Below are 461,373 nucleotides of genomic sequence, written 5' to 3' on the forward strand. Positions count from 1 at the left end.
CAGAATCTGGACTTATCACCTGACTCAACATTATTTGCTGATGTCGCAGATGAGGAGTGGGTACTGGGTGGAACTGATAATCAGGCATTGATCAATCGCGATGTAAAAGCTATCAGTGAACAGGTCAAGAATTTTTATCTGGCCGATTACAGCAATACCTGGCTAACCATCCACAATGCCTTACATGTTTCAAGCTTTGGCAATTTGCGTGATTTAAATACTGCACTCTCAACCTTCGTAGATCCGGTATATTCACCTCTTATCTCTATATTAGACGTTGCCAAAACCAACACCCAACTCACACCTCCGCTACTCGATGCCGCCGCGGATAAAATTAATACTGGAATTGCAGGCCAGGCAGTTAATTACCTTGCCGATAAAGTCGAGGGAACTATTGTTGATAAGCGCTTTAGTGATTTACATGCACTTATTCAGCAGTCATCACGCGGGCCAGCACCGATTACTTCCACTATGCAGCAACTGGAAGCATTAAAAATATTTGTGCAAGAGATAGCTCTCTCTCCTGACAGCGAGAAAAAGTCATTCGAAATTGCAAAAGCACGTTATGAAAGTGGTGCCGCCAATCCAGTGACTGCATTGCGTACGTTTGCTAAATCTACCCCCGAGCCAGTACAGCGTTGGTTAACCACTGTGTCAGATGAAACATGGCAGGTCATCATGCGCTCAGCACATCAATACGTTAATAAAGAATGGCGTGCCCGTGTGTACCAAACTTATTCACAAGGTTTGGCAGGACGCTATCCCCTTAATCGCAACGCCAGCGATGAACTGGCATTACTGGACTTTAGTGGATTTTTTAAGCCCCAAGGCACTGTGGATCAATTTGTAAAAGAGTTTGTCGATCCGTTTATTGATAGGCGCAGTAATTGGGCCAATAAAACAGTGGACGGCTACGCCATAGGTTTTTCATCTGTCACCCTTAATCAATTGCAGCGAGCAACCAATATTCGCGATGTGTTTTTTCGTCAGAATCCGGAAACACCCAGCATCAGTTTAGAGCTACGCCCCTTTACCATGAATAAAGATGATGCGCTGTTTACGCTCGACCTGGGTGATCAGCGGTTGACCTATAACCATGGCCCCAAATTTTGGAAGCCCGTTAGCTGGTCAGGGCAAAATGATTCCCGTCGTATTCGAGTTATTTTTGAAGATCTGAACGGCGCTCAATTTGATAAATCCTATACCGGCCCATGGGCATGGTTCCGTTTAATGGACGCATCCAACATTCAATCTACACCGCAATCCAATATTTATTTGATTACCTTTGCACAGGATATAGACACAAGCGCATCTACACGAAAAATTGTTTATGAAGGTCGTGCAACCAGCATTCACAACCCATTTAAAAATGATTTGCTGGAATCATTCCGTTGTCCGGAGTCAATTTAGATGATTAACGCTAATACCGTAGGCCTGTTCGGAAAATTGCCGGCGCATGGTGATTTTATTTATCGCAATCTACCAAGCAATTTTATTAATGCCTGGGATGCGTGGCTGCAAGGCTTTGTGGGAAGCTCACAAGAACAAATTGGCGAATCCTGGCTGGATGTTTATCTCACAAGTCCCATTTGGCGATTTGTATTATCGGACGGTGTTATTGATAACCACCAATGGGCGGGAATTATGTTACCCAGTGTTGATCGCGTAGGGCGCTATTTTCCTTTTTCTGTTGCTGCGCGCCTTACTAATAATGCAAATTCTTTTGACGTGATAAGGCAAAGCAGCTGGTTTGATGCAATAGAACAGATTGCATTAAAGGCCTTGGCGGGGCAGTTACAAATTGATGATCTTACTCTTGAACTGAATCAGCATAAGCTCGACGTAAAATCAGCTTATCAACCTGCTGCAACAGCGCCGGAGCAGCAAGCAATATTCATCCCTTTACAACAGGATGCTGCCCCAGTGGAGACTGTGTTTCCATTGTTGATGGATGCGGTATGCAAGCAGCAATTCGCCAGCTATTCGGTATGGTCCACGGCTTATGGCTCCCAATTGGTAGATCCCTGCCTGTTCTATACCCGAGGCTTACCTCAACTACGGGGTATTGCAGCAATGTTGGATGGGCAATGGGCAACACGAGGCTGGCATCAACCTTACCAATGCAAATCTCACTCAACGTCGATCTAAGTATTTAATTCACGGTGATCATGTTAATGACAGATACAACCTATAGACGCCCAATTAGCTGGGTGAGCGGTGTACGAACAGATGTAGGTTGCGTACGCACAGTTAATGAAGATGCAGTGCTCGCAAAACCGGACGTTGGCCTGTGGGCCGTTGCAGATGGTATGGGTGGCCATAAGGTAGGTGACATTGCCAGTAGTAAAATTGTAGATGCTCTTGCTGCCCTCAGTGCCTCCACAAGTTTGGGAGATTGTGTTGATGTCATTGAAGACTGTTTGCTTGAGGTCAACCAGTTAATGCTGGAATACGCACAAATCATGTTTGACGGTAGCACCATGGGTAGCACTGTCGTTGTTATGGTTATCAAAGGAAGAGTTGGCGCATGTTTATGGGTGGGAGATTCTCGCTTGTATCGCTTGCGCAACCAGCAATTAGTACAGCTCTCGCGCGACCACAGTCAACTGGAGGAAATGATTGAGCTTGGTTTGATTACACGAGAAGGCAGTGATAACCATCCCAACCGCAACGTCATTACACGCGCAGTAGGTGTTGAAACACCGCTGTATGTTGACGTATCCCTCTTTACCACACAAGTTGGCGACAGTTTTTTGTTATGCAGTGACGGTCTCTACAATGCTGTCAGCCATGATGACATTGTGGAATCAATGAAGCTCCGCGATGTACAACAAAGTACAGATGAATTGATTGAAAAAGCGCTTGAACAAGGCGCCAGGGATAATGTTTCTGTGATTGTAGTTAAAGGCAATCCAGGTAGAGTGTCTGCTGCAGATAGCACGCAGGGATAGGGTAAGACTGGGCAACAGGACAGCGGTAACACCATAATGAATGATTCAATCGACAATAAAACGCAGATAAAGCCGTCGCTTATTAAAAATGTGCATGAAGACGATAAGACCCGATTTGCGCCGGTAAAAAAAGACGCTGCAATCGATGACGAAAAAACGCGCATCCAACTTGCCAAGCAACATAGTGGTCACAGCGCTGATAAAACCCGTTTTATGCCGCAACAGCAGGCCGCTCGTAATGCTGCCTCCGTAACGGACTCCAGTCCGGACGAAAAAACTCGTATCAACATTACGCCTTATTCAGAACAAGCAACAAATAATCATTTTACATCGCAGGGTTCTATTGAAGAACACACTGTACTCAAAGGGCGTTTCGTATTAGAAGAACTTCTTGGTGCAGGAGGAATGGGGGTCGTTTATAAAGCCAAGGATTTACTCAAAATTGAGGCTCAAGACCGCGATCCTTATGTCGCAATCAAAGTACTTATCGATGAATTTAAGGCCCATCCTGAAGCGTTTATTGCACTGCAGCGCGAATCTCGCAAAACCCAACGCATAGCCCACCCAAATATCGTCACTGTGTACGATTTTGACCGCGATGGCGATACGGTCTTTATGACCATGGAATACCTGGATGGGAAGCCACTCGACAAACTAATTGCACAGTACCGTTCTGTCGGTTTGCCGCATTCCGAGGTGATTAAAATCATTGAAGGCATGTGTGCTGCACTGATCTATGCACATGCGCAACACATTATTCACTCTGATTTCAAACCGGGAAACATTTTTGTTAATAACAAGGGAATTGCCAAAGTAATTGATTTTGGCATTGCGCGTGCGGTCGCCAAAGTTGAACATCGTGAAGAAAGTATTGATGACCGTACGGTATTCGACGCAGGCAACCTCGGAGCATTAACTCCTGCCTATGCCAGTTTGGAAATGCTCGAAGGGAAAAACCCTGATGTGCGCGATGATATATACGCACTGGGTTGTATAGCCTATGAGCTATTTACCGGATCACACCCCTTTAACCGGGTACATGCTGACGAAGCAAAACGCCAAAAACTTAAACCAAAAAAAATACCCGGATTAAGTAAACGACAATGGCGGGCAATAGAACATGCCCTGGCATTTGATCGGGAAAGTAGAACCCAATCCGTGGAGCTTTTTTGGCAAGAATTTACTCGCTCTGCAAGCCGTGCAGGAATGTTCTTTTTATTGGCTGCTTTAATGCTGGGTGGAGCAGCAGGTGCCTATTATCAATTTAAACCCGCACCAACAGTAACGCTCTCCGAAGATCAGGTACGCAATGAAATCGAGCAGAAATTGCGCCTTGAAATGAAAAAGAAAGCCATTGCCGAACTCTATGCGCAAGCCAGCTTTACGCTGGAATGGGAAAACCAGGTGTGGCTTGAAATACAAGAATTACGTCAACTATTGGGTAGGGCTGATTCATGGTTACTCACACATGAGAGCAATTTCTATGCACTCTATTTACAAAAAATAGAGGCTGCCTTAACTAAGGATGAATTAGAAAATGCTCAACTATGGCATACCAATGCGATTCGATATGCCGGAGACGAAGCCTTGTTGAGTGAACTTGCAAAAAAAATCAGTGCAGCCCTAACTGAACGTGAACGTCAAGCGCTGGCACGTCAGCAGCAACAGGCATTGATCGCCTTGGAACAAGAGCGATTAACAAAAGAAAAACAACTAAAACTGCAAGAAGAAAAATCCCAGGCAAAACAACACTCTGATTTTGAAGCAGCACTCGCTAACGTCAATAAACCACTTCTCTGTAACAGCACCATTGATATGCGCGACTTTGAAATTGCCATTGCAAAATTGCGCTCACTTAATCCCCTTAGGTATAAGCAAGAAGAGCCGGGCATTGTGGCAGCAATGGCACAATGTATTAAGAAAATAGGCGCCACATTTCCGGATCGGGCAGAAGTGATTAAGAGACAAGCGCTGCGGTTATTTGGAGGCAACAGTTTGATCGCAAATATTGCAATTGCAGCAAAAGACCCTTGTAGTATTTCACTAGCAGGCTTGGGTGCTCGCGGTATGGGAAGCAGCTGTCGCGATAGATTAAATGGTGCAACCAAGGCACCCGTAATGGTGGTTATTCCTAGTAAAGGCAGTATTAATGCTTTTGCAATAGGCAAATACGAAGTGTCTGTTGATGAAATGAATGAATTTTGTCAACAGAGTGGTAAATGCAAAATAGATAACCACCTGGAAGCTGCAACGCCTATCACCAATATCAGTATGGCAAATGCATCGGCTTACCTTGAATGGTTATCCAATAAATCCGGACGAAACTATCGTCTACCCACCTTGGCAGAGTGGCAATACGCCGCCAAATCAACAAATGCACTTCCCGACCCAAACCGTAACTGTAAACTGAATTCACGCGGTATTAAAAAAGGCAGCACACTCAATAAAACGTCGTTGGGACAGCAAAATCCTTGGGGCGTTGTAAATCATTTGGGTAATGCACAGGAGTGGGTGTTACAACCAGGCGGAAGCTATTCCGTTGTTGGCGGCTCCTTTGACACAGAGATGGACGAATGCAATTTTAGTAAGCAGCTATCCCATGATGGTAGCGCAGATCCCTTCACCGGATTTCGTGTTTTACGTGAGATCCAACATTAATTTAATAAATCATTAAGGATGGAAAACGCTGGTGGAAAATGTCTACATTGATGCAATTAAAACTCTGGTTAATGCACATTACGAGCACAAAATTTCTCTGGAAGAATATCGCACTAAACGCCGACAGTTAATTGATCAGATGGATAAAGAATTCAATGGACTAACTCCTACACCTCAGGTTATGAGTTTAAGTATCAATACTTCAGGCTAAATATGTAGTGATACACCCGTATTTATTTTTAATTTTCAACAAGAGTTAAAGGTTGTCTTATGGAATTGGTAAAATTTTTTCAAGCTGGTGGGAGTTTTATGTATCCCATACTTTTTGTTATGGCAATAGCCTTGGCAATTGCCGCTGATCGACTGTTTTATCTATCAAAAATGTCAAGAGCTACCAATAAACTCTGGACATTGATTGTGCCTATGCTTAAAGCAAATGATTTTGTGCGTGCAGAGCGTGCGATTGGCGAATCCAAAAGCCCCCTGGCACTGGTGTTATCGTATGGCTTTGCACGAGCAAAACCTGCCGTAAAACGTGAGGTGGTTGAGTCCGCCATGGAGGAAGGTGTAATGGAAGTCGTGCCATTACTGGAAGAGCGAACACATTACCTGGCCACTCTGGCAAACGTGGCAACATTGCTCGGTTTGCTCGGTACTATTATTGGCCTGATCGATGCGTTTGCTGTTGTGGCAGAAGCGGACCCGGCAGAAAAAGCCGATTTACTTTCCGGCAGTATTTCTGTTGCGATGAACACCACAGCATTCGGTCTTATCGTTGCTATTCCTCTGTTGCTTATTCACTCTTACCTTGCAACACGCACCAGTAAGTTAATCGACACCATAGAAATGGCAGCGGTTAAATGCTCCAATTTAATGGTTGACGAATAGATAATGAAATTTATACGCAAAAAAAATATGCACGATGTGGTGGAACTCAATATCACAGCTTTTATGAACCTGATGGTAATGCTGGTTCCTTTTTTATTGGTCACAGCGGTCTTTTCCAGAATGACGGTGCTTGAACTAAATCTTCCAGTGTTAGACCAAGCCCAAAAAAATTCTACTGATAAAGTTGATCTCATGTTAGAGCTTGTTGTCAGGGAAACCAGTTTTGATATTCAGGACGCCAACTTGGGGTTAATACATAAAATTGAACGCACTGGTACTCAAGATAACTGGACGTTATTTTCAAAGGTAATGAGGGAAATAAAATCTCGCTTTCCCGAAGAACGGGATATGCTTTTGTTATTTGAATCAAAAATAACCTACAAAACTATGATAGAAGTAATGGATCACGTCCGCAGTATGGAAGTTGTTAATCTTGCAACCGTGGAATCTGTTGAGTTATTTCCTAATATTTCAATCAGTGGTGATGTAGATATTATCGCTACCGATATTGAAACGATTCCTGCACCACTGGATGAGCACGCACAATGAAAATGTCACGTCGCGCCCGTCGAATGGAAAGGAATCATAAGAAGTTTAAAGTCCCGCCACTAAATCTAGTGGCACTGATGGATATTTTTACTATTCTGGTTTTTTTCTTATTAGTCAGTTCGTCTAATACCCATCAATTACCCACAAATAAAGATCTTAAACTGCCAACATCCAAGTCTACGCAAGTACCAGAGGAAACTTTGGTTATTGCAATAACCCCAAAAGACATTTTATTAGGCGGCATCAGTATTGCAAAAGTTGAATCAGTGCTGCACAGCCAGGAAAATACTGTTCCCAAACTAATAGAAGAGTTGATGTATCACGCTAGCAGTAAATCACCGAAAACTGAGCAGCAGGGTCGAATCACCATAATGAGTGATGAAAATGTGCCTTATGAGGTTATTCAGAAGGTACTCGCCAGTTGCAAGCAATCAAACTACACAAAAATTGCCTTCGCCGCTGTGCAGAAAGCAATTCCAAAAATGTAATATCTCGTAAAAATCAACAACGGATTCAGGATGTCAGAGGTTATAAATTATAAAAAGCTTGCGCTTGAGTGGCAGCCAAAAGCGACGGCATCGGATCATTTCAAATGGATCATGTTGGCGGTTTTTACGGTTGTTATCACGCTTGCTATTATCATCGCTTTTATTAAGGTTCCTGAGCGGGGCCCGCGCCAGATAGCCAAGGTCCCAGATCGCATCGCCAATTTTATTGCTGAGCGACCTAAAAAAATAATTCCACCGGCCCCAACACCCGAGCCAAAACCAGTATTGACGCCCAGAAAAAAACCAACACCACAACCTACATTGGAGCAACCTGCGCAAGTTAGGGTAGAACGTAAACGTCCGTCAGAAATAGATAAACAACCACTGAGTGTCAACGAGCAACAAGCGCGCAATGTTGCACAGCAAAGTGGATTGCTGGCATTAGCAAACGAAATGCGAGAATTAACGGACACCAGTGAAGTGAATAACAATATCCGCGCTAAACTTCACGACCGCAAAATAACGACAGAAGCAGCAACTCATAAAATCGATTTAACCACTACAACTCCACAGAGCAATATTGATGCAGAAAAGATTACGTCTAAGGTAAACCTGACTGAATTACAGCAAAGAGATATCAACAATAAAACTACAGCAGCGACTGAACGTGCTGAAAGAGAAAAGACCGCGATTGCTAAAAGCAACAATACTGGCGGACGAGCACCGACAGATTTAACAAGCGTTTTTGATAAAAATAGACCGGGTCTCTATTCACTGTATGAACGTGAACGACGGAAAAACGCCAGCTTAAAAGGAAGGGTTGTCTTTGAATTGACGATTTTACCAAGCGGCAAAGTAGCATCTGTAAAAATAGTATCCAGCGATCTGAATAACCCGGCTCTGGAAGCCAGAATCATGGGCAGGATCAAATTATTTACCTTCGCACCCATATCCGGTGAATCCGTCACTGTTAGCTACCCGGTAGAGTTTTTACCCTAGACAAAGAGTCATGCACACCCATTGCTTAAGCTAAATACTGATTGCTTTATTAAAACAATCCGATTTCGGTTAGATATGTTAATAGCGGGGAAGGCGTTTTTGTGTAAGTGGGGCACACCGCTGCACTGGTTGCAGTCCACTCCCAGATGTTTTTAGGATTGTTGAACATTAAAAACCCCAGCAGTGGCCTAATCTTGATCAAATATAGGTCACTGCTGGGTTAGTATCACTAATTATTTAAAACCGACAACAGCCGTTTTGACAGTTTTTCAGGCTATTCTACGGTCACACTTTTCGCCAAATTCCTCGGCTGATCCACATCTGTACCCTTAATAATCGCCACATAATAACTCAACAACTGTAGCGGCAAGGTGTAGAGAATGGGTGCCAACCATGGATGGATATGCGGCACGTTGATGACGCGCATGGTGGCATCGGATTCAAATTTTGCATCTTCATCGGCGAAGACATACAAGATGCCGCCGCGCGCGCGCACTTCTTCGACATTGGATTTTAACTTTTCCAACAAGTCGTTATTGGGTGCAACAACGATGATCGGCATATGTGCGTCTATCAATGCCAATGGTCCGTGTTTTAATTCGCCGGCGGCATAGGCCTCAGCGTGGATGTAGGAAATTTCTTTTAATTTCAACGCGCCTTCCATTGCGATGGGGTATTGATCACCGCGACCTAAAAATAATGCGTGGTGTTTATCGGCAAATTCTTCTGCAAGCGCTTCTATTTTTGGTGCGAGTGTTAGTGACTCTTCCAATTTCGCCGGAAGGTTTTTTAACGCAGCAACCATTTCTTTTTGTTGTTCAGTTGAAAGGCCGTTGTATTTACCGATGGCCAGTACCAGCATCGCCAAGCCAACCAATTGCGTGGTAAAAGCTTTGGTGGATGCGACACCAATTTCCGCACCGGCGCGGGTCATAAACGCTAAATCAGATTCGCGTACTAATGATGAACCCGCGACGTTGCAAATACTCAAGCTACCTAAATAGCCGAGTTCTTTTGCCAAACGCAAAGCGGCAAGCGTGTCTGCAGTTTCACCGGATTGGCTGATGGTGACTACCATGCTATTAGGTTGTACGAAGGATTTTCTGTAACGGAATTCACTGGCGATTTCGACGTTGCAGGAAATGCCGGAAAAGGTTTCCAACCAATAGCGCGCAACCATTGCGGAGTGGTAGCTGGTGCCGCAGGCGACGATTTGGATGTGTTTTACTTTTTTGAATAATTCAGTGGCACCGTTGCCGAAGGTTTCGTCCATCACTGATTCATTACTCAAACGACCTTCCAGCGTATTCAGTACCGCATTAGGTTGTTCGTAAATTTCCTTGAGCATGAAATGACGGTATTGGCCTTTGTCGCCCGCATCGTAACTCGCGGTAGATTCGTGAATCTGGCGCTCAACGGCCTGGCCATCTTTATCAAAAATGCTAATTGTAGTGCGGGTGATTTCCGCTACATCACCTTCTTCCAAAAAGATAAAGCGGCGTGTTACCGGCAAAAGCGCGAGCTGATCAGACGCGATAAAATTTTCACCGATGCCCAAGCCAATCACTAAGGGGCTACCAGAACGCGCAACCACTAAACGCGATGCATCATTTTTATCCATCAACACAGTACCGTAAGCGCCATGCAATTGTTTTACGGTTTTTTGCACTGCTGCTAACAAACTGTCAGTAGTTTTTAATTCTTTTTGTACCAAATGCGCGATTACTTCAGTGTCGGTATCGGAAGTAAATACATAACCTTCTTCTTGCAAAAGACAGCGTAAATTTGCATGGTTTTCAATAATGCCGTTGTGTACTACTGCGATATGTTCTTTGGAAATATGCGGATGGGCGTTGCGCTCGCTCGGCTCGCCGTGGGTTGCCCAACGTGTATGCGCGATGCCCGTTCCACCGGGTGTTGGTTCCGCTTTGACGGCATCGGACAATTCTTTTACCTTGCCCAAGCGACGTACGCGTTGTAATTCACCGCTGCTATTCACCACAGCCACACCGGCTGAGTCGTATCCGCGATATTCAAGGCGACGCAATCCTTCCACCAGAATATCCACCACATCACGTTGCGCTACTGCGCCGACAATTCCACACATAATTAACTCCTTGAGCTTTAGTAGTAGTAACAATTTATTTCTTGTAAAAAATGTTTTTTGTAAATCCTGGTCTTAACGCTTTTATAAATAGCTATGCGGATGCGCAAATCACTTGCACACCCTGTTGTTCGATTTTTTGTTTATCTTTTGCATCAATGCCGTCATCAGTGACGAGGACTTTTATCGCCGACCAGGGCAATTCCAGGTTGTGGATTTTGCGCCCGATTTTGTCGGATTCGGCCATCACTATTACTTCGCGTGCGACTTCTGCCATTACACGGCTTAGGCTGTAGAGTTCGTTAAAGGTCGTCGTGCCGCGCTCCAGATCCAAACCATCGGCACCGATAAAAAATTGGTCGAAGTTGTAAGAGCGCAAAATCTGCTCGGCGAGTTGGCCTTGGAAGCCTTCGGATTTCGGGTCCCAGGTACCGCCGGTCATCAAAATAGTGGGTTCGTTTTCCAGCTCGCGCAGGGCATTGGCGATGCTGAGGGAGTTGGTCATCACCACCAAGCCTTGCTTGTGCGATAACTCGGGTAGTAGGGCGGAGGTGGTAGAACTGCCGCTGTCGAGGATGATGCGGTTGTGATCACGGATCAGCTGCGCGGCGGCTTTGGCGATGGATTGCTTACGAACCGAAACTTTTTCGATGGGATCGCTCATCAATTCTTGAGGAACCGGTACAGCGCCGCCATAGCGGCGCAGTAGCAAACCGTTGGACTCCAGCGCGGCTAAATCCTTGCGGATAGTGACTTCAGAGGTAGAAAACTGCTCAGCAAGCGCTTCAACACTGACTTCGCCGCTGCCATTAAGCAGATCGATAATCGCCCGACGGCGCTGCTGGGTGTTGCGTTTTGTCATGATAACTTGCCAATAAGTTTCGATTTGAAAGATATTTTAGCTACTCGAAACTTTTAAGCAAGCTTTGTTTATTATTTATCCCACCTGATCTGGACTACGAAGGCACAAAAAAGGCATCTGCCTTTTGGGTAGATGCCTCCATCGTTACATAGACGTAATTAAGGCTTGGGCACAAACTTCGACAACAAACGAATATAAGCCACCTGATAATCGTTGTGGTTTTCCGTCACTTCCCAAGAGTTAAGCGGCCAGCTGGTGTTGAAGTCCAGATAGGCTTTCATCGCCGGCTGGCCTTTGGGTGGCGTGGACGCTGCGGTGCCACAACCGGGGTTCGGGCTAGCTGAGGTGCAGTTGCCATCCCAGTTGTAGGACGGGTTGGGACCACCGACCAGGAAACCGGGGGCAGGGCCATAGGTTGAAGTACCGACGCGATCCCACAGTGCACTGCCATCACTAAACCAGGAGTGATAGAACTCATTGACCGAGCTGTGCACACCCAGACTGTACATATTGGATAGGTAAACCATAGCCTGTGGGTTAACCCCGTGAATATAGTGCAAGGAACCGAGCGCCGCGTTGCGAATTTCGGCCGCATCTACACCGCTGAACTCATAGTCGATCAAATGATGGAACGTCAGGCCTTTGCGCGAGACAGTGCGGTTGCTGCCCCAGGTATATTCACTTGCGCTCAAGTGAACGCGATAAGGGTCATCGCCGTTACGCACGGCTTTCCAGTTGTCATTGGCACTATTGAGTGCTGATTGATACTGGCTTTTGATAGTGGTAGCGATGTTGGTCGTCGCATCAGGCAAACTGGCGTAGTACAACCACGCGCTCAGCTCCGGCTCATTCCAAGGTGACACCCAACTGGTCGCATTGTTGGCATTGGCATCAACATGACTACGATAGGTCGCTGAACCTGTCGCGGCAAACAGGTAAATAGCCGCTATTGTTTTTTTGGTCGCGCGGCCTGCGTCATCCACTTCTTGCTGCCCAGCACCCAACCCAGCCGATGCGCATTCGTTATTACGGAAGATCACATCAGGATTGGCAACTGCCCAAATCCAGGCGTTTTCGGCACGGGTTTTCAGATCAGCGGCGTAGGTATTCAGCTCCGGATTATCCAGGCTAGTCAGGATTTTACTACCGAGTGCAAACGCGCCCGCGCTGGTGAGTGTCGCTGAGGTACTGGCTGGGCCGTAATAGCTGGGGCCGGTCGCTGCAGACGGTGGGCTGGCATGTGAAAGGCCAAGAATGGACAACACCGAGCCATCGGCATTCTGCATTTTCTTCAGCCAGTCAAAACCCCATTTGATCTCGTCAATAATATCGGGCACGCCATTGCCGGATTCAGGGATGTTGTAATCGTCCGTCCACACCGTCGGGTTTTCCGCATAGGCGTGGAGTAGGGCTACCAGATAATAGGCGTGCCAGTTGGTGTATTTGTTGTAATCGCCCGCATCATACCAACCGCCGGATAAATCTCTTTCGGTGGCGGCGTTATTTTTGTCGCTAAACAGGCGCGCGTTTTTATCTTGCCCCGCACCTATGTGGCTGGCGCTATCCGTCCAACCCGCTTCGGCAAACGGCGCTTGTTTGGCAAAACCGGCGCGCTGGTAAAAGAAGATGCGCATTGCGTGTTTCAGCACGGGTTTATAAATATCAGCCCCGATCTTAAAGCCGGGAGAGCGAACATTTTTTTCCACATCCACCACCGCGTACGTGCCCGGTGTGGTGACACTGGAGAAATCGAACCACCAGGCTTTATCGCCGGCGGCATCAAAGGTCGCACCGGATTTCCAGCTTACCGCGCTGCCGCTGAGTACGACGGCGTTGGTATCCAGATTGATCAGCTGATAAGTCGCACCGGGAGTAAAACTCAGTGCTGCGTCATAACCAGTTTGCGGGTCGCGGATAACCGCGACTTTTTTGGCATCCGGCAAATAGCCGAATTGGTCGACTACGATAAACCCGCTAATGGTTGGTGCACCGCTAGCGACAGAACTGGCTGCAGCCGATGTAACTGAACTGGCGATTGGAGTTGATGAGACAGCGAGGGAAGATGCTGCCACCGACGATGGTGCAAGACTACTGGCAAGTGCTATTGAAGATGTAGCTTTGGATGCTGGAGCTGATCCACCACCACTGCCTCCTCCACCGCCGCAAGCCGTTATTAATCCACTTAGGGTAACCATCAGAAATAGTTTGGATGTATTCATAAATCGCTCTTTGGTTATTATTGATTTACCGCGATATTATGCTCTTAACCGGTTACATTCATCATATTCCCAGCATGTTATTAAATCTTTACCTTTTTCAATTCAAACGCCTTTAACTGAACTTTCCTGACAACCGATATCTGCATTTACAAAAATAGTGGCACCTTGGTCATCAACCTGCGATTCATTCTGCTGTTCAAACTATATACTCATCATCCCACTGGCCTCACGAAAGGAACTGCTATGCCATCCCCTATCTTTGTCCAAATTACACCGAGCGAAATAGGCTCCGACCAAATACTGACCGCTCAACTACAAGTTAGCCTTCAATCTGCTGCGGGCATAGTATTCGGTTTGTTACTTAATGATTACGATGGTTTCCCTGATCCTAATGCTGTAAATGCATTCCCTAAATACAACAATCCAACACCACCCGAAGACCCAGATAGTGACCCCTACAAATGCGCATGGGATATTCAAAGCGTAAGTAATTTGAATACTGCAAGTCCATTACTATTCCAAGCAGTGTATTTCCCTCAAGTGGGTGAAACACCAGATCAAGTTAAGTGGTTTTTAAAGTATTCTGTGGCAGGTATCGAACATGAGGAGAGTGGATGGGCACCCTTGGGTACTTAACTGGTGGCGCCATTGCTATCTGACACTTCAGGCGATAAACAGTGGTTTATCGCCTGCTTTTGCAAAATACTATTTCTTCGTCGGCCGCTCCCACCCCTGAATATTGCGCTGCTTGCTGCGCGCAATCGCCAGCTCTGCCGCTTCAACATCTTTGGTGATAATTGACCCCGCACCCACAGTTGCACTTGCGCCAATTTTTACCGGTGCGACCAATGCCGAATTGGAACCGATAAACGCATTATCGCCGATTTCCGTTTTAAATTTATTCACGCCGTCGTAATTACAGGTGATAGTTCCAGCACCCACATTCACTTTACTGCCGACCTTGGCATCGCCAATATAACTCAGGTGATTCACTTTACTGCCCTTGGCGATTACGGCTTTTTTAGTCTCGACAAAGTTGCCAATTTTAACTTCATCGGCCAGATCAGTGCCCGGGCGCAAGCGGGCATAGGGGCCTATATCACAATTGGCTGCCATCACCGCTTCTTCAATATGGCTGAAGGCTTTGATGTGGGTTCCCGCACCAATTTTGCTATTGATAATCACACAGTTGGGCTCAATGACTACACCATCACCCAAGACAACATCGCCTTCAAAAACGCAATTCACATCGATAACGACATCGCGGCCAGCGGTAAGGGTTCCGCGAATATCGATACGGTGGGGATCGAGTAAAGTAACACCCTCATCCATTAATGTATTAGCTAACTGCCGTTGATAGAAGCATTCCAACGCGGCTTGTTGACGGCGGTTGTTAATACCTTCCACTTCTTCAACCGCGTTGGGTTGTTCAACATGGATGCTAATACCATCGGCTTTTGCCATGGCAATGATATCGGTGAGGTAATACTCACCTTGAGCGTTATTATTTTTTAACTGCGGTAACCATTTCTGTAGATGCGCCGCTTTGACCGCCATGATACCGGTGTTGATTTCACGGATTTTTTTCTGCTCGTCACTGGCATCTTTGTGTTCGACAATAGCAACAACTGTATTTTTTTCATCGCGCACAATACGGCCATAACCGGTTGGATCGGAAAGATCAACGGTGAGTAAACCCATTTGGTTTTCGTTGACGCCAGCAATTAATTTTTGCAGGGTTTCTGCTCGGGTTAGCGGCACATCACCATAAAGGATTAACACGGTGGCATCGTTGCGCAAGTGGGGCAGGGCTTGTTGTACTGCGTGGCCTGTTCCCAACTGTTCGGCCTGCAGGACGAACTTCACATCCGGCGCGGCCATTTTCTCCTCTACCTTTTCTGCACCGTGGCCGACGATAATCAGGATCTGCTCACCGCCCACCTGACGCGCGGTGTCCACCACATGCTGCACCAGTGCCTTACCGCCGATCGGGTGCAATACCTTGGGCAAATCCGAACGCATACGAGTGCCTTTACCAGCGGCGAGGACGAGGATATCGAGCATGAGAGAGTCCTTTTGAAAGTGAAAGAGTGGTGAATGAACACTAATAGTTGTGGTCAGCGAATACCTACCGCATTTTAACGCTTTGCTTTGTTATTGAAATGTTATTAGCCAACGCTAGCTAAAAATTTGCGCAATAAAAAAGGCGACTCGAAAGTCGCCTTTTTTATTATCAACAACCGCTTACTTGCCTGCTTTTCGCTTGATGGCTTGCAAGGTGCGCAATTGGGCAGCAGCTTCTGCCAATTGGGCCGCGGCGCGTTGGAAGTCAATCTCTTTGGATTGCTCCGACAGTTGATGTTGTGCCAATTGTTGTGCTTCCAGAGCAGCAGCTTCATCCATATCATCCGCGCGCAAAGCAGTGTCTGCCAGTACGGTTACATGATAGGGCTGAACCTCAAGGTAACCGCCCGAAACAAAAAACACCTCTTCGGCACCGCCTTGTTTAATAAGACGCACAGGACCTGGATTGATGCCGGTCAGCAAAGGGGCGTGGCCATAGGCGATACCTATGTCACCCAGTGTACCGGTGGCAATTACCATCTCCACAATACCGGAGAAAATTTCACGCTCAGCACTGACGATATCGCATTGAATAGTCATGGCCATACTAGTGTCTCTTCACTTGAATAAACTGTACTTAAACAGAACAGCAAACAAACCCCGCGCCAGGCGCGGGGTCAGGGATTACTTGAGTTTGCCGGCTTTTTCTACAGCTTCGTCAATAGAACCTACCATGTAGAAAGCTTGTTCTGGCAAGTGATCGTAATCACCCGCTAACAAACCTTTGAAACCACGGATGGTTTCTTTCAGCGGAACATACTTACCTGGCGAGCCGGTAAATACTTCTGCTACGTGGAAAGGTTGTGACAGGAAGCGCTCGATCTTACGCGCGCGGGATACGGTTTGTTTGTCTTCTTCTGACAATTCGTCCATACCCAGAATCGCGATAATATCTTTCAGCTCTTTGTAGCGTTGCAATACAGTTTGTACACCGCGAGCAACTGCATAGTGATCCTGACCAATGATCATTGGGTCCAACTGACGTGAGGTGGAATCCAATGGGTCAATCGCCGGGTAAATACCTTTTGCAGCAATATCACGGCTCAGTACTACAGTTGAGTCCAAGTGAGCAAAGGTGGTTGCTGGCGACGGGTCGGTCAAGTCATCCGCGGGTACGTATACTGCTTGTACAGAAGTGATCGAGCCGATTTTAGTAGAGGTAATACGCTCTTGCAGAACGCCCATCTCTTCCGCCAATGTTGGCTGGTAACCTACCGCAGAAGGCATACGGCCGAGCAGTGCAGATACTTCGGTACCGGCCAGGGTGTAACGGTAAATATTGTCGACGAACAACAGAACGTCTTTACCTTCATCGCGGAATTTTTCCGCCATGGTCAAGCCAGTCAAAGCTACGCGCAAACGGTTGCCTGGCGGCTCGTTCATCTGGCCGTATACCATGGCTACTTTGTCGACTACGTTAGAGTCTTTCATCTCGTGGTAGAAGTCGTTCCCTTCACGAGTACGCTCACCTACACCGGCAAACACCGACAAACCGCTGTGTTCTTTAGCGATGTTGTTGATGAGTTCCATCATGTTTACGGTTTTACCTACACCGGCACCACCGAACAGACCGACCTTACCGCCTTTGGCGAAAGGACACACCAGATCGATTACTTTAATACCGGTTTCCAGCAACTCTTCCGAAGCTGACAGCTCTTCGTACTTGGGCGCAGCGCGGTGAATCTGCATACGCTCTTGTTCGCCGATTGGGCCGCACTCATCGATAGGATTACCCAGAACATCCATAATACGACCGAGGGTTTCTTTGCCCACGGGTACTTTGATAGGTTCGTTGGTGTTGGTCACAACCAAGCCGCGACGCAAACCTTCGGAGGAACCAAGAGCAATAGTGCGAACTACGCCGTCACCTAATTGCTGTTGCACTTCGAGGGTCAGGTTGCCGTCGGTGATAACCAGTGCATCATAAACTTTAGGCACTGCATCGCGTGGGAATTCCACATCGATAACGGCGCCGATAATCTGAACGATACGTCCGCTACTCATTTCCGGTTCCTCTTTGTTCCAGAAATTCCAGATCCCTTTAATAACACTCAAGGGGCTGAAGGTTTAAATACAAAAATCGTTAGCCTGTCTGGACGGGGCAGCTTATTGGACCGCTGCCGCACCACCCACAATTTCAGACAGTTCCTGGGTAATCGCTGCTTGACGCGCTTTGTTGTAAATCAATTTCAAGCTATCAATCAATTCACCGGCATTATCGGTTGCGCTTTTCATCGCAATCATACGCGCGGCTTGTTCACAGGCGGCGTTCTCAACCACTGCTTGATACACTTGTGATTCAATAAAACGAGTCAACAAACCCTTTAACAGGAACTCGGCATCTGGCTCGTAGATATAATCCCAGTGATGTTTCAACTTGGTATTTTCTTCGGCAACCAAAGGCAACAATTGGCGAACCTTAGGCGACTGGGTCATGGTATTCACAAAATCGTTACTTACCATGTACAGCTTGTCGATCTTGCCTTGTTCAAAAGCATCGAGCATTACCTTCACACTACCGATCAAATCGGAAACCGTAGGGGCTTCGCCGATATCGCGGGTGGAAGCAACAACATTGCCGCCGAAACTTCTGAAAAATTGCGCCGCTTTGGCACCTACAAGACACAAATCAATAGCGATCTTCTGATCGTTCCAGACTTTCATATCCCGAATAGCGGCTTTAAACAGGTTAGTGTTTAAACCACCACAGAGACCGCGATCACTGGACACCAGAATGTAACCCACGCGTTTGACTTCGCGCTCTTTCATAAACAGGTGTTTGTATTCGGGGTTGGCGTTAGCCAAGTGTCCGACTACTTCACGAATGCGATTGGCGTAAGGCTTGCCTAACTGCATACGATCTTGCGCACGACGCATTTTACTGGCGGCGACCATTTCCATCGCGCTGGTAATTTTCTGCGTGCTTTTGACGCTCGAAATTTGCGTCCGAATTTCTTTAGTGCTTGCCATACTCTCGAACTCAGGTTAACGGCCTAAGACGCTGAGCCATAAAACCGATAATCATCGGTTTTATGGCCGCCAAATTACCAGGTGCGGCTTGCTTTCAGCTTGGTGATCAGCTCTTTGAATTTGCCTTCGAGCTCGCCATTCCAATCACCGGTGGCATCAATCTGCGCCATGGTGTCAGCGTATTCCGAGCTGGCAAACGACAAGAGTGCCGCTTCAAAATCAAGCACCTTGCTCACGTCGATATCTTTCAGATGACCTTCGTTAGCCGCATAAAGTACCAAAGCCATTTGGCCAACGCTCATCGGCGCAAATTGCTTTTGCTTCATCAATTCAGTCACACGTTGACCGTGTTCCAATTGTGATTTGGTCGCTTCGTCCAAATCAGAAGCAAATTGCGAGAAGGCAGCCAATTCGCGGTATTGTGCCAACGCGGTACGGATACCACCGGAGAGCTTTTTAACCACTTTAGTTTGTGCAGCACCACCCACGCGCGATACCGAAATACCGGCGTTCATCGCCGGACGAATGCCCGAGTTGAACATGGACGATTCAAGGAAGATCTGTCCGTCGGTAATAGAAATCACGTTGGTTGGAACGAATGCAGACACGTCACCCGCTTGAGTTTCAATGATCGGCAATGCGGTCAAGGAACCGGTTTTGCCTGTCACTTCACCCTTGGTGAATTTCTCAACATAAGCTTCGCTTACACGAGAAGCGCGCTCGAGCAGACGGGAGTGCAGATAGAACACGTCGCCAGGATAGGCTTCACGGCCTGGTGGACGACGCAACAACAGGGAGATTTGACGGTAAGCCCAAGCTTGCTTGGTCAAGTCATCATAAATGATCAGTGCGTCTTGACCGCGATCGCGGAAGTACTCACCCATGGTGCAGCCGGCAAATGCGGCCAGGAACTGCATGGATGCAGGGTCAGAAGCTGTCGCTGCAATCACAATGGTGTGATCCATCGCGCCGTTCTCTTCCAACTTGCGTACTACGCTGGCTACCGAAGAGGCTTTTTGGCCAATCGCCACATAAATACACTTAATGCCAGAACCTTTTTGGTTGATGATCGCATCAACCGCAATGGCAGTTTTACCAATCTGACGGTCACCGATGATCAGCTCACGCTGGCCACGGCCGATAGGTACCATGGCATCGATCGCTTTCAAACCGATTTGTACTGGTTGGTCAACTGACTTACGCCAAATTACGCCCGGTGCAATTTTTTCAACCGCATCAGTCATTTTGGTGTTCAGCGGACCTTTACCGTCGATGGGATTGCCCAGCGCGTCTACTACGCGACCCAGCAGTTCCGGACCAACAGGTACTTCCAGGATACGACCGGTACACTTACATTTCTGGCCTTCGGCCACACCACGGTAATCGCCGAGAATTACTGCACCAACAGAGTCGCGCTCCAGGTTCAGTGCCATCCCGTAAATTCCGCCTTCAAATTCGATCATCTCACCGTACATAACATCGGCGAGACCATGAATGCGAATAATACCGTCAGTTACGGAAACGACAGTACCTTCGTTTTGAGCTTCTGTTGAAAACTCAAGACCAGCAATACGCTGCTTGATGATTTCACTGATTTCAGAAGGATTCAGTTGCTGCATGCTCTGTTCCTCAACCCCAAAGATTAGGATTTCATTGCTTCGGCGAGTTTAGCCAAGCGCCCACGGACTGAACCGTCAATCACCATGTCACCGGTGTGGATAACAACACCACCCAGCAGGCTCTTATCTACCGAACCCTGAACACTGACTTTACGATCCAATTTGGCACTCAGTGCTTGAGCCAATTTGTTTATCAAGTCAACCGGCAACTCAAATGCTGCGGTCACCTCAACATCGATGGTTTTTTCTTGCTGGGCTTTCATTTTGGCAAACAGCTCTTTTACAAAGGGCAAGAGTGCCAAACGTTTATTGCTCGCAAGGGTGTGGATGAAATTCTGTTGATTCTCATCCAATTGATCACCACAAACTTGTACAAAAACGGAAGCTTTTTGCGCCGCAGAAAGACCAGAAACAGCCAAGGCTTTTTTAACCTGATCTTGCTCTGCAACGGCGGCTGAAACTTCCAGAGCTTCAAACCATGACTGCAATTTATTGGCAGCGATGGCGTATTCAAATGCTGCTTTGGCGTAAGGCCTAGCCAAGGTGGTTAGTTCAGCCATGTCTACCTCTCTTAGAGCTCTGCAGCGAGTTTATTAACCAACTCGTTGTGAGCATTTTGATCGATAGAAGATTCAAGAATTTTTTCCGCACCCGCCAGAGCAAGAACAACCACTTTGCTGCGCAATTCTTCTTTTGCACGTGCAGTTGCCTGTTCAATTTCTGCTTGGGCAGAGGCCTTGATACGCTCAGCTTCTACACGCGCCTTCTCTTTTGCTTCTTCAACAACTTCGATAGCGCGCTTGTTAGCTTGATCAATAATGGCAGCAGCTTCTTTCTTGGCAGAAGTCAGTTGCTCAACCACTTTCTTTTTGGCCAGTTCGAGATCTTTTTCGGCTTTATCTGCAGCCTGGAGCCCATCAGCGATACGCTTGGTGCGCTCTGCCATTGCCGCAACAATGGGTGGCCACACAAAACGTTGTGTCAGGTAAATGAAAATGGCAAACGCCACTATCTGACCGATGAAAGTTGCATTAAGGTTCACAGTTGAATGCCTTTGTTAAAGGGATTTAATGTTTATTTCGAGCAGTACTTAAACAACAGCAAACAAAATGTACATGCCGATACCAACACCAATCATTGGAACCGCATCCACCAGACCCATCACTACGAAGAACTGGGTACGCAACATTGGCAGTAATTCTGGTTGACGTGCAGCGCCTTCCAAAAACTTGCCACCCAAGAGTGCTACACCGATTGCAGCGCCGATTGCGCCCAAACCGATTACCAGTGCACCTGCCAAATAAATCAAAGCTGTTGCTTCAGTCACAGTGTTTTCTCCTACTTAAGTTGATAAAAATTAAAAACAAAACCAAAAAACAATTAAAAATGAAAACTAGTGTTGCTCATCCGTTTGGAACGCCATGCTCATATACACAATGGTAAGTACCATAAAGATAAAGGCTTGCAAGGCGATAATCAGGATGTGGAACAGTGCCCAGATGATCTGCAGTGACATACCGAATACACCCAGAACCAAATTCACACCGATCATGATTGCAATCAGGATAAAAATAACTTCGCCCGCATAGAGGTTACCGAACAGACGCAAGCCCAGTGAAATAGGTTTGGCGATCAAGTTGGATAATTCGAGTACCAGGTTTACCGGGATCAACAGGGTTTGAACAATAACGTTGCTGCTGCTGAAAGGGTGTAAGGTCAATTCTTTAGCAAAACCCAGAATGCCTTTCTCGCGGATACTGAAGAACAAAATCAGAAGGAAAACGGTAGCGGCCATACCCAGTGTGATATTGGGGTCAGTAGAAGGAACCACTTTAAAGAATACCGAGTGGGGATCTGCACCCAACACATGAACACCGAAGAGTTCAGCGGTTTTCGGCAACAAGTCGATGGCAATCAAATCCATGGCATTCATGAAGAATACCCACACCAGAATCGTTAATGCCAAAGGACCAACAACTGCGCTTTTGTAGGGAAACATGCCTTTTACGCTGTTATCTACAAATTCAACTACTGCTTCAATCCCGTTTTGAAAACCGGTCGGCACACCGCTGGTTACTTTTTTGGCAACACTGCGGAACAAGAGGAAAAAGACTGTACCCAATACCAGAGACCAGCCCATGGTATCGACGTTGATAGACCAGAACCCCATTTGTGCGGCTTCGTCACTGCTATGCGCGAAACCCCAGGTACCATCAGGCAATTTGCCATAGGTGAGGTTGGTAAGGTGGTGTTTAATGTACTCAGAGGACGTTATTGCTTCTGCGTGTTCGGCGGATGACATCGTTAAGTTCCAAATGACCAAAGTTGAAAGCGGTTTTGGCTGTGGCCACTCGTTAGCGGCGCACTAGCGGATACATCCAGGCAACGGCCTGGACTATCACATAGGCCAGTATCATTACGGCGGCATGGAATGCATTGGTGAGAAATGCAAACTGCTTGAACGCCAGTAAAAATAACAAGGCGGTAATAATAAATTTGCCCAAGGCGCCCACATAAAACGACGCAAGTATCTTTTGGGCAGGCGCGCCCAAGGGTGGGCGAAACGCCATCAGCACCAACCAGCCATTTGCTGCTGTGCTTATGATTCCACCGCATAGCAATGAAATTGCAATCTGATTATTTGCTGCAAGACCTGCAGCGCCGAGTACCAGTGTGAAACACCATTGTGCCAACACGGCTTGAAGAGCAAAGTCACGCCCCTTGAGATAACGAGACACAGTGGCTCTCCATTTTTGGCGGCGGCATTCTGTCACAAAGGATTGCGCATTACCATTAGGTAATAAGCTTATGCACCGAGTGCCCAAACGTCGCGCATTATAGAGACTAACCCCCCTAGCAGCAACCACCGGGCTAGCACTAAATCCAAATAGTGACTAGTAAATTCGCTGTAAATTTAACAATCAATCTGTTTATGAGGAAACAAATTGCCCTAATGAGGGGCAGGCAATCCGCAACGCCGCCCCGCAACCAGCCATTTGTTTTATTTGATATGCCCAAGAATGCCATCGAGTTCATCAAGGGAGTTGTAGCTGATGACCAACTTACCCTTGCCCTTGTTGCCATGCTGGATCTCAACACCGGCACCCAGGGTTTCCGACAGTTGGTCCTGCAGGCGGCGGATATCCGCCGACACCTGCACCTCGGGTTTTGCCTTGTCCTGATTTTTGTTTTCCTGATGCAAGCGCACCAACGCCTCGGTCTGGCGAACCGATAACCCCTTGGCAACAATCTGGCGGGCAATCGCACGCTGGGCATCGGCTTCCAGGGTGAGCAGTGCACGGGCGTGACCCATTTCCAGATCGCCGTGTTCGAGCAGGGTTTTAACCTCATCGCTCAGTGCAATCAGGCGCAGCAAATTGGTGATGGTGGTCCGCGATTTACCCACTGCTTGTGCAACTTCGGCGTGGGTTAATTCAAATTCATCCTGCAAGCGCTTGAGTGCGACGGCTTCTTCGATGGGATTGAGATTTTCGCGCTGGATATTTTCAATCAGCGCCATGGCGATGGCAGCTTCGTCCGGTACATCGCGAATAACGGCGGGGATTTTGTCCAACCCGGCAATTTGCGTAGCACGCCAGCGGCGCTCACCGGCAATAATTTCGTAACGGCCTTCGCCAATCGGGCGCACCACAATGGGCTGCATCACACCTTGGGCTTTGATCGACTCGGCCAACTCTTCCAGTGCTTCGGTATGCATATCGCGACGCGGTTGGTACTTACCGCGCTGAATTAATTCCACTGGTAAGTGGGCGAGTTTGCCGTCGCGGTAATCCAGTTTGCTATCCACCTCGGCAGGATCAAGCGGCATTTCCGGCGCGGGCGCAGTTACGCCCAAACCTGCACTCAAGAGTGCATCCAAGCCTTTTCCTAATCCTTTGCGTTTAGTCGACATCTGCATTCGCCTTGTAAAAAATTGGGTTAAATCGTTTCTGCCGCGACGGCGGTTTTACCGGAGCTTTCATTGCGACGCAAAATTTCACCGGCCAGCGCCAAGTAAGCAATTGCGCCTTTGGATTGACGATCAAACGCCAATACCGGCATACCAAAACTGGGCGCCTCTGCCAGTCGCACATTGCGTGGAATACAGGTGCGATAGAGGCGATCACCAAAGTGCTGTTGCAATTGCGCGGACACATCGTTGGTCAAACTGTTGCGCGGATCATACATGGTGCGCAGCAAACCTTCGATTTTTAAATTCGGGTTGAGCAGTTTTTGAATTTGGTTGATGGTGCCAACCAATGCCGACAAACCTTCCAACGCATAATATTCACACTGCATGGCGATGATTACGCCATCGCAGGCGGTCAGCGCGTTAAGGGTGAGCATGTTGAGCGATGGCGGGCAGTCGATCAGGATGTAATCAAATTGATCGCGCACTTGATGCAGTGCGTTTTGCAACCGGCGCTCTTTGTTATCCAGTGCCAACATTTCCACTTCAGCGGCGGTCAAATCGCCATTCGCGGGCAACACCTGATATTTGCCGCTTTCCGATAACACCAGGCAATCGGTAATCGACTCGCGCTCGGTCAGCACATCGTAAATGGATTTTTCCACGTCGTTTTTATTAACACCACTGCCCATAGTAGCGTTGCCCTGTGGATCGAGATCCACCAACAAGACACGCTTTTTGGTGGCGACCAGTGATGCAGCTAAATTCACGCAAGTGGTGGTTTTGCCCACTCCACCTTTTTGATTGGCAATGGCGTATATCTTGGTCAAGTGAAAATCCTATAACCACCCAGTGGTTGAAAATTTTATTGTTGCGGTTGCAGTACCAGCAAATGGCGTTCGCCATCGGTCTCGGCAACCAACAGTTTTACACTTTCGATTAATGCAATTTTATCGGCGATGGGCGCCAGTTCATCCTGTGGGAATAAACCTTTCATCGCTAAAAAAATACCGTCTTTGTCCAACAGGTGCGCGCAGCCATCAGTCATATCTTGCAAACTGGCAAAAGCCCGGCTGATAACGGCGTTAAATTTCTGCGTTGGTTGAAATTCTTCCACCCGGCGATTTTCCACAGTGACATTGGTTAAGCCTAACAGGGTTTTTACGTGGAATAAAAACCGCGTTTTTTTGCCATTGCTGTCAAGCAGGGTAAATTGCTGTTCCGGAAACATTATTGCCAGTGGAATACCCGGCAGTCCGCCACCGGTGCCAACATCAATTACCCGCGCAGCGGAAAATTTTTTGTTGGCAGTAAACCAGGGCACCACACTTAAACTGTCTAGCAGGTGGCGGGCAACCATCTGCCTGATTTCGCGCACTGCCGACAGATTATAGGCTTTGTTCCATTTTTCAAATTCGCGCACATAGGCTAACAGCTGTTCAATCTGCGTTTCATTGAGCACCACCGACATCTCTGTGGCACCGCGCAATAATTGGGCGCGCAATTCAGTGTGTAAATCAGTCACTCGTTACTCTTTTTTAAAAATGGGTAGGATGGGTTAAGCACAAGCGATCCCATCGGATTTTATATCCATGTTTGATTAAGACGCCTGTTGTTCAGGCGCATCGTCTTGCAAGCGTTTTAACACGCCGCGTTTTTTCAAATAAATCAGCACCAATGAAATTGCAGCTGGTGTGATACCGGAAATACGCGCCGCGCGCGCCAGGGTTTGCGGCCGCGCAGCGGTCAATTTTTGTTTGACCTCATTGGATAATCCATCCACCACTGAATAATCAAAGTCATCCGGGATAATGGTATTTTCATAGGCGCGCAGGCGATCTACATCTTCTTGCTGACGTTCGATATAGCCGGAATATTTTGCTTCGATCTCAACTTGTTCCGCCGCCGCTTCATTGGCGATGGCTTCTCCTTTGAGCGAAGCAACATCGGCGTAGCTCAATTCTGGACGGCGCAACAAATCCATCAAACTGTATTCGCGCGTGAGTTTGGTCTGGATTTTTTGTTCCACTTGTTCTGCTTCTGCAGAACCGGCTTGAATCCAGGTAGAACGCAAACGCTCTTGCTCAAGCGCGATTTGCTCACGCTTGTCGCAGAAAATTTTCCATTGTGCATCGCCGATCAAACCAAATTCGCGCGCTTGTTCGGTGAGGCGCAAATCAGCATTGTCTTCGCGCAACAACAAACGGTATTCGGCGCGACTGGTAAACATGCGGTAGGGTTCTTTGGTGCCAAGGGTAATCAAGTCGTCCACCAATACACCGGTGTAGGCTTGGTCGCGCGTTGGGCACCAGGCCGCTTTTTCTTGCGCGCGCAGCGCCGCGTTTATTCCCGCAAGCAAACCTTGTGCGCCGGCTTCTTCGTAACCGGTGGTGCCATTGATCTGGCCAGCAAAAAATAAACCGCCGATCACTTTGGTTTCCAGACTGTGCTGCAAATCCTGCGGATTGAAATAATCGTATTCAATCGCGTAACCGGGACGCAGGATGTGCGCGTTTTCAAAACCTTTCATCGAGCGCACGATTTCCAGCTGCACATCAAACGGCAAGCTGGTGGAAATTCCGTTGGGGTAAAGCTCGTGGGTAGTCAACCCTTCCGGCTCAATAAATACCTGATGTGAATCCTTATCCGCGAAGCGGTGAATTTTATCTTCGATCGATGGGCAGTAGCGCGGGCCGATGCCTTCAATCACGCCCGAGTACATGGGCGAGCGATCGAGATTGCGACGAATCACGTCGTGGGTTTTTTCATTAGTGTGGGTGATGTAGCAGCAAATTTGTTGCGGCTGCATGGCGCGATTGCCCATCACCGACATCACCGGACGCGGTTCATCGCCGTATTGTTTTTCCAGCACAGCCAAATTAACGGTGCGCGCATCAACGCGCGGCGGGGTGCCGGTTTTTAAGCGATCAACGCGCAGCGGCAGTTCACGCAGACGCTTTGATAACGCGATCGACGGCGGATCACCGGCGCGGCCACCGGAATAATTTTGCATGCCGATATGGATCAAACCACCCAGGAAAGTCCCGGCAGTGAGCACCACCTGGTTGGCCATAAATTTCAGGCCCATCTGGGTGACCACGCCGCGCACCTGATCATTTTCCACAATCAGGTCATCAGCGGCTTGTTGGAAAATCCATAAGTTTTCCTGGTTTTCCAGGGTTTCACGGATCGCCGCTTTGTAGAGGATTCGGTCGGCCTGGGCGCGGGTCGCACGCACAGCGGGGCCTTTGCGCGCGTTCAATACACGGAATTGGATGCCGCCTTTATCGGTTGCCAGTGCCATAGCACCGCCCATGGCATCAATTTCTTTTACCAGATGGCTTTTGCCAATCCCGCCAATGGCCGGGTTACAGGACATTTGGCCGAGGGTTTCGATGTTGTGCGAGAGCAATAAGGTTTTACAGCCCATGCGCGCTGCCGCCAGACAGGCTTCAGTACCGGCATGGCCACCACCGATCACAATCACATCAAAACGATCCGGGAAAATCATCGCTTACTACCTTGCAGCCGGGCTGCGTACTAATACCTTGAACAGGCGTGGAGACAAAAGGGGCGACATTATAGGGCTTGTCAGTGTTTTGCACAAAACTTGTACAGGGATTAATCAGTATAAATTTTCCTCACCAGAATCAGCCTCCAGCAAGCATCAACTTATTCAAAAAAACGGTTCGCGTTACAACAAAGGAGAATATTTTATGAAATGAATATATGTATTGTTATTTATGTATTTAAAAGATGTAGTTATATATGTAGCTGACTATTTATGTGGATAAGACAAAAAAGTAATTGTTTTTCAATAGGTTAAATCAAGGATAAGGCTCTGAAAAAGCATCGCGCAAACTGCGCTTAAGCTGCTCAGAAGCTGGTTGTAAAAGCCTGAGTTATACAGCGAGGCCGCGAAAAGTTACTTATCCCCAAAAGCCTGCCCAGCTTTTGTCATCAACACCCACAGGCTTGTACACACAGGATCAATTTAGCTGTTGAAACAGTATTAAAAACAAGCATTTAGACAATAAAACTCGATTCAACTGTGGATAACCTGTGTAACTGTGTGGAAAAACATGAAGATAAGCCTGAATAAAGGTGTCTTTTACTGGAAGGTTTGCTTTTTTAAGCAGAGATTTGTTGGTGCAGCTATTTAAGGAATCAGGATCAGGAGGCGCCTTGGGAATCCAGCTCTTCTGACTTATTAATGGAGTTATCCAACCATTGGGGGGGAGCGATCTGTGCATCCAGCCAATTCAGGAGTAGCGACCAATCCTGTCGGTCGCGTTCATGACTTTGCTGTGGGTAGTCGGCAATGCCACGTCCTTCACTGTAGGCGCGTACGTAATTCTGGGTATCTCTCAGGGTCGCAGGATAGGGAATATTCAGGCTTAGCAGGAATCGCTGCAATCGCTCCCAAGCCTGGGTTTGCTGTTTGACGCGATTGGCGACTACCGCAATAGGTCGACGGTGGCGGCGCATACTTTGGGTTAACAGGAGATCCCCGATAAAACGGGCACTAGCCCTTATGTCGATATCCGATGGCAAGACGGGGACTATGATCAGATCATGGTTCTGGATCAGGTCATCCAGTGCCATACCCGACAGGCCGGGAGCGGCGTCGGTAATTAACCAGCGGGTGGATTTGGGGGCCCGCCATTGAAAGCTGCGGGTGATACGGCTATTTAATTCTATTTTTACGCCAAAAATACCGGGCAGGTCGGCGTTGCGGGAGTTGATCCAGTGACTGGCTGAACCCTGTGGATCCGCATCGACCAGTGCTGTGGGATCGCCCCGTTTGGCCAGCCAACTGGCGAGATTGGTACTGACGGTGGTTTTCCCCGAACCGCCTTTGCCATTGATGACCAAAATACGGCAGGCAGACAACATCTGGATCGCCACCATGGGATCACTGTTATTTTTGATGCTATTCGGCGGATTGGGCATGGATGGTGTCTACAGTGCTTATTTAATAAGCAGTATAGACACCTGAATGGATTTAGGTAGAACCAGACGACCTAAAGGCTTATTTACCAATACAAAAACTGCTGAAAATGCGACCTAATAGATCATCCGGCGTAAATTCACCGGTGATTTCACCCAAGGCATTCTGGGCGTGGCGCAGGTCTTCGGCGAGTAATTCACCGGCGGCGTAGCCTTGTAATTGCGCTTGGCCGGAGGCGAGGAAGTGATTGGCGCGCTCGAGGGCGTCCAGATGGCGACGGCGTGCGGTAAAACCACTTTCGCCGCTATCGCTAAAACCCATAATAGTTTTCAGGTGGTGTTTCAGTGCATCGATACCGGCACCGGTAGCAGCGCTGATGCCTATATAAGTCGCTCCAGCGTCTGATTCAAACAGCCCCGCTGCTTCGCTGCTGAGGTCGATCTTGTTGCGAACCAGGGTAATTTTGCCTGGATCTTGCAGTTTTTCCACAAAGTCCGGCCATATGGTGTGGGGATCAGTATGTTGGCTTTGGCGGCTATCAACCAATAACAACACGCGATCTGCCTGTTGGATTTCTTGCCAGGCGCGTTGGATACCGATTTGCTCAACTTCATCCGGGCTTTCGCGCAAGCCCGCGGTGTCGATGATGTGCAATGGCATGCCGTCAATGTGGATATGCTCGCGCAGCACATCGCGGGTAGTGCCTTCAATACTGGTGACAATGGCGGATTCACGGCCGCTAAGGGCATTGAGCAGGCTGGATTTACCGGCATTGGGGCGACCGGCGATAACGACGCGCATACCGTCGCGAACCAGGGCACCCTGGCGTGCTTCTTTAAATACCTGCTGCAGTTTGCCGATGATGCCGTCCAGATCCCGCGCGACTTTGCCATCACTTAAAAAGTCGATCTCTTCTTCCGGGAAGTCGATAGAGGCTTCCACATAGATGCGTAGGTGAATCAATGCATCGACCAGTTCGTGGATTCTTTTGGAAAATGCACCTTGTAGTGAGTGCAGGGCATTGCGTGCGGCTTGTTCGGTAGTGGCATCGATTAAATCGGCGATGGCTTCAGCCTGCGTCAGGTCGAGTTTATCGTTTAAAAAGGCACGCTCGGAAAACTCACCGGGGCGGGCGAGGCGAATGCCGAGCTGGGTAATTTCACGCAGGAGCAAATCAAGGATCACCGGCCCGCCATGACCCTGGAGTTCAAGGACATCTTCACCGGTAAAAGAGTGGGGCCCAGGGAAAAACAAGGCTATGCCCTGGTCGAGCACATCTCCGCTGCGATTTTTGAAATCGCAATAATGGGCATGGCGCGGTTGGAGCTGGATATTCAGGAGTTGTTCGGCGACCAGACGGGCTTTGGGGCCGGAGACGCGGACTATGCCGACACCACCACGGCCAGTGGCGGTGGCTATGGCAGCGATGGTGTCGGTAATGATCATAGTGCTAACTTACTTGTGAGAAGGTTCTGCGTCGATTTGTTTGGTAATGATGTACTGCTGCAGAATCGACAAGCTGTTGTTGGTCACCCAGTAAAGTACCAAACCGGCGGGGAACCAGAGGAACATAAAGGTGAAGATCAAAGGCAGCATTTGCATAATGCGCGCTTGCATCGGGTCGGTCGGCTGCGGGTTCAGCTTCTGCATGAAGTACATGGTAATGCCGTAGATGATAGGCAATACAAAGTAAGGATCTTTGACCGACAGGTCGAGAATCCAGCCGAAGAATGGTGAGTGGCGCAGTTCAACCGATTCCATCAGCACGTAGTACAAGGCGAGGAATACCGGCATTTGAATCAGCAGCGGCAAACAACCACCGAATGGATTCACCTTTTCGGTCTTGTACATCTTCATCATTTCTTGCGAGAACTTCTGGCGGTCATCGCCATAACGCTCTTTCATTTCAGCCATTTTCGGCGCTAATTTGCGCATTTTCGCCATGGATTTATAGCTGGTAGCCGACAATTTGAAGAACAGGAGCTTCACACAGAGGGTCAAACCAATAATGGCCAAGCCCCAGTTACCCACCAGGTTGTGGATAAACTTCAGTACTAAAAATAGCGGTTTAGCTACCCACCACAACCAGCCATAGTCTACGGTCAGGTCCAGATAGGGGGAGATTTCTTCCAAACGCTTGGTATCTTTTGGACCCGCATAGAAACCGGCGCTGATTACACCCTGACTACCGGCCGCAACTTCATTTACCTTGCCGGTAAAACCCATCAAATACAGGTCATTGTTGCCCAACTTGCGCAGATGGTAGGTGTTTTGGCTATCGGCATCGGGAATCCAGGCGCTGATGAAGTAGTGTTGCACCATGGCAACCCAACCGCCTTTTTCAGTGGTTTTAAACTCTTTCTCGGCGATTTTGGCAAACGTGAGCTTTTTGTAATTCTCGTCAGTGGTAGTGATTGCCGCACCAAGGAAAGGATTCATTTCCAAGGCACTGACTTTGACGAAGTTTTGGCTGTCACGCTTGATTTGACCATAAAGTTGGGCTGACCAGGCTGCGGCACTTTGGTTGTCGATCAGGTAATCCACCTTGATCAAGTAATCGCCACGGGTAAACGTAAAGCGTTTGGTGATTTTCACATCGCCCTGTTGCAACACCAGATCAACCTGCAGTTGTTGCTGGCCATCAGCCAGTTGGTAGCTTTGTTGTTCGCTGCTAAACAACGGGCGACCCTGGGCGGTATCGGTACCGTTCAAGCCGATCAAACCGCTTTGTGCCAGATAAGTATGGTTGTCGCGATTATCGAGCAGCACAAAAGGTTGATCCGGCGTATCCAATTTCAGGAAGTGGCGTGGCAGTGCCAGTTGCACAATGTCGCCGCCCAATGGATTGATCACCAGATCAAAGCTGTCGGTTTTTACCGTGATGAGTTTTTCAGCGGCCAATTCAACTTTGGCGGCTTCACTCAACTCATTGGCGGCAACCGGAATCTCACTGGTTGCAGAAGGTACTGCACCAGTTGGTGTTGCTGCGCTGGAGGAGGTTTGTGATGCAACGGCTGCCGGTGCAGGACGTTGTTCCTGGAATTCATGCCAGCGAATAACCAACATCAACAAGGTAGCGAGAATTGCCGCTATTAATAGGTTTTTTTGCCAATCCATCTTAATGACTGCCATCAGTAGTGTGTGAATGGGTAGAAGAACAACAGGTTTTTTTAACCTCTGGCACCGGATCCAGACCGCCTGCATGCCAGGGGTGGCATTTTAGTAGGCGACGCAGGGTTAGATAAGTCCCTACAACAAATCCGTGCTTGATGATTGCCTCTTCCGAATAATGGGAGCAACTGGGGTAAAAACGGCATTGATTGCCAATCCAGGGGCTAAGTACATAGCGATAACCATGGAGCAGCTTGACCGCCATCCATACCAGGCCCTGATTTAGCTTAGTGACCAGCCGTTTTACCATCTGCATTTACCTGCGGTGGTTCCGCGTTTGCTGCCAGTGAGCTGTGCGTGTGCGATGTTAACCGATGATGGCGCATTTTTTTGAAAATTCGCTGCCATTGTTGATTCAGTTGTTGGGTAAATTCGCTGTTCGATAACTTATCCAGACCCGTGCGTGAGAGCAGGATCATATCCACACCGGCAAATGCCTGTTGCTGCAGACGAAAATTTTCACGTATCAACCGTTTCATGCGGTTGCGTTCTACCGCATGGCGAATATGTTTTTTCGCCATCACCAAACCCAAACGGGCATGTGGCAACTGGTTGAAACGGGCGAGGATCAGGAAGTTCTGGTGCGAAGCGCGCAGGGGAGCATCATCAAAAACGGGTTTAAAGTCAGCGGCGCAGAGTAAACGAAGGGATTTGCCAAAACGAAAGTCTTGGGCTTGATTCGAACTAGCAGGCTGTTGAAATTCTATTTCGGCTGGCATATGTGCGCTAAAAATAGTCTAGGAGTGACCGTCATCGACTACCTTTATCCCACATCTGCCAATAACGAATTTCAACAAACTGCTAGTGAACCAATAAGCGGCGTAATTAAACGCGAGTCAGCTCAGCACGGCCTTTTGAACGACGACGAGCTAAAACTGCACGACCACTTTTGGTCGCCATACGAGCACGAAAACCGTGGTTGCGAACACGCTTCAGATTGCTGGGTTGGAAAGTTCTTTTCATGATAAACCTGTTAAAAATCCTGAGTTAATTCACACGGTGTGCGAAAAGAGGCGTGATTCTAATGAAAGCCACTGGCTAAAGCAAACAATTTTGTGCAAATAATCTACAAAAGCGAATAAATCTTCTTGTGTACAAAATTTACCGCTTTGCCCCCAATTTACTCATGGGTTGTTAACAGGTTTATCCACAGAAAAAGTGGTTTTTGGTGATTTCCCGCTGTTTTTAGTTACTTCGGTCACTGTATGTAACTGGTTGAATTTTAATAGCTAAGTTTGAATCTATTGAATTTATTTTGGCTTTTACTGTGGATAACTTCAGGGTGCGAGAGTAGACTTGCTCCCCCTTGTATAAATTGTTCGCCAGTCGTTTCATTTATCACTCGGGTTTGTCATTGTTCGGCCGGTTTCCTCTGTGGAAACCTGTGGACGTCTTGTCGCCGTTTACCTCTCTTTTAATAACCAACAAACGCCGTCGCGTTTCGGGAGTTTTTGTTTTGCTGCAGTCGATTTGGAAACTATGTGCCGCCAGCTTGCAGGATGAATTGCCATCGCAGCAATTCAACACCTGGATTCGGCCACTGCAAATTGATGAATCTGCCGCTCCCTCCGAACTGCGTTTATTGGCGCCTAATCGTTTTATTTGCGATTGGGTAGCAGACAAATTTCTCAACCGGATTCGCGAGCTGGCCGGTCACTACCATCAGGATGCCAATCTGCAAGTAGCAGTGGGTGTTGCCCCGCGTCCTGCGGCCGGATTCCAGGCGCCACCGGTGGCACCTAATCGTTTTGAACGCCCGGCGCCAGCACCGGCTGTATTTGTCACCCAGAATTCATCGGTGACGGATAATCTGGCCTTTGTGCCGGCTAATGATGAGGCGCGCGCGGTTCCGGCTTACACATCCCCGCTCAATTCTGGCAACTTTGCTGCTAAAAGCAGTGAATATGATGTTAACGTGCCCGTTATTGTTGAAGATTTGCAAGTCGATAACACCAGCCGTGATACCAGTAACCGCGCCGCAGCAGATATAGAAGTAGAAGGCGGGCTCAAACACAGTAATTATTTAAATGCCGGTTCGACCTTTGCCACCTTCGTCGAAGGTAAGTCCAACCAGTTAGGTCTGGCCGCTGCGCGACAAGTGGCTGAAAACCCCGGCGGTGCCTATAACCCGCTGTTTATCTACGGTGGTGTTGGCTTGGGGAAAACTCACTTGATGCAAGCCGTGGGCAATGCGATGGTGGCCAAGAACCCCAACGCCAAAGTGGTTTACCTGCATTCCGAACGCTTTGTGGCTGATATGGTAAAAGCGCTACAACTGAATGCTATCAATGATTTCAAGCGCTACTATCGCTCGATGGATGCACTTTTAATTGACGACATCCAATTTTTTGCCGGCAAAGAGCGTTCACAAGAAGAATTCTTTCACACCTTTAATTCATTGCTCGAAGGTGGCCGTCAGATTATCCTCACCTGTGACCGTTTTCCTAAAGAAATCAATGGCCTTGAGGAGCGACTCAAGTCGCGCTTCGGCTGGGGATTAACCGTAGCGGTTGAGCCGCCGGAGTTGGAAACCCGGGTAGCGATTTTGATGAAAAAGGCAGAGCAGGTGAATATTGACCTGCCACACGAAGCAGCCTTTTTTATCGCCCAACGCATCCGCGCCAATGTGCGTGATTTGGAAGGAGCGCTCAAGCGGGTTATTGCCAGCGCCAATTTTACCGGTCGGGCAATTGATGTTGAGCTGGTGCGTGAAGCCCTGAAAGATTTGTTAGCCCTGCAGGATAAACAGGTCGGTATCGACAATATCCAGCGGGTGGTGTGTGAATATTACAAAATCAAAATGAACGACATGATTTCCAAGCGTCGCAGTCGTTCAGTGGCGCGCCCACGTCAGGTGGCTATGGCTTTGGCAAAAGAGTTGACCAATCACAGCCTGCCGGAAATAGGTGAAGCCTTTGGTGGCCGCGACCATACGACTGTCTTGCATGCCTGTCGCAAAATCAAGGAGCTGCAAGAGGAAACGGCGGATATCCGCGAGGATATGAAAAACCTGTTACGTTCCTTAACCACCTGATTTTATTGCGTTAATTGTTAGTTATTGTTCTTTGTTTTGTGCACTGAGATAAAACCCAAATAAGTCCCGGAAGATTACCAAAGAGACCATCACATGAAATTTGCCGTATCTCGCGAAGCCTTGCTGAAACCCTTACAACTGGTAGCTGGTGTGGTGGAGCGTCGTCAAACGCTGCCGGTATTGTCGAACGTACTGATTCAATTAAATGGCGATCAATTGTCGCTGACCGGTACGGATTTGGAAGTGGAAATTGTGGGTCGTATCACCCTGGAGCAAGCGGGCCAATCCGGTGAGATTACTGTACCGGCGCGCAAGCTGGTGGATATTTGCCGCTCCTTACCTGATGGCAGCAATATCGAATTTACCCTGGAAGAAAACCGTATTCTGGTGAAATCCGGCCGCAGCCGTTTTACCTTGTCGACCTTACCAGCCGGTGATTTCCCGAATGTGGAAGATGCACCCGGTAATCTGCGTTTCAGCTGTGCACAGCAAGAAGTAAAACGCCTGATTGAACGCACCGCATTTGCCATGGCTCAGCAAGATGTTCGCTATTACTTGAATGGTATGTTGTGGGAAGTCCGCCAGGATCAACTGCGTGTTGTTGCTACCGATGGCCACCGTATGGCTATGTGTACTCGCGCTGTAGCCGTTAACACCAGCGACGTTGTGCAGGCCATTCTGCCGCGCAAAGGTGTACTGGAATTATCCCGCTTGCTGGATGACTCTTCTGCCCAAGTTGAAGTTGTACTCAGTGCCAATCATATCCGTGTGACCTCTATGGACTATACCTTCACCTCCAAACTGGTGGACGGCAAGTTCCCTGAATACGAACGTGTATTACCGCGCGGTGGCAATAAAGTAGTGATAGGTTCGCGCCTGGAGTTGAAACAAGCCTTTGCTCGCACCGCGATTTTATCCAATGAGAAATACCGTGGCGTGCGCTTGTTATTGTCCGATGGCAGCTTAACCATAGTCGCCAACAACCCCGAGCAGGAAGAAGCGGAAGAACAGGTGACTGTGGATTACACCGGCGATTCTCTGGAAGTCGGTTTCAATGTGAGTTACTTGCAAGATGTCACCAATGTAATCAGTAACGAAAACGTGAAAATTACCCTGTCGGATGCTAACTCCAGTGCACTGCTGGAAGAGCCGGAAAACAGCGATTCTCTCTATGTTGTTATGCCAATGCGCCTCTAAGAGGCCATTGGTATAAGCCATTCCTGCCGGTCATATGACCCTCAAACGTCTTTTTATTCAAAACCTGCGCAATCTTGAAGGGGTAGATATTATTCCCTCGGCGCAGGTGAATCTTATCTTTGGTGAAAACGGCTCGGGTAAAACCAGTATTCTGGAAGCCATAAACCTGTTGGCCTTGGGGCGATCCTTTCGCAGCCACAAACACAAACCGCTGATCCGCCACCAACAACAAGCCTTTACGGTGTTTGGTCGTGTACATACTGATGATCATTCAGAGGTGCCTATTGGCATCACTCGCGCAATGGACGGTGAAGCCAGCTTTAAAGCGAATGGTGTGGTTGTCTCTTCAGCGGCTGATCTTGCGGCTTATCTTCCTGTTCAAGTCATCAATTCCGATACATTTTTATTACTGGAAGGTAGTCCCAAGGTACGGCGACAGTTTATCGATTGGTTAGTGTTCCACGTGGAACCTCAATTTTACCCGGCATGGAAGGCTATCCAACGTTGCCTCAAACACCGCAATAGCCTGTTGCGGCGTGATAGAATAGACCGCTTTGAATTGGCCAGTTGGGATCAGGAATTAACGATTCTTACTGAAAAAATTCACGAGTTACGTTCTGCCTGTATGGCGGAGTTTGAATCCAATCTTTCCGACTTGCTGCGGGAGTTTGTTAAGGTGGATGGCATCAAGCTCAGCTACTATCGCGGCTGGGACAAAGAGCGAGATTATAGCGATATACTCGCAGAAGGTTTTGAACGGGATCAACGTTTGGGTTATACCCAGATGGGAAGCCACAGGGCAGACTTAAAAATAACGGTGAACGGCCAGGACGCGGCAGAATTGCTGTCTCGCGGCCAACAAAAGTTACTGGTCTGTGCATTGAAGATCGCCCAAGGCTATGTGTTTAGCCGCATCACCGGGCGTAAGTCTATTTATCTCGTAGATGATTTACCGGCAGAGCTGGATGATAAACATCGCAAGCTGCTGGTGCATTGGTTGCACACCATGCAAACCCAGGTTTTTATTACCGGTGTGGAGCAAGAGACTCTCTTATCCAGCTGGCGCGATAGAACGGAGATAGTCCCTAAAATGTTCCACGTGGAACAAGGCAGGGTAACAGAGGTCAGCGAAATCCTGGCTTCTGGATTGAATGAATAAGTCATCAGCCTGTTGCTGATCGCTACTGAACAAAAAAGCGGAGAAATGCTATGTCAGAAGAGAATGTTTACGACTCGTCCAGTATTAAGGTCCTCAAGGGCCTGGATGCGGTGCGTAAGCGCCCAGGGATGTACATTGGCGACACCGATGACGGCTCAGGCCTGCATCACATGGTGTTTGAAGTCGTGGATAACTCTATCGATGAAGCGCTGGCAGGGCACTGTGATGAAGTGCGTGTCATTATTCATCCGGATGAAACTGTCTCTGTCTCTGACAATGGTCGTGGTATCCCTACCGAAATGCACGAAGAGGGCGTCTCCGCTGCCGAAGTTATCATGACGGTATTGCATGCCGGTGGTAAGTTCGATGACAACACCTATAAGGTTTCCGGCGGCTTGCACGGTGTAGGTGTGTCAGTGGTTAATGCCTTATCTGAGTGGTTAAAACTGACGATTCGTCGTGGCGGCAAGATTCATGAACAAATTTATCGCCATGGTGTACCTGATGCACCGCTTGCTGTGGTGGGCGACTCGACCACAACCGGTACTGAAATTCACTTCAAACCCTCGGCGGAAACCTTCACCAATATCGAATTTCACTTCGAATTATTGGCTAAACGCCTGCGCGAACTCTCATTCCTGAACTCTGGCGTGCGTATTGTATTGAAGGATGAACGTAGCGCCAAAGAAGAGGTTTACCAATACGAGGGTGGTTTGCGTGCGTTTGTGGATCACTTGAACAAGAACAAAACTACCATTAATAAGATGGTGCACTTTGTGTCGCTCAAGCGCGATGACGGTATAGGTGTGGAAGTGGCGCTGCAGTGGAACGATTCCTTCCAGGAAAACCTACTTTGCTATACCAACAATATTCCCCAGCGTGACGGTGGTACCCACTTGGCGGGCTTCCGTGCGGCGCTGACCCGTGGTTTGAATAACTACATCGAGAAAGAAGGCATCGCCAAAAACGCCAAAGTGGCTACTACCGGTGATGATGCCCGTGAAGGTCTGACGGCGATTATCTCGGTAAAAGTGCCTGATCCTAAATTCTCCAGCCAGACCAAAGATAAGCTGGTTTCCTCCGAGGTGAAAACCGCGGTAGAGCAGGAGATGAACGAACACTTTGGTGCCTACTTGCTGGAAAACCCGCAAGAAGCCAAATCGATTGTGGGTAAGATGATTGATGCCGCTCGTGCCCGTGAAGCTGCGCGTAAAGCCCGTGAAATGACTCGCCGTAAAGGCGCGCTGGATATTGCTGGCCTGCCTGGTAAGCTGGCGGATTGCCAGGAAAAAGACCCGGCATTGTCTGAACTCTACCTGGTAGAGGGTGACTCTGCGGGCGGTTCCGCTAAACAAGGTCGCGCGCGTAAAACCCAGGCGATTCTGCCGCTCAAGGGTAAGATCCTCAACGTAGAGAAAGCCCGTTTTGACAAGATGTTATCCAGTGCAGAAGTGGGTACGCTCATTACTGCATTGGGTTGCGGTATCGGTAAAGAAGATTACAACCCGGAAAAACTGCGCTATCACAGCATCATTATCATGACCGACGCCGACGTCGACGGTTCACACATTCGCACCCTGTTATTGACCTTCTTCTTCCGTCAGATGCGCGAATTGATTGAGCGTGGCCACATTTATATCGCCCAACCACCACTGTACAAAATCGCCAAAGGCAAGCAGGAACAATACTTGAAAGACGAAGCGGCGATGACAGAGTTTCTGACGCAGGCCGCTTTGGAAGATGCAAGCCTCCACGTTAACCCCAGTGCGCCACCCATTGCCGGTGAAGCCTTAGAGAAACTGGTTTACGAATACCGCAAAGTGATGGCGACGATTGAGCGTTTGTCGCGCCTGTATCCTGCTGATGTGCTGGAAAAAATGATCTACTTACCGGCAGTTCGCCCTGAGCATTTGGCGGATCAAGGCCATATGCAGCAATGGTGCGACCAGATGGCTGCCCATTTCAGTATCGACGCTCGCGCCGGTAGTCAGCGCTATATCATCACCGTGCGTGAAGACACCGAGCGTCACCTGTTTATGCCCCAAGTAGAAATCACTGCCCACGGTATTGCGACGCCTTATCCGTTTAACCACGACTTCTTCGCCTCGGGCGAATACGCGTCTATTGTCTCCTTGGGCGAGAAACTGGAAAACCTGATTGAAGACGGCGCCTATATCCAGCGTGGTGAGCGTAAACAACCATTGTTCAAGTTCGCTGAAGGCTTGGAATGGTTAATGAAAGAATCACGCAAAGGCTACAACATCCAGCGCTATAAAGGTCTGGGCGAGATGAACCCGGAGCAATTGTGGGAAACCACCATGAACCCGGAAACCCGTCGCATGCTGCGTGTAACGATTCAAGATGCTATCGCCGCCGACCAGATCTTCACCTGTTTAATGGGCGATAACGTGGAACCACGCCGGGAGTTTATCGAAACCAACGCCTTGGCTGTGGCTAACCTGGATATATAACCAGTGTCGAATCTCATTCGGCGTGAACTTTTGTCTCATATACGTGATCCCTCGTCTCACTATTCGTGAACTGAGGGATGCGTATAGAAAAGGAACAAATAATAAAAGTTGGAGGAGATGAAATGGGTAAGCTTTACGTTAATGCTGCACCATTTTCACTAAGTGATGATCAGATTCTGTATCTCTATTGTGTAGAGTACAAAGACCACGAAACCTTAAACTCTCTCCGAAATGAGTTGCGAGGCAAATACTTTGTCCGGCGAGCTGGGGATAAAGTTGAAATTGTTCCTTATATTTTCACTAATGAGGAAAACCAATTTGGGAATCCTATAGAAGTAAATTTATATGATAGATATGATTTGCTAGCAGCCTTAGCTGAGAACTGGATATTAAGGACATTCAAATCAAAAAAGGCCACTTGCTGGATATCTGGTGGTTACATTCATTACCTTTCTAAAAAATCAGGCTCAGACATTCTAGATAAATGTTTGAATGATAGATCAATCGTTCCCACATCTATTAGCTTACGATTTGGAGCCGAGTTTTCGATTCGAAAAATTCAGGTTAATGGAAAAATATCACCCTCAGTAATCGTAAATACTAGGAAAAGAATAATAATTAATGAGCCATTAATAAATTTTTTACAAATTGGCTTTGATCCGGTTGGTTTTTACATCTTAGAGAAAAATCATCCAGAAGAAAAAGGAAGACTCGTTGGTTGTGTTGAGAGAGTAGAAGGAGATATTCTTTTTTTAAAAGATAACGGAAATAATCCTGATACATTAAAAATCGATTTAGCCTACTTGGAACCAAGACAAGAAAACCTAGAAGCAATATTAAAATTGTATCTTGGTGATGAAAGTCTTGATGTATTAGAAAAGATAAAAAACATTTCTTCCGAAAAATTCAGTGGGCCCACTAAGCTTGAAACAATAAATCAACTTTTTGCATTTCTCGAAAAACAAGAAAGAAACATCTGTCAGAATATACAAATCGTATTTGATACTCCATTAAGTAATGAATATCAAGCTTCCATACAAAATGGGGAATTTACAAAACCTAATTTACTTTTTGATGTTTCTGGACGGAAAACAAGCACATGGAATCAAGGTGGATTAGATAAGTATGGACCCTTTAATTGGGAGGGATTCCCTTACAGAAATATAAATATTGCCGTCATATGCCAAAGTGACAAACAAGGAGAAGTTGAACGGTTTATAAAACAACTTCTAGATGGAATTCCAGGAAGTACATATGCAGAATCCGGATTTTTAAAAAGATATCATTTCGATAAACCTTATTTTCGAGTGTTTCCTACAGAAAATAATAGCCCTCATGCATACAAGGTTGCGTGCGGTAAAGCTCTAGACCACATTACCGAACATGGCCGAAAATGGCACCTTTCTCTTATACAGATAGAGGAAAAATTCCATGAATTACAAGGTACAGATAATCCATATTTAGTAGTTAAAGCTTTCTTACTGTCAAAAGATATTCCAGTTCAGCAATTTGAATTTGAGACAATCATTCAAAATGGATTATCGCTAACAGCAAGTGTTAACAATATGGGAGTAGCCTGTTATGCAAAAATGGGAGGCACCCCTTGGATTCTTCCTGCTAAAAGCACTCTTTCCCATGAGCTGATTATTGGAATTGGCTCGTACATGTCATCAGAAGGAAGACTAGGAGATAAGAGACGCTATATTGGAGTTACAACAGTATTCAGTGGAGATGGAAGATATTTATTAGAATCACGTACAGCAGTAGTTGATTTTGATTCTTATCAGAAAGAATTAGCCTCAAATCTGATGAGAATAGTAAATGACATTAGACGAACAGAAGCATGGAGCGATAATGATCCTGTAAGATTTATTTTTCACATATTTAAGCCGCTAAAAAATAGTGAAATTGAGGCAGTAAAGCAATTAGTCGCCGAACTAGGGATGCCACATGCGGAATTTGCATTTTTACATATAGCAGATAGTCACCCATTCTATATTTTTGATAAGTCTGAATTTGGTATTGGCAAACAAGTTAAAAAAGGTGTGTATGCGCCCTCGAGAGGCAGCTACATTAAACTTAATCCAATAGAAGCTCTAGTTTGCCTGACTGGTGCTAAAGAATTAAAACAAGTTAGTGATGGATTACCCACTCCGATTTTACTAAAACTTCACGAAAGCTCTTCATTTAGAGATTTAGATTATCTATCAAGGCAAGTCTTTGAATTCTCTTGTTTGTCATGGCGAGGACTTCAACCGTCTCCTGTACCAATCACAATTTTATATTCAGATTTAGTAGCAAAGAACATAAATCAGTTATCGACAATACCAAGCTGGTCAACAGAAAATATCCTAGGCCCAATCGGACGGACTAGGTGGTTTCTATGAGCAATGATTTGCTTAATCTACTAATGCAAAGACTTCATTCGACAATATCCGATGGAGCTAGCTTGGTATTATTATTCGCCGAGTGGTTCAACATCGATGTAGAAACTCCAACAGAAGAGGAACCTAGCAGCCTATGGCGATATCAGCTTGTTGCTGATGCAGCTATGAGAGGTGCATTAGGTAAATCGATAAACTATCAGTTTTCTGATGGGCTAACTTTTCTAAAACAAAAAGAGTATTTTGTTCCAAATAAAATACCAGGATTTGAAGCTGATCCCCTTGCAATATTAGCGGTAGCTATTGGCATCGAGAAAAGTGGACTCGATACAAATGATGTAGATTGGCTAAATACAATAATCACTTGTGCGATTGATAAAGAACAGGATAAATGGAGACTTGACCTGTTGAAAGCAGCAAGGGTTATTCTAAAAATAGATGTTCAATCACTGAACAACGTAATTATTAGATGTGCATTGTCTTCGAAAGGTCTTTGTCAGATCGAAAAAGATGATCATAAACTTGCCGAGGAGCAATGTTTAATCTTCGCAGATGCCTCTTCTGAAGATGCCTTATTTAGATATGCAGCTTTAAATACTCTAATTAAGGTGGAGGGACGAATTAGATTTGGGAAAACGCAGATAGAAGATATATCAGAATTATTAAAAAATGTTGAGCCAGCCTTAAAACGATGGCCTTTTGAAGAAAAAGCAAAAACCAAAAATAGCACTATACAAAAATGGGATATTCAGAATGAATATCACGTTCAATCATATCTCTGGGCTTTGTTAAGACCTATATTTTCCGATTTGCAAGATGAGGAGTATCTTAAAAGCGTTGGATACAAGCATCCTAGAGTTGACTTAGCAATTGAATCACTAAAATTAGTAATAGAAGTAAAATATCTTCGTGAGTCAAATCAATCTGCATTGGCTGATTTAGTAGAACAAATTGCAGCGGATGCTTCACTATATCTTTCATTAAATAACGAATCTTTTGACAAAATCATCGTATTCGTTTGGGACAACACTGGTTCAGTTCAACATCACAACAGTTTAATTCAAGGTATGAAACAAATTCGTGGAATTGTTGACGCTGTAGTTGTATCGAGACCTGGGAATTGGAAGTAATATTTTAAATATTTTGTAAAACAAAACGCGCCTGCAAAATTCTCAATAACTCAAAGCTGTTAATGTGTTGCACATTAAAGTCATTGCATATGTTGGGAATTTTTATTTTTTTACTATCAGGTGGATCGAGCCGTTCTTGGGTAACAACAATAGCACCAGACACGGCAGCTTTTGCGATTAACCAAGGATCTGCACCAGCTGAAAAATTAGCAACGTTCGCTTGGTTTTTATTGGGCAGCTCGTAAACATGTTGAATGATCTGAGCGTATTGCTGCTGTGTATTTGCATCAGTTACAGGGAGAAAATGATTTTGGCGCGATTTTACCCAAATGCTTAACTCGTCATTTTTTCCGGCAAGTTCATCATAAACCATTTGTATACTGGCTACTTGACCTTGTGCAAATTGAAGATCTAACCAATCCCAGTAACCTGGACAAAAATCCATATCGTAATAGAAATTTTTCGCAGTGATATAGGTATTTGCATCCATTAAATACATTAAATGCCTAACTCCGTAGCAAATCTTTGGATTTTGCTGGGCGCCATATCTAATAGCTTGCCCGCGTCTCTCAATAAAACCCGACCACTCAATGTTTCAGAGACTAGTGCCTTTGCAAATCTCTCACTTACTTGGACTTTGTGAGTGCGATAATAAGTGGGGCCACCATCGGTGCGTTCGCGATCTCTATGATCTCGCTGAACACTGTCTATATAATTTTGGTATTGTTGTTGGGTAATTTTCTGCAATGTTAATGCTCGGCGAGCTAACACCCACCTACTTACATGAAATATAGCTTCTAATACTGGCAAGTTAAGTTGCCAGTCCGGTAGCGCTTGCCAATAAGTTAAAAACTCACCTGCCGGCACAAGAAATTCAGCTGCTATTGCGTTGCAAAGCACCTCTTCTGCTCTATTGGTATTGGGCTTTGCATCGGACACGCCACTTTGGCCAATCCAGATATGTGCGAGCTCATGAATAAGTGTAAATAACCTAGCGCTAGGGGCATCTGCTTGGTTTATAAAAATAATGGGCGCTAATGGATCAAAGAGTGCAAAACCTCGAAACTCTTTTACATTGAGAGGCTTGGTATAGTGGCCAAGGTCGCCTTGGCGCATAACCAGAATACCTATATCTTCTATTTTTTTGATGAGATCACGATAATAATCCTCCCAACTTCCTCGTTCTGGATGCGTTGGGATGTGGAGTACATTACGCATATCTGCAACTATCGCACTGGCAGGTTGCTGACTGGTAAATCGTCCCAAGTAGGGATTCCGGTCTAAACGTTGTTCTTGGCGCAAATAGTCTTTGTACCATTCCTGCCTTTCAATAATGGTATGCACCATTTTGATGAGCTCCGCACTGGGGCGAGGATTGTGCTCATTATCAATGGTGCGCAGATCTGGAATAGGTAAATTTTCAACAGGCTGAATGTTTAAAAATAAATAGCCAAAAGGAATTAGTGTTTGCTTGGCGAAATCTTGAGCTTGTTTAAAAGTTACTCTGGCCTGCCCCAGTTCCCAAGCAATAAGCTTTTGTTCTTCTACTCTCAGCTTTTTAGCAAGCGCAGCCTCACTAAGCTGTGCTCTTTCACGAGCCCAACGGAGATTGGCGGGGTTAATCTGCGCATATGCAACAGCCATTGTTACTTTTCCATTAAACAGTTTATATGTACATAGACATACGAAGCTTCATCTAGTTTTCCAGTATAGCTGGGCAGCATATTCGAGCTCAAAGAACTTCATTTTAATGTTTCAAAAATAATTAAAATGAAAACAAAACTCCCCTAGTAGTAACTCACTGAATTAAAAGCCAATTTTCAAAAAAATCATGGTAAAAATATAATCAAAAGCCCTATTTTTGATACATCAAAGTATAGTATTTTGATTGTAACTTACTGATTTGTATATATTTTTTTGAAAAACGATTGTTGCCAAAATAACAGCTTTACCCTAATCTGGACAGAAATATGTCCGATTGGTACTTCAGATGACTCCCTTTGGCGAATACTTGGAACAACTTAGACGTAGCCGGTATCTGCAACAAAAGCAGTTGGCTGACATCATGGGAATTAACCCTTGCTATGTGAGTGCACTCGAAAAAGGCCGTAAAGGCCCACCCTCTAAACCAGTACTTGAACAACTTATTGAGAAACTGGATCTTTCTGCTGAGGAAGAGAGTCGTTTATGGAAAAGCGTAGAGCTCTCCGATTTAAATCTCCGCCTCCCGGTGAACATGTCTAAACAAGAATTTGAGTTCCTATACGAATTACGCCAAAGCCTTGGTAGGTTAAGTAATAACCAGTTGGTCATTATGCAAACGGCTTTAAAAATGGGGGAGTCGGCATTTGGAATGCAAGGAGAAAGAAGGAGGGGTAACGTCATGTAGAAATAACAACGGGACGCACCGGATGGATTGTCCCGCTATTAGATGTAAGTGAAGTTACTTACGGCGTGGAAACCATAGTATCTACACCCTCGAATAGCCCGTCAACCCATCCCCTGCACAATTACCTGATCACAAATCAAACATTACCGTTCTGGGTAAGGGGTATTCATGTCTTCAAAATCAACTTTGGTGCCATTTGGCACTGGGGTGGGGGTAGCTTTGCGCTTACTTTCTACCCCCATTTCACCGAGCAGTCGTGTTAGGGAACCAGTTAAGCCTACCACCGGAAGAGTGGTTGGGTACTTTCCATCAGTTAAAAACAACCGATCAATTGCTTGGGAGTCCCAACTTGAGCAGAAAGCTTGTTACGTATTTGAATTTTCCCCGGAAATAATTAAATACCGGGAACAACCTTTAAGTATCTACTACCGGCTGAATGGTGAGCTTTTGCGTTATACGCCCGATTTTGAGCTGACTCTACTTTCTGGGGAGTTGATATACGTCGAAGTGAAACCCGGAGCTAAGTTACAAACGCCGGAACTTCAGGAAAAACTGGGTGCGATTAGCCGGTATTGGAAAGAGAAAGGGCTACAGTTCCTGATTATTACCGACCAAGAGCTTGATCATCCAATTCTCCAAAGCAATTTAAAACTCTTGCGTAGTTATTTGCGAGTCAAATGTGATGCTGAGCTTGTTCAAATTTCTGCTCATTGGCTTAAACAACAAAATAATCCAATCATCGGAGACTTGGCGGCTTACCTTAATTCGCTCAACAAGGTCTATTCATTACTTGCCCATCAATTTGTACTAACCAACCTTTACGAAAAAATTCAACACGAAAGTCAACTTTATCTCCAGGAGAAAAATCGCTATGAAAATCAGTTATTTTCACGCGGGTTTGCAACTGACATTGAATGATGTGGCTTTTCGAATTGAGCGGATCTATGAATCTGGAGATTGCTTACTTGAACGAATGACCGATCACGCACTAGTACAGAGATCAAAATTTGAATTAATCAAACTTTTTGAAGAGGGGATGATTCGCTTCGAAGGAAATGAGGCCAATAGAGATAGAAATACAAACCGAAATTCAATTGATGTAGCTGGTCTTCCGGAATATCAACAAAAAATCGTAATTAGAAAAAGAGAATACATAATAGGAGCAGAGAAATTGCTTGGAAAAAAGCCCACAAAAATCAACATTGAAATAGCAATTAATAGAGTAGCTGAGCTATTGAATGACAAAAATATACCCAGTGTATCGAGTGTATTTCGATGGTGGAAATCCTGGGTCAACTCAGGCAATAACATTCTCTGTTTACTAAATAAAAGACCTGGCTTATTTAAAACAAGAAGATTCAAAAAATCATCACAGATAATAAATGAGGTAATTCAGGAGTACTATCTAACAAACCAAAGAACATCTGCTCAGGATGTATATGACCAGTTGTGCTTTCGATTTTCAGAAATTAACAAAGCAAGGTTGTTTCCTTTAAAAATTCCCAGCAGAGCAACTTTTTATCGAATGATAAAGGAAATTGACCCTTATGAATGTATGTCCGCACGACAAGGTAAAAGTATTGCCGACAGACATTTTCGCGCAGTAGGAGGGGGCGTTTCCACGAGCTATATCTTAGAAAGGGTAGAGGTTGACCATACACCACTGGATGTAATGGTTGTGAATGAAAAAACAGGTCTTCCTGACGGTCGCCCATGGCTAACCGTTCTTTTAGATAGATATTCAAGAATGCCTCTTGGTATCGAAATAGGGTTCGAACCACCTTCCGAGCTGGCAGTTATGAACGCGCTTAGAAATTCGATAAGACCCAAAACAGAAATCCTCAAAATATATCCAGATATTTTAAATGACTGGCCAGCCTACGGAATTCCAACAACATTGGTTTGTGATAATGGACGAGAATTCCATGCTACAAATCTTAAGAGAATGTGCGCTGAATTAAATATCGAAATACAGTTTTGTCCAAAGAAGCAGCCGAACTATAAAGGAGCTGTTGAGCGATTTTTAGGAACTCTTAATAGAGCCGTATGCCATCGACTGTCGGGTACAACATTCTCGAACATTCAGCAACGCAACGAATACGACTCTGCTTCTTCAGCAAAGACAACGTTAGCTGAATTAAAGTCACTGATTCATGAATGGATCGTAGATATCTATTGCCATGAAATAAATCGAACTACTGGGAAGATGCCTTACGATCTTTGGAAGGAGGGCCTAGAAAAAAGAGAACCCTTGTTACCTGAGAGCATTCAGCAGTTAAATTTAATTCTCGCTAAAGAAATGCAGCGAAAGTTAAACCACGAAGGAGTGATAATTTTTGGAATAGCCTACAACTCCGCCGAACTAGGTGTGTTGAGACGGAGGTCGGACGAAACCTTTAACGTTAAGGTAAGAGTTGATCCATCTAACCTGGAATCAGTTTGGGTATATGACGATATTAATGGAGACTACATAGTAGTTCCGTCGATTTATCCTGAATACACAACCGGCTTGTCTTTACTGGAGCATCGAGAGATCAGAAAAATTGATAGGAAAAATAATCAAAATGAGCAGGATGTATTGTCTCTATTAACCAAAAAAGCAAAGTTTACAGAAAAACTAAAAGATCTTAGTAAAAGTAAAAAGATACGACCAAGACAGAAAGCCGAGCGGCACACTTTACATAAACAAGATGCATCAGCTGATAATAAAAGAAGATCAGAACTTACTAAACAGCAGGCTTTAAGTTTTACTGATCTGAATATTAGTGAAATACCTCGCTTTGATACAACCAAACGAGGTGATTTCTAATGATATTGTCAAGTGAAAAAATGGAGCAGGTGGCTGACCTAAAAAAGATGATTATCAATCATCCGCAATTCGACAAGGCTTATGAGCAGCTACTAAATGCCTATTATATGAATGTCGAAACAGGAATTTCTGAACATATTATCTGTGTCGGTCAATCAGGAACCGGAAAATCTACGCTTAAGGAAAAACTAAGAGATAGCATCAATCCTCAAAAAAATAATCAAAAAGTCATAACACCAATTTTAATTGTAGACACACCGGCGATGCCAACGGTGAAAAACCTTGCAGAAGAGATGTTAATGAAACTGGGTGATTTCAGATACTACTCTGGATCAACCATACAGAAAACAACCAGAGTTCATCATTATTTAAACCAGTGTGAAGTAAAAATGATCATCTTTGATGAGCTCCAGCATTTTATTGATAGGGGAAAAGAGCGCAAGTCGCAAGAAGTGGCTGATTGGTTAAAGACAGTTATTGATCAATCCAGGTGCTCCATTGTGTTAATGGGTCTTGAGAGGTGTGAGTATCTGTTCAGAATCAACGAGCAACTAAGAAGACGCTTCAGCAAGCGAATAGATCTTCATCCTTTTTCGATAGATAGCCATGAACCATTCATGGAATTTATGGGCGTCTTGTATGCAATTCTTGAGAGATCAAAATTAACAGCGAGATTTGATCTGAATAACAAGGAGTTCATCTCAGCAATCTATTACGCAACGGATGGTGTGATAGCCAACATGATAAAACTTTTTATTGGTGTAATTGAGCTGCTTGATGCATCGAAAAACAAGATGATTGGAAAAGACATATTTGAAACTGCGTTCATGGAAAACATATGGATCGATGGTAAGAGAGAGCTGAATCCTTTCAACAATGCGTTTATTTGGCAACGATTAAATAAACCTGGAATGCCATTTCACCGTAACGATTTTATTAAGGAAGAAAAACAAGCATGAAAAAAAGCACGATAATGAAGCCGTTAATACATCCTCCTTGCCTCCCAGATGAATTTCCCACCGGTTACTTGATTAGGCTGGCTGATATTAATAAGTATCAGAATATTTTCTGGTTAATAGATGCTGATTCTTTTGAAAAGCGTATAAAAAACGTTATGTATTACCATGAAATGTTACAGCTATCTGATTGGGCAGGTTACGAGAATAATAAGTTTATTAATTTCTCCAATTTACATTCGAAGTACTTCGATATGCAACATATGCGCTTTTGCCCTCTGTGTATAAAGAATTCCCCTTATATAAGAATTGGTTGGCAATTGAGGCCATCTTATGTTTGTAGGACGCATAAAATTTGGTTAAGAGATAGCTGTTCAAAATGCAAAAGTCGGGTAACACTTGTATATCCAAGATTAACAGATTGCAGATGTGGCCACCCGCTTTCAGACCAAGAACTTCTTAAGGCTTCTGCTGACATGATTCAGCTTCAAGAGTTTATTGACGGTGATCATGCCATGAATAAAGAACTTGATATCGATTTAACAAAAAGATTGGATTTGATTATATTTTTTAACCGATGGCTTCGTATTAGAGGTCAGTTCAAGTCGTTAGAAAATAGCAAAGATGCTCGAGATACGCTAGGTGACGCGGCTGAAGCTATATTTGGAGGAAAACTCGGATTTTTTAATTTCTTGAATAGACTTCAAGCAGAAGATTTAAGGGGAGCTAGCTTAACCAGTTTTAGATATGAGTTGTATGAGCGCTTTCCAGGTAATGAGTTCTCCTGCTATAGATCCCTTATGGAAGAATACATCAACCAAAACTGGGAGCGACCATTAACCAGAAGAAATATCCATTTTAGTCGGAAGACATTGCATGAACATCCGTGGATTGCGTTTGCAGTAGCGTGCAGAGAATATGACATATCCAAAACCATGCTACGTAAGGCATTTTTAAACGGTTATGTAAGATTTAAAAAGGAAACAAAAAATAAGCGAACATTGACCTATCTGTATAGACAAGACATTAGCGATAGATATTTAAGGATTAAAGATATAATTACGTTAAAGGAGGCAAGACTGGTGCTTGGACTTAGTAAGGAAAATTTCACGGCACTGGTGAATAAAAAGTTATTTAAAACGGCAATTTCTCCCTCTGAAAGTGGATTTGGAAGCTGGTGTTTTTCGCTTGAAGAAATGTATAGTTTTAGGGATCAGCTTACCAGGGCGGTACACAGTACCCCCGGAGCAAGCTGGTCATTTTCTGAAGTTATGCAGTACTTTAGTGGAAGATTAGATGATTTCCTAATCAGACTAACAGATTCTGTTAAAGATCGTAGCCTCAGAGTTTCATCTATAGATTCTGATAAGAATGGATATTCCTCGCTGCATTTTTTGAAAGATGATTTTTTGGTCTGGCTGGAATTCAACAAGAAAAACGAAGAATTAATTAGCGTTCCTGTGCTTGCAAAAATACTGGGCGTTCAACAGCAATTTACTTATGAGCTAGTGAACCGGGAGATTATAAATTCAAGCAAATGTATTGATAGCAAGAACGCTTGCATAAGTCATTCGCAGCTTTCCGAATTCAATAATAAATATGTAATCTTGTCCAAGTTAAGTAAAGCTGTGGATATTAATTCACGAACATTAATTAGCTACCTTGCTTCAAGGAAAATAATACCTGTCTATGATGACACAGAAAAACCACTGAGGCAGAAAGTCTATTTGAAAGAGAAGCTAAGGAATATTTGTATTCTTTCTTCTTATCTAGATAGGGTGACTGATGGTAAGGAGAATCCTGATTGAGGATCTATTGAGTTCTGATGTGAAAAAAGCTATTGTTCGTTTGCCTCAGTTTTTAGAGCTGGGGGAATACTACAGGATGTCAAGCAATATAATGATGTCAATATGACATGTTATCTTGAATGACAGGGCGACCGGTAAGGGCAGCATACAGTTGTTCTCCACGACGCTACACATAGTATATGTGATTGTTAACACACGCGGCTCGCACCAGAATATCGGTGTCAGATGGTGCTTTGAATGCACTTGGTTATGCCGGTAGGGGCAAATTGAGATGGCCGCAATCTCTTGCCCCTACCGGTTTGGCTAATCAGGGATTTACAAATGAGTTCAGAGGATTGGTACCGAAAAAGAAACTACCTGCATTTTGATAGGCCCATTTCAGAAAAGTCTGCAGAAAAAATCGTCACGAATCCAAAAGCTGTATCTGTCCATTCTTTTTATCCATTGATAAGCTATTCGATTAGCGTTACAAAAATATATAAAGATGAGAGTGATCGGATAGGGAAAAAAGTTAAGGATCGGCCTATCTCGTATGCTGCTCATATTGATTCGCATATATATTCTTTCTACTGTCATTTATTAACTCCTCTCTATGAAGATCTATTGCATAAATACGGTCTTGAAGACAATATTTTGGCCTTTCGTAAATTAGGAAAAAATAATATTGATTTTGCTTTCGATGCATTCAAAGAGATTAAATCATTAGGAGAGAAGTACAGTGGGTGTACAGCGATAGGTTTAGATATAACAGGTTTTTTTGATAATCTTGACCACGAATTATTAAAGCATTCTTGGCAGCAGTTAATAAATAAAAATGTTCTACCTGATGATCATTTTGCGGTTTTTAGATCGCTTACTAAGTTTTCTAAAGTAGATCGTTCTTCATTATATAAGTTATTGGATATCTCCGAGCACAATCCAAAAAATGATCGTTTTAGAGTTTGTTCACCAGCTGAATTTAGAAATTTGGTGAGAGCAAATAAATTAATAGTGTTGTTTTGCACCCAAAACTGACCCACTAAACCCCCATATTTGCGTCGAAAATTGACCCACGTAAACCGACTATCCTGCTTGTTTTTTGAGCGGGAGATAGGAGTGATTAACGTGGCTATGTTAAGCAAGATCAGACGTTGGTATTTCCGCGACAAACTCTCGCTACGGGAGATTGCCCGACGTACCGGATTTTCCCGCAACACCGTTCGCCGCTACCTGCGCAATGAGATCAGCGAACCGGTTTATCCCAAACGACAAACACCCAGTAAGCTCGATGCTTTTGCCGATAAGTTACGGCAGTGGTTAGCCGATGCGGCGCGTACCTCCCGTAAACAACGCCGCTCGCTCAAACAGATGCATGCTGATTTACGTGCGCTGGGCTATGAAGGCTCCTATGATCGCGTTGCTGTCTTTGCGCGCGAGTGGCGTCGCCAGCAATTGGAATTGAACAAGGGTGCGAGCAAACACACCTACATTCCCTTGCAGTTCAAACCGGGTGAAGCATTCCAGTTTGATTGGAGTGAAGACTGGGCCGTGATTGCCGGTGAGCGCGTCAAGCTGCAAGTTGCCCATTTCAAATTGAGTTACAGCCGCGCCTTCTTTGTCCGCGCTTATTTGCTGCAAACCCATGAGATGTTGTTCGATGCGCACCATCATGCCTTTATGGCGTGGGGCGGCATTCCGCAACGCGGGATCTACGACAACATGAAGACCGCTGTCGATAAAGTGAAACGCGGCAAGCAGCGCGATGTGAATGCGCGTTTTGCCGCAATGGTCAGCCATTACTTATTTGATGCAGAGTTCTGCAATCCCGCTGCGGGTTGGGAGAAAGGACAGGTCGAGAAGAACGTGCAGGATGCACGAAGAAGGCTCTGGCAACAGGTGCCAGCACAACCCTCATTGATTGCGCTGAATGACTGGTTGCACGAGCGCTGCGTTCAACTCTGGAGTGAATCCACCCATCCCACTGAAGCATTAACCATTCAAGCGGCATTGGAGCATGAGCGTTCTTTCCTGATGTCTGTGGGGCAACCCTTCGATGGTTTTGTCGAGCAGCCCAAGCGCGTATCGCCCACCTGTTTAATCACCTTCGAGCGTACTCGCTACAGTGTGCCATCTTCGTTTGCTAATCGACCGGTGAGTTTGCATATCTACCACGATCACCTGGAGGTGATTGCTGAAGGCAATATCATTGCCGTGCATACCCGCGTGTTTAACCGTAAGCATGAGCAGGTAATGACCGTGTATGACTGGCGGCATTACCTCTCGGTGTTGCAACGCAAGCCTGGTGCAATTCGCAACGGCGCGCCCTTTGCCGAATTACCTCAAGCCTTTCAATCGCTGCAAACCATTTTGTTAAAGCGCGTTGGCGGTGATCGGGAGATGGTGGATATTCTTGCGCTGGTTTTACTACACGATGAGCAGGATGTTCTCACTGCCGTTGAGCTTGCCTTGGAAACCGGCTCACCCTCCAAGCAAATCGTCATCAACATTCTGAGTCGATTACTGGAAGGATCGCCTATCGCACCGATTGAAGTCCCACCCGCATTAACACTGCGCATTGAACCGCTCGCCAACGTCAATCGTTACGACAAACTGCGTGCACAAACCATCGGCACACAAGGAGGCCAGCATGCACACTAATCCCATGATCCCTGTGCTCAAATCATTAAAGCTTTACGGCATGGCACATGCGTTAAGCGATCTTGCCGAACAGGATTCACCGGCATTCCAGGCGAGCACCGGCATCCTTGATCATTTACTCAAAGCCGAACTGGCCGAGCGCGAAGTGCGCTCGGTAGCCTACCAACTGAAGACCGCCAAATTCCCTGCGTATCGTGATCTGAGTGGCTTTGATTTTATGAGTAGCATGGCCAATGAAGTGCTGATCCGGCAATTGTGTGCCGGTGACTTTATGGATAGCGCACAGAATGTCGTGTTTGTCGGTGGCCCCGGTACAGGCAAAACCCACCTTGCCAGTGCCATCGGCATTCAAGCGATTGAACACTTGCATCGTCGCGTTCGCTTCTTCTCAACGATTGAATTGGTAAATGCACTGGAGAAGGAAAAGCAGCAGGGCAAAGCCGGACAAATTGCATCACGTCTAATGCATACCGATTTAGTGATTCTGGATGAGATGGGCTATTTACCCTTCAGTCAAACCGGTGGTGCCTTGTTGTTTCACTTGATGAGCAAGTTGTATGAACGCACCAGCATGATCATCACCACCAACCTCAGCTTTGCGGAATGGTCGAATGTATTTGGTGATGCAAAGATGACTACAGCGTTATTGGATCGCGTCACCCATCACTGCCATATTGTTGAAACCGGCAATGACAGCTATCGATTCAAAGAGAGTTCAAACCCACCGAAAAGGGAGAAAAAGACGACAACTTATCCACAACCCAAACCCGTAAAATAAACCATCCAGGGTGGGTCAAAATTCAACGCAAAAGGTGGGTCAGTTTTAAACGCAAATCAACATTCTCACGTAAGTAATGTCACTAACCCACGAAACATTGGGCGCGTCAGGACTAAAGTTCCGGTTCAACAAGTTGGCGGCCACCTTGGCGGTTTTGCTTCCTTTGATGTAACGCCGTTTATAGCCAATCTGTGCTTTTATCCGGTATTTCCGCATAATTTTAGCTACACGATGCACACTGCATGTCTCACCCGATTCACGCAAATCCTTGTGTATCCACGGACTACCGTAAGTACCACCACTTGCTAAATAGTGCTCTTTAATTAACGCCAGTAACCGCTGATCTTCTTGCTCGCGTTTTGATGCTGGATTTTTTAGCCACGCGTAGTAGCCACTGGGATGAAGCTTTAAAACATGGCACATCAAGCGTACCGAATGTACCTTGATGTGGGCGCGAATAAAGGCGTACTTTATTCGTGCTCCCTTGCAAAGTACGCGGCGGCCTTTTTTAAAATGTCGCGCTCCTCGGTAACTCGCCTGAGCTCTGCTTTAAGGCGGGCAATTTCGGCTTGTTCATCTACTTGAGCGGCTATGCGGGGTTGGGGTTCGTTGTATTTCTTTAGCCAGGCATAGAGGCTATGGGTGGTGGTCCCGAGCCGTTCAGCCACTTCCGCAACAGAATACCCCCGCTCGATAATCTGCTTGATAGCTTCTTTCTTGAATTCTTCAGTAAATCGTTTGCCTGACATAGACACCTCATCTTGGAGTTAGATTATGAGGCTTTTGGGTGTCTAGTGAAATCTGGGAAGTCCATTGTGAGGGATTTTAGCTACCCAGCGCTCGGAGCCATGAAGGCTCGTATTATAGTGCACCAGAGGAAAGCAGAAGGAGAGGAACTTCCAGTCGAGCTTATAAAAGAAGCAAATGAACTCAACGTTGTCCTTTCGGAGAGAGAAAATTATTCATTTGAGCCTCAACCAGAGCCATTTACGTTATCTCAAATGAAACAATGGTATTCAAGGGATATAAAAATTAGCTCTAACGGTGTCCTAAACGTAAAAGAAAATATGTTGCGCACACAGACCTTTATGACTGCTTCAATGAAATCCCTGATAGGCAAACCCGCTTATATTGATAAGCTCATATCTTGCAAAGTCTTAACGCCAGAAGCTCGGAAACTTGCCGACCCAACTTACGATGAACTGTAATCCACGTTTCAAGAGCCCCGGTACCATTTAAACAAAAATACCACCATTTGGTGGTATTTTTGCGACAAGCCAGTAGAGATACTCTAGCCCGTAACGTAATCATAGCTAATATTCCCAGCACCCCACTCTAACCATTTACCGGTTAACCTGTTGAGTAAGCGCGGTGAGAACATTATACGCACTCAGCACCAAGCAAACCACGATGCTGAATTACTTGCCAGTCGTCGTTGTAAATGCACTTTTGATTAGCTTTACCGTAACACCTATATCAAAGGAAACCGCCACGAAGTTATCTGATTCCCATGATTCGGAGGTGGGAATTGTGTCAGCGGCACCAGTGAAAACAGAACCAGTAGAAAGGCCACTCTCTTTAGAAAGCTGGGTCACTTTCCCATAATGTTTTCCAACAGTGACGACCACGCCGCGCGGTAGATCTATGCTCACGCCTGCAAGGAAGTTATCCGAAACGTCATCTAAAACGAATCCCAGAGTAGGGTTAATATGTTGATACCAACTGGACCATTCGAACGGTTTCTCTAGATCACGCCGCCCCCAAATAAATGGCGTATAAAAAATACTATAGCGTGTATCAGTATCGCTGCTATTTTCTGGGGCGATGACTTGATCTGAGCCATTACTCACCAACTTGTACTTAGGGTCAACGAGGTCTGTGCGAAACGCGCCAAGTGTGAACATGCCTGAATACAGCCGAGCTACATTGAGATCGAATGTGCTTATCGCTGAAACTTCTTCGCCTTTAACGCGCGAGATTGCCACCACACCCTTCCCTGGAGCGAAGCTGTCAATCTCAAATTTTCGCATAGCGCAAGTTATCTCTTCACCTTGCGCATGTTGTTTGCCAAGCCCTGGAACCTCAACATCCTCACCAATTATCCTAATTTTCGTCAGGTCGCGAATATCCGACGTCCGTGCCACTTTGAGGCGCTGAAGCAGATCTTTGTCGCCGAGGACGTAAACCGTCAAACTGTCGTTCTCGTCAAAGCTGTAGGAAGGCTTAGCCAACACGTTGCCAAGCACATCGGTATAGATAGTAGCGTTGGCTACAGCTTCGCCTACATCGTTCGGCTTGCTGTATATTGGCTGCAATTGTGATGGGCATTCAAAAAAGGGCATCGGATTGCTTCCAGCCACAACTGTCTCAAGACTTACTCCACCTGCAGCAGCTACTTTTCCTCCTGCTATAGTTGTGTCCGCGCTAGGCTGCAGAGTGAAGGAGGTTAGTAATGCCTTCTGGTGGAAGGCTCCAACATTGGTCGCTTCTGTGATGTCTTTTGTAGATAAGGTATAGATCCTCGACGTGGCACTAGCATCTGCAGCCCCCTTTAGCTCACGAATAGGCTTTCCACCAGCTTCTGTGAAGATTCTTACATCTTTACAAACATTTGCGTCCGAGCAATTGATTTTCACTGCAGCTCCGTCAGCGAACGAATTCGTTTTTCCTGTGGGTAATAGGCACGTGTCAAGCTTGCTTGTATCCGGACACTCTAACTTCGCTGTGCTAGAGTCGGGGACGGTGACTGTCCAAGTCTGCGCGCCATGAGCAGCGGAGGTAACCGCAACTAAAACGGTCGTGCCAAGAAAGTTTTCGATGTTCATTTAGATCCTCCTAGATTGATTTATGGTATGTCACAACCCAGCATTCCAAATACGAGTCCTGCTGGACAGAATATTCGCAAATTCCGTCCGAGCGCTGCATTGCCTTCGCCGACAAGGAAACCGAGCACGAAACGTTGACTGTCGACGAGTACAGCCCCAGAGTCACCTGGTTCAGAAGGTATGTTGACGATGATTGTGCTCTTCAAGTTATCGCTTAAAAGATCCATTGATGTATTCGTTATGAACCCCTGAGTTAGACCGGAAACCGCGCCAAACATGAACACAGTGGTTTGCATGTCCCCAGGATATGTCAGTGGTCGCCAGCCGGCGATTGGCCCGAGCCCAGGAATTAGGCCACCGGTTGAATGAGGATTGAGAAGCTCGAGCTTCGCAGCGTCGATCTGCGACATGGTTCCGCGGATGAGTCTGGCGAAGAGCGGTGAGGAACCATTTGTTAAGCGGCTAGGTGTGGAGAAATCAATAGAGGTTACGACGGGTGATGGAACTTCTCTAACTCCACTCACGTGCATCGCGGTAATAGCGACTGTAACATTACTTAACGTGTCCCGGGCAAAGAGTCCAATTGTTCCAGCAAGGCGCGATGTCATAGGTCCAATATCATCACCAATTCCTGCATGAGGCTGAAGTTCGCCAAACTGAACGACATCAATCTTAATTGTTCGCCTGTCGATCCGTTTGAATTTGGGGAGTGCGCGGTGTCTTTTCTTACTCAATTGGTCTTGCGAAACTTTCTTCTTAACAAACACAGTTATACACGGCTCACGGGTCTGTGTCCCTTTGGAAGCGCGAAAGCCAAGCCCCACACCAACAACACCTTCGTAAGAAAGCAAGCTTGGGCGCACTTTTTCCAGTGCGCCCTCCAACCAAGCGAGGGAAGGATCGACAATGTGATGTGGACTGTCAGGATGCGAGCGAAGCGCTAACTCTGCGCGTGCGATATCTCCTTCTCGAACGGCTCGGTTTAATCGAGCCGCTGAAGCAGTGAGCCTTGCGACTCGAGGGCGCTTGATGCCTTCATTTTCTTTCGGTCTGTTAGTGGCCACGTCTACAAATCTCCTTGTAGGTTCCATCTTCTGTTCTGGTCGTAGATCAAATTAGCAATTTTAATTCTATTGCCGCACCAGAATGGAGTGGCGCAAAAAGCTGCGTAGCAATAATGATTGCAAATAACAGGTTTTTCAAAATTCGCATTTGACCACCTTCCATTTTATTTACAAAAAATTTACTGGACTAATTTACAGATATAGAAAGTTGATTTTTACCGAGCCCCATCATATGTCCCTCATAGATAGATTGGCTAAAAGAAATGCCTATTCAAATCAAAAGTTGCGTTATGCAATTCCTGTGCCGTCTTACTTAAGAATATGAAATATATAGAAAAGCCCCGTCCTCAAAACCATTCATTGGAAAATAAATCGACGATTAACAAAAGCAGTAATAGAGAACGACAAAAAGAAACTGGCCTCTTCCCAAACATTCTGGTCTCCGTGGGTCATGACGGCACGATGCAGCTAGCAGTGCAATAATTGAAAAAACAGGCTGGCTTTTATAGATAAATAGGATCGCTAATGCCCAGTGACATCCTTCACTGACCTTTAATTTGCTGAACATAGAGCCCATGCAACTAAGCGAAAGCTGGTTAGCCTTAAACAAAACCTTATTTTTATCTAAGGAGAATCAAAAAATATCAATCAGTCCATGGGGAATTAGCTATCCTGCATCCAGAGCAACAACACCTATTAGTGATGACACAGAAAAACCACTTAGGCAGAAAGTATATTTAAAAGAACAATTGAGAAATATTTGTATTCTTTCGCCGTATTTGGACAGGTTGAATGACTTTAAGCGTTAGCTGTTGATTTGCATTTGGAATTGGCCCACTGGGTCAAACTACGATGCAAATCAACAAGTAGCTGTCTTTAAGGCAGCTACTAATCAGTTTTACACTCTTAATCTAACTTATTGATTTTAATAAAAAATCACGAAAAGTGAGATTTTCTTGAATAAATATCAAGATAAATGAGATTTCGATGTGCCTGGAAAATCTCATAATTCATGGAACCCCTTGATTTTGTTGGGCTCGGAAAATCACACCAAATGAGATACGACAACCAGATCTAATAGAATGCTTTTATGTCCATCAAAAGCCACAACATCAATTGATGATGTTGTGGCTTTTTGTTTTTTAACGTGATCTATTGAGTTGATTGGAGAGTGGACGAGCATTTATATTTGCAAACTTGAGATAGTCATTAGCAAAGGAGAATGTTCATGCAGATAAAAAATTCAGTAGGCAAAAAAGGCATTAATAATCGCGAAGATGTGGAGTTGGTTCAAATTACCTTGAATAGGGCTATTCAATTTCCATTTAGATTATTGGCTGTTGATAAGTTGGTTGGCAAAAAAACGATAGGTGCTATTGAATCCTTCCAAAAACAAGTTTTGAAATTCTCTATTCCTGATGGGCTCATAGAGGTAAAAGGAAAAACTTGGCAAGCATTATCTAAATATCTTGTTGAGCCACCAAAAACAAAGATAGCAACTCATTCTACTTTTCCTGAATTTGTACAAATCAGAGAAGATAAGACAAACCAAATATCTGAATCAGTGTTTTCTGTTGTACCACGACAACATCAATTAAAAATTGCCTGGGGAGCGAAAGTTTCACCAGCGTTTAAACAAAAAGTAATTCTGATATCAAAGCAACTTGATATTTCACCAGATTATTTAATGGCGTGCATAGCTTTTGAAACAGGAGAGACATTTAGTCCCAGTATTAAAAATGCAGCAGGCAGTGGTGCTGTTGGTTTAATACAATTTATGCCTGAAACAGCTAAATATTTAAAAACTAATACTTCGGCACTAGAAAAAATGTCTGCTGTGGACCAACTGGATTATGTAAAAAAATACTTCAATACATACAGAGGGAAGCTGCACACGTTGGAAGATGTTTATATGGCAATACTTCTTCCAACGGCTATAGGAAAACCTGTAGATCATATTTTTTTCAGAAAAGGAACCAAGGCTTACGAACAAAATATCGGGTTGGATAAAAATAAAGATGGAAAAATTGTTTTAAAAGAAGTGGCCGAAACGGTCAGAAAGATGTTTGAAAAGGGAATAAAACCCGGATACATGGGATAAAACATGAAAAAGTTAATGATTGTGTGTGTTATTTGTTTACAGCTGATGGGGGTTGTTGCTTGTGCAGAGACTAAAAGCTGGAGCGGTACTTACATATATGAAGCGGATTATGGCAAAAACTATCCGGGTACACCGATGATCGTGAGTTATACCCTGATAATCGACCCTACGAGTTGTTTATTAGAGATCAGTGGTTATCAAGCTGCTCAAGAAATAACCTGTGAGGTGTTACAAACCAAATCAGGGATAGAGGTTCATTTTGTCGCGTTTAGTGCGACATCCATGCAGAATTTTAAGGACCTATATCGACAAGGTGACCTGTTATTCAGCTTGGAAGAAAAACAGACTGGTTTGCTTACCTACTGGAAAATAATGAACCCCGAAGCTGCCATCGCTGAAGATCAAATCTACTTTAAAAAATACGAATAACTGCAAGCAAGAATGGTTGTACGACTTAATTATAATATTTTATGTATATTAGATGGCCGAATTCACAAGGATTCGGCTTTTCTTATTTGAAAATGAAATAAAAAGGCCTTCATAATCTCAAATATGAATTTCAGGCTGGTCTACACTTACACAGAAGTCGTAATAACAGCGATCTAACCTTGAATTAACTGCTTAGTGAGACGGATTTAACGATGACCGAAGTAAAGACACCCAAAGTACTGTTAACGCAAATCGAAGATGCTCTGGAGGAACGCCAGCGCCATGACCGACGCCAGCAGCATAAAGGCGTACCGAAAGATGTGCCTCAGGATCGTCGCCAGGGCGACCGTCGTGCGCAAAAGCAGCATGGCTAATGCCTGATACCTTGCAGGAACAAGGGGGGCGATAAGCCCCTTTTTTATTGCAGCGAGGCCATGAGGAATGGCTGTCGGTTTATGCCTGATTTTTTCAGGCGCGAGCTGAGGGTAGTGGGTTTAATTCCCAATAATTGTGCTGCGCCATCTGCACCGTAAATTTTCCCGCCACAGCGAGCCAGTGCATCCACCATCGCCTGATATTGCACCTGGCGACAATCCTGCTCGGTAACCGTATCATTGGCTGTTTTTACCACTTGTGGGCGGAGTTGCAGGTGATGGGGGAGGTCATCCAGCACCAATTTATCACCTTGGCTTAAAATCACCTGACGCTCGATACGATTCTCCAGTTCGCGGATATTGCCTGGCCAGTGGTATTCCTGCAGGCGCTGGATTTGGGCGAGGGAGATTTTGAGCAGTGGTTTGTGAAAGCGCTGGCAACTGGCCTTGAGGAAATGTGTGACCAACAGGGGGATATCCTCCAGGCGCTCGCGCAGTGGTACCGAGCGGATGGGGAATACATTCAAGCGGAAGTAGAGATCCTCGCGAAAGGTGCCATTTTCCACCCCTTGTTTCAGGTCGCGATTGGTTGCGGTGATTACGCGTACATCAACCTTGCGGGTAATGGATTCACCCACACGCTCAAACTCGCCATCCTGTAATACCCGCAGTAATTTTCCCTGCAATGCCAGCGGTAGCTCGCTCACTTCATCGAGAAACAAGGTGCCGCCATCGGCGACTTCAAAGCGGCCCATACGCGCGCAGACGGCGCCGGAAAAGGCGCCGCGCACATGGCCAAAAAACTCGCTTTCAAATAATTCTGGCGGAATCGCGGCGCAATTTACTCGAATTAAAGGGCGTTGGTTGCGATCACTGACGCGATGGATAGCGCGGGCGATTAGTTCTTTACCAGTGCCCGACTCGCCGGTCACTAATACAGTGGCCACCGTTGGGGCAACCAATTGGATTTGGTAGTTGATTTGCTGCACGGCAGGGCTAGTGCCCACAATAGCCTGTGAGCTAAAGGTATCGCTGATTTCCTGTTGCAGATAAGCATTTTCAAGTTCCAGCTTGTGTTTGAGCTGCTCCACTTGTTCCAGTGCCAAACGCAGCGCTTCCATGGTGGCATGTAGTTTGGTTTGCGCAGTTTTGCGCTCCGAGACATCGCGAAAAATAACCACTGCACCCACGCGTTTGCCCTGATCAAAGATCGGTGTACTGGTGTATTCCACCGGTACCGGGTGACCGTCGCGCCGCCAAAATACTTCATCCTCCACGCGTCGCACACTGCCATCGCGAAACGCGGCGAAAATAGGGCAATCTTGTGCACAGTAGTCGGTGCCGTCGTTGTGGCTGTGGTGAATCGCAAGGTGGATGTTGTTGCCAATCAATTCTTCGGCTTTCCAGCCCAGGATTCGCTCTGCAGCGGGGTTGACGAAGGTGGCGCGGCCTTCGGCATCCACGCCGTAGATGCCTTCACCGGCGGCACTCAGGATCAATTGGTTCTGCTGTTCAAATTGTTGAAAGACCGGCGGTATAGCTGGTAATTGGGTCATGTCATTCACTGGAATTTGCTCCCTATGCGTGGCTTAACCAATCACAACGAAAAATCGTGCCAAGTCCAACGATACTTCGTTGTCCACGACATATCGTTGTGTATTTACTAGTGCACAAGAATATTAAGTCCTTATAAATCAATCAGTTGAAAATAATAATCTGGAGTGGCACAGCTATCGCAATAGGTAATTGGTCGTTAGTAACAGGCAAGCTATGACGTTTGTGGCGCTGATAGGGGCGCTTCAAAACCATGCAGCTTCGCCCGTAAATGCACCGTCTTATTGTTCAATCACCCTGAGGATAGCCCTATGAAAAAGCACGATGTTGTAGAAGCCATTGTGATCGCCAAGCAAAAAATGAATCTCACCTGGGAGGGAATTGCAGCCAGTATCGGCATGTCGCCAGTCTGGACGACATCTGTCTGCCTTGGCATGAACAGCGCGCCGGCAGATAAAGCAGAAGCCCTGTGCAAGCTGATGGATTTACCCGAGGCCGCCAAGCTTGCGCTTATGCAATGCCCGAGCAAAAGTTGGGAACATAGCATTCCGCAAGATCCCTTGATTTATCGCCTCTATGAAATGATTGGTGTGTACGGCCCAACCATTAAAGAAATTATTCACGAAAAATTTGGCGACGGCATTATGAGTGCGATCGATTTTTCTATGGATATTGGCAAAGAGGAAAATCCAAAAGGCGATCGCGTTATTATCCATCTCAACGGTAAATTCTTGCCTTACAAAGCTTGGTAGTGGATGTGATGTTTTACGCACCACAAGCACAGGAGGTGACTTGTGGTGACGGCTGTAAACAACATTCAGGAAAGTCTTGCCAGCAGTGAGGTAAGTACAAGACCTTACGCGATTGATCTCAGCAAGCCGCAAGTTGGATGTGATTAGGTCCGTTTTGTTATTCAAATAAAGTTGTTATAGCCAGGATAAAAATCATCCTGCCGGCAAGGGTAATGTTCCATCTACCAAAAAAGTGTCGAGGCTAAATCGAATGACTTCTGCTCTGTCCCGTTGTTTAAACGCAACTTCATTGGCACTGACTTCACACAGCCAGGCCGTCATTTCTTTTGGACGTTTTTGTGTAAAAGCTGAAGGTGTAAATAAGCCAATACAGGTGCCTTGTTGTGGGTCGCGCGCAGAAGGGTATTCAAAGACAGCTACATTTGCAGTACGCATTGCTGTGCCCAACTGTTGGGTTGCGGCATAGTTTTGTGGATGAGTGAGTGTGTTCAGAAATTGATTAAAGGGTGCAGAGTGCAATTGAATGGCGTGATTCGATTGGTAATCTGCACTAAATAGTGTGTGCTCGGTGCGGATGGTATTTTTGATTGGGCTGGCATCGATCGAGTACCAGAAGACAAATCGATAGTAAGCCGATTCGGCTAGCGTGGTGTGTGTATTGCTGCCACCGTAAAAAATGCCCGGTTCATGGATGCGGCCGAAACGGGAACCCCATTTCAGTGGTGGGTAGCGAAAAGGGGTTTTTAATAAGTAGTGAAAACCTTCAGTGGTAAATGGATGGGTCGGCTTGGTTATTTCAAGCATCTCTTCAAGCAGTGCTTGTTCTTCCAGGGTATCCACATAACCCAGGGTAGCAATTTGTTCCTGGCTCTCAACTAAACGGTAAACTGTGCCCGCAAGGGGTTTAATCTGCTGCGTTCCCTTGCAGTCCTCCCATATCATCAAACTTTACCCCGGATAGCATCCACAAATTGCATAACCTGTATCAACCCCTGGATGCTCTCCATTTGTTTGGCGGGAATGCCGCCAGTCACTTTATTGGGGTTGTGCATAAAGTGTTTGATCCAGTCTTTATCGCCCCCGGTCAACGCAAAAAGCGCGCGGGCGATACGGATCACGAGCAGCGCCAGTTCGCCCTGCTTGGATTTAGGGTCGAGTGCCGGGTTTTGTTTAAGGCGGCTCACAGCCGTGCGGTGGATTCCCAATACAGCGGCCAACTCAGCTTGTTTTAACCCGAGCTGGTCGGCGGCATTCAATACCGCTTTGGCGAGTACCGATGCTGGATCCGGGCTGGTTTGTGCAAGTGCTGACATGGTGAACCTCTATCGTTAAACGATGTGCAATCTGCACTTATGATAGTTTATATATGCAAAATGAACAAGTTTTAGGCGAAAAGTAAAGAATGAGTAAAGACCTTGTGATGATTTGCTTAGTAGCAGGAAATCACTGAGGATAGGCCACCGATTCGTCACATAAACCAAACAAAAGAAAGGATCAGCACGTGCAAGAATTCACTCACTGCCAAAACAACTTTATGGGGTTTCACAGCCAACTGCCCAAGCGGAAGGTTTTTCCTGCCGTTTTTATACTCATGGGTTTGCTATTGGTGTTGAGTGTGTTGATGGGCTGCCAAACGGCTGAAATCAAAAAACCGTTTGCTCATAATCCTGTGATCTGGGCAGATGTGCCTGACCCAGCTGTAATGCGCGTGGGCGACACTTATTATATGAGTAGTACCACCATGCATATGAATCCCGGTTTGCCGATTATGAAATCAAAGGATTTGGTAAATTGGGAAATGGTGCGTTATGCCTATCCAATTTTATCAAGCGATGAAAAATCCAGTCTGAATAATGGCAAAGAAGCCTATGGTGAAGGCTCCTGGGCGAGTAGCTTGCGTTATCACAATGGGCGTTATTACGTCAGTAGTTTTTCCAATACCACCAAAAAAACCTATATTTTTTCAACCGACAATATTGAAACCGGCGATTGGCAACGAGTCGAAATCGATGCGTTGTTTCATGATGCATCATTATTTTTTGATGATGGCCGTGTATTTATGATTTATGGCAATGACGATATTTTTATCGTCGAGCTAACCGCTGAGGCTACGGCAATTAAAAAAGACGGCGTTAATCGTGTATTAATCCCAAAAGCGTCACGTGTTGCAGGCGATAAATTCTGGGTTCCTTCCGAAGGTGCGCAGATGTTAAAAGTAAACGGAAAATATTACCTAAATTTAATTTCCTGGCCCGCGAATAAAATGCGCACCCAATTAATTTATCGCTCAGATACTTTGCTGGGAAGCTATGAAGGCAGAGTCGCATTAACGGACAAGGGCATCGCCCAGGGCGGATTAATTGATACACCCGATGGCAAATGGTATGCATTTTTATTTCGCGATCGTGGTGCAGTAGGGCGTATTCCTTATTTGGTTCCTGTGCATTGGAAAGACGGTTGGCCGATTTATGGTGTGAACGGCAAGGTGCCCGACGAGTTACCTATTCAAGTTACTCACCAGGGATTCAATAATATTATTGAATCGGATGAATTTGATTATGCTGCCAATCAGCCGCTCAAAATGGCTTGGCAATGGAATCACAATCCAGTTGCCGAAGGTTGGTCGCTTACCGATCGCAAAGGGTTTTTGCGTTTGACGAATTTGCGATTGGATAAAAGTTTTGTTGAAACACAAAATACCTTAACCCAACGCACCTTTGGCCCGGTGTCTACGGCGCATACATTGATTGATGCCAGCAACCTGAAGCAAGGCGATTACGCTGGCATTGGTGCTCTGCAATCAACCTATGGATTTGTAGGCGTTGAAAAAACTGAAGAAGGTTTATCTATTGTGATGGCGAGCGGTGAAAAAGATCAGTGGGATGTGATTGAACGAGTTCCGCTCACTGAATCAAAAATCCATTTAAAAACCTATATGGATTTCCGCGATTTGAAAGACACAGCAACCTTCGCCTACAGCCTCGACGGCATAGAGTGGAAACCCATCGGCAACACATTGCAGATGAAATATTCACTGGATCATTTCATGGGATATCGGTTCGCCCTGTTTAACTTCGCCACAGAACAAGCCGGCGGCAGTGTGGATTTTGATTTTATGCGTTTGGAGTAATTGCCGTTTTATAAGTGTGGATGGATGCTTTTTCAAACACATCAAAACCGCAAGTGTTCATCCCACTGGCAACGCTGTTTTATCAATGGGCGATTTCAGCACAAACGACGAATGCACCCCGCTCACCCCTTCGATGCGGGTGAGTTTTTGCAGCAGGAATTGTTGATAAGCATCCATATCCTTCACTATGACCTTTAACAGGTAATCCGCCGACTGCCCGGTGATCAAGTGGCATTCCAACACTTCTGGGTAGGCTTCTACTGTTTTTTCAAAGGAATCAAACCTGTCCGGTGTGTGTTTATCCATGCTGATTTGGATAAACGACACGAGCGTCAGTCCCAATTTGCGCGCATTGAGCAGTGCGACATAGCCGTCGATAAGCCCAGCTTCCTCCAAAGCACGCACCCGGCGCAGGCAAGGGGAGGGCGACAGGCTGATGCTGTCGGCCAATTCCTGGTTGGAGATGCGGCCATCGCGCTGTAAGGCTTCCAGTATCAAACGGTCATAGCGGTCGAGTTCCATAGCGGTAAATCTCATTTGATCGACATTAAATTTCAATAAATACAATTTTAAAGCAATAATATTGTTCTATGGCTGATATTAACACAAGCTTCGCAATCATCTGCCACGCTCGCCTGCTTATACTGAACCCATGTTGATAAAGGCCGCGTGCTACCCGCACCGGTTCAGGGGTTCCCGCCCGTGTGATCGCACTACAGGGAACCGGCAGCCGATAATCCTCAGTTGCCAGACCAGACCGGGCTTGAATCAATCAAAACCACAAGAAACTACTACAGCTAATGGGAACCTCTGGGTGATTACTTACCCGGTGGATCAGTCAGAGGTTCTCCATACATCTCTTTAGGCAGTTGTTAATTTTTAACCCAGGCACAACATTTCGGAGTCGATCATGCTTGCCAACCCATCCAGTAAATACCAGCGTTTTGTTGGCGTGTCTTTGCCCGACCGCCAGTGGCCGAATAAGCACATTGAAAAGCCGCCCATCTGGATGAGCACTGACCTGCGCGATGGCAACCAGGCGCTGATCGACCCTATGTCCGTTGCGACCAAATTGCGCATGTTCAAAGAATTGGTCGCAATTGGTTTTAAAGAAATCGAAATCGGTTTTCCGTCTGCCAGTGAAATTGATTACAACTTCACTCGCCAATTGATTGAAGAAAATTTAATTCCCGATGACGTCACTATCGAAGTATTGGTTCAAGCGCGTTATGACTTGATTGAAAAAACCGTGGAAAGTTTGCGCGGTGCCAAGCGTGCGATTTTGCATATGTACAATCCACTCGCGCCCGCGTTCCGCAAAATTGTGTACAGCACCGATGAAGCAGGCGTAAAAAATATCGCCATTCAAGGCACTCAGTGGTGCAAAGAATTAACGGCTAAAGCGCCGGAAGTAGATTGGACTTTCCAATACTCGCCGGAAGTTTTTTCATCCACTGAAATTGAGTTGGTAAAAGACGTGTGCGATGCCGTGGTGGAAATCTGGAATCCATCACCACAAAAGAAATTGATTTTGAATTTGCCCGCCACGGTGGAAATGAATACGCCGAATACTTATGCGGATCAAATCGAATGGATTCATCGCAATATTAACCGCCGCGATTCGATTATCATCAGTGTACATCCGCACAATGATCGCGGTACTGCTGTTGCAGCGGCAGAATTGGCGGTGATGGCGGGTGCAGATCGCGTAGAAGGTTGTTTGTTTGGCAATGGCGAGCGCACGGGTAATGTATGTTTGGTGACTCTGGCGATGAATTTATACTCGCAAGGTGTTAGCCCCGGTTTGGATTTTTCTGATATCGACCGCGTGCGCAAATTGCATGAAGAGTGCACGCAATTACCGGTGCATCCGCGTCATCCTTACGCAGGTGAATTGGTGTTCACCGCTTTCTCCGGTTCGCATCAGGATGCAATTAAAAAAGGCTTTGCAGTGCAGAAAAAAGATGCGCTCTGGGAAGTGCCTTATTTGCCCATCGATCCAGCCGATTTGAATCGCAGTTACGATGCGGTTGTACGTGTCAATGCGCAATCGGGCAAAGGTGGTGTGAGTTTCCTGTTGCAACAAGAAGCCGGTTTGCAATTACCACGTCGCTTGCAAATTGAATTCAGCGGTGCCGTGCAAAAAGTGAGTGATAGCACCGGTAAAGAAGTCAAAGCGACCGACATTGTAAAAATTTTTAACGATGAATATTTTGCCGTAAATGCACCAATTGCCTACCAGTCCAGCAAGTTTACTGAGCAGGATGATACCCATCAGGTAGATATTGTGATTCACGCGCAACATCAAGATAAAACTGTGCAAATCAGCGGCAGCGGCAATGGCCCCATCGATGCAGCCGCTCATGCGATCAGCCAGTTTATCGATGGCGAAGTGAGTGTGATCGACTACCACGAACATTCTGTGGGTGAAGGTTCGGATGTTGCCGCGGTGACTTACGTGGAAATCAAAGTGAAAAATGGCAAACCCGTTTACGGCGTGGGTCAGGACCGCAACATCATTACATCAGCGGTCAAGGCGCTGATTAATGGGGTGAACCGGAGCGGGGCGGTTAGCTAACCAATCGCTGTTATAAAACGCGAAAAGCGCAGCCGGTGAAAATCGGCTGCGCTTTTTTATTTTGGTAAATTTATTAAACAAACTTAATTAAAACTAGCCGCGCTCTAAAAACAGGCTTGACAGTGGCTGATTGATGTAATAGTTACTGCGACTGATTTTTTCTTTTTTAAGCAATCCAATGCCAACTAATTGCTCTAGATACTTGGCGGCAGTCAGTCGTGAGACCGACAGATCCTGCATCACAAATTCAATTTTTGTATAGGGGTGATTAAATAGATTATTCAGTAACTCCTGACTATAAATTTTTGGCAATTGACTGCGTATTTTTTGCTTGTAGTCCTGCATAAGTATTTTAATTTGCTTTATTAGTTCGATAGTCGCCTGAGCGGTTTGGATAACACCATCTAATATATAGATCAGCCAAGGTTCCCATTCATTTGTATCGCGTACAGCTTGTAACTGCTGGTAATACTCCGCTTTGGTTTGAATAAGGTAGCGACTAAGATACAAAATCGGCAAATCCAATAAACCCTGCGCGACCAGATACAACATATTAATGATGCGACCTGTTCGCCCATTACCATCATAAAAAGGATGAATGCTCTCAAACTGATGATGAATAATCGCCATTTTAATTAATGGGTCAGCAGTGCAAAGATCCGGATCGTTTATGTATGTCGCTAGGTTATCCATTAAGCGCTCTATGTCCTGCGGGTGTTGCGGTGGCGTATATACAACTTTGCCGGTTTGCGCATTCTTAAGTTCTGTGCCGGGCAATTTACGAAAACCGGCTTTGTTTTCTTCCAATATTTCCTGAAGGGTTAACAAATCACTGATCCGAATCAACCCTGATTTACGCACAAATTCAAAACCGGTTTTTAACGCAACTGCATAATTTTGCACTTCTTTAGCCGCAGGATTTATATGCGCATCGGTAAATAATTCTGCTTTGAACAATTCGTCTTGCGTTGTAATGATGTTTTCTATTTCCGAGCTATGTTTGGCTTCTTGCAGCGCAAGGGTATTAATCAGAATTGCTTCGTTGGGAATCGTCTCCGCTATTCCTTTTAGCTCCGCCAAATAACGATGAGCCAAGGCCGCCTTTTTCAAAGTGGTGCGGGTTTCAATCTGTTCAAGGTCGGCAATCGGCAACGGCGTTACGACATAGCTCATGGTCTAGCCCCATATGTATAGAAAACCATCAAATACTATACATATTACTTTGACGTGTATAGAAAAATGGAAAATCTATACATGTGTCAGCATTAATGCATACAAAAACGGCTTTTCCTTTTATTAACAAGCGCTAATCCTTCCGGCAACCCAACTAATCTCTACAACCATTTCTATTCAATCTTTATTCAAACAAATCAAACATCCTAATTCTTGACCTAACCTCCGTGAGCGCCTATATTTTAACCATCGAGCGGTATTTATAGAGGATTAAATATGCAGCGGTTGAAGAAAAATCTGGCGATTAGTGCGTTTGGCAAGATTCGTAACTCATTGAAAACAGGCGTTATTCGCCAAATGGAGACGTTTTTTGAGCTGATGTCAGAGGATGGCTTGGTAAACCTGGGTCAGATTCGCGACGAACTCTATCCCCAAAGTGAAAAAGGCAGTGCTAACGCATCCTTCAACCGGTTTATCAAACAAATCAACGAAGAATTGGCGGCGCAGGGCAGCAGGGCGCGCCTCGCCATAACGGCAGACAAGAAAGCAGGCGATAAGCGTGACTGCTGGTTTGAGGCAGAACCCGTACAGCCCCCCATTCCCCATACCCCTCAATTGGACGCAATTCCCGAGGATCAGCTGGAGCAAGCTCAACTGGGTTTGCCGATGCTGGATGTGGACATAGTGCTGATTACGTTTAACCAACATGAACTGGAGCAAACCTTAAGGTGTTTTTGCCCCAATGCCCCTGCGGTACAAATGGAGGGGCACAACCGTGTTTACTACCAACTGGGCAAACACGGCGGTCAGAACCTGGTGCTAATCCATTCCCGCCAAGCCACCTTAGGGGCAATGAAATCGGCAGAGATAGCGATTGAAGTCTTTCATCCCAATGCGGTTATCGCTCTGGGTATTGCGTTTGGAATCAACAGTGGAAAGCAACAGATTGGCGAAGTGCTCATTTCCGAGTCCATCACCACCTATGAACTGGCCCGAATAAATAAAGATGGCAGTATTACCTCGCGTGGGCCTCGCCCGCCCGCATCAAAAAATTTGCGCGACTGGTTTCACCAGTTAGATGCTTACCTCAATGCAAGCAACAGTGCTGAATACGCAAAACGTTATATTGGCAGTATGTTTAGTGGCGATAAACTGATTGATAACGAAAATTACCGCGACCAACTATTAAAGATTGATCCTGAAGCTATTGGTGGTGAAATGGAAGGTTCAGGAATTTTCCATGCGTGTGAAGAATCCGGAACGGATTGGATTGTCGTCAAAGCCATTTGTGATTTTGCTGATGGTAATAAAGGAAAAAATAAAGATGCCAATCAAAAAATTGCCGCAGAGAATGCCGCTCGCTTGGTAAAAGCCGCTTTGGAATTCGGCAATCTCTATCCAACTAAAAAACTCTCTTCGTCAAAAAAGCTAAGCACCAAACATTCGTTAAAAAACTTCCATGATTACACCGCTAATTGCACTAGCCTGAGTGAAATCGATGAGCGTGCTTTAGTAAAGGACGCGCGTGCGCTACCCACAACCTTAAAAAAAGAACAAGCAGCATTGCTTGAGCAAGAGCACACCAATGGTATTCCAGTGGTGGCCAGGTTATTGGATTGGGCAAAAGAACCCCAGGCGAAATCCGTATTTGCAATACTGGGTGAATATGGCATGGGTAAAACCATCAGTTGCCAATTGTTTGATAAACAGCTACGGTCACTGCTAACGCAAAATAAGCTATTACCCGTTCCTCTCTACTTTGATTTGCGCCATGTAACCAGCAAAACACTGGCAGACGGGTTTCATTTTCCAGACCTTATTAAGGATTGCATTCGCTTTGGTTGGCTAAAAAGTGATTCCAGCGAGGAGTTCACCACCAGCGATATTGAACGCTGGGCAAACCAGTCGGGTGTGGTGTTGATATTCGATGGATTGGATGAAGTACTGGTAAAACTATCCGAATCCGATGGTCGCATCTTTACCGATCAACTCTATAAATTCCAGGCGGAATTAAAAGCCAACAGCAAGCAACCGGTAAAAATGCTGCTCACTTGCCGCAGTCAATATTTCAAAACCCTGGATCGCCAAAAAGACCACTTTACCGGGCAGGAGCGCGGCGGTGTTAGTGCGGATGATATAGAAGCCATGGTAATGCTGCCTTTAACGGAGGAGCAAATTACCAACTATCTTCGCCATGCGTTACCGGGCATAGACCCAGCCACCATTATTGATATGGTGAAATCTGTGCATGATCTGCACGACTTAAGCAAACGGCCTTTTACCCTGAAGCTGGTAGGCGAATTTTTTCCCGCCTTGGAAGAAGATCGTAAAGCAGGAAAAGCCATTAGTGGTGTGAGCCTGTATCGCCGCGTGGTGGATCGTTGGCTTAATCGGGATGATGGCAAACACCACATTAAAAGTGACCACAAATTGCAATTAGCCTCACATTTAGCGGCTTTATTGTGGAAGCAAAAACAATCGGCATTATCCGCCAGTGAAATTGAAAACTGGTTTATGGGTTGGTTGATGGATAATCCAACCATCGCGTATCGTTATAAAACGGTAGAGCCTGAGCTATTGGAAGAAGACTTACGCACGGCCACTTTTTTATGCCGTGAAGATGATGAACAGGGTAGTCGCTTTCGGTTTTCCCATACATCGCTACAAGAATATTTTTTGGCTAACTATTTATTACAAGCCATTGGTTACAACAAACCGGAACACTGGGTTATGGCAAAACCCAGCCGTGAAACCCTGGTATTCCTCGCCCAACTTTTGGTGGAACCGGAAAATAAATCGCTCTTGTCAAAACTCAGCGAATGGCGAAAAGCCTATCGCCAAAGTACCTCAGAGAATTTACTTCATTACGCCTTGGTTGCTTATGAATTGGGATTTTCGCTGCCCGTGTTAAGTGGCATACAACTCGCGGGTGCCGATTTGGCGGAGCTAAGTATTACAGCCAAGTCAAATAACCTTCTCTCACTTGCAAGCGCGAATTTTTCCGGCGCGAATTTACGCCGGGCAAGATTCAGTTTTGTAAATTTAGACGGTGCAAATTTTAGTGAGGCGATTCTGGATAAGGTCGAGTTTGATCAATGTTCATTAAATAATTCGCAATGGGCACAAGCTGAAATGGCCGGAACGCGGTTTTTCCGTTGCTCTTTGGCGGCAGCCAATCTTGCAAAGGCAAAGGTACATCGCAGCCGGTTGCTGGACTGCAATTACTTACCTGAAGCCGTACAACAACATCCGCAGTGGTTAATTAACCAGCCAACTATTTCTACACCTGAAACTCACGACCGGTATTCAAGCGCGGGCCATAACGGAGCGGCAAATACTTGCGCACTAAGTGCAGATGGCCGCTATCTGGTATCGGGTTCATGGGATAATAGTTTACGCCTGTGGGAGTTAAGTAGCGGCGAGTGTGTCCGTGAGTTTATCGGCCATAGTAGTGGAGTAACTAGTTGTGTGCTGAGTGCCGATGGTCGCTATCTGGTATCGGGTTCTGGTGATAAGAGCTTACGTCTGTGGGAGTTAAGTAGTGGTGATTGTGTCCGCGAGTTTATTGGTCATGATTTTGGGGTAACAAGTTGCGCGCTAAGTGCCGATGGCCGCTATCTGGTATCAGGTTCTGCTGATGCGAGTTTGCGCCTGTGGGAGTTAAGTAGTGGTGATTGTGTCCGCGAGTTTATTGGTCATGATGAAGATGTAACGAGCTGCGCGCTAAGCGCAGATGGTCGCTATCTGGTATCAGGTTCTGATGATGCGAGTTTGCGCCTTTGGGAGTTAAGTAGCGGCGATTGTGTACGCGAGTTTATTGGTCATGATCATGGGGTAACAAGTTGCGCGCTGAGTGCAGATGGCCGCTATCTGGTATCAGGCTCTGATGATGCGACTTTACGCCTATGGGAGTTAAGTAGCGGTGAGTGTGTTCGTAAGTTTATTGGTCACGATCAAATTATAACGAGTTGCGCGCTAAGTGCAGATGGTCGCTATCTGGCATCGGGCTCATGGGATCAGAGTTTACGCCTGTGGGAGTTAAGTAGCGGCGATTGTGTCCGTGAGTTTATTGGTCATGAAGATTGGGTAATGAGTTGCGCGCTAAGTGCAGATGGCCGCTATCTGGTATCGGGTTCTGATGATAAGAGTTTACGCCTGTGGGAGTTAAGTCGCGGCGATTGTGTCCGCGAATTTATTGGTCATGATGGAAGTGTAGCGAGTTGCGCGCTAAGTGCAGATGGCCGCTATCTGGTATCGGTTTCAGGGCGTAAAAGTTTACGCCTGTGGGAGTTAAGTAGCGGCGAATGTGTCCGCGAGTTTATTGGTTATACCAGTCGGGTGACGGGTTGCGCGCTAAGTGCAGATGGTCGCTACCTGATATCGTGTTCATGGGATAATAGTCTGCGCCTGTGGGAGTTAAGTAGCGGTGAGTGTGTCCGCCAGTTTATTGGCCATGAAGATTGGGTAATGAGTTGCGCGCTAAGTGCAGATGGCCGCTATTTGGTATCGGGTTCTGATGATAATAGTTTGCGCCTGTGGGAGTTAAGTAGCGGCGATTGTGTCCGCGAGTTTATTGGTCATACCAGTCGGGTAACGAGTTGCGCGCTGAGTGCAGATGGTCGCTATCTGGTATCGGGTTCTGGTGATAAGAGTTTACGCCTTTGGAACTTGAGTAGCGGCGAGTGTATCCGCGAGTTTATTGGTCATGATAATTTGGTAACGAGTTGCGCGCTAAGTGCAGATGGTCGCTATCTGGTATCGGGTTCATGGGATAATAGTTTACGCCTGTGGGAGTTAAGTAGCGGTGAGTGTGTCCGCGAGCTTATTGGTCATGAGGATGCGGTAACAAGTTGCGCGCTAAGTGCAGATGGTCGCTATCTGGTATCGGGTTCAGGGGATAATAGTTTACGCCTGTGGGAGTTAAGTAGCGGCGATTGTGTCCGCGAGTTTATTGGTCATAAACAACGTGTAACGAGTTGTGGGCTGAGTGCAGATGGTCGCTATCTAGTGTCATCCTCTTTCGATAGCACTGTTCGCTATTGGTCTTTGGAAACAGGTGAAATATTAAAAGTAATATTCCATGCACCAGAATCCAACTACCTTACAACCGATGGCAAGCAACAAACAATCCTCGCCAAAAGCGAATACGCCTGGCGTTATTTCAACGGTTATTTCACCAACGAGAAAGGCGAACCCGATAGCTTCCCGGTGATTTAACCTTTACTAGGTTTGGGCAGTGATCAGAAAAAACAAAAACGTGAAGAGCTGGGCTTGGGCGAGGGTTGATAATCTCGGGTACAGATAAAATTGCTAATACTAATTTTATTTTGCCAATTGAATCCAAACCCGTGAAATCGGTATCCAATTCAATGAGATGGCTAAATTCTACCCCCAACGGAATTTGGTTTTCTCCAGCCCAATGCGACCAGTTGTATGCAGCACTGTTGGTGTAATTGGTTGTTTTGTTTCCGGCAGGTGCTGCTGACGGAAACATTTTTTATAGGTGAAAGTTATAGCAGGTTGTTGTTGATAAATATCCAAGTCCTGTCGCTTGTGTTAATTTGAGCGCCTGATGGCGGAAGGCTACCCATCTGCGTGTATACAAAAAAGCATGAGAACTGAATCTAAAAAGGAGCTGGGTGCATCCAAGCGTGTATCCGGCTTTATTGCTACGACTCGATTGGGAAATCGCCATGGACAGCTTGCAAGAAATTCTATTTAGCCTGCGCCAGAACAAGCTGCGTACAGCCCTCACTGCCTTCGGGGTGTTTTGGGGCATTTTAATGCTGATCCTGTTGCTCGGTGCGGGGCGTGGAATGCAGAACGCCTTTGCCGAAGGGTGGAGCAATGATGTTTCCGATTCTATTTGGATTTTCCCCAGCACTACCTCTGTACCTTATTTAGGTTTACCCATTGGTCGCCAAATTGCGTTGACTGATAGCGACATGGCGGCAGTTCGCCAGCAAATTCCCGGTGTAGGTTATCTCTCCAGCGAAAATCCGCTCGGCTCCTTTATCAACTCCGATATCTCTGTGACCTATGGGCCCAAGTCTGGCAGTTTCGGGGTGTTAGGCGTGGCAGATCAATATTTCAATATCAAGGAAAAAGTACGTTTTGATGATGGTCGCCGCTTGAACCGGTTGGATCAGGATGACAACCGCAAGGTGGTGGTTATTGGTACGCGTGTTAGTGAGCGGCTGTTTACTACGCACGCCGAAGCCATGGGCAAAGAAATTTTAATAAACGGTATTTCCTTCAAAGTGATTGGATTGTTTTACGACAAAGGCAATCAGGGACGTATGTCCGAGCGGTTGTATATGCCGGTTAGCGCATTTAAAAAATCCTTTGGTGGCGGTCAGGAGGTTGCATTAATTACTGTGCGACCAAAACCTGGTGTTGATGGCATCAAACTGGAAGAAGATATTCTAGCGCTCTTAAAGCAGCGTCACAAAATTGCACCAGATGATGTGCGCGCAATTGAAGTGAGTAACAAAGCGCGCGAAGCAGAAGATATTAATGCGATGTTCACCGGGTTGAATATGTTTATCTGGCTGGTGGGCATTGGCACCTTGCTCGCGGGTATTGTGGGTGTGAGTAATATCATGATTATCACCGTCAAAGAGCGCACCCGTGAAATTGGTATTCGCAAAGCACTCGGTGCAAACCCTGCTTCTATTGTGTGGAGTTTGCTATTTGAATCAGTCCTGGTTACCAGTGTGGCGGGGTACGGCGGATTAGTGCTGGGCGTGGGAATTCTGGAAGGCGTTGCAGCATTATTAACCTCGCTCAAGATTGAATTGCCATTTTTTCAGCAACCGGAAATCGATTTAAGTATTGCCATAAGCGCCTTGGTATTACTGATTCTTGCCGGTGTACTCGCCGGTTTAATGCCTGCATTGCGCGCTGCGCGTATCATGCCGGTTGAAGCCATGAAAGCGGAATAACCCGGGAGCGAATCATGTTTGACTGGGATAAGTGGCAAGAAATAATTAATAGCCTCAAAAAACAAAAACTGCGCACAGGCTTGACTGCTTTTGGTGTTTTCTGGGGCATTTTTATGCTGGTTATTTTGCTGGGGTTTGGCACTGGCTTCGGTATCAAAATAGAAAGTATTTTTGGCGATGCAAAAAACGTGGTGATTTTGTGGCCATCCAATACCACGCAGTTGGCCTTTGAAGGTTTGGGCAAGGGGCGTAGGGTGAAATTTACCGAGGCCGATGTAGAAGCCATTCGCCAAAAAATTGCCAGTGTAGAAATGGTAGATGGCAAAAATAACCTCGGTGTGTGGGGCGCGGCACAGTATGTTGTTTATGGCACAGAGAGTGGTTCTTTTTCGGTGAATGGCAGCCACCCTGGCTGGGAACCATTTGAATTTTTAAAAGTCACTGCAGGGCGCTACATCAATGTACTCGATGAAAAAGAAAAACGTAAAGTGGCGGTGATTGGTACGCGTGTACAGGAAGTGTTATTTAAAAATGGCACTCATCCAATAGGTGAGTCCATTAAAGTAAATGGTGTGCAGTTTGTAGTGGTGGGCATTTATAAATCCACCGAACCGGGTGATAGCGCGCAACAGGCTAACAGCAAAATTATATTGCCCAATCAAACATTGCGTTATGCCTTTAATCAGCTTGATGCATTTCAAATGCTGTTTTTCACACCGGCCAGCGGCTATAGCGCCTTTGATGCAGAACGCGACGTAAAACAATTGCTCTATCAACGCAACCGTGTCCATCCGGATGATTCCGGCGTGATGGGCAGTTTTAATATGGAGCAGGTGTATGAACAAAATCGCAGCCTGGTAGGCGGCATTATCGGATTCAGTTGGATGGTGGCGATTGGCACTATCATCGCAGGTGTTATAGGTGTGGGTAACATTATGTTGGTGGTGGTGAAGGAACGCACTCGCGAAATCGGTTTGCGTAAAGCCATGGGGGCGACGCCACTCAATATCAGCTTGATGATTATCCATGAGTCGCTGGTGATTACTGTGTTAGCGGGTTATGCCGGCTTAGTGGCTGGTGTGTTTTTGCTGGAAGCGATTCGTGCCGTGCTGGTAAGTGTAGGGCAGGGCGAGGGTATGTTTGCCTCGCCGTTTATCGATATCCATATCGCCATCATGGCGCTGGTGGTGTTGGTCGTTACCGGTGTAGTGGCGGCCTTGCTGCCAGCGCGCAACGCGGCCAGCGTCAATCCTATTACCGCACTGCAGGACGAATAATTTTTTTAGGTGTGGTGAATCCAAACCTGCCAGTTGTGCATCAAAGTTAACAACAAGTCACCAATAGTGACATTTATGAATGGCCGCTGGCTGACACTTGTCATAAAAGTGTTAAGCCCGGTTAAAAAAACCGGTAAGCACGCGAAAAGTTATTAAGCTGCCCGGAGCAGCAACCGCGCGAACCGCCAAGGAACCTAGCATGATAAAACTCAATAATATCCATAAGTACTATCACTCTGGCGAGCAGCCACTGCATGTATTGAAGGGCATCGACCTGCACATTCGCGAGGGCGAACTGGTTTCGATTATGGGATCGTCCGGTTCGGGCAAGTCCACCTTGCTGAATATCCTGGGTATTCTGGATACCCACGACAAAGGTGATTATTTTCTCGCCGGTCGCGAAATTAAAAACCTCAAAGAGAAAACTGCCGCGCAATTGCGCAATGAATTGCTCGGGTTTGTTTTTCAGTCCTTCAATTTGTTGCCCTTTAAAAATGCGACGGAAAATGTGGCTCTGCCGCTCTATTACCAGGGTGTGGGACGCAAAGAGCGTAACTATCGCGCCGCGCAGTATTTGGAAATGGTGGGATTGAGCAATCGCGCAACCCATATGCCCAATGAATTATCAGGCGGGCAAAAACAGCGGGTGGCAATTGCACGCGCGCTGGTAACCAAACCTAAAGTGATTCTCGCCGATGAACCCACCGGTGCACTCGACAGCCAGACAACACATGAAGTCATGGCGCTGATGAAAGAAGTACACGCCTTGGGCAACACTATTGTGATCGTTACCCACGAACAGGATATTGCCGACCAAACCCAGCGTCAGATTATTTTAAAAGATGGCCTGATTATTTCAGGAAAAGACCATCCTGCTACGTCGGTTGCCACTGCCGACAATCAGAATGAAGAAGACATTTTAGGGTAAATACCATGTTTGATGGTCTGCAAGAAATTCTCTATACCCTGCGTCAAAATAAATTGCGCACCGCGCTGACAGCCTTTGGTGTCTTTTGGGGTATTTTTATGCTGATTCTGTTGCTCGGTGCCGGGCGCGGAATGCAGAACGGTGTGTACAGCGATTTCGGTTCCGATGTATTGGATTTTGTTGTGGTGTATACCGGTTCAACCTCTGTTGCCTATAACGGCAGAGGCGTTGGTCGCTACATTGAATTAACCAAAGACGATATTACCGCTATCAAACAAAAAGTGCCCGGAGTGCGTTTTATCTCCGCTGAAAATCAGCGCGGTGGTATTTCCATTGTGCATGAAAAGAAGAATGGCGCTTTTGATGTACACGGCGTGCCTGACGATTATTTTAATATTAAAGAATCCATCCCTTTTAATCTCGGACGTAAAGTTAACCCGCTCGACGATCAGCAGATGCGCAAAATTGCGGTAATCGGCACCGTGGTGAGTGAACGGCTATTTGGCAAAGATGCTGATCCCATCGGCAAAGATATTCGCGTTAACGGCGTGATGATGAAAATTGTTGGTGTGTTTTACGATAAAGGCAATCGCGGGCGTGATTCCGAGCGAATCTATATTCCGCAAACCACATTTCAAAAAATGTTTGCCACCAGCGATAAGGTTGGATCCATTTGGTTGCGACCCAAAGAGGGTGTAGATGGTTTTGCCATGGAAGAAGCGGTCATTAAATTATTGCAGCAGCGCCATCAAGTTTCACCGGAAGATAAACGTGCAATACGTTCATTCAACATGGCTGAACCCGCCAAAATGGTGAACGGATTATTTATTGCGATCAATGGTTTTATTTGGTTTGTTGGCTTGGGCACCCTTATGGCGGGCATCGTGGGTGTGAGTAACATCATGATTATTACCGTCAAGGAGCGCACTCGTGAAATTGGAATCCGTAAAGCCCTGGGTGCAACACCGTTTGGAATTGTCAGTACGCTCTTAATGGAATCGATTTTAGTGACGACTATTGCAGGTTACGCGGGTTTAGCTTTAGGGGTAGGTCTGCTGGAATTGGTGGCCTTTGGCTTGCGCTCAGCCGGTGCCAATTTACCTTTTTTCCAAAACCCGGAAGTGAATTTTCAAGTGGCGATTACAGCCATTATTTTGTTGGTGTTGATTGGCGCTTTGGCGGGTTTGGTTCCTGCGTTAAAAGCGGCGCGCATCATGCCCATTGAAGCCATGCGCGCGGATTAAGGAGCAACATCATGCTAATCGATACTGAAAAATGGCAGGAAATTTTCCTCACCCTCAATCAACATAAAATGCGTACCGCGCTCACTGCTTTCGGTGTGTTCTGGGGTATTTTCATGCTGACGGTTTTACTGGGTGCAGGTAAAGCCTTGGAAAATGGCGTTGTGGAAGACTTTAAAGAAATTCCCAATTCGGCGTGGATCTGGTCACAAAGCCCAACTCAAATTGCTTACCAGGGTTTGCCTATTGGCCGCCAGATTCAATTAAAAGCAGCCGATGTTGAGGCGATTAAAAATAGCGTACCGAGTGTTGCCAAAATTTATGCCCAAAACAGTGTGGGTATTTGGGGCGGCTCACCGGCCTACACAGTGTACAAAAAAAATAACGGCAGCTTTTCTATTCAAGGTACCCATGCGGGTATGGCGAATATTCACCAGCAAAAAATTGTGGAAGGCCGTTACATTAATGAAATAGACGATGAAAAGCGACGCAAGGTGGCCATTATTGGCACTCGTGTAAAAGACGTATTGTTCAAGCAGGGCGAGAACCCTATCGGGGCGGATATCACTTTATCCGGCATTAGTTTTCAGGTCGTGGGTGTTTATAAATCCAGTTCGAGCAATCCCAACAGTTCGGAAGAAGAAAGAATTTATATCCCCAACGACACATTGCGCTATGCCTTTAATCAGGTTGATTGGGTAGGCAGTTTTGTGGTGATACCGCCGCCGGGTATACACGCGATGGTGGCAGAAGCGGATGTCAAAAAATTCCTCTTTGCTCGCAATAAAGTTGACCCTAACGATGTGGGTGTATTAGGGAGTTTCAATTTGCAAAGTGAATTTGACAAGATCTATGGCTTGTTCACGGGCATCAACATATTTAGCTGGATTGTTGCTATTGGCACCATCATGGCCGGCGCGATTGGCGTGGGTAATATTATGTTGATTGTGGTCAAGGAGCGCACTCGCGAGATTGGTTTGCGCAAAGCCTTGGGCGCAACCCCCAGCTCAATTATCGGCATGATCGTACAGGAGTCGGTGTTGATTACCGCCGTCGCCGGTTATTTTGGATTAGTCATTGGCGTGCTCTTGTTAGAGGGTATCAATGCCTTGATGGAAGCCAATGGTGGCAGTGCCGGTATGTTTCGCAATCCGGAAGTGGATTTTAATACAGCGATCAGCGCCGTCATTGTATTAATTATTTCCGGCCTGCTGGCATCGCTTATGCCCGCTGCAAAAGCCGCCGCCGTAAACCCTATTGTTGCACTGCAAGACGAATAATATTTGTAGCAAATAATTTTAACCATACCATTTCCCAGCAATCGTAAGAAGGACACCATGAAAAAGTTTATCTGGTACACAGTTTTAGGTTTAATCGCTGTTGTATTTATTGGCACAGCGGTATTCCTCTATAACAAATCCCAGGAAAAGCCTGTGGTTTATCAATCGGATGATGTATTTAAAACCACCATCGTAAAAAAGACAGTGGCAGTGGGCAAAGTGATTCCGCGTCGCGAAGTGGAAATTAAATCGCAAGTTTCCGGTGTTGTAGAGCAGCTCTATGTGATTGCCGGCCAGACAGTGAAAAAGGGCGATATTATTGCCAAGATTACCCTGGCACCCAGCATGGTGATGTTGAACCAGGCGGAATCGCAACTGGAAACTGCGCGGTTGAATTTACAAAACGCCACGGTTGAGTTTGATCGCCAGAAAAAACTCTTTGCCGATAAATTGATTTCTGCATCTGAGTACAACAAATTTTTACTCAACTACGATTTGCAGCGCGAAGCGGTGACCGCCGCCGAGAACAATTTGTTGCTGATGAAATCCGGTGCGACGAAAAAATCCGATAAGGTTTCCAATATGATTCCGGCCACAGTAACCGGTATGGTGCTTGATTTGCCGTATAAAGAAGGTGCCTTTATCGTGGAAACCAGTTCCTTTGGTGCGGGCACTACCATTGCAACACTGGCCGATATGAACGACATGATTTTTGAAGGCATGGTGGATGAGTCGGAAGTGGGTAAAATCCGCGAAGGTATGGAGCTGGTGTTGGATGTTGGTGCGCTGGAAGGCGAGCCTTTTACTGCGGTACTGGAATATATCTCTCCCAAGGGCGTGACCGACCAAGGCACCATTAAATTCCAGATCCGCGCAGCGGTCACCCTGAGTGAAAAATTGTTCCTGCGCTCCAACTACAGCGCCAATGCTGACATAGTATTGGAGAAACGCGAAAACGTAGTGGCGATTAATGAAGGCAATTTGATTGTGGAAGAGAAAGGTCAATTCGTGGAAGTAGAAACCGGCCCACAAAAATTTGAAAAGCGCGAAGTGAAAACCGGTATTTCAGATGGTATCAACATTGAAATTCTGGAAGGCTTGAAAGAAGGCGATAAAATAAAACATCGCTAAGTTATTAGTATCACCATATCTATCACCGGCGAGCCAGGCTTTTCCTGGCTCGCTTTTTTTATGTCACTTCCTGCGCATGGACGTGAACATACTTAATTCCCACGGCCTTATGGCCAATAACAAACCCGTGTGCTGGCGTTGATCCAGTGGTAGTTTTGCATCTTGCTGGTTGAGTAGCGCCGCTTCCTGGGTGAGTTGGTTCAGTTTGTTTTTCAGCAGCGCGATTGATGCGCTGGAATAACTGCCGCGCAAATAAAATCGGAAGGATTGCTCCTGATGAAAATCGCCCTCCATAAATTCAACAATTACATCCCTGTTCATAAAGCGCTCTAATGGTCCTCCGGGAATCCAGCGAAAGTTCTGGGCAATCAACAATTTGAATTTATTACCCGGTAACAACTGCAGCATTTTCAATTTATCCAGGCGCGCCAGCAGGCGAATGCATTCGTGTTCGCTAATCTGGTAGTGGGTAATGATGTCGGTAAAAGACCAACCATCGCGCGCGCAAACGGCTACCAGCAACAATTTTTTATTGGCAATAAGTTCTTCTTCCTGTTCCTGGGTTAGCTGTGCGAGCTGGGGTTGTTTTTCTGTGGTTAATAAAAATAAATCCGAGAGGCTTAATTCCAGTAAGGCACAAATTTGTTCCAGTCGCTCAAGGGTAAAGCTCTGACTGGAAAAGATGCGTTTGATATTAGCCTCACTCAGTTCCAGTGCCTGTGCCAAATCTTTGTAGGTGATATTGCGCGCTTTCAGTAGCTGTTTAAGCGTTTCACACAAGCTGGCAATCTGACTCATAGTATTACATTCCTATACCTTGGGTTTTGCACAAGTCTACTTCATTCAGAAAAATTTACACCTCACTGCCCTCATCGCATAGTGCGTCCATCGCTGGCTGATACAGCAATACCGCTGACAGTAACCAGTGATAACCCTAACCATGAAAGGACATTGATATGAAAAAGTTTACTCAATTAGCTGTTGTAAGTTTGACCCTGATGACCAGCCAAGCGGTATTAGCGGCAGATAGTATTGGCAATGCGGCGGCATCGGTGAATCACTCGGGTAAGGCGATCAAACATGCGGCTGTTGCCTCGGGTCAATTTGTGAGCGGTGCAGTGGCCGTGCCATTAATCGCCGTCGGTGAGTTGGGCAAAGCGTCTGGCAAGGCTGGTGAAGCATTGATGGATGTTGCCACCGATAAGCAACAACCGCTGGAGGTAAGTGATATTACCCTGACGGCAGAACCGGCACCGGCTGTGGTGATGAATAATGCAGCCACAGTGGATGCCAAACAGCGTTAAGCAAATGATGTGTTACAGCAAGGCTGAGGGATATACAGGGCAGGGATGCCGCAAAGCATAATCAAGTGATCAATATGGAATTCAAGCGGGAAATAACCATGAAAATAGTGCGAATGGTCTGTGTGTTGGTAATCAGTTTGGCGAGTCATACGCTCTGGGCAGGCAGTAATGCTGGTGGTGAAGCACAGTTTTCACCGGATGAAATAAGCCGTTTTGCAAAACAGGTAGAAAAATATGCGGCCTCACAGGGTGCGCGCGCGTTTATCATCGGCCGTGTCGGGCGCCCGCCGAAAGAATTACCAAAAGGGGTAGAGTTTACCCACACAGCCGTTGCGATTTATTCCACCATTAATTTGCCCGATGGCACCCTGGCCAAAGGGTATGCGATCCACAACCTTTATCAAACCGCCCACAAAAAAGACTTGAGTGAGCTGGTGACGGATTACCCGGTAGATTTTTTCTGGAATGCCCACCAGTTGCGCGCGGGTATTATTATCCCCGATGCCAATTTACAGCAGCGTTTGGTAGAGGCTTATGCAAAGGGTGTACAGCATGAGGTGCATGTGCCGCACTACTCGGTATTGGCCAATCCATACAATGCCGATTTCCAAAACTGTACCGAGCATACGCTTGATGTGATTAACGCTGCGATTTATCAAACGACTAATTACGAGCAATTAAAAGCCAATACCAAAGCACACTTTGCCGCGCAGCCTATGAAAATTAATAGCATGAAATTATTGGTGGGCAGTATGGTGATGGAGGATGTAAAAACATCGGACCAATCCTCTAAATTGGTGACCGCAACTATGGGTAGCATTGGTTATTATCTTGCAGCTAACCAGTTGTTAGCCCAAGCGATTATTGTAGAGCAGGACGGCCAGTTAACGCCCATGACCTATAACAACCAAGCGTTGCTTGCCAGCAACTAAGAAGATGATCGTGCAGGAGAAAATACCGGGCCGTATCACGACCTGACACTGCCCGGTATGTTGTTAAAGTTTGGTGGCAATTACATCCAGCGTCATAAAATAAATGCTAGTGGTAGATTCAAAACCGGAATCGGTGCCGAGTAAAATCCAGATGCTGCCATCCTCTGCGGTGACACCCGTAAATGAACCTCGCTCGCTCTGCAGGGTTTTTCGCATGTAATCGATATTGCTGTCGCCACATTCGCGGCTATTAGCAAAATCCCCCAACACTATGGCATCGCTGCCACCGACGGCCTGGTTGCCTTTATCAATATTCATCAACAAATCGCCAGCACCGTTGTTCACGGCAAGGGGTTCGGTTTTGCTGACTCCGGCTTTAATCCATACACTTTCTCCCGGCGCGCCACCTACACCCATACAATTTTTTTGCGCGTTGGTGCCAAAGCGAACTTTGAATTGAAAACCGTAACGAGTATTGGGTTGCAAGCCATCAAATTTTTTGGTGATGAACATAAACAAATCATCACTGTGGTTATTGCCACTGAGTTTATAGCCTTTGCGATTAGTACCCAGGCTGGCGGGAAGATCGCTACTGCCTGCACTCAACTCGTAAAATTCTTCCTGACCCGCCGGGTAATCGGCAAAACCGGATTTCCAACCCGCGCTGCCTTCATTGAAATCGATGGTTAAGGCGCGTGAGTTCGGGTCTACCGGGGGAAGTTTGATATCGCTACCGCAGGCGCTGAGTAACCAGCTGCTGGCTAATAATAGGGATGCGGAAATATAACCGGTGATTTGCATAAGGGCGCTCCATGATAGGTTATGTTCTATGACTCATTGTGCGCAGGGGGTAGTGTGGCGTCTGTGGCGGATATGTAGCGACTGGTAAAAAAGTGTAACCAGTGCGCGACGTTTTGATGGCAAGGTGCTTCCGCTGTTATGCTAACTACAATTCATTACAACACCTGCAGCGAGCCGGGGTTATAAATACACTATGCCCATTCCCTGCCATCTGTATAACTTTCCATGATCAGTTTCCTTCCGCTTTCGCGCGTTCATTTTCTTACCAGCTGCGTGCTGGGAGCCAGTGTGCTTATTGCCGGGCAGGCGAATGCCTGTCCATCGGCGGAGCGGGGCGATTGCGTCGAGGTGGGAAAATGGGAGCTGAGTATTGGCTTTGGCGCCGGTGTGCGTACTAATCCGCTGGCCGATACCTCGGACATCCCGCTGATTGTTGTGCCGCAGATTAACTACAACGGCGAGCACTTTTTTATCCAGAATCTGGACTTTGGGGTTATCGCCTGGCAAAGCGAAACCCAACAGCTAAACCTGCTCGTCACACCCAGTTACGATCAGGTATTTTTTCATCGCTGGAGTCCGGGCAATTTTTTTATCGAGGGCAACGCCCTGGCGATGGGCAACAAAGATGGCCAGGGTGGGAAACAGGATGTGGTATCCAGTGGTGACGATGACCGCGAGTTGGCTACGCCGGAATTTATGCCGCTGCAAACGCCCAGTGCCCGCGATCGCCATATGGCCGGTTTGGCCGGTATTGAATACAGTTGGAACAACCCCTTATTTGATGTACAGATCCAATACCTAACGGATTTCACCCAGGTGCACTCCGGCGAGGAGCTGCGTGTTGCACTCGCCAAACACTGGCGTCATGGTAAACACCACTGGCTGGCGTCGCTCGGTGCCAATTGGCAGAGCAGTGAGGTAGTGAATTATTACTATGGTGTCGGCGTGAATGAAGCCGATATCCGCGGCCCCTACAGAACTACTTCTGCACTCTCGCCACTGCTGCGTGTGGATTGGAATTACCAGCTGACCGAACGCTGGGATTTGCGTGTATTAACCAGCTATCGCATCTTGCCCGATGAGATTTCAGCGAGCCCATTAATTAACGATAATAAAGTGATCACGGTTTTCGTTGGAGGGGTATACCATTTCTGATGGTGTGGTGCTGAACCGATTTTCTGCAACCTCGTTTGCAGCCGGTTTATTTCTTGCAGCCCAGCTGCCGGGAAGCATGGCGCTCGCCAATGAGGCGGCCGCTACCCATGAAGCATCGCTACCGCTAATCCATTTTTCCATCAAACCGCGGCTGTGTGTTTTAAATGCTGGGGAAGAGGTGTGTCGCGATGAGTTGGAAGTAAAGTGGCAATCCACGGCGGTGCGCTCCCTGTGTTTGTATCAAACCGACAAGGCCGAGCCCTTGCGCTGTTGGCAGAGTGCCACCCGTGGTGAATACCAATTTGAATTAACGGCCAGCGTGAGCACCGATTTTGAATTGCGCGAAACAGACACGGGCACTGCCGTAAGCGATCAGCGCTTTCAGGTGGTCTACAATGACAAGAAATACCGTCGGGCGCGGCGCAACCCCTGGAGCTTTTTTTAATATGTCGCACAATAATTTAATTTTGTTGGTCGAGGATGACCGCCGTTTGGCACAATTGGTAAAAGATTTTTTAGAGAGCAATGACTTCCAGGTCGCACTGGAAGAAAACGGCAATCGTGTGTTGCGCCAGGCACAAAATATAAACCCGGCATTAATTGTTCTGGATTTGATGTTGCCCGGTAAAGACGGGCTGACGCTGTGTAAAGAATTACGCCCGCAATTCAAAGGCCCCATTCTCATGCTCACTGCACGCGATTCCGATGTGGACCAAGTGCTGGGCTTGGAGTACGGCGCCGATGACTATGTCATTAAACCTGCCGAACCGCGTGTACTCTTGGCGCGAATTCGTGCGCTGCTGCGTCGCTATTACCAAAATGATCCGCGTGAGCAAGAAGCGCTCAATTTTGGTGAGCTGTGCATTCAACCCACCGCGCGCAAAGTATCACTGGCGGGGCAGGAAATTATGCTCTCCAGTCACGAATATGATTTGTTGCTCGCACTCGCGGCGCAAGCGGGACAAATTCTCAGCCGCGAATTTTTGTTCAACCATATTTACAATCGCGAATACGACGGGCTTGATCGCACGATTGATGTGCGCATTTCCCAACTGCGTAAAAAATTAAACGATAACCCCGACAATCCCACGCGTATCAAAACCATTTGGGGTAAGGGATATTTGTTTATTGCCGATGCCTGGCAATGAATCGCGCCTTTTTATCACTCTACTTTTTTATTGTTACCTCGGTAGTATTTATTGGCTGGGGGCTCAATCAATTCTGGGAAAACCTCGCTCCCGAGCAAGAGCCAACGCCGGAAGTAGTCGCACTCCTGCAACTTATCGAAACAGACCTGTTAAGCCAGCAACCGCAGCCAGATAATGGATATCAACAGCGTGCACAGGATATTGCGGCGCGCCTTGCAATTGGCCTTGAGTTATTACCCCTGGACGATGTAGCCCAATCGGCGGCGCTGCAGGAATTACACGCGGGCGATATCCTTGCCAGCCGTAGCGATAACCACATCATCTGGTATAAGCGACTCGCTGGAAGTGATGAGGTTATGATGCTCACACTGCCGGCGGCCGATGACAGCGAATCACCTTTTCATCGCTTGTTATTGATTGTTTTTTACCTCGCCATCGCCGCCGCAATTTATCTGTGGGTATGGCCGCTCTCGCGCGACAGTAAAAAGCTGGAGCTACAAACCCGCACTCTGGGCAAGGACGGTGTGCCCGAAACACTGCGCATTTCTCCGGCCTCAACCCTCTATCCCCTCGCGCAGGCCTTCAATCACATGGCACAGCGACTGCGCGAATTAATTGCCTCGCACCGCGAAATGACTAACGCTGTATCCCATGAATTGCGCACACCATTAGCGCGGATGAAATTCGCTCTGGCTCTGATCGATGAAGAAAAACTTGATGACAAAAATCGTCGTCAATTGCGCAGCGTGGAACAGGATGTAGCAGAGATGGAAGCCTTAATCAGTGCGCTGTTAATGTATGCCGGTTTTGAACAAAAAACCCAAACCCTGCAACAGACCTCTGGCCATATGCGCGACCTGCTTGCGGATATCCAGCAGCGGTTTAATCGCCATAATGAGCGTCAGTTGCAATTGGAAATTATCGATAATACACAAGGCAAAGTGTTTAGCTGCGAGTGGAAGTTGATGGAAACCGTGCTGCAGAATCTCATCAACAACGCCGCGCGTTATGCCAGCCATACTATTCGGGTTGAGCTCGCGCAAACCGCCACCCAGTACCGCATCGCCGTAGAAGACGATGGTCCGGGAATTCCCGTGGAAAAACGCGAGAAAGTCTTTGAATCCTTCGTGCGGTTGTACGGCGAAAATGCCCAGGACAACCTCATCACCACTACCAGCACCGGTGGTTTTGGGCTGGGCCTCGCCATTGTCAAACGCATCCTGCAATGGCACGGCGGCACGGCAACATTTGTTGAACCGGAGCAACTGGGCGGTGCCCGTGTGGTCATTCTTTGGCCCAAAAGGGTAGTTTAGCTGCCAAAGAGTGTTTCTAATCGAAACACTTATCATTTCAAAAGTGGCGCTTTTTTCACTAATTGTTGAAATTTTGTTCAAATTTTCCCAGAATCTGGCGTCAGGCTAGTCAAATTTAAAACGATGGGTGTAGTATCGCCCTCCTGTGACCCAAGTCTCGGTTTACAACACAGTGAGAGCAGCAAAGCCTGTCGCGCCATATAGCGCACAGACTTGAGCAAATAAAAAGTGCCACAGAGCACATCGGAGCAAGGCTCCCGCCATTCGCCTGGCAACATAACTATAAAATCTGGCAGTGTAATTTCTATCTCGGTTAATACCAAAATCACCACTGATTTTGGTGGTGGCTCCTAAGCATTCTGAATTCCAGAGCTTGCAAAAAAGCCACGAGATACATGAAAACAGCATCAACTATATTCCAATCTTCAAAGGTATGTTCACCTTGGGTAGCGTCATCGCTAACACCCCTGTATTCCTTTGCGCTGTATTTCCCCTCGTCCTCCTTTTTGCAGCTCCCCGGAGCTGTTGTGCTGTGCCTGTTTAATTCGCGCACCGCAAACAGCCGCAAGTTAAAAATCGTTTAACAATAATTTTCATGCTGTAAAGAGGGGAAGACTATGCATAAGAAACGTTTGTTACCGCTGTGTATTGCTTTGGCTGCTAGCGGCCAATTGTATGCACAAACCAATGAATCATCTTCTAACGATCTTGTTGAAGAAGTTGAAGTTACTGGTGTGCGAGCTGCTGAATTAAATGCCCGTGAAGAAGAGCGTTCTAAAAATATTTTTAGTTCGGTTATTTCTCAGGATGATGCGGGTAATTTTGCTGATCAAAACGTTGCCGAATCCCTGCAGCGTTTACCAGGCATTACCCTGCAGAAATCGGAAGGTGAAGGTAAATTTGTTTCTGTGCGTGGCCTTGGTCCCGGCTTTGTAACCGTTCAGCAAAACGGTGCGGAACTGGCAAGTGCGGGCGCAGATGACCGTTCGTTTGCACTGGATGCAATTCCGGCAGATTTGTTGAGTTCAATTGAAGTTTTCAAATCGCTTACACCGGACATGGATCTGAATTCCATCGGAGGTGTAGTCAACGTAAAAACCGTTAGCGCGTTTGATCGCGCAAAAGACTCTTTGCGTTTGAATGTGCAGGATTATTATCAGGATTATCGAGAAGAGCATTCGCCAAAAATTTCTTTGCAAGGCACCAATTTATTAGCCGATGACACTATCGGTATTGGTTACTCAGCTTCTTGGGAAGAGCGCAAAACCGTTACTTACGAAATGCTCCACCATGAGACTACTGATCCACGTTATGTACAAGTTGATACGCTCAACTCAGTACCTGATGTAGAAGATCTCAGCAGCTATATGCTGATTCCGTTTGAATTCCAAAACCGTCAGGAAGTAGCTGATCGTGAACGTAAAGCCGTATCGCTGGATTTGGGCTATCGCCCTACCGAAAATTCAGAATATTACGTGAGAGGTTCGTATACCGAATACACCGATATGGACGTTGCTTGGCGTGAATACTATCGCTTTGGTCAAGCGGGCGCTGATGACATCGCTTATCTGGATCCTGCGACCAATACCTTCGGTGTAGTGGATGCCGATATCCAACAACAAATGTTTATCCAGGACGGCACATCAAAGACCACTTCCTATGCCTTGGGGGGGAAGAATAATTTTGATGTGAGTGGCGGCCAATATAAATTGGATTATGAATACTCCTGGTCGGACAGTACTTATGAAAAACCGGATGGCCAACGCGTGCAGTTTCGTGAGCGCGATGTGCCGCTGATTGCGCGTGCTGGTAAAGAAGCCATTGTGGCGCAAGCGATCAGCCCCAACGATTTGGCTGCACTTATGGGCACGACTGTCTCAGGTGCAGGTTTTACGCCGGATCAGATTTCCGGTTATAGCGCCCAAGGTGTAAGCCTTGCTGGTTTTGAATTTGATAACCTGTTTTTAGAAAACTCTTCCCGCGCCGATGAGCTGGAAGCTATTAAAGTTGACCTCAAGCGTGAATTTGATGACGGCTGGTTAAGTTACTGGAAAGTTGGTTTTAACATCAAAAATCGTGTAAGAGACCGTAATCAGGATCGCTGGAGTCTGGTGCCAAAAGATTTCAGTCCTGAGTGTGCTGGTGCACCTGATGTCACTCAATGTCGCTACGATATTCAAAGCAACCTGACCGATCATGACTATGCTATGCCCGGCCAGTCTGATTTCGTTTATCCCGCGATTACCAAAGCCGGCGCTGAAGAGCTAATTTCCAGCGTGCGTGCTATCGCTAATCTGGATACTCAACAAGGTTTGGAGAGTGTGTATCGCGATTACACGCTTACCGAAGACACGGCAGCAGCTTATGTGATGGGCGAGTTTCATTTGAGCGACAATCAATCGTTGATCACTGGTGTGCGCTGGGAACAAACCGAGTTTAGTTCGACGGGTTACTTCTCCATCAACAACGATAACTTTGATATTGGTGCGGGAAATACCGTTAGCTTCGACTACTCAATTCCGCTCGAAGCTGAAGTCAACAAGTACAATGATTTATATCCCAGCATCCATTATCGCTTTGAGCCGCGAGAAGATGTCCTGATTCGCTCGTCTATCTGGACCAGCTTTACTCGCCCATCATTCGATCAATCGCGCGCTTATGCCACCATTGCCAGCGACTTCCAGTTGTGTAATCCGGTCACCGGCGTATGTAGTGCAACGCCTGATAATCCGAACCTGACTGCTGAAGATTTGAAAAGCTACACCCTTGGCCCAGATAGCGCCATGCAAGTGGGTAACCCGAATTTACAACCAATGAATTCGGTCAACTACGATGCCTCTATCGGCTGGTATGCGGATTCCAACCAATTCTTGCAGGCAGCGGTGTTCTACAAAGACATCACCGATTTCATCGTGGAAGTTCAAGGCTCACAAATCGCGTTGAATGATTTACCAATGGCTTTACCGGTGGACGCGATTACTGGTTTCACCATCCCGCAAGACCAAGTTATGAATAACGTCAACTGGACTACCAATGGCGATAAGGCATCGGTCTACGGTATTGAGTTGACCTACGTGTACAACTTTGACTCGGGCTTCTTTTTCCAAAGTAATGCCACCTTTATGAATTCGACTGCTGAGGCAGGTGACACTATTCGCGTAGGTGATATTCAGTTGCCTGATCAAGCCGACGTGACTGGCAACGTGACTGTAGGTTGGGAAAGAGATGGTACATCGGTACGTTTGATTGGCAACTACGTCAGCGAAATCCTTAAGCGTATCGGCTCTTGCCCTGCAGGCTCGGAAGGTCGCTTGATTTCTACTCCAAGTAATCCTGGCACTACTTGTAAGGTGTGGGCTGACCAATATCTTGGCGACACTTTCAGCATGGACTTCAAGGCTACCTACCAAATTACGGATGAGCTGAAAGTGTATTTCGACGCAATGAATATTACCGATGAGTACATGACTACTTACTACACAGGTAACGAATATTCAGGCGGCAAAATGATGTATCACTCTGAGGTTTATGGTCGCTCGTTCCAAGTCGGTCTCAATTACAAGTTTATGTAACAGATGTGCCGCTTTAGCGGCACCGTGAGACACAGGATTTTCGGAGCGGAATTAACCGCAAAACGTTAAAAAGACAGGTAATAAATAATGAAAAAACTCAGCTTAATCAGCACAGCTTTTTTAGGCTCGGCTCTGGTAGCTTGTGGTGGTGGATCAGGTAGCCCATCCAAGACTGACCTGTGTAGTGAGGTTGGTGCAACCAACTGTAATCAAGTGGTAATTCCTTCCTCCACCTCATCTTCTTCGTCTAGCTTGGCGCCACCGGTAAACAACCTTCTGCCATTTACCGAAAAATTTGCAGTGGATAACGCCACAGCATTGTTTAGCGCTAGCTACAAAAGTCTGCTCAATCCGGGCGACGATCTCACACCATCGTTTTACTACTCAACTTCAGGCCTGGATGCAGGCCGTATGGTTGCTGCCAACGGCAAAATGACCATCGGTAACGCGCGTATGACTATAGGTCAGCGTTTGCAAACCACTGGTACCCACATCAATCCGGAAGCATTGCCAGCCGATTTCAAAGTAAACACAACTACCGATGGCACAGCGGCTAACTTCCCCACCACCACCACTTGGGGTGAGTTGGACTTAACCCATCCGTGGAAAATTTCTTTCTGTGTGAATGAATTTGAAGCCTTGAGTGGGTCGGCCAGTAACCAGCAGTTCATGGTTTATGTCGATAATAACCAATCGACGTCCAGCTTCTCTCTACATGGCACCAAGAGTTTGGTGAAGCAGCTCAACGTCACCAACTTTGTTGCAGGCAAGCGTGTAGAAATCAATTTCCCGGGTGACGTGTTTGTTGATGGCAAGAGCATTGACTCGGTATTGCAAAACCCAGGCACTACCTCATCGTTTATTCAGCTGCGTGTACCTAGCGCGGGTGTAGTAACCATGAGTGAGCTGTGGGTTGGTTATCAGTCAGATAAAACTTCAGAGCCAACAGCTGCCACCTGTGCTGCCAGTGCACGTGTTCCCGGTTGGAATATCGCGCCACCACCAGAGGTTCCTGCAGCACCAACGTTCGAACCCAACAATAACCAATTGAAAGTTAACTGGGCTGCTGCAGCGCGTGCTACCAGCTATACCGTTGCTTACAACACTGTCGATTCATTGGAAGGTGCAATCATCATTGGTGATGATGACAGCAATGGCGTCGGTGAAATTACCACCACCACCACCACTATTACCGGTTTGACTAACCTCACCAGCTATTACGTGTTTGTAAAAGCGCATAACGCGGGTGGCAGCAGTGCATACGGCCCCAGCGCTATAGGTATACCTGATGTGCCTAAAACTCCGCCGGCAGCGCCAACCGGTCTTAAAACCTATAGCGATGACCGTCGTGCGTTGGTTACCTGGGAAGCATCTGCTGGTGCAGAAAGCTACTCAGTGGCAGTAGGTACTTCGAATGACCCAGCAACTGCGACGGTTACCGATGGCATTATCGACACTAACTATCGCGTGAAAAATCTGGTCAACAACACACCTTATTATGTATTTGTAAGAGGGGCGAATGTGATTGGCAATGGTGATTACTCACCAGCTCAAGCAGTAACTCCAGCCGTGTTTGATGTTTACCAAGCGAATTTTGCAGTAACACTTGAGCAATTCTTTGATTCAACATCGGCCACAACTAGCTTAGCGTTTCCTACCACACCAGCAGTGCAGACTCTTAGCCTTGAAAATGATCAGGCTATGGCATTGACCTTGGCAGGTGAGAGCCGTATGGCGTTTACCGAAGCTGGCTTGCGTGTCGGAAACGCTCGGTTTGCTATTGGTCTGGAAGGAGTCAAGCAAGAAAACGGCACCTACACCTATACCGCAACTGCGAAAGATGCTGCGCCTGTAGGCGGTACATTAGATCTGACTAACAACTATCAGATTTGCTACACCGTAGTGGAGAAACATACAGATGGCTTATTTCGTGTGTATGTTGATAACACGTCGACTACGTCAGGTAATTCTATCCATGGTACCAAGAGCCGTTTGATCAACCAGGATATTGTCAATATTCCACTGAATACCGAGCAGTGCGTTGATTTCATTGATGATGCTCATGTTGGAACTGCTAACTCATTCATCCAAGTTGGTACAGATGGAAATGCTACTGCGGTTGGTGTAGTACTGAGCAGCTTTAAAATTGTTGATCTCAACACCACTCCAATCAAAACTGAAAGTAGCTCATCCAGTAGCGTTGCTAGTTCTGTAGCATCATCAAGCTCGGTTGTTGCTTCTTCCAGCAGCGAAGCTGCTTCATCTAGCAGCAGCTCGGAAGCCTCGTCTTCATCTAGCGTTGAAGTGTCCAGCTCTTCTTCAAGCAGCTCATCAGAAGCTTCAAGCTCAAGCAGTGAAGCAAGTTCGTCGTCCAGCAGTGCGCCAAGCGGCGGTACAGATGTAAATACTGTTTGGGCCAGTTTTGATCCCAATACCTACATCAGTATTTTGTCCAATTCTGTTGCCTCGACAACAAACAACGCGGTTATTCAAAGTTCAACAGCTCACAGCGTAAATGGGCTGAATTTCTTCCACAGCGCTACCGGTACTTTGCGCCATCGCGGTGGCTCCAATCTGGAGTGGAACTTTAACGGTACCGGTTTTGCCTCTGGTGATCCTGTTGCTGCCGTAGGTGCGGCAGCAGAAGAAATGCGAGCATACATCGGAGTGCCTGTGGATGCGGGTAGAGCAGTCACCATTACCGTTGTACATCGTAATTCCACTTCTGCTGGCACTGCGCTGGGTTCAATTGTGTTCGTGGGTAGTGATGAAAATGTTCTTGCTAAATATGATGCCAAAGTCGGTACGGCTACTACGACTACATTCAGTCTCCCGGCAGGGCATACCCAAACAGAAGTGAAGTTTCTTTTCTCTCGTGAGGGTGGCGGTGCAGGTGGTATGCACGTGACTTCAATCGATAAAACTTATAATTAACAATAATTTTTTTGAAATAAAAAACAAACCGGAATATTTTCCGGTTTGTTTTGTTTTGATGTTTAGCAAGATTAAATAATTAGTTTCACTATAAAAATAACGCAATAAACATAACCATAATTATTGAGCGAGGTTTTGTTTATGGTCAGAAATCGGATAACCGATTCATAGCATTCGGCAGTTGTAATTGGTCTTGATAAGTAGCATGAGCACTGTGATTTTTTCGCAGTGATTTTGCTATTCGACAATAAAAATTAAATCGATTTATCAGGAATCAATAATGAAAATATCAATTCTATCCATTACGGTACTCAGCGTACTGATGATTGGTTGTGGTGGTTCAAGCTCCGGTAAAAAAAATACCAGCTCGGCCTCTTCACTTTCCAGTTCATCCGTATCTGTTAGCAGTATTTCCAGTGCAGAAACCAGTTCTGCCCAGTCCAGTAGTTTGGCACCTGTGGCGACAGGTATTTTTCTTGACGCTGCCGTCGCCAATATCGGTTACCGCACCGCTACCCAAGAGGGTTTTACCAGCGTCAATGGTGAATTTAATTATCGCCTTGGCGAGTTAATTACCTTTTTTATCGGCGGACTGGAATTACCCAGTGTGATGGCCGCTGAAATTATCACGCCATTGGAAATTGCCAATGCGCAAAGCCTGGAAGACAACCAGGTCATTAATATTTTGCGTTTGTTGCAAAGCCTTGATAAAGACGGCGATGCGTCAAACGGAATCGAAATTACCGCCGAGGCAATTGCTGCCGGTACGGTGTTGGATTTCACGGTTGCCCCAGCGGTGTTTGCAGAGTTACCGGCAGTAAAAGCCTTGCTGCAAGCTGCCGGTAGTGCAAATCAGGAATTAATTCCTGCTGAGCAAGCTGTTGCTCACTTTCAAACGACGTTGGAGCTGATTAATGGCCCATCGTCCAGCAGCTCCAGCCAGTCATCAATTATTGTTGTTGAACCATCAAGCTCATCAGCGAGTAGTCAGGCTGTTGTTGCATCAAGCTCTTCCATCCTGAGTAGTTCGTCCGCTGCTAGTAGCGATATTGTTGTAGAAACAAGTTCATCTGCTGCGAGCAGTGAGGTCATTGCCGAAAGCAGTTCATCCTCAACCAGTAGTGAAATTATTGTTGAGACAAGTTCATCTGCCGTGAGTAGTGAGGTTGTTACAAGTAGTTCATCGGTTGCCAGCAGTGATGTGGCGGTATCCAGTTCATCTATTGCGAGTAGTGCAGCACCTGTCGATCCAAATGTGTGGGCTTGCCCAACAAGCGGGTTGTACTTCTGCGATGACTTCAGTGGCAATAATTACGATAAGTGGAATATTAGAGCTGACGCGACTAATACATCAGGCCCTAATGGAACCTTTGATGTTGCCGATGACAGCGGAAACTACGTGTTGCGCTATACAGCTGCCAGTACGGGCGGAATTCTCGCGCTGGTTAAGCCAGAGCAATTTACCGGAGTAACCTCGGCTGACTATTACGTTGAAGCAAAACTTCGTCCGCGCGCGAACGGTACAACCGGTAACAAGCAACTCTACATACTGACTCGCTATCAGGATGACAACAACTGGTACGCCGGTGCACTCAATGTGCAGAACGCCAACACCAGTACTCAGGTTGAAATTGCCAAGATGAAAGCGGGTGTGCTCACTCGACCAAAACAAGTCAAAAAGCCGATAGACCAAGGCACAAAAGATCTGTTGGATGGCAAGTGGTACACCCTGCGCTTTGAGGTATTGGACAGCACACTTACCGTGTATTTGGATGGCGAGAATCTAGGCTCCATTACCGATACTGACTTCACTACTGCTGGTCTGATCGGTCTGTGGACGGCGAATAAGTCATTTGAAATAGATGATATTAAAGTCGGTAATGCCAACGACAAGCCTGCTTCATTGTTGATTTCACCTGCCGCAACAACCTATGCCGCAGAAGTAGGTGATGCTGCACGCGTTATCAATGTCACTGCAAAAACTGACATGGGTGCTGATGATGAATTTACCGTTACCTCCAGTGATAACAGTGTAGTCAGTGTTAGCACCAGCGGCACTAGCGTTACATTGTCGCCAGTTGGTGTAGGTACTGCGACTATTACCTTTACCAGTGTTTCCAAACCAGATCTGGTACGCAACATTACCGCCAATATCGCTCCCCAGTTTGTGATGCCAACGGCCACTTATAATCTGAATGGATTGACTGTGCCGGCTGTAGGTGAGGTTGACGCTTATGAAGACGCCACACTCAAACTGACCTTTGATAGCGCGCCAATCTTGGGTACTGCAGGTTCAATCCGCATCTTTAAAACCAGCGATGATTCTGTAGTCGATACCATTGGTTTGGTCGATCAGAAAGACGATATTGGCTATGGCACTCTGCGCAGTATTAAAACTCGTCCGATACGTATAGATGGCAACACCGCAAGCATCTCATTGCACGCCAACAAGTTGGAGTACGGCACTAGCTATTATGTGGCGGTAATTGGTTCGGTCTTTACTGGCGCAACCTTGGCTGGGCAACCATTTGAGGGTATCGGCAAAGCTAGCGGTTGGACATTTACTACTCGTGCAGCAGGTCCTGACATCAGCAAAACCACGCTGACAGTTGACGACGATGGCAGTACCGCCGATTTCCGCTCGGTACAGGGCGCGTTGAACTTTGTGATGAAAAATATTGCATTGGATACGCCAGCGACCATCAATGTCCGCAATGGTGTCTATGAAGAACCACTCTATCTGCGCAACAAAAACAACCTGACTATTCAAGGTGAAAGTCGCGAAGGTACTGTTATCCAGTATCCCAACAATGAACTGCTTAACTCGGGTTCTGATGGCCGTGCGCTGATGGTTGTGGCAACTGCCGATATGCTGACGTTAGATACGCTGACCTTGAAAAACACCACGTTAATCGGTGCAGGTGCTCAGGCGGAAACCATTTACTTCAACAGCCCAACAGGTCGTCTGATTGCCAAAAACGCCAACTTTATCAGCGAGCAAGACACGCTCCTGTTGAAAGGCTGGACCTGGTTCTACAACACCTTGGTTGCCGGTAACGTTGATTTTATCTGGGGCTATAGCAAAGCATCCCTGTTTGAGAAGAGTGAAATTCGCTCAATCGGCCGATCAACAGGCAACAACAATGGTGGCTATGTATTGCAAGCCCGTGTTGAAGCCGCCGGGGATAAAGGCTTTGTGTTCCTGAACAGCAGCCTGACCAAAGGTGCAGGTCCAACCAATGAATTGCCGATTGATGGTACTCATTATTTGGCGCGCAGCGCTGGCCCAACCTCGCCAACCTTCGACAACATTGTGTTCGTTAACACCAAAATGGATAGCCATATCGCCGCTGGCGGCTGGGCAGGCTTAGGGGTGAATTCACAACCTGTCGCTAACCCCGCAACAGGTACGGCCACTACCGGCTGGCGCGAATACAACACTATGGATATGAACGGCAACACCGTGAGTTTGGCTGGTCGTCAGTTCAGCTATGAACTTTCATTGGCTGACATAAACGGCTATTGCAGCCGTGCACAAGTATTTGCTGGCTACAACAATGGTGCCGGTTGGAATCCATTGCCGGATGACACTAGTGATTGTATGAATGTGGATGGTGGTTCTGACGGCGGATCAAATTCATCGGCAAGTTCATCCGTTATTTCCAGCGTGGACAACTCATCAAGTTCTGACGCGTCAAGCGGTGTGAGTTCATCAGCTAGTAGTGTTGACGATGGTGGTGCCTCATCAAGTGAAGCGAGCAGTTCATCCAGTAGTGCAGCGGCGGTGACGACGACTTGGACACCTAACTACGCTGATCTGCAAACCGCAGTAGCTTCTGATCCGGCTACAGGCGCGAATGTGAATTTTACCGGCAATGTAGCGCCCTATAGCCTTGCGGGTTTCAACTTCTATTCTCCAAGCGATGGTCGTTTGCGTTTGCACAATAGCGGTACGGCTTATGCTATTAACTACAACGGTTCATCATTACCGAATGAGCCGTTGACCTTGGTAGAAGGCACTAGCGGACAAGTGGATCCCAAGCTGCTCAATGTCTCCGGTGGCGTTTCACGTTATGTCTCAGTGGCTTATGTTGCAACGCCCAATCCGGTGACACTGACTGTGGTCTATTCAAATAGCTCAAGTAGCTGTGTGAATGGGCAGATTGCCGTGCTTGATCAAACCGGTAAAACCCACAAGGTGGCGTCTGCTTGTGGTACTGAACAATCGGTAATGTCGGTAACGGTGACTGATCCTAATGTTACTGAACTGTTCATCCTGAATACTCGTAGCGGAGACGCTGGCGGCGGTATTCGTATCTGGAATATTGAAATTACCAAATAAAATTTATGTTAACCCGAAAAACGATCGGCTTTGTCCGATCGTTTTGTCTTTAGGCTGGGATGCAAAAAAAACCAAAGTAGTAATAGAGGTAAATAGTTATGAAGCACACCAATCTTGTTCTCAGCCTTACTGCTGCGATTGCACTTACTGCCTGTGGTGGTGGCGGTAGCAGCAGCGGAACGAATAACTCATCCACACCGCAACTCAGTTCCAGTGCGCCAGCGGTGTCATCTAGTCCTTCATCTGTGGCAAGCAGTACATCGGCAACAGTAGAGAGTAGCTCGTCATTGGTGGCTAGTACGGAAAGTTCTTCCAGTCTTGTTATTGGGGCTAGTAGCAGCTCCTTAGTGTCTAGCTCTGTAACTGGCACAGTATTAAGTAGCTCGTCATTGGTTGCTAGTTCTAGTTCTTCCAGTCTTGTTATTGAGCCTAGTAGTAGTTCCTTGTCGTCTAGCTCTGTCAGTAGCGCAGCAGTAAGTAGTAGCAGTGCCAGTAGTGTGGCATTTGATTTTACCAGTTGTGACAATTTCAATACCGCGCAAGGTTTTGCAGCCACTGGCAGTGGGGTTACTGGCGGTGCAGATACTGGTCTGGGCAACAATATTGTTACCGTGACTAATGGTGTACAACTCAATAATGTTTTACTGGCTACCAATACAACCTATAAAGATAAACCGCTGATAGTGTATATCGATGGCAAGATTACTTGGGAAAATTCCAACAATGCAGAAATTCGTTTACGTCGCAGTAATGTTTCTATTATTGGTTTGGAAAATAGCGGCGAATTTCATGGCGTGGGTATCCGTATCAGCCACGGTGCCAGCAATATTTTAATTCGCAATTTATTGATGCATGAAGTACCGCAAAGTAGAGGTGCTGGTGATCATATTAATTTGGATGGTCAAGACGGTGCCGTCAGCAATATCTGGATTGATCACAACGAGTTTTATAATGATCTAACCGTCGATAAAGATTTTTATGACGAGTTAGTCAGCGGCCGCAGCCGCGTGCACAACGTGACTATTTCCTACAATATTTTGCGCGATAGCCAAAAAACTTCGCTTTGGGGTTCCTCGGATACCGCTGTAGAAGAAGACGTTGGTCGCACTATTAGCTATCATCACAACTACTGGAAAAATGTCGTTTCACGTTTACCTTTGTTCCGTTTTGGTGAAGGGCATTTGTGGAATAACTATTACAGCAGCGTAACGGGTTCAGCGATCAACTCGCGTATGGGTGCCAAAATTCGCATCGATAACAACGTATTTGAAAACGTGAAAAATCCAATTCTGTCAGTCGATAGCGACATGGTTGGATATTGGAATGCAACCGGTAATAGTTTTACTGGCGTGACTTGGGGTAGTACGCCCGTTGCAAATTGCACTACACCACCTTGCTATGCCGGCACCAGCGACTCGGTAACTACCGATTTCACACCGCCTTACAGCTATAACGCAATGCCAACGGCAGATGTTAAAACTCACGTAATGACTTACGCGGGTCGCAACAAAATCAACAACTGTTTGAATTTGCCGGAAGCGAGCTCATCTTCATCCAGTAGTGAATCTTCGAGCTCAAGCAGTGCTGCGAGTGGTGCAGATGTAAATACTGCTTGGGCCAGTTTTGATCCCAATACTTATGTCAGTATTTTGTCTAATCCTGATGTTGCCACCACTAATAATGCAGTTATTCAGAGTTCGACTGCCCGTAGCGTGAATGGATTGAATTTCTTTCACAATGCGACCGGCAGCTTGCGTCATCGCGGTGGATCTAATCTGGAGTGGAACTTTAATGGTACCGGCTTTGCGTCGGGTGATCCTGTTGCAACAGTAGGTGCGGCGGCAGAAGAAATGCGAGCATACATCGGAGTGCCTGTGGATGCGGGTAGAGCAGTCACCATTACCGTTGTACATCGTAATTCCACTTCTGCTGGCACTGCGCTGGGTTCAATTGTATTCGTGGGTAGTGATGAAAATGTTCTTGCTAAATATGATGCCAAAGTCGGTACGGCTACTACGACTACATTCAGTCTCCCGGCAGGGCATACCCAAACAGAAGTGAAGTTTCTTTTCTCTCGTGAGGGTGGCGGTGCAGGTGGTATGCATGTAACTTCAATTGATAAAGCCTATAACTAAGCAGTTGATAATCGACTAAAAAACCGGAGTAAACTCCGGTTTTTTATAAAAAATTTCATTTTTTGAAAATATTAAAATTTAATTAACTGAGCGAAACACTTAAGAATAGTTAAAGGCGACATTAGGAACCAATATACTGCTTCTTTGGGCCACTCCGGGTTTATGAGTGGTAATTGTTGCGTCTGGAAAAATAAAAACCGTTTTTATCAAGGATCAACTATGCAAAAAATAATAGCGGCCACTGTTGCCATCAGTGCGTTGATGATGGGCTGTGGCGGTTCAGGTGGAAAGTTAACGCAACCAACCCAGTCGAGTTCGGTTACTGTGGTTAGCTCGGTTGCATCCAGTTCGATTGCGCCTGGTTCAATTGCATCAAGCTCAGTGTCAGTGAGTTCGGAGTCTCTCAGCTCCATACAGGTTTCAAGTAGTTCATCTTCCGTAAGCTCTGAGGACGTCAGCTCAATATCAAGCATTGAGTCTTCGTCATCCGAGGTAAGCAGTAATTCATCCAGCAGCAGTGCGCCTTTGTTAACGGGAGTTTTTCTGGATTCTGCTGTAGTGAATATTGGTTATCGCACACAGACCACAGTGGGTTTTACCAATGAGAATGGAGAGTTCTCTTATCGCGAAGGCGAGTTAATTACGTTTTTCATTGGCGCGTTGGATTTACCTAGCGTAATTGCTAAAGACATCATTACCCCTTTGGATATGGCTGAGGCCAGTGGATCGAAAACTAATGTTCTAATGAATATTTTGCGCTTGTTGCAAAGCCTTGATGTTGATGGCGATGCGACAAATGGCATTCAAATTACAGATGAGGCTTTGGGTGCAGCTGAATGGATGGATCTTACTCTTCCCATACAAACCTTTGCCCAATTACAAGATGTAGAGAATTTGTTATGGGCATCGGGTGGTGTTAATAGTCAATTTATTCCTGTAAAACAGGCTTACGATCATTTTCAAAAAACCTTAGCGTTTATTAATGGTACAGCATCCAGCAGCTCCAGTGAGACTTCAACCAGTTCCACTGCGAGCAGTACATCAGTGAGTGAAAGCTCAAGCTCATCTACATCAAGTCAGGCATTACCAGCGAATAACATTCTGCCATTTATCGAAAACTTTAACGTGGTGAGTGCAATTCAACTTTTTGCGCCCGCTTACAAAAGTTTGCTTGAACCGGGCGATGATCCCAATCCATCTTTTTATTATTCCACCGCTGGTTTGGATGCTGGTCGCATAGTGGCGAGTAATGGTCAGATGACTATTGGCAATGCGCGCATGACGTTGGGGCAGCGCTTGCAAACTACAGGTACACATATTAATCCTGAGGCCTTGCCTGTTGATTACAAAGTAAATACTACGACTGATGCATTGGCAGTTAGCTTCCCCGCCACGACAACTTGGGGCGAGTTGGATCTGAGTCATCCTTGGAAAATGTCTTTTTGTGTGAAAGAAGCGGAAGCGTTAAACGGATCAGCGAGTAATCAGCAATTTATGGTGTACATCGATAACAACCAATCGGTTTCCAGCTTTTCTATTCACGGCATCAAAAGTTTGGCGAAACAGCTCAACGTGACTAACTTTGCGGCGGGCAAACGTGTTGAAATTAATTTCCCAGGTGAAGTGTTGATTGGTGGTCAAGCGATTGATGCTGTATTGCAAAACCTTGGCACAACGACATCATTTATTCAGTTGCGCTTGCCAAGTGCAGCAGTGGTCACCATGAGCGAACTCTGGGTTGGTTATCAATCAGATACCACTACTGAACCAACAGCGACTAGTTGCACAGCGGGTACGCGTGAACCTAACTGGAATATCGCACCAGCTCCTAGCGTTCCAACGGTGCCTAGCGTTGAATCGAGCAGTAATCAAATTAACGTTAGTTGGGAAGCCGCAGCGCGTGCGACAAGTTACACACTGGCATACAACACAGTTGATTCACTGGAAGGCGCAACACTGGTTGAAAACCTGACAGATACCTCGTTCACAATTACCGGCTTAGCCAATGGCACTACCTATTACGTATTTGTTAGCGCACATAACGTCAGCGGTGAAAGCGGTTTTGGTCCGAGTGCCGTAGTTGTACCCGAAGCACCTGTCGTTGCGCCGGGCGTGCCAACAGGTTTGAAAATTTATGGTGATAACCAAAGCGCGTTAGTCACTTGGGCAGCCACTGACGGTGCGCAAAACTACAGCCTTGCGCTTAACACTGTGAATGACACTGCGACTGCGACAGTTGTTACGGGTATCACTGATACCTTTAATCGTCTGACGTATTTGGTTAACAACACCCCCTACTATGTATTTGTTAAAGCCGTTAACAGTGCAGGCGAGAGCGAGTACACAGCTGCTCAAGTAGTGATAGCAACGGCACCCGCGTACATTTACCAAGCCAATTTAAATCTCACCAAGGATTTATTCTTCGGTAGCAATGGCTCTGCGGTGCAAACACTCGGCGCGGCCTCTGAAATTCCTATGCATTTCATCGCGGGAGGTGGCTCTGGTATCACCTTGGAGGAAGGTGGAATCCGTTTGGCTTCCGGTGGTCGTTTTACAATTGGTCAGGTGGTTGCACCAAATATTGATGGGGTACTGACACAAACCAATACTGCGCCAACGGATATGAGTGTCAATGGTGTGTTGGATCTAAGCGGTTATTACAAAATAATTATCAATGTAGCAAGTGCACCGGATAACATGGGACTTTTCCAAGTATTTTTGGACAACAACACCACTGCGGGCGCCAATTCCATTCACCAAACTACCGCCAACTCGCGTCTGATCAACAGAACTGTTAGTACCATTACCGATGGCGAGGAAATTGTGTATGAGATGAATACAAATCATCGCGGTACCGCCACATCATTTATTCAACTGCGGGCAGATAGCGCAGTAGGAGCAGAAGGGATTTTGATTAGTGGTATTCGGATTGAAGCTATGGATCCACCATAGATTTTCCTTTTAGCAAATGTCCAGTAACTGAGGTTTAGTCAAAAACCGGAGGAAACTCCGGTTTTTATGAGTTAAAAAAGCATATTGAGTGATTAAGTAACAGCGAGATAGGTTTTTGGTAAAAAAATCTGTGCTATCAAATCAAAAACTTGATAAAAATCGTGAAACGATCAAAAATGACGCAAGGCGACATTATGCGCCAATATAAAAATGATAAAAACACAGGTTCGCCTGACATCTCTTCGGCATTGGTTTGGTTATCGAATTATTAAAATAACCTAGAGAAAGCAGCCAATGAAAACTCTATCCCTAATCACGTCAAGTTTTGCCGCTTGTGGCGGCAATATTCTTTTGTCTGGCATTAGACAATCTCTCAGGTTACTTCTCGTTCGTCATTTCTGGCGCTTTATTCCTACAGCGCATCTCGCCGCTATTATTTTTTATCCACCTAATCACCCCCTGTACTAACCGCGCACTTTTTGGTGCACAGAATTTTTATAGTCAGAAGTCGGCCAACCGGCTCAGCAAAAACGGCAATTGTATTTGGTCTTGATAAACAGCATGAACGCTGCGTTTTTACGCGGTGATTTCTGCTATTGCGACAATAAAAATTACACCGATTTATCAGGAATCAACAATGAAAATATCAATTCTATCCGCTATTGTAATTAGCGTACTGATGGTTGGTTGTGGTGGCTCAAGCTCCGGTAAAAAAAATACCAGCTCAGCCTCTTCACTCTCCAGTTCATCCGTATCTGTTAGCAGTATTTCCAGTGCAGAAACCAGTTCTGCCCAGGCCAGCAGTTTGGCGCCTGTGGCGACGGGCATTTTTCTTGACGCTGCCGTCGCCAATATCGGCTACCGCACCGCTACCCAAGAAGGTTTTACCAACGTCAATGGTGAATTTAATTATCGCCTTGGCGAGTTAATTACCTTTTATATCGGCGGACTGGAATTGCCCAGTGTGATGGCGGCTGAAATTATCACGCCATTGGACATTGCCAATGTACAAAGTTTGGAAGACAACCAAGTCATTAATATTTTGCGTTTGTTGCAAAGCCTTGATAAAGACGGCGATGCATCAAACGGAATCGAAATTACCGCCGAGGCAATTGCTGCCGGTACGGTGTTGGATTTCACGGTTGCCCCGGAGGTGTTTGCAGAATCACCCGCGGTAAAAGCCTTGTTGCAAGCTACCGGCAGTGCGAATCAGGAATTAATTCCTGCTGAGCAAGCGGTGGCTCACTTTCAAACGACGTTGGAGCTGATTAATGGCCCATCGTCCAGCAGTTCCAGTAATAGTTCCATCCAGTCATCAGTTATTGTTGTTGAGCCTGAGCCATCAAGTTCGTCGGCAAGCAGTACACCAGTGGTTGTTGAGCCATCAAGCTCATCAGTTAGCAGCACACCGGTTGTCGTAGTTCCATCAAGTTCATCAGTAAGCAGCGAGACAGTTGCTTCCAGTGCTTCTGTCAGTAGCACGCCTGATATTGAAGTACCTGGTGGTAGTTCATCCAGTATTTCATCTGAAGCGAATGGTCTTCGTCCTGCAAAAATGGAAGGTTTTGCGGCACATGCCGGTGTGACAGGTGGTGCAGGTGGCCCAGTGATCACCGTTACTACCGGTACTGAACTTAATGCAGCGCTGTGTGGCGTACGCAATGGCAACAGAACTGCGCCGGTTACTATTATGGTGAACGGCACTATCAATCACGGTAATACCACGGCGCAAGGTTGTGATACACAGGGTGATGTTATTGAAATCAAAAAGACCAGTAATGTTTCAATTATTGGTGTTGGTACCAATGCATTATTTGATGAAATTGGCATTCATGTGCGTGATGCCTCCAATATCATTATCCAGAATGTTCATATCCGTAATGTGAAGAAAAGTGGTTCACCTACCTCTAATGGCGGTGATGCCATTGGCATGGAAACCAATGTTGATCGCGTATGGATTGATCACAACTGGCTAGAGGCATCCGGTGGTGAAAAAGATGGGTATGACTCGCTGTTAGATATGAAATCTGGCGTAACTAACGTAACCGTTTCTTACAATCTGTTTAACGATTCCAGCCGTGCAGGTTTAGTCGGCTATAACGATAGCGACACCAATACCAATATTACATTCCATCACAACTGGTACAAAAATATTGAACAGCGTACGCCGTTAATTCGCAATGCGTTGGTTCATATTTATAACAACTATTGGTCTAACCCATCACAAACATACATGATTCATGCGATTAACTCTCGTGCCAATGCCCAAGCATTGGTAGAAAGTAATTATTTTTACAACGTAAATAATCCACTAATTGCATCCAAGGATTCGCCAACGCCCGGCTGCTGGCAAACCAATAATGACAACACGGTACTGCCGACTATTTATTACAGCCGCACCGTAGAAAACGGCCAGGCTTGGGCGATTCCGGCGGTAGTTGATGGCCAGTTGCAATCCACTTGTGAAGTAAGTGTGCCTTACACCGTCACCATGGATGCGGCTAATAATATTCCTGCTATTGTGATGGCGAATGCTGGCGTGGGTAAAATTGGTAATGGCGGAGATTCTGGCAGCAGTGTACCCAATAGTAGCTCTTCAAATGCAAATTCATCAGGTGCTAACTCTTCAAGTAGTAATACATCAGGCGGACAATCATCCAGTGTGGTTTCTTCTGAATCCAATAATGGAGAGGGTTCAAGTTCTATTGCGTCAAGTAGTGCACCGGCGATTGTAATTGTAAATACCAGCTTGCCGTTCTTTGAAGATTTTAACAACGTGGTAGATGCAACAGGTTTTTCCAGTACGGCCTACAAAGCATTGCAAACGAAAGAGTCGCCTTTTTATTATAGCAACAGCGGTACACCGAATTTTGCTAATGGTCAAATGATATTTGGTAGCGCCCGATTGTCATTAGGCAATACCACAGCGGCAACTCCGACTACAGCAGCTGATACAGTTACTACTGGTGAATTCGACTTAAGTAAACCTTACCGTATTTCTTTCTGTGTTAAAGCAGCGCAAGGCGCAGGTACATTTCAAGTATTGATTGATAACAACACTACAGGTGCGACTAACTCAATTCATATGGGTAGTAGCCGTATTTATAGTGTAGCGGCGAATAGCATCAGTACGGGTCAGCGAGTAGCCATTAATTCTACAATTGGTGGCGCGACTTCATTTATCGCATTGCGTGCAGAGAGTACGGCACAAGTCACTATTGATGACCTGTGGGTTGGCTACCAAGCTGATACCAGTACCGAACCTGCTGCTGAGACTTGTGCTGAACCTACCCCTGCTGCACCTAATGCGCCTGTAGTTACTGCTGGTGATCAACAACTTTCTGTAAGCTGGAGCGCTGTTAGCGGTGCTACCAGTTACGAGGTGATTTACAACACGGTAGATTCAATTGATGGCGCAACAGCATTTGAAAATAATCCTGTTACGGGTACCAATGCCGTTATTACGGGTTTAACAAATAACACTCCTTACTTTGTATTTGTGCGAGCCGTGAATGCTAACGGCAATAGTGAGTACAGTGTGAGTGCAAGTGGTACGCCAGTAGCCGCGAGCGAAGAGCCGGAAGAGCCTGCGATTGGTAATACTATTGTACTAAGTATGAATTTTGCTTCACTTGGTACTTCTGGCTTGGAGGAAAACAAAGAGGTAACACTAAGCACAGAAGTTGATGCACCGACAGTAATAAATACAGCTGGATATGCAGCAAAGCTTATTGGCAAGTTAAAAATAAGCACTACTCAAAGTGCTCCAAGTGGCGCAGATGGCTCTACTGGAGTAGTACAGTTTGGTAACAATACAGGTTCTGTTGGTAAAGTAATTATTAAACAGGTTGAATGCCCTTTTGCAATTCAAGTAAAACACGCACCAAGCAGTTCGAATGATGTAACGCGTAAGTTGCGTATCACAGTTGATGGTGCGGAAGTTTATTATGAGGGTAACGGTGGCTTCCAAGAAGCAAATGTAGCCTCGAATTGCACTGGAAATGTGGATGTTGAAGCTTATGGATGGGATGGTACACAAGGTAAAGGTGCACGTATTTTTGATTTAGCTATTATCAAATAGCGTTCTCTTCGCCCGGATAAATTCCGGGCGTTTCTATTCCCCCCAAAAAAGAAGCCAGGAATGGCTCATCTCACCGGCAATAGTTATTGGTCTGATAATCAATAAAAATGAAAATATTTGTCAGGAAAAACTATGAAAAAGACAATCATTTCTGCGGCTATGCTCAGCATGTTGATGACGGGCTGTGGTGGTTCAGGGGCTGGTAGTAAAAATTCCAGTTCTGTTTCATCGCTGTCATCCAGCGCAGCCGTTTCTGTGAGCAGTGTTTCCAGTGCTGAAACCAGCTCAACACAATCCAGTAGCCAGGCGCCGGTAGTAACAGGCGTATTTCTTGATGCGGCAGTTGCCAATATTGGTTACCGTACAGAAACCCAAGAGGGGTTCACCAATGATCAGGGTGAATTCAGTTATCGCGTTGGTGAATTAATTACCTTCTTTATCGGTGCATTGGAATTGCCGAGTGTTACAGCAAAAGACATTGTGACACCGCTGGATATGGCCAGTACCGAAACATTGGAAGATAACCAGGTAATCAATATTTTGCGACTCTTGCAAAGCCTTGATAAAGATGGCGATGCATCAAACGGTATTGAAATTACCGCCGCTGCAATTGCAGCAGGAGCAGTATTGGATTTCACCGTGCCACCAGAGGTATTTGCACAATTACCGGCGGTGAAGGAATTATTACAGGCATCAGGTAGTGCTAATAATGAATTAATTCCCATTGAGCAAGCTGTGGCGCACTTCCAAACAACATTGGAATTAATTAATGGCCCATCGTCCAGCAGTTCGAGCCAATCATCTACTGTTGTTGTTGAAACCAGTTCATCTGCTAATAGCAGCGAGCAAGTGGTTGCTTCAAGCTCTTCCGTTGCTAGCAGTGAAACTGTTGTAGAGGCCAGCTCATCAGTTAATAGCAGCGCAGAAGAGGTTTCCTCCAGTGCGTCTGTCCAGAGTAGTGAAACGGTTGTAGAAAGCAGTTCATCGGTTAATAGCAGTGAAACGGTGGCTGAATCCAGCTCATCTGTTGCGAGCAGTGAGACTGCTGTTTCATCAAGCTCGGTTAGCCCTGCGGCAGAAGTATTTTTCAGCGAAACTTTTGAAGGCGCGACAGAAAATAATTTTTATACAACCTACCGTGTGAATGGCAGTGGTCAATCGCTGTATAAGAAGTCTGGTGGAACGCCAGCCTTTAATGACGGGGCTGTTACTTTGGCTGGTGCTCGTTTTACTATTGGCGAAGCTGGTAAAGATTTGGATTTAAGCCGACCTTATCGCATTTCATTTGATGTTATTCAGGCTGTCGGTTCTGGAAAAATACAAATTTTTGTGGACAGCGCCAGCACCTCCGGGACACGAATTTTTAATGAGAACGCCAGTACCCTCTTGAGCGGCCAGCGGTTTGTGCTGAATGCAGAGACGGGAACCGCGGCATCATTTATTCAAATCCGTGCAGAAAGTTCGGCCACCTTAACCTTTGATAATTTAGTGATTGAGTACACCGGTGCGGCAGGTTCATCCAGCAGTGCTTCATCAACGGGTAATGCGGGTACTAGCAGCTCGGTGGGAAGTTCTGTGGTGGGCGGTGTTGGTTCAAGTAGCTCATCCATAGCTTCATCGATTAGCAGTTCATCATCAAGCGAGCCTTATGTTCCGGTCGATGTAAACCTGAGTGCAGACTGTATTAGTTTGGTCACTAACCCTAATGTGAACTGGCGTGATACCAATTTGCAAACCGATCAGGAAATTGTGGAGTGTTTGTATGAGTCGCTCGGTACGCCGGTAGGTTACGGTGAAAATGCCAAGGGCGGTTACGACCCGAACGGTAATAGCAAACTCACCATTATCACGAAAAATTCCAGTGTTACCGTTGAACAACAATTACTGGATGCCTTGACCGATAACGCTCACAACTGGGTGGTATTTGATAAAGCGGAATTTGCCAATGAGCATGAAATTGGTATGTACCGTATGTATTGCGCCAACCCGACTGTGTTGTCCATGTTGGATGCCAGTGAAGCAGAATGTGTTGATTACTGGCAGTGGTGTGCTCGCAAAGGGTTTACTGGTGAAGCGCAATGCCGCACGGAGTTTTTCAATAAGGCAATGAACAATAAAGATATTCCTATTCGTATCCCGGCGGTGGGCTCCAATAAAACCATTGATGGGCGCATGAGCAAGGCCTATTTTATGTTCAGCGGTTTTGCGATTGGTAAAGACAGCGATGGTGTACCGACACAAACGTCGACCAGTGTGATTTTCACGCATCTGGATTTCCGTGGCGCCGGTCATACCGAGGATCACTATGTCGATCCGGATATGATTCGTTCAACCGGTTTTTCCAGCGATATCTGGATTCACAAAAACACTTTTGATACCACGGGTGATTCAGCATTCGATGTGAAAATCGGTGCGCATAACATCACTATGTCGTTTAACCGTTTGCAAAATGTGAAGCGTGCTGTGTTGCATGGCTCCAGTGATAGCCGCACCATCAACGCCAACATTACTACCACTATGCACCACAATGCTTTTGTGACTACCGACGATAGCTACAAGTTGTTGGGTAACACCTTGCGTCGTGTACCGTTGCTACGTCGTGGTAAAACCCATATGTTTAATAATGTGTTTATTAACTATCGCAAAGAGATTTTGAGTTTGCGTGTGGGTGCCAGTGCATTCCTGGAAGACAATGCGTTTGTGGTAAATCGCATCCATCAAGAAAAATCATCTCTGGCTGCGTCGCTCGCAGAAATTAACAACAATTACTTCAAGGATATCAGTGGCGGTTCGTTCCGTAATGATCGCAACTTCTTGTGGTTTGGCAGTGATAGCTGTGTTGTTGATGACACCACCCAAACAGCGTTGACAGCAACTAATGGCACAGTGGCCGATTTGTCACAACACTATAATGCAGCATCGCTGAATATGATTAATGGTTGGCGTTTTGCGGCGGGTCAGGATTTGGTGGATTACGTGACGCTAACGGCAGGAAAATATGGCGATGTGCCATTTAATTCGCCGCTGTCACCGGATAGGGCTTACATGGAGGCCTTATCACCAACAGCTTGTCAGTAACTATTCAATAAGTGTTCAGGGCGGGGTGCACAACATGTGCTGCATTCCGGCCCATGACAGGCATGCCGTTATAAAAAAACCGTAGCGAATGCTGCGGTTTTTTTATTGATTGCGATAACAATAGTGATCTATCGCCGTGTGGATACAGAATATATTTAGGGTTATGCAAAAAAGCGCAATAAATAAGCGATTATCGGAGCAGTTATAAATATTTAATATTTGTAGCTTTTTGTATATATGTTATAAAGAGTTTGTCTATAGGGATTTGTGTGGTTTGCCTGAATCAACGGATCTTCCTGCGGTAACGCCGTCGATTGCAAATCATTTTAATAAGAATAGAAACATAGACACGGGCCTCGCCCGATTTTTAGCAGGTAACCTTTATGTCCACGCTCAGTATTCGTCAGCAGCTCATGCTCTGCGGAGTTTTGATCACAGCCCATGTTATTGTTTTTGCATTAGCACCCGCGTAAACCTTTTTACTCGGGCGTTTTGTGCAGCAAAACCACAGTCACCTCAATCGTGGGCGGCTGTGGTTTTTGTGTTTATGGGCGTTAGTATCGCGTAAGGAACTGTGAAAAATCAGCCATTTACTGGCATCTCTGCATCAAAGTGGGTATAACTGGGGCATGCTTATGTCCAAGCTCTTACCCAAGACTTTCCTGTTGGCTCCTTTGGCACCAGCCTCGAGTCAATACCTCTGTTGGCTGCGCAGTTGGTCTCCATTGCGGCAGCGCGATCCTTTTTTTACTGACCCTCCTGCAATAATTTAATCCGCACTCAGGCTTTATGCTTATCGCTGACCTTGTTACTGAGGGGGCGATCGGTACATCTACAAGCTCCCGGGATCTTTTTCATGGAATTGTTATTCATTATTTTGTTGCCCCTATTGGGCGCTTGCCTGCCACCGCTGTGCGAGCGATTTGGTCGTAACATCTGTGCTATGTCGGCGGCGGTAGGGCCGTTGCTGGCACTGGGTTTGTTAGTGTCCTATTTACCTGCGCTGTTTGAATGGCAGGTGTTTTTCTTTCACCAGAGTTGGTTGCCGCAGTTGGGTCTGGATTTAAGCCTGCGCCTTGACGGCTTGGGCATGATGTTCGCGCTGTTAATTGTGGGCATTGGCCTGTTGGTGATTTTGTACGCGCGTTACTATCTGGACGATAAGGATTCCCTCGGCCGCCTCTACGCGCTGCTGCAGCTATTTATGATGGCCATGCTTGGCATAGTCCTGGCCGATAATATCCTGTTGTTGATTGTCTTTTGGGAGCTGACCAGCCTCAGTTCTTTCCTGTTGATTGGCTATTGGTCGCACAAGAGTGAGGCGCGCAAAGGCGCGCGTATGGCCTTGGCGATTACCGGGGCAGGGGGTTTAACCCTTCTGGCCGGCGCGCTGATTCTGGGGCAGATTACCGGTAGCTATAGTTTGCAGGTGATTCTCAGTTCGGCGGAATTGATTCAGGCCCATCCGCTGTATCCGGTTGCATTGATTTTGATTTTGATCGGCGCCTTTACCAAATCGGCGCAGTTTCCCTTCCATTTCTGGCTGCCTCATGCCATGGCTGCACCTACGCCGGTATCGGCCTATTTGCATTCGGCGACCATGGTGAAGGCCGGAGTATTTTTGCTTGCGCGTTTGTATCCTGCCCTGTCAGGGTCGGATTTATGGTTTTATCTGGTGACCTTTACCGGCCTTGCCACCCTTGTGTTTGGTGCCTATAACGCGCTCTTTAAACACGACCTCAAGGGGCTGCTTGCCTATTCCACCATCAGCCATTTGGGGCTGATCACCTTGCTGCTGGGCTTTAGCAGCGAGCTAGCCACGGTGGCGGCGCTGTTCCATATAGTCAACCATGCGACCTTTAAAGCGTCGCTGTTTATGGCCGCCGGTATTATCGACCACGAAACGGGCACGCGCGATATGCGCCGCATTAATGGCATGTGGCAGTACATGCCCATCACCGCTACGGTGGCTATGGTATCCGCCTCGGCCATGGCCGGCGTGCCGCTGCTGAACGGTTTCCTGAGCAAGGAGATGTTTTTTACCGAGACCTTACAAGTGGAGTTGATGGGCGGATTTGATTGGATTATTCCGCTCATGGCGACCCTTGCCGGGATTTTTGCGGTGGCCTATTCCTATCGTTTTATCCACGATGTGTTCTTTAACGGCGAACCAGTCAACCTGCCCAAGTTCCCGCCCCATGAGCCGCCGCGCTATATGATTTTGCCCATGGCGTTGCTGGGCGTGCTCTGTTTGCTGGTGGGTATAGTGCCTAACCTGACTGTCGCGCCTTTTTTGGACGCGGCCAGTCGCGCGGTGTTGGGGGGCGGTATTCCCGAGTATCACATCGCCCTGTGGCATGGCGTCAATCTACCCTTGGCGATGAGCGCTATCGCGCTGGTGGGTGGCCTGCTGCTTTACTACCAGCGTACAGGCCTCTTTGCCTTCTATGAGCGCAAGTATCGGGTGGATGAAAAAGAGGTGTTTGAAAAACGCATCCAAAGTGTGGTGCGTCTTGCCCAGCGGGTGACTGATCGCGTGGAAAACGGTTCCTTGCAGCGCTCGGTCGCCTTGTTTATCGGCACTGCGCTGGTGTTGGCGGCAGTCGAGTTCTGGCCGCTGGGATCGCTGCTGGGCAGTGTCGCCCTGACACCGGTGGATTGGGTGAGCCTGCTGTTGGCGCTGGTGCTGGTGGTTGCGGCGCTGGTGACAGTGTTGATTCACCACAACCGGGTTGCCGCACTGCTGGTGATGGGCGTCGTGGGGCTGATTGTCTCCCTTGCCTTTGTGCGCTTTTCCGCGCCGGATCTGGCCCTGACCCAAATCTCGGTAGAAGTTGTGACCATTATCCTGCTGATGCTCGCGCTCTATTTCCTGCCACAATTGACGCCTAACGAGTCGGATAAAAGCCGGGTGCTGCGCGATATCGCGCTCGCCAGCGGTGCCGGTTTGGGCGTAGGTTTGCTGACCCTGGCGATACTCACGCGCCCCTACGACACCAGTCTGGCGGACTTCTTCCTGGCCAACAGTGTCAGTGGTGGCGGTGGTACCAATGTGGTCAATGTGATTCTGGTGGACTTCCGCGGTTTTGATACCCTCGGGGAAATCACGGTATTGGCGATTGCCGGTCTGGGGGTTTACCTGATGCTCGACGGTCTGCGCCTGCCATTGCCGGGTACTGACGGCGATGGTCGCCGTTGGGCGCGCGATCCCTATCCACCTATCCTCAGAGTGCTGTCGCGGATTTTGCTGCCGCTGGCGCTGATGGTCTCGGTGTACATCTTCCTGCGCGGCCACAACCAGCCCGGCGGCGGGTTTATCGCCGGGTTAATCACCAGTGTTGCACTGATTTTGCAGTATGTGTGCAGCGGTTCCGATTGGGTCGAGCGCCGCTTGCCTCTCGACTACAGCCGTCTGGGCGCATGGGGTGTGTTGGTTGCTGCGCTGACCGGTGCTGGCAGTTGGGCATTTGGTTACCCCTTCCTCACCACCAGTTTTACCCATGTGCACTGGCCCTTGGTGGGCGAGTTCGAGCTGGCCACGGCGATGATTTTTGATGCCGGTGTGTATATCACCGTGGTGGGCGCCACCTTGCTGATGCTGTCGCAATTGGGCCAGTTGGCGCAGACCACCTATGCCACAACCAAAGAGGAGGCGCACTGATGGAAGCATTAATCGCATTGGTGATTGGGGTGTTGGTAAGTTGCGGTGTCTACCTGCTGCTGCGCGCCCGTACCTTTCCGGTCATCCTCGGCCTGACCCTGCTGTCCTACGGGGTCAACCTGTTTATTTTTGTGATGGGTCGCCTGCGCAGTGGCGCTCCGGCAGTGATAGGGCAGGGCGATAGCTATGCCGATCCGCTGCCGCAAGCCCTGGTACTGACGGCGATTGTGATAGGTTTTGCCATGACGGCTTTTCTGCTGGTACTCGCCCTGCGCGGCCGCGCGGAGTTGGGTAATGACCACGTGGACGGCAGTGCCGCCATCGGTGAAAAGCCGGTAAAACCGGTGCGCCCACTGGCGGAGGACGAAGTGTGAACCATTTTCTGATCGCTCCCCTGCTACTGCCGTTGCTGACGGCAGTGCTATTGATTCTGTTGTCTGGCCGCTCGCTGTTATTGATCCGCAGCTTGAGCCTGTTATCTGCCGCGGCGCTGACCGGCCTGAGTGCTTATCTGATGTACCTCGCCAGCGACGGCGAGATCCGCCTCTATGCGCTGGGTAACTGGATGCCACCTTTTGGCATAGTGTTGGTCCTGGATCACCTCAGTGCATTGATGCTGATGGTCACCGCCGTGCTGGCCTTGTTCAGCCTGATTTACGCCACACGCGGCAACGATGCTCCCAGCGACAAGCTGCACGCCATGGTGCAATTCCTGCTGTTGGGGGTGAATGGCGCCTTCCTGACCGGCGACCTGTTCAACCTATTTGTGTTCTTTGAGGTATTGCTGATCGCCTCCTACTCGCTGCTGTTACACGGGCGCGGTGCGGAGCGGGCGAGGGCAGGGTTGCATTATGTGGTGATTAACTTGGCCGGGTCGGCGCTGTTTTTGATCGCAGTAGCGGCACTCTATGGCCTCACCGGCAGCCTTAATATGGCTGATCTCGCTGTCAAAATCGCCCAGCTCGATCCCGCTGATGCGCCCTTGGCGGCCACCGCCGGGGTTTTATTACTGGTGGTATTTGGCCTGAAAGCTGCCATAGCACCACTGTATTTCTGGCTGCCGCGCGCTTACGCCTCGGCGAGTGCACCGGTAGCGGCACTGTTTGCGATCATGACCAAAGTGGGTGTTTACACCATAGTGCGCTGCTACACCCTGATCTTTGGCGATAACGCTGGCCCGGTGGCCAACCTCGCGTTGCCCTGGCTCTGGCCCTTGGCGTTGATCACTTTGGTGTTGGGGTTGCTCGGTGCACTAGCCGCGCGCGAACTGCGCGTCCAGATTGCCTATTTGGTAATTGTCTCGGTGGGGACATTGCTGGCGGGTATCGCGCTCCATACCGAAGCGGCACTGGCGGCGAGTTTCTATTACCTGCTGCATTCCACCTTGATTTGCGGCGCACTTTTTCTGCTGGCCGATATTATCCAGCGCCAGCGCGGTGAACTGGCGGATCGCATCAGCAAGGGGCCGCGTTTGGCGCAGTCGGCCCTTTTGGGAACGCTGTTTTTTATCGCCGCCATCAGCGTGATTGGCCTGCCGCCCCTGAGTGGGTTTATCGGCAAACTGTTGCTCCTGAGTGCGGCGGGAACCCAGGGTTATGCGCCTTGGCTGTGGGTGATTTTGCTGGCAGGCAGCCTGGTGACACTCATGGCCCTGAGCCGTAGCGGTTCCACTTTTTTCTGGCGTACCGGCGACCCGGTTGCCGGTACCAAGCTGGCCGATAAAGGCGAGCTGCTGGCGGTGATCGGGCTGCTGGTGTGCATAGGGTCAGTCACACTGGGCGCATCCGCTGTGCTCGACTACACCCAGGCACTGGCACGTCAATTACTGTCGCCTGAGGCCTATATGCAGGCCATGCAACAATTCACTGTGAAAGAGGGGGCTTAACCATGCATTCGCGCGCAACCCCATCCACCGCGCCCAAGGCGCGCCGCTGGTTTCCGCACGCCACCCTAAGCATGTTTATGCTGGTGCTCTGGCTGCTATTGGTTAATGAAATCAGCCTTGGCCAAGTGTTGCTCGGCGCTATTCTCGCCTGGTTGATTCCCTGGCTGACCCAAGGGTTTTGGCCGGAATCCCTGCAACTGCGCAAGCCGCTGGTATTGGTTAAATTTATCCTGGTCGTGCTGTGGGATATCCTCATCGCCAACCTGATTCTGGTGGTGCGCATCCTTGGCCCCATCAACAAATTACAGCCTGCGTTTATGCAGGTACCGCTGGACATAGAGCACGAATTTACCATCACCCTGTTTGCCAGCACCATTTCACTCACGCCCGGTACAGTGTCAGCGGATTTGAGTCTGGATGGTCGCTACTTGCTAGTACACAGCCTGCACGTCACCGATATAGACGCCGCCATCGCTGAGATGAAACAGCGCTACGAAGCCCCATTGAAGGAGGTGTTTGAATGCTCACCACAGCCATAGCTATCGCCCTGTTCTTGCTGGGTATCGCCATCGCCCTCAACCTCTGGCGACTGATCATCGGCCCCTCGCTGCCCGACCGCATACTCGCGCTCGACACCATGTACATCAACGCCATCGCCTTGCTGGTGTTGTTCGGCATTTATCAGGGCAGCATCCTGTATTTTGAAGCGGCGCTGCTCATCGCGGTGATGGGTTTTGTCGGCACAGTCGCGCTCAGCAAATACCTGCTGCGCGGCGACATTATCGAATGATGAAATGTTAAATAAGGGGGATTTATGCCTGCGTGGCTTGAATATTTGATCAGCGCCTGCCTGTTAATCGGTGCCAGCTTTGCCTTGGTGGGTTCCATCGGCCTGATGCGCCTGCCGGACTTTTACTTGCGCCTGCACGGCCCCGCCAAAGCCACCACCCTGGGGGTGGGCGGCATCATTATCGGCTCGGTGATTTTCTTCTCCACCCAGGGCGATGGTTTGAGCCTGCACGAATTATTAATCGCACTGTTTTTATTTATCACCGCCCCGGTCAGTGCACACATAGTTGCCAAAGCGGCACTGCATTTGAAATTGGATGCGGTGGAAAGAACGCGTGGGAAACCCTGGAAGTAGGAGTAACATCATCGGCAATCTCTTGTCCGGGCGGCAAAAAAATGCCGCTTTCTCTAACCTCTCGCCGCTTTTTTGCTAGAACCGTCGTTGGGCCAAAGAGCCCCATTTACTGGCGCCAGCGCCAAATACCCATTTACAGGGTCAATTGCACAAAAAGTGTGAAAAGACTATTCAAAGACTGTGGAACCTCTCGTATTCACTGGCAGAAACCCGCTGTCTGGCTGATCGTTTGCTGGTTAGGCTACGCCAGTTCAACTGGCAATCAGGGCAGACAATTTACCGTTTGCCGAATTTAACCAGTAGGGAGGTCGCTATGAGTAGTATCAGTAGCCTTTCGGGGAGTTCGATGCTGGCGAGTTATGCCAGTACCAAAGTCACCCAGAAAGCACAAACCTCGTCGATGGTGGATGAGCTATTTAAAAAGCTCGATGCCGATCAACAAGGTTCCCTTGATAAAAGCGAGTTGCAGAAAGCCTTATCCGCGGCCAGCACTAACACCACATCCAGCGCCAGCGCAGATGAGATGTTCAGTGCAATGGATGCGGATGGCGATGGCAATATCACTAAAACGGAGCTGGGCGATACGCTGCAATCGCTCATGGATAAGATGGACAACCTGATGGCATCCATGCGTGTGCGTGGTGCCCAAGGGGAAGCGGTGGATGAAGGGTTCACCAAAGACCAGTTGACTGAAATGTCGCAAGACAGCAATGCAACTGATTCCAAACGTGCCAGCTTTATGGCGGAAATTGCGGCTAACTTTGACGCTGCCGATAGCGACGGCAATGGCAAGGTAAACCGCGAAGAAGCCATGACCTATGCGGAAGCCAACGACCTGGAAGGGCCAGCGGCGACGGCAGGTGGCACAGCTGGTCCGCAGGGTATGGGCGGCCCACCACCCGGTGGCATGCCGCCACCGGGTGGTGCAGGGGGAGCCAGTGAGACGGAGTCCACGGCGTCAGTTGACCCGGCGGATACCGATGGTGATGGTTCAGTCAGTGCCACAGAGGCGCTGGAATATCTGATGACGCAGCTCGCCGCCGAGGATGATGACACTGAAGCAGACAAGAGCAGCACGTCAGCTTCCAGCGAATCCACCTTGGGCGACGAGTTGTCGCGCCAGATCCTGCAATTGGTAAAAACCTACGGACTTACCTCCGCCAATGACACCAGCAGTCACACGCAACGGTTGTCGGCATCGGCGTAATTGCCAAAGTAGTTTTTTACTCATTAGCATCTCAGTGTGTCGCTCACCTCCAAGCGATTGCTTGGGGGTGAGTTTTTCAGAGCGTCGGTGTCCATCAATATGGGTTACCGGATAGTGCAAAAATCGTAGTGCCAGGTCGCGGAAGAGTTGGCGATGCATCACTTTTGGAAAAACCAAACAGCGATCGCTTGAAGCGATTGCCGCAAAAAAGTGAAACTCAAACAGGAGCGAGTAATGAACACCCATGAAAAACTTAACTACGTCGAATTCGCTGCGCGTGATTTAGCGGCAACAAAAACATTTTTTTCTGCGGTATTCGGCTGGGACTTTGTCGATTACGGCCCCGCATACACCGCATTTTCCAATCAGGGTTTGGATGGTGGTTTTTATCAAGCGGATCTGTGCAGCCAAACCGGTAATGGTGCCGCGCTCTTGGTGTTTTACAGCGCTGATATTCAATCCACGCTACAAAAAGTCATCGCCAATGGCGGCACAATCAATAAACCACTATTCGATTTCCCCGGCGGTTGCCGCTTTCATTTTACCGAGCCAAGCGGCAATGAATTTGCGGTGTGGTCGGAAGCAAAAAATTAATCGCTGTAACTAAATGGCACGGGTGTGCGAGTGGACGATGTACCTCCTTTTACATCGAGCCACTCGCTAACTTTGCGTTTCATGTCATGTTTGGCGGCCTTACGTTTCGCCTTTTCCGTTTTTTCATGCACACCACCTTTACTCATAATGGGGTGAAATGCATGGCCGTTGCGTCGTTCTTGTTTCATAATCTTATCCTTTTATACACAAGACTTGTTTGAGTGTATGAACCACCTCTATCAAGTCAGATTGGTTTCGCATAACCTCGTCGATGTCTTTGTATGCCGCAGGAATTTCATCAATTACTGCTTTATCTTTACGACATTCAACACCTGTGGTTTGTGCGATTAAATCTTCTTTGCTAAACACATGACGTGCGGCGGTGCGGCTCATCTTTCTACCGGCGCCGTGGGCGCAGGAGCAAAATGAATCGGCATCGCCTTTGCCGCGCACAATAAAAGATTTTGCACCCATGCTGCCGGGAATAATGCCCAGCTCACCTTCCCGTGCGCGAATAGCTCCTTTACGGGTGACCAATACGTCAGCGCCGAAATGATGCTCGCGGCTTACGTAATTATGGTGACAGTTAATCGCATGGCGGTCGGCCTGAAATTTTGGCAAAAATGGCGTTATTGCACGCAATACCAAACCCATAATTTCATTGCGATTTAAACGCGCGTATTCCTGTGCCCAATTGACCGCTGTTATGTAATCCACAAAGTGCTCACTGCCTTCAGTGAAATACGCCAAATCTTTATCGGGCAAATTGTGAATGTGTTTGCCCATATCTTTTTTGGCGAGGGCGATAAAATACTGCCCAATCGCATTACCTATTCCACGGCTGCCCGTGTGCAGCATGATCCACACGTCTTTGTTTTCATCCACACAGACTTCAATAAAATGATTGCCGCTACCGAGCGTGCCCATTTGTTTAGTCCACAGGGTGTTCGGTTGCTTTAACATTTTCATTACCGACGGGTGTTTTTCAAATAACCAGTCCACACCCGCTGCGATTTGCTTGCATGCGCTTTCACGAATGCTCACCGTTTTATGCGCATGCAAACCTACCGGTACTGCACGTTCAATCGCACTGCGCAGTGCGGCGAGGTTATCCGGCAGTTGCGATGATTTAACCGAAAGCCGTACGGCACTCATACCACAACCAATATCCACACCCACTGCTGCGGGGATAATGGCATTTAACGTGGGTATCACCGCGCCTACGGTTGCGCCAATACCTAAATGCACATCGGGCATGGCCGCTATGTGCGAATGAATAATGGGCAATTGCGCAATTTTTTTGAGTTGCGTCAGCGCCTCATTTTCAATATCGCGGGTGTAAATTTTTACGGGTTTAAAACCATTTCCCGCATTTTTGTTTAATTCAATTTTTACAGGCATAGAAATCCCTTAAGTGACTTTTTTGAAAAATCACTTTGCGTTACTAAAAAATGAAACCTTCGAGTTGGCTTTTTAAATCGCAGAAAAGAAAAAGCCCCGATTAGTTTCCTAATCAGGGCTTTGGTGTTGCGCCTGACCGGAAGGTTTTGTTATCACCTTCCAAGTCTGAATACTCAAAAGGTTATTAGCGGTTGGTATAGTTCGCGTAAGTCATCATTGAGTACTCCGTAAGTTGTGACAAACAAGTTGTCGGGTTGAAAAGCAAAGTGTTTTGAGCACCTTGGAAATTGGGCGCGATAATACGCCGTTTTTTTGAGCTGTCAATAAAACGCATGAAACTTTTTTAGAAACGCTGTGTGCTTTCCTAGCGATTTTTTAAGTGTGCTAACTAATAATTTTCGGTGCATTTAATTTATTTAACCCCATACCCACTCAACCCTCCAATCGCCTCCAACGCCAACTGCGCAGTATCGCGGCCTTTTAAATTTATCGCGACGGGAATTTTTTTACCGCTGCGGGTGAGGGCGATGATTTTGCACATTTCTTGATAACCCTTTGCGCTCTGTCCTCGTGAGCTGACATCGATGTAGAGTTTCTGGATGTCGGCGCGCGGGATTTGGTCGCGGCCGATGGGCATTCCCAGCCAGTAGCGTTCGCTGATGAGGCCGTTGTGATCCAGTTGCACATGCAAACTGGTGAAGAGCCATTTGAGGCAGATGAAAGTGATGAGTCCGCCGATTAATGTAAATGCCCAGACGATAACGGCCGGGGTGTCGGATTCAAAATGCATCAACACACCTGCGCCAGCAAAAAATAATCCGCACACCAAACCCACGAGGTTATTACCGGCTCCGTGCAGCATGGGGTAGTGCATACGTACGCCCCCGGGAATTTGTTGGATATTAGCAACGGCCTCGATGCTGGCTTCGCGTTCGTCGTGCAATTGTGGATGGGATGTACTCAGCGGCAATGCAGCACGGGATTTTTCACCAGTGGCAAAAACAGGGATTTCAAATTGGCGATGCAAATCCACGCCGGGTAAATCGGCGTTTAATTCCAGTCGCCAGAAGCGATAGTCATCGGAATAGGTTTCTGAAACCGGTAGGTTGGCGGGCACATTAAAACAAATACCCAGCGAAGTGCCGCCACCCGGAGCGGGTTTAGTTTGGGCGAGACCATTGTTCTGCCAGACAACCGATTCATGGCTGGTGCGGCTTTTACCGCTGCCGGTCACGTAGCGGCGCACACACTGCAGGTTGACGGGGAAACGCTGTTGCGGGTTGTAGTCGATGGGGACATTGAGAGTACCGCCGACTTGTCCGCTGATACTGCCGGGGTAGGGATCAAGTTGCAGGTGCAATTGCCCGAAGCGTCGCCAACTGAGGGTGGAATTAATCGCCCAGTAGAGAAGGTAAATCCCCGCCAGCGGAAATATTAACGCGATCAAAATCAGCTTATTGCCTCCGGCCCATTCATCGGGAACGGCCAGCGTGGCAGGCAGCGAAATCAGGTTCCAGATAAGTGCAAAAAACCAGATTACCCAGAGACTGACCTTGGAATTGCAGGTCACTTCAGGGCTTGCCCATTCCTGCTGTGCGAGCCAGGGTTTGCTGCTGCTTTCGGGGTGGTCGGTTGCGCCGACCTTGGCCTTGAGGGTGAAGATCATCAGGCCTATGCCCACGCCGCCAAATACCAGCACAAAGATCATCTTGAAACCGAGCATGTTCCAGCGCAGTTCGCGGTTGAGCACGGCATCGCCCGGGTCGTTGGGATTAACCCACGCAGGCACCGGCTCCTCCACGCGGTGCGCCAATTCCAATTGCCGCGCGAGGTCTGACTGGAAATCGCCGATGTTGTCGCTGCCGCCCATAATCGCTACCCGCTCGCTGGTGTAGTCCTGCATTTGGTAGCGATAGGTGTAGCGCGCGTAGGCTCTGTAGGTGTCGCTGTCATCGCCCCGGCTGGTGTGTAAACCTGCGTCCAACACACGCGCCTCGACTTGCGGCCAGCGTTTCATCTGCTGCCATTCATACAGGTTGGGGATCACCCCAAACACCAGAACGCCGATGCCAACGCCTGCAAAGGGCAGGGCAAAGAGCAACATAAACCAATTCTGTTTGCGTTTTTTTGTCATGGCGGTTCCCTGAGTTTTTATGGCTCTCAGTGTAGCGGTGATTGTTTGGTTTTGAGTGGATAGCCGATCTCTAAAATAAGCAATTGATGCATAGTTTTTCAAAAAAAATGTAATCGGTTTTTTACTGGTTTATGCTGTTTTTATCACAAAAGGAGTCAATAACAGCAACTGCTAACTTGACGCTTTGGGTGTCCGGGCGCAGTATTTCACCTCAGTTCTATTCGGCTGGTGTCAGGGGCAAAACATAATAATCCCACCGCACCAGCAGGCTCCAAATCCATAGCATCTATTGTCATGCGCCACGGGTTGTATCACGAGCCAGGTTCACAGACGAACCCCATACCCCACAAGTGCTGCGCTGTATCCAGCAGCCATAAGTCTGTGCCTATCCTTCGGGTTAGCACTTATCGGTTTTTCGGTCTCTACCTCGTCCGGCCTTTGGGTTGGGCATCGCTATGCCTCATGGGGCATTAGATCTAACAACCAATAACGTCTAATAAAAGTGGAATAGGTATCAACGATGAAAACAACATTCAGTGTTCGCACACTGGGCCGCTGTGCCCTGTTTGCGGCAGTAACCGGCTTTCTGGCAAGCGCCGTACAAGCGCAAACCCTGGGCGCCAACCTGGCAATTACCGGCCCTGGCGCCGGTGCAGATGGCTCCGGCTTTAACAACACCAAGCTGGTACGCGATGGCAACATTGGTACTGCGACCCAAGCGTCAGGCACCAGCAACCAGCGGGTGTCGGTGAAGTGGAGCAGCGCGGTAACCTTCAATACGGTGATTTTGCGTGAAGACGGCAGCCGTGTAACGGGTTGGAGTCTGGTCGATAATGACACCGGTACTGTGTTGGCGACCGGCACCGGTATTGGTGCCCAGCGGGTGGTGAACCTTGGCAGCCGCAGCAGCAAAAAAATTAACCTGATCGTTAACGCAACCAGCGCGCCCAGCATCAGCGAGTTTGAAGTCTATAACGCGAGCGGCACCGTGCCTTCCAGTTCATCCGCCTCCAGCGTTCCAGCGTCAAGCCTTGCATCCAGCAGCCGTTCCTCAGTGGCGCCCAGCAGTGTGCCTGCCACCAGCAGTTCACGCGCCAGTTCCAGTGCGGCACCCGTGCAATCCAGCAGCAGTGCTGCTTCCAGCGTGAATAACGCGGGGCTCAGTGCCGACTGTATTCGCCTCGCCACCAACCCATCCGTTAACTGGCGCGATACCAGTTTGCAGACGGATCAACAAATTGTTGAGTGCCTGTCAAAAACCCTCGGGAAACCGGTCGGCTATGGTGAAAAAGCACTCGGTGGTTTTGATCCCAATGGCAACAGTAAACTTACCATCATCACCAAAAATGCCAGCGTCTCGGTTGAGCAACAATTGTTGAATGCCTTAACCGATAACGCGCACAACTGGATTGTGTTTGATAAGGTGCAATTTGCGCAGCCGCATGAAATTGGTATGTATCGCATGTACTGCAGCAATAGCACCGTGCAATCCATTTTGGGCGCGAGCGAAGCGGAATGCCTGGATTACAGACAATGGTGTAATCGCAAAGGCTTTAGTGGTGAAGAAAATTGCCGCAATGAGTTCTTTAACAAAGCGATGAACAAAAGCAACATTCCAATTCGTATTCCGGCGATAGGTTCCAACAAAACCATCGACGGTCGTATGAGTGAGGCTTATTTTATATTCAGCGGTTTTGCGATTGGCAAAGATGCGGATGGCGTACCAACGCAAACGTCGAACAGTGTGATTCTCACGCACTTGAACTTCAAAGGCGCAGGTCATACGGAAGATCACTATGTCGACCCGGATATGATTCGCTCCACCGGCGCATCACACGATATCTGGATTCACAAAAATACCTTTGATACCACGGGCGACTCGGCCTTTGATGTGAAAATTGGTGCAAACAGCATCACCATGTCATTTAACCGTTTAATTAATGTGAAGCGCGCTGTATTGCACGGTTCAAGTGATAGCCGCACCATCAATGCCAATATCACCACCACCATGCACCACAACGCCTTTGTCACCACCGATGACAGCTATATGTTGTTAGGAAATACCTTGCGTCGCGTGCCTCTGTTGCGTCGTGGTAAAACCCACATGTTCAACAATGTGTTTGTGAACTATCGCAAAGAGGTATTGAGCCTGCGTGTTGGTGCACAAGCCTTCCTGGAAGATAACGTGTTTGTAGTTAATTCCAGCTTGCAAGAAAAGAGCAGCGTGACGGCATCACTGACTGAAATCAGCAACAATTATTTCAAAGATATCAGCGGCGGCTCACTGCGTAATGATCGCAACTTCCTCTGGTTTGGCAGCGGCACCTGTAACCTGGATAACACTACCAAAACAGCACTGACAGCGACTAATGGTTCAGTAGCGGATTTGGCAACCAATTATTCTGCAGCCTCACAAAACACCATCAACAACTGGAGTTTTGTAGCCGGTCAGGATTTGATTGATTACCTGAGTGCAACTACCGGCAAGTATGGCCAAATCCCATTTAACTCACCATTAGCCGGTGATCGTTATTATGTGCTGGGTTTAGGCAAGGTGCCTTGTCAGATTCGATAGGTTTCCGAGCATAGTGTTTTAAAAAAAGCCCCGGTGTATGAACTGCATCGGGGCTTTTTGTGTTTCTTTGTGCGGGGTTTAAGTAGTTTCCGATTCCACAACAATTCGCTTCCCGTCTTTTCTTGCGGGCGGCATCTTTGCAATCTCACTTTCAATCCAGTTTTTCACTTCTTCAGTAAGTTGCTTGCGATCTTTACCTTCGGTTTCAAAAGGCTCGCTGATAACGACACGAATGGTGCCGGGGTACTTAATAAAATCTTTAGTGGGCCAGCACTCACCCGCGTTATGTGCTACTGCAATAACAGGTACGCCCGCGCTGATGGCAATATCGGCACCGCTGCGTGCGTAGTTGCCAACCTGGCCGACCGGGGTGCGAGTGCCTTCGGGGAAGATCAATAAATTATTGCCCTGTTGCAAGCGGCGTATGCCAATACGTTTAATATCTTTTAGTGCTTGCATCGGGTTGCTGCGATCAATGGCGATAGGGCGCAAACTCGCCAAACCCCAACCAAAAAATGGAATGCGGAATAATTCTTTTTTAAGGATGGTACTGACCGGGCCAAAATAATATTGCAGGAACATGGTTTCCCAGGTGCTTTGGTGTTTGGCCATGACGACACAAGGAAACACATCGCGGCGGCGCTCGCCGTGGATTTCAAAACGAATGCCGCAGCAAACGCGCAACCAAAACATCACAAAACGGTTCCACAAAGTGACAATACGCCAGCGCCAGGCATAGGGAAATATGGGCCAAATAATCACACCGATAAAACCAATTAATACACTGCTAACGTTGTAACCAATCGTAAAAAGTAAACTGCGAAGTTTGAGCACGTTAATTCCTGTTATCCATGTAGTTAGTGGTTGGCTTCAAGAATAAAATCAACAGCGGCAGCAAGGTTAGCAAATACTTGTACCTGTTCAGCATAGACAGTGGGGCTGTCGGTTTGCAGTTGTACATCCGCCAATTGTGCGAGCGTTTTTTCACCTTTGCCGGTTTTGACCAGAATGGGTTTGCACCCTTTTAGCAACCCGGCTTGTAAATCGCGCAAGCTGTCGCCTACAAAATAGCTCGACTCTACCGAGGTGTTAAATTCGGCTTCAATGGCATCAAGCATGCCGGGTTTGGGTTTGCGGCATTTACAATTGTCGTCCGGATGGTGCGGACAATAAAAAATCCCCCCCAGCTCGCCACCTTGCTCTTCCACCAAACCGGTAATTTTTTCGTGCATGGCTTCCAGGTCATCCAGCTCGAATTTACCCTTGGCAAGACCGGCTTGGTTAGTGGCGACTACAACAGTAAAGCCCGCTTTATTTAGGCGCACTATGGCTTCAATGCTGCCTTCAATCGGCACGCATTCATCGGCAGATTTTACATAGTCTTCACGATCGTGATTAATCACGCCGTCGCGGTCAAGGATGACTAGTTTCATAACGTTTATTAATATAACCCTCTACAGTCGATAGGCAGGCACTTAGTTATAAATTTCAATTTCTCTCCAAGCTACCCAGGATTGGCTACTTATAGTGCGAACTTCCATATGTTTAATGTTTCCATTTTGCCAGAATTTATCTAACACAATTTCTTCTAAATCACATGTTGATTTGGATATCACTGCCATTTTATGCAGGCCGGTTTCGTTAGGTCCACCCCAGATTTGAACTTCAGTGTATTGGCAAATAGGTGTGTGTGATGGAATTAGTTTTACTTTGGATATATTAACTCCATATGGAAATCCAAAATAAATGCTTTGAGGGCTGTTTGTGCTAGCCGAATTTCCGCTATTCCAAAGGGTATTAATATCATCATCAAATGCGTTTCCAGCATTTCCTGAGATCGACTTCGCACTTATGGGGCGTAAACGTTTTACAGGGCAGTTATTAACACTAGTTATGCATAAACCATTATTTCTTACTTTTTCCTTTAAATTTAAATTTTCATTTAAGTCGTCAAGCCATTCCAATCCAATCCATTTTTCGCCTGGTACACTTAGTGATTGGTAAATAAAGTTAAATGCGCCGATAACTTTGGGTTCATTGTCAGCAATCAATATAAAATTATCATATATTGCATTTAAGTTTTTCTTCTCTTGTACTGTTATTTGCAGGCTTCTATTTCTGGATGCAGTGGCATCAGGGGCTAAAAAATAAGCACTTTCCGGGAATATGGCAATTTTTTGATGAGCAGAGGTTTTATCTACAAGCTTTTTTACGTATTCATGTATGGAAGTAGAGAGACTTGGCACAATGGGGTGGCACAAGCTGTATTGATTCCATTGTGGATTTGTTGCTGGGTAATTCCGCGACGGATAACAATTAAATCCAACCCAATCGGAGGACTCAAAGCCAGGCCATATATTATTGCTAAATGCTTCATAACTGTAGTTTGTGAAAACAGCTATGCTTGGGTTAATTTTACTTTTTACAAAATTAATTCGCTCAGTGAAGCCAGATATGATATTGGGTTTTAAATCTGGTTCGTCCATTAGCGTAACTGCAGCAATATACTGGGAATAGTTATTGAAAAAATTATGTGCATAAGAATCCCAGTTTTGGTTGTATTGTGCGTTTTGTTCAATACCATTAGGTCCGTGTATATAAAATAAATCTGATAGATCAATAATCAATTTTATTTCATTTGCTTTTCCCAATGCGATTAACTCATTAATTTTTTGTTGTGCGCGCCATATATTTGTCCAAGATATATTTGAGTGATCAGCGATTTCAGATGTTTTGTTGTATAACTGGTCTCTTTGACCAGAGGGGTTTGATTCAGTTACGTCTGTCGATCCTCCATCCATAAAGTAGCCAAAATGCTTTATATTTGGATTGTTTCTCACCAATGCAGCTTTATGAGAAAAGACATTAACTTCATACCACGAAATCCACGAAGGACTGGCATCGGTTCGTATTCTTATAAACCTTGTGTTTGACTCTATCGGATAAGAAAGCACTTGGCCGTTAGTAGTGTATTGTTGATAAGTTTTTAACACTTGCAGGGTTTGTTCTGTATTTCCTATTAATATAGTTTGAGTTGTATTGCCGGATGGGTATTGGGACACAATCAACTGGACTTTGCATACTGGCTGGACTGTACCCAAATCAATTTGGATCCATTGCTGTGCATACAGCCCTGAACTCCAGGATGTAGTTATATTCCCATCTATTAAAAAGCTGCTTGGTGATCCAGCAGCTGAGTTCGAAGTTTTCAACATATGGTTGGCGAGGTTTATCTCTACGTTGCATGAAAATGCTTTACTTGCAATGATAGCCAATAAGAAGAAAACTATTTTTTTAAAAAATATATTGTTCATATATTTATTATTATTCCTTTAATCATTAACTTTTATTAGGAACCAGATAAGAAATATCGGCCACTTCTAAAAACAATCCGCGCAGTTGTTGCAATAACGCCAAGCGGTTTTGTTGCAGCGCCGGGTCGTCACTCATCACCATTACGCTGTCAAAAAACGCATCCACCGGTTGTTGCAGATCCGCGAGTGCAGCCAGTGCTTGGGTGTATTCGCGTGCAGCAAACAAGGGGGCAACTACAGCCGCTTTTGCGCTTACTGCTTGCGCCAAAGTTTTCTCTGCGTCCTCTTGCAAGAGTGCTGCATTTACTTCCGTACTCAACGCCGCATTTTGTTTAGCGAGAATATTGGATACACGTTTGTTCGCCGCAGCGAGCGCCTGTGCTTGCGGCAATTTGCTGAATTCGTTCACCGCCAGGACGCGCTGGTTGATATCCAACGGTTGCGATAATTGTTTTGCAGTGACCGATTGGAAAACTTCTGCAGGGATATTGGCATCTTCAAAGAAAGCGCGGAAACGCTCCAGCATGTAAGCCAACACTTGCTCGACCAACTCATCACCAACAGTGAGATTTTTGTGTTGGTTTTTAGCGAAGGTCAGCAGCTCACGCAAATCGAGCGCGAGATTTTTTTCCACCAGAATGCGTAGCACTGCAATACTTGCACGACGCAAGGCAAACGGATCTTTGGAGCCGGTAGGCTGTTGGCCAATACCAAAAATACCGGTGATAGTATCGAGGCGATCAGCAAGCGCGATAATCGCGCCGGTAGTGGTTGCCGGCAATTGGTCGCCCGCAAAACGCGGCATGTATTGCTCGTTCATCGCCGCAGCTACTTCGGCATTTTCGCCGTCGTTAACCGCGTAGTAATAACCGGCGATACCTTGCATATCGTCAAACTCGCCCACCATATTGGTGACCAGATCCGACTTACATAATTGCGCTGCGCGTTCAGCCGATGCAGCGTCAGCATTTAATTTGCCAGCAATTAATTTTGCAAGGCCAGCAACGCGTTCGGTTTTATCGTAAATGGTGCCGAGCTGCGCCTGGAACACGATCGTTTTTAAACGATCGCGCAATGACGCGAGCGTGGTTTTCTTATCAGTTTCAAAGAAGAAGGCTGCATCGGAAAGACGGGGACGAATCACGCGCTCGTTACCATCGATAATTTGCGATGGGTCTTTGCTTTGGATATTCGCCACGGTGATGAAGTTGTTTTTCAACTTGCCGTTAGCATCTACCACGTGGAAATATTTTTGGTGTTCTTTCATGGAAGCAATTAATGCTTCCGCTGGAACAGCGAGGAAACGTTCTTCAAATTTTCCGGTGAGTGCGACTGGCCACTCAACCAAGGCGGTAACTTCATCGAGCAGGGCAGGGTCAATAACCGCAACGCCGCCGACTTTTTTCGCTTCGGCTTCAACTTGTTGTTTGATGGTCGCGCTGCGCTCAGCGAAATCGGCGACTACAAAACCGGTATTTTTTAATACGCTGGCGTAATCACTCGCTTTAGCGAGGTCGATGTTGTTGTTGTAATGGAAGCGGTGACCGCGTGTAGTGCGGCCAGCGGTCAAGCCCAATACCGATGCATTTATAACATCGCTACCAAATAACATTACTAGCCAATGTACTGGGCGAACAAACTCAGTACGTTTTGATCCCCAGCGCATACGTTTGGGAATGGGTATGCCTGCAACTGCTTCGTTAACTACATTTTCAAGTAGATCAACAGTTTTTTTACCTTGGATATTAATTCTTGCAACGAGCTTTTCAGCTTTACCATCGCTCTCTGCTTTTAATTCAGAAGGGGCAATCCCATTTTTTTCTGCGAAAGCGAGAGCAGCTTTGGTGGGTTGTCCATCTTTATCAAAAGCGATTGCTGCTGGTGGTCCCCATACAGTGAGAGATTGCGATGGAGTTTCACTTGTAAGACCTTCCACCAACACGGCTAAGCGACGCGGCGTTGCAAATGATTTAACAGCTTTGTATTCGAGATTAGCAGCAGCTAGTTCCGCCTCGATAACTCTAGTAAATTCGCTTGCAAAGAATTTAAGGTTTTTAGGTGGTAACTCTTCTGTACCCAGTTCAACTAAAAAATCAGCAGACATTATTTTTCCTCCGCAATGGCAGAAAGCATTTCTGCTCGTAAGGCTTCAGGCGCAAGTGGGAAGCCGAGGGCTTTGCGGCTATCGTAATAGGCTTGGGCAACAGCGCGAGATAGTGTGCGCACGCGCAAAATAAAACGTTGGCGCTCGGTAACGGAAATTGCGTGGCGCGCGTCGAGCAAGTTAAACGCGTGTGAGGCTTTCATCACCATTTCATAAGCGGGCAGCGGCAGATTTTTTTCCATCAGGCGCTGGCTTTCTTTTTCGTAGAAGTCGAAATTGCTGAACAAGAATGCGGTGTCGGCTTCTTCAAAGTTGTAAGTGGATTGCTCCACTTCGTTTTGATGGAACACATCGCCGTAGGTAACCTTGTCGCCATTGGGGTTGATCGTCCACACCAGATCAAAAATTGAATCCACACCTTGCAGGTACATGGCGATACGCTCGATACCGTAGGTGATCTCGCCAGTAACGGGGAAACATTCCAAACCGCCAACCTGTTGGAAGTAAGTGAACTGCGTGACTTCCATCCCATTCAACCAAACTTCCCAACCCAGACCCCAGGCGCCGAGGGTGGGCGATTCCCAGTTGTCTTCCACGAAACGGACATCGTGCACGTTGGTATCAATACCCATTTCGCGCAGTGAGCCCAAATACAAATCCTGAATGTTGGAGGGCGAGGGTTTCATCGCCACCTGGAATTGATAGTAATGCTGCAAGCGGTTGGGGTTTTCACCGTAGCGGCCGTCTTTCGGGCGGCGGCAGGGCTGCACGTAGGCGGTATTCCAGGTTTCCGGGCCTATGGCGCGCAGGAATGTGGCGGGGTGGAAGGTACCGGCGCCGACTTCGAGGTCGAGTGGCTGCAGGATTACGCAACCCTGGCGCGCCCAATAATCTTGCAGGGCGAGGATCAAACCCTGGAAGGTGCTTACGTCATAGCGTTTGTCAGACATGGCAGACTCAATAGTAATGATGATCGATGAAATGGAAAAAATGCGGCGATTATAGCGGTGAACGGCACTGAATGGCAGCAGATGTCTTGGATGCGCGTTAATGGCGCATATCACAGTGTTCGGGCGAAAAATAGCACCTTTTACGGGCGATATTGATATAGATCGTAAACGCCGCGTAAAACGAGTAAAGCCCTCGTAAACATGGAGTAAAGGGCGCGTAAAAGCACGGATTCGCGGGTTTTAATTGGGCAGGAGTGAGCCTATGTTGTAATCACAGGGGGAGAAATCCTGCGCTAGGTGCGGACCAGCCCCCGTATTGATTACCACCGAATGGGGTTTGTTATGAAAAATTTATCGGTATTTTCCTTGGCTGTTAATGACCATTTGGTTCAGCCAGAAGAATTTGAAGACATCAAAGCCAGCACCTCTGCGCTGGCTATATTGACCGACTTCCGCAGCCATAAACCACACATGGTGGATGGCCACCTGGAAGCCGCTGAAGCACTGGAAGTGATGCGCGCTGAAGATGTAAAAATCAAACTGGTAGTCGATGCCCACAAAGAGTTTGTGGGCGTGATCAGCCTGGATGACCTGTCGCATCACAACATGCTGTTGAAACAAATGGCGCTGCATTTGAAACACGATGAGCTGCTAGTGCGCGATTTAATGCACCCTCGCACCGAGATTCGCGCGATTGATTTTGACCAGTTCCAAAAGGCCAGTGTAGGCGATGTGGTATCTACCCTGAAAAAAGCCCATCAGGAATACCTGTTGGTGGTGGATAAAGAGGCGCACCACATTCGCGGCATAGTATCCGCACGCGATATCGCCAGCCGTTTGCATACACCGGTTGAGATCGAGAAAGAACTGACCTTTATGGATATTTTCAGTGCGGTAACTGCCCACTGAGCATAGCGTTAACTCGTTGTTGATTTTCATACCACTCCTTTTTGGGCGCTGTAGGCGCCCTTTTTTTTGACTACACATCCGCTTTTATGCCATTCACCGCTGGCAGGATAATGTGCCAGCGGGCTTTTTCCGGTAAGCTGCGCGCACTTAACGCTGCACTGGTATTGGCTCCATGAAAGACCATCTGGCTCCCCTCCTCGTTAAACTGTTCGCGCGCTTGCCGCTGTGCCTGTTGCGCGTGCTGGGTAATCTGCTTGGCCGCTTTATGTGGTTGCTCAATGGCCGCGCGGCCAAAATCACCCGCGAAAATATCCGCTTGTGTTTCCCTGAGTTGACCCCTGTCGACCAGACGGCATTAGCCAAACAAAGCCTTCAGGAAACGGCAAAAACTGCCATGGAGGCCGGTGCTATCTGGCGCAATTCATGGGCATGGCTGGACGGCAAAATTGTCACCAAAGAGGGTGATGATGTGTTGCGCAGCAAGCTGGCGCAGGGTAAGGGTGTATTGGTGCTGGCGCCGCATCACGGTAATTGGGAGGTGGTTGCGCCCTATTTGGCGAGTGTGGCCAACTTGACGGCCATGTACCAGCCACTTGAGAACCCCAAAATGGACGAACTGGTGTTGGCGGGGCGCAGCAAGCTGAATATCTCCATGGCGCCAACCAATCGCAAAGGCGTGATGATGCTTTTTAAGGCACTGCAGGGCGGTACGATTGTGGGCATCCTGCCCGACCAGGTACCGGCCAAAGAGGCGGGTGGTGAAGTGGCTCCTTTTATGGGGCAGCCTGCACTGACAATGACCTTGGTACATGGATTGGTTCAGCGCACCGGCTGCGCCGTGTGTTCCTGTTACGCCGAGCGAGTGGACGGCGGGTTTAAAATTGTGGTGATGGAGGCTGATCCGGCTATTTATAGCGAGGATCTGCAAACCTCGGTGGCCGGTTTGAATGCCAGTGTGGCCGCCTGTGTAAAACGTGCGCCGGCGCAGTACCAGTGGGAGTACAAACGCTTCCGTCGCCTGCCGCCTGAGTATCCAAAGTGCTACCAATTTAAACGATAAACCCCGATGCGAGGGTGTTTTAGCAAACACCAGCGGCTACAATTAGTGCACTTGTAATCTTAATAATGTTTTCTTTGAAACTTCCGGTTGTGGTGATGAATAAAAATACTCTGTTGATGGCAGGTCGCTCGGCGCGCACCCTGACCTTTGCCGCCATGGCGGTGGTATCCCTGAGCGCGTGTACCCAGCAAAAACTGGTGCAAACCCAAGCAGAATTAAATACCGCACGCGAGTGCATAGTTAAACAAGAAGCGCAGAGCCAGTTGGTGACACAACAACAGGCAACGCTCATCGAGCAATTACAAAAAGTGCAAACCCAGCTCAATGTGCAGCAGACTATTTTGCAAGAGCGCCCGCAAGTAGTTCACATGAGCACGCCCAAAATGGATTGCCCACCGCCGCCACCCGTGAAGAAAAGTGCTGCCAATGAACAGTTGTTGACCGATAAGCAAATTGTCGGCTTGCGCGAACAAGCGCTGATTGCGGGGCTAAATGTGGTGATGCAGGCACGAATCAGCACCAATGTGGGTTATTCGGTGATTGATGCGCGCAATATCCAGATGTTTGAGCGCAATAGCGAAGAGTGGGTGCGCTTTACCATTTATAACCCCGAGACCAAAGAGCCCCATGTATTGGAGCGCAAGCGTTTGCGTTTCCAGACAGTGCAAACTGCAACCAGCCCCAACCCGGATCGTCGCCCGGTGGTAGAAATCCGTTTTACCATCGGCAAGCTCAGCCAGCGCGGTGAGTTTGTACTGGCAGATCGCAGCGACTCTGAATTTCCCATCCTGATTGGTCGCAACCTGCTGCGCGATGTGATGCTGGTGGATGTGAGCGGCAACAACCTCGCCCCCCTGCAGCGCACCGATGAGTCTGCAAAAAACTAACGCCAATTAATTCCAGGCCGGTGCGCTGCACCGGCTGTGCAAGACCCGCCTGTTAAGGATGTTCCCAATGAAAAAACCCTCCCGTGCCCCGTTTTATACTGTGATTGGCCTGTTGATTCTGGTCGGTCTGGGGACTGCCTGGATGCGCCACAGCCAAATGGAGATTCCATTTATCCCCGGTGTGCAAAAACCGGTATGGCTGATTGAAGCGCGTATCGACTTTGATGCAACTGGTGAGCCGGTGACCGCTCGCCTGGGGCTGCCCGATAGCCCGCCCGGTTATCGCAGCTTTAGCGAGCAAGCGGCCGCGCCCGGCTACGGTTATTCCGTGGTCAGTGAAAATGGCGTGCGGCGCGGCGAGTGGTCCAAGCGCGAGGCGCAAGGCCCGCAAACCATCTATTACAAAACCCAGTTCATGGAAGCGGAAGATGCCCATTCCAACGAGGTGCTGGAAGAACCCTTGAGTCGGTTGATTGACTGGGACGGTTCATCGCAAGAGACGGCCGCACAACAGGTATTGGATACGGCCTGGGCAAAATCCAGCAGCCCGCGCAGTTTGGCGCGCGAGCTGATCAAGCTGCTCAACAGCGAAACCCTGGATCAAAATGCGGCGCTTTTGCTGGCGGCCCAGAGTGAAAAATCCGTGCTGCTGGAAAAACTGCTCAATCAAGCGGGCATTCCTGCCCGCCCGGCACTGGGGTTGTATCTGGAAGATGCGCGTCGTCACCAGAACCTGACTCGGTTGGTACAGGTGTACGACAACAGGCACTGGGTGCTGTTTAACCCCTACACCGGGGAGCAGGGTGTACCGGAGAACTTGTTGCTGTGGCATACCGGCGGCGAATCCATCCTGGATGTGGCGGGCGGCAACCGTTCGCGCGTGAGTTTCTCCATGATCCACCAAACCGTACCGGCACTGGATCTGATCAAAGCGCAAAACAAAGACAGTATTTTCAGCGTGCTTAGCATCCAACACCTGCCCATTGAAGAGCAGAGCATGTTTAAGCTCTTATTGCTCCTGCCTATAGGGGCGCTGGTTGTGGTGTTTATGCGCATTATTATCGGCCTCAAAACCTCGGGCACCTTTATGCCCATTTTGATTGCCATGGCCTTTTTGCAGACCTCGCTGGTGTTAGGTTTGGTGAGCTTTATTACTGTCGTGGCAATGGGGCTAGTGCTGCGTACCTACCTGTCGCGGCTCAACCTGTTGCTTATCTCGCGGATTGCGACCCTGGTTGTGCTGGTGATCTTTATCATCTCGGTGCTTAGTTTGGTCGGTTACCAAATGGGGCTGAATACCGGTATGACTATCACCTTCTTCCCTATGATCATCATCGCCTGGACTATTGAACGTATGTCCATCCTGTGGGAGGAAGAGGGTCCCAAGGAGGTCATGGTGCAAGGTGGCGGCAGCCTGTTAGTGGCGGTGCTGGCCTATGCCTTAATGCAGCTGTCGATGGTGGGTCACCTGACCTTCAACTTCCCCGAACTGAACCTGGTAGCACTGGCGCTGATCATGCTGATGGGTCAATACACTGGCTACAAACTCTCTGAATTGCGCCGTTTCCGCGCCATGGTGGATGAGAGCGGCAAGTTTGTTGAACCGGCGAAAACCCAGGAGAAGGCCAGCGAGCCAACCAAAGGAGCCGGTGCATGAGTCAGGCTCCCGCGAATGCAAACGCACCAGCGGCCAGCCCTGCGCCAGCCGCTCCCGCCGGTATCAAACGCTGGTGGAATTCTTGGGTCAGCCCCTGGCGCTTGAAGCGCATGGGCATACTCGGCATGAACTGTCGCAACCATGACTTTATCGCCGCCTATAACCCGCGCAGTTTGTTTCCTTTGGTGGATAACAAACTCAAGACCAAGCTGCTGGCGGAAGAATATGAAGTCGCCACACCCAAATTGTTTTTTGTGGTGCATGCACAGCACGAAATCGCCACCATCGAAGACAAGCTCATGGCGTTGGAAGCCTTTGCCGTCAAGCCTGCAAAGGGCTCAGGCGGTAAGGGGATTCTGGTAATTATTGGCCGCCGTGGCGATAACTTCATCAAGTCCTCAGGGGTGGAGATCACCATCGAAGATATCCGTCGCCACATGACCAACGCACTGGCAGGTCTCTACTCGCTGGGCGGTAAACCGGATGTCGTGATCGTTGAGGATCTCATCCAGTTCGATGACTACTTCAAGGACTACTCCTACGAAGGTGTACCGGATATCCGCATCATCATCTTCAAGGGCTACCCGGTGATGGCCATGCTGCGCCTTGCGACCCACAAGTCTGACGGCAAAGCCAACCTGCACCAGGGAGCAGTAGGGGTTGGATTGGATATAGCCACTGGCCGTGCACTCAAAGCCGTGCAGCATTCCAAACCGGTCACCCACCACCCGGATACCAAGCGCGCACTCAATGAAATCCAGATTGCCGACTGGCGCAACTGGCTTCTGTTGGCCTCCAAGTGCTACGAAATGACTGGTCTCGGCTATATCGGCACCGACCTGGTACTGGACAAGGTGCGTGGCGCCCAACTGCTGGAGCTCAATGCGCGCCCCGGCTTGGCCATCCAAGTCGCCAATGGTCGCGGCCTGCTACCGCGCTTGCGCCATGTTGAATCCCTCAAAGAACGCATGCACCGCACCGCCGAACAGCGGGTGGAATATGTGATGAAGACGTTTACGGCGGATGGGTTGTAATTCGTCGTTATCCATCGCCCGATAGCATTATCGGGCGATGGTGTTTCCATTCCTGCCCAAACCTTGTTCCACATCAAACCCTGCAAAAAATTGCTTGATTGAAATCAAAAACCGCTGGGCGCAAAGCGCGCAATCTACTCCTGAAGGCACTGCATCCCATGTAACAACGCAGTGCTATAACCAAGATGGAGAAGACATCATGTTAGTATCAGGCATAGTTGCAACCGGTTCGTTAGTCGCCTTGTTAGTCGTATTATTTGCGGCAGGTGTGGCATTGGCAGCGGTGGACAAACACTTTGATGCAAATCGCCAGCATTAATAGCACCTTAGTCGCCCACTGAGCCTGGGCATACATGGAGCTGCTTGCCGGTCTGCGCCTATAATGCGCAGACTCAATAAGGTAATTGCGCTCCATGTCCTATTCACCGGTTACGTATCGCCAGGATTTATCGGCGACCAGCACAGCCACTACAGCAGCTGTTACCGCTGCTGCTACGCATTCAAAGAGTAGTTTGCGCATCGCACTGCTTGGCTATCGCAGCCACCCGCATGTGGGCGGGCAAGGAATTTATCTGCATTACCTCAGCAAAGCGCTGGTGGATTTAGGCCACAGTGTGGATGTCATTTCCGGCCCGCCTTATCCCGAACTCGATTCGCGTGTGCACTTGATTCAATTACCAAGCCTCGATTTATACGCGCACCCCAATCCCACTCGCGCCCTGCGGCCTAAACATTTCCTGTCGCTCGCGGATTTTTACGAGTGGTGGAGTAAAGTGAGCGGCGCCTTTGGTGAGCCTTACTCATTCGGTCGACGGTTGAGCGCGCATTTTAAAAAACAGAAACCGCAGTACGATATTGTCCACGACAACCAAAGCCTTTGTTACGGCTTACTGGATTTGCAAAAACGCGGTGTGACTGTCATCGCCACTGTGCATCACCCGATTACCCAAGACCGCGATCTCGCTCTGGCTGCCGCCACCGAAAAAGGCCAGCGCTGGTTAATCAATCGCTGGTACAGTTTTTTGGCGATGCAAAAAAACGTGGTGCAACAACTCAAGCATGTCATCACTGTTTCACACCAATCGCAGCGCGATATCACCGCCGCATTTGATCGCCCGGCGCAGCATATTCAGGTGATTCCCAATGGTGTTGATGCCAATATTTTTAAACCTTTGGATATTATCGCGCGCAGTCCCTTTCGCCTGATTACCACCGCCTCGTCCGATCAGCCCTTAAAAGGCTTGAGTGTACTCTTGCGTGCGCTGGCACAATTGCGTAGTGAATTTTCCGAGCTGCATTTAATCGTGATCGGAAAACTAAAAGAAAATGGTGAAACACAAAAGGAATTGCAGGCGCTAAATTTGCAAGACGTAGTGCAATTTAAATCCGGTATCAGCAATCAGGAACTCGTCGAAGAATATGCACAGGCGAGCATCGCTGTAGTGCCTTCACTCTATGAAGGTTTTGGTTTGCCCGCTGCAGAAGCCATGGCCTGCGGTGTGCCACTTATTTGCAGCGACGGTGGTGCATTGCCAGAAGTCGTGGGTAATGCGGCGCACTTGGTGCGCGCCGGCAATGTGGATGATTTACAAAGTGCACTGCGCGAATTATTGATGGACGATAACGCGCGCGAACAACTAGGTGCCCAAGGTCGCGCGCATATCCTGCAACAATTAAGTTGGGATTGCGTCGGTAAAAAAATGGAAGCTTATTACCAGCAGGTGTTGCAACAACAAGCACAGGGTATATCAATAGAAGATCGTAAATTATCGCGTGGGCAAGTACAAAATGCTTACGATTAATTTTCGCGATTTTCCGCTCAATGACGGTGATCTGGTGTTGGATCTGGGCTGCGGCGAAGGCCGCCATGTGATCAACGCTTATTTGCACGGCGAGGTTACTGCAATCGGTGTCGATTTAAACCACCGCGATTTGCTCACCAGCCGCGAACGCTTTTTACCTTTCGCCCAAGCTTCGGGCACTAAACAAATTTATCTACAACAGGCCGATGCGACCCAATTGCCCTTTGCCGATCACAGCATCGATAAAATAATTTGCAGCGAAGTGCTGGAACATATTCCCGACTACCAAGGTGTGCTTGCCGAAATCGAACGTATCTTAAAACCCGGAGGTCTTCTTGTCATCACCGTGCCGCGTGCTTGGCCAGAAAAAATATGTTGGTGGTTAAGCCATGAATACCACCAAGTTGAAGGTGGCCATATCCGTATTTTTAACGGGCAACATTTGCGCCGTGAAATAGAAAAACAATCGTTTCAATTTTATAAACGCCACTGGGCCCATGCACTGCATTCACCTTTCTGGTGGTTGAAGTGCCTTTGGTGGAAAACCCAGGATACAAATCTGCTAATCAAAGGCTATCACCGGCTGTTAGTCTGGGATCTAATGGAAAAGCCCTGGCTAACGCAAACACTGGAAAAATGGCTGAATCCGATTATGGGAAAAAGTGTGGTGATGTATTTTCAAAAAATTAACTCCTCCCCTTTGCAAAAGGGGAGGCCGGGAGGTGATAACTCTTGAAAAATTTATTACTCACTAAAGGATTTTTCCCTGAGTCGCTCCTGCGTCCAACCATCAATTATATTTTGCAAACCCAATTACCCAACGGCTGCATCCCCTGGTTCACTGGCGGCAAAGCTGATCCCTGGGATCATATCGAAGCAGCTATGGGTTTAACCATTGGCGGTGAATTAGCAGCTGCGCGTCGCGCCTACCAATGGCTTGCACAAGAACAACTGGAAGACGGCAGTTGGTGGGCAAATTATCTTGGCGATGAGCCAGTTGATAAAAACCATCGTGAAACCAATTTTATCGCCTATATCGCCACGGGCGTTTGGCATTATTATTTGGTGACAGAAGACAGAGCGTTTCTGCGCGAGTTTTTCCCATCCGTAAAAAAAGCCATTGAATTCGTATTGCGCTATCAGGCGCCGACGGGTGAAATCTATTGGGCAGTCGCTGAAGATGGCAGCGCAAAAAAAGATGCGTTAGTAACGGCGTCAAGCTCAATTTATAAAAGCCTTGAATGCGCCATTTTAATCGCACAGACACTGGGCGAAGAGTCAGCTGATTGGTATAAAGCCTATCAACAATTAGGTAATACACTGCGTCATCACCCCGAATGTTTTGACCGCACCTGGGAACCCAAAACCCGCTTTTCTATGGATTGGTTCTATCCCATTCTGACGGGAATTGCTCAGGGCAGATCTGCACAGCAGCGCATCGACAGCAAATGGCAAACATTTGTTGAACCCAATATCGGCTGCCGCTGCGTCAGCGATGAACCCTGGGTAACCGTTGCGGAATCTTGCGAATTAACACTGGCGCTACTTGCTGCGGGCGAACACGCCAAAGCCGTCAATTTATTTAGCTGGTTATTTCAATTTATGGATGAAGATGGTGGCTACTGGACCGGCTACAACTTCCGCGATGATGTCATCTGGCCACGCGAAAAAACTACCTGGACCACCGGCGCAATATTATTAGCCGCCGACGCCCTCACTGAACACACAGGTGCCGCGCGGCTTTTTATTCAATCTTCACTGGTTACTCAATCCACATTGATGGTGGAATCTGCGGTGGATAAAAAAGACCAATCACTGCACGCCAAAACCGAACACTGACTTTTTAAGAAACTAGCGACTATGCGAATCCCACGAATTTTTACTGAACAAAATTTGCTGAGCGGCGAACAGATTGAACTGGAAGATGCTGCCTCCCATCACTTAAGCAAAGTGCTACGCATGCAAGCCGGACGCGAATTAATTCTATTTAATGGTGCCGGCGGTGAATTCGCTGCAACCATCCATGAAGTCAGCAAGAAACACGTCACCGTTAGTATTGCTGAGCACACAGCAGATAATCGTGAGTCGCCACTAGAACTGGAGTTAGCGATTGGTATATCACGAGGTGAGCGTTTTGAATGGGTACTGCAAAAAGCTACGGAACTCGGTGTTACTAAAATTACGCCGTTAATCACTGAGCGCACAGAAGTTAAAGTGAATGGTGAACGCCAGGAAAAAATGTACGAACGCTGGCAGCAAATCCTCATCAGCGCCTGCGAACAATGCCAGCGCAATTTGCTACCGCAACTATCCACTCCCATCCAAATTTCCGATTGGCTCCCCAATGTAAATTCCGACGTGCGTTTCGTGCTACATCACCGCGACAGCCAACGCCTCCCCGCCGATAAAACGCCTGCCAGCGTCACACTATTAATTGGCCCCGAAGGTGGATTAAGCGAACGCGAAATTGCCCATGCCCTGGAGCAGGAATTTAAAGCGCTCACCTTAGGGCCGAGAGTCCTGCGGACGGAGACCGCACCAGTGGCAGCGATTAGTTTGGTGCAGTATTTGTGGGGGGATTTTTGAGTTATTTTTTTGAGATATCCATTCAATAACCAATCTTGTATTAATCCAATAGCATGGATATAGTAAAAACTCGCCAGAAATTAGCGAGCTAAAGATAGTTGGATAAAATAGGGATCATTCATGGAAATAAAAATTATTGCCTCAGTTGGCGAGAATGCCAAAAACAGAGAGTCCGATGTTCGGGTTGTTCAGAAAGCGCTTAATAATATAATGCAATACAATATTTTAGCGCCCCTGCCTCCACTGGCCGAAGATGGAATTGCCGGCCGTAAAACAAAAGTCGCTATTCGACAATTTCAGCGTGTCGCCGTTGGTATGACTGCCCCTGATGGACGTATAGACCCGGGCGGGAAAACTATCGTAAAACTGAATGCTGTAATAAATACAGCAACCAAGCTGCCTAACATAAAAACACCTATAACCAATGCGTGGTCGCCGACATATGATTTAGATCTGTTGTTGACTGGCGTCTATCAACAATTCAATCGTATTCAGTATGGGGTTCTTGCCGGTGAACCTGTTCACAAAGCCCAAGCTTTGAATGTTGGCGAGCATGCAAATAAAGATCTTCGTGCCTTGTCTAAAAGTGAGTTTGTTCGGCAAGTATTTGAGGAGGCTAAAAAGGAGGAGCTCACATCAAAAATTCCAGCCGCAATTACCACAGCACAAGCCATTCTTGAGACCGGCTTTGGAAAAGCTGTCCCAACGGATCTCTATACAAAGCAATACAGTTACAATTTATTTGGTATAAAGGGTATTGGGCCTGCAGGCTTTGTATCGGTTTATACACATGAAGTGTTAGATAATAAGAGAGTTAAAATTATTGCCAAATTTAAGGCATACCATAATTTTTCAGAATCTATTAGCGGACGCACCCAGTTTTTAAAGGACAACGGCATATATAAATTTCTTTTTAAAACTACCGATGCAGAAGAATGGGCTGATGGTTTGCAAGAGGCGGGATACGCGACAGATCCCAATTACGCTAAATTACTTAAATCAATTATGAAATCTTGGAAATTAATATGATTGCTCGAATATTTGTTTTTTTAACATTCGTATTTTTTGCTTGTGGATGCAGTGCCGAAAAAAAATATTATCCTGCTGGAGATCCCAATCATATTGCATCCAGTAGCGATATAGATGCCGTATTCGAATCCTTTTCAGATGCGGTTTCCGAGAAGAATGTAGAGTTATTTATTAATTTGGCAAACCCCAAGGGAATCCATTTGGTTAGGAAATTTACGTCTGGAACTCTTGGGGGGCGAGGGCCGGAGTTAAGCGAGCGCATAGACCCAAAGAAAATTAATGCAAAACTCCAATTCCCTATAAAAGACCAAATTCCATATAGCATTCGTATTCAATTTCAGGAGCTACCAGTTAAATCATTCAAGGCTATATCTCGACAAGTTTTAGCTGCTGACGTTGAAACTTCGAATTTTGATAGATGGGCGCCCTATTTGAAAGAAAGTTTAAGGGGGACAACAGAGAGTGCTAACCGCGCACCTATCATATTGTCATCAGCTAACTCTAAATATCATGTATATGCTGAGGCACAAATTATCGATGATATATTAGTGGGGGGATTTGCGGTTTTTGCAATGACGGATGGAAAACTACAACTTGTTGCCCTTATCGAGCTGTTGTAAATCTATTGATGTAAAAAAGTTATGTGCGCCGCATGGGTTAATGCATGCGGCGTTTTTATTTTTAATCGTTGACCTTGATCCTAAAATGTTCCACACATAGGAAACTCCGGCAACTATAAATACTCTGTACGACCTATAATTATGAAAATACGATACACAAATATATCCACCATGCTATGGAGAATTAATATGCAGAAACTTCACTACTCATGGTTAAGCATTGCAGCACTTACCTTAGTGCTATTTAGCAACCTGACCTTCGCAATTGATAACCCCGACGCACCGGATTTACTGGCCGAATTTGAACTTCGCGAAAAACCATTTCTTGCAGCAATCCAAAAACCAACCAATACCACCACTGACTTTTCAATAGCCTACGCAAACTATCAAGATTTTTTAGATAAAGAACTCAATAGGGTTTACAAAACCCTCCGCAAGAATCTTCCGGTGGATACACAAAAACAACTCAAAACATCACAAGTCAGCTGGTTAAAATACCGTGACCTTGAGTTCGTGTTTATTGACAGCACTTGGAACAATATCGATTTTGGTTCTTCATCTGCTATTTCACGCGGAGAATACCGCGCGAGCCTGCTACGGAATAGGGTGGTTCAGTTGATGCATTATGCAAAGTCTTTTTAATTGAAATGCTTGCGTAACAACCGAAAAATTAAAATCGCCTGGTGAGCTTACCAATATAGTTGGCTGCAACTATGCAGCCTACGCCAATTAGGATTACCGGAAATCCGTCTACCAACCCTCCACGAAGCACGCCTTTAATAATAATCACCGTTCCGATTAAATAAAGCCACAAAACAAATTCATTCATTTTATTCATAATTAATTTTTTGCTGTTTTCGGCCGGAAGTGGAAGTTAGCGTTTAAGTAGGTTGGGCATGGCTGCTCAACCTACGTGCCACTTAAACAAGATATTTTTTATAAAATTTATCAATCTGTAAATATATATTTTTATTAAAATTTCTCTCCTTCGACATAGAAGGGTGGTTTGTTCATGCCAAAGCCTTTGATCACCCAATTTACTGACATTAATGTTATAGCTATTACAATGGCAAGAGGAAGTAAAATAATTATGAATGTTTTGTCTATAAATCCAAACTCATTAAATTCTTTATCCCAGTAGCTAGGAAAGAGAAAGGAGAGAACCTTATCAGTCAACTCATAATGGGTGCTCTCAGCGTTAGTTATTTTTTCGCCTCCCTTTACTGTTCCACACACCGATATTTTTCTATCTGATTTGACGCCATGATAAATATCTATTGCTAATCCATCTCCGAAACCGAGATATTCGAAGTTAATATAAATTTTATTATCAATAAGCTCTATGGAAATTTGATTAGTGCTGTTGTTAATTTTTAATATCGCAGCAGAGTAAATTATTCCTTCATCAATAAATTTTATTACCAACGGATCAGATTTTGCGATGTCGCCATTATGGATTGTTTCTTTTCCTTGATTCCAAATGCTAAATCTAGTTAATGTCAAGGTGTCTATATCTTTATTCATATATTGAATGCTTAATCCATTAATAGAAGATAATGAATTTTTTATTAAAGGAGAGTTTTTATAGATATATACAAGCTTTCTTTCTCTCTTTGTTTTTGTGTAAAAAATAAAAGTGAAAATAAGGCTTAATAAAGCAATAATCAGAAATAAGAAATTTAAAATGGGGCCGCCGTCTAGTAAATCAATAAATTTTTCCATTTTTTGTCCTTCAAATAAAAAGTAGCCGCAATGATTTTTTCAATATTTTACCTCTTCATGCTCTTACGCAACAAAGCTATATAAAGTCATACTGTAAGATGTGAGTTGAATTTTTGCATTTCGATTGTGCTTTTAATCTGCAGGGCGGCGTATTTGCCATTTCTTCTATAAAATAATCGTAACTTTCACATCACTTTCTCCTCTGAGGGTGAATTGTTTTTTCATTTTCACATTAGTAGAAAATATTGCGTGTTTCGCTTTGAAGGCGTTAATATTTTTATGATCATAAATCGGCTAGCTTAACTTAATTCTGCTTCTAGCAGCTTCATGCAACTATAGATATCTACAACGCACGCTCAAAAAATAGCTCCAGCAACAACCCTCATCTTATTGTTCATGTTTTTTGGTATAGTATTTTGCATATTCGAGGAAATCATTGGAAGCAACTGCCGTTGATTGTTATTCATCTGCATTTTCTGTCTCCATTCAATGGCTCAAGTTTCCAATATAGCTGATGATTTGTAAAATACATCACATTACGTGGAGTTTTTAAAAGGGATAGCTAATAGTGAGGTCGCCAAATTTTTGCGAGTGTTGTATATCTTCGGAAACCAGAACATTGCAGTGGGTTTCACTGGCGGCAGCAGATGATCTGCGAATCATAAAAGCTAATAAGCGTAACTCGTAGCAATGTTTCGTAAGCCCAGCCCTACGCTGCTCGCATCAAGTCACTGAGTGTTAATCGTCCCTTGTCAAAACTTCGAGTAATTCGATTTCAAACACCAAATTCGAATTGGGTTTTATCAGTGCGCCGATTTGGCGTTCGCCGTAGGCTAAATGCGCGGGGACGTGGAGTTTGCGTTTGCCGCCGACTTGCATGCCGATCAGGCCTTGATCCCAGCCTTTAATCACACGGCCGGTGCCGATGACGCATTGGAAGGGTTTGCCTTTGCGGTGGGAGGAGTCGAATTCGGTGCCGTCTTCGAGCCAACCGGTGTAGTGGGTGGTGATGAGGGCGCCTTTGACGACGGTTTTGCCGTCGCCAAGTTGCAGGTCTTCAATAAGCAGGTCGTTCATAGGGTGTGTGCAGGTGCCTGCAATGGGCACCTGTTGTCCGAGGTGAGTTAGTGGTCGTGGTGCAGGTAGTCGAGAAAGGCGCGTTCCATGGCTTCCACATTGGGGATCACCGCTTCTTCGCCCGCCCAGGAGACGTGCATCAGTTCAAAGGGTTTGTTGTCCATGTCTTCGCGCTCGGTGATTTCCTCTTCAGTGACCCGGGCCAGGCGTGGCAGGCCCTGGGTGAGGATGGCGATAAAGGGTAGGGATTCGTTGACGCCGGTGGTGTTGATCACCGCAAAACGCGAGCGCTGGGCGACGCCGGGTTTGTCTTCGCCGTTCATCACTTCAAAGGAGAGCAGGGGGATGGTCTGCTCGCGCCAGGTGCAATTGCCCAGGTACCAGGCGGGCGCATTTTCCACGGGGATGACCTGGGCGACAGGGACGATTTCGGCGATGGTGACGTTGGGGGCGAGCAGCATGCGGCCTTGCAGCGGGATCAGCAGGCTGGCGACTTCTTCAATTTTTTTCTCAATGCGTTGTGGCGCTCTCATGAAAATAATGTCCTGCAGTCGATGGTTCTTTCATTAATTATGGTTGGTGGTCTGACGCGTTTGTACCAAGGCCCTGGCCAGATACTCGGGCGAGCCTGTCAGGCTGACACAACCGGTAGCCAGCGCCGAAACGGGCATGGAGTCGCTGGTGCAGTCGCTGGGGCTTTGTGCCCACACTTTGCCGCCCACTTGCTTGATCAGGCGACAGCTGGCGGCGCCATCATCCCCCATACCGGTAAAAATAATCAGGTTGCAGCGCTCGCGATAAATACGCGCGGCGTTGGCAGCGACTTGATCGATGGAGGGCGCGTAGCTGCCTTTCCACTGTTGGCCGTAATTGAGCATCAAGGTGCCGTTATCCAGTAGCTCCACCGGGTCGCGCGCGGTGATGAGCGTCAGGCTGTTGGCGGCCAGTACCAGCCCCTGTGTTGCCACCATTGCCGGATAGTGCCCGGCATTGCTCATCATGCGGTTGAGCGTGACGGCTTGCTGGGCATCGATATGTTGTATGTACAAAAACGCTATGCCCAAATTGGCGGGCAGCTCTGCCAAAAAACGCTTTACCGCCGCCGGACCACCGGTTGAGGCGGCGAGCAGCCAGAGTTCGCTGGCGGGTGTGCTCTGCTGCAGGTTGATGTCGCTGCGCAGTCGCTGCAAGCGCATGCCGGTGCGACGCAGCCAGGCATTGTGTTCCTCGGAGCCGATGCGGAATTCGCTGCTGTCGCTCAGAATAATAGGGATGCGGCTCTGGGCGAATAAATCATCCAACAGTTGGTCGTCATGGCTCTCTTCGGCGATATCCACGAGCCAGGCATCCAGGGTTGTATCCTTGTCCGGTTGGGCGCTGCCGTCCAGCACCCAGCTTAATCCGACCTTGTGCCCCGCTTGTGCGACCAGCTGCGCCAAGGCTTTTTGTTTGGCGGTGTTATCCACCAGTAACCCCAAGCGCAGCATAGCCGGTGTGCCTTATTTCGCGCGAATATGCAGCAATTCCTGGATATTGCTCAGCAGCAGATCTTCCTGATACGGCTTACCCAGATACTTGTTCACGCCCAGGCTGAAGGCGCGCTCGCGGTGTTTTTCACCGGTGCGCGAGGTGATCATAATGATCGGCAGATCCTTCAGGCGCGAGCTGGTGCGGATATTTTTGGCGACTTCAAAGCCGTCCATACGCGGCATTTCGATGTCGAGCAACATCACATCCGGCATGTGGTCTTGCAATACTTGCAGGGCTTCTACGCCGTCTTTGGCGGTGATAACACGGAAACCTTCGCGTTCAAGGAAGCGGCTGGTTACTTTGCGTACCGTTACCGAGTCATCCACCACCATGACGGTTTTCTCGCTCATGTCTTCGTCTTTGAGCGGCAACAGGCCGAAGGGTTCGAGCTGAATCGCGTTTTGCAGGCCAAGGGCCAATTGCTCGCGGATCATGGCGTGCAGGTCCAGAATGACTACCACGCTACCGTCGCCCATCACCGTGGCGCCGGATACACCGCGCACGGCGCTGAATTGGGCGCCCAGTGTTTTCACCACGATCTCGCGTGAGCCAAGCAGGCGATCTACTTGCAGTGCAACGGTGTGTTCGGTACTGCGCACCAGCACCACGGGCAGGGGTAGCATTTGGCCGTCGAGTTTCGGTTGGGCACTGGAATCCAGCAAGCTGCCGAGGTAGCGCACCAAATACTGTTCACCGGCGTAGTCAAAGCGGGCGCTATCGTCCTGGTAATAGTGCTCCAGCTCGAAGGGGCTGACGCGCACAATACCTTCAATGGAGTTGAGCGGAATGGCGTAGAGGTCATCGCCAATCTGTACCATGAGTGCGCGGTTCACCGACACGGTAAACGGCAGACGGATGGTAAATTCAGTGCCAGTCCCCCAATTGGAGTCGATAAACATGGCGCCGCCGAGCTGTTTGATCTCGGAGTGCACCACGTCCATGCCCACGCCGCGACCGGAAATCTGGGTCACTTTGTCAGCGGTGCTGAAGCCAGCGTGCAGGATGAATTGAATCACGTCCTGATCGTTGAGCTGGGCATCAGCGGCCATTAATCCGCGTTCAATGGCTTTTTCGCGTACGCGCTTGAGGTTGATACCGCGCCCGTCGTCGATCAGGCGCAGGATAACATCGCCGCCTTCGCGGCCCAGGGTGAGCAGGATACGACCGTTCGGGTTCTTGCCCGCCGCGATACGTTCATCGGGCATTTCAATACCATGGTCGACGGCGTTGCGCAGCATATGCTCCAGCGGGGCGACCATGCGCTCCAATACGCTACGGTCCAGTTCACCTTCAACGTTATCCAGTTCGAAGTCGACCTCTTTACCCAATTCAGTCGCGGCTTGACGCACGATCCGGCGCAAACGCGGCACCAGACGGGAGAAGGGCACCATGCGCGAGCGCATCAGGCCTTCTTGCAAGTCGGTGTTGATGCGCGATTGTTGCAACAGCAGGGTTTCGGTATCGCGGGTTTTGTCCGCGAGGGTGAATTTCAAGTCCATCAAGTCCGATGCGGATTCGATCAGCGAGCGCGACAACTGCTGCAACTGCGAGTAGCGGTCCATCTCCAGCGGGTCGAATTCTTCGTGTTGCGCCATCTGCTCCTGGCGGAACAACACCTGGGCTTCAGTTTCGATATCGAGGCGACGCAACTGCTCCTGCAAGCGCTGGATAGTGGCGTCCATCTCTTCGATCGATCCGCTCAGGTCGCTGACTTGCTGCTCCATACGGCCACGGCTGATGGAGGTTTCACCGGCGAGGTTAACCAGCTCTTCGAGCAATTCGGCGGAGACTTTGACCACTTCTTGCGGGCCGGTGCGGCGCGCGGCCAAATGCTGTACCTGTGCGGGGCCGGTATTGCCCGAGCGCAGGCCGCCGCCGTATTCGCTGCCGGGAATTTGTGGCAGGTTGCCGGTGGCGGGTTTGGCTTTGGGCGCAAAGGTCAGCACATTGGGCTTTTCGCTCGGTGTGCCATGGGTTTCAAAGGCGTGAATTTGCTCGGCGCGGGTATTGTCAACCACTACCGTGGGTTTGCTGTAGGCGGGTAAGTCGTCGGTATCTGCCGAGTTGTTGCTGAACGCAGTAGTATCAACCAGATCGTCAGCCGGTGCATCGATGCTGTTATCCAGCAGCGGTATCGCCAGCTCAGGTGCAGATTGCGCGTCAGGTTGGCGTTGCTCCACCACAAGTTGCTGACCGTTGAGGCGCTTGCTGGCCAGCTCAACACCTGCGTGCAGGCGATCCTGGAAGTCGTGCAGGCGACCAAAGAAGGCCTGATCCAGCTCGGCGTCCTGATCCATCTCGATCAGCATGGTTTCAAAGTCGTGAGAGAGATCACCCAATTCCATCAGTCCAGCCAAGCGAGCACCACCTTTAAAGGTGTGCAGGGAACGTTTTAGCTGTTCGACGCAATCGCTATTGTTCCAGTCGTCTTGCCATTCATTGAGTGAGCCATCGATTTCCTCAAGGATTTCGCCCGCTTCCTCAATAAAGATTTCCACGATTTCTGGATCAAAATCCTCATCAATGGCATCAGCGCTATCCAGTGTGATCACAACAGACTCGGGCGCCAGATCAACCACCGCGTCTATCAGCGGCAGTTCATCAACCAAATCTGCTTCGTAGACCGGGCTATCAGCCTCGGTCTCGGTGAGTTCGACGATGGGATAATCAAGCAGTTCGTCGTCTGTGTCTTCGCTCTCGCTGGCCTCAGAGGCCAGTTCAGCGGCATAGGCATCATAGCTGACGGGTGCCGGATAAAAGTCCACCGCATCGCTGTCGATTAAATCCTCTTCCACTGCCTCCATTAAGGGGATTCCGTCATCCATAGCGACGACTTCATCGTTGCTCAGCGCGGTGAGGGTGACGACTTCGGTACTCAACAATTCATCCAGGGCGTCGTTAATCGCCTCGGGAATACCATTCAGGTTCTGGCCAGCGGCTATGGCATCCACCATATCCAACAGTGCCACATGGGCCTGATTCAATGCGTCACAAACTGGCGCCGAACAGCTGAGATTGTCGGCGATAATTGCTTCATAGACGCTATGAATCTTTTCGCTCAACTCCGCCATAGAAGGCAGGTAAGCATGGGCAGCAGCTTTGGTGAGCTTGCCCAGTTCGTCCATGACGGGAATCAGCTCAACCGTATCGGCGGGGTTGGCTTGCCATTGGGCGATAATCTTGTCGGCATCCAGCAGCAGATTCATTTCCTCGGCCATAAAAATAGCGAGTAATTCCGGGTCTACCGGGCGTTTGCCGCTTTCATCCAGCTCTTGCTGGCGCACCAGTGGGGCGACATGGATATCGCGCAGCTCGTTCACCCGCGCCACAAACTGCTGCAGGCGCGGAATATTTACCGCTTCGCCCGCCTCGATTTGCTGCAGGGCAATTTGGGTGTAGCTGACGGCATCGCGCAGCAATTGGAGGATATCGTCGTTGATATTGACGTGATAAGAGCGTAATTCCTTGGCGAATCGTTCCAGTGGCGTTGCCAATTCGGCTACCTGGGTGATTTCGGCCATGTGGGCGCTGCCCTTGAGGGTATGCAGCGCGCGCTGCATTTCTTCGCTCGGCGGCTCATAAATGGGGGCTTCTGCCTCCATACGCGCAATAAACTCTTCAACTACCTGCAGGTGAGTGATGGCTTCTGCGCCAAAAATATCCCAGAGTTGCGCATCCTGGTCGTCATCTGCATCCGCACTTTCAACGGCGGACTCGCTCATCAATAGCAGTGGCGGCAGCGCTTCCGGCACGGCGTCACTATCCAGTTGTGTGTGGTCCTGCTCTTGGGCATCAAATGGCAGCTCGTCAATTACCGCCTCGACCAGATCATCGTCGTGATCCAGCGCATCGGTTATGTCGAGGGTGTCAGGTGCGTCTCCATCCTCATCCACATATTCATCCGGATGCTCTTCCAGCTCATCATCATTTACTGGCAGGCTGGCAAGGGTTATCTCCTCGGGCTCATCATCGTCTGCCAGCGTTTCATCGGCATCCACAAGAGCGGCGGGTGCTGCAACGGGTGGAATGCTAAATGGCGTTTGGCTGTCCAGTTCGGCCTGCAATGCGGCGGGAATAATCCCTTGCGAGAGGGAATGTGCCTGTTGGCGATAGGTTTCGGCCAACTCGGACTGTGGATAGGCTTCATTGTCGCGGAAGGCGGCAATCATGCCCGGCAGCAGGGCGCATACATTCTCGATAATCCGGACATGCACCGCCTGCGGGCTGATGGTGTGGTCCAGTACGCGGTTGAGCATGTTCTCAATCGACCAGGCCAACTCGCCGATTTCATTGGCGCCAACCATCCGGCCACTGCCTTTAAGGGTGTGGAAGGCGCGGCGGAATTCAATCAGGGCATTATTGTCTTCAAAGTTCTGTGCCCAGCGCGGGAAGTATTCGTTGATGGTTTCGGTAACTTCTGTCGCTTCTTCGATGAAGATATCGATAATTTCATCGTCTATGTCTTCATTATCGCGCTCGATCACCGGTGCGTTAGCGGTTGCAATTAATGTGGGCTCGTCCGCATCCTGCTCGTGTTCCGCGAGGCCATCGGCGACGGAGATCGGCTCATCGGGTAATTCCGCGAGTGCGTCAGGCTCGCCGGGCAGACTGTAATCGATGGTTTCAAGGTTCGCTTGTGGTACATCCGCAGTAGCATTGGCATAGATGGCTTCGAGGTAGGTAGATTCATCCTCGCGGCTATTGCTCTCGTCTGCGTCCTGGTTGCTGGCCTGTTCATAGGCCGCCGTGAGTTCGGCTTCGGCCTCTTGTACATCGCTGTCTGCAGGTGCGGTTTGTGGTTCATCCGGCTCGGTTTTGCTGACCTTGGCCACGGCGTAACCCAAGCCGGCAACGCTTTCTTCTGCGACGGTGAGCAACAGGTCGATTTCCTCTTTGCGACCACCGCTGCTCAAGCGCTCCAAATAGTATTCAACACTGGTGATGGCATCGGCCAAGGTATCCAGGGTTGACCATTGGGGTGTTGCATCCTGTTCCAGCAATTGTTCTTCGATAAACCGGGCGCAGGCACCGAGGATACGCGCCGGACGCGGCAGCGGCATGATTTCCAGGCCGCCGCGAATTTCGCGCAGGGTGGTGGGCACGGTTTGCAGGTGCTGGCGGTTCCACTGGGAGGCGATGTATTCAATGATGGCGTCTTTGGCGTGTTCCAAACCGTTACGCGACTCGCGCAGCACCGATTCTTTGGCACGGCTCAGGGTGATGTCGGCCTCGTCGTTGCCACTGGTTTCTTGGCCTCCGTGTTCTGTCAGGCTGTCGAGCGCGTTCTCAATGGCGATGATTTGGCTGGCAACGGCCAGTAATTGCTCATCGGATAACTGGCTGTCGGAATCGACCACCAATTCCAGTGCGGCGCCCTGCTCAAGCAGGCGTTTGCGCAGATCGCCCAAGCCCAATACCGCCATGGTATCGGCGACTCGCTTCACAATGGGTAGGGCGTCGTTGAGTGTGTTGTGGGTATTGCCACCGGCGAGGCAAATATCCAGGCTGTTCTTGATCAGGCCCAGCTCTTCTTTGATCGCATCCACTACCGAGCGCATGGCATCGGCATCGGGTACTGAAAGCATATTCTGGGTTTCTTCGCCGGTCTCTTTACCTTCCAGCAGTGCCTCTTCCAGTTGGTAAGTATCAAAAATACGCTGCAGCTGTGAATTGGGCGGGAAGCCGGGGGCGTGTTTACCAGCGCGCGCCACGTAGTAGAGCAGGTTTTTGATCAGCTCATCATTGGTAAAACTGTTCAGCGCCTTGGTGCCGTGCACGGCGAGTACTTTGATTTCTTTATCCAGTTGGCGCAGCAGGTTTTTGACCGCCACACTCATTTCGATCGCGTCGATTTCAATCGCTTCTACCAATGCCAGGCAGATATCCCAGAGGGCAAAACGGGCGGTGCCATGGGTCAGCTTTTGCAGGCGGGAAAAGGCTTTTTGCAGATAGGCGAGGTTTTCTTCCGGGTTGACGCCGCGAATAAACCCCGAGGCGGCGTATTGGTACATCTGGCGCAGCTTGAGCACCATGGCCTGGAACTGCACATTGTCGTTAGTTACCGGCAAACGTGCGCCGCTGACTTTTTTGGCGGGCGTCAGGTTGGGCACAAACAGCTTGGTATCGGTCAACAGGCTTTCACCGCGCACGGCGCGCAGGTCGTTGAGCAGCGGTAATACCACCAGCGGGTTGTCTTTGCGGGTGGCTTTTACCTGATCCAAATAGAGCGGAAATTGCAAAATCGCGCGCATGAGTACTTCTTGCGCTTCGTTGCTATTGGCCACTGTGCCGGCGATCATCGCCTGGGTGAGCTGTTCCATTTCACTGGCGAGCATGGCGGCGCCATAGAACTCCACCATCTGCAGGCTACCGTGTACCTGATGGATATGGGTCAGACAGAAGCGAATACGCGCCGCGTCTTTGGGGTTTTCAACATAGCTTTCGAGCGATTGACGCGCTTCTTTGAGCGTTTCGCTGATCTCATGGATCAACCAATCCAGGGCGGCAAAATTACGATTATCTGCCATGCAGAGCTTTCCTCTCGTTATTCTCGCTCGGTGCGACTTTTAGCGTTCTGCCTTAGTGATTAAGGCGAACGTAGGCTTGCACTTGATCATCGTCAGTGCGCTGCATTTCGGGATGTTCCCAGTCCATTACTTCACCCAGGCCGACAATTAAGAGTCCGCCCGGTTTTAACCGCTCCACCAGTGCATTCAATACATCGCGGCGCAGCCAGCGGCGGAAGTACACCAACAGGTTTTGGCAGAAAATCACATCCACACTCACTTGGGGTAACTGGCGTGCGTGGATAATATTGCTTTGGGTAAAACAGACGCGATCGCGCAATTTGCTGACCACTTCATAGCTGCCGTCGGTGCAGGTTTGCAGGTAGCGTTTAGCCTCATCCGGTTTTACCTGTTCGGTGCGGCGTTTGCTATAGCGACCCTTACGACCGGCTGCCAATGCCGACGAGCTGATATCCATCGCGGTGATGCCGTAGTAGGGGCTGATGGCGGCTAACTCAAAACAGTCATTCACCACCATCGCCAGGGAGTAGGGCTCCTCACCGGTGGCACAGCCCAGGCTCCAGACATCAAAACTGCCTTGCAGCGATTGGTTGTTGATCTGTTGCTGCAAGTAGCTGCGCACATATTCAATGGATTCGCGGTGCCGGAAAAAGCTGGTTTCTTTAACGGCAATGCGGTCGATCAAGCGCGCCCATTCGAGCTTTGAATCTATGCTGTCTTCGGCCACAAATTGGTAGTAATTGTCGTAGTCCTCAAAACCCATGTCGCGCAAACGCGCGTAGATCTGTGATTCCAGCCAGGCTTTCTGCTGGAATACAAGCTGGATACCGGTGCGCTCCTCCAGCAGTTTGCCCCATTGGGCGAACTGATCCTGGTTGAGTGTCGGTAGTGTGCGTAAAGACCAGGCCATAGGTGCTTTCTGTGAGTTACTGGCTGCACCGCCAGCGGGGCTGGCGGTGACTGCTTATCAGGCTTTTGAGGCGTTGGCGAAGATGTCGTCGTTAGGCAACAACTCTTCATCCAAATCAATAACATCGGTATTGCTGTCAAACTCCATGGCCGGTGTTGTGGCCATGGCTTTGCGTGCCGCATTGGCGCGACCTTCGGACATATCCTCTTCCGGCAGTTTGAAACCCGCTACGGATTCACGCAGGTCGAGTACCATTTCCGCGAGGTTACCAATCGACTGCGCGGTAGCAGAAGTACCGGCAGACGTTTGGGTCGTAATCTCTTGAATAACATTCATCGTGTTGGAGATGTGACCCGCCGACGATGCCTGTTGGCGCGCGGCGTTGGAAATGTTCTGGATCAATTCCGCCAAGCTTGACGATACGTTTTCAATTTCTTCCAGTGCCACACCCGCATCCTGTGCGAGGCGCGCACCGCGCACCACTTCAGAGGTGGTTTGTTCCATCGAAATTACCGCTTCGTTGGTATCGTTCTGAATCGTTTTTACCAGCGCTTCGATCTGCTTGGTCGCAGCGGCGGAACGTTCCGCAAGGCGTTGAACTTCGTCCGCTACCACCGCAAAGCCGCGGCCTGCGTCACCGGCCATCGATGCCTGAATCGCGGCGTTAAGTGCGAGGATGTTGGTTTGGTCCGCAATGTCGTTAATCAAGCTTACGATATCACCGATCTCTTGTGACGATTCACCGAGGCGTTTAATACGTTTGGAGGTGTCCTGGATCTGTTCACGGATGGTATCCATCCCGTGGATGGTGTTCTGTACCACTTTCGCACCGTTACCGGCGATAGATACCGCACGTTCCGCTACCGCTGCTGATTCGGCGGCGTTGGCAGATACCTGGTCAATGGTCACCGCCATTTCATTTACCGCCGCCGATGCACCGGCAATTTCTTGCGCCTGGTGTTCAGATGCTTCGGCGAGATGCAATGCAGTTTGCTGGGTTTCTTGCGCAGCGGCCGATACGTTTACCGCGGTTTCGTTGATTCGCGCTACCAGAATACGCAGCTGGTCGATGGTGAAGTTAATAGAGTCCGCAATCGCACCGGTGAAATCCTCGGTTACGGTGGCAGTGGTGGTCAAGTCACCGTCCGCAAGGTCAGCCAGTTCGTCGAGCAGACGCAAAATTGCGGTCTGGTTACGTTCGTTGGTTTCGGTGGTTTCGTCCGCGCGTTTACGGGCGCCGCGATACTGGTTAAAGCCGAGGTAGAACAAGGAAATCAGGGTGATAGCGGCAAACACAATAACCCAGGTATTGTTTACAAAGGGGCGATTGTCCGCCTGCACTGTCAGCTTATCGGAGATACTGGCCAGACCTTGCAGCAGTTGTGGCGTATCCACCAAGAGTGCATCAGATGCCTGACGGGCGCGGGTGAGGTTGGTTGAGCCATCCACCATTTCCTGAATCGATTTGCTTACGCCATCAAACAGTTGGGTGATTTGGTCAAGGCTGGCGCGCGCTTGCGGGTCAGATACACGGCTGATGCGCAGTGCGGGGTCACCCTCTTTCATGGCGGTCAGTACGCGGGCATAGAAGTTGGCATCGCGATTGAACTGGTCGGCTGCATTGCCGGCATCGGCGTCACCGCGCAGCATTTTATCCACGTTACGACCGATACGCTCGGCGCGCCAGGACAGCAACTGGGCTTGAATGGCCTGATCGGCAGGGGCGCCGGATTCCAGCAGTATGTCCACAATGTTGTTGTGTTCGGTCTGCAGGGTGGGCAGGTTATCATTCAGGGTATTACCCACGTTGTTGAGCGATACAATCAACTCTTTGTTGGTGGCGATATCTTTGGCGTTGTTCTGCACACGGTTCCAGGTGCTGCCAAAGTTATCAAACTCGCTGCTGAGTGCTTTGCGAGTGCGCTCATCGCTGCTGCGCAACATATCCCAAGTGCTGCTCATGCTGCTCACCACGCCGCTCAACTCGCCAAAAGCTTTTTCATCGCCCGAGGTTGCGTCACGCGCCAGGGAGGTCAGACGATAGGCTTGCGCACGCAAGTCACTCGCCTGTTGCAAGTAGCGTTGGTCGTTGGTCTTGCCCTGGTTGATTAACACCAACAGCACGACCGCCGCCACGAATGAGCCTACCAGCAAGGCCGTGGCGACGACTGTCGCTGGCTTTGCCCGAAAAGCGGCAATTTTTGAATCAGTTTTCATCTAAGCACTCCTACACCAGCATTCGGTTTTATTTTTTCTGTCCACGTTGCTTTTTGCGTGGGTCAAAAAGCCTGATATTGCCTTGCGATTGTGAATCTACTACGACTTGGCCGCATTGGTAAAACGCGGATCCTCGGCCAACAATGCCGGTCTGAACAGCGACCAGCGCTCGCCTCCCTGAGGATAACTACCAGTGACAAACGGCAGGATGGCACTGGGGACAGCGCCGGCCTGCTCGGTATATTCATCCATGGGAAAATGTTGCATACCAAACACCTGATCGACGATGAGGCCGGAATAGAGTGTTTCGGTTTCGAGAATTAATACGCGACGGTGTTTGCGCGAACTGCCCAGGCGATCGCCAAAGAACATTGCCAGATCAAAGAGCGGCAGCAGGCGGCCGCGCACGTTGGCGACGCCCTTGACCCAGGGCTGAACGCCGGGCAGGTGGGTATGGTTGGGAACTTCGAGCATCTCCGATACTTCGCCGATAGGGGCAACAAAGTAGCTACCCATCAGGGAAAAACCGATACCGCTCCAGTGCGGACGAATATCCGCCTGTGCCGGCAAACCGCGCGCGGCGGCCCGGCTGCGCTGGGCTAATGTGAGCAGGGCCTGAAACGCGGCCTGTGGTTCTGACATATCTCTGTCCATAACTGTCGTGCATCAACACAGAGATTGCTGGCCTGGTTAAGCCTTTAGTCAGTGGATGATGCTTGTTGTTATTGTCTATTCATCATTCCTGGATGGTGACAACGCTATCCTTTGATCAAACTAATACTTCGGCCATGGCCGCCATCAGTACTTCCTGGGTAATCGGCTTGGATAAATAGGCCTTGGCACCCTGACGCATTCCCCAGACACGGTCAGTTTGCTGGTCTTTGGTGGTGACGATAATCACCGGAATATGCGCGGTTTCGGGGGTTTTGGACAATTGGCGTGTCGCCTGGAAGCCATTGAGGCCGGGCATGACCACATCCATTAGCACCACATCGGGCAGTTCTTTTTGCGCCATAGCAACGCCGGCTTCACCATTGTCGGCCGTCATTACCACATGGCCATTTTTTTCCAGCATGCTGGTGAGCTTGTAGGTTTCGGTGGGTGAGTCGTCGATAATCAATACTCTGGCCATAAATGCTCCAAAAACATATATAGGTAGACCGCAGTGCTGCGGTAGTCATCAATAATTACTGGATGATAGCCCCGGTCTGACCTTGCTGCGTATGGCGTTTGATCGCACAGGGATAACAACCAAAAAACGTGCTCCGACGCAGGCCGGAGCTTGCCCATCAGGATGCTTTCAAGTGCTTGACGTGCGCTTCAATGGCGCCCAGCAATTCGCTTTTACTGAAGGGTTTGGTGAGGTATTGGTCAGACCCGACAATACGCCCTTTGGCTTTGTCGAATAGGCCATCTTTACTGGATAACATAATGACCGGTGTGGTCTTGAATTCGCTATTATTTTTAATCAGGGCGCAGGTTTGGTAGCCATCGAGGCGCGGCATCATAATATCGACAAAAATGATGTCAGGGCGGGTGTCGGCAATTTTCGCCAGGGCATCAAAGCCATCGGTGGCGGTAATCACCATACAGCCTGCTTTTTTGAGCAGTGTTTCAGCCGTGCGACGGATGGTTTTACTGTCGTCGATAACCATCACTTTGAGGCTTTCGTAAGTTACTTCCATACTCTGACCTTGCCTTTTGTTATTACCGTAATTGCCAGATATACGCGTTGGATGATTGATATCTACGGACGCGCTAGATAGTCCCCTGCCAAGCAGGCGTCAAAATAACGCCACAAGTGGAGGCAAACTTTTAACATAGTTTTTAAGCTTTCGCCATAACTAGTTGAATATATGAGTAATCCATTCCGTTTTTATAATCATTTGAGAGGTAGAAACTGTCGGCAATAACCTTGCTTTAATTCCACCCAGACATTAACTTTAGCCTCCGCGTGGTTCCGCGCAGGGTTTTTGCGCCGGTGGCAACTCCCACTTTCCAGCATTTTTAGTTGAGCACTCTCTATGGCTATCTCTCTCGGTGTGGTGATGGATCCCATTGCGGATATTACCTTCTATAAAGACACCACCCTGGCATTGCTGCTGGCCGCGCAGGAGCGCGGCTGGGATTTGCACTATATGGAGCAAAAGGATCTTTATTTACTGCAGGGCGAAGCCCGCGCCAGTACCCGCAATTTGTTCGTTGCTGACAATGGCGACAGCTGGTACGAGTTGGGTTTGCAGGAAGATAAGAAATTGGGTGATCTCGATGTGATCCTGATGCGCAAAGACCCGCCGTTTGATAACGAATATATTTACAGCACCTATATCCTCGAAGCCGCGCAGCAGCAGGGTGCATTGGTGGTGAATGATCCGCGCAGCCTGCGCGACTGCAATGAAAAAATCTTCGCTACCCAGTTTCCCCAGTGTTGCCCGCCGGTGTTGGTCAGCCGCGATATGCTGCGCCTGCGCGACTTCCACAAGCAATACGGCGATGTGATTTTCAAACCGCTCGACGGTATGGGTGGCAGCCGTATTTTCCGCTGCCGCCAGGACGACCCTAACGTGGGAGTGATCCTTGAGACGCTGACGGAGTTTAGCCAGCAATTGATTATGGCGCAGCGCTACATCCCCGCCATCAGCGAAGGCGACAAGCGCATTTTGGTTGTGGATGGCGAAGCCGTGCCCTATTGCCTGGCGCGTATTCCTGCCCAGGGTGAAACCCGTGGCAATCTGGCCGCTGGTGGCAGGGGCGTGGCCCAGCCCTTGACCGAAAAAGACCTGTGGATCGTGTCGCAAGTGGCACCTACGCTCAAGGCCAAAGGCTTGATGTTTGTAGGGCTGGATGTGATTGGGGAGTACCTCACCGAGATCAACGTCACCAGCCCGACCTGCGCGCGCGAAATCGACAAGGCCTATAACACCGGAATTGGGTCACGGCTTATCGACGCCATAGAGCGTAAATTAGTGCCCCGTTAAGCGGCTCCCTTGTCAATAACACCAATAGACGGCCGCCGGTGAAAAAATCCAGAGTTAGCAGCATGAATCAGGCCCTTGCCGTTGAACCACAAGCCTTGGCTGCATCGCCGGTTGATAGCGGTGATCGGCTGAGCTTTACCTTTTTCCTGGCGATAGTGGTGCATGCGTTATTGATCCTGGGGATCAGTTTTAAATTGCCTGATCACAGCAATAAATCACAGACGATTGAAATTACCCTCGCAACCCACAAGGCCGCGCGCGCGCCGGATGACGCTGACTTTTTGGCCCAGCACAACCAGGAGGCCAGCGGTACGCTGGATGAGGCCAAGCAACTGACCACCGAGCGTCAGGCCGAGTTTGCCGATACCCAGGTGCGCGATGTGAATCCGGTACCGCAACAGGCATCCGCCACCCAGCAGCTCAAAGAGCAGCAACTGGTGACCACCCAATCCCGCAGTACCCACGTTGCCCAAGTGACATTGAACCCGGATGAGCGCACGGCGTCGCAGCAGCGTGAAGGCTTGGCGGAGGACCAGCTCATGGTGTCGGCCGAGATTGCCAGCCTTCAGGCCAAGCTGGACAAGCAGCGTCAGGAATACGCCAAACGCCCGCGGGTGCGTACCCTGACGTCGGTATCCACCAAAGAATCCTTTGATGCCAAATACCTGCATGACTGGAGTACCAAGGTGGAACAGGTGGGCAACCGCAATTACCCCAAGGAGGCGCTGAGCCGTAAAATTACCGGGCATTTGCGTCTGTCGGTGGTGATAAACCCCGATGGCACCATCTATGAAATTAAAGTATTACAGTCGTCCGGCCAGCGCATTCTGGACGATGCTGCACGTCAAATCGTGCGCTTATCTGCCCCCTTTGCCCAATTTCCTGCCGAGATTCGCAAGCAAGCTGATCGGCTGCAAATCATCCGCACCTGGAATTTTGAAATCACCGGCAGAGACGCGGCAATCACTACCTCGGCGAATTGACGGCGCGAATAAATTTACCCCCCGCGCTTGTTTTACCTTCCTTTGGCCTCATACTGTTTTCATGAACGATAAACCTGATTTTGCTACCGACATTGACGAGCTAACACCCGGCAGCCTGCGCGATCATTTCCTGATTGCCATGCCGGGGCTTAATGATTCCTCGTTTGCGCACACAGTGACCTACATTTGCGAGCACAGTGAACAGGGCGCTATGGGGGTGGTGATCAACATGGCGACGCCCATGCTGCTCAAAGAAATTTTTGAACAGATGGCGCTCAGTGATCAATCCGAATTGGGCGGACAAATTGTCATGAGCGGGGGCCCGGTACAACCGGAGCGCGGATTTGTGTTGCACAGTCCGGATACCAAATGGCAATCGACCCTGGAAATTTCCCCGGAGGTTAGTCTCACCGCCTCGCGCGATATTATTGCCGCCCTAGCCGAAGGACGCGGCCCCAAACATTCGCTGATTGCACTGGGTTATGCCGGTTGGGGTGAAGGGCAACTGGAGGCAGAAATTGCCGCTAATTCCTGGTTAACGGTACCGGCAGATAAAGATATTATTTTCAACACCCCGCTCGAACAGCGGTGGACTGCGGCGGCGCAGGCCTTGGGTATTGATGTCAATTTAATTGCCAGTACCGCCGGCCACGCCTGATCGATATTTCTCATTCATGACGATTAAATCCCTGCTTGCGTTTGATTACGGCACCAAAAATATTGGCGTTGCCTCCGGTCAAACCATTACCCGCTCTGCCAATGCCCAGGCGCAGTTAAAAGCCAAAGATGGCGTGCCCGACTGGAATCAAATTGAAAAATTATTGAAAGAATGGCAGCCCGATTTGGTATTGGTTGGCTTGCCGTTAAATATGGATGGCAGCGAGAGCGAATTAAGCACGCGCGCGCGCAAATTTGCCAATCGCCTGCATGGTCGTTTTGGTGTGAAAGTAGAATTGGTGGATGAACGCCTAAGCAGTTTTGAAGCCAAAGGTGAGGTGATGGAGCAGGGCGGTTCGCGTCATTACAAACTCAACCCTGTGGACTCGATTGCCGCGCGACTAATTTTGGAAAGTTGGTTTGAACGAAATTAAAGTTTTTAATCTCCCCTGCCCCCTCTTTATCAAAGAGGGGCGTCTGCTTGCTCCTCCCTTTTGCAAAGTGAGGCCGGGAGGGATTTAAAACATCTTGCCGCGATTATTTTGATCGTCGGATTGAATCGACAAGCTATCTGCTGCGTGGGACAGGTAATTGGAATCTGTTTCCGATGCGAGCTTGATCATCAAGCGCAAATCGTTGGGTGAGTCGGCGTGTAGCAGTGCGTCTTCGTAGGTGATTTCACCGGCGTCATAGAGTGCGTAGAGTGCCTGATCGAACGTCTGCATGCCCAACTCGGTGGAGCGTTTCATCAATTCCTTCAAGTCTGATACTTCACCCTTGCGAATTAAATCCTGCGCCAGTGGGGTGTTGATCATAATTTCCAAACAGGCGCGGCGACCATTGCCGTCCGGTGTGGGAATTAATTGCTGGGCGACAATCGCTTTCAGGTTGAGCGACAAATCCATCCACAATTGGCGATGGCGATCCGCCGGGAAAAAGTGAATGATGCGGTCGAGCGCCTGGTTAGCATTGTTGGCGTGTAGCGTACACAAACACAAGTGACCGGTTTCCGCAAAGGCGATGGCGTGATCCATGGTTTCGCGCGAGCGCACCTCACCAATCAAAATCACATCGGGTGCTTGACGCAAGGTATTTTTCAGGGCGACTTCAAAGGATTCCGTATCAATACCCACTTCGCGCTGGGTGATGATGCAGCCTTGGTGTTGGTGGATAAATTCAATCGGGTCTTCGATAGAAATAATGTGGCCTTTGGAGTTTTGGTTGCGATGGCCAATCATGGATGCAAGCGATGTGGATTTACCAGTACCGGTCGCGCCCACAAAAATAATCAGTCCGCGTTTGGTCATCGCCAGCTCTTTAACAATTTCTGGTAAGCCCAGTTCATCGATCTGCGGAATTTTGGTTTCAATGCGGCGCAACACCATGCCGGCGAGGTTGCGCTGATAAAATGCGCTGGCACGGAAGCGGCCAATACCACGTGCGCTAACCGCAAAGTTGAGTTCTTTTTTCTCCAAAAATTCAGTGCGTTGTTTTTCATTCATCACGCTCAGCACCAGCTCGCGCGCTTTTTCCGGTGCCAAGGGTGTAGCAGTCACGGGCACGACCTTGCCATGGACTTTGATCGAGGGTGGTACACCGGCGGTGATAAACAAATCCGACGCGCCTTTTTCTACCATCAAGGACAATAACCGATCAAAATCCATAACAATGCACCTTAAAAATTATTGAAAAATTGTGCTGCAAAAAATAAAACAGGATTAAACATTTTCGTAATTAGAAATTCTCAGGGCCTTCTATTAGAAGTTCTCCGGGAACTTGGCTTTCGATTTCGCCGCGTCGCGGCTGACGATACGTCGCGCAACCAAATCGGCCAAACACTGGTCCATGGTCTGCATACCGAGCGATGCGCCAGTTTGGATTGCTGAATACATTTGCGCGACCTTATCTTCGCGGATCAGGTTACGGATCGCCGAGGTGCCTCGCATAATTTCGTGGGCCGCGACACGGCCGCCGCCATTTTTCTTCATCAGGGTTTGTGAGATTACCGCTTGCAGCGATTCCGACAACATTGAGCGCACCATGGATTTTTCGTTCGCGGGGAATACGTCCACGATACGGTCGATGGTTTTGGCGGCGGAGGTGGTGTGCAGGGTGCCGAATACCAAGTGGCCGGTTTCGGCGGCAGTTAACGCGAGACGAATAGTTTCCAGGTCGCGCATCTCACCGACGAGAATAATGTCCGGGTCTTCACGCAACGCCGAGCGTAGTGCTTCGTTAAAACCGTGAGTATCGCGGTGGACTTCACGCTGGTTAATCAAACATTTTTTGGATTCGTGTACGAATTCAATCGGGTCTTCAATGGTGAGTACGTGTTCGTATTTGTTGTCGTTGATGTAGTCGATCATCGCTGCGAGCGTGGTCGATTTACCCGAACCGGTCGGCCCGGTTACCAGTACTAATCCGCGCGGTACGGCGCAAATATCGCGGAACACATTGCCCATACCCAATTCTTCCATGGTGAGCACTTTGGAAGGAATGGTACGGAATACGGCGCCGGCGCCGCGGTTCTGGTTAAAGGCGTTAACACGGAAGCGGGCGACGCCGGGCACTTCGAACGAGAAGTCGGTTTCCAGAAATTCTTCGTAGTCCTTGCGCTGCTTGTCATTCATAATGTCGTAGATCAAGCCATGTACCTGCTTGTGCTCCATGGGCGGCAGGTTAATACGGCGCACGTCGCCGTCGACACGAATCATCGGCGGCAAACCCGCCGAGAGGTGCAAGTCAGATGCGCCTTGTTTGGCACTAAACGCCAGCAGTTCGGTGATATCCATCAGAGCAACCTTTTGTTATTCGTCTGCACCGCAGACGTTTGTGGGCAATTTCAGCGATTTTTAAGAAAACGGAATATGCACAAGATAGACGACCAGCTCGCGAAAGTCACCGCACGAATTCATCAAGCCGCTACAGCCGTCGGACGAAATCCGCAAACTGTGCAGTTGATCGCTGTGAGCAAAACCCAACCGGCGCAAGCCTTGGCTGAAGCCTATGCCTGGGGGCAGCGCGCCTTCGGTGAAAACTACCTGCAGGAGGCGCTGGACAAACAAGTCCAGCTTGCTAGTTTGGCGGGTATCGAATGGCATTTTATCGGTCCGATTCAATCCAACAAAACCCGTCCCATCGCCGAACATTTTGACTGGGTACATTCGGTGGATCGGCTTAAAATTGCCCAGCGCTTGCACGATCAGCGGCCGGAATCCTTGCCGCCATTGAATATCTGTGTGCAAGTGAATATAGACGATGAAACGACCAAGTCGGGTGTTAGTCTCGACGAGCTGCCCACTTTGGTCGCTGCCATTGCGCCATTGAAGCGTCTGACCTTGCGCGGTTTGATGGCGATTCCCGCCGCGACCAACAATACTGACCAGCAGCGCGCTGCCTTTGCCAGGCTGCACCGTGCGCTGGTGCAGTTAAATCAGCAAGGGTATGGATTGGATTGCCTGTCCATGGGTATGTCGGGTGATCTGGAGGCGGCCATTGCCGAAGGCGCGACGTTTGTGCGTGTCGGTACGGATATTTTTGGCGCGCGGGCAACGCCCGTCGCTGGTTGATGACTTCTACTTTCTGTTAAGGATTTATTGTGGCTACATCCAAGATTGCATTTATCGGCGCCGGCAATATGGCCAAGGCGATTATCGGCGGCTTGCTCGCCGAGGGTTTCAACCGCAGCCAGATTCTCGCTGCAGGTCCGCGTCAGGAAACCCTGGACAGGGTGCAGCAGGAATTTGCGATTGAAACCACAACGGACAATAACGCCGCTGCTGCCTGGGCGGATGTAGTCGTGCTGGCGGTTAAACCGCAAATGCTCAAAGAGGTGACGCTGGCACTGCGCGATTCACTGGCGCACCAGCCGCTGATCATCTCCCTCGCTGCCGGGATTACCACGGAGAGTATCGGCGCTTGGTTAGGTGACGATTTGCCCATAGTGCGCTGCATGCCCAATACGCCTTCGCAACTGCGCGCGGGCGCCAGCGGCCTGTTTGCGACGGCGCGCGTGAGTGACGAGCATAAGTCCCTCACCAATGCGATGCTGGGTGCGGTGGGTATAGTGCAGTGGCTGGATGATGAGCGCTTGTTGAATCCGGTTACCGCCGTCTCTGGCTCTGGCCCGGCCTATTTCTTTTTGATCATGGAAGCGATGATCGATGCGGGCGTCGAGTTGGGCTTGAGTCGCGACTGTGCGACCGAGCTGACCTTGCAAACCGCGCTGGGTGCCGCCATGCTCGCCAAAGAAAGTGAGTATGATGTGGCCGAACTGCGCCGCCGTGTCACCTCGCCCAAAGGCACCACCGAGCAGGCGATACTGTCATTTGAGCAGGATAATATCCGCGCGGTTTTTGCCCGCGCCATGACGGCTTGCAGCAATCGGGCGGTGGAATTGTCGGAAGTATTAGGTAAGTAACGACGCCTGTTGTCAGGCCAGAATTTCTTTCATCACCGGAGCTTTGCATGTTTGCCAATATTTTGCATTTGATTGCCTACAGTTTGTTGTCACTGTTTTTGATCATTGTGGTGCTGCGTTTCCTGTTACAGATAGTGCGCGCGGACTTTTATAACCCCGTGTCGCAGGCGATTGTGAAAATCACCATGCCGCTCCTAAAACCCCTGCGCAAAGTGATCCCCGGGTTGCTGGGTATCGATATGGCATCCGTGGTGCTGATCCTGTTGGTGCAGTTGTTCGCCAGCGCTATCCTCTGCCTTATCACTGGCTTAACAGGGTTGATCGCCCTGCCGCATATCCTGTTGGCTTGGGGCTTTGCCGGTGCGCTCACCATTATTTCCAACATTTTCTTCTGGTGCATGATCATCAGCATTATTGGCAGCTTTATCGCGCCCATGAGCCATCACCCGCTCCTGACCCTCGCCAACCAAATCATCAACCCGCTCACTGCGCCCATTCGCAAAGTGATTCCGCCATTGGGCGGGGTGATCGACATATCGCCCATTATTATCCTCCTGGGGTTACAGGTCGTGGATATGTTGATCATCCGCTTCGCCATGTTCCTCAGTGTTAACCCGCAGGTTGTATTGGGTTATTGGTCCTGATAATCCCTCTGTTACAGACTGGCAGGAGCTACTGGGTGTTGCGCCCAGTTCCTGCCGGTAACCTGCTGAATTCCCCGCCATTCATCCACACAACCGACCACTGGCTGCTCAACTTCTAGCCAATGGTGTGTTTTTCGGTTTTAATGCTCGTCTACTTACAATAATTATGTAATCGCCCTTTGGTTATTTCCTTGGGTTATTACTAGCAGCAGACGAGATTATCGCTATGGACGTGAGATCCTTGCATCGCCAGATGACCCATTACAATCGATGGAAACGCCAGTTGGATGAGCGTTTGCAGCGCTTTGAGCAATGGGGCCAGGCCCATCGCTTGTTGGGGCAGAGTATGGATAAAACCCTCAATCGCGCCCGGCAGTTGCTGCGCGGTGAGAGTTTCACCATTGCCTGTGTGGGTGAGTTCTCGCGCGGTAAAACCGAACTGATCAATGCGCTGCTCTATACCGGTGGTGGGCGACGCCTGCTGCCATCGCAACCAGGGCGCACCACTATGTGCCCCACAGAAATTTTTTGGGATGCCCAGCAGCCCGCCAATTGCGTCCGCCTGTTGCCCATTGAAACCCGTCGCACCAATACCAGCCTGCAAAGTTTCAAACGTATCCCGCAAAATTGGGTGACCATCCAATTCGATGCCAGTGATTACGACCAAACGCGTGCGGCGATTAATCAGGTATCGGCCAGTAAACAGGTCAGTGTGGCCGATGCTATCAAGCTGGGTTTTGCCGAGGACGAGCTGGGCGAGCGCGATAGCGACGGCATGGTTACCGTTCCCGCCTGGCGTCATGCCCTGATCAGCCTTGATCACCCGCTACTGCGCCAAGGGTTGCGCATTGTGGATACCCCCGGCTTGAATGCACTGGGCAATGAGCCTGAACTCACCTTAAAAACCCTGCCCGATGCCCAGGCGATTCTGTTTTTGCTCTCTGCCGATGCCGGTGTGACCGCCAGCGACATGGATATCTGGCGCGAACATATCCAGAGCCTGCGCGACAATAACTGCACTGCCGTCATCGCCCTGCTCAACAAAATCGATAGCCTATGGGACGATTTGACCCCCGCCCATGAGGTGGAGGCGAACATTGATCGCCTGCGCCAACTCACCGCTCACCAACTGGATCTGGCACCGCAGCACGTAGTGGCGCTCTCAGCCAAGCAGGGGTTGTTGGGCAAAGTAGGGCGCAATCAGGCACAACTGGCGCGCAGTAACTTCCCGCAGCTGGAGTCCATGCTGGCGGAGGCGGTATTGCGCAACCAGCAGCAAATTATTGGGCACTCGCTGATTGGCGACAGCTATGCCATGGTGATCAATACCCGCTCCGGCCTGGTCAAACGCATTGCCGAGTGCGAGGTAGAATTAGAAAGCTTGCGCACCACCGCGCCGGAAGATGCCGCCGAAAAACTGCAAGCATTGCGCGATACCATTCGTCGCACCCATCACGAGTACCACAAACAGGCGCTCTCATTGCGCACCAGCCAGCGCCTGTTGGAGTCGCAGCAAGTGTCGCTGTTGAGCCCCATTAGCATGCCATTGCTCGACCAGCAAATTGCAGAAGCACACAGCAACCTTGCCCAAAGTTGGACAACCCTTGGCTTAGCGCGCGCCATCGCCAGTTTCTTTGATGCGGTAGACAGCAATGTAAACCATCTGGAGCGGGAAATTGAGCGCTGCAATCGCGTACTGACCTCGATTTACGAGCGCCCCGAACACAGCCTGCCAGGGGATGATTTGATGATGCGCCACCTGCTGAAGATCCAGAAACAGCGTCGCCAACTGCGCCAGTTGCAGGCCCGTGCCGATGAATTCCGCAGGGCGCTCACTACCGTGCTCACCCACAAAAGTGCACTCATCAGCCGGTTTATCAACACCCTGGTGCAGGAAGTGCGCGCGGTATATGTGGATCTGCACCAGCACATCAGTCAGTGGTTGCAAGAAGCCCTGGCGCCGCTGTTCCATCAAAACCAATACCAAAAACAATTGCTCGAACACCATATGCTGCGCCTGACCCAGATGCAGGCCCAGCGCAACACCCAGGCTGAACAATTGCAGACCTTGCAGACCAACCTCTATCAATTACAGTCCGCGCTGGCGAGTATTGAACCGCTCTACCGCGAGATTCTGGCGGAGCCGCTGGAGCCGGAATTGATGGATGATGCGCCGGTGGTGGCGCCCAAACCGGTGGCGCGCGTGTTGCCATTTGCCAAAAGCAAACAGGTGCTGCAAGGCAACTCATAAACTCTACCTTGCAGCAGGCAGGTGCTCTCTTTAGACTGTCGCATCATTTAATGTCGATTGGGCGCGCCGTCGCTGGCGCCCCACGTCTTCTTGCGGTAAAGAGATCACCATGCCAAACCAAATACCCGCTGATTCGGTGGGTCTTGTCACTCCCCAAACCCATCGCTTCACCGCGCCGCTCTTGCTGGCCTGTGGTCGCACGCTTGATGAGTATGAATTGGTCTATGAAACCTACGGCCAGTTGAACGCGGCAAAATCCAATGCCGTACTCATTTGCCATGCGCTCTCCGGTCATCACCACGCCGCCGGTTACCACAGCATGGACGATAAGCGTCCGGGTTGGTGGGATGCCTACATCGGCCCCGGTAAACCGATCGATACCAACAGATTTTTTGTGGTGGCGCTGAATAACCTCGGCGGTTGCCATGGCTCGACCGGCCCACGCTCCATCAACCCCGCTACCGGCAAGGCCTGGGGCGCGGACTTTCCGATGATCCGCGTGCGCGACTGGGTTGCCAGCCAGGCGCGGTTAGCGGATGTGTTGGGCATTGATGTATGGGCCGCGGTGATTGGCGGCAGCCTCGGCGGTATGCAAGTGATGCGCTGGGCGCTGGATTTCCCGCAGCGTATTCGCCACGCGGTGGTTATCGCCTCGGCGATGAAACTCTCCGCGCAAAACATTGCGTTTAACGAAGCGGCGCGCAAAGCGATTGTCAGCGACCCCAATTTTTTTGACGGCGATTACCTCGCGCACAACACCATTCCCAAAAATGGTTTGGCGGTAGCGCGCATGATCGGCCACATCACTTATCTGTCGGATTATGCGATGGGCGAAAAATTTGGCCGCGATTTGCGCAGCGGCAGTTTTGAGCTCGGCAGCGATGAGCCAGTGGAATTCCAAATCGAAAGTTACCTGCGCTACCAGGGTGACAGTTTTGCCAATACCTTTGATGCGAACTCTTACATTCGCATCACCAAAGCGCTGGATTATTTTGATCTTGCCCGCGAATACAACGATGACCCGGTGCTGGCCTTCAAACAAACCCAGGCAAAATTTTTAGTGATTTCCTTCAGTACCGACTGGCGATTTGCACCCGAGCGCTCCCATGAAATCGTCAACGCCTTGGTGGGCGCCAATCGCTCAGTGAGCTATGCGGAAATTGAATCCAAACATGGTCACGACGCCTTCTTATTGCCGGATGAACGCTACCAGCAAGTTTTCGGTCGCTACCTTGCCGGAGTGAAAATCTGATGCGTATAGATCTGAACGAAATCCAACATTGGATCACACAAGGCAGCCGTATTCTCGATTTGGGCTGCGGCGATGGCACGCTGTTAAAATTTTTGATCGATACCAAACAAGTGCAAGGCTATGGTTTGGAAATTGATGCCGAACAAATCAATGCCTGCATCGACAAAGGATTAAATGTGGTCGAGCAAAACCTGGACCGCGGTCTGGGCAATTTTGCCGATAAAAGTTTCGACACAGTGCTGATGACACAGGCGCTGCAAACCTTGCATTTCCCGCACCTGGTATTGGATGAAATGCTGCGCGTAGGCAAAGAATGTATTGTCACCTTCCCCAACTTTGGTCACTGGAAAGCGCGCTTTTATCTCGCCACGCGCGGCCGTATGCCAGTGTCGGATTTACTGCCTTACGAATGGTATGACACGCCCAACATTCACTTCTGTACCTTTAAGGATTTTGAAGTGCTGTGTCGCGAGCGCAACATTAAAGTGATCCATCGTCAGGTAGTGAACGAACAGTCCGGACAGACTCTGAAAGATTTTATGCCCAACCTGTTTGGTGAAACGGCCATTTACCATTTGAGTAAATAGCCACTGAGCAATGATGAGGAGCAATAGAATGAAAACCTTCTTATATGGTTTGTTATTAAGTGCGGTCGCCCTGACGGCGCAGGCGCAAATTGATCAGCCCAAAGAAATTGCCACGCAGCAGAAATTCGGTGCCTACACGGTTCACTACAATGTGTTTAACAGCACCGATATTCCGGCAAATATAGCGGAAGCCTACAAACTGGTGCGCGGTAAAGATCGCGCGCTGGTGAATATCAGTGTGACCAAAACTGACAAGGGTGTAACGAGCTTGGGGTTGCCAGCGAAGGTGAGCGGCGCCCGACGCAATTTAATGCAGCAAAAACAAACCTTGAAATTTATTGAAGTGAATGAAGGTGAGGCGACCTATTACCTGGCGCCATTTGTGTTTAACAATGAAGAGCTGTTGCATTTTGATATTGAGCTGCAAGTGGACGGTGTCGCGCGGCCATTGAGCATTACGTTTAATCGCACGCTCTACGCGGACAAATAAGCCAATAATGTTGTAGATCAAAAGGCGCCAATAGGCGCCTTTTGTTTCTGGCACCTAGTCATGGGAAAAAACACGATGAAAAAAATAGTATTGGCCAGCGGTAATGCCGGGAAATTGCGCGAGTTCCAACAGCTACTCAGTGGCTGTGGTTTTGAGGTGGTACCGCAGTCGGATTTTTTCAGTGAAAATGCAGAAGAAACCGGCTTGACCTTTGTTGAAAATGCCATCATCAAAGCGCGCTATGCCTGCGCAAAAACCGGCTTGCCTGCCATTGCGGATGACTCGGGTATTGAAGTGGATGCCTTAAACGGTCGCCCCGGTATTTATTCTGCGCGCTATGCCGGTGAAGCGGCGAAAGATGCTGATAATAATGCAAAGCTTCTACAGGAATTGCACGGCGTTCCCGCCGAAAAACGCACGGCGCGGTATCACGCCGTGCTGGCGTTTATGCGTCATGCAGAAGACCCCACCCCGATCTTATGCCACGGCACTTGGGAGGGTGTGATTCTTACCGAACCGCGCGGCGACGGTGGCTTTGGCTATGACCCTTTATTTTTTGTACCGACACACCATTGCGCGTCCGCCGAATTGGACAAGGCAGAAAAAAATCGTATCAGTCATCGCGGTAAAGCTATGCAGGAATTGTTACAAAAACTATCGACATTCATGGGTAAGCACTAATGTCGCTGCCGCCATTATCGCTGGAATTACCACCACTTGCGCTCTACGTTCATGTGCCCTGGTGTATTCGCAAATGCCCCTATTGCGATTTCAATTCCCATCAAGCCAGCAATGATATTCCTGAAGCAGACTATGTCAACGCGCTGCGTTTGGATTTGCAACAGGACCAAGTGCTTGCCCAAGGCCGCAAACTTACCAGCATTTTTTTTGGTGGTGGCACGCCGAGTATGTTGTCGGCGCAGGCGATTGGGCAGATATTAAAAGATGCTGAAGCTATTATTGGTTTTGAGCCGGATATTGAAATTACCCTGGAGGCAAACCCCGGTACTTTCGAGCAGGAAAAGTTCTCCGGTTTTCGCGCCGCCGGTGTGAATCGTTTATCCATCGGTATTCAAAGTTTTAATGATCGGCAATTAACATTGCTGGGCCGCGTACACGGTCGCGATGAAGCCTTGCGTGCAGTAGGTGTTGCGCGCTCCGCTGGGTTCAATAATATCAACCTGGATTTAATGCACGGCTTGCCCGAACAATCTGTGGCTGCCGCTACCGCTGATTTGCAACAGGCCATTGACCTTGCACCGGAACATCTCTCCTGGTACCAACTCACTATCGAGCAAAATACGGCGTTTTATTCCGCACCACCGGTATTGCCGGAAGAGGACATCCTGGCTGATATTCAGGACGCTGGTATCGAGCTATTAGCCGCAGCGGGTTATGAGCAATATGAAATCTCTGCCTATGCGCGCGACAAAAAACGCGCGCGCCATAATCTCAACTACTGGGAGTTTGGCGATTATCTCGGAATAGGGGCGGGCGCTCACGGAAAAATTACTTTGCCTGCCGAAGATAAAATTCTGCGCTTGTGGAAAACCCGCTTACCCAAACATTATTTGGACGCGGCCAACTCCCAAAAAATCTCCACCAACCTGGGCGGCCATCAAAATACATTTGGTGGTGGTAGCGATTTATTGTTGCCTGCTGGGTTACCACTGGAATTTATGATGAACGCCCTGCGCCTCACTGCGGGTGTACCGCAACGTTTTTTCACGGCGCGAACCGGATTGGATTGGCAAGCCGTTGCAACACCATGGCAGCAATTAACGCAGCAGGGACTGGTGGAAATAGTACAAGGCACTGTGCGGCCTACGGCCTTGGGTCGTCGGTTTCTCAATCGGGTATTGCAGGGATTTATGCCGCTAGAGCCGTAAACTAGTGACCCGCTCCCGAGGCAAAGCCCTGGAAGCGGATTGCACTCAGGGAGCGGTAATGAGGGTTTTATCTTTCAGGATTAACTCAATCCACACCAGGGTTTTTTGCTCCTGCATATCCTCATCCCAGGCTTTTACACAGCGAAATATTTTTCCGTTGTGTTCCACAATGGCGCCCAGAGAGTAACCTTGTTTTTTGAGGATGCACAGCTTGCCATCCATCGCTTGTTGCTGTGTTTCTGCACTGCTCAGCCCATGGTGGTCGTGCCCTTCATGGGCGATGGATAGGCTGCTCAATAAGAGTCCGCTAAGGAATAGACTCGTTTTTCGGATATTCATGTTGGCTCCGCACTTATGCTATTGATGTTGGGTTATGGATTTATTATCTGCCCCAGAGCTGTGTTCGGGAATATAAAGGAATCCGGCGCGCTTGAGTAATATTGCGTAAAAATTATTGTGCTCCCTGTGATTCACAGTCATTTTTCACCACCTGACGTTAATAAAAAGGAGCCAACATGACTACGACACGCCGCGACTTCATGACCACTACCGCTATTGCCGGAGCCGCCTTAATGGCCGGCGATGCACTTGCCAAACCTGCAACGGGAACCACTGCCATGCCCAAATTGTTGCACCACGTATTCTTCTGGTTGAAAAACCCGGATTCCAAAGCCGATCGCGATCAATTAATTGCCGGGATCAAAACCCTGGCCGCAATTGAAACTGTGCGCAGCTTCCATGTGGGTGTTCCAGCCTCCACCGAAAAGCGCGAGGTGGTGGACAATTCCTATCAAGTATCGGAGCTGCTGGGGTTTGATGATGTTGCCGGGCAGGATATTTACCAGGTTCACCCCATCCACCAAAAGTTTGTTGAAGAGAACCAGCACCTGTGGAGCAAGGTTGTAGTTTACGATGTGTTGGCCAGCGAGTAATTCATTAGCCCTGCCAAACCATCGCTAAATGATGGCCAATAAAAAACCCGCAGCAGCGGGTTTTTTATTGGGTATTGGAAGTGCTTACAGCTCTATGTCGTAATCGATAATGACCGGCATATGGCTGGAAAACTGCTGGGTTTTGTAAATCGCAGCGTATTCCACTTTACCGCCAAGGCTGTTGGACACCACTTGGAAATCGGTGCGCCAGCCATCGCCATCACCTTTTAAACCTTTCGGCCACCAGCTGTATTCATCGCTGTCTTTGTTGACCTTGCGGAAGGCATCAACGTAGCCGATTTGGTTAAACAACTGGCTCAACCATTGACGTTCATGGGGGAGGAAGCCGGAATTGTGCTGGTTTTCTGCACTGTTGCTCACATCCTTGGGGGTGTGGGCCATCTGCCAGTTACCGCAGAAGATATATTCACGACGTTTGCGCGTGATTTTGTCCAAATGGGCCTGGAAATCGTCAAAGAATTTGATTTTGACTTCCTGGGATTCCAATTCTGAACTGGCGCTGGGTGCGAGCAGTGAGCCGATGCTCAGTTGCTCAAAATCCACCTGCAGATAGCGACCTTCCATATCCACACCCGATGCAAAGCCTAACCCGTAAATCAGGGCTTTGGGTTGTAAGCGTGAATAAATCGCGACGCCATTGTAATGTTTGGTGCCAGAATCAAAGAAATAGGCGTTGTAACCCTTCAATTGAAATTCGGGTTTCTCCATCTCGCGCTCGAGTGCGCGTAGATCTTGCAAACAAATAAAATCGGCATCCTGACCCGCGAGCCAAGTGAATAGGCCGCGTTGCGCCGCCTGAAAAATGCCATCGACGCTAAGACTGATAACTCTCATGTTAGCCCCTTGATTACGGACTGTGTATCATACCCGAGCTTGATGTGATTGTGTTACCGCCACAAGCGGGTTTTTTGTGGTAGGTGTTACTGTTTTTCACATCCTTACATTTGGATAGGCAGGTTGATCCAAACGCGGGCCTCACTCATGGTGGGACCTCATTCTATTTATTTGTCATCTAAAACTTAGTTCATTGTCGGATACTTTGCATGGAAAAATACCAATTTGACTTCATTCAGCTGGCGGTCAAACATCAAGCCCTATGCTTTGGTGAATTTTTGCTCAAGTCCGGGCGCACCAGCCCCTACTTCTTCAATGCCGGACGTTTTCAAACCGGTCAGGCACTGGCTGAATTAGGGCGCTACTATGCGGCCGCCATCACGGCATCCGGCGTGGATTTCGATATAGTTTTCGGCCCTGCCTATAAAGGTATCCCCTTGGCGGCCACCACGGCTATCGCGCTGGCTGACCAGCACGCACGCGACTTGCCCTATTGCTACAACCGTAAAGAAGCCAAAGACCATGGCGAAGGCGGCACTTTGGTAGGAGCTCCATTAAAAGGAAAAGTTCTGATTGTGGACGATGTTATTACTGCTGGTACGGCAGTGAGGGAGGTTATGGCGATTATTAAGGCCGCTGGCGCCCAGCCTGCCGCCGTGTTGATCGGTTTGAACCGCCAGGAAAAGGGTCAGGGCGAGCTGTCGGCGATCCAAGAAGTAGAGCAGACGTTTGGTATACCGGTTATCAGTATTATCAATTTGAACCACATCATCGATTACCTGCAAGGTCAGGCTGGCCAGGAGGCGATGGTGGAAAAAATCAAAACCTACCGCGCAACCTACGGTGTGGATCTGGCGTGATTCACAAGTGCTGCGCAGTAAAGCTAACGAGGTGATGAGTCCAGATGCGTAAACTGTTGTTGGTGGTATTGGCAGTGGGAGTGATTGCTGCGCAGGGTGTTGCAGCGGCGACGCAGGCGAATAATAAGCCGGGCAAGGTCATCTATCGCTATAAAAACAGCGAGGGTGTCACGGTGATGGACAGCAAGATCCCCGCTGAATTCGTCAGCAAGGGGTATGAAGTTGTCAGCATCAGTGGCAAGGTGATTGAAGTGGTGCCACCGGCGCCCGAGGGCGATGTTGCAAAACGCTTGTTTGAAGAGAAACAACTGCAAGAGCAGCGCGAGCGCGAAGACCTGCTGTTGCGTCGCAGCTACAGTAATGTGGATGATATAGAAGCGGCCAAGCAGCGCAATCTGGAAAGCTTGCGCGGCAACATCAGCATTCTGGAGGCCAATCTCACCTCAGCCAAGCAGCGCTTGCAAGGTTATCAATCGCAAGCGGCAGCCATTGAGCGCACTGGCCGTGAGTTGCCGGAAGATTTACTCAAAAGCATTAATAACCTGACCCAGGAAGGCAAGGATATTCAAGTGCAAATTCAGCAGCGCGAGCAGGAATATACGGAGATGTCCAAAAAGTTTGATGAAGACCGCAAGCGATTTCTTGAAATCACACAGTGATACTTTCAGCGCAGCATAAAAAAACCGGCATCTGCCGGTTTTTTTATGGTTATTGTTTATGTTGGCAGGTCGCGATTGACTAAAAAGCCCTGTGCAATCAGTTGCCATTGTTCCTGCCAGTAATCTGTTGGGCGGCGCCGGAAGCCGGTGCGTACAAATTCAGCGATACGGCCATCGACCAACGCAATCAATAAATTGGCAGCAGCGGCGACAGGTAATTGCGGGTGCATGCCTTCGCGCAATTCGGCTTCGCGCAAAATTTGTTTGAGCTGGGTTTCGATGCGATCAAAAAATTGTTCGATGCGCGTGCGCAGCCGTTCGGTTTCGCCGGTCAAGGCATCGCCCGTGAGCAGGCGCGTTAGGCCGGGGTTGCGCTCGGCAAAGGTGAGTAACAGGGAGAGGATTTTTTCGCAGCGTTTGAGCGTGGATTTTTCATCCGCCAGAATCAGGGTGATGCGTGAAAAAATGGTTTCTTCAATAAACTCGATCAAACCCTCAAACATTTTGGATTTGCTGGGAAAATGGCGATAGAGCGCCGCTTCGGAAACACCGACTTCCTTGGCTAAGGCCGCCGTGGTGATGCGCTCGCCCGGGCTGGCTTCCAACATGCGCGCCAGGCATTCAAGAATTTGCTGGCGTCGCGGTGTTTTGCTTGGGGTTTTTGTCATAGTGTTTCCATGCGCTTGTCGCTGCGCCTTGTGTCAGCGCGCAGCGCAGGTCGGTTGCGAATTAAGACGCTGACTTGTTTTTATTGGTAATCAAGGTGCCTACACCGGCGTCGGTAAAAATTTCCAACAGTACGGCGTGGTTCACTCGACCATCCACAATGTGCGCACTGGTCACACCGCCTTTTACCGCATCCAGCGCACAGGCAATTTTAGGCAGCATGCCGCCGTAGATGGTGCCATCGGCGATAAGGCCGTCCACTTGCTCAGTGCTCAGGCCGGTCAAAACATTGCCTTGTTTGTCCTGCAGGCCGGACACGTTGGTGAGCAGCATTAATTTTTCGGCACGCAAAAACTCGGCGATTTTACCGGCCACCAGGTCGGCGTTGATATTGTAGGAGGAGCCGTCTTCACCTACGCCAATCGGTGCAATTACCGGGATAAAATCGCTGTTGATCAGCATATCAATCACCGAGGTGTTTACACTTTCCACTTCGCCTACATGGCCAATGTCCAGAATTTCCGGTGCGAGCATCTCGGGCGTTTTGTGGGTGACGGTGAGTTTTTTGGCGCGAATCAATTGGCCGTCTTTTCCGGTTAGTCCAATCGCTTGACCGCCATTGCGGTTGATCAGGCTGACGATTTGTTTATTGACCGTGCCACCCAATACCATTTCCACTACATCCATTGTGGCGCTGTCGGTCACGCGCATACCGTTGATAAATTCGGATTTAATATTGAGTTTTTCCAACAGGCTGCCGATTTGTGGGCCGCCGCCATGCACAACTACCGGGTTCATGCCGACCAGTTTCATCAACACTATGTCGCGCGCAAAACTGTTTTGCAGTTCTTCGCCTTCCATTGCATTGCCGCCAAATTTCACCACGACAGTTTTGCCGGTGAAGCGTTGGATGTAGGGCAGTGCTTCGGTTAATACATTGGCGATATTCATCGCAGATTCGCGGTTTAAAGACATAACTCAAATATCCTGTAAATTGTAAAAGTCATTCATGGAAAACAGTTATTTAAAAATCAATGCTGAGAGTGGCATCAACTTTGATTAATTCACGTTTAAAAATATGCTGGATTTTTTCCAGCGCCTCAGGCGATTCCGCTTCAAAGCGCAAGGTCAGCGCCGGTGAGGTATTGGAGGCGCGCACCAAGCCCCAGCCTTTGGTGTAATCCACGCGCAAGCCATCAATAGTGGTGATGGCGCCGTTGGCAAAATCGCCGGTCTCGGCCAATTTTTTAATCAAGGCAAATTTGTCCTGGTCGCGGATGGTAATTTTAATTTCCGGTGTTGCATGCAACTGCGGAAAGCCGGCGAAAATAGCATCGATGTTTTGATCGCGCAGGGTAATAATTTCCAGCAGGCGCGCCATGGCATAAATGCCGTCGTCGAATCCGTACCAGCGATCCTTGATAAAAATGTGGCCGGAATATTCGCCGCCGATAAGTGCTTGGGTTTCTTCCATTTTGGCTTTCATCGGTGAGTGGCCGGTCTTCCACATAATGGGGCGGCCACCATAACTGCTGATGACTTGATTGAGTTGGCGCGAACATTTTACGTCGAACAAGACATCGGCGCCGGGGTTGCGCGCGAGTATGTCTTTGGCAAATAACATCAGCAGGCGATCGGGCCAGATAATATCGCCTTTGGGCGTGACCACGACCAAGCGGTCGCCATCGCCGTCAAACGCGACGCCGATATCGGCCTTGGTTTCTTTAACTTTGGCGATCAGTGCCTGCAGGTTTTCTTCAATTGTGGGGTCGGGATTGTGGTTGGGAAATTCACCATCCAGATCGCAGAAAAGCGGTGTGACATCGCAGCCCAGTTCTTCAAACAATTGTGGTGCAACCAAACCGGGTACGGCGTTGCCTGCGTCCACCACTATGCTGATGTTGCCCGCGAGTGCCACGTCGGAAAAAATGCGTTCGATATAGTCGGGAATAATAGTGCGTGAGAGTTCTTCACCAACACCTTGGTGAAAGCGTTGCGCCATGATGCGCGAGCGCAGCTCAACCACGGCATCATCGGCGAGTGCGCGGTTGTTTATCACTACTTTAAAGCCGTTGTACTCTTTGGGATTGTGGCTGGCGGTGACCATTACGCCGCTGTTGGTGTCGTCGATGTGAAAGGTGGCGAAGTACATGACCGGTGTGGGGACTACGCCGATGTTAATGACGTTGCAACCCGTGCGCAAAATACCTTTGATCAGCGCCTGGGTGAGCGCCTCGCTGTGGGTGCGACCGTCGCGGGCGACCACAATACTGCGTTCGCCCTGGTCTATGGCTTCGCTGCCAACGGCCTGGCCGATAAGCTGTGCCAGCTGCGGGGTAATTTGGCTGTCCACCAGCCCGCGAATGTCGTAGGAGCGGAAAATCTCGGCGGGTACATCTTGTTCGTTGATGCTGCTGCGCTTGGCGCCGGTGGGCTTTTTGCCTGAGTGCTCGCGCAGCCCGAGTATGTCTTCATCTTCGTCGATGACTGCAATATCCAGAATGTCCTGGGTCTGGAACAGTGGGTTGATGAGTTTCTCTTCGTCGACGGCCTCTTTACTGGCTTTGACGGTTTCTTGTAGCGAGGGTTGGGTTTTATCCGCTGCCCTGAGGGCGGCGCCGCTCAGTACTTTGCTCAGGAACCAGCAGAGCGCCAAACTGGCGGCGGCGACCAGACTCACAACGACCAGCCAAAGGCTCGGCAATTCTTCGGCGATGTCTTTCATCTGTGCCGAAGGGGTGAATTGCAGTTGCAGGTGGCTGTGTTTGATTTTGGCGACGACTTTAGCGCCTTCTGCGCCTGTACCGGTTTTGCGAATGGTTTGTGGCGGGCTGCCGGTAAATTGCTGTTGCAGTAAGGTTTCACCAAAGCGCGCATCGGTAGTGGCGAATAACTCCAGCAGTGGCGTAGCGTCAGTGGTAATCAGCAGTGTGCCCAGGGGCGGTGACTGTTCATCCAGCGCGACTGGTTTGGCCCATTGCAGCATCCAGCGTTTATTGATTTCGATAAGTTCCGGCAGGGCCGGTTTGCGCTGTTCTGCGCGTTGGATCAAATCCAGCTCCAGATAGCGCACGGGAAACTCTGCCTCCCGGTTCAGTTGCGCTGTGCCGGTAGGAAAGAGGTAGATGTTCAAAATGGTGTCGTCCTGAGCGGCCAGTGCGTGCGCCAGTTGCTGGCGTGATTCGGCGGTATTGTCAGGATTATCAGGGCTTAACTGTGCCGCCCAGGCACTATTGGCACTGAGCGTCTCTATGGCAAGGCTGTGCTGTTGAAGGTACTTGTCGAGCACGGCCTTGCGTTCATCCACAAATGACTGGGTCGCGTGCTGCAGGTTTTCGCGGTTCTGCCCTATGACCATGGTTTGGTAGAGGAAGTAGGCCGCGAGCAGGTTAATGACCAGCGCGGCTGCCAGGAGCGTCAACAGCAGTTTTTGCTGGACGGCGGCTTTGCGTTTGGCATTGTCCAGTGCCCGCTGGGCGCTGCGCGACAGGGGGGCTGCACCATCGCCTTTGGTTTTTATTGAGTCCCGTGGTTTCACGTATCTACCTTTTACTGTGCTCGGCGCGGCGGTGATTAGTGTGCCGGTGCCGTGATTTTATGGGCGAGCAGGGCGATTAATTCCCGCGCCAGTTGGTGTTTACTGCGCTGGTTGAGTTCTTGTGTTGATGCGTGGTCAATAAGGGTGACGGCATTATCGTCACTATTAAAACCGATTTCGCTGTCGCTGATATTGTTGGCAATCACCAGATCCAGCTGTTTGCGAACCAGCTTGGCGCGGCCATATTCCAGCAGGTTTTCACTTTCGGCGGCAAAACCGACGGTAAAAGGCCTGTGCGGCAGCGCGGTGACACTGGCGACTATGTCCGGGTTTTTGATTAAGGTCAGGGTAATTGAGTCCTCGCTGCCTTTTTTAAGCTTCTGCTCAGCTACCTGCGCGGGGCGATAGTCGGCCACCGCTGCTGCGGCGATAAACAAGTCGCAGCCTTCCGCTGCGCTCAGGCTGGCGTCGTACATGTCCTGCGCGCTGATCACATCAATACGCGTCACCCGCGCCGGGGTTTTCAGTTGTGTCGGGCCGCTGATTAAAATGGTTGTCGCCCCGGCTTCGGCAGCGGCTTCGGCGAGGGCATAACCCATCTTGCCGGAACTGTGGTTGCTCAGGTAGCGCACTGGGTCTATGGCTTCGCGGGTGGGGCCGGCGGTAATCACCACTTTTTTACCCGCGAGACTGCCGCGTACGAACAAGCTGGCAGCGGCATCGACCAGTTGTAATGGCTCAAGCATGCGGCCCGGGCCTATATCGCCACAGGCCTGACCGCCGTCAGCGGGGCCAAAAATATGAATCTTGCGCGCAATCAGTTGGTCGAGATTGCTCTGGGTGGCCGGGTTGCGCCACATGCCCTGGTTCATCGCTGGCGCCAGGGCGATAGGCGCTGCGGTCGCCAGGCAAATACTGGTGAGCAAATCATTGCCCATGCCTTGGGTCAGGCGCGCCATAAAGTCTGCCGTGGCGGGAGCGATCAATACCAGGTCTGCCCAGCGCGCCAGTTGGATATGCCCCATGCCCGCTTCTGCTTCCGGGTCGAGCAATTGGGTGTGTACCGGGTGGCCGGACAGCGCCTGCAAGGTCAGCGGGGTGATGAACTCCTGCGCTGCCGGTGTCATGACTACTTGCACACTGGCACCTGCATCTTGCAGGCGGCGCACCAGATCGGCACTTTTATAGGCCGCGATACCGCCAGTCACGCCGAGCAGAATGTGTTTATTGGCAAGTGATGTCATAGATACCTGTCGATTGATACGCATCTCTCGGTAGATGCCTTGTTGGCGGCGTGGCCAGTCTGTTTAACATAGCCCGCGCCGGAGTAATTGGCCACTTACAGTGTCAGCCGCACGGGGCTTGACGAAAGCAGGCTAAGATACCATTCTTGCCAAGGTTTTCGTAACTGTCGCTGCGCCTGTCGGCCTGTGTAAGCGACAGCTATCTTACAAAGGAAGAGCCCCTTGCAGGGCTCATATTAAGGAAGGAGTTCCCTATGTCCATTGCTCATTGGCCCGCCACTGAACGCCCCCGCGAAAAATTACTCTCCCTTGGTCCGCGCGCTTTATCCGATGCCGAACTGCTAGCCATTTTCCTGCGCGTTGGCTGCGTGGGTAAATCGGCCGTTGATCTGGCGCGCGAATTGTTACAGCAATACGGTGGTCTGCGCCAACTGCTGGAAGCATCGCAATCCGAATTCTGCAAAGGGTTAGGGCTGGGCAATGCCAAATATGCGCAATTGCAGGCGGTGCTGGAAATGGGGCGCCGCCATTTGTCGGCATCCATGAAGGCGGGCGACTTATTGACCAGCCCGGATTTGGTGCGCAGCTACTTGAGCGCGCATTTGCGCCATCAGCCGCGCGAAGTCTTTGCGGTCTTGTTTCTGGATAACCAAAATCGCCTGATTACCTACGAAGAATTATTTTTTGGCACTATCGACGGTGCTTCCGTCTACCCGCGTGAGGTAGTCAGGCGCGCACTAGCGCATAATTGCGCTGCTGTGATTCTGGCGCACAACCATCCAAGTGGGGTTGCGGAGCCAAGTCAGGCTGACTGCCGCATCACCCAACACTTGCAGGCTGCGCTGGATTTGATCGACGTGCGGGTAATTGACCATATGGTGGTAGGCGATGCCGAGGTAATCTCATTTGCCGAAAGGGGGTTGCTATGATGGCCTGTAGAGATCGACTGTATAATGTTAATTTAGGTGTCAGGTTACGCAAATGCCTGGCATTTATACCATGGCCGACTGCTTAGAGAGCCTTACTCCACCGCAACTGTACTGGATGACTGCTGTGACCGACCATTTGGATATACTTTTGGACATGCTGTCAGCCTTGCCCGATCCTGTTTTTGTCCTGACGGAATCCGGGCGTTATGCGGCATTAATTGGCGGCCAGGATCGTCAGCATTATCACGATGGTGCGCATCTGGTTGATTTCAGTCTTTACGATGTCCTGCCAAAAGCCAAGGCCGACTGGTTTTTGGAGCAAATCAAGATCACGCTGGTGCAGAACCAACTGCGTATCGTTGAATATGGTCTGGCGGGTACCGATGTAAACGGTTTGGATACTCAACAAGGGCCAGAGGGCGAGATCTGGTTTGAGGGGCGAATCCAACCATTGTCGGCACCGATCAAGAATGAGCGCGCGGTGGTATGGGTCGCCTGTAATATCACTCGTCGTCACCAGCTTGAAGCAAAACTGCAACTGCTGAGCGAGACTGATGAGCTCACTGGCGCCTACAATCGTCGTAAGCTGCTGGATGCTCTGACCTTGTCACTCATGCACTTCCGGGAACGGCAAACCCCTACCGCCGTTGTGCTCATGGATATCGATTATTTTAAAAGCATTAATGATCGCTTTGGGCATGTCGCCGGGGATGAGGTATTGCGCGGTATCGCTCATCATGCGATGGCGCATTTGCGCGAAGGTGATCTGTTTGCCCGTTTTGGCGGAGAAGAATTCGCGCTGTTACTGCCGAATACCTCTTTAATAGCAGCCGAATTGATTACCGAACGTTTACGCTTGTCTATCGCTGCCGGTGATTTTTTGTCGGGAGCTAACCTGACAGTGACTGTCAGTATGGGATTGAGCCTTATTCAGCCACAGGATCAATCCATAGAATCCATCCTGCATCGCGCCGATGATGCGCTTTATAAAGCCAAACGTAACGGACGCAACTGTTTTATATCGGCGTCTTAGATCTGCTCCCAAAGCTGATACCCACTGCATCACCTGCCCAGCGGCTGGCAGGTGATGCGGCGATGGAAATTAAGCCTGTTCGAAGTGATAGATTTCTACGCTGATAGGCGCCACAGCCAGTGAGCCGGAGGTGGTGTTAAACGCGGATTCCTTAATCCCAATCTGGGACGCTTGCCCCAAGAGGTTAGTGGCATCCGGTTTCGGCCCGGTAAACTTCCAGCAGGTGCCCACATTTTTGGGCTTAAATCCATCCAACGACAGGCTAAAGCTGTGTGGTAATTCAGTCCCATTCACCACCGCAACCGTCAGTAGCTTCCCATCTTCACTGAGCGCAGCAGACACATCCAGCGGGTAAACATCGCCACCGGTATTAACGCTCGGTTGATCACCGCCAATGGGATATTTCGGTTTTGGTGTAGGCGAATTACCGGTGACTTCAACCGGAATAGTGCCAAAATGCTGTTGATAAAGCTGGAACATAAGGCCTTTGAGGCTTAGCTGCGATTGGGTGCGGTTAACGTTAAGCCAACCAGTCGCCATGGTGAAACCGGCCATGTCGATGAAATCGGTGTGACGGAAAAATTCATGGAAGGCCGCGCCAATCGCCAAGGCACCTTTCAAGTTATCCTCAAAACCGAATGCCCATTCATCGAAATAAACCTTCACTTGACCGTCATTGAGTTTGGGGAAGTGCTTTTTGTACTGTTCCCAGGCATCTGCCATGGTACGAATGCGGTCGGGCATTTGGTGAACCCATTCATTCAGCGTGAGGTCAACGTCGTAAAGCTTGCCGGTTTTAAGGTCAAAGCGTTTGTTTGCCGGTGGATACGCGTGAGTTCCCAATGCATCAAACTTGCCCCAGCTGTCTTTAAACATGCCGTAGGCCCAGTCGCGCTCGGAGCCCACTTTCACTTCTGGTTGGCCTTCGATGAAAATACCTTGGCCGGTGGTCATCTCATCGACAAAACCACCGGGTGCAACGATGTAAATGCTCGGGTCAACCTTGCGCATCGCATCAACAAACATATTGTGCTTCACGGTGTAATGATCGCGCGACATGTGGCCGCGTTGCCAGTGACCGTACATTTCATTGCCCACCGCCCAGTACTTAACGCCATAAGGTTTCTTGCGACCATTGGCGGCGCGTTTGGCGCCCCACTCGGTATCGGCGCTGCCGTTCACATATTCCAGCAGCTGTGCGCCGGAGCGTGGATCGCCAAAGCCGGTGTTAACACACCAGAAGGGTTCGCACTCGATTAATTCACAGAACTGGATCAGCTCATCAACGCCCACGTCGTTAGGTTGCACCGCGCTCCATACTGGATCGAGAATTGGCGGGCGCTTGTCGGGATCGCCAATGGAGTCTTCCCAGTCGTGTGCTGAAATAAAGTTGCCGCCGGGCATGCGCAGAATCTGGCAGTTCATTTCTTTCATGAGTGCCAGGGTATCGGCGCGGAAACCCTTGATGTTATCGCCCGGCATCAAGGACACAGCACCTACGGAGAACATACCTTTACCGGTGGCGACAATTTCAAAACGCGCGTCGGTGGTATCCACATTCGGGTTGAGGGTGAAATGGTGGGTCTTCCACTTTTTGGTCGTCGATATTTTGTGCGCAACTGATTGGCCTTCGCCCCAGCTCAATCTCAGGGTTACTTTGGCTCCGTCTCCGCGCAATACGATGCGGCCTTTATAAGGAACACCGGACTTGATCGCCAGTTTATGCTGCACCATGCCGCGCTCTTGCGACGCATCCAGCGCCACCACCGGACTGTGCTCACCGACATAGGCATTTTGGGTATCTAAACGGATGGCAGAAATAGGACCCACCGCCAACCACTTCTGCATCATTGCCATTCTTGCGCGACGATCGGTGGGCTCTGGCTCAGGCTTTTCCAGAACGCCGAAATAGAACTTACGGTCGTCCAGCGTTTCGCTCCACAAGCTGTGGTTGATCAGGTTGCCAATGTGTTCGATAAATCCGCCGTAGATCTTCGGCAAAATGGGCGGGCGGGTATGTTGGGTATAGATGGTGGATCTAAGGCCGGAGTTAGCTGCAAAGGCTGGGGATAACCAAGCCGCTGTGGCAAGGGTCGCCGATCCTGCTAATAGTCTGCGCCGACTTACACTTAAATTATTATTGTCTGTCATTTAACAACTCCAAATGTTAGGTGATTTATCGTGGAATTGGTCGTGTTTGATTTTTTAGTATTACAATATTATTAGTGTTAGGCGCCGTATTATTAGCAGTAAAGCTTACAAACTGTGGGGTTATTGATTGTTCTTAACAAAAATGGGGCAAACTTTGTACATTTACTTTGAATGGGTACTGCTTTTTTAAATTCGTAGTTTTTTTGGTTAAAAAAACAGCTTTTCGTTGCTATTGGAGGGTTGTTTTGGTATAAAACGCGGCTCTTTGCGGCAGGGTTGTGAAGGCGTATAAAAGAGCGCCATTTCCGCGCAAATTTCCCCCTATGAAATTTGCTGCTCCAACTCCAGTTTAAGGCCGCGTTTAGGAAAGAATAGGCTGCTTACAACAATGCTCTAGGCTGGTTGTTAGTCTGTTTTACGGTTCTAGCACAGCGCTTCCAGCTTAGCGCGCTGATTTATTTAATGAGGCAATAAAATGTCCAAGGTATGTCAAGTTACTGGTAAACGTCCCATTACCGGCAACAATGTTTCACACGCAAAAAACCACACCAAGCGTCGTTTTTTGCCAAACCTGCAATCTCACCGTTTTTGGGTAGAAGCTGAGAAGCGTTTTGTAACTCTGCGCCTGACTCCAAAAGGTATGCGTATCATCGACAAGCGTGGCATTGACGCTGTGTTGGCTGATGTTCGTGCCAACGGCCACAAAGTGTAATTAGGAGCATTTGTCATGCGCGAAAAAATTCGTCTGAACTCTTCTGCTGGTACTGGTCACTTCTACACCACTGACAAGAACAAGCGCACCATGCCAGAAAAGATGGAAATCAAAAAGTACGATCCAGTTGTGCGCAAGCACGTGGTCTACAAAGAAGGCAAAATCAAGTAAGTTGATGCCTTCGCTAAAAAAACCCGGTCTTTGTACCGGGTTTTTTTATGCCTGCGTATTGGGCGATGCCGATTCTGCGCTATATCAAGGGCGATTTGGTCGTGCTGGGCTATTATCGGGTGTAGGTTTGATTCCCGTTCGCGCCACTCTGCAGGGTATTTTCATGGTTATGCATCACGTTGGAACTAGAATGGTTAAGCACTGGCTACAAGGAGGCTAGCGATGGAATTACTCGCGCAAATTTTGCTGTTGCTGGGGATTGCTGTCGTGGTTGTGGTGGTGTTCCAGCGTCTGCGCATTCCATCCAGCTTGGGCTATTTGTTGGTGGGGCTGATTTTAGGGCCCTATACCGCCGGCCCGGTGATTGATCTTCCGCAGATCAAAGTGCTGGCAGAGTTCGGCATAGTGTTTCTGTTGTTTACCATCGGGCTTAATTTTTCGCTGCCGCAGCTCCACGCACTGCGCCATCAAGTACTTGGTTTGGGTACCGGGCAGGTGGTGTTTACGACACTGCTGGTAGGCCTGTTAGCCTGGTTTTTCAGTTTTGAGCCCGCCGTGGCATTTGTGATCGGTGCGGTGTTCGCCCAATCGTCCACCACGATTATCGGCAAGCAATTGGCGGAACAAGGTGAAGAGAATAGCCGCCATGGTCGATTGGGCTTGGCTATGTCGGTATTTCAGGATGTCACCGCCGTGCCGTTTGTGGTGGTTATTCCGGTATTGGGCGCGGCGGCGGGGGCAGAAGTCTTGTTTGATACTCTGGGGTGGGCCATGGCCAAGGCGGTGCTCGCCTTTACCCTGGTGTTTGTGGTGGGGCGCTGGGTGCTGCGCCCGGTTTTCCATGTGGTGGCGGAGCAGCGCTCTGCCGAGGTATTTACCCTGACAGTGCTGTTGGTGGCGTTGTTAGCGGCCTGGACGACCAATAGTCTCGGGTTGTCCCTGGCGTTTGGCGCCTTTCTGGCGGGCATGATGCTCGGTGAAACCGAGTTTCGCCATCAGGTGGAGTCCACTATCCGTCCCTTCCGCGATGTGCTGTTGGGGCTGTTTTTTGTCGGTATTGGCATGTTGGTTGACCCTACCGCTTTACCCGCAATCTGGCATTGGGCGCTGCTGGGTACAGTGGTATTGATTGTCAGTAAAACCCTGTTGGTTTATGTGATGGTGAAGCGCAGCGGCATAGACTCCCTCACCGCCTGGCGCACCGGGTTGTTGTTGTCTGTGGGCGGTGAGTTCGGCTTGGCGCTGTTGGCCATAGCCCTCAGCGCCGGGGTGATCGATAACCAGTTGAGCCAGACCATTCTCACCGCCGTGCTGTTTGCGATGATCGCCGGCCCCTTTGTTATTCGTTACAACCACACCATTGCTCGCCTGCTGACAGGCGGCCACCCTGCGTCGGTGGTGGTGGAAACGCCGGCGTTGAGTATGGAAACCTCGGCCGGGTTAAAGGATCACGTCATCATTTGCGGTTATGGTCGTATTGGGCAGAGCGTGGGGCGTTTTCTCGAAGAGGAAAAAATCCCCTTTATTGCGTTGGATTTGGACCCGTTGCGGGTGCGCGAAGCCCATACCGCCGGTGAGCCGGTTTACTACGGCGATGCTACACAACGCGATATTCTTGATGCCCTGGGGCTGGAGCGTGCCCGTTTGGTGGTGATCAGCCACGATGATGTTGGCGCCGCGCTGAAGATGCTCAACTACTTGCACGCCTTGCGGCCCACGTTGCCGGTGATGGTGCGCACCCGCGACGAAAGTCAGGTGGAGGAGTTGCAGGCTGCCGGTGCGTTGGAGGTCGTGCCCGAGACGCTGGAAGCCGGCTTGATGATTGCCTCCCAGGCGCTGTTGTTGCTGGACGTGCCTATGTCGCGTGTGGCGCGGCGTATTCGCTTGCAGCGCAGCGGTCGCTACAGGTTGATGCGCGAATTTTTCCGCGGTGATGAGCTGAGCGAAAAACCGGAAGAGCGCGATGCCAAGCGGTTGCGCTCTATCGTTATTCCCGATGGCAGCCCGGTCATCGGTCAGCGTCTGGACGCGTTGAATTTGTCGGAGCTGACAGTGACGGCGCTGGTGCGTCAGGGCACGCGGCAATCCTCGCCCGAACCTGACACTGTGTTGGCGGCCGGGGATGTACTGGTGATTTACGGTGCGTTGGATCGCCTGCAACAGGCAGAAAAGCTGGAGCTGCGGGCGCTGGAGTAGCTTGTATTTTTTGCGCGTAAATACCCGCAGGGCGATGGCACTGGCATAATCGCCAGCGTTTATCTCTCACTGGATTGTTTATGCCGGAACTTCCCGAAGTTGAAACTACCCTGCGCGGTATCAGCCCCCATGTTGTTGGTCATAAGGCGACCGAACTAATCGTACGCCAGCCTCGCCTGCGCTGGCCCATTCCCGATGACTTGGCGCAACAGGTTGCCGGCCATCGCTTGCGCGGCGCCCGCCGTCGCGGCAAATACTTGCTGCTTGATTTTGGTCATGGTCATGTGCTGATTCACCTGGGCATGTCAGGCAGCTTGCGCATCGTCAAGGCCGCTGAGCCACCGCTGTTTCACGATCATGTCGACCTGGTGTTTGGCAAGCAGGCGTTGCGCTATGGTGATCCGCGTCGCTTTGGTTGCTGGCTGTGGGTGGAGGGCGACCCGGACACTCACAAGTTGTTGGCAGATTTAGGCCCGGAGCCACTCACCGAAACCTTTACCGCAGACTACCTCTACGAGCGCAGCCGCAAACGCAGCCAATCGGTGAAGCAGTTCATCATGGACAGTAAGGTCGTGGTGGGGGTGGGGAACATCTACGCCAATGAATCGCTGTTTATGGCGGGCATCAAGCCGATCCGCAAAGCCAGTGCGCTCACGCGCAAAGAGTGCGAGCAGCTGGTGCGTGACATCAAATTTGTATTGCAGCGTTCAATTGATCAGGGTGGAACGACCTTGCGCGATTTTGTCGGGGGTGACGGCAAACCCGGCTACTTCAAGCAGCAATTACTGGTCTACGGGCGCGGCAATCAACCCTGTATGACCTGTAAAAAGCCGCTGAAAGAAGTGCGCATGAACGATCGCACCACGGTGTATTGCGTGGCGTGCCAGAAGTAGGGCGACGGGGTTATCGCCCAAATTTTTGCTTGAGGGCGGCCTCTACGGGCGCGGCGACAAACTTGCTGACATCGCCGCCTAAAATGGCGATTTCACGCACGATAGACGAGGAAATATAGGAAAGGTGTTCGGCTGGCGTCAGGAAAATGCTCTCCATGGTCGGCGCCAGCGCACGATTCATGTTTGCCAACTGAAACTCGTATTCAAAATCCGACACGGCGCGCAGCCCGCGCAATACCGCTTGGGCATTTTGCTGCCGCACAAACTCCACCAGCAAAATATCAAACCCAACCACGGTGACATTGGTCAAGTGTCTGAGGGTTTGCTGCGCCAGCGCGACACGCTGATCCAGGCTGAATAGCGGATTTTTGCGATTGCTGGCCGCTACCGCCACGATTACCCGATCAAACAGGCGACAGGCGCGCTCCACCAAATCGATATGACCATTGGTGATGGGATCGAACGTGCCCGGGTAGACCACTGTGCGCATAGGGATAATTCCAGATAGGAGGCCGGTTGGCGGGGCCGGCATGGTACAAAATTCGTAATGAACTGACCAGCAAACTGTAAATCACTAATTTGTCTATAACGGCTTCACAAACCTGAGCTAGCCTCTACTAGACTGAACAGAGGTTTCGGTTCCGACGGACGAACTGAAGTATAGACAAGGGTTTTTGGAGGTGTGAGATGGCTGGCAATATCAAGGCGACGCGGCTAGGGGATATCCTGTTAGAGAAAGGGCTGCTGCGCGAAGACCAACTGCAACTGGCCATTGCGGAACAAAAACGCCGTCGCGCCACGTTGGACCCCAGCGATAAACGCATGATGGACGCCACCTCGATTGGTGAAATCCTGATTGAAATGGGCTACATCACCCGCCAGCAATTGAAGCGCGGCCTGAATTGGCAGATGTACCTGCGCAAAATGACACTGGTAATGAGTCTGGTGGCACCGCTGATGAGTGCGGCCGGGGGCGCCGTCGCCCAGACCACCACACCCACTACCAATTCAACCAATAGCAGCAATACAACCACCACATCGCTCATGATTCAGGCCGAGGATTTTTCGGCCATGAAAGGAATTAAGGTAGAGGCGACGACAGATGAGGGCGGTGGCTCTAACGTGGGTGCTATAGACGCGGGTGATTGGCTGGCTTATGCGAATCAAGAGATCAATATCGCCGCCGCGACCACATTCAAGGTGACTTATAGGGTTTCCAGTCTTTACGGCGGCGGCAGTTTTTCCCTCCATGAGTTAGACACGGGTGTCGAATATGATCGGGTAGATGTGCCCAAAACCGGTAATTTTCAAAAGTGGGTTGATGTAGAGCGCACAGTGACCTTGCCCGCTGGCCGACACACTCTGGGGCTGACCGCCTTGGTAAAGGGCTTCAATATCAATTGGTTCAAGCTGGAACCCATAGTCAGCAACCCTCCTCAAAGTGCCACAGTGAGCAGCGCCAGTTCATCGCAACCGAGCAGTGTGGTCGTCTCGAGTTCGTCGCAACCCGGCAGTACGCCTGTTGTGGTATCCAGTTCCTCACAGCCCAGTAGTACGGCTGTTTCGAGCGTGCCAGCGAGCAGTACGCCAGCGGTGACCAGCTCCTCCAAGGCTAGCAGTGTCGCCGTGTCCAGCTCTTCGCAGCCGAGCAGTGTGGCGCTATCCAGTTCATCACCAGCCAGTAGTGCACCGGTGTCCAGTGCTTCAAGCAGCTTGGCGGCGACCGGTAATACGCCAACCCTGTCGTTGCGTATAGAGGCGGAGCATTACTCGGCAATGGGAGGCGTCAAAGTAGAAACCACCAAGGATGAAGGTGGCGGTTCTAATGTAGGGTCTATCGATGCAAGTGACTGGTTGGCCTATCGCAACCATGAAATCTATGCGCCTACCGCCAGTAACTACAAGGTGAGCTATCGCGTATCCAGCCTGTACGGGGGCGGTAGTTTCTATCTGTATGATCTGGATACCGGCCTTCAGTTTGCTCAGGTGGATGTGCCCAAAACGGGCAATTTCCAAAAATGGGTCACCGTAGAACAAACCATTACCTTGCCCGCCGGTAGCCATAAATTGGGGATTACCGCCATTACTAAAGGCTTTAACCTCAACTGGATTCAGTTGGATTACAAAGGTGTTGCCCTGCCGGTCAAGATCCAGGCTGAGGACTATGCCGCGATGAAGGGCATTAAGGTAGAGGCTACAAAAGATGTGGATGGCGGCTCCAACGTAGGCTCCATTGATGCAGGCGACTGGATGTCCTATGAGAATACCGTGATTGATATTCCCACAACCGGCAATTACAAAATTACCTACCGTACCTCCAGCCTCTATGGTGGTGGCAGTTTTGCTTTTCATGAGGCGGATGGCAGCAAACAATACGATGTGGTTGAGGTGCCCAAAACCGGGAATTTCCAAAAATGGGCAGATGTGGAACGCATAGTCACCCTTGAAGCGGGCCCGCATATCTTTGGTATGACGGCACTAGCCAAAGGTTACAACATCAACTGGTTCAAGATTGAAGAGGCGCCCGCCGGATCAGCACCCAGCAATGCTACTGCGTCCTCCTCATCCAGTACCGCGGTCGTTGCCTCCAGTTCGTCCAGCTCTTCCGCCGCCACAACGGTACCGCCGCAAACCACCAGCAGTGCACCGGTGGTTTCCAGTGCATCCTCCAGCTCCGCCGCTGCGGTCACCAGCTCGGCGGCATCATCGGTGGCCAGTTCCGCTGGGAACAATAGCTCGCCGTCGGCTGGATCTATTTACTTGCGCTGGAATATTCCCAATTTGCGCGAAGATGGAACCTCGATGGATATTGGTGAGCTGGGTGGATATGAGGTGCGTTATCGTCTGGCAACCGAGTCTGAATATACCTATGTGAGCATTGAGGATGCTTGGCGCAACGAATACTACATTCCCTGGCTGGAAGAGGGGAACTATGTGTTTGAGGTGGCTGCATTCGACAAAAATGGGCTTTACAGCATCTTTATTCCCATCCAGCCAGTAAAGTAATTATTGCGCTTCGCGATAAAACAACCGGTAGTGCACGCTGCCGCTTGTCTTGTCGCGATGCAGGCGCCAGTTTGCCGGCGGCAAATAGTGGTCGTTGAGGCCAGATTCGATGTAGATCGCTGCACCTTCGCGCAATAATTGCCGCTGTTCTAACTGATCGATCACCACTTGCCAGAGGTTTAACTGAAAAGGTGGGTCGATAAATACCACATCAAACATGGCATTCGGCAGTTCAGTTGCTGAACGCTGTAAATAGCCCAAGGCATCCATCTGTAGTACCTTGCCGCCATCAGCCTTGAGCAAGTCGAGGTTGCTTTTAAGCTGTGCGGCGGCGCGACTGTCGCGCTCAATCAGCAGGCTGCTAGCCGCCCCGCGCGACAGCGCCTCCAACCCCAGCGCGCCGGAGCCAGCAAACAAATCCAGGCAATTGGCGCCATGAATATCGGGCGCTATCCAATTGAACAGGGTTTCGCGAATGCGGTCACCGGTGGGGCGCAGGCCATCAACATCGGGAAAACTGAGTTTTCGCCCACGCCACTGGCCGCCAATAATACGCAGTTGGTTGCTGCCTTTCGGCTTGTGGCCACCTGTAGTGGAAGAGGTCGATTTTGAGACGGCTTTGGACAAGGCTTTTTCTCTGTGAAGGGTTAAGAAGTGGTAGGATAGCGCCTTTGCTGGCGGTGCAGAATCCATATCTGCTGCTACGCGCCACCTGTCCATCCTGTTAACACCCCAGATCACACTTATGTTTTTTAATCTGTTTAAAAAATCCGACAAGCCTGATGCTAATACCGATGCCAAATCGGATGATACCCAGGTACTGGCAACCGAAACGCCAGAAGCTCCCGCAATGCCCGCCGTTGAAGTAACACCTGCGCCAGAGACAGGGGCGGAGTTGCCAGTTGTGGCTCCTGAGGCTCCCGCAAAAGTGGGCTTTTTCGCGCGTATCAAGCAAGGCCTAAGCCGCACCAGTAGCCATTTTGCCGAAGGCTTGGGCAATTTGTTCCTCGGCCGTAAAACCATCGATGATGAACTGTTTGAGGAACTGGAAACCCAGTTGTTGGTTGCGGATGTGGGGATGGATGCCACCACCGAGATAATCGATAGCCTCACCGCCCGGGTCGCGCGCAAACAACTCAACAATGTGGATGCTCTCTACGTTGCCCTGCGCGAGCAGCTCACCGAGCTGTTGCGCCCGGTGGAGAAACCATTGGTGGTTGATTCCCGTCACAGCCCCTATGTGATTCTGGTGGTTGGGGTAAACGGGGTGGGTAAAACCACAACCATCGGCAAACTTGCCAAACGCCTGCAAAACGAGGGCAAAAAAGTCATGTTGGCGGCGGGCGATACCTTCCGTGCGGCGGCGGTCGAGCAGTTACAGGTCTGGGGCGAACGCAACAATGTCCCGGTGATTGCACAGCATACCGGTGCCGATTCTGCATCGGTAATTTTCGATGCCCTGCAAGCCGCCAAAGCACGTGGCATCGATGTCATCATCGCCGATACCGCCGGTCGTCTGCACAATAAAAACCATTTGATGGATGAGTTGTCCAAGGTCAAGCGTGTGATGGCCAAGGTCGATGGTTCAGCGCCCCATGAAGTGCTTTTGGTGCTTGATGCTGGCACCGGCCAGAACGCGGTCAACCAAACGGAAACCTTCCGCGACGCGGCGGGTGTTACCGGTCTGGTGCTCACCAAGCTCGATGGCACCGCCAAGGGCGGTGTGATTTTTGCGCTGAGCAAAAAGTTCGGCCTGCCAGTGCGTTTTATTGGCGTGGGTGAAGCGATAGATGACCTGCAACCCTTTGCCGCCGAGCCGTTTATCAAGGCATTATTTAATCAAACCGATGCCACTTAATTACCACTAAACAGGGTTCGTTGTGATTCGATTTGAAACTGTAAGCAAGCGCTACGACACAGGCTATGAAGCCTTGGCGCGCGTCGATTTTGAAGTGCAGGCAGGGGAAATGGTCTTTCTGACCGGCCACTCGGGGGCGGGTAAAAGCACCCTGATGAAAATGATCATGCTTATGGAACAGCCATCGCTCGGGCAGGTATTTGTGGATGGCTACCATCTGGAAACCATGCCCAAAAGCCAGATTCCCTATTTCCGTCGCAATATCGGTGTCGTTTTCCAAAACCACCAACTGCTGTTTGATCGCACCGTTTACGACAATGTCGCCCTGCCGCTGCAGGTTGCCGGTTATCCCCACCAGGAAATTGGCAAACGGGTGCGTGCGGCGCTCGACAAGGTGGATCTGTTGGATAAAGAACGCAGTAATCCAGTCGTGCTCTCCGGCGGTGAGCAGCAGCGTGTGGGCATCGCCCGCGCGGTAGTGAATAAACCCAGCCTGTTATTGGCAGATGAACCGACCGGTAACCTCGACCCTGAGTTAGCCAACGAAATCATGACCCTCTTCCGTCAATTCAACGAAGTGGGCACCACGGTGATGATCGCCACCCACGATGTGGAATTGTTGAAGCGCATGAACAAGCGTGTGTTGGGTCTGGTGCAGGGCAAATTGGTCCATGACGGGGTGCTCTGGTGAAATCAAATCGTCCCCAAAAACCGGAGCGCCGCAATCGTATGGGCGCCAGCCAAATGTCGCGCGCGGAACGCCAGCAGCGCAGCCCGAGGGTAGAACAGCCCGTGCGTGCACAAGGGGCTGTACAAAGCCAAATGTCCTGGCGCGACAAGTTCGATGCCTGGAGTGCGCACCACAGCAACTCCGCCATTGAAAGCCTGTTGCGTATGTTGGAAACGCCATTGCAAAGTGCGATGACCTGGCTGGTGATCGCCATTGCCATCGCGCTGCCTGCTGCGCTGTTTATTGTCTTCAGCAATTTGCAGCACATTGGCCAGGCCTGGCAGGACTCCAGTCAGGTATCCGTTTTCTTAAAGAAGGATGTCAACGCAACCCAGGCGCAGGATTTACGCGGTCGCTTGGCGCAGCGCCCGGATGTGTTGCAAGCCAGCTATATCTCGCCAGAGCAAGCGCTCGCGGAGTTCAAACAAGGGTCAGGTTTGGGGGAGCTCGCCAGTCATCTGGATGAAAACCCGCTGCCCGGGGTTATCCTGATCACGCCAAAAATGGTCGATAACACACCCGCCGCTCTGGCGGAGTTACAGCAGCTATTGGTTGCCAACCCGCTGGTTGCCGATGTCCGTTTGGACATGCTATGGGTGAAGCGTTTGCATCAATTTATTGCGCTGGCGGAACGTTTTGTCACTGCCCTCGCAGGATTGCTGGCACTGGGGGTGCTACTGGTGATTGGCAATACCATTCGCATGGCGATTGAAAACCGGCGCGATGAAATTCTGGTAGTAAAACTGGTTGGTGGCACAGATGCCTATGTCCGTCGCCCATTCCTGTACACCGGCCTGTGGTTTGGCGTGGGCGGCGGCATAGTGGCCTCGCTCTTGCTGGCCGTGGGGTTTTGGTGGTTAGCGGCGCCAGTCGCGCAGTTGGCTGATCTGTATCAAAGCAGCTTTCGTTTACAAGGCTTAGGTTTTATAGAGAGTTTGCAGTTGATCCTGCTGGCAGGTGTAACGGGTTTGATTGGGGCCTGGATTGCGGTGGCGCGCCACCTTTACCAGATCCAGCCGCGCTAAATCAGCCGCTGAAATACACGCCACAACAGGGTGCAATATTCGCGTAAAGTGAACTTTTCCGGTGCTGGCACAACTAAATAGCCGGTGGTACACTCGAGCCACAGTTATTGGAGGTATACATGAGCGCAAGTACAAGTCTGCAACCTATCGGCATCCTCGCCCCTGGTGCAAACCTGAACGCCTATGTTCAAGCGGTCAGTGCTTTTTCCATCCTCACCGTTGAGGAGGAGCAAGAGCTGGCGCGCGATTTACACCAGAATGGTAACCTCGATGCCGCCCGTAAACTGGTAATGGCCCATCTGCGTTTTGTTGTGCACATTGCCCGTTCCTACAATGGCTATGGTTTGCCATTGGGCGATTTGGTGCAAGAAGGCAACGTCGGCCTGATGAAAGCGGTCAAGCGTTTCGACCCGGACAAGGGCGTGCGTTTGGTGTCTTTTGCTGTGCACTGGATCAAAGCTGAAATCCACGAATTTATCCTGCGCAACTGGCGCATCGTTAAAATCGCCACTACCAAAGCCCAGCGCAAATTATTCTTTAATCTGCGCGGTGCGAAAAAGCGCTTGGCTTGGTTGAGTAATGACGAAGCCCATGCGGTTGCAGCAGATCTGGGTGTTGATGTTAAGCAAGTTCGCGAAATGGAAGGCCGTTTGGCTTCTTATGATGCGGGCTTTGATGCAGGTGAAGACGATGATGACGAGTCTTACGTAGCACCGGCTCACTATTTGGAAGATAACCGCTACGATCCAGCGGCGCGCCTGGAGGAATCCAACTGGGAGGAATCCAACGTCAATAGCTTGGAAAAGGCTATGGATCAATTGGATGATCGCAGCCGGATGATTCTGCAGCGTCGCTGGTTGAACGACGACAAAGCAACCTTGCATGATCTGGCGGCCGAATATGGCGTTTCTGCTGAGCGTATTCGCCAGTTGGAAAAGAATGCCATGAACAAGGTCAAAACCATGATGTTGGAAGCTTGATCTAACACCATGGTTTCGCTGAAAAGCCGCGCACTGCGCGGCTTTTTTATTGCCGGCTAAACAGGCCGGGATGATGGGAGAGTATTGAATGGTACGGTTTTTTCTTATTATCGCCGCTATTGAGGGTTTTGTTGCAGTTCTTATCGGTGCATTCGCCGCCCATGGATTGAAGCAAATACTCTCGCCCGCTGCCCTGGAAACCGTTAAAACCGGGGTGCAATACCAGTTTTATCACACCTTTGCCCTGCTGTTGGTGGGCTTTTGGCTGTTACATAAACCTGCAACGCCAGGGTTAAAAGCCAGCGGCCTAGCCTTTATACTGGGCAGCTTGTTATTTAGTGGCAGCCTCTACGCATTGGCGTTGGGGGCGCCGCGTTGGCTTGGGCCAATAACGCCTTTGGGCGGATTATGTTTTTTGGTTGGCTGGATGTTGCTGTTGGTGGCAGCGTGGCGCACAAAACCGGAGGCCTGATACCGCGCACATTTTCTTACTAGCGACTACACTTTATGTCTGATTTTCCTGAATTAACGCCCGATCTGGATGGTGGCGAGCAAGGGTTTCTGATCAAGCCCGAATTTAAACCCAAAGCAATTCGCAGTTTCGTGATCCGCGCCGGGCGCATTACCGTGGGTCAAAAAAATGCTTTTGATACCTGGTGGCCGAGTCTTGGCCTGAGCCTGTTTAAGGGGCGCATCGATCCGGAAGCCGTCTTTGGGCGCAAGGCGCCGTTAGTGCTGGAGATTGGTTTTGGCATGGGTGACTCCCTGCTGGAGATGGCACGCAACGAGCCCGACAAGAATTTTATTGGCATTGAAGTGCACCCGCCGGGTGTGGGGCGCTTGATCAATGTGGCCGGGCAGGAGGGCTTAACCAACCTGCGGGTATACATGGCAGATGCGATGGATGTGCTGGAAGATTGTATCCCTGACAACAGCATAGATCGCCTGCAACTGTACTTCCCCGACCCCTGGCATAAGAAGAAGCATCACAAGCGCCGTATTTTGCAGTCAGCCTTTGTTCAGAAACTGCGCCCTAAAATCGTCGACGGCGGCGTATTCCACATGGCTACTGACTGGCAAGCCTATGCAGAGCATATGTTGGATGTGATGAGTACAGCGCCGGGATTTACAACGGAATACAAGGAAACCGGCTATGCACCAAGGCCGGATTATCGGCCAATAACCAAGTTTGAAAAACGCGGTGAACGGTTGGGACATGGTGTTTGGGATCTTTTGTTCAATAAAACAGCATAAACTGGCGCAGTAAGTCTCTTAAATTGGCATGCAACACTTTAATTTGTTAATGTAAGCGACTGAAAATAATCATGAAATGGATTTTAAGCCAGTGCAATTGTTTGATCGTTTTTTATCAATCTGAGTGTCTGTCGTTTAACAATGCAGATTGTTTTTTTGGAACTCGCTATTTTCAACGGAGAACATGACTATGAAACACACACAAGTATTAGCTTTATCTGCAGTAATCGCGGCCCTGTCAGCAGGCGCCAGCGCTGAGAACCATAAATTTGAAGTACGTGCTGAAGGTGGCCGTGTTTTCTTTGATGAAGCATTGGAAGATGCCAACACCTGGGGTCTGGGTTTTGGTTATGTGCTGAACAAAAACTGGACATTGGAAGCCGTTGCCAGCAAATGGGACAGCGAAACCCAAGTGGGCGGTGTTGATGTAGATGGCACCCAATACCGTTTGGATGCGCTGTACAACATCGACACTCAAAGCCTGTGGCGTCCTTATGTTGCCTTTGGTATTGGTGATCAAGAGCGTGAATTTAACGCAGCAACACCTTCATCAGAGCGCGATACCCTGTTGAACCTGGGTGCTGGTGTTAAGCGTTCTTTGGGCGGCAACTGGGAATTCCGTACTGATGTACGTGCATTCAACAGCCTGGACAACGAGTACACTGATCTGGCGTTGAACGCTGGTATCAGCTACCTGTTTGGCGGTTCTCCTGCGCCTGTGAAAGCAGCTCCGGCTCCAGCACCAGCCCCTGTTGTGGAAAAAGACAGCGATGGCGATGGCGTATATGACTCTAAAGACCAGTGCCCTGACACAGTTCGCGGCCTGAAAGTAGATGAAGTGGGCTGCCCGGTTGTTCTGGAGAAAACACTGGTAATCAACCTGGACATTCTGTTTGATACTGCCAAGTCAGATATCAAGGATGCCTACTTGCCACAAGTGAAGAAACTGGCCGATGCCATGACGCAATACGCGAACACTGTTGTGCATATTGAAGGTCATACCGACAGCCAGGGTTCTGATGCTTACAACCAAAAACTGTCACAAAGCCGTGCTGATGCAGTAAAAGCAGCATTGGTGACCAAGTTTGGTATAGCCGCTGATCGCATTACTGCCCAAGGTCACGGTGAGTCCAAGCCAATCGCCGATAACGCTACTGCGGAAGGTCGTGCACAAAACCGTCGCGTGGTAGGTTCAGTAAGCGTGAAGTACAAAGAAGAAGTGAAGAAGTAATATCACTCTGCTTTGATACTAAAAACCCGGCCTTGGTGCCGGGTTTTTTTTGCGTGATATTTTTTGCGTGTTATTTGGGGGGGAGATAGTTGGCCAGTAAATCGGCATAGCCGGTTTTAAAGTCCGGATAACGCAGTTGCAGGCCGGTGTCGAGCAGGCGTTGGTTGCTAATGCGCTTGTTGCCGCGCTCATTGATGGCATCGGCGGCCACAAATTGATGGATGCCCAACTGCTCTGCAATCCAGCTTACGACTTCAATCATCGGCGCGGGGTTGGAGTCTGTTGCCACATAAATGGCATCGAGAGGGCGTTGTTTGGCCCGCTCGATCAGGTGGACGAGTGCGGCGGCGCAATCTTCGGCGTGAATGCGATTGGTGTAGTGAGGGCTGGCGGAGGCGCGCTGGTTGATTACCTGTTCAATCAGGCGATGCCGGCCGGGGCCGTAAATACCGCTACAGCGCAGAATACTGCCGGGGTAATCGCTGTTCAGGATGATGTCTTCTGCTTCCAGCAAGCGCTTCCCGCTAAAACCGTCGGGGTTGGTGGGGGAGGTTTCGTCCACCCAACTGCCATCTTGTTGCGCATAGACGGCGGTGCTGGAGACAAACATTATCAAACGTGGCTTATAAATCTGTTGTTGCAGTCCGCTAATCAACTGCCTGCAACTATTTACATAGGCCTTCTCATAGCCTTCATCGCTGCGCTCGGCAGGCGTCATACTGATAACAATGACGTCAAACCCTTCGGCTAGTAGGGGATGCAGTTGTTCGGCGTTGGTGACATCGCATTGGCGATAGCGCAAATAGGGCAGGTCGGTAACAGGCTGGCGACGCAGCCCGGTGACCTGATAACCCAGTGGGTTGATCTGCCGTGCAAGGCGTTGGCCTATGTCGCCACAACCGACGATCAATAGTTTTTCTGTTGGGGATTGTTTATTCATAGGTGTTTTCAGTGGGCCTGTGACGCCTGTGGTGTGAAGTTGCGTTAATTAGTATTTGATAAATGGCGCTTATCTGATAGTTTTAGGCTATTCCAAGAAAAGCCCTGACTTTTTAAAAAGCCCATCTCACGGAGCTGTATTATGACCCTGACCGAACTGCGCTACATAGTCACCCTTGCCCAGGAACAACATTTTGGCCGCGCGGCTGATCGTTGCTACGTAAGTCAGCCCACCTTGAGTATTGCGGTTAAAAAGTTGGAGGATGAACTGGGCGTAGCGCTGTTTGAGCGCACCAAGTCCCGTGTACAGCCTACGCCACTCGGCGAACAAATTGTCGCTCAGGCCAATCTGGTGCTGGAGCAGACGGCGGCGATTAAAGACCTGGCCGATGCCGGCAAGGATCAGCTCAGCAGCCCGCTGTCGGTAGGCGCTATCTTCACCATTGGGCCATATTTGCTGCCCAAGTTTATTCCTCACCTACAGCAATTGGCGAGCAAAATGCCGCTCTATGTGGAGGAAGGCTACACCCACAACCTGCGCAAAAAGCTGCGCAATGGCGAGCTGGATGTGATTATTGTCGCCCTGCCTTTTGTGGAACCGGATGTAGTTACCCAGGCACTTTATGAAGAGCCCTTTGTGGTGCTGATGCCCAAAGATCACCCCTTGGCAGCGAAAGAGGCGATAGATCCACTGGATCTGAATAGCGAACAGCTCCTGCTGTTGGGGGAAGGGCACTGCTTCCGCGATCAGGTGCTCACTACCTGCCCAAGCTTGCAACAAGGGGCGGAATCCAGTGCCAATAGCAGCAATGTACGCACCGCTGCGGAAGGCAGTTCGCTGGAGACATTGCGCCATATGGTGGCTTCGGGGTTGGGCTTGACCATACTGCCCGCCTCGGCGGCCGAAAGCTCGCTATACAGCTCGGAGGTGCTGGTCACGCGCCCCTTTACCGAGCCTTCGCCCAGCCGTACGGTGGCGTTGGCATGGCGCGCCAGTTTCCCGCGCCACAAAGCCATTGATGCACTGCGTTCGGCAATCAAAGCCTGTCGTCAATAAAACGCGCTTGTTGTTATCTCCATGGGCGCGGTGAGTGTAGGCGGTAAAACGCTCGATCAAATTCCGGTAACGGCGATCAAGGGCGTTGGCGCTAGTTTGTCTGCAAAATTGGCGAAGATTGGCCTGTTAAGTGTGCAGGATATATTGCTCCACCTGCCACTGCGCTATATGGATCGCACTCGCATCACCCCGATTGGCGCACTGCAGCCCAATGTGAATGCAGTGCTGGAAGCGGAGGTGCGCGCTTGCGATGTGGTGTTTGGCAAGCGGCGCAGTTTGGTGTGCAAAGTACAGGATGGCACCGGCACTATTACCCTGCGGTTTTATCATTTCAATACAGCGCAAAAGCAGCGGCTGGTAAACGGCACGCGCTTGCGTATTTTTGGCGAGACACGGCGTGGTGCCTCGGGGCTGGAGATGTATCACCCCGAATACGATGAGTTGGATAGCGCCGCACCGCTGCCGCTGGAGCAATCCCTCACCCCGATTTACCCGGCCACCGAAGGCTTGACCCAGCCGCGTTTGCGTTCGCTGGCCGTGCAGGCCCTGACCTGGCTGGACAAACATGCTCTCAAGGAATTACTGCCCGAGGTGGTGCGCCGCCAGCTTAATCAGGTGCCGCTGGCCGAGGCGCTGCGCTACCTGCATCAACCGCCTACCAACGCCAATATCCAACAGCTGATGGATGGCGAGCATCCCTACCAGCAGCGTCTGGCGTTTGAGGAATTGCTTGCCCATCACCTGAGTTTGTTATTGCTGCGCCGTGAAACCCAGGCCGATGGCGCCTATCGATTGAATCTGGATACCCGGCTACAGCAAGGTTTTCTCGCCCAGTTGGGCTTTAGTTTGACGCGCGCGCAGAGCCGGGTGGTGAATGAAATTGCCGATGATCTGGCCAAACCGATTCCTATGTTGCGTCTGGTTCAGGGCGATGTGGGTTCCGGTAAAACGGTCGTAGCGGCCCTTGCTGCATTGGCTGCCGTGGCTAGCGGTAAACAGGCGGCGATTATGGCGCCCACGGAAATCCTTGCTGAACAGCATCGCCTCAACTTTGGCAAATGGCTGGAGCCACTGGGCATCAAGCTCGGTTGGCTCACGGGCAAACTCAAGGTGGCCGAGCGGCGCACCCAACTGGCGGCTATTGCCAGTGGTGATGCGCAAGTGGTGGTCGGCACCCATGCGCTGTTTCAGGAGGCAGTCAGTTTTGCCGATCTGGGGTTGATCGTCATCGATGAACAGCATCGATTTGGTGTACATCAGCGGCTAAGTCTCTCGGAAAAAGGCACCAATAGCGACGAGCAGCATAGGGCTGGCATGTTGCGTCCCCATCAGCTCATTATGACCGCCACTCCCATTCCGCGCACTTTGGCGATGAGCGCTTACGCCGATTTGGATTGTTCGGTCATCGACGAACTGCCTCCCGGGCGTACGCCGATTACTACCGTGGTGATCAGCGATAATCGCCGCGAGGAAGTGATTGAGCGGGTGCGCCTTGCCTGTGAGCAGGGGCGACAGGCCTACTGGGTATGCACCCTGATCGAGGAATCCGAAGCCCTAGAAGCACAAGCCGCCGAGGCGACAGCGGCGAATCTCATTGAGTCCCTGCCGCATTTGCGCATTGGGCTGATCCACGGGCGCTTGAAACCGGTGGAAAAAGAGGCGGTGATGGCGGCTTTCAAGGCCAACACCCTGGATTTGCTGGTGGCCACCACGGTCATTGAAGTGGGTGTGGATGTGCCCAACGCCTGCTTGATGATTATCGAAAACCCCGAGCGCCTTGGCCTTGCGCAATTGCACCAATTGCGTGGGCGGGTCGGGCGCGGGTCGGAGGCCAGTCACTGCGTACTGCTTTATGGTTCGCCCCTGTCGCAAAATGGCCGCGAGCGGCTGCGGGTGATGCGAGAAAGTAGTGATGGTTTTTATATCGCCGAACAGGATTTACAACTGCGCGGCCCCGGTGAAGTGCTGGGCACCCGCCAGACCGGGGAAATGCAATTCAAGATTGCCGACCTTCAGCGCGATGGCCACTTGCTGCCGGTTGTCAAAGATGCCGCCTTGTTGTTGATGAGCGATTACCCGCAACTGTGCGAACAACTGGTATTGCGCTGGCTGGGGCAAAACCAGCGCTACCTCCAGGTTTGATCATCCGACGGGTTTGATCGCACCTTGAACGCTCTGGCGCGTTTTTCATTCAATATAGTGAACGCCGTCGTATTTTTTGGCACACAGAATCGCTTTTGCAGCTGGATTGTTATTCGGCACCGATAAAACTCGGCTATGCTTGGAACTACTATGTGAGGGGGAGGGGGGTATTCATAATTCTTCCTGGGCGCTATATGAGAAATGGTTTTGCTGCATTACACTCGTGGTCACGACTAGCTCAGGAGTCGCCTAACCCCATGTTTATCAATCAGTTATCTTCAACCAGAGGAGTAGGCCGTGCCAGTCCCTTCCAGTGTTCAATCATTGCTCAGCAAGCAAAATGTGCATTATCAGATTTCTGAGGTGCCGCTCGATGAGAATGAAAGAGCACTTTGGCATGACCAGCATTTACGCACTATGAGCGCTGCCAAATCAGTCATTCTGCAAGATACCAAGGGTCGTGTTCAGGTTATTTATGCCGCTGACCGCCTGTTGGACCTCAAAGCCGTGAATCGCCATTTAGGCCGCGAGCTGCACGCTGCCAAGCCGGAGGATGTCCATAAATTTTGCCTGTCCCACAACCTGCAATCTATACCGGCGCTGCCCAAGCTGGCCGGCCTCCTGACGCTGATTGACCGCAGTCTGGTGGAGCGCAATGAATTGCTGGCGGATTCGGGCGACGAGAAACAACTGTTGCGCTTCAGCCGTGAAGAGTTCCAGCAGATTATGGACGATGCAACCATTTGCGATATCGCCGTGCCGCTGGAGCCACTGGAAGTTGACGATACCAGCAGCAGCGATGCCGACCAGATCCTGGGTGCTGTGCGCAACTTCACCCAATTGCGCATCAAACAGCGCCTGGAAGAAACCCTGGAATTGCCGCCACTGTCAGATACCGCCCAGCGCATTATCAAGCTGCGCGTAAACCCCAATGCGGATATCAGCGATCTGGCACAAATCGTGGAAACCGATCCCAGCCTTGCGGCACAGGTAGTGAGTTGGGCGGCATCGCCTTACTATTCGGCCCCGGGCAAAATCAAATCCATCCACGACGCCATAGTACGGGTGCTGGGGTTTGATATGGTACTTAATCTGGCGCTGGGTTTGTCGCTGGGCAAAGCCATGACTATCCCCAAAGAAGGCCCTCATGGCGCCCTGCCTTACTGGCAGCAAGCGGTCTATATGGCGGCCACCATTGAAGGGCTGGTCACGGCAATTCCGCGCGACCATCGCCCCAGTTTTGGTATGGCCTACCTCTGCGGCCTGCTGCACAACTTTGGCTATTTGATTCTGGCGGAAGTCTTCCCGCCTTATTTCCACAATTACTGCGAGCTGGCCGATGCTAATCCCCATGTGGACCATCAGGTGATTGAGCGCCATCTGTTGGGCATTACCCGCGAGCAACTGGGTGCTTCACTCATGTCGCTTTGGTCTATGCCGGAGGAAGTGGTTGTGGGCCTGCGCTATCAAACCAACCCGCATTATCAGGGGGAATATGCCACCTACGCCAAACTGATTTTTGTCGCCCAGCGTCTGTTGCAGCAACACAGCATTGGTCGCGGCCCCAAAGTGGCGATTCCGCCCCAGGTGTTTGAGGATTTGCATTTGGATCCGGAAAAAGCCTATACCACCGTGGCGAATATTATCGAGAGCAGCGATGATTTGAAGCACATCGCCAATGAGCTGGCACCCCATCATTAAGCGGACCTGTGTTTGCCGGCTGTGATACCAAAACCCCTTTTGCGAGGGGTTTTGTGTTTATAGTGTGACCTGATTTATCCACAGAGGCATGAGCCTCGGCCTGACAAGTGAGAGAGTGTTGATGACTAATTTATTTCCCGCCGCCGATGCGGCTGCCATTTTGGTTGAGCGCCGTATTCAGGGCACTCAAGGTGATGCGTTACCGGTTGCATGCCGTCCGCAGAATCTGGAGCAGGCGCTGGCGATTCAAGCGGCTGTGACGGAGCGCTGGTGTGAGCAGATGGACGACAGTATCGGCGGCTGGAAGTGCCTGTTGCCGCCGGAAGGCAAGTTGGTGATTGGCCCTATTTATACCCGCACCATCGATTCTGTAGCGCCGGTCAGCCTGTGGACCAAAACCTCCCCGAGGGTGAACGCGCGCGTATCGAGCCGGAGTTGGCTTTCTTCTTCGGCAAGGATCTCCCCCCGCGACCCGAACCCTATACGGCAGAAGAGGTGGATGCCGCCATCGCCCGCACCCACATGGCACTGGAGCTGATCAATAGCCGCTACAGCGATCCGGCCAGTTGCGAATTTCCGGAAATGCTCGCTGACGGGCTGGTGAATCAAGGCCTGTTCATTGGTCCGGAAGTGGATTCCGGCAGCGCGCGCAGCGCCAGCAGTTTTACCGTGACCATGACCTGTGCCAATGGCGAGGTGATAGAGCGTCAGGGGCAGCACCCCAATACCCATCCGCGAGCGCCGCTCTACTGGCTGGCAGAATTTTTGCGCAGCCGTGGCCAGGGCATAGTGGCGGGGCAGGCGGTGATTACCGGTTCTTACGCGGGCGTGATTGAGGTGCCCGTGAATACGGATATTCAAATTGACTATGCGGGATTAGGGCGTATGAACGTCAGTTTTACCGCAAAGGCAGCCCGTTAAACAGGAGTCATTATGAGCGATACCCAACCCTTTTTTTCCTGTGAAATCCCGGTGCGCTGGGGTGATATGGATGCCTACGGCCATGTGAACAACACCCTCTATTTTCGCTATTTTGAAGAGGCGCGTTTTTTGTGGATGCTGGAAAAAGGCCTGCCGCTCAAGAGCGATACCCATCCAGTGGTGGTGACCATTGGCTGCACCTTTATGCGCCCGATTTTCCACCCGGATCTGCTGCGTATCGATGTGTTCCTGAGTGAGCCGGGGCGCTCCAGCTTTATGGTCAAGTATCTGGTTTACACCCAGGCACAGCCCGACACACCCGCTGCCGAAGGTTATTCCAAGGTGGTATGGGTGAGTGCGACAGACGGCAAATCGGTGCCCCTGCCCGACACTGTGCGCAGCTGGTTTGAGGCGTAGCGATGCCCCTGTGGCTGGAGGCGGGCTTTTGGGGATTTGTCGCATCCAGTGCGCTGCTGATTGGTGCGCTCTTGGGGTGGTTTATCCGCTTTTCAGCCAAAACTGTCGCCTATGTAATGGCATTTGGCAGCGGTATTCTGGTTGCTGCCCTCAGTTTTGAACTGGTGGGCAGCTCGCTGGAGCAGGTCAGTATCCTGTGGATTGCGGGCGGCTTTATGGCCGGTGCACTGGTGTTTTCGCTGATCAACCATCAGCTCAACCTGCCCGCAGTGAAGCACCGCAAGCGCTTTCAGCATCAGCCGCCCGTGGCATCCAATACCGGTATGGCGATTGCGGCAGGCACCCTGCTCGACGGTATTCCCGAATCCATCGCCATCGGCCTGCTGGTTGCCAGTGGTGGCAAGCTCAGTGTGGCCACTATCGCGGCGATTTTTATCTCCAACATTCCCGAAGCCTTATCCAGCACGGCGGGCATGCGCCGTGGCGGGCGCGGTGGCTGGTTTATCCTGCGGTTGTGGCTGGGCATTGCTGTGTGTTCGGGAGTGTTTGCGGTTATTGGCGCAGTGTTTTTTGGCTCTGCGCCTGCCCATATCAAGGCTTTGGTAACCTGTGTGGCGGCGGGCGGTATTTTTGCGATGGTGGTGGAAACCATGATTCCTGAAGCCTTCGCCGAAACCCATGAAATGTCGGGGCTGGTGGCGGCGCTGGGTTTTGTGGTGGCCGTGGCATTGCAGGCGCTGGAAGCCTGAAACCCGGCTAGTTAATCGCTGTCGCCTGCATAGCGGTCATTTCAGCTCAACCTCTTTTTCCCCGGGATCACCCGGCGGTCATCTGTTTGTCACATGGGTAGGTCAAAAACAGCGCTCTTGTGCCAGGTCTGGCCATCTATTGATTAGGGGATTGCTGTTATGCGTTTGACTCGTCGTCACTTTCTTAAAAATGCCAGTGCTACCGCCATTGCCTTGGGTGGTTTACGCAGCTTGCAATTGCAGGCGCAGGTCTATGCGCAAGACCCGGTGTATGGCCTTGATAAGGTTGGCCAACTACTGGCCGATCCCGCTGGAATTCTCAATTTGCCGCGCGACTTTAGCTACAAAGTGATTTCCCGCACCGGGGATCGCATGAGCGACGGTCTGATTACTCCCGGTGCACTGGATGGCATGGCGGCCTTTCCGCTACCGGGTGATGCCAGCAAATGCATTTTGGTGCGCAATCACGAGCTGGATTCCGTTGGCGATGAAGTGGATGCCTTTGGTGGCGATAAGGATCTGGCCCGTAAACAGGCGGGCGCCAAGAGTTACGATTTCCTGGGCGATCTACCTGTTAACGGCGGCACCAGCACCCTGATCTACAGCCATCGCAGCCAGCGAATAGAGCGCAGCCACCTGAGCTTGGTCGGCACTGTGCGCAACTGCGCTGGCGGCGCCACGCCTTGGGGTAGTTGGTTGAGTTGCGAAGAGACACTGCTGGGTAAAGCCCAGGGGTATGGCCGCGAACACGGGTACATTTTTGAAGTGCCCTCGCTCAGCAAAGGGCTGGTAGATGCGGTGCCACTGACAGCAATGGGCCGGTTTGTACACGAGGCGGCAGCGGTGGATAGCACCAGCGGCATTGTGTACTTGTCGGAAGATACGGATCGCAGCCTGTTTTACCGCTTTATCCCCACAACCCCCGGCAAACTGGTGGCAGGTGGGCGTTTGCAGGCGCTGGCGATTCGCGGTTGGCCAAGTGCCAATACCCGCAATTGGCCTGAAGATGCCGCCGACAACAAGGCTCAAGCTGTAGCCATGCGCCAGCGATTTAGCTGCGAGTGGGTGGATTTGGACGAAGTCACCGCGCCCGAGGGCGATTTGAACATCCGTGGCGAAGCCAAGGGTGCCGCCATTTTTGCGCGCGGTGAAGGTTTGGCTTTTGCCCTGCGCGACGACAAAACCCGAGAGGTGCTGTTTGCTGCCACCAGCGGCGGCCCGCTCAAAATTGGCCAGGTGTGGCGCTATGAACCCAGCCCTTTTGAAGGCACGGCGCGCGAAGCGGAGCAGCCGGGGGTCATGGAATTGCTTTACGAAACCCATAACCGTGCGATTCTGGAATCCTGTGACAACCTTGCCGTTGCGCCCTGGGGCGATCTGATCATCTGCGAGGATAGCTATTCCGACACGCCCGATACCGTCAACTACCTGCGCGGCCTCACCCCTGATGGGCGCATCTACACCCTGGCGATGAACGCTCATCCCGATAAAGGCGAATTCTGCGGTGCTTGCTTCTCGCCCGACGGCACTACCTTATTCGTCAATATCCAGCGCCCCGGCCTGACCCTCGCCATTACCGGCCCTTGGGGTAATTTGCGCAGTCGCGCCAAGGGTATGGATAAACTCGGTTAAGCCTCGTTTCAGGCGGGGTGTCGCTGCTCCAGTGCTTGCCATTGAATGGTATCGCTGTGATGCAACAGGCGCATCACGCCCTGGTGATCCTCTACCAGGGCGGTGCAGCTTTCGATCCAATCGCCGCAATTGGCATAGCGCAATCCACCTTCCTCGCGCAGCGCCGGGTAGTGGATATGGCCGCAGACCACACCGTCATAGCCGCGTCGTTTGGCCTCCGCCAGCGCCTCTTTTTCGTAGGTTGCAATGGCCGCCTTGGCGCCTTTGATATTGCTTTTAATCAGGCCCGCCAGCGAAAAATAAGGCCGCCCCACCAACTTGCGCAGCCGGTCTGACCAACGGTTGATAAACAACAGCAGCTCGTAGCCGTGATCGCCAATCACGCGTTTGAGCCAACTGTGGTTGATATAGGCATCCATGGCATCGCCGTGCATGACCAGCAGGCGCTTGCCATCGGCGGTGACGTATTCGTGTTCATGGGCGATTTCGATAGGGCCAAATAGTTCGCCGCTGAAGTGGCGCATAGGGTCATCGTGATTGCCCGGTACATAGACCACACGCATCCCCTTGGCTGCCAGTTCGTAGAACTTGAGCATCACCTGATAGTGCTTGGCGGGCCAGCAAAAGCGGCGTTTGAGCGACCACAAATCCACAATATCACCGACCAGATAAAGTGTGTCGCAGTGGATACGGTTGAGAAAGTCCAGCAGGTAGTCCACCTTGCAATCGCGGAAGCCCAAGTGGATATCGGAAATCCACACGGTGCGGGCGTTGATCAAACTGCTGGTGGGTTTAGGTGCTGCATCGGTGGCAGTGGCGACCAGAGGCAGGGTGGCAGCGAGGGGGTTGGCAGAGGTCTTCATAGTGCGTTTCCTGAGCTGTTTCGCTGCATACTGCGGCGAAAAGATGACGAAAACGCAACATTTTGATGAAGTTTGAGTGACAATCAGCCCAGTTTATCCAGCGCGACTTGCACCTCGTTCTGCTGTAGCCAGCCCAGCACTGCCTGGCGGCTTTCCAGCATTTGCTCGTAGGTTTGCACCACCATCGGGTTGGGGTTGGGTTGCTGCTGCAACAAGGCAATGCGGGATTCCAAAAACAGTATGTCACTTTGGACTTTGTTGGCGACATCCTGTGTATTGAACGCCTGTTTTCCTATATTGAGGGTGGTCATGGATTCTATCCTTGCTGACTTAGCCGCCACTCCAGCCATTGGATGCGGCACGACAGGTGACAGTATCTACCAAGGTGGAATGTGAAAACAGTCGCAAATTTCCCGGATTTTTGTGCGCTTTGGCTTACAAAACCATCCGGGTTGATTTAACTCTGCTGTTTTTTGAGCAGGGTCAGGCTAAACATGGCGGTGGCAGATAAAACGATGGCTGGCCCGGCGGGGCTGTCCCACCAGTAGGATGCACCCAGCCCGGCCAGTACCGCCACCATGCCCAGCAGGCTGGCGATAACCGCCATCTGCTCCGGGGTGCGGCTCAGGCGACGGCTGGCGGCGGCGGGAATAATCAGCAGGGCGGTAATCAGCAGCACACCTACTACTTTCATCGCAATCGCAATCACCAGCGCCATTAACAGCATCAGCGCGGTGCGCACACGCACTACCGGAACGCCTTCTACCTGCGCCAACTCTTCATGCACGGTAATCGCCAGCAGGGGGCGCCAGAGCCAGATCAAGGCACCCAGTACCGCGAGGGAAATCACCCAAATACTGATCACATCGCCCTGGCTGACGGACAATATATCGCCGAACAAATAGGCCAGCAGGTCGATGCGGCTCTCGCTGAAAATACTGACACAGACCAGGCCGAGTGCGAGGGTAGAGTGGGAGAGAATACCGAGCAGGGTATCGGTGGCGAGGAAGCGGTTGTTTTGCAGGGCCACCAGAATCAGCGCCAACAGCAGGCAGCCGAGGGCGATGGCGAGGTTGAGGTTGATGTCGAGCAGCAGGCCAAAGGTCACACCCAGCAGTGCGGAGTGGGCGAGGGTATCGCCAAAGTAGGCCATGCGCCGCCACACGGCAAAGGCGCCCAGTGGGCCAGCAACCAATGCAACCGCGATACCGGCGAGCAGGGCGAGCAATAAAAAATCAGGCATGGTGGTCGTGTCCGCAGGAATCGCTACAACTGCCAGCAGTGTGGACATGGGCGCCTTTGGGGCGGATCACATTGCCGTGGGTATCGTGTTGGTGGTCGTGGTGATGGGTGTAAATCGCGACTTGCGGCGCCACTTGTGCGCCAATCACATCACCAAACAGCGCAAGGTAGGCCGGGTCGTTAGTGACCTGTTCCGGGTGGCCATGGCAGCACACATGCTGGTTGAGGCAAATGACCGTATCGGTCGTCGCCATCACCAAATGCAGGTCGTGGGAAACCAGTAATACGCCGCATTGGCGCTGGTTGCGAATCTCGTTAATCAGTGCATAAAGCGCCGACTGGCCGCCCACATCCACCCCTTGCACTGGCTCATCCAATACCAGTAATTGCGGGTCGCGCAGCAGTGCGCGGGCGAGTAATACCCGCTGGGTTTCGCCACCGGAAAGGGATTGGATTGGCATATCAATGAGCTTATCGATGCCGGTCAATTGCAAAATCTCGCCCAAATCCACCCGCGGTTTGCCGCCCAGTGCCAGAAAGCGCGCTACTGTCAGCGGCAGGCTGGCATCCAGGTGGAGCTTTTGAGGCATATAACCAATGCGCAAGTCCGGTGCTTTTTCGATGCTGCCTTCATCGATGCTGATCAAGCCCAGCACCGCGCGCACCAAGGTAGTTTTGCCTGCGCCGTTGGGGCCAATCAGGGTGATGATCTTGCCTGCGGCGAGATCCAGATCGGCATTCTGCAAAATATGTCGCCCATTGCGCACCACACCCAGACCGCGCGCCTTAATCAGCAGTTCACTCATGCCAGTGCCCGCTCCGGTGCATGACTGGCGCAGTTAGCGCACAGGCCGGACACTTCCAGTGCCTGGGTTTCCACGGTAAACCCGGCTTCCCGGGCGACACTGAGAATCTGCTCGCTGAGCGCTGGCTGATCCAGCTCCACGGCTATGCCGCAGTGGCGACAAATCAGGAAATGGCTTTGGTGTTGGATATTCGGTGATGGGCAGCCAATAAAGGCGTTGAGCACATTAATGCGATGGATCAGCCCCTGCTCCAGCAGGAAATCCAGCGCGCGATACACCGTCGGCGGTGCCACCCGACGGGTATTGGCCTTGGCCAGCATCTCCATCAAGGTATAGGCGCCCAGTGGCTTATGGTTTTGCCAGATCAACTCCAGCACCTGTAAACGCAAGTCCGTCAGGCGGACGCCACGGCTCACACACAGCAGGCGCGCGGCTTCCAGCGCATCGCTAATACAATGGTCGTGGTCGTGATGGCTACAGGCGAGCGGTGTATGTTCCATAAGGTAATCACACTGTGGGTCTGGCGGTTAGTCAGGTCGCTTGCCTCTGCAGATCCTTGGATGGCAGGGCAGGCGAGGAATAGATGAGCTATGTTACTATATAACCTTTGTGCAGGCATTTATTTCACCGCAGTCGCTGGCTGCGGATACAGGATTCACAATCATGGGTTCACCCCGCTTGGCTTTTGTTGTCCACTCGGTCTGTAGTTTTCGCACCCTGCTGGTGCTGTTGTTATGGTCATTGGCTATCACCGCCCTTGCCAAACCCATGGTGCTGGCCAGCATTAAACCCCTTGCGCTGATTGCCCAAGAGGTTGCGGGCGATCAGGCGGATATCGACATATTACTGCCCATCACCGCCTCGGCCCACGATTATCCCCTCAAAATGTCCGACCATCGCCGCCTGCGCGATGCTGATCTGGTGTTGTGGGTTGGTGCGGAGCTGGAAAGTTTTCTGGCGCGCCCACTGGCGAATCTGCCCGCAGAAAATGTATTGGGCAGCTACACGTTGGATGGATTGTTTTGGCCGGAGCTCGATGACCATGGGCACGATCACCCCGGTCATGATAGCGCGCACCAACATAGCAACGGAGATCCCCATATCTGGCTGGACCCACGCAATGCAGCGATTATTGCCCGCGCTGTCGCCCTGCGCCTGGGGCGTATCGCACCCGCCTCCGCTGCCTACTATGCACAAAATGCCGAGCGTTTTAGCCAGTCATTGCAAGCCCTGGACACACGGCTGCTCACGCAGTTGGCACCGGTAAAATCCCTGGGATTTGCGGTATATCACGAAGGATACAGTCACTTTGTCGCCCATTACGGCCTGCACCAGCTTGCTTATGTAACCTTCACGCCCGAGCGTCGCCCGGGAGCCAAGCATTTGCAGGCCCTGCGCAATGTGCTTGCCCGCGAGGGGCGCTGCGTATTTATGGAACCCTACCAGAACAGTCGCTCAATAGAAGAAATGGGACGCTCGCTGGGGTTGAACATTGGATTGCTGGACCCTATAGGTAACGACAAGGTGTCCAGCTATAACGACTTGATGGAGCAATTGGGGCAGAGCTTTTTAACTTGCCTTGCGGATGGGCGTAACACTGGCACTCACCGTTGAGTTTCCAGCGATAATTGAACCATGGAAGGGCTTGCGCAGTGTGACATTGCGCGCTTCGAGCATATCCAGTTGGCGTTTATTCAGCTCCATCACAAACGAATCATAATACTGACGCACTTCAGCATCCCGCGAAGCGCTACCCGCACGCAACAAATCCAACATCCCCTCAGGGGTTGCCATACGATAGCGAATGCCCGTTTTGTGATAGAGGCAGCTTGCCAGTTGTTGCATACGAAAAATGGCCGTTTGGGAAAATATTAAACTATCCATAAAACAGTCCTGTGCAAATAGTGGGGTTAGCGCCCCGCAGAAGAAATAAACATCATTAAGGTTTATTGCTGTGACTGATACCTATGCACGCAAAAGCCGTTTACAACGCAAAGACTCATTGCCAGTCTAGGTGAGAGATTCAATACCGATGTTGGCTCTTGCGCCAAGGGGCAGACAAATTGCAAATTTGTGATTGCCTACATAAAAAGAGCCCCGCAGGGACCACATTAATGGTCGTATGCAGGGCTAATACACGAGGAGAAAATAAGGGGTAGTCAGCAAGCGTTGGGAAAATCGACCGGATCGGGGTTAACCAATCCGGTTACAACTGGTGTTTCAGTGTTTCAATCAGAGTTCAAACTGCTTGGCCAATTTGGCTTCCAACTGCTCTTCGAGTTTGGCGTGTGCCTTATCGTTCAGCGCGTCTTCTTTAGCGGTCAACTCATCAGCAATACGCGCTTCGGCGTCTTCCTGAGTTTCAACCCAAGTCGCTTTTACGCCTAAATCGGCAGCGGCCAGGGTCAATTCTTGATTTTTGGCATCATCGGCATAAGCGCCGGCAGCGGTCAGTAACAGTGTTGCAAATATCAGTGTGGTCTTTTTCATCGTGGGTTCCTCCGATGGATCATTCGATTCCAGTTGCCTTGTGAGCAACCTTGTTGTCTTGGGTAAAGTTTTTTGGGTCTAGCGTTTGGATAACATCTGAGCTTGGGTAAGATCTTTTGTTACTTTATGTTACTCATGGTAACACAATTATTTTTAATGGCTAGAGGGTGGTTAAACCTTTTTGTTATTGAAAGCTATAAAATGTGAATAAATACCGAAACTTAGCAAGTTATCCTATAAATGGGGCGAGCTTTGTCGCCTGGTAACACATTTTGGCGCAGGTAACACTTTTGTAATCATTGCCCCTCTGATTGTTACCCTTGTGGGGATTGCATCATGGCTCTGGCTCGATCGCTGGGCCTTTGGTGTATCCTGCGGCCTATTTACAGCCCCTTTAGTGCAGATATTTTTATGACCGAGACTCTCCAAAATCAGCCGCCTCTGGTACTTGTTGATGGTTCTTCCTATCTCTACCGCGCCTACCATGCCCTGCCTCCGCTCACCAATTCCAAAGGCCAACCAACCGGCGCGGTGAAGGGTGTGGTGAATATGATGCGCCGGCTGGTCAAGGATTATCCGCAAAGTCCCATCGCCGTTGTGTTTGATGCAAAAGGCAAAACCTTTCGCGATGACATGTTTGCCGAATACAAAGCCAACCGCCCGCCCATGCCAGAGGATTTACGCCCGCAAGTGCAGCCGATCCACGACATAGTGCAAGCCATGGGCTTGCCATTATTGGTTGTCGAAGGCGTAGAAGCGGACGATGTAATTGGCACACTTGCACGGCAAGCCACCGAACAAAAACGCGATGTGGTGATTTCCACCGGCGACAAAGATATGGCGCAATTGGTGAATGAGCATGTCACGCTGGTGAATACCATGACGGAAACCGTGCTGGACATTCCCGGCGTTCATGCCAAATACGGTTTTGGTCCGGAATTGATGATTGATTACCTCGCGCTCATGGGCGACAAGGTCGATAACATTCCCGGTGTGCCCGGCGTGGGTGAAAAAACTGCACAAGGATTAATACAGGGGCTCGGTGGTTTGGATGCGATTTATGCCGACTTGGAAAAAGTGCGCAGCTTGTCATTTCGCGGCGCCAAAACCATGCCGGAAAAATTAATTGAACACCGCGACATGGCGTACTTGTCCTATCGTTTGGCGACAATTAAAACCGATGTGGAATTGTCCTTGAGCCCGGAATCAATTCATCTATCGCCACCGGACAATCAGCGCTTGCGCGAATTATTTGAAGCTTTGGAATTTAAAAGTTGGGTAAAAGATTTGGGTGATGCGGTGGCTTCGCAAACGGCGGATGCCGCGCCGTCAGCTGCTGCCGCTACAAATTCGTTTGCACCTGATGATGTGGATGTTGCACCAACTGCAGCAGCGGCACCCAGTGAAATTCGCTACGACATTATCACGGACAAAACCTTATTCGCCCAGTGGTTGGCACGCCTGCAACAGGCGCCCCTGTTTTCGTTTGATACTGAAACCACCGCGCTGGAAATTATGGATGCAAAAATTGTCGGCGTAAATTTCGCGATTGACGCGGGCATTGCTGCCTATGTTCCCTGTGGACACGACTATATGGGGGCACCGGAACAGCTGCCATTGGAGTGGGTGTTGGAACAATTAAAACCATTATTGGAAGATGCCAACAAAATAAAAATTGGCCAGAATTTAAAATACGATCGCAGTGTGCTGCTCAATTACGGCATTGAATTGCGCGGTATTAAATTCGATACCATGCTGGAATCCTACGTGTGGAATTCTATTGGCAGTCGTCACAATATGGATGACCTCGCCAAAAATTATCTGGATTACAAAACAGTTACCTTTGAAGAGCTGGCTGGCAAAGGCGTAAAACAACTCACGTTTAATCAATTGAAAATTGAAGATGCTGGTCACTACGCCGCGGAAGATGCGGACATCACGTTGCGCCTGCATCAATTTTTTTGGCCGCAGCTGGAAAAAATTGAATCACTCAAAAGCGTTTTTGAAAATATCGAAATGCCATTGGTGCCGGTATTGTCGCGCATTGAAAGAAATGGTGCATTGGTGGATGCCAATTTACTCGGCAAACAAAGTATTGAATTGGGTGAGCGATTAACGCAGCTGGAGCGCAAGGCCTATGACATTGCCGGGCAAGAATTTAATTTGAGTTCGCCCAAGCAATTGGGAGTGATTTTATTTGAACAGCAAAAATTACCGGTTATCAAAAAAACGCCAACCGGCACGCCTTCTACCGCAGAAGAAGTGCTGCAAGAACTAGCGCTGGATTATCCGCTGCCCAAGGTATTAATGGAGTATCGCGGGCTGGCAAAATTAAAATCGACTTACACCGATAAATTACCGTTGGTGATCAACCCGGTAACGGGTCGTATACATACCAGTTATCACCAGGCAGTTGCCGCGACGGGACGTTTATCGTCGCAAGATCCCAACTTGCAAAATATTCCGATCAAAACGGAAGAGGGGCGCCGTATTCGCCAAGCGTTTATTGCGCCTAAAGGCTATAAATTGGTCGCGGCGGATTACTCTCAAATTGAATTGCGCATCATGGCGCATTTGTCGGATGACGCCGGTTTGCTGAGCGCCTTTGAAAAAGGCCTGGATGTGCACCGCGCGACAGCCGCCGAGGTATTTGGCGTGGCGCTCGATGCGGTCACGCCGGAAATGCGCCGCAGCGCTAAAGCAATTAACTTTGGTTTGATTTACGGCATGTCAGCCTTTGGTCTTGCCAAGCAATTGCATGTTGGGCGCAATGAAGCGCAGCAGTACATTGATCGCTACTTTGAACGCTACCCGGGTGTACAGCGCTACATGAATAACATTCGCGCCTTGGCCCATGAGCAGGGGTATGTCGAAACCTTGTTTGGTCGCCGGTTGTATCTGCCGGAGATCAACGCCAAAAATAAAAACTTGCAGATGGGCGCTGAGCGCACCGCGATTAACGCCCCCATGCAGGGAACCGCTGCTGACATCATCAAAACCGCCATGATTAATGTGCAGGCCTGGCTGGATGAAACCGGCCTGGACGCCCGCATCATTATGCAAGTACACGATGAACTGGTGCTTGAGGTCGCTGAAGCGCAGCTGGAGCAGGTGCGCGCTGGCGTCATTGAGCGTATGTCAGCAGCGGCCAGCTTGAAAGTGCCCCTGCTGGTAGAGGCCGGTGTTGGCGATAACTGGGATGAAGCGCACTAAGGTACAGGTCAGATCTGGCGTAAAAACCGATTATTCGGGGTGTGCAGTGCGATAGCTAAACTTTTTTAAACGCTATAAGTATTTGTTTTTACAGTGGTTTGGCGAATTAACCAAAAAATGTGCAAATTTATTTTGAAATAGGTTGAACTAATTTGGAAAGGGGTGGGTCTCAGTTATGTGTGTTTTACGATCATGAGCTAACTCCTCCCCTAATGGCGCTTAAGCCAGCTGAGCATGAAGTCAATTACGCTAAGCCGACCCCGATTTTATCGGGGTTTTTTTTGCCTGTCGTTTGGGATCGAGTGGGGTATTCAGGCGTGGAATTGTGCAAAAAATGTTGCATGAATGGGATTTGAAAAATTTCACTGAACTTTATCGGCAAGCACCGGGTCAGAGTAATCAGTTAAGCCAACTTATTGATTTAACGTGTTAATTGTTCTCCCCTCTTTAGTGGTTTCACTCTAGCCCATCTGGCGCCACCCCAAGGGTGCCAGTTTTTATCCGATGATTTATCCAAATCATCGGATTTTTTTATGCCTGCTTATTTTCTGATGATCGCTTCACTGAGGCTGTGTTTTTGGAGCCTCAGCATCAATCGGCGATTCCTCCAGGGTTGTTGCGGCGGGCGCCAGCCAGGATTGTAAGACCGCTTTTAATTCATCAAGTCCCGTGTATTTCAAGGAAGAAAAGCATTGCACGCTCACCAGTTGATGAAGGTTGGCTTGCTTGAGTTGTTTCTGCACCGCAAACAAGGCGTTATTGGCCTGCATACGGCTGAGTTTGTCGGCTTTGGTGAGCAAAATATGGACCGGCATATTGCCCTTGATAGCCCAGTTCAGCATGGTGGTATCAAATTCTTGCAGCGGGTGGCGTATATCCATCAGCAGGATTAGCCCTTGCAAGCACTGGCGCTTTTGCAAGTATTCGGATAAATCGCGCTGCCATTTTTCTTTTTGATCGCGCGATACTTTGGCATAACCATAGCCAGGCAGGTCTACCAGGCGTTGCGTATCACTTACATTGAAGAAGTTAATCAGTTGGGTGCGCCCCGGTGTTTTACTGGTGCGCGCCAGCTTTTGGTTGGTCAAGGCGTTAATGGCGCTGGACTTGCCCGCGTTGGAGCGACCGGCAAAGGCGACTTCATAGCCGGTTTCGGGCGGGCACTCGCGAATGCTGGGCGCGCTCTTGGTGAAGTAAGCCTTGGTAAATACGATCTCGGTCAAGATAATAACCCTTCAAAATAGTGTGTTATTAGCGCGTTGGTAATATAATGCCCGCGCTTTTACGGGCCGCCGTGCGCGCCAAAAGTGGGATTCATGAGGAATAGGGGTGAGATTGTAGCTTGTTGACTTGTCATTAAGCGAACCTAACCCGGATTTCTTGCGTATATACTTGCAACCAAAGACGCACGCATAACAATCAGATTCATCGATCAAATCGGATTAGCCAATGAAACATATCGTACGAAATGCACTTTTATCGCTGGGTTTGGTAGCTGTCGCCCAGGGCGCTATGGCTGCTGGTGATGCTACTGCGGGTGCGGCCAAGGCAGCTGTGTGTGGCGCATGTCACGGTGCCGACGGCAATAGCCTGGTTGGGACCTTCCCGAAATTGGCTGGTTTGGGTGAGAAGTATCTTCTTAAGCAGTTGCACGACATTCAGGCGTGGGATCTGGAACAAGACGCTGCCAAAAAAGCCACTACCGGCCGCAAAGTGCCAGAAATGGTGGGCTTGCTGGCCAATTTGAATGATCAGGATCTGGCGGATATCGCCGCTCACTTTGCCGCACAAACTATGCAACTGTCCGGCTCCAAGCCGCTGGAAGTTCAGGTTAACTCCGGTTTGAAAGTGGATGCACTGGCGCTGGGTCAACGCACCTATCGCGCAGGTAATATCGCTACTGGTGTGCCAGCGTGTACCGGTTGTCATACCCCCGATGGTAAAGGCAACGTTGCTGCAGGCTTCCCGCGTTTGAGTGGACAGCACCCGGAATATATTGAGAAACAATTGCGTGCGTTCCGCGCGGGTGATCGTACTAACGATGGCGATCAAATGACAATGCGTTCAGTGGCTGCCCAGTTGAGCGATGCAGAAATTGTTGCATTGGCTAACTACATTGCCGGTTTGCATTGATCGGACAATCGTTAACATGTGTTAAAAAAGGCGACTCTGGTCGCCTTTTTTATATCTGCTCTTTACAGATAGGACCTCGAGTCGCAGAATCCGGCCCAAGCTGGGAACTAGTCAGCGCAGTACAGGACTAATCTCACAGGTTTTTGCGCGATATTAGATTAACAACAATGACAGTTTGAGGAGTGGTTTATGCGTATTTTGGTTGCCCTGTTAGGGCTGGTGTTTTCGCTGAGTGCCTGTGCGCAGGAGTCAGCCGATACTTATAAAGAAGGTCAGCACTACATTACATTGGAGCAGGTGGTACGTACGGCTGACCCGAGCAAGATTGAAGTGGCGGAGGTGTTTGCCTACTCTTGTCCACACTGTTTTGATTTTGAGCCCATGTTGCAGGCCTGGGAGAAAAAGCAGCCGCAAGACGTATACCTGGCTCAGACTCACGCCATGTGGAACCCACAAATGGAACCATTGATCCGCGGTTACTACACCTCGGTCGCCCTTAAAGTGAAAGAAAAAACCCATATGGCGGTATTCAACACCCTGCATTTGGAGCGCAAGCAACTCAATAGCGCGGAGCAATGGGCGGATTTCTTTACTACCTATGGCGTGGATAAAGAAAAAGCTTTGAGCACCTACAATTCATTTGGTGTTACCAGCCAGATCAAACAAGCCGAGGCGCGTGCGCGCAGCTACAAAATTACCGGTACCCCGGAAATGGTTGTGGATGGCAAATATCGCATCAGTTCACGCTTGGCCGGCGGCCATGCAGAGATGCTGAAAGTGGTTGATTTCCTGGTCGCCAAGGTTCGTGCTGAGCGTGCCGGCAAAGCGCCAGCCCAGTAATCCGGATTAGTCCTTTCTATCGCACAACCCGCGCAGCCTTGGGCTGCGCGGGTTTTGTTTTTTTATGTCGCTGGAAATGTGATTTAGCCACCAGTGACTATACTGAATTTCACCCATTTCAATGCCTCGATCCAGCAGGTCCCTATAGGTTTTATGACAGTCAACTCAAGCGATAAAAACAACTGGCGCGAAAAGTACCTCAATGCCCTTGATGAACAGGAGCAGCTTGAAAAAAAGTTTGCCGAACAACAGGCGATTTTGCGCAGCGCGCTGGTTCGCGTCAGCGTTGCAGCCGATGGGCAGGATGATGTTCTGGATAAAATCCTGGCAGCGCTGCGCGAAAAATTACGTGGCGATATGAGTGCGGTCGATATGGCCGATATGCTGGTGCAACTGGAGCGTGCCGCGTTGGGGTTTGAGGCTCATCGCGAGCAGGGCACCCAGGATGTTCGTCAGGCGCTGATGGACATCACCAAGCCCTTGCAGCAATTCAAATTGTCGCGCGGTGTGCGCAAGGCGCTTGGCGATTATCTGGCCCAGTTACCCCAGCGCAGTAAAAAAGTGCGTCTCTATCCGGCGTTGTTACAGCAACTGGCGGAGATTCAACAGCAGGCGCTGAGTGAAATCGAGCAGCCCAAAACCGGTTTCTTTGACCGTCTGCTCGGTGCCAAAACTGTACCTGGCTCAGTGCCAGCGGTAGATTCCCCCGAGGATCTGTCCGAGGATGCGGCGGTGTTGGAAGCGGCGAGTGCAGCCTTGGAACCACATCGGGAAGAGGCGCGGCAGTCACTGAATATCAAACCGCGCGCCAGCAGTCAGGTGCCTGACCTTGCCCCTGAATACGCCGCTGAAATTGCCCGCGTGCTCAATGAATTTTTATTCAGCCTTGAAAACGAAGTGGCGATTAAAGAAAAGGTTGAGGCCATTCGGCAAAAAGTCGATCAAGGGCTGGCGCAGACGGCATTGATTCCAACGCTGGAAGCGGTGCGCGATTTGGTGATGGAAGCTTACCTGGCGGCCAATCAGGCATTTGCCAATTACCTGAAAAACGTCAATCAGGAGCTGGCAGAAATTTATGCGCTGCTAGGTGGCGCGGTAAAAAATAATCAGCAGGAACTCGCCGCATCGCGCAAATTGCAAGACGATGTAATGCGTGAAATGAGCGATTTGGAAACCAGTACTGACAGTGCCACCGACATTAATCAACTCAAAGACAGGGTTAAATCCCAAATTGGCAATATTCGTCAGGCGATTGACCAATACCAGCACAATGACGCGACCCAGAATCAATTGGCTCAGCAGTTGGCTACCCTGAGTGAAAAAGTTAAATTGATGGAAGACGAGGCGGAAAAAAATCATTCCAGTTTAGAAAAACATCGCTACAAAGCACTGCATGACCCACTCACTGAATTACCTAACCGCGAAGCCTATAATGAGCGCGCCACCGCCGAAGTGTTGCGCTGGCAACGCTATCAGCGCCCTTTGACTATCGCTATTTTTGATATCGATTATTTTAAAAAAATTAACGACAACTTTGGTCATCAAGCGGGTGATAGGGTGATTAAAGTGATTGGTCGTTCCATTGCCAAACGGTTGCGCGAAGTGGATTTTTTCTGTCGTTATGGCGGTGAGGAATTTGTCGCCTTTATGCCCGAGACAGATGCGGAATCCGCATTAGTCGTACTGGAAAAAGTGCGTGAAGCAATTGCCAAGGCGGCATTCAATTACAAGAATCAACCCATGTCCATTACCCTGTCTATTGGTTTGACCGACTTTGTGACGGGTGATGATTTAGCCAGTGCATTTGAACGCGCCGATAAAGCGCTTTACCGCGCCAAGTCAAACGGGCGCAATCGCTGTGAACTTCTCAAAGGGACATCGGAATGAACGCATGGTTTGGTGTAAAAAAATACCTTGTTGCGTCAGGTTTTTATGTGTTGTCACAAGCGGTTGCGGCGGCACAGTTGAATGCAACCATTGTGGACGCCCAAGGCGCACCGCTGGATGACGCCGTGGTTGCGCTGATTCCAGCGCAGCAACCGGATTACAATTCGCTGCCCACCGCGATTATGGATCAGCGGCAAAATATGTTTGTGCCCAAGGTGTTGGCGATTCGCACCAATACCCAGGTGCGTTTTCCCAACAGCGATGATGTGCGCCATCACGTCTATTCCTTCTCGCCAGCGAAAAAATTTGAATTGCGCCTCTATCACGGCATGACGGCGGAGCCTGTGGTGTTTGATAAATCGGGCACAGTCGTTTTGGGGTGTAATATCCACGACTCCATGGTGGCTTATATTTATGTTGTGGACACGCCTTATTTTGCCAAGAGCAATGCCTCTGGCCAGTTACACATCACAGCACCTGCCGGTGACTATAAACTGCAGGTGTATCACCCGCGGTTGAGCGGCGATTATCCAGAGTCTAGCTTGCAGTTAAGTGATGCCACACCATCGCAACAAACCATCACGTTACAACCGTTAAGTGACTCCGCTGGCGATGCGCCAACGGATGAACTCTCCACGTTGTTTTAACGGGAATGCGCAATGCCAAAATTTAGTTATCTGCTCAAATTACTGACTTTTTTAATTGGGCTGGTTATTGCGCTGGAAACCATTTCCTACCTCGCGACACGAGTCATCATCAACAAAGCAGTCACACAAAATGCGCGCGCGGAATTGTTGGCGGGCGGTGAATTGTTTTCGCGGATTATGCAAAAAAACGCTGAGCAACTAGCCCTCTCGGTAAAAGTGCTTACGGAAGACTTTGGTTTTAAAGATGCTGTAGCGACCAATGATGAAAAAACCATTGCTTCGGCCCTGATGAATCACTCGGCGCGGGTCAAAGCCGATATCGGTGTGATGATAGGCAATGATGGCAAGCTGGTGGCGAGCGACGAAAAATTTGCCTTGCAGTTGGACAACGAGTTTGCCGGCTTGCAAGCCCAGGCACAGGTGCGCGGCCAGGCCTACGACATTATTTTTATCGACGGTCATGCTTATCAATTTGTGATGTTTGCGGTAAAGGCGCCGGTTGTTATCGGGCTTGCAGGCATGGGGTTTGAAATCAAACAGGATTTCAGTGCAGAGTTGCGCAAGCTGACCGGACTTGAAGTGTCTTTTGTCAGTCACTTGGACAATGAATTTCACTACTTGAACGGCACATTGCAGGATGAACAACCGAACAATTTGATTGCACAATTGGCATTGAATGAAAAATTGGGCGATGTTTTTATCTATGACGATTTTATTTCCCTCGCCGTACCTGCCACGCGCCAAAACCAGCAGCTCATTGCGGTATTGCAGGTACCACTGAGCCATGCGCTATCGCATTTCTCACATTTGAATGTGCAGCTGTTTATTTTGGCTTTGGTATTTTCCCTGTTGGCGGGGGTTGCAGCATTATTTTTAGCGCGCAGTGTAACGCGCCCGGTTACCCTGCTGGCCACCATTGCCCGGCGTATTGCCGGTGGTTTTTATTCAACGCCCATTGTGGTGAACTCTGCCGATGAACTGGGTGACCTGGCGCGCGCTTTTATCACTATGCAAAAAGCGATTGGCGAGCGCGAACAGCAAGTGCTGTATCAATCGGAGCACGATCCTCTCACCGGGCTTCCCAATAGGCTATTAATTTTTCCCCGTTTAGAAGATTCCATTTCGCGCTCAAAGCCGCTGCAGCAATCAGTGTTTTTGTTGGTGATTGATATTAAAAACTTCACCCAGATTAACGATGAACTGAGTCAGGAAATTGGTGATGCGGTATTGCGCGAGGTCGGGCAAAAAATTGATCGCCTGCTCAATTACGGCGAAGTATTGCGGTTGGGGAGTGATGAGTTCCTGGCTATTTTAATGGCGCCGGACAAAGCCGCGATTAACGAATGGGTTGAGTTAATTCACGCCGCGTTTAAAACACCTTTGCAGGTCAGTGGTATTCAGGTGAGCGTGGAGATGAATATCGGTATAGCGGCCTACCCGGAGGATGCTGATTCGGCCGATTCCCTGTTGCGCCGTGCCAATCTTGCCTTGAACCATGGGCGCAACAGCGAACAGCGCAGTTGCTGGTATCAATCCGGGTGGGATGAAAAACACCTGCGGCGCTTGCATTTATTCCGCGAATTTGAAACCTCCTTGCATGCCGGCCATATCAGTTTGTATTACCAGCCTAAAATCAATTTGGAGCAGCCCGATACACTGGGTGCAGAAGCGCTGGTGCGCTGGCATCACCCCGAATTGGGTTTTATCAGCCCGGATGAATTTATCGGGGTAATTGAAAGCTCGGGGCAAATTACTATTCTCACGCGCTGGGCATTAAAAACGGCCATAGCGCATTTGCGTCAGTTGTTGGATGAGCAGATAAAAATTACCTGCTCTGTGAATCTCTCGGCATTGGATTTACTGGTGGATGAATTGCCAGCCTATGTGGCCGAATTGTTACAGTCACAGCGTGTACCGGCAGAAAATCTGGTGCTGGAAATAACCGAGAGCGCGATTATGCGCGAGGCAGATAAATGCCTGAACAATTTGCGCCGCTTGCGCGATCTGGGTTTGACCTTGTCGATTGATGATTTTGGGACAGGTTATTCATCGCTATCACAATTGAAAAAATTGCCGGTCTCTGAATTAAAAATTGATAAATCATTTATTTTGAATTTGGATTCCAGTGAAGACGACCAACTCATTGTGCGCTCCACTATTGAGTTGGGGCATACCCTCGGCTTGAGTGTAACGGCAGAAGGCGTTGAATCCGAAGCGATTAAGACCCTGCTAAAACATTATGGTTGCGATACTGCGCAAGGCTATTTATACAGTAAGCCATTACCGGCAGCAGAATTTATCCGCTGGGTACACACCTATCTTATAGGGCTTGGACGATGAAAAAAATAATCGGGGGGCGTGCCCGGTTTTGCGCGCTGTTACTGCCTTCGCTGCTGATTGCCCCAACACTGGCAGCGGCGGAATTGGTATCCGACAAAATAACTCGCAGCCGGTTATTGGCGACGGGCGGCGCCTCTACTATTGAGGGCAGTGCGGGCGGCGGTATAGTGCCTATGGCTGTGCTTGCTGGTTATGGTGCACAGGAAGAACAAGGGGCCGTGGCCTTTGCCAGTTATGTGGATACTGGCGATTACCAATTGGAAGTCGTGGGTGGCAGTTGGAGTTGGCGTAATCGGGTGGAGTTGTCTATTGCCCAACAAACCTTAACGCACGAATCGTTGACGGCGGCCTTGAGTTTACCGACGGATTCCATCAGCCAGCGCATTATTTCTGCCAAGCTGCGTGTGGCGGGCGATTTAATTTACACGCCTATGCCGCAAATCAGTATTGGTCTCCAGCATAAAAAAAATCTGGATTTTCTAGTGCCCGCTGCGGTGGGAGCAAAAGACGATTCCGGTACGGATATTAATCTTACGGCAACCAAGTTAATACTCGGCGCGGTGTTTGATCGCAACCTGTTGCTCAATGCCAACCTGCGTTATACCAATGCCAACCAAACCGGACTGGTGGGGTTTGGCGGCGATAAAAATAACCAGCGCGATGTGGTTGCAGAAATCTCGACGGGTTTATTATTGAATCGCCATTGGTTGGTGGGCGCGGAATATCGGCAAAAACCCAATAATTTATCCTTCATCAAAGAGGATGATTGGCAGACAGTATTTGTCGGCTGGTTTCCTAATAAGCGCATCGCGCTGGTGGCGGCCTATGTTGATTTAGGCGAGGTCGCTACCTTTAAAGATCAAACCGGCTGGTATTTGTCATTGCAGGGGAGTTTTTGATTATGTGGCAGCGTTTATTCAAGGGGTGGTGCGTGCTGTCCATGACACTATTACTGTCGGCCTGCGCGAATTCTGCTAAAGAGCCATCGCTGTATGAGGCATTGGGGCAACAGGCTGGCATCGATAAAATTACCCATCAACTGATTTTAAATTTTGCCCGGGATGAACGAGTGAAGCACCGTTTTAAAGGTGTGAATATGCAGAAATTCAAAACGGGTTTTGTAACTTATGTGTGTGCGATAGTCGAGGGGCCATGTCAGTACAAGGGTGATGATATGAAAACAATTCACTCGGGCTATGGTTTTACCAATACGGAATTTAATGCGGTGGTGGATAATTTAATTTTAGCCATGGAGCAGTGCGCTATTCCAGTGAGCACACAGAACCGTCTGCTCGCTAAATTGGCGCCCAGCTATGACGATGTGGTGTATCGCTAACACAAATGTCACACGCCAGCGATTAACACTATTTAACCAATATCGACAAATTTGTTCTCTCTGCTGAGCCGACATAGGTTTATGCTTTTGTGCGACTTGACTATAAGTGTGGTTCGGCATCGCACTTCCATCCAGTCCTGATAATTTGCATAAATAACAATACGGGCTTACCTATGAAGAACACATCCCTCGCGGCAAGTATATTTGCCGTTGCTATTGCATTTGCGCCCTGCAGTTTCGCCAACAAACTGACTATTAATGAGCAAGACTATTTTGAAATGCAGGGGCTGAATGTCACTGTGTTTAGCGATATTTATCCCGATGGACACCAAACAGGTGTGACGGTCATCCAACACGGCAGCCGGGTTGCTGCCAATGGTGACTTGCGTCTGGAAATTTCACCGGGACAGTGGTCGCCCGTGCCAGTTGGTGGCAAGCAAGTGGTGGATAAAAAAACACAAACCATCACCCAAACCTTGTCGTATCCCGACCCGAGCAAAGACCGTAAAGGTTTTAATCCGATTATTTATCCCGACCTGAAATTTACCTACGATGTCAAAGTGACAGCCTTGGAAAAAAACCAATTTAAAATCACGGTCGATTTGGAAAAACCCTTGCCCGCCGAATGGGTAGGCAAAGTGGGCTTTAACATGGAGATATTTCCCGGCGAGTTTTTTGGAAAATCCTGGTTGTTGGATGAGCAGGCGGGGATTTTCCCGCAGCAACCCAATGGCCCGCTGGTGAATCCGCATGGTGAATTTTTAACGGCGCCACTCGCGACCGGTAAAAAATTAATTGTCGCCCCCGATGCCGATAAACAACGCATGACCATTGAAAGCAAAACCGGTGCACTGGAATTGTGGGATGGCCGCGCCAATCACAATAATGGTTGGTACATAGTGCGCGGGGTTGTTCCCGCCGATAAAACAACGGCGGCATTGGAATGGGTTGTTACGCCCCATGTGATAAAAAATTGGGTTTACGAACCAGTGATCCAAGTATCGCAATTGGGCTACGGCGCGCAGCAGCCTAAAAAAGTGGTGATCGAACAAGACAAGCGCGATACCAAAGCCTCGGAAATAAAAATCTTCAAGTTAAGCGAATCCGGTAAAACCCTGGTGAAAAAAGCCAACGTGGAGCCCTGGGGCAATTTCCTGCGCTATCAATACATGACTTACGATTTCTCCAGTATTACCGAACCGGGAATGTATCAAATCAGTTATCGCGATAAAACCTCCCACGCATTTAAAATCGGCGATGATGTTTTTTCGCGTCATGCCTGGCAGCCGACGCTCGAATATTTTTTGCCGGTGCAAATGTGCCATATGCGTGTGAACGAAAAGTATCGTGTGTGGCACGGCATAGATCATCAGGATGATGCGATTATGATGCCGCTCAATTTTAATCATATTGATGGTTATATTTCGGATGGCAGCACCCGCACGTCATTTAAACCCGGTGAACGCGTGCCCGGTTTGGATGCCGGTGGTTGGCACGACGCTGGCGATTACGATTTGCGTGTGGAATCGCAAATGGGCACTGTATGGCTGCTTGCCATGATGGTGGAAGAATTTGGTTTGGATCACGATGCGACCTTAATTGATCAGGAGAAAAAACTGGTTGAGATTCACGTGGCGGATGGCAAAAACGATGCGCTGCAACAAATTGAACACGGCTTACTGAGTGTGCTGGGTGGTTATAAATCCATGGGGCGTTTGTATCGCGGTATTATCGAACCGACTATTCGCCAGTACGTATTGCTCGGCGACGCCATGGTGCAAACTGATAATTTGCCTTACGACCCATCGCTGAAAGAGGGTGAAGTAAAAAATGGCAAATCCGGTACGCCCGACGATCGCTGGGTATTTACTGAAGATAACCCCGAGCGCGAATTAGATGCCGCTGCCGGTTTGGCCGCCGCTGCTCGCGTGTTGAAAACCTACAATCCACAAATGGCAAAAGACGCGCTGGATGCAGCACAAAACCTTTATAAAATTGCCGCGCCCAAAACCACCAAGCAGGATGTTCGCATTTTTGCTTTAGCGGAATTAATTCTGGCAACGGACAATGATGCCTATCGCCAAGAGCTGATTGGGTTGCAAACGCAGGTAGTGGCCGAGATTGATAAAACCGGCTGGGCAATTGGTCGCGTGATGCCATCAATCAAACATAAACAGTTTGTTGCTGCTGTGAATGCGGCGGTGGATAGCTATCAACAACAAGTGCGCGAGCGCGCCAAAACGGAATCACCTTATGGTGTACCTTACAAACCGAATATTTGGGGCGCCGGGTGGAGCGTGCAGGATTTTGGTGTTAAGCAATATTTCTTCCATAAAGCCTGGCCGCAATTTGCCGGTACGGATTCTTATGTCAATGCGCTGAATTTTGTATTGGGTGTGCACCCCGGAAATAACACCCAAAGTTTTGCCTCAGGCGTGGGTGCCAATTCAGCCACTGTTGCCTATGGTGTAAACCGCGCTGACTGGTCTTACATTCCCGGTGGTGTTATTTCCGGTACGGCGCTGATTCGCCCGGATTTACCGGAATTAAAAATCTGGCCATTTTTCTGGCAGCAAACGGAATATGTGATGGGCGGTGGTGAGGCTAATTATATGTTTCTGGCATTGGCGGTGGATCAGTTAAACAGCGCACCGAAATAATGTGCTGTTGCATTCTGTATTTATTGTAACGACGTTTTTTGTGTTGTTCATCAACCCCCGGCCATTCGCCGGGGGTTTTATGTTTAGAGAAGAATCACTTTATAATGCGCTCACACAGCGGGCATTTTCTTCCAGAGTTGAGCTGACTCAACCATAAAATGCTGAAGAGTTGCTATGAAAAAAATTGTGATTGTAGGCGGCGGTACAGCCGGTTGGATGAGCGCGTTAATTATGGCGCGCGAGTGGAGCCGGCAAGGTGTCAGTATCTGTTTGGTGGAGTCGCCTGAGGTTGGCATTATCGGTGTGGGTGAGGGTTCAACGCCTGCGCTGAAATTATTTTTTGATCGTTTGAATATCGCTGAGCAGGAGTGGATGCCTGCCTGTAACGCAACCTATAAATGCGGGATTCGTTTTGATGGTTGGTCCACGCACGCCGGGTTTGAATCCTACTTCCATCCGTTTTCTGCGGCGTTGGATCGACAGACCTTGCCGATGTTTATGCACAATGCGCAAGCGCGGTTGCGCGGTGCCAATGTCTATGCCCAACCGGATCGTTTTTTTATTGCGTCACGCCTGGCGCAGCAGTGCCTCGCCCCCGTTGCCCCGAGCATTTCCCGTTTGATGTGCACTATGGCTACCATTTTGATTCCACCTTGCTCGGGCAATTTTTACGCAAGAAAGCGCTGGCCTTGGGTGTGGTGCACGAGCTTGGCCATGTAGTGGCGGTGAAGCAGCATGAACATGGTGATATTGCCAGCGTGCAATTGGCGGGCGACAAACATATCGCTGCGGATTTTTTTGTCGATTGCACCGGCTTTTCCAGCCTGTTGTTACAAAAAACCTTGGCAGTTCCCTTTATCAGTTATGCCAATAATTTGTTGAACGATGCAGCGGTGGCTTTGCCATCGGCAATTGATGAAAAAATTCCCTCGCAGACGCTGGCAACCGCTATGTCCTGCGGTTGGGCGTGGAAGATTCCGCTCACCAATCGCTACGGCAATGGTTATGTTTATAGCTCGGCATTTTGTTCGGCCGATCAAGCGGAATATGAATTGCGTGCGCATTTAGGCTTGTTGGATGCCGATGTGCCGGTACGTCATTTGCGGATGAAAATTGGCCGCGTGGAGCAGCATTGGGCAGGCAATTGTTTGGCGGTGGGTTTATCCCAAGGGTTTATTGAGCCGCTGGAGGCGACGGCCTTGTTTTTGGTGCAACAAACGGTAGCCGTGTTTGCTGAGTATTTTACACGGGGCGAGTTTACCCATCGCTTGCGGGACGAATTCAACCAGCTCATCAATAATCACTTTGATGGTGTGCGCGATTATATTGTCACGCATTACAAAACCAGTTCGCGGCGCGATACGGAATACTGGCGTGCGAACACGGCGAATCAGCAGGATGTGTCGCCGGTGATGTTGGCCTTGTATCGCAGTTGGTTTGAAGGCAAGGATCTGGCGGCGGAAATTAATCGGCTGCAGATTGGCAGTTATTATCCGGCGCCCTCCTGGTACAGCATTTTCACGGGCATGGGCATTGTGCCCAAGGGTGAACAATTGCGCACAGCCACTGCCGAAGAGGCTTGTATTGATATCAATGCCGTGGATGAATTTTTGCGTCGCTGTGCATTGAATTTCAGCGACCATCGCGCGCAGTTGGCGCGCTGGCAATCATCGGAGTGATAAGGCTTTTGCTGACCCATAAAAAAGCTCTGCACCAGGCAGAGCTTTTTTAGGTTCAAGGTGATTACTGTGGGAGCCAGGCTCCCACTCACTTAGAACTTGGCGCGAACACCCAGGGTATAGCGAGCTTCGTAAATGTTTTGGTCGACAACAACGTCGGTCCATTGCATATAAGACTCTTCATACTCTTCGGTCAGGTTGGTGCCTTGCAAGTAAACAGTAACGTTGTCGTTAATGTCGTAGCTTACTGAGGCATCAACATAGGCGGTCGGTGCTGACCACATGGCTGATGGGTTGCCATCAATCCACTGACGGTTCATGAAACGTTCGCTGCGGTAGTTGTAGGCAATACGTGCTTGCCACTGGTCGTACTCATACCACAATACGGCGTTAACCTGATTCTTGGAGTTGTCTTGTACGGGCATGGTTTTGCCGTAGAAGTCTTTTTGGCTGCCTTCACCGGTGGTGTAGGTGTAGTTCAGGGTAGTACCCAAGCCACTCCATGCACCCGGCAGGAAATCGAAGCCTTGTTGATAAGCCACTTCCCAACCTTTCATCACGTTACCTTCGGTGTTCTCGGTCACGGTCAGATCGATCTGGTTGGTATTGCGCAGCACGCCATCCGAGTCAGGTACGGGATCGATTTTGGTGCCTCTGGTGGCGATACCGGTTTCCAGATCTACACGGAAGGCGCCAACGCTGACCATGCCGCTATCGGAGAAGTACCACTCGAAGGATGCGTCATAGTTTTCTGAACGCCATGGGTTCATGTAAGGGTTGCCGTATTCAGACGCACTTACGGATTTGAACACATTGTTGGTTGAGTCGTAGTTGGTGGTGAAAATACGGCCGCGACCCAAGAGGTTGGCATCCATTTGCTGCATGGTCTTGGTGTAGGCCAAGCGCAGTTTGGTGTTATCCGAGGTATCAAACGCGATGTTCATACGTGGCAGGAAGTCATTGAAGCCGCGCTCAATCACATCGGTGCCGGTAATGGTGCGTGGAGTACCGTCGAGAGTTGGGTAGGTGACACCATCAACCACGGTCGTGTAGGTGAAGTCACGCTCGTACTTGGTGATAGACAGGTCAGTTTCGATGTACTGCAAGCCAACGTTTGCCTGGTATGGCAAGCCAGCTTCGCCTTCAAAGGATGCTTGAACATAGAAGGTTTGGGTTTTGTCTTCAACGATGTAGCTTTCAGCACCATCTTTTACGCGGACGTTGCCCGGGTACAGTTTTTCCTGGAAGGCGAGGTTGTTCTTCATCGCGTTAGTGTCGATAAAGTAGTAACTATTGCCATCGCTCGCTGGGCCGAAATCGCTGATAGAAGTAATCAAGCCCATATCTTGCAGATCAGTGAAAGAGAAGGTTTGTGCGATAGTTTCGCCGCCTTTCACGCCTTCAAGACCTGAGTCTCTCCATTTGGAGTAGACGGTCACGTCATTGCCGTTGGCATCTTTCACCACGAATGGCGCGACGTAATCGTACTGGTCACGAACAACTTCACGATCCGCAAAACGGTAACCGAAGTCCAGCTTCACACCGTCCTGGAAGTCATAGGTTCCGTCGATACGGAATACATCCAGAGTGGATTCTTCATCGCGGTTTTGGTCGGCAAAGCTGGATACCAAACCGTAGCCGTTGATGTCCTGACCGAAACCTTCAGGGTAGGCAAAGCTTGGGTGTTTGCCTGAGAAGTCAGCGACAACAGGTACTCGATCCGGGCCATAGCCACCTGGGTTAACCGGTGCTTTTACGCCGCCGACATTGGTGCTCAGGCCGTGTTGCGCACCGCTGGTGATGAAGGCATCGGCAAAGTTACGGGTAGCGTCGTTGGTTGCATTGCCGTGAATGTAGCGCACCGAACCGCTCAGCTTGTCGGTTAGCTCAAGGTTGGCTTGCAAATTGAAGTTGAGCGATTCGCGCTCGGACATTTGGGTTTCGCTTTTGGCGAGTACACGCACCGCATCCAAATCGGTGATAGACGTGGTGTAGAAATCTTTGCCATTACCGCCAACTGCTTTGCCGCGATTAACTAAAGTTGCGTCTGGGTTGGCAGAAATCCAATCGTATGAACTCCAGGCGTTGTCGGCGATCAGGCCGTTAACATAGTCGCCTTGATCCATCTTGGTGTAGAACACATCGGCCAATAACTCAATGCTATCGGTGGCTTGGAACTGCACGCTACCGGAAATACCGGTACGCTCACGCTCAGTGGTTTTGTTGGTTGCGCCATAGTCGATGGTGCCGAAGAGCACATCGTTGGTGTCGCCATCGTTGGTCAGGTCGGTTGGTGTGCCGTAACCCGGCCATTCACCAGCAGCGGTACTCTCGTTGTAGCCGCGGTACCAGCCTTCGCTGTACATACCATAGCGGTAGTTGGCCATAGTGGCTTTAGAGTTGGTCACGGTCACAATGGCACCGAAGTTATCGCCATTGTTAAAACCGGCAAAGCCAGCCACTTTATGGCCGGTTTCATCATCGGTGTAGCTGCCTTGTGAACCCTCAGCAGAACCGGCAAAGGTCCAGCCCTGTTCCATATCAAATGGACGGCGGGTTTTCAGGTCGATAGTACCGGCAACACCGGCAGCCAGGGTTTTGGCTTCAGACGATTTCATTACATCCACGCGCGACAACAATTCGGCAGGGATATCGGTTAATTCTGGTTGGCTGGTGGTGATTGAGCCTGCGCTCAAAAATTGTTCGCCGTTCAAGAGGGTGCTGACTTGCGGCATACCGCGCACGTTTACTTGGGCGCCTTCACCCGCGCTGCGGCGGATTTGGATACCGGGGATACGTTGCAGAGAGTCGGCGATAGTGGTGTCTGGCAGCTTGCCGATATCTTCAGCGCTGATGGCATCCACGACCGAGCCGGAGGTGCGTTTCACATTGACCGAGTTGGTCAAGGAGGCGCGAATACCCGTAACAACCACTTCTTCCAAACCTTGGTCTTGTGCATAAACACCGGTGGTGAGGCTGGCGGCAATCAGGGTAGAGAGTAATTTACGGTTAAAACTTGCAGAACTTTTCATGCGTGTAGGTCCTCTAGTTTCTGAATTGTTATGTCGTTTATCGCCAGCAAATGTGTTTGGCTGCGGGCGCTCGGCCGGGTGGGGCTTGTGATGTGCACTGACCGTCCCACGCTCAAGAGGGCGGAATCCTATTTGTAATCGTTTACATTTTCAAATCTTTTATGCGTAAAAAAATGTGTAAAAAATGAAAAAGTTCACAGGTGAAAACCTGAAAAGTGAGTTAGCTTTTGTCTATCTATATGAAAAATAAGCCATTAAATAGATTTTTTGAGCGGAGATTTGAAAAATAGGGCGCCGGATATGACCAATGTCATACATACAATTTTTTGCAACCGATTACATTTCGTTACGCATGATGAGTAAGCCAATAGGGTTGTGAGTAGCAGTAATGGCTGGGAATGCTGCGAAAAGGGGTAGGTGGTGGAGAGTTTGATGCGGGTGGCATTAGCGGAGAGAACCGGGGCTGGGCAGCCCCGGTGTGTAGCGAGGCTATTAGCGAATCTGGCGACGGCGACCGGCAACCAGGGCCAGCGCGCCAAACATCATCAGCAACAGTGAGGAGGACTCGCTAACAGCGGTAGTTTTTTGCGCAATTACCGCAATCACGTTGTCGAGGCTGGTATTGCCTTCGGCGACGCCACCGACAATTGAGAATCCGCGCAGGCCGTTGGTGCTATCAAAACTGATGGTTTGGTAGTTACCAGGATAGTCATACGCACCTTCAAACGAGCTGATCCACACCGAATGAATCAGGTTGTTATCCATGTCGTATGCCTTAAAGAACAGGTTGGTATCCCAAGTGGTGATATCGATGGAGAAGTTGATAATGCTGCGGCCAAAATCATCATTAAAACGGATATGGGCTTCTGTATCTGCAAAGTTTTCATCGGCTAACCAAAGGCCATCCAGGTTGTCTCCGCGCAGGCTGTTGTCACGAAAAATGGGGTGAAGTTCGTAATAATTGTGTAAGTTCGAGTTCAGGCCCAGCCAATTGCTTTCCCAAGCGGGGAAGTCATCGTTAAAATTTTCTGTGTAAGTAATGGTGGCGGCAGAGGTTGTGCCAGCAAACAGGCAGAGCGATAACAGTAATGCAGAGATGCTTCTCATTGTTTTTTCCCGGGGGTCTGTTGGGTGTGCGAGCGTTACTATGGTCGCCGCATCCTGTAAGGTGTGAATCATCACATGTTGTGTGAAGCGGCTGAAAAAGCAATTTATGCGCCACATAGCAAGTTATTGATATTAAATAAGTTTTTATTTTCACTTTTTGTTTATTGTAAATTTTATCGACACAAGTATTTATTTTTTCTGCTTTTTGCACGCGTCCAGTGCTTTGTTTTTAAGGAAACACCATGATTCCAACCAACATCATCACCGGTTTTTTAGGGGTGGGGAAAACTACCGCTATCAAACAATTACTTGGCGCCAAACCGGAGGGCGAGGTCTGGTCGGTACTGGTGAACGAGTTTGGTGAAATCGGTATTGATGGCGCGCTGCTTAAAGAGACCAATGCCCATATACGGGAAGTGCCGGGCGGCTGTATTTGCTGCGTCGCCGGGCTGCCGATGAAAATGGCGCTGAATATGCTGATTGCCCGCACCAAGCCGGATCGCATCCTGATCGAGCCTACCGGCCTGGGTCACCCGGAGGAAATCATTAACACCCTTACCGGCGAGTACTACGATTCGGTCTTGGATTTGCGCGCCACCCTGACGCTGGTTGACCCGCGCAAGCTGAGCGATACGCGTTACACCGGTAATGCGACTTTCAACGACCAACTCGCCGTGGCCGATGTGCTGGTTGCCAACAAGATCGATCTCTGTTCGCCGCTGGATCGCGCCAATTTCGACGATCTTGTCGCTAGTTTTAACCCGCCCAAACAAGCGGCCTTTGCCGTGGAGCAAGGCGCGCTGGCGCTGGCGTGGCTGGATTATCCGCGCCAGCCTCATCAACTTGCGCATCCGCAACACCATGCTGCCGCCAAACAAAATCGCTTGAGCCCCCAACGCGAGCTCTATAACGCCGCGATCAAACTGCCAGACGACAAGGCGTTCCTGCGCCGCGAAAACCAGGGGCAGGGCTATTACTCCTGCGGCTGGATGTTTCAGCCGCAGATCCAGTTTGACTTTAATCAACTCTTTGGCTGGATGACAGGTCTGGATCTGGTACGCGCCAAAGCAGTGATGAATACTGACCAGGGTATTTATATGTTCAACGCCGAGCAGGCGGTGCTGAGCGTGAAGCCGCTGGCGGTAGATGCTGAGCTGGATCTGCTCGACAGTCGTATTGAATTGATCAACGATCAACCGCTCGCCGCCGATGAGCTGGAGCAGCAATTATTGCAGTGGCGTCGAGGGGAATCCTGAGTGGAAAAATTCTCGACACCTGTGGCGGCCAACGGAAATATCACCAACTTAACGGTAATGGGCTAAGGTTAATGGTAGGGTTCGCGCCGCAATACCACGAATAAAATCAAAATAGTCATAAAACCAACGTAGATCGACGGATCAGAGGTTAACAAAATGATGTTACTGCTTTCACTTCTCGCGATATGGATATTGGTCGCCATACTGACTTACCGCCAGGTGGCTTTGGCGGCGGCGTCATCGATTGTGATTATTGCCTGGCTAGTGCTCGGTGCTATCACACCGGCCATGCTCTCGCCCTGGTTGGTTGTGCCCCTGGCAGTGATTTTAGTGGTCTTGAATGTGGGCGCCGTGCGCCGTGCGGTGCTGACCAAACCGGTATTTGGCATGCTGAAAAAAACCATGCCGCCCATCAGCGCCACGGAGCGCGATGCACTTGAAGCGGGTACTACCTGGTGGGAGAAACAGCTGTTTAGCGGCCGCCCGGACTGGAATGAATTTGCCGGTATTAGCCTGCCGCAACTCACGGCAGAAGAGCAGTCATTTATCGATAATGAGGTCAGCCAACTGTGCGCGCTGCTGGATGAATGGAAAATCCAGAATGACCTGAAAGATCTGCCACCAGAGGCTTGGCAATTCCTCAAAGATAAAAACTTCTTTGGCCTGATCATCCCCAAAGAATACGGCGGGCGCGATTTCAGCCCCTATGCGCAAAGCCGCATCATGAGCAAAATCGCCAGCCGCTCCGGTACCGCTGCAGTTACTGCCATGGTGCCTAACTCTCTCGGCCCTGGCGAACTGTTGGTTAAATACGGCACCGAAGAGCAGCGCCAGCGGTGGCTGCCCGGCTTGGCCAATGGCACTGAAATCCCCTGTTTTGGTTTGACTGGCCCAGAGGCGGGCTCGGATGCGGGCTCCATCCCCGATACCGGTATCGTCTGCAAAGGCATGTTTGAAGGGCAGGAAGTCGTTGGCCTCAAGCTCACCTTCAGTAAGCGCTGGATCACCCTTGCGCCCGTGGCAACCGTGGTTGGCTTGGCATTCAAGGTTTATGACCCTGAAGGGCTGCTCGGAGATCCCAACAAAACCGACTACGGCATCACCTGTGCACTGATTCCCGCCAATCACCCGGGTGTAGAGATTGGCAAGCGCCACAACCCCGGCTCGCCCTTTATGAACGGTCCCATCTACGGTACAGATGTCTTTATCCCGGTCGATTGGATTATCGGCGGCGCCGCCATGGCCGGTAAGGGCTGGCGCATGTTGATCGAATGTCTCGGCGCCGGTCGCGGTGTGTCGCTACCAGCACTCTCCACCGCCAGCAGCGAGATGAACTATCGCATGGTCGGCGCCTATGCACGTATTCGTCGCCAATTTAATACCGAAGTGGGCAAATTTGAGGGGGTGCAAGAGGCGACTGCTGAAATCGCCGCGACCGGCTATACCTTGGAAGCCATGCGTCAATTTGTCACCAAAGGCTTGGAAACCGGTGCGCCCTCGGTGATGACCGCCATGGCCAAATACCACGCCACCGAGTTGATGCGTAAATCGGTTGAGCATTCCATGGACGTTGTGGGTGGCCGCGCCATTCAAAAAGGCCCGCGCAACTTTTTAGTGGCCTCCTACCATTCGGTACCGGTGGCTATCACCGTGGAAGGCGCCAATATTCTTACCCGCTCGCTGATGATTTTTGGTCAGGGTGCCATGCGTTGCCATCCCTTCCTATTTGAAGAGATGCAAGCCATGCAGCTTGAAAATCCGGCGGAAGGCTTGAAAAAGTTCGACAAGCTGTTCACTGCGCACCTTGGCCATATCGCCAATAATATGCTGCGCACCAAGCTGCTGGGCTTGGTGGGCGGTCGCTTCAGTAGCCTGCCTGCCAACGCCGATGACTTCAGCAAGCGCTGGTATCAACGCATTAACCTGCTCAGTGCCGCGTTGGCGTCCATGTCGGATATTGCCTTGGGCGTTTTGGGTGGCAACCTCAAGCGACGCGAACTGCTGTCGGCGCGGTTGGGTGATGTGCACAGCCAGTTGTTTATCGCCTGTGCCATTTTGAAATTCCACTCCGCGCACCCGCGCACCCGTGCCGAAGATGCCCATGCAGAATATGCCCTGACTCGCGCGCTCTATATCGCCCAAGAAGCCCTGCGCGACTTTGCTGACAACTTCCCGATGAGGTCTCTCGCCTGCGTGATCCGTTTTGTCGCTATGCCATGGGGCAGCATCGTCAAGAAGCCAAACGATCACTTGATTCGCGAGTTGGGTGACTTGATTATGGAGGAAAACCCCGTGCGCACTATGCTTGCACAGTACCTCTATGTCAGCCACGACCCGGAAGATGCGTTCGGGCGCGTAGAGAGCACCTACCAGATGCTCCTGTCCCTCGGCCCCGTGTGGCACGCCTTCCTCAAGGCCAAAAACAGCGGCAAGATCAGTGGTGCAACTACCGAAGAACAGGCGAAAGATGCCGCGGCGAAAAACATCATCCAACCGCAAGATGTCTCACGCATAGTGGACTACGATGCCCGCCGCTTCGATTGCCTGATTACTGACTCTTTCGACAAACTGTAAGTGCACTTTGATTTTGATCCAATAAAAAACCCGCTACGGCGGGTTTTTTATTGTCTGGCTCTAGTTCTGTACCGTTTGGGTTAAGGTTTCAGGGTGCGTTTTAATGTTATTGTTCCTGATAACAGCAGAAACCTGCTCCAGATGGCCAGTATTATCAGCCACAACAGCGGGGCGGGGTAATTATGGAGGAAAAATTTGCGATAAAACCTAGTCATGCCTTTATGTTTGTGCCACTCCACAAACAGCGGTCTGCTGCTACTGCATGCACCCTGCGCATGGGTTATTGGCGCATTGGGAACAAATAAAATATCCCAGCCTGCGCGAATAAAGCGTATGCACCAGTCCAAATCCTCACAGTGTAAAAAGTATTCATCATCCCAAAGGCCGACAGCTTTCACTGCCTCTGGCTTGACCAGCATATAAGCCCCCGATATTGCCTCAACGCGAATCGCATGGTCGGGTAGTGGCTGCAGGTGAAGGTTAAAGTCCACCAACAAATGCGGCCAGCGGCGGGCAAAACGCTGTAGGCCAAAAGCACTGACCAGTGTACGGCCCGGTGTGGGGGTAAGCCGCCTGCCGCCTGCCTGCTCCGTGCCGTCGGTATTAAGCAGTAGTCCGCCTGCCATACCTGCTTGCGTGTTAATTTTCAAGGTTTGATAAAGTGTCTCCAGGCTACCGGGGGGCAAAGGCAGTCAGGGTTGAGAAATAGCCAGTAACCTGGCTGTGCATGAGTAGCGCCTATGTTACAGGCGGCAGCGAATCCCAGGTTTTGCGTGTTGCGAATGATTGTCAGGCGGCTATCTTGGGGGAAGGTGTTTTCAAGTTTTGCAAGGCTATCATCTTGGGACTGATTGTCGACTACCAACACTTCCCGTACATCATCAATGACCGAACGAATACAGTCGAGTAACCCTGGGCCGGCATTATAATTAACGATGATTACGGAAATGGGTAAAGACATAGACACAGAAACCTTGGTGAGTAGTAGCTTGAAGCGGTGTAAGCAGAATAGCTTATCACTAGCTGAATAGAACTATTTGGCGGCAATTTGGAATTATTGTTAACAAATTGTTACTGCGCCAAACTGTCAATGCCATCACGCTCTTGATAATATCCAACCTCGGATTTATTTAGGCCTGAAGGAACTAATGAAAACATCCCTGATCCTCAAATTTCTCAGCGCACCGCGACCTGTCAAACGTTTGATTTCGATCGGTTACGATGCGCTCGCGATTGTCATTTCATTCTATTTGGCTTATTCCTTACGCTTGGGAACTATGGGGATAGATATTGATCGCCCATTGTTAACGTGCCTTGCTCTTACGCTAATTATCTCCATCTTCACATTCATTCGCATGGGGCTTTACCGCGCAATTCTGCGTTATATGACCCAGCATGCCATGATTACCATATTCACCGGCATTCTGATCTCCAGTTTGGCGATGACTCTCAGTGCATTCTTTTTCCAGGCATTTTTGCCGCGCTCGGTGCCGATCATCTATGTCTTCACCACCTTGATCCTGATTGGTTTGCCGCGACTGATTTTTCGCAATGTGGTCAGAATGGTTACGCCCAGGGGCAATGTTAATGTTGTTATCTATGGTGCAGGTGAAACCGGTAATAATCTCGCCAACCAACTGCGATTGAGCGGCGAGTTCAATCCTGTTGCTTTTGTGGATGACGAAAAACGCTTGCATGGCAGCGTGCTGAGTGGTTTATCTGTATATCATCCGCACAAATTAGCGGCGCTAATAGAACAGCATTCTGTCACGCGTATTTTATTAGCCTTGGGTAACATCAGCAGGCAAGAGCGTGTCCGCATCATTCGCTACCTTGAGCCCCTGCTGGTACAAGTACAGACCATCCCGCCGGTAACAGATATAGTCAAAGGCACTGCCCGTGTTGACGAGTTGCGCAATATTCAAATTGAAGACTTGCTCGGGCGAGATCCAGTAGAGCCAGATACACTACTGATGAGTAAAAATACAACCGGCAAGATCGTAATGGTTACCGGTGCGGGCGGGTCGATTGGTGCCGAACTTTGCCGTCAGCTTATTCAGTTAAAACCGCAAAAAATTATTCTTTTTGAGCAAAACGAATACAACTTGTATCGCATAGAAAAAGAACTGAATGTTTTGCAAGCAGGTAGCATGCCTTCAGTTGAATTGGTTTCGCTGCTGGGTTCAGTGCAAAACTTCCCCTTATTGGATCTGGTCATGCGCCAATTTGAGGTGCACTGTGTCTATCATGCGGCTGCCTACAAGCATGTACCCATGGTTGAACAAAACATTATTGAAGGCGTAAAAAATAATTTGTTTGGCACCAAGAATGCCGCGGAAGCCGCATTGCGCAACAATGTGAAAAACTTTGTGTTGATCTCTACCGATAAAGCGGTGCGTCCTACCAACATCATGGGAGCCTCCAAACGCCTCGCCGAATTGGTGCTACAAGATCTTGCTTCCCGTCCATCAAAAACTATTTTCAGTATGGTGCGCTTTGGCAATGTATTGGACTCATCCGGTTCAGTCGTACCCCGTTTCCGTGAACAAATTAACAACGGTGGTCCCATCACCGTCACCCATAAAGATATTGTGCGCTACTTCATGACCATCAGCGAAGCGGCGCAGCTGGTCATTCAGTCTGCCTCTATTGCTCAAGGCGGTGATGTATTTGTACTGGACATGGGGGAGCCAGTAAGAATCCTGGATTTGGCGCGCGAGATGGCGCTGCTGTCGGGCTACAGTATCAAAGATGACAACAACCCGAATGGTGATATTGAAATCCAATTCACTGGGTTACGTGCGGGTGAAAAATTATACGAAGAGCTACTTTGCGGTGAAAATTGTGAGGGCACTGTTCACCCGCGCATCATGCGCGCCAAAGAAAAGAAAATGGCTCCTGCGGAACTGGAAAAATTATTAATTCAGGCAAAAGGCTTTTGTGAAACCTATCGCTACCAGGAATTATTTAGTTTGATAGTAGATTCGGATGCTGATTTCGATCCCCTCTATGAGATCAGCGACCTCATGCATAAAACCCGCAAAGAAAACGCAAAGCTTTTACTTATTCCTGGGCTGACAGAAAAAAATGACACTAGAGTCAACGGAGGATAAGTTATTTTTTGTTACTTTCCACCATATTACATGGTCATGCTAAACAAATAGAATTCTGCTGGTTGCATTATCTGTTGCACTACTTTGAGTTTTGGAGCCTTTCGGGGCTCTTTTTGTTTTTTTATTTTACCTTAATTCTTACTAAAGCTTATTTCATGGCGATCATTAAATGGTCTTTAATCTCTTAACTAGCTCTGCAATTAGTATTGGTTTCCTGCTTCATTCTCTGATTATAGGGTGTGCGATATTTGTGTTCGCTGGTCTTTTAATATCACATATGAAGGATAATAATTGGCTTTATACTTTTTTTGCTTTAGTAAGTGGCATCTTGATAAATATCCTGTTGCTTATGCTGTTGGGATCGGTAGGGTATTTGAACCCGCTCTGTGTAAGCATAGTGGCAGGTTTGGCACTTGGCGTGGCCTTGTATTGTATGAAAAAAACACTTTGTCAGTTGCCTAAGTGTTCAGTTTTTGCAATAACTTCCTCTTCATTACTTTTTGGATTGACAGCCGCATTCGCATGGCATGCCCCAGGATATTGGGATGATACTTCGTTTCATTTGCCCCTAGCTCGCTTTTATCTCGAACAAGAAGCTATCGTTCTTAACGAATATGTGCGCTTTCCTCTATTTCCTCAAAATACAAATATGTTGATTGTATTGGGATTAATGTTAGGCGATACATTGACAGCGCAAATATTCGCTACTTTGCCATGGTTTGTAATTGGCATAGGCCTGATAGGTATATGCAATTGGCTGATGGGCATGAAGATTCTTGGTGTATTTATTGCGGTATTTTTGGTGAAGTTTATTGGTGCATTCAAAGCAGGTTTTGGTTATGCCTATGTCGATACTGGTTTGGCTATGTTCTGTTGGGCTGCAATTGTTGCTCTTGCTATTTGGTTTGAGTCATACAAAACAAATAAATCCTATAGTTTGAAAGTGCTATTGCTGGCAGGATTTTTTGCAGGAGGTGCTGCAGGTACTAAGTTGTTTGGTGGTATATTCGCCTTTTGTATTTTTGTTTTTATTCTATTAATGACAAGAAACTTGAGATATAGCTTGCTTTTTGGAGGAGTGGTATTAATTAGTGGCGTCTGGTGGTATCTACGTAGCTATTTGATATCAGGCGATCCATTTCATCCTGTCGCAGCTAAATACTTTGGTTACTATCTTTGGAATGAGCATGATTTATTTTCCCAAATTTCCGAGCAAAAGACCCATGGTGCTTTAAGTGAACCATTGAATTTATTGTTGGCACTAAAACAGGCCGGAGTGGTTATTTGGATATTGGCTATTATCGGATTTTTTTATAAGAATATACCCGTTGCTATTAGGGTAATGCAGGGCATATTTATTGCGTATTTCATTTTCTGGTTTTTTGTTTCTCAAGTAGATCGTTATCTTGCCCCTATTGTTGTATTGGGCACTTTTCTTTCATTTTATACGCTCTACAAGCCAGTAGTTTATTTCCGCAGAAAACTTTCTTTTTTTAAGATTGGTAAAAAAGGATTAGTAGTTTCGCACATGCTTATATTACTCCTGTGTCTCTCAGTCGGTGTGAAAGAGGTTAAGCGCAATATTAAAAATTGGGACAATCATCTACTTAACACACATGGATATTCATTATTTTTGAGAGCTAGTGAGATGACCCCATTATATGGGAATCGATTAGTGCAATTGGGTTTTGAAAATGCAGCATATTTCTTTACCGGAACAGCTATTGGAGATTGGTTTGGGGTAGGACGATATACACAAATGATAACTTGCAACGATGATGGTTGTATTCCATTAGGCGAGAGTGAAATGGAAGGCATAATGAATAAATTTGAGAGTAGAATGATTGCAATTTCTTATGTTCGTTATCCTCTATTTAATGCTGAAAATTATAAAAATGAATTCAACCTCATTTTTCAGAACAAACAGGGTGCTCTATTCGTTCTGAAGGAAAAATAAAAAATTATCGCTGAATTTTTTAAATTACCTATAAATCCTGAAAAATAATAAAGGACTCGAGATGATCGATAATAAAAAAACTATAGCCGTCATAATTCCCTGCTATAAGGTAACCCGCCATGTGATGAAAGTTATCGATGCTATGCCGGAGTTGGTGACTTGTATTTATGCGGTTGATGATTGTTGCCCTGAAAATTCCGGTGCTTATATTTTAGAAAAGAATAAAGATCCGCGTGTAAAAGTATTATTTAACGAAAAGAATAAAGGCGTTGGTGGTGCGGTGATGACTGGTTATCGCGAAGCTATAAAGGATAATATGTATATCGCAGTAAAAGTTGATGGCGATGGTCAAATGAATCCGGCATTAATTCCCGATTTCATTGAGCCTATTGTTTGTGGCGAGGCAGATTATACCAAAGGTAATCGATTTTATAATTTGGAGGAAATACACCAAATGCCGAAAATTCGTTTATTTGGTAATGCGGTATTATCTCTTATGAATAAGTTATCTTCTGGCTACTGGGATATATTTGATCCCACTAATGGTTACACTGCAATTCATACAGACGTACTTAAAAAAATGCCTTTTTCAAAGATAAGTGAACGTTATTTTTTTGAGTCAGATATGTTATTCAGGCTAAATACCCTCAGGGCTAAGGTAGTTGATATTCCAATGGATGCACATTACGATGATGAAGAAAGTCAGCTAAAAATAACAAAAATTATTGGTGATTTTTTTTTAAAAAACATTAAAAACACATATAAGCGAATTTTCTATAATTATTTTCTGCGCGATATGTCGCTTGCATCTATTGAGCTGGTGCTGGGTTTATTATTATTGTTATTTGGTACGTGCTATGGGTTATTTCATTGGGTTAACTCTGCGCAAGAAGGAATTGTAACTCCAACGGGAACGGTGATGTTGGCTGTCCTGCCGATAGTGATTGGCGTACAATTAATTCTATCCTTTCTGGCTTATGACATTGAAAACGTTCCAAGGCGTAGAATCCATAAAAAATCATAACTCCGCAGTACTTTGAATATTTACAATATACTTCTTTTTAAGATAAGTAATCTTGGCTTCAACTAAAGTAACCTCTGATAACGCTTTTTAAACATCTAGTTTGATGCGATTTTTTAAAATTTTCTAGATAATTTAAGAGGATAAAAATGAATAAGCCATTATTTATACATTGTCATATTTTTAAAAATGCAGGTACAAGCTTAATAGAGGCCTTTCGTCATGCATTTCAAGAAGATGCTATTGAATTAGAGCCTGCTGATCCTGATGAGTATTTATCTTACGCTGACATAGAAGAAGCATTGGTTAATAATCCACAGTTAGTTTTTATTTCAAGTCATCGTATTAAATTACCTCTTCCGATTTTTATAGGAAATAGAAAAATTATTCCTATAATTTTCTTTAGAGATCCAATGGCTCGATTAAGTTCGGTGTATAGATTTGAGAGAAAAGAAAGAAGGCCAACTGTTTATTCTGCTTTGGCAAAAATTTCTTCTATGTCTATTTTTTTTAATACAATCATTGAGGTGGGGTTTGATGTAATTGTTTCAAATGTTCATGCAGATTTTTGTTCGTTAAGCTCTACTTATAACTTAAATGAGTTTCAGGAATATCTTAAAGATCATACTCTTGTTGGATTAGTTGAAGATAGCAATTTTTCAATGGCGCTTATTGAAAATGAAATGAAGAGATATTATCCAGAGAAATCGTTACCTTTATTTAATGAGAATGTAACTTGTAATAATCGAGATATAATGGCCAACTGCCAAAAAATATTAGAAGAAATGGGGGGCGAAATTTATAAAAAATTAATAATAAAAAATGATATTGACTACCGACTTTATACAATGGTGTATAAGCACTTGTTAAGTAAATGGGTTGTTGAAAAAAACAAAACTGTTTATTTTAATTACTGTAAAAATAATAGAATTAAAATAGATGATAATGATAAAAGAGTGAGATCAATCCATAGTTTGGATTTTATTAAAAATAATAAAATGAAGGAACCTGCCGGGAGTGTAAGATTTGAATCAAAATGGGTTAGATTGAAAAAAATTAGTAAAGCGCAAAATAATAAACCTGTACTGGAAGCAGTAAGAATGGCAGATGTTGGTGAACCAGCAGTGGTGTTTGTGCCAGGTCAAGAGCTGTTTTTTGAATGTAAAACTAGATGGCCAATGAGAGTAAGTTGTCCAGCTATAAGGATTATAATTAAAGACCATAGAGGTAAAAAAATCTTCAATATAACTAAAGTTGCCTTAGAGAACACCTTATCAGGAGTTGATAAAGAATTGTGTGAAACGTATGACGTTAGCATTATCTTGCCGGCGATGATTTCCGGTTTGTATAGTATAGATGTCGACTTCGGAATTGGTTTAAATGGATGTTTTAAGGTGATTGCAACACAAGAGTCTGTATTAGCATTTGGTATAAAGTGTACTAGTCGCGACCTGATCTGACACTTCAGCTTGAAAGAAGAGAGTTACCGGTTTTGAATATGGGTGTCGAATCCTAAAACAAAACCACAAAGGTAACTCTCATGCTACATACTAACAATCCCATCATAAAACACAAAGCTGGCCTGCTGAATTTGGCGGAAGAGCTTGGAAATGTATCAAAAGCCTGCAAGGTAATGGGTTTCTCTCGCGACACTTTCTATCGCTATCAAGAGTTGGCGCAAGAAGGTGGTGTTGATGCACTGATAAGCCGCAGTAAGCGCACTCCCAATCTTAAAAACCGTATCGATCCTGCCATTGAGAAAGCTGTTCTTGATTATGCCGTTGAACAACCTGCGCATGGTCAGCATCGAACCAGCAATGAATTGCGTAAAACGGGTATTTTCGTATCTGGCAGTGGCGTGCGCTCAATTTGGTTGAGGCATGGTGTCGAGAGTTTTAAAAAGCGATTGCAGGCGTTGGAAGAGAAGGTTGCCAAAGAAGGTATTCTACTAACGGATAACCAGATTGCCGCGCTAGAACGCAAGAAAATCGATGATGAAGCCTCCGGTGAAATTGAAACACATCATCCTGGCTATCTTGGCTCGCAAGATACGTTTTATGTAGGAAGCCTCAAAGGCGTAGGCCGGATATATCAGCAAACGTTTGTAGACACCTACAGCAAAGTGGCATTTGCCAAGCTCTATACGAGCAAAACACTGATCACATCAGCTGATCTACTCAATGACAAAGTGCTGCCATTCTTCGCTCAGCAGCAGCTACCTATGCTGAGAATTCTCACGGATCGCGGTACGGAATATTGCGGTCGAATGGATCAACACGATTATCAGCTGTATCTCGCCATCAATGATATTGATCACACGAAAACAAAAGCGCAGTCGCCGCAAACGAATGGCATCTGTGAGCGATTCCATAAAACGATACTGCAAGAGTTTTATCAGGTGACGTTCCGCAAAAAACTTTATGCAACGCTGGAAGAATTGCAAAAGGATCTGGACGAATGGATGAAATACTACAACAATGATCGAACTCATCAGGGCAAAGTTTGCTGTGGTCGAACACCACTGGAAACATTGCTGGATGGAAAGAAGGTTTGGGCGGAGAAGAATTTAGCTTAAATCTAAACTGACAGGCACCCGTAAAAACCGGTAACTGTCAGATCAGGTCTGAGCTAGTACACAAACAATCGTCAAAACCGGTACTGTCAGCTCAGGTTTGAGCTAGTGCTCTTAGGCTAGTTTCTTCTTGCGAATTACGACGCGATATTCTTTCGATACTGCTCGGCATCCCAATTAAGCAATGCTGCTATTTCGTTATTGCTGAGTATGCGCAATTCGGAATCATCAGGTATTCGACTTATTACATTAAAATAACAAAGCAACTGCTCCTTTTTTGCCTGATTAAAAGAATCTAATGCATACACGCCTTTGCTTAAAATAAAGATAAGTTCAGGCTGTTCTGCATTTATTACGTTGGAAAATTCGTCCCATGATGCAAAGATGTTGGCTTTGTTTCCAAGAAATACCACGTGATCAGGATATAATGACCAGTGTGAATTTAATCTATTAAAATATTTTGGTGATGTTGCAAGTAGATTTATATTTTTATCTTCAACAAGATTATACATTCCCAATTTTTTCTGCACTTCGTTTTCAGGAAAATTCGAGACTGCAGCAGTTGGTGGCGCATATTCCTTAAAGCATCTAATCACCTTTTCTATTAAGTCAAGCACTTCTTCCGTACTTTCTGCCGCAAAAACAACGCCATGATTTTTCATAAGTACGATATTGCATTTTGAATTATTTTGTATCGCATCCCATGCCGCTGAGGCCAATTCAGCGCCAGGTTTAAAATAGTTTACCGTAACCCATTCAAATTTTTCGCCAAGAATTTTTTTTAATAAAATGTCACAATCACTGCGAACAAGATAGGCGAGAATTTCGACTGCATGAATGTGCACAACAATGCGCTGAGGCATTAATGCGTGAAGCAAAGTTTCTATGGAAGGTCGAAGTTGTGAGTCGTTTAAAACTCTGGGAGTAAAATTAAATTCATTATTATGTATATGATCAAGAGTGTGAGTTAAATCCACAGGAATAAAAATATCTTTGATATTTGCTTCGGCCAGTCGTGTGCCAGATGCTTTAATCCATAGCGTTTTATCATCTTGTTTCCAAGAAACATTGCCTCCGGCAGCTTGCACTAATAGGCTATCTTCTCCCAATGTTGAGCAAAGCTGGCTAATTTCAGCTTTTAATGATGATTCAGGATTTTTCATAATTAATGTCCCAATACTGCAATTAGTTTTCTGATTTCATTAAACTCTGAGAAGGCAAGATCTGGTGTATTTTCTTCACTACCTATGTCAGAACTGGAGTTCACTTTTTGTAAGGTTATTGCCTCAATAGCTAATTTGGCTCCATAAATATCGTTTACAGCATTATCCCCAATCATCCAAATGCATTTTCCTTTAGGGCTAATTTTTTTCATCGCCATTTCGAATGGGGCAGGGTTGGGCTTGTCAAAGCCAGCCTCTTCGCTAGTAACTATAAAATCAAAATAATTATCGAGTCCGAAATATATTATTTTTCTGAATTGAATTTGAGTTGTCAAATCAGTAATTACTGCCATCGGAATACCTAATAATCTCACATCATCAAGTAGCTCTTTTACATTATCGAATAAAACTGATTTACTTAAAAAGGTTCTCCAATAAGTTTGTTCTAAATCTAGGGCAACGAGTACTTGAGACCCTAATCCCATAATTTCTAGCATGCGTTGAAAATATAAAAGCCGACTATGCGATGAGGCTGTTAATTTCAATCGTTCTTTAACTTCTTTTCGTGCGCTTTTAAACGCCTTATCAAAGTTTTCAGGTGAAATTGAAAAGGTGGAAACAACTTTATCCTTGACTGCATTTAATGCAGCAGCATGAGATGGTTCATATGAATATAGCGTGTTGTCAATATCAAAAAAAATAGCATCTGGAATTTTTGTAAATTTGCTCTGATTTATAAATTTTATCATATAAACCTTTTTGTTAATGCCTGATTAATATGTGAAAGAGTAATAAGTTGCATAATGCCGAGAATGCCATCAGCCCATTTAGGCTCGATATCCAAAAAGTCTATTACTTGGGGGCACATCATTTTTGCTGCAAGGCTTATGTCTTGTGATTGAATATCCCCTTCAATAGTTAATTCAATCTCGCCCAAGTCATTTCTGACTGTCATGTCTACATGCAAACAACATATCCCAACCAAAATTCTATTGAGGGAGGTCTCATTTAAACCGTGACGAGACTTTACTCCTAGTTTAAATCGCAAAGAGACGTTGCTTGTGTCGATCGATTGAAGCATGTGCGGATGTATTGGTTGAATAGAAAACACCAAGTCGGCATGCTTTTCTTGAGGCCTAATAAATAGGCATGCATCAGGTTCCCTTCGTTCAAAAGACTCTAATACTTTTTCTAAGCGATGCCCTCTAATATTTACATCCCTAACCAACTTAAAATGTCGTCTTAGTTTTTCATCTATGTCAAGATAGATACTTAGATTATAACACTCTCTTAGTATTGGCATATAAAGTGCGTGCAAACCACTAGCTAAGATGAAATCATTACTTTTTATTTTGAAAGGCCTGCTCATTCTTCCGGTGTTATGATCATAATGCCTGGAATGAATAGGCTTGCCATCAGTTAATGAAATTAAGTCGCTTGCAAAACTTTCTAAATCATTTGCTTTTGGATTGAGGTGCGTCATTACTTGCCACATTGGTTTTTGACGATCCCATAAGTGATAATCATCTCCCGATAAGGTTGTCACAGAATGGGCCCCAAAAAGCCCTTTTATTGCGTCAGAAAATGTGTCTTTCCCTGACCCTGAATCACCTGCAATACCTATGACAAATGGCTTCCTGCTGAGGCGGAAATAATCATTTCGATTGACATTTTCATGCCAAATCCGGAATGTGAGAATTATGCCTATTGAAACCATTGCTGTATGAATAATAGAGGGGAAATTTTTTCCGAATAGATCTGGAAATTTTCCTATAAAAAATAAAGTGCTAATTGAATATAAAATTGAAATTGTCGAAACTAAGATAATAGAGCTTTGATTGCTGGTCGTTTGATATCTAACCAATAGCGGAATTGCCCAAATAAACCACCCTGGAGATGCAGGTGTTAGTAATATTACAAGTAAAAACGCGATGCCAAGCATCGCATTGAACAGCTCGTAATTTAATCTTTTGGTTCTCCATGTTGCATAAATTGTCAATATATATATTGTTGGAACTAAATATACAGAGAGCTGGGTGTTGAGTTCAAAACCCATTAAGAAAACCTTAGTTATTTCTTGGTTATTGAATAACATACCCATTCCTTCTCTTGAGAAAAGGAATGGGACTATAAATATAAAAAAGCTAATGCTAGCGCCTTGTAAAAATGGAATTAAAAATTGCTGCATTGCTCGATTGTGCAAAAAATAAATAGCAATGAATGGAACAGCGATTACCATGCTCAATTTTGCTGAAATGGCCAATATAAGCAGAAAACCTGAAATTACTGGTCTTGAATGATTAAGAAAGTATAGAGATGATGTCAAAATGACCACAGGAATAAGATCATTGAACCCTAGCCAATAGCTTGCAATAACTACAATGGGCGAAAACCAATATAACAGTAGTAACAAATTATTCTTGTTGGGAATCATTTTTTTTAGCAAAATTAATAAAATAAAATCTGCTAATAGAATTGTTGCACCATATGCCCAAATTAAGGGAAGTTCTATGGTTTTAGCTAGCAAAGCTAGTGGTAGTAAAATAATCCACATTGCATAGCCATAAGGAAATGCGGCAGGGTCTCCATGGTGATTTATCCAGCTATTCCAAGGGTCTAACGTAAATAAATTTGTACTAGCATCAAGAAATGGTACGTACCATTCCGTTACAGGTGTCGGAGAGATAAATAAAATCATTCCTAGTCGCAAAAAAAACCCTATTAAAAATAAAGGATTAAATAGAATTTTTTTCATCTGGCAATAGTTTCCCATAGATCGGGTCGTTTAGTGCAAACCGCATCTGCAATTATGTCATTTTTGTCTAAAAAATTAATCAGCTCTGGGATCGAGGTCTCTGGATTTTTTCCTTGAAGCTCGGGTGATACTAGGCAGGTTTTAAATGATGCTCTTTTTAGAGCTAAAAAATCCTCTTTTGTTAGAGGAAATTTTGTGAAGCAATCAATCCATGTCCATTGAACTTTTCCACTCAAATTTATTGCGGTTTCGATTGATTCAAACTCAGAAATACGCACGGCACAACGACGTTCTCCCAAGTTTGACCATTTAATTAAAAATGGAAATGATTGATCGAGAAAAAAATAATCGTTAATTTTATAGTGATTCATAATTTGAATCAAATTGGATTCTAACCCTTCTTCTTTGATATTTAAAATTAATGTCTGGTGATTATAGTTTTTAATCCAGTCTTCAAATAGTTCGCCTTTAATAAAGGGATCATGATGAATAACCAGGTGTTCGCCATAACTTCGTATATCTACCTCAATACCGTATTTTTGGGGCGTACTAATGAGCTCATTGATTGTATTACGTCGATGTAGAATTATTTGCACTTTGGTTTTTCCTGAGTTGTAAGCTAAATTTGATAGTGCGGAGAATAAATTTTTTCTTGGCCGTCCAGTTCACATTCCAGTGAGAAACGCCATGAGCTCGTTCTCCAAATTTCACTGGAAATCTATATATATTAAGGCTGGATTGTCGAGCCATGTAATATGCGTATAAATCCAAAGAAAAATCGGTAGGTGCATTTTTCCACGATTTAAAAAAAGCCTTAGAAAACATTGTGGGCTGTGCATTAATATCCCACAATTTATTTTTTAGTAAAATTGTTTCAAATATACTCATGCCTATAGTAAATATAATGTCTGCTAATGGACGTCCATAACGACGCCCTTTTACAAAAATGTTTGTCCCATATTTTTGAAAGAATTTAAATCCTTCTAGTGCGTCTTGAGGATCTGTTTGCATATCTGCATGAGTCCAGCCTAAGACATCTCCTGTCGCAGTGTTCAGGCCTGCGAGAATTCCAAAACCATAACCTTGGTTTACTTCAACTCGCACTACTCTGCAGCCGGGGTAAGATGGCAATAATTGTTCGAAAATTATTGAGCTTTCATCTGTAGATCCATTGTCAACTAAAATTACCTCGATGTTATTGTTCAGGGTTATTGATTTGCAGCGCTCCAAAAGCAAAGGGATATTTTGAGCTTCATTATAACAAGGGATAACAAGAGAAAGTTTCATATTTCTTCCTAAGAAGGGTTATGCTTAAATACAAAAAATTTCATTCCGATGAAATTCAAGCAAGATGACACCGTAGTGGCAATTACAAAAGCAATTAATATTGAGTATTCAATTCCACTCATTAAAATTAATGAACTCGAATTAATCGCCACATTAGCTCCTAATGTGACTGTATATAAAAGTATAAACTTTGGTATGCTTCTTCTGGTGCTTTTTCTATGCCCAAAAGTCCACATACGATTAGCAAAATAGGCGAAAACAGTCCCACATATAAATCCACCAGCTTTTGCATATCCAACGTTTAAGATGTTGAAATGATACAAAGTCATATAGGATATATAATCTATTAAGACTGTAAGTACGCCAACAACTAAAAAAGTAATTAGCTCGCGCTTTATCATATTATGCCTTTGGTAAATCAGGAATTGTTTTCCTATAGCGTTGCTTTAATACAACTACGGATTCTGGGGGATATTTCTATCTAAATCTAGTTGATAAGGGTGAGAGCTCCATTTATGGAAACATGATTGCCAATACTCAAATGTTCTTAAATCGTTTGGAGTACCCCATGAAAGATAGTGCTCTACCTCGAATAATTGACAATTGAATCCGAGCTCAATGGCATCGTTAATACAAGAGTCAAGATAAAACTCACCATTAACTCTCCCATCTCTATCAATTAGATTTTTTACAACGCGATGAAAAATATCAGCATTTCTGAATGTGAAGGTGCCCAACACGATAGGGTCGTTTACAGGATTAGCGAGAGGAGTTTTAACTGAAATTTCACTAATTGTACCATTTTGTTCTTTTATCCACCCGAACATTGTGGGGCGGCGAATCGCGTTAGCATTTCGTCTTACGCCCCAGACAATTACATCGACTTCAGGGTTGGATGCTAATAAATTAAACGCTCTTTTGTCATAAATGGTTCCATTGTCACACGCGCCAATAGTGATGGGTTTTGACACTTGAGGAGCATTTTTTTCTAAAGCTTCTAACCCAATTAAGGCTGTGCACGCTTGGCCTTCAGTTACGGATACAATCGTTTCTATAACGGCATTCGGATAAGTGTCTTTCAACTTTTCAATTATTTGATCAACTCCCAACATATCTTTTCGCAAGACAAATACATATTGCTTGGACAAAGGTAAATCAGATGCGGCCTGAATGACCATTGGCATTCCTGATACACTAATTAATGGTTTTGTTAATTCATAACCTTCATTAACAAAACGCTGACCTAAGCCTGCCATTGGGATAATAATTGTACCATTGGGTTCAATTGACTCTTTTTGAGTAGAGGCTAGTTTTTTAAATGCATTAGACCATCCATTGTACTCTTCTACATCTGCAGGAGTTCCCCATTGCATAAAGTGTTGGAGTGGATATACAGTTACTTTCTCTCCAGCAGCAAGCATAGGTTTGTAGGCTAAGCTCACATAATATTCGCCACCGACTTGATATCCTTGGTTCATTGTTTCATGAAAGGCTGTGTTCATAGTGTTGCCGGAATCGAAATAATATGTACCACTAGATGCATATTCTTCCATTCTATTATTGGTATAAGGCTGCTTTTCCTGAATGTCTAGAACCCAACCATTTTCTTCACGCATATAAGCATAGTTTGTACTACCAAGCGTATGAGGATGAAATCCTTTGTATGCGGGAATGGATCCTTTGCAGGATGTTGATTTCACGAATGATTTAAAATGATTCCAATCCCAATAGCATGTGAAATCACAATAATTCACAATAACTGGTTTGATAGGGTCAATTAAATGCGAAACTTGGCGAACAGCATGAATAGGGCCAAGTTTGTGTGAGGGTATGCCTATGATACGACCAGTAGGGCAGTAGTGCTTAAGAATTGATTCCATTTTATAACTAGGCTCATCAAGATGATCCTGATTGCAAATAAATAAAAAATCTTGCTCTCCGGGAAACATATCTATTACATGAGCAATAATCGGTTTGCCATCAATTTCAATAAGTGGTTTGGGAACGGAGTAACCGGCTCGACGAAATCTTTCACCAAAGCCTGACATTGGAATTACAATTTGCATACTTGATATACCTTTTCACTCATTTTAAATAATGATATTGAAGTAGAAAGAAATAATATCAGCAGATTCTTTCTGGATCACATAACAGAACCCACAATGAAATTGGAAGTTGCGGCTACTGAAATTGAATTCTTCAAAAATTCTAGCTGTGGAGCTTTTGCTAAGTTATCGCAATAATTTCGACATATCAGCATTTTCATAGGAAAAAATTACCTATTAGAAAATACTGACATAAATAAATATTTAAAACATAAAATATCCAATATCCAATATCCAATATCCATGTAAATATAAAATTGAATCATGGCGAGCAGATAGATTCTTTTTCTAAAAGAGAATAGCTTCGCTTCATTTGTTATATTTCTCTATTTTGTTAGCAAAGCTCAACTCAAAGCTATTTAGTATTAATTAGTTTTATCTGCAATCATTGATTTGATACTGGTTATTTTGACGTTGAATAACCAGTAACTCGCAGATTGCTACATGAGTGTTTCTGAATTATCAAATTTTGTGTATTTTCAGGAACAACAAACTCTGTAATAAATTTTTCTGGAATGATTTTTAAATTCGCTTCTGGGGCGACACTTCTGCGAACATCATTACCAAAATCTGATGTAAAGAGAATTTCAAACGTGGCTGTAGGAGCAATAGCACATTCAATTCTAACCACAGACATATTACGGATATCATATGATTCCTCAGTGCCTTCTATATCGTGTAGGTCATAACCTTTTGGGAAATAAGCGGTATAAAGTTTGCCGAATCCAGGAAAAGGAGTATTACCAAGATTACGAGGGGTATTATTAGGGGCAAAATCTATAAATAACGTACCTGCGGAGTCTTTTAATAATGAGCTATTACGTAGAAATTTTTCTTTAGGTGCAGCTAAATTCGCGATAAATGAAGATCCAAATTGAGTATGACTAAGAACCCAATTTATTCCATTCACATACATACCACTAGTTGCGACTATATATTTAGCTTCTGTAAAACCGTTTGCGCTTGAAAGATCTTCTAGTGCAGATCGAGTCCATCCTTGTGCGTTTGTTAGCCAAAAATTGGGGATGAATACATATCTGTACGCAAAAAAACTGGCAGAAATAAAAAGGCATAAAATACTAGCTATCGACGTGATGCGAAATAGATAATGCTTACCATTAATAAAATTAAATCCATAGCCAATCAAAATTGCCACTGGAATGGCCATCAGGTCGCCATAATAAGGTGCATTTCTGGTAACTTTTATTATGGGTAAAAAGCTAAGCACGCAACAAATTGCCAGTATGATGCCGATATAGCGCTTTTGGTAAATGGTTATAAATATGGTTGCAACAGCAATAGATAATGAGCAGACTCTCAAGCTGATTTCTTGCCAAGAGAGGGTGCTTAATTCTTGAGTCATATAATCAGGTATTATGCTGTTAGGTATCTGCAGCGCAAGTAAACCGTACCCAACTAGTTTATATAAGCCATCGCTTAATGTTGGTGACTGCTCTATGCCCCCAGCAATTGCAGTTAAGCTACCGAGTTTTAAGTAGCGTGTATAGAAATATAAGACAATAAAGCTTAATAAAAGTAATGCAAACCATTTTATTTTTAGAAGCGCTAATAATTGAGCTTTAACAGGGAAGAATGTTTTTTGATGTATTTGAGAGTCGTTGCTTATAATAAAATTGGTAGCAATTAATAAGCAAACGATTGGCCACACCACCGCACTTTCTTTTGTAAATACGGTAAAAAATATAGAGAGTGCAGCGGCAGATGCCCAAAAATACTGATATTTTGATCCTAGCGTATCGATATAATTTTTAATAAATAAAAGAGATGAGGTTGCAAAAAAAACGAGAAGAACGCTAAACGATAGTCCGTATTCATATAAACCAAAAAAGAGTGCAGGTGAAAACATTAACCATGATGTTGCAACAATACTTGTAAGCGGAGAAAAACCAAGCCTTTTAACAAGGCTTATAAACATCATTGCGGTGCCAATGAAAATAATAACTGAAGTTATTCGCAACCAAAAACTGCTAACACCAAATATAGCCTTCACTGAACTAATGTATATTTCATTGAATACAGGACGATGAAAACCTAGCAATCTATATTGTTCATGATAATCGGGATTGCTCGTGCTATAGAAAACTCTAATGGCATCCCGTATGGAGTGAATTTGAGTATCATCCATCATATGCATAAGCGCATCTCCAGAGAATGGCTCAAATACAGTCCACCCATATAGAATAATGACAGCTGTTATGATAACTAGACGCGCAACCCACCAAGCCATATGTTGATGTTTGTTTTTTTTCATGCAGTAGCTCAATATTTTAAGAGAGTTTCAAGTAAGGTTTGATGATATATTAAGTTATTAGCGTAAATAATTTATTGGCTATCCTCAACTCTAAAGATGCCTACATCTATTGAACCTTGATTGCTTTGTAGCTGAATAACTACCCTTTTATCTCCAGGAGACAAAATTTGCTCTGCGGCGATGGATGCTGTTATTAAACTACCATCTACTGTCGTAATTAATGCAGGTTTGCCATCAAATAAAACTTTTGCTTCATTCAAATTTTCTGTCATGGATAGGCGCATCCAAAGCCCCATGCCTTGATCTGCTTGAATGTTTGGGTTCACCCCTGCTTTAGTTGACTGTGGCCCCCAATCAATTACCTCGTTAACTGTTAACTCTCGTTTGGAAGGTGTTTCCGTCATCCTTGCATCGGATTTTAGCTTGCTATTGTCTACAGCTTTAGAGTCTTTTGTCGGAACCTCTTGGCTACATGACAACAGCCCCAAAAGTGCAATAAAAATGTAATGTGTTTTCATAATCTACTTTTGTCGTTAGAGAGTGATTTATCGGATTGATCTTTGTTTCTAAGTTTTATTTTTTGCTTGAAAGAAAGAGCAGGTTTCTCTATTAAATTCCAGGATAAATAACCAATTGGTATGGTTAAAAGCAAGCTAATAATGAAATTCTTCCATGGTGTCATTTCAGGGGAAATTGCAACGATAAGTTGTTGTATTGGCCATCCCCATAAGTAAATCCCATAAGATGGGTCTCCATATTTTTCAATATTCAGATGAGGCGTTTGATAAGCAAACCAGAAACAAAAATAGGCTACTGATATGGCGAGCAGATAAAAATAACTATCGGTTAACCTGCTTATATAAGTCAAGAAAATAAGAGCCAGTAATATTTTTAAATTAATTTGAATTTTATCTTTATATAACTGAGCTATGATTCCGAGGCAAAAATAGCCAGCGACTTTCACCCATCCGCTGTGCAGGGGAAGCAGCTGCGGATTAGTTTGTGCTGCAATAAAAAATCCTATAAACAATAAGGTGCATAAAATTCTATAATTTAATATGCCGAAAATACCAAGCAGTGCAACTAGAGCGTACATTCGCATTTCTGCAGAAAGCGTCCATAGAGATCCATTCATAGACGTCATTTTGTGGTCTTCAAATACCCCTGGCAGTGTCCAGGCCATATTTGATGAGAATGACAAGTTTTTTATTACATACTTATAGGTGTCACTATGTTTGTAGTATTCATTTGTATTGAGGTTGGTCACCAGTGGACCTATGATAAATGAACATACTAACAGCAACACAAAAAGTGCAGGAACAATCCGCAATAACCTTGCTGTCATATAATCAACAATGTCATTCCTTTTTAAAAAGCTGCCCGATACCATAAATCCACTTATTACAAAAAACATAGATACAGCTAAATCCCCGCTATATCTTCCCCAGTTATAGTGTAAAAAAATATCTTTAACGCCTGCATCCAGGGTTAATGCAAAACTGTGCCCATAAATCACCATGCACGCTGCTATTATTCGCAACAGAAGGAAGTTGTCTTGTTTTCGGTTTTCATAATATCCAATTGAAGGCATAGCGATCCTAAATACTCGGTAGTTTTTTTCGTAGAATAACGATATAAAATATTTATCTCGCTGTTTTTATAATCACTATAATTTTTTGGCGAGTTAAAATTGCAACGGTATTTCAGTTTGAGCTCTATTGAAATCTTCAGGTATTCCAATATCGATAAAAAAATCACCCGATTTACAGGCGTATAAATTCGTTGCAACCAGTTTTTGTATTACCGCTGTTTCGAACGCAAATGGTGGCGGTACATTAATGCACTTAAAAAGTGTCGCAGGAATATCATATATTCCTGCATTGATAAAACCCGGTGCAGAAGTAGATTTCTCACCAAAACTGGTTACCAGACCCGAGTGCTCTTCAAATGTAATGGCACCATAGCGGCCTGCATTTTCGACATGCTTTACTACAATCCCAACACCGTCAGGCTTGTCATGGTTGCGCGCACGTAGATCGCTGAGATTGGCATGGCACAAGCTGTCCCCGTTCAATACAAACAGGCGATCAGATACTGCTTGTTGCAATGCAAGTTTTATCGCTCCACCCGTACCCAATGGTTCGGTTTCTTCTGCGTAAACAATAGGCATACCTTGATATTCCGAACCAAAGTAATCCCGGATCATCTGTGCTTTGTAGCCGACGGATAAAATAAACCGCGTTACGCCGCTGCGTATTAAATAGTCCAGTTGCCACGCAAGAAAGGGTTTTCCTGCTACTGGAGCCATAGGTTTAGGCAAGTCTGGCACCGCTTCACGTAAGCGAGTGCCAAAACCTCCAGCAAGAATAATTGCTTCGTACACGATATTAATTTCTCGGAAACATAGCGGCTTCAACTAAACCGCAAATGATGTGACCAATGGCAATATGGCCTTCTTGAATTTTTGGCGTTTCTTTCGATGGCATACGCAAGGTGATATCGCACATGTCGGCCATCTTGCCACCCATTAATCCTGTGAATCCGATGGTTTTGAGTTTGAGTTGCTGTGCTTCTTGAAAGGCTGCAATTACGTTAGCTGAATTGCCAGAAGTGGATATCCCAATAAATACATCACCTTCTCTGCCTAGTGCTTGGACTTGTCTCGAGAATAAACGCTCATAGCCATAATCATTTCCAATGGCGGTTAATATTGAGGTATCGGTTGTTAATGCAATTGACGCGAGGCCAGGGCGATCATAATGAAAGCGGCTGACAAATTCCCCGGCGATATGCTGGGCATCTGCTGCTGATCCACCATTACCCGCGATCAGCACCTTTCCTCCATTGCGCAGTGTTTCAACAATGGTTTCTGCACAACTCACAACTTGATTTAAGAGTGCTTTGTCTGCTTGGATGTCTGCAATCAATGTTGCTAATTTGGATAATTCATTTTCGATAAAATTAATCATATTACTCTCCAAGAGTGTGCGCCATGTTCAACAAAAACTGCTGTCATAACCTGGCCGTTAAAAGTTTCTAGGGTACGTATCACATTGGGACGTTTGGCTGGATCTACTAAAAACATCATAAATCCACCACCTCCAGCGCCAGAGACTTTACCGGCAACTGCTCCAGCATTTATGGCAGCGTTGTAAATGGTTTCTATGCTTGAATTGCTGATGCTACTGGCCATCTTCTTTTTGGCTTCCCAGGAGGAGCGCAGCGATTGGGCTAAATTCTCAAAATTCCCTTGAAGAATTGCTTCTTTCATTTTCTGTGCTTCTGCTTTTACATCATGCAATGCGTTAAGTGCATCATTGTTGCGATCAACTACGTTGTTTGTCTGCTCTTTAATGATATTAGCGGACTCACGTGAAACTCCGGTGTAGAACAGTACAAGTGATGACTCCAGTTCAGCCAGATGATTAGCCTTGACGCGCAAGGGGTTAACAATGACACGGTCGTTGTAGAATTCCATAAAATTAAAACCACCAAAGGCGGCTGCGTATTGATCCTGTTTTCCTCCCGCCAGCTTCAGGTCAACGCGTTCTATTTCGTATGCAAGTTTGGCTATGTCATATTCGCCAAGTGGAAGTGCAAGATATTCAACAAAGGCCTGTACCATGGCTACAACCATAGTTGATGATGAGCCAAGACCCGAGCCGGGAGGTGCTTCGCTGTGCGTAACTAAAGATATTGGTAGAGGTTGCCCATCCAAAAAATCCGACACTATTCTGTTATAGACGCCAGCATGTAGTCCGAGGCCAGAGGTAGCTTGAACGCTTGCAGTGGCTTCACCTTTCCATTCAGCACCTATATCTGCCGCGATAAACTCTACGCCATCCTTACAGTGTGATAGAGTTGCATAAGCATATTTATCAATGGTGGCATTTAACACACATCCTCCAAATTCATCTGAATAGGGGGAGACATCGGTGCCACCACCCGCGAGCCCTAACCTTAAAGGTGCTCTGGCGCGTACTTTTCCACTTAGCTTTGCAATATTTAAATACATGACTATTTCTAATTTTCGTTGGTTGTGTTGAGTTGTAATGCTTGACCGAGCATGTTTTCCATTGCTTTTTCAGAGAAGCGATTCAGGACAAATGTCGCGCCGTTGTGCGACGTTTTGAGCCATTCATCGTTATCTTTCAGGAGTGTACATACGTATCCTGCAAAGGCCGAGGCATCTGAGGTCACCGGTATTAGTTTATCAAGTTCAGCCAATCCTTGCGCGCCAATTTCTGTTGTTACTAATGGAGTTCCATAGGCCATGGCTTCAATTACTTTATTTTTTATGCCTGCGCCATAACGCAGGGGAACTACGGCAACACGTGCTGTTAAGTAGTAGTGCAGCAGTTGTTCATCGGTAACATACCCAGTAACAATAATATTTTCGGCAGCTAAGGCTTTTACATCATCGGATGGATTGGAGCCAATTAAGTACACCATAATATCCGGAATGGTTTGGCGTACGATAGGTAGTATCTCATTGATGAACCATTTTGCCGCATCTGCGTTTGGAGGATGCCCAAAGCCTGCGACAAAAATAATAACATTATCCGCTATTGCCGAGCGCTTCAAATACTCCGAGGCTTGGCCGTAAGTGTATGGGGAGATAGTTTGTGCATTAATATCTGCGTAATTTTGATTGATAAAGCTAGTTTCTTCATCTGATGGATAAAGTACGATGTCGACAGACTTCCAGATGCTGCTTTCCATTTGCAAGTAGCGCTCAGCATCTTTAAGCAAGCTATCATTATTGGTTATCTCGGCTTCATTTTTAATTCTGGCAAAATGTAGATCGTGACCATAATACGCAACTCTGATATCGGGAAATTTTGCAAGGACTTCAAGATAGTTGATGCTTATATGAGGTCTGCTTAACAATACTTGAGTTATTGCGCCTTCTGAGGATTTAATCCATTGTTCAAATTTTCCAGTGTATTCGTGGCCATAAAGAACCTCCACGCCAAGTTGCTGTAATTGTGGAGTGTATGTTGGGTCATACCAAAGATTGTCTGGCCAAAATTTTACATTGCATCCCATGCGTAGCAATGATTTTATAAATGCAACCATAGTGCGCGAGCCAGCATCTCTGTCTGGTTGCGGGACATAATGATCAACAATGACAACGCAAGGTTTTCGCAGCGATTTATCCCGAGCGCTGAAAACAAGCTCTGCATTTTTGGGGTGTGTGTTAAGTACATTCTGCCATTTTTCGAGAAATTTCGTTTGATTGGCAACTTGATAGGATTTGACTCCTGTGCCGTGTACATCTGTTCCATTCGATACTCCTTCATAATGGACTACTATCGATGCAGGCTGATAGTAAAGCTTAAGGCCCGCTGCTCTCACTTTGAAGGCAAGATCAGAATCTTCGCAATATGCAGGTACATAGCGTTCATCAAACAAGCCAAGTTCAATGAAAAGACTCTTTTTGATAAGCAGCGATGCACCCGATGAATAATCCGCTTCTTTTATATAATTGAACTCCGGTAAGCTTGGGTCTTGTAGTCTTCCATAATTCCAGGCGGAGCCATCCCTCCATAATATGCCTCCCGCTTCTTGCAGTCTGCCATCTGGATATACAAGTTTCGATCCAACCATGCCGCAGTCATTATGGCGATTGAATACGTCCAGCATGGTATCCAGCCAGCCTTCCGTTACTTCTGTGTCGTTGTTTAGTAAATAAATGTATTCGCCATTTGCAAGGGATGTTGCTCGATTGCATGATCGTACAAAGCCAAGATTTACAGGATTTACTTCATAGCGAAGCCCTTTTACCTGTTGTAGCCTATGGATCTCATGGTCTGGCGACCTATCCTCCAGTACAATAACTTCGATTGATGCCTTCGGCTTGTATTTGGCGATGGATTTTAGGCATGTCAGCGTGATGGGCAGATTGCCATAACTAGGAATGACAATTGAAACTAATGGTTTTTCTATGCATGGCAATTCCAGTGACTCTAGAGTTGCTTGAATATCGTCAGGTGAAACAACACCGTCTGTTTTGATTGCCAGCGTTTTTGGATTTACTCGTCTTTTCCAAATTTCATAATGGACAACCCCTTCAAAAAGCGGTCCCGCAATACGATATGCGCAAGTGGCTAAAAAATCTTTAGTGCGCTTATTGAGTGGTAATTTCTTATAAGTATTTCGGCCAAATTTTTGTATATGAGGGCGAAGAGAGTTGGCAACCACATCAGTTTCCATGCGAAACAATCTTCCCAGAAAGCGCAGAGGCTTTGTCACTCTCCAAGAGCGCGATCGAATAATTCTTTGGTAGTCATGAGTTTTGGTTGCCAATTCAGTTGTGATTTTCGAGAGTGACATTGTAGTGCTATCTAAATTTGCTTTTATATCATTTTTCTCTGCAAGCGATTGCAGTAATGATTCGTTTAATTCTCTTAGTTTCAGTGCCATCTCTGCTAATTCTTTAGCCTGTGCGGAATTACAATTTTTGTGGTGCTCAATTTGAATCTGTAGCTCGTTAATTTGCTGATTGGCAACGGAAAGATATTGGTTGTTTTTGGCAGTCAATATGTTTTCTTCTGCAAGCAAATTTAAGCGATGTAAATCCAGATTAAGTTTGTTTAGTTCTTGGGATTTTTCTTCATCAGCTTTTCTAAGCGCAAATAGTTCTTCGTCAAGCCGGCGAGCCCACTTTATTTTATCTTCAAGCTCGGAGTGCAATTGGTTAATACGTTGGTTGGCAATAATCAGGTTTTGATCATTGTTTTTGGCCCATAAAGTACGCTCTTCTACTAGTAAAAGAGTACGATTTAATTCGAGAGATAATGCTTGTATGTCCTGAGATTTTTTTTCATTTTCTAGTCGTATAGCTGTTGTCTCTGTTATGAGATTTCGAATATGCGAAGATTTATCTTCTAGTTCTGACTTTATTTTTCGTAAATAATCACGACTTTCTTCCAGATCACTATTTAAATTTTTTGCCCAGTTGGTACGCTCATCAAGCATAGCTCTAAGTCTTGTCAGTTCGAAGTTGAGACTTTCATTTTCAGCAGATTTTGCCTGTAATGCACTGTTTTTTAGTGCAACCTCTTTGGTGTTTTGGTCAAGTAACAATTTGGTTTTATTTATCTCATCTTCTTGCAAATTTAATTCTTTCAGAAGATCTGCATTAAATTGGCGTTCTTTTTCCAATGAGTCGTTTAATTGCAGCGCCCAAGAAGAGCGTTCTTCAAATTCTTCTTGTAAAGTTTTCAGTTGTGTGTTTCTAGTGTTGAGTTCTTCGTCAAGACCGCAAGCCCATTTTTTTGCCTTTTCTGTTTCATTAATCTGTGTTGTTATTATACTTTCATGAATGATGCTGGCTTGATTTGCAATATGGGCCAGTATTTTTATTTTGTGATTTGAATCGTTTATTTCTACGATTGAGTAGATTTCTCGTGATGGAATAGAGATTCTGCTTATTTCAGAGAAAGACTTATAATCAAGAGCGACAACCACAGCTGATGCCTGGCCAGTATTTTCGACATTTCTTGATCTGCTTAGTCCAACAAATAAAACGCCATTGCGATAATAGATTCCTCGTGTATATCCATCGAGCTTTATACGACGATAGATTTTTCCATCTTCGTTAAATTCTATGACTTCATTTGTTTCAGAGTTGGCAACCAGTAGGTTATTGCCTATAGCATATGGAGAGTGTGGCTGCGATAATCCAGTAATAATAGGTTGCATTGTGGCAAGGTCATATATTATTCCTTTGTTCGCACTATTGTTTTTATATTCTCGATGCGCGGTGAAGGTGCCAAAAGCAGAAGCAATAACTTTGTTATTCCATACCGCAACACAATTTAAGTGGGATGAATCATTGTCGCCTGGCAGCATCCATTTTTGTTTTAGACGTAGAGTATCATCAAGCTGAATAACTTCATTCGTTGTTGTACTTACTAGGTAATAAAAGCTTTCATGGATGAGTACATCATGAATGTCATCAAATTTAATTGTTGATTGCAAGATTTCAGAATAGTCATCCGAGTAAATTGCAATACTTGCAGGTTGTAGTCCGCGGATTAGCTTTCCTTCTGTGTAACAAAGACCTGTAGTATTTAAGGAGTCTAATTTTTGGGGTGTTTCATTGTGAACGAAGTAAATGCCGCCATTATTGGGACATGAAACAAATAAATCTGTGAATAAATTTTTCATTATCTATAGGTGCTCGCGCTTATTTCCAGATTAACAACTTCAGTTTCAACGTTGTTGATTATTGGCAATACTCTGAAAGCTACTGCATCAACTATACGGTGGACAAAGGTTTCTTCTCCATTGACTACTCCAAAAATCCCTGCATTCATGAAAAATGTACCTGGATTAAGATTACAAGTAAACGAGAAGTCTACCTCAATGCTTTCCCCTGCTTTTACAAGCGGAATGGCATCTTGAAATGAATGGGCTGAATGGGCGCCGCCCAGCATTAAGCCCGACACGGATTTAATAGACATACCAAAACGAACACAAGAAATCTCCCTGTCGAAAATAGCTTTGAAACGATAGTTGTATCGACGTCCACGAATCAAGCCATTAACTCGATCATTCGTTGAGGTAAATATTGCAGGTTCTTGTATTGTTGCCCCTTTTGCTTCGTACAGAATGGTATTCTGGGGTTTTAGATGTTCGTCGAATGTTTCTTCAGTTAGCTGTGTACGCTCTTCCGTCTTGTTGCTAGAGGCATTACTGTTTTCTACCGCGATATTGTCTTCAATTAAATCTCCAATAACGATTGAATCTTTTGAATACAGTATTTTTTGATATAAGTCGATAACTTTCTTTGGTTGACCATCCAGAAGTAATTGGCCTTTATTTAATAAAATTGCTCTATCGCATAATTGAAGAATTTGGGATGCGGAATGAGATACAAAAAGGATGGTGGTTCCGTTGTTCTTGATTTCTTCAAGTTTTGCAAAGCATTTTCTTTGAAATAACTCATCACCTACAGCAAGGGCTTCATCAATAATTAGGATTTCTGGTTCAATATTGATAGAGACAGAAAATGCCAAGCGAACCATCATTCCGCTGGAATATGTCTTAACAGGTTGATTAATAAAATCACCTATATCTGCAAATGCAATGATACGCTCAAGCTTTGAGTTTATTTCTTCTTTGGTGAGGCCAAGAATGGCTCCATTCATATAAATATTATCAAGTCCACTGTATTCTGGATTAAAGCCAGAGCCAAGCTCTAACAGTGCGGCAATACGCCCATCAATTGTTATGGCGCCAGAGGTTGGTGTTAGTGTGTTACATATTAATTGTAATAAGGTTGATTTCCCGCTGCCGTTGCGGCCCACAATTCCTACAGTTTCACCTCTTTTTACATTAAAAGAGATTTCTGATAATGCCCAAAACTCTGTAAAATATTGCTTTGCTTTCATGCCTAATGCATGTCGTAAGCTGGGATAAATAAACTGTTTTAGTCTGTCACCAGGTGTTGCATATATGTGAAAGCATTTACTTATGCTATTCACACTAATAGAAATTTCAGATGACATCGGCAAACCCTTTTTTTGTTTTCTGAAACCAAGCATAGCCGAGCCAAAAAATAGCTGAGCCAGACAAGCTGTACATCAATAGTCCACTCCAATTTGGATATTGGCCAAAAATAATGACGTTACGCGATTGTTCAATAATAAAAGTCAAGGGGTTCATGTTGAGTAGGAAACGATATGCTTCCGGTACTACTTCTGCGGAATAAAAAACAGGCGCCAGAAATAGCATAACTAATGTAATAATAGAGACGGTTTGACTAGTGTCTTTAATGAACACACCGAGTGAGGATATTATCCATGCCAGCCCAAGAACTAGCAGCATAAATGGCATGAGAATAATTGGGAGTAAAAAAACAGTGAGGTGCAACGAATGATTTACTAGTGCGTATGCAATTAATAGTACTGCCAAGGAGATACAGGCATGAAACAGGGCTGAGCCCAAGGATATAATTGGTAATATTTCGAGGGGGAAAACTACTTTTTTTACATAATTCACATTGCTTGTAATTAATGTTGATGCTTTATTTAATACGTCAGATAAAATTCCATGAATGATAATGCCAACAAACATAATTATAGCATAATCGAATTGGCTTTGATTTGAGGCCTCTCCCCAGCGCGATTTAAAAATCACAGAAAAGACAAATGTATAAACAGAAAGCATAAGAATAGGATGAAACAGTGACCATCCCAAGCCTATTATTGAACCTTTGTATTTCCCAGTTGACTCGCGTACTGTCAATTGATGGATAACGTGTTTATTAGTTAAAACGGTTTTCGCTAGTTTAATTAACGAGGTGCTTTGGTTATATCTTGAATTCATTTTTTAGCTCTAAACTTAAATTATTGAGCATTTAATTTATTGATAATAGACGAGGTAATCTCATCAATATTTTTATCTGATGTATCTATGCTTATCCACGGTGTTTGTGGCGCCTCATAGGGAGATGAAATGCCCGTGAAGTTTTCGATGAGTCCCGCCCTGGCTTTTTTATAGAGTCCTTTTACATCTCTTTTTTCACAAACAGATAGCGGTGTTGATAGATATATCTCAAAAAAATTATGCTCTCCAATAATCGATTTCGCGATTCTTCTATCCTCATCTAATGGAGATATAAGGGCACAAATTACAACAATTCCTGCATCGTTGAGTATCTTGGCGACTTCAGCTGCTCTGCGGATATTCTCTTTTCTATCGTCGAGACTAAAACCCAGGTCTTTGCATAATCCAGAACGAAGAATGTCACCATCTATAATATATGTGCAGAGATTAGAGTTGGCGAGTTGATCTGCTAGCGCAATGCTCACGGTAGTTTTTCCTGAGCCACTCAGGCCAGTTAGCCATAACGTTGATGTTTTCATAAAAGCTTATTCTGTGAGAAATTGATGTAGTGTTGCAGCGTTCATATCTTTTGTGCTTAGGAGTGGGCCATTTGTAATGTCGGGCCAAGTGATTCCTATTTCTTCATCATTCCATAGAAGAGCACCTTCATGCTCAGGTGAGTAGTAGTTAGTCGTTTTATAAAGAAATTCGGCTGTATCACTCAGTGTTAAAAAGCCGTGAGCAAACCCCTCTGGAATCCATAATTGACGTTTGTTTTCGGCAGAGAGATGTACACCAACCCATTGTCCAAAAGTGGGTGAGGATTTGCGAATATCTACGGCAACGTCAAACACCTCGCCTTGTACGACACGTACCAGTTTACCTTGTGCCATGGGTGGTAATTGATAGTGCAAGCCGCGCAATACGCCTTTGCTAGATTTGGAGTGATTGTCCTGTACGAACTCTTGTTGTAGGCCTGTTGCTTCTATAAATAATTTTTTATTGAAGCTTTCAAAAAAAAAGCCGCGTTCATCGCCAAATACTTTTGGTTCAAAAATAATAACATCGGGGATTTCGGTTTTAATTGCGTTCATGTCTGACCTTATGCGGTGTAGGCGCTGATATTTTTTAATGCCGATTGCCAATCGCTTGGTGCTATGCCAAATGCATTTTCCAATTTGCTGCAATCGAGTTTTGAGTTGGCAGGGCGTTTTGCCGGTGTTGGGTAGTCGGCAGTTGTGATGGCATTGAGTTGCGGTATCGCCTTGTTATAAAGCCCTGCTTGCTCAACGTGGGAAAAAATCTGTTGGGCAAAACCAAACCAGCTGATATGGGGGAGGCCTGCATAGTGGTAAGTACCCCAGGGAGTCGTGTTACCTGTGGCGTAGTGTTTGGCAATGCTGAGCAGTGCGTTGGCAATATCGCTGGCGTAGGTGGGGCCGCCTTCCTGATCGGCCACTATGCCGAGAGTGTCCCGGGAGCTGCCGAGGCGTATCATGGTTTTAACAAAATTATTGCCATGTTCACCAAATACCCAGGCGGTGCGCAAAATAATGTGTTTGTCATTGGCGGCGGAGACGGCTTGTTCGCCTTCCAGTTTGCTATGGCCGTATACACCTTGCGGTGCGGTAGTGTCGTTTTCGCTGTAGGTGCCTGTTGCATCGCCTGCGAATACATAATCGGTTGAGATATGGAATATCGCGGCGCCATTATCTTTGGCCGCGCGAGCGAGGTTGGCGGGGCCATCGCGATTGATGGCATAGGCCAGTGCCTGTTCTTGTTCGGCTTTATCGACGGCGGTGTAGGCTGCCGCGTTGATAATAATGTCGGGTTGGTATTGTGCGACAGCGCTATTAACAGCGACGGAGTCACTGATATCTAATTCGGTGCGAGTCAGTGCGACAAAATCCCATCCTTGTTCACGCAATTGTTGCTGCAGGCAGTAACCTACCTGGCCATTGGCGCCGGTCACTAAAATTTTCATGCCTTGGATTGCTCCGCAATTTTTAACAGATACTGCCCATAACCGGTTTTGGACAGCGCCTTACCTTCAGCAATTAATTGTTCTTTGCTAATCCATTTATTGACGAAACCTATTTCTTCCAGGCATGCCACTTTGAGGCCTTGGCGGTGTTCAATGGTTTGCACAAAATGACCCGCCTCAAGGAGGCTTTCGTGAGTGCCGGTGTCTAGCCAGGCGTAACCGCGACCCAGCAGTTCTACATTTAAATCGCCGCGTTCCAAATAGGCATTGTTAACGCTGGTAATTTCCAGTTCACCACGGTGGGAAGGTTTGATGGTTTTGGCAATTTCAATCACGTCGTTGTCATAAAAGTACAACCCTGTTACCGCATAATTGGATTTTGGCTGTTTGGGTTTTTCTTCGATGGAGATTGCGCGCATCTGTGCATCAAACTCCACCACACCAAAACGCTCAGGGTCATTGACATGATAACCAAATACGGTGGCGCCAGTTTTGCGTGCTACTGCACTTTGCAGACTTTGTGTGAGGCCGTGGCCGTAGTAAATATTGTCACCTAACACAAGGCAGACATTGTCTTTGCCGATAAAGCCTTCGCCAATAATAAATGCCTGGGCTAGGCCATCCGGACTTGGCTGTACAGCGTAGTTCAGGCGAATACCGTATTGCGAGCCATCGCCCAGCAGGCGCATGAAACTGGCGGAGTCTTCCGGGGTGGTAATAATGAGGATGTCTTGAATACCCGCAAGCATCAGCACTGAGAGCGGGTAATAAATCATGGGCTTGTCGTAGATCGGTAGCAGCTGTTTAGAAACACCTTTGGTAATAGGGTGTAAGCGGGTGCCGCTGCCTCCCGCCAGAATAATACCTTTCATAGAAAATCCTGAAGTTCTGTAAAGGAGTCACCGGCACATTCATGCCGATGAAAAGTTATTGTGTGCCGAGACGTTCGCGTTGGTAGCTGCCGTCCTGAACACGTTGTGCCCAGTTGAGGTTTTCAAGGTACCAGATAACGGTTTTGCGGATGCCAGACTCGAAGGTTTCTTCGGGTGACCAGCCCAGCTCGCGCTGGATTTTGCTTGCATCGATAGCATAGCGAATGTCATGACCGGGGCGATCTTGTACAAAAGTAATTAAATCCTTGTGTGCTTTGATGCCTAATGCGGTTTGGCTGAGCGGACGCAATTCGTCTAGCAGTGCACAGATAGTATGCACGACCTCAATATTTTGTTTCTCATTGTGGCCGCCAATATTATAGGTCTCGCCAATTTTGCCTTCTGTAACAACTTTGTACAGTGCACGAGCGTGATCTTCTACAAATAGCCAATCGCGGATTTGATTGCCTTTGCCATAAACCGGTAGAGGTTTTCCTTCCAGTGCATTGAGGATAACCAGTGGGATTAACTTTTCAGGGAAATGATAGGGACCATAGTTGTTGGAGCAGTTGGTGACAAGGGTTGGCAGGCCATAGGTACGGCGCCAGGCGCGGACCAGATGATCCGAACTGGCTTTACTGGCAGAGTAGGGTGAGCTAGGCGCGTAGGGCGTGGTTTCGGTAAACAGGTCTTCCGGCCCTTCCAGGTCGCCATAAACTTCGTCCGTGGAAATGTGGTGGAAGCGGAAGGCTGCTTTGCGTGCATCGGGTAAGTCCTTCCAATAATTACGGCTGGCTTCCAGCAATTGGTAGGTGCCTACGATATTCGTCTCAATAAACGCAGCGGGGCCATCGATAGAACGATCTACGTGACTCTCGGCTGCCAGATGCATCACCGCATCTGGTTGGTGCTGGGCAAAGACTCTGTCCAATGTGCTGCGATCACAAATATCCACTTGTTCAAAGGTGTAACGCGCGTTATCGGCAACGCTGGTTAGTGATTCAAGGTTGCCGGCATAAGTCAGCTTATCCAGATTGACGACATGGTCGGTAGTGTTGTTAATGATGTGGCGTACAACGGCTGAGCCGATAAATCCGGCGCCGCCGGTGACCAAAATTTTCATAATTACATCCTGTTCGTTTTGTAGATTACTGACGGCCAACAGAGTAGTAGGTAAAGCCGCGCTTCGCTAATCGCTTGGGGTCGTACATATTGCGGCCATCAAAAATGGTTGGCTGGCTGAGCATGGTTTTGATCAGGTCGAAATCCGGGGCGCGGAAGGCTTGCCACTCGGTGACGATGATCAGTCCATCGGCATGTTTAAGTGCGCTTTCTTTGGTGCCGCACAGCAGCAGATCGTCGCGGTTGCCGTAAATACGTTGGGTTTCGTTCATGGCTTCCGGATCAAATGCCTGTACCTTGGCGCCAGCTTCCCAGAGGGCTTCCATCACGACGCGTGCTGGTGCTTCGCGCATATCATCCGTATTGGGTTTAAAGCTCAAGCCCCAGAGTGCAAAGGTTTTGCCTTTGAGGTCGCCGTTGAAATGTTTGTGGATCTTGGCAAATAAGGTGGTTTTTTGTTCGTTGTTGCGTGCTTCTACGGCCTTTAACACTTTGGCGTCGAATTTGATATGGTCGGCTGTCTGGATCAGTGCCTGCACATCTTTCGGGAAGCAAGAGCCGCCATAGCCAACACCAGGGTAGATGAAGTGGTAGCCAATACGGGGGTCACTGCCTATGCCGTGACGTACCGCTTCAATGTCGGCGCCGAGGATTTCGGCGAGGTTGGCCATTTCGTTCATGAAACTGATCTTGGTGGCGAGCATGCAGTTGGCGGCATATTTGGTCAGCTCGGCGCTGCGCACGTCCATCACGATGATTTTTTCGTGGTTGCGATTAAAAGGAGCATAAAGTTCGCGCATCACATCTTCGGCGTCTTTGTTGTCAGTGCCGATCACAATGCGATCTGGCTTCATGCAGTCGGCAACAGCAGAGCCTTCTTTGAGGAATTCTGGATTGGAGATGACATCAAAGGTGAGCTGGCTCTTACCTTTGTTTTGCAGGACTTCGGCGATTTTGGCTTTGACCCGGTCGCCTGTGCCGACGGGTACTGTGGATTTATCCACTACAATTTTGTGTGATTCCATGTGCTCGGCGATGGTGCTGGCAACCGCGAGTACATACTTAAGGTCAGCGGAGCCGTCTTCATCGGGTGGTGTACCTACGGCAATGAACTGTACTTCGCCGTGTTTAACACCATGGGCGGCATCGACAGTGAAACTCAAGCGACCGGCGGCGAAGTTCTCTTTTACCAAAGGCTCAAGGCCGGGTTCATAGATCGGGATACGGCCCTGCTTTAAGGCCTCTACCTTGTCTGCATCTACATCCACACAGACAACATCATGGCCCACTTCAGCCAGAATTGCTGCCTGCACCAAGCCGACATAGCCAATTCCAAAAACGGTAACTTTCATGGTGAGTTATATCCTTTATAAGACAAAGAGAAAAACCAATTCAATAATCCAGCGAGAATAACGATTGTTGCGGCGCGCGTGAGCAAAAACAGGTTGCAGGTATGCGAGTGGCATGACAGTAACAAAGGGGTTCTGATGTGTAATTGCCGTGTTTATCATGCCAGTATTCTGGTCATTGCGGTGGTTGTAGCGCTTCGCCGCGCCTTATTACCACCGGCCGAATGCGGCGAAGTCTACCTTGTTTGGCAAGTGGCGTTCAAATCCAATTTAGCCAGTCTGCGGATTGTGTAACTTAAGCCAGCTTGAGTTTTAGCGCATCAAGTACCTGTTTGACCCGTTGAATGGCGGTGGCCTGATCGTCTGCTTCCGCGTAACAGCGCAATTCCGGCGCATTGCCGGATGGCCTCAGGTGAATAATTTCACCATCGGTAAAGCTGATGCGTAAGCCGTCGGTGGTGTTCAGTGCGGCGACGGTTTTGGGGCCAAGTGCAAGCAGGTCGAGCAAAACGGCAGGATCCTGGGTGACCTCCGCAATAAAAGCCTTGCTGGTGTTGGTGGCGATGTTTTGAATCCTGTCACTGGCAGTAAAGCGCGCGGGCAATGCGGCGACCTGGGCAGACAGTTTTAGGTCGGCTGCTGCCGCAATCAGGGCGATTCCGGGTAAGAGTGCATCACGGGTGGGCAGGGCTTTGAGCGGCTTGCCATTGAGCTGTACATCCGACCCTAATAAGAAGCCGCCGTTGGCTTCAAAACCGGCAATAGAGGCGTGATTTGGGGCAAGGGCTTCCAGTGCGGCAATTACATAGGGGGAGCCAATTCTGGTGCGCGCAACCTCATCGAAAGCACCGCATTTTTCAATGGCGGTATTGCAGCTTACGGGAACCGCCAGGGCGCGTATCCCCAGTTGGCGGGCGCACAGCAGGCCAACAATATCACCGCGCAGCCATTCGCCGTTTTCGTCGGCAATCAGCGGTCTGTCGCCATCGCCATCGGTGGAGAAGATGGCATCAAACCCGTAGGCTTTTGACCACTGGCGACCTTTCTGCACATCTACTTCGGCCACAGCTTCAGTATCTATGGGAACAAAGGTATCCGTGCGCTCCAGGCTGGTGACTTCGGCCCCCAAACTGCGGAATAGGTTGGCATAGAGATCGCGCCCGGCGCTTGAATGCTCATAAAGACCAATGTGCAGACCTTGCATAATGCCAGGGGCAAACACCTCGCGGTAGCGCTGGATATAATTCTCGGCGCCGAGCGGGTTAACGGCAGGCAGGGCGCTGGAATAAGGGGTCAGGGCAGCCTGGGTGCTGACAATCGCCTGTTCATCGGCCTTGGTGATTTCACCGGTTGGGCGATAGAACTTGAGTCCGTTGCGATCAAAGGGGATGTGGCTGCCGGTTACCATAATCGCCGGTACGCCATCTTGCATTGCCTGATAGGCGAGCGCCGGGGTTGGCAGTACGCCATAGTAATCAACGGCAATGCCCAATGCCTGCGCCGCACCACTGCAAGCGGCCGCCATGGCGGGGCTACTGGGGCGGTTATCAATGCCAATCGCCACGCGCGATACCTGAAATTCGCGCTGCATACCCAATAAGAAGCTCTGTGCAAAGCTGGCGACTACGTCATCGCTGAAGTCGCTGACCAACCCGCGCGCACCGGACGTGCCGAAGCTGATACCGCTTTCACCAATAATCTGCTGAAGTGATAGTGTCATGATTTAAGGCCTATTGAACCGTTCGGCAAAGCGCACAATATCGTCTTCACCCAAATAAGCACCGGACTGAACTTCGATCAGTTCCAGCGGGATTTTGCCGGGGTTTTCCAGCGCGTGCGCTGTCCCCAGGGGGATGTACACCGATTGATTCTCGGAAAGCAGAGATTCTTTGCCATCAATGCTTACCTTGGCGGTGCCGGAGACCACAATCCAGTGTTCGGAGCGATGATGGTGCATCTGCATGGAGACTTTTTGCTCTGGCATCACCGTAATGCGTTTGACCTGGTAGCGGTAACCTGTGTCGATGGAGTCTTGCTTGCCCCAACGGCGATAAACTTCGCGATGGACCCGGTGCTCCGGGCGGCCGCTTTTTTTCAGGCTCTGCACAATCGCTTTTACATCCTGAACATGGTCTTTTGACGCGACCAGCACGGCGTCTTTGGTTTGTACCACAATGGTGTTTTCCAGGCCGACAGTTGCCACCAGCCCGGTCTCTGCAAACACGTAATTGTTCTGGCTATTAAAAGAAAGCACATCGCCTTTGTGCGAATTGCCCTCGGTATTTTTTTCCGATACTTCCCACAGCGATGACCAGGAGCCCACATCGCTCCAGCCGGCATCCAGAGGGATAACAACGGCGCTATCGGTTTTTTCCATCACGGCATAATCGATGGAGTCATCGGGGCACTGTAAAAATGCCTCTTTGTTGACACGGATAAAGTCCAAATCCGGGTCGATATTTTCCATCGCCAATTCACAGGCGGCAAAAATATCCGGGCGGTATTGTTTGAGATTGTCCAAATAGACACTGGCTTTAAACAGAAACATCCCGCTATTCCAGTAAAAATCGCCACTGGCAAGATACTGTTGAGCGGTAGACAAGTTTGGTTTTTCCACAAACTGTTTGACGGCGTAGACGCGTTGTTCCTGATTGGCATCCAGCGCGCTGGCTGCTTGTATATAGCCATAGCCGGTTTCAGGTGCGGTGGGAACAATGCCAAAGGTAACTAATTTATCTTGCTGGGCGCAGGGGACTGCCGCTGAAACAACGCGTCTGAATTCTTGCTCATCCAAAATAATATGGTCGGCAGCCAGTACTAGCAGCAGTGGATCCAAGCCTTTCTTAAGGGCTGCAATCGCGGCTAAAGCAATTGCGGGTGCAGTATTCCTACCCGCAGGCTCCAGAATAATATTGTTATCCAGTTGCTGTATCTGGCGCAGTTGCTCAGCAGCAATAAAGCGATGTTCTTCGTTGCAAATGACTAGCGGTGGAAGTGTATCCAAACCCTTCAAGCGCTTGACGGTTGCCTGCAGCATGGTTGATTTGCCATCCAGGTTTAAAAACTGTTTGGGCATTAAATCGCGCGACAGTGGCCATAGGCGACTACCAGATCCGCCAGCCATGATTACAGGTAGAAGCATAATAATCCCCGTTGGACGTTAAGAAAGCCTCAACAATATTTGTGCCTAGCTAGTAATACCGCAAAGATGGCTTCTTGAAAATATGGCGCATCCGACAGGATTCGAACCTGTGACCAACGGCTTCGGAAGCCGCTACTCTATCCAGCTGAGCTACGGATGCGAGAAGGAAGTAATAAATGATGTTGAATTTTCGGCTTGCTTTCTGGTCTGGTCACATTTTATTCGCGGCCAGTGCTAACTCCTTCTGCAAGGCGAGATTCTACTGTTACAGAGCGGGATCGTCTATGCCGTTATCCTCCAAAATCTGATTTTTCAGCAGCTTCTTTTGATTGCCTGTATTTCAATGCAGAACAGATGGCGATTTCGCAATTGTTTTGTTTGGTATATGTTGGTGCAGCTCATTCTGTATTGAGCATTAAATGCACTGCGTTGAGGCGCGATTGGTGTATGCGCAAGCATTATAATTTGCACCTATCTGCGTTGCCTGAATCGTACATTACAGAATAAATTTTAAGCGCACACTTATTTTTGTCAGTAATACGGCTGTTAGTACGGAGAGTACCACTGTGAATATAAATACCAAGGTTTTTGATGTTATGTAGCCAGGTAGTATTAATAAAAACAAAGGGTGAGAAAAGTAAATCCCGGCGGAAACTTTTGCGAACATGTCCGAGGTGGTTTTTCGCGCTGATTTTATTAGCAGCAAAAATAATGATATTGCGGAGGCAAATTGCAGAAAAAGCATATCAAAATGTTGGCGTAGATCTCCAATGAAAAGAGTATTTATGCCTCCTTCCAGGCAAAGCAATACCCATGAGATAGAAAAAATAATGAATAAATGTTTTGACTCAAATCGGGTTTGCAGATTTTCTCTAGCAATCAGAAATCCAATGATAAAAAAAGGTAGCGAGAATAATAAAAAATTTCTGTAAATATGGGTTTTGTTGAAAATTTTGTCGACAATGCTATTGCCAAAAAGATGATAGTTGCCAGCGTACTGAATGAAACATCCCGTTAAAAAAAGTATTATCGATAAAATAAAGAGATGATGCGATGATTGTTTCTTTAGCATAAACATGCATACGCCTGCACCCAGTAGGCCCATGGTGAACCATAAGTGCCAATATCCCTCTATGTATCTCTTTGCGACTTCTACCGCTATTTCAAGAAAAGAGGCATTAACTGGTATATAGAAGTAGAGGTAAACAATTGACCAAAATGTATGCATCAATAAAATGGCCATAAACCATCTTTTGAAACCAGAGAATGCATGCTTGCTAATAAGGCTATAAAAAAAGAACCCTCCCACAATAAAAAAGGTAGGAACGCTGAAACGAAAAGCGGATTGCGTAAAAAAATAATTCAGATGAGCCGAATAATCCTTTAAAAAAGCAGAGTGATTAATGATTACCAAAATCGAAAGAATGATTCTGGCTTGATCCAGCGTTAAATTTCTCATTTGGAGTCCTTTTCTTGTATCGGTTTTGCTTAAATTAGTTTTGACGGGGCAGGCCTGTTGCTAGTTCTGCGATACTTAGTTTTTGGCTAATATCTATGGTGCCCAAACTCTCACTCATAGTGCCAAATTGGAAATCACGAATCATGTGCTCAAGGCGTGGCAGGCAGCGTTTGAGGTTGGTGTAGTGGCGGAAATTGCTGAACCAACTGGCGTTGGGGACGCGCGGCTGGTCAGGGTCTATCTCCCAGGGGTGCAGGTAAAAAATTTGTGGCTTGGTTTGATTCAAGCTGGCGCGTGCGAAGAGCCATTTGGACAAGGCATAGGGATATTGACGGAAATAGCCGCCACCGGCGGCGGGAATACGTTGGCCCAGTACCTTGGCGGTTGTGAGTGGGAATTCGAGTAGCTTTGTGCCGTTGGTGGTAATGATTTGGTAGGGCTCTTCCGGGCTGCCGGGAATGCCATAGTTGTCGTGGCGCGTGGGAAAAATACTGGAGTCCCAGGTAAAACCCAACTCGGCGAGAATATCCAATGCCCACAGCGATTTGCGGGTGATGGAATAACTGGCGGCGCGATAGCCGGTCACAGGGGTCTGCGTCAGGTCTTCTAATAGCTGTTTGGATTTTGCCGTCTCGGCGCGGAACACTTCAGGTGTCTGGTTATAAATCAGCTGATGGCTAAAACCATGGGAGGCAATTTCGTGGCCTTGCTGATGAATTGTCTTTACTAATTGCGGATATTTTTCTGCCACCCAACCCAAAATAAAAAACGTAATTTTAATATTGTGATCGGCAAACAATTGCAGCAAGCGCTCAGTGTTTTGTTCAACACGCGACGGCCAGTTATTCCATTCGCTGGGTTTAATCACCTTGGCAAATGCGGCGACGTGATAGTAATCCTCTACATCGACGGTCATGGCGTGGGTGATGGCGGTTTGGCTCATTGTGCGCTGCTCTCGGGGGTTGTTGTGCATAAGCTCAACGGCATCTTTCGATGCCGTTATCAGCGATCACACCTTGTAATAGTCGCGATACCATTTCACAAAGTTTTCTATGCCCACTTCGACCGGAGTAGTGGGTCTATAGCCAACATCTTCAATTAACGCATCCACATTGGCGTAGGTATCCGGGACATCGCCCGCCTGTAGTGGCAACAGGTTTTTAATGGCTTTTTTGCCCAGGCAATCTTCCAGCACTTCAATGTAGCGCAAGAGTTCGACCGGGTTATTCGAGCCAATGTTGTAAATGCGATAGGGGGCGCTGGAGGTGGCGGGGTCGGGTTTGTCGCCGCTCCAGTTACTATTGGGGGTGGCAACGTTATCCAGGGTGCGCACTACGCCTTCCACTATGTCATCAATGTAGGTGAAGTCGCGGCGATGATTGCCGTAGTTGAATACATCAATCGGTTCGCCCGCGAGAATTTTTTTGGTGAAAATAAACAGCGCCATGTCGGGGCGACCCCAAGGGCCATAGACAGTGAAAAAGCGCAGGCCGGTTGTCGGGATCTTGAATAAATGGCTGTAGGTGTGCGCCATTAATTCATTGGCTTTTTTACTGGTTGCATAGAGGCTGACAGGGTGGTCGACGTTATTGTGCACATCAAACGGCATGGCGGTGTTCATGCCATAGACCGAGCTGCTGGAGGCATAGACCAGATTGTCGGTGCCAAAGTGGCGGCAGCCTTCCAGAATATTCAAAAAGCCGGTGATGTTGGCATCAATGTAAGCTTGGGGGTTTTCCAGCGAGTAGCGAACGCCTGCTTGGGCGGCGAGGTTAACAACACGATCCGGCTTGTGGGTTTTGAACACATTGTCGATAGCGGCTTTGTCTTCCAGATTGCAGCGGATATCAGTAAATGCGCTATTGCCCGTCAGGTGGGCCAAGCGGTCTTTTTTGATTTGCACATCGTAGTAGTTGTTGAGGTTGTCGATGCCGATTACCTCATCGCCGCGGGCGAGCAGGCGTTTGGCGAGGGTTGAGCCGATAAAGCCGGCGGTGCCTGTGACCAATACTTTCATAGCAGATCCTTAATTAGAGACGCGCATCAACGGCGTCTTTGGGGAGAATGTGTTTTACGTCGAACAGCACATGGTTGTCTTTGCCCAGTGTGCGTATTGCTTCTGCGCCCATGTCGCGGAAGCTATTGTGGCCAACGCACAGAATGATTGCGTCATAGCTGTTGGGTTTGGGGGACTCAATCAAGTCCAGCCCATATTCGTGCTGTGCTTCGGCGGCGTCGGCCCAAGGATCGAATACGTGCACATTGGCGTTGTAGTTTTTGAGCTCATTGATAATGTCGATGACACGAGTATTGCGCAAATCCGGGCAGTTTTCTTTAAAGGTCAGTCCCATGATCAGGATGTTGGAGTCCACCACATGGCATTTGCGCTGGGTCATCATCTTGACCACTGACTCGGCCACAAAGGTGCCCATGCCATCATTAATGCGTCGACCGGCCAGAATCACTTCCGGGTTGTAACCCACTTGCTGAGCTTTGTGGGTCAGGTAATAGGGGTCAACACTGATGCAGTGGCCGCCGACCAGGCCCGGACGGAACGGCAGGAAATTCCACTTGGTGCCGGCCGCTTCCAGCACCTCAATGGTGTCTATATTGAGGCGTTTAAAAATCAGCGACAGCTCATTAATCAACGCGATATTAATATCGCGTTGGGTATTTTCGATCACCTTGGCCGCTTCGGCTACCTTGATGCTGCTGGCTTTATGGGTGCCAACCACCACAATCCGGCGATAGAGCTGGTCGACAAACTCGGCCACTTCCGGTGTCGAACCTGAGGTGATTTTGGTGATGTTGTGCACGCGATGTTGTTTGTCGCCCGGGTTGATGCGCTCGGGGCTGTAGCCAGCAAAAAAGTCCTGGTTGAACTTCAGGCCCGACACCTTCTCGATGATAGGGACACAAATCTCCTCGGTGCACCCCGGGTAAACCGTGGACTCAAACACTACTACCGCATTTTTACCGATGACTCGCCCGAGCAACGCGGAGGCTTTTTCCAGCGGCGTTAAGTCCGGTTGTTTACTATCATTAATGGGCGTGGGAACGGTGACTATATAAACGTCACGGCCTTTGATGTCTTCTTCCTGGGTGGTGTAACTGATGTGGGTGGCTTCGGCCAGTTCCTCGGCGGTCAATTCCAGTGTGCTGTCGATACCCTTATGCAGTGCGGCAACGCGCGCGGGGTTGATGTCGAAGCCAATAGTGTTGATTTTCTTACCGAATTCCACCGCGAGCGGCAGACCGACATAACCTAAACCGATAATGCAAAGCGAAGGGCTGCTTGCGAGCATGTGAAAAGTCCTTAGCAAGAGGTGGATCCAGAGGGGCGCTAAGTTACCACATTTGGCGGCATTTTTTATATTGTCGCGAATGCATTCTGACGCTTTCTGTGACTGGCTATAGACACCTGTTGTCTGTGACAAAATACCGTCGTCGATGACCGCGCTTTTGTAACACAATATCGCTATAATGCACGGCTATTAAAAGTCCAGCCTACATAATTCACCTGAAGGAATCGCTTTTGTCTTACGTCAGACTCAATAAACACTACATCCACCTGCCATACCTCTTTCTCGGTATAGCTGAAGCTATATTGTTAGGTGTTTCGCTGTGGGCGGCGAACCGGTTGGTGCTGGCGGTGAATCCCGCGCTGGAGTTTGAGTCTTCGCTCTTGCCGTTGGTGGTTTTTTCCGTGTTGCTGAGTTGCTGTACCTTATCCATGGGCGTCTATACCGCCTTGGTGCGCGAAGGTTTTTCGAGCATGGTATTGCGCACACTGGTGAGTTTTTTCCTGCTGGGCAGTCTGGCGTTATATCTGGTTAGTTCGCTGTGGGATAACCTGATTCCCCAGGCGTTGATTTTCTGGGGCGTCCTGATTGCTACGGCCGCTGTATTGGTGACGCGTTTCATTTTTGTTAAGGCTGTCGATGCCGATCAGCTAAAGCGCCGCGTCATTATCTACGGTGCAGGCGCGCGCGCGCAAAAGTTGTTGGAAGATCTGGCGCCCGAGGTCGGTGCTCTGGGGGTGAAGGTTGTTGGTTGTGTGCCGAGTGCAAATGAAGCACTTGCCGTGAACCCCGAGCTGGTTGTACCCGAACCGCAAGATTGGTTGGCCTACGTAAGAAGTGCACAGATTTCTGAAATAGTGATTGCACCTGACGAGCGGCGTCGCAGTGGCGGCAATGTATTTCCACTCAGCGATTTTTTGGATTGTAAATTGGCCGGTGTTCCCTCCAGCGATGCGCTCAGCTTTTGTGAGCGGGAGCTGGGCAAGATTGATATCACTTTATTACAGCCGAGTTGGATGTTGTTCTCCGACGGCTTCAAGTATTCCAAGCGTCGATCCATTGCCAAACGGATTTTTGATGTTGCCTTGGCGTCGCTGTTTTTCCTTATGTTATGGCCATTTATGTTGCTGACCGCGATTGCGGTTCGCCTGGAAAGTCCGGGGCCCGTGCTCTACTTCCAAACCCGCGTTGGCCTTAACGGTAAAACCTTCCGCATCTATAAATTCCGCAGCATGCGGCAGGATGCGGAGAAAAACGGTGCGGTATGGGCCAAAAAGAATGATGCACGCGTTACCCGGGTGGGGGCTTTTATCCGCAATACCCGGCTCGACGAGTTGCCCCAGCTTTATAACGTGCTGGCGGGGGAGATGTCCTTTGTCGGCCCGCGTCCGGAGCGGCCTGAATTTGTGGTAGATCTTGCAAAGCAGATCCCATTCTATGAAACTCGTCACAAAGTGAAGCCCGGTCTTATGGGCTGGGCCCAGCTTAAGTATCCCTACGGCGCTTCAGTAGAAGATGCCAAGAACAAACTTCAGTACGACCTTTACTACACCAAGAATCACAGCTTCCTGATGGACATGCTTATCATGATCCAGACGGTGGAAATCGTCTTGCTTGGCAAGGGTGTACATTGATCAACCGGTACGGCCACCATTATCGCAGCGCTTGCGAAGGAGATGTCTTGTGAGAAAACTACTTTGGGTTACCCAATTGATAATGCTCCTGGTGCTGGCCGGCTGTAGCAGCAGTAAGCCATCGGATATGCCGCCATTATCAGAGGCGGGATTGCTCAGCGAATACCGTATTGGTGTGGGCGATTCGATCCAGATTAACGTCTGGCGCAATCCGGAGTTATCACTCTCTGTGCCGGTTCGCCCCGATGGCAAGGTGTCCATGCCCTTGATTGGCGATATTCTTGCCGCTAATCGCACAGCCACAGAGCTGTCGGCTGCTATCACCAAAGACCTTGCTTCTTATGTACGCAACCCGCAAGTCACGGTGATTGTATCCAACCCCAGCAGTTCAGATTTCCAGCGCCGCGTGCGCATTACCGGCGCCGTTAAAGCGCCGCAATCCATTCCTTATCGCGAAGGTATGACGGTGTTGGATTTGGTGCTCATGGCTGGTGGCCCTAATGAATTTGCATCGGCGAATAATGCCAAGCTGTATCGTCGTATTAACGGTGAGGTGAAGGTCTATCGCATTCGTCTGGATAATTTGATGTCAGCGGGTGATGTTGAAACCAACTATGACTTACAGCCTTCCGATATCGTCAGTGTTCCCGAGCGCGCCTTCTAAGGCGCGCTTTTGCATTTTCCGTATTGTTTTCATTGTTGAGCACGGTGGTGCTCGCGCACCCATAGAGATGTTTCATGGATAAAGCCTATCTCAAAGACTTGTTGAATTCACTGCGCGCGGAACTTGTCCGGTTCCGTTACCTCTGCGTAGTGCTGTTCATTGCTGTCAGTTTCCTTTTGCTATTTTTAGGCATTACCTGGCCCAAAAAATTTACCACCTCAGCAGTACTCTTTGCTGATCAGACCACCATCATTGAGCCACTGCTAAAAGGCTCAGCGGAAATGACCAAAATTGATCGCTCGGAGCAGGCGCGTGAAATTATCTGGACTCGCGGCATTATGCTGGCGGTTGCGCGTGAAGTTGGCATGGTCGATAAAAATGCCTCTCAAGAAGAGGAAGAGCAGGCGATCAGGCGTATTCGTACCGGGTTGAGCGTCAAGGCGGAAGGCAATCGCTCCTACTTTAGAATCAGTTATGTCGCCAATGATCCCGATCGCTCGTTTGAAGTACTAAACGCAGTGGTTAATGTCTTCATGGAAGATACCGTCAGGAAAAAGCGTGCCGAAAGTTTGGGCGCGTACAATTTTATTGATGCACAAGTGCAATCTTATAAAAAACAACTTGAGCAAGCCGAATCGCGCCTGAAAGATTTTAACTCACAAAATACCGACGGCACGGAATCTGAAGTGTCTACGCGCATTGCTGCCCTGCGCCAACAAATTGAAATGCTCAACATTACCATTGAGGAATCCCAGGCGCGTTACAAAACTATCCAACAACAATTGGGTACTGAAGGACAATATCTGCAAGCCAAAGGACAGGTGGACGATCTGCGTCAGCGTCGTCAAACACTGGCTCTACAATTAGAGCAGCTGCTGCTCAGTTATGAAGAAGGCTATCCCGATATCATTTCAATTCGCACTCAAATTGCTGATTTGGATACCACCATTGCCAAGCTGCAAAGTTCCGGTGATGTCTATGCCGACACTCAAAAAGCCGAGAACCCGCTGTACGAAGAATTGCGTAAACAATTGGCCAATGCCGATGTGGAATTGCGCTCACAAAAACGCCGGATGGAATCACTGGTCGCACTACAGGAGCAGGAATTTGCTCGCCAGCAACGTGTAGCATCCAATCAGGCACTGCTCTCTGAGCTGACCCGTGACTATGATGTTATTCGCAAAACCTACGATGACATGCTGCAGAAAAAAGAAGCCGCGCGCTTGTCAATGACATTGGATATTGAAGGGCAGGGCGTGAGTTATCGTATTCAGGAGCCTGCCACTTTCCCGTTGAAACCATCCGGTTTTCACTTTATTCATTTCGCCTTGATTGGGCCTTTGTTGGGTTTGTTATTGCCACTCGGATTGCTGGTTGCCTATGTCATGTTCGACCCGCACTTGCGCTCGGCGCGCGCTCTGCAAAAACAGTTGCCTGACGATATTCAATTAATTGGCGTTATTCCACACTACCGTTCGCCCCTGGGCGATCGTTTGCTCAAAAAAGATATGTTGTTGATGTTGGCTGCCAGTGCAATTGCGATGGGTTTGTACATTGCAATTACTGTCTATTGGCACATAACCAAAGGTTAATCCCGGGTAGATAAAATGGAACAGGCAAAAGAGCGCAGTCTGAAACAATTAATGGCAGGTGTTGATGCACTTGTAGAGACAAGCGATCAATTGGTAAAGACCGCCGTGCTTGAGCATCGCAAGCGTGAAAAAATCAAAAATATGGAGCTGCCCTGCTTGTGGACACAGGACGAGCTTTATGAAAAGAAAGTGATCTTCACCGGAATGCGTCAGCGTGAATTATTGAACGCCTTTCGCGAAGTTCGTATCCGTCTGTTAGAGCGCAGTAAAAGCGACAATATGGTGGTGTTGGTCAGCTCCGTTTCCAAACATGGAGGGTCGAGTTTTGTAGGGTTTAATCTTGCGGCAACCTTCGCCCTGGATCAACATAAAACAGCACTTTATGTCGATTGCAATCCCTATTCTTCTACCGCAGAAAAGTACACAACACAAGACGTGGACGAAGGGCTGACCCAATACCTTACCGATTACACTGTTCCCTTAAAAAACATTATTTATCCCAGTGGAATAGAGCGTCTTCGTGTTATTCCCTCTGGTGGTTCAAGTGAATCGGCGGCGGAATTTTTTAACTCCAAGCGTATGGAAGTATTCGTCGCTGAAATTAAATCGCGTTATCCAGATCGTTTTATTGTGTTGGATGCACCCTCCGTGCAGCAATCCACCGAAGCGCGCATTCTCGCTAAATATTGTGACCACGCGCTGTTGGTTGTGCCTTATGGCTCTGCCGTGACAGACGAGGTTTTGGCTGCTGTTGATGCGGTAGGCAAGGATCGTTTTGCTGGCTTGGTGTTTAACAACTAACGCAGGAATAACCTGAGGGATGTCCCATGAAAAAGTCGCCAATTGCCATTTTGGCTGCGTCCTGTGCAAGCGCTGTTGCGTTCGCGGCGCCAGCTAATACCAATAAGGCTGGCAGTGATTTCGGGGCATCTGTTTTTGTCAGTGCACAGCAAACCGATAATGCTCTCAAATCAAAAGAAGATAAAATTTCGGAATTGCAAAATCAACTGGGCGCGACCGTATTTGCCGCCTATGAGAATGACTACATCGCCTTGAATTCTGACTATAGCCTGAGCGAAATGCGCTATGAAAAGGATAGTCAGCAAGCGCGTACTTCTACGGTGGGCAAAACAGATTTTACCTTGGGAAAACCGCACCATAGTTTTGACTTAAATATATCCCATAGCTTGCAAAAACTGCCTAAATTTTCCGGTGCGCTTGATCTTGAAGAAAATAATGATGAGAAGCAGGTACTGAGTGTCCAGCCTGGTTTTCGCACTCGCATTACCCCGGTTGATAATTTCTTTATCAATGCCAATGCCACCGAAGTTGAATATCGTTTTGAAGAGCAAAAAAATTCCTCGCGTCGCGGTGGAGCTGTAGGCTTGGTACATGGTTTTTCTGCAGTAGATTCGCTGACAGTGTATGTATCGCAAACGGATATTACATTCGACTTTAACCCTGATGTTGACTACAAGCAGACAATGGCGGTTGTCGCCTTGGATACACGCTTGCGCAAAATCAACTACCGGATTGAAGCAGGGCAAAGCCGTACTGATTCCTCACGACTTGGTGTGAGCGATGATCCCTACTATGTGTTTCAGTTGAATTACGATGCAGGCTACAACCAATTAACCTTCGCGTTTAATCAACAGGTGACGGATTCGTCTCGTGGTTTTGATGCAGGCACTATGCCTGGTGAAATCGCAAGTGGCAGCGATGTGACGGCAGATCAAGTTGATCAAGTATTGTTGCGTCATGCAGAGTTGCGTTGGAGCAGTAGCGCATTGTGTGGTCGCTGTGATTTTTATATAAGCGCCTACCGCGACGAGCATGAATACCAATCGCTGGATCGCAATGAAGAACGTTTCGGCGCCGCATTGGGTTTAAATTATCAGCTCTCCCGAAATGCACGTGTTGGAGCAAATATCAGCAGGGCAGATCAGGATCTGATGAGTAGCATTAATCAAAATAAATATACGCTTGACCAATTAACAGCCTATTACAACTATTCATTTGTTAATGGTTTAAATATTCGGCTGTTTGCAACTGAATATAAGCGTAGTGCTGAAGCATCGATTGATGAATATTCAGAGCTAAGGGCCGGTATTACTGTCGGCTACAGATTCTAATACCCGTTACTACATTTATTATTAACAGGAATGGTAAATTCCATGAAAAAGATCGCACAGGTTGCTGCCCTTAGTTTGGGTATCGCATTAATTGGATGTGGCGAAGACACTAGTAAAAATGCCGAAACCGCATTGCGCCACCAAAACTCTGCAAAAGTCTATTTGCAGCAGGGACAATTACGCGCAGCCATGTTAGAGGCGCGTAATGCCATTCAATTAGCCCCGGAATCTGCTGATGCCTATATAGCACTTGCGCGAATACTGAATGATACCGGTGCTTATTCATCTGCCATAACCATGCTTAATAATGTGGTAGAGCAAATCCCTGAGGTGGCTGCTGAATTAGCTGAAGCAAATATAGAAATTAAAAAATATCGCACTGCACTTGATGTTATGCAAAGCCATCCCGCACCGGCGGATAATGCTGCACTGCAATATCAGCAGGCTTACCTTACCGTTAAAGCCAATATCGCGTTGGGTGAAAAGGATGCTTATACCGAAGCATTAGCGTTGTTTAGTGCGCTACCCAATAGTGCCTTGGATGCAAAATACCTCGAAGCGAATATTTTGCTGGCCCAGGGGCAGACAGAACCAGCGATTGTCATTTTGAACGAGATTGTTGCGCAGGATGAAAAACACCTCGATGCATTAGTGTTGCTTGGCAATCTGTCGCTGTACGAAAACAAATTGCCAGCGGCGGAACAATATCTTACCAAGGCATTGGCATTGGTGCCAAATACCGATGTGATTACCGTTGAGCGCGTCAAAGTCTTAACCCAGTTAACGGAAGTGCTTATTCAACAAGGGCGCACTAGCGAGGCTTATACCTATCAAAAGTTATTGGCCGATGCAAATCCGGATCGTAATGTCGCACAGCAAAAATTTAACGATGCCATGGAGTTGTATCAACAAGGGAAATTTGCCGATGCGGAAAAGCTGCTGCGCGAATTGCGTAGTGATTATCCAGACGATAAAAACACCGCTACTCTCTTGGGAATGGTGGAGTTCCAGCAGGGCGCAGATCAAAATGCAATTGATTTATTTGATCAATTTATTGACCCGGAAACTGCGGCGCCATCCGTTATTCAGGCGGCAGCGCTGGCAAAATTTCGCAGCAATCAAATGGATGATGCCATTGTATTGCTGAAGAATGCCGCCGAACGCCAACCCAACAATCCCTCCATTTTAGCTACCTATGGTTTGGCGCTATTGGATCAGGACCCTACCAGTTCTGATGGGGCAATTGCACTGGAAAAAAGTCTCGCCCTTGAGCCTAAGCAACAGCGCATTCGCATCGCGCTGGCAAAACGCTATATGGCCATAGATCAGCCGGAGCAGGCCATTGCGCAGTTGCAAAAAGCCTATGAAGCACAGCCAATGGATCTTTTGGTGCAGCAGACCTATTTTAAAACCTTGCTCGCGAATGGTCTTGATAAGCGTGCAGAAGAAGTATTAAAAGGTTTTGATCATCAGCATCAAGGCAGTCCGCGCAGTGCTTTCTTGCAAGGTTGGTTTGCGCTGTATAAAAAGGATTACAAAACAGCTGAGGCATTGTTTGAAAAAGCCCTTTCCATTAAAGGGAATGACGAAAAACAATTATCTTACGCAGGGCTTGCCCAGATCTATAACGAGCAGGATCAGCCGCACAAAGCGGTAGTCGCATGGCAATCGATTATTGAATTGGATCCCGCTAATCTAAATTCTTATCGCCCGTGGCTAGCTCAAATAATGCGGTTGAATCGGGCAAAAGAAGCGGTAGCCTTCCTTGAGAAACTGGAATCCACATCAAATCATTGGCAGCCCTCTGCAGTGCTTGCCCAGTTATTGTCGACAGAGAAGCAAAATCAGGCGGCACTCGTTCATCTTGGGCGTGCGTTGGAAAAAAGCAACAATGCGCACAACGTACAGCAAATTGCTGCAAATCTTTACACCGCCTATGCGGGCGAATTGCTTGCTGCCGATAATACCGATGAGGCGCGTAACTATCTGCTCAAAGCTAGTGCACTATTCCCCAATAACATTACTTACCTTGCCGGATTGGTAGAGACGGAAATTGCTGCCGGTAAAATCCCGGAAGCACAAAAGCTACTCGATCAGTTTGAACGAAATGCCCAGTCAGAATCCGGGCTGCTCTATCTGCAAGGCATGATTCGTTCAGCGGAAGGAAAATCAGACGAGGCCTTCTCGTTCTATCAGCAATCCTGGGCGGCAAAGCCTACCGAGTTAGCGGCTGATTCCATCTACAAACATTTTATTGCAGTAGACAAAAAACAACAGGCTGATGCGTTTGTTGCTGAGTGGCTGGAAAAGCTGCCACAAAGTTATCGCGCCAGTTTATTAAAAGCACTGGATGCGCAGGATAAAAATGATATTCCTGCCGCTATCGAAGGTTATGAGCGCGCACTGAATAATGCTCCTGAATCACCGGTGCTATTGAATAACCTCGCCTGGAGTTACTATCTGGAAAAAGATCCTCGTGCTGAGCAGGTTGCAAAAAAGGCCTATGAATTAGCGCCCAATTCACCCGCCATACTGGATACCTATGGCTGGATTCTTGTGGAGAGCGGAAAGGTGAGTGAAGGCATTAGTTATTTGGAGCGTGCCGCCAATCTCGCTGAAGGTAATGCCGAAATTCAGCAACATTTGGATGAGGCTCGTGCGCGGCTCAAAAAGCAATAATAGGTTCTCGCAATGATAAAAACTGGGCCGGATGCGGCCCAGTTTTGTTTGTAAGTAGAATCTTGCATGGCACTCATACTCAAACAATCAACAAAAGGCGGAAGCCCACGAAAAATGGAAGCCCCTGATATTAAACAGCAGCGACAAGCTTTATGGCAGATTGCAACGCCTTTTATGGTCATTGCTCTTCTTGTCGCAATGTTCTTCCCCACGTTTATTGGGCTTTCGTCGTCATGGACAAAATGGGATGAATCCCTGTCGCATGCGTATCCACTGTTATTGTGGTTTTTGGTTTTGTTGTACAAAGCAGGGCCTATCGAAATATCCACGCAAAAAAAGTGGATTGATCTGTTGTTGGCTGTTGCTCTCATTTTTACGTCAATTGCCTGGTTTTTATTTAATACTATTCAGATAAAAATTCTCGAGCAGCTCACTCTGCTGCCATTATTGTTTTTATCCCTGGCATTTATTATTGGTGTCAAAACTTTATGGCAGTTGCGCTTTTTATTGCTCATGCCAGTGTTTGCATTACCGATTTGGGATTATCTGAACAACAGTCTCGTTCACTTGGCCAGTTATGTGGTCGGTGAAATGGTGCGTGTTATCCGGATTCCTGCCTTAATTGATGGTAGTAGCATATTTATACCGGCAGGTCATATCATGATTGCCGATGGGTGCTCAGGGCTCCGTTACCTCATCATTTCACTAGCCCTTGGTTACACCATCAGTTACCTCAATGGATATAAAGAAAAAGGATTGATTGTTTCCCTGTTAATTGCAGGGCTTTTAGGTTTGGCCGCCAATTGGATCAGAATATTTTTGTTAATTTTGGTGGGATACCATACCGAAATGGAAAGCTCTTTAATGAGGGATCATGAAACCTTTGGCTGGATAATTTTTGCCTTAATCTGTTTCCCAGCTATTTACTTTGCGCCAGTGATTAAAAAGCCCAGCACCAATGCACCAATAAATGGTACTAGTTTTAGTATGAAAAAAATGCTGGTGTTGTGTTTGCTGTTGTCCCCAGGGTTCTGGTTGGGAAAAGTGGTTGTTGCCACTAACAATACAGTTCAGTCAGCGTCAAGCTACAGCCTGGGTGACAGTGGATTTTTACCTCACGCATCAAATCTGCCCCTGCCGCTAGTGTTACCCGCAACAACGCACACTTCGCGTTTTGTTGCACCTCACAATATCTATCTGCAAATAAATCAATATATCCCTAAGAGTTCCAGTGACAGGCTAGTACCTTATATTGCGCGGCAATTTGACTTGCAATTTTGGTTGCAGGAGGAAGTCAAGATTGTATCCGTTGGCGATAAAAAAGTGCGCCTGGAGCAGTTGCGACAAAAATCAGGATTAAAACGGATTGTACAAGTGCAGTGGTTTGATATTGGTGGTTTTAATGCCGCTACGGTCTCGCAAGCCAAGCTGTTGCAGATTCCAGCAGTATTCAGTGGGAATCAATATTTTACTGTTTTTACATTACAAACAGAGTGTACGCAAATTGACTGTCATAGTTCACGGCAATTATTGCTTACTGCAAGTGAATCAATTCAATAAAAGGTAAGGTATGGAACTGCTCTTTTGGTTGTCAACAATTCTGGTTTTTTATATCTATATCGGATACCCGATTTTATTGCGTTATCTACCCAAGCGCCCCATTGTTGAGGGAGTGGCGGCAAGTGGCCTGCCTAAAGTCACGATATTAATTCCTGCGTATAACGAAGCTGCTGTTATCGAAAAGACCATTGAAAACAAATTATCGCAAGATTACCCGGCGGATCTTATTCAAGTCATTGTTATATCGGATGAGTCAGAAGATGGAACCGATGAAATAGTACAGACGATTGCCGCAAAAGATTCGCGTGTAGGTCTTATCAGGCAAGTGCCACGCCAAGGAAAAACATCCGGTTTGAATTTGGCTATGCCGGAAGCTGTGGGCGAGATCGTTATCTTTTCAGATGCCAATAGCCACTACCAATCAAATGCCGTACGCCAGTTGGTAGATTGTTTTAATGATCCTGATGTCGGCTATGTTACCGGAAAGATGGTATACGTGAATGAAGAAGGAAATGTAATTGGCGATGGTTGCAGTGCTTATATGAAGTATGAAAACTATCTGCGCAGCCTTGAGGCCAAAGTATCTTCTGTGGTGGGTGTGGACGGAGGTATAGATGCTATACGAAAGTCACTCTATCAACCCATGAACGCAGATCAACTACCTGATTTTGTATTGCCGTTGAAAGTTGTCACTCAAGGTAAGCGCGTCATTTTCTGTGAAAACGCACTGCTGAATGAAGAGTCGCTTACGAATTCCCAGTCAGAGTTTCGCATGCGTGTACGTGTTTCACTGCGCGCCTATTGGGCCATGTGGGACATGAGGCACTTGTTCAATCCATTCAGCTATGGTCTCTTTTCGCTTCAAATAACATCCCATAAATTGCTGCGCTATTTAGCATTTATTCCATTGTTTTTGGCACTGGTTAGCAATGGGCTTATTACTGGCGAGGGATGGTTTTATCAATTGACCTTCGTATTGCAAATTTTATTTTATTCAGCTGCCGCATTTGTGTCGTTGAATGATGGTACGCGTAACCGTTGGTTGGGATTGGCAAATTATTTTTGTTTGATCAATGTCGCAGCTGCCATGGCGTTTATCAAATTTATCAAGCGTGAAAAAATTGTGATGTGGAAGCCACGGGTGGGTTAATGAAAGTAATCCATATTATTGATAGTGGTGGCTTATATGGTGCTGAGGCAATGCTGCTGGCGCTAGTGCATGAGCAAAAGAAAATTGATTTAGATATCGAAGTTGTTAGCATAGGAAAGGTAGGTGAGGATGAAAAACCTATAGAGACTGAGCTTCAGCTTATAGGTTGTAGATACTACCAATTCAGAATGAAGCCAAGGCCGAGTATAAAACAGAGCATAAGATTGATGAATTTGTGTGCATCTCATGGTGCAACTATTGTCCACTCACATGGATATAAAAGTAATATTATGATGGCCATGATCCCCTTTTTTCTAAGGCCATTCCCTGTTGTTTCAACATTACATGGATACACAAAGCATAAGTTTTTATCGAAAATGACGATTTATCAATTTGTTGATAAATTGGCGCTTAGATTTTTGGATGCAATTGTTTTAGTTAGCCCTGTTATGTCTGTGGGCTCATTTGGCATTAAAAAGAAAATGAAGGTTATTTTTAATGGAGTGCCTATGATTTCATCTGCTGAGACACCTAATAAAAAAGCGGATGACGTTTTTATTATTGGTACGATGGGTCGGTTATCAAAAGAAAAAAATTTTTCCTTTTTAGTAAGCTTAATGCCAAGAATTTTACATGACATACCTAATGCAAAGCTCATCATCCATGGCGAGGGTGAAATGCGAGCTGAACTCGAGGAATTGGTTGACGTATTGGGGTTGTGTGAGAATGTCTTTCTTCCAGGCTATACCCGGGATGCCAATCAATTTTTTGAAAGTATAGATGTATATGTCAATTCTTCTACTACAGAAGGAATGCCTATAACTTTGTTGGAGGCAATGCGTGCAAAATGCCTGGTGCTAGCCTCTAATATTCCTGCCAATAGTTTTCTACTTAAAAACAAATTTAAAGAATTTTTGTATGATTTAAATTCAGAGGCGTTTATAAGATCAATTATTCAGTTGAAAAATAAAAGCTTACAAGAAAAGAATTCTATAAAGAATCAATTGAATGATTTTTTTATTAAAGAATTTACAGCTAAAAAAATGGCAGAAAACTATAAAAAATTATATATGGAGTGTTTGTAATATGAGTCAGTTTAATCCAAAGGATGGTATATGGATTACGTGGGAGCGCCAGCCTAGAAATATTAGTATGGCAAAAATGCTAAATATTCAATTGCATGAGTTGATTGTTAATAGAAGTAGATTAATTAAGTATCCTATACTTTTAATTCGAACTGTTTTTCTTCTTATTAAGATACGACCAAAGTTTATCTTTGCCCAGAATCCTTCGATAGTGCTTTCATTTCTTTCCGTAATTATAGGAAAAATTTTCCCCGTTGTTGTAATTGTGGATGCGCATAATTCGGGAATTTATCCATTGGAAGGCAGGTCTTTCATTCTCAATTATATTGCAAAAAAAATCATCCAATTTGCACACGGGGTGATTGTAACAAATAAAAATATCGCCAACTATGTGAGTGATTGTGGTGGTATTGCGATTGTTTTTCCAGATCCGCTACCTCACTACCATTTTGCCAAAAGACCATCTATTAGTACTGATATTAATGTTTTTCTATTTATATGCACTTGGGCAGATGATGAGCCTTATTTTGAGGTGATTGACGCCTTCTCTGCATTAGGAGAGAACTTTCATCTTAGGGTTACTGGGAAATTTTCCAAAAGACTAACTAAAGAATATATTGACTCACTTCCAAAAAACATCAATTTACTTGGATTTATTTCAGAAGAGCAATATCAGCAAGAATTGGCTGCTGCTGATTTTACTATAGACTTGACGTTAAGAAGTAATTGTCTTGTTTGTGGTGCATATGAGTCCATAGCAATGGAGGTGCCTGCGATTGTAAGTGATACAATGCTTAATAGAGAGGTTTTCGATATGGGGTTTGCATATACGGAAAATTCATCTGAATCAATAAAAAATACAGTCATTGACTGTGTTTTTAGAAAGGTATTGTTAGGGCAAGATATAGTGGTGATGAAAAAAAATCATCTCGCTCGTATTGAGCAATATAGAAATAATTTGCTTGATGTGCTTAATGGATCTCTAGAAAAATGAAAAAAAATCTACGTTCATGGATGCGAAGCAGCGCCTTTGCGGCAAGAGTAGTTAAATATTTATCGCTTTGTCCATTTCCATGGAAAATTAAAAGAAAATTGATTGGATTGTATCTTCAAAGTGAGGGGCGCCGCCCTTGTCTGGAAGACACTATCAAAAAGTATGTAAAAATTATTCCTGTGCTACCTATAGTTGGATCTACAGTATTATCAAAAAGTGCAATTATCAAGGCTCACTCGACTCTTGAAAAAGGACTTATATTGGTGGGATTTGAGCACGAATTAGATAAATTACTATTTAATTCTGCTACTTCCGACTTATTGGAAAAATATGACATTCTTTTCATGCCAACATGGCAGCCTTTTTATAGTGAAGCACTATTGCGTGCATTAAAAGTTGCTAAAGATAATCTGATTTTATTGCCCTCTTCGGAAAGTTGTTACTATAAGGCACTTTGCTTGCCTAAGTTATTCAGGGCTTTGCCTTTTCATGCATCTAGTTGGATTAATGCTGACTTATATTATGCAAACAAAAAAAAGGATATTGATATCCTGATGGTTGCGAATTTCGCCACATATAAGCGTCATTATTTATTATTTGAGGCATTAGTTAATTTGCCAAAAGAGTTGAAGGTAATGCTTGTAGGTAGGCCTCTCGCAAACCGTACGGCGGATCATATTAGGCGTGAGGCAAGGCGGTATGGTGTTGAGGATCGTTTTGAGCTAGTAGAGTCCGCAACCAATGAAGCTGTTGTTGATTATTTATCCAGGGCCCGGTTGGTGCTTGGACTTAGTGGTCGAGAGGGGTCGTATGTGTCCCTTGCTGAAGCGTTGTTTGCTGATGCAGCAGTAGGCGTTTATGCTGATGCCCACATAGGTACGAAAAATTACATTAACCCTAGAACAGGTTTTCTCTTTCAATCTGATGTGCCTCTCTATTTACAGATAAAGGCGGCATTAGGGTTAGTTGACACCTTGACTCCTCGTCAGTGGGCCGAGGCTAATATATCGTCTACGATTAATGTCAGCAGACTTAATAGGCTATTGAGGCATGATGCGCAGAGGCGAGGAAGTTCTTGGGTTGTTGATAGCGACCCCTTTTTTATACAAAGTTTCCAGATCGAGCCAGATTCAGGTTATTGGAGTGAGGCAATCGTGGCAGAGGTGCTTCGATACGAAAAGGCTGGTTTATCGCTTCGTACACAATTATTAAAAATAAATACACGCAAGAATGAAGGTTCTTAATTGAAATATATATAAGGCTCCAGGGGAATCCGAGCTAATATGAACTTGATAGTTTTACGGAGTTTACCCATGAAAAAAGACATATTGAACTGCCCTCTTAGAATACTTTGCTTTGTTTGCTTGTCGACCATCTCGTGTGCCCTGTTTAGCCAAGAGCCTTTGATTGACAGTGTCGAAGGTAATCTAACGGAAGGCGCGGTGGTGACTCTAAAAGGGGGCAACTTTACCTATAAAATCAATCCAAAGCCTCTGCTTTTCTGGTCAGCGGATCAAGGTGAAAAACCTAGTATTTTGGGCAGAAAGCAGCAGTGGGATGGCGTTTTTACTGGCTCGATTGTCGATAAGGCAATAACAGACGTAATTGCGTCGGGCTCAAAAAAAGTGTTGAGGCATGATTACAGTACTGGGAGCGGGGCTCTTCTTGCAAAGGTGTCATTTGATTCTGACCGATTATATGTTTGGCGTAAAAGATATGATGATTTTGATCGTTTGAAGGATGTAGCTATCCGCACAAGATATAAAAGCTTGGAGAAATTGGGGGCTGCATCAACTGTTTCTGTGGGCATGTTGATGTCTACTGCCAATAAGGCGATTCAAGGCAAAGTGGTGCAGGCGGAAACTTCAGGTGCTACTGCAGGAACAGTTTATTACGCTAATAACTATGGCAACATTTTAGATAGAACATTAACGGCAAGTATTGGAACGGATGAGGTGATGTATTTTTATGCGGAGTCAGACAAGGATTTGAAAACTCCTTTGTTTAAGGCATTGATTGACGAGGGCAAAGGAATTTTTTACACGTTTAATCACAAAATATTCCGGATGTGGGGAAAGCATGGCAGTCAGATTAATAATACCTACATTAGTTTGGACTCTGATGGTGTTGCGGTGAGTGAGTACACCCAAGTCAAAACATTTTGGATGGGTAGTTGGGATAACAAGATAAACTCAGCAACCAAGCGTTGGGTTGTAGAAGAATTCCAATATCAGGCAGGAACGATTGATAAGGAGGACGGAATATTATTTTATTGGCAGGATCGGGTTAAAGCTTGGGAACAGCAGCGATTCCGGTTTACGACCTCAGCATACCCCAACAAATATAGTGATGTTTATCAAACGCAGGTTTCCAATGGCGCCCAGCCAGGATCGTTTGAATATTTTGATTCTCTTTATATAGATGACACATGGCATCGTGTATATATTTGCTCGGAGAGAACGTGGTTTGCCTGTACGCAACCAGAAGTAGTCATACCTGTTTCGTGGTCAGACAATGAAATTAAAGTCAATTTGAGGCTTGGTGCGCTGCATTCGCAGCCTAGATTCTATTTTTACGTTGTTAATGCCGACGGTAGCGTGAATTCTGTTGGTTTTTCATCATGCCCAAAGTGTCCTGAGCCCCCCTTTGCGGCGCAATAAGCAGTGCCTCATTCTTGGTAGCCTATTGCATGAATTTGCATAGCGCTACCAACTTTATTGCAGACGATTCTGCATTGATAAAGCGGCTTAAGTATCTAATAGATACCGGATTTTGATAAGATGCGCGCCTATTCGTGATTATCAAAGGATTAGGCAGCATGAGTTACATCCCCGGTCGTGTATCGGTCTTGATTCCTCTTTTTAATCGGGTTCAATACATCGAAAAAACCCTGCTTTCTGTGCTTGATCAGAATTACCCTGATATAGAGCTTATTGTTATCGATGATGGCTCGACAGATGGTGGTGATGTGATTGTGGCGAGGTTCGCAGAGCGAGGCTTGTTAACGCTATTGCGACATCCTGAGTGCGATAATAAGGGGCAGTCAGCCGCACTCAATTTGGGTTTATCGGTAGTCACAGGTGAATTCATTGCAATTCTGGACAGTGATGACCTCTATGTGCCTGGAAAAATTGCTAAACAGGTTGAGTATCTTAATGCGCATCCGAATGTTGGGCTTGTTTATGGAAACGGCAAGTGTATAAATGCTAAGGGTGATGTCATTTATGACATAAGTTATGACGCTCGGATTGAGCGTAGCGATCCAAATGATCTCTTATTAGACTGTTACTTTCTGCTTCCGCAAAACTCATTGGTACGCGCTTCTGTTTATCAACAAGCAGGCAACTTTGATGAGTCGCTACGCTCAGGTCAGGATCATGACATGCTCATCCGCTTGGCTGAGCAAACCAAAATTGCCCATCAATCAATAGACTCCTTTCGTTACCGCCGCCATGGCGACTCAATTAGTGCCAAGGGCACAGAAACTCGTTGGCGTTGTGGTCTGATTATTCTTGATAAGGCAGCAAAACGTTACCCCTATAAGCCTTCAACGCTGCGCAAACGTCGTGCGCTGGTAAACTTCCGCTTGGCGCATGCCCTCTATCAAAAGAAAGCTAATAGATTTGAAATGCTCTGGCGTTTGTTGGTTGCAGGTATATTGGATCCGCTGAGGTCACTGGCTGTATTGACGGGCAAAGAGAAGGTCAAATGAAAATATTGCTAGTCATAGACCGCTTGACCAACCCACATGCTGGTACAGAAGGGCAGTTTTTATTGCTAATTCATTTACTGCAAAAAGCAGGGTGTGAGTTGCGCGTATTAATATTGGCTAATAGCGAATGGTTAAATGCAAATCCATTACCATGCACTACGGTGATTATTGGCTCATCATCTATTAAATCCCCCGAACCTGGTGGCGAGCTTATGCGCAGGCGCGACAAGCCAAGGCTGATGGATTTCAATTAGCACATATCTTTTTTAATGACGCCTCTGTGGTGTGTCCGCCAATGTTTGCCCTTGTGGGTATTAAATCAATTATCTCCCGGCGTGACATGGGTTTTTGGTATAACCCTATGTATCGGTTGCTGCTCCCCTTTACTGGAAAGTTTGTATCCTGTGCGCTGAGTAATAGTCGTGCAGTCGCTGAGGTTACCGCCAACGTTGAGAAAATCCCCCAGGCTAAACTACGAGTAATCTATAACGGCTTCAATCGGACACTTTCGGCTAATGGTAAGGTGCAAGAACTTGAAGTGCTCAGATTATCTGGTGCTGCCATCTTTGGACTAGTTGCCAATATTCGTCCAATAAAACGCATGCAAGATGCAATTAGTGCTTTATCGCGTCTCGATTTTGGTTTCTACAACCCGCATCTGGTGATCATTGGTGCCGGTGATCCATCCGATTTACAGGTGCTTGCTAGTAATCTTGGTGTGAGTAATCGAGTACATTTTTTGGGTTCGCGTAGTGATATTCCAGACTGTTTACAGTATCTATCAGCTGGACTGCTCTGTTCTGAATCGGAAGGTTTTTCTAACGCAATAGTGGAATACCAATTTGCAGGGCTGCCCGTGATCTGTAGTCGAACGGGTGGAAACCCTGAAGCGGTTGCTCAGGATAAAACTGGTTGGTTATACGAAGTAGGTGATGTGGCTGAGTTGAGTCGCGCTATGGAGGCTGTGCTTGCTGAGCCGGAGTGTGCGCAGGCGATGGGTATTACTGCAAAAAACGAAGCGGAATCACGCTACACCATCGATGCAATGTTGGAACAGCATTTATTGCTATACCGTGAATTAATTGGAGTTAAATCATGAAGTCGGCTGTTATCGAGCTGGCGGGTAAATTAGGTGGTTATCAACTGGCGCGAGTGCTTACCCGCAAACAACCTAAAATATTAATGTATCACCGCTTTTCGACACAAAAGAAAGGTCACGCAGTAACAGTGGCAACATTTGAGCAACAGTTGCGGCTAATCAAACGTTATTTCCAGCCCATGACACTGGCGGCGCTGGCTCAAACCATTAAACAAACAGGCCGTACACCTGATAATGCAGTTGTCATTACAGTCGATGATGGTTACCGCGATTTTTATGAAGTGGCATATCCACTTTTGAAGCACTATCAGGTTCCCGCTACATTTTTTGTGACAACGGGTTTTGTGAATCAGGATCTATGGCTCTGGCCCGATCAGGTGCTGTGGTTATTACGCAATCGTACAAGCAGTTCTGGCAGTTTGATCGTTGGAGATAAAAGGTTTGACTTAGCCGAATCAGTAAAAGAATTATGGTGGCCTTTGGTGCTCCATTTACTGACGGTTGAAAACCACATTCGTCTGTCTGCAATTGCAGAGTTAGCTCGATGTTCAGAAGTATCACTTCCCTCCACAGCGCCTGATGAATTTTCTGCAGTGACTTGGGCGCAGTTAGAAGAAATGCAACAGCAGGGGATTGAAATTGGTGGGCATACGTTGTCCCATCCCTCGCTGGGTCATATGCCTGTTGCTGAGGCGCAAGTAGAAATTAACGGCAGTTTTGACGTATTGCGCCAGCACCTTGGCGATAGGCCTCGCACTTTTTGTTACCCCAATGGTCAGCCGGCAGATTATTCGGAAGAAATTAAAAAAGTTGTCTCCCAATCGGGATTCTTGGCTGCTGTTACTGCGTATTCGGATCAATTTAATACGAACATCCCGTGGGCATGGCGAAGATTTGTAGGGTCTGAAGCGTGGTTTCAATTTAATAAATCGCTATTTGGCGTTGAGCATTTGGGTAATATCTTGCGTAAAACTACTCGTTGTAATTATTGAGGTGAAAAATGTTAGCCAAGAGTAGTGGAAGTGATCTCAATTTAAAAGTTGCTTGTGTTTCCACTGCTACTTTTTTTTGGTTCCAGCTTTATCAGTTAGAGTTTTTTCTTCATTTTTCACAGCGGTTTACATTTATTGGCATGATGCGTCCGACGGTGATTATGTTTTTAATAATTACTGCGTTACTATTCTTTCAAAAGGATATTATTAAGAGCAGGTTGCGACATCCAATTTTTATCGCCTTTTCTGCCTTGGTAATATACTTAATTCTAAGTCTTCCATTGGTTACTTATCCCGGTAGTGTAATTAAAAAAAATGTAATGGTTTTTCTAAAGGCTATTGTTTTTTTGTATTACACCGCATTGATTCTTGATACCGATAAAAGAATAAAATGGGCTGTTTTTGTGTTTGTTGCCTGTCAGGTAATAAGGGTATTGGAGCCACTTTTTTTAAACATTACCACCGGGTACTGGGGAAGTTCTACATATATGGGTGACGGTGAGTTCGCCTCCAGATTGTCTGGCGCCCCCTCCGATTTGATAAATCCGAACGAGCTTGGCTTTGTTATAGCTACAGTGCTTCCCTTCCTCCATTTTTTTCTGCTCAAAGGTCGTTGGAATCTTAAAGTCCTCTATTTTATTTTATTGCCACTGATGCTTTACGCGTTAATTCTGACAATGTCTCGCGGTGCATTTCTTGCTCTGTTGGTCGTTGGATGGATAATCTTTAAAGAGAGTCGGCGAAAAGTAGTATTAATTGTATTGGGTATTTTTATTGTTATCGGCGGGCTATCGGTCATGAATGATATTCAACGAGACAGGTATCTATCTATTTTCTCTTCCGATGCTGCGCAATCAAAAAGCAGAGATGGACGAATTAACGGAATATTTAGAGAGTTTGAGTTGGGGTTACAGCGGCCAATATTTGGACATGGATTGGGTACAACACCAGAAGCAAAGTTTCATATATATGGCAAGACGCAAGCCAGTCATACGATGTACGGTGAGCTTTTAATTGAAATTGGTTTTATCGGAATGATTCTTTTCTTGCGCATGATCATTAACTTGAGGCGACAAATTACATTCTCATTGAGAGCGGAAAACGACGAGTTTTATGGAACCTTATTCAAGGTTATAAATATCGTTTTTTGGATGTTTGTAGTGTATAGCATTAACTATTGGGGATTGTCTCAATACTATTGGTATAACCTTGCAGGATTGACAATTGCTGCCGCAATGCTCTCTAAAACAACTTTAGTCAATGGTAAAAAATAATGAAGATATTGCTTGTGGCGCGGTGGCCTGTTGGTGGTATAAAAACATATTTCAGATATATATATGGATCTCCTGCTTTTTCAGATTGCGAGTTTACTCTATTGGCCCCAAACAGTGGTTTAGACGAGCTTGTTAATCATGATTTACCATCAGGTAGGATAAAGCTAATTGATGCCCCTACAAGCTTTTTAGCTTTCTTAAAATGTTTTCGAATGTGCGTGAAAAATAATGATTTTGATATTATTCATTCACACGGGTTTTCTGCTTCATTTTTTACCCAATTATCTTTAGGGGCGATAAAAAAACCACACCTCATGACTGCTCATGATGTTTTTTTGCCGAATACTTTTTCAGGTTTTAAGGGATGGATAAAGAGACAATTAATGTCTTGGGTTTTGAAAAAAGTAACTAAGGTTCTCTCTGTGTCGGAGGATGCTCGGAATAATATTTATGAATACTTTCCATCACTACCCTCTGGGCAAGTTATTAATATTACTAATGGTGTTGATACTGCTTTTTTTGCTACAGGCGTTGCACGGGATTTAAGAAAGGAATTGAACTGTGCTCCCAATAGGCCATTGATTGGTTTTTTTGGCCGATTCATGGCTCAGAAAGGGTTTCGTCAAATTATTGAAGCTATTGAGATTTTGTCCAAATCCACCCGTGTGGAAACAATGCCTCTGATTGTTACATTTGGATGGGGTGGATTCATTCGTGAGGATTTTGAGTTAATTGAGAAAAAAGGTCTCTCGGACTACTTTGTGCAGCTGCCAGGCACAAATAATATGCCAGCTGCGATTAAAGCTGTTGATTTAGTTTTAATGCCTTCTCGATGGGAGGCATGCCCACTACTGCCTATGGAGGTTTTGAGTGCGGGAACACCAATTATAGGTACTAACTGTATTGGCTTGCGTGAAGTTTTGCAGGGAACTCCTGCCACAGTGGTGCCCGTCAATGATGCTCTCGGTTTGGCTGATGCAATTGTGCAGTCATTGTCGAGCGGAGATAAGCAATTTATTGAATATCAAGATATTGCGGTCAAGCGTTTTAGTGCAGTAAAGCATGCTCAAGAATTACATGCCTTATATGTTGATTTGCTGAAGACTTCCATATCATGAAAAAGCGTCTTGCGTTAAATACGGCCTCAAATATTGCAACCCTGCTAATAAAATTAGCAATCACTTTTATAATGACTCCTATATTGATCAAAAATTTGGGAAATTATGATTATGGTATATGGGAGATGGTCGGCGCAATTGTTGGCTACATGGGGATGTTGGACTTGGGGGTGCGGCCTGCTGTAAGTAGATTTGCTGCAAGATTTATTGCATTGAAGGATCAGGAATCACTAAGTATTTTATATGCTACTTCATGGTTTTTTTTAATGGTAGTTGGTTTTTTTATATTTGCCCTGTTGCTTATATGGGGTATTTATTTCCCTGAAACCATTGCTGAAGATGGTGCGGATAGTTCGCGTTATACTCTGTTGCTAATAATCATTGGTGCGCAATTACTTATATCTTTTCCAGCGTATACCGCGGAAAGTTTTATGGAGTCGTATCAAGAATATTATTTAAAAAATAACATAACTATAATAAATTCCTTTATTGGGTTTGCAGTAATTTTTTATTATATAAAACCAGAAAATGCATTGGTGCTGTTGGCTTTGGTAAATACTATTGGGGTTTGCATTAAGTATATTTTCCTTGTTTGGTATTTGCAGTATCGCAGACCCTTTTTAAGGCTTAGACTTTCCTACTTTAAACTGGATCAATTAAAAACACTGCTGTCATTTAGTGTAAAGACTCTGATTCAAGGTGTTTCAACAAGGATAGAAAATGCAACGGATTCATTAGTTATTGGTTTTATTCTTGGCCCAGCAATGGTCCCCATATACAGTATTCCTGCCAATCTAATGAATCATATTCGGGGCATATCTATTACATTAACGCATGTTTTTATGCCATATCTTAGTGGTTTGAGTGCGCTTAATGATCAGAAGAAAATACAAGAAGTATATCTGGCCAGTAGTAAGATAATGGTATCTATGAGTCTTATTATGCTCATCGGTGCAGTGATGATGGGGGGCGAATTCCTTCATTTATGGGTTGGCAATCAAATTGCGAGTTCTGCAGAAAACCTTATTTATATAATTTCTGCATTTACTGTTTTGCCGTTATTAAACCCACTCTCTAGTAGGTATCTAACTGCTATAGATAAACATTTATTTCTTGCAAAATGGCAACCTGTAGTTGCGCTTTCAAATTTAATATTAAGTCTTATCTTGGTTTACCCGATGGGGATTTTTGGTGTTGCTCTCGGTTCTTTAATCCCGGCTTTAATTTTTCAGCCCATCTTGCTGTATGTTTGCTGCACACATTTGAATATTCCTCTGAGTAAATACGTTTTTCATGTGTTTGTACCTTGGATGATTCCCGCGATTGGAATGATAGGTCTCATATTTTATTTACAAAATATATTTGTTATTGATTCTTTCAAAACGTTTCTACTGATTGCGCTCTCTGGATCTTTGATGTTCATTGTGTTGGCGATATGCTTTTCGTTTAATACTAAAGAACGAGTGCAACTGATGTCACTGGTTAAAAAAAATCGTAACTAATTAAGGGTGATTTATGTGCGGTTATGCCGGAATGGCTGTGAGCTCGAAATCCATAAGCGTACTTACACCTGAATTGTTGGGCGTAATGGGTGATTCTATCCGTTTGCGCGGACCTGATGATCAAGGTATGTGGCTGGATAGCTCCTTGAGGCTTGGGCTGGTTCATCAGCGTCTTGCCATTCAGGATTTATCGCCATTGGGTGCGCAACCCATGCATTCTATTTTCGGTCGCTACACAATCGCCTTTAACGGTGAAATTTATAATTTCAAACAATTGAAGGCACGTTTAGTTGCGCTCGGTTTTCAGTTTAAAGGTGGATCGGATACTGAGGTTATATTAGCCGCGTTTGAAGCTTGGGGAATAGAATCTGCACTGATTGATTTCATCGGCATGTTTTCGATTGCCCTTGTGGATCATCAGGAAAAAAAACTGTGGTTAATTCGCGATAGAGTGGGAGAAAAGCCGCTTTATTATTACCAATCGGAAGGAAACATTTTATTTGCATCAGAGCTCAAGCCACTACTCTTATGCCCCTTATTCAAAAAAGAAATTGAACCCGGAGCTGTTGGGCTATTGATGCGTCACAACTATATTCCCGCGCCCTGGAGTATTTTTAAGAATACATTTAAGTTAGAGCCCGCTCATTATCTTTGCTTCAATTTGGTAAATACCACTGAAGCGCCAATTAAAAAATGTTATTGGAACCCATCACTAAAATGGGATCATTCACTGAATGCTCAATCGCTGCATGAGCGGCTAGATCCTTTGTTGCGTCAGGTGATTGCAGATCAAATGATCTCTGATGCGCCCTTGGGGGCATTTTTATCCGGCGGTATAGATTCGTCGACAATTGTATCGCTGATGCAACAACAGTCATCTCGCCCGGTAAAAACATTTTCTGTGGGTTTTAATGTCGCTGGTTTTAATGAGGCAGAGCACGCTAAGGCGGTGGCCAGTCATTTGGGAACAGATCATAGCGAATTTTACGTGCAGCCTGCTGATGCGCTGGACATTATTCCTCGACTGCCAGATATTTATGACGAACCATTTGCTGATTCTTCGCAAATACCAACGTTTATTGTCAGTCGTATGACTCGCCAGCAAGTTACTGTTGCCTTATCCGGTGATGGTGGCGATGAATTGTTTGCTGGCTACAGTCGTTATGCGTCCTATGATCGTGGTTTCACAATGCGTCGACAAGGCTTGGCTCATAAACTAATGAATCATTTACCTGCAGCAGTCGTTGCGCAGCTCACTCGACTTGGAAAAGTAAATCAACGCGATTTATCATTGCAATTGGTGCTGGAAAAAGTGCTGCGGTATAAGGCCAGTTTTAATGCAGCGAGTCCTCAAGCATTTTATCAAAACCAGGTCGGTTATTGGCTTCACCCTGAAGCACAATTAACATCAGCAACTCGCTTGGCTTATGCACTGGATAATATGCCTGTGCGTGAAGATCCTACATCGACATTTCAATGGTGTGATATTAATTCTTATCTGCCGGATGACATTCTGGTCAAGGTTGATCGTGCGGCCATGGCAAATAGTTTGGAAACGAGGGTACCATTATTGGACCATCGGTTAGTTGAGTTGTCACTAACTGTACCGACGGGTATTAATGTAGTTGGTGGCGTTACCAAACAACCTCTGCGTAAAATTTTATACCAGCATGTCCCTCGTGAGTTGGTTGATCGTCCTAAACAAGGGTTTGCTGTTCCAGTAGCGCATTGGCTGAAAAATGAATTACGCGATTGGGCAGAGGATCTTCTTTCTGAAAAGTCCCTTGCAGATACCGGAATTTTTAATAGCGATTTAATTCGTCAAAAATGGCATGCGCATCTTACCTCATCCCATGATTACTCGTTTCACTTATGGTCAGTATTAATGTTCCAGTCCTGGTATAGGAAATATATCTGATCATGTCTGGCATCACTGTTTCTACAGAGAAAGTTACTGATGAGTTGTTGGCAGAAGTGGCGGATTTATACGTTGTAGAACAATATAAAAAATCTTTATGGGCTTGGCAATTTTCCCATCGATTTGAGCGCGATGTTCTGGCAATCGTTGCGAGGGATAATGGTCGCGTTGTTGGTTTTAATGGCACTATGCCTATTAAAATTGTCGATGAGCATGACCAAAAGATAGATGCTATCTGGAGTTGTGATTTTATTGTTGCTCCCGATTATCGAGGAAAAGGTTTGGGAAAGGCCATTAAGGATGAAATGGCAAAAGCATTCACTATGCCTGTTATGTCTCTTGGCATTAGCGACAGTGCATTTCCGTTATTACTAAAAAAAGGATGGCGCGCACCTGTACGGCTCAATGTTTGGGATTTATTGCTGAGCCCTAAAACGGCGAAACAAGTAATTCTATTTGCATGGTCAACCTTGTGTCGTGCGGGCTTACTTATTGCTATCAACCGAGCGCAGAATAAATTTCTTGTCGAAGAATTAAGTTATCTTCCTTCGCGCAAGGTAATTGATTATTTATGGGCGTTGCATAGACAATATAAAAATACAGTAGAAGTCCTTAGGGATTATGATTATTTAATATGGCGATATGTTGATTGTCCGTTTCAGTGTTACCAATTTTTACATGTAGGTTCGAATCTTGATGGATCAAAGGCAATTATTATTTTTAGAATTTCTACTGGAAATAATATTGAAGTAGTGGATTTCATCGGATATGCGGATGCGGCATTAGTATCTTCTGTTGTTGCATTTTGGCTAAAAAAATATCCAGATACTACGGCAATCCATTGGAATACATCCTTATCAAAGCTGCATGCCGGACTGCTCGTTAATGGATTTGTGAAAAAGAGCTACGGATCGCGTTTCGCTACCCTTTCGGCTTATGGGCAAAATAATTGGGGATTGGTTGCCGGTGATTCAGACGGTGACTTTTTGCGGCTTGCAAAAGAGCAGTCGTATTTTTCCGCTATAAAAGATAGCAGCGAGGAAATTAATAAAGCTTTTATTGCACCGTCCAAACTAGATGGTGAGCTGATTTTTCATAGTCCTGAAGGATTCGATTATAAAAGAATATCCGAAGAAGCTTTCTATAGCATGGAGCTATTATGGGATGAGCTTATAGCCAAGAGTGATGCCAATCCATTATTTATGAGTTGGCAATGGATTGCGAGTTGGTGGCGGCAATGGGGAAATGCGTTGTCGTTGAAGTTTCATGTGTTGCTTGTTTTCGAGCAAGAAATAATTGTTGGCATTATCCCATTTTATCAATACAAAAAACGGTTTTTAAATAAGTACCAGATGATCGGAAATGCGTGGGGTCTTTCTCCTACTGTCCGCTCCGAATACACCTCTCCTATTTTTCTGCGTAATAAAGCTGATGTTTTATATAAAAGTTTGCATGCTTATATTAAAGCACAGGCTTTTAATTCATCGTTTATTTTTTCTGATATATTAAAAAATGCTATGCCCACACTGAGTTGTTGGGAGCATAGAATAGATGTTGGTTATAAAATCAGTGTGAACGGTGATTTTAATGATTATCTCTTGTCTTTGGGGCGAATGACTCGCCTGAAAGCATTTAATCGCCGCATGTATCTTATTGAGCATTATCCATCTGTTGAATTTCAGTGGCTAATTATTACTCGTGAATCACTCGATGACTTTTTTAACAATCTAAATTCTTTCCATTTGTTGCGATGGGGAAAGCCGTGTTTTGATAAGTTTGCTGTTAATTTTCATAAGAGCTTCCTTCTTGGGCCTATGGGGCCTAACGCATTGCTCTCTTATCTAAGAGTTGATGGAAAAATTGTGTCTGCCTCTTACAATATTAAGATACAGGATGTCATTTATAATATTCAGTCAGGCTACTTGGAGTTATTTGATAAAAAGGTATCACTAGGTACCTTGCATATGGGATGGTTAATTGAGGCGGCATTTAAAAATCATTCAGTGAATGCATTTGATTTCCTTGCCGGTTTTGGACGTGTAGAGGATTATAAAAAACATTATCAAGGAGATGCTATCCATTTCTATACTTTGCAGTATTTTTCTTCTTTCATGGTAAGAGCTTTATTTGGCGCACACTTTTTTTTGAAAAAACTAACCAAAAAAACTGCAAAATACATCAAGCAGGCTTGGAGGGCTAGGCGATGAATTTCAAAATATATTATTCCCGCGCTGGTTTTGGTTTAGTAAAAGATGCAAAAATCTTGCAGAATGCTTTGATGTTCTTGGGCTATGATGCGGAAATTATAGAGTTACCTACGGCTAAACATAGTTTTTTGGGGCGTATAACTGCTGCTATAGCAAGTTTTTCTAAGATTATAGGATTTTTATTTTTTTACCGGCGATTACAACGTTTCTTCTTGGGTAAGCCGGAGCATATCTCTATTCATCTGGAAAAGATATTTTATGGAAAGTTATTCTTGCATCGAAAGCAAATACTGATTCCCAATCAAGAATGGTTTGGCTCTGCCTTTTTTGAGTTGTTGAAGTATATTGATAATGTATGGGTTAAGACCCGATTTGCAGAAGGTATTTTTAAGGAATTTCGTCCCGCGGTGGACTATATTGGTTTTTGCTCTGTGATCGACAGTAATGTTATTTATAAAAAAAACGGCGATCATTTCTTTGCGCGAGTCGGTATGAGTCATTTCCGTGGTGCGGAGCGACTGGTAGATGTATGGCGGACTCATCCTGAGTGGCCGCTACTAAAAATGGTTATAGATTCATCGTGCCGGCCTGCAAACCCGCCGGCAAATGTAGAGTATCTTAATGTTTTTCCCCGAGTTGAAGACTATGTTGCGCTTGCAAGTTCTTCTCTATTTCATATTTATGCATCAGAAGTAGAGGGTTTTGGGCATTCAATTGTAGAAGCTATGGGTTATGGCGCCGTTGTATTGGTGACCGATGCTCCGCCAATGAATGAGGTTGCTGATACTGATTGTGCATTACTAATAGCTGCGACCTATTCCGGACAAAAATTATTTTCCCCTCGATTTTTAGTCAATTTATCTGCAATCGAAGACACTGTAGAAGCAGTAATGCGGATGGACGAAGAGCGAATTCAGCAGTTAATTGAGAATGCACGGCGGCGGCCTGATGTTTTAAAAGAGCGATTTTATAATAATCTGGCAATGACAATTAAAAAGCTTTAGGCTAACTGTTGGGCTGCGAGCACTATTTTCTTTATGGATAAAACTATGCTTATTTCAATCATTACGCCAACCTATAATCGCGAGGCATTTCTGCCTGCCGCTATTGAGAGTGTGCTTGCTCAAAGTTACAAAGAATTTGAATTAATCATCGTGGATGATGGTTCCACTGACAATAGTCGTGAACTCATTAATACTTACGCGGAAAAAGACTCGCGGGTTAAATATTTATATCAGGAAAATCAGCGTCAAAGTGTTGCGCGTAATTATGCCTTGTCTGTCGCCAAAGGCGATTTTATTTGCTTCCTGGATTCTGATAACTATTGGCCATCGGATAAGCTTGAAAAATCTATCGAGGCATTTGAGGCGTATCCAGATGCAGATATAGTCTATGGGGATTGCATTACTATCGATGAGCAAGGTAATGAGCTGCATCGACATAATATGCGTCGCTACTCAGGACGCATTGCTGCCTTATTGCTGAAGGATAATTTTATCAGCATGAATACTACTATGACGCGGCGTAAGTGTTTTAATGAGATGGGAGGTATGAGTGGAAAGCGCCGCGTAGCAGATGATTATGATTTATGGTTAAAGTTTTCAGCGCGCTACAGGTTTCAATATATCCCCGAGTTTCTCGCGTACTATCGGGTTATGGAGAACCAAATATCCAGTAATAAGAAGCTGCGCTTTGAGACAAATGAAAAAATTATTTTAGATTTTTTAGCCGAGTATCCTGATGCGGTTTCCAAGCAAGAGCGAGATGCTGGCTTGTCGGCGTTTTATATTCGCAAAGCTCGTCATTATGCGTCCAGTGACAAAACAGAAGCTTATGCAGCTATTCGCTCAGCATTGGTAATCAAACCATTGTCTATTGGTGCATGGCGTGCATTAGTAAAAGTTGTTCTTTCGTAAATATTTCGTACATAAAAAAACCCAGCATTGCTGGGTTTTTTTATGTCATTAAATCGCAAATATTACGACTTCAAGCGACGCGCACCGAACAGGCCAAGCAAGCCCATGCTCATTAACAGCAGGGTAGTTGGTTCTGGAACTGCAGTTACACGAACACCAATAATCAGGTCGTCATGGTTGTCGTCATCAGCAGCATTTGGGCCAGTATCATCAAGGAAAAGGATTGCATCATAAAAACCAGCATGTGAGGCATTTGCATTTGGACCTTGACCAGTAAAAGTGGCATTCAACGCAGCAGCAAAAGAATAGAAGCGGCCATTGATGACGCTTTGAACAGCACCTTCTGCATTAGATACTGAGATGGTGTTTGCAGGATTTACTGATGTTGCAGGAATATTACTGGTGAACAGGAAATCAAAAAGGCTGTCTTTGGCAACTGTAGTTGTGATTGTGCCCTTGTTGGATTTGCTCAGTGCGCTCTCCGCATCACCAGGAACTGAAAAAAGATTATTCCAAGTAGATTCTTGGCCAAGGAAATAATAAGTCACAAGAAGGTTGGCATTGGCCTTCAGACTTCCAGCAATGGTGTAAGAGCCGGGAGTGATGTAGCCAGGGGTTGTGAAGTTGTTGTTTGAATAAGCAGGAACATCTGCTGCGTATTGAGCGCTGCCGCTATCAACCACGGAGATTAGTCCTGCATTTGCACTTAAAGAGCCCAGAGCGATAAGCGCTGCAGCTGCGTATTTGATGAGTTTCATGAGGGTCGTCCTTTGTTTGGTACAAAATGAGTGATTTACAATTAGCCTAAGCTGACTAGTGGTAAGCGATAAGTGTGCCATTACTTAAAATTCATTTAAAAACATTGAGTTACGTATTTTTTGTGGCGCACTTAACCTTGTTGATGTAAATTTTTCCGACTTCCCTCTGACGTCATCATCTTGATATGGTTATTGGACTGGCTGCGGGTTTAGCGAGATAAATCGGCTATACAGGCCCTCTGTGTCAAATGTAGCAATTTCATATGTGTCTCCGACGGTGGCGCCTGTCAAAATAATCATATTAGTATTTGGGTTTGTGATGGTTTCTATGGTCCAGGTTTGTTTTTTTGAAGAGTAATAACGTATCTCATAGCCTCCAATATCCGTTAGAGCCATTAATTCACCATTTTCACGATGGGTCGGTTGAAGCCACTTAAGTGCAATGCTGGTTAATGGGCTACTACTTGATGATGAGTTACTGTTATCAACAGAAGAGAATGAACTTGCGACACTTGAGGAAAGACTGCTGTTGCTCGATGAGGTACCGGATGAGCTTGTATTGGTTGCGGTGAGCAATGTTTTAGTGATGAGAGCATTGGAAAAGTTTGATCCATTGCCCTTTGAATCGATTGCTCGGACCCTGTATGTGTAATAGGTGTTTGGTGTGAGTGCTATATCGGCAAATTCTAATTCTGCTGCTGTGGTAGTGCCTATGACAACGCCATCGCGACGAACTTCATAGTATGACAAGGCAACATCATCTGTTGATGCCTGCCATCCAATAAGCGCGCTGTTATACGAAACCGCTTGCAATAGAAGATTGTCTGGTGTGCTTGGGGGAAGATCCAACTGGACGCTTGGTTCAGGAGTTAATTCCTCTTCGGTAAATTCCAGTGCTGTACTGCTAGAGCGCGAAGAGCGCACATAGCTTGACAAGCTCGACGATGAACGTACCAGCGAAGCGCTGCTTTTCGCTATCGATGACGGGCTACTGGAAGAGCTACTGGATTGTGTGCTGGTTGCCGCTGATGATGAGGTGGCAGTTACAGGTGTGGAGCTTGGTTGGGTGATGGCTGTGCTGCTGTCTGTTGGGCTGTCGCTTTCGGGGCCACCACCGCCGCAGCCGGTGAGGATTATTGCCAGTGAGCTGACGAGCAGGAGCGAGTGAATAGGGTGTTTCTTGGAGCCAAATATCATTGTAACTACCTAAAAAAGCATGGAGTTTGCCGGAATAAGAGGAGGTGGTTGCTGTGCGGACGATCCTGCTGCGTGGCGACCTTATGGTGACGCATTACATTTAGCAGGATACCTGTGGTGCCACGGGCTTATGCCTTTATTTTTTTTCAATAAGCGATGGGGTCGAGCTGGATTGTGATATTTAGTTCTGCGATCGGTGTGCATTTCTATTCCATATTGTTATATGTGACTTGTCCTTGAGAATTCACTATTCACCGCTAAGATCGGCATCGCCAAAGGGTGGTGTGGCGATAATATTCATATCGTACTTTTTGATAAGGTCATAAAACGTCGGGCGTGTGATCCCCAGTAGTTTGGCGGCGGCGGAGATGTTGTTGTCGGTCATACTCAGGGCGCGCAATATGGCGCCTCGCTCCGCTTCCTGACGCACATGGCGCAGGTTGAGGGAGAGTTCGCCTGCTTCGGCCAACCCCAGGTCTTCCCGGGTGACATACTTGCCATCGGCCATGATGACGGCGCGTTTTACTTTGTTTTCCATCTCGCGGATGTTGCCGGGCCAGTTGTAGTTTTCGATGGCGGCAATGGCATCAGGGGTGAAGCCGGTGACATTTTGGCCGTGTTCTTTGGCGAATTTGAGTTTGAAGTGGCGTGCCAGCAGCACTTTGTCGCCCATCCGGTTGCGCAGGGGCGGGATATTCACTGTCATTTCGCAGATGCGATAAAACAGGTCTTCGCGGAAGCTCCCCTCGCGTACCATGGCCTCCAGATCCTTGTTGGTGGCGCAGATGACCCGGACATCCACCGGGATTTCGCTGCGGCCGCCCACTCGCTCTATCACCCGCTCCTGCAAAAAGCGCAGCAATTTGGCTTGCAGGTTGAGCGGCATATCGCCAATTTCATCGAGGAAGAGGGTGCCTTCATTGGCGGTTTCCACCTTGCCCAGCGTGGTTTTATTGGCGCCGGTGAAGGCGCCTTTTTCGTAGCCAAAGAGTTCGCTTTCAATGAGGTTTTCGGGCACGGCCGCGCAGTTGATGGCGACAAAACGCTTGCTCTTGCGCGGGCTGAGTTGATGGATAGCTCGCGCCAGTACTTCTTTGCCTGTGCCGCTTTCTCCCAGCAATGTGCAGGTGACGGTTGTTGGCGATATTTTTTCCAGTTGGCGACAAATTTTGAGTAACTGAGGATCGTTGGTGATGAGACCTTCCAGCGGTTCCTGTTGGGAGAGGTGCAAGCGGCGGTTGTAGTCTTCCAGTTCGAAGATGTGGAAGGCGCGCTGCACAATCAGGTCCAGGGTGTTTGGGTCTACCGGCTTTTGATAGAAATCATAGGCGCCCATGGCGACGGCGCGCAGGGCGTTGTCGCGGTCGGTTTTACCCGTCATTACAATAATTTTGGTGTTGGGCGAGAGGCGCAGTATGTCTTGTATGCACTTGAAGCCTTCATCGACACCGTCTTCATCCGGCGGGAGCCCAAGATCCTGGATGACAACCGCCGCTTCATGCTGGCGCATGGCGGCAATGGCGTCCTGGCGGTTGTCTGCAACAACCGTTTCGTATTGGTCAAAGTGCCAGCGCAATTGGCTTTGCAAGCCCGCGTCGTCTTCGACAATCAGCAGAATGGGTTTGGTGGCAGTTGTTTTGCTCATGCGGTCCCGTTAATCCTTGTTCAGTGGGAGAGTCATGGTGATGGTGGTGCCTTCGCCCGGTTCACTGGCAACATTGAGTGTGCCACCCAGTTCACTGATGTATTCGCGCGACAGGTAAACCCCGATCCCCATACCTTTGCCGGATTTGGTGGTTTCAAACGGTTTGAATAAGCGGTTGTGGATAAAATCCCAATCCATGCCTGAGCCATTGTCTTCAATAATCACCGTGGCCCAGTCGTTATTGACGCGCAGTGTAACATGAACCCGTCCGTCGTCCGGCGTGGCCTCCAGCGCATTTTTGATGAAGTTGGTGATGGTCATCACTAAACGCACCTGATCGGCGTTGAGGGTACGTTCGGTGGGCTCGATATCGGCGTTGAGCTTGGTGGTATTGCGCTGGCACTCGCTGACCGCTTGATTGACCACCTCCAGGATCGACAGGCGTTTGACCAGATCCGATTCATCGCGGCGCAGCTTTTTGAGCAGGTTGTTCATGCGGTCCACGGAGTTGCTGATGGTTTTAATAGCATCTTCAAAAAACGCGGGGTTGTCCTTGTGCTTCTCGGCGTTGCGTACCACCAGCGCCTGTTGGGCGATGAGGTTGTTCAGGTCGTGGATAATAAAGGCGACGAGTTTGTTGTAGGTATCAAACTGGCGGCCTTCAACGAGTTGTTCAGCTTGTTGGTGGCGTTTGAGATAGCTGCCAATTTGTCGCCCCATGGTTTTGAGCAGGTCCAGATCTTCCCAGGTGAGGCTTTGGTCGCCTGCCGGTTTGGTGAGTGCCATAAAGCCAACCAGCTCCTCGCCCACAATCAGTGGAAACAGCAGCCAGAGGTTGGGAATATTGTGCGCCCAATGTGGCAGCAACTCATTGTGCTGGCTAAGGGCTTTGTTGTCGCCACTGTCGGGGATGAATACCCATTCGGCATCGATAAAGGCGCGACAAAAAGGGCTGTTTACCGGCTCTTCTTGCAGGGTTACGTGGTTGGGGAGGTTGGTGCGATAGACCGGCTCGTAAAACCCCTGTTTGATCAGCCAAATGGCGCCACCGGGCGCTTTGGTGGTGGAGGCGACGGCGTAGAAGGCGCGCTGGTTGACTTCACTGGCCTCGGCGGGCTGGGCCAGATAATTAATCAGCCGCAGCCACTCATTGCGATAGTCGTATTTGTAGCGAAACAGGTGTTTGTTGATCAGTACCGATAGCTTCATGCGGATACGGCTGGAAATAAAGACCGTCGCAATCAGCAGGACAGCACCAACTAATAACAAACTGTAGAAAACCGTTCCCCAATTACCGCCGTATAAACGGACATAGTAACCACCGAGTGACAGCACCGTGATCAAAATGCCGACTCCTACCAGCGAGGTGGTGTAAAAGGCGATAGGGCGCGACAAATTAAAGTTGGCCGGGCGATCACTGCGCTGCAGCAGCAAAATGCCGCCCAGTGCCATAAACAGGCAGGTGGCGAGTGAGACGGCGGCGCGCGATTGCCAGAGCATGGGGTCCAGGCCTTTGAAAATCAGCGCGTGGGTAAACAGGTAAATGTCGTAGAGGAAGATGGCGGCAAGGTTCATGCACAGGAGTTTGATCTGACGATCATTTTCCGCGGCGAAGCGATAGAGTTGCTCCACACTCACCAGCGCAATCACCGCTAGCCCCAGTGCAAACCAAACGGACAAACCGGCCTGGTTCATGTTGGGAATAAAGAGCATCACAATCGCCAGCGCGGTAATGGGCCAACCGCCACTGAACAGTAATTGCAGGCTGGCCGGTAATTGGCGGCGATGGCTGTTATGCCTGAGGCATAGCCAGATGCAGAATACCCAGGCATTAAAATGCAGGTATTCAAAAATGATCAGTAAATACAGTGGGATCTTGTAGCCGGAGAACGACAGGGCGATCACACCCAAATGGATTGTATGCAGCAGTGCCGCCCACAGGAAAATCCAGGTTTTCTGGCCGCGCAAGAGCTGGAACAAGTAGGTGCCGGTAAGCAGGGCAGCGACAACGGCAGCACTAAAATAGGCGACAAAGGTGACGCTGTTATATTCCATCTTGGGCGAAATCCAGAAGTGGGTAATAAGTGGCAGGTATAAGTTTTGGCAATAAGCATAACAGTTGCCACTGGCAGATAGAATCATCGCTCCGGCGGTTGATTTTAAGATCAAATACTACCATCGCCTGTGTGGGTATTTGCCGCTATAATGCGCGCCGACGATTAACCCGCCCCAAGCTCGGGGGCAGATTATACTTGGGCTTTACTGGAGCAAATCCAGCCGCCTTTATACTAACGAGGAAAACGCCGTGATCCAGATGAAAAAGTTGTTCGGAGTACTGTTTGTTGCAGGTTTGGTCGCGGCGTCTGCCGTTGCCAACAGTGAAGATGACATCAAGGCGCGTCTCGCTCCGGTAGGTAGTACCTGTATGTCCGGTGAGGCCTGTGCGGCCGCGCCAGCCCCTGTGGCCGCCGCAGGTCCCAAATCCGGTAAGGAGGTGTACAGCAGCTTTTGTACTACCTGTCACTCTGCCGGGGTAATGGGTGCGCCCAAATCCGGTAACTCGGCCGACTGGGCGCCACGTATCGGCAAGGGCATTGAAACCCTGTATACCCATGCCATTGGTGGCTTTAACGCTATGCCTCCCAGAGGTATGTGCGCCGCCTGTTCCGATGATGAAATCAAAGGTGCTGTGGATTACATGGTTGAAAACAGCAAGTAATTTGCCTGCCAGCTAAATCCGTTTCACCCAAAAATAAACCCTCGCCATGGTCTGCATGGCGAGGGTTTATTGTTTATGGCTACTGTTGATGGCGCCTCCCGTCCGTGGGAGTGCCGTTTTGATTAGAAGTTGGCTTTGACGATCAATGCCGCGCGGCGGTCATTCACAAACCATGAACGGCCCGCTTCCGCACCTTGTCCATCAAGGATCATGATGGTTTTGGTTTGGGTATTGGCGATATTGGTTAATTGCAAACCAACAGTCACATTCTCATTGACGTTGTAAAACGCTGAGCCATCGAGGAAGCCTGAATCGTCGTTCCAGAGTGGATACTTACTGATGACGTCGCGTGTTGTCAGCAAGTACTTGGAGCGCCAGTTGTAAGCCAAGCGCAATGACCAGTCATTTTTGTCGTACATGGCGACAATGTTGAAGGTGTCTTTGGATTGGCCTTGCAGTGGCACTTTATCAAAGTCGACGCGCGCGCCTGTATCTGTGGCGGTACCGGCAAAACCATCGGAGCTGCCATCACCGCCATTGGGTACACCGCTGGCATCGATATAGGTGTAGTTCATCTGCAAACCTAAACCGTCCCATGGTGCGGGCAGCATGTCGTAGAACTGCTGATAGGCAATTTCAAAGCCTTGCATGGTGCCATCGCCGCCGTTGCGGGTACCTTCCACTTCAACCGTTTGGGTAACGCCTGTCACCGGGTTGGTGAAGTCGCGTGCAAAACTACCGAACACAAAGAAGTTGCTCAGATCTTTGTAAAACAAGGTAGTGGTGAGCGATCCAACACGGGCGAAATACCATTCAAGCGAGGCATCAAATTGCGTGGATTCCATGGGCTTCAGGCCGGGATTGCCTGAGCTGCCGCGCCATCCTGCTACGCTCGCACCCAAAATACCGCTGCTGCTGGCACCAGGGTTGGCCGGATCAACTTCCGGTTGCACGACTGTTACTGACAATGGATCGAGGTTGGCCTGATTTTTCACCGCTTCCATATCGGGCAGAGCGATGGCTTTGGCGACGGCAAAGCGTGAAATCAGGTCGTCGGTTAGCTCTACCTTGAGGTTCAGGCTGGGCAGGGTGGTTGAATAGGTCGTGTCAGCATTTTGCACGGTGAACGCATTGTTACCGAAACCGCGCTCGTTGTTGCTCAGGAAGTTATTCGGGTCGCTCGCCCAGCGTGATTCAGGCATGGCCATCAATGCTGTGCGTGCTGCTGCCAGGTCGGCATAGCCGCCTTGATCGTAAAGTGCCTGGCTGGCTTGGGTGGCCCAAGCATCCACAGCACCGGCAGTCAATGGTAGGTTGATTCCTTCGGGCACGGCAAAATCTGGCAGCAGGTCAGGGTATTGGACCGAGCCGAGTGCATCGCGCTCCAAGCGGACATAACGCAAGCCCAGATTACCGCTGAAACGCAGCGCGTAGTCGTCAGAGCCAAAATCCACCTTCACATAGGCTGCATCGTTGGTTTCGGTGGTGACAAATACTTCAGACGGGGTGAAGTAGTTGGTGGTGCCAGCGCGCTTGTTGGCGGGCACAAAGGAGCCTGCATCGGCCAGCAACTGGCGACCATTAACAACGTCCTTAACCAGTGATGGTGAAGCATGAAGCATGTTGTTACCGGGAATGGTCAATACGCCACCGCGATGGAAGTCGCTCCAATCCACGGAGCTGTATGACTGGTCAGCGACTTTTTCCAGGTCTGCCCAGTAGATGTCGGATTGCCAGCGTGGCCCGAGTGAACCCCAGTTATAAACAGAGTAGCGTACGGTTTGTTCACGTTCGGCGTGGCGAACACCGCCGGTGATAGCCGTGATAAAACTGTCATCCAGTGAGTGTTTAACATCAATGCGGCCTGCCAGCGAGTCGCCTTCGGAGCGCTCGTAGTGATCCATCGCCGCCTGCCAGAAATAGGAGGTAGGGTCCTGGAAGTAGTTAGCATCACCTGCTGGATCATCGGAGAAGCCGGGGAAGCCCTCACTGTAGATATCCGGGTTGGCCGTACGGAAACCGTTCCACGGTTCGATCAGGGTCAGCGACGGTGTTTTGCCGTGGGTGCTGTAGTCTTGCATCGCGTGGGTGGCGAGCATGATGGTCACGTCATCGTCTTTGGTTTCGGCATCGATGTATTGCAGGTCGAGGCTGTATTCCCAGTTATCGTCGGGGGTGAATTTCAGGTTAAAGGCGTAGTCATCCACCAGGGTGCGAGTGCTTTTCACGCGGGTATCCGTGGAAAAGATATGGCCCCATTGCGGGATATTTACCGGATCATCGCCCCAGGCGCGTGGAATGCGATTGGTATTGCCGTCAGCGGCGCGCCAGCCGTCGGAATCAACCAGGGTACCGGCGGTGAAAATGCCCCTGTCGTTGAACTCTAATTGGGTGCCTTCCAATGCGCGGGTGCGGCGAATGTCTTGCTCTGAGTTTTCATCGTAATAGCCGCCTTGGTATTTGATGGCATATTCGGTCCAGGACAAGGTGGCATCCGAACGCATAAATTGCAGGGTGCTGACCAGCGTATTGTCGCTGTTTTGCCATTGCAGGGCTGCCGCGTAACCCTGGCGGTCGCGCTCATCTTTTTTCATCAGGGCGTTGGAGCCATTTGGCATCCACACAGTGCCATCGCCCACACCGACAAACCGCTCGGCACCGGCCAATTCCGCTGCATCGTATTTTACGTAGGCGTCACTCTGGATACCGTTTGACAGGCCAGTGAGCGAGGAGTCCGCCACATTGAGCAATAAGCCAAATTCCCCGGCACTGGTGTCCCAGCGGTCGCTGTAGAGTGCCGACAGGGTTGGTGTCCATTCTTCGGCCATATCACCATAGGAGTAGTCGGCAGAGACAGCTACGATACGGCCGCTGGAATCAAATGGCTTGCGTGTACGCAGGCTGACTGTACCGCCAATCCCGCCTTCAATCATGTCGGCGGTCTGGTTTTTGTAGATATCCACTCCGCCCATCAATTCTGGCGGTACATCCTGGAAGCTCAAGCCGCGACCGGAGTTGGCGGTGAAGGAATCGCGGCCGTTAAATTCCGAGCGGGTAGCGTTCATGCCGCGAATCACTGCGGCGGAGCCTTCCACACTGAAGTGGTCCGGGTCGTTGGCTGAAGCAAAACGCTCAATGGATACACCGGGAATCCGCTGCATGGCTTCCAGCACGCTGCGGTCGGGCAGGGAGCCTATGTCATTAGCGGAAATGGAATCGACCACGGTGTTGGCATTACGCTTGATGTCCTGGGCATTTTCCAGGTTGGCGCGTACACCGGTGACAACAATCTCTTCCAGGTTTCCATTGCTATCGGTTTGTGCCATCACAGGCGCGGTCAGCGCCATGATGCACAGTGTTAGCAGTGAGCGACGAAAGGCGGGTGTGGCTGTAGTGTTGTGGTGACCTTGCTGATTGTTATGGGGGAGCATAGCTAACCTCGTGTTTTCATTATTAGGTGTTTCTGATGGATGCACCTCCGGCAAAGAGGGCATTAGGCGCCATAATCAACCTCTCTGGCACAGGCGTCGCACCAGTTTGATCGGATAGCGCAAACTGGTGATTCATATATGAAAACGGGGATAGGTATGGCAGGTGTCAGTTTGCGCAGTGGGGCAAACTGGTGCGCGGCGGCACTGGGCGGAAGCGGTGCGGGTGGGCTAATCGAACAGGTTTAGCAGGTTTGCCAGGGTCTCCTCTCCCTTGGCCAGATTTTTCTCCGGGCTCTGTTCGCCAAAGCCCTCCCACTCCACATCATCGACGGGCAGCTCATCCAGAAAACGGCTGGGGGTGGTTTCGCTCATCTCGCCAAACTGTTTGCGTTTGCCGGCGAGAGTCATAGTCAGGGTGCGCTGGGCGCGGGTAATGCCTACATAAGTGAGGCGGCGTTCTTCCTCGATATTGTTATCTTCAATACTGTTGCGATGGGGCAATAGTTCTTCTTCCATACCCACCATGAACACATGGGGGAACTCCAACCCTTTGGAGGCGTGCAGGGTCATGAGCTGCACCTGGTCGCTCAGATCTTCCTCTTCCTGACGTTCCATCATGTCGCGCAGCACCAGTTTGGCGACGGCATCTTCAATGCGCGACTCTTCGCCCTCGTCATCGTCGCTGCTGTTTTTGTCGATGGTTTTTTGCAGCGACTCGACCAGATAAAACACGTTCTCCATGCGCTTTTCGGCAGCTTTACTGCTCGCCGAGTTCTGGTGCAACCAGCCCTCGTAGTCTATGTCGTTGAGCATCTCGCGGATGGCATCCACCGGCCTGTCGCCCCCACAGTTGCGTGTCACTTGTTTGATCCAGTGCGCAAATCGCTGTAATCGCTCCAGATTTTTTTCAGGAATGCGACTTTGTAGGCCAAGTTCATCCAGCGCCGCAAATAAACTGATGTGGCGTTCACTGGCGTAACCACCCAGCGCCTCAAGGGTACTGGTGCCGATTTGGCGGCGCGGGGTGTTAATGATGCGCAAAAAGGCATTGTCGTCATCGGGGTTAACAATGAGGCGCAAATAGGCCATTACATCCTTGATTTCCGTTTTGGCAAAAAAAGATGAGCCGCCGCTGATCTTGTAGGGAATCTGGTGCTGTTGCAGCTTCATTTCCAACAGGCGCGCCTGATGGTTGCCGCGATAGAGAATGGCGAAGTCGCGAAATTTGTATTGCTTGCGCAGCCGCTGGGTGAGTATCTCCGTGGCGACACGCTCGGCTTCGGCGTCCTCATTTTTGCAGCGCAGCACCCGGATGGGATCGCCAAGGCCCATTTCACTCCACAGCGCCTTGTCAAAGTCATGGGGGTTGTTGGCGATCAAATGGTTGGCGACGCGCAGAATACGGCTGGTGGAGCGATAGTTTTGCTCCAGTTTGATTACCCGCAAGCTGGGGTAATCCTGCTTTAACAGTGACATGTTTTCCGGGCGCGCACCGCGCCAGGCATAGATGGACTGATCGTCGTCGCCCACCACCGTGAGCGCGCCGCGATTGCCCACAATCAACTGCACTAAGAGGTATTGGCTGGAGTTGGTGTCTTGGTATTCATCCACCAAAAGATAGCGAATCTTGCGCTGCCAACGCTGTAAGACCTCGGCGTTGGTTTGGAACAATTCCACAGGAATAAGGATCAAATCATCAAAGTCCACGGCGTTATAGGCGCGCAGGGCTTGGTTGTAGCGCTGGTAAATCAGTGCGATGGCCTGTTCACCCGGACTTTGGGCCACACTCAGTGCCCGTGCCGGAATGATCAGGTCGTTTTTCCAGTTGGAAATCTGGTGCTGCACCAGATCCAGATGGTCGCTGTCCAGGTCGCCATCTTTCATCATCAGGTCTTTGAGCAGGGAGCGCGCATCTTCGGAATCGAAGATGGAAAAACCGGGTTTAAACCCGAGGCTTTTGTGTTCGCGGCGAATGATATTCAAGCCGAGGTTGTGAAAGGTCGACACGGTTAAACCGCGTGAGGCGCTGCCTTTCACCAATTTACTGGCGCGTTCTTTCATTTCCCGCGCTGCCTTGTTGGTAAAGGTGAGGGCGGCAATATGGCGCGCAGGTATATCGCACTGCTCAATCAGGTAGGCGATTTTGCGGGTGATCACACTGGTTTTGCCGCTACCGGCCCCCGCCAGAACCAGACAGGGGCCATCGATATAGAGCACGGCTTCTTTTTGGCGCGGGTTGAGTTGGGTCACGGGTCATGCCTGGGTCAAATGGGGGAGCATTCTAACAAGCTACCCCCGGCTTGTAATGCAGATTGCGCCTGTTTGCGGCGCCCGGTTGGCGCTATAACTGCATGAGCGACTTGTCAGGATTATGGTGTTTTTTTGTTATAGGCAGGCCGTTTAGTTTGCCTGGGTGCGCTGTTACCATTGAGTCGATTGGTTCATGCGTGAAGCAAGTGGTAAGGGATAGAGTTCCATGGACAACAAGATCAACATTTTATTTGTCGACCGTGAACAGGGTGAATACCTGCTCATTGCCGAAATTTTGTCACATATCCGGCAAGTCAGTTACGAGTTGGTCTGGTGCGATCAGCTCGATTTGGCGCTGCCCAAAATTCTCTCCCAGCAATTTGACGTGGTGTTGCTCGATTACTATTGGGGCGAGGAAAGCGCGCGCGATCTGCTCAATGCGGCGCGGGTGCAAGCCTGCCAAACCCCGATTGTGGTCATGACCGATGAGATGGAAACCGAAGTAGACCGCGAGGCGATCCGCGCCGGGGCGGCGGATTACCTGATCAAAGGTCAAATTGATCACCTGCTGCTGGAGCGCGCGCTGCGCTATGCCATCGAGCGCAAACAAACCGAGCAGCACCTCACCCGTCTCGCCCATTACGACTCGCTCACCGACATTCCCAACCGCATCCTGTTCCGTGATCGGCTGGAGCACGCTGTGCATTTGGCCGAGCGCGACCATACCAGCTTTACCCTGATGTTTATCGACCTCAACGGCTTCAAGCAGGTCAACGACAATTTTGGCCACGATGCGGGCGATGCGATTATTCGCATCTGCGCCGAACGTTTGAATGCCTGCCTGCGTCGCAGCGATTCGGTAGCGCGCATGGGTGGCGATGAATTCACCCTGCTGCTGCAAAATATCGCCAACAGCACTGATGTTGCCCACATCGCGCAAAAAGTGATTGATTCCATCCAGCAGCCCGCGGATATCAACGGCCACGAAGTGGTGGTGGGCTGCAGTATCGGTATCGCCATCTACCCCGAAGCCGGGCGCGATGCCGATACCCTGCTCAAACACGCCGATATGGCGATGTACAAAGCCAAGCAACTGTCGGGTAGCAATTACCGCTTCTTTACTGAAATGATGAATCAGGATGTGCGCCGTCAATTGCGTCAGGAAGCTGACCTGCGTGCGGCTTTGCGTTACCAGCAATTTGTCCTGCACTACAGCCCGCGTATCGATATGGCGACCGGCAAAGTGGTCGCGCTGGAAGCCCAACTGCGCTGGGATAAACCCGGCGTTGGGCTGCTCAACCCCAGCGAGTTCATCGCTACCGCCGAAGAAAGTGGCGTTATTACCGCGATTGGCTACTGGGTACTGCGTCAGGCCTGTCACGATATTAAATTGTTACAAGGCTTTTGGGATGAGCAGTTGATGATGTCGATCCACCTGTCCATGCGCCAATTCAAAGACGAGAACCTAGTGCACGAAGTCGCGCGGATTTTTGCGGACAACGACATCCAGCCGGGCGATGTTGAATTTGAAATCACCGAGACAGTCTTTGCCGACAACATTGATTTAGTATCCCTGTGCATGCGCCCGCTGTCGTTTTTCGGCATCAATTTCCTGCTCGATAATTTTGGTGCTGGCAACTCATCGCTGCTGCACTTACAGCGCTTGCCGATCAGCACCGTCAAAATCGACCTCGGCTTCTTGCAGGAATTAAACCGCAGTCATACCGATAAACGCCTGGTCTCCGCCATGATTACCCTGGCCCACAATCTGGGCAAACTGGTGGTGGCCGAAGGGGTAGAAACCAAAGACCAAAAACAATGGCTGAAGGAAATGGGCTGTGATCTGATGCAGGGGCGGTACATCACCGAGTCCAGGTCTTATGCGGAAATCCTCGCCTGGTTACAGGAATCCAATATTCCCCATCAATCCAAATTGAATTGATGGGGAATCGCTTTACTGGCTGAGTTGTCGATCCAGCGTGCGATAACTCAGCGCTTCACTGATATCCACGGTCGTTAAATGATCCCGTCCGGCCATATCGGCCAGGGTGCGCGCCAGTTTCAGCACCCGGTGATAGGCCCGCGTCGATAGCCCCAGCTTTTCAATCGCTTGCTCCAGCAGGTTTTTATCGGCTTGCGTCAACTCGCAGTAAGTTTCCAATTCCGGTGCGCTCAGTTGATGGTTGGCCTTGCCCTGCCGCGCCAACTGCCGGTTGCGCGCCGCTTCTACCCGCTGGCGGATAGTATCGCTGCCATCGCCCAGTGTTTTGGTTTGCAACTCCCCCTGGCGCAGTGCGCGCACAGGTACGTGCATATCTACCCATTATACGAATCTGGAATATGCAGATTTTGTAGGGGGTATTCTAAAAATAATGAGTAAAAACAATGCATTATCCAGTGGTTTGGCCCAACAAATTATTCCCTACATTTTTCAGTGGCGGCCCGCTTGGTGTCAAGCGCCAAAAGATAACCTGCCCGCTTGTTGTGATCGGTCGTAAAGCGAATGAAGCGAAAACCTCCAGCAATTTACTATCTACGAAACTCTATTTTTTAGTATAAGTCGGACGAATCTAAGAGATGTTGGATGAAAAAAGCGCGGTTTACGGTGGTGGCTCGGCAGATAAGGGTGTTTTGCAGGAATTGCGTGGGCAGTCAGCAGAGCTTCACTGGCTTCCGGTTGAGCCGGGGGTGAATAATGCGCGCAACAAGGAAGGCGCTGCGTTTCTTCGAGCCTGCACCAGATTTTCTGGCCTGCTGACGCACAGTGAGTCCTCATTGGGCTCGTCTATCTCTTCTCTCATAATTTTTACGTTGGCAGGCGCAACAAAACCCAGTCTTACTTGATTGGAGTTGCAATCATTGAGATGAACCTCGATCAAGCCATCGCTAGTGTGTATGTGAATTACTTGGTGCGGACGGCGTGTGAGTACGAGCATATTAAACTCCCTTTCAATATGATTGTTATCATTCTAATATCTAATCGTAAATTCTCTAAATCAAAAAATCTAGACGTTAATCAGAATTAAAAAAATTCTGTGCCATATGTAGTGGTCAATAAAAACCAAAAAAGTTAAGTACACTTTTTAAATTCAATTGGAGTTTTATAACCCAACGTCGAATGTAACCTGCGTGAGTTGTACCAGTCAACAATATAAGCCAGCGCATCACGAATTGCCTCTATCCGATTACGGTATAATTATCCCTGATCATTTCACGCTTCAGGTTGCTAAAGAAACGTTCTACCGCTGCATTATCCCAACAATTTCCCTTGCGGCTCATGGAACACACAGCTCTGTGCTGTTTTAATGAGGCTTGGTATTTCAGGCTCGCATATTGCGATCCTCGGTCCGAGTGGTGAATCAGCCCTTGTGAAGTGGTCTAATTAGACCACTTCAAAGCCCAAGTTTCTTATTACGAAAATGCTTTTTTTTATTTCTTTTATGCTTTTTGTGTAGTTGTTTTGGATGATTAATCAACGCTAGAATTCTGTAGTAAATGAACTACGTATTTGTTGTACAAGGATTTCCATGGATACAGGTTTACAGTGCTTGGTAGCACTTGCAGGATTTCACCAATTACCCGCTGATGCGGCACAAATTTCCCACCAATTTGCAATACCCGGTCAACCTTTTAGCCACACCGAAATACTCCGAGCCGCTAAAGCGCTAACCTTTAAAGCAAAGCGCTTTACATTTCCGCTTGCTAAGCTAATCGGTTCCAGCTTACCCGCTATCATCAAAACCAAAGATGGTGATTACATCATTCTTGCACGTATTGCTGAAGAGAATGGTGTGCCTACTAAGGTGCTAGTGCAGGATTTACGCGAACAAATTCCAAAGACATTAAGCGCTGATGAGTTTATTTCACTTTGGTCAGGTGAAGTAATTTTTCTTAGTCGCCGCCTCGGTATTCGTGAAAGCCTGCAACAAAAGTTTGATATCAGCTGGTTTATTCCGTCACTCATTAAACACCGCAAGCTGTTTGGCGAAGTATTAATAGCTTCGTTCTTTTTGCAATTGTTTGGTTTGATCACGCCGCTGTTGTTTCAGGTGGTGATGGACAAAGTCTTGGTACATCGCGGCTTCAGCACACTCGACGTCATCGCTTTTGCCTTTTTTGCGATTGCGCTTTTTGAAGCAGTGCTCGGAGGTATTCGCAGTTATGTGATGACACACACCACCAGCCGTATTGACGTAGAATTGGGCTCACGTTTGTTCCATCACTTGATGGCCTTGCCGATGGGTTATTTTGAGGCTAGGCAGGTGGGTCAAAATGTCGCGCGAGTGCATGAACTGGACACTATCCGCAATTTCATTACTGGCAGTGCCTTAACGCTCATACTCGATTTGGGCTTTACTATGGTTTTCTTATTGGTGATGTGGTGCTACAGCTCCATATTATTCTTTGTTGTCGCTGCGACTATACCTTGTTACATACTCTTATCTATTTTTATTACCCCCATCCTGCGTTATCGTCTGAATGAGAAGTTTAAATATGGTGCTGCAAATACCGCTTTCCTTACTGAGTCAGTTACTGGGGTGCAAACTGTAAAAGCCATGGCGGTAGAACCGCAAATGCAGCGCAAGTGGGAAGATCAGTTAGCCAATTATGTCAGTGCTTCTTTTCGTAGCCAAAATCTTGGTAACGTCGCAAATCAAATTGCTGGTTTAATTAATAAACTCATGACACTCGGTATTATTTGGTGGGGAGCACATCTGGTTATTGGTGGTGAGCTTACCGTAGGTGAGTTGATTGCCTTTAATATGCTCGCCGGCCGCGTCAGTGGCCCCATTTTAAAACTGGTGCAACTCTGGCAAGACTTTCAACAAGCGGGTATTTCCATCGAACGTTTGGGTGATATCCTCAATACTCCTCGTGAGCCGGGCTATAACCCCAATCGCTCCACCTTGCCCTCTATTGCGGGGGAGGTGAGTTTCGAACATGTGCGCTTTCGATACCGCCACGATGGACCAGTCATTCTCGACAGCTTTAACTTGCAAGTAAAATCCGGTGAGATTATCGGTATTGTTGGCCGCTCCGGTTCAGGTAAAAGCACACTCACCAAATTAATCCAGCGCTTGTATTTGCCTGAAGGCGGCCGTGTATTGGTGGATGGCGTTGATCTGGCGATGGTCGATACCGTTTGGCTACGCCGTAATATCGGTGTGGTATTGCAAGAGAATTTTTTGTTCAATCAAACCGTACGGGAAAATATCGCGCTCACTAATCCCGCCGCACCGATGGAGCAAATTGTTGCCGTTGCCAAACTCGCCGGTGCCCACGAGTTTATTGTCGACTTGCCTGAGGCCTACGACACTATGGTCGGTGAGCAGGGCAGCAATCTTTCTGGTGGGCAACGCCAGCGCTTAGCGATTGCGCGTGCACTCCTGACCAATCCGCGTATTCTGATTTTTGATGAGGCCACCAGTGCGTTGGATTATGAGTCTGAGCGGATAATTCAGGACAACATGGCCGAGATCTGTAAAGGTCGCACGGTATTTATTATTGCCCATCGTTTGAGTACGGTGCGTATCTGTAATCGCATTATTGTGATGAGCAAAGGCAATATCATAGAGCAGGGTCCGCACGATGAACTCCTGCAGCAGCAAGGCTATTACGCACAGCTGCACGCTTACCAACAACACATCCCGCAAACGAAAAATACTTCAACGCACTCACACACAAGCCCGAAGCTGGAGGTAGTCCATGACTAATTTTTTCCAGCAACTGGCTGATGCCTGGCGTGAGCGTGCCACACTTGGAGATGGTTCAAAACACCAAAATCTCGCCGAATTTATGCCTGCCGCACTGGAATTGCAGGAGTCTCCGCCCAATCCCTTGGTTCGTTGGCTTGCTTGGGTACTCATTACACTCTTTTTGCTTACGATTATTTGGGCATGCATTGGCAAAGTGGATGTTATTTCCAGTGCAGAAGGGAAAATTATTCCAAGTAGTCGAGTCAAACAAATACAGCCGCTTACAAAAGGGTTTGTAAAAGCTATTCATGTAAAAGAAGGGCAGTTTGTCAATCAGGGGGACGCGCTGATTGAATTGGATCGTACAATCACCGCTGCCGATCAAGCACGCATGCAGCAGGAATTGCACAATGCGAGCCTTAACCTTGCTGGAGCAGAAGCCCTACAATCATTTTTAGTCAGTATATCTAATACAGAAATAACCCCAGATAAAAAACTCAATACGCAGCCCAGTGTGGCCACTGACATCCAACTCAAAGTCCATGCGGAAATTAAACCAACAGAAACTGAAATACTGCTGCACCAACAAAAAACCTGGGAACAGTGGCAACAATATCAGGCACAATTAAGCAGCCTGGATAGCGTGCTTAAAAAAGTGCAGAGTGAAAAAATTGGCAATCAGGAAACCATTAAAAAGCTCCAGCAAACCCTGCCAATGATTACCAAGCGGGCGAGGGCACTGGAAAGCCTCTACGCTAAAAATATGGCATCTGAAGTGGAATATCTTGAACTGGAACAACAGCGAATCGAGCGAGTGCAAGACTTGGCTACACAGCAACAAATGCAGCAGCAATTAAATGCCGCCATTAACGAAGCCCAACAACAAATTAATGCACTCAAAGCTGACACGCTTGGAAAACTATTCACGCAAATTGCTGACAGCCGCAATCAAATCGCCACCATCAGAGAAGAGCTGGTGAAGGCGACGGATATAAATAATAAACAAGTCCTCTACGCTCCCGTATCCGGTTATGTGCAGCAACTCGCCATCAATACTATCGGCGGTATCGTCACGGAAGCACAGCAATTAATGATCATAGTGCCCGAAGAAGAAAGTCTGGAAGTTCAAGTCATGCTCGGCAATCAGGATGTGGGTTTTGTGCAAAAAGACATGGCTGCTGAAATCAAAGTCCATACCTTTCCCTTCACCAAATACGGTTTGATTGATGCAACAGTGACACATATTTCAGATGATGCAATCATCGACGAAAAGCTCGGCCTGGTTTACACCATGCATTTAAAAATGCACAAGAGCACTATTCGTGTAGAAGCAAAATCCGTCAAACTGATTCCGGGCATGGCGGTAACGGCGGAAGTAAAAACTACGCAGCGCAGAGTGATTGAGTATTTCTTGTCGCCACTGCTGAGGTATAAGCAGGAAAGTATTCGTGAAAGATAAAATTACATTAAAAGGATAAAATTAAATGATCAGGAAATTAGTGTTTTTTGTATGCACTCTGCCGATGACACCTTCATTTTCTGCCGAAATTGTGATCCTACAAAACGAGGTTTATGCAAAAGAAATGGGCTTAGGAAACCTCTGTAAAGATGTAAAAAAGGAATTACTTGCGAAAAGCAATTTCTGCGAAGCAATTAAATTTAATGGTAAAAATTTTAGTGAACCTAAATGGGAGGCTAATAATTCTAATAACTCAGCCGCATCTTATGCAATCCTTGATTATGATAATGACGGAACAGTTGAAACATTGCAAAGGCAAAAAAGAAAAGAATTTGCTGAATGTCCTCAGTATGATCTTCCAAGTGAATACATTTATAGCTACATAGGTGAGCCCAATAAGCCATCCAAAACTACAGGCGTGCGCGGATTTAGGGGGCATTATGCTCCATTTATATATAGAGCAACGACATTGTCGTACCTATCGTCAGGCCCCGTAGAATCTCGGACTATCCAGTTCTTTTATGTCAGAAAGTCAAATTTTGGTCTTATTTACCTACCAATTTGCTCGATAAAAGTTAATGCAAGTATTTAAGGAGAAATGAATGATTTACCAAGAGTTTTCAGATCAAGCTACATACAGTATGTACCTGAGAAATTTGTTGATTGGAGAGGAGGGAGTTGCTGTTAGGGCTTACATGGATACCGCATTTGGCACCCCGAGAATGACTATTGGTTATGGTTTTAATATTCAAGATCGTCTTGATTTAAGGGACGCAGTACTTTCAGCTGTCGGATTTAGAGAATATTTTGAATCGCCCGATGAATTTTCAGAGGATGAATTGGCTGCGGAATCATTTTATTACGGTGCATTATCGAACGCAATTGCGATCGGCGACATAGGACGTCTTGATGAAATAATGGACCAAAGATCTAGAGATCAAAGATATAGTACAGAGTTTCCCGCTTTTCGAAGGAATCAATTCAGTTTGGGTACTCCTGAAGCTCAGGAGATTCTATTAAATTACGCAATCCCTGCATTAGAGGAGCGCTTGTCATCAACGGTGGGGGGGATCCCTCTATCTGTTGAAAGAGCTGTGCTGGCTTCGCTCGAATATAATGGCTTGCTGGCAAATAGTCCTAATTTACTAGACGCTATAAGAGCTGGAGATAGGGTCAACGCTTGGTTTGAAATAAGATATCTATCTAATCGTAGACGAGAAGTTCCAAATCTTGGATTCGGCGTGCAAGGCAGAAGGTTTAGGGAGTCAAATCTTTTTGGGTTATGGGATAATGCTGACATTAGTCAAATTCCTTTTGATGATATTGTAAATAGCATCGATAAACTTTTTTCTAGATATGATGAAGTTTATCTGTTGCGATACGCTAATGCACTCAATTCAACTGGGCCAGAGTATATTAATTTGAACTCTGACTTTTTTATTCAAGTATCTGAAGGTCTCAAAATTATAGGAGACTTTTTCATTAACTTTGATCATTCAGTTCAGGCATTCAGACTTTTAGACTCTGAGCACAATGGCAAGCTTCATGAGTCACATTTAAACTTTAATAATCTTATCAAACTAATGAATAGCGTTTCGGTTGAGACTGGTTCTGGCAACGATGTAATTTTTGGAAGCCATTCCAATGATATTATCTTGTCGGGATTAGGTAACGATACTGTATATGGTTTTGGAGGAAATGATTCAATAAGCGTTGGTTCTGATGTTTTAATTTCGAGGGATCAAGTTGATATTAATTTTCTATATGGTGGCAAAGGATTTGACACATATATCATAAAACACAATTCAGGCAAGACATACATTGACGACGAAGATGGGGAGAACTTCGACCTTGATTTTTCAGTTTATGCTTATGATGAGATTGAAATAGTTAGTAGGGATCCGGTGGTTTTCCGGGTGATCGCAACAGATGAAAAGATCACAATATCAAATCCGTTGTCAGGTATAAATTCAATAACATTTTCAGATCGGAAAATCTCTTCCCTCGAACTAGGCCAAACTGTCGGTACGGATGGCAATGACATTATCACACCGCTTTCACTGAACGGTCATAAGGCATTTGGTGGAAAAGGAGATGATTTACTTATTGGTGGAAGTGCAAGCGATTATCTCGACGGTCAAGAGGGTGACGATAGGATAAGTGGTGGCAAAGGAAATGATACTTTGGTCATAAGCAACGGAAATGATTTCTTGGTTGGTGGTCCAGGCGATGACCGTTACAAGGTCGCTGACAGTCAGTCTGAATATGATAAGTTGTCTGGAGCTCAAACTACCATTATCGACAATAACGATAAGGTTGCTCACTCAACGCAAAAAGCCTTTTATAATGATCCTCTTTCAAAAAATACAGGTATAGATACTCTTGATCTTGAGTACACGGCATTTGAGGATCTTTCGATTAAAAGAAGTGCTGCCAATCTTATTATAGAGGAGATTGGGGGAAAATTTAAAATTGTTCTTGCCGATTACTTTTTGGGTGGCGAAAGTCAAGTAGAGTGGATGATAGTTGGTGATGAAACCATTTCGATTCGTGATCTATCTTTGAATGCACGTTTCTATGATTATATAGATTTAAGTGAGGGTAACGACGAATTTCAATTTTTTTCCAATGATTCCCATCATATAAACACTTTAGGTGGGGCAGACAGCATTTTTGTATATAGCGATTCGAATTTAATTAATCTCGGCGACGGAAACGATAAAATAGTTTCTGTTCATGGTAACAATATTTTGGCTGGAGAGGGTGATGATGAAATTGTTCTAATTCCCACCGTTATCTATAACGCGGAGCGAAATGCTCAGCTGCTTGATGGCGGTGAAGGCGACGACACATTTGTTCTGCAGTCATCGGAGACAGACACACAGTTACTTGGAGGTGATGGTAGTGATGTGTTTAAAATCGATATACATAGTTATAATGCACTTATCAGGATAAATGGAGGAAATGATGACGATTATTATGTTATCAATAGTCTATTTAACACTTTTGATGAGACATTTATTCTGGAATTCCAGGGAGAATTTGGAAACGATACTATAAATTCAGATTTTATTATTCCTAGGATGTTATTCACGGATCTTACAAGTGCTGATCAGCTTGAGCCTCATAGAGATGGTAATAATTTAGCTCTGAAAGTCGGCGATAACATGTTGACGATAACCAACTACTTTGCCAAGCCAGAATCGATAAGGCAAGAGGTTGAGTTATATATTGGTCGGAATCAGCAAAAAGTATATTTAGAAACTCTTCTAAATAACATTGATGATGAGGTTTATACTGGTAATTTAGTTTTAAGAGGGTATTCCAGATTAGATGATATACTCTCAGGCTACGGCGGCGACGATCAAATTTTTGGTTATGATGGAAATGATCAGCTAAATGGTAATGGAGGGAATGATTCAATTTTTGGCGGTCAGGGTAACGATAAAATATATGGTGGTGATGGTGATGACATTATAAATGGTGGGGCCGGTAACGATCATTTAGATGGTGGCAGCGGAAATGATTTATACAATTTTGGGATTGGTGACGGTCACGATATTATTGCAGATATAATTTCTTCGGATGTACTCAGATTTGAATCAGGCTTGAGCCTCGCCGATCTTTACTTTTCGCGTGATGAAAGTAATGCTAATTCATTACTAATATCTTTTAGTAACGCTAATGATAGTGTCTTAATTCAGAATTTCTTTAATTTGATTCTTCCTGGTAGCCAGGGAAATATATCCTTCGAGTTCCACGATGGATATGTTCTTGATAATGAAGTGATTCTCGCTCAGTTCGCTAATCAATTTTATGAAGGAGATGATGAAGATAATCATTTTGTTGGACTGAAGGGAGATGATGTTATATTTGGATACGATGGAAACGACTTTTTGTTCGGTTTTGATGGGAACGATATTATTTTTGGTGGAAAAGATAACGACCACCTTGACGGCGGTGCTGGAGCTGACCAGTTATTTGGTGAAGATGGTGATGACATTATTTTTGGCGGACAGGGAGCGGATAATATAGCAGGAGGGATGGGTAACGATCAGCTTGATGGTGGTGATGGCAATGACATTATATATGGTGAGGATGGGGCAGACACAATTTATGGAGGTGGCGGCGAAGATAGAATTTGGGGTGGAAGTGGAAGTGACTTATTAAAAGGTGGCTCAGGCAACGATTATCTAGAGGGCGAAGCCGGAAACGACCTTATTTTTGGGGATGACGGAGATGACCAAATTTTTGGTGGGAGTGGGTCGGATGAGATATTCGGAGGCTCTGGAAATGACTTTATTCTAGGAGGGGAAGATAACGATTATATAAATGGTGGTACAGGTGACGATGTCTATTGGTTTTCTCGTGGAGACGGAAAAGACACAGTAATCGATCCCCTTGGATATGATCAAATTAATTTTTATGGCGACCTAAAATACACTGATCTTATAGTAAAGCGTTCTGATATAAGTAACGCACCTATCGGCAACCAGATGGGTGATTCGTTACTGATCTCTGTTAATTCAGGTGAATCAATTGAATTAAAAAATGTATTTATTGTTGGTTCGAATTCTCTGAACAGTGATTACCTTATTGAAAATTTTATTTTTTCAGATGGTCGTCAAATGAGCTTTCAACAGATTATTTCCTCTATCCCATTTATTTATGAGGACGAAACTGCTCCAGATATCTGGTCAGTGCAAATCGATAATTCTGGTGAGATGGTGTCTGGTTATTCTGAGGGGGGAGCTTATATCACTGTCAATGACCTATATGGCAATTTAATAGGCAGTTTAAATGCCGATCAAACGACGGGATTTTTTAGTGTTGCTTTTCAGTATCCTTTATTAAATGGTGAATTGATTTATATCCAATCTCAGGATTTTTTTGGCAATATCTCTGGAGTTACATCAATTAAAGCACCGGATCATACTGCGCCGGCAGCTCCAACTGCCAACCTAAATTCAGTTGCAAAAATAATCAGCGGTGTTGCCGAGAGTAGCAGCACGGTAACTGTAAGGGATCATCTTGGTCAGACTCTCGGTATTGCTCAGGCTGACTCAATGACTGGAGAGTATTCAATAGCATTCACTCAAACTTTAATAGTTGGTGAATCGATATATACGACCTCAACTGATTCTGTGGGAAATGTTTCTGCAGCGACACCTACCCTTGTGCCAATCACTACCAGCACACCTGCATTTACGAATGGTTTACGCGGGAGTTTTTATGGATATCATCAACCTGCAAATGGCAACGTGAACCTAACTAACGTTGCACAGGTTCTTGGAATTATCGCAAGTAAAGAGCCAGATGCCACATTTGTAGCATCCCGTATTCAGTACTCAAGCTCGGCATCCCTAGGGATGGGCACTAATTTGCAAACTTTTCTAAATGCGGATGCGGCCTCGTTATCTAGGGATCCTGCTGACACTAGTGATGCCATCATCAGGTTAGATGGAAAAATACAAATGGAAGCAGGTAATTATAATTTCCGAGTGCGGGCCGATGATGGATATAGCCTTCGAATTAATGGGGCTGTTGTTGCAGAGCATAATGCAAACCAAGGTGCGACAACTCGCACTCATGCTGCATTTGCAATAGGCCAGTCGGGATTGCAAGATATTGAAATAATATACTGGGATGCGAATGGAGGTAATACATTGAATATAGAGCTGAGGAGTACAATTACAGGCGTTTATAAATATCTAGATGAGAGCATATTATTTCAGCCAATAACTAACTCTCACTCTGGTATATCAATTGCGGGGTCACCGTTAATAGATAGCATGCATTATTTTAATACTAACAATGCATTAATTCAGGCCATGTCGAGTTTTGCTCCACAATCAGGAGTGCCTAATCAGTTCTGGTCAGCCAACTCGGAATCTACGGCACTTGTGATTGCTGTCAACAGCTAATAACTGTGCAATTTTGGCTCGGCGAAACTGTTGCGATGATACTGTTTCGCCGAATTTCTTATCATCGGTCGCCTTAAGAGTTGGTTAACGTCAAACCAAAGTCTATATCTCTCCACAGAGAATCGAAAAAAATCATTAATTCCATCGGGATATTGGATTTTTCATTTCCCAAAAATGATATCCAGAAGTGGTTAACTTTAAACAAAGCCCTTTTCTCCATTGAACCAAAGGTTGCAAGTGGCATCCGCGCCATGGATAGTCTCGTTCGACACCCTGCCCTGCAGGCTGGCCATGATGTTTCCAGCCCTATACTTATTGAATAAGAACAATTTAACTTCAAAGTCCTTCGTGGCGAACCATTGATGGCTGCGTGTTGATTTGCGTTTAAAACTGACCCACCTTTTGCGTTGAATTTTGACCCACCCTGGATGGTTTATTTTACGGGTTTGGGTTGTGGATAAGTTGTCGTCTTTTTCTCCCTTTTCGGTGGGTTTGAACTCTCTTTGAATCGATAGCTGTCATTGCCGGTTTCAACAATATGGCAGTGATGGGTGACGCGATCCAATAACGCTGTAGTCATCTTTGCATCACCAAATACATTCGACCATTCCGCAAAGCTGAGGTTGGTGGTGATGATCATGCTGGTGCGTTCATACAACTTGCTCATCAAGTGAAACAACAAGGCACCACCGGTTTGACTGAAGGGTAAATAGCCCATCTCATCCAGAATCACTAAATCGGTATGCATTAGACGTGATGCAATTTGTCCGGCTTTGCCCTGCTGCTTTTCCTTCTCCAGTGCATTTACCAATTCAATCGTTGAGAAGAAGCGAACGCGACGATGCAAGTGTTCAATCGCTTGAATGCCGATGGCACTGGCAAGGTGGGTTTTGCCTGTACCGGGGCCACCGACAAACACGACATTCTGTGCGCTATCCATAAAGTCACCGGCACACAATTGCCGGATCAGCACTTCATTGGCCATGCTACTCATAAAATCAAAGCCACTCAGATCACGATACGCAGGGAATTTGGCGGTCTTCAGTTGGTAGGCTACCGAGCGCACTTCGCGCTCGGCCAGTTCGGCTTTGAGTAAATGATCAAGGATGCCGGTGCTCGCCTGGAATGCCGGTGAATCCTGTTCGGCAAGATCGCTTAACGCATGTGCCATGCCGTAAAGCTTTAATGATTTGAGCACAGGGATCATGGGATTAGTGTGCATGCTGGCCTCCTTGTGTGCCGATGGTTTGTGCACGCAGTTTGTCGTAACGATTGACGTTGGCGAGCGGTTCAATGCGCAGTGTTAATGCGGGTGGGACTTCAATCGGTGCGATAGGCGATCCTTCCAGTAATCGACTCAGAATGTTGATGACGATTTGCTTGGAGGGTGAGCCGGTTTCCAAGGCAAGCTCAACGGCAGTGAGAACATCCTGCTCATCGTGTAGTAAAACCAGCGCAAGAATATCCACCATCTCCCGATCACCGCCAACGCGCTTTAACAAAATGGTTTGCAGCGATTGAAAGGCTTGAGGTAATTCGGCAAAGGGCGCGCCGTTGCGAATTGCACCAGGCTTGCGTTGCAACACCGAGAGGTAATGCCGCCAGTCATACACGGTCATTACCTGCTCATGCTTACGGTTAAACACGCGGGTATGCACGGCAATGATATTGCCTTCAGCAATCACCTCCAGGTGATCGTGGTAGATATGCAAACTCACCGGTCGATTAGCAAACGAAGATGGCACACTGTAGCGAGTACGCTCGAAGGTGATTAAACAGGTGGGCGATACGCGCTTGGGCTGCTCGACAAAACCATCGAAGGGTTGCCCCACAGACATCAGGAAAGAACGCTCATGCTCCAATGCCGCTTGAATGGTTAATGCTTCAGTGGGATGGGTGGATTCACTCCAGAGTTGAACGCAGCGCTCGTGCAACCAGTCATTCAGCGCAATCAATGAGGGTTGTGCTGGCACCTGTTGCCAGAGCCTTCTTCGTGCATCCTGCACGTTCTTCTCGACCTGTCCTTTCTCCCAACCCGCAGCGGGATTGCAGAACTCTGCATCAAATAAGTAATGGCTGACCATTGCGGCAAAACGCGCATTCACATCGCGCTGCTTGCCGCGTTTCACTTTATCGACAGCGGTCTTCATGTTGTCGTAGATCCCGCGTTGCGGAATGCCGCCCCACGCCATAAAGGCATGATGGTGCGCATCGAACAACATCTCATGGGTTTGCAGCAAATAAGCGCGGACAAAGAAGGCGCGGCTGTAACTCAATTTGAAATGGGCAACTTGCAGCTTGACGCGCTCACCGGCAATCACGGCCCAGTCTTCACTCCAATCAAACTGGAATGCTTCACCCGGTTTGAACTGCAAGGGAATGTAGGTGTGTTTGCTCGCACCCTTGTTCAATTCCAATTGCTGGCGACGCCACTCGCGCGCAAAGACAGCAACGCGATCATAGGAGCCTTCATAGCCCAGCGCACGTAAATCAGCATGCATCTGTTTGAGCGAGCGGCGTTGTTTACGGGAGGTACGCGCCGCATCGGCTAACCACTGCCGTAACTTATCGGCAAAAGCATCGAGCTTACTGGGTGTTTGTCGTTTGGGATAAACCGGTTCGCTGATCTCATTGCGCAGGTAGCGGCGAACGGTGTTGCGGGAAAATCCGGTACGTCGGGCAATCTCCCGTAGCGAGAGTTTGTCGCGGAAATACCAACGTCTGATCTTGCTTAACATAGCCACGTTAATCACTCCTATCTCCCGCTCAAAAAACAAGCAGGATAGTCGGTTTACGTGGGTCAATTTTCGACGCAAATATGGGGGTTTAGTGGGTCAGTTTTGGGTGCAAAACAACACCTACACAGTAAAAGTAGCCCGAATGCTTCAAGAAAAGGAAGCAACAAGAGGAATGATAAGGAAGAGTGAGAAAGGCGGCCCCTTTTTAGGGGGCCTCAGCCGCTTTCGCGGGACAGGTCGTTGTTACCCAATACTGGCTTGACCAAAATAACTTTGGCAACGGGGTGGCTTGCTACGCATCCGAGAGGAAAGCAATCCTGAAATCACCTCATTAGAAATAGTAGTCTATTAACCAAATTTGAACAACATATTGTTACAGTGTTGATGATTAATTGCATTCGGAGCTTGAGCACACCATTGCAACTCACTGTAAAGTTCAAAACGCTACACAATCCGGTGTTCACGGTTTCTGCCTGTTCATGCTCGTATTTGATCTTGGCATGGAGCCAGCTGTGCCACCGAAGAGCAATCGACTTCCACCATGGGAATACGATCAAGGGCTTTATAGTGAGAGTACGCCATTGCAGCGCACTGTAAAGTCCAAAAAGCTACGCAATCCGGGTACAAAAAATAGGTTTTTACCAAAAGGCCATTTAATGAAAATCAGAGAGAATATCGGCTAGATCGCCGATGACCTCGTTTTTCAACTGCGGCCCCTCTCGAACCAAATGCCTAGCCCTAAATCCAAACTCCTTAGGCCCCTCGTAGTCGGCATGTACTGTATCGCCCACAAACATAGATTGGGACGGTGCTACACCACTGTGACGCGCAATCCACTCATACATTTCCCTTTCCGGCTTAACATATCCCACTTCATAACTCAGACATTTGATGAAATGAAAATCCGATAGCAATTTATCAACGACTATTCCGTATGGTTGAGCCAAATTAGAGCAAATAGCCATACTGATTCCATAAGAATCTAATCGCCTTAGCACAGGAATAACGTCATCGAACAAAGTGAGGCTTTCAATTTCTTGCTCAATCTCGCTAATTAACTGCCGTAGCATGTGGTCGGGAATATCGATTCCCATCCGTGAAAAGACATCTGCGGCCTCTCCAGGTAACGTCATAATCGTCCTAGCGTCCTCGGGGTGTGGAGGGCGGCCTTGCTGCCTAGCCCATTGCATTACTTTTCGATAAGGATGATTCTGTACTCCGAATCGGATCAGCGTACCGTAGAGATCAAATATTACCAATTCGGGCGCGGACATAACTCACCATGAAATTTACCTAATTGAGATTGGGCAATATAAGGTAGTGATCGGTATCCCTTGAGGTATTAGACTCAAGCAGCAAGGATATCCCACTCTCCCCATCAAGAGAAATCATTATGTCATCAGATATAAGTCGTGAAGTGGAAACCCTTATAAGGAACGGTATAGAAACGGAAAGCGACTATCAGAAAGCCTTGGCAATCATTGATGAATTAATTGAACATTATGATGCCAACCTTACTTTGATTGAAGCACTCAGCAGCAGAATTGAAGCCTATGAAAATAAGGACAATTACTTTCAATTTCGACAACCCCAAATATATCCTGCAACAGCAACGCTAACCGTATTGATGGATCAGCATCGTTTAACGACGCAAGATTTTGAATTGGAAATTGGCAGCGAACAAACAGTTATGGAAGTGTTGAAAGGAGACCGTAAATTAACTAGTGAAAACATTTTCAAGTTAGCCAAGCGATTCCGGATTAACCTCTCCTTATTTTGAGGGTAATATATTTTTTAAGCTAAATAGAAATTATCCATTATGGAGCAAAGTTGTCATTTGATCGATCAACGCCTCCCTCCGATTTGAAATAATTCGAGAACTATCAATAAGGTAATCGCTGTGAGAATGCATATGCCATAAAACCAATAGCCGGATTCGTACAGTTCACTATTCGTCGTAAGGGGCCACCCAATTTGAGTTTCTGACCTGGTCCGAACTAGTATGTTTTAGAGAAGATCAGCAGCTAGGACTTATGCACTGCTATTGACTTGGCAATTTTAATAATATTTAGTGAGCCATAATTATTTTCAACATCAACTATTAGCGATTGTGTGAATTCAACATAATTATTCCACTTCTCTATAGAGTAATGAGAGGCATCTAGTAGGTTGGACGTCTTATCGTACAACTTCAATAGTCTTATTTCCTTTGAGCGCTCCCAGATCAAATTTCTTTCATCAGCGAAATTTGCAAATGACATATCTTGAATAAGTTGCCGCACTTCGCAGACCGTGTCTATTGGCAGTTCAGCATGAGTATCTTCCAGTACATCGTGCCACATTAAGGCCAGGCAGCCATTTAGTCGTAATGATTCAGGCAACCTAGTTTCTGCCATAATCGTCATGGCACACCATATAGGATGCACTATATAGGGTGTGGTGCGATCATGAAAACGAATGGCGTCATTTGGAGTAATAGGTAAATCAATATGAGCATGCTTTGCAAAGCTCACACCGTCAACAATCATTTGAGCTACAAGATTTGTATCCATAACATTTACCACCTTAAATAAGGAGTACAGAAAAATATTTTTTCACCGTTGAAGCTTTCGAAATGCAGTTAACAGCTGAAGCTTAATTAGGCAGCAAGCGCTTTATCATTCTGTTGTGCAATTAAAGGATTATTGCCAAGTGATATAGACATCGAACCTACCGAGTTTCTGTAGCTTGGGATAAACCTGTTCGCTGATCTCATCGTGCAATCCCCCGAAACGAGAGTTTGTCTCGGAAATACCAGCTCCTGAGCAATTAATGAGAATTAAATATCTCCCAAAAAACTTGCTTTATCATCGCCACCTTTCTGATCTTATATATAAGATCAGCGCCTACCATTATTTCTTGCCCACGTAAGTACTTGGCGGAAGGAGATGATGACATCGCACCATATTTTGACCAAGGCATCCAAAAGGCCAAAAAAACAACCAGGCCTGATTGAGGGTTGGCCGTCCTTCGTGAAATTTGGGCCAAATCACTCATATCTGCATGATTATAAAAAAGAATTTCGATATTAGGATCACAGACAGCAGGTTGTTTAGGTCGATCATAAAAAGCAATGTGTTTTGAACCATTTGGCCAAAATTTCACATACTTCAACCAGAGATATTCGCGATTGGTACTTATCGCATAAAAAATACCTATCGAAACAATAAAGGGAATAAAGATTTTTTGTAGACCCCCTCGCATCTTTTGATATATGTTTAATATAAGTAAATCAACCTCAGCGGAGGTATTCTGCACTTCATCCACCCCCTTCCAAGCCCTGCCTTGCGACTCAATAGAAGAGTTATCAGATAGTCGGTCTTTATAGATTGACAACTATTAAATAATAGGGATTGTTAGTTTTCTCAAAGGGAAATTCGAGCATGTTCTTGCAGCTTTCTACCTTATTTTATAAATCACTTCCTGGTGATTTGGTTGACCTTAAACAAAACTCGAATGGTGGCTACAAACTTTGCTGGAAGTATCGAAGTATCAATAGGTTGCATGTCATGCCAATTTCCAAAATAGACCACGGAAACCGGCATTATTTTGGAAAGAGAAAATTGCACTATCCCACTGAGTTAATTGTTTATTTTTGCTTTTCAATGGAGAAAAGTGGGGAGGGGTTTAAAGTTAACCATATTTAGAGGTTGGCCCTTTTGTACATTTTTCATAACTTTTATTATTGCGCCACATTGAATTAAGGAGGTAAATATCTATGGCGGCCACAACCATTGGCCGTGTTTTCTTGTCGATCGCTTCAGCACTTATCTTTTTGGAGTTTTTATGAAAAGCAATAAGGTTGTTCCTTTTAAAAAACCAAAATCACGTACTGATGAAACATACAAGGACCCGTGGTATTCAGCCTATGTGATGCCAAATGGGAATATCGTATATGGCGCTGCAGCAATGAATGCACGCGTTGCAGAGGCCGGGGGATTGCAAAATCTTTTGAATACTTACGCAGAAGGATTCTTCAATCAATTCAGCAGGAGGGCATAAAGGAAACACATTAAATATCAGTTAACAATTTATCACAAACAAAGAAGGAGAATTATCTATGACGGCCACAACTACTGGCCGGTGTTTTTTCTAAACTACCTTGTCAGCATTTCTTCTCAAGATCTGCACTAGGGTATTTTTTAAAAGTAAAAGCTAAAAGTGATTGCATGGGGTTTATATGCCAACTTACGCCATAAAGTGTATAGGGTGCAGCAGAAAGATTAATGTATTTAGCAGTATTCGGAATCTAACTAAAAATCAGCTCGATGAGCTGGTTGAAAGTGGTTACACCGAAATTACAGAAGACCAGGCAAGGAAGAGCCGCATTGAGTTAACTGAAGAAGATGAAATGATGTTGGCGGAGGAAGGAAGCATTGGTTATACAGAGGATCTTGAAAGTATCTGCTCACCTTGTGGTTCAGACCAAGATTATGATGACGAGGGTAATAATATTACCGCTGTATAATTGAATTTTTTAATGCCTGTACGGGAACGTACTATGTGGACTGTGAGCTAAATTACGGTGAGTTTGATGCACGAGGTACATCAATAACCGAATGGCTCTAACCAAGGATGTTGTGATTTGGCTAATAATTTAACCTACCCAAATGCCGCCTGAGAGCCACTGCTGTCCCATAGTTTTATTCATAAAGCGAGCCTCATTTGAGGTTCGCTTTTTTTATGGTCTGGCGGGTCAGGCATTAGTATGCTTTTTAAACTGCGACGATCAAATAAATTCAATTGAATCACTCGCATAATCCGCTGCACCGTCCAACCTGACTTCGCACTGTGACGCGCAAATGCCAGCAATAGATACGTAATCATGGCAATCCAAATTTGTGTTAACATCGCATTTCTTGAAGTGCCCACAAACGCTTTGATCTTCAGATTTGGTTAACTTTAAACACAACCCTATTTTTCTCCACGAAGAATAAAAAATATCAATCAGTTCAAGGAGATAGAAGAACTTTCCTTTCCCAAAATAGAACTCGAAAGTCGGTTTTGTTTTGGGAATTATGTCGGCACGTAACTAACTGATATTTCAATTTTTTCAGCACACTTCGTGAATGAAGACATGGTTTTGTTTAAAGTTAACCGATGTTAATCCGCACTTACCTGGCAGCGCCCTGCATGAATGCTGGGAGATGGGCTGGCAACAAGGTGCTGACGAAGACTATGAAGAAGATATGAATCGAGAGTGATTGGAAAATGCTATTTTAATTGTTGGCTCTGTGCCGTTATGCGATGTAATTGAACCACTCCAAATTTTAATGTATCCAGACTGGCCCAGTTGTGCCCAAAGCGGAAGTTGGTGCAGTAATGAATGGTTAGGCGGAAATTTACCTTAACGAAGTCAGCTAAAAGAGATAATAAGTAAGAAGTATTCCACCTTTCGATATGACCAGAGAATATGATGACGTGGATGATTACCAGTAATAGCGAGCAATTAGAAGATATGCTATTAAGTTACTTTTAAAAGTTAGACGAAAAAAAGCCGGTTTGAAATGCGGAAAATCTCTATCTAATTACATCATTAAGCGAATATAAGAATCGAGGATAAAATGAGCACGTTAGACTCACAAGTAGAGGAAAAGAGAAAGGAAATACACACCGATGCCTACCCCATGTCTATTGGCGAGGTAATTAATCTATATACTGACGGTGATTTAGATATTCACCCTGAATTTCAGAGAATATATAGATGGAATGAAGTACAAAAAAGCAGGTTAATTGAATCAATATTGCTGGGAATTCCATTGCCGTCTTTCTTTGTAGCACAACAAGAGAATGGTGTTTGGGACGTGGTGGACGGTTTACAAAGGCTTTCTACTATCTTTTCATTTCTTGGCATATATAAGAACGAAGATGGTGATCTTCAGCCGCCGCTTAGGTTAACTGCTACTGAATACTTACCTGAACTAGAGGGAAAATACTGGAGTGATGACTTCAACAATAATTGTCTATCCAAAGAACTTCAGCGATCTTTTAAACGAGAAAAGATTGACCTAAAAATTATTAAAAAAGAAAGTGATGAGCATACAAAGTATGAGCTTTTTCAAAGATTGAACACTTTTGGGAGCTCGCTATCGGATCAAGAAGTTAGAAATTGTTTGTTAATAATGATTAACAAAACGATGTATGATTGGTTGAATGTGCTTGCTGAAGATGAGAATTTTTCAAATGTTTTTCCTTTAACAAATAAGCAGAAAGACGAGCAATACCATACAGAGTTGGTTTTACGCTTCTTATCTCTAAAGGATGTTCCTATTGAAAGAGTTCGCGGAGGTATAGATATTGGAGAATTTATTACTAAACGTATGAGAGAAATTGCCGCAGATTCAAACTTTGACATGGCAGCTGAAGGAGAAAAGTTAAGAAAGACATTTAGAATTTTAAATACTGCTCTTGGTGAGAATGCATTTAAAAAATACCAGGGTGGCCGTTATCTCGGTGCTTTTTCACTTTCTATATTTGAAGTCATTGGTCTTGGTCTTGGTTTCAATATAGATTCCTACAGTGAGACAAATCCTTCTCACTTAGTGAAAATACGAGAAGTATCAGAAGGTCTGCTGGATAATCCTGAGTTTGTCAGGAACAGTGGTTCTGGCGCGAGAGCTTCAAGCAGGCTTCCCCATATTTTACCTATGGGGAGAGAGATGCTTTCATTATGAAGGTTCGTTCGCTTGATGAGCTTGAGAACATAATATCCCGTGAATATTCCTGGCGAAGGAAAGAACTTACCAATATTAAAAATTTGACGCTTTCTAGTAGGTCTCATATAAAAACCACTTTGTTAAAGTCAAGTTTGACGCTACTTTATTCTCACTGGGAAGGGTTTGTTAAGAAAGCATCTATCGCGTATTGTGAATATTTAAATTTCCAAGGTTTGTGCTATCAAGATTTAACTCAAAACTTTCATGTTTGCGCGCTGATTAATGAGTTTCAAGGACAATACCCCCCTAGAAATTTTAAGTCGTCGTTTGGTATCGTCACAGGTAAATCTCTACGGCTAAGTGAAAAGTTAAAAATTGATTCTGAAAGATACATAGATACCCAGTCGAATTTAAATTCAGAAGTATTGAAAGAGTTGACTCAGAAACTTGGAATTAGCTATTCAGCTTATGAGCTGAAAGAAAATCTAATTGATGAGAGATTTCTTGGCCTAAGGAATGCAATTTCACATGGAGAATATAGATGCATTGAGGAAGAAGACTTCATCGATCTGTATGAAGAAATTACTTCACTGATCGAAACCTTCAAAAACCAAATATCTAATTCAGCGATACTGAAAGAATATTTGGCAGATAACAAGCCTGCCGTTTAACAAATAATGGCGATAAAAATTGTCCGACTCGGCATTAAAATCATCATCTCTGGCGCGGAGCATCTGCCATCAAGGTCCGCTAATGGCCGAAAGCTGAAATACACTAAACATGGGGATGTTGGAAAATGATGCGGTAGCCCAAATAGTGTATCTCAGTACCTATTATGAAAAACCGAAGATGCTGTGGCATTTTTCTTCGAAGTTCGAGCTGCGAGTTAGAGTATCCAGTTCGCCAAAATAACTGCAATAATTTGGAGGCTCTTAATGACGTCACCTATCTCGCCGGAAATTCAGATCTCAGTAAGAGTCTTCAATGCAATTAAGCAGGTAGCCCAAAAAAACAGAGATGAGGCATTGCTTGCTAAACTTGAAGAGAACGGTATTTCTATACAAGAGGCAAAGCTTAAAAGCGCAGGCTACCTATCCAGTCTTATCCGCACAATTGAGGCTGTTGAGCGAGCTTCTACGATAGAAAAAATAAACATCTTAATGAACTTATTTATCACTAGTGATTCAAGTGGGTTTATTGAGCAACAGCCTGATTTTTATCAAGAAATTTTGTCAATATTTTCTGAGCTTTCCTACAGGGAGTTAATGATTCTATACCACTTAGATAAAGGAGGTCTTCCTTATACAGATGATCTTCATGTGAAATCACCAGAGCTGGCAGTAGATAATGAAGACATGCCAAATCCATTGGAGCAATACGAGGAGGCAAATGCATATTGCGCAAAAAATATCAAGGTAAATCAAGATGTTCTAGGTGCATTACTTGGGCGATTGGCTCGAACGGGGCTGATAGGAAATGCTCCAGAGTGGACATCGCTGGTCTTTTTCTTTACTCCTTTATATCGTGACTTGAAACGTTTTTTTTCCTATGAGTTCTATGGTGCATAAATATGAGTTGAAATTGGAAAATGACTACGCAAAAGACAACAACAAAGATAAGCTCTTTAAAGGTAATTTGCCTCGGCATATTTGTCGTAGTGTTTGGCTTTTACTCTGCAATTCAGCTTCTTAATATGTAGTTAGGTAATTGGAAAATGACAGGATCACTTTTTAAACCAAAACCCCTCTCTTATTACGAAGATCTTACCGAGGGCGGCGATGTTAATGTCTCGCTCAACCAGAGCGAGGCTTGCATTGCACTGAAAGTGCATGACTATGGTATAGATCAACTTAGCGATGATGAAAAGCAAGCGCTATATTCGCTGATCGGTAAATTGAAAGATCAAATCTGGCCGTAGGAGATATTGGAAAATGATCGCCGAATCCGAATTAAGAGATTTTGCCAACAACCCACAGAATGACATACGAATGGGTGAATGCAACACAAACGCTCTAAAAGTTTATAACAAATATGGCGGTGCCATCTTTGAAGGCTTTGCAACCTATATCGACAAGAATAACGTTATAAAAACTACTCCACACTATTGGAATTTAGTTAAATCAAATACCGCACAGAAATTCGATCAAATTATCGATATCGCCAATTATCTAGCAAATACCGGTGTAGTTTATAGCGACCATATCGGTACAGAATGTTCGGTAGCATTTATGGAGGGACTTGCAAAACAGAGGGAGCATGACAGAAATTTCTCAGAAAAGTTTGTCACACCTCATATATCGGTTGAAAAAACAAATGACAAACCGGCGCTTTATCAGACTCTGGAAGCGAAGAAAGTGAAAATGGATCAAATACCTTTTAATCCAAAAGCAATTCAACTAACGGCAGCAGCGATAGGCCTGTCAACTGCGGTGGTCGCCTATCAATCCCTTTCGATAGGAATGGGGATTTACGAATATCTTCCATATATTTGGTGCGCGGTAATCGCAGTTGGTATTAAGCTCGCTGCGCCGAGAGTTCCTTTTTTGGAAGCAATTTTATGCATGGTATCTGCATTCGCCGTGAATTACCTATGCAGCTATCTCTTTACTTCGGTGTCCCCGCTTTTCCATTTTGTTGAAGGGGTCGTAATCGAGGCGCTGTGTGTTCTTGGCTTCGGAGCACACTGGGTCAGGAAGGGCTACATTCCGCCATGGGCAAACCGCTGGTAATAACGGGTAATTGGAATATGAGCTTTAAGAAAAATGATGATCGCGATGAAGGACATTAATTCAATTCACCGCGCCCGTTAAAAATTAAAGGATTAAAGTCAATGACAAAAACTAATTCCCTTCAAGTCAAATTCCTCTATCGCCGATTTAAAATGGGCATTGCAGTATAGATTTTCACTGATTTCATTTTGGTTTTTAACAATAGGTTTGCTTAGCGGCGTGACGCCGGTTAAGGAATTGATTGTTTCCAGGCAGTTAAAGATATAGTAAGTCTGCCCATCAATATGTACTGGTAAAAACTCGCCATGGGGGCGTATCAGCTCCCCTAAATATCGATATGCCACCGGGGACAACACCAACGTACCACCAATCCAATAGGTTATATCCGGGAGCAGGTTTTCATTTCCGTTAATTTCACTAAAGCCGGTCGCCACCGGTTTCCAATAAGGCGTCAGTGCAAGATTATTTTTGCTGAAGTCATGGATATACAAGGTACTCATGTAATCCGGGAATTGATCGATAATGTCATCAATTTCCAGATCCAATTCCTGATAATCAAAACCCTGATTTTCAATCCGGTACATGCTCATACTGAACCTTTGTTCTTTTTTCGTGTTTCTGGAGGCAGGTTATTTTCTTGCAGGCGTTGGCCAATCAATTGCAATTCAAGGCGCAGTGCGGACTCGCTTGAGCGACCTTGTAGCTTGTCGGCAACCCACTTCTCATAGCCTTCTGTATGGTACTGCAGGTGGCCCAATGCTTCAGGCATTGACCAATGCGGGGTATGTTTCGCAAATCGAGGCAACCAAACGCCATTATCGGGATCATTTATGCGAACACCAAGCACGTGCATCCTCACGCGAGCGCGATACGCAAATTTGGTTTTGCCTTTGCCGGGGGTTATGTGGTGGGCGGTGTGATTGGGGCTCGGCTTTGGATTGGGTACTGCGCGCATGAATGCTTCTAGCTGATCTGTTGGATGGTGTTCCTCTGCCAGCATGCTATTTTGGCGGGAGGACGAATCTGCGCGTGATTGCCCTGCTACATGGATGGCTTGCCGACCAAAATCACGGTAGATTTCGAGCTGGGCTTGAACGTCAGCAATGCTCTCCATTAGGCGGCGTTCATGTTCAAGATGCACCTTCACAGCCGCAAGCTCTTGTTTGCGTCGCTCCCGTACATCCTGGGGGGCGCTTTCAAGTTGATTCAGTTTTTTGAAGTATTTTTTAGCTTTGTGTTGATAGGCTTCAAGAGCCCGGTCGAGGGGCGACATTTCATCATAGCGCGCGTCGGTAGATACTCCGTGCAAGAATCCCATGGATAGTCCTTTTGATTGTGGATAAAACCGGAAGAATACTGCGATTGACTCCAGGATGCTGTGATGCGCTTCGATATCCCGCTGCAGGGGGAGTAAGGCAAGTTTAAGGCATTATCACTACCCTGGGTTGCCTACTCGCCAAGCACCTCAAACCCCCTTAGCCCGCCATATCGGCCCATGCAAGCATTTCATTGACTGCCTGCATGCTGGGTCGCATGGCCAGCACCGGTTCAATCGCTATTCCCCGGTCGTCGCTGTAGACCTTGGGTTAACTTTAAACACAACCCTATTTTTCTCCACGAAGAATAAAAAATATCAATCAGTTCAAGGAGATAGAAGAACTTTCCTTTCCCAAAATAGAACTCGAAAGTCGGTTTTGTTTTGGGAATTATGTCGGCACGTAACTAACTGATATTTCAATTTTTTCAGCACACTTCGTGAATGAAGGCATGGTTTTGTTTAAAGTTAACCTGATTACTCAAACGGCAAGTGAGTCATTTGCAGAGGTTCACGACCGGATGCCTCTATCGCTGAATGCAGAGCAGGTTGCTCGCTGGATGAATCCGGAGCAGGAGGTTAAAAGCCTCCTGCAGGAATTACGTGGGCAGTCAGCAGAGCTTCACTGGCGTCCGGTAGATCCGCGTGTAAATAATGCCCGCAACAAGGAAGGTATTGTGTTTTTTTGAGGTTGTACAAAGCCTTCTGGATTGTTGGTACACCGTCCGGGCTCATCGAGATCGTCTATTTCTGCTCGCATAATCTTTACGCTTGCAGGAGCAACAAAACCCAGTCTGGCTTGATAGGTATTGCAATCATTGATATGAACTTTGATCCCTACCGCCAATATCGGACAGTTAACTAACATACAGTTCTTGCTTCAAACCGCTCAGGGCTAATAAAGCCAATTGCGCTGTGGCGGCGGTATCTATTGTAATCTACTTCGATATATTCAAAAACAAATTCGCGTGTTTGCTTTCCATCCTGTAACGGTTCGCCGTGAATCAGCTCAACTTTAAGAGAGTGGAAAAAGCTTTCTGCACACGCATTATCCCAGCAATCGCCCTTGCGACTCATACTCTGTCTGAGCGAATATTTTTCCAGTAAATCCCTAAACGCGTGCGATGCATATTGGCTCCCTCGGTCGCTGTGAACAATAACGTCTTTGGGAAATTTGCGTCGCCACATTGCCATGATCAACGCATCGCAAACCAATTGCGCATCAATATGTTTACTCATCGACCAACCAACAATTTTACGCGAATATAAATCAATCATCACCGCTAAATACAGCCAGCCTTCAGTTGTTTGAATGTAGTTAATATCCGTTACCCATTTTTCATTAGGTTGCTGCGCAGAAAAATTTCTTTCCAACAAGTTTGGCGCAACTGGCAGCGAATGATTGCTGTCAGTCGTCACCTTGAATAACTTGGCAGCCTTTGCAATTAATCCCTGTCTTTTCAGGCTTTTTCGAATCGTTTTTATATCGAGCGGATTATCTTGCTCCGCCAAATCATGAAAAATTCGTTCGGCACCATACCGGCCTTTACCAGCTTCAAATGCAGCCTTTACCAACGCGTCAATCGATTCTCTTTGCTGCATGCGCCAACTAACTATTTCACGATTATCAAGCCAGCTGTAATACCCACTTCGCGAAACCAACAGAACGCGCGCCATCATCGCGATTGAATATAGCGCGCTATTTGTCAGCATAAATTCGTAGCGTTTTATTTTTGATGCTTCGCGAAGTAGGTGGCCGCCTTTTTTAGGATTTCGAGCTCCTCTGCTTGCTCAGCAAGTTGACGTTTGAGGCGTGCGTTTTCAGCGGCGAGGAGCGATTCTCTTTCAACACCAGTACGGCTATTGTTGAGTGCGCTGCGCCAACTGTAAATTTGGCTGGCATAGATACCCAGTTTTTCGGCGGCTTCTGCTACGCTCAATCGCTCGGCCAGTTTAATAGCCTCGCTTTTGAACTCGGCTGTATACTTCTTATTCTCTTTTGGGGTTGGTTTCTTACTCATGGATCACCTCTGGAGTAAGTTTACTCAGTTTCTAAGGTGTCCGATATTCGCGGAGGGGATCACTTCGATCAAACCATCGCTAGTGTGTATGTGAATTACTTGGTCTGGGCGGCGCGCTAGTACGAGCATATTAAACTCCTTTTCTATGTGATTGTTATCGTTCCAAAATCTGATCGTAAATACTCTAAATCAAAAAATCTAGACGTTAATCAGAATTAAAAAGGTTCTGTGATATAGACCGCTATCGGCCAATAGCAGTCATAACACTTCCAAGCAACTGGCGTCAATTACTACATATAACGCCCCACAATCCAAACCTTTAAATCGCTGTTCCATGCCTTGTGAGACAATCATTGTGAGCACCTCAAAAGGTTTTTAAATTCGTTATTCGTTACAAGAGGGATTTGGTGAATTTTGATAGAGATATTGTATATGCGCTTAAATTTACATTTACCATTTTTTACAAATTATTCTTTGAGCAATAACTATCCCATTTGTGGCGCATAAATTATTTATTTTTACATTTTTCTTTATTTCATTATCCTAAAGATAAAAATAATTCTATTACACCTCATTACATCTTCTACGATTATTAGTGTCCTTGACCTCTGAAAAATGGAGTCTAAAGTTCAGTGCGACTTTGCCGATAAACCTAGTAGATATGTGGCGGCAAGGCGTAACTGAAATTATCAAATGGAGCTTTTCAATGAAATACCACTTGGATTTACGTACTTTCCTTCTCGTCTCAGCTCTTGCGTCTCCTCAATTATCCTTCGCTGAAAGCATTCAGCTTCCTGACATAGGAGAATCTCAGCACGAGCAAGCTCAACTTCCCGATTTGTCAGGCGTGCTGGTAGATGGAAATGGTGCGGTGCTTGGAAATGGTGAGTCAATAACTGTAGTTAATTCGGCAGAGCTTTTGGCACTTCTTGGATCAGCCACGCCTGCTGTGACAGTTGAAAATACATCAGAAAAATTGGGCAAATCCAATGCCGCAGTCAGTAACCTGTTGACACCACTTTCGGCTCCGCCACAGTATAGTTTTAACAATTGCTATCCCTTCAATATTGGCAGTGCAAATACATTTAGTTTGAACTCGGCTCAGCTTACATGTAGCAATACTTACAGTGCGACTCCGATTAAATTGGACAGCGTCATTGTTGGGCAATCTGTTGGGACTAACTACAATTTATTGGTGTACTTCTATAATCACAATACATCAGCTTTGGAGCTCAAAGGCGGTTCGACTAATACTGGTAATACCGACGAATTTTTTAGCACGGTAATGCCTGCTGGAAACTACATACTTTACGCAGTTCCTCAAGCGGGAGTTGCACCGATAAATTATGCTGTTGGGGCATTGGGGTGGTCTAACTACGATGCATATGAGTCGAATGAAAATCCTAGCCAAGCAACCACAGCCAACGGAGCATCGGGAAATTACGTTGTTACTGGGAATTCTGATAACCCTAATGATCGAGATGTATTTGCCTATACAGCTGGCTCCACACAAACCGTTGTTCAGGTTAGATTAACTTCAACTGCTCACACATTACAAGTCGCAAGCGGCAGTTCGTGGGTCAACCTTACACCCAATGGGCAAACAGTTTCGCTGACATTACCATCCGCCGGAGCAACAGTGTATTTTCAAGTTAGACCAACTGTTGGGACTACCGTGAATCCGTTGATCAGTTATCAACTATCAATGAGTAATCCACCTGCATCAATTATTAACTATTCTGTTGTTGGGGATGTTCAGCCTGGATGGTTTCCCGGAACTGAAGTCAGTACCGCGCTAACATTTAATGGAACAGTTGTAGATCAGTTTAACCATGCCGTGCCATTCGCGCAGAATGTTGTCGTGAGAGCAAGAACTGCCGAAGAGGGGACGGTTACAGAATCCGCACCTGCAAATGCTTCTGGAAACTACAGTCATACAATTAATCTCCCCGAGTGCTTCGGTGGTGAGACGATGTTGCGTTGGGACTATCAGTATGGAGTTTGCTGGGAAGTTGATTACCATGATGATCAATTACATACCTACACATTCGGGCTCGATGCGGCACTTGGTGCAAATGTTCAATATATACATGTTTGTGATGCAACTATTCGTAGTGATATCGATAAGTCGATAGAGTGCCAATAGTACTTAAGACCGATGGGCTGGATTCCAGCTCATCGGATTTTTGATGAAGATTGATTGACATATCAGGATGGTCATATGAGCACAATTACGATCAGCAGTTTAAATATTAATAATCAAACCGCTAAATTATCGGAGAGTACTAGCCTACAAGGTGTTGCAAATAAAAATGCGGCAAATACTCCCCCGGCTGAAATGACATCCATTTATGATATTTACGGCTTAAAAGAAGGATTTAGTGAACAGTTAGATTACAAAGATAAAGTCACGCTATCTCCTGTTGGAGTTATGCTAAGCGAAGCTCACCAACTGGCTGAACAAAATAGAGAAACTTGGGAGGATCCATCAAAAATATTTGAAGCTGATGCTGAGTTCAATGAGGCATTTAAAGAAGTTCAAAGCGAAAATGGAAACCTGGTGTTTAGACGATTTAATAAAGCTTATTTAAATCAACTCCAAAATGTTCCTGACGCTCTTTTACTTTATGATCAGATGGGCCAATCTGAAAAAAATAAGATTGTTATAACATCAGAGCAAGATTTAAAAGATATAGTTATGAAATTACAAACCATGGCAATGGATGAAAGAGATGCATCCATAAGTAATTCTATTTATAAAACATCCGATCTTTTTGATGCAAAGTCAAAATTTTCTGAAATGATCGAGAAAGAATATCCACATCTCAAAGGCGTAGACTTTGAGTTCACATCAAAGGGAGACAAAATAGTAATCACTGGCGGGCAAATTAATGGTGTAGATATATCACCCAAAGAACTATCTCAAATTGAAAAGTTAGCGAATGGGAAAGAAGGAAAAGAATTAAAAGATGTAATGTTCGCCATCAGAGAGGAATCGGTTAATCACTACAATAAATACACAGAAGCTGGTCGCAAAGCTCCCTTAAGCTTAGCTGATTTTGATCAACGATTTGGCGACTTTGGTGCTTATTTGGAATCATTCAAAAGTAGTGGAAATAACTACAAGTTTAAAGGCCCAGATGACCCGTCTACCTACCGCGAATCCTATTTTTCCGGTGCGGCTGAAATGATGTCGGGAAGATTAGCGGCGTAATTCGCATCAACCTCAAGGCAGACATTGGCCTTTCAAAAACCGATGTCTGCTCTGCAATAATTGAGACTGTAAATAAATCTGTGTAACTGTTTATCATTAACCTCATATAGGCAGGATAAACAGTATGAACAAAAAAGATCTTGAAGCCTTTGCGCGCGAAGCGGCAAAGCACATGAAGACCGAGAAAGACTTGAGCGATTTTAGCCAGATGCTCACCAAAATCACCGTTGAGGCTGCCCTCAACGGAGAGCTGGATGCCCACCTTGGCTACGAAAAACACCAAAAATCAGGTGCTGCCAATAGCCGTAACGGCTACACCACCAAAACCCTGAAAACGGAAGATGGTGAGTTTGAACTCAAAACACCGCGTAATCGCGAGGGCAGTTTTGAGCAGCAACTGGTGAAGAGACACCAAACCCGCTTCACGTCGATGGACGATAAAATTCTGAGTCTCTATGCCAAGGGTATGACCACTCGGGAAATCGTTGCCACCTTCAAGGAAATGTATGGTGCAGACGTCTCCGCCACCCTCATATCCAAAGTGACAGATGCTGTTATTGAACAGGTCGTTGAGTGGCAATCCCGCCCGTTGGATTCGGTTTATCCTATCGTTTATCTCGACTGCATCGTGGTAAAAATTCGCCAGGACAAGCAGGTTATCAACAAATCAATTTACCTTGCGTTGGGCGTTACCATGGAGGGCCAGAAAGAATTATTAGGCATGTGGCTCTCGGAAAATGAAGGTGCAAAATTTTGGCTGGGCGTACTGACGGAGCTGCAGAATCGCGGTGTTCGGGATATCTTGATCGCATGCGTTGACGGGTTAAAAGGGTTTCCGGAGGCGATTAAGGCCGCCTTTCCCGAAACGCAGATCCAACTGTGCATCGTACACATGGTACGCAACTCAGTGAAATACGTGCCGTGGAAGGACTACAAAGCCGTTACGGCAGACCTGAAGCGAATTTACCAATCCATCACTGAAGAGGAGGCGCTGCTGGCGCTTGCGCAACTCGGTGAGCGCTGGGATGAAAAGTACCCGCAAATTAGTCGCTGTTGGCATACCCATTGGGAAAATATACGCACCTTGTTTGCTTACCCTGAAGACATTCGTCGGGCAATTTACACCACCAATGCGATTGAATCGCTGAATAGCGTAATTCGTCAGGCGATCAAAAAGCGCAAATTATTTCCAACGGATGAATCAGCCAAGAAAGTGATTTTCCTGGCGATTCAGGATGCCTCCAAAAAATGGACTATGCCCATTCGCAATTGGAGAGCGGCGCTCAATCATTTTATGATTGTGTTTGATGAGCGATTGGTGGATTATCGTTGAGTTGGCAGTTACACAGAATTTTTTACAGGCTCCAATAATTGTCTCTGGTGATCTCCAATAATTTTGATTTTATATGTACCCAAGGACCGCTTTGGGCACGTTTCTGACCTTCAATACTACTTTTTATTCTTTCTCCATTCCCATGGAGCAATTGTTTGATCCTTGCTTAATGACCACAAACCGAGATGTTTTGATTTTGCGCTCTTTTGTAGTTCAAAATAGTTTTGATCTCGTACATATTGTGTGTAGGCCCAGGCGTTGCCGCTTTCCACCATGTGTTTATTAATATTAATGTTGCTCAGAAAAACCGTTCCAAGCGTTCTACCGTATCTGTCACTACCTGTCGAATCGACGGTGACGTTGAGTGAAAATACAAGGTCTGAAAGTGCTTGTTTTGATTTTTGCCCCCAAGGTTGATCTTTTTCAGGGGCATCAATTTCCACAAGGCGAATTTTTATACTTTGCTTGTCTTTAGTAAGAATTGTAATCGTGTCGCCATCGCTGATACCGACAACCTTTCCATACAGGTTTGCGGCTTGAATGGAGGGCGATAGATAGAGAAGTGCAACTACAAGTGGGGTGAGGATGGTGCGAAGTGCATTCATTGCTTCCATGGTTCCGTTTGGGGGCTTAGTCTGGGGCTAAACATGGTACAGGTATAATAATATGTCAATTACTTCATATTACTCAGGTATTTCATCATTCTCCCTAATGATAGCCAAGGCCGATTGGGTTTGATTTCTGTGTGTTTTGCTATTATCTTTGCGGTGCTCATCTTACCACGCATCGGGGAGTCTAATCCTCCCCGCTAGGGCTGGCCTTAGCTCCTTCGGTTTATTCAATTAAATCTAGGAGCACTATAGTGAAAGTTACATTCAACCTTTCCGAATTCCGTACTGTTAATGCTGTACTGGGTAATTTAATTGCTATAACGGTCGTGGACACTCGCTGGAGTGACGACGATCAACTTGAGAGCGCTTCCGCACATACATGGACACTGCGGTAGGTCTCCACAATTCCTGGATCTCTAATCTTCTGAGATAAATTGATCAAGTCTGTTGTCATATAAGTCCTGAGCCACATCAAGGTTGCGAGAATCATGCGTCCCAATTAGGTCGGCATAAACAATTATTGGATTGACTACATCAAGCGGGTAACTTGAAAAAGCCGGATAGTCGGGGCCGAACTTTTCGTAAACCGCTATCGTGGTGCGTTGATTATTACCCATCAGGTCGGCCTTACGGATTCTTGCAGCAGCAAAGAGCTTACCGCGCTTCTCCGCGTTAATGTAAATCGTAAACACTTGTGGCTTAATGTAGTTTGTTAAAATCTCTGCACCTATCTCCCCGCCCCAATACCCGCCGTAATCAGCCAGGTTGATTTCTTTCCATAAGTAATAGTTATCCGTCTCATAATTACCGACAAATAGTTTTGGCTTGATTTTTTCGGTGTAAGTCTCAACCCATCGTTCAAGTAACTTTTTCTTGTTGATTAACTTACGGATGGCAGGCTTATCCCTGTGCATGATAAATCCGGCTCCATCAAGCCCGTCAAGCGCGGGACCAACCGTACCCAATGAAATGCCAGCTGCCTGCGCCAAATCGCGATAAGACGCCGTAATAGGCGCCATACCGCTCAATAGCGCAAGTATCAGCTTCATTCCAGCAAGCTCAAAAGCTTTGTTACCAGTTGGTTTATCTTCTTTTACCGGTTTCAGGCCCTCAACGGTGAAATAAAATCCAGCAGTGTGTATCCGACAGTTGCCGGAAAGGTCAAAAAAATTAATGCCTTTTGATGTTAGTGCCTTAAAGATGCTTGGATTAGCGTAGTTCGTCAGTAAAATCCCGCCATCTGGAAATGAACCAAGCTGTGCGGCGATATGTTCAATATGGGGTGGTCTCAAGTGCATGAGGGTAACGCATCGCAAACTTATCGCTGCATTAAGCATCTCACCTTCCAGCAGCTCAAGCCTGTCTTCTTCCCGATTAGTCCCTTCTACGAACTTGCACCGCATCGGTAGTCGCTCGCCCAGTGCTCGGGCTGCTCTGTGTCCAGTGCTCTCTTGATTCATGACCTATTACCATCGAGGGGTTGTTGTTCACAATACTACATTGTTCACGACTCGTGAACAATGTAGTATTGTGAACAAGTGAACTTAGGTATTGTGCACGTGTGGTGCTGGTGCGGTTTGTTTGTGCGGGGGGGTTATAGTGACTTGTGGTGCCGATATGGTTAATACCCTGTAGCTTCCTAAGCGGAAACTACTACTTATGACTTAGGTATTCACACAAAGCTATCAAACCACTCTAACTATCAGACTGAAAACTTAGACAATGATGAATGCAATGTTACCGTGTGGACTTCCCATACTTTACTAGACACTTTCGAGCCTCTGAAAAAACGCCTCTTCGTATTTAACTGGAGATAGCCCGCCGTTATGGGAATGGCGTTTTACCGGATTGTAGAACATCTCAATAAAATTAAATATTTCTGTTTTGGCTTCTTCCCTCGTGTTGTAAATCTTTCTGCGGGTTACGCGCTTCTTAAATGTTGCAAAAAAACTCTCAGCAACCGCGTTGTCGTGACAGTTTCCTCTGCGACTCATCGACGGAATGAAATTGTTAGCTTCCATAAAAGCCGTGTAATCGTGACTTCCGTACTGACTGCCTTGATCGCTGTGGATGAGTACAGCATCTCTTGGCTGACGCCGTAGTTTTGCCATGAGCAGTGCATCAATTACCAAATGGCGATCAATATTTTTTCCCATAGACCAACCAACGATGCGCCGAGAAAATAGATCCAGTACCGTTGCTACGTACAAAAACCCTTCGTAGGTTCTCACGTAAGTAATGTCACTAACCCACGAAACATTGGGCGCGTCAGGACTAAAGTTCCGGTTCAACAAGTTGGCGGCCACCTTGGCGGTTTTGCTTCCTTTGATGTAACGCCGTTTATAGCCAATCTGTGCTTTTATCCGGTATTTCCGCATAATTTTAGCTACACGATGCACACTGCATGTCTCACCCGATTCACGCAAATCCTTGTGTATCCACGGACTACCGTAAGTACCACCACTTGCTAAATAGTGCTCTTTAATTAACGCCAGTAACCGCTGATCTTCTTGCTCGCGTTTTGATGCTGGATTTTTTAGCCACGCGTAGTAGCCACTGGGATGAAGCTTTAAAACATGGCACATCAAGCGTACCGAATGTACCTTGATGTGGGCGCGAATAAAGGCGTACTTTATTCGTGCTCCCTTGCAAAGTACGCGGCGGCCTTTTTTAAAATGTCGCGCTCCTCGGTAACTCGCCTGAGCTCTGCTTTAAGGCGGGCAATTTCGGCTTGTTCATCTACTTGAGCGGCTATGCGGGGTTGGGGTTCGTTGTATTTCTTTAGCCAGGCATAGAGGCTATGGGTGGTGGTCCCGAGCCGTTCAGCCACTTCCGCAACAGAATACCCCCGCTCGATAATCTGCTTGATAGCTTCTTTCTTGAATTCTTCAGTAAATCGTTTGCCTGACATAGACACCTCATCTTGGAGTTAGATTATGAGGCTTTTGGGTGTCTAGTGAAATCTGGGAAGTCCAGTGTGCGGACCAAAGCTAATGCTCTATTTTTCTTGATTAATCAAAAGGTTAGAGGGTTTTAAATTGCGCTGGTAAAACGCTGCCAGACCTTACCAACAAGAACATAAATCACCTACAGACAACTTATGCTGTAAACGACACTAAGTTTTAACCCGCGAACGAAACAACGAAGAGTGAAGGGATTAACTACTCAAACTTACACTTAGTGTTAATTGTTCCTTATTAATCAACAAGTTAAAAAGTGTCAAATTATGCTAGCAACTTACTGCCAGTCTTTGCTAGCAAGAACAGGACAACTTATGCCGTAAATTTTGGACAACTTATGCTGTAAACGACACATGCTCCTAATGACATCACAAATAAATTCACAAAAGGGGTTAATCAAGCGGCCACATATTTAGGGTTGGAAAACTTTAATATTGCCGACAAAGTTGAATTCAAAGAGTATAACTACTCTGAAAAACTCGACAAAATTCGCCAGGATGCCGCCGAATATCAAGACTCTATTAGTCAGTGTTCAAAAGTAGCGACATAAAGACACGCTGAAATGGAAATAAATCGTTAATCTAACCCGCTCAAAAGATATCGATTAACCGCCGGATCTAGATTTTCCCCAAAGGAAAACTCCAGCCAATCATCATCTCTGTCTTTCTCTTTAATAATATTAAGCGATTCTAAAGGGCGCCCAGAAATTATCTTATTTAATAAAAAGTGCCCCATATTTCCATGATCGCGTAAAAATTCTTCATGGGTTAGCTCACCGCTAATTAAGCGTAATACAGTGCGTAAAGAAACTCTAATTGTCTTTTCTGTCATTTTATATCCCCCATAAAAATCTGATCCGGGAATAGATTTTCCAGCTTTCAGGCGATTTAATGCATTTTTAGCGTTGCGTTCTGGCTTCGAAAATTCTTTTATTGATTCGTTTAATCTTTTAGCTAAATTGACTATTTCTGGATGGCAAGCTTGTTTGGAAAAAACATTTAACTCAAAGTTGCGACTTACATCGGGTAAAAATATGTTTTCACTTCGTTCAGCTACATGAAGCATAAAGACGAAGCTAATGGTCTCTTGCCCTCTCAGGAAATTATTTATTATTGACGTCATTCCATAGCTGCTGTATTCGTCTTTCTTTTTTCCGAAAATGGCACAGTCAGCATCACAAATAAAGACACCTTTGACTCCGTTGAATCCTGATTTTTTTAGCTGATCTCGTTTCGTATTTAACCGATTATATAGTACGTTATTTTGATGCGTAGGTGCTTGAGTAAAGACCGGATAGCCCATTGAAAAAGTTTCTTTATCCGGGGTGTAATCTGCTGAAATTACGACATCATTATCTGTAATCTTTATTTGTTGACGAACTCTTGGTTGTTGAGAAACATCTAAAATGAATGATTTGAATTTGCTCTCTATAAACTTACGGGTGTTCTGTTTTGTGGGCAGCTTTAATTTTACCTTCTTACGCCATTCATGTGATCCGTCAAATTGGAAATTAAAACCGGCAAGAGTATGTATTCCTGACTTTTGTGCGACTGCTAAAAATTCTTTTATAAAATAATCAATATCGTTGTTGTTGATGCTGTCTTGGTCGCTGATGCATGTAACATCGGAAACCATCTCAAATTCACAGCTTTTAAAGTGTATGTCGGGGCGAGAGGTGCCTCCATGGTTTGCTTCGTAATTGACTGTTCCGTTTTTTGATAGAAGATTTATTACAACGAGTTCCCACACAGTATGTAGTGACTCTATATTTCCGGTATTTAGTTTGGCTATTAATCCTGCTAGAGCTTCTTTAGGTATGGAGCCGATATTTTCGTTGATAAGGCGTTGAATCACTCGTCTCGATAGAATTGGCATAATTATTTTTATTACGATTAAGCGCTCATGATAAAAAGTTCCCTACCTGTTAGCCAATGGGCTTCGTAAAGGTCTTTTCGATTTGATCAAGAGTACATTAAATTTTTAAGGAAAAAGCACATGGCGTGGATAGTTACCAAGGTGCCGCTGGTTCTCTTCTAGGTCTGATGTGTCTAGTGCATATGTGCGCAAAATCCATCGCGATTCGCCCCCTACATCTCCGCCAACAACACCGCGACCATGAAGGCAAAAGCGGTTACTCACTAGAAGAATATCACCAGGTTCAATTGTCACGGATATGGAAGCCTCGTTGCAGGCAGTCTCGAAGTTCTCCGAAGCGCTTTCGGCAGCCCCGCCTGGCTCTGTGGGTAAAACAGAGCTGTGGCTATAGCGAACAAGCGTTCCTGATACGTTGTCTTTCAGAACTGGGACGTCGATAGCCGTATGTACCTCCCCAAGTATATGTTTCATGCCTTCAACGAAAGTATGTTGCGACAGGGCTGAGTATTGGTCCTTCTTTAATTCCTGGATGTCATGTGGAGAAAGTTTAGCGAGCACATCTTCAAGTATCATCACTGTTGTGGGCACAAATTTAGGATTGCGCAAGCCGACTAGCGTTACAATGTCTGGGGATGGCGCAATTCGCGGGTTGGAGGCATCCAGTTCCCCTTTGAACGGAAAACTAACTGCGTCCGTGTGACCTCGCAACGAACTCTGCGACTTCTTTGCCTTTTTACCATTACCTCTCTGGGCACTGAGATTTACAAAGAGTTCGCCATCATTTTCTGACGCATAAGAAATAGTCTCCATCCCGAGAAACTCGTGAACGGCAAGCGTAGCAGCGCGACCTAATATCGTACCGTCAGTATCAGGTACGGGTATAAAATCCTCAGGAGTGTCAGAAAGGTCAGTTGGTTGAAACACGCTAGATAAATGAACATAAGGAGCCGCAAGGGCGTCCCGTCGCATGATCATGGTGTTTTCACCAGTTTTACTCAGTTCTATTTCAACTTCTTGGGCTAATTTCGAGCCCAACTCTGCGGGATTGTCAATTTCAGCCTTTCGTTGGTCAAACGTCGTAGCCTGCTTCCAGGCTGCTATAGCGGCCCTGACAGCCGCCGCCAGCTTTGGTGCAGTCATGAGATTATCCTCTAGTTGATACATTATTGATATACGACTACACTGGTGTCAAGAAAGCGAGCGCTATAATTACTGAGGATACAGATGAACCCAACGCTTGACCCTTTAGAACTTGCTCAAGGGCAAGCGTTATTGCCTCGGCTCTCGGATACATTGGCTCAAAGTCTCCGGGGGGCTCGACTTGAATATCAGGTTGAGGGCTATATCTCCTGCGCTTTTGAGGTCCCCGGCATTGGAAAACGTACGACATCCGCAGGCTCTGCGTACGAAGCAATTCGACTGGCTCTTATTGAGCTTGCATGCCTCACAACGCCTACTCTCGAATATTTGGCATTACAAATGAACGAAACTTCTTCGAGCAAAGATTTAGGCAAGTTTGACTCAGTACCGTCTGAGCGATTTCAATCAAAGACTCGCCAACATACCGTTGGGGTAACATTGCCGGCAGAATTGAAAGTGCATCTCAATTTGCTTGCAGAGTCTGAAAATGCAAGTTTTGCAGAAATGTCGCGAAGATTTGCTGTCTTTGGGTTTGAGGATTTCATAGACAGGTCTCTGTATGCTAGTTCGACAGCGCTGTTCGATTTGCTAAATAACGAGCTTCTTAAATGGCAAAGTTCCAGTTCCGAGCAAGTTATGCTTCGTCTTGATCCTGGTCACGCTGTTCGAATTCGCTCAGCAGCAAAGGAGTATGGAAAATCTGTTTCGGAGCTCTCAGTTTTGTGTGTGGCGCACGGACTTGAAATGCAGGCATTGTTGGTATCTCTTGAACAAAGGATTTCTAATTTTAAGGGTGCCGCAATCCGCCCGCTGTTGCCTAAATTAGACCTTCCCCCATTTGCTACGCCTCTTTTATCTAGCGTGCTTGCGGGTACTGTTCGCGCGCCGAAAACTTTAATTAGAAAGCTTGCTGGTATTTTCGAGGCCCCCGAATCTTTACTTTCCACATTCTTCCGGCGCTCGTTCGACTACAGGCTGGTGCCTGCATTCAAGGCTGAAGATGGAAAACCAGAGCTTGCTACGAATGCTGTTTCTTGGGCTGTTGCAGTTAAATCGCTCGGTCTTTCTGCAGAACAAACAAAAACTCTACTAGACCTTGGTATTTAATCAGAATGAATCCATTCCAGCGCGCTCGCGACGAAGCCCATTTAGCTAGAGCGAAGCTGGAGCCAATCCTTGCCCATACCACAATTCCCGCGAAAGATTTACTACTCAAAATTGAATCGATCCTAAACATTGCTATCGAGCAAGTCGCGCCTACTTATCCCGATTTGGGTGGCGCAACCGCCGTACTTGATCGCAAGCAGATGTTCATTTATGTCAGTAAGGAAATTGATCAATGGAGCGACAGGTTCTGTGGACTGGTTGCTCATGAGCTGGGGCATTATTTCCTTGACGCAGCCAAGCCAGAAAAAACTGTAGCTCACCTACGTACTTTGCTCGGGAGTGCTGGGACTCCAGCTGTTCTCAAGGTAGAAGCTTACGGCGCGCGTGAGAGGCAGGAGTTGCAAGCTAATGTTTTTGCCCGAGAGTTACTTTTACCGCGAGACCTTGCACGCCACCTTGCACTAGCAGGATTAGGGCCAACTGAAATCGCAGAGAATCTGGGTATACCGCTAGAGTTCGTCCGTCAGCAGTTGCTTGATGCCTTACTGCTACCCGACACAATATCGTCAACGAGTCGGCTACATGATCCTAGTTCTGATCAAGTGAACGCAGCGCGAACTGAAGCTCGTGCTGCTAACGTTGTGGCTGGCCCGGGGACCGGGAAGACAACAACCCTTATTCACCGAGTGAAATATTTGGTGGAAGAAAAGCGTGTACACCCAAACCAGATTCTCGTATTAACTTTTACTAATAAGGCTGCGTTTGAACTGGTTGAGCGTCTACGAAATGTGGGAATAAATGCTGCCTCTGAAATTTGGGCTGGTACATTTCACTCTTTCGGCCTCGAATTTTTAAGAAAATATCATCAATACTTTGGGTTGGAAGCGGAGCTACATGTTTCTGATCTGATGGCCTCAATGACGCGTCTTGTGGCAGGCTTACCTCGAGTGAGACTCAATTACTTTTTGCGAGTGGAAGATCCATATGAATGGCTTGCTCCCGTCTTAGATGGGATTACTAGGCTTAAGGAAGAGTTGATAACTCCAGCCGCATACAGATGTTTCGTTCAGGAACACATTGCGGACGATCAGGAGTTGCAACAGAAGCGTTTGGATGTAGCAACTCTTTTCGAGTTGCACGAAATATTGCTTGCTGAGAACAGGGCGGTGGACTTTGTTGACCTAATCTCGAAGCCGGCAGTGGCACTCAAAGAAGATCGGTCTCCTTTTTTAGAGTTAGCGGATCGATTTCAGTATGTTTTGGTCGATGAATATCAAGACGTCACGCAAGCAATGGTGGAAATGCTTCGACAGCTCGCATATGGAAAATCCATTTGGGTGGTGGGTGATGTTCGCCAAGCTATTCATCATTGGCGAGGTGCGTCGCTAAAGAGCTTGCTTAAATTTGATATCGAATTTAAGGCTCATTCCGGTGGAATGGACATTCAACGTTATCCGCTGACTTATAACCGGCGCAGTTCTCAAGAAATTGTTGACCTCACTAAGCAGATAGGTCGCAGTCATGTGCTTGAAGCGTCGTTGCCGCTAGATGAGGCAATCGCAACCAATGGTCGGGCTGGCGAAAAGCCCGTCGTAATTAGCTGCGGTGAGAATGACGCAATTTTGGGGGCGATGTTTCAGCAAATTCATGCGCTTCAGAGGCAGGGAGTTTCATATGGACGTCAAGCTGTTCTTTGTCGGCGCAACAGTGACGTAGAGCGTGCTGCTGAGCTACTTGAGCGCGATGGCATTCCTGTCGTATACATTGGTGACCTCACTTCGAGAGTCGAAGTAAAGCAGCTACTATGCCTTATGCAGCTGTTAGTGGAACGCCGCCCTAAGTCATTGGTCGGACTATGCGGAATTCCGGGTTTGAGCATGCCATTGGCCGACATTAATATTTTATTGAAAGCCGCTGAAGACGACGTCGCGTACCAGCGTGGCCGCTGGCTTCACTCATTTCCGCCTGGTTTGAGCTCTATTGGGTTGTCGGTGATTTCGAATCTTAGGAGTCTTATTGGCAATTTTAATCATGGGTCGAACCCTTGGACATTTGTATGTGAACTTCTACTTGAAAAGCGTTTTGGTCTTCCTCTTGCTGCTGATACGAGCGTTCGCGCGTGGGTGAAGCGTATTGCGTTATGGCAATTCGCTTATGGAGTGCGAAACGGTCATGGAGAGATGAAAGAAGCGCGGCTGTCACGTTACCTCCTACGGCAGCGACTGCGTCAGCGGATTAATGACGTGCAGGGACAGCGAGAGCTGCCCCCCGAAGCAGCGGCCCTTGATGGGGTCCGCGTCATGTCTGTGCATGGTAGTAAAGGATTGGAATTTGATGCGGTGCATCTCGGATTTGTTAATTCCGAAAGCTACGGAGGGCAGGAGCCTGGTTGGAGTCCTGAAGGTATTTTGGACATCGTCCCACCTGAAGTGCTTGGCAGTAGCCTTGAAGAGTATAAGTATGAATCGGCAGTAGAGCGTAACAATCTATTATATGTGGCAGTATCAAGGGCAAGGCGACATTTGTATCTTTATCAGGACACTCAATTTCAAAACTCAACGGCACCTCAGCTGAATCATTTCCCAAGAATGTATAACGCTTACGAATACACAGGCCCTACCATTAAACGAATAAAAACAGCCTCAGTAGGTGCATTCTTGCCGCAAAATTCAATGGCGTTTGAGGACTTTTACAGTTACGCGATGTGCTCGCTCTATTACTGGTACTCGCGCGTACTTGGTTTGCAAAGCGAGTCGGAAATTGATGCCTCCTGGCGAGCCAGATGGGCTGTGATGGATGCCTTAAAAGCATATGCATCTGGTGCGTCGAGTTCTGCTGAAATTTCTCTACAGGATGCATGGAAGGCCCGCAAGCTGCCAACTATGGAAGAAGATCCTCCGCTATGGAACGATGCTAATTATGCTCTGACGCGTGGCAAGGTGCAGGTAGCTTCATTATGGAAGCGCGGAGGCGTCTTTACTCAGCCATCAGCCGTTATAGGTGGGATTACATTACAAATGCCGTGGGGATTTACAATCAAAGGTTCTTACGGCATAGAATACGTCATTGTAAGATTTTCTAGGCGTGGCATTTCTGATTTGACCACAATTTTAAAGCCTCTAGTGAATGGTCTCAGTTTGCCTGGGCCAGTTACGGTATCCCTGCACCACGTCTTATCGGAAAAGGTAGGTGAAGTACTTGGTGCTAAGAGAATTGAGCAGACTAAGTCTTATAAGGCGGCGATACGATTGGCTGCGGGCGACAACACTCCTACAGTAAGTCATCATTGTTCGCGGTGTGATATGGCTACCATTTGCCCTTCCTCACCTTTTTGAGTTTTCAGTTGTATGAAAGGGATTGAATTGTTTCAGCCTTACTTTTAACACTCATATATTGAACAAAGATACCAATCCTAGGTAGTCTAGTTCTGAAGTGCGCAAGAGTTATCGAATGACTTAGAGCAACGTTTGTATGCGCAGAATATCAATCGATCCCCAGCTTACGTTTAATTGGTAAAGGTAATTGGTCAAATGCATGCCGCACCAAATTCTCGATGTTTTTATTCTCCATCTCCGATAAGGCTTTTCGAAGTTCTACATTGGCATGCAGTAAATCGTCCTTATTGCTTCTAATTGAACCCCGAGGAGATTTTTTTCCTGCATTTGAAATTTGCCTATCCTTCAACTCAGCAAGTTCCCGATTAACTGCGGCTAAATAATCGGAAAATCCTTTTGAATACGAAGATGTATGCATTAACGTAGGCCTAGTGATCCCTGTCAACCGAGCAATTTCAGATGGCTTTATTTGATAGGTCTTTTTTAGTTCAAAGTCCGATATTTTACGATGTCTGTTGATGTAAGCTGTTCGTTCCTTTTTAAGCGATTCAGTAATCTTCCAGGCTTCCAAGCTGGCATTGTCACCAGACACCCAAGATGGAAAAGCGGGTGATAGCTGAGAATTTACTCGTGCCTTGTCATCGAAATATTTCATTATCATGTTTTCAAATTTCCCAAAACGTAACTCTCAAGCGCTTGATGAAGTTCTGGCACGACTCCGTGGTGCGGATCAAGTGTAGTAATGTGCTTTGCGGCTAAATTAACTAATTCATATGAGGCGCTTTTAAAAATTGGAGGAACAATTGGATTTTTCAGAGTCTCAACATGGGACGCTATATGAAGGAGTAGCCAATCAATGTGTTCAGATTGCATCAGATTATGAATGCATCCCAAGCATAAGTCAGGGGACGCATTGTGTCGTTGGGGAACTGCGGATACAGCACATTTGGCTTTAGATTGCGTGCGGCGTTTTAGAAGACAATACCCCCACGGGTTAGCTTTAATATCAAGGATCTCAACTGTGGCAATTTTCTCTGCAAATTGAATTTTTTCCTCGGGTGTCATAACTAGGGTGCTTTTTGACAATCTGCGCAGCCATGTATGCAAGTAACCAGAGTAACCCTCCCCGGCATTTTCCAAATAATTATGCACCAGAGAACTGATCACATTTTCTTTGGCTACCTGATGAATAGCTCTATGATCTTTATTGCGAACATATGCGAGCCATTCAGATCTAGAAATGTGCTTGAACTGACTACGAACAATCCATCCGACGTCGCCATCATTGCTACGATAAACTCCTTCCACCCAAATATGCCGAAATGCGTGAGGTGTTGGATACAAGCAACCCTCAAGTATTTCTTCCGATACCACTCTTACCACTGAAGCGAGCTTGCAATCTTGTTCTGATAAAGTTTGTATCCACGCCTTGGTTTCTTCACTCACGTGAAGATCAATCAGCTTTGTAAAATTTTCACTAAGTGATTTTGATTTGTATCGTAAAAGCCAATCTTTCTTTTCTAGATCCGTGGCATCCGTAAAGAAGAACGCTACTCTTGCGAGCTGATCTGTGCAAATACGATACGCGTCTTGCAGATTATGAGAAAAAATCATCTTTTCCCATTCGTAAGCAGACCTTAAAGCTTTCAATCTAGCATATTCATTCAAATCGGTTTTGCTGAGTGCCGACTTGGTCGCGATTTTGTCAGCAATACGATCCCAGATTGCTTTGTCTCTGATATTTTTAAAGGGTCCATAGTTTTGGACATAGTGAACCCATAGTCCAATAACTCCATTTTGTACGGGAACACTCGAGTCATCAACGCGTTTTCTCACAGAGTTAGCGCGGAACAAGCAGGGACTATCGCTACTCGCATTTGTCAGTGACCGCATTCTATGAATTAGGATGTTTGCATGAAATGTAATCTCGCGAGACAGAGGTATTCTGCCGTTTGTTTTGAAGACAAACCAGTGGACCTGATATCTAATGGGGAACGCGTATTGGTCAAGCAAGTCCTCATTATCAAACCCTTTCACATTGGATATCGAAAACCCGAACTCGCTTCTTCGCCAGCCATTCAATGCAACGAGACTGGTCAATCCTGCCTGTTCAACGAGTCTTACGAGCTGGCGTGGAAATTTATTATTACTATCATAAGAATTTTTTTCTGTTAAACCGAATCGTTCATAGTCTCTCTGTTGCGGGATGTTGAATTGCATGTTTTTATGCGCCTCATACAGGGCGTTCAGAATTTCGGAAAAGGATGTAAACGATATCGGTGGGGCGGTATTTGTCAGAAGAGAGATGGTCTCTGCTTCATCTTGATGTTTTAACCATGTCCAGATAATCACGCGGAGTCGATCAATATTTTCCTGTTTCTGGTTAAGCTTCAAGTAATCACAGATCTGGACAATGGTACTTTCCTGGAGGCATTTTGACAAAAATGTTTCGGAGCAGTAAATTTTTTGAAAATGAAGTGTGACCAAAATCCTTAGCTCAGCAATAGTCGTCTCACTAGTTTGCGCGCCATATCGATTTACAAAGGAGGTTATCTCTTTCGTTGACTTGCCGGTTAGCAAGTACGTAGTCCAGAGCAAAACTTTTGATTTATCTCGCTGCAACTCCAATGCAAATCCTTCCACTGCATTGTAGGTAGAAGAAATCGCGGTTGCTAGTGCTATATGTTCTTCAAAAAAAAGCATGCAGTGCTCGATATAATACTGTCCGAAATCGAGCGTTAACCTGTTGAAGCTTCCCCCGGCCCTCCAATCCGCATATGTCAATTCATCATTTGTTAAAGCAGGAATAACTGTCTTTAGAGTTTTGGTAACTAAATGGAATGTTACACCGACTATAATATTTTTGATGTTGAAAAGACGGAATGTGTAGATCCAATCATCCAGTTTGAAAAGGCTCTGAAAGCGAACAGCTGAATATAAGTTTAAACGCTTTACTTCCGTTCCGTTTTGGTAGCTATACAGCAGGTAAAATGCAATTACGCTCTCCAAATTGTTTTGGGTGAGTTGGTGTTGATTATTTCTGGCAAGCGCCGCCCATAAGTATTCAATGCCAGAGAAAGTGGATTGATAAGCTGAAATCGCTACTGTACAAGATTCAATCCACATTAGCTTGCTAACGGTAATCAGATCGAAGCTTAGGGCCTCGTACCATGTTGAATAACTTTCCTTAAATGAGAGAAGCGTATTAAAATTAATGCGAATTATTTCCCCGTTGATACAATGAAATGTCCACAGATTTTCATCGAAATTATTTTCAACTGATCCTTTTGCTGCATTAAGTTTCGCTTGGGCATCACCCTTATCAAAGCTAATGTTGATGTGAGGCTTCCGTTTCATTCTTTGCTCTCAAAAAGATAACTAAATAATGATGGGAGGTGTTCTGCATAGTTATGGTACTGTTCGGTGGCGGCCTTCGCACTTACCATCCTATTGAGTGTTCGACTCATCCATTCAACTTTGGGCAGAAGTATACGCTCCACGAAATCCGGTCTTGATCGTAATAGTTGCTCAATGAATTTTTCCGTCTGATTGAGATAATGAATGAAATATAAAGCGCTATTGACCGTGTCTGTTACGATGATGGTGTCATATTCATCATAGCTAGCTAAAGATAAGTCATCAGTCGCTCCCGGATGAGTGGCACTAATATAATTAGGTTTGATGACTTCGGTTTTTGCATCGTACTCAGTAACCATTTTTGTAATGTTTTCAACCGAAGGACGGTAAACAACGTTTTGCAAACTGTACAAAACGAGTCGCGTGATTCTCCCGCATCGATTGACCCAATCCTTGTTTGCATCCGTTAGATAATGCTGCTTTTCTGTATTAGAAGAATGAGAATGGTGATTTATTAAATCCGAATCCCTGTACATATCCGACCCTGCGTGGACAGCTGATGTTTTGATATGCGTTAATTTGAAAAGGTAGGATGGCAATGGTCTTGGAACATTTGCTTCATATACTCTACGGGTAGCTCCACTTTCTCGCCGGAATGATTCTGAACTTTTACTCCCCTTCCTAAGGCTAAGGATTGCTTCGAGAAATATAGGTTGGGCTTTACCGTGATCGAGTGCGCTATAAATTCTTTTCTGCAGATCTTCGGAGCTCCAAAGGTTAAAAAAGAAATGAAAAATTGAATACCCAGTTGACGTCATGTCTAGTGTAGGAATATTTATTCCAGAATTGATGTTGGTCTGAAACAGCGAAGCTCCACTCTCGAGTCCGCTAATATATTTGTGTATAGCTTTTGTCCAACAGTCTGAGGCCATCAATATCTTAGGATATTTGAAATCACCAGAACGTCCTTTGTAGTAATTACATTGCATAAACAAAAGTCGCCCATTGGAGTTATATTCCATGGCATAGTGAGTCGTTTTGATTTTTTGGACGTCTGAAGGCTGGATGGTTTCGCATGCTATTAACCAAGCAGCTAAACGCTCTTCTATAAGGGAATAGCGATGGTGGTAGTTTTCATCAAACAGAAGGGGGCGGAGAAAATATTCCCGAACATTTGACAAATTTTCCAGCCCTTGAGAATAGATTTTCTCTTTAAGGCGATCTTGACCAGAAGGACTTACTAAGTCCAGCCATAGACATTTTGTTAGTACATCGTCTGGGGTTCCGTCCGATTTCAGGCTGCCGATTTTTTTTAAAAGATTGAGTCCCCATTTCGCGTGCCACTTCTGAATGTTCTCCTTGATCGGTGCCTCGTCAATCTTTTCATACCATTGCTCCCGAGCCTCAAGAAGATACTGTAGTGTCGTTGCTATAGTTATGCGGAAACTGAGAAAAAGGCGAGAAGGGCTTTCCAGCTGTAGATATTTTGCTTCTCCTAATACTTCGCGTAGCCATGTGATGGAAAACCAATCCGACATGGTGTAGCTTTCCGCGGCAGATCGAATATTTTTTTTTGTGACCTTTATGAGATTTCGAATATATAGTAAATCATCTTGTAATAGCGATGCAGCGTTCATCCCATGTTTCAGCAAATTTTTTATCGTTGCAGAGTCTGTATTTTTAACTCCTGCAACGCTTATCCTAAACGCACCGTAGTCATCTATACACTCATATCTGTGTTCCTTTTTGCGGTTTACATCAATTTCGTTCATCCAGTTTATGAAAAAGCGAACTCTTGCCAAAAAGGTGGTCTGTGTGTTTTGCTTTAGTTCGTTAAACCAAGTGGTATGCAGCGAAGAAGATATTGCTCTGTAAATAATCTGATGATCTGGATTCGTCGATGTTAGCTTGGTTAACCTATTAACCTGAGCAGCTAATATGCTAAATACTTCCGATAGATCATGATCGTCAATTTCTGATTGCTTAGCGAATACGTTATCAAAAGCGGTTTCATCAGAGTGGCAAAACTGCGGCGTTTCGACTTGATCATTTTTGTTATTACCACGTTCCGTCATAGTTCGAGCTCCAGCATTTGAAGTCTCATGCGGATGTAGCGTGTAGTAGTTGCAGGAGCGTGGCCGTCCTTTGTAAATTTATGCCCAAGTCGTTGAGCAACAACAATAAGCGCTGCCGACTCAGAGCGTGTCTCCCGTCCGAAATTTCGCGTAATCTCATAGTGGAATAGCTCAGTTGCGAAGGTGTGACGGAGATCATGAAAACTTAACAGTTTGTTGAGGCCGGCAATCATCGCCCTCTTTCTAAAAACGCGTGAAGCTTGTTCGCGCCCAATTGGCATTCCTACGTTCCCAGGATCTCTTCTAACAAAAAAGCAATCTTCTGTACGATTTGCCATTTTTAAAATTGCCGCACGCTCACTCTCCACATATCGTCGCATTTCTAAAAGCAAATCGCGACTCAGATAAATCCAGCGAGATGTTTTCCCTTTTGTATACTTGCCCTTTAATAAGTAGGAAAATTCATCGTGGTGATCGAATTTTGCGTTATCCAATTTTGGGAAGAGTTCAGCCAATCCTCCTTTGCCCGATAGTCGTAGTCCAACGAGCTCAGCAGTTCTTAACCCCACTTCGTAACCCATGCGCATCATCAGCTTTTCGCTAATAGTAGTGCAGGCCGCTAATAACTTGTTTCTTCCACTTTTTGTTACATATTGGATGTATTGTTGCCTATCGCTTTTTTCTGCCACTATTTGCCGTGTGGTTCGATAAGTTCGTAAGCTTAAGCGGGATTTTAATCCGACCGAATCAAGCCAGTTGTAGTATGCAACTAATGCGGATCGATGAGCTTCAATGGACGCAGCTTTAGTGAGCTCATCGCTAAGGATTTCATTGAGGTAGAAATTGACGACTTTCTCGCTGCAACTTGATGAAGCATGCATCCCTGGAGTGTTGTGAGTTGCCTTCGTTGCTTCGAGATAACTTAAAAATTTGGCTAAGTTATAGATGTACGCTCTAATAGTGGTGAGTTCTACTTCCCTCTCAACGTATGTGCCCATGCGCGTGTCGCTTCTTTCATCTTGCTGAACCTTGTAGTCAAGTGTCATTCCGTACCGGCATAGATGGGTTGTGTAGAGTAGAGGCAGGATCGGAGGAGACCCTGCTTCATCTACGATTACGTACAAGTCATGGAATTGATGTTCCCGGTATTGGAAATTGGACAGCTTTCGCACTTTAGCAGGCATTGCGGTCATCTCGAACATGTGGTTCGGCGATCATGCCACTTGGGGCAACATTTTTCCTATATTAAATGTACATAACGAAAAAATGCGATCCAACAGCGGCCCGGAAATTTTATCGCGGTAGCGTTTTACCTGATCCGGGGTGCAGCGGCAGCGATTGGCATCACTGCCGTGATAACCACAGGGACAAGGATTCATGGCCGCGACTAACTGGAAGCGTGCGGGGAAGCACGCCTGGCTGCGCGCGCGGGAAATGCGCACCTCGCCGCTTTCCAGCGGTTCGCGCAGCACTTCCAGCACCTGTCGCGAAAATTCGGGCAATTCATCCAAAAATAACACCCCGGCATGGGCGAGGGAGATCTCGCCCGGCTTGGGGTTTGAGCCACCGCCTACCAGCGCAATCGCGGAGGCTGTATGGTGCGGTGCGCGAAAGGGGCGCTGCTGCCAGTGGTAATCCTTGCTTTGTGCTGCGACGGAATAAATGGCGGCGACATCGAGCATCTCGCGCTCATTCAGACGCGGCAAAATGCCGGGCAAGCGGCTGGCGAGCATGGTTTTGCCGGTGCCGGGCGGGCCGTAGAACAGGAGGTTGTGGCCGCCGCTGGCAGCGATTTCCAGTGCCCGTTTTGCCTGCGATTGCCCTTTGACATCAAGGATGTCCAGTGCGCGCAACAGACTATCGGGTTGGTCGCGTACTGCCTCGGCGCGGGTTAAGGGCTCGCGACCGTGGAGGTGGGCACAGACTTGTAATAAATTCTCTGCACCAAAAACGCGCGTAATGCTGCTGAAGGCGGCTTCATTGGCATTGTCGCGGCTGATAATCAAATCCCGTTGCGCATCGCCGGTTGCCAATGCGGCTGGCAGTGCCGCACTTACTGGCCGCAATTCACCGGATAGCGCGAGCTCGCCCAAAAATTCACAGCGTTCCAGCGGCTCCAGTGGAATTTGCCCCGACGCAGCCAGTATGCCGAGGGCGATAGGCAAGTCGTAGCGGCCGCCTTCTTTGGGTAAATCGGCCGGGGCGAGGTTGACGGTGATGCGCTGGGCGGGAAATTCGAGGTGGCTATTGATAAGGGCACTGCGCACCCGGTCTTTACTTTCCTTCACTGCCGTTTCGGGCAGGCCGACGATGGATAAACCCGGCAACCCATTGGAGATATGGACTTCTACGGTGACTGGCGGCGCACTAATACCTAATTTTGCACGTGAATAGACTATGGCGAGAGACATGAACAATCCTTGTGGTAAGTCTTGGGGTAAATCTCATGAATAAGTAGCGGTCATTGTGGCCGCTACTGGATTACAGCGGGTTGGACTATAAAACAAGCGTGGCGCTTAGCACAATTGGCACAGGCCACACTTTCAGGATTCAAGCTGCGCCAATTGCCGTTCCAGCGCTTCCAGTTTCTGCCGTGTGCGCAAGAGCACAGCCGTTTGGGCATCAAACTCCTCGCGGGTCACCAGATCCAAGCGTGCCAGTGCCGCTTGCAAGGCGATGTGCAACTCACGCTGGGGCAGGCTTTCGCTGCCATTGGGCAGTTGTTGTTGCAGTTCTTCAAACAGGCGTTGCGCCAGATCTTTCAGCATAGCGTTCTCCACTGGACGGCTGTGTCGTCGGTAAGCCCCGGTTTTTGGGCTGCACAGTGTACCTTTTTTCCCTTTTTATGGCGCATCGCCATGACTGTCATTCTGGCGTTCAATTCCCTGTTTGGCGCCAATCTTTTCTTTGTGTGCGTTATTGGTGCTTGATATTTGCGCAGCCGCTCCAAGTTGGTGCGACTGCTTTCGGGGAAGGGTTTTTTTTCCGAATGCTGGATAAGTTAAAGCTTTTATCTATTTGTTTTGTAAGGAAATTATGAAATTGGCCTGCTCTATGCAAAACCGATCCCGAGCAGTTGACGCGAGTAGAGGTCGCCAATCTGGCCAGGCGGGTTTTGGCAAAGGGTAAGCGCCGCTTTGGCGCATACAGCGGCAAATCTTTACTTGGGCAGTATTTCCGGTGTTGCCCGCACCCTCCGGTGCGGGGATTTTTTCAGGAGTGCAGTAAATGAAATTGGTAACAGCAATCATCAAGCCGTTCAAGCTGGATGTAGTGCGTGAAGCCCTGTCCGATATCGGCGTGCATGGCATGACCGTGACTGAAGTCAAAGGCTTCGGTCGCCAGAAAGGCCATTCAGAGCTTTATCGTGGCGCGGAATACGTAGTCGACTTTTTGCCCAAAACCAAAGTGGAAATTGCCGTTTCAGACGCCGAGACCGATGCAGTGGTTGAAGCGATCAGCAAAGCAGCAAACAGTTCCAAGATTGGCGACGGCAAAATCTTTGTATCCAGTTTGGAGCAGGTGGTGCGTATTCGCACCGGCGAAACCGGCGACCAAGCGTTGTAATTCACTTTAATAAACGAAACGGGGAACAACCAATGGAAGAGAATATTTTTCACCTCCAGTACGCGCTGGACACCTTTTACTTCTTGATATGCGGTGCTCTGGTGATGTGGATGGCGGCGGGTTTCGCCATGCTCGAATCAGGTTTGGTGCGCGCTAAAAACACCACCGAGATTCTGACCAAAAACGTCGTGCTCTATGCAACAGCCTGTACCATGTACTTGATCTGTGGTTACGCCATCATGTACGACAACACCTTCTTCCTGACTGGCATCGCGGATGTGAATGTCGACGAAACCCTGAAAAGTTTCGCAGAGCGCGAAGACGGTTTCACCGGCGGTTCAATCTATTCCGGTGCATCTGACTTCTTCTTCCAGGTAGTGTTTGCAGCGACCTGTATGTCGATCGTTTCCGGTGCCGTGGCTGAGCGTATGAAATTGTGGGCATTCCTGTTGTTCGCCGTCGTTATGACTGGTTTCATCTACCCACTGGAAGGCTCATGGACTTGGGGTGGCAAAGATGTGTTTGGTTTCTTCAGTCTGGGCGATGCTGGCTTTAAAGACTTTGCTGGTTCAGGCATTGTGCACATGGCAGGTGCGGCGGCTGCTCTTGCGGGTGTGCTGTTGCTGGGTGCGCGTAAAGGCAAATACGGCCCGAACGGCGAAATCAACGCTATTACCGGTGCAAACCTGCCATTGGCAACACTGGGTATGTTGATTCTGTGGATGGGTTGGTTCGGCTTCAACGGTGGTTCGGTATTGAAACTGGGCGATATCGCCAATGCCAATTCTGTTGCTATGGTATTCCTCAATACCAACGCGGCTGCTGCTGGTGGTTTGTTGGGTGCGCTGGTTGTGGCTCGCTTGTTGTTCGGCAAGGCTGACTTGACCATGATCCTCAACGGTGCCCTGGCCGGTCTGGTTGCTATCACTGCAAGCCCTGATACCCCGAGCGCCTTGGCTTCTGTAATTATCGGTGTGGTTGCCGGTGTGTTGGTGGTGTTCTCCATCCTCGGTCTGGACAAACTGCGTATTGATGACCCGGTAGGTGCGATTTCTGTTCACGGTGCTGCTGGTCTGTTTGGTCTGTTGGTGGTTCCATTCACTGCCGAAGGCACCACGTTCCTTGGCCAGTTGATCGGTGCAGCCACCATCTTTATCTGGGTATTCGTAGCCAGTCTGGTAGTGTGGTATGTGATTAAACTGGTGATGGGCATCCGCGTATCTGAAGAAGACGAGTTTGAAGGTGTGGACATTGCCGAGTGCGGCATGGAAGCATACCCTGAGTTTACTCGTAGCAAATAATGCGCAATAGCGACGATCAGGCCCAAGGCTGATCGTCGCTGCAATTTGATCTGCTATAAAGTTGTTGTTGATCGGTAAAGCTTGGGTGTATCTTTAGCCATAAGCCGCTGGGCAGGAGCAAGTCATACTCCCGCTGTTCCGGCATCAGCATTCGCAAAACTCCAGCAAAGGATTTAATAATGAAATTGATTACAGCTGTCGTAAAACCTTTTAAGCTCGACGACGTGCGCACTGCATTGTCCGACGTGGGCGTGCAGGGTATGACGGTCACCGAAGTAAAAGGCTTTGGCCGTCAAAAAGGCCACACTGAACTTTACCGCGGTGCTGAATATGTGGTGGATTTTCTACCAAAAGTAAAAATCGAATTGGCCGTAGACGATTCCATGGTTGAGCAAGCGGTAGAAGCCATTACCAAAGCAGCACAAACCGGAAAAATCGGCGATGGTAAAATCTTTATCGCACCACTGGATGAGATTATTCGCATTCGTACCGGTGAAACGGGTTCAGACGCTGTTTAATGATTTTTCACTAAACACCCGTCTGTAAAAAAAACGCCACTTCGTGTGGCGTTTTTTTATGGCAACTCTCTATGCCCCTAAGACAAAAATTTTTGCAAGCTGGTGCGCAGTTGCTGAATAAAACGGCGCTGCTGGATGAAAAAATATACCGGCAAGGCCACCAGCATCAGTAACAATGCGCTGGTCTGTTGCGACATGCCAAGCAGTGGGCGCAGCACCAGAACAAAGGCAATACACAGACAAGTCATAATTGCGGCACTGATTAAGTTGCTGCGCCAATTGCGCATTTTGTTTTCTGTACTAAAAACATCTTTATAGGCTTTATCCAGCAGTGCGCGCTGTTCGGCTTCTGGCAAGGCGGCGATTTCGGGGAAGTGTTTTACTAAGCGTTTTGGGTTCATAAGGCTCGACAACTGTGGGTAAAAAATTCTCAAATTATGGATGTGGCTGCGCGCAAATCCGGCTGGTTTGATACATGGGTTGAGCAGAAGTTGCACAGCGTTTGTAATGATCCCTGGCTATTTTTTTCAGGCGCTTCTGGCGGTGCTAGACTTGCTCAGGGTTAATAACTAAAATCCGCCGCGATTGGTGATGGTAAGACAAAAAAAGCCTAAAAATTCATCGCAAATCATCATGACGTTTAAATAAGTCTGCGCTATAAATTAGCCGTGTTGTCAGTGAATGCAGCCTGGCTGACATAGCGACTACAACAACCAAGAATTCCATTGTACAAGTTTTCAGGTGACATTATGACTGATGAAGACCCCATTACCGACGAAGAATTAGATGAAACAGGCGTGGACGGGGAAGAGGACGCCGATGACGTAGAGGAGGCGCTTGAAAGCGATGAAGTCAGTTATGCCGCTAAAACCAAAGTGGCAGAGACCGAAGCTCTGGAAGATTTCAGCATCGCATCGCGGCAAAAAGCGCGCGATGAACTGGAGGCGCAAATCGCTGCTTTCCTGGCGCGCGGCGGCAAAATCAATGAGGTTCCGGCGAATGTCACCGCCGATCCACCGAAAAAGCCGACCCCGGATTACGGTGGTCGTCCTATCTAGTTTGCATCACAAATCGGCCCCATTATGGGGCCGATTTGTTTTTGGGGCTTTATGTGTGATTTAGGCTGTGCGCCGCTGTGTGAAAGGGCTGTGGCGGCGATCAGTTTTTAGGCGCGCGAATGCTGGATTTTTAACTGTTTGATTGAGTAGAATGGCCTGTCTTTTGCGTAGGCTCCACACCCTTAAATCGTTGCAAGGTTTACTGTGATCCTGTGCCAATCGCACCATTCCAAAGCGGCGCAAAAGAACGAACATTTTCGAGTAAACCTGGGGCGCTTGCCCGGCAACGAGGTTATGTCCTGACGAGTTCAGAGCGTTCGCCTGCGTTTGTGGGTTATTTGTCCCTGGTTTGTTCATTACTCCGGCCTGTGTGCATGTACGGCTTTTGTGAAATAACTAGAGGAGCACTGTCTAGGTGAATGATCCGCGCCCCCTGCTGATTCTCAATAATCTGTCTAAGACCTATGGCAGTAATCGGGTTCTCGATAACTTCGATCTCACTATTTTTGACGGCGAGTTTTTTACGCTGCTAGGTCCTTCTGGCTGCGGTAAAACCACCGTGCTGCGCATGATCGCCGGTCTTGAAGATACAGACACAGGTGTGATCACGCTGGATGGGCAGGATATTGGTGTAATGCCTGCTGAAAAACGCCCCATCAATACCGTGTTCCAGAGTTATGCATTATTCCCCCACATGACGGTATTCGATAATGTCGCTTTTGGTTTGCGCATGAGCGGCGTTGCCAAAGACGAAATCAAACCCCGTGTTACTGAAGCGCTGGAAATGGTGCGCCTGGGGGATTTTGCCGAGCGTAAACCGGCGCAACTGTCCGGTGGCCAGCAACAGCGTGTGGCTATTGCGCGCGCGGTGGTGAATCGCCCCAAATTATTGCTGCTGGATGAATCCCTCTCTGCGCTGGACTACAAATTGCGCCAGCAGATGCAAATCGAACTCAAGCGCTTGCAGCGTAAGCTCGGCATTACCTTTGTGTACGTGACCCACGATCAGGAAGAGGCCTTGTCCATGTCTGATCGCGTTGTGGTCATGAACAAGGGCAAGGTGCAGCAATTGGGCACACCGCGTGAAATTTATGAGCAGCCAGCCAATTTATTTGTGGCCAAATTCATTGGTGAAATTAATCAGCTTGATGGTGTCATCGTCGAAGTCGATGGCAACCATGAATACGAAGTAAAAGTAGAAGGCTTGAAGTGGCGCTTGCACGCTGAGCATAACTTCAAGGTGGGCGACAAAGTGAATGTCTTGTTGCGCCCGGAAGATGTGCGCGTGGAATACATCGACGACCCGCACCCCGACCAGTATTTGGTTGGCACTGTGGTTGAACGCAACTACAAGGGTAAAACCCTGGATTCCCTGATTCGCCTGCCCTCCGGCATTGAAGTGATCGCCAGTGAATTCTTCGATGAAGATGATCCCTCATTCGACTACAGCTTGAACCAGAAGGTAGCCATTAAATGGGTGCCAGGTTGGGAAGTGGTGTTGCCTTATGAAGTCTAGTGTCAGCCAATTTCGTTTTTGGGCAATTGGCCTCGCCAGTGTCTGGCTGACGCTGTTTGTCTTTTTCCCTAACTTGCTGGTGATTTTCACCAGTTTCCTGACGCGCGATCCACAGGCGACGGTGAGTTTGCCGGTAAATGTTGACAGCTATGTCCGCACCCTGGATTTCCTGTATTTAAAAGTCCTGTGGGATTCGCTGCGCATGTCCTTGTTGGCGATGATTGTGTGCCTGCTGATTGGCTACCCTTTTGCCATGGCGATTGTGAGCCTGCCCAAGCGCTGGCAGCCGGTCATTTTGTTTCTGGTGATCCTGCCGTTCTGGACCAACTCGCTGGTGCGCACCTACGCTATCCAGTTTATTTTGGGCAATCAGGGCATTATCAATAAATCCCTGATTGCGGTCGGTTTTATCGATAAGCCAATCCAATTGCTCTATACCCAATTTGCCGTGATTTTGGGGCTGGTGTACATCCTGCTGCCGTTTATGGTGCTGCCGCTCTATTCGGCCCTGGAAAAGCTCGATGTGCGCTTGCACCACGCGGCAAAAGATTTGGGTGCTGGCCCGCTCAGCCGCTTTTGGCACATTACTGTACCCCTGACATCGCCCGGTATTGTGGCAGGTTGCCTGATGGTGCTCTTGCCAGCGATGGGCATGTTCTACATCTCTGACTTGCTCGGCGGCGCCAAGAACCTGCTGCTGGGTAACGTGATTAAAACCCAGTTCCTGCACACTCGCGATTGGCCCTTTGGCTCGGCGTTCAGTGTCATCCTGATCGTGCTGCTCGGCTTTATGCTGTGGCTCTATTTCCGTGCAGCGCGCTTTGTGAACAAACAAGGAGGACTCAATGGCTCCGATTTTTAGATGGGGTTTTATGGGGCTGATCCTGACCCTGATTTATATCCCCATTTTGGTGCTGGTCGTGAACTCATTTAATGCATCCAAGTACGGCATTAAATGGGGCGGCTTTACCTTCAAATGGTATGAGAAGTTCTGGAATAACGATGGTTTAATGACCGCTGCACTGAATTCGCTGACCGTTTCCATTGTGGCAGCAACAGTCGCGACAATTATTGGCACGCTTGCTGCTGTGGCATTACATCGCTATCAGTTCAAAGGCAAGGCGTTGCTGTCGTCGATGGTGTTCGTGAGCATGCTGACGCCCGAGATAGTCATGGCGATTTCACTGCTGATTGTTTTTATGGCGCTGGGCATCAAACTGGGTTTTGTCTCCCTGGTCATCGGGCACATCACCTTTTGTTTGCCGTTTGTCATAGTGGCGGTTTATTCGCGCCTCAAAGGCTTTGACATGAAAATGCTGGAAGCGGCGCGCGATTTGGGTGCCAGTGAAAGCAGGATTTTCTGGAAGATTATCCTGCCCTTGGCATTACCGGCAGTAGCAGCAGGTTGGCTGTTGAGTTTTACCCTGTCATTGGATGACGTGATTGTCAGCGCATTTGTCACCGGGCCCGGTTATGAAATATTACCGCTCAAGGTTTACTCCATGGTGCGTGTGGGTGTATCCCCGGAAGTGAATGCGATATCAACAATCTTGCTTGTGGTATCTCTGGTTCTGGTTATTGTTTCCCAACTTCTTTTACGTGAGGATAAATAAGATGAAAAAATGGTTGGCCTTGGCCGCAGCCCTAGTAATCACCGGATGTTCAGAAAAATCCGACACCCCGGCAACTGCCGATACTGCCGCCGCCGCACCGGCCGGCCCGCAAAAAGTGGTGATTTACAACTGGACTGAATATATCCCGGCAGAAGTGTTAGACGCCTTCACCAAAGAAACCGGTATTCAGGTGGAATATGCCACTTACGAAAGCAACGAGGCGATGTACGCCAAAATCAAATTGATGGACGGCAAGGGTTACGATATCGCCGTACCATCCACCTTCTATGTAGAGAAAATGCGCAAAGAAGGTCTGATCCAGCCGATCAAAAAAGACTTGTTGTCCAATTACGGCAACCTCGACGCCAACATGATGAACAAGCCTTACGATCCCAACAATGACTTCAGCGTTCCTTACCTCTGGGGTGCTACGTCCATTGCAGTTAATGGCAACGATGTTGATGCCAGCCAAATCACCAAATGGGCCGATTTGTGGAAGCCGGAATACGCTGGCAAATTGATGATCATGGATGACGTGCGCGACAACTTCTATGTGGGTCTGCGCGTTGCTGGTTTCCAAAACAACAGCACCAATGAAGAGGAAATCAAAGCGGCTTACGAGAAGTTAAAAGCCCTGTGGCCAAGCATCAAGGTGATTAACTCTGACTCGCCCAAAACGCCATTGATCCAAGGCAACGTGAGCATTGGCGCCATCTGGAACGGCGAAGCCTATATGGCTCAGCAAGAAATGGACAACCTCCAGTACATCTATCCTGAAGAGGGTGCGGTATTGTGGGTAGATAGCTTTGTTATTCCAAAAGGCGCTGCCAACTTGGAAAATGCGCACAAGTTCATCGATTTCATGCTGCGCGCGGAAAGTGCCAAAGCCGCTATCGAAGAATTGGGCTATGCCGCACCGAACACGGCGGGTATCGCACTGCTGGATGAAGATTTGCGCAACAATAAAACCGTATTCCCCGCCGCGGAAGATATTGCCAAAGGCAGTTTCCACCAAGACCTGGGCGACACGGTATTGATCTACGAAAAATACTGGGAACTGTTGAAAGCCGGCCAATAACAGGCGGTTTTCAACCCAACCCTGCAAACGCCAGCCTTGTGCTGGCGTTTTTTTTACGGCAGATATAGCCCAAGGCAAGATCGCCAAACCCCGAGCGGTTTTCATAGTGGTATGATTGCGGCTACTTTTTTTACCGCGTGATTTGCCATGTCTTATTCTTTATCGCGCCCATTGCGCATTGCTACCCGTAAAAGCCTGCTGGCGCTTTGGCAGGCTGAATATGTCAAAGCCGAATTGGAAAAACACCATCCGGGCCTTGTGGTTGAGTTGGTGCCCCTTACCAGTCGGGGTGACAAAATTCTCGACGTTCCCCTCGCTAAAGTGGGCGGCAAGGGCTTGTTTGTCAAAGAGCTGGAAACCGCGCTGCTGGAAGGTGATGCCGATATTGCCGTGCACTCCATGAAAGATGTGCCTATGGAGTTCCCGGAGGGCTTGGGCTTGCCGGTGATCTGCCCCCGCGAAGATGCGCGCGATGCCTTTGTCTCCAATCGGTTTGCCTCGCTTGATGCGCTGCCGCAAGGTGCGGTGGTGGGAACATCCAGCTTGCGTCGCCAATGCCAACTGCTCGCGGCTCGCCCCGATTTACAGATCAAATTCCTGCGCGGCAATGTGCAGACGCGCCTGCAAAAACTAGATGATGGTGAATACGATGCGATTATCCTCGCTGCCGCTGGCTTGATCCGGCTTGCATTGGGCGAGCGCATCCGAAGCTATATTGAGCCCGAACTCAGCTTGCCCGCCGGTGGGCAAGGGGCGGTGGGGATCGAATGCCGTATGGATGACCTTGCGGTTATTGAATTGCTCAAACCCTTACACCATCGCACTACCGCAGAGCAGGTCAGTGCTGAGCGCGCCATGAATCGTCGCCTGCAGGGCGGCTGTCAGGTACCTATAGCCTGTTATGCACTGCATCGCGCTGACCAATTGTGGCTGCGCGGTTTGGTGGGCGCACCCGATGGCAGCCAGATGTTATTTGATGAGATCAGTGGCCCGGTGGCCGACGCCGAGCAAATGGGCATTGCCCTTGCCGACCGACTGCTCGCCGCCGGTGCCGATAAAATCCTCGCTGCCGTCTACGCCGACGCTGAATAATCTATGCTGTTACCATCTGCCCCCTGCGTTGTGATTACCCGCCTGCAAGCGCAAGCGGATGTTTGGGCGGCCGAGCTGCAGGCCCTGGGTTTTAGCAGCCGCCGTTTGCCGTTACTGGAGTTGCGTCCGGTGCAGGGCGAGACGCAGCAGCGCGCGATTAAAAACCACATTCTGGATTTCGATTTGTACCAGAAGGTCATTTTTGTCAGCCAAAACGCGGTGGAGTATGGCATGGCATGGCTGGATGATTACTGGCCCCAATTGCCTATCGGCATCGACTATTTTGCTGTGGGTGCAACAACGGCCAAAAAGCTCGCGAGTTACGGTATCGCTGTTACCGATCTGGCGGTGAGCGAACAGGGCGGCATGACCAGCGAGGACTTATTGCGCGCACCGCAGTTACAGGCAGTAAACGGCGATAAAATACTGATTTTTCGCGGTATGGGCGGGCGCGGCCATCTCGCTGAAGCCTTGCGTGAGCGCGGTGCCTGGGTGGAATATTGCGAGCTTTATGAACGCTTGATTCCCGCCGACGCAAGCGCAGACTTACAGCAATTAGTGGCGGATGTAGGAGCAAATCATTCCGCAATACTGGCGCTGCACAGCGGCGAAAGTTTGCAAAACCTATTAACCTTGGCCGCAGAAGCCAATGCGTTGACACAGCTGCAAACACTGCCAGTGTTGGTGCCCAGTGCGCGTATTGCCCAGGCTGCCAGCGCCGCTGGTTTTCACACAGTGATCACCGCAGAAAACGCAACCGATCACGCCATGAGCGCGGCATTACTTAACTATTGTGGTGTTCCTGATGGCGCTAAGCCCTTGCCGTAAAGGATGAATGGTTCGCCGTTGAACTCACCGCTGTTGCTTCACTCAAACGTGTAATTTATTACAGGATTAATCCAGTGACTGATATCGAAACCCCAAGCCCAGCCGCACCTGTCAATGCCGCGCCCCTCAACCCAGCGCCAGTGCCAGCCAAAAAACACACGGTCAATTTTGCATTCCTGTGGCTGTTTGTGCTGTTGATTGTGGCTGCGCTCTGCGCAGGTGCCTGGCAATTATTGCAGCAGGGGAAAAATCAGCAGCAGTTGGTGGATAGTTTGCGCGTGCAATTGGAAGAGCAGGTGAAGTTATTTGATGATCGTCAGCAAGCGCTGGAAGATTCGCTGAATAAAGAATTTATCGAGCAGCAATCCGCCATTCAGGCAAATCTGAATGAATTGGCGGAACAAGTAGATAGCAATAATGCGCGTGTGCTGGCGCTGTCCAGTGCCAATCGCGATGAATGGAAATTGCAGGAAGCGCAATATTTATTGCGCTTGGCCGATCAACGTATCCTGCTCGAACAAGACAGCCAAAATGCCCTGGCACTGGCAATTTCAGCGGACGATGTACTGCGCGATATAGACCAGGCTGATTTGGTGGGCGTACGCAAATTGTTGGCCGAGGAAATTGCCGTATTAAAAGTAGCGGGCATTATTGATCGCGAAGGCATCTACTTGCGTTTGTCCGCACTGGCCAATCAAATTGAAGCCATTCCTTTCATTGAGCCTCTGGGCACTCAGGCAGATGTGTTTGAAGATGATGTAGTACCAGAGAATGAAACGCTTAAACAGCGCATCACGCGCGGATTTTATGACTTGCTGCATAAGCTGGGTTCCTATGTGCGCGTACGCGACCACGGCAAAACCATCAACGCAGTATTGCCACCTGCGGAGCAAAAATATTTGCAGCAAAATTTGCGTTTGATGTTGGAGCAGGCGCAAGTCGCACTCTTGCGCAATGAAGCGGGCATCTATCAAGAGAGTTTGGTGAAGGCGCAAAATTGGATTAACCAGTATTACACCCTTAATGAAAAAGCCTCGGCTGTTCTACAAGAATTAAAAGCCTTGGAAACAGAAGTGATTGCCCCTGAGCTGACGAACTTCAGTAACTCGTCTGCAGCGCTGACAGAATATATTGCCAAGCGCGAAAAAATGGCTGCTGCTCGTCGCGGGGTGCGCTAATGAGATTGCGTCTGCTTAAAGCCCTTGTCTTTCTATTACTGGCGGCCGGACTGTTATTTTTACTCTGGCGTGGCGATGGTTATCTGCTTATTGCCTACGGCACCAAAACCATTGAAATGACGCTCTGGGTTGCGGCTCTGGCGGTAGTTGCACTCTATGCCGTGTTATGGTTCGCGCGTAAAGTATTGCTCGGCAGTGCAGAAATGGTACGCCGTTTCCGCGAAATATTTTTGTTTGGCAGTGTGGAGCGCGCCCAAAAACGTGCCGCTACCGGTATGGTGGATTACCTCACCGGCGATTGGTTGGAAGCGCGCAAAAAATTATTACGCACCCTCGATAAAGTGGAATACCCGCTGGCGAATTATATTGCCGCCGCGCGCAGCAGTTTTGAAATGGGCGATGAAGCTGAAGCCGATAATATCCTGGATAAAGCCCTCACGATTAGCAACAGTGAATTGCCCGTGGCACTCACTCGCGCACGTTTGCACGTACAGGCGCAGCGTTACGAAGAAGCAATCAATATTCTCAAACCAATCGATATAAAAATGCCGCGCCAGGCGGCGGTGCTGGATTTAATGCATCACATTTATATTGCGCAAAAAAATTGGCGTGCCTTGGAAGATATGTTCCCGGCGATGCGCAAAGCCAAGGTGTTATCCAATACTGAGTTTGAAGCCTTGGAACAACTGTTGGCCTGCGAAAAAATGAACGCCTTGAGCGAACAGGTTAAATCCTTGTTGGTCGCTGAGCGCTTGCCAGCATTGCAAGCGCTGTGGAAATCCTACGCGCGTAGCTTGCAAAAAAATTCAGCGGTGATTAATGCCTATGCTGAAGCCTTGGCGACACACTATCAGGATCAGGAAGCCGAGGTATTGGTGCGCAAAGCACTCAATAACCAGTGGTACGATCCGCTGGTCAATCTCTATGGTCGCTTGCAGGTGAAAGAAATTCACAGCCAAGTTCGCACCTTGGAAACCTGGCTTAAACACAGACCTCAGGATGCCACGCTGCTGCGCAGCATGGGGCGCGTCATGTTGCGCAACCAGCAGTGGGATCTGGCCCGCGATTATTTCCAGCGCAGCATGAATTTACAGGCCTGTGTTGAAACAGCCATGGAAATGGCGCGGCTGATGGAAAAAATGGGCGACCATAAAAAGAGTTCGGATTTATACCAACAAGGTTTGCTGTTAGCCGAACAGAAAAAATAATTTCCGCAGCAAGCTGATTACCAACAGGCTGCGACGCAATCCATAGCACGCTAAAAAAGACCGGCGTGCTGTGATCCTGTATTTAAAGGAGTTGGACTTTGCATCGCGCGCGTATGGTTTTCAGTTCTCTGGTAGGCGCGCTAGTGCTTGGCGTGTTGGCATTGCACTATTGGCCGCTCCCCCAATCCCTCACCCAAACACCCTATGCAACCATGTTGCTCGCACGCGACAAGAGTTTGCTGGGTGCCAGTATCGCCACTGACCAGCAGTGGCGTTTTGCTCCGGTCGAAAACTTGCCGGACAAATACAAAACATCACTGCTGTTATTTGAAGACCAATATTTTTACCAACACCCGGGCATTAATCCGTTTGCATTGTTGCGTGCGTTACAGGGGAATTATGCCGCAGGAAAAGTGACCAGTGGCGGCAGTACACTCAGCATGCAGTTGGCGCGTTTGCTGCGGCAGGCGGATTATCAACAGCATGATTTACCCTTGCCAATGCGCAATGTGCCGAGTAAAGCCATTGAAGCGGCGCGTGCGCTGCAATTGGAATGGCATTTCACCAAAGACGAGTTATTAATTCACTACGCGAGCCATGCGCCCTTTGGCGGCAATATTGTGGGCTTGCGCGCGGCGGCCTGGCGCTACTTTGGGCGTGCGCCGGAAAATCTTTCCTGGTCTGAGTCGGCACTGCTGGCGGTGCTGCCTAATAGTCCCGCGTTAATTCACCCCGGTCGCCAGCGCGATAAGCTATTGCACAAACGCAACCGCTTGTTAACGCGCTTGCATCAACAAGGGCATTTTTCCGCGCTGGATTTGCAACTCGCGCTGCTGGAACCCTTGCCCGAGCGACCGGCAGCGCTGCCCAACAGTGCGTCGCATTTATTGGCGACCTTAAAAAAACAACACCATTCTTCTGCACTGCTTGAATCTACTATCGACGCCACCTTGCAGCGTTTATTAAATCAAATTGCGGCGCGGCACAGTGCGCGCTTGGCGAATGAGGGCGCACATAATCTCGCGCTGTTATTGATTGATCACAGCACTATGGAAACCCTCGCTTATGTGGGCAACCAGCCGTGGAATAATACGGCGCGTTTTGCCCCGGATCTGGATTTAATCCAGCGTCCGCGTTCCACCGGCAGTATTTTAAAACCCTTGCTCTACGGGTTGATGCTGCAATCCGGCGAGCTAACGCCCACGCGTTTAATTCCGGATATTCCCAGCCAGTTTGGCGGCTACAGTCCACGCAATTACGATCGCCAATTTCGCGGCGCAGTGCCGGCGCAATTTGCCTTGGCGCATTCGCTGAACATTCCGGCGGTGTATATGTTGCGCGATTACGGTATCGGGCGTTTGCAAAAACAATTGCAGTCCATGGGCATGAGTACCTTATTTCGCCCGGCGGACGATTATGGACTGACATTAATTTTGGGTGGAGCAGAAGGCACCCTGTGGGATCTCACCGGAATTTATGCGCGCCTCGCGGCCAGCGCACGCGATGGTGATATTCCCCAAGCGCCAGTAACTCTGGTGAAAACGGCATCGGCTAAAACCCTCGCATTAGCTTCCATTCCACCGGTGATTAAACAGGGCGCGGCCTGGTTGACCTTGCAGGCGCTGATCGATGTAGCGCGCCCTGGTTACGATAATTACTGGCGCGATTTTTCCGGCAGTCAAACCATCGCCTGGAAAACCGGCACCAGTTACGGCTTGCGCGATGCCTGGGCGATTGGCAGCAATGGCCGTTATACCCTGGGTGTGTGGGTAGGCAATGCCGATGGTGAACCGGCTACATTTTTAAGTGGGCAGAGCAGTGCTGCGCCGGTGTTATTTGATGTGTTTGATGCGTTGCCTAAAATTAATTGGTTTGCCAAACCGCAACATGCGCTGAAAACCATTTCCGTCTGCGATGATGACGGATATCTCGCGGGAGGGCAGTGCACCGCCGTGGACACTGAAGTGCCGCGCACCAGTCATTTTGCTCAGGTCACGCCCTACCATCGGCGCATTCACCTGGATGCCAACGAACAATTTCGCGTACACAGCCAGTGCGAAGCGGTGAGTAATATGCAATCCAAAAATTGGTTTGTATTGCCACCGGCGCAGGAATTTTATTGGCGCCAACATCACAGCCATTACAAACCACTACCGCCCTGGCGGCGCGATTGCGTCGCCAACCTCAATCAATTGGATGACGATCAGCCTATTGAATTGCTTTATCCGCAAACCCAAAGCCGTATTTATATCCCCATGGATTTGGATGGCAAGCGCAGTCGCGCCGTATTAAAAGCCGTGCACCGCGACTCGGCGGCAACCTTGTATTGGCATCTGGACGATGCCTTTATTGGCGAGACCAGGATTTTTCACGAACGCGAAGTGGCGCTCGAGCCGGGTTTGCATCAGTTGGTGATTGTGGATCAGCAAGGCTACCGCCTGCAGCGTCGGTTTCGTGTTGTTGGCAAGAGCGATCAATAATCACCGCCCTTCATCGCCCTGTGGCAGATCCAGTTTGCTGTTAATCGCGTATAGCCTCACGAGTTTCAATGATTGGTACAGTCGGAGAGGTAGCGAGCGTGAGTAACTATTTAATTGTGGGAGGCACCCGTGGCATTGGCCGCGCCCTGGTAGAACAATTGTTGGCGCAAGGGCACAGCGTGACCCTGTGGGCGCGCACAGCAGTTGATGTGGCTGGTGCAAGTCTGGTGATCAATGACCCCGCCGCGCAAGTACCGGACACCAACGGATTACCCGAGGTACTGGACGGCGTGGTCTATTGCCCGGGCTCGATTAATCTCAAGCCGTTTGCGCGTCTGTCAGCCGATGATTTCGTGCAGGATTTTCACATCAATCTACTCGGCGCTGTGCGCACCTTGCAGGCAGTCGCGCCGCTGTTAAAAAAATCATCTAACGCCAGCGTGGTGTTATTCAGCACCGTTGCTGTCGCTATGGGTATGCCATTTCACGCGAGCATCGCCGCCAGCAAAGGTGCGGTAGAAGGGTTGGTAAAAAGTGTGGCCGCCGAGTGGGCACCGGCGATTCGCGTCAATGGCATTGCGCCTTCGCTTACCAATACTTCATTAGCAGAAAAATTAATTAATTCACCGGAAAAACGCGATGCTGCGGCTAAACGCCATCCCCTCCAAGATTTGGGTGAACCTGCCGATATTGCAGCCATGGCCGCATTTTTATTGTCGCCCCACGCACGCTGGATGACGGGCCAGATTATTGGGATGGATGGCGGTATGTCGGTGATTAAATCCTAAGGGAGCAGGTTTTATGCATGTCAATCTGGATGAAATGGCGCAACTGGAGCAGCGTTATCGCGCACACTTTATTAATTCCCTCGGCGGTTTTAAAAGTGTGGTGATGCTGGGCACCCAAAGCCTGCAGGGGCATACCAACCTTGCCATATTCAGCTCGTTTTTTCACTTGGGAGCAAACCCGGCGCTTTGCGGATTAATTGTGCGCCCCGACAACGGCAATCGTCATACGCTCAACAATATTATGGCGACAGATTTGTACACCATTAATCATGTGCACGAAGCAATTTACCAACAAGCACATCAAACCTCCGCCAGTTATGCGGCAGCACAATCGGAATTTGCAGCGACAGGTTTAGGTGAAGAATGGCTGGATGGTTTTTTTGCCCCCTTTGTGCGCGAGAGTCGTATCAAAATGGCGGTGCAATTGGCGCAGCGCATCGACCTGCAAGTGAACGATACAATTTTGTTGATCGGTAAAATTCTCGATGTCTATCTGCCGGACGCCATTGTCGGCAGCGATGGTTTTGTGGATTTGGAAGCGGCAGGCACACTGACCTTGTCCGGTCTGGACTCTTACCATCACACGCAAAAAATTGCGCGGCTTTCCTATGCCAAACCGGATGCGCCCTTAGCGGTTATCGGTTCATAACTAGCCCAAATAAGCAGCAATTCACTGCTGATGGCTGAGGGCGTTTGAGCAATCAGCCATTTTCCGCTTTAATGGGTGGACATTCCCGATGGATTCCACCATGCCTAGTTTAAATACCCAAATTCTGATCGCTGCATTGCTTGGCCTGTTACTGGGCACAGGCTTGGGCGCACTGGGCGATGCCTCGCTCACCAAAGAATACATGTTGTTTGGCACGGGCATTGTGGGCAATCTGTTTGTCGACCTATTAAAAATGGTGATGATTCCGCTGATCTTCACTTCCATTGTTGTCGGAGTTGCCAATTTGCAAGCGCACCACCAAGCGCAACGTGTCTGGAAATACACCCTGGTATTTTTTGTAAGCACTATGGCGCTGGCAATGGTATTGGCGTTGGTGGTGAGCAATATAGTCAAACCCGGTGCTGGTTTGCACTTGGCGATGTTTGCCGACGCCATGCACAACTTCGAAGCCAAGCAATTAACCCCTGCCGATTTTTTTGCACAGTTCCTGCGCAGTTTATTTCAGAATCCTTTTGCGGCATTGGCGCAAGGCAATGTATTGCCGGTGGTGACTTTTGCATTATTCCTTGGTGTTGCATTGGTGATGGGTGGCGCGCGCTACCAGCATATTCTCAAGCTGCTGCAAGAATTTCTGGAATTGATCATGCGCATCGTGGGCTGGATTATGAAGCTGGCGCCGCTGGGTATTTTTGCGTTGCTAACCACCCTAATTGCTACCCAAAACCTGGAACTGCTCTCTACCGTTGGTGGTTTTATTGTGCTGGTATTTGCCACTACCCTATTTCATGCCGTAGTTGTGCTGCCGCTGATTTTGTATCTATTTACTAAAAAATCCCCGCTGTGGTTTTGGCGCGGTGCGCGCGAAGCATTAGTCACCGCGTTTGCGACCAGCTCCAGTTCTGCCACAGTGCCAGTTACCTTGCGTTGCGTGGAGGATAATTTACGCGTACGCAAAAATATTGCCGGTTTTGTGGTGCCGCTGGGTGCAACCATTAATATGGATGGCACCGCCTTGTACGAAGCGGCTGCCGCTTTATTTGTCGCCAATTTGGTGGGTATTGAATTAACACTGGCACAACAATTAATTGTCTTTTGCACTGCCATGGTCGCCTCCATGGGTGCACCTGGCGTGCCCAGCGCGGGCATGGTGACCATGGTAATGGTATTGCAGTCGGTTGGTTTACCGGCGGAAGCTATTGCCATTTTATTGCCAATAGATCGCCTGCTGGACACCATTCGCACCGCCGTTAATGTGCAGGGCGATATGATCGGTAGTGTGGTGGTAGATAGTTTGGTCAACAACAATATGGCAGAGGATGAGTCAGTCACAGACTCATCCTCTGAAAATATTCGCTGAGTGATCAGGCTAGTGCGCGCGTTTAATCAAGGGCACTGCGGTGGTCATATAGGTTGCGCTACGCCATAGCCATTCAACAGGGCCATAATAAAAACGTTTGACCCAGGCTTGTGCCACACACATTAAGGCAGCATAAAAAGCGATGCCGAATAACAAACTGTTTGTTTGGCCAATCGTTTCATACCAGCCTAAGCCAAAAGGATAAAACAAGGGCACACCAATAACAGACTGCAACAAATAAATCGTTAAACTGATTTGTCCACAGGGTGCGAGCAGGTTCAAATACCGACCGGTAGGGCGCCAGTAGTAACATTGAATAAATAACAGTACCAGGCTGGCGGTGATTGCACTGCTCAAATAAGTACCAAGGGCTTGGGTTATATACCACTTGGCCATAGCGCTTTCCTGAAAAGCCGTTGTCGGTAATTCTTGTACAGACTTATCCAGCCAATACAATACGGCACTTGCTAGCAGGGCAATGCCCAGTGCGGTTACGCGGCTGCGCTCAAATTTTTCCGGCTGGGTAAAAAAGCCAATTCGCCCCAACACTAAACCGACAATAAATAATCCTATCAATTGCAGCCCGCGCCCTGACTCGACAAAAAACATCCATTTCGCATAAATACCTTGTGCACTGTTAAGCGCAAATAATTCACTCAGGCTTGCACCCTGGATTGCGGCATACACATCGCCAAATAATGAAAAAAAGGCGGGATTATCGTTAGCACCAGGCAGGTGATTGAGGGCGGCGTAATATTGGTAATAAAAGGGCAATTGCAATAAGCACAGTGTTGCCAGTGCAATTAACCAGCGATTACTGAGTCGCTGCACAAACAATAAGCTCAGCCCAATAACACCCAGTACCGACAAAATATCGCCAAGGTACAACAATGTGTGCACATAACCCAGTGCCAGTAAAATCACCAGACGCCACACAAAGCGATAACGAAAATCCACGCCCTTGCGCGCCTGGTTATCCATAATGATAAAAAAACTCACACCAAACATCAGTGCAAAAATGGCGTAAGCCTTCCCTGCAAAGAGAAAAAAGATCAGGTTGTGCAATGCTGTCGGGTCCTGCTTGACCCAGTAAAGTTCAAAGTATTCCATGCAGTGCACCAGGCAAATCCCCAAGAGTGCAAAACCGCGCAGGGCGTCGATCATTTCATGGCGCGGTTTGTGCGTCAGGAGTTTATTGGCGGTGGGTAGGGTGGAGTGTGCGGTGTTATTCATGATTGTCACTAAGTTGTTATTGGTTTTGTGGATAAAAGATTGCCAGATAGCTGCCATCACTCTAGCAAAAGAACGAGCGGGCGCGTGTCCCTTACCACTTTTTAACAATCGCTCGCGCCAAATTGGCTCTATAATGCCAGCACCTTTCTTGCACTGGAGCCAAGTGTGCACACGCCCCCCGCATTAATTTCCCTGACCGACAAGCGCGCGTTTTGGCGCGGTGTGATTTTATTGTCACTGCCGGTCGCCGCGCAGATGTTATTGCAATCCCTGCTCGGCATGGCCGATGTGATTATGGTGGGGGACTTGGGTTCCAGCGCCATTGCCGCTGTGGGGCTTGCAGCAAAAATTCATTTTTTATTGCTGGTATTAATGAGTGGCCTGGCTACCGGCTGTAGCATTTTAGTCGCGCAATACATAGGCGCAAAAGATTTTACCAGCTGCCAGCGCAGCCTCGCTGTCACCTTGTTAGTGGGCACAGTGGTCATGCTGCCATTTGTGATTGCCTTTGGCTTTGGCTCACGGGTTTGGGTTAATTGGATCAACCCCGATCCACAGGTAGTGGAATTGGCCGCGCAATATCTCATCATCACCGCCCCGGCATTATTATTTACCCAGTGGATAGTGATTTACGAAGCATCGCTGCGCGCATTGGGTAATACCACTATGCCCTTGGTCGCTGGTGTATTTGCCGCCGTATTAAATATTGCTGGCAACTATGCGCTGATTGGCGGCAATTGGGGTTTCCCCGCGCTCGGCGTTGCTGGTGCAGCTTGGGCCACACTGGGCGCACGCGCGTTGCAGTTACTGATTGTTGTAGGTTGGGTTTATGCAAAGAAACACGGCTTTGCATTGAGCATTGCGCAATTAAAAATGGGTTGGGATAAAACCCAGATCAATCGCTACCTCGCTTTTTCCTTGCCGCTGGTTGCCAACTACGCCATTTGGGCAGTAGGCAATTCCACTTACCATTTAGTTACGGGGTTTGCTGGCACCGAAGCGCTGGCCGTCATGGGCGTTATAGTGCCTATTGAAAGCGCTTTTTTTGCCTTGTTCGTCGGCCTTGCCAATGCGTCCGCTGTATTAATTGGCCGCGAACTCGGCGCGGGCAATAATGACACGGCGTGGCAGCTGCATAAGTTTTTTGATCGCATCACCTACATATTATTAATTATTTTTTGCAGTGCCCTCTGGTTCGCCCGCCCACTCATGTTACAGATATTCGACCAACTGGATGCAAAATCCACCGAATTACTATTTAACACCCTCGGCGTGTTTTGTTTACTTGTGTGGGTAAAAGTCATCAACATGATGCGCATTATCGGCGTACTGCGCGCTGGCGGCGACAACCGTTTCACCCTCATCACCGACACCATTGTCATGTGGGTTTTCGGGTTACCGATTTATATCGCCGCCGTATTCCTCACCAAACCCTCATTCATTTATTTATATGCACTCATGTTCCTTGAAGACGGCTTGAAATTTATCCCTGTCATCAAGCGCATTGTGAGCCGTAAATGGATGAATAATTTAACCAAGAATTAATTGTCCTCACTGGCTGGGAAGTATATCCATGTATATGTTTAACCTTACTGATGCATGGATTCTGGCGGCAATTTATTTGGCAGGAGCGAAGGGTGAAAATGCCTACGCACAAATTATCGAAAACCTTCCTGTACTTGATCGACCACTGCCTTCTCACGCCGAATGCAAAAACGCTTATGATAAATTTTTATACCTTGGTCTTATCGTTGCCGATGGCGATAAGACGTCACTGTCTCTAGTGGCAGAAAACCTGGTAAAAGAAACGCACGATAAAAATGCCACGCAGTGGATCTGCGCCATTGAAAAACAGCTCGCCCCTTATAAGTTAAAAAGCATGTGCAATCGCTTTGAGTGGCAGGAGGATCAATATATGCGTGGGGTCGAATTATTTTTTGCTAAAAAAGGAGAGTAATTATGCTGATAAAAATTGATGACCTGACGAGCAATGAAATTGCAGAGCTATTAACTGAGCATTTGCAGGATATGTATGCCGCGTCGCCGCCGGAATGTGTGTATGCATTGGATTTGGAAAAATTACGCAAGCCGGAAATTACCTTTTGGAGTGTATGGGGCGGCAATCAGTTAATGGGATGCGGTGCCTTGAAAGAACTGGACGTACAGCATGCAGAAATTAAATCCATGCGCTCGGCAAACCGATTTCGCGGGCAGGGTGTGGGTAAGGCGATGCTGGAACATATCCTACAAGTAGCGCGCGAGCGTAATTACACCCGCATAAGCTTGGAAACCGGCTCGCCGGATTTTTTCATCCCTGCACGTAAACTCTATGAACGCTATGGTTTTGAATACTGCGGGCCATTCGGCGATTACCGGGAAGACCCTTATAGTATGTTTATGACCAAAAAACTGGTGTGATGTTTATTAAAAACACTGTGTGAGAAATTACGAGTGACAGGCTGGCTAAATTTGCGTTTCAGGCATTGATTTTCTACCACTGTCGCTTGTTATATTTTGACTCAGCGAGAGCTTTAATTTTTAGATTTTGAAAATTATATCTGTGCTGGTAAGAAGTGATTAGTTTGCGGTTAACCAAACGACTAAGAGCACCAGAAAATGTTTCTTCTTGTATTAATTTGCAGCAGGATTCCGATACTTCAAACAAAGTAAATTTTCTGATGCCACTAAGCAAGCTGCCGATTATTGGAAGTGTCCCGGTCCATTCCAGATGCCTACGTTCTACAATTTTTACTTTATTTAGATTTATTCTTAACGGGACACCAGACATTTGAGTTTTAAGTAATACCGGAATCCCATTATTCGTGAGAACCTCAACATCACTTTTATGCCAGTCACTCCATTTGGAGAAGCTTGAAATAATACTCCAAACAGTATCAACACTTGCCTCGATCTCTGTTTCGACTCTGACATCAGAACTGTTCATGGCAGCAATTTCCAGAAATTATAACGAAGCCGTAGAAAAGCCCAATAACTACTGAATTTGCCTACAGTCAATAGATTAATAATTAATTAGCCAACTTTGCCAAACTGTTCTTGGATTTTCAATTGCTCTTATTCATTAATAACATTGTTCTTTGAAAAAGCGAATTGTTTGCTTGTATTCGTTCTTATTTTCGCTTTGCTTTGGTCAAACTTCCATAATTCGCCAGCTTTTCGATATTGTGGATCATACAAAACAATTGCCCCTGATTTTTTGTTTACTACGCAGAAAAATGATAACGATTTTGAATGCTATGATGGATGATAGTTGCGAGTGACAAGCTGGCTAATTTTTCGACGAATGTGTTGATTTTTTCCCATGGCATTTGTTATGTATACTTTCTATATACTCATCAACCTTCAAGTCTGTCCAGGTTTCAACACTAAGTATTGAAGAATACGGATCTCCAGGAATTTGCAGCAATTGACATATTGCAGGTTCTGTTTTTAACCCCGCTTCCTTGAGCTTCCGAACCTTCTCTGAAAAATCATTTCCTCCAGCTGCTACAACGCGCTTCATCACTTGATAGTGACGGTAAGCCATCTGTTCTTTCACTGGTGTGTTGGTGGCATATATTTCAAAAATGAAGTTTTGAAAACTAAATCTTCCAACCACACGATCTTCATATACCTTCAGATGGTACGAATCATACGCTGATATAGTCAAATTCAGATCATCAGTGAAAACGTTTTGATCAACATAATTGCATACGATGTCAATATCACTTTCTGATGTATCAAGATTAACGAATATTGTGCTGACTACTTCTGGTGAGTAGCTCTTGAGTTTATGTAATATCTGAGTATCTTTTATCGCGTTTTCAGCACGAGTTATCTTGCTATTCATTCTTGCTATAAGCTCATAAAATGTAATGCGGCCATAGAAAATCCTAAAAATTTTTCATTTTACTAATGCAGTGATGCGTGATAATTACGAGTGGAAGGTTAACTAAATTTGCGTTTCAGGTATTGATTTTTTTATCGCATCGCTTGTTGGGATTTACCATATATTTGGCCATTTGCTTGACGTAAATAATGTGGCCCACACAGCTAAAACTGGAACAAATAAGATAATAATTTTCTCTATAAAATATAGTGACTTATTTCGTATTAATTGCTTATTTCTAAAGTCACGAAAAATAAGCCATAACCGCCAAAAATATAAATATTGGCTATCGAAAGATATGGCGCTAGTAGCAACACAGTATTTGATATAAGTGTTAAGAATACTTGATATTTTCTTTTCTGTGAGTTCGTGAGGTTCAATATTTAAATGTAAAATTATATTTTCTTCATTGACACTGGCAATACTTGATTTGTAAGGGTACAAAAATACCATTATTTTCCCGTTAATTCCTTGCGAAAAAACCAGTGCGGATTCCGATTCAAGAACATGCTCTACTTTCTCTACCCCATCTTTAACAATGCCCTTGTAAACATTAAGACGTCTCCAACCGGTAGAAATTTGAATATGATTAATGAAATTGCTCTTGTATAAATACTTGATGTTATAGATGGGATTAGACTTTCTGTTATTTATTAAATATAAGCCACCTAAAGCATCAAAGTTATATGCATTGTTTAATGACGAAAAATATTCTTCAATTCTTTCCTCAAAGAATATCCAATTTACCCGCCGAATGTATGCTTCGTCTTCTTTTGATTTAAGAAGGGACATTAGCTTGTCAATTTTTTCCATATTAGCCTAACATTTGTATGCGCGCGCATGCGCGTTTTTTGCCAAGGTGTTGCGCGTTATCATTCTAGTGTCATTCCAAGTTATTGACCATTCAGACGTTTTGGCTGTGTCCCTGCGGAAAGTGCGTTGGGAATTGGTGATGGATAAATTTGATAAAACGCCGTGGGAGAAAATCGCACGGCGTTTTTTATGGATGCTATTGCGCGGAGGCATCCCAGACTTTGCCGGAGGCGGTGCCGTCTTTTGGTGGGTTGAACACTTCTACGGCCATGACTTGATAGGTGGGGTCGTCGCTGGCGTTGAGGTTGTTCATGTTGGGAATAATCCAGCCGCTGTCGGCCCAGGCTTTTACGTGGTCGGCAAAAATAATGACATGGTCTTCACCCAGTGGGCGCTGTTCGCTGGGTTTGCTCCAGTATTGATAGAAGGTAGAGGGGCCGTTGATGGAGGGTTTTTGTTCGCGAATGGAGCGGTAGGTGGAGTATTCCACGCCGTTGCTGATGAAGGTTTTGCCGAAGGTGCCGTCTTTGCTTGGGTCGTAGGTCCAGCGCTGCAAAATGTAGTATTCCACCAAGTGGGCTGGGTCTGTATCGGGCATGGTGTTGTCGTAACCCCAGCCGTATAGGGTGATGTAACTTGCACCGCTGTCTTCATTAAAACGATAGCCAATTTTGCGGGCTTCATCGCCGTAGTGCCAACCGGGGCCACCCACGTAGTTGTAGCCACCGCCTTGCCAGCTCACGCTAAAGGCGCCATCGGGGCTCATGTCTAATGATGCGGCGCCGCCGTCTTTCCAGTGGGTGAAGAAAAAGTTACCCACGTGACCGGTGGCGTGGTTTTGGGTGATTTGGGTTGGCTCGTTAAATTGCTGCGTATAGGCTGCAAATTTTTGGATGGCAGTTTCTGTTGTGGTGTTGGTGTTGATTGCGGGGGCTTGTTGTTGCCCCTCGCTTTGTTGCCCTTCGCCGCAGCCGATGAGCTGGGTAATGGCCAGTAAACCGGCGGTGATAAGCGCGATAGTATTTTTCAAGGGTTTTTCCTCTGGTGCGGTTAATGTGCTCAGGTTGTGGCTGTGCAGGACATGGGTGTCGCTTTTTATAGTGTGAGGAATTAAAGCAGCTATTGCCGGACAAACCAACCACAAGTGTCGGACAAGTCAATCACAACGACTCGGTAGTATTTTTTCCCCATAGCTCGCAAAAAATTTCAATTTCTTCGGCAGGCATTGGGCGCGCCCAGTAGTAGCCTTGTGCTTGGGTGCAGCCAAGGCTGCGTAGGAGGGCGGCGGTGGAGGCGTCTTCTACGCCTTCGGCGATGGTTTTTAATCCGAGGCTGTTGGCCATTTGGATGATGGCGCGGACTATGGCGGCGTCGTTGCTTTGGTCATCCATTTTGCGCACGAAGGATTGGTCTATTTTTAGCGCTTCTACTTCAAATTTTTTCAAATAACCCAAATTGGAATAGCCGGTGCCGAAGTCGTCGATGGATAGGTGCACGCCTTCACTGCGCAGGTGTGAAAGGGTGTTGACCAATCGGTCGCTGTCATCGATTAACAGGGATTCGGTTAATTCCAGCTCCAGGTATTGCGGCGGTAATCCACTGGCGTCCAGTGAGCCTAATACCAATTGTTCAATGTTGCCGCGCTTGAATTGAATGGAGGAAATATTAATGGCGATGGAAAATTGCAACAGACCCGTGTCGTACCAGTGTTTGGCTTGGCGACAGGCTTCCTGTATGACCCATTCGCCCAATTGAATAATCAAACCGGAGGATTCGGCGAGCGGGATGAAGATGGACGGTGAAATAAAGCCCTGTTCATGGTGGTGCCAGCGCAAGAGTGCTTCAAGCCCGCAGATTTGATTGGTGCGCAAATCAATTTTGGGTTGGTAGTACAAACTGAATTGTTGTTCTTGCAGGGCTTTGCGCATACCGGAAATTAAACTGATATGGTCGAGCATGTGGCGATTAATGGCGGGGTTAAAAAAGCGAAAGCTGTTGCGGCCAGAATCTTTGGAGTGATACATGGCGATATCGGCTTTTTTAATTAAGGTGTCCAGGTCTTCGCCGTCTTGTGGGGCGAGGGCGATGCCGATGGAACAAGTGCAAAAAATTTCAATGTTGCGGTAGAGATAATTCTCCGAGATCAGTTTCAAAATATCCAGGCTGACTTGGGAGGCTTGGTCGGCGGAGGCGATATTGGGTAAAAAAACAATAAATTCATCGCCACCGTAGCGGCACACAGAATCCACTTTTTTGGTGTAGCTGAGCAGGCGCAATGCAACTTCTTTTAAAATTTGATCGCCCGCTTGATGCCCGAGTGAATCGTTGATGGGTTTTAAATTATCCAGATCAATAAAAATAATGCCGAACAGTTGCTGTTGTTGTTTGGCGTGGTAATAGGCTTTGTCAAAATTGCGTTGTGCCAGCGCGCGGTTGGGCAGGCCGGTGAGGGCGTCGTGGGTGGCGAGGTGTTCAATGTGGTTTTTAACATTTTTCATGCGCTCGTTTTCACGCGCTAACTCTGCCAGCGCGGCGCGGTAGTCCTGCGCGAGTAAACCGACGGCAATAGCGATCACGCAAATAATCACAATGGTGATGCTGCCGGTAGCGAGGTTGATGGGGGCGATTTTATGTTCATAGAGGTGAAAGTGGTTGGCGTAGCTGATGGCGGCGAGCATGAGCACCATCACAACCACTAGCAGCAGCAACAGGCGCCGATTGCCGAGCATGGCGGCAAATACCATGACGGCGCAGTAGCCGAGCAGGGAGGCATCGCGGGTGCCGCTGCCAATCCATGCGAGGTAGGAGAGCATGAGGGTGAGGGCGACCAGGAATAGGGTGGCGCCGAGCAGGGGTTGCTGGCGGTAGATGGCCCAATCCACGGTGAACAGGAAAATGCCGGTGGCGATCATGACAAAGCTGTGGTCGTAGCCCCCATAGGACATGCTGATAATGCTGATCAACAAGAGTGCTATTTGGCTGGTGCGCAGGATTTGCACCAAACGTTTGATTTTGGTTTGGGTGAAGCTGTCGCAGGCCTGCGGTACGCCATTGACGAATGATGGTTGCGGTGGTTGATGATCCACAGTAGTGCCCCGGCGAATGCTGATAACGCCCCGCCCGCCATTATTCCTCTCGGAATGAAATGCCGCTATGGTGACTGAAAGGTCCGTTTCTGGGGAGGCTGGTGCGTTATGGCTAAGGTGCTGTTGCCTTGGCTGCGGGTGGTGTTGTGATTATTTCCGACAGCAAATGGCGTTTGCGTACAGTGTATTTATAGTTGATATTCGCGCCATTTGCCTTATCGGTGAGGATTTTTATCCTGCTAATTTATCCCTAAACATAAAAAATACCGCGCCCAAAAGGCATAAGCCGGCCCAGAGGTAATCCAGCTTGAGCGGTTCTCTCAGGTAAAAGACGGCGAAGGGCACAAAAACACTGAGGGTGATGACCTCTTGCAGGATCTTGAGTTGGCCCACTGACATCACCGTGTAGCCAATGCGGTTGGCAGGTACTTGCAGCAGGTATTCAAACAGCGCTATGCCCCAGCTGATAAAGGCGGCGATGATCCAGGGTTTGTTGTTCAGCTCCTTGAGGTGGGCGTACCAGGCAAAGGTCATAAAGATATTGCTGCAAAACAATAGGCCTATGGCGATAAGTGATGCCTGCATCTGGTACTCCGCGGCGGGTAGCTGGGTCTAGGTTGTCGGGTGGGTTTGGGGTTATCGGGTTGACGCGGACTGCTGTTCGTCCAGATCGCGTTTTTTGCCCACCGCGTAGGAACTCATAATACTGAACAGCCAGGCGGCAAGCAGCAACCATTTGCCATCGGCCCAGTAGGGCGATTCAAATACGGCGCTGTGCAAGGTGTTCCACAGATAGGGAAGGTCCAAACCAAAATCGCCGCGCTTGGCTTTGGCATCCAGCTCGTTGGACAGTTGCAGGGCAACCTGCATCAGGTTGATAAACAGTAGCCCGATAATCACCGCCGAGGGCACAGCAAACACACAGGCGCGCCAGCGCTGGCCGAGCATAAACAGGCCAGCACCGGGGAAAATAAACGCGGAGGCGATGGCGGCGCGCTTGGCGTGAGTCATGGTACTCATGGTGAATTTTTCTCCCTTGCTGGTTTCAGTTCTCGGCTACAGGTTTTACTTTTCGGCGACCAATTGCTCCAGGCGATAAAACCCCTGGCCTTCATCGCTGAGGTTATCCACCAGCCAGGGCAGGGCCTCTTCCATGGCGCCCCAGAGTGTCCAGGGCGGGTTGATAACAATCATCCCGCTGGAGGTCATGCCGTGCTCAAGGCTGTCGGGTGCTATGCCAAATTCCATCAATTGGATGTTTTTGATACCGGATTTTTTCAGCGCCAGTTCCATCTCGTCAATACGCGCGCGATTCACCACGGGATACCAGATCGCAAAGGTGCCAACGGCAAAGCGTTTATGGGCATGGATTACCTGTTTCACCAAATGCTGGTAGTCGCTTTTGATTTCGTAAGAGGGGTCAATCAGCACCAGCGCGCGACGCTCCAATGGTGGCAACAGCGCTTGCAGGCTGGCAAAGCCGTCCTCGTCCAGCACTTTGATGCGCTTGTCGCTGCGCATGGCATCGCGCAGGAATTGGTAATCACTCGGGTGCAGTTCGTGCAGGAACAGGCGGTCAATCGGGCGCATCAGGGTTTGCGCAATCAGCGGTGAGCCGGGGTAAATTTGCAGCGGGCCACGCTCATTCAGGGTTTGCACCAGCTCGCGCAGGCGGGCGAGGGCGGCGGGTGGGGTATCGCTGGTCCACAGGCGGCCAATCCCCGTATCAAACTCGCGATTCTTCTGTGCTTGCGGGCCATTGAGCTTGTACACCCCGGCACCGGCGTGGGTATCGATAATGCGCAGGGGTTTTTCTTTTTGCGTCATATACTCCAGCATGTGGATGAACACGGTGTGCTTGAGGATATCGGCGAAGTTGCCGGCGTGAAAGCCATGGCGGTAGCTGAGCATAGGGATTTCCAAGTAGTAACGAGCAAGTAGCGGCTAGCAAACAGAACGGGGCCGGAGACTGGCCAGACAATGTGCCCAATGCAATGGGCAAGGCGCGGAATTATAGCGGTCCGGGGGGATAAATACCCGAACAAGATTGTCACACGATTAACCTTTTAGCCAGGGACCTAAGCAGTTAAAGTAATGCCTGCCCACAATCATGAAGATACCCGCATTGCGATCTAGCCCGATTTTGTTTGTCCATTCCATCTATTCCCACCTTTATTCCGGGTTGGCGCTGCCACTATGGCTGGGTGCCTCGCTGCTGTTGGCGGTCTGTGGCGCGCGCGCCGCCGATGAGCCGGACATTGAAATTACCGGCGGTACCAAAGCCCTGCGCGAGAATATTCGCTTGCACCTGAGCCTGGTGGAGGAGAGTTGTAAAACCCCGCTGTGGCGCTTGAACAGCTTGCTCAGCGACAGCGATGCCGAAGTCACCGCCGCCTCCCGCGCGCTGGGGTTTTATGAGTTGGAGTACGATGCCAAGCTGGTGCGCAATAAAGACTGCTGGGGCCTGAATATCCAGCTCACACCGGGCGACCCGGTATTGGTTACTGAACTGCGTATTGAAATCCTGGGCGAGGGCAGTCAGGACGCGATTTTCAAACCGCTCTACGACAAGCCGGGCATCAAGGTGGGCAATCGCCTCAATCACGGACGCTACGAAACCCTGAAGGCGCGTTTCAGTTCCCTGGCCTCCTTGCACGGTTATTTTGATGCCGAGTTTGTGCAGTCGCAGGTATCAGTGAATGTGGCGGAAAAAAGCGCGGTAATCGCCCTGGTGTACGATACTGGCAAGCGCTATCGCATCGGCGACATCAACCTCAAGCACGGGATACTCGACGAGGATTTCCTGCGCCGTTACTACAATTTCAAATCCGGCGACTATTACGATACCGACGACTTGCTGGAGTTAAAAAACCTCTATAACGCCAGTAACTATTTTACGGTGGCGAGCGTGGCGCCCGACCTGCAAGCGCTGAATGACCATGAGGTGCCCATTAATATCGAGCTGGAGGAGCGCAAGCGTCGCGCCTATTCCGTGGGTGCGGGTGTTGAGGCGGATGAGCCGAGGATATTGCTGGGCTTTGAGGATCGCTACCTCAATCGCCGCGGTCACCGGTTCAACGCCGATCTGGCGGTGTCCGACATCAAAAAAACCGCGCAGGCGACCTACACAATTCCCATGCGTCGCCCGGCCTATGAATTCCTGCGTTTTTACACCGGCTATCTGGAAGAGGAGACGGTGACCTCGCTCAGTGAGAAATATACTTACGGCAGCAGCTATTCCTATTATCAGGACAACAAATGGCTGCAAACCTACGCGCTGGATTACATTCAGGAAGAGTCCACCATTGGACGCATGCTGCCCCAGCGCACCAACCTGATTATTCCCTCGCTCTCTTTTCTGCGCACCCAAACCGACGGTTCTCCTTACCCCTTGAGTGGTTGGTCGGCGCTGGGGCGTATTTCCGGTTCGCCGGAAAGTATCGGTTCGGATTTCAGCTTTGCGCAGTTTTACGGGCGCGCCAAATACGTGAAGGGCTTTTCCTTTGGTCGCCTGCTGCTGCGCGCCGAGTTGGGTATTACCGAGACGGACAATGTGGATCAACTGCCCGCGTCGGTGCGTTTCTTTGCCGGTGGTGATTCCAGCGTGCGCGGTTATGAATACAAATCCCTGGGGCCGACACGCAATATTTATGGCCCGGATTTTGTCGGGCCGCTGGAAGACCCGCGCGCGGCGGAAGAGGTAATTGGTGGTAATAACCTGTTGGTGACCAGTATTGAGTACGACTATCGCTTTGAGGACTCCAATTGGGTTGCCGCACTCTTTTACGATCAGGGCAACGCGGCAGACGATACCCATATCGACGTAAAGCGCGGTGCGGGCGTGGGCGTGCGCTGGATTTCGCCCATAGGCCCGATTCGCATTGACGTGGCCAAGGCACTGGACGATGAGAAGTCGTGGATGTGGCACATCAGCATGGGGCCGGATTTGTAATCATGACCTTACGCAAGTTACGCAATTGGTTTTTTAGTCTTGTCGCCCTGCTGTTGATCCTGTTGGCGACCCTGAGCGCCCTGGTGGAAACCCAGACGGGCAGCCGCTGGGTGGTCAATCGCCTGGCTGGCTTGGCGGATGTCAGCCTCGGGGCGGTGACCGGCAACCTGCGCACCGGTCTGGATATCGCCTCGGTCGATTACCAACAAGGCGAACTGGTGTTCCACGCCGAGCAGGTGTCCTTTCGCTGGCGCCCCATTGACCTGTTTTACAGCGCCCTGATGATCGATTCCCTCAGTGCCCGGCAGCTCAGCCTGCAGTTGCCGGTAGCTGCTGAAACGCCGCCCGATGCGACCCCTTTTAGCACTTGGCCCAGCCTGCGTTTGCCGGTGCGGGTGCAATTGCGCAACCTGGATTTGCACGGCATTCGCTATCGGCAGGGCGATCAGGAGTTAGTGTGGGAGCGGCTCAGCGGCGATTTGGGGCTGGGCACCTTCAACCTGCGCTATCGCGACTTGAGCCTGATCCACCGCGATTACCAATTGCGCCTGAGCGGCCGCACCGGTCTGGATTATCCCTACAACAGCGATGCCGAACTGCACTGGCAGTGGCAACAACCTACGGCAGAGGATGGCAGCGACGGGCTGCTCTATCGCGGCCAGAGCCAGTTGCAGGGCAGCCTGTTACAGCTGCAGGTGGATAACGCCATGGACTCCCCCGTGCAAGCCAAAGCGCTGGTTTCCGGCCCGCTGGTGAACGACAAGCGTGAACTTAACCTTGAACCCCCTTTGGCCTTGACCCTGGAATGGCCCGCGCAAACCCTGCCGGCGGCTTGGTGGATGGCCGACAAAACCGCCCCCGTTACCCAAGGCCTGCTGAAAGCCGAGGGCAATTGGCAGGCGTATCGCGCCACCTTGGAAGGCGCAATCCAACTGCCCGATGCACCGACGCTATCACTCGATACCCAGGTAGATGGCAATTTGGACGGTCTACAGATCCACCATTTGAACATCCGCGAATTGAGCGAACGGCTACAGGCGATAGCGGCCAGCAGTGCATCTAGCGCCAGCGCGTCATCGACCCCGGAAGTAGAGACAGCAGCAGCTCCCGCATCGGCTGCTGTGGCCAGCGCACCGGCAGAGGCGACTGAACCCTCGCCCAACAAAGCGGCGCGGCTGGCGATTCAGGGTCGAGTGAATTGGTTGCCGGTACTGGAATGGCAATTGGGGGTGGAGGCGACGGCGTTTAACCTGGCCGGTATTGTCGATAACTGGCCCAGCCACCTCAACGCCGGGTTTACCACCAGCGGCAGTTTGAAAGAGTCCCAGTGGCAGGCGGCTCTGCGCGATTTGCGGATTGAAGGCGAATTGCGCGGCGTGAATGTGCAGGGCAGCGGGTCAGTGGCGCTGGATGGCAGCACCCTGCGCAGCGATGCCTTGGAACTGATCGTTGGCGCTAACCAGATGCAACTTAAAGGGGTGGTGGGCGATGACATCAACCTCAACTGGAATATCAACGCCCCGCTGTTGCAGCAGATCGATGAAAGCCTCTCCGGCAGTGTGATCAGCAAAGGCGAGTTGCGTGGTGATCGCACTCGCCCACGCATTGGGATCACGGCCAGTGCGAACCAATTCCGCTGGGGCGGTAACGCCCTGGAAAAGCTGGAATTATCCCTGTCGCCCCAAGCGCCGCAGGCCGAACCCTTGGTTGGTCCGGCGCTGGAGTCCGATTCCCCGGTGCAGCACGCCGCCAGCGCGGCCTCGCCCCTGGCAAATCCGGTCAATCTACTGACTGGCGAGTTGCTGCAAGAGAACTACCAGCTCAGTTTTGTCGCCAATCGCGTGCAGTTGGCGCAGCAGTATTTCTCCAGTATCACCCTCAAAGGCGAGGGTTCGGTCGCCAAACATCAGGTGCAAGCCATTGTGCGCAGCCCCAGCCTGGGCCGTGCCGATATAGGTGTGCAGGGGGAATATGACGATTACGCCTGGCAGGGTTCGCTTAACCAACTGGCGATCAAACTCACCAAAGTGCCGCGCTGGTGGCTCACCTCCAGTAAGCCTATTCGGATCAGTGGCAGCGGTGTGGTGCTGGGCGAACAGTGCCTGACGACCCGCACCAACCTGACGGCGGCGGTGGAGCGCGACACAGCGGTAGAGCGCGAACAACTGCGCGGCGAATGGCAGCCCAATCAATCGCCTGCCCTGGGTAATCGCTACGACTGGCTGGTATCCAAACCCTCGCTACCGGCGAGCAATATTGAAAAGTACAATCTGCCGCGCCTGTGTATTCAGGGCGATTGGGCCAGCAGTACCGGTGCTATGTTGGATGCCCAGTTGGATGCGGTGCCATTGCGCCAGTTTTTGTCGCTGTTTAAAACCGAAGTCTATTTTGCCGGCGTGATGGACGGCAGCCTGACCCTGACATCGCCCGACCTTTCGCTCATGGGCACCCGTGCCAGCCTCAACGTCACCACCCGCAATGCGGAACTGCGCTACCAATACGAAGGCGGCGTGACGGATATGTACCCCTGGCACGATTTCGCCCTGCGCGCCCAACTGCAAAATGCCCAGCTCACCGCCACCACCGGTTTGGAGTGGGTGGGTTATGGGCGTATGGACCTGGACACCCAACTGGACCTGCAAAAGCAGGCGATTAATCGCGCGCGCCTGCAAATCGGATTTCACAACATCGCCCCGCTGGAAACCCTCTTGCCTTTCACCAACGATGTAAAAGGCGAACTGACAGCGGATTTGACGGCGGGCGGTACGTTCAGCGCGCCCTACCTGCTGGGTGATATCCACCTGCGCAACGGCAGCGCCAACATGACGCGCCTGGGGCTGGATTTGCAGGGCATCGAACTGAACGTCAACTCGACCCGCGCCGGAACCATCAGCCTGATGAGCCAGATGCAATCGGGCGATGGCCGCATGACGGTGGTGGGTGACCTGAATGGTTTTGGCTCGCCCCACTGGCGCGCCCAGGCCTTTATCAATGGCACGGATTTCCGTGTGGTATCCCTGCCACAGCTCAAGGCCAACCTGTCGCCCAATATCAAAGTGGTCGCCGACGCCAGCGCCATGCACCTCACTGGCGATGCGGAGATCCCTTGGGCGCGCGCCAACATCAAGAGCCTGCCGCCCTCGGCTACCCAGGTCTCGTCGGATGTGGTGATAGTGGATGAGAAATACCTGCAAGCCCAGGCCGCCTCGCCCTTCGATGTGTACAGCAACCTGAATTTGTCGCTGGGTAAGGATGTTAGTTTCAAAGGCTTTGGCCTGAGCAGTAAGCTCACCGGCCGGCTGAACCTGCTCAAAGAAGCTCATCGCCCCTTCTTCACTAACGGCTATGTGAGTGTGTCCGAAGGTAGCTACAAGGCCTATGGCCAAACCCTCACCATCGAGCGCGGCCGTCTCGCGTTCCAGGGGCCCTATGACGATCCGGGGCTGGATATTCGCGCCACCCGCCAGATTCGCGACAGCGACAGCACCAAGGTGGGGCTGGATATTGACGGCACCCTGCAGCGCCCCAAAGCCAAAGTCTTCTCCTCGCCCAGCCGCAGTGACAGTGAGGCGATGATGATGTTGCTCACCGGTAAGCCCATCAAAGACGCCTCCGACGCCGACGCCTCGCTGTTGCTCAGTGCCATGAGTGGCCTGGGTATGGATTCAGGCGGTTCCATCACCGCCGAGATCAACCGTTTCTTCCGTGTCGATCAACTGGAAGTGAAATCCGACGACGGCATCGACCAGAGCCAGTTGTGGGTGGGCAAATACCTCACGCCCAAACTGCTGGTGCGCTATGTGGTGGGGATTTTTGATCAGGCTTTCAGCTTTGGCATCGAATACCAACTCACCGACAACTTCCGCATCGAAGCCGAATCCGGCGAGACCAAAAGTGTGGATGTGGTCTACAAAATCGAACGCTAATAACCGCCGCCAGCGCCTGTCCGCCAGCGCGGCGGGGGCGTAAATTAGCGCAAACATCGTGGCATCCTGCCTTGTGATCGGTTACATAGTGTCCCTCCAACAATAACCTCCCAAAATAACCAACGAGACATAACCATGACTACAGCAAAAACTCTCCGACGCCTGCTGGGCGCCGTGTTGGTGCTGCTATTAAGCAGCGCCGCTTTGGCCGACAACGCCTGGGAAACCACCAGCGGCTGGTGGAATGCCAGCGATATTCCCGCCTTCGACAAAAGCAAAATCACTCGCCAACTTCCGCTGATCAAGGTGGAAGGCAATCGCTTTGTGGATGAGCAGGGCAAGACCCTGGTATTTCGTGGCGTCAATATTTCCGATCCCGACAAGATCGACAAAGACAAACGCTTTAGCAAAAAGCACTTTGAGGTGATTCGCAGCTGGGGTGCTAACGTTGTGCGCGTACCGGTGCACCCACGTGCGTGGAAAGAGCGTGGCGTAAAAGGCTATTTAGAGCTGCTGGATCAAGTGGTTGCCTGGAACAACGAGTTGGGCATCTACACCATCCTCGACTGGCACTCCATCGGCAATCTCAAGTCCGAAATGTTCCAAAACAATTCCTATCACACCACCAAAGGCGAAACCTTTGACTTCTGGCGCCGTGTGTCCGAGCGCTACAACGGCATCAATTCCGTCGCCTTCTACGAAATTTTCAACGAGCCAACGGTATTCAATGGTCGCTTGGGCATAGCCACTTGGGCGGAGTGGAAAGCTATCAACGAAGAGGCCATCACCATTATCCAAGCCCACAACCCCAAAGCCATCGCCCTGGTCGCTGGTTTTAACTGGGCCTACGACCTGAAAGAAGCTGCCGCCAACCCCATCGATCGCCAGAACATCGCCTACGTCAGCCACCCCTACCCACAAAAAGTAGGCGCGCCTTACCAAGCCAACTGGGAGCGTGATTTTGGTTTTATGGCCGATAAATACCCGGTATTCGCCACTGAAATCGGCTACCAGCGCGCCACCGACAAAGGCGCCCACATCCCTGTTATCGACGACGGCAGCTACGGCCCGCGCATCACCGACTACTTCAACAGCAAAGGCATCAGCTGGGTCGCCTGGGTCTTCGACCCCGATTGGTCACCGCAACTCTTCACCGACTACCAAACCTACACCCCAACCATGCAGGGTGAACATTTCCGCAAGGTGATGTTGAAGGACAATAAGTAGTTTCTTCTGCTCCTAAAACAACAAACCCGCCAATTGGCGGGTTTGTTGTTTCTGGCCTTTGCCTTTGTTAAGGCGGTGGCAAGCGTGTGGCGGTGACGTTGTAGCGGACGGTGCACACGGAGACTTCTGGTCCCAGGTTCCAACTGAGTTTGCGGGTTTCTACGATTTCACCAATAGCCAGTGGTTCAGCTTCTGGATCCAGGTTGATATTGGCTGTCCAGGTGTAGCTGTTGTGGCCGTAGAAAATCACATCGCCTTCGCACTGCGCTTCTCCGGCCGCGCAGAGATTGATTTTGGCGCCGGCGTTAGTGATGCGCAGCTTGTTGAACACTGGGTCAAATGTGCCGGTATCGCTGTAGGGGTCTTCATTGACATACTTTTCGTCGGTCACATAGCTGGCTTGACCGTAGTTGGGGTTGATGACCCAGGTTTCAGGAAAGGTTTCTGACTCGCCCACGGTATCGAACTCGCTCGCACCACATTGCATGCTGGCGCCCGGAGCAGTGAAGAGCTCTCCTTGAACGGCTTGGGTTACGGTGTTGGTCACTGTCACTTCCAGTTCAATACTATCCTGGCCTGCCGGGGCACCAACGGCCACAAAATTGACAGGTTGTTCTTCACCGTCATTTGCAAGAGTGTCGGCTTGGCTGACAAAGGTGAGGCTGGTGCCGCTGCGGGTCAGGGTTTGTATGATGTTTGCACCATTCGGGCCGCAGCTCAGGTCGTTGGATTCCTGCCATTGGTTGCCGTTGGTGTCGAGCACGGCACAGGGATGTGAAAAGCCCCATTGGCCATTGGAATCGATCAGGGTTTCCAGGGTGAATTCACGGGTGTTTGGGCTGTAGTTGTAGGTGCCGTACTCCACACCACTTTGTCCATTTTGGTCCTCGGGATTGGGCGCGTACTGACCGAGTAAATATTCACTGCCTGTAAACACGGCAAGTGCCAGCACCCCTTGGTCAGCGATGTACCAACCGCCAGTCAAACCGGCTTCACTGCTGAGTTTGGTCATGGGCGTTGGTGCTTCTGTGTCATTCTCTTCGCTGATCAGCAGTTGATCGCCCGCGATAGTCAACAAATAGTGGCCCTGCGCCGGTTTCAGGCCCAGATCGGTGTTGCCTGCCTCGCCATCGACTGTGGCGATAATCGCGCCGGTAGCGGCATTCCACTCATAGCTACCCACTTCGATATTAGTGCCTTCATCCTCGGTCACTTCGATGCTGATGTAATGGGTGCTATCCAAAAAGGCGAGGGCGGCGCGGTAGCCTTCACCACTCATATACCAGGTGCCAACCAAGCGCTCGGCGGTCAAGGTATTCAGGTTTTCAAGGGTGCTTTGCAGGTGGGATTGGGCGGCTTCGGCGGTTACCAATGTGCCTTGGGCCGCAGTGACTAGGCTGCTGATGGCACTGGAAAAGCTGTTTGCCGGTTGGTCGAAACTCACCGCGACAGCGGCAGGAGCGGCGGCGGAATAATCAATGCTAATACCGTTGGATGGGTCGCCATCACTGTCCAGGGACTGCAGCAAAATAGCGATATTGAGCGCTACCTGATTGGTCAGTTCGTCGCTATTGGCCAGATCCAGCGGGGTGATAACCCCTTTGGCATCCACTTCCGGCAGTTCCAGATCGCCGATGTAAAAGGTGACTTTGTCGCCACTGGCATAGGCATATTCGCCCTGTGCGCTGGTAAAACCGGTATTGCCACTTGGGCTAGTGCGATAGCCAATGCCGGCGACCGTACTATCCAGAAAGACGCCGGTCAGGGCCGGAGCACTGCTGGCAATACTGCTGCTGGAAGTAGTAGCACTGGAGGTAGCTGCGCTGGATGTTGTCGCGGTGGAGCTTGGTGCGCTTGAGCTGGCCTCGCTGGATGCACTGCTACTCACACTGGTGGCAACAGAGGATTCCGCGACCGAGCTGGGCGCCACAGAGGACGCCGGAGTGGAACTGGCCGTTGTCGCGCTGGAGGATGACTCGCCAAGGGAGCTGGCGGCGACCGAACTGGGGGTGGAGCTACTCACCGGCGAAGAGGATTTGCTGCCGCCCCCTCCGCCGCTACCACCACAGGCGACCAGACTGGCCACCAATACAGACAATAACCCTTGTTGGAAATACTTATTCATAGACATACCTTATCGTGGGTTGGGATCTTGAAGTGGAATCCGGTATGGAAGGCTATTTGGCTGGGTCAATCAGGCGATTCGACTAGCCCATCCACGGAAACCGCTGATTCAGCACACCGGTGCGGAGCATGAAAGGTTCAGTCTAAAGTGCAGCAGGGGCCTTGCCATCACCCAAATGAGGGATGGCAGTGCCTGCATAGCGAGGTTATTGCGGCTGGCGAAGTAGCTCAAGCAGTGCGGCGTGGAAACTGGCAGGCTGCTCAAATTGCGGAAAGTGGTGGCTACCGGCCAGTACCCGGGCGGTGACCACCGGGGCGCAGCGTGCTTGGGCTATCGGCGGTATATGTTCGCCATTAATGGCATGGATGGGGCAGTGGATCCGCGGGAAGGCATTATCGGGTGACCAGCGCAGCAGGTTGTGCCAGATGGGTAGCATCTTTTCGGGTGAGGCGCTGGCCATGCGGGTTTTGATCCAGTCGCGGGTAGGGCTATCCAGGGTTACGGGGGTGGTGTTGTCGACCAGGTAATGCATGGCGGCCGCAAAATCCTCGCGGAACGGGGCTTCAATACTGTTGATGGTTGCCACATCCATATCGCCGTAGGGCAGACCAAAGGTATCAACCAGAATCACCTGCTGTGCGCGGCTTTCCAACTGCGTGGCAGCTTCCAGTGCCACACAGCCGCCCATGGAATGGCCGACCAAGGTTACTGGCTGCTTGGCGGGCAGTTGTTTGAGCAGCGCTTGGGCCAGCCCCGCAATCGTCCAGTCATGCCAGAGTTGATGGGTATTGCTGCCATGGCCGGGCAGGTCGGGGGCGAGGAGTGTGTGGGTGGCACCCAGTATGGGATGCAGTGCGGCGAGGGTGGCATCCCAGTCGCTGCCACGGCAGCTCCAGCCGTGGATAAACACAATCAAGGGCTTCTCCGTGTGGACGTGGGTTGGTGACATCGGGGCCTCGGCTTGATGGGTGGCGACAGTTGTGAGAACGTCACTGTCGATCTATGATTTATAAGCCTATTCTAGGCTGAATAAGGCGCCATTCAAGTCAGTGTTATGGCCTACACCCATCCAATCCCCTGTGTCTGTTGCCGCATTGCGGTAGGAACCTATGCAATATTCTCTGGCTTCCCGCTCTACTGACCTACTCGACAGTCTCTACAGCGAGACAGGGCGGGGTATTGATTGGCAGGATGTTCTCGGGCGGCTGGTGGCCTTCACTGACTCCCGCTCGGCGCGCATGTTGCTGACTAATCTATCGGCGGATCAGGTACTGTCCAGCGTCAAGGTTAATATTGACGATAGTGAGCATCGCCGCTATGTCGATTATTACGTGAATACCTGCCCTTGGCGGCTGGAGCTGGCGCAAAAGCCGAAGGGGCAACTTTACTCCACCTATCTGGATTTTTCCTGCCACCAACCAGCGTTTTACCGCACCGAGTTTTTCAATGATTGGGCTGGTCCGCAGGATATTCACCACGGCATTTGTGGCACGGTATTTACCATGGGTGCACACAAGGTACAGTTGCTGGTACAGCGCACCCAGGGGCAGGGGTATTACACCCGTGAGCAACTGGACGAGGTCAACCAATTCCTGCCACACCTGCGGCAAGCGCTGCGTTTTGAACAGATTACCGCCGAACTGAGTGGCCGTACCTGCGCCAGTGTAATGGCCAGCGAAGTGCGCCCTTTGCCGTTTGTGTTATTGGATCAGCAGAGTAAGTTGGTTTATGTCTCACCGCGCGGGGAGCGGCTGCTGCGCCAGAGCGACATGCAGTGCAGTAACGGGCAACTGATGTTTCGCGAAGCCGCCGTTGAGCAGCGCTTCCGTCAGGCGTTTGAACGGGTTCTATGCAGTGCTAGCGCGCTGGCAGCGCAGGAACAGGTGGTGCAGGTCCGCCGCGAACAGCGCGCCGGTTTTAGCTGCTTTCTGGCGCCGGTGTACCCGGCAGTGAATGAGTTGTCGCTTTGGGGGCGGGACGCCTACGTGGCGGTCTATATCTATGACCCGGAACAGGTAATGGCAATCGACCATGGGCAGTTAATGCGCTTATTTGCGCTCACCGACAGCGAAGCGCGGGTGGCAGCGGATATTGCCCTCGGATTGGATCCACAAGTCATTGCCCGGCGCGACGGCCGCTCTGCGCACACAGTGCGCGCCCAGTTGAAAGCGGTATTTACCAAGATGCGCTGCAATCGCCAAAACCAGTTGGCGGCCATGGTATTGCAGTCGCCTGCGGTCAAGTGGTTGGATAGCTGATTTGCCGCGTCGTTATTTACGCAGATCTTTCTGGAACAATCGCTGTTTATCCCGCGCCCAGTCGCGCTCTTTTTCGGTCTCGCGTTTGTCGTGCTGCTGTTTACCTTTGGCGATGGCGATTTCCAGTTTGATCAGGTGATCTTTCCAGTAGAGCGCCGTGGGCACAACGGTGTAGCCTTTTTGCTCCACGGCTTCTTGCAGGCGGTTAATCTCGCGGCGGTTCAGCAGCAGTTTGCGCGTGCGGAAGGGGTCGGTCACAAAGTGGGTGGAGGCGGTTTGCAGCGGCTGGATTTGCGCCGCTAGCAGCCAGGCTTCGTCGTTTTTGAAAATCACATAGCAATCGGTGATATTGCCTTTACCCGCGCGCAGGCTCTTTACCTCCCAGCCGGTCAGTGCAATGCCCGCTTCAAAGCGGTCGTGCAGCTCGTAGTCGAACTTGGCTTTTTTATTGAGGGCAATGGTATTGCCTTGGTTTTTTTGTGCTTTTTTGGCCATGACGGGACGCTACTTGGAGTGAATCAACAAGGGGCGGGCATTATGCCCTGCGGGGGAATCTAGGTACAATCACTTATCCGACGCTTAATAACGACAAGACTTCTGGGAGCGCGCCAGTGAAACGACTCAAGCAGCATGTGATTTGGGGGCAGCGTGGCAGCTTTATCCTGGCGGCTACGGGTTCGGCCGTGGGCTTGGGCAATATCTGGAAGTTTCCCTACATCACCGGTGAAAACGGTGGCGGGGCATTTGTGTTGATGTACCTCTGCTGCATTTTGCTGATTGGCATGCCGATCATGATGGCGGAAATCCTGATGGGCCGCCGCGCCCGCGCCAATCCCATACTCGCCACCGCCGAATTGTGCGAGGCCGCCAAGGTGAGCAAAGGCTGGACGGTCATTGGCTGGATGGGCGCCCTGGCAGGGTTGGTGATTTTGTCCTTCTACACTGTGATTGCCGGTTGGACGCTGGAATACCTGAGCGGCGCCCTGCAAGGCCGGTTTGACGGCCTGACCGGGGAGAGCTCCCAAGCGCTGTTTGATGGCCTGCTCGCCAATACCGACCAGATGTTGCAGTGGCATACCCTATTTACTGCCATGACCGTGGTGATTTTGGCGCTAGGTGTGTCGCGCGGGCTGGAGTCATCGGTGCGGTTTATGATGCCGATGTTGTTTGTGTTGTTACTGGTATTGCTGGGCTACGCCATGATGGAGGGCGAGTTTGTCACCTCCCTGCGGTTTATGTTCAGTTTTAATCCGCAGGATCTCTCCTGGGAGGCGGCGCTGACTGCCATGGGTCACTCCTTTTTTACCCTGAGTTTGGGCATGGGTGCGATTATGGCTTACGGTGCCTACATGCCCAGCAATCAGTCCGTGGGGCAAACGGTGCTGTTGGTTGCCCTGTTGGATACGCTGGTCGCACTGGTGGCAGGCGTGGCTATTTTTGCCTTTGTATTTGCCACACCCGGCATTTCTGCCGGTAGCGGTCCGGGGCTGATGTTTGTGACCTTGCCCGTCGCCTTTGGCAATATGAGCGCCGGTTTGGTGATTGGCTCGGTCTTTTTTGTGATGGTAATGCTCGCCGCCTGGACCTCCACTATCTCGCTGTTGGAGCCGGGCGTGGCCTACCTCAATGAACGCTTTGGTCTGCACCGTGTGCTGGCCAGCCTGTTGTTGGGCATGATCGCCTGGACCATGGGTCTGGGTTCCATCTGGTCATTTAACGACTGGGCGGAGAAGCCTTTCCTGTGGGGCAAAACCTGGTTCGACAGCATGAACTTTATCGCCACCAATATCATGCTGCCGTTGGGCGGGGTATTGATCGCCCTGTTTGTGGGCTGGAAGCTGCGTGATGAACACCTGCTGCACGAGCTGAAATACGAATCCAGCTGGCTGTTGCGCTGGTGGCGGCCGGTATTGCGTTACATCTCACCGGTGGCGGTGTTGATTGTATTGATTAACGGTATTTTCCCGGTACTGCGCGGCGTGTTTGTCGAGTAATGATGTGTAGCGGCTGTGGTGTATAGCGTCGCGATGTTAATGGGTATCCCTTGTGGCACATAAAGTAGAGCGAAGCGCGCTGGTGAATTATTCCGCGCAACAAATGTTTGATTTGATCAACGATATAGAGGCCTATCCGCAGTTTATGGATGGCTGCACTGGCGCCCGGATTCTTGCCCGTGGTGACGACTGGGTGGAGGCGCGTCTGGAGTTGAGCAAGGCCGGTGTCAGCCAGAGTTTTGTCACCCGCAACCAACTGCAACCGCCCCTGTCCATGACTCTGAATCTGGTGGATGGCCCCTTCAAATACCTGCGCGGTGAGTGGCGTTTTAGCCCCCTTGGCGACAGTGCTTGCAAAGTGTCGTTTACCCTGGAGTTTGAATTGCAAAACCGCCTTCTGGGGCTGGCCGTGGGCAAATTATTTGAAGCGGTGAGCAACCGGCAGGTAGATGCCCTGTGCGCTCGCGCCAAAGCCCTTTATCAATAACCCGGCAGCGCCCGTAAAGACCCAACAACAACCCAATACCCCTAGTAATAAAGTGGACTGAGTAACCATGGCCGATTTTGACCTTATCCCCGTGGAAGTAGCCTACGCGCTGCCCCATAAACAAAAAATTATCGCCCTGTTAGTGGAGCCGGGCACCACGGCGTTGGAGGCGGTAAAACGCTCCAGGATGGGCGATCACTTCCCCGACCTGGATCTCTCCAGCGCCAAGCTGGGAATCTTTGGCCAATCTCTGGGCACCAAGGGGCTGGACACGGCAGACAAGCACATACTGCATGCTGGCGACCGTGTAGAAATCTATCGCCCACTGGCCTCTGACCCGAAAGAAGCACGGCGCAAACGGGCGGAAAAAACCGAGGCCGCCAGCGACGAAAAAGCCGCTCCGGCAGCGGAGTAAACACCGTGCCAGCGTCGTCCTCCGGCGCTGGCTTACACCCGCTCTTCAACCCTGCTTCACCATAAAATTGCACTACACTGGGGTAATGCGCTGTCCGCAATTCCTTCACCCTAGAGATTTTTCATGCCCGTGATTCGCAAAGGTTGGTATGCATGGCTGCCCTGGCTTGCCGCCGCGGTATTAGCCTTGGCTTTTGCCGGATTTATGCGTGCCGACGTGCAGCTCCACCAGCAGGTCTGGCAGGAGCGCATCGCCTTGTGGACCCAGCGCCACAACGAAACGGTGATGAATCACAGCCGCGACATGACCCAGCAGGCCATGCTGCTCGCCCAACTGATTGCGCGCGACAGCGATGTATTGGCGCTGGTGCGCGAAGCCCAGCAGCACTTCGTGGCGGAACGCGGGCGATTATCGGCGCCGCTCACCAGTGCTGCGCGCGACAAGCTGCGGTTAAAGTTGGATGACTATTGGCTGGGGATGCGCGATTTGGGCGTGCCCCGGCTCAGCATTTATGTGGCGCCGGGTGCTATCAGCTTTTTGCGTATGCACCTGCCCGAGCGCGCGGGCGATAGCGTTGGCGCCGTGCGCCCCATGATCCAACAAACCTTCAGCTCCGGCCTGCCCTCCTGGGGGCTGGATATTGCCCGCAGTGGCAGTGGCCCCAGTGCAGTACTGCCCATTATGGCCAATGCCGATCAAACCGGCGCGGTGGTAGCCGTACTGGAAGTGGGCATGGCCTCACTGGCACAGGGCTCGGCTATCAGCGACATTCACATCGCCACCTTTTTGCAAAAAAATGCCGTGGAGCAACTGCTCTGGGACAGTGCCCGCCAGAGCCTGCATCGCGCCAACCCCACCACCGTGGAGGATTGGCGCCTGGAAAGCACTAACGACCCACTGCTGCACGACTGGTGGAATCGCGGCAAGATAGCGATCAGCCGCCAGGGGCAGCTGCTATACCACGACCAACAGGTATATCTCGCCTCCTGGATACCTATTATGCAGGTGGGCGTACCGCTTGCCGAATCGCCAATGGCGGCCTTGGTGTGGCATGACATCAGCGCTGACTACAGCCGCTACCATGCAACCATCACCCGCGTGATTGCCAAGTGGAGTGCTGCGCTGGCTGTGGCCCTGTTGCTGTTGGCGGGGTTTATCTACTTGCAGCGCCGCTATTTGCAGCAGGTCATTCTGGAGCACCGCGAGCAGTTACAAGCCGAGCACAACCAGACCGAACAGGCGCGTCAGCGTTTGGCATTGGCGCTGCGCTCCAGCGACTCGGGTTTTTGGGAGTGGGACATAGTCAACGACCGCGCCCGCTTTTCGCCGGAATGGCGCCAGCTCTGTGGCCTGGGGCCTGAATCCCCTAACTCGCTCGACCTGGATGAGTGGATGAGCCGCGTTCACCCTGCTGACAAACGCGCCAGCTACAGCGACATTATTCGCCATATCAAGGGCGAAACGCCCATGTATGAAAACGAGTACCGGCTGCGTATTCACGACGGCAGCTATAAGTGGATTCTCACCCGCGGCAAGGTGGTGGAGTGGCAAGCCAATGGCCGTGCGGCGCTGGTGCTGGGCGTTTATTCCGATATTACCCAGCGCAAAAACACCGAGCTGATCAGTATTCGCCAGCAGGCCGCGCTGCACTCGCTCAATGAAATTGCCTCCCTCTCCGGTGTGGACCCCGATGCCCAGCTCAAACGCGCGCTGTCGCTGGGCGCCCGTTATCTAGGGTTGAGTACCGGAGTGATCAGCGCAATCAAAGAAGACAGCTACAGGGTGCGAGTCGCGTTTTGCTCCCAGAGCCAGCGCGATCTGGTGCCGCTCAGCAATCGGTTGATGGATAACTACTGTAGCCTGACTGTGGCCGCTCGCGATGTGGTTGCCGAGGACGACATTCCCACCAGCGACCAGCGCCAACATCCCGCCTACCGCCTGACGCAAGTGGAGTCCTACATTGGCGCGCCGCTGTGGATGAATGGCGAGGTCTGCGGCACCTTGGCCTTTAGCTCACGCAAAACCCGCCATCACCAATACGATGCCCTCGACAAAGACTTTGTGCGCTTGCTGGCGCGCTGGATCAGTTCGGTGGTGGAGCGTTGGCAGCAGGATATCGACAAAAAAGTCATTATCGAGCGCTTCCACAAGTTAAGTGAGCGTCTGCCCGGCTTCCTGTTCCAGTATCAAATGCGCCCTGATGGCAGCTCTTTTTTCCCCTATGCCAGTGCGGGCATTAAAAACATCTACAACGTGGAACCGGAAGATGTCATTGAATCTGCCGAGTGTGTGTTTTCTGTGATCCATCCGGATGATGTGGGCTGGATCGGCGAGGCAATCTCTTTATCTGCCAGCAAGCTCACACCATTTGTGACCACCTTCCGGGTGAATCACCCAATACTCGGGATGATCTGGGCGCATTTTGAGTCACTGCCTGAGCCCCTGCCTGATGGCGGCGTGTTGTGGAATGGTTATGCCTCCGATGTCACCCCGCTCAAAGAGACCGAACTGAAGTTAAAAGAGACCAATGCACTGCGCAAAGCGATTCTGGATGCCGCCAATATCGCCATCATCTCTGCGGATAGCCAAGGCTTTATCAAGACTTTCAACATGGGCGCAGAGCTGATGCTGGGTTATCGCGCCGACGAGATAATCGATCGCCAAACCCCTCTCTTGTTTCACCTAGAGTCGGAAATCGCCGACTATGCCCAGCAGTTGGCCCGGGAGTTGGGCTATGCGGTAACACCCGGTTTCGACACCTTTATCGCCAAGGCACGGGAAGGCACAGACGATGAACGCGAGTGGCTTTATGTCCGCAAGGACGGCAGTCGCTTCCCGGTACTGCTCACCGTATCGGCGCTGCGCGACAGTGAAAACAGCATTACCGGCTACATGGGAATCGCGCGGGATATCAGTGAGATCAAACGTATCGACCAGATGAAAACCGAGTTTATCTCCACTGTGAGCCATGAATTGCGTACGCCGCTGACCGCTATCAGCGGGGCGCTGGGCATTATCGCCAACGGCATGGCGGGCAATTTGTCCGAGCAGGCCCAGCGCATGATCCAGATTGCCTATAGCAATTCCCATCGCCTGATTTACCTGGTGAATGACCTGCTGGATATGGAAAAACTGGTTGCCGGCAAAATGCACTTTGAAATGCAACCCCATAGCCTGCGCCAGTTGATTATGCAGAGCATGGAGGAGAACACCGCCTTCGCCGAGCAGTACGATGTGACTTATGTACTGGCCGATGACACTGACGTGCAAGTGGTGGTGGATGAGCAGCGGCTGCTGCAAGTGCTGGCCAACTACCTGTCCAACGCGGCCAAGTTCTCGCCGGCCAACGAAGTGGTGAGCATCAAGGTGGAGCTGGGGTTCGGGCGAGTCAGGGTTAGCGTCAGCGACAAGGGGCCGGGCGTCAGTGAAGAATTCCTGCCGCGCCTGTTCCAAAAGTTTTCCCAGGCCGACTCTTCCGACTCGCGCCAAAAAGGCGGCACAGGCCTGGGCTTGGCCATTTGCAAAGAGATTATCGAGCGCATGGGCGGCAGCCTGGGTGTGGAGCCCTCGGCCGCGCAGGGCGCCTGCTTTTACTTTGAGCTGCCCTGCGAGGATGCCACCCAAAAAGTACCCGCCAGTCGGATCGAGCCTGTCAAAAACAAACCGCATTTGCTCATTGTGGAAGACGACCAAGCCACTGCGGAAATTTTGAGTGCACTTTTGCCCGGCGAACATTACGACATAGATTGTGCCGCCACCGGTCAGGCGGCGCTGGAGCTATTGCAACTGCGCGATTACGATCTCATGACACTGGATCTCAACCTGCCTGATATGACCGGTATCGATATTGTGCGCTATGTGCGCGATACCGAATTAAAGCAGGCTGCTACCGGTGCGCCCCTGCCTATTATCATCGTCAGCGGCGATCTGGCCCCGGCCAAGCAAGCACTGGTGCAATCCGGCTTGCTGACCGATGTCTATTGGCAGAGCAAACCGCTCTCTTACCTCGAATTCGACCGGCTATTGAACCGCGTACTGGCGCCGGCTGTCGATAAAACACCAGAGGACTCCTTATGAACGCGGCACTCCCATACAACGAGCTACAGCGCCTGGCCCATCTGCACGCCCTGAATATTCTCGACTCCGGGCGCGAGCAAAGTTTTGATGACATAGCTTGCCTCGCCATGTCGCTGTGTCGCACCCCGATTGCCGTGGTCAGCCTGATCGACAGCGACCGACAGTGGTTTAAAAGCTGCGTTGGCCTGCATGCCACCGAGACGTCGCGCGATGTTTCATTTTGTGCCCACGCCATTTTGCGGCCCGATGATTTGCTCGTGGTGGAAGACGCCACTCAAGATCCGCGCTTTCGCGATAATCCGCTGGTGTTGGGCGATGAACATATTCGCTTCTACGCCGGTGCACCGCTGGTATCAGCCGAAGGTCACGCCTTTGGCACCCTGTGCGTGATCGATCGTGTCCCGCGTCGGCTGGATCAACTGCAACTCAATAGCTTGCAGCTACTGGCTCGCCAGGTGATGCAATTACTGCAACTGCGCGAGGCCAATCAGGCGCTGCAACTGTCGCAGCAAAAATTACTCACCCTCTACAATCAGGCTCCTGTCGCCATCATCCTGAACCATCTGGACGATGGCCGGTTTATTGAATTCAACCCGGAATTTGTGCGCTTGATTGGCTATAGCGCTGAGGAGATCCTGCGCCTGACCACGGCGGATATCACACCGTCAGAATACGCCGAAGAAGACCAGCACAAATTGCAGCGGGTAGCCGCCACCGGGCGCTATGGCCCCTATGAGAAACACTATATCCATAAGGATGGCAGCCTGATTCCGGTGCTGCTCAACGGCGTTCTCATCGAGGCTCCCGATGGCGAGCAACAGGTGTGGACGTTTATTCAGGACATCAGCGAGCGCAAACGTGCCGAGCAAATCAAGAATGATTTTGTGTCCGCCGTCAGCCACGAACTGCGCACACCGCTCACATCCATCTCTGGCGCCTTGGGGCTGTTGGTGAGCGGCAAGCTTGGAAGCCTGCCGGAAAAAATGGACAGCATGCTCACCATCGCCCACAAAAATGCGCTGCGCCTGAGCCAGTTGATTAATGACCTGCTGGATATGGAAAAGCTCATCGCGGGCAAAATGGGCTTTGATTTAAAACGCCAGCCGCTGGTGCCCATCATCGAGCAATCGCTGGAATCCAACAAAGCCTATGCCGATAGCTTTGATGTCAGCCTGAGCCTGCATATCTGTGCCGACGAGCAGGATATACCGCTGATGGTGGCGATTGATGCCCATCGCCTGCAGCAAGTGCTGGCCAACTTTATTTCCAATGCGGTGAAATTTTCGCCCCCCCACGGGCAGGTGGAAGTGCACCTGATCCAGCAATTGCGCGAGATAAAAATCGCCGTGATCGATCAGGGCCCGGGCATCAGCGACGAATTCCGCGAACACCTGTTCCAAAAATTCACCCAGGCCGATTCCTCGGCATCGCGCCAGCGCGGCGGCACCGGATTGGGGCTGGCCATTAGCAAAACCTTTGTGGAGCGCATGAACGGGCGTATCGGCTTTGACTCAGTACCGGGGCAGGGCGCCACCTTTTTTGCCATATTCCCGCTCGCCAACCGCGCCAGCGATCTTTCAGTCACGCCTAACCACTAATACAGGCTATTTATGACCCAGGAACTCACCCGCATTTTGTACGTTGAAGATGACCCGGATATTCAGGCGATTGCCATGATGGTGCTGGAAACCATCCACGGGTTTGTGTTGGAGGCCTGTTCGTCGGGCAGCGAAGCGCTGGAAAAAGCCGTGCCCTTTCAGCCGGACTTGATCCTGCTGGATGTGATGATGCCGGGCATGGATGGCCCAGAAACCCTGAAACAACTGCGCACCTTCCCCGCCCTGGCCGACACTCCCGTGGTATTTATGACCGCCAAGGTGCAACCGCAGGAAGTGCAGGGCTACTTGAATTTGGGCGCGCTGGGGGTGATCGCCAAACCCTTTGACCCCATGACCCTGGCAGAACAGTTGCGCGCTATTTGGCGAATGCGGTTTAACTAATGCCGGACCAGAGGGTATCCAGGTTTTTAAAGCCCCATTCATCGGGGGATTCGCGCCCGATGATCTTGTCCTTGCCTTTGGCTTGGGCGAGATCAAGGGTTTCCTGAATAATGGGCATCTTGGTTTTAGCGGAAAAAAAGACTTTTACCTTGGGGTTGAGCAGCGAACCTTCGTTTTGCTCTACCACTACTGCCAGTCGCCCGCTCTCAAGGCGCACCAGCGAGCCGGTGGGGTAAATACCCACGGTTTTCACAAAGGCCTGAAAAACGGTTTCATCAAAGTGCCCCTTGCTCCACTCCGCCATCTTGCGAATGGAATCGGCAGGCGACCAGCCTTTTTTGTAAGGGCGATTGGAGGTAATGGCGTCATACACATCGCATACCGCGCCCATCTTGGCAAACAGGCTGATAGTTTCGCCTTTTAACCCATAGGGATAGCCGGTGCCATCCATTTTTTCATGGTGATGCAGGCACACATCCAACACCATGGGGCTGACCTGATAGCTCTCCATTAAAATGCGCGCCCCCACTTCGGGGTGGGATTTCACCACAGAAAACTCTGCATCGGTCAGCTTGCCCGGCTTGTTCAGCACCTTCAGGGGAATGCCGACTTTGCCTATATCGTGCAATAGCCCGGCGAAACCGGCTTCGCGCACCATTTCCTCGTCCAGTGCCAACTGGCGGGCGAGGGCAATCATCAGCGCACACACAGCGACCGAGTGCATGTAAGTGTATTCATCGGCATTTTTAAGGCGCGCGAGGCTGATCAGTGCATGGGGTTGGCGCAGGACGGAATTGGAAATCTCCTCCACCAGTGCACGGGCATGTTCCACTTCAATGGCTTTGCCCATGCGCGCATCGGTGAACATTTCAATCACCGCTTCTTTGGCTTTGGCGCAGAGTTTGGCTGCGGTTTGTATCTCCTCATCAAGGGAGACTTTTTCACCGATGATGGCCCGCTCTGCTGCCATTAGCAGCGCGTCGGTCTCCTGCGCGACTTCCTGTTCGGTTTTGCCGGGAATGGCGGCGCCCACATCAATCCCCTTGGCGATATCAATCCATAATTCCTTGATACCACTGGCTTGTATGGCGTGCAGGTCTTTTTCGTCATCCAGTAGAAAACGGGTTTTCCAAAAGGGGTGTTCCATCCATGAACCGCAAAATTCACAGATAAACATGCCTATTCTTATATCTTTAACGGCGATTCTTTTTAGCATGGGGTCCCGCAGCAACTAACAAAAAGGAGTAGGTGACTCAAAATAAATCAGTTCAGGTGAGTATAGTCGGGCTTTGCTGTGATGCTGTTCCTGCTGCCAAGTATTTCTGCTGGCCTCGCGTGTCGGCGCCTGTTCTGGTATTGGCTATTCATCGCGAACACTCCTACTATTACTCAACGCGCAGGCTTTCACGCGGGCATGCGCGTGTGTTTTTTATAGATACAGGTATACAAATAAGAATATCGGGCACTCATTTGCTATGGATAAAAAAGCTGAAATCACCGCGCGCCTCGACGCCTTACGGGCCGATTATGCCGCGCGTTTACCAGCAGAAATCGCGCGCTTGCGCGAGTTAGTCGCACTGGCATTGGTGCCAGAGAGCCAGTCATCGGCACTGGTTGAACTCGCGCAAAAACTGCACAAATTAGCGGGCTCTGCCGGCAGTTTCGGTTTTCCCGAACTGGGTAAAAAAGCCAAAAAGCTTGAGCTGCAAGTACAGGAATGGCTGGCCAGCAGCAATGTTGATACCGGCATGCTACGGGTATTCAGCGTGGCCATAGCTGCCTTGGGGGGCGAATCGCAAAGCGCCAAAAACGGCGGCTACCCTATGCCCTCCGCCAGCGCGTCCGGCGCGGCCAGCAGTTTGATCTACGTGTTGGAAGACGATCCGGATGTGGCCAATGAAGTCTGTATGACCCTGCGGCATTTTGGGCATCAGGTTGAGCACTTCGCCACGATTGCCGCGGCGGAAGCGGAAATCCTGCGCCGCCCGCCCGATTTCATGATTTGCGACATCATGTTCAGCGACGAAGGGCGCGAAACGCCCGATGCCATCGCCCAATTGCAAGCGCAACTGCCCAGCGCTATCCCAGTGATTTTTGTCTCGACCCGCACCGATTTTGCGGCCTACCACGCCGCCGTACGCGCTGGTGCGGTCGGTTATTTTGTCAAACCGCTCGATATCATCCGGCTGGTTGACTGCTTCGAAAACTATCTGGATCGCAACCGCAGTACACCCTACCGGGTGCTGATTATCGATGACGACCAATCGCTCGCCGAACACTACAAATTGGTGTTGGGCTCTGCCGATATCCGTGCCGAAGTCATCAGTGATCCGCGTGATATTTTCACCCTGCTCAATGATTTTCACCCCGAATTGATTTTGCTCGACATCAACATGCCCGGCTGCAGCGGTATCGAACTGGCGCAGGTGATTCGCCTGAATCAGGATTGGCTGCGCGTGCCCATCACCTACCTCTCTTCAGAGCAAGACGAAGAAAAACGCGCCCTGGCAATGGGGCGTGCGGGCGATGATTTCCTCAGCAAACCACTCAGCGACCTGGAGTTGATTACGGCCGTATCGGTTCGCGCCGCGCGCAGCCGACAATTGAGTGATGCACTGGATCGCGACAGTTTAACCGGCCTGCTAAAACACTCGCGCATCAAGGAGCAGGTGGATATTGAACTGAGCCGCGCCCAGCGTACGGGCGATAAATTGAGTGTAGTGATGGTGGATTTGGATCACTTCAAACAAATCAATGACAGTTACGGTCACCCGGCGGGCGATAAGGTCATCAAAGCCATGGCGCATTTGTTGCGGCAGCGATTGCGCAAAATGGATGCGGTAGGGCGCTATGGTGGCGAGGAGTTTGTCGCGGTATTGCCGCGTTGCAGTCGCGCTGAGGCGCAGGCGCTGATGGAAGATATACGCAAACGTTTCCGCGATATCAGTTTTACCGTTGACCAGAAAACTTTCCATGTCACCCTAAGCGCGGGTATTGCCGCGTTTGAGCCGGATATTGAACGCGCCGATCAATTGTTGCAGGAGGCCGATGCCGCGCTCTATCGCGCCAAATCCGATGGGCGCAATCGCGTGTGCAGCTTGCGCGGATAACGCCATCTGCAGTGAAAATTCGACTGCCACAAAAAAATAACGCCCGACAATGCGGGCGTTATTATTTGCGATGCTTATCGGTATTAGCGCTGTTACTCCAGCTCTTCCGGCTTAGGCAGCTCCGGTTCGATAGTGTCCTCGGTGGGAACTGGCACGTCGCGCTTCATATCTTCCAGGTAGCGTTTGGATTGTTCACCGCTCATAGGCGCTTTACCTGGCAGGTAATCGCCTTCAGTTTTTACAAGCTTATCGTTCTCAAAATACACGGTGTAAAGGTATTGGGTAATTTCGCCTTGTGAGCCGCGACGCACGCTGTAAGGGTAATCCCAGCGGTCATCGTTAAAGGTATCGGGTAGCAAGGTGTTGCCGAGTACAAAGCGTACCTGACGTTTGCTCATACCCAACTTTAATTGATCAACCATCTCCTGGGTGATGATATGGCCTTGCTGAATGCCAATCTTATACACACCGGGAAAGCGGAAGCTGGAGCAGGCAGTGAGGCCTGCAATAAACACAAGGGCCAGGAATACTCGGCTGGCTAATTTCATACTAGGGCTTCCACTAACGAAAATGAACGCGGATAATACCCGAACCACAGGAACACTGAGAAGGGTTTGGGGGAAATAATGGCAGACGGTAACCACGAACTGCGCAAAGCGGGTCTTAAAGTGACCTTGCCTCGTGTGAAAATTTTGCAAATGCTGGAATCCTCTGAACAGCATCACATGAGCGCGGAAGACGTTTATAAGGCGCTGATGGAGCAGGGTGACGATGTTGGTTTGGCAACTGTGTATCGGGTATTAACCCAATTCGAGTCAGCCGGTTTGGTAGTGAGGCACAATTTCGATGGCGGTCACTCCGTATTTGAAGTGGCGCGCGGCGAGCATCATGATCACATGGTGGATATAGATGCCGGCACCATCATTGAGTTCCATAACGATGAAATTGAAGCATTACAAAAACGCATCGTTGCGGAATACGGCTATGAACTCACTGATCACAGCTTGGTGCTGTACGTTAGAAAAAAGCGCTAATTACTGCGCGATTGGCCGCTTGGGATCGTTTTCTACGAGCGGATAAAGAAAAGGGCGCCTTGCAGCGCCCTTTTTTATTGTTGATCCTGTCGATTGCGTATGCCGGTCTGTTGCGCTTATATCGCCAACATTTCACGGGCATGGGCGAGGGATTGATCGGTAATTTTCAGGCCGCCCAACATGCGTGCGATCTCCTCGACTTTGCTATCGCCCGCCAATTCCACCAGGGTGGATTCCGCACTTTTCTTGCTCGCTGTTTTTACCACCTGCAAATGTTGATGCCCTTTGCTGGCCACCTGCGCCAAATGGGTAACGCAAATCACCTGTCCGCGCTCCCCCAATTGCCGTAACAGTTGACCAACTACATCACCCGTGGCACCGCCGATGCCCACATCCACTTCATCGAACACCAGTGTGGGCGTTGCTGAGGTTTTGGCGGTGATCACCTGAATCGCGAGGCTGATGCGTGAGAGTTCGCCGCCCGAGGCAATTTTGGCCAGTGGGCGCGGTGCTTGGCCGGGGTTGGTGCTGATTAAAAACTCCACCTCTTCCAAACCATTTGGGCTGGGTTTATCGCTTAATGGCAGCAAGCTGATGGTGAGCTTGGCATTTTCCATCGCCAATAATTTGAGTTGCTCATTAACTTGTTTGGCAAGGTTGGCACCAGCTTTGGTGCGCTTGGCCGAAAGCTGTTCCGCCAGTTGGCGATAGGCTTTTTCGGCCTGCGCTACTTGCTGCGCCAACTGATCCAGCTTGGCATCACCACCTTGCAGTTGCTCCAGCTCCGCGCTGAGTTTATCGATAAAAGCCGGCAGTTCTTCCGGTTGGATACGGTGCTTGCGCGCTATGTCGTAAATCGCCGAGAGGCGGTCTTCCACCACAACCAGGCGCGCCGGATCAAGGTTGAAGGTATCAATGTGACGTTCAATTTCATGCTGCGCTTCTTCCACTTGGATCTGCGCGCTGGTGAGTAATTCTTCGGCGGTTTGCAGGGCAGCAGATTTCTCCGGCAGGCTGCGCAAAATATGCAGCGCGCGGTGCAGGTTTACACTCAGCCCCTGCTCGTCATCGCCACAAAAGGCCGCTAGTTGCTGGCTGCCGCGCAGTATTTCTTCGGCGTTGGATAAGCTGCGCTGCTCGGCTTCAAGCTTAGGCAGTTCGCCCTGCTGTAAACCCAGTTGTTCCAGTTCGTTAAATTGATAGCTCAACAATTGAAAGCGCGCACTCACATCGGCGGCGTTATCGCGCAGGTGAAGAAAGTGCTCAAGGCGACTCTGCCATTCGCGAAAAGCGAGGCGCACCTGCTTGGCCAATTCAGTTTGACCCGCGAATTCATCCACCAGTCGGCGATGGGTATCTTTGACCAGCAGCGATTGGTGTTCGTGCTGGCTGTGAATATCAATCAGCATTTCACCCAGTGCGCGCAGCTGCTGCAGTGTCGCCGGTTGACCGTTGATGTAGGCCTTGGATTTGCCATCGGCGTTGATAACGCGCCGCAGCAGACATTCTTGCGGGTTGTCGCTCTGTTGCAAGTCATGGCTTTGCAACCACTCCTGCGCGGCGGGAATCTGGCTGGTATCAAAGCTGGCGCAAATATCGGCGCGGCTCGCGCCGGTGCGCACACGCTCGCCATCGGCCTTGTCACCCAGCGCCTGACCCAAGGCATCAAGCAGGATGGATTTGCCCGCGCCGGTTTCGCCAGTGATCACTGTCATACCGGGTTTGATGTCCAGATCCAGTTGATCGACCAGCGTGAAATTTTGGATATTCAGGTGAGTCAGCATGAGCGCCTCGCAAATCCGGCATGGGCCACCAAAGAGTGCCAATAAAAAAGCCAGACAATGTGGTGAATAATTGTCTGGCTATATATACAGTATTTGCGTTGGCTCAGGCAAGTGGAGTGTGAGCTTGCTGCCAGTGGCTAGAGGCGAAAACCCTCCAACTGGCGACTGAGTTCATCGGAAGCGTCGCGGATTTGTTGTGAGGCCAGCAGCGTACCGCGCGCCGCATCCTTGGTGCCCAGCGATGACTGCTCAACCTGGCTCACATACTCCAGAATCAAGCTGCTCGCCTGTACGTGTTCAATCAGCGAATTGCCTATATGGGCAACCATTTTGGCGACCTCGTCGGTCTCCAGTCGTACGCTCTCTACAATCTCGCCGCCCTGACGTGTTTGGTTGATGCCGTCTTTTAACTGCACCACCATGTCATCCATATTTTGTTTGGCGATACGGCTGGAGTGCTGCACAGCGGTAATGGTGTCGCCAATTTCGCTGGTGGCCTGGGTGGTGCGCTGGGCAAGTTGACGCACTTCATCGGCGACCACTGCAAAACCGCGCCCCTGTTCGCCGGCGCGCGCTGCCTCAATTGCTGCGTTCAAGGCAAGCAGGTTGGTTTGGTTGGCGACTTCGCTAATCACCGAAATGACCGCCGAAATACTGTTAATACGCGCTGCGAGGTCGTCGATACTGGTTTGGGTTTGGGTCACGCTGTTATCGATTTCGATAAAACTTTTCACTGCGCTGGAAATAAATTTCTGCCCTTGATTCGCCGTTTTAGAGGCGTGATCCGTTTGGTTGGTGGCGACTTTTGCCTGCTGCATCGCATCCTTGGTCTGCATATTAAATTCTTCTGCCGAGGAGGCGATTTTAATGGTATTGGCACTTTGGTCTTCAGCCATGGCGGTGCTGGTTTCCGCCTTGTGGACAATATCATCGCTAATGGCGTGCAGGCGCGACACCATCTGCGAAATGCTGCCAATCATCTCGCGCAGGGCGGAGCGCATTTTCACTACCGAGCCGTAAATGCTGTCTTCGGGTGCTGCGCGTACATCGCGCTCGGTTAAATCGCCGCTGGATACCGCGCGTACCAAGGCCAGCACCTCTTTTAATTCGGCGCCCAGGCCGCGATCCAATTTGCGCGCAAACTGCACCACTGGCACCACAATAATCAGCATCACCAGCAGGCAAATACTCAATTGCCATTTGGCTGTCTCCCAAAAGCGCGCGTTGACTTCATTGAAGCCAATACCTGTGCCCACTACCCAATTCCAGCGCGGAGACAGTTTGGCAATGGAGAGTTTTTCTTCTATCGAGCCGTCGGCTTGACGTTGGGTCCAGTTATAGCGAGCGGTTTGGCCGCGCGCTTTTTCCACGGCTTTTTGCAGGATTTCACCCACACTGCGACCGTTGCCATCTTTGAATTCATGGAAGCTGGTGCCGTGGATTTGCGGGTCCAGTGGTGCGGCGACAAAGTTTAATTTGTCATCGGCGACATAGACGTATTCAGACTGGTGATAAATGTTATTGCGCAGCAATTCCGTCGCAATTTTTTTAGCCTCTTCATCGCTCAACTCGCCGCGTGCCGCCATTTGCTCCATCTGGATCACCGTGGCATAGGTGCTGTTGAGCAATTGTTCTACGCGTGCAGCATTATCCTGGTTGCTGGAATAGCGCACAGTAAACAGGCCAATCAGCATTATCCCTAGCAGGCCCAACAGAATTTGGGCGGAGACTATCCAGATTTTGACGCGTAATGACATGGGTGCCTCCGAAGGGCGGCTAAGTTGTGATCAGGTCATGTGACAGTAGCTGCGCCAGACAACGTTGTCAAATGGAATTTGGTATCTCCAGTGCGGTTTTGATTGTTTTGCGCCGGCGCGGTTATTAGCAGGCAAAAAACCGGTGAAAAGTAAGATAAAAGCCGTCAAATGCACGGATTTTGTGCAATTTTGAGCTTCTTAAGTGTGATGATTGGTGCGCCATTTTGGTGCTGGATGCTGTCGGTTTTTCAATGGGGTGGTTAGTGTGTTTTATGGCGTTTTAATCCGGGGGGAAATACTGGCAGGCAGGCTGCGTGCTAAAAACTTCGCGCTGCTTCGCTTGAATCTTCCCGTAAGGGCCCCATATAGCGTCCACTGGATAACAACGCCGATATGGCGGCCATTCTTGCGGAGAGAGCCCCGCCCAACTGATCATTGGAGAACACTGTGTCAACTCAAGATTATTCCGATATTCAACAAGCAACCGAGCAACAAGCACAGGAAACCGCTGATGCCCAAGGCCAACCCGAGGCCGCTGCCGAGCTGAGTATTGAAACCTTGCAAGCGCAACTGGCCACCTTGGCAGCCGCTTACGAATCCGCCAAGGAGCAGTCGTTGCGTGCCCAGGCCGATGCGCAAAACGCGCGTCGCCGCGCTGAGCAGGATGTAGAAAAAGCCCATAAGTTTGGCTTGGAAAAAATCGTCAATGACTTGCTGCCCGTTGTCGACAACCTGGAGCGTGCGCTGGCCAGTATCGATCCGGCCAATGAAGCTTTTGCTGCATTTATCGAGGGCATCCAACTTACCCATAAATCCTTCGTGGATGCGCTTGCTCGCCATCAGGTCGCGGTGGTGAGTCCGGAAGGTGAGCCATTCGATCCGAATCTGCATCAAGCCGTATCTGCAGTGCCCAATCCGGATGTTGAGCCAAATACTGTGCTCAACTGCTTCCAGAAAGGCTACACGCTGCATGGTCGCCTTGTGCGTCCGGCTATGGTGGTTGTATCCAAAGCCCCATAAATGGTGGCGATGTAATCACCAAGCCAGCAGGATTTTTTTTGCGCCGCACTTGAATTCATCGTGCTGGCGCCAATATAGGAACCAACTACAGGCAAAACCACAAATCCAGCGCGATATGTGTCGATCCAGCCAGTAACTAACCGATTCCTTATTCAACAATTCGGCGCAAGTCACGCAAGCCCCCGCAAGTGATTACGCGCCCGGCAACACATAGATTTTTAGGAGCAACACCATGGGCAAAATTATCGGCATCGACTTGGGTACTACCAACTCTTGCGTATCTGTACTCGAAGGCGGCAAACCAAAAGTCATCGAGAACGCCGAAGGCGATCGCACCACGCCGTCGATTATTGCGTTCACCAACGACGATGAAATTCTGGTAGGTCAATCTGCCAAGCGTCAATCTGTGACCAACCCGCACAATACCTTGTATGCGGTAAAGCGTTTGATCGGCCGTAAATTCAAAGACGACGTAGTGCAAAAAGACATCTCCATGGTGCCTTACAAAATCGTTGCTGCCGACAACGGCGATGCATGGGTAGAAGTGAAGGGCGATAAAAAAGCACCGCCACAAATTTCCGCTGAAGTGCTGAAGAAAATGAAAAAAACCGCTGAAGATTATCTCGGCGAGACAGTGACCGAAGCGGTCATTACCGTTCCGGCGTACTTCAATGATTCACAACGTCAAGCGACTAAAGATGCTGGCCGTATCGCAGGTCTGGACGTAAAACGTATCATCAACGAACCAACCGCCGCAGCCTTGGCTTACGGTTTGGATAAAGGCGTAGGTGACCGCACCATTGCGGTATACGACCTGGGTGGTGGTACCTTCGATATTTCCATTATCGAAATTGCCGACGTAGATGGCGAACATCAATTCGAAGTGCTTTCAACCAACGGTGATACTTTCCTCGGTGGTGAAGACTTTGATATGCGCTTGATTGAATTCCTGGCGGAAACCTTCAAGAAAGACACTGGTATCGATTTGCACAACGATCCATTGGCACTGCAACGCTTAAAAGAAGCGGCAGAAAAAGCCAAAATCGAATTGTCATCCAGCCAGCAAACCGAAGTGAATTTGCCGTATATCACTGCGGATGCAACTGGTCCAAAACACTTGGTGGTAAAACTGACTCGTGCAAAATTGGAATCTCTGGTTGAAGACCTGGTAACCCGTTCACTGGAGCCAGTAAAACAAGCGATTAAAGATTCCGGTAAATCACTGAGCGAGATCGACGACGTGATTCTGGTAGGCGGTCAAACCCGTATGCCACTGGTGCAAAAAGCCGTTGCTGATTATTTCGGCAAAGAAGCGCGTAAAGACGTTAACCCTGATGAAGCAGTAGCCATTGGTGCAGCTATTCAAGGTTCCGTATTGTCGGGCGATACCACCAACGTACTTTTGCTGGATGTGACTCCGTTGACGCTTGGCATTGAAACTATGGGTGGCGTTGCGACTCCGTTGATCGATAAAAACACCACGATTCCTACCAAGAAATCGCAAATTTTCTCGACAGCGGAAGACAACCAAACTGCGGTAACGATTCACGTAGTTCAAGGTGAGCGCAAACAAGCGTCGCAAAACAAATCACTGGGTCGTTTTGACCTGAGCGATATTCCACCAGCGCAACGCGGTATGCCACAAATTGAAGTGACTTTCGACATCGACGCCAACGGTATTTTGAACGTAAGCGCGAAGGACAAAGCCACTGGCAAAGAGCAATCCATCGTGATCAAAGCCTCTTCCGGTTTGAGCGATGATGAAATCCAAAAAATGATCAAAGACGCGGAAGCGAACGCCGAGTCAGATCGCAAGTTTGCAGAGGTTGTCACTGCGCGCAACACGTTGGAAGGTTTGATCCACGCAACGGAAAAAACCTTGAAGGACGCTGGCGACAAGGCAACTGCCGATGAGAAATCAGCAATCGAAGCGGCCTTGACTGAAGCGCGCGATGCGGCCAAATCCGATGATCTGGCAAAAATCGAAGCGGCTACCACCAAGTTGACTGAAGCCTCTGGCTCATTAGCACAAAAGCTTTACGCTGAGCAGCAAGCGGCGGGAGCCAATGGCGGTGCGCAGCAAGCCGGCGGTAGCAAGCCAGCAGATGACGGTGTAGTGGATGCCGAATTCGAAGAAGTGAAAGAAGACAATAAATAAGTTTTCGATCACTGATCAGGAAGTAACAAAAACAAATGCGGGCTTGCCCGCATTTGTCATGTAAGAAGTAAACGAATTATTAACTGAAATGTGAATGGCATTTCTACTATCGGTGTAACCATGGCAAAACGCGATTACTACGAAGTGCTCGGCGTCAAAAAAGATGTTGATGCAGCAGAATTGAAAAAAGCTTACCGTCGTGTGGCGATGAAGTTTCATCCGGACAGAAATCCGGATGATCCCTCTGCGGAAGAAAAATTCAAAGAAGCCAATGAAGCCTACGAAGTACTCTCCGACGATCAAAAGCGCGCGGCCTATGACCGTTTTGGTCACGCGGGAGTTGATGGGCAGTCAGGCATGGGCGGTGGCGGTGGTGCCGGGTTCAATAATTTCAGCGATATCTTTGGCGATGTGTTCGGCGATATTTTTGGTGGTGGTCGCGGTGGTCGCGGCGGCCCCAGTCGCGGTTCCGATCTACGCTACAACCTTGAGCTGAGTTTGGAGGAAGCGGTAAAAGGCACTAATGTACAAATCAAAGTGCCCACGCTTGTCAGCTGTAAAACCTGTGACGGTTCCGGAGCAAAAGCGGGCAGCAAACCTGTTACCTGTTCAACCTGTGGCGGTCATGGCCAAGTGCGCATGCAACAGGGTTTTTTCTCGGTGCAGCAAACCTGCCCAACCTGTCGTGGGCGCGGCACTATCATTTCTGACCCCTGTAAATCCTGTCATGGTCAAGGTCGCGTAGAGGAAACCAAAACACTTTCCGTAAAAGTACCTGCCGGTGTGGATACCGGGGATCGTATTCGTCTGTCTGGTGAAGGCGAGGCTGGTGCCGACGGGGGGCCAAGTGGCGACTTGTACGTACAAGTGAATGTGCGCGAACACAACATTTTCAAACGCGACGGCGCTGATTTGTATTGTGAAGTCCCCATCGACTTTGTCGATGCTGCGCTCGGTGGCGAATTGGAAGTTCCAACACTGGATGGTCGTGTAAAATTAAAAGTGCCAGCTGAAACCCAAACCGGCAAACTCTTTAAGCTGCGCGGCAAAGGTGTAACGCCAGTGCGCGGTGGCGGTGTTGGTGACTTGCTCTGTCGCGTGGTGGTGGAAACACCAGTGAATCTCACCAGTAAACAAAAAGACTTGCTCAAGGAATTCCAGGCGACTATGAAAGGCGGAAAATATTCCCCGAAACAGTCGAGTTGGTTCGATGGGGTAAAAAAGTTTTTTAATGAATAGTTGAGTGTTAAATTTAAAAAGCCGATTCGAGAGAGTCGGCTTTTTTGTTTATATATTATGTATGGCGAACATTGTCGTGAATAAAAAAGAATTTGCAGCGGGTTTGGTGTTGGCGGTTGTGATCGCGATGTTGGTCATGGTGGGCTGGTTGCCTTTGGCTAATGCAGTGGGTTTGCTGGGCGTTGCTTGTCTTGCGTGGTTTTTCCGCAAAGAAGGATTAAATCGCTGGATTAAAATCGGTGTGTTTTTATGTTTGGTGCCGCTGGTATTTTGGGTGGCAACTTATCGGCCGGAAGGTTTTTCTTATCCTTTGGCGTTATCGCTGCCGGGCAATACAGAGGGAGCGCCGTGCTTTGAATTATTTGTGAATCTGTCCAAAGCGATTGTGGGTTTTTGTCTATTGTTTTTTCTGTGGCCCCGGTTGCGAAGTGACGAATTTATAGCATCGCCAATTTACTCATTTTTGGCTGCCTTACTTGCGCCCGCGCTAATTGTTGCAATTGCAATTCCGGTACTGGAATTGCATTGGCAGCCAAAACCCGTCGCACAAATGGCTGCGTTTGCCATGGTTAATTTGTTTGTGATCGCATCTGCCGAAGAAGCATTTATGCGGCTGCTCTTACAACAGTCCCTGCGCAATGCTGTGGCAAAGGTCAGTGCCCATCGCTGGTTACAAGAGTTATTTCCCTTGTTGGTCGTGACGGTCATTTTTGTAGCGATACACGCGGGTTTGAGTGGTGCTGCAGTTTGGGTCTATGCCTTGGCCGGTTTTTTATATGGGCTGAACTATACCTTGAGCAAAAGTATTCTTTACCCGATTATGATTCATTTTTGGGTTAATCAATTGCACTTCTCACTCCTTACTTATCCGCTCTAAGGAACTTCCTGGTTAATGCCCTGTGGTTGTTCCATGGTTTTTTGTGTTATTCCTTATTCTTAATAAATCTTTCGAAAAGATGTTTTTATAATCTTTGATACGAAAATTGGAAATATTTTAATTTCTGCTTTCATACGGTATGAATCGGGTGTAATTCTTGTAAAAAAGTTCACTGTAGTTGGTCTTGGATAAGACTATGATGGTCTACGGGTTGCGGCGGCAGCCTTTGTTGAGGGGCAATGTGAAGGTTGATTGGCGCAACCTTGCTGAGCGTGGCTGGTGTGAGTATCTAGGGAACATTGGAGACTTTTATGAAACTCATAAGTGTAGTGAGTTTACTGTTATTGCTAATGGCTCCTTCTGCCATGGCTGGTTTAGTGAGTTTGGATATCAATAAGCTGACAACCTATGATTGGGCTGCAGATGAGGCTGTGGTTGGCGGTAACCTTTCTTTTCTGATCGATGAGGCGGTTGCTGATACGGATATAGCTCCTAACCAAGGGCGTTACTATGATGCAATTAAAGGAGGTACATTTAAAAACTTTCAAACAGGTGAAACTTATCTTTTCGATCTTGATACACAAAACTGCATCGACATACTCACATTCGACAGTCTTTATTCCGATGTGAACTTAAAAGGGTATTTAAAAAACGAGCATGGCAAAAGTGTTTTTTTTGAAATCGGAATGAGGTTTGTTTCCAAGGCGGATGATTATCTGCATTCGCTGAAAAATAATCCCAAGGTGTTAGGCAGTTCGGTGTTATTTAATTTATTCGAAGAATGGGATCATTTTCAGGGATATGACCCTGAAAATGTTAGTGTTAAACCAATCAATGAAGTCTCTGAGCCAGCACCATTGTTTTTATTGTTGATAGGGGTTGGCACTTTGGCTTTGCGCAAAAAACGCGATCTTTCTCTGCAGTAAGGCTTACTATCTGTGTAACCTTTAATGAGTGAAATCCTAATCCTTGGAATTTAGTGGATTAAGGTTTCACCCATTACCCCTCTTGGTTATATACTCCACGCTCTATTTTTATTTTTGGTCAAGGAAGAGCATCTATTATCATGAAGCATGCTATGTCCCATACCCTTGCGGTATTACAAAACACATTTCAATTAAACCAGTTTCGCCCCGGTCAAGAGCCTGTGATTAATGCGCTGCTTGCTGGTCGTTCGGCGTTAGCCGTATTTCCTACCGGTGGCGGTAAGAGTTTGTGTTATCAATTGCCCGCGCTACTGCTGGATGGTTTGACGCTGGTGGTATCGCCACTGATTGCATTGATGAAAGATCAGGTCGATGCATTGCAATCCTTGGGTATTGCGGCGGCGCGTCTGGATTCATCGCTCAGTAAAGACGAAACACAAGCGATTTATGATGGTATTTATCAGCGTCACATAAAGTTGTTGTATGTGGCACCGGAGCGACTGAAGAACGAGCGGTTTGTGCAGCGCCTTGCGCATTGTCGGATAAGTTTGTTGGCGATTGATGAGGCGCATTGTATTTCCGAGTGGGGGCATAATTTCCGTCCCGATTATTTAACCCTTGCGGATCTTGCTAAAACCTTGCGTGTTGAGCGCGTTTTGGCTTTGACCGCAACGGCTACGCCCAGTGTGGCAGCAGATATCTGCAAACAATTTTCTATCGCGCCGCAAGATCATGTACAGACCAGTTTTGCTCGCCCTAATTTGCAGTTGCGCGTAACACCCTGCACAAGCGAGGAGCGCTTGGGGTTACTGCTAGCGCGGTTACAGCGGCATCCGCCGGGAGCGGCGACCATTGTATATGTCACCTTGCAAAAGACGGCGGAAATGGTTGCTGAGGCGATTAACGCGGCGGGGTTGCATGCAGCGCATTATCACGCCGGGTTAAAGGATGATGAGCGTGAGCAGGTGCAGAACCAATTTATGTCAGGTGAAGTGCCGGTAGTGGTGGCAACTATCGCCTTTGGTATGGGGATTGATAAAAGTAACATCCGTGCGGTGTACCATTTTAACTTGCCCAAATCGATTGAAAATTATGTGCAGGAGATTGGTCGTGCCGGTCGTGATGGTGGTGTTTCCCTGTGTGAAATGTTTGCCGTTGGCGATGATGTTCGAGTGCTGGAAAACTTTACTTATGGCGATACCCCTACGGCAGAGAGTTTGCGCGCACTGGTGCAGCATTTACTCGCCTTTGATGATGTGTTTGATATTTCCACCTACGAGTTATCCCATCAATTTGATCTCCGTCCGCTGGTGTTAAACACGGCACTGACTTACCTGGAGTTGCGCGGTGTTCTCAGTGCCCAGAGTCCTTTTTATACAGAATACAAAATTAATTTCCTGCAAGATCAGTCATTTATTCTTGCGCAATTTGATGCGGAGCGCACCGGGTTTTTGCAGCGATTATTTGCTGCTGGACGCACAGGGCGAAAGTGGCTGACGCTCGATATGCTCACCATCGCTACCCAATTACAATCCCCCAAAGAACGGATTGCCAAGGCGCTGGATTATTTAGCTGAAAAAGGCTGGATTGAATTAACGGTGGCCAATTTGCGGCAGGGCTATAAAAATAATCATCCGCATTGCCCTGCAGATGAAGTGGAGGCGCTGTGCCGCTATCTGGGACAGTTGTTTGCAGAGCGGGAAGCGCGCGATATTCAGCGTATTCATGGGGTGTTGGATTTTGTTAATAATCCGGCGTGCCTCAGCCAGCAATTGATGCAGTATTTTGGCGAGGCAAGTGCAGTGCCTTGCGGCATTTGCAATCACTGCCGCCTGTCGCAACCGGCGAAGGTCGTTTTGCCTGCAAGGGAGTCATTAACAGTGGCGCAGCATAGTTTGCTGTCTGGGCTCAAGCAGGAGGCGCATCCGGCCTTACAACAACCGCGGCAATTGGCGCGGTTTTTATGTGGCTTGCCCAGTCCCGCGACCAGCCGTTCGCGGCTGAAATCCCATCCTGCATTCGGAGCATTGGCGGAGGTTTCTTTTCCGTTATTAATCGAGGCTGCTGCGTCATCTTGATCTATGCTTTACGGGCGTGCGGCGTGGCATAAGAAGTGTAAATAACTGTTTGCTCTGTCGCGCCATGTGGCGACTTGGAATAAAGTCTTGCCCCCTGAATAGCTTATTGTTACAGGTACTCTAAGTGGTGTTCGCCATTTTCTTGTCTGTAAAAAATCAATAACGACAGGTAGCTATCCTCCTTGCCTGAAAGAATGGCTACCGCCCTGCTACTGTTGGAGAATTTTTATGAGAACGCTCAAAGGCCCCGCGATTTTCCTTGCACAATTTCTTGGTGATACCGCTCCGTTCAACAGCCTCGACAGTATTGCGGGTTGGGTTGCAAGCCTGGGTTTTAAAGGGGTGCAAATCCCTACTTGGGATAAGCGTGTATTTGACCTGGAAAAAGCGGCGACCAGCGCAGAATATTGCGCCGAGTTTCAAGCGACCCTTGCCAAACACGGTTTGGTTGCCACCGAGTTGTCGACCCATTTGCAAGGCCAGTTAGTGGCAGTGCATCCGGCGTACGACGAAATGTTTGACGGTTTTGCCCCCGAGTCTGTGCGTGGTAATCCCAAAGCGCGCCAAGCTTGGGCGGTAGAGCAATTAATGTTGGCGGCCCAGGCAAGTAAAAACCTCGGGTTGACCGCCCATGCGACCTTCTCCGGTGCGCTGCTCTGGCCTTATCTCTACCCATGGCCGCAGCGCCCTGCTGGTTTGGTAGAGCAAGGGTTTGCTGAATTGGCCAAGCGCTGGCTGCCAATCCTGGATGCCTTCGATAAAGCGGGCGTAGATGTGTGCTACGAAATTCACCCCGGTGAAGACCTGCACGATGGTGCTACCTTCGAGCGTTTCCTTGCCGCTGTGGATAACCACCCGCGCGCGAATATCCTGTTTGACCCATCGCATTTCGTATTGCAACAGCTCGATTACCTGGCCTTTATCGATCGCTATCACGCGCGTATCAAAATGTTCCATGTGAAAGATGCGGAATTTAACCCCAGTGCCCAGCAGGGTGTTTACGGCGGTTATGAGAGCTGGGTGGATCGCGCTGGTCGCTTCCGTTCACTGGGCGACGGTCAAGTGGATTTCAAACAAATCTTCTCCAAATTTGCCGCTTACGATTACGAAGGCTGGGCGGTGCTGGAGTGGGAATGTGCCTTGAAGCATCCGGAAGTGGGTGCTGAAGAGGGTGCTAAATTTATCCAGCAGCACATCATTAAAGTTACTGAGCGCGCGTTTGATGACTTTGCCAAGAGTGGCATCGACGAAGCCAAAAACCGCAAAATCCTCGGTCTGTAATGAACAAACATATCCACTTAGCCTTCCCGGTTTCAAGGGGAGATTGAGTGGATAAGCAGTGTTCCTTTGTTGGTTTTTTTAATAGAAGAATAGAACTATGACAACTCCAAGAATTCGTTATGCCATGGTCGGTGGTGGTCGCGGTGCGTTTATCGGTGCAGTGCACCGTATTGCTGCCCGTATGGATGATCGTTTTGAGCTGGTGGCTGGCGCACTGTCATCCAATCCGGAAAATGCCCAGGCCTCGGCGGCCGATCTGCACATTGCGGCTGATCGCGCCTACACCTCCTATGAAGAAATGCTTCGCGTGGAAAAAGCACGCGCCGATGGTATTCAGGCAGTAGTGATTGTGACGCCTAACCACATGCACTTTCCTGTTGCCAAAGCCTGTTTGGAAGCCGGCGTAGATGTGATCTGCGATAAACCAGTGACTCGGACTTTGGAAGAGGCGTTGGAGCTGGAGCGCATCGTGAAAAACAGCGGCTGCTTCTTTGCTCTCACCCACAACTACAGTGCTTATCCGTTGGTGCGTTATGCGCGTGAACTGGTTGAGCAGGGCAAACTCGGTAAGTTGCGTGTAGTACAGGTTGAATACCCGCAAGAGTGGCTGACCGAAGCGGCAGCGGACGATAACAAGCAAGCCTCATGGCGTACAGATCCAGCGCGCTCTGGCCTGGCAGGTTGTTTGGGCGATATCGGCACCCACGCCTTCCAGCTTGCACAGTTTATTACCCAGCAAAAAGTGAAAACCGTCAGCGCGGATTTGACCAGTTTTGTTGATGGTCGTCCGGTCGATGACAACGTACATGCGCTACTGCGTTTTGATGGCGGTGCCAAAGGTATGTTGTGGTCCAGCCAGGTTGCTCCCGGCTGTGAAAATGGCCTGCGTATTCGTGTTTACGGCGAGAAGGCTGGCATCGAATGGGCACAGGAAAACCCCAATGAACTGTGGTTTTGCGAATTAAACAAGCCACGCCAACGTATTACCCGTCGTGGTGATATTGGCAGCGACATAGCCGCACGCGGCATGCGCACACCGGGCGGTCACCCGGAGGGTTATCTGGAAGGCTTTGCCAACCTCTACAAAGATATCGCCGATATTTTGATTGCGCGCCAGCAGGGTGAGACACACTTCTTGCAAAACTGGGTGCCTGATATCGACACGGGCGTGGAGGGCATGCGCTTTATTCAGGCTGTGCTAACCTCATCGCAACAGGATGGTGTTTGGACACCATTGGTTTAACAACAACTATCAACAATAACAACAGGTATAAATTTTATGACCACTTCTTCGACAATGAACCCCCAGCGGTTATTTACCGCTTGTTGTATTGCCCTGATCGTTACGGCAATGACCTTCGCGATTCGCGCGGGTATTTTGACTGAGCTCAGCGTCAAATTTAATTTCAATAACACCGAGCTGGGTTGGATTAATGGCATGGCGTTTTTGGGTTTTCCCATTGCCATGATGTTCGGCGGGTTGATTTATAACTACGTGGGCGCACGCACCCTTATGTATCTGGCGTTTGCCTGCCATCTGCTGGGGCTGATTCTGACCATTACCGCCGGCGGATTTTGGACGCTGTTGCTGTCGAGCTTTTTTATCGGTTTTGCCAACGGTTCTGTTGAAGCAGCCTGTAATCCACTGATCGCCGATATTTATCACACCCGCAAAACTGCCATGCTCAATAAATTCCATGTGTGGTTCCCGGGTGGGATTGTGATCGGCTCCTTGGTATCGGCGCTGATGACCAAATTGGGTTTGGGCTGGCAGATGCAAATCGCGATTATGATCATTCCGACCTTGATCTACGGATTCATGATTTTTGGTCAACCCTTCCCCAGCATGGCGAACTCTGAAACCTCAACTGCGACTAACATCAAAGCACTTTTCTCGCCTTTGTTCATCTTCATGATTGTGTGCATGACCATGACGGCTATCTCTGAGTTTGGCGCTCAGCAGTGGGTAGGGCGTATTTTTGAATCTTCCGATGTACACCCCATGATGATCTTGGCTCTGACCGCAGGTTTGATGGCATTGGGGCGCTTCTTTGCCGGCCCTCTCGTTCATGCGTTTAATCCGGCGGGGGTACTGGTGATGTCGGCGATAGTGACCACCATTGGTTTGATTTTATTGAGTCAGGCATCGGGCGCGATGATTTATGTATCGGCAGCGGTATTCGCCTTGGGTGTGACCTACTTCTGGCCAACTATGATCGGCTTTACCAGTGAATATATGGCAAAAACCGGTGCTTTGGGTATGTCGCTGATGGGGGGAGCAGGTATGTTCTCGGTGAGCATGTGGAACCCGGTGATTGGTGGCTGGTTAGATGATGCAAAGAAAGAGGCGATTGCAAGCGGTGTTACCGGCGATGCGGTTGAGCTGGTTGCCGGTCAGGCAACCTTGCAAAGCTTGGCAATGATCCCTGGTGTATTGATCATTGCGTTCGGTGTGTTGTTCGTATTGCGCAAACGTTTTGCTCACAGCGAGTAAGGTTTTTGCTGGACTCAGAAAAGCGCCTGCGGGCGCTTTTTTATTGGGCTTAAGATACTGAATATTCAGGAAATCTCATCGATTGTAAGAAGTTGCTGCATTTGGCGACAATTATGGGAACTGTGTCACATAAGTGAGTAGCGCTGTTGGTTTTTAAAAAGTACAAGCGCTATAAAAGACTGGCATGACCATGAAATGAGTGAGTGGTTTAGTGAGGCTCAAAAGGATTTGAGTTTCCATGCATCCCTCTCCACAGTGTATTTCCTTCCTTGTCTGTATTACTTCCCTGTTTGTCTATCATTTCCCTGCTATCTGCAAAGGCCGTTTAGTCACTGGCAATGGCTGGATACAAGTGGTTGGCGTGGTATTGCAGGTGTTCGTCGATAAAGCTGGCGATGAAAAAGTAGCCGTGATCATAACCGGTGCGGGTGCGATAAATCAGCGGTTGTCCCGCCTGGGCGCAGGCCGCGCGTAGGGCATCAGCACCCAATTGCGGAGCCAGGAACTCATCGGCGTCGCCCTGATCGATGAACAGCTCTTGGGTTGAGGCACTGTTCGCAATGAGCGCACAGCTATCATACTGCTGCCATGTGCTGCGATCATCGCCCAAATAACCGGTAAATGCTTTCTGACCCCAAGGGCATTGGCTGGGGTTGGCGATGGGTGCAAATGCTGATACCGAGGCAAAGCGACCAGGTTGGCGCAGTGCCAGTACCAGTGCGCCATGGCCGCCCATGGAGTGACCACTGATGGATTCGCGACCATTTACCGGGAAATGGGTTTTGATCAGTTCTGGCAGCTCACTGGTCAGGTAGTCGTACATGCGGTAATGCTCGGCCCAAGGCGCTTGGGTGGCATTCACATAGAAACCCGCACCGGAGCCAAAGTCGTAACTGTCATGCTCACCGGGGAGATTGAGGCCGCGCGGGCTGGTGTCGGGGCACACAATGGCAATACCCAGTGCTGCCGCCATGCGTTGGGCGCCAGCTTTCTGCATAAAGTTCTCATCGGTACAGGTGAGCCCTGATAGCCACCAGAGCACGGGCACGGTGCGGGTTTCAGCTTGGGGCGGCAAATAAATTGCAAACACCATGTCGCACTTGAGGCTGGTGGAGTGGTGTTTGTAGCGTTTAATCCAACCACCAAAACTTTTGGTGGTGGATAGGCTGGTCAAAATACTGGTCATTCGAGTTATCCCTGATGCGGTACAAGTGGCCGATGAGTCGGCCGGTCTCTCTGTTGTCATCACCTGCTGGATCATCCGTCCGATCAATAGTGCAATACGGTGCGGATGCTCTTGCCTTCGTGTAGTAAGTCAAAGGCATGGTTGATTTGATCAAATGGCATGTCGTGGGTGATAAATTCGTCGATCTTGATCTCGCCCTTCATGTAGCGCTCGACATAACCGGGCAATTGGCTGCGGCCTTTTACGCCGCCAAACGCCGAGCCTTTCCACACACGGCCTGTCACTAACTGGAAGGGGCGGGTAGCAATTTCCTGACCGGCACCGGCCACGCCGATGATGATCGACTCGCCCCAGCCCTTGTGGCAGCACTCCAGCGCCGAGCGCATCACGTTTACATTGCCGATACATTCAAACGAGTAATCCACACCGCCGTCGGTCATATCCACAATCACTTGCTGGATGGGCGCGCTGTGGTCTTTGGGGTTGACGAAGTCGGTGGCGCCAAACTGGCGAGCGAGTTCAAATTTGTCGGGGTTAACGTCGATAGCAATAATGCGCGCGGCGTTCATCATTTGCGCACCTTGAATCACCGCCAAGCCGATAGCGCCCAGGCCGAATACCGCTACGGTTGAGCCGGGGGTGACCTTGGCCGTGTTGATAACCGCACCGATACCGGTAGTGACGCCGCAGCCGAGCAGGCAGATTTTGTCGAGCGGTGCTTCTTTGGATACTTTGGCCAGTGATACTTCCGGCAGTACGGTGTACTCCGAGAAGGTCGAGGTCCCCATGTAGTGGAACAGTGGCTTGCCTTCAAAGGAGAAGCGTGTGGTGCCGTCGGGCATCAGGCCCTTGCCTTGGGTGGCGCGCACGGAGCCGCACAGGTTGGTTTTGCCGGACAGGCAGAATTTGCACTTGCCGCATTCGGCGGTGTAGAGCGGAATCACATGGTCGCCTACCTTCAGGCTGGTAACCCCTTCGCCCACAGCCTCCACAATACCGGCACCTTCATGCCCGAGTACGGCCGGGAATACGCCTTCCGGGTCGCTGCCGGAGAGGGTGTAGGCATCGGTGTGGCAGACACTGGTGGCGACTATGCGCACCAGCACCTCGCCGGTTCTTGGGCCTTCAACATCGATTTCGACCAATTCCAATGGTTTGCCTGCGGCAAAGGCAACAGCGGCGCGTGATTTCATGGATAACTCCTGAGGGTTCCGGGTGCGAATTTCTGAGCGCAAAGTGTAGACTAGTGACCCTGTGGCAATAAGCCAGCTAAAAGTCACTTAATTATTGCTGTGGAGCAACAATGCAACATTGGGAGCGGGTAGAGGCATTTATCGCTGTGGTTCGATTCGGTAGCTTTGCCGCTGCTGCCCGTGAGTTGCAGGTATCCAATTCCCATGTGAGCCGGTTGGTGAGCCAGTTGGAGCAACAATTGGGGACGCAATTGCTCTATCGCACCACGCGCCAAATCCGCCTGACCGATGCCGGGCAGCTCTACTATGAAAGCTGTCGCCATTTGTTTGATGGGCTGCGCGAGGCGGAATCGCTGCTGCAGCATCATCAAGGCCAGCCTACCGGGCTATTGAAAATTACCGCTGCCACTACTTTTGGTGATCGCTATATCGCCCCCTTGATTAATGACTTCCAGCTGCTTTATCCGCAGCTCAAAGTGCAGATGTATTTCAGCAATCGGCAAGTGGAGTTGATTGAGGAGGGGTTTGATCTGGCGATTCGCATGGGCGTGATGCGTGAATCAACATTGATAGCCAAGCGTCTGTGTGATCGCCAGGAATACATCGTCGGTTCGCCCGCTTATTTGGCGCGTGTGTCGGCACCACAAACCCTCACCGATCTTGAGCGCCACAATTGCCTGGTCGGTACGCGCGGTTACTGGCTGTTGCAAGATCAGGGGCAGCGCAAGGACTTGGTCGCGCACGGCAACTGGCAAGCCAACTCCGGCCCGGCGCTGGTGGATGCGGCACTCAAAGGCTTGGGCTTGGCGCAACTGCCGGACTACTACGTGGATGAATACCTGGCCGATGGTCGTTTGGTCGCGGTACTGAATGACTACCGCTTCAAGGATGCCGGTGTCTGGGTGGTTTATCCCCAGCAGCGCCATTTGGCGCCGAAGGTACGATTGTTTATCGATTTTTTGGCGGAGCGATTTGTGGATGGTGTGCCGAAAAGTGAATAAATTGGGGGGAATGTGGATATAACTGCTAAAACCATGAATCAAGAGTTGCTTGGTGGAATGTACTCATAAAAATTATTTGGATTTACGTTGATCTTAATTGGCTCCATGGGATCTAGGTTCGTTTTGTGTTCTAAGAAAATGGCAATGCGCCACTCATCTTGTTCAATGAAAGGTAAAACCGGAGATTTGCGTAATACATCTGTATTGATGCTTTTTAGGAATTCACTTGGTGTTCCGCCTAGGCCCATTGCACTCGTTGCGGAGTGTAACGAGAGGGCCAGAGCGGTGTGATGGTAGGCAACTTGCCCGTAACGATAGCCCTTCACGGAGTGTTGTTTGGATACTTGATACAGTATTTCGGCACTTATTCGATCAATATTTTTTATCCCAAAAGTACATCCGCCAAAACTTTTATGGGCTGATTGGGAAATGGATATCCCGTGAAGTGACACTATATAATGGGGAATAATTTCGCAGCCTATCGATCCCGAGCCCTGGATCGTAATTTTATTTCCGTTGTTTGGATGGAAAGCTAGAGGTAATAGCGTTAGCGAGCTATTTGTTCCTTCAGCTGTATCCGCTCTAGCTTGATCTTCAATTTGTCGATAATAAACACTTGATCTGAGCCAAATTGAACCATTGTGTACACTGCTCTTGTATACGTCAGTATCTACAGTTCGAAAAAGTATCGGTTGATCAAAGTCACTTGATATTTTATTCACGAATGCCCTCGTTTTCGTCCTTAGTTTGTTTTCTTTGCTGCCCCACGCAACTCCCATCAATCAGTTCGCGCGCATCAAGCTGGGTGAGGGCTTCGTCGGCGCCGACTTGGCCGGCTTGGGTTATGTTTTTAAGCCGCATCCACAACACGCATTTCAACATGCAAGCCAGCCGCTGCGGCCATATTCACCAGTGCATCCAGTGCAAATACGTTGATCTTGCCGCGCATAAGGTCGGAGACTCTGGGTTGGGTGACGCCAAATAATTTGGCGGCTTCGGTCTGGTTCAGGCCGGTGCGCTCAATGTAGTCTTTGAGCGAGCGCATCAAGCTCGAGCGAAGCTTCATATTTTCTGCTTCTTCGGGGGTGTCTTCAATGGCATCCCATACGCTGGCAAATTGTTCATTACTCATTTTCCAAGCTCCTGTACTAATTCACGGTAGCGGCTGGCGGCTAAATCCAAATCGGGCTTGCTGGTTTTTTGGGTTTTCTTCTGAAAGCAGTGCAGCACATAAACCGCGTCACTAAATTTGGCGACATAAATCACGCGAAAGGCGCCGGTAATATCCCGCAGTCTGATTTCGCGCACACCTTGACCAATGCTGGGCATGGGTTTCCAGTCATCTGGCTCCAAGCCGTGTTGTATGTGATCCAGTTGGTAGCCTGCTTCTCGGCGTATCGACAAAGGAAAGCGTCGCAGATTGTCGAGGGCGTTTCCTCTAAATTGAATAGGTTTGCAGTCGTCCATGAGTGATTTTATACAAAATTTTATATAAGTGGTAATTAAAGGTTACAGTTGGGTGTGTTTATCCGATGGGCTAACGCGCTTTTTTGGCTGCCCCGCGCAACATCCCATCAATCAGTTCCCGTGCATCAAACTTGGTGAGGGCTTCGTCGGCGCCGACCTGGCGGGCTTGGCTGACGCTGATGCTGCTGGACAGTGAGGTGTGCAGGATGATGTAGGCGCTGGCGAGTTGTTTGTCGTCGCGCACTGCAAATGCCAGTTCGTAACCATCGAGGCCGGGCATTTCTATATCGCTTACCAGTATGTCGATTGGCTGCCCGTTTTTGGCGGCGGCGCGCATGATGTCGAGCGCTTTTTGGCCGTCATCCGTGACTTGGTAGCGCACGTTGATGGCATCGAGTGAGTCGCTCAGTTGTTTGCGTGCGGTGCGCGAATCGTCCACTAGCAGGATATTCATCGGGCGCAACTGCTCGCGCTCCACATCGGTAATCGTAGCGGTGGCTTTGGATGGGTCGAGTGGAAACAGGCGCGCCATAATCACTTCTACATCCAGCAGTTGCACCAGTCGGTCATCCACCTTGGTGACACCGGTGATATAGGTGCTGTTGCCTAAAAACTTGTCCGGTGCGCTGATATCGCGCCAGTTGGCATCGGCAATGCGTTCAATCTGCCGCACCAGAAACCCCACTTTTTGCCGTTGCACATCGGTGATGATGATAAAGCTGCTCGCCAATAATTCTTTGGGCGTTGCGCCTTTGCCAACGGCAGCGGCGAGATCGACGATAGGCATGGTCTGACCGCGAATAGTGAGTGCGCCCAATATGCTCGCGTGTTGGTTGACCATGGGGGTGACTGGTTGGAAGGGAACCAGTTCCTGGATTTTCAATGTGCCCAAGGCAAACGTCTGCTGGTTATGCAGGCGGAATAATAAAAGCCCCTGGGAGTGATCAGCTTTAGAGGATGACAAGGTAGGCAGCTCCTCGCAGGTTAACTGGGTTGAGGCGGGCGACAGGCCTGCAGTCGATAAACTGTAAGCCGATGCTGCCCGAATGGATTTAACGCACCGCCAGTTTGGGGTCTGTGCTGGCGCTACTTAAGCGCTGACTGATGCGCTCGGCAATGGATTTTGCGTCTAATCCCTGGGTTGCCAATTGCTGCTTCTGGCTGGCGTGCTCCACAAACTCATCGCCAAAGCCCAGTTGCAATACTGGCAGGGTGAGTCCCTGGCTGTTGAGGTATTCACAAACACCGCTGCCTGCGCCACCGGCAATCGCATTCTCTTCCAGGGTGACCAGCAGTTGATGGCTGGCGGCCATCCGCTCGATCAGCTCGGTATCCAGTGGTTTTACAAAGCGCATATCGCACAGGCTGTAGCCGTATTGGTCGGCCACTTGCTGCGCCACAGGCAGCAAGGTGCCAAAGCACAGTAAAGCGACCTGTTTTCCGTCGCGCTTTAACAGGCCTTTGCCTAGCGGCAGGGCGGTCATGGTTTGTTCAATCACAACACCTACACCTGTGCCGCGCGGGTAGCGCACTGCTGCTGGGCCGGGGTGTTGATAGGCGGTGTAAAGTAATTGGCGACACTCGTTTTCGTCGCTGGGTGCGGCAATCACCATGTTGGGGATGCAGCGCAGGAAACTGATATCAAAGCTGCCAGCATGGGTCGGGCCGTCCTCTCCTACCAAACCAGCGCGGTCGATGGCAAAGGTGACATCCAGATTTTGCAGGGCAACGTCATGCACTAGCTGGTCGTAGGCGCGCTGCAAAAAGGTTGAGTAAATCGCCACTACCGGTTTTTGGCCCTCGCAGGCAACGCCCGCTGCCAGAGTCACGGCATGTTGTTCTGCAATAGCGACATCATAAAAGCGCTCTGGGTAATGGGCAGCAAATTCCACCATGCCGGAGCCTTCGCACATGGCGGGGGTGATGCCGATGAGCTTGCCATCCTGCGCAGCCATGTCGCACAGCCAGCGGCCGAATACATCCTGATATTTCACTTTTTTCGGTGCATCAATGGCCCCCAATTCGGCTTTTTTCGGCTCGATTTTATTGAGTGCGTGATAGCTCACCGGGTCAAGCTCGGCAGGCTCAAACCCTTTGCCCTTCTGGGTAATGATATGCAGCAGTTTCGGGCCTTTGACCTCGCGCAGATTGCTCAGGCAGCGCACCAAATCGCCCAGGTCGTGTCCGTTGATTGGGCCTACATAGTTAAAGCCCATCTCTTCAAACAGGGTGCCGGGAGACATAAACCCTTTGAAGTGCTCTTCCGTGCGGCGTGCAAATTCCCAGGCGGGCGGGATCTTGCCCAGTACTTGTTTACTGCCTTCGCGCAAGGAGTTGTAAAACTTGCTTGCCCAAATCTTGGAAAGATAGGTGGATAGGCCGCCCACATTGGGTGAAATGGACATATTGTTGTCATTCAGTATGACTAACATATCGGTTTCGGTATGCGCTGCATGATTGAGCGCTTCAAACGCCATACCGGCTGTCATAGCGCCATCGCCGATAATTGCAGCGACTTTGCGTTCAATGCCTGCCATTTTGGCGCCAATTGCCATGCCTTGGGCGGCGCTGATGGAAGTACTGGAATGACCGACACCAAAGGTATCAAAGACACTTTCTTCGCGTTTGGGAAAGCCGGACAAGCCGCCGCCTTGGCGAATACTGCCCATGCGCTCGCGACGCGACGTGAGAATTTTGTGTGGATAGGTTTGATGGCCAACATCCCACACCAGCCGGTCTTCCGGGGTTTGGTACACGTAATGCAATGCAATTGTCAGCTCAACCACGCCCAGGCCCGCGCCAAAATGGCCGCCCGTTTGACCAACGCTGTAGAGCAAAAACGCGCGCAGCTCGTCGGCGAGTTGCGGTAGTTGCTTTTCGCTCAAGGCGCGCAGCTCAACGGGGCTGTCGATGCTATCGAGCAGCGGCGTAAGCGGGCGGGAGGTGGGGATCTCGTTATGCATTCGGCGTCATCATTCTGGTTATCGTGTGGCAGTCGACCATTGTAGGCAGCTTGGCAGAGGCTTGGCTAGTTCGACCTTTCTACTATATAGCGAGCCAGTTGGCGTAAATGCATGGCACTTTCGCCAAAATCCCGCAGCGCAGCCTGTGCTTGCTGGTGCAATTCGGTCGCTTTATCCCGGGCAGTGTCCAACCCCAATAGTGATACGTAGGTCGGCTTGTTGCGAGCTATATCGGCGCCCTGTTGTTTGCCCAGAGTGGCGGTATCGGCAGTGACATCAAGAATGTCGTCCTGCACCTGAAATGCCAGACCAATAGCCGCTGCGTAGCTGTCCAGTGCGTGCAATTGTGTTGGCGTTGCGCCTGCTGCTGTCGCGCCCATGGCGACGGCAGCGCGAATCAGTGCCCCTGTTTTGTGGCGGTGCATGTTTTCCAATTGGGTGAGATCAAGCTGATGGTCAACGGCGGCTAGATCGATGGCTTGGCCCAGTACCATCCCTTCAGCCCCTGAACCGGACGCCAGTTGGCGCACCAGTTGGATTTGGGTAGATGCCGGCAAATCTGTTTGGGTGAGCAGGTCAAACGCCAAGGTTTGCAGGCCATCGCCCGCGAGAATGGCGCTGGCTTCATTAAACGCAATATGGCAAGTGGGCTTGCCGCGGCGCAGGTCGTCGTCGTCCATCGCGGGCAGGTCATCGTGGACCAGGCTGTAGGAGTGCAAGCATTCAAGGGCGCAGGCGACGGGGTCGATAAGTGCGAGGTCGACCAGTGGATTTATCGCCAGTGCCGAGGCGTAGGCGAGAATGGGGCGCACGCGCTTGCCGCCATTGAACAGGCTGTAGCGCATAGCAGCGCGCAATTGCGTAGGGTCGCTGCCCAATGGAAGGTGGTGATCCAGCGCACTGTCAACGCGGTGGCGACAGTCGCTGGCAAAGGTGCTGAAATCCTGACTCATTACGCATCGCCTTCGTCGGCATCAAAGGCTTCAAGGCTGACAGTGCCCTGTTGCTCAATCAACTTGGTCACTTGCTGCTCGGCAGCCGCCAAGCGGGTTTGGCATTCGCGGGTCAGTGCTATGCCAGTCTCAAAGGCTTGCAGCGACTCTTCAAGGGTCATATCACCTTGTTCCATACGGTTGACCAGGCTTTCGAGGGTGCTGAGCGACTGTTCAAAGTCGATGCTTTTTTTCTTGGGTGGCATGGTCATCTCTCGCTGGCGTGTTAACTCTCGGCGGCGGATTATAAACCTGCTGCCACAAAACTGCAGGCGTTTTGACTGGCAGTCGTGTGAGATATTTCCTACAAAACTTGCAGAGCTTATCCACTATAAACTGACGTGCGTTTCCTCAATAATGGCAAACATCGGAGTTTGTCGCAGGACGCGACAGTTGCAAGGAATTGAATGGAATAGAGCAACTCGTATTGCCAAGGTCAGGCCCTTATCCTGTAGAAACCCTGATTGCCCCCTTAAAGCAATCGGGGTTTTTCTTTTTATCTCCCCGCTTTTTTCGTGCCCTGCGTCGCATATTTTTACCGTGTTGCAACTTCTTTTGGGATTCATCATCAAACAATGGCCAAAATGCCGGAAGCGACGTAGTTTGCAGGCTTAACGGACTATTTCGCTTTTGTAATATGGATGGAGTAGAATCCCGTGGCTTTGATAATCATAACGCACTAAGCTTTTGATACGACTGACAATTGCCATCCCCAACTCATTCCTGTCGTCAGCCAGCGTGAAGGACTCAGTCATACCCATGCAAGACAGATTGCAATCTAACAGAGCTGTTTTTGAGCAGCGTACGGCCCAGTTGGAGATCCAGCTGCGCCGCCTCTTTGCGTTTTTAAACCGCGTCCCCCTACAACGCTGGCAATGGCTGGTTATGTTGTTGCTGGTGATTTGGTTGAGCCACAGTTTGGCGCGCCTCCTGTGGCTGGTTGTGCCGGCACCTGAAATTCCTCCCGCCAGCGTATCCCTCATGGCCTCCCAATCCGAACCCACTGCGGGTGTGACAGAAGCGGTCAATATTGCGCAGCTGAAATCCCTTGCGCCTTTTGGCGATATGGCGGTCGCAGCACCTGTCGAACAGGCTCCTGCTGCGGTGAGTGATATAGAGGCCAGCAGCGACACCCAACTCAACCTGGTATTGCGCGGTGTGATTGGCAGCAGCACAGAGACTGCCGCGCGCGCCATTATTGTGGCGGGCGATAAGGCCGATGTTTACGCCGTGGGCGATACCTTGCCTGTTGGCAATAAAGTCACGCTCGCCAAGATTCTGGACCTGCGGGTTATCGTTAATAACAATGGCAGCTTTGAATCCCTGTGGATGTTCAAAGACGATCCCAATGCGCCCAAGCTAACTACCAGTGTGAGCGCGCCGCCACCAGCCAATGCGACATCAAATTTCCAGCCGCCGTCACTTAATGCAGGTAACAGCCCGGTTTATGATTCGCCGTCGTCGAACGCTGAACCTTCTATGGCTCAGGTGACTAAAACCCTGGCGGATGTAGTGGCGATGAGTATTTATCGCGAGGGTGGGCAGGTGGTAGGTTACAAAATTCGCCCCGGGCGCAATGCCGAAGTATTTGATTCATTGGGCCTGCAGACTGATGACATAGTCACGGCTGTTAACGGGGTGCCGCTCAGCACGCCCGGTAAGATTATGGAAATATACAAAAGTATGGGTAGTGCCACGTCGGCGAATCTCGAAATCAGACGCGGTGGTAGTACAGTTAACCTAGACGTAATGCTCAAGTGAGGTTTTTGTGATCCTGTTTAATGGTCGTGACAATAACAAGATTATCTCCCGCAAGATCATCTTCCGCAGGACAATGGGTCGCTTATTGCTAGCGGCGTTGATCAGCATGAGCGGCACCTCATTTGCTCAGGTTCAAGCGGTTGAAGGCCAGGGTGAGATGCGTTGGTCGGTGAATTTCAACGACACCGATATTCAGGATGTGATCAAATCCATCGCCGGGCTTACTGGCAAAACCATTATTATTGATCCCAAGGTGCGTGGCCCGATCAAGGTCATCAATACTCGCCCGCTCAATGCCAAAGAACTGTACGAACTCTTCCTGGCGTCGCTGGATGTGCACGGTTTTACCGCTGTGGAAAGCGGCAACATAGTCCGCGTAGTGATGAACCGTGATGCCCGCCAGTTTGCAATCCCCACCGAAAACAACATTAAAGACCGCGATGACCTCTACATCACCCAGGTTATTCCGCTGAAAAACACCAGTGCTGCCAAAATTCTTGCAGCTTTACGTCCCTTGGTTCCGCAGTACGGCCACCTCACCACCTATGAGCCAAGTAATGCCTTGATCATTACCGATACCCGTGCCAACGCGGCGCGTATCAGTGAGTTGGTTGTCCAGTTGGACAAAATCGGCATCACCCATACCGATGTGATTCCTCTGCGCTATGCCAATGCGGCCGATGTGGTCGCCATGCTCACCCAATTGGAAAAGCCCGATCCCAACCGCGGTATGACTACGGCGCCACCGGTGATAGTGGCAGATAAGCGCACCAATGCCGTAGTGGTTAGCGGCGACGACCTGACCCGCCAACGGCTCAAGTTTTTGATTAATGACCTGGATCGCCCGCAATCCAAAAACAGCAATGTGCGTGTGTATTATCTCAAATACGCCAAAGCGGAAGATGTTGCCAAAGTATTATCAGCTATGTTGCAAAGCTTAGGTCAGGGCAAACAGGCTGAGGGCGCGCCCAATGTTGCGCAACCTGCTGTGCAGGCTGATGAAGCAACCAACTCGGTACTAATTACTGCCGATGTTGACACCATGGATACCTTGCTATCGATTGTAGATAGCCTTGATATTCGCCGTGCCCAAGTTCTGGTTGAAGCAATTATTGTGGAGATTACGGGTAACAATGCCAAAGAAATTGGTATTGAGTGGATGTATCAGTCCGGTGATGCCGGATTTGGTGGTTTCACGTCGGGCAGCGCCCTTGGCACTGTGGCTGCGCCAGCCTTGAACATACTGGAAAACCCGGATGACACCACGGCGTTGGCAGCATTAGCTGGTGGTATCAACTCAGTTGGTGCTCCTGTTTTTGGTGTGGGCCGATTGGGAGGTAAGGTTGATTTTCTGAGTGTATTGAAACTGTTGCAGACTACGGAATCCACCAACATCCTCTCCACGCCCAGCTTGCTGACTACCGATAACACCGAAGCCTCTATTCTGGTTGGACAACAGGTTCCTTTTGTGACTGGTTCCTATACCAGTGCAAACACCGGCGGCACCACAGGCAGCTCGTTTGCCAGTCCATTTAATACTGTCAATCGTGAAGATGTGGGGGTCAAGCTGCAAGTGACTCCGCATATTAACGAAGGCGACAGTTTGGTATTAGACATAGAACAAGAGATCTCTTCGGTGATCGGTAATACCCAAAACTCACCGAATGGCCCGACAACCAGTAAACGTGAAATTAAAACCCAGATTCTTGCAGGTGATGGCCAAACTGTTGTTTTAGGTGGGTTAATTGAAGATCAAGTTAACAAAGGGGATCGACGTGTACCTGTGCTTGGTAGCATCCCAATACTTGGACATTTGTTCCGTACCCAGAGTGCAACTAAACGAAAAACTAACCTGCTTATTTTCCTCAAAGCGACCATTATTCGCGATGACCGGGTTTTAGTTGGGGCCACTGCTGAAAAATATCAGATGATTCGTGAACAACAAATTCAGACTCGCCGTAGCAATGGGTTGTTGTTGAACAAGAGCGAGGTTCCCGTACTACCCGAGTGGGAAGAGCAGATTGAGCGCTATCGCCAATCCTTACCGGCCGATGCCAATGCGTCAGGGGCGAATGGGGAATAATCGTGAGCGAGCAATTGGAAGCACTGCCGCTGGACGAGCAGGACATAGCCCCCGAACCCGCCGTATACGAGCGCTTGCCGTTTGGTTATGCGTCAGCGCACGGTGTGATGCTCGATGAAACAGAGGCCGATGGTCGCCCGCACATTTTGCACAAGCCGGGGCTGACACTTGAGGTCTTGCTGGAGTTACAGCGCATTCTGGGGCCGGATTTGCATCTTGAAGAGCTGCCCGCTGACGATTTTCAAAAGCGCCTCACCCGTGAATACCAAAGTGGTGATGGCGCTGCCCAGCGCGCCGCCGAAGACTTGGGCAACGAGTTCGATTTATCTTCCATGGCCGATGATTTGGCTGATCGCACCGATCTCTTGGCCGGTGATGATGACGCGCCGATTATCCGTCTGATCAATGCCATTCTCTCGCAAGCGGTGCGCGAAGGCGCGTCGGATATCCACCTAGAACCCTTTGAAGATCGTGTCTCGGTGCGCTTCCGGATCGATGGTGTGCTGACCGAGGTGTTATCGCCCAAGGCGGAGTTGGCACCGGTATTGGTGTCGCGCCTGAAGGTAATGGCGCGTTTGGATATCGCCGAAAAACGCCTGCCGCAAGATGGCCGTATCACTGTGCGCCTTGCGGGGCATGCGGTGGATATTCGTGTATCCACCATTCCTTCTGCCTTTGGTGAACGTATTGTATTGCGTCTGTTGGATCAGGCCGCGGGCCAACTGCGCTTGGAGCAGTTGCAAATGCCGCAGCTGGTCTATGAGCGCCTCACCAAAAACCTGCTCAAACCCCACGGTATTATTCTGGTGACCGGCCCTACCGGTTCGGGTAAAACCACTACGCTCTATGCGGGCCTGAGCCATATCAACACCCGTAGCCGCAATATCCTGACCATTGAAGACCCGGTCGAATACCTGCTGCCCGGTATCGGACAAACCCAGGTAAATACCAAGGTTGATATGACCTTTGCCCGTGGCCTGCGCGCGATTCTGCGTCAGGACCCGGATGTGGTGATGGTGGGTGAGATCCGCGATGGTGAAACCGCTGAAATTGCTATCCAGGCCTCCTTGACCGGCCACTTGGTGCTCTCAACCCTACACACCAATACCGCGATTGGCGCGGTATTGCGTTTGAAAGACATGGGTGTTGAGCCATTCCTGCTTGCGTCGAGTTTGGAAGTAGTAATGGCACAACGTCTGGTGCGGGTGCTGTGTTCGCATTGCAAAGAACAGTACCTGCCGAGTGATGCCGAGCGCGATATGCTCAAGCTGCCAGCCGATACCGCTATCTGGCGGCCATCGCCCAGCGGCTGCAAACATTGTAATCATCAGGGCTATCGCGGCCGTAAGGGGATTTACGAGTTGATTGAAATCAACGAGCGGCTGCGTCACTTGATCCACGAACAGGCGGGTGAGCAGGAACTGTTGGCGGAAGCGCGTAAACACAGCCCGTCCATGAGTGACGATGGTCGCCAGTGTGTCCTGAATGGCATCACCAGCATTGAAGAAGTGCTGCGTGTGACAACGCAACTCTAAGGACGGACACATGGGTGCCTACAGTTACAAAGCGCTGAATGAAGAGGGGAAAACCGTCAAGG

The 461,373-nt window shown here is 48.3% G+C and carries 376 protein-coding genes, 1 tRNA gene and 5 pseudogenes (2 of these 382 running past the window's edge); 219 read left to right on the forward strand and 163 right to left on the reverse strand.

What is annotated here, in order from left to right; translation table 11 throughout:
* The 9 genes in view from tssM to B0D95_RS14680 are tightly spaced (at most 59 nt apart) and all read left to right on the forward strand, a layout consistent with a single transcriptional unit that may run on beyond the window.
* Nucleotides 1-1,410, forward strand: the final stretch of a protein-coding gene (tssM, locus tag B0D95_RS14640) for a type VI secretion system membrane subunit TssM (protein WP_078044589.1). 2,127 nt of this gene lie to the left of the window's left edge; 1,410 of the gene's 3,537 nt are visible here — the last part of the coding sequence; the start codon falls outside the window, past its left edge; its stop codon occupies nt 1,408-1,410.
* Nucleotides 1,411-2,148 carry a type VI secretion system-associated protein TagF gene (tagF, locus tag B0D95_RS14645; protein ID WP_078044590.1) on the forward strand — a complete coding sequence of 246 codons (738 nt, stop codon included), beginning with the start codon at nt 1,411-1,413 and terminating at the stop codon, nt 2,146-2,148.
* A gap of 26 nt (nt 2,149-2,174) precedes the next feature.
* A complete protein-coding gene (locus tag B0D95_RS14650) occupies nt 2,175-2,951 on the forward strand; it encodes a PP2C family serine/threonine-protein phosphatase (RefSeq protein WP_078044591.1) in 777 nt (258 codons plus the stop codon).
* Between the two features lie 36 nt (nt 2,952-2,987).
* Nucleotides 2,988-5,609 carry a bifunctional serine/threonine-protein kinase/formylglycine-generating enzyme family protein gene (locus B0D95_RS14655; RefSeq protein WP_078044592.1) on the forward strand — a complete coding sequence of 874 codons (2,622 nt, stop codon included), beginning with the start codon at nt 2,988-2,990 and terminating at the stop codon, nt 5,607-5,609.
* Nucleotides 5,610-5,640: 31 nt separating this feature from the next.
* The gene (locus tag B0D95_RS14660; RefSeq protein ID WP_078044593.1) at nt 5,641-5,820 is read left to right on the forward strand and encodes a hypothetical protein; all 180 of its coding nucleotides are present in this window, start codon (nt 5,641-5,643) and stop codon (nt 5,818-5,820) included.
* 59 nt (nt 5,821-5,879) lie between these two features.
* A complete protein-coding gene (locus tag B0D95_RS14665; protein WP_078044594.1) occupies nt 5,880-6,497 on the forward strand; it encodes a MotA/TolQ/ExbB proton channel family protein in 618 nt (205 codons plus the stop codon).
* A gap of 3 nt (nt 6,498-6,500) precedes the next feature.
* A complete protein-coding gene (locus tag B0D95_RS14670) occupies nt 6,501-7,046 on the forward strand; it encodes a biopolymer transporter ExbD (RefSeq protein ID WP_078044595.1) in 546 nt (181 codons plus the stop codon).
* A complete protein-coding gene (locus B0D95_RS14675; protein WP_078044596.1) occupies nt 7,043-7,534 on the forward strand; it encodes a biopolymer transporter ExbD in 492 nt (163 codons plus the stop codon). The genes B0D95_RS14670 and B0D95_RS14675 overlap by 4 nt, the downstream gene beginning before the upstream one ends.
* A gap of 30 nt (nt 7,535-7,564) precedes the next feature.
* Entirely contained in the window at nt 7,565-8,533 is a 969-nt protein-coding gene (locus B0D95_RS14680) for an AgmX/PglI C-terminal domain-containing protein (RefSeq protein ID WP_078044597.1), read from the forward strand.
* 274 nt (nt 8,534-8,807) lie between these two features.
* On the opposite strand, the gene glmS is transcribed toward B0D95_RS14680, so the two are convergent.
* The 3 genes from glmS to B0D95_RS14695 form a co-directional block, all read right to left on the reverse strand.
* The gene (gene glmS / locus B0D95_RS14685) at nt 8,808-10,640 is read right to left on the reverse strand and encodes a glutamine--fructose-6-phosphate transaminase (isomerizing) (protein ID WP_078044598.1); all 1,833 of its coding nucleotides are present in this window, start codon (nt 10,638-10,640) and stop codon (nt 8,808-8,810) included.
* Nucleotides 10,641-10,731: 91 nt separating this feature from the next.
* Nucleotides 10,732-11,499: a DeoR/GlpR family DNA-binding transcription regulator gene (locus B0D95_RS14690; protein WP_078044599.1), complete on the reverse strand. Its 768-nt coding sequence runs from the start codon at nt 11,497-11,499 to the stop codon at nt 10,732-10,734.
* Nucleotides 11,500-11,657: 158 nt separating this feature from the next.
* On the reverse strand, nt 11,658-13,718 hold the full coding sequence (locus B0D95_RS14695; RefSeq protein ID WP_078044600.1) for a glycoside hydrolase family 9 protein: 2,061 nt from the start codon (nt 13,716-13,718) through the stop codon (nt 11,658-11,660).
* A 243-nt stretch (nt 13,719-13,961) separates the two neighbouring features.
* On the opposite strand from B0D95_RS14695, the gene B0D95_RS14700 reads away from it, so the two are divergent.
* Nucleotides 13,962-14,354: a hypothetical protein gene (locus tag B0D95_RS14700; RefSeq protein ID WP_078044601.1), complete on the forward strand. Its 393-nt coding sequence runs from the start codon at nt 13,962-13,964 to the stop codon at nt 14,352-14,354.
* Nucleotides 14,355-14,423: 69 nt separating this feature from the next.
* Here the strand turns inward: B0D95_RS14700 and glmU are convergent, their stop codons facing one another.
* The 20 genes from glmU to rpmH form a co-directional block, all read right to left on the reverse strand.
* Nucleotides 14,424-15,782 (reverse strand): bifunctional UDP-N-acetylglucosamine diphosphorylase/glucosamine-1-phosphate N-acetyltransferase GlmU, encoded by a 1,359-nt coding sequence (gene glmU, locus B0D95_RS14705; RefSeq protein WP_078044602.1) that lies wholly within the window; start codon nt 15,780-15,782, stop codon nt 14,424-14,426.
* Between the two features lie 180 nt (nt 15,783-15,962).
* Nucleotides 15,963-16,388, reverse strand: a complete 426-nt coding sequence (locus tag B0D95_RS14710; RefSeq protein WP_007639058.1) for a F0F1 ATP synthase subunit epsilon — start codon at nt 16,386-16,388, stop codon at nt 15,963-15,965.
* A 78-nt stretch (nt 16,389-16,466) separates the two neighbouring features.
* Nucleotides 16,467-17,846 (reverse strand): F0F1 ATP synthase subunit beta, encoded by a 1,380-nt coding sequence (atpD, locus tag B0D95_RS14715; RefSeq protein ID WP_078044603.1) that lies wholly within the window; start codon nt 17,844-17,846, stop codon nt 16,467-16,469.
* Between the two features lie 102 nt (nt 17,847-17,948).
* The gene (atpG, locus tag B0D95_RS14720; RefSeq protein WP_078044604.1) at nt 17,949-18,812 is read right to left on the reverse strand and encodes a F0F1 ATP synthase subunit gamma; all 864 of its coding nucleotides are present in this window, start codon (nt 18,810-18,812) and stop codon (nt 17,949-17,951) included.
* Between the two features lie 74 nt (nt 18,813-18,886).
* The gene (gene atpA, locus B0D95_RS14725; RefSeq protein ID WP_007639064.1) at nt 18,887-20,431 is read right to left on the reverse strand and encodes a F0F1 ATP synthase subunit alpha; all 1,545 of its coding nucleotides are present in this window, start codon (nt 20,429-20,431) and stop codon (nt 18,887-18,889) included.
* A 23-nt stretch (nt 20,432-20,454) separates the two neighbouring features.
* Entirely contained in the window at nt 20,455-20,991 is a 537-nt protein-coding gene (locus B0D95_RS14730; RefSeq protein WP_078044605.1) for a F0F1 ATP synthase subunit delta, read from the reverse strand.
* A gap of 11 nt (nt 20,992-21,002) precedes the next feature.
* The gene (locus B0D95_RS14735) at nt 21,003-21,473 is read right to left on the reverse strand and encodes a F0F1 ATP synthase subunit B (RefSeq protein ID WP_040391052.1); all 471 of its coding nucleotides are present in this window, start codon (nt 21,471-21,473) and stop codon (nt 21,003-21,005) included.
* A 48-nt stretch (nt 21,474-21,521) separates the two neighbouring features.
* The gene (gene atpE, locus B0D95_RS14740) at nt 21,522-21,758 is read right to left on the reverse strand and encodes a F0F1 ATP synthase subunit C (RefSeq protein ID WP_007639073.1); all 237 of its coding nucleotides are present in this window, start codon (nt 21,756-21,758) and stop codon (nt 21,522-21,524) included.
* A 66-nt stretch (nt 21,759-21,824) separates the two neighbouring features.
* Nucleotides 21,825-22,733 carry a F0F1 ATP synthase subunit A gene (gene atpB / locus B0D95_RS14745; RefSeq protein ID WP_078044606.1) on the reverse strand — a complete coding sequence of 303 codons (909 nt, stop codon included), beginning with the start codon at nt 22,731-22,733 and terminating at the stop codon, nt 21,825-21,827.
* Between the two features lie 52 nt (nt 22,734-22,785).
* Complete coding sequence (locus B0D95_RS14750) at nt 22,786-23,169, reverse strand: ATP synthase subunit I (RefSeq protein ID WP_168172461.1); 384 nt, start codon at nt 23,167-23,169, stop codon at nt 22,786-22,788.
* A gap of 263 nt (nt 23,170-23,432) precedes the next feature.
* Nucleotides 23,433-24,344 (reverse strand): ParB/RepB/Spo0J family partition protein, encoded by a 912-nt coding sequence (locus B0D95_RS14755; protein ID WP_078044608.1) that lies wholly within the window; start codon nt 24,342-24,344, stop codon nt 23,433-23,435.
* A gap of 26 nt (nt 24,345-24,370) precedes the next feature.
* Entirely contained in the window at nt 24,371-25,171 is an 801-nt protein-coding gene (locus B0D95_RS14760; RefSeq protein ID WP_078044609.1) for a ParA family protein, read from the reverse strand.
* A 35-nt stretch (nt 25,172-25,206) separates the two neighbouring features.
* Nucleotides 25,207-25,812 (reverse strand): 16S rRNA (guanine(527)-N(7))-methyltransferase RsmG, encoded by a 606-nt coding sequence (gene rsmG / locus B0D95_RS14765; protein ID WP_371453679.1) that lies wholly within the window; start codon nt 25,810-25,812, stop codon nt 25,207-25,209.
* Nucleotides 25,813-25,941: 129 nt separating this feature from the next.
* A complete protein-coding gene (gene mnmG / locus B0D95_RS14770; RefSeq protein ID WP_078044611.1) occupies nt 25,942-27,852 on the reverse strand; it encodes a tRNA uridine-5-carboxymethylaminomethyl(34) synthesis enzyme MnmG in 1,911 nt (636 codons plus the stop codon).
* A 662-nt stretch (nt 27,853-28,514) separates the two neighbouring features.
* Nucleotides 28,515-29,294 carry an AAA family ATPase gene (locus B0D95_RS14775; protein ID WP_078044612.1) on the reverse strand — a complete coding sequence of 260 codons (780 nt, stop codon included), beginning with the start codon at nt 29,292-29,294 and terminating at the stop codon, nt 28,515-28,517.
* Between the two features lie 79 nt (nt 29,295-29,373).
* Nucleotides 29,374-30,738, reverse strand: coding sequence for a tRNA uridine-5-carboxymethylaminomethyl(34) synthesis GTPase MnmE (gene mnmE, locus B0D95_RS14780; protein WP_078044613.1), 1,365 nt, complete (start codon nt 30,736-30,738; stop codon nt 29,374-29,376).
* Between the two features lie 9 nt (nt 30,739-30,747).
* Nucleotides 30,748-32,409 carry a membrane protein insertase YidC gene (yidC, locus tag B0D95_RS14785; protein WP_078044614.1) on the reverse strand — a complete coding sequence of 554 codons (1,662 nt, stop codon included), beginning with the start codon at nt 32,407-32,409 and terminating at the stop codon, nt 30,748-30,750.
* 1 nt (nt 32,410) lies between these two features.
* A complete protein-coding gene (yidD, locus tag B0D95_RS14790; RefSeq protein ID WP_371452258.1) occupies nt 32,411-32,713 on the reverse strand; it encodes a membrane protein insertion efficiency factor YidD in 303 nt (100 codons plus the stop codon).
* A complete protein-coding gene (gene rnpA / locus B0D95_RS14795) occupies nt 32,691-33,182 on the reverse strand; it encodes a ribonuclease P protein component (RefSeq protein WP_078044615.1) in 492 nt (163 codons plus the stop codon). The genes yidD and rnpA overlap by 23 nt, the downstream gene beginning before the upstream one ends.
* 106 nt (nt 33,183-33,288) lie before the next feature.
* Nucleotides 33,289-33,426: a 50S ribosomal protein L34 gene (rpmH, locus tag B0D95_RS14800; RefSeq protein WP_078044616.1), complete on the reverse strand. Its 138-nt coding sequence runs from the start codon at nt 33,424-33,426 to the stop codon at nt 33,289-33,291.
* Between the two features lie 493 nt (nt 33,427-33,919).
* Between rpmH and dnaA the strand changes: the two genes are divergently transcribed.
* The 6 genes from dnaA (at nt 33,920) to B0D95_RS14830 (ending at nt 43,838) form a co-directional block, all read left to right on the forward strand.
* On the forward strand, nt 33,920-35,497 hold the full coding sequence (gene dnaA / locus B0D95_RS14805; RefSeq protein WP_078044617.1) for a chromosomal replication initiator protein DnaA: 1,578 nt from the start codon (nt 33,920-33,922) through the stop codon (nt 35,495-35,497).
* Between the two features lie 93 nt (nt 35,498-35,590).
* On the forward strand, nt 35,591-36,694 hold the full coding sequence (gene dnaN, locus B0D95_RS14810; RefSeq protein ID WP_078044618.1) for a DNA polymerase III subunit beta: 1,104 nt from the start codon (nt 35,591-35,593) through the stop codon (nt 36,692-36,694).
* 34 nt (nt 36,695-36,728) lie between these two features.
* Nucleotides 36,729-37,853, forward strand: a complete 1,125-nt coding sequence (gene recF, locus B0D95_RS14815; protein WP_078044619.1) for a DNA replication/repair protein RecF — start codon at nt 36,729-36,731, stop codon at nt 37,851-37,853.
* Between the two features lie 50 nt (nt 37,854-37,903).
* Nucleotides 37,904-40,324, forward strand: coding sequence for a DNA topoisomerase (ATP-hydrolyzing) subunit B (gene gyrB / locus B0D95_RS14820; protein ID WP_078044620.1), 2,421 nt, complete (start codon nt 37,904-37,906; stop codon nt 40,322-40,324).
* 77 nt (nt 40,325-40,401) lie between these two features.
* Nucleotides 40,402-42,711 (forward strand): Piwi domain-containing protein, encoded by a 2,310-nt coding sequence (locus B0D95_RS14825; RefSeq protein ID WP_078044621.1) that lies wholly within the window; start codon nt 40,402-40,404, stop codon nt 42,709-42,711.
* Nucleotides 42,708-43,838, forward strand: a complete 1,131-nt coding sequence (locus B0D95_RS14830) for a hypothetical protein (RefSeq protein WP_078044622.1) — start codon at nt 42,708-42,710, stop codon at nt 43,836-43,838. Before B0D95_RS14825 ends, B0D95_RS14830 begins: the two co-directional genes overlap by 4 nt.
* Nucleotides 43,839-43,842: 4 nt before the next feature.
* Here B0D95_RS14830 and B0D95_RS14835 read toward each other — a convergent pair whose 3' ends face one another.
* The gene (locus B0D95_RS14835; RefSeq protein ID WP_078044623.1) at nt 43,843-44,337 is read right to left on the reverse strand and encodes a DUF4411 family protein; all 495 of its coding nucleotides are present in this window, start codon (nt 44,335-44,337) and stop codon (nt 43,843-43,845) included.
* Nucleotides 44,337-45,482: an XRE family transcriptional regulator gene (locus B0D95_RS14840; protein ID WP_078044624.1), complete on the reverse strand. Its 1,146-nt coding sequence runs from the start codon at nt 45,480-45,482 to the stop codon at nt 44,337-44,339. The genes B0D95_RS14835 and B0D95_RS14840 overlap by 1 nt, the downstream gene beginning before the upstream one ends.
* Before the next feature lie 346 nt (nt 45,483-45,828).
* On the opposite strand from B0D95_RS14840, the gene B0D95_RS14845 reads away from it, so the two are divergent.
* The 8 genes from B0D95_RS14845 to istB (B0D95_RS14880) all read left to right on the forward strand — a co-directional run bounded on the left by B0D95_RS14845 (nt 45,829) and on the right by istB (B0D95_RS14880) (nt 55,215).
* The gene (locus B0D95_RS14845; protein ID WP_078044625.1) at nt 45,829-46,227 is read left to right on the forward strand and encodes a helix-turn-helix transcriptional regulator; all 399 of its coding nucleotides are present in this window, start codon (nt 45,829-45,831) and stop codon (nt 46,225-46,227) included.
* Nucleotides 46,228-46,395: 168 nt separating this feature from the next.
* Entirely contained in the window at nt 46,396-47,145 is a 750-nt protein-coding gene (locus tag B0D95_RS14850) for a TnsA endonuclease N-terminal domain-containing protein (RefSeq protein ID WP_078044626.1), read from the forward strand.
* Nucleotides 47,099-49,036, forward strand: a complete 1,938-nt coding sequence (locus B0D95_RS14855) for a Mu transposase C-terminal domain-containing protein (protein ID WP_078044627.1) — start codon at nt 47,099-47,101, stop codon at nt 49,034-49,036. The genes B0D95_RS14850 and B0D95_RS14855 overlap by 47 nt, the downstream gene beginning before the upstream one ends.
* Nucleotides 49,036-49,995: a TniB family NTP-binding protein gene (locus B0D95_RS14860; protein WP_078044628.1), complete on the forward strand. Its 960-nt coding sequence runs from the start codon at nt 49,036-49,038 to the stop codon at nt 49,993-49,995. Before B0D95_RS14855 ends, B0D95_RS14860 begins: the two co-directional genes overlap by 1 nt.
* Nucleotides 49,992-51,800 carry a TniQ family protein gene (locus tag B0D95_RS14865; RefSeq protein WP_078044629.1) on the forward strand — a complete coding sequence of 603 codons (1,809 nt, stop codon included), beginning with the start codon at nt 49,992-49,994 and terminating at the stop codon, nt 51,798-51,800. Before B0D95_RS14860 ends, B0D95_RS14865 begins: the two co-directional genes overlap by 4 nt.
* A gap of 321 nt (nt 51,801-52,121) precedes the next feature.
* Entirely contained in the window at nt 52,122-52,814 is a 693-nt protein-coding gene (locus tag B0D95_RS14870; protein ID WP_078044630.1) for a hypothetical protein, read from the forward strand.
* Between the two features lie 90 nt (nt 52,815-52,904).
* The gene (gene istA / locus B0D95_RS14875) at nt 52,905-54,437 is read left to right on the forward strand and encodes an IS21 family transposase (protein WP_210403634.1); all 1,533 of its coding nucleotides are present in this window, start codon (nt 52,905-52,907) and stop codon (nt 54,435-54,437) included.
* Nucleotides 54,427-55,215 (forward strand): IS21-like element helper ATPase IstB, encoded by a 789-nt coding sequence (gene istB / locus B0D95_RS14880; protein WP_078044632.1) that lies wholly within the window; start codon nt 54,427-54,429, stop codon nt 55,213-55,215. The genes istA (B0D95_RS14875) and istB (B0D95_RS14880) overlap by 11 nt, the downstream gene beginning before the upstream one ends.
* 45 nt (nt 55,216-55,260) lie before the next feature.
* Here the strand turns inward: istB (B0D95_RS14880) and B0D95_RS14885 are convergent, their stop codons facing one another.
* Together B0D95_RS14885 and B0D95_RS14890 are read right to left on the reverse strand one after the other, a co-directional pair.
* Nucleotides 55,261-55,638, reverse strand: coding sequence for an IS3 family transposase (locus B0D95_RS14885; RefSeq protein ID WP_078044633.1), 378 nt, complete (start codon nt 55,636-55,638; stop codon nt 55,261-55,263).
* A gap of 47 nt (nt 55,639-55,685) precedes the next feature.
* Nucleotides 55,686-55,964, reverse strand: coding sequence for a transposase (locus B0D95_RS14890; protein ID WP_149867925.1), 279 nt, complete (start codon nt 55,962-55,964; stop codon nt 55,686-55,688).
* Between the two features lie 99 nt (nt 55,965-56,063).
* On the opposite strand from B0D95_RS14890, the gene B0D95_RS14895 reads away from it, so the two are divergent.
* Nucleotides 56,064-56,423 carry a hypothetical protein gene (locus B0D95_RS14895; RefSeq protein WP_149867926.1) on the forward strand — a complete coding sequence of 120 codons (360 nt, stop codon included), beginning with the start codon at nt 56,064-56,066 and terminating at the stop codon, nt 56,421-56,423.
* A gap of 210 nt (nt 56,424-56,633) precedes the next feature.
* On the opposite strand, the gene B0D95_RS14900 is transcribed toward B0D95_RS14895, so the two are convergent.
* Nucleotides 56,634-58,040, reverse strand: a complete 1,407-nt coding sequence (locus tag B0D95_RS14900; RefSeq protein ID WP_078044636.1) for a hypothetical protein — start codon at nt 58,038-58,040, stop codon at nt 56,634-56,636.
* Nucleotides 58,041-58,060: 20 nt separating this feature from the next.
* Nucleotides 58,061-59,104: a hypothetical protein gene (locus B0D95_RS14905; protein WP_078044637.1), complete on the reverse strand. Its 1,044-nt coding sequence runs from the start codon at nt 59,102-59,104 to the stop codon at nt 58,061-58,063.
* 1,228 nt (nt 59,105-60,332) lie between these two features.
* Here B0D95_RS14905 and B0D95_RS14910 point away from each other — a divergent pair.
* From B0D95_RS14910 to B0D95_RS20590, 3 genes are all read left to right on the forward strand, one after another.
* Nucleotides 60,333-61,205 carry a transglycosylase SLT domain-containing protein gene (locus B0D95_RS14910; protein ID WP_078044638.1) on the forward strand — a complete coding sequence of 291 codons (873 nt, stop codon included), beginning with the start codon at nt 60,333-60,335 and terminating at the stop codon, nt 61,203-61,205.
* A 3-nt stretch (nt 61,206-61,208) separates the two neighbouring features.
* Entirely contained in the window at nt 61,209-61,634 is a 426-nt protein-coding gene (locus tag B0D95_RS14915; protein ID WP_078044639.1) for a DUF5991 domain-containing protein, read from the forward strand.
* A gap of 212 nt (nt 61,635-61,846) precedes the next feature.
* Nucleotides 61,847-62,008 (forward strand): hypothetical protein, encoded by a 162-nt coding sequence (locus B0D95_RS20590; protein WP_168172462.1) that lies wholly within the window; start codon nt 61,847-61,849, stop codon nt 62,006-62,008.
* Nucleotides 62,009-62,052: 44 nt separating this feature from the next.
* Here B0D95_RS20590 and B0D95_RS14920 read toward each other — a convergent pair whose 3' ends face one another.
* Nucleotides 62,053-63,564, reverse strand: a complete 1,512-nt coding sequence (locus B0D95_RS14920) for a sigma-54-dependent Fis family transcriptional regulator (protein WP_078044640.1) — start codon at nt 63,562-63,564, stop codon at nt 62,053-62,055.
* A gap of 309 nt (nt 63,565-63,873) precedes the next feature.
* On the opposite strand from B0D95_RS14920, the gene cynS reads away from it, so the two are divergent.
* Nucleotides 63,874-64,314, forward strand: coding sequence for a cyanase (gene cynS, locus B0D95_RS14925; RefSeq protein ID WP_078044641.1), 441 nt, complete (start codon nt 63,874-63,876; stop codon nt 64,312-64,314).
* Nucleotides 64,315-64,506: 192 nt separating this feature from the next.
* Here the strand turns inward: cynS and B0D95_RS14930 are convergent, their stop codons facing one another.
* A complete protein-coding gene (locus tag B0D95_RS14930; RefSeq protein ID WP_078044642.1) occupies nt 64,507-65,256 on the reverse strand; it encodes an RES family NAD+ phosphorylase in 750 nt (249 codons plus the stop codon).
* The gene (locus B0D95_RS14935) at nt 65,256-65,627 is read right to left on the reverse strand and encodes an XRE family transcriptional regulator (protein ID WP_078044643.1); all 372 of its coding nucleotides are present in this window, start codon (nt 65,625-65,627) and stop codon (nt 65,256-65,258) included. The genes B0D95_RS14930 and B0D95_RS14935 overlap by 1 nt, the downstream gene beginning before the upstream one ends.
* A 188-nt stretch (nt 65,628-65,815) precedes the next feature.
* On the opposite strand from B0D95_RS14935, the gene B0D95_RS14940 reads away from it, so the two are divergent.
* On the forward strand, nt 65,816-67,444 hold the full coding sequence (locus B0D95_RS14940; protein ID WP_246841617.1) for a glycoside hydrolase 43 family protein: 1,629 nt from the start codon (nt 65,816-65,818) through the stop codon (nt 67,442-67,444).
* Between the two features lie 57 nt (nt 67,445-67,501).
* On the opposite strand, the gene B0D95_RS14945 is transcribed toward B0D95_RS14940, so the two are convergent.
* Entirely contained in the window at nt 67,502-67,966 is a 465-nt protein-coding gene (locus tag B0D95_RS14945) for an Lrp/AsnC family transcriptional regulator (RefSeq protein WP_170941689.1), read from the reverse strand.
* Nucleotides 67,967-68,354: 388 nt separating this feature from the next.
* Between B0D95_RS14945 and leuA the strand changes: the two genes are divergently transcribed.
* On the forward strand, nt 68,355-70,022 hold the full coding sequence (gene leuA / locus B0D95_RS14950; RefSeq protein WP_078044644.1) for a 2-isopropylmalate synthase: 1,668 nt from the start codon (nt 68,355-68,357) through the stop codon (nt 70,020-70,022).
* Nucleotides 70,023-70,115: 93 nt separating this feature from the next.
* Here the strand turns inward: leuA and B0D95_RS14955 are convergent, their stop codons facing one another.
* A complete protein-coding gene (locus tag B0D95_RS14955; RefSeq protein WP_078044645.1) occupies nt 70,116-71,195 on the reverse strand; it encodes a Fic family protein in 1,080 nt (359 codons plus the stop codon).
* Nucleotides 71,196-71,471: 276 nt separating this feature from the next.
* On the opposite strand from B0D95_RS14955, the gene B0D95_RS14960 reads away from it, so the two are divergent.
* The 7 genes from B0D95_RS14960 to B0D95_RS14990 all read left to right on the forward strand — a co-directional run bounded on the left by B0D95_RS14960 (nt 71,472) and on the right by B0D95_RS14990 (nt 83,996).
* The gene (locus B0D95_RS14960; protein WP_078044646.1) at nt 71,472-76,412 is read left to right on the forward strand and encodes a pentapeptide repeat-containing protein; all 4,941 of its coding nucleotides are present in this window, start codon (nt 71,472-71,474) and stop codon (nt 76,410-76,412) included.
* A gap of 476 nt (nt 76,413-76,888) precedes the next feature.
* Nucleotides 76,889-78,139 carry an ABC transporter permease gene (locus B0D95_RS14965; RefSeq protein WP_078044647.1) on the forward strand — a complete coding sequence of 417 codons (1,251 nt, stop codon included), beginning with the start codon at nt 76,889-76,891 and terminating at the stop codon, nt 78,137-78,139.
* A gap of 14 nt (nt 78,140-78,153) precedes the next feature.
* A complete protein-coding gene (locus B0D95_RS14970; RefSeq protein ID WP_078044648.1) occupies nt 78,154-79,416 on the forward strand; it encodes an ABC transporter permease in 1,263 nt (420 codons plus the stop codon).
* A gap of 199 nt (nt 79,417-79,615) precedes the next feature.
* The gene (locus tag B0D95_RS14975) at nt 79,616-80,344 is read left to right on the forward strand and encodes an ABC transporter ATP-binding protein (protein WP_078044649.1); all 729 of its coding nucleotides are present in this window, start codon (nt 79,616-79,618) and stop codon (nt 80,342-80,344) included.
* Between the two features lie 5 nt (nt 80,345-80,349).
* Entirely contained in the window at nt 80,350-81,588 is a 1,239-nt protein-coding gene (locus tag B0D95_RS14980) for an ABC transporter permease (protein WP_078044650.1), read from the forward strand.
* Nucleotides 81,589-81,599: 11 nt separating this feature from the next.
* On the forward strand, nt 81,600-82,865 hold the full coding sequence (locus B0D95_RS14985; RefSeq protein ID WP_078044651.1) for an ABC transporter permease: 1,266 nt from the start codon (nt 81,600-81,602) through the stop codon (nt 82,863-82,865).
* Nucleotides 82,866-82,922: 57 nt separating this feature from the next.
* Nucleotides 82,923-83,996: an efflux RND transporter periplasmic adaptor subunit gene (locus B0D95_RS14990; protein WP_078044652.1), complete on the forward strand. Its 1,074-nt coding sequence runs from the start codon at nt 82,923-82,925 to the stop codon at nt 83,994-83,996.
* A gap of 63 nt (nt 83,997-84,059) precedes the next feature.
* On the opposite strand, the gene B0D95_RS14995 is transcribed toward B0D95_RS14990, so the two are convergent.
* Nucleotides 84,060-84,794 carry a helix-turn-helix transcriptional regulator gene (locus B0D95_RS14995; RefSeq protein WP_078044653.1) on the reverse strand — a complete coding sequence of 245 codons (735 nt, stop codon included), beginning with the start codon at nt 84,792-84,794 and terminating at the stop codon, nt 84,060-84,062.
* Nucleotides 84,795-84,952: 158 nt separating this feature from the next.
* Here B0D95_RS14995 and B0D95_RS15000 point away from each other — a divergent pair, with 158 nt between their 5' ends.
* Together B0D95_RS15000 and B0D95_RS15005 are read left to right on the forward strand one after the other, a co-directional pair.
* Nucleotides 84,953-85,300 carry a hypothetical protein gene (locus tag B0D95_RS15000; protein ID WP_078044654.1) on the forward strand — a complete coding sequence of 116 codons (348 nt, stop codon included), beginning with the start codon at nt 84,953-84,955 and terminating at the stop codon, nt 85,298-85,300.
* Between the two features lie 98 nt (nt 85,301-85,398).
* The gene (locus tag B0D95_RS15005; RefSeq protein ID WP_078044655.1) at nt 85,399-86,232 is read left to right on the forward strand and encodes a DUF2145 domain-containing protein; all 834 of its coding nucleotides are present in this window, start codon (nt 85,399-85,401) and stop codon (nt 86,230-86,232) included.
* A gap of 63 nt (nt 86,233-86,295) precedes the next feature.
* Here the strand turns inward: B0D95_RS15005 and B0D95_RS15010 are convergent, their stop codons facing one another.
* The gene (locus B0D95_RS15010) at nt 86,296-87,033 is read right to left on the reverse strand and encodes a hypothetical protein (RefSeq protein WP_078044656.1); all 738 of its coding nucleotides are present in this window, start codon (nt 87,031-87,033) and stop codon (nt 86,296-86,298) included.
* 225 nt (nt 87,034-87,258) lie between these two features.
* On the opposite strand from B0D95_RS15010, the gene B0D95_RS15015 reads away from it, so the two are divergent.
* From B0D95_RS15015 to B0D95_RS15110, 20 genes and pseudogenes are all read left to right on the forward strand, one after another.
* Nucleotides 87,259-88,188, forward strand: a complete 930-nt coding sequence (locus B0D95_RS15015; protein ID WP_078044657.1) for a MipA/OmpV family protein — start codon at nt 87,259-87,261, stop codon at nt 88,186-88,188.
* 76 nt (nt 88,189-88,264) lie between these two features.
* Nucleotides 88,265-88,633, forward strand: coding sequence for a DUF3019 domain-containing protein (locus B0D95_RS15020; protein ID WP_078045781.1), 369 nt, complete (start codon nt 88,265-88,267; stop codon nt 88,631-88,633).
* Nucleotide 88,634: 1 nt separating this feature from the next.
* The gene (locus B0D95_RS15025) at nt 88,635-89,336 is read left to right on the forward strand and encodes a winged helix-turn-helix domain-containing protein (protein WP_078044658.1); all 702 of its coding nucleotides are present in this window, start codon (nt 88,635-88,637) and stop codon (nt 89,334-89,336) included.
* Nucleotides 89,333-90,649 carry an ATP-binding protein gene (locus B0D95_RS15030; protein ID WP_078044659.1) on the forward strand — a complete coding sequence of 439 codons (1,317 nt, stop codon included), beginning with the start codon at nt 89,333-89,335 and terminating at the stop codon, nt 90,647-90,649. The genes B0D95_RS15025 and B0D95_RS15030 overlap by 4 nt, the downstream gene beginning before the upstream one ends.
* A gap of 617 nt (nt 90,650-91,266) precedes the next feature.
* Nucleotides 91,267-94,221: a TonB-dependent receptor gene (locus B0D95_RS15040; RefSeq protein ID WP_078044661.1), complete on the forward strand. Its 2,955-nt coding sequence runs from the start codon at nt 91,267-91,269 to the stop codon at nt 94,219-94,221.
* Nucleotides 94,222-94,308: 87 nt separating this feature from the next.
* On the forward strand, nt 94,309-97,155 hold the full coding sequence (locus B0D95_RS15045; protein WP_078044662.1) for a fibronectin type III domain-containing protein: 2,847 nt from the start codon (nt 94,309-94,311) through the stop codon (nt 97,153-97,155).
* Between the two features lie 280 nt (nt 97,156-97,435).
* Nucleotides 97,436-101,497: a pectinesterase family protein gene (locus B0D95_RS15050; RefSeq protein ID WP_246841618.1), complete on the forward strand. Its 4,062-nt coding sequence runs from the start codon at nt 97,436-97,438 to the stop codon at nt 101,495-101,497.
* A gap of 98 nt (nt 101,498-101,595) precedes the next feature.
* A complete protein-coding gene (locus tag B0D95_RS15055) occupies nt 101,596-103,632 on the forward strand; it encodes a polysaccharide lyase family 1 protein (protein ID WP_078044663.1) in 2,037 nt (678 codons plus the stop codon).
* Between the two features lie 219 nt (nt 103,633-103,851).
* On the forward strand, nt 103,852-106,584 hold the full coding sequence (locus B0D95_RS15060) for a fibronectin type III domain-containing protein (RefSeq protein WP_168172463.1): 2,733 nt from the start codon (nt 103,852-103,854) through the stop codon (nt 106,582-106,584).
* A 637-nt stretch (nt 106,585-107,221) separates the two neighbouring features.
* A complete protein-coding gene (locus B0D95_RS15065) occupies nt 107,222-110,665 on the forward strand; it encodes a fibronectin type III domain-containing protein (protein ID WP_078044665.1) in 3,444 nt (1,147 codons plus the stop codon).
* Between the two features lie 132 nt (nt 110,666-110,797).
* On the forward strand, nt 110,798-113,743 hold the full coding sequence (locus B0D95_RS15070; protein ID WP_246841619.1) for a pectate lyase: 2,946 nt from the start codon (nt 110,798-110,800) through the stop codon (nt 113,741-113,743).
* 856 nt (nt 113,744-114,599) lie between these two features.
* Nucleotides 114,600-117,404, forward strand: coding sequence for a monovalent cation/H+ antiporter subunit A (locus tag B0D95_RS15075; RefSeq protein WP_078044666.1), 2,805 nt, complete (start codon nt 114,600-114,602; stop codon nt 117,402-117,404).
* Nucleotides 117,404-117,778 (forward strand): Na+/H+ antiporter subunit C, encoded by a 375-nt coding sequence (locus tag B0D95_RS15080; RefSeq protein WP_078044667.1) that lies wholly within the window; start codon nt 117,404-117,406, stop codon nt 117,776-117,778. The genes B0D95_RS15075 and B0D95_RS15080 overlap by 1 nt, the downstream gene beginning before the upstream one ends.
* The gene (locus B0D95_RS15085) at nt 117,775-119,289 is read left to right on the forward strand and encodes a monovalent cation/H+ antiporter subunit D (RefSeq protein ID WP_078044668.1); all 1,515 of its coding nucleotides are present in this window, start codon (nt 117,775-117,777) and stop codon (nt 119,287-119,289) included. Before B0D95_RS15080 ends, B0D95_RS15085 begins: the two co-directional genes overlap by 4 nt.
* Nucleotides 119,290-119,291: 2 nt before the next feature.
* Nucleotides 119,292-119,828, forward strand: a complete 537-nt coding sequence (locus tag B0D95_RS15090; RefSeq protein WP_078044669.1) for a Na+/H+ antiporter subunit E — start codon at nt 119,292-119,294, stop codon at nt 119,826-119,828.
* Nucleotides 119,810-120,079 (forward strand): K+/H+ antiporter subunit F, encoded by a 270-nt coding sequence (locus tag B0D95_RS15095; protein WP_078044670.1) that lies wholly within the window; start codon nt 119,810-119,812, stop codon nt 120,077-120,079. The genes B0D95_RS15090 and B0D95_RS15095 overlap by 19 nt, the downstream gene beginning before the upstream one ends.
* A 24-nt stretch (nt 120,080-120,103) precedes the next feature.
* Entirely contained in the window at nt 120,104-120,433 is a 330-nt protein-coding gene (locus tag B0D95_RS15100) for a Na+/H+ antiporter subunit G (RefSeq protein ID WP_078044671.1), read from the forward strand.
* 313 nt (nt 120,434-120,746) lie between these two features.
* Nucleotides 120,747-121,640, forward strand: a complete 894-nt coding sequence (locus tag B0D95_RS15105; protein WP_078044672.1) for an EF-hand domain-containing protein — start codon at nt 120,747-120,749, stop codon at nt 121,638-121,640.
* Nucleotides 121,641-121,753: 113 nt separating this feature from the next.
* Nucleotides 121,754-121,854, forward strand: a pseudogene (locus B0D95_RS21135) (subclass B1 metallo-beta-lactamase); the annotation flags it as partial.
* A gap of 20 nt (nt 121,855-121,874) precedes the next feature.
* Nucleotides 121,875-122,234 (forward strand): VOC family protein, encoded by a 360-nt coding sequence (locus B0D95_RS15110; protein WP_078044673.1) that lies wholly within the window; start codon nt 121,875-121,877, stop codon nt 122,232-122,234.
* On the opposite strand, the gene B0D95_RS15115 is transcribed toward B0D95_RS15110, so the two are convergent.
* From B0D95_RS15115 to B0D95_RS15125, 3 genes are all read right to left on the reverse strand, one after another.
* Nucleotides 122,231-122,422, reverse strand: coding sequence for a hypothetical protein (locus tag B0D95_RS15115; protein ID WP_078044674.1), 192 nt, complete (start codon nt 122,420-122,422; stop codon nt 122,231-122,233). The two genes, B0D95_RS15110 and B0D95_RS15115, sit on opposite strands and share 4 nt — an antisense overlap.
* A 4-nt stretch (nt 122,423-122,426) precedes the next feature.
* Nucleotides 122,427-123,635: an RtcB family protein gene (locus tag B0D95_RS15120; protein ID WP_078044675.1), complete on the reverse strand. Its 1,209-nt coding sequence runs from the start codon at nt 123,633-123,635 to the stop codon at nt 122,427-122,429.
* Nucleotides 123,636-124,047: 412 nt separating this feature from the next.
* Nucleotides 124,048-125,769, reverse strand: coding sequence for a DUF3592 domain-containing protein (locus B0D95_RS15125; RefSeq protein WP_078044676.1), 1,722 nt, complete (start codon nt 125,767-125,769; stop codon nt 124,048-124,050).
* Nucleotides 125,770-126,289: 520 nt separating this feature from the next.
* Here B0D95_RS15125 and B0D95_RS15130 point away from each other — a divergent pair.
* Nucleotides 126,290-128,344, forward strand: coding sequence for a pectate lyase (locus B0D95_RS15130; protein WP_078044677.1), 2,055 nt, complete (start codon nt 126,290-126,292; stop codon nt 128,342-128,344).
* A gap of 78 nt (nt 128,345-128,422) precedes the next feature.
* Here the strand turns inward: B0D95_RS15130 and B0D95_RS15135 are convergent, their stop codons facing one another.
* The 5 genes from B0D95_RS15135 to glyQ are packed head-to-tail and all read right to left on the reverse strand — an operon-like array spanning nt 128,423 to nt 134,712.
* A complete protein-coding gene (locus B0D95_RS15135; protein WP_078044678.1) occupies nt 128,423-129,178 on the reverse strand; it encodes a 1-acyl-sn-glycerol-3-phosphate acyltransferase in 756 nt (251 codons plus the stop codon).
* A gap of 23 nt (nt 129,179-129,201) precedes the next feature.
* Complete coding sequence (gene gmhB, locus B0D95_RS15140; RefSeq protein WP_078044679.1) at nt 129,202-129,777, reverse strand: D-glycero-beta-D-manno-heptose 1,7-bisphosphate 7-phosphatase; 576 nt, start codon at nt 129,775-129,777, stop codon at nt 129,202-129,204.
* A 42-nt stretch (nt 129,778-129,819) separates the two neighbouring features.
* Nucleotides 129,820-131,658, reverse strand: coding sequence for a discoidin domain-containing protein (locus tag B0D95_RS15145; RefSeq protein WP_078044680.1), 1,839 nt, complete (start codon nt 131,656-131,658; stop codon nt 129,820-129,822).
* 25 nt (nt 131,659-131,683) lie between these two features.
* Entirely contained in the window at nt 131,684-133,762 is a 2,079-nt protein-coding gene (glyS, locus tag B0D95_RS15150) for a glycine--tRNA ligase subunit beta (RefSeq protein WP_078044681.1), read from the reverse strand.
* Nucleotides 133,762-134,712, reverse strand: coding sequence for a glycine--tRNA ligase subunit alpha (glyQ, locus tag B0D95_RS15155; RefSeq protein WP_078044682.1), 951 nt, complete (start codon nt 134,710-134,712; stop codon nt 133,762-133,764). The genes glyS and glyQ overlap by 1 nt, the downstream gene beginning before the upstream one ends.
* 342 nt (nt 134,713-135,054) lie before the next feature.
* On the opposite strand from glyQ, the gene B0D95_RS15160 reads away from it, so the two are divergent.
* From B0D95_RS15160 to B0D95_RS15220, 12 genes are all read left to right on the forward strand, one after another.
* Complete coding sequence (locus B0D95_RS15160) at nt 135,055-135,621, forward strand: CBS domain-containing protein (protein WP_078044683.1); 567 nt, start codon at nt 135,055-135,057, stop codon at nt 135,619-135,621.
* Between the two features lie 172 nt (nt 135,622-135,793).
* Nucleotides 135,794-136,681 carry a lysophospholipid acyltransferase family protein gene (locus B0D95_RS15165; protein ID WP_078044684.1) on the forward strand — a complete coding sequence of 296 codons (888 nt, stop codon included), beginning with the start codon at nt 135,794-135,796 and terminating at the stop codon, nt 136,679-136,681.
* A gap of 95 nt (nt 136,682-136,776) precedes the next feature.
* On the forward strand, nt 136,777-137,568 hold the full coding sequence (locus B0D95_RS15170) for a RimK/LysX family protein (protein ID WP_246841620.1): 792 nt from the start codon (nt 136,777-136,779) through the stop codon (nt 137,566-137,568).
* Nucleotides 137,569-137,635: 67 nt separating this feature from the next.
* The gene (locus B0D95_RS15175; RefSeq protein WP_078044685.1) at nt 137,636-139,225 is read left to right on the forward strand and encodes an inactive transglutaminase family protein; all 1,590 of its coding nucleotides are present in this window, start codon (nt 137,636-137,638) and stop codon (nt 139,223-139,225) included.
* The gene (locus B0D95_RS15180; RefSeq protein ID WP_078044686.1) at nt 139,222-140,259 is read left to right on the forward strand and encodes an alpha-L-glutamate ligase-like protein; all 1,038 of its coding nucleotides are present in this window, start codon (nt 139,222-139,224) and stop codon (nt 140,257-140,259) included. The genes B0D95_RS15175 and B0D95_RS15180 overlap by 4 nt, the downstream gene beginning before the upstream one ends.
* A gap of 413 nt (nt 140,260-140,672) precedes the next feature.
* Nucleotides 140,673-142,061 carry a glycosyltransferase family 4 protein gene (locus B0D95_RS15190; protein ID WP_078044688.1) on the forward strand — a complete coding sequence of 463 codons (1,389 nt, stop codon included), beginning with the start codon at nt 140,673-140,675 and terminating at the stop codon, nt 142,059-142,061.
* Nucleotides 142,048-142,797, forward strand: coding sequence for a class I SAM-dependent methyltransferase (locus B0D95_RS15195; protein ID WP_078044689.1), 750 nt, complete (start codon nt 142,048-142,050; stop codon nt 142,795-142,797). The genes B0D95_RS15190 and B0D95_RS15195 overlap by 14 nt, the downstream gene beginning before the upstream one ends.
* Nucleotides 142,794-143,900, forward strand: coding sequence for a prenyltransferase (locus B0D95_RS15200; RefSeq protein ID WP_078044690.1), 1,107 nt, complete (start codon nt 142,794-142,796; stop codon nt 143,898-143,900). The genes B0D95_RS15195 and B0D95_RS15200 overlap by 4 nt, the downstream gene beginning before the upstream one ends.
* A gap of 21 nt (nt 143,901-143,921) precedes the next feature.
* Nucleotides 143,922-144,647, forward strand: a complete 726-nt coding sequence (locus tag B0D95_RS15205; RefSeq protein ID WP_078044691.1) for a 16S rRNA (uracil(1498)-N(3))-methyltransferase — start codon at nt 143,922-143,924, stop codon at nt 144,645-144,647.
* A gap of 120 nt (nt 144,648-144,767) precedes the next feature.
* A complete protein-coding gene (locus B0D95_RS15210; RefSeq protein WP_078044692.1) occupies nt 144,768-145,676 on the forward strand; it encodes a glucosaminidase domain-containing protein in 909 nt (302 codons plus the stop codon).
* Nucleotides 145,673-146,296, forward strand: a complete 624-nt coding sequence (locus B0D95_RS15215) for a hypothetical protein (protein WP_078044693.1) — start codon at nt 145,673-145,675, stop codon at nt 146,294-146,296. Before B0D95_RS15210 ends, B0D95_RS15215 begins: the two co-directional genes overlap by 4 nt.
* Nucleotides 146,297-146,485: 189 nt before the next feature.
* Nucleotides 146,486-146,938 carry a lysozyme inhibitor LprI family protein gene (locus B0D95_RS15220; protein WP_168172464.1) on the forward strand — a complete coding sequence of 151 codons (453 nt, stop codon included), beginning with the start codon at nt 146,486-146,488 and terminating at the stop codon, nt 146,936-146,938.
* 330 nt (nt 146,939-147,268) lie between these two features.
* On the opposite strand, the gene B0D95_RS15225 is transcribed toward B0D95_RS15220, so the two are convergent.
* From B0D95_RS15225 to pilG, 10 genes are all read right to left on the reverse strand, one after another.
* Nucleotides 147,269-148,018, reverse strand: coding sequence for a hypothetical protein (locus B0D95_RS15225; RefSeq protein ID WP_078044695.1), 750 nt, complete (start codon nt 148,016-148,018; stop codon nt 147,269-147,271).
* Between the two features lie 738 nt (nt 148,019-148,756).
* A complete protein-coding gene (locus tag B0D95_RS15230; RefSeq protein ID WP_078044696.1) occupies nt 148,757-149,095 on the reverse strand; it encodes an FKBP-type peptidyl-prolyl cis-trans isomerase in 339 nt (112 codons plus the stop codon).
* 47 nt (nt 149,096-149,142) lie between these two features.
* Nucleotides 149,143-149,628: a chemotaxis protein CheW gene (locus B0D95_RS15235; RefSeq protein WP_078044697.1), complete on the reverse strand. Its 486-nt coding sequence runs from the start codon at nt 149,626-149,628 to the stop codon at nt 149,143-149,145.
* A 33-nt stretch (nt 149,629-149,661) separates the two neighbouring features.
* Nucleotides 149,662-150,582 (reverse strand): chemotaxis protein CheB, encoded by a 921-nt coding sequence (locus B0D95_RS15240; RefSeq protein ID WP_078044698.1) that lies wholly within the window; start codon nt 150,580-150,582, stop codon nt 149,662-149,664.
* A 12-nt stretch (nt 150,583-150,594) separates the two neighbouring features.
* Complete coding sequence (locus B0D95_RS15245; protein WP_078044699.1) at nt 150,595-157,152, reverse strand: Hpt domain-containing protein; 6,558 nt, start codon at nt 157,150-157,152, stop codon at nt 150,595-150,597.
* Between the two features lie 52 nt (nt 157,153-157,204).
* Complete coding sequence (locus B0D95_RS15250; protein ID WP_078044700.1) at nt 157,205-158,062, reverse strand: protein-glutamate O-methyltransferase CheR; 858 nt, start codon at nt 158,060-158,062, stop codon at nt 157,205-157,207.
* 57 nt (nt 158,063-158,119) lie between these two features.
* The gene (locus B0D95_RS15255; RefSeq protein ID WP_078044701.1) at nt 158,120-160,279 is read right to left on the reverse strand and encodes a methyl-accepting chemotaxis protein; all 2,160 of its coding nucleotides are present in this window, start codon (nt 160,277-160,279) and stop codon (nt 158,120-158,122) included.
* 99 nt (nt 160,280-160,378) lie between these two features.
* On the reverse strand, nt 160,379-160,921 hold the full coding sequence (locus tag B0D95_RS15260) for a chemotaxis protein CheW (protein WP_078044702.1): 543 nt from the start codon (nt 160,919-160,921) through the stop codon (nt 160,379-160,381).
* Between the two features lie 127 nt (nt 160,922-161,048).
* Nucleotides 161,049-161,411: a twitching motility response regulator PilH gene (gene pilH, locus B0D95_RS15265; protein WP_078044703.1), complete on the reverse strand. Its 363-nt coding sequence runs from the start codon at nt 161,409-161,411 to the stop codon at nt 161,049-161,051.
* A 157-nt stretch (nt 161,412-161,568) separates the two neighbouring features.
* Nucleotides 161,569-161,964, reverse strand: coding sequence for a twitching motility response regulator PilG (pilG, locus tag B0D95_RS15270; protein ID WP_007639219.1), 396 nt, complete (start codon nt 161,962-161,964; stop codon nt 161,569-161,571).
* Nucleotides 161,965-162,303: 339 nt separating this feature from the next.
* Between pilG and gshB the strand changes: the two genes are divergently transcribed.
* The 4 genes from gshB to ruvX all read left to right on the forward strand — a co-directional run bounded on the left by gshB (nt 162,304) and on the right by ruvX (nt 165,331).
* Entirely contained in the window at nt 162,304-163,257 is a 954-nt protein-coding gene (gshB, locus tag B0D95_RS15275) for a glutathione synthase (protein ID WP_078044704.1), read from the forward strand.
* Between the two features lie 62 nt (nt 163,258-163,319).
* Nucleotides 163,320-164,240, forward strand: a complete 921-nt coding sequence (locus B0D95_RS15280) for an energy transducer TonB (RefSeq protein WP_168172465.1) — start codon at nt 163,320-163,322, stop codon at nt 164,238-164,240.
* A 61-nt stretch (nt 164,241-164,301) separates the two neighbouring features.
* Nucleotides 164,302-164,898, forward strand: a complete 597-nt coding sequence (locus tag B0D95_RS15285; protein WP_078044706.1) for a YqgE/AlgH family protein — start codon at nt 164,302-164,304, stop codon at nt 164,896-164,898.
* Between the two features lie 16 nt (nt 164,899-164,914).
* Nucleotides 164,915-165,331, forward strand: coding sequence for a Holliday junction resolvase RuvX (ruvX, locus tag B0D95_RS15290; protein ID WP_078044707.1), 417 nt, complete (start codon nt 164,915-164,917; stop codon nt 165,329-165,331).
* A gap of 84 nt (nt 165,332-165,415) precedes the next feature.
* Here the strand turns inward: ruvX and B0D95_RS15295 are convergent, their stop codons facing one another.
* Nucleotides 165,416-166,561, reverse strand: a complete 1,146-nt coding sequence (locus tag B0D95_RS15295) for a PilT/PilU family type 4a pilus ATPase (protein WP_078044708.1) — start codon at nt 166,559-166,561, stop codon at nt 165,416-165,418.
* A 93-nt stretch (nt 166,562-166,654) separates the two neighbouring features.
* A complete protein-coding gene (locus B0D95_RS15300; RefSeq protein WP_078044709.1) occupies nt 166,655-167,689 on the reverse strand; it encodes a type IV pilus twitching motility protein PilT in 1,035 nt (344 codons plus the stop codon).
* 75 nt (nt 167,690-167,764) lie between these two features.
* On the opposite strand from B0D95_RS15300, the gene B0D95_RS15305 reads away from it, so the two are divergent.
* The 9 genes from B0D95_RS15305 (at nt 167,765) to hemW (ending at nt 176,430) form a co-directional block, all read left to right on the forward strand.
* Nucleotides 167,765-168,466 (forward strand): YggS family pyridoxal phosphate-dependent enzyme, encoded by a 702-nt coding sequence (locus B0D95_RS15305; RefSeq protein WP_078044710.1) that lies wholly within the window; start codon nt 167,765-167,767, stop codon nt 168,464-168,466.
* A 68-nt stretch (nt 168,467-168,534) separates the two neighbouring features.
* A complete protein-coding gene (gene proC / locus B0D95_RS15310) occupies nt 168,535-169,317 on the forward strand; it encodes a pyrroline-5-carboxylate reductase (RefSeq protein WP_246841796.1) in 783 nt (260 codons plus the stop codon).
* Nucleotides 169,318-169,364: 47 nt separating this feature from the next.
* Nucleotides 169,365-169,961 (forward strand): YggT family protein, encoded by a 597-nt coding sequence (locus B0D95_RS15315; protein WP_078044712.1) that lies wholly within the window; start codon nt 169,365-169,367, stop codon nt 169,959-169,961.
* A gap of 226 nt (nt 169,962-170,187) precedes the next feature.
* Nucleotides 170,188-172,212, forward strand: a complete 2,025-nt coding sequence (locus tag B0D95_RS15320) for a dynamin family protein (protein WP_246841621.1) — start codon at nt 170,188-170,190, stop codon at nt 172,210-172,212.
* Nucleotides 172,213-172,321: 109 nt separating this feature from the next.
* Complete coding sequence (locus B0D95_RS15325) at nt 172,322-173,464, forward strand: homoserine O-acetyltransferase (protein WP_078044714.1); 1,143 nt, start codon at nt 172,322-172,324, stop codon at nt 173,462-173,464.
* A complete protein-coding gene (gene metW / locus B0D95_RS15330) occupies nt 173,464-174,051 on the forward strand; it encodes a methionine biosynthesis protein MetW (protein WP_078044715.1) in 588 nt (195 codons plus the stop codon). Before B0D95_RS15325 ends, metW begins: the two co-directional genes overlap by 1 nt.
* A 28-nt stretch (nt 174,052-174,079) precedes the next feature.
* Nucleotides 174,080-174,541: a DUF4426 domain-containing protein gene (locus B0D95_RS15335; protein WP_078044716.1), complete on the forward strand. Its 462-nt coding sequence runs from the start codon at nt 174,080-174,082 to the stop codon at nt 174,539-174,541.
* 75 nt (nt 174,542-174,616) lie between these two features.
* On the forward strand, nt 174,617-175,222 hold the full coding sequence (locus tag B0D95_RS15340) for an XTP/dITP diphosphatase (protein ID WP_078044717.1): 606 nt from the start codon (nt 174,617-174,619) through the stop codon (nt 175,220-175,222).
* Entirely contained in the window at nt 175,222-176,430 is a 1,209-nt protein-coding gene (gene hemW, locus B0D95_RS15345; RefSeq protein WP_078044718.1) for a radical SAM family heme chaperone HemW, read from the forward strand. The genes B0D95_RS15340 and hemW overlap by 1 nt, the downstream gene beginning before the upstream one ends.
* 45 nt (nt 176,431-176,475) lie before the next feature.
* Here the strand turns inward: hemW and B0D95_RS15350 are convergent, their stop codons facing one another.
* Complete coding sequence (locus B0D95_RS15350; protein WP_078044719.1) at nt 176,476-176,769, reverse strand: DUF1496 domain-containing protein; 294 nt, start codon at nt 176,767-176,769, stop codon at nt 176,476-176,478.
* 176 nt (nt 176,770-176,945) lie between these two features.
* On the opposite strand from B0D95_RS15350, the gene B0D95_RS15355 reads away from it, so the two are divergent.
* Complete coding sequence (locus B0D95_RS15355) at nt 176,946-177,362, forward strand: Dabb family protein (protein ID WP_078044720.1); 417 nt, start codon at nt 176,946-176,948, stop codon at nt 177,360-177,362.
* A gap of 84 nt (nt 177,363-177,446) precedes the next feature.
* Here B0D95_RS15355 and B0D95_RS15360 read toward each other — a convergent pair whose 3' ends face one another.
* Entirely contained in the window at nt 177,447-178,217 is a 771-nt protein-coding gene (locus tag B0D95_RS15360; protein ID WP_078044721.1) for an exodeoxyribonuclease III, read from the reverse strand.
* Between the two features lie 209 nt (nt 178,218-178,426).
* Between B0D95_RS15360 and pyrE the strand changes: the two genes are divergently transcribed.
* Both pyrE and B0D95_RS15370 read left to right on the forward strand, forming a co-directional pair.
* Nucleotides 178,427-179,077: an orotate phosphoribosyltransferase gene (gene pyrE, locus B0D95_RS15365; protein WP_078044722.1), complete on the forward strand. Its 651-nt coding sequence runs from the start codon at nt 178,427-178,429 to the stop codon at nt 179,075-179,077.
* A 44-nt stretch (nt 179,078-179,121) separates the two neighbouring features.
* The gene (locus tag B0D95_RS15370) at nt 179,122-179,736 is read left to right on the forward strand and encodes a hypothetical protein (RefSeq protein WP_078044723.1); all 615 of its coding nucleotides are present in this window, start codon (nt 179,122-179,124) and stop codon (nt 179,734-179,736) included.
* A gap of 56 nt (nt 179,737-179,792) precedes the next feature.
* On the opposite strand, the gene slmA is transcribed toward B0D95_RS15370, so the two are convergent.
* The 4 genes from slmA to coaBC form a co-directional block, all read right to left on the reverse strand.
* A complete protein-coding gene (gene slmA, locus B0D95_RS15375) occupies nt 179,793-180,404 on the reverse strand; it encodes a nucleoid occlusion factor SlmA (protein ID WP_078044724.1) in 612 nt (203 codons plus the stop codon).
* Between the two features lie 61 nt (nt 180,405-180,465).
* On the reverse strand, nt 180,466-181,377 hold the full coding sequence (gene argB / locus B0D95_RS15380; protein ID WP_078044725.1) for an acetylglutamate kinase: 912 nt from the start codon (nt 181,375-181,377) through the stop codon (nt 180,466-180,468).
* Nucleotides 181,378-181,426: 49 nt separating this feature from the next.
* Nucleotides 181,427-183,940, reverse strand: coding sequence for a phosphomannomutase/phosphoglucomutase (locus tag B0D95_RS20855; RefSeq protein WP_078044726.1), 2,514 nt, complete (start codon nt 183,938-183,940; stop codon nt 181,427-181,429).
* Nucleotides 183,941-183,975: 35 nt separating this feature from the next.
* A complete protein-coding gene (coaBC, locus tag B0D95_RS15390; RefSeq protein WP_078044727.1) occupies nt 183,976-185,184 on the reverse strand; it encodes a bifunctional phosphopantothenoylcysteine decarboxylase/phosphopantothenate--cysteine ligase CoaBC in 1,209 nt (402 codons plus the stop codon).
* Between the two features lie 254 nt (nt 185,185-185,438).
* On the opposite strand from coaBC, the gene radC reads away from it, so the two are divergent.
* Together radC and B0D95_RS15400 are read left to right on the forward strand one after the other, a co-directional pair.
* A complete protein-coding gene (gene radC / locus B0D95_RS15395) occupies nt 185,439-186,113 on the forward strand; it encodes a DNA repair protein RadC (protein ID WP_078044728.1) in 675 nt (224 codons plus the stop codon).
* Between the two features lie 52 nt (nt 186,114-186,165).
* The gene (locus B0D95_RS15400; protein ID WP_210403635.1) at nt 186,166-187,146 is read left to right on the forward strand and encodes a GGDEF domain-containing protein; all 981 of its coding nucleotides are present in this window, start codon (nt 186,166-186,168) and stop codon (nt 187,144-187,146) included.
* 69 nt (nt 187,147-187,215) lie between these two features.
* Here B0D95_RS15400 and B0D95_RS15405 read toward each other — a convergent pair whose 3' ends face one another.
* A complete protein-coding gene (locus B0D95_RS15405; RefSeq protein ID WP_078044729.1) occupies nt 187,216-189,297 on the reverse strand; it encodes an alpha-L-arabinofuranosidase in 2,082 nt (693 codons plus the stop codon).
* Between the two features lie 475 nt (nt 189,298-189,772).
* On the opposite strand from B0D95_RS15405, the gene rpmB reads away from it, so the two are divergent.
* The 4 genes from rpmB to mutM all read left to right on the forward strand — a co-directional run bounded on the left by rpmB (nt 189,773) and on the right by mutM (nt 193,269).
* A complete protein-coding gene (rpmB, locus tag B0D95_RS15410) occupies nt 189,773-190,009 on the forward strand; it encodes a 50S ribosomal protein L28 (protein ID WP_007639320.1) in 237 nt (78 codons plus the stop codon).
* Between the two features lie 15 nt (nt 190,010-190,024).
* Complete coding sequence (gene rpmG / locus B0D95_RS15415) at nt 190,025-190,180, forward strand: 50S ribosomal protein L33 (protein WP_012489089.1); 156 nt, start codon at nt 190,025-190,027, stop codon at nt 190,178-190,180.
* A 222-nt stretch (nt 190,181-190,402) separates the two neighbouring features.
* A complete protein-coding gene (locus B0D95_RS15425; protein WP_078044731.1) occupies nt 190,403-192,376 on the forward strand; it encodes a cation:proton antiporter in 1,974 nt (657 codons plus the stop codon).
* An 80-nt stretch (nt 192,377-192,456) separates the two neighbouring features.
* Nucleotides 192,457-193,269, forward strand: coding sequence for a bifunctional DNA-formamidopyrimidine glycosylase/DNA-(apurinic or apyrimidinic site) lyase (gene mutM, locus B0D95_RS15430; RefSeq protein ID WP_078044732.1), 813 nt, complete (start codon nt 192,457-192,459; stop codon nt 193,267-193,269).
* A gap of 10 nt (nt 193,270-193,279) precedes the next feature.
* On the opposite strand, the gene coaD is transcribed toward mutM, so the two are convergent.
* Nucleotides 193,280-193,759: a pantetheine-phosphate adenylyltransferase gene (gene coaD, locus B0D95_RS15435; protein WP_078044733.1), complete on the reverse strand. Its 480-nt coding sequence runs from the start codon at nt 193,757-193,759 to the stop codon at nt 193,280-193,282.
* A gap of 197 nt (nt 193,760-193,956) precedes the next feature.
* Between coaD and B0D95_RS15440 the strand changes: the two genes are divergently transcribed.
* On the forward strand, nt 193,957-196,275 hold the full coding sequence (locus B0D95_RS15440; RefSeq protein ID WP_078044734.1) for a carbohydrate-binding protein: 2,319 nt from the start codon (nt 193,957-193,959) through the stop codon (nt 196,273-196,275).
* On the opposite strand, the gene rsmD is transcribed toward B0D95_RS15440, so the two are convergent.
* Complete coding sequence (gene rsmD, locus B0D95_RS15445; RefSeq protein ID WP_078044735.1) at nt 196,276-196,968, reverse strand: 16S rRNA (guanine(966)-N(2))-methyltransferase RsmD; 693 nt, start codon at nt 196,966-196,968, stop codon at nt 196,276-196,278.
* Between the two features lie 52 nt (nt 196,969-197,020).
* Between rsmD and ftsY the strand changes: the two genes are divergently transcribed.
* The 7 genes from ftsY to B0D95_RS15480 all read left to right on the forward strand — a co-directional run bounded on the left by ftsY (nt 197,021) and on the right by B0D95_RS15480 (nt 203,353).
* Complete coding sequence (gene ftsY / locus B0D95_RS15450) at nt 197,021-198,133, forward strand: signal recognition particle-docking protein FtsY (protein WP_078044736.1); 1,113 nt, start codon at nt 197,021-197,023, stop codon at nt 198,131-198,133.
* A gap of 22 nt (nt 198,134-198,155) precedes the next feature.
* Entirely contained in the window at nt 198,156-198,824 is a 669-nt protein-coding gene (ftsE, locus tag B0D95_RS15455; protein WP_078044737.1) for a cell division ATP-binding protein FtsE, read from the forward strand.
* Nucleotides 198,821-199,888 carry a permease-like cell division protein FtsX gene (ftsX, locus tag B0D95_RS15460; protein ID WP_078044738.1) on the forward strand — a complete coding sequence of 356 codons (1,068 nt, stop codon included), beginning with the start codon at nt 198,821-198,823 and terminating at the stop codon, nt 199,886-199,888. The genes ftsE and ftsX overlap by 4 nt, the downstream gene beginning before the upstream one ends.
* A gap of 119 nt (nt 199,889-200,007) precedes the next feature.
* Nucleotides 200,008-200,868, forward strand: a complete 861-nt coding sequence (gene rpoH, locus B0D95_RS15465) for an RNA polymerase sigma factor RpoH (RefSeq protein ID WP_078044739.1) — start codon at nt 200,008-200,010, stop codon at nt 200,866-200,868.
* 88 nt (nt 200,869-200,956) lie between these two features.
* Entirely contained in the window at nt 200,957-201,340 is a 384-nt protein-coding gene (locus tag B0D95_RS15470) for a DUF423 domain-containing protein (protein ID WP_078044740.1), read from the forward strand.
* 35 nt (nt 201,341-201,375) lie between these two features.
* Nucleotides 201,376-202,122, forward strand: a complete 747-nt coding sequence (gene trmB, locus B0D95_RS15475) for a tRNA (guanosine(46)-N7)-methyltransferase TrmB (RefSeq protein WP_244904592.1) — start codon at nt 201,376-201,378, stop codon at nt 202,120-202,122.
* A gap of 190 nt (nt 202,123-202,312) precedes the next feature.
* Entirely contained in the window at nt 202,313-203,353 is a 1,041-nt protein-coding gene (locus B0D95_RS15480) for an OmpA family protein (protein WP_078044741.1), read from the forward strand.
* A 70-nt stretch (nt 203,354-203,423) separates the two neighbouring features.
* Here B0D95_RS15480 and B0D95_RS15485 read toward each other — a convergent pair whose 3' ends face one another.
* Complete coding sequence (locus B0D95_RS15485) at nt 203,424-204,293, reverse strand: SDR family oxidoreductase (protein ID WP_078044742.1); 870 nt, start codon at nt 204,291-204,293, stop codon at nt 203,424-203,426.
* Nucleotides 204,294-204,434: 141 nt separating this feature from the next.
* On the opposite strand from B0D95_RS15485, the gene B0D95_RS15490 reads away from it, so the two are divergent.
* From B0D95_RS15490 to B0D95_RS15520, 8 genes are all read left to right on the forward strand, one after another.
* On the forward strand, nt 204,435-205,349 hold the full coding sequence (locus B0D95_RS15490) for a hydrogen peroxide-inducible genes activator (protein ID WP_078044743.1): 915 nt from the start codon (nt 204,435-204,437) through the stop codon (nt 205,347-205,349).
* A 21-nt stretch (nt 205,350-205,370) separates the two neighbouring features.
* A complete protein-coding gene (gene recG / locus B0D95_RS15495) occupies nt 205,371-207,491 on the forward strand; it encodes an ATP-dependent DNA helicase RecG (RefSeq protein WP_078044744.1) in 2,121 nt (706 codons plus the stop codon).
* A gap of 297 nt (nt 207,492-207,788) precedes the next feature.
* Nucleotides 207,789-209,192: an HDOD domain-containing protein gene (locus tag B0D95_RS15500; protein ID WP_078044745.1), complete on the forward strand. Its 1,404-nt coding sequence runs from the start codon at nt 207,789-207,791 to the stop codon at nt 209,190-209,192.
* A 121-nt stretch (nt 209,193-209,313) separates the two neighbouring features.
* Nucleotides 209,314-209,730, forward strand: a complete 417-nt coding sequence (locus tag B0D95_RS20860; RefSeq protein ID WP_246841622.1) for a hypothetical protein — start codon at nt 209,314-209,316, stop codon at nt 209,728-209,730.
* Complete coding sequence (locus B0D95_RS20865) at nt 209,688-210,113, forward strand: hypothetical protein (protein ID WP_246841623.1); 426 nt, start codon at nt 209,688-209,690, stop codon at nt 210,111-210,113. Before B0D95_RS20860 ends, B0D95_RS20865 begins: the two co-directional genes overlap by 43 nt.
* A gap of 12 nt (nt 210,114-210,125) precedes the next feature.
* The gene (locus B0D95_RS15510) at nt 210,126-210,530 is read left to right on the forward strand and encodes a thioesterase family protein (RefSeq protein ID WP_078044746.1); all 405 of its coding nucleotides are present in this window, start codon (nt 210,126-210,128) and stop codon (nt 210,528-210,530) included.
* 2 nt (nt 210,531-210,532) lie between these two features.
* Nucleotides 210,533-211,279: a ZIP family metal transporter gene (locus B0D95_RS15515; RefSeq protein ID WP_078044747.1), complete on the forward strand. Its 747-nt coding sequence runs from the start codon at nt 210,533-210,535 to the stop codon at nt 211,277-211,279.
* 159 nt (nt 211,280-211,438) lie between these two features.
* The gene (locus B0D95_RS15520) at nt 211,439-212,911 is read left to right on the forward strand and encodes an alkaline phosphatase PhoX (RefSeq protein ID WP_078044748.1); all 1,473 of its coding nucleotides are present in this window, start codon (nt 211,439-211,441) and stop codon (nt 212,909-212,911) included.
* 8 nt (nt 212,912-212,919) lie between these two features.
* Here B0D95_RS15520 and B0D95_RS15525 read toward each other — a convergent pair whose 3' ends face one another.
* From B0D95_RS15525 to B0D95_RS15545, 5 genes are all read right to left on the reverse strand, one after another.
* Nucleotides 212,920-213,774, reverse strand: coding sequence for a UDP-2,3-diacylglucosamine diphosphatase (locus B0D95_RS15525; RefSeq protein ID WP_246841624.1), 855 nt, complete (start codon nt 213,772-213,774; stop codon nt 212,920-212,922).
* An 83-nt stretch (nt 213,775-213,857) separates the two neighbouring features.
* A complete protein-coding gene (locus B0D95_RS15530) occupies nt 213,858-214,085 on the reverse strand; it encodes a hypothetical protein (RefSeq protein WP_078044749.1) in 228 nt (75 codons plus the stop codon).
* Between the two features lie 146 nt (nt 214,086-214,231).
* Nucleotides 214,232-215,017 carry a zinc ABC transporter permease subunit ZnuB gene (znuB, locus tag B0D95_RS15535; RefSeq protein ID WP_078044750.1) on the reverse strand — a complete coding sequence of 262 codons (786 nt, stop codon included), beginning with the start codon at nt 215,015-215,017 and terminating at the stop codon, nt 214,232-214,234.
* Complete coding sequence (gene znuC, locus B0D95_RS15540) at nt 215,010-215,822, reverse strand: zinc ABC transporter ATP-binding protein ZnuC (RefSeq protein WP_078044751.1); 813 nt, start codon at nt 215,820-215,822, stop codon at nt 215,010-215,012. Before znuC ends, znuB begins: the two co-directional genes overlap by 8 nt.
* The gene (locus B0D95_RS15545; RefSeq protein ID WP_078044752.1) at nt 215,819-216,322 is read right to left on the reverse strand and encodes a Fur family transcriptional regulator; all 504 of its coding nucleotides are present in this window, start codon (nt 216,320-216,322) and stop codon (nt 215,819-215,821) included. The genes znuC and B0D95_RS15545 overlap by 4 nt, the downstream gene beginning before the upstream one ends.
* Nucleotides 216,323-216,485: 163 nt before the next feature.
* Between B0D95_RS15545 and B0D95_RS15550 the strand changes: the two genes are divergently transcribed.
* Nucleotides 216,486-217,436, forward strand: coding sequence for a zinc ABC transporter substrate-binding protein (locus tag B0D95_RS15550; protein ID WP_078044753.1), 951 nt, complete (start codon nt 216,486-216,488; stop codon nt 217,434-217,436).
* Here the strand turns inward: B0D95_RS15550 and B0D95_RS15555 are convergent.
* The gene (locus B0D95_RS15555; RefSeq protein ID WP_078044754.1) at nt 217,392-217,706 is read right to left on the reverse strand and encodes a hypothetical protein; all 315 of its coding nucleotides are present in this window, start codon (nt 217,704-217,706) and stop codon (nt 217,392-217,394) included. The two genes, B0D95_RS15550 and B0D95_RS15555, sit on opposite strands and share 45 nt — an antisense overlap.
* A gap of 348 nt (nt 217,707-218,054) precedes the next feature.
* Nucleotides 218,055-218,312 (reverse strand): hypothetical protein, encoded by a 258-nt coding sequence (locus tag B0D95_RS15560; protein ID WP_078044755.1) that lies wholly within the window; start codon nt 218,310-218,312, stop codon nt 218,055-218,057.
* 411 nt (nt 218,313-218,723) lie between these two features.
* Here B0D95_RS15560 and polA point away from each other — a divergent pair, with 411 nt between their 5' ends.
* Nucleotides 218,724-221,525, forward strand: coding sequence for a DNA polymerase I (polA, locus tag B0D95_RS15565; protein ID WP_078045788.1), 2,802 nt, complete (start codon nt 218,724-218,726; stop codon nt 221,523-221,525).
* 560 nt (nt 221,526-222,085) lie between these two features.
* On the opposite strand, the gene yihA is transcribed toward polA, so the two are convergent.
* Nucleotides 222,086-222,748, reverse strand: coding sequence for a ribosome biogenesis GTP-binding protein YihA/YsxC (gene yihA, locus B0D95_RS15570; protein ID WP_078044756.1), 663 nt, complete (start codon nt 222,746-222,748; stop codon nt 222,086-222,088).
* A 226-nt stretch (nt 222,749-222,974) separates the two neighbouring features.
* On the opposite strand from yihA, the gene B0D95_RS15575 reads away from it, so the two are divergent.
* From B0D95_RS15575 to B0D95_RS15615, 10 genes are all read left to right on the forward strand, one after another.
* A complete protein-coding gene (locus B0D95_RS15575; protein WP_078044757.1) occupies nt 222,975-223,658 on the forward strand; it encodes a c-type cytochrome in 684 nt (227 codons plus the stop codon).
* Nucleotides 223,659-223,847: 189 nt separating this feature from the next.
* Entirely contained in the window at nt 223,848-224,498 is a 651-nt protein-coding gene (locus tag B0D95_RS15580) for a thiol:disulfide interchange protein DsbA/DsbL (protein ID WP_078044758.1), read from the forward strand.
* Between the two features lie 153 nt (nt 224,499-224,651).
* Nucleotides 224,652-226,385: a GGDEF domain-containing protein gene (locus tag B0D95_RS15585; protein ID WP_078045789.1), complete on the forward strand. Its 1,734-nt coding sequence runs from the start codon at nt 224,652-224,654 to the stop codon at nt 226,383-226,385.
* Nucleotides 226,382-227,032: a methylamine utilization protein gene (locus tag B0D95_RS15590; protein WP_149867928.1), complete on the forward strand. Its 651-nt coding sequence runs from the start codon at nt 226,382-226,384 to the stop codon at nt 227,030-227,032. Before B0D95_RS15585 ends, B0D95_RS15590 begins: the two co-directional genes overlap by 4 nt.
* A gap of 12 nt (nt 227,033-227,044) precedes the next feature.
* Nucleotides 227,045-229,372, forward strand: a complete 2,328-nt coding sequence (locus B0D95_RS15595; RefSeq protein WP_078044759.1) for an EAL domain-containing protein — start codon at nt 227,045-227,047, stop codon at nt 229,370-229,372.
* Nucleotides 229,369-230,271, forward strand: a complete 903-nt coding sequence (locus B0D95_RS15600; RefSeq protein ID WP_078044760.1) for a DUF3034 family protein — start codon at nt 229,369-229,371, stop codon at nt 230,269-230,271. The genes B0D95_RS15595 and B0D95_RS15600 overlap by 4 nt, the downstream gene beginning before the upstream one ends.
* A gap of 41 nt (nt 230,272-230,312) precedes the next feature.
* Entirely contained in the window at nt 230,313-230,708 is a 396-nt protein-coding gene (locus tag B0D95_RS15605) for a group 1 truncated hemoglobin (protein ID WP_246841625.1), read from the forward strand.
* Nucleotides 230,709-230,881: 173 nt separating this feature from the next.
* On the forward strand, nt 230,882-233,368 hold the full coding sequence (locus B0D95_RS15610) for a glycoside hydrolase family 9 protein (RefSeq protein WP_078044762.1): 2,487 nt from the start codon (nt 230,882-230,884) through the stop codon (nt 233,366-233,368).
* A gap of 174 nt (nt 233,369-233,542) precedes the next feature.
* Nucleotides 233,543-234,088 carry a tryptophan 7-halogenase gene (locus B0D95_RS21015; protein ID WP_256386831.1) on the forward strand — a complete coding sequence of 182 codons (546 nt, stop codon included), beginning with the start codon at nt 233,543-233,545 and terminating at the stop codon, nt 234,086-234,088.
* Nucleotides 233,992-235,047, forward strand: coding sequence for a tryptophan 7-halogenase (locus B0D95_RS15615; protein ID WP_256386872.1), 1,056 nt, complete (start codon nt 233,992-233,994; stop codon nt 235,045-235,047). Before B0D95_RS21015 ends, B0D95_RS15615 begins: the two co-directional genes overlap by 97 nt.
* A gap of 92 nt (nt 235,048-235,139) precedes the next feature.
* On the opposite strand, the gene B0D95_RS15620 is transcribed toward B0D95_RS15615, so the two are convergent.
* Nucleotides 235,140-238,079 carry a TonB-dependent receptor gene (locus B0D95_RS15620; protein ID WP_078044763.1) on the reverse strand — a complete coding sequence of 980 codons (2,940 nt, stop codon included), beginning with the start codon at nt 238,077-238,079 and terminating at the stop codon, nt 235,140-235,142.
* 492 nt (nt 238,080-238,571) lie between these two features.
* Nucleotides 238,572-239,186 (reverse strand): PEP-CTERM sorting domain-containing protein, encoded by a 615-nt coding sequence (locus tag B0D95_RS15625; RefSeq protein ID WP_078044764.1) that lies wholly within the window; start codon nt 239,184-239,186, stop codon nt 238,572-238,574.
* 242 nt (nt 239,187-239,428) lie between these two features.
* Between B0D95_RS15625 and B0D95_RS15630 the strand changes: the two genes are divergently transcribed.
* Together B0D95_RS15630 and B0D95_RS15635 are read left to right on the forward strand one after the other, a co-directional pair.
* On the forward strand, nt 239,429-240,442 hold the full coding sequence (locus B0D95_RS15630; protein WP_078044765.1) for a GTP-binding protein: 1,014 nt from the start codon (nt 239,429-239,431) through the stop codon (nt 240,440-240,442).
* 156 nt (nt 240,443-240,598) lie between these two features.
* Entirely contained in the window at nt 240,599-243,016 is a 2,418-nt protein-coding gene (locus tag B0D95_RS15635; RefSeq protein ID WP_244904596.1) for an acyl-CoA dehydrogenase, read from the forward strand.
* A gap of 80 nt (nt 243,017-243,096) precedes the next feature.
* Here the strand turns inward: B0D95_RS15635 and B0D95_RS20685 are convergent, their stop codons facing one another.
* Together B0D95_RS20685 and B0D95_RS20690 are read right to left on the reverse strand one after the other, a co-directional pair.
* Nucleotides 243,097-243,642: a glycosyltransferase family 2 protein gene (locus tag B0D95_RS20685; RefSeq protein ID WP_210403636.1), complete on the reverse strand. Its 546-nt coding sequence runs from the start codon at nt 243,640-243,642 to the stop codon at nt 243,097-243,099.
* Nucleotides 243,643-243,662: 20 nt separating this feature from the next.
* The gene (locus tag B0D95_RS20690; protein WP_210403637.1) at nt 243,663-243,977 is read right to left on the reverse strand and encodes a glycosyltransferase family 2 protein; all 315 of its coding nucleotides are present in this window, start codon (nt 243,975-243,977) and stop codon (nt 243,663-243,665) included.
* A 187-nt stretch (nt 243,978-244,164) separates the two neighbouring features.
* On the opposite strand from B0D95_RS20690, the gene B0D95_RS15645 reads away from it, so the two are divergent.
* From B0D95_RS15645 to B0D95_RS15665, 5 genes are all read left to right on the forward strand, one after another.
* The gene (locus B0D95_RS15645) at nt 244,165-246,129 is read left to right on the forward strand and encodes a nucleoside-diphosphate sugar epimerase/dehydratase (RefSeq protein ID WP_078044766.1); all 1,965 of its coding nucleotides are present in this window, start codon (nt 244,165-244,167) and stop codon (nt 246,127-246,129) included.
* 169 nt (nt 246,130-246,298) lie between these two features.
* On the forward strand, nt 246,299-248,086 hold the full coding sequence (locus B0D95_RS15650) for a hypothetical protein (RefSeq protein ID WP_078044767.1): 1,788 nt from the start codon (nt 246,299-246,301) through the stop codon (nt 248,084-248,086).
* Between the two features lie 61 nt (nt 248,087-248,147).
* A complete protein-coding gene (locus tag B0D95_RS15655; protein WP_078044768.1) occupies nt 248,148-249,110 on the forward strand; it encodes a glycosyltransferase family 2 protein in 963 nt (320 codons plus the stop codon).
* A gap of 146 nt (nt 249,111-249,256) precedes the next feature.
* Nucleotides 249,257-250,567 carry a sulfotransferase family 2 domain-containing protein gene (locus B0D95_RS15660; RefSeq protein ID WP_078044769.1) on the forward strand — a complete coding sequence of 437 codons (1,311 nt, stop codon included), beginning with the start codon at nt 249,257-249,259 and terminating at the stop codon, nt 250,565-250,567.
* An 80-nt stretch (nt 250,568-250,647) separates the two neighbouring features.
* The gene (locus B0D95_RS15665) at nt 250,648-251,682 is read left to right on the forward strand and encodes an IS481 family transposase (protein ID WP_078044770.1); all 1,035 of its coding nucleotides are present in this window, start codon (nt 250,648-250,650) and stop codon (nt 251,680-251,682) included.
* A gap of 134 nt (nt 251,683-251,816) precedes the next feature.
* Here the strand turns inward: B0D95_RS15665 and B0D95_RS15670 are convergent, their stop codons facing one another.
* The 29 genes from B0D95_RS15670 to tviB form a co-directional block, all read right to left on the reverse strand.
* Nucleotides 251,817-252,842, reverse strand: a complete 1,026-nt coding sequence (locus tag B0D95_RS15670; RefSeq protein ID WP_078044771.1) for a class II aldolase/adducin family protein — start codon at nt 252,840-252,842, stop codon at nt 251,817-251,819.
* Nucleotides 252,843-252,844: 2 nt separating this feature from the next.
* On the reverse strand, nt 252,845-253,591 hold the full coding sequence (locus B0D95_RS15675) for an HAD family hydrolase (RefSeq protein WP_078044772.1): 747 nt from the start codon (nt 253,589-253,591) through the stop codon (nt 252,845-252,847).
* Entirely contained in the window at nt 253,588-255,597 is a 2,010-nt protein-coding gene (locus B0D95_RS15680; RefSeq protein WP_078044773.1) for a uridine kinase, read from the reverse strand. The genes B0D95_RS15675 and B0D95_RS15680 overlap by 4 nt, the downstream gene beginning before the upstream one ends.
* Nucleotides 255,594-256,193: a phosphatidylinositol-specific phospholipase C/glycerophosphodiester phosphodiesterase family protein gene (locus B0D95_RS15685; RefSeq protein ID WP_078044774.1), complete on the reverse strand. Its 600-nt coding sequence runs from the start codon at nt 256,191-256,193 to the stop codon at nt 255,594-255,596. The genes B0D95_RS15680 and B0D95_RS15685 overlap by 4 nt, the downstream gene beginning before the upstream one ends.
* Nucleotides 256,168-256,884, reverse strand: coding sequence for a glycosyltransferase family 2 protein (locus B0D95_RS15690; RefSeq protein ID WP_078044775.1), 717 nt, complete (start codon nt 256,882-256,884; stop codon nt 256,168-256,170). The genes B0D95_RS15685 and B0D95_RS15690 overlap by 26 nt, the downstream gene beginning before the upstream one ends.
* 8 nt (nt 256,885-256,892) lie before the next feature.
* A complete protein-coding gene (locus B0D95_RS21140; RefSeq protein ID WP_078044776.1) occupies nt 256,893-257,285 on the reverse strand; it encodes a GtrA family protein in 393 nt (130 codons plus the stop codon).
* A gap of 54 nt (nt 257,286-257,339) precedes the next feature.
* A complete protein-coding gene (locus tag B0D95_RS15700; RefSeq protein WP_078044777.1) occupies nt 257,340-258,950 on the reverse strand; it encodes a sugar phosphate nucleotidyltransferase in 1,611 nt (536 codons plus the stop codon).
* 442 nt (nt 258,951-259,392) lie between these two features.
* Complete coding sequence (locus tag B0D95_RS15705) at nt 259,393-261,261, reverse strand: phospholipid carrier-dependent glycosyltransferase (protein ID WP_078044778.1); 1,869 nt, start codon at nt 261,259-261,261, stop codon at nt 259,393-259,395.
* 71 nt (nt 261,262-261,332) lie between these two features.
* Complete coding sequence (locus B0D95_RS15710) at nt 261,333-261,779, reverse strand: hypothetical protein (RefSeq protein WP_078044779.1); 447 nt, start codon at nt 261,777-261,779, stop codon at nt 261,333-261,335.
* Nucleotides 261,776-262,852: an acyltransferase gene (locus tag B0D95_RS15715; protein ID WP_078044780.1), complete on the reverse strand. Its 1,077-nt coding sequence runs from the start codon at nt 262,850-262,852 to the stop codon at nt 261,776-261,778. The genes B0D95_RS15710 and B0D95_RS15715 overlap by 4 nt, the downstream gene beginning before the upstream one ends.
* A 93-nt stretch (nt 262,853-262,945) precedes the next feature.
* Complete coding sequence (locus B0D95_RS15720) at nt 262,946-263,644, reverse strand: nucleotidyltransferase family protein (protein WP_168172466.1); 699 nt, start codon at nt 263,642-263,644, stop codon at nt 262,946-262,948.
* 4 nt (nt 263,645-263,648) lie between these two features.
* Complete coding sequence (gene gmhA / locus B0D95_RS15725) at nt 263,649-264,230, reverse strand: D-sedoheptulose 7-phosphate isomerase (RefSeq protein WP_149867930.1); 582 nt, start codon at nt 264,228-264,230, stop codon at nt 263,649-263,651.
* Nucleotides 264,227-265,276 carry a dehydrogenase gene (locus B0D95_RS15730; protein ID WP_078044782.1) on the reverse strand — a complete coding sequence of 350 codons (1,050 nt, stop codon included), beginning with the start codon at nt 265,274-265,276 and terminating at the stop codon, nt 264,227-264,229. Before B0D95_RS15730 ends, gmhA begins: the two co-directional genes overlap by 4 nt.
* An 8-nt stretch (nt 265,277-265,284) precedes the next feature.
* Entirely contained in the window at nt 265,285-269,436 is a 4,152-nt protein-coding gene (locus B0D95_RS15735) for a glycosyltransferase (protein ID WP_078044783.1), read from the reverse strand.
* On the reverse strand, nt 269,436-270,779 hold the full coding sequence (locus B0D95_RS15740; RefSeq protein ID WP_078044784.1) for an ABC transporter ATP-binding protein: 1,344 nt from the start codon (nt 270,777-270,779) through the stop codon (nt 269,436-269,438). Before B0D95_RS15740 ends, B0D95_RS15735 begins: the two co-directional genes overlap by 1 nt.
* Entirely contained in the window at nt 270,769-271,599 is an 831-nt protein-coding gene (locus tag B0D95_RS15745; protein ID WP_078044785.1) for an ABC transporter permease, read from the reverse strand. The genes B0D95_RS15740 and B0D95_RS15745 overlap by 11 nt, the downstream gene beginning before the upstream one ends.
* Before the next feature lie 20 nt (nt 271,600-271,619).
* Nucleotides 271,620-272,138 carry an adenylyl-sulfate kinase gene (gene cysC / locus B0D95_RS15750; RefSeq protein WP_078044786.1) on the reverse strand — a complete coding sequence of 173 codons (519 nt, stop codon included), beginning with the start codon at nt 272,136-272,138 and terminating at the stop codon, nt 271,620-271,622.
* Nucleotides 272,139-272,144: 6 nt separating this feature from the next.
* A complete protein-coding gene (gene rfbC, locus B0D95_RS15755; protein ID WP_078044787.1) occupies nt 272,145-272,693 on the reverse strand; it encodes a dTDP-4-dehydrorhamnose 3,5-epimerase in 549 nt (182 codons plus the stop codon).
* Between the two features lie 8 nt (nt 272,694-272,701).
* Nucleotides 272,702-273,583, reverse strand: a complete 882-nt coding sequence (gene rfbD, locus B0D95_RS15760) for a dTDP-4-dehydrorhamnose reductase (protein WP_078044788.1) — start codon at nt 273,581-273,583, stop codon at nt 272,702-272,704.
* Entirely contained in the window at nt 273,580-274,455 is an 876-nt protein-coding gene (gene rfbA / locus B0D95_RS15765; protein ID WP_078044789.1) for a glucose-1-phosphate thymidylyltransferase RfbA, read from the reverse strand. The genes rfbD and rfbA overlap by 4 nt, the downstream gene beginning before the upstream one ends.
* 55 nt (nt 274,456-274,510) lie before the next feature.
* A complete protein-coding gene (rfbB, locus tag B0D95_RS15770; RefSeq protein ID WP_078044790.1) occupies nt 274,511-275,578 on the reverse strand; it encodes a dTDP-glucose 4,6-dehydratase in 1,068 nt (355 codons plus the stop codon).
* Between the two features lie 25 nt (nt 275,579-275,603).
* A complete protein-coding gene (locus tag B0D95_RS15775) occupies nt 275,604-276,929 on the reverse strand; it encodes a UDP-glucose/GDP-mannose dehydrogenase family protein (protein WP_078044791.1) in 1,326 nt (441 codons plus the stop codon).
* Between the two features lie 292 nt (nt 276,930-277,221).
* Nucleotides 277,222-278,646: a phosphomannomutase gene (locus B0D95_RS15780; RefSeq protein WP_078044792.1), complete on the reverse strand. Its 1,425-nt coding sequence runs from the start codon at nt 278,644-278,646 to the stop codon at nt 277,222-277,224.
* A gap of 3 nt (nt 278,647-278,649) precedes the next feature.
* Entirely contained in the window at nt 278,650-280,068 is a 1,419-nt protein-coding gene (locus tag B0D95_RS15785) for a mannose-1-phosphate guanylyltransferase/mannose-6-phosphate isomerase (RefSeq protein ID WP_078044793.1), read from the reverse strand.
* A gap of 83 nt (nt 280,069-280,151) precedes the next feature.
* Nucleotides 280,152-280,228 (reverse strand) — tRNA-Arg (locus B0D95_RS15790).
* Between the two features lie 336 nt (nt 280,229-280,564).
* Nucleotides 280,565-281,527, reverse strand: a complete 963-nt coding sequence (locus B0D95_RS15795) for an acyltransferase family protein (protein WP_078044794.1) — start codon at nt 281,525-281,527, stop codon at nt 280,565-280,567.
* Between the two features lie 34 nt (nt 281,528-281,561).
* Nucleotides 281,562-282,470, reverse strand: coding sequence for an XrtA system polysaccharide deacetylase (locus B0D95_RS15800; protein WP_078044795.1), 909 nt, complete (start codon nt 282,468-282,470; stop codon nt 281,562-281,564).
* Between the two features lie 66 nt (nt 282,471-282,536).
* A complete protein-coding gene (locus B0D95_RS15805; RefSeq protein WP_078044796.1) occupies nt 282,537-283,544 on the reverse strand; it encodes an NAD-dependent epimerase in 1,008 nt (335 codons plus the stop codon).
* A 13-nt stretch (nt 283,545-283,557) separates the two neighbouring features.
* On the reverse strand, nt 283,558-284,832 hold the full coding sequence (gene tviB / locus B0D95_RS15810) for a Vi polysaccharide biosynthesis UDP-N-acetylglucosamine C-6 dehydrogenase TviB (RefSeq protein ID WP_078044797.1): 1,275 nt from the start codon (nt 284,830-284,832) through the stop codon (nt 283,558-283,560).
* Nucleotides 284,833-285,062: 230 nt separating this feature from the next.
* Between tviB and B0D95_RS15815 the strand changes: the two genes are divergently transcribed.
* The 23 genes from B0D95_RS15815 (at nt 285,063) to B0D95_RS15925 (ending at nt 314,057) form a co-directional block, all read left to right on the forward strand.
* Entirely contained in the window at nt 285,063-286,463 is a 1,401-nt protein-coding gene (locus B0D95_RS15815; RefSeq protein WP_168172467.1) for a TIGR03013 family XrtA/PEP-CTERM system glycosyltransferase, read from the forward strand.
* Between the two features lie 127 nt (nt 286,464-286,590).
* Nucleotides 286,591-287,127 (forward strand): XrtA/PEP-CTERM system exopolysaccharide export protein, encoded by a 537-nt coding sequence (locus B0D95_RS15820; RefSeq protein ID WP_078045794.1) that lies wholly within the window; start codon nt 286,591-286,593, stop codon nt 287,125-287,127.
* Nucleotides 287,128-287,201: 74 nt separating this feature from the next.
* Complete coding sequence (locus B0D95_RS15825; RefSeq protein WP_078044798.1) at nt 287,202-288,719, forward strand: XrtA system polysaccharide chain length determinant; 1,518 nt, start codon at nt 287,202-287,204, stop codon at nt 288,717-288,719.
* A 15-nt stretch (nt 288,720-288,734) separates the two neighbouring features.
* On the forward strand, nt 288,735-289,520 hold the full coding sequence (locus tag B0D95_RS15830) for a CpsD/CapB family tyrosine-protein kinase (protein ID WP_078044799.1): 786 nt from the start codon (nt 288,735-288,737) through the stop codon (nt 289,518-289,520).
* A 26-nt stretch (nt 289,521-289,546) separates the two neighbouring features.
* Entirely contained in the window at nt 289,547-290,851 is a 1,305-nt protein-coding gene (locus B0D95_RS15835) for a hypothetical protein (RefSeq protein WP_078044800.1), read from the forward strand.
* A gap of 42 nt (nt 290,852-290,893) precedes the next feature.
* Nucleotides 290,894-293,530 (forward strand): tetratricopeptide repeat protein, encoded by a 2,637-nt coding sequence (locus B0D95_RS15840; protein ID WP_246841627.1) that lies wholly within the window; start codon nt 290,894-290,896, stop codon nt 293,528-293,530.
* Between the two features lie 66 nt (nt 293,531-293,596).
* Entirely contained in the window at nt 293,597-295,090 is a 1,494-nt protein-coding gene (gene xrt, locus B0D95_RS15845; protein ID WP_078044802.1) for an exosortase, read from the forward strand.
* Nucleotides 295,091-295,100: 10 nt separating this feature from the next.
* Nucleotides 295,101-296,240 (forward strand): glycosyltransferase family 2 protein, encoded by a 1,140-nt coding sequence (locus B0D95_RS15850; RefSeq protein WP_078044803.1) that lies wholly within the window; start codon nt 295,101-295,103, stop codon nt 296,238-296,240.
* On the forward strand, nt 296,240-297,325 hold the full coding sequence (locus B0D95_RS15855; protein ID WP_078044804.1) for a glycosyltransferase: 1,086 nt from the start codon (nt 296,240-296,242) through the stop codon (nt 297,323-297,325). The genes B0D95_RS15850 and B0D95_RS15855 overlap by 1 nt, the downstream gene beginning before the upstream one ends.
* Nucleotide 297,326: 1 nt before the next feature.
* Nucleotides 297,327-298,319, forward strand: coding sequence for a glycosyltransferase (locus B0D95_RS15860; RefSeq protein ID WP_078044805.1), 993 nt, complete (start codon nt 297,327-297,329; stop codon nt 298,317-298,319).
* Nucleotides 298,316-299,563, forward strand: coding sequence for a glycosyltransferase (locus B0D95_RS15865; RefSeq protein ID WP_078044806.1), 1,248 nt, complete (start codon nt 298,316-298,318; stop codon nt 299,561-299,563). The genes B0D95_RS15860 and B0D95_RS15865 overlap by 4 nt, the downstream gene beginning before the upstream one ends.
* A 69-nt stretch (nt 299,564-299,632) precedes the next feature.
* A complete protein-coding gene (locus B0D95_RS15870; protein WP_078044807.1) occupies nt 299,633-300,979 on the forward strand; it encodes a hypothetical protein in 1,347 nt (448 codons plus the stop codon).
* Nucleotides 300,980-301,137: 158 nt separating this feature from the next.
* Entirely contained in the window at nt 301,138-302,031 is an 894-nt protein-coding gene (locus B0D95_RS15875) for a glycosyltransferase (RefSeq protein WP_078044808.1), read from the forward strand.
* A complete protein-coding gene (locus B0D95_RS15880) occupies nt 302,028-302,285 on the forward strand; it encodes a hypothetical protein (protein ID WP_078044809.1) in 258 nt (85 codons plus the stop codon). Before B0D95_RS15875 ends, B0D95_RS15880 begins: the two co-directional genes overlap by 4 nt.
* A gap of 41 nt (nt 302,286-302,326) precedes the next feature.
* Nucleotides 302,327-303,130: a glycosyltransferase gene (locus tag B0D95_RS15885; protein WP_078044810.1), complete on the forward strand. Its 804-nt coding sequence runs from the start codon at nt 302,327-302,329 to the stop codon at nt 303,128-303,130.
* Nucleotides 303,127-304,122, forward strand: a complete 996-nt coding sequence (locus tag B0D95_RS15890; RefSeq protein ID WP_078044811.1) for a polysaccharide deacetylase family protein — start codon at nt 303,127-303,129, stop codon at nt 304,120-304,122. Before B0D95_RS15885 ends, B0D95_RS15890 begins: the two co-directional genes overlap by 4 nt.
* Nucleotides 304,123-304,130: 8 nt before the next feature.
* Nucleotides 304,131-305,396 (forward strand): O-antigen ligase family protein, encoded by a 1,266-nt coding sequence (locus B0D95_RS15895; protein WP_078044812.1) that lies wholly within the window; start codon nt 304,131-304,133, stop codon nt 305,394-305,396.
* Nucleotides 305,396-306,514, forward strand: a complete 1,119-nt coding sequence (locus B0D95_RS15900; protein WP_078044813.1) for a glycosyltransferase family 4 protein — start codon at nt 305,396-305,398, stop codon at nt 306,512-306,514. The genes B0D95_RS15895 and B0D95_RS15900 overlap by 1 nt, the downstream gene beginning before the upstream one ends.
* Nucleotides 306,511-308,016 (forward strand): oligosaccharide flippase family protein, encoded by a 1,506-nt coding sequence (locus tag B0D95_RS15905; RefSeq protein WP_078044814.1) that lies wholly within the window; start codon nt 306,511-306,513, stop codon nt 308,014-308,016. The genes B0D95_RS15900 and B0D95_RS15905 overlap by 4 nt, the downstream gene beginning before the upstream one ends.
* A gap of 37 nt (nt 308,017-308,053) precedes the next feature.
* Nucleotides 308,054-309,934 (forward strand): asparagine synthase (glutamine-hydrolyzing), encoded by a 1,881-nt coding sequence (gene asnB / locus B0D95_RS15910; RefSeq protein WP_210403638.1) that lies wholly within the window; start codon nt 308,054-308,056, stop codon nt 309,932-309,934.
* Nucleotides 309,935-309,936: 2 nt separating this feature from the next.
* Nucleotides 309,937-312,141 carry a GNAT family N-acetyltransferase gene (locus B0D95_RS15915; RefSeq protein WP_078044816.1) on the forward strand — a complete coding sequence of 735 codons (2,205 nt, stop codon included), beginning with the start codon at nt 309,937-309,939 and terminating at the stop codon, nt 312,139-312,141.
* A complete protein-coding gene (locus B0D95_RS15920) occupies nt 312,138-313,145 on the forward strand; it encodes a glycosyltransferase (RefSeq protein WP_078044817.1) in 1,008 nt (335 codons plus the stop codon). Before B0D95_RS15915 ends, B0D95_RS15920 begins: the two co-directional genes overlap by 4 nt.
* Nucleotides 313,146-313,190: 45 nt before the next feature.
* Complete coding sequence (locus B0D95_RS15925; protein ID WP_246841628.1) at nt 313,191-314,057, forward strand: glycosyltransferase; 867 nt, start codon at nt 313,191-313,193, stop codon at nt 314,055-314,057.
* A gap of 62 nt (nt 314,058-314,119) precedes the next feature.
* On the opposite strand, the gene B0D95_RS15930 is transcribed toward B0D95_RS15925, so the two are convergent.
* From B0D95_RS15930 to prsK, 4 genes are all read right to left on the reverse strand, one after another.
* Nucleotides 314,120-314,815 carry a PEP-CTERM sorting domain-containing protein gene (locus B0D95_RS15930; protein WP_168172468.1) on the reverse strand — a complete coding sequence of 232 codons (696 nt, stop codon included), beginning with the start codon at nt 314,813-314,815 and terminating at the stop codon, nt 314,120-314,122.
* 189 nt (nt 314,816-315,004) lie between these two features.
* The gene (locus B0D95_RS20470; RefSeq protein WP_149867931.1) at nt 315,005-316,012 is read right to left on the reverse strand and encodes a fibronectin type III domain-containing protein; all 1,008 of its coding nucleotides are present in this window, start codon (nt 316,010-316,012) and stop codon (nt 315,005-315,007) included.
* A gap of 247 nt (nt 316,013-316,259) precedes the next feature.
* Nucleotides 316,260-317,657: a PEP-CTERM-box response regulator transcription factor gene (prsR, locus tag B0D95_RS15945; protein WP_078044822.1), complete on the reverse strand. Its 1,398-nt coding sequence runs from the start codon at nt 317,655-317,657 to the stop codon at nt 316,260-316,262.
* 9 nt (nt 317,658-317,666) lie between these two features.
* Entirely contained in the window at nt 317,667-319,712 is a 2,046-nt protein-coding gene (gene prsK / locus B0D95_RS15950) for an XrtA/PEP-CTERM system histidine kinase PrsK (RefSeq protein ID WP_244904600.1), read from the reverse strand.
* 259 nt (nt 319,713-319,971) lie between these two features.
* On the opposite strand from prsK, the gene B0D95_RS15955 reads away from it, so the two are divergent.
* Nucleotides 319,972-320,376 carry a cytochrome c5 family protein gene (locus tag B0D95_RS15955; protein ID WP_168172469.1) on the forward strand — a complete coding sequence of 135 codons (405 nt, stop codon included), beginning with the start codon at nt 319,972-319,974 and terminating at the stop codon, nt 320,374-320,376.
* 122 nt (nt 320,377-320,498) lie between these two features.
* Here the strand turns inward: B0D95_RS15955 and B0D95_RS15960 are convergent, their stop codons facing one another.
* On the reverse strand, nt 320,499-323,807 hold the full coding sequence (locus tag B0D95_RS15960; protein ID WP_371452398.1) for a TonB-dependent receptor: 3,309 nt from the start codon (nt 323,805-323,807) through the stop codon (nt 320,499-320,501).
* Nucleotides 323,808-324,035: 228 nt separating this feature from the next.
* Nucleotides 324,036-326,057: a DNA helicase Rep gene (gene rep / locus B0D95_RS15965; RefSeq protein ID WP_078044825.1), complete on the reverse strand. Its 2,022-nt coding sequence runs from the start codon at nt 326,055-326,057 to the stop codon at nt 324,036-324,038.
* A gap of 226 nt (nt 326,058-326,283) precedes the next feature.
* Here rep and B0D95_RS15970 point away from each other — a divergent pair, with 226 nt between their 5' ends.
* Complete coding sequence (locus B0D95_RS15970; protein WP_078044826.1) at nt 326,284-327,999, forward strand: bifunctional diguanylate cyclase/phosphodiesterase; 1,716 nt, start codon at nt 326,284-326,286, stop codon at nt 327,997-327,999.
* Nucleotides 328,000-328,011: 12 nt separating this feature from the next.
* On the opposite strand, the gene B0D95_RS15975 is transcribed toward B0D95_RS15970, so the two are convergent.
* The 4 genes and pseudogenes from B0D95_RS15975 to B0D95_RS21155 all read right to left on the reverse strand — a co-directional run.
* Complete coding sequence (locus B0D95_RS15975) at nt 328,012-328,371, reverse strand: ATP-binding protein (protein ID WP_078044827.1); 360 nt, start codon at nt 328,369-328,371, stop codon at nt 328,012-328,014.
* 349 nt (nt 328,372-328,720) lie between these two features.
* The gene (locus B0D95_RS21145; protein WP_078044828.1) at nt 328,721-328,993 is read right to left on the reverse strand and encodes a carbon storage regulator; all 273 of its coding nucleotides are present in this window, start codon (nt 328,991-328,993) and stop codon (nt 328,721-328,723) included.
* A gap of 134 nt (nt 328,994-329,127) precedes the next feature.
* Nucleotides 329,128-329,238 carry an integrase core domain-containing protein gene (locus tag B0D95_RS21150; protein ID WP_078045796.1) on the reverse strand — a complete coding sequence of 37 codons (111 nt, stop codon included), beginning with the start codon at nt 329,236-329,238 and terminating at the stop codon, nt 329,128-329,130.
* Between the two features lie 22 nt (nt 329,239-329,260).
* Nucleotides 329,261-329,423 (reverse strand): annotated as a pseudogene (locus B0D95_RS21155) (IS3 family transposase); the annotation flags it as partial.
* 161 nt (nt 329,424-329,584) lie between these two features.
* Between B0D95_RS21155 and B0D95_RS15995 the strand changes: the two are divergent.
* Genes B0D95_RS15995 through B0D95_RS16010 form a run of 4 tightly spaced genes read left to right on the forward strand, consistent with a single transcriptional unit; the run spans nt 329,585 to nt 339,136 of the window.
* Nucleotides 329,585-331,771, forward strand: coding sequence for a type I secretion system permease/ATPase (locus B0D95_RS15995; RefSeq protein WP_078044830.1), 2,187 nt, complete (start codon nt 329,585-329,587; stop codon nt 331,769-331,771).
* On the forward strand, nt 331,764-333,212 hold the full coding sequence (locus B0D95_RS16000) for an HlyD family type I secretion periplasmic adaptor subunit (protein ID WP_078044831.1): 1,449 nt from the start codon (nt 331,764-331,766) through the stop codon (nt 333,210-333,212). The genes B0D95_RS15995 and B0D95_RS16000 overlap by 8 nt, the downstream gene beginning before the upstream one ends.
* A 25-nt stretch (nt 333,213-333,237) precedes the next feature.
* Complete coding sequence (locus B0D95_RS16005; protein ID WP_078044832.1) at nt 333,238-333,804, forward strand: hypothetical protein; 567 nt, start codon at nt 333,238-333,240, stop codon at nt 333,802-333,804.
* A gap of 10 nt (nt 333,805-333,814) precedes the next feature.
* Complete coding sequence (locus B0D95_RS16010) at nt 333,815-339,136, forward strand: Ig-like domain-containing protein (protein WP_078044833.1); 5,322 nt, start codon at nt 333,815-333,817, stop codon at nt 339,134-339,136.
* A 433-nt stretch (nt 339,137-339,569) separates the two neighbouring features.
* On the opposite strand, the gene istB (B0D95_RS16020) is transcribed toward B0D95_RS16010, so the two are convergent.
* Complete coding sequence (gene istB / locus B0D95_RS16020) at nt 339,570-340,358, reverse strand: IS21-like element helper ATPase IstB (RefSeq protein ID WP_078044632.1); 789 nt, start codon at nt 340,356-340,358, stop codon at nt 339,570-339,572.
* A complete protein-coding gene (gene istA, locus B0D95_RS16025; RefSeq protein ID WP_210403634.1) occupies nt 340,348-341,880 on the reverse strand; it encodes an IS21 family transposase in 1,533 nt (510 codons plus the stop codon). Before istA (B0D95_RS16025) ends, istB (B0D95_RS16020) begins: the two co-directional genes overlap by 11 nt.
* A gap of 476 nt (nt 341,881-342,356) precedes the next feature.
* Here istA (B0D95_RS16025) and B0D95_RS20875 point away from each other — a divergent pair.
* Nucleotides 342,357-342,441, forward strand: a pseudogene (locus B0D95_RS20875) (IS5/IS1182 family transposase); the annotation flags it as partial.
* An 86-nt stretch (nt 342,442-342,527) separates the two neighbouring features.
* Here B0D95_RS20875 and B0D95_RS16030 read toward each other — a convergent pair.
* Complete coding sequence (locus B0D95_RS16030) at nt 342,528-343,148, reverse strand: HAD family hydrolase (RefSeq protein WP_078044835.1); 621 nt, start codon at nt 343,146-343,148, stop codon at nt 342,528-342,530.
* A 119-nt stretch (nt 343,149-343,267) separates the two neighbouring features.
* Between B0D95_RS16030 and B0D95_RS16035 the strand changes: the two genes are divergently transcribed.
* Nucleotides 343,268-343,654, forward strand: coding sequence for a type II toxin-antitoxin system HigA family antitoxin (locus B0D95_RS16035; RefSeq protein WP_078044836.1), 387 nt, complete (start codon nt 343,268-343,270; stop codon nt 343,652-343,654).
* A gap of 244 nt (nt 343,655-343,898) precedes the next feature.
* Here B0D95_RS16035 and B0D95_RS16040 read toward each other — a convergent pair whose 3' ends face one another.
* Nucleotides 343,899-344,426 carry a hypothetical protein gene (locus B0D95_RS16040; protein ID WP_078044837.1) on the reverse strand — a complete coding sequence of 176 codons (528 nt, stop codon included), beginning with the start codon at nt 344,424-344,426 and terminating at the stop codon, nt 343,899-343,901.
* A 256-nt stretch (nt 344,427-344,682) separates the two neighbouring features.
* Nucleotides 344,683-345,171: a hypothetical protein gene (locus B0D95_RS16045; protein WP_149867932.1), complete on the reverse strand. Its 489-nt coding sequence runs from the start codon at nt 345,169-345,171 to the stop codon at nt 344,683-344,685.
* A 528-nt stretch (nt 345,172-345,699) separates the two neighbouring features.
* Between B0D95_RS16045 and B0D95_RS16055 the strand changes: the two genes are divergently transcribed.
* Nucleotides 345,700-345,915 carry a hypothetical protein gene (locus B0D95_RS16055; protein ID WP_078044840.1) on the forward strand — a complete coding sequence of 72 codons (216 nt, stop codon included), beginning with the start codon at nt 345,700-345,702 and terminating at the stop codon, nt 345,913-345,915.
* Nucleotides 345,916-346,093: 178 nt separating this feature from the next.
* Complete coding sequence (locus B0D95_RS16060) at nt 346,094-346,381, forward strand: hypothetical protein (protein ID WP_078044841.1); 288 nt, start codon at nt 346,094-346,096, stop codon at nt 346,379-346,381.
* A gap of 179 nt (nt 346,382-346,560) precedes the next feature.
* On the opposite strand, the pseudogene B0D95_RS16065 reads toward B0D95_RS16060, so the two are convergent.
* Nucleotides 346,561-346,806 (reverse strand): annotated as a pseudogene (locus tag B0D95_RS16065) (IS4 family transposase); the annotation flags it as partial.
* Between the two features lie 671 nt (nt 346,807-347,477).
* On the opposite strand from B0D95_RS16065, the gene B0D95_RS16070 reads away from it, so the two are divergent.
* From B0D95_RS16070 to B0D95_RS16090, 5 genes are all read left to right on the forward strand, one after another.
* Nucleotides 347,478-348,587 carry a DUF262 domain-containing protein gene (locus tag B0D95_RS16070; protein ID WP_078044842.1) on the forward strand — a complete coding sequence of 370 codons (1,110 nt, stop codon included), beginning with the start codon at nt 347,478-347,480 and terminating at the stop codon, nt 348,585-348,587.
* On the forward strand, nt 348,584-349,240 hold the full coding sequence (locus tag B0D95_RS16075) for an MAE_28990/MAE_18760 family HEPN-like nuclease (RefSeq protein ID WP_078044843.1): 657 nt from the start codon (nt 348,584-348,586) through the stop codon (nt 349,238-349,240). Before B0D95_RS16070 ends, B0D95_RS16075 begins: the two co-directional genes overlap by 4 nt.
* Nucleotides 349,241-349,504: 264 nt before the next feature.
* Nucleotides 349,505-350,137, forward strand: a complete 633-nt coding sequence (locus B0D95_RS16080; RefSeq protein ID WP_078044844.1) for a hypothetical protein — start codon at nt 349,505-349,507, stop codon at nt 350,135-350,137.
* Nucleotides 350,138-350,283: 146 nt separating this feature from the next.
* Complete coding sequence (locus tag B0D95_RS16085; protein WP_078044845.1) at nt 350,284-350,487, forward strand: hypothetical protein; 204 nt, start codon at nt 350,284-350,286, stop codon at nt 350,485-350,487.
* A 13-nt stretch (nt 350,488-350,500) separates the two neighbouring features.
* Nucleotides 350,501-351,298 carry a hypothetical protein gene (locus B0D95_RS16090; protein ID WP_078044846.1) on the forward strand — a complete coding sequence of 266 codons (798 nt, stop codon included), beginning with the start codon at nt 350,501-350,503 and terminating at the stop codon, nt 351,296-351,298.
* A gap of 98 nt (nt 351,299-351,396) precedes the next feature.
* Here the strand turns inward: B0D95_RS16090 and B0D95_RS16095 are convergent, their stop codons facing one another.
* Together B0D95_RS16095 and B0D95_RS16100 are read right to left on the reverse strand one after the other, a co-directional pair.
* Complete coding sequence (locus B0D95_RS16095) at nt 351,397-351,888, reverse strand: hypothetical protein (RefSeq protein WP_149867933.1); 492 nt, start codon at nt 351,886-351,888, stop codon at nt 351,397-351,399.
* Entirely contained in the window at nt 351,885-352,616 is a 732-nt protein-coding gene (locus tag B0D95_RS16100; RefSeq protein ID WP_078044848.1) for an AHH domain-containing protein, read from the reverse strand. Before B0D95_RS16100 ends, B0D95_RS16095 begins: the two co-directional genes overlap by 4 nt.
* Nucleotides 352,617-353,065: 449 nt before the next feature.
* Between B0D95_RS16100 and B0D95_RS16105 the strand changes: the two genes are divergently transcribed.
* A complete protein-coding gene (locus tag B0D95_RS16105) occupies nt 353,066-353,302 on the forward strand; it encodes an SOS response-associated peptidase family protein (protein ID WP_078044849.1) in 237 nt (78 codons plus the stop codon).
* A 172-nt stretch (nt 353,303-353,474) separates the two neighbouring features.
* On the opposite strand, the gene B0D95_RS16110 is transcribed toward B0D95_RS16105, so the two are convergent.
* A protein-coding gene (locus tag B0D95_RS16110; protein ID WP_246841630.1) for an IS3 family transposase occupies nt 353,475-354,634 on the reverse strand; the annotation gives its coding sequence in 2 pieces (ribosomal slippage) (nt 353,475-354,379 and nt 354,379-354,634; 1,161 coding nt in all).
* Between the two features lie 706 nt (nt 354,635-355,340).
* On the opposite strand from B0D95_RS16110, the gene B0D95_RS16115 reads away from it, so the two are divergent.
* The 3 genes from B0D95_RS16115 to B0D95_RS16125 all read left to right on the forward strand — a co-directional run bounded on the left by B0D95_RS16115 (nt 355,341) and on the right by B0D95_RS16125 (nt 359,181).
* Nucleotides 355,341-356,780 (forward strand): hypothetical protein, encoded by a 1,440-nt coding sequence (locus tag B0D95_RS16115; RefSeq protein WP_078044850.1) that lies wholly within the window; start codon nt 355,341-355,343, stop codon nt 356,778-356,780.
* Nucleotides 356,781-356,855: 75 nt separating this feature from the next.
* On the forward strand, nt 356,856-357,848 hold the full coding sequence (locus B0D95_RS16120) for a hypothetical protein (RefSeq protein WP_078044851.1): 993 nt from the start codon (nt 356,856-356,858) through the stop codon (nt 357,846-357,848).
* 124 nt (nt 357,849-357,972) lie between these two features.
* A complete protein-coding gene (locus B0D95_RS16125) occupies nt 357,973-359,181 on the forward strand; it encodes an IS256 family transposase (protein ID WP_078044852.1) in 1,209 nt (402 codons plus the stop codon).
* A gap of 116 nt (nt 359,182-359,297) precedes the next feature.
* Here the strand turns inward: B0D95_RS16125 and B0D95_RS16130 are convergent, their stop codons facing one another.
* The 5 genes from B0D95_RS16130 to B0D95_RS16150 all read right to left on the reverse strand — a co-directional run bounded on the left by B0D95_RS16130 (nt 359,298) and on the right by B0D95_RS16150 (nt 365,767).
* Complete coding sequence (locus B0D95_RS16130) at nt 359,298-359,786, reverse strand: thermonuclease family protein (RefSeq protein ID WP_246841631.1); 489 nt, start codon at nt 359,784-359,786, stop codon at nt 359,298-359,300.
* Nucleotides 359,787-360,208: 422 nt separating this feature from the next.
* Complete coding sequence (locus B0D95_RS16135; RefSeq protein WP_078044854.1) at nt 360,209-361,252, reverse strand: type IV toxin-antitoxin system AbiEi family antitoxin; 1,044 nt, start codon at nt 361,250-361,252, stop codon at nt 360,209-360,211.
* A 303-nt stretch (nt 361,253-361,555) separates the two neighbouring features.
* Nucleotides 361,556-362,703 (reverse strand): IS3 family transposase gene (locus tag B0D95_RS16140; RefSeq protein WP_149867935.1). Its coding sequence is split into 2 segments (ribosomal slippage): nt 361,556-362,460 and nt 362,460-362,703, totalling 1,149 coding nucleotides; the frame shifts between segments, so codons are not numbered across the junction.
* Nucleotides 362,704-363,328: 625 nt separating this feature from the next.
* The gene (locus B0D95_RS16145) at nt 363,329-364,606 is read right to left on the reverse strand and encodes a hypothetical protein (protein WP_149867936.1); all 1,278 of its coding nucleotides are present in this window, start codon (nt 364,604-364,606) and stop codon (nt 363,329-363,331) included.
* A 126-nt stretch (nt 364,607-364,732) separates the two neighbouring features.
* On the reverse strand, nt 364,733-365,767 hold the full coding sequence (locus tag B0D95_RS16150) for a TauD/TfdA family dioxygenase (protein ID WP_078044856.1): 1,035 nt from the start codon (nt 365,765-365,767) through the stop codon (nt 364,733-364,735).
* An 84-nt stretch (nt 365,768-365,851) separates the two neighbouring features.
* Between B0D95_RS16150 and B0D95_RS16155 the strand changes: the two genes are divergently transcribed.
* Nucleotides 365,852-366,874, forward strand: a complete 1,023-nt coding sequence (locus B0D95_RS16155) for a hypothetical protein (RefSeq protein ID WP_078044858.1) — start codon at nt 365,852-365,854, stop codon at nt 366,872-366,874.
* Between the two features lie 5 nt (nt 366,875-366,879).
* Nucleotides 366,880-370,209: a UvrD-helicase domain-containing protein gene (locus B0D95_RS16160; protein WP_078044860.1), complete on the forward strand. Its 3,330-nt coding sequence runs from the start codon at nt 366,880-366,882 to the stop codon at nt 370,207-370,209.
* A 148-nt stretch (nt 370,210-370,357) separates the two neighbouring features.
* On the opposite strand, the gene B0D95_RS16165 is transcribed toward B0D95_RS16160, so the two are convergent.
* From B0D95_RS16165 to B0D95_RS16190, 6 genes and pseudogenes are all read right to left on the reverse strand, one after another.
* Nucleotides 370,358-370,864, reverse strand: a complete 507-nt coding sequence (locus B0D95_RS16165) for a hypothetical protein (protein WP_149867938.1) — start codon at nt 370,862-370,864, stop codon at nt 370,358-370,360.
* A 2-nt stretch (nt 370,865-370,866) separates the two neighbouring features.
* The gene (locus B0D95_RS16170; protein ID WP_078044862.1) at nt 370,867-373,566 is read right to left on the reverse strand and encodes a hypothetical protein; all 2,700 of its coding nucleotides are present in this window, start codon (nt 373,564-373,566) and stop codon (nt 370,867-370,869) included.
* Nucleotides 373,563-375,641, reverse strand: coding sequence for a hypothetical protein (locus tag B0D95_RS16175; protein ID WP_078044863.1), 2,079 nt, complete (start codon nt 375,639-375,641; stop codon nt 373,563-373,565). Before B0D95_RS16175 ends, B0D95_RS16170 begins: the two co-directional genes overlap by 4 nt.
* Nucleotides 375,638-376,687 carry a tyrosine-type recombinase/integrase gene (locus B0D95_RS16180; RefSeq protein WP_168172470.1) on the reverse strand — a complete coding sequence of 350 codons (1,050 nt, stop codon included), beginning with the start codon at nt 376,685-376,687 and terminating at the stop codon, nt 375,638-375,640. The genes B0D95_RS16175 and B0D95_RS16180 overlap by 4 nt, the downstream gene beginning before the upstream one ends.
* A gap of 219 nt (nt 376,688-376,906) precedes the next feature.
* Nucleotides 376,907-378,052: pseudogene (locus B0D95_RS16185) on the reverse strand (YifB family Mg chelatase-like AAA ATPase); the annotation flags it as partial.
* Between the two features lie 132 nt (nt 378,053-378,184).
* Nucleotides 378,185-378,409 (reverse strand): accessory factor UbiK family protein, encoded by a 225-nt coding sequence (locus tag B0D95_RS16190; RefSeq protein WP_078044865.1) that lies wholly within the window; start codon nt 378,407-378,409, stop codon nt 378,185-378,187.
* 460 nt (nt 378,410-378,869) lie between these two features.
* Between B0D95_RS16190 and B0D95_RS16195 the strand changes: the two genes are divergently transcribed.
* The 3 genes from B0D95_RS16195 (at nt 378,870) to B0D95_RS16205 (ending at nt 381,027) form a co-directional block, all read left to right on the forward strand.
* A complete protein-coding gene (locus tag B0D95_RS16195; protein WP_007639550.1) occupies nt 378,870-379,208 on the forward strand; it encodes a P-II family nitrogen regulator in 339 nt (112 codons plus the stop codon).
* Nucleotides 379,209-379,240: 32 nt separating this feature from the next.
* Nucleotides 379,241-380,509 (forward strand): ammonium transporter, encoded by a 1,269-nt coding sequence (locus B0D95_RS16200; RefSeq protein ID WP_078044866.1) that lies wholly within the window; start codon nt 379,241-379,243, stop codon nt 380,507-380,509.
* 179 nt (nt 380,510-380,688) lie between these two features.
* On the forward strand, nt 380,689-381,027 hold the full coding sequence (locus tag B0D95_RS16205) for a P-II family nitrogen regulator (RefSeq protein WP_007639554.1): 339 nt from the start codon (nt 380,689-380,691) through the stop codon (nt 381,025-381,027).
* Between the two features lie 77 nt (nt 381,028-381,104).
* On the opposite strand, the gene B0D95_RS16210 is transcribed toward B0D95_RS16205, so the two are convergent.
* Nucleotides 381,105-381,428, reverse strand: a complete 324-nt coding sequence (locus B0D95_RS16210; RefSeq protein ID WP_149867939.1) for a hypothetical protein — start codon at nt 381,426-381,428, stop codon at nt 381,105-381,107.
* A 348-nt stretch (nt 381,429-381,776) separates the two neighbouring features.
* On the opposite strand from B0D95_RS16210, the gene B0D95_RS16215 reads away from it, so the two are divergent.
* From B0D95_RS16215 to B0D95_RS16275, 13 genes are all read left to right on the forward strand, one after another.
* Nucleotides 381,777-382,085 carry a hypothetical protein gene (locus tag B0D95_RS16215; protein ID WP_078044868.1) on the forward strand — a complete coding sequence of 103 codons (309 nt, stop codon included), beginning with the start codon at nt 381,777-381,779 and terminating at the stop codon, nt 382,083-382,085.
* Nucleotides 382,086-382,500: 415 nt separating this feature from the next.
* Nucleotides 382,501-383,601: a spermidine/putrescine ABC transporter ATP-binding protein PotA gene (gene potA, locus B0D95_RS16220; protein ID WP_078044869.1), complete on the forward strand. Its 1,101-nt coding sequence runs from the start codon at nt 382,501-382,503 to the stop codon at nt 383,599-383,601.
* Nucleotides 383,591-384,463: a spermidine/putrescine ABC transporter permease PotB gene (gene potB / locus B0D95_RS16225; protein ID WP_078044870.1), complete on the forward strand. Its 873-nt coding sequence runs from the start codon at nt 383,591-383,593 to the stop codon at nt 384,461-384,463. The genes potA and potB overlap by 11 nt, the downstream gene beginning before the upstream one ends.
* Nucleotides 384,447-385,214: a spermidine/putrescine ABC transporter permease PotC gene (gene potC / locus B0D95_RS16230; RefSeq protein WP_078044871.1), complete on the forward strand. Its 768-nt coding sequence runs from the start codon at nt 384,447-384,449 to the stop codon at nt 385,212-385,214. Before potB ends, potC begins: the two co-directional genes overlap by 17 nt.
* A 1-nt stretch (nt 385,215) precedes the next feature.
* A complete protein-coding gene (locus B0D95_RS16235) occupies nt 385,216-386,292 on the forward strand; it encodes an extracellular solute-binding protein (protein WP_078044872.1) in 1,077 nt (358 codons plus the stop codon).
* 147 nt (nt 386,293-386,439) lie between these two features.
* A complete protein-coding gene (hemC, locus tag B0D95_RS16240; protein WP_078044873.1) occupies nt 386,440-387,384 on the forward strand; it encodes a hydroxymethylbilane synthase in 945 nt (314 codons plus the stop codon).
* Nucleotides 387,385-387,387: 3 nt separating this feature from the next.
* Complete coding sequence (locus B0D95_RS16245) at nt 387,388-388,212, forward strand: uroporphyrinogen-III synthase (protein ID WP_244904601.1); 825 nt, start codon at nt 387,388-387,390, stop codon at nt 388,210-388,212.
* A gap of 74 nt (nt 388,213-388,286) precedes the next feature.
* Nucleotides 388,287-389,390 (forward strand): uroporphyrinogen-III C-methyltransferase, encoded by a 1,104-nt coding sequence (locus B0D95_RS16250; protein ID WP_078044874.1) that lies wholly within the window; start codon nt 388,287-388,289, stop codon nt 389,388-389,390.
* The gene (locus B0D95_RS16255) at nt 389,390-390,598 is read left to right on the forward strand and encodes a heme biosynthesis HemY N-terminal domain-containing protein (protein ID WP_078044875.1); all 1,209 of its coding nucleotides are present in this window, start codon (nt 389,390-389,392) and stop codon (nt 390,596-390,598) included. Before B0D95_RS16250 ends, B0D95_RS16255 begins: the two co-directional genes overlap by 1 nt.
* A 98-nt stretch (nt 390,599-390,696) precedes the next feature.
* Nucleotides 390,697-393,078 (forward strand): penicillin-binding protein 1C, encoded by a 2,382-nt coding sequence (gene pbpC, locus B0D95_RS16260; RefSeq protein ID WP_078044876.1) that lies wholly within the window; start codon nt 390,697-390,699, stop codon nt 393,076-393,078.
* A gap of 98 nt (nt 393,079-393,176) precedes the next feature.
* Entirely contained in the window at nt 393,177-393,866 is a 690-nt protein-coding gene (locus B0D95_RS16265) for an SDR family NAD(P)-dependent oxidoreductase (protein WP_078045798.1), read from the forward strand.
* A 13-nt stretch (nt 393,867-393,879) separates the two neighbouring features.
* Nucleotides 393,880-394,515, forward strand: a complete 636-nt coding sequence (locus B0D95_RS16270) for a flavin reductase family protein (protein WP_078044877.1) — start codon at nt 393,880-393,882, stop codon at nt 394,513-394,515.
* 100 nt (nt 394,516-394,615) lie between these two features.
* Nucleotides 394,616-395,893, forward strand: a complete 1,278-nt coding sequence (locus tag B0D95_RS16275) for a dicarboxylate/amino acid:cation symporter (protein ID WP_078044878.1) — start codon at nt 394,616-394,618, stop codon at nt 395,891-395,893.
* Nucleotides 395,894-395,902: 9 nt separating this feature from the next.
* On the opposite strand, the gene B0D95_RS16280 is transcribed toward B0D95_RS16275, so the two are convergent.
* Complete coding sequence (locus tag B0D95_RS16280; protein ID WP_168172471.1) at nt 395,903-397,126, reverse strand: DUF418 domain-containing protein; 1,224 nt, start codon at nt 397,124-397,126, stop codon at nt 395,903-395,905.
* 165 nt (nt 397,127-397,291) lie between these two features.
* On the opposite strand from B0D95_RS16280, the gene B0D95_RS16285 reads away from it, so the two are divergent.
* The 3 genes from B0D95_RS16285 to B0D95_RS16295 are packed head-to-tail and all read left to right on the forward strand — an operon-like array spanning nt 397,292 to nt 399,544.
* Entirely contained in the window at nt 397,292-398,671 is a 1,380-nt protein-coding gene (locus B0D95_RS16285; RefSeq protein ID WP_078044880.1) for an MATE family efflux transporter, read from the forward strand.
* A 28-nt stretch (nt 398,672-398,699) separates the two neighbouring features.
* Nucleotides 398,700-399,083 carry a hypothetical protein gene (locus tag B0D95_RS16290; protein WP_078044881.1) on the forward strand — a complete coding sequence of 128 codons (384 nt, stop codon included), beginning with the start codon at nt 398,700-398,702 and terminating at the stop codon, nt 399,081-399,083.
* 2 nt (nt 399,084-399,085) lie between these two features.
* Complete coding sequence (locus tag B0D95_RS16295) at nt 399,086-399,544, forward strand: GNAT family N-acetyltransferase (RefSeq protein WP_078044882.1); 459 nt, start codon at nt 399,086-399,088, stop codon at nt 399,542-399,544.
* 73 nt (nt 399,545-399,617) lie between these two features.
* Here B0D95_RS16295 and B0D95_RS16300 read toward each other — a convergent pair whose 3' ends face one another.
* From B0D95_RS16300 to B0D95_RS16335, 8 genes are all read right to left on the reverse strand, one after another.
* On the reverse strand, nt 399,618-400,070 hold the full coding sequence (locus tag B0D95_RS16300; protein ID WP_078044883.1) for an SRPBCC family protein: 453 nt from the start codon (nt 400,068-400,070) through the stop codon (nt 399,618-399,620).
* Between the two features lie 342 nt (nt 400,071-400,412).
* Nucleotides 400,413-400,973, reverse strand: coding sequence for a DUF4269 domain-containing protein (locus tag B0D95_RS16305; RefSeq protein ID WP_078044884.1), 561 nt, complete (start codon nt 400,971-400,973; stop codon nt 400,413-400,415).
* Nucleotides 400,974-401,126: 153 nt separating this feature from the next.
* Nucleotides 401,127-401,825 (reverse strand): hypothetical protein, encoded by a 699-nt coding sequence (locus tag B0D95_RS16310; protein WP_078044885.1) that lies wholly within the window; start codon nt 401,823-401,825, stop codon nt 401,127-401,129.
* 196 nt (nt 401,826-402,021) lie between these two features.
* The gene (locus B0D95_RS16315; RefSeq protein WP_246841632.1) at nt 402,022-402,855 is read right to left on the reverse strand and encodes a glycoside hydrolase family 11 protein; all 834 of its coding nucleotides are present in this window, start codon (nt 402,853-402,855) and stop codon (nt 402,022-402,024) included.
* Between the two features lie 130 nt (nt 402,856-402,985).
* A complete protein-coding gene (locus tag B0D95_RS16320; RefSeq protein ID WP_168172472.1) occupies nt 402,986-404,911 on the reverse strand; it encodes a bifunctional diguanylate cyclase/phosphodiesterase in 1,926 nt (641 codons plus the stop codon).
* Nucleotides 404,912-405,142: 231 nt separating this feature from the next.
* Nucleotides 405,143-405,496, reverse strand: a complete 354-nt coding sequence (locus B0D95_RS16325) for a DMT family protein (RefSeq protein ID WP_078044887.1) — start codon at nt 405,494-405,496, stop codon at nt 405,143-405,145.
* A gap of 51 nt (nt 405,497-405,547) precedes the next feature.
* Entirely contained in the window at nt 405,548-405,931 is a 384-nt protein-coding gene (locus B0D95_RS16330) for a hypothetical protein (RefSeq protein ID WP_078044888.1), read from the reverse strand.
* Nucleotides 405,932-405,976: 45 nt separating this feature from the next.
* Entirely contained in the window at nt 405,977-406,822 is an 846-nt protein-coding gene (locus B0D95_RS16335; RefSeq protein ID WP_078044889.1) for a 23S rRNA (adenine(2030)-N(6))-methyltransferase RlmJ, read from the reverse strand.
* Nucleotides 406,823-407,021: 199 nt separating this feature from the next.
* Here B0D95_RS16335 and B0D95_RS16340 point away from each other — a divergent pair, with 199 nt between their 5' ends.
* The 3 genes from B0D95_RS16340 (at nt 407,022) to B0D95_RS16350 (ending at nt 414,016) form a co-directional block, all read left to right on the forward strand.
* Nucleotides 407,022-408,863, forward strand: coding sequence for an autotransporter assembly complex family protein (locus B0D95_RS16340; RefSeq protein ID WP_078044890.1), 1,842 nt, complete (start codon nt 407,022-407,024; stop codon nt 408,861-408,863).
* A gap of 2 nt (nt 408,864-408,865) precedes the next feature.
* A complete protein-coding gene (locus tag B0D95_RS16345; RefSeq protein WP_078044891.1) occupies nt 408,866-412,789 on the forward strand; it encodes a translocation/assembly module TamB domain-containing protein in 3,924 nt (1,307 codons plus the stop codon).
* Between the two features lie 135 nt (nt 412,790-412,924).
* Nucleotides 412,925-414,016, forward strand: coding sequence for a glycoside hydrolase family 5 protein (locus tag B0D95_RS16350; protein WP_078044892.1), 1,092 nt, complete (start codon nt 412,925-412,927; stop codon nt 414,014-414,016).
* A 67-nt stretch (nt 414,017-414,083) separates the two neighbouring features.
* Here the strand turns inward: B0D95_RS16350 and B0D95_RS16355 are convergent, their stop codons facing one another.
* Nucleotides 414,084-416,141 (reverse strand): hypothetical protein, encoded by a 2,058-nt coding sequence (locus tag B0D95_RS16355; RefSeq protein ID WP_078044893.1) that lies wholly within the window; start codon nt 416,139-416,141, stop codon nt 414,084-414,086.
* A 205-nt stretch (nt 416,142-416,346) separates the two neighbouring features.
* Nucleotides 416,347-417,090 (reverse strand): alpha/beta fold hydrolase, encoded by a 744-nt coding sequence (locus B0D95_RS16360; RefSeq protein WP_078044894.1) that lies wholly within the window; start codon nt 417,088-417,090, stop codon nt 416,347-416,349.
* Nucleotides 417,091-417,250: 160 nt separating this feature from the next.
* On the opposite strand from B0D95_RS16360, the gene B0D95_RS16365 reads away from it, so the two are divergent.
* Nucleotides 417,251-418,399, forward strand: coding sequence for a helix-turn-helix transcriptional regulator (locus tag B0D95_RS16365; protein ID WP_078044895.1), 1,149 nt, complete (start codon nt 417,251-417,253; stop codon nt 418,397-418,399).
* 12 nt (nt 418,400-418,411) lie between these two features.
* On the opposite strand, the gene smpB is transcribed toward B0D95_RS16365, so the two are convergent.
* On the reverse strand, nt 418,412-418,894 hold the full coding sequence (gene smpB, locus B0D95_RS16370; RefSeq protein WP_078044896.1) for an SsrA-binding protein SmpB: 483 nt from the start codon (nt 418,892-418,894) through the stop codon (nt 418,412-418,414).
* 116 nt (nt 418,895-419,010) lie between these two features.
* Here smpB and B0D95_RS16375 point away from each other — a divergent pair, with 116 nt between their 5' ends.
* The 6 genes from B0D95_RS16375 (at nt 419,011) to B0D95_RS16400 (ending at nt 427,372) form a co-directional block, all read left to right on the forward strand.
* The gene (locus tag B0D95_RS16375; protein WP_078044897.1) at nt 419,011-420,393 is read left to right on the forward strand and encodes a sodium-dependent transporter; all 1,383 of its coding nucleotides are present in this window, start codon (nt 419,011-419,013) and stop codon (nt 420,391-420,393) included.
* Nucleotides 420,394-420,445: 52 nt separating this feature from the next.
* Entirely contained in the window at nt 420,446-420,880 is a 435-nt protein-coding gene (locus B0D95_RS16380) for a type II toxin-antitoxin system RatA family toxin (protein ID WP_078044898.1), read from the forward strand.
* A gap of 67 nt (nt 420,881-420,947) precedes the next feature.
* Nucleotides 420,948-421,295 carry an RnfH family protein gene (locus B0D95_RS16385; protein ID WP_078044899.1) on the forward strand — a complete coding sequence of 116 codons (348 nt, stop codon included), beginning with the start codon at nt 420,948-420,950 and terminating at the stop codon, nt 421,293-421,295.
* A gap of 123 nt (nt 421,296-421,418) precedes the next feature.
* Nucleotides 421,419-425,372, forward strand: coding sequence for a PAS domain S-box protein (locus B0D95_RS16390; protein WP_078044900.1), 3,954 nt, complete (start codon nt 421,419-421,421; stop codon nt 425,370-425,372).
* Nucleotides 425,369-426,970, forward strand: a complete 1,602-nt coding sequence (locus B0D95_RS16395; RefSeq protein WP_078044901.1) for an ATP-binding protein — start codon at nt 425,369-425,371, stop codon at nt 426,968-426,970. The genes B0D95_RS16390 and B0D95_RS16395 overlap by 4 nt, the downstream gene beginning before the upstream one ends.
* A 12-nt stretch (nt 426,971-426,982) precedes the next feature.
* Nucleotides 426,983-427,372: a response regulator gene (locus B0D95_RS16400; RefSeq protein WP_078044902.1), complete on the forward strand. Its 390-nt coding sequence runs from the start codon at nt 426,983-426,985 to the stop codon at nt 427,370-427,372.
* On the opposite strand, the gene B0D95_RS16405 is transcribed toward B0D95_RS16400, so the two are convergent.
* The gene (locus B0D95_RS16405; protein WP_078044903.1) at nt 427,365-428,588 is read right to left on the reverse strand and encodes an HD-GYP domain-containing protein; all 1,224 of its coding nucleotides are present in this window, start codon (nt 428,586-428,588) and stop codon (nt 427,365-427,367) included. The genes B0D95_RS16400 and B0D95_RS16405 overlap by 8 nt on opposite strands.
* Nucleotides 428,589-428,847: 259 nt before the next feature.
* Between B0D95_RS16405 and B0D95_RS16410 the strand changes: the two genes are divergently transcribed.
* Nucleotides 428,848-430,482: a diguanylate cyclase gene (locus B0D95_RS16410; protein ID WP_078044904.1), complete on the forward strand. Its 1,635-nt coding sequence runs from the start codon at nt 428,848-428,850 to the stop codon at nt 430,480-430,482.
* A gap of 92 nt (nt 430,483-430,574) precedes the next feature.
* Here the strand turns inward: B0D95_RS16410 and B0D95_RS16415 are convergent, their stop codons facing one another.
* Nucleotides 430,575-431,030, reverse strand: a complete 456-nt coding sequence (locus B0D95_RS16415; RefSeq protein WP_078044905.1) for an outer membrane protein assembly factor BamE — start codon at nt 431,028-431,030, stop codon at nt 430,575-430,577.
* A gap of 78 nt (nt 431,031-431,108) precedes the next feature.
* On the opposite strand from B0D95_RS16415, the gene fur reads away from it, so the two are divergent.
* The gene (gene fur / locus B0D95_RS16420) at nt 431,109-431,516 is read left to right on the forward strand and encodes a ferric iron uptake transcriptional regulator (RefSeq protein ID WP_078044906.1); all 408 of its coding nucleotides are present in this window, start codon (nt 431,109-431,111) and stop codon (nt 431,514-431,516) included.
* Between the two features lie 116 nt (nt 431,517-431,632).
* Here the strand turns inward: fur and recN are convergent, their stop codons facing one another.
* On the reverse strand, nt 431,633-433,300 hold the full coding sequence (gene recN / locus B0D95_RS16425) for a DNA repair protein RecN (RefSeq protein ID WP_078044907.1): 1,668 nt from the start codon (nt 433,298-433,300) through the stop codon (nt 431,633-431,635).
* A 137-nt stretch (nt 433,301-433,437) separates the two neighbouring features.
* Complete coding sequence (locus B0D95_RS16430) at nt 433,438-435,057, reverse strand: methyl-accepting chemotaxis protein (protein WP_078044908.1); 1,620 nt, start codon at nt 435,055-435,057, stop codon at nt 433,438-433,440.
* A 447-nt stretch (nt 435,058-435,504) separates the two neighbouring features.
* Between B0D95_RS16430 and grpE the strand changes: the two genes are divergently transcribed.
* From grpE to B0D95_RS16475, 9 genes are all read left to right on the forward strand, one after another.
* Nucleotides 435,505-436,077 (forward strand): nucleotide exchange factor GrpE, encoded by a 573-nt coding sequence (gene grpE, locus B0D95_RS16435; RefSeq protein ID WP_078044909.1) that lies wholly within the window; start codon nt 435,505-435,507, stop codon nt 436,075-436,077.
* 232 nt (nt 436,078-436,309) lie between these two features.
* Nucleotides 436,310-438,235, forward strand: a complete 1,926-nt coding sequence (gene dnaK / locus B0D95_RS16440; protein WP_078044910.1) for a molecular chaperone DnaK — start codon at nt 436,310-436,312, stop codon at nt 438,233-438,235.
* A gap of 120 nt (nt 438,236-438,355) precedes the next feature.
* Nucleotides 438,356-439,474: a molecular chaperone DnaJ gene (gene dnaJ, locus B0D95_RS16445; protein WP_078044911.1), complete on the forward strand. Its 1,119-nt coding sequence runs from the start codon at nt 438,356-438,358 to the stop codon at nt 439,472-439,474.
* Nucleotides 439,475-439,550: 76 nt separating this feature from the next.
* Nucleotides 439,551-440,351 carry a CPBP family intramembrane glutamic endopeptidase gene (locus B0D95_RS16450; RefSeq protein WP_078045800.1) on the forward strand — a complete coding sequence of 267 codons (801 nt, stop codon included), beginning with the start codon at nt 439,551-439,553 and terminating at the stop codon, nt 440,349-440,351.
* A 311-nt stretch (nt 440,352-440,662) separates the two neighbouring features.
* Nucleotides 440,663-441,277 carry a PEP-CTERM sorting domain-containing protein gene (locus tag B0D95_RS16455; protein ID WP_078044912.1) on the forward strand — a complete coding sequence of 205 codons (615 nt, stop codon included), beginning with the start codon at nt 440,663-440,665 and terminating at the stop codon, nt 441,275-441,277.
* Nucleotides 441,278-441,429: 152 nt separating this feature from the next.
* Entirely contained in the window at nt 441,430-443,355 is a 1,926-nt protein-coding gene (locus B0D95_RS16460) for an ATP-dependent DNA helicase RecQ (RefSeq protein ID WP_149867940.1), read from the forward strand.
* A 228-nt stretch (nt 443,356-443,583) separates the two neighbouring features.
* Nucleotides 443,584-444,636, forward strand: a complete 1,053-nt coding sequence (locus B0D95_RS16465) for a sugar phosphate isomerase/epimerase (protein WP_078044914.1) — start codon at nt 443,584-443,586, stop codon at nt 444,634-444,636.
* Nucleotides 444,637-444,733: 97 nt separating this feature from the next.
* Complete coding sequence (locus tag B0D95_RS16470) at nt 444,734-445,879, forward strand: Gfo/Idh/MocA family protein (RefSeq protein ID WP_078044915.1); 1,146 nt, start codon at nt 444,734-444,736, stop codon at nt 445,877-445,879.
* 36 nt (nt 445,880-445,915) lie between these two features.
* Nucleotides 445,916-447,130, forward strand: a complete 1,215-nt coding sequence (locus B0D95_RS16475) for a sugar MFS transporter (protein WP_078044916.1) — start codon at nt 445,916-445,918, stop codon at nt 447,128-447,130.
* A gap of 325 nt (nt 447,131-447,455) precedes the next feature.
* On the opposite strand, the gene fghA is transcribed toward B0D95_RS16475, so the two are convergent.
* Both fghA and B0D95_RS16485 read right to left on the reverse strand, forming a co-directional pair.
* Entirely contained in the window at nt 447,456-448,316 is an 861-nt protein-coding gene (fghA, locus tag B0D95_RS16480) for an S-formylglutathione hydrolase (protein ID WP_078044917.1), read from the reverse strand.
* Nucleotides 448,317-448,399: 83 nt separating this feature from the next.
* Entirely contained in the window at nt 448,400-449,509 is a 1,110-nt protein-coding gene (locus B0D95_RS16485; protein ID WP_078044918.1) for an S-(hydroxymethyl)glutathione dehydrogenase/class III alcohol dehydrogenase, read from the reverse strand.
* A 110-nt stretch (nt 449,510-449,619) separates the two neighbouring features.
* Between B0D95_RS16485 and B0D95_RS16490 the strand changes: the two genes are divergently transcribed.
* Complete coding sequence (locus B0D95_RS16490) at nt 449,620-450,510, forward strand: LysR family transcriptional regulator (RefSeq protein WP_078044919.1); 891 nt, start codon at nt 449,620-449,622, stop codon at nt 450,508-450,510.
* A 38-nt stretch (nt 450,511-450,548) separates the two neighbouring features.
* On the opposite strand, the gene B0D95_RS16495 is transcribed toward B0D95_RS16490, so the two are convergent.
* From B0D95_RS16495 to B0D95_RS16525, 7 genes are all read right to left on the reverse strand, one after another.
* Nucleotides 450,549-451,232 carry a hypothetical protein gene (locus B0D95_RS16495; protein ID WP_078044920.1) on the reverse strand — a complete coding sequence of 228 codons (684 nt, stop codon included), beginning with the start codon at nt 451,230-451,232 and terminating at the stop codon, nt 450,549-450,551.
* A 128-nt stretch (nt 451,233-451,360) separates the two neighbouring features.
* Nucleotides 451,361-451,642: a helix-turn-helix domain-containing protein gene (locus tag B0D95_RS16500; protein ID WP_078044921.1), complete on the reverse strand. Its 282-nt coding sequence runs from the start codon at nt 451,640-451,642 to the stop codon at nt 451,361-451,363.
* On the reverse strand, nt 451,639-451,914 hold the full coding sequence (locus B0D95_RS16505) for a type II toxin-antitoxin system RelE/ParE family toxin (protein ID WP_210403640.1): 276 nt from the start codon (nt 451,912-451,914) through the stop codon (nt 451,639-451,641). Before B0D95_RS16505 ends, B0D95_RS16500 begins: the two co-directional genes overlap by 4 nt.
* Nucleotides 451,915-452,047: 133 nt before the next feature.
* Entirely contained in the window at nt 452,048-452,941 is an 894-nt protein-coding gene (locus B0D95_RS16510; protein WP_078044923.1) for a chemotaxis protein, read from the reverse strand.
* Between the two features lie 88 nt (nt 452,942-453,029).
* Complete coding sequence (dxs, locus tag B0D95_RS16515) at nt 453,030-454,940, reverse strand: 1-deoxy-D-xylulose-5-phosphate synthase (RefSeq protein WP_078044924.1); 1,911 nt, start codon at nt 454,938-454,940, stop codon at nt 453,030-453,032.
* A gap of 65 nt (nt 454,941-455,005) precedes the next feature.
* Nucleotides 455,006-455,893, reverse strand: coding sequence for a (2E,6E)-farnesyl diphosphate synthase (ispA, locus tag B0D95_RS16520; protein WP_078044925.1), 888 nt, complete (start codon nt 455,891-455,893; stop codon nt 455,006-455,008).
* On the reverse strand, nt 455,893-456,138 hold the full coding sequence (locus B0D95_RS16525) for an exodeoxyribonuclease VII small subunit (RefSeq protein ID WP_078044926.1): 246 nt from the start codon (nt 456,136-456,138) through the stop codon (nt 455,893-455,895). Before B0D95_RS16525 ends, ispA begins: the two co-directional genes overlap by 1 nt.
* Nucleotides 456,139-456,691: 553 nt before the next feature.
* Between B0D95_RS16525 and gspC the strand changes: the two genes are divergently transcribed.
* The 4 genes in view from gspC to gspF are tightly spaced (at most 10 nt apart) and all read left to right on the forward strand, a layout consistent with a single transcriptional unit that may run on beyond the window.
* On the forward strand, nt 456,692-457,693 hold the full coding sequence (gene gspC / locus B0D95_RS16530) for a type II secretion system protein GspC (protein ID WP_078044927.1): 1,002 nt from the start codon (nt 456,692-456,694) through the stop codon (nt 457,691-457,693).
* Between the two features lie 7 nt (nt 457,694-457,700).
* Nucleotides 457,701-459,776: a type II secretion system secretin GspD gene (gene gspD / locus B0D95_RS16535; protein ID WP_078044928.1), complete on the forward strand. Its 2,076-nt coding sequence runs from the start codon at nt 457,701-457,703 to the stop codon at nt 459,774-459,776.
* Complete coding sequence (gene gspE, locus B0D95_RS16540) at nt 459,776-461,311, forward strand: type II secretion system ATPase GspE (protein ID WP_078044929.1); 1,536 nt, start codon at nt 459,776-459,778, stop codon at nt 461,309-461,311. Before gspD ends, gspE begins: the two co-directional genes overlap by 1 nt.
* Nucleotides 461,312-461,321: 10 nt before the next feature.
* A protein-coding gene (gene gspF, locus B0D95_RS16545; protein ID WP_078044930.1) for a type II secretion system inner membrane protein GspF crosses the window boundary here: on the forward strand, nt 461,322-461,373 show its start. 1,184 nt of this gene lie beyond the right edge of the window; only the first 52 of its 1,236 coding nucleotides appear in the window; its start codon is at nt 461,322-461,324; its stop codon lies off the right edge, out of view.

The organism is Cellvibrio sp. PSBB023 (assembly GCF_002007605.1).
GTDB lineage: Bacteria > Pseudomonadota > Gammaproteobacteria > Pseudomonadales > Cellvibrionaceae > Cellvibrio.

Bases quoted from the DNA above. Each gene is read 5' to 3' on its own strand.
- B0D95_RS15320 (WP_246841621.1), top strand. From the start codon at position 170,188: ATGGACGTGAGATCCTTGCATCGCCAGATGACCCATTACAATCGATGG.
- B0D95_RS15645 (WP_078044766.1), top strand. From the start codon at position 244,165: ATGAAAACATCCCTGATCCTCAAATTTCTCAGCGCACCGCGACCTGTC.
- B0D95_RS16160 (WP_078044860.1), top strand. From the start codon at position 366,880: ATGAATCCATTCCAGCGCGCTCGCGACGAAGCCCATTTAGCTAGAGCG.
- B0D95_RS16295 (WP_078044882.1), top strand. From the start codon at position 399,086: ATGCTGATAAAAATTGATGACCTGACGAGCAATGAAATTGCAGAGCTA.
- rpoH (WP_078044739.1), top strand. From the start codon at position 200,008: ATGAGCGCAAGTACAAGTCTGCAACCTATCGGCATCCTCGCCCCTGGT.
- fur (WP_078044906.1), top strand. From the start codon at position 431,109: ATGGCAGACGGTAACCACGAACTGCGCAAAGCGGGTCTTAAAGTGACC.
- argB (WP_078044725.1), bottom strand. From the start codon at position 181,377: ATGTCTTTAAACCGCGAATCTGCGATGAATATCGCCAATGTATTAACC.
- B0D95_RS16040 (WP_078044837.1), bottom strand. From the start codon at position 344,426: ATGGATACAAATCTTGTAGCTCAAATGATTGTTGACGGTGTGAGCTTT.
- B0D95_RS15000 (WP_078044654.1), top strand. From the start codon at position 84,953: ATGAAAAAGTTTACTCAATTAGCTGTTGTAAGTTTGACCCTGATGACC.
- B0D95_RS15995 (WP_078044830.1), top strand. From the start codon at position 329,585: ATGGATACAGGTTTACAGTGCTTGGTAGCACTTGCAGGATTTCACCAA.
- B0D95_RS15020 (WP_078045781.1), top strand. From the start codon at position 88,265: ATGGCGCTCGCCAATGAGGCGGCCGCTACCCATGAAGCATCGCTACCG.
- B0D95_RS15190 (WP_078044688.1), top strand. From the start codon at position 140,673: ATGTCCTATTCACCGGTTACGTATCGCCAGGATTTATCGGCGACCAGC.
- B0D95_RS14695 (WP_078044600.1), bottom strand. From the start codon at position 13,718: ATGAATACATCCAAACTATTTCTGATGGTTACCCTAAGTGGATTAATA.
- B0D95_RS16000 (WP_078044831.1), top strand. From the start codon at position 331,764: ATGACTAATTTTTTCCAGCAACTGGCTGATGCCTGGCGTGAGCGTGCC.
- B0D95_RS15960 (WP_371452398.1), bottom strand. From the start codon at position 323,807: ATGCTCCCCCATAACAATCAGCAAGGTCACCACAACACTACAGCCACA.
- B0D95_RS14955 (WP_078044645.1), bottom strand. From the start codon at position 71,195: ATGAGCTATGTCGTAACGCCGTTGCCGATTGCCGACCTTGAACAGATT.
- B0D95_RS15040 (WP_078044661.1), top strand. From the start codon at position 91,267: ATGCATAAGAAACGTTTGTTACCGCTGTGTATTGCTTTGGCTGCTAGC.
- B0D95_RS15655 (WP_078044768.1), top strand. From the start codon at position 248,148: ATGATCGATAATAAAAAAACTATAGCCGTCATAATTCCCTGCTATAAG.
- B0D95_RS15175 (WP_078044685.1), top strand. From the start codon at position 137,636: ATGAAAAAACCCTCCCGTGCCCCGTTTTATACTGTGATTGGCCTGTTG.
- B0D95_RS14980 (WP_078044650.1), top strand. From the start codon at position 80,350: ATGTTTGATGGTCTGCAAGAAATTCTCTATACCCTGCGTCAAAATAAA.
- B0D95_RS16390 (WP_078044900.1), top strand. From the start codon at position 421,419: ATGCCCGTGATTCGCAAAGGTTGGTATGCATGGCTGCCCTGGCTTGCC.
- gshB (WP_078044704.1), top strand. From the start codon at position 162,304: ATGGCTATCTCTCTCGGTGTGGTGATGGATCCCATTGCGGATATTACC.
- B0D95_RS14920 (WP_078044640.1), bottom strand. From the start codon at position 63,564: ATGACCCAATTACCAGCTATACCGCCGGTCTTTCAACAATTTGAACAG.
- B0D95_RS15870 (WP_078044807.1), top strand. From the start codon at position 299,633: ATGAAAAAAGACATATTGAACTGCCCTCTTAGAATACTTTGCTTTGTT.
- B0D95_RS14680 (WP_078044597.1), top strand. From the start codon at position 7,565: ATGTCAGAGGTTATAAATTATAAAAAGCTTGCGCTTGAGTGGCAGCCA.
- B0D95_RS14910 (WP_078044638.1), top strand. From the start codon at position 60,333: ATGCAGATAAAAAATTCAGTAGGCAAAAAAGGCATTAATAATCGCGAA.
- B0D95_RS15860 (WP_078044805.1), top strand. From the start codon at position 297,327: ATGAGTCAGTTTAATCCAAAGGATGGTATATGGATTACGTGGGAGCGC.
- glyS (WP_078044681.1), bottom strand. From the start codon at position 133,762: ATGTCTGCTGATTTTTTAGTTGAACTGGGTACAGAAGAGTTACCACCT.
- B0D95_RS15180 (WP_078044686.1), top strand. From the start codon at position 139,222: ATGAGTCAGGCTCCCGCGAATGCAAACGCACCAGCGGCCAGCCCTGCG.
- B0D95_RS14985 (WP_078044651.1), top strand. From the start codon at position 81,600: ATGCTAATCGATACTGAAAAATGGCAGGAAATTTTCCTCACCCTCAAT.
- B0D95_RS14885 (WP_078044633.1), bottom strand. From the start codon at position 55,638: ATGTGCCATGTTTTAAAGCTTCATCCCAGTGGCTACTACGCGTGGCTA.
- B0D95_RS15245 (WP_078044699.1), bottom strand. From the start codon at position 157,152: ATGGCAGATAATCGTAATTTTGCCGCCCTGGATTGGTTGATCCATGAG.
- B0D95_RS15875 (WP_078044808.1), top strand. From the start codon at position 301,138: ATGAGTTACATCCCCGGTCGTGTATCGGTCTTGATTCCTCTTTTTAAT.
- recF (WP_078044619.1), top strand. From the start codon at position 36,729: ATGACCCTCAAACGTCTTTTTATTCAAAACCTGCGCAATCTTGAAGGG.
- B0D95_RS15070 (WP_246841619.1), top strand. From the start codon at position 110,798: ATGAAAAAGACAATCATTTCTGCGGCTATGCTCAGCATGTTGATGACG.
- B0D95_RS16235 (WP_078044872.1), top strand. From the start codon at position 385,216: ATGAAAAAATGGTTGGCCTTGGCCGCAGCCCTAGTAATCACCGGATGT.
- B0D95_RS14960 (WP_078044646.1), top strand. From the start codon at position 71,472: ATGCAGCGGTTGAAGAAAAATCTGGCGATTAGTGCGTTTGGCAAGATT.
- B0D95_RS16280 (WP_168172471.1), bottom strand. From the start codon at position 397,126: ATGAATAACACCGCACACTCCACCCTACCCACCGCCAATAAACTCCTG.
- B0D95_RS15130 (WP_078044677.1), top strand. From the start codon at position 126,290: ATGAAAACAACATTCAGTGTTCGCACACTGGGCCGCTGTGCCCTGTTT.
- B0D95_RS20685 (WP_210403636.1), bottom strand. From the start codon at position 243,642: ATGGCAGGCGGACTACTGCTTAATACCGACGGCACGGAGCAGGCAGGC.
- hemW (WP_078044718.1), top strand. From the start codon at position 175,222: ATGTCGCTGCCGCCATTATCGCTGGAATTACCACCACTTGCGCTCTAC.
- B0D95_RS15205 (WP_078044691.1), top strand. From the start codon at position 143,922: ATGCGAATCCCACGAATTTTTACTGAACAAAATTTGCTGAGCGGCGAA.
- gmhA (WP_149867930.1), bottom strand. From the start codon at position 264,230: ATGATTAATTTTATCGAAAATGAATTATCCAAATTAGCAACATTGATT.
- B0D95_RS15055 (WP_078044663.1), top strand. From the start codon at position 101,596: ATGAAGCACACCAATCTTGTTCTCAGCCTTACTGCTGCGATTGCACTT.
- B0D95_RS16170 (WP_078044862.1), bottom strand. From the start codon at position 373,566: ATGAAACGGAAGCCTCACATCAACATTAGCTTTGATAAGGGTGATGCC.
- rfbA (WP_078044789.1), bottom strand. From the start codon at position 274,455: ATGAAAGGTATTATTCTGGCGGGAGGCAGCGGCACCCGCTTACACCCT.
- B0D95_RS16010 (WP_078044833.1), top strand. From the start codon at position 333,815: ATGATTTACCAAGAGTTTTCAGATCAAGCTACATACAGTATGTACCTG.
- B0D95_RS14915 (WP_078044639.1), top strand. From the start codon at position 61,209: ATGAAAAAGTTAATGATTGTGTGTGTTATTTGTTTACAGCTGATGGGG.
- B0D95_RS16385 (WP_078044899.1), top strand. From the start codon at position 420,948: ATGGCCGATTTTGACCTTATCCCCGTGGAAGTAGCCTACGCGCTGCCC.
- B0D95_RS15670 (WP_078044771.1), bottom strand. From the start codon at position 252,842: ATGAAAAATCCTGAATCATCATTAAAAGCTGAAATTAGCCAGCTTTGC.
- B0D95_RS15580 (WP_078044758.1), top strand. From the start codon at position 223,848: ATGCGTATTTTGGTTGCCCTGTTAGGGCTGGTGTTTTCGCTGAGTGCC.
- rfbB (WP_078044790.1), bottom strand. From the start codon at position 275,578: ATGAAAATTTTGGTCACCGGCGGCGCCGGATTTATCGGCTCAGCCGTT.
- B0D95_RS15525 (WP_246841624.1), bottom strand. From the start codon at position 213,774: ATGAAGACCTCTGCCAACCCCCTCGCTGCCACCCTGCCTCTGGTCGCC.
- gmhB (WP_078044679.1), bottom strand. From the start codon at position 129,777: ATGAAACTAGTCATCCTTGACCGCGACGGCGTGATTAATCACGATCGT.
- B0D95_RS15305 (WP_078044710.1), top strand. From the start codon at position 167,765: ATGCACAAGATAGACGACCAGCTCGCGAAAGTCACCGCACGAATTCAT.
- B0D95_RS20590 (WP_168172462.1), top strand. From the start codon at position 61,847: ATGACCGAAGTAAAGACACCCAAAGTACTGTTAACGCAAATCGAAGAT.
- B0D95_RS14690 (WP_078044599.1), bottom strand. From the start codon at position 11,499: ATGACAAAACGCAACACCCAGCAGCGCCGTCGGGCGATTATCGATCTG.
- B0D95_RS16525 (WP_078044926.1), bottom strand. From the start codon at position 456,138: ATGCCACCCAAGAAAAAAAGCATCGACTTTGAACAGTCGCTCAGCACC.
- B0D95_RS15885 (WP_078044810.1), top strand. From the start codon at position 302,327: ATGTTTGCCCTTGTGGGTATTAAATCAATTATCTCCCGGCGTGACATG.
- B0D95_RS20690 (WP_210403637.1), bottom strand. From the start codon at position 243,977: ATGTCTTTACCCATTTCCGTAATCATCGTTAATTATAATGCCGGCCCA.
- B0D95_RS16255 (WP_078044875.1), top strand. From the start codon at position 389,390: ATGAGATTGCGTCTGCTTAAAGCCCTTGTCTTTCTATTACTGGCGGCC.
- B0D95_RS16080 (WP_078044844.1), top strand. From the start codon at position 349,505: ATGACGTCACCTATCTCGCCGGAAATTCAGATCTCAGTAAGAGTCTTC.
- B0D95_RS16500 (WP_078044921.1), bottom strand. From the start codon at position 451,642: ATGAGTAATGAACAATTTGCCAGCGTATGGGATGCCATTGAAGACACC.
- B0D95_RS15100 (WP_078044671.1), top strand. From the start codon at position 120,104: ATGCCTGCGTGGCTTGAATATTTGATCAGCGCCTGCCTGTTAATCGGT.
- B0D95_RS15510 (WP_078044746.1), top strand. From the start codon at position 210,126: ATGAGCGATACCCAACCCTTTTTTTCCTGTGAAATCCCGGTGCGCTGG.
- B0D95_RS16100 (WP_078044848.1), bottom strand. From the start codon at position 352,616: ATGGGATTCTTGCACGGAGTATCTACCGACGCGCGCTATGATGAAATG.
- B0D95_RS16340 (WP_078044890.1), top strand. From the start codon at position 407,022: ATGAAGATACCCGCATTGCGATCTAGCCCGATTTTGTTTGTCCATTCC.
- B0D95_RS16060 (WP_078044841.1), top strand. From the start codon at position 346,094: ATGCCAACTTACGCCATAAAGTGTATAGGGTGCAGCAGAAAGATTAAT.
- B0D95_RS16415 (WP_078044905.1), bottom strand. From the start codon at position 431,030: ATGAAATTAGCCAGCCGAGTATTCCTGGCCCTTGTGTTTATTGCAGGC.
- B0D95_RS15470 (WP_078044740.1), top strand. From the start codon at position 200,957: ATGGTACGGTTTTTTCTTATTATCGCCGCTATTGAGGGTTTTGTTGCA.
- leuA (WP_078044644.1), top strand. From the start codon at position 68,355: ATGCTTGCCAACCCATCCAGTAAATACCAGCGTTTTGTTGGCGTGTCT.
- cysC (WP_078044786.1), bottom strand. From the start codon at position 272,138: ATGAAAACATCAACGTTATGGCTAACTGGCCTGAGTGGCTCAGGAAAA.
- B0D95_RS16330 (WP_078044888.1), bottom strand. From the start codon at position 405,931: ATGAGTACCATGACTCACGCCAAGCGCGCCGCCATCGCCTCCGCGTTT.
- B0D95_RS15855 (WP_078044804.1), top strand. From the start codon at position 296,240: ATGAAAGTAATCCATATTATTGATAGTGGTGGCTTATATGGTGCTGAG.
- B0D95_RS14675 (WP_078044596.1), top strand. From the start codon at position 7,043: ATGAAAATGTCACGTCGCGCCCGTCGAATGGAAAGGAATCATAAGAAG.
- B0D95_RS15090 (WP_078044669.1), top strand. From the start codon at position 119,292: ATGCATTCGCGCGCAACCCCATCCACCGCGCCCAAGGCGCGCCGCTGG.
- atpA (WP_007639064.1), bottom strand. From the start codon at position 20,431: ATGCAGCAACTGAATCCTTCTGAAATCAGTGAAATCATCAAGCAGCGT.
- B0D95_RS15240 (WP_078044698.1), bottom strand. From the start codon at position 150,582: ATGCTGCGCTTGGGGTTACTGGTGGATAACACCGCCAAACAAAAAGCC.
- pilH (WP_078044703.1), bottom strand. From the start codon at position 161,411: ATGGCCAGAGTATTGATTATCGACGACTCACCCACCGAAACCTACAAG.
- B0D95_RS14730 (WP_078044605.1), bottom strand. From the start codon at position 20,991: ATGGCTGAACTAACCACCTTGGCTAGGCCTTACGCCAAAGCAGCATTT.
- B0D95_RS15895 (WP_078044812.1), top strand. From the start codon at position 304,131: ATGTTAGCCAAGAGTAGTGGAAGTGATCTCAATTTAAAAGTTGCTTGT.
- mnmG (WP_078044611.1), bottom strand. From the start codon at position 27,852: ATGATTTTCCCGGATCGTTTTGATGTGATTGTGATCGGTGGTGGCCAT.
- B0D95_RS14670 (WP_078044595.1), top strand. From the start codon at position 6,501: ATGAAATTTATACGCAAAAAAAATATGCACGATGTGGTGGAACTCAAT.
- istB (WP_078044632.1), bottom strand. From the start codon at position 340,358: ATGCACACTAATCCCATGATCCCTGTGCTCAAATCATTAAAGCTTTAC.
- B0D95_RS14755 (WP_078044608.1), bottom strand. From the start codon at position 24,344: ATGTCGACTAAACGCAAAGGATTAGGAAAAGGCTTGGATGCACTCTTG.
- B0D95_RS15545 (WP_078044752.1), bottom strand. From the start codon at position 216,322: ATGGAACATACACCGCTCGCCTGTAGCCATCACGACCACGACCATTGT.
- B0D95_RS16290 (WP_078044881.1), top strand. From the start codon at position 398,700: ATGTATATGTTTAACCTTACTGATGCATGGATTCTGGCGGCAATTTAT.
- B0D95_RS15400 (WP_210403635.1), top strand. From the start codon at position 186,166: ATGCCTGGCATTTATACCATGGCCGACTGCTTAGAGAGCCTTACTCCA.
- B0D95_RS16245 (WP_244904601.1), top strand. From the start codon at position 387,388: ATGCTGTTACCATCTGCCCCCTGCGTTGTGATTACCCGCCTGCAAGCG.
- B0D95_RS15440 (WP_078044734.1), top strand. From the start codon at position 193,957: ATGGCTGGCAATATCAAGGCGACGCGGCTAGGGGATATCCTGTTAGAG.
- B0D95_RS15340 (WP_078044717.1), top strand. From the start codon at position 174,617: ATGAAAAAAATAGTATTGGCCAGCGGTAATGCCGGGAAATTGCGCGAG.
- B0D95_RS15115 (WP_078044674.1), bottom strand. From the start codon at position 122,422: ATGAAACAAGAACGACGCAACGGCCATGCATTTCACCCCATTATGAGT.
- B0D95_RS16120 (WP_078044851.1), top strand. From the start codon at position 356,856: ATGAGCACAATTACGATCAGCAGTTTAAATATTAATAATCAAACCGCT.
- B0D95_RS15600 (WP_078044760.1), top strand. From the start codon at position 229,369: ATGAAAAAAATAATCGGGGGGCGTGCCCGGTTTTGCGCGCTGTTACTG.
- B0D95_RS15050 (WP_246841618.1), top strand. From the start codon at position 97,436: ATGAAAATATCAATTCTATCCATTACGGTACTCAGCGTACTGATGATT.
- B0D95_RS15785 (WP_078044793.1), bottom strand. From the start codon at position 280,068: ATGCTTCTACCTGTAATCATGGCTGGCGGATCTGGTAGTCGCCTATGG.
- B0D95_RS14995 (WP_078044653.1), bottom strand. From the start codon at position 84,794: ATGAGTCAGATTGCCAGCTTGTGTGAAACGCTTAAACAGCTACTGAAA.
- B0D95_RS16365 (WP_078044895.1), top strand. From the start codon at position 417,251: ATGCAATATTCTCTGGCTTCCCGCTCTACTGACCTACTCGACAGTCTC.
- B0D95_RS15315 (WP_078044712.1), top strand. From the start codon at position 169,365: ATGTTTGCCAATATTTTGCATTTGATTGCCTACAGTTTGTTGTCACTG.
- B0D95_RS14890 (WP_149867925.1), bottom strand. From the start codon at position 55,964: ATGTCAGGCAAACGATTTACTGAAGAATTCAAGAAAGAAGCTATCAAG.
- B0D95_RS15360 (WP_078044721.1), bottom strand. From the start codon at position 178,217: ATGAGAGTTATCAGTCTTAGCGTCGATGGCATTTTTCAGGCGGCGCAA.
- B0D95_RS16405 (WP_078044903.1), bottom strand. From the start codon at position 428,588: ATGCTAAAAAGAATCGCCGTTAAAGATATAAGAATAGGCATGTTTATC.
- trmB (WP_244904592.1), top strand. From the start codon at position 201,376: ATGTCTGATTTTCCTGAATTAACGCCCGATCTGGATGGTGGCGAGCAA.
- B0D95_RS15165 (WP_078044684.1), top strand. From the start codon at position 135,794: ATGAAAGACCATCTGGCTCCCCTCCTCGTTAAACTGTTCGCGCGCTTG.
- B0D95_RS15335 (WP_078044716.1), top strand. From the start codon at position 174,080: ATGAAAACCTTCTTATATGGTTTGTTATTAAGTGCGGTCGCCCTGACG.
- B0D95_RS15865 (WP_078044806.1), top strand. From the start codon at position 298,316: ATGAAAAAAAATCTACGTTCATGGATGCGAAGCAGCGCCTTTGCGGCA.
- B0D95_RS16210 (WP_149867939.1), bottom strand. From the start codon at position 381,428: ATGAACCCAAAACGCTTAGTAAAACACTTCCCCGAAATCGCCGCCTTG.
- xrt (WP_078044802.1), top strand. From the start codon at position 293,597: ATGGCACTCATACTCAAACAATCAACAAAAGGCGGAAGCCCACGAAAA.
- dnaK (WP_078044910.1), top strand. From the start codon at position 436,310: ATGGGCAAAATTATCGGCATCGACTTGGGTACTACCAACTCTTGCGTA.
- B0D95_RS15690 (WP_078044775.1), bottom strand. From the start codon at position 256,884: ATGAAACTTTCTCTTGTTATCCCTTGTTATAATGAAGCTCAAAATATC.
- B0D95_RS15625 (WP_078044764.1), bottom strand. From the start codon at position 239,186: ATGAGAAGCATCTCTGCATTACTGTTATCGCTCTGCCTGTTTGCTGGC.
- B0D95_RS16275 (WP_078044878.1), top strand. From the start codon at position 394,616: ATGCCTAGTTTAAATACCCAAATTCTGATCGCTGCATTGCTTGGCCTG.
- B0D95_RS15700 (WP_078044777.1), bottom strand. From the start codon at position 258,950: ATGCAAATTGTAATTCCAATGTCAGGCTTTGGTGAAAGATTTCGTCGA.
- B0D95_RS15745 (WP_078044785.1), bottom strand. From the start codon at position 271,599: ATGAATTCAAGATATAACCAAAGCACCTCGTTAATTAAACTAGCGAAA.
- B0D95_RS15830 (WP_078044799.1), top strand. From the start codon at position 288,735: ATGGAACAGGCAAAAGAGCGCAGTCTGAAACAATTAATGGCAGGTGTT.
- B0D95_RS15850 (WP_078044803.1), top strand. From the start codon at position 295,101: ATGGAACTGCTCTTTTGGTTGTCAACAATTCTGGTTTTTTATATCTAT.
- B0D95_RS15970 (WP_078044826.1), top strand. From the start codon at position 326,284: ATGGACAACAAGATCAACATTTTATTTGTCGACCGTGAACAGGGTGAA.
- B0D95_RS15005 (WP_078044655.1), top strand. From the start codon at position 85,399: ATGAAAATAGTGCGAATGGTCTGTGTGTTGGTAATCAGTTTGGCGAGT.
- rsmD (WP_078044735.1), bottom strand. From the start codon at position 196,968: ATGGATTCTGCACCGCCAGCAAAGGCGCTATCCTACCACTTCTTAACC.
- B0D95_RS15835 (WP_078044800.1), top strand. From the start codon at position 289,547: ATGAAAAAGTCGCCAATTGCCATTTTGGCTGCGTCCTGTGCAAGCGCT.
- B0D95_RS14840 (WP_078044624.1), bottom strand. From the start codon at position 45,482: ATGGCTGTTGCATATGCGCAGATTAACCCCGCCAATCTCCGTTGGGCT.
- glmU (WP_078044602.1), bottom strand. From the start codon at position 15,782: ATGCTCGATATCCTCGTCCTCGCCGCTGGTAAAGGCACTCGTATGCGT.
- B0D95_RS15195 (WP_078044689.1), top strand. From the start codon at position 142,048: ATGCTTACGATTAATTTTCGCGATTTTCCGCTCAATGACGGTGATCTG.
- slmA (WP_078044724.1), bottom strand. From the start codon at position 180,404: ATGACAAAAACCCCAAGCAAAACACCGCGACGCCAGCAAATTCTTGAA.
- B0D95_RS16115 (WP_078044850.1), top strand. From the start codon at position 355,341: ATGAAATACCACTTGGATTTACGTACTTTCCTTCTCGTCTCAGCTCTT.
- B0D95_RS15675 (WP_078044772.1), bottom strand. From the start codon at position 253,591: ATGATAAAATTTATAAATCAGAGCAAATTTACAAAAATTCCAGATGCT.
- B0D95_RS14860 (WP_078044628.1), top strand. From the start codon at position 49,036: ATGATATTGTCAAGTGAAAAAATGGAGCAGGTGGCTGACCTAAAAAAG.
- B0D95_RS15635 (WP_244904596.1), top strand. From the start codon at position 240,599: ATGATGTTACTGCTTTCACTTCTCGCGATATGGATATTGGTCGCCATA.
- B0D95_RS16455 (WP_078044912.1), top strand. From the start codon at position 440,663: ATGAAACTCATAAGTGTAGTGAGTTTACTGTTATTGCTAATGGCTCCT.
- B0D95_RS20860 (WP_246841622.1), top strand. From the start codon at position 209,314: ATGACTAATTTATTTCCCGCCGCCGATGCGGCTGCCATTTTGGTTGAG.
- B0D95_RS15260 (WP_078044702.1), bottom strand. From the start codon at position 160,921: ATGTCAGAACCACAGGCCGCGTTTCAGGCCCTGCTCACATTAGCCCAG.
- B0D95_RS15120 (WP_078044675.1), bottom strand. From the start codon at position 123,635: ATGCCTGTAAAAATTGAATTAAACAAAAATGCGGGAAATGGTTTTAAA.
- B0D95_RS14775 (WP_078044612.1), bottom strand. From the start codon at position 29,294: ATGCCCAATCCGCCGAATAGCATCAAAAATAACAGTGATCCCATGGTG.
- B0D95_RS15585 (WP_078045789.1), top strand. From the start codon at position 224,652: ATGACAGTCAACTCAAGCGATAAAAACAACTGGCGCGAAAAGTACCTC.
- B0D95_RS15230 (WP_078044696.1), bottom strand. From the start codon at position 149,095: ATGAACGACCTGCTTATTGAAGACCTGCAACTTGGCGACGGCAAAACC.
- B0D95_RS21145 (WP_078044828.1), bottom strand. From the start codon at position 328,993: ATGCTCGTACTCACACGCCGTCCGCACCAAGTAATTCACATACACACT.
- B0D95_RS14930 (WP_078044642.1), bottom strand. From the start codon at position 65,256: ATGATATGGGAGGACTGCAAGGGAACGCAGCAGATTAAACCCCTTGCG.
- B0D95_RS16325 (WP_078044887.1), bottom strand. From the start codon at position 405,496: ATGCAGGCATCACTTATCGCCATAGGCCTATTGTTTTGCAGCAATATC.
- B0D95_RS15730 (WP_078044782.1), bottom strand. From the start codon at position 265,276: ATGTATTTAAATATTGCAAAGCTAAGTGGAAAAGTACGCGCCAGAGCA.
- pilG (WP_007639219.1), bottom strand. From the start codon at position 161,964: ATGGAAGTAACTTACGAAAGCCTCAAAGTGATGGTTATCGACGACAGT.
- proC (WP_246841796.1), top strand. From the start codon at position 168,535: ATGGCCAAGGCGATTATCGGCGGCTTGCTCGCCGAGGGTTTCAACCGC.
- B0D95_RS15210 (WP_078044692.1), top strand. From the start codon at position 144,768: ATGGAAATAAAAATTATTGCCTCAGTTGGCGAGAATGCCAAAAACAGA.
- B0D95_RS15250 (WP_078044700.1), bottom strand. From the start codon at position 158,062: ATGGCCTGGTCTTTACGCACACTACCGACACTCAACCAGGATCAGTTC.
- B0D95_RS15045 (WP_078044662.1), top strand. From the start codon at position 94,309: ATGAAAAAACTCAGCTTAATCAGCACAGCTTTTTTAGGCTCGGCTCTG.
- B0D95_RS16130 (WP_246841631.1), bottom strand. From the start codon at position 359,786: ATGAATGCACTTCGCACCATCCTCACCCCACTTGTAGTTGCACTTCTC.
- B0D95_RS14855 (WP_078044627.1), top strand. From the start codon at position 47,099: ATGAAAATCAGTTATTTTCACGCGGGTTTGCAACTGACATTGAATGAT.
- B0D95_RS15620 (WP_078044763.1), bottom strand. From the start codon at position 238,079: ATGAAAAGTTCTGCAAGTTTTAACCGTAAATTACTCTCTACCCTGATT.
- rsmG (WP_371453679.1), bottom strand. From the start codon at position 25,812: ATGTCGGTGGTGCTCAATGAAACGCAGATTGAACAGCTGTTAGCCTAT.
- prsR (WP_078044822.1), bottom strand. From the start codon at position 317,657: ATGAGCAAAACAACTGCCACCAAACCCATTCTGCTGATTGTCGAAGAC.
- B0D95_RS16305 (WP_078044884.1), bottom strand. From the start codon at position 400,973: ATGAATAGCAAGATAACTCGTGCTGAAAACGCGATAAAAGATACTCAG.
- B0D95_RS21015 (WP_256386831.1), top strand. From the start codon at position 233,543: ATGAAAAAAATTGTGATTGTAGGCGGCGGTACAGCCGGTTGGATGAGC.
- B0D95_RS15880 (WP_078044809.1), top strand. From the start codon at position 302,028: ATGAAAATATTGCTAGTCATAGACCGCTTGACCAACCCACATGCTGGT.
- B0D95_RS15800 (WP_078044795.1), bottom strand. From the start codon at position 282,470: ATGAGCCAAACCGCCATCACCCACGCCATGACCGTCGATGTAGAGGAT.
- B0D95_RS15015 (WP_078044657.1), top strand. From the start codon at position 87,259: ATGATCAGTTTCCTTCCGCTTTCGCGCGTTCATTTTCTTACCAGCTGC.
- B0D95_RS15650 (WP_078044767.1), top strand. From the start codon at position 246,299: ATGGTCTTTAATCTCTTAACTAGCTCTGCAATTAGTATTGGTTTCCTG.
- prsK (WP_244904600.1), bottom strand. From the start codon at position 319,712: ATGGAATATAACAGCGTCACCTTTGTCGCCTATTTTAGTGCTGCCGTT.
- B0D95_RS15350 (WP_078044719.1), bottom strand. From the start codon at position 176,769: ATGAATATCCGAAAAACGAGTCTATTCCTTAGCGGACTCTTATTGAGC.
- B0D95_RS14900 (WP_078044636.1), bottom strand. From the start codon at position 58,040: ATGAACATCGAAAACTTTCTTGGCACGACCGTTTTAGTTGCGGTTACC.
- B0D95_RS15740 (WP_078044784.1), bottom strand. From the start codon at position 270,779: ATGTCATCTGAAATTTCTATTAGTGTGAATAGCATAAGTAAATGCTTT.
- B0D95_RS15235 (WP_078044697.1), bottom strand. From the start codon at position 149,628: ATGAGAGCGCCACAACGCATTGAGAAAAAAATTGAAGAAGTCGCCAGC.
- B0D95_RS16070 (WP_078044842.1), top strand. From the start codon at position 347,478: ATGAGCACGTTAGACTCACAAGTAGAGGAAAAGAGAAAGGAAATACAC.
- radC (WP_078044728.1), top strand. From the start codon at position 185,439: ATGTCCATTGCTCATTGGCCCGCCACTGAACGCCCCCGCGAAAAATTA.
- B0D95_RS16410 (WP_078044904.1), top strand. From the start codon at position 428,848: ATGGATAAAAAAGCTGAAATCACCGCGCGCCTCGACGCCTTACGGGCC.
- rpmH (WP_078044616.1), bottom strand. From the start codon at position 33,426: ATGAAAAGAACTTTCCAACCCAGCAATCTGAAGCGTGTTCGCAACCAC.
- atpD (WP_078044603.1), bottom strand. From the start codon at position 17,846: ATGAGTAGCGGACGTATCGTTCAGATTATCGGCGCCGTTATCGATGTG.
- B0D95_RS15605 (WP_246841625.1), top strand. From the start codon at position 230,313: ATGACACTATTACTGTCGGCCTGCGCGAATTCTGCTAAAGAGCCATCG.
- gyrB (WP_078044620.1), top strand. From the start codon at position 37,904: ATGTCAGAAGAGAATGTTTACGACTCGTCCAGTATTAAGGTCCTCAAG.
- B0D95_RS15170 (WP_246841620.1), top strand. From the start codon at position 136,777: ATGAATAAAAATACTCTGTTGATGGCAGGTCGCTCGGCGCGCACCCTG.
- fghA (WP_078044917.1), bottom strand. From the start codon at position 448,316: ATGACCAGTATTTTGACCAGCCTATCCACCACCAAAAGTTTTGGTGGT.
- B0D95_RS21140 (WP_078044776.1), bottom strand. From the start codon at position 257,285: ATGATAAAGCGCGAGCTAATTACTTTTTTAGTTGTTGGCGTACTTACA.
- B0D95_RS16355 (WP_078044893.1), bottom strand. From the start codon at position 416,141: ATGAATAAGTATTTCCAACAAGGGTTATTGTCTGTATTGGTGGCCAGT.
- B0D95_RS15280 (WP_168172465.1), top strand. From the start codon at position 163,320: ATGAATCAGGCCCTTGCCGTTGAACCACAAGCCTTGGCTGCATCGCCG.
- B0D95_RS15920 (WP_078044817.1), top strand. From the start codon at position 312,138: ATGAATTTCAAAATATATTATTCCCGCGCTGGTTTTGGTTTAGTAAAA.
- B0D95_RS15825 (WP_078044798.1), top strand. From the start codon at position 287,202: ATGGATAAAGCCTATCTCAAAGACTTGTTGAATTCACTGCGCGCGGAA.
- potC (WP_078044871.1), top strand. From the start codon at position 384,447: ATGGCTCCGATTTTTAGATGGGGTTTTATGGGGCTGATCCTGACCCTG.
- B0D95_RS15515 (WP_078044747.1), top strand. From the start codon at position 210,533: ATGCCCCTGTGGCTGGAGGCGGGCTTTTGGGGATTTGTCGCATCCAGT.
- B0D95_RS15775 (WP_078044791.1), bottom strand. From the start codon at position 276,929: ATGAAAGTTACCGTTTTTGGAATTGGCTATGTCGGCTTGGTGCAGGCA.
- B0D95_RS16345 (WP_078044891.1), top strand. From the start codon at position 408,866: ATGACCTTACGCAAGTTACGCAATTGGTTTTTTAGTCTTGTCGCCCTG.
- B0D95_RS15300 (WP_078044709.1), bottom strand. From the start codon at position 167,689: ATGGATATCACCGAACTGCTGGCGTTTAGTGCCAAACAAGGCGCATCT.
- B0D95_RS14845 (WP_078044625.1), top strand. From the start codon at position 45,829: ATGACTCCCTTTGGCGAATACTTGGAACAACTTAGACGTAGCCGGTAT.
- B0D95_RS15660 (WP_078044769.1), top strand. From the start codon at position 249,257: ATGAATAAGCCATTATTTATACATTGTCATATTTTTAAAAATGCAGGT.
- B0D95_RS16135 (WP_078044854.1), bottom strand. From the start codon at position 361,252: ATGAATCAAGAGAGCACTGGACACAGAGCAGCCCGAGCACTGGGCGAG.
- B0D95_RS15805 (WP_078044796.1), bottom strand. From the start codon at position 283,544: ATGAAAGTATTGGTCACAGGCACCGCCGGCTTTATCGGCTCAACCCTC.
- polA (WP_078045788.1), top strand. From the start codon at position 218,724: ATGACCGAGACTCTCCAAAATCAGCCGCCTCTGGTACTTGTTGATGGT.
- B0D95_RS15125 (WP_078044676.1), bottom strand. From the start codon at position 125,769: ATGACAAAAAAACGCAAACAGAATTGGTTTATGTTGCTCTTTGCCCTG.
- dnaN (WP_078044618.1), top strand. From the start codon at position 35,591: ATGAAATTTGCCGTATCTCGCGAAGCCTTGCTGAAACCCTTACAACTG.
- B0D95_RS15590 (WP_149867928.1), top strand. From the start codon at position 226,382: ATGAACGCATGGTTTGGTGTAAAAAAATACCTTGTTGCGTCAGGTTTT.
- B0D95_RS15735 (WP_078044783.1), bottom strand. From the start codon at position 269,436: ATGAAAAATTTATTCACAGATTTATTTGTTTCATGTCCCAATAATGGC.
- B0D95_RS16395 (WP_078044901.1), top strand. From the start codon at position 425,369: ATGAACGCGGCACTCCCATACAACGAGCTACAGCGCCTGGCCCATCTG.
- B0D95_RS15485 (WP_078044742.1), bottom strand. From the start codon at position 204,293: ATGAATAAACAATCCCCAACAGAAAAACTATTGATCGTCGGTTGTGGC.
- B0D95_RS15405 (WP_078044729.1), bottom strand. From the start codon at position 189,297: ATGACAGACAATAATAATTTAAGTGTAAGTCGGCGCAGACTATTAGCA.
- B0D95_RS15530 (WP_078044749.1), bottom strand. From the start codon at position 214,085: ATGACCACCCTCAATATAGGAAAACAGGCGTTCAATACACAGGATGTC.
- B0D95_RS16105 (WP_078044849.1), top strand. From the start codon at position 353,066: ATGGTTTTGTTTAAAGTTAACCTGATTACTCAAACGGCAAGTGAGTCA.
- rfbC (WP_078044787.1), bottom strand. From the start codon at position 272,693: ATGAACGCAATTAAAACCGAAATCCCCGATGTTATTATTTTTGAACCA.
- B0D95_RS16350 (WP_078044892.1), top strand. From the start codon at position 412,925: ATGACTACAGCAAAAACTCTCCGACGCCTGCTGGGCGCCGTGTTGGTG.
- B0D95_RS14935 (WP_078044643.1), bottom strand. From the start codon at position 65,627: ATGTCAGCACTTGCACAAACCAGCCCGGATCCAGCATCGGTACTCGCC.
- yidC (WP_078044614.1), bottom strand. From the start codon at position 32,409: ATGGATTGGCAAAAAAACCTATTAATAGCGGCAATTCTCGCTACCTTG.
- B0D95_RS15215 (WP_078044693.1), top strand. From the start codon at position 145,673: ATGATTGCTCGAATATTTGTTTTTTTAACATTCGTATTTTTTGCTTGT.
- rnpA (WP_078044615.1), bottom strand. From the start codon at position 33,182: ATGCCAGCCGAAATAGAATTTCAACAGCCTGCTAGTTCGAATCAAGCC.
- B0D95_RS16085 (WP_078044845.1), top strand. From the start codon at position 350,284: ATGACAGGATCACTTTTTAAACCAAAACCCCTCTCTTATTACGAAGAT.
- pyrE (WP_078044722.1), top strand. From the start codon at position 178,427: ATGGAAAAATACCAATTTGACTTCATTCAGCTGGCGGTCAAACATCAA.
- B0D95_RS15025 (WP_078044658.1), top strand. From the start codon at position 88,635: ATGTCGCACAATAATTTAATTTTGTTGGTCGAGGATGACCGCCGTTTG.
- mnmE (WP_078044613.1), bottom strand. From the start codon at position 30,738: ATGATCATTACCGACACCATCGCTGCCATAGCCACCGCCACTGGCCGT.
- B0D95_RS15355 (WP_078044720.1), top strand. From the start codon at position 176,946: ATGACTACGACACGCCGCGACTTCATGACCACTACCGCTATTGCCGGA.
- B0D95_RS16465 (WP_078044914.1), top strand. From the start codon at position 443,584: ATGAGAACGCTCAAAGGCCCCGCGATTTTCCTTGCACAATTTCTTGGT.
- B0D95_RS16205 (WP_007639554.1), top strand. From the start codon at position 380,689: ATGAAATTGATTACAGCTGTCGTAAAACCTTTTAAGCTCGACGACGTG.
- znuC (WP_078044751.1), bottom strand. From the start codon at position 215,822: ATGAGTGAACTGCTGATTAAGGCGCGCGGTCTGGGTGTGGTGCGCAAT.
- dxs (WP_078044924.1), bottom strand. From the start codon at position 454,940: ATGCATAACGAGATCCCCACCTCCCGCCCGCTTACGCCGCTGCTCGAT.
- B0D95_RS15370 (WP_078044723.1), top strand. From the start codon at position 179,122: ATGCGTAAACTGTTGTTGGTGGTATTGGCAGTGGGAGTGATTGCTGCG.
- rfbD (WP_078044788.1), bottom strand. From the start codon at position 273,583: ATGAAAATTTTAGTGACCGGCGCCAATGGCCAGGTAGGTTACTGCCTG.
- B0D95_RS14965 (WP_078044647.1), top strand. From the start codon at position 76,889: ATGGACAGCTTGCAAGAAATTCTATTTAGCCTGCGCCAGAACAAGCTG.
- B0D95_RS15490 (WP_078044743.1), top strand. From the start codon at position 204,435: ATGACCCTGACCGAACTGCGCTACATAGTCACCCTTGCCCAGGAACAA.
- hemC (WP_078044873.1), top strand. From the start codon at position 386,440: ATGTCTTATTCTTTATCGCGCCCATTGCGCATTGCTACCCGTAAAAGC.
- atpB (WP_078044606.1), bottom strand. From the start codon at position 22,733: ATGTCATCCGCCGAACACGCAGAAGCAATAACGTCCTCTGAGTACATT.
- B0D95_RS16200 (WP_078044866.1), top strand. From the start codon at position 379,241: ATGGAAGAGAATATTTTTCACCTCCAGTACGCGCTGGACACCTTTTAC.
- B0D95_RS16180 (WP_168172470.1), bottom strand. From the start codon at position 376,687: ATGACACTTGACTACAAGGTTCAGCAAGATGAAAGAAGCGACACGCGC.
- B0D95_RS20470 (WP_149867931.1), bottom strand. From the start codon at position 316,012: ATGATATTTGGCTCCAAGAAACACCCTATTCACTCGCTCCTGCTCGTC.
- B0D95_RS15975 (WP_078044827.1), bottom strand. From the start codon at position 328,371: ATGCACGTACCTGTGCGCGCACTGCGCCAGGGGGAGTTGCAAACCAAA.
- B0D95_RS15890 (WP_078044811.1), top strand. From the start codon at position 303,127: ATGAAGTCGGCTGTTATCGAGCTGGCGGGTAAATTAGGTGGTTATCAA.
- B0D95_RS15080 (WP_078044667.1), top strand. From the start codon at position 117,404: ATGGAAGCATTAATCGCATTGGTGATTGGGGTGTTGGTAAGTTGCGGT.
- potB (WP_078044870.1), top strand. From the start codon at position 383,591: ATGAAGTCTAGTGTCAGCCAATTTCGTTTTTGGGCAATTGGCCTCGCC.
- B0D95_RS15555 (WP_078044754.1), bottom strand. From the start codon at position 217,706: ATGGATAGTTTAATATTTTCCCAAACGGCCATTTTTCGTATGCAACAA.
- gspC (WP_078044927.1), top strand. From the start codon at position 456,692: ATGCAAGACAGATTGCAATCTAACAGAGCTGTTTTTGAGCAGCGTACG.
- smpB (WP_078044896.1), bottom strand. From the start codon at position 418,894: ATGGCCAAAAAAGCACAAAAAAACCAAGGCAATACCATTGCCCTCAAT.
- B0D95_RS14650 (WP_078044591.1), top strand. From the start codon at position 2,175: ATGACAGATACAACCTATAGACGCCCAATTAGCTGGGTGAGCGGTGTA.
- B0D95_RS14825 (WP_078044621.1), top strand. From the start codon at position 40,402: ATGCGTATAGAAAAGGAACAAATAATAAAAGTTGGAGGAGATGAAATG.
- coaD (WP_078044733.1), bottom strand. From the start codon at position 193,759: ATGCGCACAGTGGTCTACCCGGGCACGTTCGATCCCATCACCAATGGT.
- mutM (WP_078044732.1), top strand. From the start codon at position 192,457: ATGCCGGAACTTCCCGAAGTTGAAACTACCCTGCGCGGTATCAGCCCC.
- B0D95_RS15480 (WP_078044741.1), top strand. From the start codon at position 202,313: ATGAAACACACACAAGTATTAGCTTTATCTGCAGTAATCGCGGCCCTG.
- B0D95_RS15705 (WP_078044778.1), bottom strand. From the start codon at position 261,261: ATGAAAAAAAACAAACATCAACATATGGCTTGGTGGGTTGCGCGTCTA.
- B0D95_RS15425 (WP_078044731.1), top strand. From the start codon at position 190,403: ATGGAATTACTCGCGCAAATTTTGCTGTTGCTGGGGATTGCTGTCGTG.
- B0D95_RS14945 (WP_170941689.1), bottom strand. From the start codon at position 67,966: ATGGAACTCGACCGCTATGACCGTTTGATACTGGAAGCCTTACAGCGC.
- B0D95_RS15930 (WP_168172468.1), bottom strand. From the start codon at position 314,815: ATGAAACTCATCAAATACGCAGCTGCAGCGCTTATCGCTCTGGGCTCT.
- B0D95_RS14870 (WP_078044630.1), top strand. From the start codon at position 52,122: ATGAGTTCAGAGGATTGGTACCGAAAAAGAAACTACCTGCATTTTGAT.
- B0D95_RS16125 (WP_078044852.1), top strand. From the start codon at position 357,973: ATGAACAAAAAAGATCTTGAAGCCTTTGCGCGCGAAGCGGCAAAGCAC.
- B0D95_RS15095 (WP_078044670.1), top strand. From the start codon at position 119,810: ATGCTCACCACAGCCATAGCTATCGCCCTGTTCTTGCTGGGTATCGCC.
- B0D95_RS15915 (WP_078044816.1), top strand. From the start codon at position 309,937: ATGTCTGGCATCACTGTTTCTACAGAGAAAGTTACTGATGAGTTGTTG.
- B0D95_RS15900 (WP_078044813.1), top strand. From the start codon at position 305,396: ATGAAGATATTGCTTGTGGCGCGGTGGCCTGTTGGTGGTATAAAAACA.
- B0D95_RS14850 (WP_078044626.1), top strand. From the start codon at position 46,396: ATGTCTTCAAAATCAACTTTGGTGCCATTTGGCACTGGGGTGGGGGTA.
- B0D95_RS15010 (WP_078044656.1), bottom strand. From the start codon at position 87,033: ATGCAAATCACCGGTTATATTTCCGCATCCCTATTATTAGCCAGCAGC.
- B0D95_RS16035 (WP_078044836.1), top strand. From the start codon at position 343,268: ATGTCATCAGATATAAGTCGTGAAGTGGAAACCCTTATAAGGAACGGT.
- B0D95_RS15780 (WP_078044792.1), bottom strand. From the start codon at position 278,646: ATGACACTATCACTTCAGCAGATTATTGGTGAAAGCGGTATCAGCTTC.
- B0D95_RS15715 (WP_078044780.1), bottom strand. From the start codon at position 262,852: ATGCCTTCAATTGGATATTATGAAAACCGAAAACAAGACAACTTCCTT.
- B0D95_RS16090 (WP_078044846.1), top strand. From the start codon at position 350,501: ATGATCGCCGAATCCGAATTAAGAGATTTTGCCAACAACCCACAGAAT.
- B0D95_RS15255 (WP_078044701.1), bottom strand. From the start codon at position 160,279: ATGAAAACTGATTCAAAAATTGCCGCTTTTCGGGCAAAGCCAGCGACA.
- B0D95_RS15220 (WP_168172464.1), top strand. From the start codon at position 146,486: ATGCAGAAACTTCACTACTCATGGTTAAGCATTGCAGCACTTACCTTA.
- coaBC (WP_078044727.1), bottom strand. From the start codon at position 185,184: ATGACATCACTTGCCAATAAACACATTCTGCTCGGCGTGACTGGCGGT.
- cynS (WP_078044641.1), top strand. From the start codon at position 63,874: ATGAAAAAGCACGATGTTGTAGAAGCCATTGTGATCGCCAAGCAAAAA.
- B0D95_RS15285 (WP_078044706.1), top strand. From the start codon at position 164,302: ATGAACGATAAACCTGATTTTGCTACCGACATTGACGAGCTAACACCC.
- B0D95_RS16335 (WP_078044889.1), bottom strand. From the start codon at position 406,822: ATGCTCAGCTACCGCCATGGCTTTCACGCCGGCAACTTCGCCGATATC.
- B0D95_RS15595 (WP_078044759.1), top strand. From the start codon at position 227,045: ATGCCAAAATTTAGTTATCTGCTCAAATTACTGACTTTTTTAATTGGG.
- B0D95_RS15840 (WP_246841627.1), top strand. From the start codon at position 290,894: ATGAAAAAGATCGCACAGGTTGCTGCCCTTAGTTTGGGTATCGCATTA.
- B0D95_RS16400 (WP_078044902.1), top strand. From the start codon at position 426,983: ATGACCCAGGAACTCACCCGCATTTTGTACGTTGAAGATGACCCGGAT.
- B0D95_RS16475 (WP_078044916.1), top strand. From the start codon at position 445,916: ATGACCACTTCTTCGACAATGAACCCCCAGCGGTTATTTACCGCTTGT.
- B0D95_RS15520 (WP_078044748.1), top strand. From the start codon at position 211,439: ATGCGTTTGACTCGTCGTCACTTTCTTAAAAATGCCAGTGCTACCGCC.
- B0D95_RS15075 (WP_078044666.1), top strand. From the start codon at position 114,600: ATGGAATTGTTATTCATTATTTTGTTGCCCCTATTGGGCGCTTGCCTG.
- B0D95_RS14975 (WP_078044649.1), top strand. From the start codon at position 79,616: ATGATAAAACTCAATAATATCCATAAGTACTATCACTCTGGCGAGCAG.
- B0D95_RS15225 (WP_078044695.1), bottom strand. From the start codon at position 148,018: ATGGAAAAATTTATTGATTTACTAGACGGCGGCCCCATTTTAAATTTC.
- B0D95_RS16095 (WP_149867933.1), bottom strand. From the start codon at position 351,888: ATGAGCATGTACCGGATTGAAAATCAGGGTTTTGATTATCAGGAATTG.
- tviB (WP_078044797.1), bottom strand. From the start codon at position 284,832: ATGCTCGCAAGCAGCCCTTCGCTTTGCATTATCGGTTTAGGTTATGTC.
- B0D95_RS15060 (WP_168172463.1), top strand. From the start codon at position 103,852: ATGCAAAAAATAATAGCGGCCACTGTTGCCATCAGTGCGTTGATGATG.
- B0D95_RS15110 (WP_078044673.1), top strand. From the start codon at position 121,875: ATGAACACCCATGAAAAACTTAACTACGTCGAATTCGCTGCGCGTGAT.
- B0D95_RS15665 (WP_078044770.1), top strand. From the start codon at position 250,648: ATGCTACATACTAACAATCCCATCATAAAACACAAAGCTGGCCTGCTG.
- B0D95_RS15795 (WP_078044794.1), bottom strand. From the start codon at position 281,527: ATGAGAAATTTAACGCTGGATCAAGCCAGAATCATTCTTTCGATTTTG.
- B0D95_RS15610 (WP_078044762.1), top strand. From the start codon at position 230,882: ATGAAGAACACATCCCTCGCGGCAAGTATATTTGCCGTTGCTATTGCA.
- B0D95_RS14990 (WP_078044652.1), top strand. From the start codon at position 82,923: ATGAAAAAGTTTATCTGGTACACAGTTTTAGGTTTAATCGCTGTTGTA.
- recN (WP_078044907.1), bottom strand. From the start codon at position 433,300: ATGCTGACTCACCTGAATATCCAAAATTTCACGCTGGTCGATCAACTG.
- B0D95_RS15560 (WP_078044755.1), bottom strand. From the start codon at position 218,312: ATGAAAAAGACCACACTGATATTTGCAACACTGTTACTGACCGCTGCC.
- B0D95_RS15630 (WP_078044765.1), top strand. From the start codon at position 239,429: ATGATTCCAACCAACATCATCACCGGTTTTTTAGGGGTGGGGAAAACT.
- B0D95_RS15145 (WP_078044680.1), bottom strand. From the start codon at position 131,658: ATGAACAATATATTTTTTAAAAAAATAGTTTTCTTCTTATTGGCTATC.
- B0D95_RS14665 (WP_078044594.1), top strand. From the start codon at position 5,880: ATGGAATTGGTAAAATTTTTTCAAGCTGGTGGGAGTTTTATGTATCCC.
- B0D95_RS15680 (WP_078044773.1), bottom strand. From the start codon at position 255,597: ATGAAAAAAATTCTATTTAATCCTTTATTTTTAATAGGGTTTTTTTTG.
- B0D95_RS14895 (WP_149867926.1), top strand. From the start codon at position 56,064: ATGAAGGCTCGTATTATAGTGCACCAGAGGAAAGCAGAAGGAGAGGAA.
- B0D95_RS16055 (WP_078044840.1), top strand. From the start codon at position 345,700: ATGAAAAGCAATAAGGTTGTTCCTTTTAAAAAACCAAAATCACGTACT.
- B0D95_RS16175 (WP_078044863.1), bottom strand. From the start codon at position 375,641: ATGACGGAACGTGGTAATAACAAAAATGATCAAGTCGAAACGCCGCAG.
- B0D95_RS14830 (WP_078044622.1), top strand. From the start codon at position 42,708: ATGAGCAATGATTTGCTTAATCTACTAATGCAAAGACTTCATTCGACA.
- B0D95_RS14710 (WP_007639058.1), bottom strand. From the start codon at position 16,388: ATGGCCATGACTATTCAATGCGATATCGTCAGTGCTGAGCGTGAAATT.
- glyQ (WP_078044682.1), bottom strand. From the start codon at position 134,712: ATGTCTGACAAACGCTATGACGTAAGCACCTTCCAGGGTTTGATCCTC.
- B0D95_RS16215 (WP_078044868.1), top strand. From the start codon at position 381,777: ATGACTGATGAAGACCCCATTACCGACGAAGAATTAGATGAAACAGGC.
- ruvX (WP_078044707.1), top strand. From the start codon at position 164,915: ATGACGATTAAATCCCTGCTTGCGTTTGATTACGGCACCAAAAATATT.
- B0D95_RS14655 (WP_078044592.1), top strand. From the start codon at position 2,988: ATGAATGATTCAATCGACAATAAAACGCAGATAAAGCCGTCGCTTATT.
- B0D95_RS16310 (WP_078044885.1), bottom strand. From the start codon at position 401,825: ATGGAAAAAATTGACAAGCTAATGTCCCTTCTTAAATCAAAAGAAGAC.
- znuB (WP_078044750.1), bottom strand. From the start codon at position 215,017: ATGCCTGATTTTTTATTGCTCGCCCTGCTCGCCGGTATCGCGGTTGCA.
- B0D95_RS15065 (WP_078044665.1), top strand. From the start codon at position 107,222: ATGAAAATATCAATTCTATCCGCTATTGTAATTAGCGTACTGATGGTT.
- B0D95_RS15325 (WP_078044714.1), top strand. From the start codon at position 172,322: ATGCCAAACCAAATACCCGCTGATTCGGTGGGTCTTGTCACTCCCCAA.
- B0D95_RS16150 (WP_078044856.1), bottom strand. From the start codon at position 365,767: ATGACTGCACCAAAGCTGGCGGCGGCTGTCAGGGCCGCTATAGCAGCC.
- ftsY (WP_078044736.1), top strand. From the start codon at position 197,021: ATGTTTTTTAATCTGTTTAAAAAATCCGACAAGCCTGATGCTAATACC.
- B0D95_RS14865 (WP_078044629.1), top strand. From the start codon at position 49,992: ATGAAAAAAAGCACGATAATGAAGCCGTTAATACATCCTCCTTGCCTC.
- B0D95_RS16155 (WP_078044858.1), top strand. From the start codon at position 365,852: ATGAACCCAACGCTTGACCCTTTAGAACTTGCTCAAGGGCAAGCGTTA.
- B0D95_RS15925 (WP_246841628.1), top strand. From the start codon at position 313,191: ATGCTTATTTCAATCATTACGCCAACCTATAATCGCGAGGCATTTCTG.
- B0D95_RS15295 (WP_078044708.1), bottom strand. From the start codon at position 166,561: ATGGATTTTGATCGGTTATTGTCCTTGATGGTAGAAAAAGGCGCGTCG.
- metW (WP_078044715.1), top strand. From the start codon at position 173,464: ATGCGTATAGATCTGAACGAAATCCAACATTGGATCACACAAGGCAGC.
- ispA (WP_078044925.1), bottom strand. From the start codon at position 455,893: ATGAGTCAGGATTTCAGCACCTTTGCCAGCGACTGTCGCCACCGCGTT.
- B0D95_RS16195 (WP_007639550.1), top strand. From the start codon at position 378,870: ATGAAATTGGTAACAGCAATCATCAAGCCGTTCAAGCTGGATGTAGTG.
- B0D95_RS15905 (WP_078044814.1), top strand. From the start codon at position 306,511: ATGAAAAAGCGTCTTGCGTTAAATACGGCCTCAAATATTGCAACCCTG.
- B0D95_RS16430 (WP_078044908.1), bottom strand. From the start codon at position 435,057: ATGTCATTACGCGTCAAAATCTGGATAGTCTCCGCCCAAATTCTGTTG.
- atpG (WP_078044604.1), bottom strand. From the start codon at position 18,812: ATGGCAAGCACTAAAGAAATTCGGACGCAAATTTCGAGCGTCAAAAGC.
- B0D95_RS14970 (WP_078044648.1), top strand. From the start codon at position 78,154: ATGTTTGACTGGGATAAGTGGCAAGAAATAATTAATAGCCTCAAAAAA.
- B0D95_RS14700 (WP_078044601.1), top strand. From the start codon at position 13,962: ATGCCATCCCCTATCTTTGTCCAAATTACACCGAGCGAAATAGGCTCC.
- B0D95_RS16270 (WP_078044877.1), top strand. From the start codon at position 393,880: ATGCATGTCAATCTGGATGAAATGGCGCAACTGGAGCAGCGTTATCGC.
- B0D95_RS15575 (WP_078044757.1), top strand. From the start codon at position 222,975: ATGAAACATATCGTACGAAATGCACTTTTATCGCTGGGTTTGGTAGCT.
- B0D95_RS16075 (WP_078044843.1), top strand. From the start codon at position 348,584: ATGAAGGTTCGTTCGCTTGATGAGCTTGAGAACATAATATCCCGTGAA.
- recG (WP_078044744.1), top strand. From the start codon at position 205,371: ATGGGCGCGGTGAGTGTAGGCGGTAAAACGCTCGATCAAATTCCGGTA.
- B0D95_RS16030 (WP_078044835.1), bottom strand. From the start codon at position 343,148: ATGTCCGCGCCCGAATTGGTAATATTTGATCTCTACGGTACGCTGATC.
- tagF (WP_078044590.1), top strand. From the start codon at position 1,411: ATGATTAACGCTAATACCGTAGGCCTGTTCGGAAAATTGCCGGCGCAT.
- B0D95_RS15030 (WP_078044659.1), top strand. From the start codon at position 89,333: ATGAATCGCGCCTTTTTATCACTCTACTTTTTTATTGTTACCTCGGTA.
- B0D95_RS16470 (WP_078044915.1), top strand. From the start codon at position 444,734: ATGACAACTCCAAGAATTCGTTATGCCATGGTCGGTGGTGGTCGCGGT.
- B0D95_RS16165 (WP_149867938.1), bottom strand. From the start codon at position 370,864: ATGAAATATTTCGATGACAAGGCACGAGTAAATTCTCAGCTATCACCC.
- B0D95_RS16460 (WP_149867940.1), top strand. From the start codon at position 441,430: ATGTCCCATACCCTTGCGGTATTACAAAACACATTTCAATTAAACCAG.
- B0D95_RS14835 (WP_078044623.1), bottom strand. From the start codon at position 44,337: ATGTATTTAATGGATGCAAATACCTATATCACTGCGAAAAATTTCTAT.
- B0D95_RS15550 (WP_078044753.1), top strand. From the start codon at position 216,486: ATGGGTTCACCCCGCTTGGCTTTTGTTGTCCACTCGGTCTGTAGTTTT.
- B0D95_RS16360 (WP_078044894.1), bottom strand. From the start codon at position 417,090: ATGTCACCAACCCACGTCCACACGGAGAAGCCCTTGATTGTGTTTATC.
- B0D95_RS16485 (WP_078044918.1), bottom strand. From the start codon at position 449,509: ATGAAATCACGCGCCGCTGTTGCCTTTGCCGCAGGCAAACCATTGGAA.
- glmS (WP_078044598.1), bottom strand. From the start codon at position 10,640: ATGTGTGGAATTGTCGGCGCAGTAGCGCAACGTGATGTGGTGGATATT.
- B0D95_RS15820 (WP_078045794.1), top strand. From the start codon at position 286,591: ATGCCGCCATTATCAGAGGCGGGATTGCTCAGCGAATACCGTATTGGT.
- B0D95_RS15105 (WP_078044672.1), top strand. From the start codon at position 120,747: ATGAGTAGTATCAGTAGCCTTTCGGGGAGTTCGATGCTGGCGAGTTAT.
- dnaJ (WP_078044911.1), top strand. From the start codon at position 438,356: ATGGCAAAACGCGATTACTACGAAGTGCTCGGCGTCAAAAAAGATGTT.
- B0D95_RS16490 (WP_078044919.1), top strand. From the start codon at position 449,620: ATGCAACATTGGGAGCGGGTAGAGGCATTTATCGCTGTGGTTCGATTC.
- yidD (WP_371452258.1), bottom strand. From the start codon at position 32,713: ATGGTAAAACGGCTGGTCACTAAGCTAAATCAGGGCCTGGTATGGATG.
- B0D95_RS15955 (WP_168172469.1), top strand. From the start codon at position 319,972: ATGAAAAAGTTGTTCGGAGTACTGTTTGTTGCAGGTTTGGTCGCGGCG.
- B0D95_RS16005 (WP_078044832.1), top strand. From the start codon at position 333,238: ATGATCAGGAAATTAGTGTTTTTTGTATGCACTCTGCCGATGACACCT.
- istB (WP_078044632.1), top strand. From the start codon at position 54,427: ATGCACACTAATCCCATGATCCCTGTGCTCAAATCATTAAAGCTTTAC.
- rpmG (WP_012489089.1), top strand. From the start codon at position 190,025: ATGCGCGAAAAAATTCGTCTGAACTCTTCTGCTGGTACTGGTCACTTC.
- B0D95_RS16300 (WP_078044883.1), bottom strand. From the start codon at position 400,070: ATGAACAGTTCTGATGTCAGAGTCGAAACAGAGATCGAGGCAAGTGTT.
- B0D95_RS15710 (WP_078044779.1), bottom strand. From the start codon at position 261,779: ATGAAAACACATTACATTTTTATTGCACTTTTGGGGCTGTTGTCATGT.
- B0D95_RS16190 (WP_078044865.1), bottom strand. From the start codon at position 378,409: ATGCTGAAAGATCTGGCGCAACGCCTGTTTGAAGAACTGCAACAACAA.
- rpmB (WP_007639320.1), top strand. From the start codon at position 189,773: ATGTCCAAGGTATGTCAAGTTACTGGTAAACGTCCCATTACCGGCAAC.
- B0D95_RS15160 (WP_078044683.1), top strand. From the start codon at position 135,055: ATGAAAAATTTATCGGTATTTTCCTTGGCTGTTAATGACCATTTGGTT.